Genomic DNA, 455,403 nt, shown 5'->3' on the forward strand with positions numbered 1-455,403 from the left:
GCGCACACTGTCAAAGATCAATCACTTGCGATCCTTTCTTCAGATCGCCCCGAGACCTTTCGTCCCGGGTGAGCCGCCCATTCTACATCCCTTTCTCGGTCCGTCAACACCCTCGGGAGAAGTTCTTCTTGCCGGGGGAGTCGTCGGCCAGGGGAGTGAGGCGACGGGCCGCGAATAGTAGGGACAGCGCCCGCAGATGGCAAGCGGACGCAGCTGTTTTTTCGGCGGTTCCGGCGCGCCGACGACGCGTGCGCCTCGTGCGGCGCGCGCCCAGGCGCACGGCGCACGATCCGACATGCTTTACGAGGCGGTCAGTTTCACGCGCGCGAAGTTGCGCTTGCCGACCTGCAGCACGCCCTCGAACCCGGCGCCGAACACACGCTGGGCGTCCTCCACCACCTCGCCGTCGATGCGCACCGCGCGCTCCTTCAGCTTGCGGTTCGCTTCCGAGTTGCTGCTCGTGAGCCCGGCGGCGGTGAGCAGCGCGGGCAGGCGCAGCCCGTCGGCGGGCACCGCGATGCCACTGAGAGGCAGCAGCGAGGTATCGCCCTCGCCTCGCACCACCGCATGCCAGCCGGCGACCGCCTGCTCGGCCGCGGCCGCGCCGTGGAAGCGCGCGGCCAGCTCGCGCGCCAGGCGCAGCTTGGCGTCGCGCGGGTTGAGCGCGCCGCCCTCGACCTCGCGCCTCATCCGCGCGAGGTCGTCGAGCGACACCTCGAAGCTGAGCAGCTCGAACCAGCGCCACATCAGCGCGTCGTCGATCTTCATCGTCTTGGTGACGATGTCGATCGCCGGCTCGTCGATGCCGATGTAGTTGCCCAGCGACTTGGACATCTTGTGTATGCCGTCCAGGCCCTCCAGCAGGGGCATGGTCAGCACGATCTGCGGTGGCTGGCCGTGATGCTCCTGCAGGGCGCGCCCCATCAGCAGGTTGAACTTCTGGTCGGTGCCGCCGAGCTCCACGTCGGCGCGGAGCGCCACCGAATCGTAGCCCTGCACCAGCGGATAGAGGAATTCGTGGATGGCGATCGGCTGCTGCGCGGCATAGCGCTTGGCGAAATCGTCGCGCTCGAGCATGCGCGCCACGGTGTGCTGCGCGGCCAGGCGGATCATGTCGGCGGCGCCCATCTTGCCGAACCACTCGCTGTTGAAACGCACCTCGGTGCGCTCGCGGTCGAGCACCTTGTAGACCTGCGCCGCGTAGGACTCGGCGTTCTTCAGCACGTCTTCGCGGCTGAGCGGCTTGCGGGTTGCGTTCTTGCCGGTCGGGTCGCCGATCATGCCGGTGAAGTCGCCGATCAGGAAGATCACCTGATGACCCAGGTCCTGGAACTGGCGCATCTTGTTGAGCAGCACGGTATGGCCCAGATGCAGGTCCGGCGCGGTGGGGTCGAAGCCGGCCTTGATGCGCAGCGGCCGCCCGCGCCCGAGGCGCTCGACGAGCTCCTCCTGCTTGATGATTTCGTCGGCGCCGCGGGAGATCAGGGCCAGCGCCTGCTCAAGCTCGTTCATGTCGTCCTCGTGTCCAGCGTGATCGGGTGACGGTTGCAAAGGGGACCACCGTCACGGAAAGAAGTTAATTGTGCGTTAATGGTAAAAGTTACGCAAATCCTTGATCGAAAAGGCGTTGACGCCCTTTACACGGGGCCGCTATGGTACGTCGCCTGGGTACTTTGTAACGCGGGGCGACGGGCATGGGTGAGGGCGATCGGATCGCGCGGGCGGCGCGCAAGCAGGCTATCCGCCGCAAGGCGCAACGACGCCACGTCCATTTCTACGAACGCTGCGCCCACTGGTCGTTCAGCCGCCTGGGCGAGATCGAGCCGATCCGCTGGCACCGCGAACGCTGGATCCTCGCCGGCACCGCCCTGCTGCTCACCGCCCTGTCCGGCTTCTTCCTGCCCGCCTGGGCCAGCGCCATGCGGCCCGATCCCGAGCCGGTCGCGCACACCCTGGTCCCGCTCACGCTGCCCAAGGCACCGGCCATCGCCGCGCCGGTGCGACCGGTGGAAGACTGGCGCGTGGTGCAGGTGCGGCCGGGACAGACGCTTTCGGACATCTTCCAGGACCAGGGCCTCACCCTGGCCGACCTGCAGCGCGTCATGGACGCGGCCGGCGACGCCAAGAGCGCCTTCCACAATATCCGCCCGCATCAGGAGTTCGACTTCCTGCTCGGTGCCGACGGTGGCCTGAAGGGCATCCGTTTCGACAAGGACGAGGCCACCCGAGCGGTAGTGCGCTTCGACGGCGCGAAGGCCTCCCTGACCATGCAGCCGCGCGCGATGGAGACGCGCGAGCACGTCGCCCACGGCACCATCACCAGTTCGCTCTACGCCGCCGCCGCCAAGGCCGGCATGAGCCAGGGCATGGTCGGCAAGCTGGCCGACCTGTTCAAGTATGACATCGACTTCGTGCAGGACCTGCGCGACGGCGACAGCTTCACGGTGATCTACGACGACGTCTACCGTGACGGCAGCTACTTCGCCGAGGGCGACATCGTCGCCGCCGAGTTCATCAACCAGGGTCACCGCTACACCGCCTACCGCTTCAAGAAGGCTGACGGGCGCTACGGCTGGTTCAGCGAAGACGGCCGCCCGATCCAGAAATCGTTCCTGCGTATCCCGGTCGACTTCACCCGCATCTCCTCCCGTTTCAGCACGGCCCGCATGCATCCGATCCTGGGCCGCATGCGCGCGCACAAGGGCGTGGACTACGCCGCGCCGAGCGGTACGCCGATCCATGCCGCGGGCGACGGCGTGATCAAGTTCAAGGGCTGGATGCGTGGCTACGGGAACTTCGTGGTGATCCAGCACAACAAGGACATCAGCACCGCCTACGGCCACATGTCGCGCTTCGCCAACGAACGCGTCGGCCAGCACGTCAGCCAGGGCCAGGTGATCGGCTACGTCGGCATGACCGGCCTGGCCACCGGTCCGCACCTGCATTACGAATTCCGCGTCAACGGCGTGCAGCGCGATCCGCAGACGGTGACCCTGCCCAAGCCGCAGCCGCTGCCGGCCGCGCAGCTGGCCCGCTTCCAGAACGAAGTGGTGCGCCCGCAGCTGGCCCGGCTGAAGGCGATGGACGCCAACTTCAAGCTCGCCCAGCTCGCCTCGGCCACCCGCAACGACGACTGACGGACCCTCGCTTGAGTCGTGACGACGCATCGGGCCTCTACCTGGGGCTGATCTCGGGCACCAGTGCGGACGGCATCGATGCGGCGCTGGTATCGTTCGACCACGACCTGCCACAGCTGCGGGCCGCACTGACCCGCCCCTGGCCGTCCGCCCTGCGCGAGCGCGTGCTGGCGGTGGCGCAGGACCTGTCGGTGTTCGACCTGGACACCTACGGCAGGCTGGACGTCGAGGTCGGCCGGCAGTTCGCCGCGGCCGCGCTGACGGTGCTGGAGGCCAGCGGCACGCCGGCCACGGCGGTGCGCGCGATCGGCTCGCACGGCCAGACGGTACGCCACCGGCCGGGTGGCGAGTCGCCCTTCACGCTGCAGCTGGGCGACCCGACGGTGATCGCCGAGCACTGCGGCATCGACGTGGTCGCCGACTTCCGTCGCGCGGATGTGGCGGCCGGCGGCCAGGGCGCCCCCCTGTTGCCCGCGGTGCACGCCATGCTGCTGGGGTGCCCGGGACGAACCCGCGTGGTGCTCAACCTGGGCGGCATCGCCAACATCACGGTGCTGGGGGCCGACGGCGGCGTGCTCGGTTTCGACACCGGCCCGGCCAACGGCCTGATGGACGCCTGGTGTCTGCAGCACCGCGGGGAGGCGTACGACCGCGACGGCGCGTTCGCCGCCAGCGGCCGGGTCGACGCGACGCTGCTGGCCGCCCTGCTGGCCGACCCGTACTTCGCGCTGGCGCCGCCGAAGAGCACCGGCCGCGAGCACTTCCACCTGGCCTGGCTCGCGCGCCAGTCCCGCACCGCAACCCTGCCCCCGGCCGACGTGCAGGCCACGCTGCTCGAGCTCACGGTACGCAGCGTGGCGGATGCGATCGAGGCCCACGCGCCGACCGCCACCGAGGTGCTGGCATGCGGCGGCGGCGTGCACAATGCGCGGCTGATGGAGCGGCTGGGCGAGCGGCTGGCGCCGCGCGCCGTCGTCAGCACGGCGGCATACGGGGTCGACCCGGACCACCTGGAAGCGACCGCCTTCGCCTGGCTGGCCCGCCAGCGCCTGCTCGGCGCGCCCGGCAACCTGCCGGCCGTCACCGGCGCGCGCGGGCCGCGCGTGCTGGGCGGGCTGTTCCTCGCGCCGCGGGGCTGACGCTCAGCGCGACGTGGCGGCGGCCTTTTCCGGCGCGAGCTGGGTGGGTCGGGCCAGCGACAGCGCGTGCAGGGCTTCCTGGAACGCCGCCTTTTCCGAAAGGTTCCACTGGCCACCCAGCACCAGGCTGCCGGCGTCGACCAGGGTTTCGTTGGAGATCTGGCCGGCGGCGCTGAGGCCGAGGCCGTGGCGCAGGGCATGCAGCACCACGTCGTTGATGGACCAGCGGCGATCCTTCGCGAGCGTCTTGATGCGCTCGGCCATCAGGCTGTCGATGTGTCGAATGACGAGGTCCGGCACGTGCGTCGCTCCGTGTCACGCATGCCCAGGTGGCGATTCATGGTGGCACAGATCACGGGGGTTTGCAGCACGTCCGAGCCGCCGTTGGCGGGCGGCTATCCGGCGGCTTCTTCTGCCGTGCGGAAGCGCCGCCACAGCACCGCGTACAGCGCCATCGCGGGAAGCAGCGCCACCACCGTGAGCACGAAGTAGCCGCCGTAGCCCACGGCCGTGGCGATGCCGCCGGCGAAGAAGCCCAGCAGCTTGCCCGGCAGGTTCACCAGGGAGCTCAGCAAGGCGTACTGGGTGGCCGTGTGCTGGCGGTTGACCAGCATGGAAAGGAACGCCACGGTCGGCGGCCCGAGCATGCCCAGGGTGAGGTTTTCGGCCGAGATCACCAGCGTCAGCACCGCCAGGTTGCCCGGATGCGGAATCAACGTGAGGTAGAACAGATTGCTGCAGCCGCACAGCACCACCGTGGCGCCCAGCGAGCGCCACGCTCCCCAGCGCGCGACCGCCGCGCCGCCCAGAAACACGCCGACGATGCCGATCCACACGCCGTAGATCTTGGTGATTGCGCCGATCTCGGTCTTGGAGAACTGCATGTCGCGGTAGAACGGGCTCATGATGCCGCCGATCGTGGCCTGCTCCGGGACCTTGAACAGCAGGATGAAGAGCAGGATCACGGCCGCCGCCTGCCAGCCGTAACGGCGGAAGAAGTCGGCGAACGGATCGACGACGCTTTCGCGCATCGCAACCGACCAGCTGGCCGGCCGCGTGCGCAGCACCTGCGGCTCGCGTGCGAGCAGCGTGGTGGCGATAGGCACCGCCATCGCCGCGGCCATGACCAGGTAGACGACGCGCCAGGGCACGTGGTCGGCCAGGATCAGCGCCACCGCGCCGGCGAGCAACAGGCCGATCCGATAGCCCAGCGCATAGGTCGCCACCAGCGCGCCCTGCACCTCCGGTGGTGCGATCTCGATGCGGTACGCGTCGACGGCGATGTCCTGGGTCGCCCCGAAGAACGCCACCGCCAGCGTGGCCGCCACGAACGGCCACAGCTGCGCCGGCGTCAGCAACGCCATCGCCAGCAGGCCCGCGGCCACGCACAGCTGCGCGAACAGCAACCAGCCACGGCGCTGCCCCAGCCGCGAGAAGCCCGGCAGCCGCCAGTGGTCGAGCAAGGGTGCCCACACGAACTTGAAGGCGTAGGTCATCCCCGCGCTGGCGATCATGGTGATGTCCTTCAGCTCGATGCCGTTCTCCTTCAGCCAGTACGCCAGCGTGCCGGCGACCAGCAGGAACGGCAGACCGGAAGAGAAGCCCAGCAGCGCCATCGTGCCCGCCGCCGGCTGCGCGAAGGCGCGCCAGATGGATGGCCTGCGCGGGGACGGCGACGCCGGCTCAGTCGGCATAATCGACCGTGTATGGCGCGTGGTCGGAGAAGCGCTGCTCGCGGTAGATCGAGCAATCCTTCAGCCGGTCGCGCAGGGACGGCGTGCAGACCTGGTAGTCGATGCGCCATCCCACGTTGTTCTCGCGCGCGCGGCCGCGGTTGGACCACCAGGTGTACTCGACCGCGCCCGGCCTGATCGCGCGGAAGCTGTCGACCCAGCCGCGGGTGTGGAACAGCAGGTCGAGCCAGGCGCGCTCCTGCGGCAGGCAGCCGGAGTTCTTCTGGTTGGAGGTCCAGTTCTTGATGTCGTTTTTCGTATGGACGATGTTCCAGTCGCCGCAGATGACGTAGTCGCGGCCGCTGTTGAGCCACTGGTCGAAGATCGGCGTGAGGAAGTCCATCGCCTTGAACTTGAACTGCTGGCGCTCGTCGCCGGAAGAGCCGGACGGCACGTACAGCGACACCACCGACAGGTTGCCGAAGCGCGCCTCGATGTAGCGTCCTTCGCAGTCGAACGGCTCCCAGCCCAGCTCGGTGAGCACCGCGTCGGGTTCGCGCCGGGCATAGATCGCCACGCCGCTGTAGCCCTTCTTGCAGGTGGCGTCGCGATAGAAGCAGTGATGGCCGTCGGGGCGGAACATCGCGTCGGTCAGCTGGTCCTCCTGCGCCTTGGTCTCCTGCAGGCAGACCACGTCCGCATCCTGCGTGCGGAGCCAGTCGAACACGCCCTTGTTGGCGGCCGAGCGGATGCCGTTGGCGTTGAGGGTGATGATTCTCATGCGGTGCGGACTCGTCGTGCGGCAACCGGGCGATAATAGCCACAAGCGCCATGCGGGCGCTGGCACCCGGGACACCGATGCAACCCTACCAACGCGACTTCATCGAGCTGGCGCTGGCACGCGACGTGCTGCGCTTCGGCGACTTCACCCTCAAGTCGGGCCGGCAGAGCCCGTATTTCTTCAACCTCGGCCGGATCGACTCCGGCGCTGCGTTGGCGCGGCTGGGCGAAGCCTACGCGGCGGCGCTGGTACGCGCGGGACTGAACGTGGACATGCTGTTCGGACCTGCCTACAAGGGCATCGCGCTGGCCGCCGCCACCGCCATCGCGCTGGCCACCCGGCACGGCCGCGACCTGCCCTGGGCGTACAACCGCAAGGAAGCCAAGACCCACGGCGAAGGCGGCGTGCTGGTCGGCGCGCCGCTCGCCGGTCGCGTACTGATCGTCGACGACGTGATGACCGCCGGCACCGCGGTGCGCGAATCGCTGGCGCTGATCCGCAGCCACGGCGCCACGCCGGCCGGCGTGCTGATCGCGCTGGACCGGCAGGAACGCGGCCAGGGCGAGCTCTCGGCCGCACAGGAAGTGGCGCGCGAGCACGGCATCCCGGTGGTCGCCATCACCGGCCTGGACGACGTGCTGGCCTATGCCGGCGAACGCCCGGAGCTGGCCACGGAGCACGCGCGGCTGCTCGCCTACCGTGAACGCTACGGCGTCGGCGCCTGAGCAAGGCGGCCGGAGTGGCGACCCCGTCACACCGGCCGGCATCGCCCTTCAGCCACGCTTTAGGCGGTTTCCGGACGATGGCTATACTGCCCCGCAGGAGGGGGTATCCATGCGCAAGTTCGTTCCTGCCGTCGCCATTGTCCTGGCGGCGGCCCTGCCGGTCCACGCCCAGAACTCGGGGACCGTCCGCTACCGCTGGGTCGACGCCAAGGGCCTGCCGCACTATAGCGACAGCCTCACCGCGGAGGCGATGAAGTACGGCTACGACCTGGTCAACGACCAGGGCCTGGTGGTGCGCCACGTCGATCGCCAGCTCAGCGCCGACGAACGCGCCGCCGCCGCGAAGCTGGCTGCCGAGCAGGCTGCCCGGCAGCAGGCCGAGTCAGCGCGCCGGCGTGCCGACCTGCAACTGCTGAACGCCTACGGCGACGAGGCGGCGCTCAAGCAGGCGCAGCAGCAGGAGCTGGACACCATCGACCAGCAGATCAGCACCACCCGCCTGAGCCTGCACAACCAGGAGAAGGCGCTGGCCGACCTGCTCGCGCGGGCGGCCGAGCTGGAACGCGCCAAGCAGCCGGTGCCCAAATCGCTGGCCGACAGCATCGCCGCGCAACGCAACGTGGTGGCCGACCAGCACGCCACGCTGGAGCACCAGCAGGACAAGCGCGCCGCCGCGGAGCAGGCCGCGGCCCGGCAGCTGGAACACTACCGGGCCCTGAAGAAGGCGCAGCAGGAACAGATGTAGCCTGCGGCCGGCGCGGCCGGCACCGGCCGCGCGTCAGAACGGCAGTTTCAGGCCCGGATCCACCAGCAGCAGCTGCTCGCGGAACGCCTGCTGGATGCGCTTGAGCGCCGCCGGGTTGTCCGCATCGAAGCGCAGCACCAGCACCGGCGTGGTGTTGGAGGCGCGCACCAGACCCCAGCCGTCCGGCCAGTCGGCGCGCACGCCGTCGATGGTCACCAGGGTGGCGTCGCCGAAACCGGCCTTCTCCTTGAACTTCTCGATGAAGCGGTAGTGCTCGCCCTCGGCCAGCTGGATCTTCAGCTCCGGCGTGGACACGCCCTTCGGGCAGGTGGCGAAGATCGCCTCCGGGGTGCGCCCCTCGATGTCGCCGGCGAGGATCTCCAGCAGTCGCGCGCCGGCGTAGATGCCGTCGTCGAAGCCGTACCAGCGCTCCTTGAAGAAGAAGTGGCCGCTCATCTCGCCGGCCAGCTCCGCCTGCGTCTCGCGCATCTTGGCCTTGATCAGCGAATGGCCGGTGCGCCACATCAGCGGGCTGCCGCCGGCCTCCAGCACCTGGCCCTTCAGGTGCCCGGTGCACTTGACGTCGTAGATGATCGTGGCGCCCGGCTGGCGCGACAGCACGTCGCGCGCGAACAGCATCAGCAGCCGGTCGGGGTAGATGATCTCGCCCTCGCGGGTGACCACGCCCAGGCGGTCGCCGTCGCCGTCGAAGGCCACGCCGAGGTCCGCGCCGGTCTGGCGCACGGCGTGGATCAAATCCTCCAGATTGTGCGGGTCGGACGGATCGGGGTGGTGGTTGGGGAAGGTGCCGTCCACCTCGCAGTACAGCGGCACCACCTCGCAGCCGATGCCCTCGAGCACCTGCGGCGCCACCGCGCCGGGGATGCCGTTGCCGCAGTCGACCACCACCTTCATGCGCCGCTCGGCCTGTACGTCGGAGGTGATCCGCTCGATGTAGTCCGGCACCACGTCGACGTGGCGCAGGCCGCCCTGGCCACCGGCCTCCAGCGCGCCGCCGGCGATGCGCTGGTAGAGGTCCTGGATCGCGCCCTCGGACAGCGTCTCGCCGCCGACCACGATCTTGAAGCCGTTGTAGTCGGGCGGGTTGTGGCTGCCGGTCACCGCCACGCCGCTGCCGGTGTTGAAGCGGTAGGCGGCGAAATACACCACCGGCGTCGGCACCGCGCCGATATCGATGACATCGATGTTGGCCTCGCGCAGGCCGTCGGACAGCGCGCCGGCGAGCTCCGGACCCGACAGCCGCCCGTCGCGGCCGACCACGATCTCGGTCAGGCCCTTCTCGCGCATCAGCGTGCCGATCGACTGCCCGAGCAGCCGCGCCACGCGCGGGGTGAGCGTCTTGCCGACCACGCCGCGCACGTCGTAGGCGCGGAAGATGCTCGGATCCACCGCCTCGGCCGGACTCGCCTCGGGGGGTTCCATCGGCAGGGGGGTGGCGGATCGCATCACCGGCGGGACCGGCTCGGGCTTGGCTTGCATGACATCGGACACCGTGATCTCCTCGGTTCGTGGCTCATGGCGCCGGGCGTCGCGCCCGAGCAGCCGTAACAGGTAAAGGCCCCCACCGATTCCCAGCAGCGCCAGCACGGCGGCAAATGGCCAGGAGCGCGGCAACACGATGAAGGCGGCCGGCAGCGCCACGCCCACGCTGAAGTTGCTGCCCGGCACCGGCTTGACGTCGTTCTCCGCCTCGGCCGATGCGGAACCGCGCGAGAGCAGGCTCAACTCGCCGCGATCGTCGCCCTGGCGCAGGTCGATCCGCCCTTCTCCGGGCGCAATGGACTCGAACCGCTGTTGCAGTGGCGTGAACGGCAGCTCCACCCAGATCCAGGCCTGCGGTCGCTGCAGCGATCCGAGCGGCTGCACCAGGCTCAGCCGACGCCCGCCAGCGGTCACCACGGTCTGCACCGGGGGCTCGCCCTCGCCGGTCTGCGCGGCCATCAGCTGCGCCGCCTTGGCGTAGCCGAAGTCGCGGTAGTTGGCGTGCAGCACCTCGTCCAGGCCGGCGCTGAACACTTCCACGTTCAGCGCCTGCGGCAGGTGCGCGCGCACGGCCGCGGCCAGTTGCGCCGGAACGCCCTGCGCCTCGGCCGGGGTGACCGCCGCCACCGCCTGGGCCACCTGCCGGCGCTCCGCCGCGATCTCGGTCGTCAGCGCACGTACCGCCTGGTCGCGCGCCGCGTAGACGCGCGCCACCCCGTCGCTTTCGCTGGCGATCAGCCAGGCCTGCCAGGCGCAGAACAGGCCCAGCAGCAGGAGCAGGGTGCCGCCGGCCAGCGACAGCAGCCGCTGCCAAGACACCGCACCGAGGCGAAACCTGTTTGCGATTTCTCGTGCCATCCCCCGCTCCCGACGTTTGCGCCGCGCCTCAGCCGATCCCGGTCGAACCGAACCCGCCGGTGCCGCGAACGGACGGCGCGAACTCCTGCACCACCCGCAGCCTGGCCCGGCCCACCGGCACCAGCAGCAGCTGCGCGATGCGGTCCCCCACGCCGATGGTGTACGGCGCCTGGCCGCGATTCCAGCAGGAGATCATCAGCGGGCCCTGGTAGTCGGCATCGATCACCCCGACCAGGTTGCCCATCACCAGCCCATGCCGGTGGCCCAGCCCGGAACGCGGCACGATCAGGGCGCACCAGCCCGGATCGCCGATGTGGATGGCGATGCCGCTGGGCACCAGCGCGCTTTCGCCGGGCGCGAGCGTCAGCGGCGCGTCGACCGCCGCGCGCAGGTCCATGCCGGCGCTGCCCGGTGTGGCCGCTTCCGGCAGCGGAATGGTCTGGCCCAGCCGGGCATCGAGAATCTTCAATTCGATATCGATCATGCGTAGGTGGCGCGGTAGCGTTCGGCGATGCACGCGACCAGCCGCGTGGCCAGGTCGCGCTTGGGGGCGCGCGGCAGCTCCTCGCCGCCGCCGGGCCAGTAGACGGCGAGCGCGTTGTCCTCCGCCTCGAAGCCGAGGCCGGCGCCGACGCGGTTCGCGGCGATCATGTCCAGGCCCTTGCGGGCGAGCTTGTCCTGCGCGTAGGCGGCCAGCTCGCGCGTCTCGGCGGCGAAGCCGACCAGGAACGGGCGCGGCGAGCGCGCGGCCAGTTCCTTCAGGATGTCCGGGTTCTCGGTCAACTGCAGCGCCAGCGGCGCGCCGTCCTGTTTCTTCAGCTTGTGCGGCGCCACCTCGAGCGGACGGTAGTCGCCGACCGCGGCGGCACCGACGTAGATGTCGGCCTGCGCCGCCCCGGCGAGCACCGCCTCGCGCATCTGCGCGGCGCTGCGCACATCGATCCGCCGGGCCACGCCCGGCGGCGTGGGCAGGCTGACCGGCCCGGCCACCAGGGTCACCTCGGCACCGGCCAGCGCGGCGGCCTCGGCCACGGCGAAACCCATGCGGCCCGAGCTGCGGTTGCCGATGAAGCGCACCGGATCGATGTCCTCGTAGGTGGGGCCTGCGCTCACCACCACACGCAGGCCGGCCAGCGTGCCGGCGCCGAACGAGGCGGCCAGCGCATCGCGCAACTCGTGCGGCTCCAGCATGCGGCCCGAGCCGACGTCGCCGCAGGCCTGCTCGCCTGCCGCCGGACCGAGCACGCGCACGCCGCGCGCGCGCAGCGTGGCCAGGTTCGCCTGCACTGCCGGATGCGCCCACATCTGCTGGTTCATCGCCGGCGCCACGTACAGCGGCGCGGCGCTGGCCAGGCACAGCGTGGTCAGCAGGTCGTCGGCGTGGCCGTGCGCCAGGCGGGCGAGGATGTCGGCGCTGGCCGGGGCGACCAGCACCCGCTCGGCCCAGCGCGCCAGCTCGATGTGGCCCATCGCGGCCTCGGCGCCTTCGTCCCACAACGACACCCGCACCGGTTGGCCGGACAGGGCCTGGAACGTGGTCGTGCCGACGAAGTGCGTGGCGCCCTCGGTCATGACCACGCGCACTTCGGCGCCCTGTTCACGCAGGCGGCGCACCAGCTCGCACGATTTGTAGGCCGCGATACCGGCCGAGACGCCGAGCAGGATGCGACGTTGGGCGAGACTCATGTAGGACGGGCCTGACAGGCGGGCGAAGCGCTAGCTTACCGGAATCGTCCCCGGCCTCTGCTGCCCAGGTCGCATCCGCGGCGGCACGCTGGGCGCATGAGCATCCGCCACTGGCCTGCGGGCGAGCGCCCGCGCGAGAAGCTGCTGCAGCACGGCAGCGCCGCCCTGTCCGACGCCGAACTGCTGGCCGTGCTGCTGGGCAGCGGCGTACCCGGCAAGGACGCGATCGCGCTGGGCCGTGAACTGCTGCAGGCGGCCGGCAGCCTCGGCGCCCTGCTCGGCCGGCCGGACCGCCCGGTGCAGGCCGCCGGCCTGGGGCCAGCCAAGCGCGCCCGCATCGCCGCCGCGCTCGAGCTGGCCCGGCGCAGCCTGGCCGAGCAACTGCAGGCACGGCCCAGCCTGGGCAGCCCACGCGACAGCGGCGACTACCTCTCCGCCCGCCTGCGCCACCTGCCCTACGAAGTATTCGGCTGTCTCTACCTGGACAACCGCCACCGCGTACTGGCCTTCGAGGAGCTGTTCCGGGGCACCGTGGACGGCGCCAGCGTGCACCCGCGCGAGGTGGTGCGGGCGTGCCTGAAGCACAACGCCTGTGCCGTGATCTTCGCCCACAACCATCCCAGCGGCGTGGCCGAGCCCAGCGCCGCCGACCGCGCGATTACCCGCGAGCTGCGCGAGGCCCTGCAGCTGGTCGGCGTACGCGTGCTGGACCACCTGGTGATCGGCCAGGGCACGCCCGTGTCGATGGCCGAACGCGGGCTGCTGTAGCCGGCCCGGCCGCACCGCCCGGGATCCGTCGGTCCGGGCGGTGCGGGCGATGCAGGGGAAAGGGGGGCGGCGCGCGGGGAGAGCCGCGCCGCCCGGATGCGACCGAGGGGAGCATCGGGCGCCCTCGAAGGATGGCGGCGGTCTGTGACCGGGGTATGACGGCGCCCCCTCTTGACAGCCGCGGAAACAGGCCGCGCGACTTATGCACAAACCGGCCGCATCGGGCCTGCCGGCCGGGAGTTCGTTGACGGTCTCAGGCATGCCAGATAACTCGTTGTTTTTATTGTATTGTTTAATTTACAAGCCGTTCACCGTACTGCGGAGGCCACGGCACCGGCCCGGTCCCCCTTCTTTCCCCACAGAGTTATCCACAAGCTTGTCCCCGGCCCGGTGCTCCGGCCGGCCGCGGGCCGGCCGCGGCGCGCTCTGCTAGGATTGGCGGTTCCCATCGACGCCGATCCCACGCCGTGAAGCAATCGCTGCGCGACCTGCTGCTGCAGGCCATCCGGACCCTGCAGGACGCCGCCGTCCTGCCCGCCGACCTCGAACTGCCGCCCTTCGTGGTGGAACGCGCGCGCAGCCGCGAACACGGCGACTTCGCCACCAATGCGGCGATGCTGCTGGCCAGGCCGGCCAGGGCCAAGCCGCGCGAACTGGCGGAGAAGCTGGTCGCCGCCCTGCCCGCCAACGCGCTGGTGGCCAAGGTCGAGATCGCCGGTCCCGGCTTCATCAACTTCTTTCTGAGCCCGGCCGCCTACCACGCCGAAGTGCGGCGCATCTTCGCCGAAGGCGACGCCTACGGCCGCAGCACCAGCGGTGCCGGCACCACCGTCGGCGTGGAGTTCGTCTCGGCCAACCCGACCGGGCCGCTGCACGTGGGCCACGGCCGTGCGGCGGCGATCGGCGACTGCCTGGCCCGCCTGCTGGAAGCGACCGGCTGGGACGTCAAGCGCGAGTTCTACTACAACGACGCCGGCGTGCAGATCCAGAACCTGGCGATCTCCGTGCAGGCGCGCGCCCGCGGCCTGGCACCCGGCGACGAGGGCTGGCCCGAGGACGGCTACCGCGGCGACTACATCGCCGACGTGGCGCGCGCCTACCTGGTCGGCGAGTCGGTGGTGGCCGACGGCCACACCGTCACCGGCGCCGGCGACCCCGACGACCTGGAGGCGATCCGCCACTTCGCGGTGGCCTACCTGCGCCGCGAGCAGGACCTGGACCTGAAGGCGTTCGGCGTCGGCTTCGACACCTACTTCCTGGAATCGTCGCTGTACACCGACGGCAAGGTGGAGGAGACCGTGCGCGAGCTCGTCGCCCACGGCCACACCTACGAGGAAGGCGGCGCACTGTGGCTGCGCTCGACCGACTTCGGCGACGACAAGGACCGCGTGATGCGCAAGTCCGACGGCACCTACACCTACTTCGTGCCGGACGTCGCCTACCACCGCTCCAAGTGGCAGCGCGGCTACGTCCGCGCGATCACCGAGCTGGGCTCGGACCACCACGGCTCGCTGGCGCGCGTGAAGGCCGGCCTGCAGGCGCTCGACTGCGGCATCCCCAAAGGCTGGCCGGAGTACGTGCTGCACCAGATGGTCACCGTGATGCGGGGCGGCGAAGAGGTGAAGATCTCCAAGCGTGCCGGCAGCTACGTCACCCTGCGCGACCTGATCGACGAGGCCGGGCGCGACGCCACGCGCTACTTCCTGATCTCGCGCAAGGCCGACTCGCAGCTGGTGTTCGACATCGACCTGGCCCGCTCGCAGTCCAACGACAACCCGGTCTACTACATCCAGTACGCCCACGCGCGGGTGTGCTCGGTGCTGCGTCAGGCCGGCGAGAAAGGCTTCGCGGTGGACCTGCAGCAGGGCCTGGCGGAGCTCGCCCGGCTGGACAACGAGCACGAGCAGATCCTGCTCACCGAACTGTCCAGGTACCCCGAGATCGTGGACAGCGCCGCCGCCAACCTCGAGCCGCACCTGCTCGCCGGCTGGCTGCGCGAACTGGCCAACGCCTTCCACACCTACTACAACTCGCACCAGTTCCTGGTCGACGACGCCGCGCTGCGCAACGCGCGCCTGGCGCTGGTGGTGGCCACGCGGCAGGTGCTGAAGAACGGGCTGGGCCTGCTCGGCCTGAGTGCCCCGGAGAGCATGTGATGGCAACGCGCAAAGGCAAGGGCCGGCAGGCCGTACGCAACCGCAAGGGCGGCTTCCCGGCCTGGGGCTGGGCGGTCATCGGCATCGCGGTCGGCGTGGTCGCGATGGTGGTGATGACCCACCGCTCGCTGCTGCCGATGGCGCCCACCGGCCCGCAGCCGAATCCGCAGGCCACCGCGCAGGGTGGCGGCGATACCGGCCTGGCGCCGGCCGAGAGCGCGCCGAAGAAGCCGCAGTACGACTTCTACTCGGTGCTCTCGGAGAAGGAGGTGCGCATTCCCGACGAGCAGATCAGCGCGCAGGCGCGCGCCGAGCAGCAGCAGAAGCAGCAGGCCGCCCAGCAGGCGCAACAGGCGGCCGCGCAGCCGGCGGCGACGCCTCCCAGCGCACCCTCCGCGGTGACCGAGAACATCCAGGCCGCGCCCGCCTCGGCGGTGCCGCAGCCAGCCGCCGGCAGCGGCTACCTGCTGCAGGTCGGCGCCTTCCCCAGTGCCGCCGACGCCGAAGCCTTGAAGGCGAAGCTCGCGCTGCAGGGCTTCGTCGCCAACGTGCAGCCGGTGGCCGTCGGCGGGCAGACCTTCCACCGCGTGCGGCTGGGGCCGTTCCGCTCCGCCTCCGCGCTGGAGGCGGCCAAGCAGCGCCTGGCGGCGGCAGGCATTCCGGCGATCGCGCTGAAGGAAGGCCGTTGAGATGACCGTGCGCACGGCCTGGATCACCGGCGCCAGTTCCGGTTTCGGTGCCGCCAGCGTGGAGCGCTTCGTCGCCGGCGGCTGGCGGGTGATCGCCAGTGCCCGCCGCGCCGAGCGCCTGCAGCCGCTGGTGGAACGCCACGGCGCCGAGCGCGTGCACGTGGCGGCGTTCGACATCCGCGACGAAGCCGCCATGCGCTCGGCGCATGCCGCACTGCCGCCCGCCTTCGCCGGCGTGGACCTGCTGGTGAACAACGCCGGGCTGGCGCTGGGCACCGCCCCCGCGCAGCAGGCGGACCTCGCGCAGTGGAAGCAGATGATCGACACCAACGTCACCGCGCTGGTGACGCTGACCCGCCTGCTGCTGCCGACGCTGATCGAGCGCCGCGGCGCGATCGTCAACATCAGCTCCACCGCCAGCACCTATCCCTACCCGGGCGGCAACGTGTACGGCGGCACCAAGGCCTTCGTCTCGCAGTTCTCGCTCGGCCTGCGCTCGGACCTGCACGGCACCGGCGTGCGCGTGACCTCGGTGGAGCCGGGCATGGCGCAGACCGAGTTCACCCTGGTGCGTACCGGCGGCGACCAGGCCGCGTCCGACAGGCTCTATGCCGGCGCGCAGCCGATCACCGCCGGCGACATCGCCGAGACGCTGTGGTGGATCGCCACCCTGCCGCCGCACCTCAACATCAACCGCATCGAGCTGATGCCCGTCAGCCAGTCCTTCGCCGGCTTCCAGGTGCACCGCGACTGACCCGCTGCGGCGCGCAGAAGCGCGCGTCGGCAGGCAGCAGCGGTTACTACCGCATGTGCCAGCCGTGGCTGACGGTGATGCTCTGCCCGGTCAGCGCCGCGCTGGGGAAGGCGGCCAGGAACAACGCCGTCTGCGCCACATCCTCCAGCGTGGTGAACACGCCGTCGACGGTGTGCCTGAGCATCACGTTGCGGATCACCTCCTCCTCGCTGAGGCCGAGTTCCCTCGCCTGCTCGGGGATCTGCTTCTCCACCAGCGGCGTGCGCACGAAGCCCGGGCAGATCACGTGCGAACGCACGTTGTGCGGCGCGCCCTCCTTGGCCAGCGTGCGGGCCAGGCCGAGCAGGCCGTGCTTGGCGGTGACGTAGGGCGCCTTCAGCACCGAGGCCTCGTGCGAGTGCACCGAACCCATGTAGATCACGGTGCCGCCGCGGTCGTCCCTGTACATGTGCCGGAGCGCCGCGCGGGTGGTGAGGAAGGCGCCGTCCAGATGGATCGCCAGCATCTTCTTCCAGGCCGCGAAGGCGAAGCTCTCGATCGGGTTGACGATCTGCACGCCCGCGTTGGAGACGAGGATGTCCAGCGCGCCGAACGCCTGCACCACCGCGTCGGTGCCGGCATCGACCGCCGGCTCGTCGGTGACGTCCATCGCCACGCCCACGGCGCGGCCGCCGGCGGCCCGGATCGCGGCGGCGGCGGCATCGGCCGCCTGCCGGTCGATGTCGGCGATCGCCACGGCGGCGCCCTCGCGCGCGTAGCGCTCGGCGATCGCCTTGCCGATGCCGCTGGCCGCGCCGGTGACGAGGGCGACCTTGCCGTCGAGACTGCCCATGGCTGTGCTCCGCAGTGGGGAGCGCACGATTGTAGGCGCGCGGCGGGCGGGCGCCATCGGACCTTGGTGCAGGTGGCCCGTGAGGCCCTGCCGTGCCGTTCAGTCGGCGAGGTAGGTGTAGGCGGTCAGGCCGGCATCCAGATCGCGGTAGAGCGCCTCCGCCGCCTCGCCCTGCACGCCCGCGGCGGCGATGCGCTCGCGGTAGCTGCACCGCAATGCCGCCAGGTCGTAGCCCACGTAGTCCAGCATCACGTCGGTGGTATCGCCGCGGCGCACATGGTCGAACACGTAGCCCTCGCCGTCGGCGCGCACGTTCACCGCGTCGGTGTCGCCGAACAGGTTGTGGATGTCGCCCAGCGTCTCCTGGTAGGCGCCGACCATGAACAGGCCCAGGCAGTAGCTCTCGCCCGGGCGGAGGCGATGCAGCGGCAGGCTCACGTCGACGCCCTCGGCGTCGACGTAGTCGTCGATGCGCCCGTCCGAGTCGCAGGTGAGGTCGACGATCACGCCGCGCCGCGTCGGCGGCTCGTCCAGGCGGGCGATCGGCGCGATAGGGAAGATCTGGTCGATCGCCCAGATGTCCGGGACCGACTCGAACACCGAGAAGTTGAGGAAGTACTTGTCGACCAGCTTCTCGTCCAGCTCGTCCAGCACCTGCCGGTGCGCGCGCTCCCCGGGCGAGAGCCGCGTGCGCACGGCATTGGCGATCAGGTAGAACATCTCGTCAAGGCGCGCGCGGTCGGCCAGGCCGAGCTGGCCCAGCGCGTACAACGACTGGCCCTCGGCCAGGTGGTGCTGCGCCTCGTGATAGAGCTCCAGCGGCGGGCGCTCGCCCAGCGCCGCATGCACCTCGCGCAGGTGGCGCAGCACCGCCGGTTCGCCTTCGCGCGGCGGCGGCATGGCGCCGGTCGGCACCTCCTCCACCTCGGTGACGTCGGAGACCAGCACCGCATGGTGCGCGGTCATCGCGCGGCCGGCCTCGGTGAGGATGTGCGGCGCGGAAAGACCCTCGGCGACGACCGCTTCGGCCAGCGACTGCACGATGGTCGCCGCGTACTGCTCCATCGAGTAGTTGATCGAATTGTGGCTGCGCGAGCGCGAACCCTCGTAGTCCACGCCCAGTCCGCCGCCCACGTCTACGATCTCGAGCGGCACGCCCATGCGCGAGAGCTCGACGAAGTAGCGCGTCGCCTCGCGCATGCCGTTGGCGATGTCGCGCACGTTGGAGATCTGCGAACCCATGTGGAAGTGCTGCAGCCTGAGCGTGTGCTTGAGGCCGGCCTGCTCCAGCCGCGTGATCAGCGCCAGCACCTGGGTCGGCGAGAGGCCGAATTTGCCCTTGTCGCCGCCGGTGTTCTGCCACTTGCCCGCGCCGATCGAGGCCAGCCGCACGCGCACGCCGAGCAGCGGCTCGACGCCGAGCGCCGCGGCCTCGGCGAACACGTGCTCGAGTTCGGAGAGCTTCTCGATCACGATGAACACGCGCAGGCCGAGCTTGCGCCCGATCAGCGCCAGCCGGATGTACTGGCGATCCTTGTAGCCGTTGCAGATCACGATGGAGCCGGGCCGCGCCAGCGCCAGCACCGCCATCAGTTCCGGCTTCGAGCCGGCCTCCAGGCCGAAGCCCCGGCTGCCGGCGGCGACCAGTTCCTCCACCACCCCGCGCTGCTGGTTGACCTTGATTGGGTAGATCGCGGTGTAGCCACCGCCGTAGCCGGTCTCCTCGATGGCCCGGGCGAACGCACCCTGCATGCGCTTGAGGCGATGGGCGAGGATGTCGGGAAAACGCACCAGCAGCGGCAGGCGCAGACCCTGCGCGCGGGCCTGCTCGACGATCTGCGTCAGCGGCAGGGCCGGGCCCTGCGCGCCGCGCGGGCGCATCACGATGCGGCCGGCGGCATCGACGTCGACGTAGCCGTCGCTCCAGTAGGGCACCGCGTAGAGCTGGCGGGCGGCGTCGACGGTCCAGGACTCGGACATGGATCGGGTCTCCTCGTGCAAACGGGGTCCTTGCGTCGTCGCAGCGGCGAGCCTTGACGGCATGCTCGGGTGAGCGGAAGGCCCGCCGGCCGGAAGCCTCGCACGCCGCGGGGCCGGATGGGCACGGACGGCGCGGGGCCGTCGGGCGCGCATTGTAGCGGGCGCGGGGCAACCTGCGGTCAACGCCACGGTGTGCGCGCACGGTTGCCGCTACAATGCCGCCCTTTTCACGCATCCCACGCAGGACAGCGCCATGTCGCAACTCAGCTGGTTCACCGAGGCCCACCAGACCTCCGGCTCCTCCATCGGCTACCGGGTGGAGAAGCTGCTGCACGCGGAGAAGACGCCGTTCCAGACCATCGAGATCTACCAGACCACCGACTGGGGCAAGCTGATGGTGATCGACGGCTGCGTGATGCTGACCAGCCGCGACAACTTCCTGTACCACGAGATGATGACCCACCCGGCGCTGTTCACCCATGCGCGCGCCAAGCGCGTGGTGATCATCGGCGGCGGCGACTGCGGCACGCTGCGCGAGGTGCTCAAGCACGAGGAAGTCGAGCACGCGGTGCAGGTGGAGATCGACGAGCGGGTGACCCGCCTGGCCGAGCAGTACTTCCCGGAACTGTGCGAGTCCAATGCCGACCCGCGCGCCGAGCTGCTGTTCATCGACGGCATCAAGTACATGGCCGAGTGCGAGCCGGACTCGCTGGACCTCGTCATCGTCGACTCGACCGATCCGGTGGGCCCGGCCGAGGGCCTGTTTAACGCCGCCTTCTACGCCAGCTGCCACAAGGCGCTGCGCCACGGCGGCATCCTGGTGCAGCAGAGCGAATCGCCGCTGGTGCACCTGGAATTGATCAAGTCGATGCGCTCGGCCATGCGCACCTCGGGCTTCGCCGCGGTGAAGACGCTGCCATTCCCGCAGCCGTGCTACCCGACCGGCTGGTGGAGCTGCACGATGGCGCGCAAGGGTGGCGACCTGTCCGGCTTCCGCGAGCGCGGCGCGCTGAGCAAGAACTTCCCCACCCGCTACTACAACGCCGAGACGCATCGCGCCGCATTGGCGCAACCGGAGTTCATGCGCGAGGCACTGGGCGAGTAAGCGCATCCCTCCGCCGTAGGAGCGCGCGTGCCCGCGGTGCCTTGGCTCCCACGCGCACTGGAGCGAACGGCGTCGCGGGCAAGCCCGCTCCTGCCGGCGGTCAGAACATCTTCTGCCGCACTTTCGGCAGCAGCACCACCACCAGCGTGGCGACCGGCCCGAACAGCAGCGACAGCAGGAACCACAACAGGCCGCTGCGGTTCTTGCCCTGCGCCAGGCCGGCATTGATCAGCGCCAGCGTGCCCCAGCCGACGAACCACGGCGCCGCCTGGGCGTCGGCCAACCTCGAAAACTGCTCCACGGCTTCTCTCCGGTCGTTTCGCGGGACGCGCGCGTGCGCGTCGGGGAAGCGGTCATGCTAACCGCCCTGACGGCCGGCGCACGTGGCGCCGGGCCGGGGGATCAGGCTGGCTTAATCCTTGCCCGCTATGCTGCCGCCTCGATTCCATGCAAGGAAAACGCGATGCCGGGACTGCGTCAACTGATCCTCGTCCTCGCCTGCACGCTCGCTGCGGCCGCCAGCTCCGCGACGACACCGGCGAAGAGGGCCGTACACGATGCCCGGCAGCAGCGTACCGCCGCCCTGCTGGCCTTCCAGCGCGACCTGGTCAGCGTGCTGGCGCCGCGGGCCGACGCGATGCCGCTGCTCGGCGCCGCGCTGCTGGCGCGGCCGCTGGACGGGCAGCCGAAGTGGAACGACTTCCACAGCCTGATCGGCCGCGCCGTCGCCGCACCCGGTCACGGCCCCGCGCAGCGCTGGGTTCAACTGGCCGACTGCGATGCCCGCGCCGACGCCTGCCCCGACGCCGCTGCACTCGCCGCGCTGCTCGAGGAAGCCCCCGACAACGCCGCGGTGTGGCTGCTCGAGCTCGGCCAGGACGTGCGCAACGGCAAATCGGCGGAGGCCCGCGCCGATCTCGCCCGCGCGGCGCAGGCCACGCTGTACGACGACTACACGGGGACCAGCCTGAAGGCGCTGGCCGACGGCGTCAGCCTGCTGCCGCCACCGCAGGCCACGCTCGACCCCGACGCCGCTGCCGGCGCCGCCGGCGTGCAGGCGATGATCGTGTACGGCATCGCCGGCATGCAGCCGCAGCCTGCCCTGCCTGCCGCGGCGCGGCTGTGCGAGGACGCCGGCGACGACGCGGCGCTGGTCGCCGACTGCCGGCGACTGGCCAAGACACTCGAATGGGGCTCCAGCCCGCTGGCCCGTTCGCTCGGGCTGCACCTGCGCGAGCAGCTGGCCGCGAACGATGATGAACGCGAACAGGCGCGTCGCGAACGGCGCGCCCTGGTCTGGCAGGTGCAGCAGTTCGCGGGCCTGGCCGCCCGCGCACCGGGCGACCGGGCGCTCGCGCTGCAGCTGCTCGCGCTGGCCCGCGGCGGCGGCACCGAGATGAGCCTGATGCTGGCGGCCTTGCGCAAGGCGGGCCTGCCGGCGGAGCCGCCCGCCGGGTGGGAGCCGCCGAAGCCGGCGCACGGCTCCGTGAGCGGCGCGCCCCCCACCGAAACGTGAGCGGGCCCGCGTTTGCCGGGGCCGCCGGCCGGGCTCGGCCTCGAGCCCGGTTCCCCGCTCCGCATCGGCAAGCTACCCTTGCCCCCAAGCTTTCCGAACGGGGGTGGTCCGATGCTGACCGTGCTGGTGGCAAGCAGCAAGGGCGGGTGCGGCAAGAGCACGCTGGTGACCCAGCTGGCATCGCACTGGGCGCAGCAAGGCAAGCGCACGGCGATTGTCGATACCGACCGCCAGGGATCCAGCTACCGCTGGGCCACGCTGCGCCCGGAAGGCATGCCTGGAGTGCTCGGGCTGGAGGGTCGCCGCGGCCTGCATCGGCTGCCGCCGGATACCGAGCGCGTGCTGGTCGACACGCCGGCGGGGGTGGGCGAACGCGAGCTCGAGCCCCTGCTCGACCAGGTCAGCGTGGCGCTGGTGCCGGTCCTGCCGTCTTCCTTCGACCTGCATGCCACGCTGGACTTCCTCGCGCAGCTGGCCGCCATGGCGCAGGTCAGGCGCGGCAAGCTGGCGGTCGCGCTGGTCGGCAATCGCCTCAAACCCTGGACCCATGCCAGCCAGGACGCGCTGGCGCAGCTTGCCGAGGCCGCGCCCTTTCCGGTGACCGCGCAACTGCGCGACAGCCAGGCGTACGTGCTGCTGACCGCGCTGGGCAAGGGCATCTTCGACTACCACTCCGAGCAGGTGCGCAGCCAGCAGCAGGACTGGCTGCCCCTGCTGCGCTGGCTCAAGCGCCAGCACTGACCGGGAACCGCCATGCATGAACTGATCCTGCTGCGCCACGCCGAGGCCCTGCCCCCTACAGCGGGCGACGGCGACCGCGATCGCGCGCTCAGCGCACGCGGCGAACAGGAAGCGCGCGCCGCCGGCCGCTGGCTGGCGGCGCACGGCGTACGGCCCGACCGCGTGCTGTGCTCGCCGGCGCAGCGCGCCCGCCACACCGCCGAGCTGGCCGTGCAGGCGTTCGCCCCCGTCGCGGCGATCGGCTTGGCCGAGGAGATCTACGACGCCACGCCGGGCGAGCTGCTGGCACTGCTCGACCAGCACGCCGACGCGCGCTGCGTGCTGCTGGTCGGCCACAACCCGGGCATCGAGCGGCTGGTGGCGCTGCTGGTGGAGGGGCGTTCGGACGAATTCCGCGGCATGCCACCGGCCGGGCTGGCGGTGCTGCACCTGCAAGGCGTGCTGGAGCCGGGCAACGCACGGCTGGACGCGTTCTGGTCGCCCTGATGCACGCGGCGGTTCGCGGCGGCCTGCTGCTGGCGCTCGGCCTGGCGTCGTTCGCCGCGGCCGCCGTCACCGGCCAGTGGCACATCGACAGCCGCTATTCGCATGCCGATTTCGGCGTGCGGCTGTTCTGGCTGCACACGGTCCGCGGACGCTTCGAGCAGGTGGAGGGCACGGTCGAACCGCGCGCCGGCGGTAACGCGGTGGTCAATGCGCAGATCGCGGTGAACAGCCTGGCGATGGACTCGACCCGGCTGCGCCAGTGGGTGCTCGGCGAGGAGTTCTTCGATGCCGCGCGGCATCCGGTGCTGCGGTTCGTTTCCGCACCGGTGCCGGGCAACGTGCTCGATGCCGGCGGCGTGCTGGATGGCCAGCTGACCCTGCGCGGCATCACCCGGCCGATGCGCTTCGTGCTGCTGCCGGCGCGCTGCACCGCCGACGCCTGCACGATCCAGGCACATGGCCAGCTCAGGCGCAGCGAGTTCGGCATGAACGCCCACCATGCGGTGCTGTCCGACCGGGTCGAGCTCGCGTTGTCGATCGCGCTGGAACGCTCGCCGGACTGAGTCGCGCCCGGCCTGACACCTGCCGCCTTTATCATGCGCGGCATGCCCCTGCGCCGCATCGCCCTGCTCGCCCTGCTGGCCGCCACCGCGCTACTCGACGGTTGCGCGCTGTCGCGTGCGCAGATCCGCCGCGCGGACGCGATCGTCGCCGCTTCCGCGCCGGCGGTGCCCGGCTGCACGCGCGCCGACCACTGTGCGCAACCTTCGCCGCTGCTGCAGGCGTCGGCGCAGGCGATGGCGCAGTCCACACCGGAGCACCCGCAGCACCTGGTCGCCCTGCTCGGCCAGAGCGAACCGGCCCTGGTCGCGCGGCTGAGCCTGATCCGCGCGGCCCGCCGCAGCATCGATGTGCAGACCTACATCTGGGACCAGGACGACACCGGCCAGCTGATGCTGGACGAACTGGTGCAGGCGGCGCGGCGCGGCGTGCAGGTGCGCATCCTGGCCGACCAGCTCTCCGCCTTCGGCGACGTGCCCATGCTGGCGCGGCTCGCCCGCGCCAGTCCCAACCTGCAGGTGCGCCTGTACAACCCGACCTTCCAGGAAGCGCACACCTCGCCGCTGGAATGGGCGGCCGGCATCGCCTGCTGCTTCTTCCGCTTCAACCAGCGCATGCACAACAAGCTGCTGCTGGTCGACGACACGGTCGGCATCACCGGCGGGCGCAACTACCAGGATCGCTATTTCGACTGGGACGACGACTTCGACTACGTCGACCGCGACGTGCTGGTCGGCGGACCGGCGGCGCGCACCATGGCGGCGAGCTTCGCGCTGTTCTGGAACCACGAGCGCGCGGTGCCGCTGACCCACCTGCGCGACGTCAACCGCTACCTGATCGCCCATCCCGGGGCGCCGGGCTGGCAGGCCCCGCGCTACGAGCATCCGCAGCGGGTCTACCGGGTGCAGCAGGAAGCGGTGGATGCCGCCTGGCTGCAGATGCACGTGCTCGGGCACAGCCTGCGCACGCGCGAGGTCGAGTATTTCAGCGACCTGCCGGGCAAGACCGACCAGCCACTCAAGCGGCACGCGCGCGAATTCACCGCGCACGTGATGCGGATGGTGGCCGCGGCCCGCCACGAGGTAGTGCTGCAGACGCCCTACCTGGTGATGAGCCGCCGCGCACGACGCATCTTCGACCGGCTGCACCGATCGAGCCCACCGCCGCGGATCGTGGTCTCGACCAACTCGCTCGCCTCCACCGATGCGTTCGTCGTCTACGGGGTGTCCTACAAGCACCGCAAGCGCTACCTGAAGGACTACGGCTTCGAGATCTACGAGCTGAAGCCGCACGCGGCGGATGTCGCGGCGGAAAACGCCAGCGCCGCGCTGGAGTGGGTCGGCGACGGCCGGCACGCCAGCGGCGACGCCGCACGCGATCCGGCGCGGCGTTTCGTCGACACCGAGAGCCACGGCCTGCTCGGCAGCCACGGCAGCAGCCAGCGCCCGGCACCGCTGGTCAGCGAGGGGCGCCGCTTCGGCCTGCACGCCAAGTCGATCGTGGTGGACGACCGCTTCGCGATGGTCGGCTCGCACAACTTCGATCCGCGCTCGGACCACTACAACACCGAGGCGGGCGTGATCGTCTACGACCAGCGCTTCGCCGAGCAGGTGCGGGCGGCGATCCTGCGCGACACCGAGCCGCAGAACGCCTGGGTGATCGCGCCGCGGCGGCCGGTGGTGCCGGTGCTGACCACGTTGAACCAGGTGATCGGCGACGTCTCGGAAAAGCTGCCGCTGTTCGACTTCTGGCCCTACCGCTACGCCACCAGCTACCAGCTCAAGCCCGGCTGCACGCCGATGCGGCCCAGTGACCCGGACTTCTACAGCTGCTACGAGCCGGTCGGGGATTTCCCGGACGTGGCACTGTCGCCCAAGCTGATCTACACCCGCCTGATCACCGCCTTCGGCTCGAGCGCCAGCGGCATCCTGTAGCCGCCGTTCCCGTCCACCGTGCCGCTCACGGCGGCGTGGCGGGCGGGCCGCTGTCGAAGCGCATCGGCAGTTCACCATGCACCCCCTCGGGTGCATCGGACGGCACCGCGAAGCGCCAGTGCCGGACGGTGGCCAAGGCGTGCGCGTCGAGCACCGGATCGCCGCTGGACCGGGCGATGTCCGCGGAAGTCACCCGCCCGCTGCCGTCGGTCGCGACGTCCAGCACGACGCGGCCATCGAGGTGGCCGCGCAGCTTCGCCCAGGACGCGTCTGAGGGCGGTATCTCGAGCGGTACAAGAACCGCCGGCGGAGGCGTGATGCGCGCCACCACGTCTGGCTGCGCGCCCACCACGCGCGGCGCGGCATGGGTGCGATGGCGGGACGCGGCGTGGCGCGAGCGTGCCGCCGCGACGGCGCCGGGCCGAGGGGGTGGCCCGATCCAGTCGTCGGTGAGGCCGCTCAGCCAGTCCGTGCCCCAGACACTGACGAACAGGGCCAGCACGCTCAGGGCGGTGGTGACGCGCAGGCGCGGCATGGCCGGTCGGGATCAACGCTCCAGGATCGCCACCACGCCCATGCCGCCGGCGGTGCACACCGAGATCAGGCCGCGACCGGAGCCCTTCTGCGCCAGCTCCTTGGCCAGCGTAGCGACCAGCCGCGCACCGGTGGCGGCGAACGGGTGCCCGGTGGCCAGGCTGGAGCCGTGCACGTTGAGCCTGGCCGGGTCGATGCTGCCCAGCGGCGCGGAGAGGCCCAGCCGGTTGCGGCAGTAGTCGGCGCTCTCCCACGCGCGCAGCGTGCACAGCACCTGTGCGGCGAACGCCTCGTGGATCTCGTAGAAGTCGAAGTCCTGCAGGGCCAGCCCGTTGCGCGCGAGCAGCCGCGCGACCGCCACCGTGGGCGCCATCAGCAGGCCCTCGCCGTGGACGAAGTCGACCGCCGCCACCTCGGCATCGCGCAGCCAGGCCTGCACCGGCAGGTTGCGCCGCGTGGCCCAGTCTTCGCTGGCCAGCAGCACCGCGGCGGCGCCGTCGGACAACGCGGTGGAGTTGCCGGCGGTGAGCGTGCCGTGGCCCGAGGTGCGGTCGAACGCGGGCTTGAGGGTGGCCAGCTTCTCCATGCTGGTGTCCGGGCGCAGGATGTTGTCGCGGCGCACGCCGCGGAACGGGATCACCAGGTCGTCCATGAAACCCGACGCGTAGGCGGCGGCGAGCTTGCGGTGGCTCTCCAGCGCCAGCGCATCCTGCGACTGCCGGTCGATGTGCCACTCGCGCGCCATCTTCTCGCAATGCTCGCCCATCGACATGCCGGTACGCGGCTCGGCCACGCCCGGGAACGAGGGCTTGAGCTCGGCCGGCGAGAAGCCGCGCGTGGCGGCGGCGAGCTTGTCCTGCCAGCCCTTGGCGCGGTTGATCGCCAGCAGCCGCTTGCGCAGGCGCTCACCGTACACGATCGGCACGTCGCTGGTGGTGTCCGAGCCGGCGGCGATGCCCGATTCGATCTGCCCGGTGGCGATCTTGTTGCCGACGATGATGGCGTTGTCCAGCGAGGTCCCGCAGGCACGCGCGGTGGTGATGCCGGGCGTGGTCGGGGCCAGGCCCGAACTGAGCAGCGCCTCGCGCGCGAGGTTCCAGTCGGCGGCGTGCTTGATCACCGCGCCCAGCGCGACCTCGCCCAGCTCCACCCCATGCAGCCCGTACCGCTCCACCAGCGCCCCGAGCACCTTCACCGACATGCCGAAATTGCCGACGTCGGCGTAGGCCGTGTTGTTGCGGCAGAACGGGATGCGCACGCCTCCGATCACACCGACGCGCTTGAGGGTTTTTTCCATGTCCTGGGCGGGTCCTTGCGGCTTGAGTTCCCAAGGCTAACCCGCACGCCGAGGCGGCGGAAGCCCGGAAACGTGAACGGGTGGGCTGTCCTATACTTCGCGGTTTCCTGCCGTTCGGAATCGCCCTCGATGGAAGCGCAACCGCCCGTCGCCCTGCCCGCGGTGCTCGCGCTGGAACTGTCGCCCGGCCAGGTGCCTCCCGCCACCTTGAGCCGCGACGACGCGGCCGAACTGGCCGCGCGCGTCGCCACCGATCTGCACGCGCTGCTGCCGGGCGTGGGCGAGGCGCGACTGGCGCTGGCCGGCGCGCTGTTCGACCCGGTCGAGCTGCTGCGGCCCGGTTTCCCGGTCTGGGCAACGCTCGACGAACTGGCCCGGCGCGTGCCGCGCGGGCACCTGGAGCACGTGGTCGCCTTCGGCACCCACGAGGGCCGCATGCCGGCGCAGCCACTGCAGCCGGAGCCCGAGCACGCCGGCGGCGCGCTGCGGCTGGTGCCGCTCTCGATCCTGGCGCCCGAGCCGCTGGCGCAAGCCCTGGCCGGTCGGATCGAGGTGGAGCTGGTCGGCCGCGGCGAGGCCGGCGCGCGGACCGCCGATTGGCTGATGCGCACGCTCGGCATACGACTCGAGCACGCCCGCTACCTGAGCCGCAACGACCTGCTCGCGCTCACCTGCGTGCAGTACGAACACGTCAACCTGGCGCCGCTGTGGACGCTGCTGGAGACCGCGCTGCTCACGCCCTACCGGGAGGAGCACACGCTCAGCGCGCGTGGCCTGCCGCTGCACTACGCCGACGGCGTGGTGCGCGCCGGCTCGCCGGCGGCCTGGCTGGCCGCGCAGGATGGCGCCCCGGGCGAGCGCGCGCATGCCTTCGCCGGGCTGGTGTTCGAGCTGCGCCAGTACGCGGCGCTGCTGCACGCGCACCGGCTGCCGTTGCAGCTGGAGTGCGGCGAGGCGGCCGAGGGCTGGCTGCTGGAAACGCTGGCGCCGCCCGACCCGGGGGCGGCGCCGCCGAGCCTGATCGCCCATGAGGCACCGGGGCTGGGCACGGTGGCGGTGACCGTCGCGCAGGCCGGCGCCGACGGCCAGCCGCGGCCGCTCGCGCACGGCTACCCGCTGGCGCCGCAGGCACTCGGGCCGCTGGTGGCGGTGCTCGCCGCCCGCTACGGCATCGAGCCGGCGCTGCATGCGCAGGGCCGGGTGGTGCTCGGCCGGCACGGCCTGGGCGCGCCGGCCGCCAGCCGGCACTAGCGCACCGTCCCCGAGGGGGGCGGCTCGGCGCTGCCGGCGGGCGCTTCTGGCATCCGCCGGGCCACAGGCGCATGATGGCCGCGAAAGCAGGCGGTGCGCTCGGGGGAGCCATGAAGCAGCCTCTTGCACCGGACGGATCCCCGCCCGATCCGGCTGGAGACGTCGGCCAGTCCGTGCGGAACTGGCCCGAGCACGTACTGCGCGGGATCCCCGCGCTGGTCCTCTATCTGGATGGCGACCTGCGCGTGCGCTTCGCCAACACGCCTCCGCGCCGCTGGGGCGGTATGGCGCCGGAGGCCATGGTCGGCCGTGCGGTGGGCGAGCTGCTCGACGGCGCCAGCGCGGCGCGGGTGACCGAGGCGCTGCTCGGCGCGCTCGGCGGCCAGGCGGCCACCGTCGACGGCGTGCTGCTCGACGGTTGCGCGCACCGCTACATGCACGCCAGCTTCCAGCCCGACGCCGACGCCCACGGCCGCGTGCAGGGCGTGTTCGCAGTGCTGATCGACATCACCGAGCGGCACGCGCTGGAGCTCAAGCTGCGCGAGAGCGAGCAGCGCTTCTTCGGCGCCTTCCAGCACGCCGCCATCGGCATGGCGCTGGTACGCCCGGACGGACGCTTCCTGCGCGTGAACCAGGCGGTGTGCCGCATGCTCGGCTACAGCGAGGAGGAATTCCTGACCCTGAGCATCGCCGACGTCACCCATCCGGACGACTACGCCGACGACATGGCCCGCCTGCGCGAGATGCTCGCCGGCGGCACCGACGCCTACCAGATGGAGAAGCGCAACCTGCACAAGGACGGCCACGTCGTGCACTTCCAGCTCAGCGTCTCGCTGGTGCGCGACGAGCACGGCAAGCCGCTGTACTTCGTATCGCAGGTGCAGGACATCAGCCAGCGCAAGCAGTACGAAGAGGCGCTGTTCCGCGAACGCGAGCTGGCCGAGGTGACCTTGAACTCGATCGGCGACGCGGTGATCGCCGCCGACCTGGAGCTGCGTGTCACCGCGCTCAACCCGGTGGCCGAAGGGCTCACCGGCTGGAGCGCGGGCGAGGCGCGCGGGCGGCCGATGGACGAGGTGTTCCGCCTGTGCGACGCGCGCACCGGCGCGCCGCTTGCCAATCCGCTGCGCGCGGCGATCGAGCGCAACGCGATCGTCGACCTGGAGGGCAAGGCGTTGCTGCTGCATCGCAACGGCTTCGAAACCCCGATCGAGGACTCGTCGGCCCCGATCCACGACCGCACCGGCCACGCCATCGGCGGCGTGCTGGTGTTCCGCGACGTCAGCGAGACGCGCTCGCTGGCGCTGCGAATGATCCACCTGAGCCAGATCGATACGCTGACCGGGCTGCCCAACCGCAGCCAGCTGCAGAGCCACATCGAGCGCGTGGTCGCCACCGCCCACCGCCGCCAGCAGCGCTGCGCGCTGCTCTACCTGGACATCGACCATTTCAAGCGCATCAACGAGCAGCACGGCCCCGCCAACGGCGATCGCGTGCTGCGCGCGTTCGCCGCGCAACTGCGCCAGGCGCTGCACGACGACGACCTGCTGTGCCGCCACCACGGCGACGAATTCGTCGTGCTGCTGCCGCAGGTGCAGGCGCCGGGCCAGGCCGCCAGCGCCGCGCAGCGGCTGATCGCCTACGGCGAGCACACCGCGGTGCCCGGCCTGCCGGAACTCGCGCTGCGCGTCTCGGTGGGCATCAGCCTGTTCCCCGACGACGCGGTGGATGCCGACGCGCTACTGCGCAACGCGGACAGCGCCATGTACGAGGTCAAGATCGGCGGCCGCCACGGCTATCGCTTCTTCACCGCCTCGATGAACGAGCGCGCGGCGGCGCGACGGCGCATCGAGGCCGAGCTGCGCCGGGCGATGACGCGCGGCGATCTCATACTGCACTACCAGCCGAAGGTCGACGCCGTGAACGAACGCATCGTCGGCGCCGAGGCGCTGCTGCGCTGGCCGGGCGCCGAGGGTTTGGCGCACTGTGCCACCGAGCAGTTCGTCGCGGTGGCCGAGGACACCGGCCTGATCGTGCCGCTCGGCGCCTGGGTGCTGCGCGAAGCCTGCCGCCAGGCCCATCGCTGGCAGCGCGGCGGCGTGGGCCTGCCGGTCGCGGTCAACGTCTCGGCGCTGCAGTTCCAGCATGCCGGCTTCCTGGCCGAGCTCGAGGCGGTGCTGGCCGAGTGCGCGCTGGACCCGTCGCTGCTGGAGCTGGAACTGACCGAGCGCACGGTGATGGCCGGCGGCGACGCGACCATCGCCCTGCTGCAGCGGATCCGCCGCTGCGGCGTGCGGCTCTCGCTGGACGATTTCGGCACCGGCTACTGCAGCCTGTCCTACCTCAAGCACTTCCCGGTCGACGCGCTGAAGATCGACCGCGCCTTCGTGCGCGACGTCGAATCGGACAGCGACACCGCGGCGATCACCCAGGCGATCATCGCGATGGCGCGCAGCCTGGGCAAGGTGGTGGTGGCCGAGGGCGTGGAGACGCGGGCCCAGGCGGAATACCTGCGCGCGGCCGGTTGCGCGCAACTGCAGGGCTTCCTCTACGGCGAGCCGATGGCGGCCGCCGTGCTGGGCGAACGCCTCGCCGCCCAGCGCCGCTGAGCCTGCCGCGGCGTCAGGCCGGCAGCGGCTCCTCGTACATCAGGTAGTGGCACCGCGCCATGCCGAGCTCGGCATAGGTGCGCTGCGCGCGGTGGTTCTCCGTCTCCACGTAGAGCCGCAGGCCGACCGCGCCGGCGGCGCGCGCCTGGTCGCGCACGGCGGCGTACAGCGCGCGGAACACGCCGCCGCGCCGCGCCGCGGGCACCACGTAGACGCTCTGGATCCACCAGAAGTCGCCGCAGCGCCAGTCGCTCCACTCGTAGGTGACCAGCAGGCTGCCGACCGCCGTGCCGCCGCGTTCGGCTACCAGGTAGAAGCCGCGACGCGGGTCGTCGAACACGCCCGCCACGCCACGCGCGAGCACGCTGCGGTCCAACGCCTTGGCCTCGGTCTCCTGCGCCATCGCGGCGTTCCAGTCGACTAGGTGGGGGATGTCGGCACGGGCGGCACGGCGGATGGCGAGAGGTTCGGACATGGCGTTCTACCTGGAAGGGTTTCCGATTATGCGGTCCCGCCCCCGCTGTTGCAGGAGCGAGCTTGCTCGCGATGCCTTTGCCCGGTCCCGGGCCGAGAGGAACCCGCGCCTCGCGAGCAAGCTCGCTCCCGCGACTTCGCAGCTAGCTGCGTCGTTTGCGCGAGGCCCCGAGCTTGCGGGTGAGCGTGTTGCGCCCCACGCCCAGCGCGGCCGCGGCGTGCTGGCGGTGGCCTCCGTGCGCGGCGAGTGCCGCTTCCAGCAGGGTGCGGTCCAGCGCCTCGCGGGCGCGGGCGTGGATGTCCGGTTCGCCGCGTGCCAGCGCCCGGCTGGCCCAGTCGTGCAGTGCGCGGGTCCAGTCGCCCGGCACCGCGGTGGCGCCGGCCGGTCCCAGGTCGCCCGCCTGGATCTCGGTCCCGGGCGCGATCACCGCCAGCCGCCGGCACAGGTTCTCCAGTTCGCGCACGTTGCCGGGAAAGTCGCGCTGCTCCAGCGCGCGCAGTGCGGCGCGCGAGAAGCGCTTGGGTGGCAGCTTGAGTTCCTGCGCCGCGGCGGCGAGGAAATGCCGGGCCAGCATCGGCACGTCGCCGCGGCGCGCGCGCAGCGGCGGCAGCTCGATGCGGACCACGTCCAGGCGGTGCTTGAGGTCGGCGCGAAACTGGCCGGCGGCCACGCGCGCGTCCAGGTCCTGGTGGGTGGCGGCGACGATGCGCACGTTGCAGCGGATCAGCTCCCGACCGCCGACGCGGTAGAACTCGCCGCCGGCGAGCACGCGCAGCAGGCGCGTCTGCAGGGCCAACGGCATGTCGCCGATCTCGTCCAGGAACAGGGTGCCGCCCTCGGCCTGCTCGAAGCGGCCGGCGACACGCCGCGTCGCGCCGGTGAAGGCGCCCGCCTCGTGTCCGAAAAGCTCGCTTTCCAGCAGCTCGCTGGGGATCGCCGCGGTGTTGAGCGCCACGAAGGGCTTGGCACGGCGCGCGCTCTCCTCGTGCAGCGCGCGCGCGACCAGCTCCTTGCCGGTGCCGGTTTCCCCGGTCACCAGCACGTTGAGGTCGCTGGCGGCGACCCGGCCGATCAGGCGGAACACTTCGCGCATCGGCGCGCTCTCGCCGAGCAGCGCGTGCGTGGGCGGCGGCGCGGCCGGCGGCGGCGCGGCCGGCTGCTCGGTCAGCGCACGGTGCACCACCGCCACCGCGTGGTCCAGGTCGAACGGCTTGGCCAGGTAGTCCACCGCACCGGCGCGGTAGGCCGCGGCGGTGGTGGCGACGTCGGTGTAGGCGCTCATCACGATCACCGGCCCGATGCCTTGCGCCGCCAGCTCGCCGAGCAGAGCCAGGCCATCCTCGCCGGGCATGCGCACGTCGGTCAGCAGCAGCGCCGGGCGCGCGTCGCGCAGGGCTGCACGCGCGGCGGCGACGTCGCCGAACTCGCGTACGTCCAGTCCTGCCTCGCGCAGCGCCTCGGCCAGCACGAACCGGATGCTGCGGTCGTCGTCGACGATCCACACCTCGGGGCTCACGGCCTCGTTTCCTCCGGTGCGGGGCCCGCCGCGGAAAGGCCGATCGTCGCCTCGGGCTCGAGCGGCAACAGCAGCGTGAACGTGGTGGCGCCGGCGGTGCCGGCGTGGCGCAGTTCGCCACCGTGTTCGTTGGCGATCTCGCGGGCCAACGCCAGGCCCAGGCCGGTGCCGTCGGCGCGACCGGAGACCAGCGGCTGGAACAGCGTCCCGCGCAACGCGGGCGGCACCCCCGCGCCGTCGTCGATCACGTCCAGGCGCAGCGCCGTGCGCAGCATGCGCTCGCCCAGTCGCACGCCATGCTCGGCGCGGGTGCGCAGGACCAGCGTGCGCGCGCCCGCCTCGCGCGCGTTGCGCGCCAGGTTCAGCAGCAACTGCTGCAGGCGGTCGGCGTCGCCGCACAGGTCCGGCAAACTGGGGTCGTAGTCCTGGTGCACGATCAACGGGGCGGGCTCGGCGGCCAGCAGCGTGACCACCCGCTCGAGCACCGCATGGATGTTGAGGGCCGTCCGGCGCGGGGCGCCGTCGCGGTGCAGCAGCCGGTCGGCCAGTGCCGTCAGCCGGTCCGCCTCGGCGATGACCACGCCGGCCAGCGCCTTCAAGTCCGCATCGCCCACCCGACGCTGGAGCAGCTGCGCGGCACCGCGCAGCCCGGCCAGGGGGTTCTTCACCTCGTGCGCGAAGCCACGCAGGGTCGCCGACACCGGTGGGCTGTCGGGAGGGCGTTCGCCCAGCAGATGGACCTCCACCAGCCACTGCCCGTCGTCCCAGGCCTGCAGCGCGGCGTCGACGCGCCGGTCGACGCCGTCGGCGGCGGTCAGCACCTGGTCGCGCCACTGCACCGATGCCCCGCGCCCGCCGGCCCGCGCCGCCTGGGCGTCCAGGCCGGGTAGCGGCAACACGCTGGCGAGCGGCTGGCCGACCACGCCGCGCAGCCCGAGCGCCAGCCATTCGGCCAGCGCCGGGTTGATCCAGCGCACGCACAGGCCGGCGTCGGCCAGGACGAGCCCGGTCGAAAGCTGTTCCGCCCAGCGGCGCCAGGTGTCCTCGTGCATGTGCCCATGATGGGCGTTGCGCCTTGCTGGTGCAACGCGTGCCCGTTATCCGTGCGACGGATCCGCGCGGGCACCGCCGGCGGGCGGCGCGCCGGCCAGCACCGCATGCACGCGATGGGCCAGTTCGTCCAGGGTGAACGGCTTGCGCAGCAGCGCCACGCCCGGCTCCATGACCCCGCCGCGATCGAGCGCTTCGCGGGTGAAGCCGGTCATGTACAGCACCCGCAGCTGCGGCTGCAGCCGCAGCGCCAGTTCGGCCAGCTGGCGGCCGGTCATTTCGGCCATCACCACGTCGGTCAGCAGCAGCGCCACCTGGGGATTCGCCTCCAGGTTGGCCAGCGCGCGGTGCCCGCTCGGGGCGGTCAGCACGCTGTAGCCCAGTTCGGTCAGTGCCTCGGCGGCGAAGATGCGCACCGACGGGTCGTCCTCCACCAGCAGGATGGTGGTCGCGCTGTCCCCGCGCGGCAGCGCGTCGGCCTCGGCCGCCGGTGCGGGCATCGGCGCCTGCAGGCTCCCTTCCGGCGCCCGCGGCAGGTAGATGCGGACCGTGGTGCCCTTCTTCGGCTCGCTGGCGATGTCCACGTGGCCGCCGGACTGTTTCACGAAGCCGTAGACCTGGCTCAGCCCCAGCCCGGTGCCCTTGCCCACCTCCTTGGTGGTGAAGAACGGATCGAAGGCCTTGGCCAGCACGTCCTCGCTCATGCCGTGTCCGGTGTCGGTGACCGCGATCATCACGTAGGGCCCGCTGCCGACGTCGGGGTGCCGGCTCGCGTAATCCTCGTCCAGCGCCACGTTGGCGGTCTGGATCGTCAGCCGGCCGCCTTCGGGCATGGCGTCGCGCGCGTTGACAGCGAGGTTGACCAGTGCGTTTTCTAGCTGGTTGACGTCGACCACCACCGGCCACAGCCCGCCGGCCTGCACCAGTTCGATGGTGTAGATGCCGCCCAGGGTGCGGCGGATCATCTCGGTGATGCCGGCGACCGCCTCGTTCAGCGACACCAGCACCGGCCGCAGCGGCTGCTTGCGCGCGAACGCGAGCAGCCTGCGGGTGAGCTCGCCGGCGCGCTGCGCGCCCTCCAGGGCGTAGTCGATGTAGCGCTGCAGATCGGTGCCGCCCTTGGCCAGGCGCATGCGCATCAGCTCCAGATTGCCGATCACCACCGCCAGCATGTTGTTGAAGTCGTGCGCCAGGCCGCCGGTGAGCGCGCCGAGCGCCTCCATCTTGCGTGACTGGCGCACCGCCTCCTCCAGCATCGCCTGCTGCCGTACGCTGGCCTTGAGCGCCTCGTTGGAGGCGAGCAGCTCGTCGCGGGTGCGCACGATCATCCGGTGCCGGCGGGATATCTCGCGCAGGCTCAGCGTGGCCAGGCCCAGGATCGCGAGCGAAATCACCGATACGCCCGCCAGCAGCCAGTCCGACAACACGCGCCCCTTGGCGCGCGCCACCTCGATGCGGCGGTCACAGTCGGCCTGCATGGCGCGCACGACGCGACGGATCCGCTGCATCAGGTCCATCCCGACGTTGGAGCGGACCAGTTCCACCGCCGCCTGCTGTCGCCCGCCGTGGTAGAGAGCCAGCGTCTGCTCGATCTCGGCCTGCTTGGCGGCGACCAGGCCGCGCAGCTCGGTCAGCCGCTCGCGCGCCTGCGGTGAGCTGACCTGCGCGTCCAGCTCCCCCAGGGCTGCCTGCAGGCTGCTGCGCGCGGCGCGGTAGGGAGCGAGATAGACCGCCTGGCCGGTGAGCAGGTAGCCGCGCTGGGCGGTTTCCGCACCTTCGATCACCAGCAGCACTTCGGTCAGGGTATGCCTGACCGCTTCGGCTTTTTGTTCCTGCCGGATGCCCTGCTCGCGCACGTCCGCCAGCAGATAGGCACCGGCGAGCAGCAGCGCGAGCAACACGAAGCCAGCCGCCAGCACGATGCGGGATCGGATGAGGCTTGGTGGCCGGACGGCTGTCATCGTGGTGTCCCCTCGAACGCGCAGCCCTGCCCCGCGGGCCCGGTCGACCCGAGCGCCTCGATGGTAGGCCGGCCGGCCGTGCAGACAATGTGGCTGCCTCCACCGGTGGCGGCCCGTGTTTCCCTCCCGGAAAAAAGACGGGCGCCCCGGGGCGCCCGTCGCCGTCCTTGCCGCGACCGCTTCAGATCGCGTAGTACATCTGGAACTCCAGCGGGTGCGTGCTGGCGCGGTAGCGGGTCACCTCCTGCATCTTCAGCGCGATGTAGGCGTCGATGAAGTCGTCGGTGAACACGCCGCCGGCCTTGAGGAAGTCGCGGTCCCTGTCCAGCGCCTCCAGCGCGGCGTCCAGGCTCGAGCACACCTGCGGGATGTTCTTCTCCTCTTCCGGCGGCAGGTCGTAGAGGTCCTTGTCGGCCGGCGCACCCGGGTCGATCTTGTTCAGGATGCCATCCAGGCCGGCCATCATCAGCGCGGTAAAGGTGAGGTAACCCGATTGCATCGGATCGGGGAAGCGCACCTCGATGCGGCGGCCCTTCGGGCTGGCCACGTACGGGATGCGGCAGCTGGCCGAGCGGTTGCGCGCCGAGTAGGCAAGCATGACCGGCGCCTCGAAGCCCGGCACCAGGCGCTTGTAGCTGTTGGTGGTGGAGTTGGCGAAGGCGTTGATCGCGCGGGCGTGCTTGAAGATGCCGCCGATGTACCACAGCGCGGTCTGCGACAGGCCGCCGTACAGCTCGCCGGCGAACAGGTTGTTGCCGTCCTTGCTGAGCGACTGGTGCACGTGCATGCCCGAGCCGTTGTCGCCGACGATCGGCTTGGGCATGAAGGTCACGGTCTTGCCGTTCTGGTGCGCCACGTTCTTGATGACGTACTTCATCGTCATCAGCTCGTCGGCCTTCTTCACCAGCGTGTTGAAGCGCGTGCCGATCTCGCACTGGCCGGCATTGGCGACCTCGTGGTGGTGCACCTCGACCTTCTGGCCGAGCGATTCGAGCACCTTGCACATGTCGGCGCGCAGGTCGCCCAGCGAGTCGACCGGCGAGACCGGGAAGTAGCCACCCTTGACGCCCGGACGATGGCCGGTGTTGCCCTCGTCGTACTTGAAGCGCGAGCTCCACGCGGCCTCTTCGGACTCGATCTCGTAGAACACGCGGCCCATGTCGTTCTGCCAGCGCACCGAATCGAAGATGAAGAACTCCGGCTCCGGCCCGAAGAAGGCGGTGTCGGCGATGCCGGTCGACTTGAGGTAGGCCTCGGCGCGCTTGGCGATCGAGCGGGGGTCGCGGCCGTAGGCCTGCATGGTCGAGGGCTCCAGCACGTCGCAGTGCAGGATCAGCTGCGTGTGCGAGGAGAACGGATCCAGGTGGGCGGTCTCCGGGTCGGGCATCAGCACCATGTCCGACTCGTTGATGCCTTTCCAGCCGGCGATCGAGGAGCCGTCGAACATCTTGCCGTCCTCGAAGGTCGACTCGTCGATGGCGTGCGCGGGAAAGGTCACGTGGTGATGCTTGCCGAGCATGTCGGCGAAGCGCAGGTCGACGAACTCGACGTTGTGTTCGGCGATCAGGTCGAGCACTTTCTGGGCGGTCATGGCAACCTCGGGTGGGCGATGGCGAAGGGATGCAGCCCTTTAGCAATGCCCATGCCAGGCGCCGGACGGCCTGGTAGCGCCGCGCGCAGGCCCGGCCCGGGTGTTGTGGCACCAATATGGGCTTTCCGATTGCCCATATTGGTGCAAATCAGGCGGGTCGGCGTCACTCCTCCAGATCGTCGTCCAGCTCGTCCTCGACCTCGCCGACGTTGCGCTGCACCTTGCCGGCGTTCTTCTCGAGGTTGCCGGACACTTCGGTCGAGGTGTCGCCGGTCACCTTGCCGGCGACCTCCTTCAGTCCGCCCTTGATCTCGTGCTTGGTACCTTCGATGCGGTCGTCGTTCATGGCTCGCCTCCTGCCGCAACACGCGGCAACGCCTTTATAGGCATCCAGCCATGCGCCGGGCGTGAAGCGCCCGCCGTTGCGCCGAGCGGCCTCTACGGCGCCTTCCCGCCGTTCCCGTAAGCTAGGGCGTTCGCCTGCACCTTTCTTCCTGGGAGCTCTCGTGAGCGATCTGCTTCGCGTCATCCTGCTCGGCATCATCGAAGGCATCACCGAATTCCTGCCCATCTCCAGCACCGGTCACCTGCTGATCGCCGAACGGCTGGGCCTGGGCGCGCGCTCGGACCTCTTCAACGTGGGCATCCAGGCGGGCGCCATCCTGGCGGTCACGCTGATCTACTGGAAGCGGCTGTGGCAGCTGCTCACGCAGTGGCGCGACCCGGCCAACCGCGACTACCTGGCCAAGCTCACGGTGGCCTTCCTGATCACGGCCGCGCTCGGCTTCGTGGCGGTCAAGCTCGGGTTCAAGCTGCCCGAGACGGTCACGCCGATTGCCTGGGCGCTGGTGATCGGCGGACTGTGGATGCTCGGGGCCGAGGCGGTGGCGGCGCGGCGCCCGGAGCGCAGCGAGGTGACCTGGCCGGTGGCGGTGCTCGTCGGCGTCGCGCAGATGCTCGCCGGCATCTTTCCCGGCACCTCGCGCTCGGCCGCGACCATCTTCGCCGCGCTGCTGGCCGGCACCAGCAATCGCGCGGCGGCCACCGAATTCGCCTTCCTGGTCGGCATCCCGACCATGTACGCCGCCACCGGCTACGAACTGCTCAAGGTGCTCAAGGGCGGCGGCGCCGCGCACGAGGACTGGAGCGCGCTGGTCGTGGGCTTCGTGGTCTCGGCCATCGTCGCCTTCGCCGCGGTGAAGTGGCTGCTCGGCTACATCCGCACGCACCGCTTCACGCCGTTCGCGGTGTACCGCATCGCGCTGGGCATCGCCCTGCTGATCTGGCTGCCGGCCGGCGGTTGACGAGCGGGCGGCCGTCGCCATCGGCGGCCGCAATGACCAGCGCGGCGGGCCCGCTGCCCGTTCAGGCTGCCGCCGGCACGCCCGGCCCGCTCTTGCCGGCGGCCACCCGCGCGGGGATGCGGAATTGCGGTTCGTTGGTCCGCTCGAACAGCTCGCGCACCCAGTCGATGAAGGCCTGCACGCGCGCGGAGAGGTGCTTCTTCTGCGGGTAGACGATCCACACCGGCTTGCCGGTGGAGCGGATCTCGGGCATCACCAGCTCGAGCTTGCCCAGGTCGAGCATGCAGGCGACCAGCATGTGCGGGGCCTGGGTGATGCCCAGGCCGGCCGCGGCGGCCTGGATCACCGATTCGGCGTCGTTGATCAGCAGGTGCGCGTCGATGTCGACCGAGATCGGGCCGTGCGGGCCGTCGAACTGCCACTGGCGCGGACGGCCGTTCGGGTAGACATAGTTGATGCAGCGGTGGCGGGCCAGGTCCTCGATGCTCCGCGGCGCGCCGAAGCGGGCGAGGTACTCGGGCGAGGCGCACACCACGTTGCGCAGGTAGCCGATCTTGCGCGCGATCAGGCTGGAGTCCTCCAGCTCGCCGACGCGGATGGCGCAGTCGATACCTTCGCCGTTCATGTCCGAGGGCAGGTCGCTCATCGACAGTTCCAGGCGGATGTCGGGGTAGCGCTGCTCGAACTCGGTCAGCCGCGGGATCAGTGCGGCGCGGCCCACGGCCAGCGACATGCCCACGCGCAACCTGCCGACAGGCTTGCGGTTGGCGTAGCCCAGCGCCTCCGTGGCCTCGGCCAGGTCCGCCAGGATGTCCTTGCAGCGGGCGTGGAACACCGCACCGTCGTCGGTCAGCCGCAGCGAGCGGGTGGAGCGGAACAGCAGCCGCGCGCCGAGCCGTTCCTCCAGCCGTGAGACGGCACGGCTCACCCCCGAGGGCGTCATGCCGAGCTGGGCGGCCGCCGCGGCGAAGCTGCCCGCATCGACCACGCGGACGAAGGCGGAAATTGCTGCAAAGTCTTCCATTGGGGTGGCTCCCGGTTCATTCGTGACTCGACGTCACTATTGCATTGCACCACATCGCGGTTTTCTATACCGATAAGTATACCTATTCTCCCGGGCCTCCGCCGGTCCTGTACCGATCGGTGCACTATTTTGAAACCCGGGAGCGCAGCATGAAGAAGCGATGGATCCTCGTGAGCCTGGCCGCCGCCGTGGCGATCGGCAGCTGGGCGGTGCTCGGCAGTCGTGGCGAAAGCCACGCCCAGGAAAGCGGCGCGCCGCCGCCGCCCACGGTTACCGTGGCGCAGACGCTGGTGCGCCCGGTCAGCGACACCGATGCCTTCACCGGCCGCCTGCAGGCGGTGGACACCGTCCAGGTGCATCCGCGCGTGAGCGGCTACGTCACCGCGGTGCACTTCAAGGAAGGCGCGCGGGTGCACCAGGGCGACCTGCTGTTCACCATCGATCCGCGGCCGTACCAGGCCGAGGTGGACCGCCTCGCCGCCACCCTCAACCAGGCGCGTGCGGAGCAGGCGCTGGCCGATTCCAACGCCGAGCGCGCACAGAAGCTGCTGGCGCAGCACGCGATCTCCAAGCAGGAGGCCGACCGCCTGGTGACCGCGGCGGCCAGCGCCAGGGCGCAGGCCGCCGCCACCGCCGCCGCGCTGGAGGCGGCGCGCCTCAATCGTGGCTTCACCGAGGTGCGCGCGCCGATCGACGGACGCGTCAGCAACGCGCGCATCACCGCCGGCAACCTGGTCACGCCGGCCGACGTGCTGACCAGCGTGGTGAGCGTCGATCCGGTGTACGCCTACTTCGACATCGACGAGCACAGCTACCTCAAGCTCGACCGCCTGCGCCGCGAACGCGGCCAGGCGCCGCAGGTGGCGATGGGCCTGGCCGACGAGGACGGCTACCCGCACAAGGGCCGCATCGACTTCGTCGACAACCAGCTCGACGCCGGCAGCGGCACGATCCGCCTGCGCGCGGTGTTCGACAACGCCGACGGCCGCTACACGCCCGGCCTGTACGTGCGCCTGGAGCTGCGCACGCCCAGCCGCCGGCCGCGCGCGCTGATCGACGAGCGCGCCGTGGGCACCGACCTGGGCAACAAGTTCGTCTACGTGCTGGGCAAGGACCGCAAGGTGGAGTACCGCAAGGTCACCCTGGGTCCGCTGGTCGACGGCCTGCGCGTGGTCACCGACGGGCTGACCGCGCAGGACGTGGTGCTGGTCAACGGCCTGCAGCACGTGCGCCCCGGCATGGAGGTGAACCCCACCCGCGTGGCGATGGAGAGCCGGGCCCTGGACGCCGACAGCCGCCTCGCGCAGGCCGGCGGCGGCAACGGCCAGGTCGCGCGCAACTGAGGCAAGCCCGCGGCCGCCGGCGCGGCCGCGACAGGGGAAACACGGTTCCCTCTTCCGCGTGACGGAAGAGGTCGGGGGCGGCCGTCCCGCAAGGCGGCCCTCCCCAGCCTTCCCTCGCGGGAAGGCATCCAGACGCATCAGGGAAACCAACGATGAAACTCGCCCAATATTTCGTGGAGCGTCCGATCCTCGCCGGCGTGCTGTCGGTGCTGATCGTGATCGCCGGCGCGATAGCGCTGTTCAAGCTGCCGATCGGCGAATACCCGGAAGTGGTGCCGCCCACCGTGGTGGTGCGCGCCAGCTATCCCGGCGCCAACCCCAAGGTGATCGCCGCCACCGTGGCCACGCCGCTGGAGGAACAGATCAACGGCGTCGAGGGGATGCTCTACACCTCCTCGCAAGCCACCAGCGACGGCACCATGACGCTGACCGTGACCTTCGCGCTCGGCACCGATCTGGACAACGCCCAGGTGCAGGTGCAGAACCGCGTGGCGCAGGCGCTGCCGCGTCTGCCGGAGGAGGTGCAGCGGCTCGGCGTGACCACGCAGAAGAGCTCGCCCGACCTGACCATGGTCGTGCACCTGATCTCGCCCGACCAGCGCTACGACATGCTGTACCTGTCCAACTATGCGCGCCTGCACATCAAGGACCAGCTCGCGCGCCTGAACGGCGTGGGCGACGTGCAGATCTTCGGCGCCGGCGAATACTCGATGCGCGTGTGGCTCGATCCCGAGCGGCTGGCCATGCGCGGTCTGACCACCGGCGACGTCGTCAACGCCATCCGCGAGCAGAACGTGGACGTCGCCGCCGGCGCGCTCAACGCGCCGCCGGCGCCGAACGGGGCCGCGTTCCAGCTCAACATCAACACCCGCGGCCGCCTGGTCAGCGAGGAAGACTTCGCCAACATCGTGGTGCGCACCACCGCCGACGGCGCGGTCACGCACCTGCGTGACGTGGCGCGGGTGGAACTGGGCTCGAACAACTACGCGCTGCGCAGCCTGCTGGACAACAAGCCGGCGGTGGCGCTGCCGATCTTCGCGCGGCCCGGTTCCAACGCGATCCAGATCTCGGACGAAGTGCGCGCCACCATGGCGCAGCTCAAGAGCGAATTTCCGCAGGGCGTGGACTACCGCATCGTCTACGACCCGACCGTGTTCGTGCGCGGCTCGATCGAGGCGGTGGTGCACACGCTGTTCGAGGCGATCGCGCTGGTCGTGCTGGTGGTGATCCTGTTCCTGCAGACCTGGCGTGCCTCGATCATTCCGCTGGTGGCGGTGCCGGTGTCGCTGGTGGGTACCTTCGCGGTGATGTACCTGGCCGGCTTCTCGCTCAATGCGCTCTCGCTGTTCGGCCTGGTGCTGGCGATCGGCATCGTGGTGGACGACGCCATCGTGGTGGTGGAGAACGTCGAGCGGCACATCGAGCACGGCCTGCATCCGAAGGAGGCCACCCGTCGCGCGATGACCGAGGTGACCGGCCCGATCGTGGCCACCGCGCTGGTGCTGTGCGCGGTGTTCGTGCCGGCCGCCTTCATCAGCGGCCTGACCGGCCAGTTCTACCGCCAGTTCGCGCTGACCATCGCGATCTCCACGGTGATCTCGGCGTTCAACTCGCTGACCCTGAGTCCGGCACTGTCGGCGCTGCTGCTGAAGGAGCATGGCGCGCCCAAGGACCGGCTCAGCGTGTGGATCGAACGCGCCTTCGGCTGGCTGTTCCGCCCGTTCAACCGGCTGTTCGTGCGCGGTGCCGAGCGCTACGTCGGCGGCGTGCGGCGCGTGCTCGGCAAGGGTGCGCCGGCACTCGTGATCTACGGCGCGCTGGTGGCGCTGGGCGTGTTCGGCTTCATCCACGTGCCGACCGGCTTCGTGCCGATGCAGGACAAGCAGTACCTGGTGTCCTTCGCGCAGCTGCCGGACGCCGCCTCGCTGGATCGTTCCGAGGACGTGATCCGCCGCATGAGCGAGATCGCGCTCAAGCAGCCGGGCGTGGAGAGCGCGGTGGCGTTCCCGGGCCTCTCGATCAACGGCTTCACCAACTCGCCCAACTCCGGCATCGTCTTCGTCACGCTGAAGCCGTTCGACCAACGCACCGACCCGTCGCTCTCGGCCGGTGCCATCGCCGGCGCGCTCAACCAGAAGTACGCGGCGATCCAGGATGCCTACATCGCGGTGTTCCCGCCGCCGCCGGTAATGGGCCTGGGCACGATCGGCGGCTTCCGCATCCAGATCGAGGACCGCAGCGACCAGGGCTTCGAGGAGCTCTACAAGCAGACCCAGAACCTGATCGCGAAGAGCCAGCAGGTGCCGGCGCTGGCGGGCCTGTTCTCCAGCTACCAGGTCAGCGTGCCGCAGATCGACGCCGAGGTGGATCGCGAGAAGGCCAAGGCCGAGGGGGTCAACCTGGCCGACGTCTACCAGACCATGCAGGCCTACATGGGCTCGCTGTACGTCAACGACTTCAACCGCTTCGGGCGCACCTATCAGGTCAACGTGTCGGCCGAACCGGGCTTCCGCCGCGAGCCGGAGGACATCCTGCGGCTGAAGACGCGCAACGCCGCCGGCCAGGCGGTGCCGCTGGGCTCGTTCGTGCAGGTGCACCAGAGCGTCGGTCCGGACCGCGTGCAGCACTACAACGGCTATCCGACCGCCGAGATCAACGGCGGCCCGGCCCCGGGCTTCAGCTCGGGCCAGGCGCAGGCGGCGATGGAGAAGCTGGCCCGCGACAACCTGCCCAACGGCATGAGCTACGAGTGGACCGAGCTCACCTATCAGCAGATCCTGGCCGGCAACACCGCGGTGCTGGTGTTCCCGCTGTGCGTGCTGCTGGTGTTCCTGGTGCTGGCCTCGCTGTACGAGAGCCTGACCCTGCCGCTGGCGGTGATCCTGATCGTGCCGATGGTGCTGCTGTCCGCAATCGCCGGCGTGTGGCTGTCGGGCGGGGACAACAACATCTTCACCCAGATCGGACTGATCGTGCTGGTCGGCCTGGCCTGCAAGAACGCGATCCTGATCGTGGAGTTCGCCCGCGAGGCGCAGATCCACGAAGGCCTGGACCGCCGCCAGGCCGTGCTGGAGGCCGCGCGGCTGCGACTCAGGCCCATCCTGATGACGTCGATCGCCTTCATCATGGGCGTGGTGCCGCTGGTCACCTCGCACGGCGCCGGCGCGGAGATGCGCCACGCGATGGGCGTGGCGGTGTTCGCCGGCATGCTCGGTGTGACCTTCTTCGGCCTGCTGTTCACCCCGCTGTTCTACGTGATCGTGCGCGGCTGGAGCGAGCGCGCGGCGGCGCGGCGCGCCGCCCGCCATCCGGCGCTGCCGACGGCGATCGAGGAGCACTGATATGCAACACCGTATGAAAGACCCGCTCGCTCTCCCCCGGCCCGTATCGAAATCGGGAGCCACCGGGGCGCTCCGTATCCTGGCTGTGGCCATGACCGCGATCCTCGCCGGCTGCATCAACGTCGGGCCGGACTATCACCGCCCGCAGGAGAAGCCGGTCACGCTGCAGGGCGTGGATGCCGCACGCCAGTCGAGCGCCGACTTCCAGGCCGGCTGGTGGAAGCAGTTCGGTGATCCCACGCTGGACGCGCTGATCGCCCGCGCCGCGAAGCACGCGCCGGACCTGAAGATCGCGCTGGCACACCTGGACGAGGCGCGCGCCCTGCTCGGCACCGCCCGCTCGCAGCAGTGGCCGGACGTCGAGACCGGCGCCAGCTACACGCGCAGCCGCGGCCAGACGCCCGGCGTGAGCGAGCAGCGCACCACCACCACCGCCTACCAGGCCGGCTTCGACGCCAGCTGGGAGCTCGACCTGTTCGGTGGCGTGCGCCGCCAGGTGGAAGCCGCACGTGCCGACAGCGACGCGGCCGCCGCGTCGCTGCAGGACGCGCAGGTCACGCTGTTCGCCGAGGTCGCGCGCAACTACTTCGACCTGCGCGGCACGCAGCTGCGCCTGGAGGTGGCCCGGCGCGACATCGCCAACCAGCGTGAGGCGCTGGAACTGATCCAGAGCCGCGCGGCGCTGGGTACCGGCTCGGAGCAGGACGTGGCCAGCGCCCGCGCGCGGCTGGCCGGCGTCGAGGCGACCCTGCCTGTGCTCGAGGCGCAGGCGCAGGCCGACAGCTTCCGCCTGGCCGTGTTGCTCGGCGAACGCCCCGGCGAGCTCGACGTCGACCTCTCGCCCGCGCACTTCACGCCGATCGACACCACCCTGCCGATCGGCAACGCCGACGACGTGCTGCGCCGGCGCCCCGACATCCGCATCGCCGAGCGCGAGCTCGCCGCCGCCACGGCGCGCATCGGCGTGGCCAAGGCCGACTGGTTCCCGCACGTCACGCTGGGCGGCTTCCTCGGCTTCCTGGCCGGGCGCAGCAACGACTTCGGCAGCCCGTCGACGCGCGCCTGGTCGATCGCGCCCAGCATCACCTGGTCCGGCCTCGACGTGCAGCGCGTGCGCTCGGGCGTGAAGGCCAGCGAGGCGCGCGCAGACGCCGCGCTGGCCGGCTACCAGCGCACCGTGCTGCGCGCGCTGGAGGACGTGGACAACGCGCTGGTCGGCTACAACCAGCAGCGCGTGCGCGTGCAGCACCTGCTGGAGCAGGCCGCGCAGAGCGAACGCGCGGCGACGCTGGCCAAGATCCGCTACGACGCCGGGGCCATCGACTACCTGGAGCTGCTCGACGCCCAGCGCACGCAGCTGGCCGCCGAGGACCAGCTCGCCGAGGCCGAGGCCGGCATCAACCTGCGCGCCATCGCCCTGTACAAGGCCCTCGGCGGCGGCTGGCAGGCCTGCGCGAACGAGCGCTGCGACGGGCTGGCGGCGGCGCCGTGACCGGCGCAGCGCTGCTTGTGGAACCACCGGGAGCCGATCCATGACCACCGCCACGACCCACCGCCGCGTAGTGCTAGCCGCGCGCCCGCACGGCCTGCCCACGCCGGCGGACTTCCGGCTCGAGCTCGCCGCCGTGCCCGAGCCGGACGAGGGACAGGTGCTGCTGCGCACGCTCTATCTCTCGCTGGACCCGTACATGCGCAACCTGATGGACGCGGCCGGCACCGCGTACGCGCCGGCGGTGCGGCTGGGCGAGCCCATGGTCGGCGGCACGGTCAGCCGCGTGGCCGCCTCGCGGCACCCGGGCTTCCGCGTCGGCGAGCTGGTGCTCGCCAACGCCGGCTGGCAGGACTACGCGCTCTCCGACGGCAGCGACCTGACGCCGCTGGGCGACCTGGCGCAGCCCTCGCTCGCCCTCGGCGGGCTGGGCATGCCCGCCTTCACCGCCTATGTGGGCCTGCTCGACATCGGCCAGCCCAGGCCCGGCGAGACCGTCGTGGTGGCCGCGGCGACTGGCGCGGTGGGCGCCGTGGTCGGGCAGATTGCCAGGCTCAAGGGCGCGCGCGTGGTGGGCATCGCCGGCGGCGCCGACAAATGCCGCTACGCCGTGGAGGAACTCGGCTTCGACGCCTGCCTCGATCGCCGCGAGCCGGCCCTGGCCGAGCGCCTGGCCGCCGCCTGCCCGGACGGCGTCGACGTCTATTTCGAGAACGTCGGCGGCGAGGTGCTGGATGCCGTGGTGCCCCTGCTCAACCTCGGCGCGCGCGTGCCGGTGTGCGGCGTGATCGCACACTACAACGAGGATGCGCCGCCGGCCGGTCCGGACCGGCTGCCGCGGCTGATGGCGACCGTGCTGCAACGGCGCATCCGCATGCAGGGCTTCATCATCCTCGACCACTACGCCAGCCGCTTCGAGGCTTTCCGCCGCGACATGACCCAGTGGATCGAGGCCGGCCTGGTGCGCGTGCGCGAGGACCGCGTCGACGGGCTCGAACGTGCGCCGGCGGCCTTCATCGGCCTGCTCGAGGGGCGCAACTTCGGCAAGCTCGTGGTGCGCGTCGCCGACGCCTGAGACCCCGCCGGTCGGGCGCATCGCGCCGCTCGCCCCGCCAGGGCGGCCGCTCGCCACCGGCCCGGCGACCTGCGCCGCCGCGCGCGCTAGTGTGGCGCGCGTACCGGCGACGACGGCGACCCGGAGGGCCCCCATGCGCTTGTCGATCTGCCTCGCCTTGCCGACCCTCGTGGCGGCTTGCGGCGCGGCCGCGACCGGGCTCGCTGCGCCGCGCCTGTTCGCGCCCGGTCTCGTGTCCGGCCCCGGCGACGAGGGCGCCGCCGCGCCCACGCCGGACGGCACGAGCGTGTATTTCATGCGCGGGAACGGCGACGGCTGGACCCTGCTCGAGTTCCACCGCGACGGAGCGCGCTGGTCCGCGCCGCCGCCAGCCCCGTTCCCGGGCCGCTGGCGGGACCTCGGCCCGGCGATGGCGCCGGACGGTTCCCACCTGCTGTTCGTGTCTAATCGGCCGACCCACCCCTGCGGCGCACTGCTCGGCCTGATCCGCGGCGGCCAGCGCCGGACCGGCATGGGCATGAACCTCTGGCGGGTCGACCGCAAGGGCGCCGGCCGGGGCCGGCCCGTGCGCCTGCCCGACCCCGTCGACAGGTGCTCGACCACCCCCGCGCCGAGCATCGCGGGCGACGGCAGCGTCTACTTCATCGGCTGCGACGGGAACGACCTGCGCCTCATGCACGCGGCCTACCGGCACGGCCGCTACCTCCCCGCCCACCCGGTGACGCCTGGCGACGCCGACGCGTTGGTCCGTGATCCGGCCATCGCACCGGACCGCTCGTTCATCGTGGTCAGCGTCAACCACGGCCCCGGCACGCCCTACCGCCTGGCGATCGCCTTCCACACGCCCGCCGGCTGGACGGCACCGCAAGACCTCGGCGACGGGGTGAATCGGGGCACGCACAGCAGGGGTGCGCAGCTGACGGCGGGCGGACGCACGCTGTACTTTCACAGCGACCGGCCCGCGCCGGCCCTGGCCGCGGGCGACAACCTGTGGCAGCTGTCGCTGGCGTGCCGGCGCGACGCGCACGCCGGGAGCCACGCCTTGCGGCACTGTCGCGAGTGAGCGCCTCCGCAGCACACTCGCCGCGCGCCACCATGCCCATGCCCCGGGAGGCCCACGTGCCCGATTCCGCCCCACCCCGCCGATCGACCACCCTGGTCCTGGCCTTTGGCTTCTGGACGCTGCTGGCGGCCTCGTACGCGCTCAGCGCCGGGCTGTCCTCGATCGGCGAGGGCAACCCGCCGGCGTGGTCGCGCGTGCTGGTGTGGAACTTCGCCGACTTCTACCTGTGGATGCTGTTGGCGCCGCTGGTCGGCCGGCTGGGGCGGCGCACCGCCGGGCACGGCTGGCGCCGGTTCCTCGCCGTGCAGGTGCCGGCGAGCCTGGGCATCGCGCTGGCGCAGGTGCTGGTCCACCTGCTGGTGTTCTGGTACGTGTGCGGCCCGGGGCGGATGCCGGCGCACACGGTCACCGCCTACCTGCGCATGCAGTTCGCCTACAGCTACCACCTGGCGCTGCTGACCTACTGGGTGATCCTGGTGGTGCTGCGCGGCCTGGATTCGCGCCGCCGGCTGCGCGACGAGCGGCTGCGCAATGCCCAGTTGCAGACCCAGCTGGCGCAGTCGCAACTGCAGGCGCTGCGCATGCAGCTGCAGCCGCACTTCCTGTTCAACACGCTCAATGCGATCTCGGCGCTGGCGCTGGCCGACCCGCTGCAGGCGCGGCTGATGATCGCGCGGCTGAGCGATCTGCTGCGGCTGACGCTGGAGGAGCGCCACGCCAGCGAGGTGCCGCTGTCGCGCGAGATGGAGTTCCTGCGCTGCTACCTGGACATCCAGCAGGTGCGCTTCCAGGACCGGCTGTCCACGCACCTGGAGGTGGCGCCCGACACGCTGCGGGCCGCGGTGCCGAGCATGATCCTGCAGCCGCTGGTGGAGAACGCGCTGCGTCACGGTCTGCTGGCCAAGCCCACACCCGGCCGCCTGCAGGTGGCCAGCCGCCGCCATGGCGACGAGCTGCACCTGCAGGTGGACGACGACGGCCTCGGCCTGCCGCCGGACGGGCCGGCGGAGGGCCTCGGCCTGGGCAACACGCGCGCGCGCCTGCGGGTGCTGTTCGGCGCCGCGGCCAGCCTTGCGCTGCACCGCAAGACCGAGGGCGGCACCCGGGTCGAATTGCGCCTGCCCTTCCGCGAGCACGCGACATGAGCCCGGCGCCGATCCGCACCCTGCTGGTGGACGACGAGGTGCTGGCCCGCCTGGCGTTGCGCCAGGCGCTGGCCGCGCACGCCGATTTCGAGATCGTCGGCGAATGCGGCAACGCCGCCGAGGCGCTGCAGGCGGTGGCCGCGCTGGCGCCGGACCTGCTGTTCCTGGACATCCGCATGCCGGGCCTGGACGGCTTCAAGCTGCTGCACCAGCTGCAGCCTGACACGCTGCCGATGGTGGTGTTCGCCACCGCGTACGGCCAGCATGCGCTGCGCGCCTTCGACGCCAACGCGCTCGACTACGTGCTCAAGCCGATCGACCAGGCGCGCTTCGACCAGGCTCTCGAGCGCGTGCGCCGGCACTGGCGCGGATTGCAGGCGCGCACGCCGGTGGCGCCGGGGGCGCACGCCGCGGCCGTACCCGTGCAGCGGATCAGCGTGCGGGTGGGCGAGCACATCCGCGTGATCCCCACCGACGCCATCGACTGGATCCAGGCCGACGGCAACTACGTGTGCATCCACGTCGGCAAGCAGGCCTACCTGCACCGGGAAACCCTGAGCGGCCTGCTGGCGATGCTGGACCCGGGCCGCTTCCTGCGTATCCACCGTGGCACGCTGGTCAACGTGGAGCGCGTGCGCGAGATCCACCCGCTGTTCCAGGGCAACGCCGAGGTCGTGCTGCACGACGGCACGCGGCTGACCCTGAGCCGCCGCTTCCGCGTCCACGCGCGGCGGGCGCTGGGCATCGCCTGACCGCGCCTCCGCGTGTTCGGGTAGGAGCGAGCTTGCTCGCGATGCTCCGGCGGGGGCGATACCGGAGCATGGCCACGTCACGACGCCGGCGCGGAGCGCATCGCGGGCAAGCTCGCTGCTGCCGCGGCGCCTGCGCGGCCCTGGCGGGCGACCGCTCGTCCCACCGGTGGCGCCGCCGGTCCCAAAGTGGCTGTGCGGCACGCGCCTGCGCGCAAGGCTGATCGCTCCCGGCACGAGGACCGACACATGCGACTGCACCACCTTGCCTTCGCCCTGACCCTGGCCACGGCCTGCACCGTCGCGGGCGCCGCCGACCTGCTCGGGCCCGGCGTGATCTCCACCGGCCTGCAGGAGACCTCGGCCGCCTTCTCGCCCGACGGCGACACGGTGTATTTCATGCGCTCGGACTTCGCCGAGAAGGACGACACCATCCTGGTTTCGCATCGGCAGGGCGCGGGATGGTCGACACCGCAGGTGGCGTCGTTCTCCGGCCAGTGGCATGACTCCGAGCCGGGCTTCTCGCCCGACGGCCGGCGGCTGTACTTCGTCTCCAACCGTCCGCCGCGGCCGGGGCAGCCGCCGGTGGAGGCGAGCCTGCAGGGCCGTCGCTTCGCCGGCACCCACCTGTGGTACGTGGAACGCCAGCCCGACGGGCGCTGGGGCGCGCCGGTGCACGTCGCCGGCGCGCTCAACGACGGTGCGCAGATCTACAACCCGTCGGTCGCGGCCAATGGCGACGTCTACTTCTCGGCGCATCGCCCGGACTCGGGCCGGTTCTACCAGATCTACGTCGCGCACTGGACCGGCCACGGCTATGCGGACCCCGAGCGGGTGGCGCTCGGCGACCTGGAACACAACCGCATGGACCCGTGCGTCGATCCGCAGCAGCGTTTCCTGGTGTACGCCGGCGACGAGGGCGATGCGCTGGGCCGCGCGGATCTCTACATCGCCTTCCGCCAGCCGGACGGGCGCTGGGGCAAGCCCGAGCACCTGGGCGGCGACGTCAACACCGCCGATCTGGAGAACGCGCCGTCGCTCGGGCCGCACTTCGGCGAGCTGTACCTGTCCAGCAACCGGCAGGACGACGTGCACTATCCCAAGGCGCGTGACGATGCCGCCTCGCTGCAGAAGCGGCTGGCCGGTCCGCTCAACGGCTCGCGCAACCTCTGGCGGGTGGACATCGCCGAGGTGCTGCGCCGCCACGGCGTGACACCGGCCGGTTCTTCCCCTCCCGCCCGCTGAAGGAGCGCGCCATGCCCCTGCTCGCGACCTTGCTGCTGGCCGCCGCCGGCACCCTGCCGGCCGCGCACGCCGCCGCGCTGGCGCCGGTGTTCCACGCCGGCGAGCGCTATGCCGACGTGTTCTCCCGCACGGTCGCCTTCCACGCCGACGGCTTCGACGAAAGCGTCTGGAGGATCAGCGGCACCGCGACGTACCGCGTGCTGGATGAGGCGCCGGCCCACCCTCGGCTGCACATCGACTACCGCTACGACGGCCGCGCACCGGGCGCGGGCACGGTGGAGTTCCGCGACGGCGGCGCCACCGCCTGCTTCGACGGGCGCTGCGCCGCGAATACCGATGCCAGCGGACTGGCCTGGAATCCGCGCCTGTGGGGCGCCGCCCCGGCGAAGCTGCGGCTGGGCCAGCAGGGCAGGTGGACATCGCCGGACCGTGGGAGCTGGGACCGCGCGGTCGCCAGACCGTCACCGTGGTCGCGCTGGATCCGGCCGACGCGCGCGTCACGCTCGAGCGCGAGGGCGAGGGCGGCGGTGCCTACCTCGGCGACAGGCTCGCCGCCACGCTGGTGCGCGCGGGCCGCAGCTACGCGGTGCGCGTGCAGCCCGGCCGCTCGCACTGGATCGGCTACACCACCTTCCGTGCGGGCGTGGTGCTCAGCGACGAGCTGCTGGTGGAGCGGCCGGTCACGTTGGTGTCCGACGAGCTCGGGCGGGTGCCGGCGCACGAACGCGAGTACATCCTGCTTGCCGCGATGCCGCTGTAGCGCGCGCCCGGCTAGCGCTGCACCATCACCGCGAACCAGCCCCAGCCGCGCACGCGCTCGGTGATCAGCTTGACGCTGGTCAGCATCGGCACGGCCAGCAGCGCACCGGGGATGCCCCACAGCCAGCCCCACAGCAGCAGCCAGATCAGGATCGCGATCGGCGACAGGCGCATGCGGTGGCCCTGGATCATCGGCGTGATCAGGTTGCCTTCCAGCGCCGTGATGCCGGCGAAGGTCGCCGCCGGCAACAACGCGGTGGCCAGGTCGTGGGCGTGGATCATGCCGACCAGTCCCAGCACGATGGTGGTGGTGATCGCACCCACGTAGGGTATGAAGTTGGCGGTCATCGCGACCACGCCCCACAGCAGCGGATCGGGCATGTGATAGAGCCACTGCATCAGCGTGGTGAGCGCGCCGAGCGTGGCGTTGATCAGCAGGGCGGTGAGCAGGTAGCGCGACACCTCGATCTGGATGCTGCGCACGATCTCCACCGCGTGGCGCTTGTAGGCGAACCCGGGCGAGATCTCCACCAGCCGCCGCAGCAGCAGGTCGCCGTAGACCAGGAAGAAGAACACCAGCAGCACCACCGTGAGCACGGCGGCGAGCACCTTGGGCGCGGTGGACACCACGTCCCAGGCCGAGATCGCCAGCGTCGAGGACGGCGCCGGCGGCGCGTGCACCGGGCCGCCGACCAGGGTCTGGGTGGCGCGGTTGGCCGCCTCCAGCGGCCGGGTCACGCTGCGCAGCTTCGGCACGAAGCTGCGGATCGCCGCCGGTGCGCCGTGGAACCAGCCGACCGCCGGCTGGGCCAGCGCGCCGACGCCGGCGCCCAGGCCGACCAGCAGCGCGACCATCAGCACGCTGGCGGTAAGCCAGCGTGGCAGGCGGTGACGGGCGCCGGCGGCGACCAGCGGGTTGAGCGCCAGCCCGATGAAGGCGGCCAGCACCAGCGGGATCAGCACCACGCGTGCCAGCGTCACCGTGTAGAGCAGCGCCAGCACCAGCATGGCGTTGAGCACCACGCGCACCGCCAGCAGGTGCCGGCGCAGGGCGCGGGCCAGGCGCCGCTGCCGCGTGTCGGCCCTCGGCGCCGGCGGCGTGACCGCGGGCGCCACGTCGGCGGGGGCCGCCGACGTGGTCGGGGGGACGGGCAGGTTCATGCGTCGTGGTCGGCCGACTGGGCGATGAAGCTGGCGCCCAGCGCGGCGGCTTCGGCCATCACGCCGCCGAGCAGGCCGCCGAGGCCGGGGATGCGTAGCGGATGGACGTTCATGTGGCCCATCACGAAGCCGGCGCCGGCGGCAATGCCCAGCGTCGCGAACGGATGGCGCTCGCCGCGCGCCAGCAGCGCCGAGGCCGGCGCCGCCACCGCGGCCCGCGCCGCGGTCATGCGCCGCTGCGCGGCGCGTACCCGTGCATGTTGACCCAACAAGCTCATGCTGCGTCCTCCCGTTCGACCCGTCGCCGCGCCCGTGCCCGCGTGTCGCGGATCATCGCACCCCACTCGCTGCGCGTGGCGGGCAGGCTCATCCAGTGCATGCAGCGACGGAAGAACAGGATCGCCGCCAGCATGAACAGCAGCTGCAGCACGGCCAGGGCGACCAGCGCCCAGGCCCAGGAGGCGAACCACTTGGCCAGCAGCACACCGACCAGGGCCAGCAGGGTGAGGCCCAGGCCGACGCCGGCGACGGTGGCCGCCAGCCCGGCCAGCAGCATCCACGACAGCGCGCTGCGCGCCAGCCCCATCTCGGCCGACAGCAGTTCCAGCTGCGCGCCGAACAGCTGCTTGGCCGCGCGGCCGAGCTGGCCGAGCTCGGTCAGCACGCCGGTAGGCGGCGGCGCCTCGGTTTCCGCACCGGTGCGGGGTTCGGGCTCGGCCTCGGACATCCCTGGCGCTCGCTAGGAGAGGATCAGCGACGCAGGATACGGCCGAGCAGCCAGCCGGCGCCAAGGGCGATGGCGACCGACTGCATCGGCTTCTCGCGCACGTACTCGCGGGCCTTGGCCATCCAGGCGTCCGCCTTGTCCAGTGTCTCGTCGGCCAGTTCGCGGCCGCGGTCGGCGAAGTCGGCGGCGCGGTCGTTCGCCCGATGGGCGGCATCGGCGGCGCGGTCGGTGGCACGGTGCACGCTGGCCTCGACCTTGTCGGCGGCCTGCTTGGTGCGGGCCACCGCCTCGGAGGTGGCCTGCTTGACCCGTTCGGCGCCCTGGTCGATGCGGTCATGGGTCCGCGGTGACGTGCCCGTGCCCATCGCCGTCTCGGTGTCGGCCAGCGCCGGGTTCGGCACCGATGGATTGAGGCCCGGGTCGCGTGGGGTGGAGGAACCCTGGATCGGATGGGTCATGGCGTTTCTCCCTGTGGAGGTGTGGCAATGGCCGCTTCAGCTGGCGCGGCGGAAGAAAGCGATGATCGCCAGGATCAGGAAGATCACGAACAGGATCTTCGCGATGCCGGCCGCGGCACCGGCGATGCCGCCGAAGCCGAGGATGGCGGCGATGATGGCGATGACCAGAAAAACGATGGCGTAGTGCAGCATGACGGCTCCCTCATTGACTGAACGGCCCCCTTCAGTGGGTCGGCCTGCGAGGGCCGGACACGCGTTCATTCATCCACAGGGGGTGCCATCTGCACGTGAAGAGGCGCGTGCCAGGGCGACCACCGTTCACCCGGCGTCCGGATTGATCGCGTAGGTGCCCACCAGCCCGGCGCTGGCCAGCACGTGGCCGGCCATCGCCGCGCGCAGCTGGTCCAGGGTGAAGCCGGGCGCCAGGCCCAGGCCGGCCACGTCCAGCGCGTGCAGCTCGAAGCGGTAGTGGTGCAGGCGCGCGTCGTTCCACGGTGGACAGGGGCCGTCGTAGCCCAGGTAAGTGCCGGCCATCTGCGGATCGCCGGCGAACCAGCCGGTGTAGCCGTTCTGCCCCTGCACGCTGCCGGCCGGGCCGGTGGGGGCGCGCTTGCCATGCGGGGTGACGCCGTCGCTGCACGAGCCCTCGCCCAGCTCGCCGCAGTCGGCCGGAATGTCGGCCATCAGCCAGTGCACGAACTCGACGCGCGGCAGGTCGGCGCTGACCACGCGGCCCTGCTTGTTCACGTCGTCGCCGCGGCTGGGCACGTCCACGTCGATGCAGGTGAGCACGAACGAGCGCGTGCCCGGTGGCGCGTCGCGCCAGGCCAGGTGCGGGTTGCGGTTGCCGGACAACGCGATCGGGTCGCCGCGCTTGCCGAAGGCGTACCGCTCGGGGATGCGCTGACCGTTCCGGAAACTGTCGCTGCGTAGCTGCATGGAGATCTCCTGGTTGGCGCCCCTGCCCCGGCGACGCCGGGGCGGAGGGCTCGGGGAAAGGGGAGGTACGCCCGCCTCAGCCGCCTTTTCCGTAGGTGATCCGGTAGACCGCCCCGGCCAGGTCGTCGCTGACCAGCAGGCTACCGTCCGGCAGTGGCTGCACGTCGACCGGCCGGCCCCAGGCCTGCTCGTTGTGTTCGAAGCCGGTGACGAAGGGTTCGTAGGACGCCACCTTGCCGTCCTCCAGGCGCACCGCCATCACCCGGTAGCCGGACTTCCTGGTCCGGTTCCAGGAGCCGTGCTCGGCGACGAAGATGGCGCCGTGGTAGCGCGCCGGGAACTGCCGGCCGGTGTAGAAGCGCAGCCCCAGGCCGGCCACGTGCGCGCCGAGCTTGAGTACCGGCGGCGCGTAGTCCTTGCAGGGATGGCCCTGGCCGAACTCCGGATCGGGCACGTCGCCCTGGTGGCAGTACGGGTAGCCGAAATGCTCGCCGAGGCGGTCGAGGCGATTGAGTTCGTCGCTGGGCACGTCGTCACCGAGCAGATCGCGGCCGTTGTCGGTGAACCACAGCTTGCCGGTGCCCGGCTGCCAGTCGAAACCGACCGTGTTGCGGATGCCGTAGGCCACATCCTGCAGGCCGGTGCCGTCCGGGTTCATGCGGGTCAGCTTGGCGTAGGCCTTGCCCCTGTCGCACAGGTTGCACGGCGCGCCGATCGGGACGTACAGCTTGCCGTCCGGGCCGAAGGCGATGAACTTCCAGCCGTGGTGGGTCTCGGTGGGGAACGTGTCGTAGACGACCTCGGGCTTGGGCGGGTCGTCCAGGTGATTCTCGATGTCGCGCAGTACCAGGATGCGGCTGACCGCCGAGACGTACAGGTCGCCCTTGTGGAAGGCCACCCCCACCGGCAGCTGCAGGCCGCTGGCGACCACCCGCACCTTTTCCGCGCGGCCGTCGTGATCGGCGTCGGTCAATGCGTAGACCTTGCCCGCGTCCATCGAGCCGACGAACACGGTGCCCCTGGCGCCCAGCGCCAGCTCGCGCGCCTGCGGCACCTGGTCCGAATACACCGCGATGTGGAAACCCTTGGGCAGAGTCAGCCTGTCCAGAGCCGGTCCCGCGATGGCGGACGTCGCGGCCAGGCACAGCAGGAGGGACAGCAGCACACGCATGACGGCTCTCCTCGTGGCGGAACCCCCAGCGTAGCGCCGAAGCCGTGAAGCGGGAAAGCACGAAGGCCTACCCTGTAGGAGCGGGCGTGCTCGCGATGCTCTCGGCCCCTGCCTGGGCTCCGGAAGCCGGTTCAGCCAAGGCATTGCGAACAGACCCGCTCCAGCGGCAGCCGGCGCCGCGTACCTGCTAACGTGTCGCCCTCGCAAGGGGGACGCATGAGCGAACTGGACGACCTCACCACGCTGGTGCGCGCGGCGACGCCGCTGCTGGTGATCGAGACGGTGGACGAGCAGCGGGTGATCGAGTGCTTCCGCCACGTGATCGGGCAGGCGCTGCGCCCGCTCTGGCGCTGGACGCTCACCGACGGCCTGGGGCGGCTGGACTTCGCCCAGCCCGGCGCCGAGGTGGCCCCGGACGCCGGTGCCACGCTGGAGGCGATCCGCGCGGCGCCCGAGCGCGGTATCTACCTGCTGTTCGACTTCCACCCGTTCCTGCGCTACGCGATGAGCCTGCGCCAGTTGCGCGAGATCGTGCAGCGGCACCGCAGCGCCGCGCACACGGTGGTGCTGGTCGGCGCGCGGGTCGAGCTGCCGCAGGAACTGGAAGCGCTGGCCACGCGCGTGCCGCTGGCGCTGCCCGACCTCAAGGAGCTGGCCGGCATCCTGCGCGGCGAAGCGGCCGCCTGGCAGCGCGAACAGGGCCGCCGGCTCGAGGTGGACGGCGAGGCCGCGCGCACGCTGGTACGCAACCTGGTGGGGCTGTCCGCGCCGGACGCGCGCCGCATCGTGCGCAAGCTCATCTACAACGACGGCGCGCTGGGGCCACAGGACCTGCCCGAGCTGATGCGCGCCAAGTTCGAGCTGCTCAACCGCTCGGGCCTGCTGCACTACGAGTACGCCACGGCCAGCTTCGCCGACGTGGCCGGCGTGTCGCGGCTGTGCGCCTGGGTGCAGCGGCGGCGCGCGGTGTTCCTCGACCCGCAACCGGCACTCGACCCGCCCCGCGGCGTGTTGCTGCTGGGCGTGCAGGGCTGCGGCAAGAGCCTGGCCGCCAAGGCCATCGCCGGCGGCTTCGGCGTGCCACTGGTGCGGCTGGACTTCGGCACGCTGTACGACAAGTACCAGGGCGAGACGGAGAAGAACCTGCGCGAGGCGCTGGCCAGCGTGGAGCTGCTCGCCCCCTGCGTGCTGTGGATCGACGAGATCGAGAAGGGCCTGGCCAGCGGCGGCGAGGACGGCGGCGTGTCGCGCCGGGTGCTCGGCTACCTGCTGACCTGGATGGCCGAACGCAAGGCCAAGGTGTTCGTGGTCGCCACCGCCAATGCCGTGCACGAGTTGCCGGCCGAACTGTTGCGCAAGGGCCGCTTCGACGAAGTCTTCTTTGTCGACCTGCCCTCGCCGGAGGCGCGCGCGGCGGTGTTCGGGTTGCACCTGACACGGCGCCGGCTGGACCCGGCGGCCTTCGACCTGCCGGCCCTGGCCGAGGCCAGCGCGGGCTTCTCCGGCGCCGAGATCGAGCAGGCCATCGTCAGCGCGCTGTACGACGCTGTCGCCAGCGACGCCGCGCCGGACCAGGCGGCGCTGTGCCGGGCGCTGGAGCAGACCCGGCCGCTGTCGGTGCTGATGCGCGAGCAGGTGGAGGCGCTGCGCGACTGGGCGCGCGAACGCTGCGTGCCGGCCGACTGAGCTGCAGGCTCGCCGGACCGCTGCAATAGTTGCAGCCACCCGCAAATCTTGCCGCCGCGGGCGCCCTGGGCGCGCTCCGCGGCGGCGTCCGTGCGGGCACGGTTCTTGCCCTCTTCGGGAACCCTCGCGGCCGGTGCCCCGCACCGTCCGTCTCCTCCCACGCAGACGACAAGGACCCACCATGTTCGCTCACAACAAACGCCTGCAGTACACGGTGCGGGTGTCCGAATCCAACCCCGCCCTGGCCAACCTCATGCTCGAGCAGTTCGGCGGCCCGCAGGGCGAACTCGCCGCGGCGATGCGCTACTTCACCCAGGCCCTGGCCGAGGACGATCCGGGCCGCAAGGACATGCTCTACGACATCGCCACCGAGGAGCTCAGCCACCTGGAGGTGATCGGCACCATCGTCGGCATGCTCAACAAGGGTGCCAAGGGCAAGCTGGCCGAAGGCGCGCAGGAGCAGGCCGAGATGTTCCGCGAGCTGCAGGGCGCCGGCAACGACTCGCACGTGACCCAGCTGCTCTACGGTGGCGGCCCCGCGCTGACCAACTCCGGCGGCCAGCTGTGGACCGCCGGCTACATCGACTCGATCGGCGAGCCCACGGCGGACCTGCGCTCCAACATCGCCGCCGAGGCGCGCGCCAAGATCATCTACGAACGGCTGATCAACCTCACCGCCGACCCCGGCGTGCGCGAAGCGCTGGGTTTCCTGATGACGCGCGAGATCGCTCACCAGCAGTCGTTCGAGAAAGCGCTGTACGCGATCCAGCCGAACTTCCCGCCCGGCAAGCTGGCCGGCATGCCCGAGTTCGCCGACGTCTACGTCAACACCTCGCAGGGCGAAGGCGACATGCGTGGGCCCTGGAACAGCGACGACAACTTCCAGTTCGTCAGCGACCGCGAAAAGATGCTGGCGATGGACGGTGGCAGCGGCCTGCCGGAGGTTGGCCTGACCGAGGAACAGCAGTCGGTGCTGAGGCAGATGGCGCAGCGCACCCGCTCCGACCCCTCGATCAACCCGCAGACCGGCGCCGAGCTCGGCCGCGGCGACGGCGCAGGTACGCGCCACTGACCCCGCCCGGCCCCACCTGGGAGCGAGCCTGCTCGCGATGCCTGTGCCGGGTGCTCGATGGAAGCCGGGTCCGCCCGAACGCCGAGAGCACCGCGCGCAAGCCCGCTCCCGCCTCGCACCGTGCGGCCGTCAGCCGAAGGCCGTGTCCAGCAGCATCATCAGCACGAAGCCCACCATCAGGCCGCCGGTGGCGAAGTGCTCGTGCCCCTGCCGGTGCGACTCGGGGATGATCTCGTGGCTGACCACGAACAGCATGGCGCCAGCGGCGAAGCCCAGGCCCACCGGGAGCAGCATCGGGTAGTCGATCACCACGCCGGCGCCGGCCAGCGCGCCGACCGGCTCGATCAGGCCGGAGGCCATGCCCACCGACACGGCCCAGCGCCGGCCGTAGCTGGCGGCCATCAGGGCGATGGCCACCACCAGCCCCTCCGGCAGGTCCTGGATGGCGATGCCGGTGGCCAGCGCCGTGCCGTGCGCCAGGCCCGGCCCGAAGCCCACGCCGATCGCCAGGCCTTCGGGCAGGTTGTGCAGGCAGATGGCGAACACGAACAGCCAGGCGCGCTTGAGCCGCAGCGAAGGATGCCCTTCCGGGCCCTTGATGAAATGCTCGTGCGGCAGCACCCGCTCGAGCAGCACCAGCGCGGCGGCGCCGACCAGGATCGCCACGCCCACCAGCGCGCCGGCCAGCCACGGCCCCTGGCCCTGGCGCTGCGCCTCCTGGATGCCCGGCAGCGCCAGCGAGAACGCACTGGCCGCCAGCATCACGCCCGCACCGAAGCCGAACATGGTGTCCTGCGTGCGCTGGTCGATATCCCGCGCGAACAAGGCCGGCACCGTGCCCAGCGCGGTGGCGGCCGCACCCGCGGCGCCACCCAGGCACGCGGCGAGGATCGGCGTCATGCTCATGTGCGGATTCCGCGCGTGGATGGGTGCGTTACGGGCATGCGGTCGCGGGCGGCCGGGTCGGGGCCGCCAGCATGGAGCCCGGCCGGCCCCGACGGCGTGAACGGACCGTTGATCGGCCGCGCCGCGCCGACCATGCTGGACGGCCGAACCGCTGCGAGACGAACGCATGTCCGCCCTGCCGCCCTTCCACCTCGCCTTCCCGGTCACCTCGCTGGCCAAGGCGCGCGCCTTCTACGGCGAGCTGCTCGGCTGCCCGGAAGGCCGCTCCAGCGAGCAGTGGGTCGACTTCGACTTCTACGGCCACCAGATCGTGGCGCACCTCGCGCCAGAGGAGGTCCGGCCGGCGAGCACGCACGCGGTGGACGGCGACGCGGTTCCGGTACGGCATTTCGGGCTGGTGCTGTCGATGCCGGCGTGGCAGGCGCTGGCCGAGCGCCTGCGTGCGGCAGGCACGCGCTTCGTCATCGAGCCGCACATCCGTTTCGAGGGCCAGCCGGGCGAGCAGGCCACCCTGTTCCTGCTCGATCCGTGCGGCAACGCGCTGGAGTTCAAGGCGTTCGCCGATCCGTCGTGGCTATTCGCGAAGTGACCGGCCTGCGGTCCGCCACCGCCTCGAAGCGCGCGGCGATGTAGTCGTCGGTGAAGCTGGTCATGTCGCGCCCGCGGATGAAGCCGCAATGGCCGCCGTGGTCGGCGATGTCCAGCTCGACGTTGGGCGGCAGTTGCAGCTGCTCGAACGCGCCCACCGGGATCACCGGGTCGTCGCGCGCGGTGAGGATGGTCGCGGGGATGGCCAGGCCGGCCAGCGCGTCGCGCGCCACCGAGTAGCCGTCCAGGTAGGCCTGCAGCGAGCCGAAGTCGGTATGGCGCAGCACCAGCGCCTCGGTCAGCCCGCGCAGGTTCTGCTTGAGCTCGGCCAGTTCGAAGTACTGGCGTTGCGGGAACGCCTTCTGCTTGGCCAAGAGCGAATGGCGCCACTTGCGCATGAAATACGCCTGGTAGAACCAGGGTGCGCTTTCCTCCAGCGAGAACAGGCCTTCGCTGGGATCGATGATCGGGCACACCGCCAGTGCGTAGTCGAGCGGGATGCCGGCCGCCGGCGCCCGCAGCGCGGCCCGCAGCGCGAAGTTGCCGCCCAGCGAGAAGCCGGCCAGCGCGGTCACCGGGCGCGGCCAGCGCCGCGCGATCTCACCCAGTGCGTGCACCACCTCGTCGATGCGGCAGGAGTGGAACAGCGCCTCGTTGAGGTGGTGGCTCGCGCCGTGGTCGCGGAAGTTGAGCCGGAACACGTCCCAGCCCTCGCGCAGCAGCCGGCTGCCGGTCTGCAGCACGTAGGTGGAGTCGACGCTGCCCTCCCAGCCGTGGAACAGCACCGCCAGCCCGCGCGACGCGCGCCCGGTCCGCTGCGCGGTGTAGGCACCGGTGAGGCGTACGTCGTCGCCACCGTCGACCATCACCGGCTCGGCGCCCTCCACGACCTCGCGCGCGCTCCGCGGCAGCAGCCAGCGGCGGATGCCGCTGGAGGACAGCATGGTCTGCAGGTGGCCGCTGGTCAGCGGCCAGGGGGGACGGAAGTCCTTTCCGCGCGGCAGGGCGCTCATGCGTGGGCGTCGTCCAGCGCCGCAGCGATGCGTTCGCGCGACAGTTCGGCCATCCGTCGGCGCGCGTCCGGCATCAACGGCACGGGCGCCAGGAAATGCACCTCCGCGTCCAGCGGGGCCTCGCCCAGCATGCGCAGCAGGTTGCTCATGAAGCTCTCGTGCTCGCGGAAGCCCGCGTCGATCTCGCGCCGGCCGTTGCGTACGAAGCGCAGCGCCACCGGCTGCACCGGCACCGGGGCATCCAGTGCGGCCTGGAAGATGCGGGCATGGAACACCTTGAGCACGCCGTTGTGGCCGGTGCCGCCCTCCGGGAATACCGCGACCGAGCGGCCCTCGCGCAGCCGCTCGACCATGGTCTGCATCACCGAGGCCAGCGAATGGTTGCTGCCGCGGCGATGGAAGATGGTGCCGCCGCTGGCCGCCAGCCAGCCGACCAGCGGCCAGCGCGCGATCTCCGCCTTGGCCACGAAGCAGGCGGCGCGCTGGCTGTGCAGCAGCTCGATGTCGATCCACGAGGTGTGGTTGGCGACGAACAGCACCGGATCGGGCAGCGGCTGGCCGACGCGTACCGAGCGCAGCCCGAAGATGCGCATCAGCACGGTCGACCACCAGCGGATCATGCGGTGGGCGAACGGCTCGCGCCCGTCGACCATCACCCGGTGCTTGTTCCAGCTGAGGATGCCCGCGCACAGCAGCACGCCCAGCAGCACGTGCAGCAGCAGCAGAGGGATGCGCCACAGGTAGCGCAACGGGCGCCAGGGGTCGCGGGTGGGGGTCGGAACGGTGTCCATGAGCCGGCTAGTTTAACGTCAGTCGCCCCGGCCCCGGCACGTCGGCCGACCAGGCGGGCGCTATGTATCATCCCACCTCTTTGAGACCTTGCAGGACTCGATGGCATGCTCGTGAACGAGGCCGAGGAACGCCACCGCAGCGATGCGACCTTCCTGTCCGGCGGCGGCGACATGGGTGCGCGCATGCGCGCGATGGACTGGTCGGCCACCCCGCTGGGCCCGGTCGAAGGCTGGTCCGAGGCGCTGCGCTCGGCCACCAGCATCATGCTCAACTCGCGCTTCCCGATCGCGCTGTACTGGGGCGAGGAACTGGCGCTGCTGTACAACGATGCCTGGAGCCCGATCCCCGGCGGCAAGCATCCGTGGGCGCTGGGCCAGCCGGGACGCGCGGTGTGGCCGGAAATCTGGGACACCATCGGCCCGCTCTACGAGCGCGTGATGCGTACCGGCGTGGGCGTGTGGCAGGAGGACGAGCTGCTGCCGATGCGCCGGCACGGCTACGTGGAGGAATGCTATTTCAACTTCACCTTCAGCCCGGTGCGGGGCGAGGGCGGGCGGATCGAGGGCATCTTCAACGCGGTGGTGGAAACCACCGACCGTGTGCTGTCCGAGCGTCGCCTGCGCACGCTGAGCCGGATGGGCGAGCGCGCCGACGCTTCCCTCAGCGTGGACGAAGCCTGCCGCTGGGTGGCCACACGGCTGGCGGAGAACCGCGCGGACGTACCGTTCGTGCTGGTCTACCTGCGCGAAGGCGAGCAGGCCCGGCTGGTCGCGGCAACCGGCATCGCCCCGGATGAACCTGCCGCACCCGCCATCCTGCCGCTCGACGGCGCCTCGCCGTGGCCGCTGGCCGCCGCCGAGGCGGAGGGTTGCGCCCTGGCGATCCCCGCCCCCGCCCACCTGCCGTTGCCGCGCGGGCTCTGGCCCGAGCCGGTCGCGGAGGTCGTGACCGTGTCGATCGGCAGCGCCGGGGAGGCGCGGCCGGCCGGTTTCCTGGTGGCCGGCGTCAACCCGCGCCGCCGTCTCGACGCCGACTACCGCTCGTTCTTCGAGCTGGCAGCCGGGCACATCGCCACCGCACTCACCGCCGCGCGCGCCTACGAGGCCGAGCGGCGCCGTGCCGAAGCGCTGGCCGAGATCGACCGCGCCAAGACCGCCTTCTTTTCCAACGTGAGCCACGAATTCCGCACGCCGCTGACACTGATGCTGGGTCCGCTGGAGGAATTGCTCGGCGGCGTCCACGGCACCCTCCCGCCGACCCAGCGCGAGCCGCTGGACGTGGCCCACCGCAACAGCCTGCGCCTGCTCAAGCTGGTGAACTCGCTGCTAGATTTCTCGCGCATCGAGGCCGGCCGGATCCAGGCCCGCTACGCACCGGTGGATCTGGCCGCGCTCACCGCCGACCTGGCCAGCAATTTCCGCTCGCTCACCGAACGCGCGGGCCTCACGCTCGCCATCGCCTGTCCGCCGCTGCCCACGCCGGTCCACGTCGACCGCGACATGTGGGAAAAGATCGTGCTCAACCTGCTCTCCAACGCCTTCAAGTTCACCCACGAGGGCGGCATTACGGTGAGCCTGGCCGCCGAGGACGGACACGCCGTGCTGCGCGTGCGCGATACCGGCATCGGCATCGGCGAGGCCGAGCTGCCGCGCATCTTCGAGCGCTTCCACCGCGTGGCGGACGCGCGCGCGCGCACCCACGAGGGCACCGGCATCGGCCTGGCGCTGGTGCAGGAGCTGGTGCGGCTGCACGGCGGCACCGTCGAGGTGGCCAGCCGCCTGGGCGAGGGCACCGAGTTCACCGTGCGCCTGCCCTTCGGCAGCGGGCACCTGCCCGCCGAGCAGGTGGGCCCGGCCCTGCCGGTCGGCACCGGCACCCGGGTCGAGGCCTACGTGGAGGAGGCGCGTCGCTGGCTGCCGGAGGCCGGTACGCCGCCGGTACCGTCCTTGCCGCAGGCGCCCGTGGACGGCGCGCGGCCGCGCCTGCTGCTGGCCGACGACAACGCCGACATGCGCGAGTACGTGCAGCGCCTGCTCGCCACGCGCTACGAGGTGGAGGCGGTCGCCGACGGCCAGGCGGCGCTGGAGGCGGCGCGCCGTCGCCCGCCCGAACTGGTGCTGAGCGACGTGATGATGCCGCGGCTCGACGGCATGGGCCTGCTCGCCGCGCTGCGCGCGGATCCCGCGTTGGGCAGCATACCGGTCGTGCTCCTGTCCGCCCGCGCGGGCGAGGAGGCGCAGGTCGAGGGCCTGGAAGCGGGCGCGGACGACTATCTGGTCAAGCCGTTCAGCGCGCGCGAACTGCTCGCCCGCGTGCACACCCACTTGGCCATGGCGCGCTGGCGGCGGCAGAACGAGGCGCGCCTCAAGCTGATGGTGGACGAGCTCAACCACCGCGTGAAGAACACCCTGGCCACGGTCCAGTCGATCGCCACCCAGGTGCTGCACGGCACGCCGGTGCACCTGGACGCGCGCGAGGCGATCGAGACCCGGCTGATGGCGCTTTCGCGCTCGCACAACCTGCTCACCCGCGAACGATGGGAGGCCGCGGCGCTCGCCGACGTCGCCCGGCAGGCGCTGGAGCCGTTCCTCCGCCGGGACGGCGCCGTGCGCTTCGCGATCGAGGGCGAGCCGGTGCGCCTGCCGCCCAAGCAGGCGCTGGCACTGGGCATGGCCTTCCACGAGCTGGCGACCAACGCGGCCAAGTACGGTGCCCTGTCCAACGACAGCGGCCAGGTCCGCCTGGCCTGGGCGGTCGGCGGCGGGCGCCTGCAGCTGCATTGGCAGGAGCGGGGCGGTCCGGCGGTGCGGCCGCCGGCCCGCCGCGGCTTCGGTTCGCGCCTGATCGAACGCGGCCTGGCGCACGAACTCGACGGGCGCGTGCGGCTGGAGTACGCCTGCGACGGCGTCGTGTGCGAGATCGACATGCCGCTGCCCGGCATCGAGCCGCCACCCGCCCGAGACCCCCACATCAGGTAGGAGCGAGCTTGCTCGCGATGCGCTGGGCCTGGGCGCCCGCCGCAGCAAAGGCAGCGCGAGCAAGCTCGTCCCCGCGACCGCGGGCGCCTGCCTCGAGTTGGCCTGCCGGCGGTAGGAGCGCCGCTTGACTCGCGCCTGATCGGCGCGGCCTCGCACGAGCCCACGCATGGGTACGGTGCCGTGTGCGGAATCCGACGACACCGAGCCGCCACCGCCGAGACCCACCCACCCGGTAGGAGCGAGCCTGCTCGCGATGCGCTGGGCCTGGAGTGCCCGCCGGAGCAAGGCAGGGCGAACAAGCCCGCTCCTGCGGGGAGGCGGTCAGGCCTCGAGCTGGCCCAGCGGTAGCGAGGGCGAGCGCTTGACCGTGCGCAGCACGAAACTGGAGTTGGCGTCGGCCACGCCGGCGTCGTTCAGCAGGCGGTCCAGCAGGAAGCGTGAGAAGTGCGGCAGGTCGGCCACGTAGACGTGCAGCAGGTAGTCCATGTCGCCGGTCAGCGCGTGGCAGGCGACCACCTCCTCCCACCCGTTGACCTTTTCCACGAAGCGCTCGATCGCGCCGGCCTCGTGGCGCGCGAGCTGTACGCGCACGAAGGCCTGCAGGCCCAGGCCGACCGCCTGCGGGTCGACCTGGGCAGCGTAGCCGGTGACGATGCCCTCGGCCTCGAGCCGTTGCAGCCGGCGCAGACAGGCCGAGGCGGACAGGTTCACCCGCTCGGCCAGCTCGGCATTGGTGATGCGCCCCTCGCCCTGCAGCACGGCGAGCAGGCGCAGGTCGGTGCGGTCGAGCTTGGGCATGGCAGGTTCCCGGATTTGGCGCTGTGGCGCAAGGATACTGCGCACTCTCACGGGGATCTCACAAGAAAAGCAACTTTCGTGCGGGTGGGGCGGCGTATTCTTCAGGCCAGAAGCCGTTCACGCCTGGAGCCGCCATGGAAACCACCGCCGTCCCCCGCAAAGTCGAGCATCAGCAGACCGATCGCGGCTACGTGCCGGTGTACGCCACCGGCGTGGTCGAGCAGCCCTGGGCCAGCTACACGCGTACCGACCACGCGGTGTGGGACACGCTGTTCGAGCGCCAGTGCGAAATGCTGCCGGGGCGCGCCTGCCAGGAGTTCCTGGATGGGGTCGCCAAGTTCGGTCTCGGCGACGGCGGCATCCCGAAATTCGCCGATCTCAACCAGGTGCTGGGCCGGACCACCGGCTGGGAGCTGGTCGCGGTCGAAGGCCTGCTGCCGGACGAGGTGTTCTTCGACCACCTGGCCAACCGTCGCTTCCCGGTGAGCTGGTGGATCCGCAAGCCCGAGCAGCTGGACTACCTCTCCGAACCGGATCTCTTCCACGACCTGTTCGGCCACGTGCCGCTGCTGCTGAACCCGGTCTTCGCCGACTACATGCAGGCCTACGGCCGCGGCGGCATGAAGGCGTTCGCGATCGGCCCCGAGGCGCTGATGAACCTCACCCGCCTGTACTGGTACACGGTGGAGTTCGGCCTGATCGCCACCGGCGAAGGCATGCGCATCTACGGTGCCGGCATCGTCAGTTCCAAGGGCGAGTCGATCTACAGTCTCGACGCCGACGCGCCCAACCGGATCGGCTTCGACCTGGAGCGCGTGATGAACACGCGCTACCGCATCGACACCTACCAGCAGACCTATTTCGTGATCGAGAGCTTCGAGCAGCTGTTCGAAGCCACCACGCCGGACTTCACCCCGATCTACGCGCGACTGCGCGAGCGCACGGCGCATGCCGCCGCCGACGTGCTGGCCACCGACCGCGTCTACCACCGCGGCAGCCGCGAGGGCTTCGCGACCAACGCCGATACCTGAGACCCGGCCCGCCGCGTGGTGTGCGGCGACCTCAGAGCAGGTCCTTCGCAGCGAGCCATCCGCGCACGATGCCGGTCCACAGCGCGTAGCCCTGCGCGTTCAGGTGCAGGCCGTCGGCGTCGAACCAGCGCGGATCGGGCTCACCGTCGGCGCCCAACATGGGCGTGTGCACGTCCAGGAAGTCCACCTGCCGCGCGGCCGCGCAGGCGCGGATCAGCGCGTTGGCCTCGCGGATCTGCGGCAGCTGCGCACGGCGCGCGAGGTTGGGCTTGATCGAGAGATAGGCGAGCGGCGCCTGCGGCGCCCAGCGGCGCGCGCAATGCACGAAGGCGGCGAAATCGTCGCGCACCTGCGCCGGCGGCTTGCCGGCGGCCAGGTCGTTGCCGCCCGCGTACAGCACGATCGCGGCCGGGTCGTAGGGCGCCACCAGTTGCTCGGCGAAGTAGATGCTGTCGGCGATCTGCGAACCGCCGAAGCCGCGGTTGAGCGTGGGCCGTTGCGCGAAGTCCGCCGCCAGCGTGTGCCACAGGCGGATCGAGGAGCTGCCGACGAACAGCACCGCCCCCCGCGGCGGCGGTTCCAGCCGGTCGATTACGCCGAAGGCGGCGACCTCGCTCTGCCATTCGATGAAGTCGCCGGCCTCGCCGCCGGACGGGGATGAGTCGCGCTCGAGCATGCCGCCTCCGCGGGAGAAACGATCCGGCGACCCTAGGCGTCCGGCGATCAAGGCGGCGTGGCGGGACGATGGCGTGCGCACCAGGCAGCGGCTGCCTGCGCGGTTCAGCGGTGCGGCCGCTCCAGCGTGTGCAGCCAGCCCTGCACGATGCCCGTCCACAGCGCATAACCCTGCCGGTTCATGTGCAGGCCGTCCGGCCCGAACCACTTCGATTGCGGCTGGCCGTCGCGGCCCAGCATGGGCGTGAAGACGTCCAGGTAGGCCACCCCGTGCTGGCCGCGGGCATAGTCGCGCACCAGCGCGTTGGCGCGGCGGATCCGCGGCAGCAGCGCCTGCCGCGCCACGCTCGGCTTGATCGCGACGAACGCCACCGGCACGCCCGGATCGAGCGCCCGCGCGCGGCGGACGAAGGCGGCGAAGGCGTCGCGCACCTGCTGCGGCGTGCAGCCCTCGGCCAGGTCGTTGTCGCCGGCGTAGAGCACGATGGCGCGCGGGTGGTAGGGCGCAAGGATGCGGTCCGCGTAGAAGGTGGCGTCGGCGATGCGCGAGCCGCCGAAGCCGCGGTTGATCACCCGCCGACCCGGGAAGTCCGCGGCCAGGCCGTGCCACATGCGGATCGACGAGCTGCCGACGAACAGCACGGCACCGGCCGGTGGCGGATGCGCACGATCGGCCGCCTCGAAGGCAGCGATGTCGGGGCGCCATTGCCCGGGGTCGTCGGCGCAGGCATGCGCCAGCAGGGGGAGCCAGGACAGGAGCAGCAGCCAGAGCCTCTTCATCGCCCTACCCTAGCACCGCGAACGGCGGCGCGAACGCCGTGCCCCCAGGCGCCGCCCTCACGGGCGCCGCAGTTCGCTCACCTGCAGCACCTGCGCGATGCGTGTGCCGTCCCAGCGGTAGATCAGGTGCTGCGCCTGCACGCAGGGCGCCACCACGTCGGGGTAGAACGCGGCCACGCATTCGCCGCCGGCATGGCGCACGCTGTCGTAGACGATGCCGTTGGAGCCGGCCGCGCGCAGGGCGCGCGCCAGCGCGATGCCGCCCGCGTAGCTGTGCGGGTCGTGCGCCGCGGGCCAGCCGCCGCGCAGGTCGTGCAGCTTGCAGTGCAGGTGCGTGCGGTAGCAGCGCATCTGGATCTCGCAGGGCGGCTCGGCGGTGGCCGCGAGGAAGCGCTCGCGGTGGTAGACGGTTTCCTCCACGGCGGTGGCGACGCTGTGTGCGGCATAGAACACGCCCCAGCTGCCGTCGGAGAACCGGCTGCCCTCCGGGTTGAGGTGGGTGAAGGCAGCCATCACCGGCGTGCTGCCCGGGCCGCTGATGCGCCGGTCGCGGGGCACGAGTGCCAGCACGCCGGCCTGCTCGCGCAGGCGTGGGTTGGTCAGCGCCTCGATCGCGAATACCGCTTCCAGGTCGGCCGGATCGGCGACGCGGTCGAATACGCCCACCGGCGGAAAACGGCTGGGCACGATGCGGTAGGCGTGGCTCCAGCGGACGCGTTTGACGGGTGGCAGCTCGGGCGGCATCGGCGCTCCATGGTCGGTGGCCGCCCGCCAGGCTCACGCGCGGGTGGCTGCGCCATTGTGGCGCCGCTGCGTGTCGCCGGCTGCGACGCGGCGGTCAGTTCCAGCCGCGCTGCGCGTCGAGGTACTGGCGCACCACGTAGAGGTCGGCCACGTTGCCCGAGAGCATGCGTTCCAATGCCGATTGCCCGCCGAACAGCGGCGCCTGGTTCGGCTTGCGTAGCCAGGCGTCGGCCTGCGCCGGATCCGGAAAGAGGATCTGCAGGGCCTTCCAGATGCCGAGCAGGTAGCTGATGCGCTCGACGACGTCGCGGCCGGGGTTGCCGTCCTGGTCGCGCTTCCACTTGAAGAACGTCGATTCGGCCGGCTCGCCGAGCAGGCGCCGCTGCTCGGCGCCACGCAGTTTCCAGTGCTCGGCCAGGCGGAAGAAGGCGCGCAGCGCGGGGCCGCCGAGCTCGCCGGCGGGCGCGGTTTCGGGTCGCGGATGGGCCAGCATGCGAAACTCTCCTTTTGGAGTTTGTGTTAAATTTACTGCAAATGTGCAGTCACCACAACAAGCGCCCCGCAGTGCGCCGGGGCGGTTAGCGTGGCTCGCGGCGACCATCGCAGCCGTAATCGGGTTCCGGGCCGCCTTCGGCGATGAAGCGGTCGATCCGCTTCTCCAGCACCGGCAGCGGTACCGATCCGAGCTGCAGCACCGTGTCGTGGAAATGGCGCAGGTCGAACGCCGCACCCAGGGCCTTTTCCGCCTTTTCGCGCAACTGGCGGATCTTGAGATAACCCAGCTCGTAGGACAGCGCCTGCCCCGGCCAGCTGACGTAGCGGTCCACTTCGTTGGCGATTTCGCGCGCCGACAGGGCGGTGTTCTCGGTGAGATAGTCGATCGCCTGCTGGCGGCTCCAGCCCAGGTGGTGGATGCCGGTGTCGACCACCAGCCGGCAGGCGCGCCACATCTGGTAGGTGAGGTAGCCGAAGCGCTGGTAGGGCGTGGTGTAGATGCCCATTTCGTTGCCCAGGTATTCCGAGTACAGGCCCCAGCCCTCGCCGAAGGCGGAGATGTAGCCCTGGCGGCGGAACGCGGGCTGGCCCTGCTGTTCGGCGGCCAGCTCCAGCTGCAGCGCGTGCCCCGGATAGGACTCGTGCAGGGTCAGCGCCGGCATGTTGAACAGCGGCCGCGAGGGCAGGTCGTAGGTATTGACCAGATAGGCATCCGCGCCGCCGCGGCCGGAGGTGTAGTACGGCGCGATGTCCGCCGGCACCGGCACGATCGCGAAGCGCTGGCGCGGCAGGTGGCCGAAGAAGCGGCCCATCTGGCCGTCCACCTGCTTGGCCACCCAGGCCGTGCGCATCAGCAGCTCCTCGGGCGTCCGGGCGTAGAACCGCGGGTCGCTGCGCAGGAAATGCAGGAACGCCGGAAAGTCGCCCTTGAAGCCGGTCTCGCGCATCGTGTCGAGCATCTGCGCGTGGATCTTCGCCACCTGCTCCAGGCCGATGCGGTGGATGGTGTCCGGGTCGAGATCCAGCGTGGTGTACTCGCGGATCTGCTGGCGGTAGTACGCCTTGCCGGCGGGCAAGGCCTCCGCGGCGAGCGTGCGGCGCGCCTGCGGCAGGTATTCCTGGCGGAAGAAGGTGAGCAGCTTCGCGTAGGCCGGGATCACCTCGTCGCGGATGCGCCGCAGCGCCTCGCCCTGGAAGGCCTGCGCCTGGTCGTCGGGAATCGACGCCGGCAGCTGCTTGAACGGCGCGTAGAAGCTGCTCTGGGTGGGGTCCTTGAGCTCGGCCACCGCGGCGATCGACACGTCGCGCCCGTCCAGCACCGCGCGCGGCACGCTGAAGCCGCGCGCGAGGCCCAGCCGCATGTTGTCGATCTGCTGGTCGAAGTAGGCCGGGATCTGGGCCAGGCGGTCCAGGTAACGGCGGTAGTCGTCCACGCTGCGCAGGTGGTCGCCGTCCAGCTCGTAGCCGATGTCGCTCCAGAACGCCGAGTCGCTGTTGAACGGCATCTGCCAGGTGCGGAAGCGCTGGTCGGCCAGCAGGGTGGCGATCTGCGCGCGGTAGACGGCGTAGTTCACCTGGTTGGCGGGCGAGAGCTGCGCCACGTCGATGGCATCGAGCTTGTCCAGCACCTGCTGCCAGCGCTCCAGGCGCCGCTGCTGGCTGGCGGCGTCCACGTTGTCCAGCCGGCCGTTGTTCGGCTGCGGCTCGCCCGAGGCGCTGATGTCGCCCTGCCCGGTGCGCCAGGCCCATTCGCGGGTGTAGATCGCGCGGAAGCGGTCGTCGGCGTCGTTGGCGTGCGCGGGCGGGGCGAGCGTCAGGCCCGCCGCCAGCAGTGCGCCCAGCAGGTGTTTCATCGGAGGCATCCTCGCCGGTGGGGACGCCGATGATCGCAAAGTCGGCGTGCGGCGGCGACGGCCGGGCCGCGGTAGGCTCGCCCCCGCGGAAGGCGTGCTGCTACACGCCGGCGTAGTAGCCACGCATGGAATCGAGATAGGCGTCGAGGTCGCGGCCCTGCCCGGTGGTGAAGCACTCGCCGGTTTCGTCCAGCTGGTCGATGCGGTCCGGACGGAAGTTGCGGAACGCCTGGCGCAGGCGGCACCAGGTGCCGAGCGTCCACTTGCCGCCCCAGAACGCCAGGCACAGGGGCTCGACCTCGCGCGTGCTGAGCTGGCCGCCCTCGTCGCGGTAGACCAGGCGCAGTACTTGCTGGGCCTCGATCGCCGCATGCAGGCGGTCGATCCGCGCGGCGAAGGCGAGCTTGACCTCGTCACGCCACACCGGCGCGTAGATGCGCGTGCGTGCGGCCCGCTCGCGCAGCTCCGGCGGCAGCACCGCCTCGATTTTCATCAGCGCGGCCTGGGCGCCGCCGGCCAGGCGCTCACCGGCGAAGGCGCGCACGAAGCGCGTGCCGACCACCAGCGACTCGAGCTCCTCGGCGGTGAACATCAGCGGCGGGATGTCCGCGCCCTTGCGCAGCACGTAGCCCACGCCCGCCTCGCCCTCGATCGGCACGCCGGAGAGCTGCAGGTCCGCCACGTCGCGGTAGACGGTGCGCAGCGAGACGCCGAGCGTCTCCGCCAGCGTGCGGGCCTGCAGCGCGGTACGGCGGCCGCGCAGGGCATGGATGATGAGGAACAGGCGGTCGGCGCGGCGCATGCGCGCATGATCGCCGAGGCGCGCCGGGCGGGCCAGTGCGGCAGCGTCGAAAGCCCACCGTACGCCGCGTTCCCGGCTCCCGCCCCGAGTGCCAACGGCGCAGTGGAGAAGTGCAGGGTCACGGACGTCGCATGCCGGCTACACCGCCGGAACGGCGGAGGCGGTCAAGCCTGGCGGGCGAGAAACGCGTCATCCTTCGCCTCGGCCCGCTGCATCGCCGCCCGTGCCCGCACGCGGTCGATGTACCCGCGCACCGGCGGCAGGTCGGGTACCAGCTTGAACATCGTGGTCCAGTGCAAGGCGGTGCCCCACAGCACGTCGGCGGCGGTGAAGCGCTCGCCCAGCAGCCAGGGACCCGGCGTGAGCTGGGCGACGATCGCGTCCAGCACCTCCTGCCAGGTGCCGTAGGGCGAGGTCATGTGCGGCGCCGGTTCGCGCTGCATGGAATGGTCGACCAGCGCCGGCTCGAAGCACGAGCCGTAGAACACCATCCAGCGCAGATACGGACCGCGCAGCGGATCGCCAATGGGCGGGGCCAGGCCCTTCTCGGGGTAGAGGTCGGCCAGGTACATCATCACCGCGGGCTGCTCGGTGACCATCGCGCCGGCATGGCGGATCGCCGGCACCTTGCCCAGCGGATTGAGCGCGAGGTAGGCCGGGTCCCGCTGCGTGCCGGCCTTGAGGTCGAGCAGATGCAGGTCGTAGTCCACGCCCAGCTCCTCGAGCAGGGCGAGCGTGCCGCGCGAGCGCGATTGCGGGGCATGGAAGAAGGTGACCTTGTCCGTATTCATGGCGTGTCCTCCGGCAGATGGCAGATGGCTTCCCGGTTGTGCCCGTCCGGGCCGGTCACGAACACCGCGTAGTCGTGGTGCGCGTGGTACTGCGGGCGAAGGCCGGCACCCGTTGTCCTGCCGGCCGGCCGCCAGCACGGCGCGGTGGAAGGCGTCGCCCTGGGCGCGGCCGGCCGCGGTGAAAGCGAGGTGCAGCGGCGTGGGCACCTGATCGGCGCGGCCAACCGCATCCGGAAAGGCCTGCACGACCATGTCGAGCGGTCGCAGCGCCTGTTCACGGAACCGGCGCGCCAGCTCCAGGTCGCAACGGGTAGGCCCAGGTGATCGAGGATCACGACCGGCTCCTCAGAGATGCCCCGTCTCGGCGGGCGGGTGCATCCAGTTGTCGTGGCGCCCGTCCATGTAGCGGATCGGGGCCTGCGCCAGTTCCTCGGGCGTGACGTCGTCCAGGCAGGCCAGGTTGATCGACACGTAATCGCCGCCGATCGCGTCCACGTAGCCCTGGCCGAACGGGCGCACGCCGCAGTGGCGGCAGAACAGGTGATGGGCGCTGCCGGTCCCGAAGGTGTAGTCGGCCAGCGCCTCCTCGCCGGCCAGCAGGCGGAACGCCTGCGGCTTGACGATGGCCGACCAGTGGCGGGTCTTGGTGCAGATCGAGCAGTTGCATCGGCCCGTGCCGGCGGCGACGTCGAGATCCGCTTCGTAGCGTACCGCGCCGCAGTGGCAGCTGCCGTGGTAGGTCCGGGTCATGCGTCGATCTCCGCGGGATGGGACAGGCCGCGCAGCAGCGAGCGCGGCGTCGGCGCCAGGCGCAGCGTTTCGGGCGCGGCTTCCAGCCGCCGGCTCCACGCCGCCAGCGCCGGCTCGCCCGCGCAGGCGGCCCGGTGTTCGGCCTGGGCGGACGCAGCGGCGAAGGCGGCGAACCAGACGAAGACGAACTCGCCCTCGCGCACCGGCAGGCGCGGGTAGGTGTTGCGCGCCGGCTCGGTGACGAAGCTGGCCAGCACGCGGGCCCCGTGGCGTTCCAGCAGCGGTTGCACGCGCACCTGGAAGTCGCGCGCGATCGCCTGGCCTTCGGCCGCGCGCACCGGACAGACGGTGGCGGTCAGCAGGCCGGCCGGCGCGCGTGCGCCCGGTGCGGGGCGGGCCAGCCCGTCGAGCGCGAAGCGCTCGATCGGCTGCAGCAGCAGCACGTCATCCGAATCCAGCATGGTGGCGTTGGCCGCTTCGCGGTGCGCGCGCCACACCGGGCCGTCGTAGAAGGTGGCCAGCGCGGTCGCGCGGGTGTCCATGTCGACGAAGCTGCGCAGCCAGACGAAGCGGTCCGGGTCGTCCAGGTCGCGGAACTGGCCGGGCAGGCCCATGCCCAGCGCTTCCTGCGGCTCGACGAACTCGCGCTCGAACAGCTCGACCAAGCGCTCGCGCTGGCCGGGGCGCAGGGTGTACTGACGCAGCTCGTACACGCCGTGGCCGTTCACGGGCGCCTCCCGAGCAGCGCCGCCAGCAGTGCGACGAGCGTCATGCGCCGGCGCGGCCGCGCGCCTGACGGCAGCACGTGCGGCCCCTCGACCAGCCGGTTGCGCCCGGCCAGCGGGCGGTAGGCGTCGACGAGGCGGTGCAGGATCGGGTGCATGACCGGCCCCCTCACGCCGCCACCGCCTCGCCCACGCACCACGGCGGGAGCTGGGCGTGCTTGAACAGCCGGTACCAGTGCTCGCGGTCGGCGGGCGCGTACAGGTCCAGCGTGCGGATCACCTCGCGCGCGAACTCCACGCTGCCCAGGTGGCTGGCGGTGATCGTGCCGCCGTCGCTCACCGCCAGTTCGCGGGCGTCGTATTGCGCAGCGCCGGTGTAACCGGGCACCTGGCTCTCGATGTGCCCGGCCCAGTTGCCGGTGTGGCGGCAGCCGTCGAGCAGCCCGGCGCGGGCCAGCGCCAGCACGCCGCTGTCGATGCCGGCGATCACCGCGCCGGCCCCGTGCAGCTGACGCAGCGCGGCCACGGCGGCGGCGCCTTCGCCGCGCTGCCACAGGTGCCCGCCCGGCACGATCGCCATCGCCGCGCGGCCGAATTCCAGCTCCGCCAGGCTCAGCTCCGGCCGTACGTGCAGGCCGCCCATCGACACCACCGGGGCCCGCGTGAAGCCGACCGTGACCACCCGCCAGTCGCCGGGGCGGCGCACCTCGCACAGCGCCAGCGCCGCCTGCCAATCCGCAAAGCCGTCGAACACCAGGAAATAGACCGTGTCGCGCATCGCCGTCGCCTCCTTTGCAGGTGCACAGGATGACGCCGGGCTGCTGCCAGCGTGATGTCAGCAGCGGGCAAGACGGAGCCCGTTTCCGCGCGTGGCGAAGTTGAGGCGCATCGGCCTTGCGGCTCCGGCGGGCGGCGCACGCCCAGCACGCCGGCCCGGTATCGGCCGGCGTTCACGCGCTGGCCCTAGAATGCGCGTTCCTTCCTGCCACGGACCCGACATGAAGCCCGTCTCGCTGATCCAGTTCCTGATCGAGGAGCGCCGCGCCGGTCGCATCAACGCCGAACTTTCGCTGCTGATCGAGGTGGTCGCGCGCGCCTGCAAGCGCATCGCGGTGGCCACCAGCAAGGGCGCGCTGGGCGGCGTGCTGGGCAACGCCGGCAGCGACAACGTGCAGGGCGAGGCGCAGAAGAAGCTGGACGTGATCTCCAACGAGATCCTGCTGGAAGCCAATGCCTGGGGCGGCCACCTGGCCGCCTGCGCCTCGGAGGAGATGGAGGACCCGCAGCCGATCCCCGACATGTACCCCAAGGGCAACCACCTGCTGCTGTTCGATCCGCTGGACGGCTCCTCCAATATCGACGTGAACATCTCGGTCGGCACCATCTTCTCGGTGCTGCGCTGCCCGGACGGCGTCACCGAGCCGAAGGTCGAGCACTTCCTGCAGCCGGGCACGCAGCAGCTGGCCGCCGGCTACGTGGTGTACGGTCCGGCCACGCTGCTGGTGCTCACCTTCGGCCACGGCACGCACGAGTTCACGCTGGACCGCGAGGTCGGCAGCTTCGTACTGAGCCGACGCGACATCCGCATCCCCGAGCAGACCGCCGAGTTCGCCATCAACATGTCGAACCAGCGGCACTGGGAACCACCGATGCAGCGCTACATCGGCGAACTGCTGGCCGGCAAGGAGGGCCCCCGCGGCAAGGACTACAACATGCGCTGGGTGGCCTCGATGGTGGCCGACGTGCATCGCATCGTGAGCCGCGGTGGCGTGTTCTTCTACCCGCTGGACGCCAAGATCAAGGCCAAGGGCGGCAAGCTGCGCCTGATGTACGAGGCCAACCCGATGGCCTTCATCGTCGAACAGGCCGGCGGCGCCGCCACCACCGGGCGCGAGCGCATCCTGGAACTGCGACCGACCGGCCTGCACCAGCGCGTGCCGGTGTTCCTGGGCTCGAAGGCCGAGGTGGAGGTCGCCACGCGCTACCACCGCGAGGCCGAGGCCGTGCAGGCCTGAGCCTTCCGCGCGGCAGGCGCCCGGACGCTGGCCGCGCGCCGCCACGGTTTCGCCCTCGCTCTGCCGCAAGCTCGCGCCCAGTTTCCCGATCGACGCCGATGGCTCCGCGCACCCGCTCCCTGCTGCTCCTGCTCACGCTGGCCCTGGCCGGCTGCGCGCCCTGGCGCAGGCCGGCGCCGACCGTGCCGCCGCCGCCGCGCAAGCCGGTGATCGGCCTGGCGCTGGGTGGCGGCGCGGCCAAGGGCTTCGCCCACATCGGCGTGATCAAGATGCTGGAAGCCAGCGGCATCCACGTCGACGTGGTCGCCGGCACCAGCGCCGGCAGCGTGGTGGGCGCGCTGTACGCCGGCGGCATGGACGCCTTCGCCCTGCAGCAGGCGGCGCTCGCACTGGACGAGGACGCGCTGCGCGACGTGCACCTGTTCGGCGGCGGCCTGGTGCAGGGGCGGAAGCTGCAGGACTACGTCGACGGCCTCGTGCAGGGGCGTCCGATCGAGCGGCTGAAGCGTCCCTTCGCCGCGGTCGCCACGGACCTGGCCAGCGGCCAGCGCGTCGTGTTCACGCACGGCGACACCGGCCTGGCGGTACGCGCCTCCTGCAGCGTGCCCGGCGTGTTCGAGCCTGCGGCGATCGGCGGGCGGCGCTACGTCGACGGCGGCGTGGTCAGCCCGGTGCCGGTGGATGCGGCGCGCCAGCTCGGTGCCGACGTCGTGATTGCGGTGGACATCTCGACACGCAGCGACGGCCGCCTGCCCACCGACATGCTCGGCATCCTGGGCCGCTCGGTGGTGATCATGGGCCAGCACCTGGGCGCGCAGGAGCTGGCCCGTGCCGATGTGGTGATCCGGCCGCAGGTGGACGCCCTCGGCGCGGCCGATTTCGCGCAGAAGGACCGCGCCATCCTGGAAGGCGAGAGGGCCGCGCTGGCGGCCGTTCCGCTGATCCGCGCGCGCCTGGCGGCCGCGCAAGCGGCGCCGGCGGCCGTCGCCTCGCACTGAGCCGCCCCGTGCTCGTACCTGTCCCTGTAGGAGCGCGCTTGCTCGCGATGCTCCTGGTGGACTTTCGCACCCGAGAAAATCATCGCGAGCAAGCGCGCTCTCCGGGTAACGGCAAGCATGTGACTGGCCGCACTGGAGCGGCCGCCTGCGCGCTGCTAGCGTGGGTGCTTTCGCTTCGCGAGGCTTCCATGTCCCCTTCCCTGCGCCTCCTGCCACTGCTCACCCTGGCCTTCGCGCCGCTGGCCTCCGCCGCGCCGTCCGAGGTCGATCCGCGCATCGGCAATCTGCTCGACCAGTTGGGCAAGGTCCGTTCGATCCACGCCGTACAGCTCTCGCCGGATGGCCAGCGGCTGGCCTGGGTGGTGGACACCCACGGCAAGGCCGCGATCGAGATCGCCCGTGCCGACGGCAGCGAGGCGCACCCGCTGGCGACCGGCGGCAAGCCCGGCGCCTGCAAGCAGGGCGAGATCGCCTGGGCGCCCGATTCGCGCCACCTCGCCTTCCTCTCCGACTGCGGCGACCAGCCGGGCGAGATGGACCTCTACCTGGCCGATACGACCGCCCCGGCGGCCCCGCAGCGGCTGGCCGACCTGCATGGCTATGCGCACGCGCCGGCCTGGTCCGCCGACGGCCGCACGCTGGCCTTCCTCTACGTCGAGGGCGCGACCCGACGCGCCAGCGCCGTGGCCGCCGCCAAGCCGGCATCCGGCGAGATCGGCGTGGACGGCCTGGAGATCCAGCGCGTGGCCACGGTGCCCGCCACCGGCGGCGCGGTCAGCCAGCTCACGCCGGCCGACCGCTACGTCTACGAGTTCAGCTGGTCGCCCGACGCGCACCAGCTCGCCTACGTGGCGGCGCCTGCCCCGGGCGACAACAACTGGTGGATCGCCAAGCTCTACGCGCAGGACGCACGCGCCGGCGCGACGCCACGCGTGCTGGTGGATCCCACCGTCGCCGGCAGCCCCTTGTACCGGCTGCAGATTGCGCTGCCGCGATGGTCGCCGGACGGCGCGCGGGTGGCCTTCATCGGCGGCCTGATGAGCGACCAGGGTTCGACCGGCGGCGATCTCTATGCGGTGGCGTCCCGCGGCGGCGCGGCACGCAACCTCACGCCCGGCGTGCGCGTCACGCCGGCGTGGTTCGCCTGGACCTCCCCGCGCGCGCTGCTGGTGAGCCAGGTCAGCAACGGCCGCAGCCAGGTGGCCGACTACGCCCTCGATGCCGGGCGTGCCGTGCAGCAGCGGGTACGCTTCACGCTGCCGGCCAGCATCGGCGACGGCAGCGCCTCGATGGCGCTTTCGCTGTCGGCCGACCATGCGCGCATGGCGTTCGTGGAAAGCTCCTACGCGGCCGCACCGGAGGTGCACGCCGGCGCCCTGGGCGAGCAGGCGCCGCCGGCGGTCACCGCCATCAATGCCGCGCTCGGGCCCGCCTGGGGCAAGGCCGAGTCGGTGGAGTGGGAGCACGACGGCCGCCACGTGCAGGGCTGGCTGCTGTATCCGGTCCACTACGACCCGGCCCGGCGCTACCCGATGATCGTCAGCGTGCACGGCGGCCCCGCCGCCGCGGTGATCCCGCGCTGGCCGGGCGTGGGCTACGGCGCCGTGCCGTTCTCCACGCTGGGCTACTTCGTCTTCATGCCCAACCCGCGCGGCAGCTTCGGCCAGGGCGAGGCCTACGTGCAGGCCAACCGCAAGGACTTCGGCTACGGCGACCTGTCCGACATCCTGGCCGGCATCGACACCGTCGAAAAGAAACTGCCCGTGGACGACCAGCGACTGGGCCTGACCGGCTGGAGCTACGGCGGCTTCATGAGCATGTTCGTGCCCACCCGGACCGACCGCTTCCACGCGGTGGTGGCCGGCGCCGGCATCGCCAACTGGCAGAGCTACTACGGCGAGAACCTGATCGACCAGTGGATGATCCCGTTCTTCGGCGCCTCGGTGTACGACGACCCGGCGGTGTACGCCAGGAGCTCGGCGATCAACTTCATCAAGAAGGTGCGGACGCCCACCCTGGTGGTGGTCGGCGACCGCGACGCCGAATGCCCGGCGCCGCAGTCGTTCGAGTACTGGCACGCGCTGCGTGCGCAGGGCGTGCCGACCTCGCTGGTGGTGTACCCGAACGAGGGCCATCACTTCGTCGATCCGGCGCACCAGCGCGACGTGCTGCAGCGCGCCCTGCTGTGGTTCGAGACGTACCTGCCTGCCGGCTGAGCCGCAAGCGGCAGGCGGTGCCGACTAACGCGGTGGCGGATCGCGCCGCTGCGTGTGCTTGACCGCCCCCAGGATGCCCAGCCCGAACACCACGATCACGCCTGCGCCGATCCACTGCAGCGGCGCGTGCAGCAGCCAGGCCACGTAGGCCAGGCCGCCGGTCAGCACCAGCACGCCGATGAGATAGAGCGAGAACGAGGACATCGCCGTCTCCGTCGCAGGTGACCGGCCAAGCAGACCCGTGCCCGCATCAGCAGCGCGTGAAGCGGCGGCGCGCGGCACCCGCCTTGACGCCCCGTTGCCGCCGCTGCGGCCACGCTGCGGGAAACCCCGCGGAGCCCCGAGGCGTGAACGAAACCACCCGTCTGTCCCGCTATGCACGGATCGGTGCGTTCCTGCTGCGCTATCGCAAGGCGGGGCTGTTCAGCGGGCTGGACCTGGACATCCAGGAGGCCGCGCTGGCGGACGAGGGCGAAGCGATCAAGCCGGGCCAGCCGGAGCAGTTCGTCGACGAACTCGAGGCGCTGGGCCCCACCTTCATCAAGGTCGGGCAGGCACTCTCCACTCGCCCGGACATGGTCCCGGCGCCCTACATCGCAGCGCTGGAACGCATGCAGGACGACGTGGCGCCGGTGCCGGTGGCCGAGATCCGCAAGATCGTCGAGGCGGAGCTGCGCGTGCGCATCGGCACGCTGTTCGCGCACTTCGACGACGAGCCGCTGGCTGCCGGCTCGGTGGCGCAGGTGCACGCGGCGATGCTGCGCGACGGCCGCCAGGTGGTACTGAAGGTGCAGCGGCCGCACATCGCGCAGACCCTGCGCGAGGACCTGGCGATCCTGGAGAAGCTCGCCGGCGCCGCCGACCGCCTGACCGACGTGGGGCGCCGCTACGGCTTCGCCGGCCTGGTCAATGAGTTGCGCCACAGCCTGGCCAGCGAGATCAACTTCGAGCTGGAGGCGGAGAACCTGCGCCGCTTCGCCGAGAACCTGCGCGGCTACGACCACCTGCACGTGCCGCTCCCGCTGGACGACCTGACCACCACCCGCGTGCTGACCATGCAGCGCGTGCGCGGCATCAAGGTCACCCACGTCCCGCCGCTGCGGCGCATCGAGCATCCGCTGCACGAACAGGCGCGCGAACTGCTGCGGGCCTACCTGGACCAGGTGTTCGTGCACGGCCTGGTGCACGCCGACCCGCATCCGGGCAACGTACTGCTGATGGACGACAACCGGCTCGCCTTGTTCGACCTGGGCATGGTCGCCCGCCTCGCACCGCGCACGCGCCACCAGCTGCTCAAATTGATGCTGGGCGCCATCTCCGGCAACGGCGACCAGGTGGGCGAGATCAGCGAGTCGCTGGGCACGCCGCTGGAGGATTTCCGCCACACCCTCTATCGCCGCCAGGTGGAGCAGCTGGTGGCGAGCTACGTGGGCCTGCACAACTCCAGCAAGCAGTTCTCGGAAGGGCGCCTGGTGCTGGAACTGGCGCGCGTGGGCGCCGCCTGCGGCCTGCGCCCGCCGCCGGAACTGAGCATCCTGGGCAAGACCCTGCTCAACCTGGAGGCGGTCACCGGCGCGCTGGACCCGACCATCGACACCCGGCGCGTGGTTGAGCAGCACCTGCAGCAGGTGCTGCGTCGCCAGGCCCTGGGTTCGCTCTCCCCGGCGAACATCGCCAGCGAATGGCTGGACCTGCAGGAACTGGCGCGACACACCCCGCAGCACGTCGCCTCGATCATGCGCACGCTGGCGGAGAACCGTCTGCGCATCCGCGTCGACGGGCTCGAGGAATCGCACATGATGGAGAGCCTGCAGAAGATCGCCAACCGCATCAGCGCCGGCGTGATCGTGGCCGCGCTGGTGATCGGCGCGGCGCTCACCGCGCGCATGCAGGACGGGCCCAGGCTGTTCGGGCTGCCGGTGCTCTCCACGCTGTTCATCATCGCCGCCGGCGTGCTGGGCCTGGGCCTCATCGTCAGCGCGCTGCGGCGCGACGGCAAGGTGGAGCGGGCGGCCAACCGGCCACCGGATTGAGCGTGCTCATCACGCTGATGTGAGAGCGAGCTTGCTGGCGATGCTCTGGCTCGGATGCCCGTTAAAGCCAAAAGCATCGCGGGCAAGCTCGCTCCTACAAACGGCATGCGCGGGGATGGCGGCTAGAACAACTCGCCCTGCGGCGAGGACTTGCGTGGCGGCACGAAGCGCGCGGTATCCAGCTGGAGATCGCGCGCGCGGCCGTAGCCGTGCCTGCGGCAGGCGACCTCGAAGCGGCGCCGGAGCAGCTGGGCGAACACGCCCTGCCCGCGCATGCGGGTACGGAAGTCGCTGTCGTAGTCGCGCCCGCCGTTCATCTGCTGCACCAGGCTCATCACGTGCGCGGCGCGCTGCGGCGCATGCAGCGCCAGCCACTCGCGGAACAGCGTCTTCAGTTCGTACGGCAGGCGCAGCACGGTGTAGCCGGCGCAGCGCGCGCCGGCGGCATGCGCCTGCTCGAGCACGGCTTCCATGTCGTGGTCGTTGAGCGCCGGGATGATCGGCGCCACCAGCACGCCCACCGGCACGCCCGCCTCCGCCAGCGCGGCGATCGCCTTGATGCGCCGGTGCGGCGCACTGGCGCGCGGCTCCAGCTTGGCCGCCAGGTGGTTGTCCAGCGAATTGACCGAGACGAACACCTGCACGAGGTTTTCATGCGCCATCGCCGCGAGCAGGTCGAGATCGCGCTCGACCAGCGCGTTCTTGGTGACCAGGGTGCAGGGGTGACGGCACTCGGCAAGCAGCTCCAGCGCCGCGCGCGTCAGCCGCCAGCGCTTCTCCACCGGCTGGTAGGGGTCGGTGTTGCTGCCGATGTTGATCGGGCTCGGCCGGTAGCCCGGCCTGGCGAGCTCGGCGCGCAGCACCTCGGCCAGGTTGGTCTTGGCGCGCAGGCGCGTCTCGAAGTCCAGCCCGGGCGAGAGGTTGAGGTAGCCGTGCGAGGGTCGCGCGTAGCAGTAGATGCAGCCGTGCTCGCAGCCGCGGTAGGGATTGAGCGCCTGCTCGAAGGCGATGTCCGGCGAGTCGTTGCGCGTGATGACGCTGCGCGCGCGCTCCCCGGTGACCTCGGTACGCGGCCGCGGCGCATCCTCGTCCAGCAGCAGGCTCTGCCAGCCGTCGTCCTCGGCCTGGTGGCGCACGCTCTCGAAGCGCCCCTCCGGATTGGAGGCGGCGCCGCGGCCCTTGCGGGCGTACGCTGCGGTGGGATCGACGGGCGGCATGCGCGCGGAGCATAGCCGCCGGTCGTCTCAACCCGCGCGACGCCGACCGCGCGTCAGTCCTGCAGGTCCACGTGGCGCGTCTCGGGCAGGAAGGCCAGTCCGATCACGCAGGTCATCAACGCGATCACCACCGGGTACCACAGCCCCGCGTAGAAGTTGCCGGTGGCCGCCACGATGCCGAACGACACCGAGGGCAGGAAGCCACCGAACCAGCCGTTGCCGATGTGGTACGGCAGGCTCATCGAGGTGTAGCGGATGCGGGTGGGGAACATCTCCACCAGCCAGGCGGCGATGGGGCCGTAGACCATGGTCACGTAGATCACCAGGATCGCCAGCAGCACCAGCAGCATCGGGTAGTTCGACTGTGCCGGGTCCGCCTTGGCCGGGTAGCCGGCCGCACCGAGCGCCGCGCCCACCTGCTCGCCGAAGGCCGCGCTGCGCGCGGCGAACGCGGCCTTGTCCAGCGCGCGGCCGTCGAACGAGCTGAACTCCTGGCTGCCCACCGCCACCCTCGCGACGGTGCCGGGGGCAACCTCGACGTTCTCGTAGGGCACGCCGCGCTTGGCCAGGAAGCTCTTGGCCACGTCGCAGGAGCGGGTAAAGGTCTTCTTGCCGACCAGGTCGATCTGCAGGCTGCAGTCGGCCGGATCGGCCAGCACGCGCACCGGCGCGCTCGCGCTGGCCGCCTCGATTGCCGGATTGCCGAAGTGGGTGAGCCCCTTGAAGATCGGGAAGTAGGTCAGCGCCGCCAGCAGGCAGCCGGCCAGCACCACCGGCTTGCGCCCGATGCGGTCGGACAGCCAGCCGAACACCACGAAGAACGGCGTGCCGATCAGCAGCGCGCCGGCGATCAGCAATTGGGTGGTGGTGGCATCGATCTTCAGCGTGGTGCCCAGGAAGTACATCGCATAGAACTGCCCGCAGTACCACACCACGGCCTGGCCGGCGGTGGCGCCGAGCAGCGCCAGGATCACGCGCTTCAGGTTCGGCCAGCGCAGGAACGACTCGGTCAGCGGCGCCGTCGAGTGCTTGCCCTCGGCCTTCATCTGCTGGAACACCGGCGACTCGGCCAGTTGCAGGCGGATGTACACCGACACCGCCAGCAACACCGCCGAGAGCAGGAACGGCACGCGCCAGCCCCAGCTGTCGAAGGCCTCGCCCAGCAGCAGCTTGCACCCGAGGATCACCAGCAGCGACAGGAACAGGCCGAAGGTGGCGGTGATCTGGATGAAGCTGGTGTACAGGCCGCGCTTGCCGTTGGGCGCGTGCTCGGCCACGTAGGTCGCCGCGCCGCCGTACTCGCCACCCAGGGCCAGGCCCTGCAGCAGGCGCAGGGCGATCAGGATCGCCGGCGCCGCCACGCCGATCGCGCCGTAGCCGGGCAGCACGCCGACCAGGAAGGTGGACAGGCCCATGATCACGATGGTGATCAGGAAGGTGTACTTGCGCCCGACCAGGTCGCCCAGGCGGCCGAACACCAGCGCGCCGAACGGGCGCACGGCGAAGCCGGCGGCGAAGGCGAGCAGCGCGAACACCAGCTGGCTGGCGTCGTTGAGGCCGGAGAAGAACTGCTTGCCGATCAGCACGGCCAGCGAGCCGTACAGGTAGAAGTCGTACCACTCGAACACGGTGCCCAGGCTGGACGCGAGGATCACGCGCCGGTGGCGCGTGTCCAGCGCCGCGCCGCGCGCCTCGATTGCGGTTGTCGCCATGTCGTTCCCCTCCGCGAAGACGGCAGCCCGCCCCCGGGTGCCGCGATAGGAGCGCGCGGCCGCGGCCGCGACGCCCCGCAAGCACGGCCGTCGCCGGCCGCGCGCGTTGTCAGAAGTGGTACAGCGCGTTCAGGCTGAGCTGGTTGCCGCTGGTGGTGCGGCGGGTGGTGCCGTCGGTGGTGATGTCGAGCTTGTCGTACATCCACTCCATGCCGAGCTCGTAGGCGCCGGCGGCGTACTGCAGGCTGAGCGCGGCCTGGCGGTTGCGCAGCCGGCCGGTGGCGCCGTTGCCGAGCCAGGCGAGCACGTCCTCGCGGTCCGGCTTGCTGATGCCGTAGAACGCGTTGAGGCTCCACGCCGGCGTGAAGCTGTAGCCTGCCTGCACGAAACCGCCGCGTTCGCTGATGTCGCCGAACTGCGCCAACGCGCCGAAGATCGGCCCCAGGCCCTTGCCGGCGTAGACCAGGCCCTTGAACATCCACGGGCCCGGCTTCCACTGCCCGCCCACCTCGTAGCCGGTGCTGGTGATGCTGGACTGCACCGGCGTGGGCGTGGTGCCGTCGACGCCGGACAGGTCCACCCGCGCCCAGTGCGCCACCGCGTAGGCCAGCCAGGTCGTGTCCTGCACGCGCAGGCGCGCCTCCACCTGCGGGCGGAAGCCGGCGTTGCCGGCAGTGAGGTAGTTCACGTTGTCGCCGGGGCCGCTCCAGGACCCTTCGAAGGCGCCCAGGTCCAGCCGCCACTTCGGGCCGTCGCTGCCGTGGTTGAGCTCCTGCATCCACACCACGCCGGGGAAGCGCCAGCCGACGAAGCCGGCGCCGAAGCCCAGCGGGAAGGCGATGTGCGAGAGCGAGGTCGGCGTGTTGTCGAGCGGGAACATCAGGTCCCACTGCTGGCCGATGCGCACGGTGCTGCCGGTGCCCGGGTTGGTCAGGTCCATGTAGGCCTGGCGCAGGCGCGGTGTCGGTTGCTGCTGGCTGTACGGGCCGGTGCCGTTGAAGCCGCCGAAGAAGTCCATCTCGATGCGGCCGCCGCCGTTCCATTCACCGGCGAGCTTGGCGCCGCTGAAGTCGAGCCAGAAGCGCGTGTTGCGCACGTCCACGCCGGTCAGGCGGCCGCTCGAGCCGGGCACCGGGTACTCGGCATTCTGGCCGTTGCCGAAGGTGAAGCTGCGGTTCTGCGCGAAGGCGCTGGCGCTGATGAAGCCGTGCAGCGCCACCGAGGTACCGGGCGCGGTGGTGAAGGCCGGCTTGGCCGGCGCGGCGGCGACGCTGGTCGCAGCGGCGGCCGGTGCGGGCGCAGGCGACGGTCGGGCCGCCTGCTGCGCCTGGATCATGCCCTTGAGCTCGGCCAGCTCGCGTTCGAGCTGGGCCACGCGCTGCTCGAGCTGCTGCTCGCGCGTGGCGTCCTGCGCATGGCCGGTCAGCGGCAGGCCCAGCGCCACGGCGAGCGCAAGCGCCAGCGGCCGGCGATGGATGCGTGCATGCAATCTCATGGCGTGCTTCTCCCCACGAAGTGCGGCGAGCATGGGCATGCTGCGCTGCGCGCGGCTATTCGCCCTTGGTCTAGGCTCGACCAAAGTCGAAGCGGGGGCTTCCGCCGCTTCGCGCGCGCGGGGCTACACTCGGACGGTTGCCGGCGCGTCCGGCCCCTCTTTCCTTCCACCCTCGGCCAGGAGGCTCTCCATGTCCAAGCTCCATCCGGTCAACCCCGCGTTCGCCGCCAGGGCGCGCATCGGCAGGGACGACTACGCGCGGCTCTACGCCGAGTCGGTGCGCGATCCGGAGGGCTTCTGGGGCAAGGTGGCCGGCCGGCTGGACTGGACCCGAGCACCCACGCAGATCAAGGACGTCTCGTTCGATCCGAAGGACCTGCACATCCGCTGGTACGCCGACGGCGAACTCAACGTCGCGGCCAATTGCATGGACCGCCACCTGGCCGAGCGCGGCGACAAGACGGCGATCATCTTCGAGGGCGACGACCCGGCCGAGTCGCGCCGGATCACCTACCGCGAGCTGCACGCGGAAGTGTGCAAGTTCGCCAACACCCTCAAGCACCTGGGCGTGGCCAAGGGCGACCGCGTGGCGATCTACCTGCCGATGATCCCCGAGGCGGCGGTGGCGATGCTCGCCTGCGCGCGCATCGGCGCGATCCACTCGGTGGTGTTCGGCGGCTTCTCGCCGGACTCGCTGGCCGGGCGCATCGCCGACTCGCAGTGCAAGCTGGTGGTGACCGCCGACGAGGGCGTGCGCGGCGGCAGGAAGATCCCGCTCAAGGCCAATGTCGACGCCGCGCTGGAGCGCCCCGGCACCAGCAGCGTGGAAACCGTCGTGGTGGTGCGCCGCACCGGCGCCGCGGTGCCGATGCAGTCGCCGCGCGACCGCTACTGGCAGGTGCTGATGGACGGCCAGAGCGCCGACTGCCCGGCCGAACCGATGGAGGCCGAGCACCCGCTGTTCATCCTGTACACCTCCGGCTCCACCGGCAAGCCCAAGGGCGTGCTGCACACCTCTGGCGGCTACCTCACCTACGTCAGCTACACGCACGAATGCGTGTTCGACCTGCGCGAGGACGACGTGTACTGGTGCACCGCGGACGTGGGCTGGGTCACCGGCCACAGCTACGTGGTCTACGGCCCGCTCGCCAACGGCGCCACCACGGTGATGTTCGACGGCGTGCCCAACTACCCCAGCTGCAGCCGCTTCTGGCAGGTGGTGGACAAGCACCAGGTCACGCTGTTCTACACCGCGCCTACCGCGATCCGCGCACTGATGCGCGAGGGCGAGGGGCCGGTGAAGGCCACCTCGCGTGCCTCGCTGCGCCTGCTCGGCACGGTCGGCGAGCCGATCAACCCGGAAGCCTGGGAGTGGTACTGGCGCGTGGTCGGCGACGAACGCTGCCCGGTAGTGGACACCTGGTGGCAGACCGAGACCGGCGGCATCCTGATCACCCCGCTGCCCGGCGCGATCGACGCCAAGCCCGGCTCGGCCACGCTGCCGTTCTTCGGCATCCGGCCAGCCATCGTCGACGCCGCTGGCGTGGTGCTGGAAGGCCCGGCCGAGGGCAACCTGCTGATCACCGACTCCTGGCCGGGCCAGATGCGCACGGTGTACGGCGACCACCAGCGCTTCATCGATACCTATTTCAGCGCCTACCCGGGCAACTACTTCACCGGCGACGGCGCGCGCCGCGACGAGGATGGCTACTACTGGATCACCGGCCGCGTCGACGACGTCATCAACGTCTCCGGCCACCGCATCGGCACCGCCGAGGTGGAGAGCGCGCTGGTGGCGCATCCGAAGGTGGCGGAGGCCGCGGTGGTCGGCTGCCCGCACGAGATCAAGGGCCAGGGCATCTACGCCTACGTCACCCTGATCGCCGGCGAGGAAGGCAGCGAGGCCCTGCGCAAGGAGCTGGTCGCCTGGGTGCGCAAGGAGATCGGACCGATCGCCACGCCCGACCACATCCAGTGGGCGCCGGGCCTGCCCAAGACGCGCTCGGGCAAGATCATGCGCCGCATCCTGCGCAAGATCGGCGAGAACCAGCCCGACCAGCTCGGCGACATCTCCACGCTGGCCGATCCTTCGGTGGTGCAGAAGCTGGTGGACGAGCGGCTGGTCAAATGAATCGGGGAGCCGGGAAGCACGCACGGGCAACAGCGGGCCGCCCGCCATGCGGGAGCGCGCCCGGTAGCCGGCGTCACCGGCTCGTCGTGTCGGTCCGCCGAAGGTCCCCCGTTGCCCGCTCCCCGTTCCCCGCCTTGCGCCCATGCCCGATGTCCTGATCGCCGACGACCATCCGCTGTTCCGCGACGCGCTGGAGCGCGCGGTGCTGCAGGCCCTGCCGGACGCCCGGGTGCACGGCGCCGACAGCGTGCACGCGCTGCTCGGGCTGATCGAACGGCACCCGGAGGCGGACCTGCTGCTGCTCGACCTGCACATGCCCGGCGCACGCGGCTATTCCGCGCTGGCGCACATCCGCGGCCAGTACCCGGGCCTGCCGATCCTGGTGGTGTCCGGGCACGAGGAAGCCCAGGTGGCGCGTCGCGCGGTGGCGCACGGTGCGGCGGCGTACATCCCCAAGTCGACCCCGGCCGAGGGCATTGCGGCGGCGATCCGCGCGGTGCTCGAGGGCGACGTCTGGCTGCCGCCGGCGATGGCCGGCCACGGCGAGCTGGCGGCGCACGAGGCGGACGTGGCCGCGCGCGTGGCCACGCTCACGCCGCAGCAGTTCCGCGTGCTGACCATGCTCGCCGACGGCCTGCTCAACAAGCAGATCGCCTTCGAACTGGGCGTGTCCGAAGCGACCGTGAAGGCCCACATGACCGCGATCATGCGCAAGCTGGGCGTCAACAACCGCACCCAGGTGGCGCTCGCCGCCAGCCAGCTCGCGCTCGAGCCGGGCAACATGCCGCCGTCGATGCCCGAGGGCGACTGACCCGGCACGGCAGCCGGCCGGAGCGCTCGAGCGCGCCCGCCTCACGCCTTCGGCGGGTTGCGCAGCAGGGCGGTGAGCAGCGCGCGCAGCGCGGCCGGCCGCACCGGCTTGTGCAGCAGCGGATAGCCCGACGCGCGCGCGCGCTGCTTCAGCTCGGTACTGCCGTCGGCGGTGATCATGGCGGTCGGCGGCAGTTGGCCCAGCGCCGTGCGCAAGGTATCCAGCGCCTGCAGGCCGTCGACGCCGTCGGCCAGGTGATAGTCGGCCAGCAGCAGGTCGACCGGCGCGCGCTCGAGTTCGGCGCGCGCCTGCGCCGCATCCAGCGCCACGCGGCAGTCCACGCCCCAGCGGTGCAGCAGGGCCTGCATGCCGTCGAGGATGGCCTGGTCGTTGTCCAGGCACAGCACGGTCAGCGGCAGGCGCTCGTCGGCGCCGCTGCGCGGCAATCCGGGCCGCGGCGGCGGCGGCACGGCGGCGCGCGGCACGCTGATCGCGAAGCCGCTGCCATGCCCCACGCGCGAGCGCAGGTCCAGGCGATGGCCGAGCATGCCGGCGATGCGGTCGCAGATCGACAGGCCCAGGCCCAGGCCGCGTTCGCCCCAGGGCGAAGGCCGATCGAGCTGCTGGAACTCGCCGAAGATGCGCGCGCGCTGTTCCTCGGCGATGCCCGGCCCGGTGTCCCACACTTCGATGCGCACCGTGTCGCCGCAGCGGCGGGCGCCGAGCAGCACGCCGCCGCTGCGGGTGTAACGCAGCGCGTTGGAGAGGAAGTTCTGCAGCACGCGGCGCAGCAGCTGCGGGTCGCTGCGCACGCCCAGCCGCGTTGGCGCCACGCGCAGGCGCAGCCCGCGCTGGGCGGCGATCACGGCGAACTGCGCCTTGAGCGAGTCGAATAACTCCATCAGCGCGAAGCTGGCCGGTTCGGGCTGGTAGCGGCCGGCGTCCAGCCGCGAGACGTCCAGCAGCGCCTCGAGCAGGTCTTCCGCGGCGCGGAACGAGGCCTCGATGCGTTCGGCCAGTTGCGCCGCCTCGCCGTCCAGCGTGGGATGCTGGCGCAGCGCCGAGGTGAACAGGCGGGCTGCATTGAGCGGCTGCAGCAGGTCGTGGCTGGCGGCGGCGAGGAAGCGCGTCTTGGACATGTTCGCCGCCTCCGCGACGCGCTGCGCACGGGCGGTCGCCGCCAGCGCCTCGGACAGCTCGGCGGTACGCAGCTGCACGCGCTGTTCCAGCGTCTCGTTGGCCTCGATCAGCGCCTGCTCGGCGCGCTTGTAGGCGGTGACATCGGAGTAGGTGGTGACGTAGCCGCCGCCGGGCAGCGCGCGGCCGCGCATCTCGATCACCGTGCCGTCCGGGCGCACGCGCTCGAACACGTGCGGGGTGCCGGCGCGCAGGTGCCGGATGCGTTTGGCGACATGCTCGTCCACCTCGCCCGGACCGCATTCGCCGTGCTCGGCGTTCCAGCGGATCAGGTCGGCCACCGACACGCCCACGTAGACCATGCCGTCGGGGTAACCGAACAGTTCCAGATAGCGCCGGTTCCAGGCGACCACGCGCATCCGCGCGTCGACCACGCTGATGCCCTGCGAGACGTTCTCCAGCGTGGTGGACAAAAGTTCGCGGTTGAAGCGCAGCTCCTGCGAGGCCTCGTCCATCAGCGCCATCGCCTCGGCGATGTCCAGGCCGGTGCCGGACAGCGCCCCCATCAGGATGCGTCGCGCGCTGGCCGCGCCCACCGCGCCGGCGAGCAGGCGCTCGGTGGCCTGGATGAGCGCGCGGTCGGCGGCCTCGCCCGGCTGCAGTGGCCTGTCGCGGCGCCGGGCATAGGCATCGAACGCGCGGCGTGCGCTGCGCTCGCCGACGATCCGTTCGGCCAGCGTGCGCAGGTCGCCCACCGTGACGCGGCCGCGCCAGTTGCCGCTGGCCGCGTCGCGGTCGATCGACGGGGCGACGAACAGCGCCGCGTGCAGGCGTTCCTCCAGGCTCGGCCGGCGGTGCAGCGAAACGAACACCAGGCAGCCGATGTTGGCGAGCAGTGACCAGAACGTGCCGTGCATCACCGGATCCCAGCCGCTCAGATGGAACAGCGCCTGCGGGCGCAGCCAGGCCAGCCCCCACGGGCCCTGTTCCAGCCACGGGCCGCTGTGGCTCAGGGCCGGCAGCAGCAGCGTGTAGCTCCACACCAGGAAGCCGGCCACCAGGCCGGTGGCGACGCCGCGGCGGCTCGCGCCACCCCAGTACAGCGCAGCGACGATGGCCGGGGCGAACTGCGCCACCGCGGCGAAGGCGAGCAGGCCGGTGGCGGCGAGGTTCTGCGCATCGGCCGCCACCCGGTAGTAGGCATAGGCCATCGCCGCCAGCAGCACGATCGCCACACGGCGCACGCGCAACACCAGCCGCGACAGGTCGCTGCGCTGTTCCAGGCGCAGGCGCCGGACCCGCAGCAGGGCCGGCATCACCAGGTCGTTGCTGATCATCGTGGCCAGCGCGACGGCGGTGACCACCACCATGCCGGTGGCTGCGGAGAAGCCGCCGATGAAGGCGAGCACCGCCATGCCGCGGTCGCCCAGCACCAGCGGCAGGTTCAGCAGCCAGGCATCGGCGGCACCACCGGCCACCTGCGGCAGCCGCATGCCGGTGGCGAGGATCGGCAGCACGCCCAGGCTGATCACCGCCATGTACAGCGGCAACACCCAGCGCGCCTTGCCGAGGTCGCGCGGGTCCTCGCACTCCACTACGCCGATCTGGAACTGGCGCGGCAGGCAGAACATCGCGCAGAAGGCGAGCAGCGTCTGCGCCAGGAATCCGGGCGAGACGCCCTGCGTGAGGTGGCGGGCGGGCAACTGCAGTGTGGCGGCCAGGCCCGGGCCGTGCCACCACGCGTAGACGGCCAGCGCGACGAACGCCAGCAGCTTGATCAGCGATTCGAGCGCGATCGCCAGCATCAGACCGTGGTGGTGCTCGGTGGCGTCGATGCTGCGCGTGCCGAACAGGATCGCGAACGCGGCCAGCAGCGCAGCGCACCACAGGGCGCTGTCCGAGGCCAGCGAACCGGCACCGCCGGTGCCGCCCAGCACGCCGAAGGACATCGCCACCGCCTTGAGCTGCAGGGCGATGTAGGGCACCACGGCGACCACCGCGATCACCGCCACCAGCGCCGCGAGGCCGTGCGACTTGCCGAAGCGGGCGCCGACGAAGTCCGCGATCGAGGTGATGCTGCGCTGGCGCGCGATCTCCACCAGGCGCCGCAGCAATCCGAAGCCGAACACGAACAGCAGGATCGGGCCCAGGTAGATCGGCAGGTAGCCCAACCCGTCGCGCGCCGCGGTGCCGACCGCGCCGTAGAAGGTCCAGGAGGAGCAGTACACCGCCAGCGCCAGGCTGTACACGGCCGGCCGCAGGCGCGGCTGATGCGGATACAGCGGGCGCCGGTCGCCGACGTAGGCCACCAGGAACAGCAGGCCCACGTAGACCAGCGAAACGAGCAGCAGCCAGCCGGCGATCACGTTTGCCTCTTGCGGTCGATGCGCTGCGGCGCCGGCGCTTGTGCCGCGCAGCGCCGGCCCGGCACCATGCGGCGATGGACGCCGGCCTTCCCGCGAAAGTAGCAGAGCAACTGGGCGATGACGAGGTGCACGTCTGGCGCCTGCCGTACGATCCGTGGCAGGGACGCGCGCCGCTGCTCGCGCTGCTGGGCGCCTATCTCGGCATGCCGCCCGCACGGCTGCGGCTGACGGCGGGCAGCCACGGCCGACCGGCGTTGTCGCCGCCGGCGTCGCTACGCTTCAACTGGTCACACAGCGGACCGCTGGCGGTGGTGGCGCTGGCGCGCGGCATCGAGCCGGGCATCGACGTGGAGCGGGTGCGCCCGCGTCCGCGGGCGCTGGAGATCGCCCGGCGCTTCTTCGCGCCCGCCGAGGCGCAGGCGCTCGCCGCACTCGACGCGCAGGCCCGCGAAGCGGCCTTCCTGCGGCTGTGGACGGCGAAGGAGGCGGTGCTCAAGGCGCTGGGCCGCGGGCTTGCCTTCGGACTGCATCGGCTCGACGTCGAGGACGACCCGGAGTCGCCTCGGCTGCGCCGGTTCGACGGCGAGACACCGGCGCACTGGCAGTTGCGGCGGCTGGCGCTCGGGGCCGACGCGGTCGGGGCACTGGCCTGGCGCGGGGAACCGCGCCGCGTGCGTGCCTGGACACTTGCCGACGCCGGCTGAACGGCGCACTGTGTGCGGCCCCGCCGCGCGCCTGCCATCCGACGAGCCTGCGACCGATGACCCTGCTCAGCGTCAACCTCAACAAGATCGCCGTGCTGCGCAACTCGCGCGGCGGCACCGAACCGGACATCCTGCGCGCCGCGCAGACCTGCATCGAGGCGGGCTGCGGTGGCATCACCGTGCACCCGCGGCCTGACCTGCGCCACGTGCGGCCGGACGACGTGCGCGTCCTGGCCACACTGCTGCGCGGGCGAGTCGAGTACAACATCGAGGGCAACCCGTTCGCGGCGCCCCGCGGCGCCTACCCGGGCCTGCTCGCGCTGGCTCGCGAGGTGCGTCCCACCCAGGTCACGCTGGTGCCCGACAGCGAAGGCCAGATCACCTCGGACCACGGTTTCGACCTGACCGCGGACTGCGAGCGGCTGCGCCCGCTGGTGGCCGAGCTGCGCGAGCTCGGCTGCCGCGTGAGCCTGTTCGTCGACGCCGGCGCGCAGGGTTTCGAGCAGGCGGTGGCGATCGGCGTGGAACGGATCGAGATCTACACCGGGCCGTACGCGGAAGCCTTCGCCGAGGGCGACGCGCGCGACGCCCTGGCCGCCTGCGTCGACACCGCGCGGCGTGCCCAGCAGGCCGGCCTCGCAGTGAACGCGGGACACGATCTCAACCAGGCCAACCTCGGCGGCTTCAAGGCCGCCATCCCCGGGCTGGCCGAGGTGTCGATCGGTCACGCGCTGATCGGCGAGGCGCTGTACGACGGTCTCGCTCCCACGGTGCGCCGGTATATGCAGATCCTGCGCTGACCCCGGGCTGATACGGAAGTGGATGCGTTTTGCCGGCAGCGAAAAAGCGAAACCCCCGCTTGCGCGGGGGTTTGCCGGTAGCGTGGATCCCGCCTGAGATCACTGCCCTTCGGTGAAGCCGATCTTGGTCAGGCCGTAGCTCTTGGCATCGGCCAGCACGCGCGCGACCGCCTCGTAGGCCACGCCGTCATCCGCATTGATCTGGATTTCCGGCTGGTTGGTCTGCTGGGCGATCACCGCCATCTGCGCCTTCATGCCCAGCTCGTCCACCGGCGTGTCGTTCCAGTAGAGCGCGCCGGCACGATCGATCTTGAGATTGATCGGCTCCAGCGGGTTCTCCGGCTGCTGCACGTTGGGGTTGGGCTGCGGCAGGTCGATCTTCACCTTGTGGGTGAGCAGCGGCGCCGTGATCATGAAGATGATCAGCAGCACCAACATCACGTCGACCAGCGGCGTGACGTTGATGTCGGCCATCGGGCCGCTGGTGTTTCCGGAACTGAAAGCCATCGTCTTACTCCTTGCCGGTCGTCATGAAACCGACATGGACCATGCCTGCCGCCTTCGCGTCGCCGAGGACCTTGCGGACGTACCGGTACTCGGTGTCCTTGTCGGCGCGAATCTGCAGCTCCGGCTGCGGGGCCTTCGCCGCCGCAACCGCGAACTGAGCCTTCAGCTCCGCCTCGGTCACCTCGTTGTCCTGCAGGTACATGCTGCCGTCCTGCTTGATCGCCAGGTCCATCGGCTCGACGTGCTCGGTGTCAGGCGTCTTCGGGTTGGCGTTCGGCAAGGGCACCGTGATCCGGTGCGACATCAGGGGCGCCGTAATCATGAAGATGATCAGCAGCACCAGCATCACGTCGACCAGCGGCGTGACGTTGATCTCCGACATCGGCCCGCCGGAATTGCCTCCGGTACTCATCGCCATGGCTCAAGCCCTCACTTCTGGGTCGGCGCCACGCCTTCGACACGCGAACCGGTGGCGAAGAAGTCGTGCAGGTCGTGCGCGAACTCGTCGAACTGCGCGTAAGTCATGCGGTTCGAGCGGTTGAAGAAGTTGTACGCGAGCACGGCCGGGATCGCGGTGAACAGACCGAACGCGGTCATGATCAGCGCCTCACCCACCGGACCGGCAACCGCTTCCATCGACGCGTTGCCCGAGGCCGAGATCTTGATCAGCGCGTGGTAGATGCCCCACACGGTACCGAGCAGACCGATGAACGGCGCGGACGAGCCGACCGTCGCCAGCAGCGTCATGCCACCTTCCAGACGCAGGCTCTCGCGGGCCACCGCCTGGCGCAGGGCGCGGTCGATGAACTCGGAGCGGCTCAGCGACTCGGCCAGACGGCCGCCGCCGGCCGAAGCCTGCTGGTGGTGGGCCACCGCGGAAGCGGCGTCCAGTGCGATCTTCGAGAACGGTTCGCCCTTGGGCTGGGCTTCCAGCTCACGGATGGCGTCCTGGGTGGACGGGGTATTCCAGAAGCCCTGGATCACCTTGTCGGCGCGCGAACGCACCATCGCATTGCGGATCGCGTTGGCGACGATGAAGTACCAGGAGGCGAGGGACATCACGACCAGCGTGATGAACACAATCCAACCCAGCGGGTCGAAGTTGTGGATCAGGTGGTCGAAGCCCATCGACTTCATGGCTTCGGCGTTGGAGGTGCCGCCCGGGGCAGGAGTTTGTTGGAACATCATGACGCTACCTTTAGAGATGTCAGGCGTGAACTGGTGGACTGTAAGGGGACTTACAGCTGGTTGAGGCTCCAGGCAACCGGGACGCGAACATAGCCCTCGGTTTTCTGCCCGTTCTTGATGGCCGGATTGAAGCGCCATTTCCGGGCCGCTTCAATGGCCGCGCGATCCAGCTCGCGATAACCGCTCGAAGTCTCGACCTTGATGTCCTTCGGCGTGCCGTCCACGCCGACCAGGATCAACAGGGTCGTCGTACCTTCGTGACGCTGGCGGATCGCCTGCGGCGGGTAACGAGGCTGAATGCGGCTGTTGTAGCTGATGTCCTGGCTGGCCGTGATGTCCGACGGCGGCGCCGGGGGTGCCGGCGGTGCCGGCGGCGGGGCCGGGATCGCGTTGGTGGACGGTTCCTCGACGGCCGGCGGCGGCGCTGGCGGCGGCGGAGTCGGCGGCGGAGTCACCTGCTGGATGATCTTCGGCGGCGGCTGCTTCGGCGGTTCCGGCGGCGGCGGCGGCGGCGGCGGCGGTGGCGGCGGCGGTTCGATGAAGTTCACCTGGACGATGCGCTCCTTCTGCTTTTCCGCCTGCTTGGGCGGCGCGGTCGGCGCCACCAGCAACAGGAACGCAAACGAGTGCAACGCGATGGCGACAGCCAACGCCCAGGTGCGCCTCCAACTGAACGGCGCGCGGCCGGTTTCTTCGTTACTCGAGGCCATCTGTCACTTTCTTGGAGCTAGTCAATCGGGAAGACGTGGTCGCAGCATCAGGCGGCAAATCTCTCCCGGAAGGGTGACATTTGCCACTGGACATGCGCGTGGAAGGGTTCTCAACGGTACAACAGGCCATGACGTTTGTATAGCACCCGTGAGGCCATCAAATGGACGTCCATCCGGCCTCGCGGGTGCCTGCGCGCCAGGGCTTACTTGCCGGCTCCTGCCTGCTTCAGCCAGGCCTTGGCCTTGGCCGAGGTCTCGGGATCCTGCGCGGCCTTCTTCATGGCCGCGATGGCGCCCGCCTTGTTCTTCAGGCCGCGCTCGGCTTCCGCCAGCAGCATGTAGGCGGTGCCGCGATGCTGCACGCCCTTGTCGATGCCCTGCTGGATCAGCGTCTTGGCCTCGCCGTACTTCTGCTGGCTGATCAGCAGCTGGCCCGCGCGCACGGCCGCCTCGCCGTCCTTCGCGTTGGGGATGGCCTTCCTGTAGCTGGCGATCGCCTTGTCCTCGTTGCCCGCGATGTAGGCCGCATCGCCCATCAGCTTGAGGTTGTCGTAGCTGGCTGGCACCACGCCCTTGGACATGCCCTCGTCCAGCACGCCGACCGCCTTGGTCGCGTTCGGCTTGGGGTCGTCGCTGTCCTGGCCGGTGATCAGGTAGAGCTTGGCCAGGTTGACGTAGTCCTTCTCGGTCTTGAAGTTGCCGGCGGCGCGCGATTTCTCCATCAGGTCGATCGCCTGCGGGTACTTCTGCGCCTGCATCAGCACCGCCACCGCATTGGTGAGCGCGGTGGTGTCGTTCGGGTTGGCGGCAAGCTGCTGCTGCGCCAGCTGCGCGGCCTGGTCGGTCTGGCCCGACTCGGCGTAGCTGGCCATCAGGATCTGGTTCCACGACGCCTGCGGCTTGTCCGTCAGCGACTGCGCCTTCTTGATGGCGGCGATGGCCTCCGGGTACTTCTCGAGCCGGTAGTAGGCGTTGCCTTCCAGCGCATACGATTCGGCGGTTTCCTTGCGACCCTCGGCGCGCCACTTCTCGATGGTGTCGATCGCCTGCTGGTACTGCTCGTCGGCAAGGTAGAACTGCGCCAGCTCGTACTCCAGCTGGAAGTAGGTGTCGTTCGGCAGCACGCCGATATCGAGCGAACGCTTCAGCGCGTCGATCGCGCCCTTGACGTCGCCGTCGTTGTACTTGAGGTTGGCGATGCCCTGCAGCGCCAGCGACTGCGCGTACTTGCTGCTGTCCTTGTCGTCGACGATCGGCTGCAGCAGCTGCATCGCCTTGTCCTTGTCACCCGCGTTGACGGCATCGAGGCCGTCGTTGAGCTTCTTCTGCTCACGCTCGCTGGTGAGATCCAGCTTGGGTTCCTTGCGGGTGGCGTTGGGATAGAGCGCCTGCTTGGTCTCCTTGTCGCCATGCCGGTCGCGGGCGATCGCCGGGCCGCTCACCAGGGCGAGCGCCAAGGCCGCGCCGCCCAGCAGCTTGAGGAAGGGAGCATGCTTCATGGCAGTCCTCTTGTAAGGTTTTTCGCACAAGCAGTGCGGGGGATCGCTGAGCGTAACCCGAGCAGGCAGGCGATAACAAGTCGCACTGCCGCATGGAAGCCTTTGTGAAATCAAGGGCTTGCATGGACGTTGCCACGGGCCTTGCAAATTTTTCGGCAAATCCATGTCATGGCTAGCAAACGCGAGCTCGAACACGCCGTTCCGATCCCTGTGCGATCGTATTAGCGCGCTAGCACACGCTGCGGCAAAGGGCCGGGCCGCCGCCCCGGGCGGGGCAGCGCGGCGCGGTCAGATGTCCAGGTTCGCCACCTTGAGCGCGTTGGCCTCGATGAAATCGCGGCGCGGCTCCACCGCCTCGCCCATCAGCATCGAGAACATCTGGTCGGCAGCGAAGGCGTCCTCGATGCCGACCTGCAGCATGCGGCGGGTTTCCGGGTTGACCGTGGTTTCCCACAGCTGCTCCGGGTTCATTTCGCCCAGGCCCTTGAAGCGCTGGATGCTGCGGCCCTTCTTGGCCTCCTCCAGCAGCCAGCTGCGCGCCTCGGCGAAACCGGTGACGCCGCGCGAGGCATTGCCCCGGCGCACCACCGCGCCCGGCTGGATCAATCCGGCCAGCTGCTGGCTGGCAAGCAGGATCGGGCGGAACTCGGCACCGGCGAAGAACGGCTGCGGCAGCAGCCAGGTGTGCGACAGACCGTGCTGGTCACGCACCACTTCGATGGCCACCGGCTGCTGCTCGTGCGCGGCACGCAGGGCGAGCCGGTAGCGCGGCTTGCCCAGGCCGCTGGCGGCCAGGCGTCCGGCGAGCGTGTCCAGCCAGGCCTGCATCGCGGCCGGGTCGGCCCACAGCGCGGCGTCGATCGGCGCGTGCTCCAGCATCGCGGTAAACACGTTGGCGTCGAAGCGATGGCCCAGCCGCTCGATCTGGTCGAGCGCGTTCTGGTAGTCGCGCAGCAGCTTCTCCAGCGCCTCACCGGTGACCGCCGGCGCCTCCGGCCCGTATTCCAGCGCCGCGCCGTCGACCGCGCTGGAGATCAGGTAGGCGTTGAGCGCCGCATCGTCCTTCAGGTACAGCTCCTGCTTGCCCTGCTTGACCTTGTACAGCGGCGGCAGGCCGATGTAGACGTGCCCGCGCTCGATCAGCTCGGGCATCTGGCGGTAGAAGAAGGTGAGCAGCAGGGTGCGGATGTGCGAGCCGTCCACGTCGGCGTCGGTCATGATGACGATGCGGTGATAGCGCAGCTTGTCCGGGTTGTACTCCTCCTTGCCGATGCCGGTGCCCAGCGCCGTGATCAGGGTGCCGACCTCGGCCGAGGACAGCATCTTGTCGAAGCGTGCCTTCTCGACGTTGAGGATCTTGCCCTTGAGCGGCAGCACCGCCTGGGTCTTGCGGTTGCGGCCCTGCTTGGCCGAGCCGCCGGCGGAATCGCCCTCGACCAGGAACAGCTCACACAGTGCCGGGTCCTTCTCCTGGCAGTCGGCGAGCTTGCCCGGCAGACCCGCGATGTCCAGCGCACCCTTGCGGCGGGTCATCTCGCGCGCCTTGCGCGCGGCCTCACGGGCACGCGCGGCGTCGACCACCTTGGACGCGATCGTGCGGGCCTCGTTCGGATGCTCCAGCAGGAACTCGCCGAGCTTCTCGTTGACCACCTGCTCGACCACCGTCTTGACCTCGGACGAGACGAGCTTGTCCTTGGTCTGCGAGGAGAACTTCGGATCGGGCACCTTCACCGAGAGCACGGCGATCAGGCCTTCGCGCATGTCGTCGCCGGAGAGCGCGACCTTGGCGTTCCTGGCCAGGCCTTCCTTCTCGATGTAGTTCTGCAGCGAACGGGTGAGCGCGGCACGGAAACCGGTGAGATGGGTACCGCCATCGCGCTGCGGGATGTTGTTGGTGAAGCAGAACATCGTCTCCTGATAGGAGTCGGTCCACTGCATCGCCAGTTCCACCGTGATGCCGTCCTGCTCGGCGGTGAGGCTGATCACGTTGGGGTGCAGCGCGGTCTTGAGCTGCGCCAGGTGCTGCACGAAGGAGCGGATGCCGCCCTCGTAGGCGAAGGTGTCGTGGCGGCCCTCGCCGCGCTCGTCCTTGAGGTCGATGGTGACGCCGGAATTGAGGAACGCCAGCTCGCGCAGGCGCTTGGCCAGCACGTCGTAGTGGAACTCGGTGTTCGAGAAGGTCTCGGGGCTGGGCAGGAAGCGCACGGTGGTGCCGCGGCGATTCGACTCGCCCACCTCCTTCAGCGGGTAGAGCGGCTCGCCCAGGGCGTATTCCTGCTGGTATTCCTTGCCTTCGCGGTGGATGGTCAGCCACAGGTGCGAGGACAGCGCATTGACCACCGACACACCCACGCCATGCAGGCCGCCGGACACCTTGTAGGAGTTGGCATCGAACTTGCCGCCGGCGTGCAGCACCGTCATCACCACCTCGGCAGTGGAGCGGCCCTCCTCCGGGTGGATGTCCACCGGGATGCCGCGGCCGTTGTCGCTGACCCCGACCGACCCGTCCTCGTGGATGGTGACGGTGACATGGTCGCAGTAGCCGGCCAGGGCTTCGTCGATCGAATTGTCGACGACCTCGAACACCATGTGGTGCAGGCCGGTGCCGTCATCCGTGTCGCCGATGTACATGCCCGGGCGCTTGCGCACCGCTTCCAGGCCCTTCAGAACCTTGATGTTGCTCGAATCGTAGGATGCGTTCATGCCCTGCCCGTTGCGGCGCCGCCCCGTATGGCCGGCGAAGGCCGGCACGGGAAAAGCCATCAGGCCATTATAGCAGAGGGCGGATTTGCCCCTGTTCCACGTGGAACATACGGCGCGGGCGCGCCTGCAACGGTCGGGGCATCTCGGTGCCCGTCATCAGTACCTGCGCCCCCACGGCCGCCAGGCGTTCCACCACCGCCTCCTGGTGAGCCAGATCGAGCTCCGACGCCAGGTCGTCCAGGCACACGACCGGCCACTCCCCGCGACGCTGCGCATGCAGTTCCGCCTGAGCGAGCAGGCAACCCAGCGCCGTCAGCTTTTCCTGCCCGCGCGAGAGATGCTCCCGCAAGGGCGCCTGCTCGAAGGCCAGCGACCAGTCGGCGCGGTGCGCTCCCGCCGTGGTGTGGCCTCGCGCGAGATCCCTGCCCCGTTGCTGCGCCAATACCTCGACCAGGGAGGCCGCGTCGGTCCAGCCACGGCGGTAACGCAACGTGACCGGACCGAGCTCCGGCAGCAGTGCCGCCGCCGCCGCCGCGATCTGCGGGCCCAGTTGATCGAGGTAGCGCTGACGAAAGGCATCGATGATCGCTGCGGCCTCGCCCAGCTCGCGCTCCCACGGTGCATAAAGCTCATCCGGTCCCGGGGAGCCGGTGCGCAGAAGCGCATTGCGTTGCTTGAGGGCCCGCTGGTAGCGACGCCACACGCCCAGAAACCCGTGTTCCACGTGGAACACGCCCCAGTCGAGGAAGCGCCGCCGCTCCTCGGCGGCACCGGCGATCAGCGCATGGGACCCGGGTTCGAAGCAGACGACGGCGCATGCCTGCACCAGTTGGCCCAGCGCCACGTCCGTCCCGTCGAGCCGAGCCTCCCAGCGCGCCCCCGCCCGCCCCAGGCCAAGCCGGTGCACATGGTCGCCTTCGCCATGCAGTTCGGCGTAGACCGACACGGCCGGGCGACCGCGCTGCACCAGCGCTTCGCGTGCTCCGCTGCGGAACGAGCGTCCATGGGACAGCAGATAGGTCGCCTCCAACACGCTGGTCTTGCCGGCACCGTTGGGGCCGACGAACACGTGGATGCCCTGCCCCAGCTCGATCGACACATCGGCAAGGCAACGCAGCCCCTGGATCCGCAGGCGCTCGAACCTCATCCGTGCCTCTCCAACGAACAACGCCGGAGCGTCTCGCGACGGCTCCGGCGTTCGGGGGCGACGGCAGGTCGTCCGCGGTTCATGCGGTCACAGCCGCAAGGGCATGATCACGTGGCGCGACTGGTCGTTGTCGTCCTCCTGCACCAGGCAGCTGGACTGCGCATCGCGCAGGTTCAGCCGAGCGCGTTCGCCACGCAGTGCGGACAGCGCATCGAGCAGGTATCCCACGTTGAAACCGACCGCCAGATCGGAGACCACGGTATCGGCCTCGACTTCTTCCACCGCCTCTTCCTGTTCCGGATTGTGCGCCACGATGCGCAGCTTGCCGGGCGAAAGCTCCAGCTTCACGCCGCGGTATTTCTCGTTGGACAGGATGGCCGCGCGCTGCAGCGCGCCGCGCAGCACCTCGCGATCCAGCGTGGCGCGCTTGTCGGCGCCGAGCGGGATCACGGCCTCGTAGTCGGGGAAGCGCCCGTCGATCAGCTTGGAAGTGAACACCACGTCGCCCCGGCGCACGCGCAGGTGGTTGCGGCCGAATTCCAGCTCGACCTGGCCGTCGCCGGTCTCGAACAGACCGACCAGCTCATTGACGCCCTTGCGCGGGATGATGATCTGCCGCCGCGCGGCCACCTTGCTTTCCAGCTGGGTTTCCTTGAGCGCGAGCCGGTGGCCGTCGGTGGCCACGCAGCGCAGCGTGTGCTCCTGCAGGTCCAGCAGCATGCCGTTCAGGTAGTAGCGCACGTCCTGGTTGGCCATGGCGAAGGCGGTGCGCTCCATCAGATCGCGCAGCACTTCTTCCGGCAGACTGACCCGCTCCACCAGCTCGATCTCGTCGATCGTGGGGAACTCGCTGGCGGGCAGCGTCGCCAGGGTGAAGCGGCTGCGGCCGGCGCTGAGCGCCACGCGGTCGCTGTTGAGCCGAAGGTCGATGCGCACGCCGTCCGGCAGCGCGCGCACGATGTCGAACAGCTTGCGTGCCGGGATGGTGATCTCCCCCTCGCCGGCCTGCTCGACCGCGGTGGTGGCGACCATCTCCACTTCCAGGTCGGTGCCGGTCAGCGAAAGGCGGCCCTCCGCCACCCGCACCAGCAAGTTCGCCAGCACAGGCAGGGTCTGGCGGCGTTCGACCACGCCCACCACCTGCTGCAGCGGCTTGAGCAACGCTTCTCGTTGGATGCTGAATTGCATGGTGTGGGCTTCCCCTAGCTGCTGTTCTGTTTTTAAAAGAAGTGTGGTGGTTGCTGTAGGCGCCGTGGATAACTTCTTTTTGATGAATTATCCATTGGATTCAAAGGGTTGCTAGAACGGTCGCTTGTGTCCAAGTCGACTGGCCGGTTGTGGGCCGGTTGTGGATAAATCCGGGCGTCGAACCATCCACCTATTATCCACAGCTTGCACCGCCCCTTTTCAAGTTGTTCACCCGGTCAACACGCGGATCAGCTGTTCCCAGTCCTGGCGCATGCGCGCGTCGGTCTCGCACAGCTTCTTGATCGTGCGGCAGGCGTGCAGCACGGTGGTGTGGTCGCGACCGCCGAAGGCCTCGCCGATCTCCGGCAGGCTGTGCTCGGTCAGTTCCTTGGACAGCGCCATGGCGATCTGCCGCGGCCGTGCCAGCGAGCGCACGCGCCGCTTGGACAGCAGGTCCTGCAGGCGCACGTTGAAGTACTCGGCGGTGATCTTCTGGATGTTGGGCACCGTCACCGCCTGCGCGTGGGTGGCCAGCAGGTCGCGCAGGGTCTCCTCGGCGAAGTCGGTGGTGATCGGCTTGCCGTAGAAATTGGCGCGCGCGGCCAGCGTGTTGAGCGCGCCTTCCAGGTCGCGTACGTTGGAACGGATCCGCTTGGCCAGCAGCATCGCCACGTTCTCGCTCACTGCCACGCCCTTCTCGTGGGCCTTGGCCAGCAGGATCGCGGCGCGCGTCTCGAAGTCGGGCGGTTCGATCGCCACCGAGAGGCCCCAGCCCAGGCGCGACTTCAGGCGCGGCTCGAGCTTGTCCACTTCCTTCGGGTAGCGGTCGCAGGTGAGGATGATCTGCTGCTTGGACTCGAACAGCGCGTTGAAGGTGTGGAAGAACTCTTCCTGCGTGGTGTCCTTGCCGGCGAAGAACTGGATGTCGTCGATCAGCAGTGCGTCGACCGAGCGGAAGCGCTGCTTGAACTGGTCCATGTTCTTGGTGCGCAGCGCCTCGATCATGGCACCCACGAACTGCTCCGAGCGCAGGTACAGCACCTTGCAGCCGGGGTTGCGCTCGCGCATCAGGTTGCCGGCGGCGTGCATCAGGTGGGTCTTGCCCAGGCCGGTGCCGCCGTACAGCAGCAGCGGGTTGTAGGCGCGTCCGGGGTTCATCGCCACCTGCATGGCGGCCGCCTTGCCGAGCTGGTTGGATTTGCCCTCGACGAAGGTTTCGAAGGTGTAGTGCGGGTCCAGGTTGTGCGCGAAGGCGGGCGCGGGCGCCGCCTCGGCGCCGGCGGCGGCCTTGGTGGCGGCCGGGCGAGCGGCCCGCGGGGCGCTCGAGCCTACCTCCAGCCGCACGGCGTGCGGTTGCCCGGCCAGTTGCCCCAGCACCGTTTCGATGCGCGCCAGGTAGCGCTCGCGCACGGTGTCCAGGGTGTACGGGTTGGGGGCGAACAGCTGCAGGCCGGTCGCGTCCTCGCGCGCCTGCAGCGGCATCAGCCAGGTGTGCAGCTCCTCGGCGCTCAGCTCGCTTTCCAGACGCTCAAGGCAGCGCCGCCACAAATCACTCATGGGATAGTTCTAACCAACGAAGGGGCGCTTGCGCGCAGGGTGGACCGGCTAGTCTAACAGCCAGCCCCCAGCATATCCCCAGCGGTGTCCACAGGTCGCATCGGCGCCGGTTTGACAGCAAACGCACGCAAGCCCCATACTTTCCAACCTTTTTGTTGACTTTCTTCTGGAGCCACAGCCATGAAGCGGACCTACCAGCCGAGCAAGCTCAAGCGCGCCCGCACCCACGGCTTCCGTGCCCGCATGGCGACCGCCGATGGCCGCAAGGTGCTCAACGCCCGTCGCGCCAAGGGTCGCAAGCGCCTGATTCCGTAAGCGGTCCGCGCGTCATGCCTGCCGCCGGCCTGCCGCGCGACGCGCGGCTCCGCCGCGCGGGCGACTTCGCCGCCCTGCGTCATGCCAGCGGTCGCCTCGGCGGCCGCTGTTTTTCTGTGCGTTACCGGCCCAATGGCCTGGGCCATGCGCGGCTCGGGCTGGCCGTGTCCAAGCGCGTGTCCAAGCGTGCGGTGGAGCGCAACCGGATCAAGCGCCTGGTGCGCGAGTCGTTCCGCCGCGTCCGCGCCGAACTGCCGCCGATCGACCTGGTGGTGATGGCGCGCGAGTGCGCCGCCGGCCTGCCCGGGGCCGAACTGCTGGCCGAGATCGACGCCTTGTGGCGCCGCCTGCCGCCGTTGAAGCCTGCCGAAGGCACCGGCACAATCGCGTGTTGACCTCCCTGTTCTCCCGTCTTTCCGCGGCCTCGGTTCGCGGTGCCACTGGAATTGCCCCGCGATGAACCAGACGCGCACGTTTCTCCTGTTTGCCCTGATGGCCGTGGCCTACCTTCTGTGGATGGCCTGGGAGAAGGACTACGCCCTCCCCCCCGCCAGTGCCGGCACGCCGGTGGCCGCCGGCAGTGCCGCAGCGGCGGCGGACGGCTCGGTGCCGGGCAGCGCGCCGGCGGCGCTGCCAGCCATCGCCGGCAGCGCCGCCCCGGCCGCGGCCGGCCAGCTGGTGACGGTCAGCAACGACGTGCTGCGCCTGACCATCGACACGCGCGGCGGCAGCGTGGTGCGCGCCGACCTGCTCGCCTATCCGGCCACGCCGGTCACCCACGAGCATCCCAACCCGCCGCCGGTGCGCCTGCTCGACGACACGCAGGAGGCGTACTTCGTGGCGCAGAGCGGCCTGGTCAGCGCGACCGGCCCGGCGCCGGACCATCGCGCGCCCTTCCAGGCGGCGCAGACCCGCTATGCGCTGGCCAATGGTCAGGGCGAGGTGCAGGCCGAACTCAGCTGGGAGCAGGGCGGCGTCAAGGTCACCAAGACCTACACGCTCAAGCGTGGCAGCTACGTGGTGGACATGAGCCAGCGCATCGCCAACGGCAGTGCGGCTACCTGGCAGGGCAACGCCTACCAGCAGTTGCAGCGCGCGCCGCGCCCGCAGCACACCAGCTGGCTGCAGAACATGACCGACCCGTCCGCCGCCAGCTTCTACGGTGCGGCCTGGTACAGCCCGGAGGATCACTTCCAGTCGCTCAAATTCGACGAGTTCGCCAAGGAGCCGCTGCAGCAGTCGTTCGCCGGCGGCTGGGCGGCGATGCTGCAGCACTACTTCTTCGCCGCGTGGATCCCGCCGGCGCAGCAGACCGACAGCTACAGCACCGCGGTGGTCAACTCCGGCAGCGCGCACCCCACCTACCTGATCCGCACGGTGAGCCCGGTGCTGAACGTGGCGCCCGGCCAGAGCGCGACCAGCGAGGCACGCCTGTACGTCGGTCCCAAGCTCACCGGCACGCTCGATACCGTCGCGCCGGGCCTGGCGCTGGCCACCAACTACGGCATGTTCACCGTGATCGCGCAGCCGATGCACGCGCTGCTTTCGTGGCTGCACAAGATCAGCGGCAACTGGGGCGTGGCGATCATCCTGCTGGTGCTGATCATCAAGGGCCTCACCTGGAAGCTCACCGCCGCGCAGTACCGCTCCAGCGCCAAGATGCGCAAGCTGCAGCCACGCGTGGCCGCGCTCAAGGAGCGCTACGGCGACGACAAGCAGAAGATGCAGATGGCGATGATGGAGCTGTACAAGAAGGAGAAGGTCAACCCGATGACCGGCTGCCTTCCGGTGCTGATCACCATCCCGATCTTCTACGGCCTCTACGAAGTGCTGCGCGAGAGCGTCGAGCTGCGCCAGGCGCCGTTCGTGGGCTGGATCCACGACCTGTCGATGCCCGACCCGTACTTCGTGCTGCCGGCGCTGTACACGCTGGTGATGCTGGGCCAGCAGTACCTGATGCCGGCCACCGGCATGGACCCGGCGCAGGCGAAGATGATGAAGTTCATGCCGCTGATCTTCGCGGTGCTGTTCGCCTTCTTCCCCGCCGGCCTGTGCCTGTACTACGTGGTCAACGGCATCACCGGCCTGGCGCAGCAGTGGTACATCACCCGCCAAGTGGAAAACGGCGAGGCGAAGGCGAAAGCCTGACCGCAGCGCGGGAGGGCTGCGCCCGCGCTGCCTTGCGGCCGGCCGGTGCCCCTCCTAGGGTTGCGATGTCTCCCCGGGGGTAGCGCATGGCCGACACCGACACGATCGCCGCCATCGCCAGCGCGCCCGGCGCGGCCGGCATCGGCGTGGTACGGGTCTCCGGCCCGCGCGTGCCGGCCATCGCGCAGGCGCTGCTGGGCCGGCCGCCACGTCCGCGCCACGCCCACCTGGCCGCTTTCCACGCCGATGACGGTGCCCTGATCGACCGCGGCCTGCTGCTGCATTTCCCGGCGCCGCACTCCTACACCGGCGAGCACGTGCTGGAACTGCAGGGCCATGGCAGCGCGGTGCTGCTGGACCTGCTGCTGCGCCGCGTGTGCGCCCTGGGCGCGCGCCTGGCGCGGCCGGGCGAGTTCACCGAACGCGCCTTCCTCAACGGCAAGATGGACCTGGCCCAGGCCGAAGCGGTGGCCGACCTGGTCGCCGCCCGCTCCGAGGCCGGTGCGCGCGCCGCGTTGCGCTCGCTGGATGGTGTGTTCTCGCGGCGTGTGCACGCCCTGCTCGATGCGCTGGTTGCCCTGCGCGTGCACGTGGAGGCGGCGATCGACTTTCCGGACGAGGAGATCGACTTCCTCGCCGATCCGGCGATCGCGGCGCGGCTGGACGCCCTGCGCGCGCAGCTGGCCGGTCTGCTTGCCGAGGCGCGCCGCGGCGTGCGCCTCACCGACGGGCTGAAGGTCGCCATCGTGGGCCGGCCCAACGCCGGCAAGTCCAGCCTGCTCAATGCGCTGGCGCAGAGCGAGCGCGCCATCGTCACGCCGGTCGCCGGCACCACCCGCGACGTGCTGCGCGAGACGGTGAGCCTCGATGGCGTGGTCCTCGAACTGGCGGACACCGCCGGCCTGCGCCATACGGAAGACGAGATCGAGCGCGAAGGCGTGCGCCGCGCCCGCGGCGAACTGACCCGCGCCGACCTCGCCCTGCTGGTCACCGAGGCGGCCGACGCGCAGGCGGATCTCGCCCTGCTCGACGGACTGCCCGCGAGCGTGGCGCGGCTGGTGCTGGTCAACAAGATCGATCTGGACGGCGCGGCTCCGCGGCAGGAACAGCACGCGGGCGTGCCGTGGCTGTGGGCGTCGGCGCGTACCGGGGCCGGGCTCGACGCGCTGCGCGAGCGGCTCCGGCACCTCGCCGGCGCCGGCAGCGGCGAGGGCGCCTTCAGCGCGCGCCGCCGCCACGTGCTGGCGCTCGAGCGCGTGCAGGCGCACCTGGCGCACGCCGCGGCGGCACTGGCCAGCACGCGCGCCGGCGAACTGGCCGCCGAGGACCTTCGCCAGGCCCAGCACGCGCTGGGCGAGATCACCGGCAGCTACACCAGCGACGACCTGCTCGGTGCGATCTTCGGGTCGTTCTGCATCGGCAAGTAGCGCCGCTCATGAACGGCAAGCCGCCGGGGCCGTTGCCTTGGCGGCACGTTAACCCTCCCCTGCACGAGCGCTGACGGACGCGCGCCTAAGGTTGGCGGATGCGGTCAGTTCGGCCGCGCGAACCACCGAATGAGGGAGGCCCATGAGCATCAAATCCATGCAGGATCTTTTCATCCACGAGCTGTCCGACATCTACAGCGCGGAGAAGCAGCTGGCCAAGGCGTTGCCGCGCCTGTCGCGTGCGGCCGACAACCAGGAGCTGTCGAAGGCCTTCGACAAGCATCTGGAAGAAACCCGTGGCCAGATCGAGCGCATCGACCAGGTGGTCGACCAGCTCGATCTGCGCCTCAAGCGCATGAAGTGCCAGGGCATGGAAGGCCTGGTCGACGAGGCACGCGAGATCATCGAGACGATTCCGCAGGGGGCATTGCGGGATGCGGCCTTGATCGCGGGGGCGCAGAAGGCCGAGCACTACGAGATCGCGTCCTACGGCACGCTGTGTGCCCTGGCCAAGCAGCTGGGTCACCAGGACGCGGCCAAGCTGCTCAGCCAGACGCTGGAAGAGGAGAAGGCGACCGACAAGCGCCTCACCGAACTGGCCGAACAGGGCGCCAACCAGGAGGCGGCGCAGGCCTCGCGGGGCGGCGAGCGGCACGCGGCGGCGTCCGAAGCGCGCCACTGAGCTCAGCGGAGCGGTCGCCCTCGCCGCGCGGCAGGGCGACCGGCTTCATCGATCCAGCAACGCGTCCACTTCCGCCGCGCGCGGCATGCCCTGCTGCGCGCCTAGTCGCGTCACGGCCAACGCGGCCGCGGCGCAGGCTTTGCGCACGGCTGCGGCCAGGCCCTCGTGCAGGAACACCGCCAGTGCGGCGTTGAAGGTATCGCCGGCGCCGGTGCTGTCCACGACGTCGACCGCGAAGGCCGGCTGGTGCACCGGCTCGCCTCGCTCGCGGTACCACGCACCTTCGCCGCCACGGGTGAGCACCACCGGACCGGGCGCCCGGCGCATCAGCGCGCGGAAATCCTCGTCCGGCCCGGCGCCCAGCAGTACCGCCAGCTCGTGCTGGTTGGGCGTGAGGTAGCGCGCCAGCGCCAGCAAGTCGGCCGGCAAGGGCTGTGCCGGCGCCGGGTTGAGGATCACCGGCACCTGCAGTCGTTGCCCCAGGCGCAGCGTCGCCGCCACCGCATCCAGCGGGATTTCCATCTGCACCAGCACAGCGTCCGCCCGGGCGATGGCGTCGCGGGCGGCCTCCACCTGCGCGGGCGTGACGCGGGCATTGGCAGCGGGAACCACCACGATCTGGTTCTCGCCGGCGGCGACGGTGATCGAGGCGGTGCCGCTCGCCTCGTCGTCCAGCCGGCGCACGTGGGCGAGGTCGACACTCTCCCCGGCCAGGCCGCGGTGCAACTGGTCGCCGAAGGCGTCGCGGCCCAGCGCACCGACCAGCGCGACCTGGGCACCCAGGCGCGCGGCGGCCACGGCCTGGTTGGCGCCCTTGCCGCCAGGCACGGTGACGAAGCCCTGGCCGAGCAGGGTCTCGCCCGGCCGGGGGAAGCGCGGGGCCTGCGTGACCAGATCCATGTTGATGCTGCCGACGACGGCGATGCGACGGGCCATGCGGCCTCCCTGCGGTGGATCGGACCCAAGCATACCGGCCGGCGCGGCTTGAAAGCGGCGGCGCGCGCCGTCAGGTCGGAAGGCCCATCCGGACCTGCGCCATGATCGAGCTGTACTACTGGCCCACGCCCAACGGTCACAAGATCACCTTGCTGCTGGAGGAGGCGGGCCTGCCGTATGCGATCAGGCCGGTGAACATCGGACTCGGCGAGCAGTTCGCGCCCGACTTCCTCGCCATCGCCCCGAACAACCGCATGCCGGCGATCGTGGACACCGCGCCGGCGGACGGCGGCGCGCCGATGAGCGTGTTCGAATCAGGCGCGATCCTGCTCTACCTGGCCGAGAAGTGCGGGCGCTTCCTGCCACCGGACCTGCGCGGGCGCTACGCCGTGCTGCAGTGGCTGTTCTGGCAGGTGGGCGGCCTGGGACCGATGCTCGGCCAGAACCACCACTTCAACCGTTATGCGCCGGAGCCGATTCCCTACGCGATCGAACGCTACGTCAACGAGACGCGCCGGCTCTACGGCGTGCTGGACCGGCGCCTCGAGGGCCGCGCCTTCATCGCGGGCAAGGACTACACCATCGGCGACATGGCCGCCTATCCCTGGATCGTGCCGCACGAGGCACAGGGCATGTCGCTGGACGCGTTTCCCCACCTCCAGGCGTGGTTCGAACAGATTCGCGCGCGTCCGGCGACCGGACGCGCCTACGCCATCGCCGACCGCATCCAGGGGCAACGGGACCCGGCCACCGACGCCGAGGCGCGCCGGCACCTGTTCGGGCGCTGAGCGGCCGGGCGTGCGAGGATGCGCGCGAGGCCGCCGGAACCGCCATGCCTGCAGACCACGAGCCATCCCGCAGCGCGCTGCACCGCACGGTGCGGCTGGTGGCGCTGCTCAACCTCGCCTATTTCGGCATCGAATTCGCCGTCGCGCTGGCGATCGGGTCGGTGTCGCTGTTCGCCGACAGCATCGATTTCCTGGAGGACGCCTCGGTCAACCTGCTGATCTTCCTGGCGCTGGGCTGGGCCCCGCGCATGCGGGCACGGGTCGGCATGGGACTGGCCGGCATCCTGCTGCTGCCGGCGCTGGCGCTGCTGTGGGCACTGTGGCAGAAGTTGCACGCGCCGGTGCCGCCGGCGCCGCTGCCACTGTCGGCGACCGGCCTGGGCGCGCTGGTGGTGAACCTGGCTTGCGCGATGCTGCTGGTGCGCTTTCGTCACCATGCCGGCAGCCTGACCCGGGCAGCCTTCCTGTCGGCGCGCAACGATGCGCTCGCCAACCTGGCGATCGTGCTGGCCGGCGGCCTGACCGCATGGACCGGCTCGGTCTGGCCGGACGTGGGGGTGGGCCTGGGCATCGCCGTGATGAACGCGGACGCGGCACGCGAAGTGTGGCAGGTCGCCCGTGGCGAGCACCGCGAGGCGGTGGGCGAGCCCTAGAGCGGCCTGGGAGCGATGCGCAGGGGCGTTTCGGCCGAAGCCGTGCGTCAGTGCGCGTGGCCGATGCCGGAGTCGCCCTGCTCCAGCGGCGGCGGCGTGCCGGCCACGGCGAGCAGCGCCTGCGCGTAGCCGTCTTCCATGCTGATCGTGGAGACCTCGTCCCAGGCGAAGAACGAGGGCTCGCGCAGCCATTCGGCGTCCGGGCTGATCTCCTGCAGGGTGAAGCCGTCCTCCTCGACGCCGACCAGCCGGCCGATGTAGCAGACCTCGGCCTCGTCCTCGCTGTCCACGTGCACGCCGATCACCGGGGTGATGCTGCCGGCGGCCTGCACCACCTCGCGGATCGAGTCCAGCGGGAAGCCGCGCGGCGTGCGCGGCATCAGCCGCTTGAGCTTGAGCGCCTTCTCCATGAAGGCGTGGTGCTTGTCCGGCGCCTCCAGCTCGGTGACGTCGCGGTGGCGCATCACGTACATGCCGTCGTAGGTGATGCTGTCGCCGACCACCCAGAGCAGGAAGAACTCGCGGCCCACGCCGCCGACGTAGCCGCAGAAGCTGCCGTGCTCCAGCTCGGCCCGCCACAGGCGGATCAGCTGCTGGTTCTGCTGCGCTTCGCGCAGCTGCGCACGCTGGCCGGTGGTTTTGAGTTCGATGACCTTGCCCATGACAGGAATTTTACCAGACGGGTCTCTGCCGCTTGTTCAGAGGATGTAACGGCTGAGGTCCTGGTCCTTGACCAGCGATCCCAGGTTCTTGTCGACCTGTTCGGCGTCGATCAGATATTTTTCTCCGGACTTGTCCGCCGCCTCGAAGGAAACCTTTTCCAGCAGCCGCTCCATCACCGTGTGCAGGCGGCGGGCGCCGATGTTCTCCGTGCGCTCGTTCACCTGGTAGGCGACCTCGGCCAGCCGGTCGATCCCCGACTCGGTGAACTCCAGGCTCACGCCCTCGGTGCCGAGCAGTGCCGCGTACTGCTTCGTGAGTGCGTTGTGGGGCTCCCGGAGGATGCGTTTGAAATCCTCCACCGACAGCGCGGACAGCTCCACGCGGATCGGCAGGCGGCCCTGCAGCTCGGGGATCAGATCCGACGGCTTGGCCAGCGAGAACGCGCCGGAGGCGATGAACAGCATGTGGTCGGTCTTGATCGGCCCGTAGCGGGTGGAGACGGTGGAGCCCTCCACCAGCGGCAGCAGGTCGCGCTGCACGCCCTCGCGGCTGACGCCGGCGCCGCCCCACTCGGAACGCTGCGCCACCTTGTCGATCTCGTCGATGAAGACGATCCCGTTCTGCTCGGCGGCTTCCACCGCCTGGGCGCGGATCTCCTCGTCGTTGAGCAGCTTGCCGGCCTCCTCCTCGACCAGCAGCGGACGCGCGGTCTTGATCGGCAGCTTGCGCGACTGCGTGCGCGTACCGCCCAGGTGCTGGAACATCTGGCGCAGCTGCTGGCCCATCTCCTCCATGCCGGGCGGCGACATGATCTCCACGCCGACGTTCATGGCGAAGTCCAGCTCGATCTCGCGGTCGTCCAGCGCGCCCTCGCGCAGCTGCTTGCGCAGCTTCTGGCGGGTCTCGCTGTCCGGCGCGGAGACGGTGAGGTCGTGCGACCAGTCGGCGGCGGTCTGCCGGCGCGGCAGCAGGGCGTCCAGGATGCGGTCCTCGGCGCGGTCCTCGGCCTGCGAGCGCACGCGCTTGATCGCCTGCTCGCGGGTGAGCTTGTAGGACACGTCGGCGAGGTCGCGGATGATCGATTCGACGTCCTTGCCGACGTAGCCGACCTCGGTGAACTTGGTCGCCTCCACCTTCACGAACGGCGCGTTCGCCAGCGTGGCCAGGCGCCGCGCGATCTCCGTCTTGCCCACGCCGGTCGGACCGATCATCAGGATGTTCTTGGGGGTGACCTCGTTGCGCAGCTCGGGATCGAGCTGCATGCGGCGCCAGCGGTTGCGCAGCGCGATGGCGACGGCACGCTTGGCGTCGTTCTGGCCGATGATGTAGCGGTCCAGTTCGTTGACGATTTCGCGGGGAGTGAGTTCGGACATGGTTTGGCCGGGTGGGAGGAAGGGAAGGACAGGGTTGTCGACGATGCGGACGAGCGGAGCGTGTTACGCCTCCCGTTCGCCGCTACCCGCTCCGGCCTCCAGTTCCTCGATCGTGGTGCTGTGGTTGGTGTAGATGCAGATGTCGCCGGCGATCTTCAGCGCCTTTTCCACGACCTGCCGCGCGCTCATGTCGGTGTTCTCCAGCAGCGCCAGCGCGGCGGCCTGGGCGTAGGGGCCGCCCGAGCCGATCGCGATCAGGCCGTTTTCCGGCTCCAGCACGTCGCCATTGCCGGAGATCAGCAGCGAAGCGTCCTTGTCCACCACCGCGAGCATCGCCTCGAGCCGGCCAAGGCGCCGATCGGTGCGCCATTCCTTGGCCATCTCGACCGCGGCACGCACCAGGTTGCCGCCGTGCTTGTCGAGCTTCTGCTCGAACAGCTCGAACAGGGTGAAGGCGTCCGCGGTGGCCCCGGCGAAGCCGGCCAGCACGTCGCCCTTGCCCAGGCGGCGGATCTTGCGCGCGTTGGACTTCATCACCGTGTTGCCCAGGGTGACCTGGCCGTCGCCGCCCAGCACGACGCGCCCATTGCGGCGGACCGAGAGGATGGTGGTGGCGTGGAACGATTCCATGGAAAGGTTGCCTGCGGGTAGGAACGCAAGGATGTGGGGCGCACCACGGCCGAACCCAAGGGTGGACAGGCCATGGCGGCAGGCCGCGTCGCCGAGGGGCGCGCCCTGCCGGGCCTCGGGCCGGGCCGCCCGGTGCCGCCGGCCCGCGGCGGCTTCGGCGGCGGGTGCACGGTCCGTTCACGGCGCACGGGGCGCCGCCGCAGTCAGCGCTTGCGCCGCGCGCGCGGGTGGGCGGCGTCGTAGACGCGCGCCAGGTGCTGGAAATCCAGGTGGGTGTAGATCTGGGTGGTGGCGATGTCGGCGTGGCCGAGCAGCTCCTGCACCGCGCGCAGATCGCCGGAGGATTCGAGCATGTGGCTGGCGAAGGTGTGCCGCAGCAGGTGCGGGTGCACGCGCTTGGCGAAGCCCTGCGCCAGCGCCAGCTGCTTGAGCCGGGCCTGCACCGTGCGCGGGCTGATCGGCGCGCCGCCGCGGCCGCGGAACACCGGCGCGGTGGGCTGCATGCCTTCGGCCTGACCGAGCGCCCGCAGCGCCGCCAGCGCATGGCTGCCGACCGGGACGATGCGGGTCTTGGCCCCCTTGCCGAGCACGCGCACCTCGCCGCCCTCCAGGTCCAGGTCACCCCAGCGCAGGCCGGCCAGCTCCGACAGGCGCAGGCCGGAGGAATAGAACAGCTCCAGCATGGCGCGGTCGCGCAGGGCCAGCGCGCCGTCGCCGACCTGCTCCACCAGCGCCGCGGCCTCGTCCACGTCCAGGACCTGCGGCAGCTTGCGATGCACCTTGGGGCCGCGCACGCCGGCCGCCGGGTCGTGCGCCAGCAGGCCTTCGCGGCCGAGCTGGCGGAACAGGCTGCGGCAGGAGGACAGCAGGCGCTGCAGGCTCTTCGGCGACAGCCCGGCGCGATGCTCGGCGGCGACGAAGGCACGCAATCGCGGCGCGCTGAGCTCCGCGAAGCCGGCGATACCCTGCCGCTCCATCCAGCCCAGCAGCTTGTCCAGGTCGCGGCGGTAGGCGGCGACGGTGTGCGCGGCGGCCTGGCGCTCGCCGGCGAGGCGGTCCAGCCACGCCGCGACCTGCGAGCGCGGGTCCGCCGTGGCGCTCAGGCCAGCTCCTGCGAGCGGGTCAGCGCGGCGCTCATGGTGGCGGCGAGCATCTTCAGGAACAGCGTGCCCATGCCCGGCTGGAAGTGGTTGGAGTCGGCGCTGCCCAGCGCCAGCAGGCCGAGCTCGCCCAGCGGCATTACCGCCGCCGAGTGCACCTCCGGCGCATGGTCGCCGAACAGCCGGTACAGCCGCTCGGCCGACAGCCGCCCCACCAGCGGTTCGTGGTTGCCGAGGAAGCCGGCGAACTCGCTCAGCGCGGCCCGCCCGCCCGGCTCGACCACCAGCCATTCGGCGGGCGGCAGGCCGTAGGCGTGGCCGAACAGCAGCAACCGCACCTGCTCGATGTGGAAATCGGCGGCGAGCCGGCTGATCACGCTGCGCGCGGCCACCGCCGGGGTCGCGGCGCGCAGCATGGTGACATTCAGTTCGTGCACGCGCTGCATCAGCCGCTCGTTGTCCGCGGCAATGGCGACCAGCTCGGCCAGGCGGCGCTCCAGCTCGGCGTTCTTCTCGCGCAGCTGCTGCAGCTGATACATGGCCAGCGAGGCGACCGGTCCCTCGCTGCGCGGCAGCGTCAGCTGTGCGGCGAGCTCCGGGTAGTCGGCCAGGAAATGCGGATGGCGCTTGAGGTACGCCGCCACCGCGGTGGCGCTGGGGATCTCGTCGAGCAGGGTGTCGGGCATGGAGCGGACCTACGGAACGTCAGGCGGCGGATCGGCCTGCCCGCAGTGTGCGACGGCAGCGCCCGCGCATCAATGCATCAGCCCAGCCAATCGCCGTCGAAGACGAACGCCGCCGGGCCGGTCATCCACAGCGTGTGGCCCGGACCGGGCCAGTCGATCTGCAGGCGACCGCCCGGCAGATCCACCTGCACGCGTGCTTCCACCGCGCCACGCCGGCGCAGCACGGCCATCGCGGCGCAGGCGCCGGTACCGCAGGCCAGCGTCCAGCCGCTGCCGCGTTCGTGCACGCGCAGGCGCAGGTGACCGCGATCGAGCACCTGCACGAAACCGGCATTGGCGCCCTGCGGGAACCGCGGATGCGCGGTCAGCTGCGGGCCGAGCCGTTCCAGCGCGGGATCGGCCAGCTCGTCGACCACCACCACGGCGTGCGGGTTGCCCATCGATACGGCGCCGACGTCGAGCGTGCCATGGTCCAGGTCCAGCGCGTAGCGGTCGGCCGCCGTCTCCGCCGCCAGCGGGATCCGCGCCGGCTCGAACACCGGCGCACCCATGTCCACGGTGACCTGCCCCGGCGCCAGCACACGCACGGTGACCGGCCCGGACGGGCTTTCGATGCGCACCGGCACGTCCAGCGCCAGCGCGCCGGCCCGGTGCAGCCAGGCCGCCACGCAGCGTACGCCGTTGCCGCACTGGCCGGAGGGCGTGCCGTCGGCGTTCCAGATGCCGTAGTAGTAGGCGCAGGCGGGGTCGCGCGGCATCTCCACGCTCAGCAGCTGGTCGCAGCCGATGCCGGTGTGGCGGTCGGCCAGCGCGCGGATGCGGGCCGGGTCGAGGGCGAACCGTGCGCGCCGTGCGTCGACCAGCACGAAATCGTTGCCGATGCCGTGCATCTTGGAGAAGCGCATGGGGCTCAGTCCGGCAGCGGAACGCTCGTCGCGGGTGCCGGCGCCGACGCGGCCGGCGCCACGGTGCTGCCCGGCTGCGCCGGCGGCATCACCAGCGGGCCCTTGTTGCCGCAGCCGGCGAGCAGGCCCATGGCCAGCAGCAGGGCAATGCACAGGAGGGATCGGCGCATCGGAACTTCCTAGGAACGACGGCGGCTATGATGCGCGCATCATAACGGTGCGGGAAGAATCGTCGTATGGACTGGGCCACGCTGCTGCGTCTGCCGAGCACCTTGCTGTGGATCCTGGCGGCGCTGGCCCTGCTGTTCGCGCTGGTACAGCTGGTGGCTCTGCGCCATCGCCTGCAGGCGCGGCGCCCGCTGGCCTCGTTGCTGCGCCTGCTGGCGCTGCTGCTCGGGCTGGGGCTCGGCCTGCTGCTGGCCGGGGCCGGCTGGAGCCTGCGCGGCTACCGGCTGCTGGCCGAGGAGACTCCGGTGCTGGCGATCGATGCGCACATCCTCTCGCCGCAGCGCTGGATGCTGACCCTGACCTGGCCGGAAGGCGCCACCCGCACGGTGACCCTGGCCGGCGACGCCTGGCGCGTCGAGGCGCTGGTCCTCAAGTGGAAGCTGCCTGCACTGCTCGCCGGGGCGCCGCCGCTGTACCGGCTGGACCGGCTCTCCGGCCGCTACGACGACCCGGCCGAGGAGGCCTCGGGCCCGCGCACGGTGGTTGATTTCCGCGAGGCCGGCGCGTACGACCTGGTCACCCTGGCGCGACGCCACCCGGAATGGCTGCCGATGGTCGACTCCGTCTACGGCAGCGGCGCGTACCTGCCGCTGGTCGACGGCGGCCATTACGCGGTGAGCCTGATGCGCACCGGCGCGCTGGTGGCGCGGCCGGACGAGGACACCGCCGAGCGGATCGCCCACCCTTTGTAGCCGGCGGCTCAGGGCAACACCTTCTCGTAGCGCCAGGCGTCCGCGCCGTCGTCGTAATAGGCGGGGTAGCCGCCGATGCGCCGGTAGCCCGCGCGCTCGTAGAGGGCGATCGCCGCGGCGTTGTCCACGCGCACTTCCAGCCGCATCGCGCGGCAGCCGCGCGCCCACGCCGCGTGCTCGGCGGCGTCGAGCAGGGCGGCGCCCACGCCCCGCCCGCGCGCCGCCGGCGCCGTCGCGATCGAATACAGCCGCGCGCGTACGCTGCCGGTGCGGAAGAACACCAGCGCACTGCCGAGCAGCGCGATGCCCGGCGCGTCCGCAGCGAGCACCAGCGCGCTCGGGCTGGCGAGGTGGCGCCGGTACTGCGCTCGGCTGAGGCGGTCGCCGGCGAAAGCGCTCTGCTCGAGGGTCACCAGCGCCGGCAGGTCGGCCGGCACGGCGGTGCGCACACGCAACGGAGGAACGGAGGGAGGATCGGCGGGAGAAGACACGTGCGGCGCTCCGGTGGATCCGCGCCAGTCTAATCGGCGGCGGAGCACGCTGAACCGCCTCTTTAGGCCTGCCGCGAGCCGCCATTGCGCCGGCGCACTCGTATGCCACACTGCGCGCCTTGCGTCCTGCCGCCTCGTTCCGCCGCGCGACGGCATCCTTCCTGTACATAGCGAGGTGCCATGACCCGCCTGGTGATCGTCGTCGAGAAAGCTTCGGACTGGAGCGCCTACTACCCGTCCGTGGACGTGATCAGCGCCATGGATTACCTGCGCGAGCCGGTCGGCGTCGACGACGAACGCACCCACGTGATCAACCTGTGCCGCAGCTACAAGTACCTGGGCACCGGTTACTACGTGTCGCTGCTGGCCGAGGCGCGCGGGCACAAGGTGATGCCCTCGGTGCGCACCATCAACGACCTGCGCCGCCGCTCGCTCTACGGTCTGGACATCGAGGACCTCAACAGCAAGCTCACCCACTTCCTGCCGGCGGGTGGGCGCGACACCACCGACTTCGGCATCCTGGTGTACTTCGGCGAGACCGCCTACCCGGCGCTGCAGGACCTGGCGCGGCAGGTCTTCGAGATGTTCCCCTGTCCGTTGCTGCGCATCGAGTTCGAGCGTGAGCGCGTGTGGCAGGTGGCGTCGATCAAGCCGGTCGGCCTGCACACACTGGATGACGCGCAGGAGGACGCCTTCGCGGCGGAGCTGGACCGCTTCTCGCGCAAGCTGTGGCGCAAGCCGCGCACGCGCAAGCTGTACCGCTACGACATCGCGATGCTGGTCGACCCGAACGAGGCGATGCCGCCGTCGAACAGGAAGGCGCTGAAGAGCTTCATCGCCGCCGGCAAGGAGCTGGGCATCGAGGTCGATCCGATCGGCAAGAACGACTACCCGCGCCTGGCCGAATACGACGGCCTGTTCATTCGCGAGACCACCGCCTCCGACAACCACACCTACCGCTTCGCGCACCGCGCCGAGAAGGAAGGCATGGTGGTGATCGACGACCCGGCCTCGATCCTGCGCTGCACGAACAAGATCTTCCTCAACGACCTGATGGTCTCGCGCAAGCTCGCCGTGCCGCGCACCGAGATTCTCTACCGCGACAACGCCAAGGGCTGGAAGGAGACCGCCGAGAAGCTCGGCTTTCCGCTGGTGCTGAAGATCCCCGACGGCTCGTTCTCGCGCGGCGTGGTCAAGGTGGAGAACGCCGGCGCGCTGGAGAGGGCCGCGGGCGAGCTGTTCTCGCACAGCGCGCTGCTGCTGGCGCAGGAGTTCGTCTACACCGAATTCGACTGGCGCATCGGCGTGCTCAACCGCGAGCCGCTGTACGCCTGCAAGTACTACATGTCGCGCGGCCACTGGCAGATCTACAACCACGGCGCCAAGGGCACCGCCAAGTCCGGCGGCTTCGAGACCGTGCCGGTGCGCGACGCGCCGGCCGAAGTGGTGAAGCTCGCGCTCAAGGCGACCCAGGCGGTGGGCGATGGGCTGTACGGGGTCGACCTCAAGCAGGTGGGCAACAAGGCGGTGGTGATCGAGGTGAACGACAATCCCTCGATCGATGCCGGCGTGGAGGACGCCTACCTGGGCGTGGACCTGTACCGGCGGATCATGCAGGAGTTCCTGCGCCGGATGGAGCACAAGCGACTGGGCATCGGCCGCTAGCGAGGCGCGCCCGGGCCCGGGTGGGAGCGAGCTTCTCCTACAGTGTGGCGGCCTGGAGGCTCTCGGCCAGCAGCAGCGCCGGTACCCGCTCCGGCGGCAGCGGCGGCACGAACAGGAAGCCCTGCCCGATCTCGCAGCCGGCCTCGCGCAGCCAGGCCGCCTGCGCCTCGGTCTCGATGCCCTCGGCAACGGTGCTCAGGCGCAGCTTGCGCGCCAGCGCGATGATCGCCTCGGTGATGTCGCGGTCGGCCGGATTGTGCGCCGCGCCCTGCACGAAGCTCTGGTCGATCTTGATCGACTGCGTGGGCAGCTGGCGCAGATGGCTCAGGCTGGAGAAGCCGGTCCCGAAGTCGTCGATCGCCATGCGGAAGCCCAGCGCTTCCAGCTGGCGCAGCTGGCGCAAGGTATGTTCGGCGTTGCGCATGGCCGCCGACTCGGTGATCTCGAACTCGATCAAGCCGTGTTCCAGACCCGAGTCACGCAACGTGCGCAGCAGCCCGTCGACGAAATGGCCGTCCTGGATCTCCTGCAGCGAGACGTTGACCGCCACCGGCACCAGCGGCACGCCGCGCGCCCGCCATTGCGCCAGTTGCGCCACCACCCGCTGCAGCACCACCTCGCCGAGCCGGCCGGCCAGCCCGCTTCCTTCGGCCAGCGGCACGAAACTCTTCGGCAGCAGCAGGCCGCGCGTGGGATGCGACCAGCGCACCAGCGCCTCCAGCCCCACGATGCGCCGGCTCGCCAGTTCCACCTTGGGCTGGTAGTAGACCTGCAGTTCGCCCCGCTGCAGCGCCTCGCGCAGCTCGGCCGAGAGCACCAGGCGGTCGCGCGCCGTCGCGCTCATGCGTGGCTGGTAGAAGCAGTAGCCGGCCTTGCCCTGCTCCTTCGCGCTGTACATTGCCAGGTCCGCGTGCCGCAGCAGGCTGGCGGCATCCGAGCCGTCGCGCGGGAACATCGCCACGCCGATGCTGGGCGTGGCCATCACGTTGTGCCCGGCGACCTGCACCGGGCGGCTCACCAGCGCCAGGATCTTGCGGCAGATGGCGACCAGGTTGGCCTCGCTGCGGAACCGCTCCAGCACCACCACGAACTCGTCGCCGCCGAAGCGCGCCACGGTGTCGCGCGTGCGCACGCTGGCGCGCAGCGCGTCGGCCACCGAGCGCAGGAACTCGTCGCCCACCTCGTGGCCGAGCGTGTCGTTGATCGACTTGAAGCCGTCGAGGTCGACGAACATCACCGCCACCTCGAACCGCTCGCTGGCCGCCGTCGGCAGCAGCCGGCCGAGCAGGTCGAGCACGTTGGCGCGATTGGGCAGCGCGGTCAGTTCGTCGTGATAGGCCAGCCAGGTCAGCGCGTCGCGGGCCTGGCCCAGTTCACGCGCCATCGCTTCGGTGCGCCGCTGCAGTTGTCGGTAGGCCAGGCTCACGCCCAGCGTCAGCAGCAACAACAGGCCGGAGACCAGGCTGACCGCCAGCGCCAGGCCCAGCCCGCGCAGGCCGTGCTCCGCGGCGAGGCTCACCGCCCCCGGCGGAAAACGCACCGCCGCCATGCCCAGGTAATGCACGCCCGCCGCGGTGCCGCCGAGCAGCAAGGCGCTGCCGATCCGGCGCCACCAGCGATGCCGCCGCGCGCCGCACAGGATCAGCCGGTGCAGCCCGATCGCCGCGGTCGAGCCGGCCACCGCCAGCAGCAGGGAGGCCGCTTGCCAGCCGGCGTGCCAGCCGATCTGCGGCCGCATTTCCATGGCGCGCACGCCCATGTAGTGCATCGCCGCGATGCCCAGCCCCAGCAGGGATCCGGCCAGCACGATCCTGGCGTGGTTCGTGTGCCGAGCGAGCAGCCAAAGCGTGGCGCCCGTGGCCAGCATCACCGGCACGCCGGAAAGCGCGGTGTCCCGCGCGTCGTAGCCCAACGGGATCGCCACCTGCAGAGCGAGCATGCCGATGAAGTGCATCGCCCACACGCCCGAGCCCATCGCCAGTGCGCCGAAGGCTGTCCACAGCAAGGCCGCCGGGCCACGCGAGTGCGCGATGCGCCCGACCACGCTGAAGGCGACGTAGGCGTCCAGCACGGCCAGTGCGATCGACAGCAACACCAGCCACGCGTTGTAGCCTACGGCCATCATGCGTTGTCAGCCTGCACGCCCCCGAGAAGAGCGCGTCTTGTAACACAACCGCCGTTCCCACAACGGCCGACGGCACGCTAGCCGGCCGGGCGGGTGCCCGCGCGTCGCAGCCGCAGGCCGGCCACCACGCACAGCGGCGCCAGCGCCAGCCAGTACAGCGGGCTCCAGCCGAGCTGGTCGGTGTGCGCAGGCAGCGGCGTGAGCAGCAGCAGGAAGCCGCCGGCCAGCCACCACAGCGCGGCACCTGCGGCGAGGCAGGCGGTGAACGGCGCGGAAAAGGGCTCGTGCATGTCGATGCTCCGGATACGGGACCACGCCAGCCTGCACGGCCCTGCTCTCACCGGCTGCGACGCGGGTCCGGCCCGTAGAATGGGAGACCTTTGCCGCCCGCAGGAGACGCCATGCCCGCCGGTTCCGCGCCACCGCGCTACGCCGTGTTCGGCCATCCGGTCAGCCACTCGCTGTCGCCGACGATCCATCGGCTGTTCGGCAAGCAATGCGGCATCGCGTTGGCCTACGAGGCGATCGACGCCGCACCCGAGGCGTTCGCGCAGACGGTGCGGGCGTTTCTCGCCAGCGCGCACGGTGCCAACGTGACGCTGCCGCACAAGGGCACGGCCTTCGCGCTGGCCGACCAGCGCAGCGCCGCGGCCAGCCGCGCCGGCAGCGCCAATGTACTCACCCGGCTCCCCGACGGCCGGCTGGCCGCGCACAACACCGACGGTTCCGGTCTGGTACGCGATCTGCGCGCGCGCCAGCGCTGCGACCTGTCGGGGCGCCGCGTGCTGCTGCTCGGCGCCGGCGGCGCCGCACGCGCCATCGCCTGGGACCTGCTCGAGGCCGGCATCGACCAGCTGACCATCGTCAACCGCACGGCGGACACCGCCGCCGCCCTGGCCGGCGCGCTGGGCCAGACCCGCGCGCGCGCCCGCTACTGGCAGGACCTGGACGCGCTGGGCAGCTTCGACCTGATCGTCCACGCCACCGCGGCCGGGGTGCTGGGCCAGGCGTTGCCACTGCCGCCCGGCCTGGTCGACGACCGGACAGTCGCCTATGACCTGTCCTACGGCGCCGCCGCGCAGGCCTTCCTGGCCTGGGCGCGCGATGCCGGCGCGCGCGCCAGCGACGGGCTGGGCATGCTGGTGGAGCAGGCCGCCGACGCATTCGCGCTGTGGCACGGCCGGCGGCCGCAGACCGACCCGGTCTACGCGCATCTGCGCGAAGGCCGCTGAGGGCCGCCTGCCCGCACCCGCCGCCACACCGGTCACATGGCCTCCTTGAGACCTCTGCGGATCAGCCATCGGTTGACCGGATAGGCCGTGACGAACCCCGCCAGCATGGCCAGCTGCATGGCGAACCAGAACTCGGGCGTGTCCACCGGCGCGACCCGCCCGAACGATCGCCGCAGGAGGCCGAACTGGAGCAACGCCATCGCGCCGTACATGCCGACCTGCCACGCGGCGAGCGACAGTGCGTCCGCCTTCGCCGCGGCGAGCAGGCCTCGCCGGAACGACAGGTGCCGCATCGGCACGATGGCCAGGTACTGGAAGACGATGCCGAAGGCGAACGCGAACAGGAAATCCAGCAGCCAGACCGCGAAGATCTTTTCCTCGAACAGCCGGTGCCAGCCGAACCCGGTCGCCACGGCAGGGAACGCGAACGCCAGCCATTCGGCCGCCAGGTCGCCGAGCGTGCAGCCGCTGCCGCAATGCAGGGTGCTCTTGGCGATCCTGACCGACATGCCCGCCTGCCGGCGGGGCCGGCCGGAGCGCACCGGGCGGCCGTACCGCGCGTACGCCCACAGTCCCAGGGCGCCGGCATACAGAGCGGTCACCGGCCACACGACGTTCATGATTGCCATGCGTTGGCGGTGCCGCAGCACGTCCAGGGCGATCGCGGCCGCACACAGCATGCCCAGTGCGAGCATCCCGACGGCCAGCCAGTGCAGCCAGGCGGGGAACATCGCTCCAGCCTAGACGAAGCCGGCTGCAACGGCCGTGAACGCCGACAGCACGGACCCGACCGGCCGCGCACGTTGCCGGCGTCATGGGCCTGACACAAGGGGCCGCTACCGTGCCGCCCACCGCGCCCGAGCGCGGGTCACTGGCGATGCCCGCATGTCCGTTTTCCTCGCGTCGTCGCGCCGCCGGCTGCAGGCCGGCGGCGCCGTCCTGATCCTGCTTCTGGCCGCCCTGGCCGTGCCGGCGTGGCGCAATGCGTCGGCGGTGAACACCGCCGACGCGGACAGCAGCGGCCGCGGGATCCTGCTGTCGCTGGCCGACGAGGCGGTGCGCGAGCACCGGCTGGTGGCGCCGGCTGGCCGCAACGCCTACGAGTTCTACCTCAGCGTGCTGGAGCTGGCGCCGGACGACGCGCAGACCCGCGAGGCGCTGTTGCGCCTGTTCCCCGCCGCGACCGCTGCGGTCGAGCAGGCGATCGACCGCGGCGAGCTGGACGAGGCCGAGCGTGAGTTGCGCCTGCTGCGCGAGTTCGACAGCGGCAACTACCTGCTGGCCCTGCTGGCCGGCAAGCTGGATGCGCAGCGCCAGGTGCTGGTGCGCCAGCACGAGGCGCGCGCGAAGCTGATCCAGGCGCGGCTCGCGCGCCAGGCAGCAGCGGCTCAGCCGGCGAGGTAAGCGTCCTTCAGCCGCACGTAGTGGTCGGCCGAATAGTGCAGCTGTTCGACCTGGGCATCGCTGAGCAGGCGCACGCAGCGAGCCGGGTTGCCCAACCACAGCTCGCGCTCGCCCACCACCTTGCCCGGCGCGATCACGGCGCCGGCGCCGACGAAGCCGTACCTGCGCACCACCGCGCCGTCGAGCACGGTCGCGTGCATGCCGATCAGGCAGTAGTCCTCGATGGTGCAGGCGTGCACCACCGCCGCGTGGCCGATCGTCACGCCCTCGCCGATCAGGCAGGGAAAGCCCGGTCCGAAGCGCGATTCGTGGCTGACGTGCACGATGGTGCCGTCCTGGATGTTGGTGCGGGCGCCCACGCGGATGTGGTTGACGTCGCCGCGCAGCACCGTGCCCGGCCAGATCGAGACGTCGTCGCCCAGCGCCACCGCGCCGATCACGCTCGCTGCGGGATCGATCCAGACGCGCTGGCCCACGGTGGGCGCGATGCCCTTGTAAGTGCGTACGGGGTTCATCGGGCCATTGTAGGTGAGCGGGCGCCAACGGCGGGGTGGCGCTTGCTTGAATTCGTCCAGGCCGGTCGCCACGCTCTGCGGATCACGAGGAGCGTTCCATGGACCAAGTCAATCCGCTGCTGGCCGACACCCCGCTGCCGGCGTTTTCGCAGATCAAGCCCGAACACGTGCCGCCGGCGATCGATGCCATCCTGGCCGACTACCGCGCCGGCATCGAGGCGCTCACCGCCCCCGGCGCGCCGCCGGATTTCGACACCGTCATGCTCACCCAGGAGCGGCTGGAGCAGCGCCTGGCGCATGCCTGGGCGCCGGTCGCGCACCTGCACGCGGTGGCCGACAGCGAGGCCTTGCGCGCAGTGTATGGCCCGACCGAGGAGAAGCTCACCGAGCACGCCATCGAACTGGGCCAGAACCGTGCGCTGTACGCCGCGGTGCAGGCGCTGGCCGACGCACCGGATTTCGCTGCGCTGCCGCGTCCCGAGCGCGCGCTGGTCGAACACGCGCTGCGCGACTTCCGGCTGTCCGGCGTGGCGCTGGAGGAGCCCGCGCGCTCGCGCTACCGCGAGATCGGCGTGACGCTGTCGCGGCTGTCCACCGAGTTCGCCAACGCCGTGCTGGACGCCAGCGAGGCCTGGCACGAACACGTCACCGACGAGCGCGATCTGGCCGGCGTGCCCGAGTCCGGCCGCGCGGTGCTGCGCCAGTACGCCGCCGAGCAGAACCTGGAAGGCTTCCTGGTCACGCTCAAGCAGCCCAGCGTGCAGGCGGTGCTCACCTACGCCGACGACCGCTCCCTGCGCGAGCGCGTGTACTGGGCCTACCAGACGCGCGCCTCGGACCAGGGTCCGAACGCCGGTCAGTTCGACAACGGCGAGCGCATCGAGCAGATCCTGCGCCTGCGCCACGAGGCCGCGCAGCTGCTGGGCTTCGCCAACGCGGCGGAGGAATCGCTGGCGACCAAGATGGCCTCCTCGCCGACCGAGGTGATGGAGTTCCTGCACGACCTGGCGGCGCGTGCGCGTCCGGTGGCGCAGCAGGAGCTGGACGAGCTGCGTGCCTGGGCGCAGGCGGAACTGGGCCTGGACAACCTCGAGCCCTGGGACGTCGCCTACGCCTCGGAAAAGCTGCGCCAGCAGCGCTACGCGCTGGACGAGGAACAGCTCAAGCCCTATTTCCCGCTGCCGGCGGTGATCGAGGGCCTGTTCGCGCTCACCGGCAAGCTGTACGGCATCTCGCTGACCCGGCGCGAGGGCGTCGACGTGTGGCATCCGGAGGTGCGCTACTACGACGTGCGCGACGCCGACGGGCGCGTGTTCGCCGGCGCCTACGTCGACCTGTACGCGCGCAACGGCAAGCGCGGCGGCGCCTGGATGGACGTCTGCCGCGCGCGCTTCGACGATGCCGCGCAGCACCAGCTGCCGATCGCCTTCCTCACCTGCAACTTCGCCCCGCCCACCGAGGGCAAGCCGGCGCTGCTCACGCACGACGACGTGCTCACCCTGTTCCACGAGTTCGGCCACGGCCTGCACCACCTGCTCACCGAGATCGGCCTGCCCTCGATCGGCGGCATCGACGGCGTCGAGTGGGACGCGGTGGAGCTGCCCAGCCAGTTCATGGAGAACTTCGGCTGGAACCGCGAGGCGCTGGACCTGTTCGCGCGCCACTGGCAGACCGGCGAGCGCCTGCCGGATGAGCTCTACCAGCGCATGCTCGCCGCGCGGCACTACCACGCGGGCCTGTTCCTGGTGCGCCAGCTCGAGTTCGCGCTGTTCGATTTCCGGCTGCATCTGGAATACGACCCTGCGCGCGGCGCCCGTCCGCTGGAGGTGCTGGAGGAAGTGCGCCAGCAGGTCGCGGTGCTCCACCCGCCGGCCTGGCAGCGCTTCCCGCATGCCTTCACGCACATCTTCGCGGGCGGCTACGCGGCCGGCTACTACAGCTACCTGTGGGCGGAGCTGCTCTCGGCCGACGCCTTCGGCGCCTTCGAGGAACTCGCCGAGCACGGCGGCAGCGCGATCGATCGCGCCACCGGCGAACGCTTCCGCCGCGAGATCCTGGCGGTCGGCGCCAGCCGCCCGGCGCTGGAGAGCTTCATCGCCTTCCGCGGACGCAAGCCCGAGCCGGAGGCGCTGCTGCGCAGCCACGGCCTGGCCTGAGCGTGCCGGCTTCATCCATCTTCCATGTAGGCGTGGCGACCATGCAGGCGACCTCGTAACGGGACCGGACATGGGCTTTCTGGGCTGGATGGCGACCGCAGGCGCCCTGTTGATGGGCACGTCGCTGGCGGCAGGCTGGATCCGCCCGCTGCCGGTGACGCAGTTCGCGCTGTACCTGGCGGTCGGCGTGCTGTTCGGGCCATGGGGCCTGCACCTGCTCGACATCGACTTCCTGTCCGACGCGCACTGGCTGCAACGGCTGACCGAGGTCGCGCTGATCGTTTCGCTGTTCGCCGGCGGCCTGAAGCTGCGCCTGCCATGGCAGGCCACGGCGTGGCGCACGGCCCGCCGGCTGGCCTTTCCGGCCATGGTGCTGTGCATCGCCGGTACCGCGCTGGCGGCACACCTGCTGCTGGCGCTGGACTGGCCGCTGGCCTTGCTGCTCGGTGCGATGCTGGCGCCGACCGATCCGGTGCTCGCCAGCGCGATCGCGGTGGACAACGCGGCCGACCGGGACGGCCTGCGCGTTTCGCTGTCGGGCGAGGCCGGGCTCAACGACGGCACGGCGATGCCGTTCCTGCTGCTCGGACTGCTCTGGATGAGGGGTTCGCTCGGCTGGAGCGAGCTTGGCCGCTGGGCGCTGGTCGAGCTGGCCTGGGGCGTGGGCGCGGGCATCGCCCTGGGTTTCCTACTGGGCTGGCTGACCGGCAAGGTCAGCACGCACCTGGTGACCATCGCGCGCGATCCCGGGCCCGGCGCCCTGCTGACCGCCGGCCTGATCGCGCTGGCCTATGCCGCCGCCGAATCGATCGGCGCACTCGGCTTCCTGGCGGTGTTCGCCGCCGGCGTTGGCATGCGCAAGGTCGAGGTGGCCGTGGTGCAGGAGCACCCGCACCCGCGCCAGCCGCACGCGCGCGACCTGACGCGGACCGCGCCGGCCGAGTTCATGGTGCGACCCGCGTTCTCCGGTGGCGTGGATCGCGGCGAGCCGGTGGAGGCGGTCGGTCACGTGGTCGCCGAGGCCTTGACCTTCGGCGTCGTGATGGAGCACCTGCTCGGTCCCTTGCTGGTGATGCTGCTGGGCATCGCGCTGGCGCGTCATTGGGACCCCCACGCGCTGTGGCTGGCGCTGGTGCTGTTCGCCTTGATCCGCCCGTTGGCCACCTGGCTCACCACCGTCGGCATGGGGCTGAACTGGCACCGCCGGCTGCTGCTTGGCTGGCTGGGCATCCGCGGCATCGGCGGGCTCAACTACCTGGCCTACGCGCTGGTGCATGGACTCGACGGCAGCGCCGCACGGCAGGTCGCCGGCGTGGCGGTGACCACCATCACCCTCAGCGTGGTGGTGCACGGCTTCAGCGCACAGCCGCTGCTGGCCTGGCGCAACCGGCGCCTGGCGCGCCGGCGCGCGCAGGGCTGACCCCCGGTGGATTGACGGTCCGGCGCGGTGCCGCAGGCAGTGGGCCGCACTGCGGGAGACACCGATGGAGCGCAAGACCGGCGGGCGGTGGCCGCTCAGGCGAGGCCCGTCGCGGCGGGAACCGCGCCGCACGGGCGTGCATCGTCGGCCAGGGCCGGTTGCCGGGCACCCGCCGCCGCGGGCGCCACCCGCCCGGCCGCGGCGGCCGTCGGCGGGCGGGAACCATCCCCTACAATGCGCCGATGAAGATCGCTTCCTGGAACGTGAACTCGCTGAAGGTGCGCCTGCCGCAGCTGACCCAGTGGATGGCGCAGGCACAGCCGGACATCGTGGCCCTGCAGGAAACCAAGCTGGAAGACGCCAAGTTCCCGGTCGACGAGCTCGCCGCCGCCGGCTACCGCACGGTGTTCTCCGGCCAGAAGACCTACAACGGCGTGGCGATCCTGGCGCGCGGCGCCACGCCCACCGACGTGGTCACCGAGATCCCCGGGCTGGACGATCCGCAGCGGCGGATCCTTGCCGCCACGGTCGGCGAGCTGCGCGTGATCGACCTGTACGTGGTCAACGGCAAGGCGGTGGGCGACCCCAAGTACGCCTACAAGCTCGATTGGCTGGCCAAGGTGCGCGAATTCATCGCGCGCGAGCACGAGCGGCATCCGAACCTGGTGGTGCTGGGCGACTTCAACATCGCGCCGGAGGACCGCGACGTGCACGACCCGGCCGCCTGGCGCGAGCAGGTGCTGTGCTCCACGCCCGAGCGCCAGGCACTCGCCGCGATCACCGGGCTGGGCCTGCACGACAGCTTCCGCCTGTTCGAGCAGGACGGCGCGCACTACAGCTGGTGGGACTACCGGCAGGGTGCGTTCCGCCGCAACCTGGGCCTGCGCATCGACCTGATCCTGCTCGGCGACGCGCTCAAGGGCAGCGCGCGCGCGGCCGCCATCGACCGCGTGCCGCGGCAATGGGAGCGGCCCTCCGATCACACCCCGGTGACGCTCGATCTGGATATCTGAGGAACGATGAACAACACCCCCGACGAATGGCCCAGCTCCCTCACCGACGAGGAGCTCGACGAGCTGGACCGCTACCTGCGTGCCCATGCCGAGGAAGGCCGCCTGCTGCTCGACGGCGTGCACGGATTGCTCTCGGCGATTGCGGTCGGCCCGCTCGAGGTGCTGCCGGACGAGTGGTTGTCCGAGGTGCTGCACGACGCCTTTGCCGACGAAGGCGAGGGCAACCGCGTGCTGGAACTGCTGGCCAAGCTCAACGACTCGATCCGCGTGGAGCTGGACGTGGACGCCTACGAGCCGATCCTGGGCGAGGTCGACACCGACACCGGCCCGGTGCTCTCGGCGGCCGGCTGGTGCGAGGGCTTCAGCCGCGGCATCGACTTGCGCGCGGGGCTGTGGGAGAAGCGCCTGGCCGACGACCCGCAGCTGATGGAACTGCTCGGGCCGATCATGGCGCTGGCGGTGGACGAAGGCATCCTCAGTGCCGAGGCCGAGTTCGAGAAGCTCACCGACGAGGAATACAACGAGTGCCTGGCGCAGGTCGCGCCCGTGCTCAACGCGGTCGACCAGTACTGGCGCGAGCACCCGCCCACCGAAGCCGAGTTGGCCGCGCTGGCGCGACCGGCGACGGCCGAGGGCGGGACGGCACCGTCGCCGCCGCGCCAACGCAGCGGCCACTGGGTGCACTGACCGCGCCCGTGTAGGTCCACGGGACGTGCGTGGTCTTGCCCGAGGAAACGATCCGTTCACGCGGTCGTGCTTGGCCGCGCCCGGCGCCGGCCCCATGCTTCGCCTGTTCCCATCCCCGGAGGCGTTCCATGAGCCAACGCACCATCACCCGCCGCGTGCGCGGCATCGACACCAATGACGGCGCCGGGGTCAAGCTCAAGCGCATCATCGGCCAGCCGAACCTGGACATGCTCGACCCGTTCCTGCTGCTGGACGAGTTCCGCTCCGACCAGGCCAACGACTACATCGCCGGCTTCCCCGAGCACCCCCATCGTGGTTTCGAGACGGTGACCTACATGCTCGCCGGGCACATGCGCCACGGCGACAACCACGGCAACCGCGGCGACCTCGGCCCCGGCAGCGTGCAATGGATGACCGCCGGTCGCGGCATCCTGCATTCGGAGATGCCGCAGCAGGAGAACGGCCTGATGTGGGGCTTCCAGCTGTGGGTCAACCTGCCGGCGGCGGACAAGATGACCGCTCCGCGCTACCAGGACATCGCGCCCGAGCGCATCCCGCAGGTGCAGCCGGCGCCGGGCGTGGACGTGCGGGTGATCGCCGGGTCGCTGGGCGACGCGGTCGGCCCGGTGCAGGGCGTCGCCACTGCACCGGTCTACCTGGACGTCGCGCTGGCCGCCGGCGCGCGCTTCGAGATCGAGCTGCCCGCCGCGCACCATGCGTTCGCCTACGTGTTCGAAGGCCCCAGCGCCGAGGTCGGCGGTGAGCCGCTGGCCCGCGGCGAGCTGGCCGTGTTGTCCGACGGCGACCGTCTCACCGTGGCCGCCGGCACCGCCGCCGCGCGCCTGCTGGTGGTCGCCGGGCGGCCGCTCAGGGAAAGCGTGGCGCGCTACGGGCCGTTCGTGATGAACACCCCGGCACAGATCCAGGAAGCGATCGCCGACTTCCGCGCCGGCCGTTTCTAGCGACCAGCGGACTTGCTCGCGATGTCTTTTCGCGGTCGCGTTCGACCGCAGCCGGGAGCATCGCGGGCGGGCCGCTGCTACCCTCGCCGCGGCACCGCCAGGCCCTGGTGCGCGAGCCCGCACAGCACCTGCGCGAGGGTGTCTTCCACCGGGCCGTTCGCCGCCACCCGCAGCGCGGGCTCGTCGCCGGCCGGTTCCTCCAGGGTGGCGAGCTGGCTGCCCAGCAGCTCGGGCGGCATGAAGTGGTCGCGCGCGCGCATGCGGCGCGCCAGCGCCTCGTGGGTCACCGCCAGGTACACGAAGCGCACGCCCGGCCCGGCCCGGCGCAGGCGCTCGCGGTAGACGCGGCGCAGTGCCGAGCAGGCCACCACGCCGGCGCGGCCGTCGGCCAGTTCCCTATGCATCCAGGCGGCGATGGCGTCGAGCCAGGGCCAGCGGTCGGCGTCCCGCAGCGGGATGCCCGCGCGCATCTTGGCGATGCTGGCGGGCGAGTGCAGGTCGTCGCCGTCGAGGAAGGCCCAGCCCAGCGTGGCGGCCAGGCGCCGGGCGATGGTGCTCTTGCCCGAGCCGGACACGCCCATCACCACGATCATCGCAGGCGTGGCCCGCGCCGTCTCGCTCATGCCGTTCGCCGCTCCCTGCCAGGTTCACGGCCGACCTTACCGGGTCGGGCGCCGGCGCGCGTGCTCATCCCTTCAGGCTGCCGAGCATGAGGCCCTGCAGGTAGTGCCGCTGCAGCAGCAGGAACAGCACCAGCACCGGCACCACGGTGACCACCGAGCCGGCCATCATCAGTTCGGTGTCCTGCGCATGCTCGCGCGAGAGCGAGGCGAGCGCGATCGGCAGCGTGTAGTGCTCCTGGCCGGTGAGCACGATCAGCGGCCACAGGAAGTCGTTCCAGGCGGTGAGGAAGGTGAACACCGCCAGCGTCACGATGATCGGCCTGAGCAGCGGCAGCACGATCTGCACGAAGATGCGCGCCTCGCCGGCACCGTCGATGCGTGCGGCCTCCAGCAGCTCGTCTGGGATGCCGCGGGCGTACTGGCGCACCAGGAAGATGCCGAACACGGTCGCCAGCGCCGGCGCGACGACCCCCGCGTAGGTGTTGACCAGCCCGGCGTACTTGAGCAGCAGGAACAGCGGCAGCATCGCCACCTGGGCGGGGATCACCAGTGCGCCGAGCAGGGCGCGGAACAGCCGCTCGCGGCCGCGGAAGCGCAGCTTGGCGAAGGCGTAGCCGGCCATCAGGTTGCAGGCCAGCGAGAGCAGCGTGCTCGCGCTGGCGATGGCGAAGCTGTTGAGCAGGTAGCGGCCCATGCCGGCGCGGGCGAACAGCGTGCGGTAGTGCGCGAGCGTCGGATGCGCGGGCAGCAGCGGCGGCGGCAGCGCGCCGGCTTCGCCCGGCGCCATGAACGAGGCCGACGCCATCCACGCCAGCGGCGCCAGCGCGACCAGCGCCATGCCGAGCAGCGCCCCGTTCACCAGTGCGCGTGCCAGCCGGGGGTTCACAGCGCCTCCCGCCGCCGCGCCAGGCGCAGCATCAGCGCGGTCACGGCGAACATCACCGCGAAAAGCAGGAAGGCGATCGCCGAGGCCGAACCCAGGTTCCACCAGGTGAAGCCCTCCTCGTACATCAGGTAGAGCACGCTGGTGGTGCTCTGCAGCGGACCGCCCTCGGTCATCACGTAGGGCTCGGCGAACAGCTGGAAGTAACCGGCCACGGTGAGGATCGACACCATCGCCAGGGTGGGCCCGAGCAGCGGCAGGGTGATGTGGCGGAACTGCCGCCAGAACGACGCGCCGTCGATGCGCGCGGCCTCGTACAGCTCGCCCGGGATCGCCTGCAGCCCGGCCAGCAGCAGGATCATGTTGTAACCGAAATTCTTCCACACCGCGTACAGGATGATCGCCGGCATCGCCCAGTGCGGGTCGCCCAGCCAGTCCACCGGATGGATGCCGACCAGGCCGAGCAGGTGGTTGATCCAGCCGTAGCGGGTGCTGAACAGGTAGCGCCAGACCACCGCGGTGGCCACCACCGTGGTCACCACCGGCGCGAACAGCGCGGTGCGGAAGAACGCCTGCGCGCGCGCCAGCGGCGAGTGCAGCAGCAGCGCCGCACCGAGCGAGACGCCGATCGACAGCGGCACGCCCACCCCGACGAAATACACCGTGTGCCCGAGCGCCGACCAGAACAGCGGCCGCTGCAGCAGCGCCCAGTAGTTGCCCAGGGCCACGAAACGCAGGTTGTGCAGGTCGGCCAGCGCGTACAGGTCGTAGTCGGTCAGGCTCAGCGCGAACGCCGCCAGCACCGGCAGCAGGAAGAACACGCCCAGCACGGCGAGTGCCGGCGCGAGGAACAGCCACGCGGCGAGCGGACGGTTCATCGCGTCTCCCGCCGGCGGTCGAGCACCCAGCGCCGCTTGGCGAGGATGCGGTCGGTGCGCCGGTCCAGCTCGGCAGCCGCCTGGTCGACGCTGAGCTCGCCCGCCACCGCCTGAGCGGCCAGCCGCTGCATCTCGTTGGCAATGCGCTCCCATTCCGGCACCGCCGGCGTCGGCCGTACCCGCTCGAGCTGTTCGCGGAAGGCCTGCGCCTTCGGGTCGTCACGCAGCACACCGCCCGCCCAGGACGCGCGCCGCGGCGGCATGTCGCCGAGCAGTTCGTAGAAGCGCTGCTGCACCTGCGGACGTGAGAGGTACTCGATCAGCGCCCACGCCGCCTGCTTGTGCGTGGAGCGGCGGAACACCACCAGGCTGGCGCCGCCGGCCAGGCCGGCGCCCGGACCGTCCGGCCCTGGCAGCGGCGCGGTGGCCCAGTCGCCCTGCTGCGCCGCCGGCAGGCGCCGGCGGAACTCGCCGATGTTCCAGGGCCCGGACAGGTAGAACGCGTACGTGCCGCGGCCGAACTCCACCCACGGATTGCCTGCCTCCACGTTGGTGATCGGCGGCGCCTGGTGCAGGCGGAAGGTGTCCACGTAGAAGGCCAGCGCGCGCTTGAAGCCGGCGCTCTCGAAATTGCCGTAGCGGCCGCCGTCGCGCAGCAGCGGATCGGGCTGCTGCAGGGCCAGCGAAAGCAGCTGTTCGTACTCGTTGGTGGGCAGCAGGATGCCGTACACGTGGCGCTGCGGATGGCTGAGCGCGGCGAGCATCCGCCGCCACTGCGCCCAGTCCCGGGGCGGCGCGTCGAACCCGGCCTGGCGCAGCAGGTCGCGACGGTAGAACAGCAGCCGGGTATCGACGTACCACGGCACGCCGTACAGCACGCCGCCCATCCGGTTGGTGGCCCAGATGCTGCGGAAGTAGTCGTCGGCGCGCACCACGGCCGAGCGCTCGACGTAGGGCTGCAGCGGTTCCAGTGCGCCGAGCGTGGCCAGTTCCGGCAGCCAGGTGTTGCCCAGCTGGCCCAGGTCCGGCGTGGCTCCGCCCGCGATGGCGGTGAGCAGCTTCTGGTGCGCCGCGGTCAGCGGGATCTGCTCCACCACCACCTTGAGGCCGGGGTGTTCGCGCTCGAACCCGGGCAGCAGCTGCACCACGGCCTCGCCCTCGCGGCCGAAGGTCCAGAAGGTCAGCGTCTGCGTGCCGGCGTCGCGCGCGCAGCCGGCCAGGGCGACGGCGGTCAGCAGCATCAACCGCAGCAGCCTGGTCGGAGCGAGCTTGCCCGCGATGCCTTTCATGACGCGAGCATCCGTGCAAAGGGCATCGCGGGCAAGCGCGCTGCGACCCGCGGCGGCTCAGGGCGTGGCCGGGCCCTGCGCCAGCCAGCCGCCGCTGAAGCCGGCGCGTTCCAGTCCCCTGCGGATGTACGGGTTGCGCCGCATCACCTTCCACACGAAGTCGCTGCGCCAGTTCTCGATCATCAGCACGATCGGGCCCTGGTCGATGCCCAGCTGCACGCTGTCGACCCAGCCCAGCTCCGGCACCAACCGGCCCGTGCGCAGCTCGGTGCGGGTGTGGAAGCTCGGGTTGAAGGCGTCGACGAAGCCGTAGCGGTCGTAGACGTATTTGCCATAGCGCTGCTTCATCGTCTCGAGTGCCGGGATCACGATCTCCGGCGCGAAGGCGATCGAGCCGCCCGCCGCGGTGGGGGCGATGGTGCCGTCGTCGGAAATGTAGTCCAGCCCGGCGCCGCGCGCGGTGTAGCCCTCGAACTTGAGCGTCTTCCCGCCCTGCTCCACCACGATGCCGCCCGGCCCGTTGCTGGCAGTCAGGCCCCACACGTTGGCGCCGTAGCCGGTCCAGCCGCCGGGGTTGGCGATCGCGTAGCTGCGCTGGCTGTAGGCGGCGCGGCGGCTGTTCTCGAAGTAATCGAGATCGTGCTTGCGGTTCCAGTCGTCGCGGATGCCGCGGAAGTCGACCCACACGTGGCTGTACTGGTGGCCGAACAGCGGCGCGAAGTTGAGGAACGTCTGGCCGTAGAAACGGCCCCAGGTCTCGTCGTTGGTCGAGGTCCAGGCCTTCCAGGCGTCGGGGGCCACCGGATGGGTCGGCGAGCCCAGCGCGAGGATGTAGACCAGCATGCCTTCGTTGTAGCCCTTCCAGTCGCTGGGGATGAACTTGCCGCCCGGGGTCCAGCCCATGCTGATCAGCGGCGGGCGCGCCTGCATCCAGGGCCAGTCGACGCGGCGGTAGATGGTGTCGGCGAGGGCGCGGATCGCGCGTTCGTCCGGCGTGTTGCGGTCGTAGTAGGACTGCGCGAACAGCACGCCGCCGAGCAGCAGCGTGGTGTCGACGCTGGACAGCTCCACCCAGCGGCCGAAGCGCTTGCCGGTCTTCATGTCGAGGAAGTGGTAGTAGAAGCCGTGGTAGCCGCTGGCATCGTCCTCGCTGCCGTTCTGCGGCGCGTCGGCAAGGAAGCGCAGCGTGGCGAGCGTGCGTTCGACCGCCTGCGTACGGGTGACGTAGCCACGCTCCACGCCGACGCCGTAGGCGGTCAGGCCGAAGCCCACGGCCGCGATGCTGGAAAAGGATTCGCCGGGAAAGTGGTCGGGCACCAGGCCGGTCTTCGGATCGGCGCTGTCCCAGAACCAGTCGAAGGTGCGCCGCTCGAGGTCGTCGACCAGCGTGCGCTGCGTGGGCGTCAGCGTGTCGTAGGTGGTCGCGCGAGGGGTGGCGGTGGCGGCCCGGGCGGGGCCGACGGCAAGGGTCGTGGCCAGTAGGGCGGAAGTCAGTGCGAGCGCAGATCGAAAAAGCATCGTGATACGGCATCCGTGGGGGGTGGAAGACAACCGGCCACCGCCGAACGGCGAACGGAAGGGACGGGCGCAGGGGCCGCTCACGCCGGCATCGGCGTGGCGGCGCAGCAGCGCTCGATGAAGGCGGCATGGCTGGGCATCGCCTGCACGCAGTTGGCGATCACCCGGCCGACGCTGGCGATGTAGCCCTCCATGTCGGCCTGCGCGACCTGGTCGACCAGCGGGTGGTAGGTCTCCGGCACGATGCCCTGGCCGATCATCACCTGCACCCAGCTGACCAGCGCGAACATCTCCTCGCCCTGGCGGAAGAAGCGGCCGCTGTCGCGGAACAGCCGGATCGTCTCGGCCAGCGCCGGCGGGATCGCCATCGTGCGGCAGTCGTTCCAGAACGCGCTGTCGCTGCGCTGGGTGGCGTGATAATGCAGGATCAGGAAATCGCGGATGCGCTCGTACTCGAACACCGACTGGGCGTTGTAGCGCTCGATCAGTACCGGGTCGAAATCGCTCCACGGGAACAGGTTGAGGAACTTGGCGATGCCCGACTGCACCAGGTAGATGCTGGTCGACTCCAGCGGCTCCATGAAGCCGCTGGCCAGGCCGAGGGCGACCACGTTGCGGTTCCAGAACTTGCGCCGCATGCCGGCGGTGAAGCGCAGCACGCGCGGCTCGCCGAGCGGGCGGCCGTCCAGGTGCTTCAGCAGCGTGGCGGCGGCCTCGTCGTCGCTGAGGTGCGCGCTGGAATAGACGTGGCCGTTGCCGGTGCGGTGCTGCAGCGGGATGCGCCATTGCCAGCCTGCGGCATGCGCGGTGGCGCGCGTGTACGGCGTGGGCGGGCCGACCTTCTCGCACGCGACCGCCACCGCGCGGTCGCACGGCAGCCAACGGCTGAAGTCGTCGTAACCGGTGTGCAGCGCCTGCTCGATCAGCAGGCCGCGGAAGCCGGAGCAGTCGACGAACAGGTCGCCGCCGATGCGCTCGCCGGAGGCCAGCGTGACCGCCTCCACGAAGCCGCTGTGCGGATGCAGCGCGACGTCGACGACCTTGCCCTCGATGCGCCGCACGCCCTGGCGTTCGGCGTACTCGCGCAGGAAGCGCGCGTACAGTCCGGCATCGAACTGGTAGGCATAGGCGATGTTGGCCAGCGGCGAGGTGGGCGGTACGTCGCTTGCCGAGACCATGAACCTGCCCTGCTCGGCGGCCAGCGCGTTGAGCGAGTACGTGCCGAGGTCGGCCGCCTTGCCCTGCCGGCGCGCCTTCAGCCAGTACTGGTGAAAAGGCAGCAGGCCCAGGTCGGGGCCGAGGTTGCCGAAGCTATGGAAGTAGCGCTCGCCGATGCGGCCCCAGTCGTTGAACTGGATGCCGAGCTTGAAGCTGCCCTGCGTGCGCCGCACGAACTCGGCCTCGTCGATGCCGAGCAGGTTGTTGAACAGCTTCAGGTGCGGCACGGTCGATTCGCCCACGCCGACGATGCCGATCTCGTCGGACTCGACCAGGCGGATCGTGTAGCGCCCGCCGAGCACCTTGGCGAAGGCGGCGGCCGCCATCCAGCCGGCGGTGCCGCCACCGACGATGACGATGTCGCGAATGGGCTGTCCGCTCATGGGCAGGCTCGGAGGTACGGTGCGGTGGCGTGCCGCCCGCACGGCCCCGTGGGACCGTGCGGGCGGGGCCATGCGGGTTGCTGCGGGCGACGCACTAGAAGTTCAGTCCGACCTCGAACTTGAACGTACGCGGCACGAAGGTGATGTTGCCGGTCCGGTTGTAGCTGACGGTGGTCTGGCCGTTCGCGACCACCGGGAGGTAGTCGACGAAGTTGTCCCAATTGAACACGTTGAGCACGTCGAAGCGGCCGAACAGCGTCACGCCGTGACCCAGGTCGAAGTTCTTGGTCGCCTGGAAGTCGACGTCGCGGTAACCCCAGATCTTGCCGCCGAACAGGAAGCGCGAACCCCCCGGCGTGGCCGCCACCGGGGTGCAGTTGGTCCCGGTCGGGAACTCGACGCCCGGATAGCACGAGATGCCGTTGTAGGGCAGCGGCGTGGCGAGTGTGAGCTTGGCCGACAGCGTGGTGCCCCACGGGCCGTCCACGTTGCCGGTGGCGACGAAACGGTGCTTGGCCGCGGCGTTGGACGTGATGAACGGGTAATCGCCGATCGTCGCTTCGTCGAACGAGTAGTGCTCGTTGATGTCGCGATTCTGCTTGGCGTGGGTGAAGGTGTAGGCGAAGGTCGCGCCCCAGTGCGATTCCCTGGTGTAGGGCTTCTCGGCCGACAGCAGCACCTGGGTGGTGCGGGTCTGGATGCCGTTGTTGCCCACGATCAGCGCGCCGAAGCCCGGCACGCCGTTGCCCCATGGCTGGCTGTTGTTCTGGAAGAACGCGCCGTTCGGGTAGCGGTTGCCCAGGGTGAAGGCGAAGCCGTCGTAGCTGAGGATGCGCGTGACGGTGGCGCTGGTGTTCCAGTCGCCGACCTGGTTGCGCATGCCGAGGCTGAACTGGTCGGAGTAAGGCGCCTTCAGGTGGTTGTTGAGCAGGTCGACCTCGGTGCCGGCGTTGCTGCTGGGGCCGAGCAGCGCCTGCAGGTTGGCCAGGCCGTTGAGGTAGGCCGGATCCCAGTCGTAGCAGGGCGTCGCGTCGCGGTGGCACAGCCCGGTCGCCGGATCGCGGAAGTAGATCGTGTACTGCGGCAGCGCCGACTTGGTGGTCTCCAACTGCAGGTAGTCGTACAGGTCGCGGTCGTAGGCCCGTCCTGCGCCGCCGAAGATCACGTGGGCCTCGTCGCCGAACAGGTCGTAGGAGAAGCCCAGGCGCGGCTGCCACTCGCCCTTGTAGGCGGAGCGGTTGCGGCCGCTGCTGATGTAGTCGTTGACGTCGATGCCGCCGAGCGCCAGCGACTGCGCGTAGGTCTGGCCGGCGGGCGCGTTCGGGTCCTGGCTGTTGAGCGCGGCCACCACGTTCGCCGGGGTGACGAAGTTGGTGTACGAGGGCGTGCGTTCGTAGTCCCAGCGCACGCCCAGGTTCAGCGTGAGCTTGTCGGTGACGTCCCAGTCGTCCTGCACGTAGGCACCGAACTGGTGGCTCTTGGTCGACACCGTGGGCGAGAGGCCCAGCCCCGTCACCGGCTTGGTGAAGAACGCCTTGTACGGCGTGCTTCCGGTACCGGCCGGCGTCACGTTGTAATAGAACTGCGGGTTCACGTCGGCCGCGTCGGCCGCGTGCAGCGTGACCATCTTCTTCTTGAAGCCCAGCTTGATCACGTGGTCGCCGTGCCACTCCAGGTCGTTGAACGTGAGGTCATCCTGGATCGCGGGGCCCTTCTGGCCCTTGTTCTGGGTGGCCAGCGGGTTGGCCGCACCGGTCTCGATGATCACCGGATCGTCTGATGCCCGCTCCCAGGTGTAGACCGCGCCGTTGCCGTAGTTGAGCGCGGTGGGCGCGTTGAAGGCGTCCTCGTAGGTCAGCAGCAGTTCGTTGAAGTACAGGTCGCCGCTGTGCTGCCAGCGCAGTGCGTAGCGCTTGTCGTTGTTGCGGGTGGTGTACGCCGCCGAGGCGGCGGTCTGGTTGCCGACGCCGCCGAGCTGGTCTTCCTGGCGGATCTGCGCGCTGGCCTCGAAGCGGTCGCGGTCGGTCGGCTCCCAGTCGATCTTGCCGAAATACAGGTCTTCCTTGAAGTTGAGGCCGGCGGGGCCGAACTGCGACGCGACGCTGCCCGGCAGGAAGGGCACGCCCGGTGCGCCGTCCGCACTGGGCACGACCGTGATCGGCGTATCGAAGCGCTTGGCCTCGTACGTCGCGAAGAAATGCATCTTGTCCTTGATGATCGGACCGCCGAGCGCGAAGCCGTACTCCTTCTCGTTGGACGGCGTCTTGGTGCCGGAGTCCCGCTCGGCGGGCGTGCGCTCGCGGAACGCATCGTTGGTGTAGCGGTAGTAGGTCTCGCCGTGGAACTCGTTGGTGCCCGACTTGGTCTGGGCGGTCACCGCGGCGGAGGAGATCTGGTCGTACTCGGCCTTGTAGTTGGAGGTGATGACCTTGTACTCGCCGATCGCCAGCTGCGGGAACGGGTTGCCCTGGCTGCCGAACTGTCCGCTGACGCCGCCTTCCTTGACGTAGCTCTTCTGGCCCACGCCGTCGATGTAGACGTTGACCGAACTGGTGTTCATGGCGCCGCCGCGCAGCGACGTGTTGCCCTTCGGGTCGACCGTGAACACCATGCCCGGCACGGTGTCGGCGAACTCGAGGAAGTTGCGCGAGATCTGCGGGATGGTCTGGATCTGGCGCAGCGAGATGGTGTTGCCGACCTCGGAGGTCTTCACCTCCTGCAGCGTGGTGGCGGTGACCGACACCCCGGTCAGCGTGGTGGCGTTGGCGGCCGACGGCGCGCTCGGCGCGACCGGCTGCGGCTGGCCCAGGTTCAGCGTGGCGGTGGAGGCGACGGTGAGGGTGACGGTGCGCTCGGTGCCGGGGCCGGCGTCGACCTGGTAGGTGCCGGGCTGCAGGCCGGGCAGCGCGTAGCTGCCGTCGGCGCCGGTGCGCGTGCGGCGCACCGAGCCGGTCGCCACGTTGCGGGCGGTGACTTCGGCGTTGGCCGGGCCGGTGCCGCGCAGCGTGGCGTTGGCGGTCTGCGCCCAGGACACGTTCGGGGCGGCGGCGAGCGTGGCGACCGAGCCGGTGATCAGGCTGGCCAGCAGACGTTTCTTCAAGCGCAACATGGTGTTCATGGCTCCCTCCCTCGAGGGCCGGTGCTAGTGGGGATGGTTGTTTCAGGCGGGTGATGCGTTCGTGAGTTCGGCGCCACAGGTGCCGCGCACCACGACCTCGCAACCCAGGGTGTCGGCAACGTTCGGCGATCCGTCGGTCGCGTCCAGCCGCTCGGCCAGCCGTTCGAGTGCGCTGCGGCCCAGGTCGGCAATGCGTACGCGCACGGTGGTCAGCGGCGGCGTCAGGTAACGGGCGATCGGGATGTCGTCGAAGCCGGCCAGCGCGATGTCCTCGGGGACACGCAGGCCGGCCTCCTTGAAGGCGTACAGGCAGCCCACCGCCATCATGTCGTTGGCGGCGAACACGGCGCGCGGGCGATCGGGCCGTCCCAGCAGCGTGGTCGCCGCCGCGTAGCCGGATTCCTCGGTGAACTCGCCCGGTACCACGTCGCAGGCCACGCCGGGCGCGTAGTGGGTCATCGCCGCGCGATAGCCACGCTCGCGCTCGCGCGCGTCGAAGTTCGCCGCGGGGCCGGAGACGAAGGCGACGTGCGCGTGGCCCACTTCGCGCAGCAGGTGGCGCATCATCGCGTAGGCGCCGCCGTAGTTGTCCACGTTGAGCACGTCGTAGGCCGGGCTGCGCACCGCGCTGTTGAGCAGCACGGCGGGTGTGGTCTCGGGCAGGTTGGCGCGCAGGAAAGGCGCGTCCACCCGCGGCGACAGGATCACCAGGCCGTCGACCCGTCCCTGCATGGCGCGCAGCGCCGTGGCGGCTTCCTCGATGCTGTCGTGCGAGCTGGACACCAGCAGGTGCAGGCCGCGCGCGCGGGCGGCCTGGTCGAGGCCGCGGATGAGCTCGGAAAAGAACTCGCCGTGCAGGTCCGGCAGCAGTGCGCCGATGGTGTGGGTCCGCCGGGTGATCAGGCTGCGCGCCGCGACGTGCGGCACGTAGCGCAGCCGGGTGGCGATCTCACGGATGCGCTCGACCGTCTCGGGAGTCACGCCCCGATGGCCGTTGAGCGCGCGCGACACCGACGCCACCGAGACACCGGCTTCGCGTGCCACGTCTTTGATCGTCACCATGCCTTCGGCCCCCGAGGTCGCGCCGGGCGGCGAACGTAAACGTTTTCGCGCGCGAAAGTAAAGTTGCAGCGAAGCAAAGCCCGCCCGCCCGTCTCAAGTCGGCGCCGGCGCGGCCGATGCCCGATCGAAGGGCCAGGCTGCGGATCTGTGCGCTGTCTCGCAGCCGGCTCGTTAAAAGCCCATTAACATGAATTCATGCAAGATGTTGCGTGACCTGCTGCCCAGTGCCCTGAGAAGAACCTCGTAACCCACGGACATGACTACCTTTTTGCTCGCAACGATCGCCTGTCTGGCTGTGACCGCCAGCGTGGTCAAGCGCGTGCCGGAGGGCCAGGTCTACAGCCTCTATCGCGGCGGCAGGCTGCTGCGCCTGCTGCAGCCGGGCCTGCACGTGGTGCTGCCGGGGCTGCAGCGGATCGGCCACCGCATCGACCTGAGCGGCCAGGTGCTGCATTTCCAGGAGGCCCTGAAGTGCGCGCACGACGTGCGCGGGACGGTCTACTGGCAGGTGCTGGAGCCGGAGCGTGCCGACGCGGTGATCGACCAGGTCGAGCAGCTGATCCGCAGCGGCGCGCTGGACGCGCTCGAAGCGGAGCCGGCGGTGGCCAAGGAAAACCGCCGCGACCTCGGCAGCCGCCTGAAGCAACGGCTCAACGCGGCGCTGCGCGAGCGCGGCATGATGGTGACCCGGGTCGAACTGGAAGTCGCCTGAGCCGCGCGGCTGGCTTCGCGCACGGCCGCATCCGATACTGGGCGGCTCCCGCCTCACGAGCCTCCGCATGACCCGCGCCGCCCTGCACGCCCGCCTCGAACACGGCCTCGCCGCGCTGGGCCTGGCCCTGCCCGGGCAGGCGGTCGAGCGGCTGCTCGACTACCAGGCGCTGCTGGAGCGCTGGAACGGCACCTACAACCTCACCGCCGTCCGCGACCCGGAAGGCATGGTCACCCGCCACCTGCTCGATTCGCTGGCGATCCTCCCCTACGTGCGCGGCGCCACGCTGGCCGATCTCGGCACCGGCCCGGGCCTGCCCGGCATCCCGCTGGCGATCGCCGCGCCGGGCCGCGAGGTGGTGCTGGTCGATTCCAACGGCAAGAAGGTGCGCTTCCTGCGCGAGGCGATCCGCGCGCTGCAGCTGGAAGGCGTGCGCGCCGTGCAGTCGCGCGTGGAGGAAGTCGAGGGCCGGTTCGACTGCATCACCGCGCGCGCCTTCGCCAGCCTCGGCGACATGCTCGGCTGGGGCGGTCACCTGCTGGCGCCGGAGGGGATCTGGCTGGCGATGAAGGGCAAGCCCGCCGACGAGGAGCTGCCCGGCATCCCGCCGGGCTTCGAACTGCGCGCACGCCATGCCCTCGAGGTGCCGGGACTGGACGCCGAGCGGCACCTGCTGGTGCTCGGCCACGTGCCTGCGTCCGGCGCGGTAACCGCCGCGTAGGGGCGAGCTGGCCTCGGATGATTGTCTGGCCTGCGTCCCTGCGGGGCCGAGAGCATCGCGGGCAAGCGCGCTCCGAGCGCCTACGGCGACGGGCGCCTAGGCGCCCAGTACCGCACCGTGACTGGCGATCACCTCGGCGTACAACCGGGCGCTGGCCTTGGGCGTGCGCTTCTGCGTGGCGAAATCGACGTGGTAGAGACCGAAGCGCTTGCTGTAGCCGAGCGACCATTCCAGGTTGTCCAGCAGCGACCAGGCGTAGTAGCCCCTGACGTCGACGCCGGCTTCGATCGCCGCATGCAAGGCCTGCAGGTGCCTGCGCAGGTAGTCGGCGCGCGGCGGGTCGTCGAGCACCTCGCCGTCGGCCACCGGCGGATCCGGGAAGGCGGCGCCGTTCTCGGTGACGTACAGCGGCAGGTCGCCGTAGCGGTCGCGAAACCAGGTCAGCGTGTCGACCATGCCCTGCGGATAGACCTCCCAGCCGGTTTCGGTGTAGGTCGCCTGCGGCTGGCGCACCGGCGAGGCCTGCAGCGGGTACTGCCCGGGATCGTGGCGCACGACTGCGCGCGTGTAGTAGTTGATGCCGACGAAGTCCGGGCGCTGGCAGGTGAGCGCGAAGTCGGCCTCCGGAATCGCCGGCCAGGCCTCGCCGAAGACCTCGTGCAACTCGGGCGGATAGCGCCCCAGCAGCGCCGCGTCGGCGAACTGCTCGTTCATGTAGGCGTGCGCGCGGCGGGTGGCGGCCAGGTCCTGCGCGCTGGAGGTGGCGGGGTACTTCGGCTCGATGTTGAACACCACGCCGATGTGGTGCCGCCCGTGCGCGCGGTAGGCCTGGATCGCCGCGCCGCTGGCGCGCATCAGGTTGTGCGCGACCCGCGGCGCCTCGTACTTGCTGCGGTGGCCGGGGGCGAGCGTGCCGTGCAGGTAGCCGCCGTCGACCACCACCCAGGGCTCGTTGATCGTGGTCCACTGCCTCACGCGACCGTCCAGCGCGCGGAACATCACCTGCGCGTACTCGGCGAACCAGTGGGCGACGTCCCGGTTGAGCCAGCCGCCGCGGTCGTCCAGCGCGGCGGGCAGGTCCCAGTGGAACAGTGTGGCGTTCGGTTCGATGCCGTTGGCCAGCAGTTCGTCGACCAGGCGCGCATAGAAATCGAGCCCCTTCGGATTGATCCGCCCGGTACCCTCCGGCAGCACGCGGGCCCAGTTGATGGAGAAGCGGTAGCCGGTCAGGCCCAGTGCCTTCATCAGCCGCACGTCCTCCCGGAAGCGCCGGTAGTGGTCGCAGGCGACGTCGCCGGTGGCGCCGTCGCGCATCATGCCGGGGGTGTGGGCGAAGCGTTGCCAGATGCTCGGCCCGGCGCCGTCGGCCAGCGGCGAGCCTTCGATCTGGTAGGCGGAGGTGGCGGCGCCCCACAGGAATCCATCGGGAAAGCGCAGGCGCGTCATGCAGGGGCTCGCTGGCGGAAACGGGGGCGTCGCGGCAAACGCTCGCGCCGGCAGGATAGCCGAAGCGTTCCTGGCACACAGCCTCGGCGCGGCGATCGTGCGGCTGCTGGGGACGCGCGTGCCGCCCACGTAGAATGGCCCGAACACCTCCGGGATCCCCGATGGCCGTCGTCCGCCTGGACAAGCTGCGCAAGGTCTACCCGAACGGCCACGTCGCCGTTGCCGACGCGAGCTTCGAGGTCGGCGACGGCGAGCTGCTGGTGCTGGTCGGGCCGTCCGGCTGCGGCAAGACCACCCTGTTGCGGATGATCGCCGGCTTGGAGGCGATCAGTGCCGGCACTCTCGCCATCGACGGTCGCGTGGTGAACGAACTGGCGCCACGCGACCGCGACATCGCCATGGTGTTCCAGAACTACGCGCTGTACCCGCACATGACCGTGGCCGAGAATCTGGGCTTCGCCCTCAAGCTGCGCGGGCGGCCGCGCGAGGAAATCGCCGGGCGCGTGCGCGAGGCCGCGCGCCTGCTGGAGCTCGAATCCCGCCTGGACGCGCGGCCGGCCGCGCTGTCCGGAGGGCAGCGCCAGCGCGTGGCGCTGGGGCGCGCGCTGGTGCGCGATCCGAAGGTATTCCTGCTGGACGAGCCGCTCTCGAACCTGGATGCCAGGCTGCGCCTGGCGATGCGGGTGGAGATCGCGCGCCTGCACCGCCGGCTCGGCGCCACCATGGTCTACGTCACCCACGACCAGGTCGAGGCGATGACCCTGGGCCAGCGCATCGTGGTGATGGACGCCGGGGTGGTGCAGCAGATCGACACGCCGATGGCGCTGTACCGGCGGCCGGCCAACCTGTTCGTGGCCTGCTTCCTGGGCAGTCCGGCGATGAACCTGCTGCGCGGCACCCTGCACGTCGGCGACGGCCTGCGGCTGGCCGGCGCGCAGGGCCCGGTGCCGCTCGGCCTGCCGCCGCAGGCGGCCGCGCTGGCGCCCTGGCACGGGCGCGAGCTGGTCCTGGGCGTGCGCCCGGAGGACCTGCAGCCGGCCGGTGAAGGCCGCCCGGGCCGGCTGCAGGCGCAGCTGGAGCTGATCGAGCCGGTCGGCAACGAGATCTTCCTCAACCTGCGTTACGGCGCGCAGACGCTGGTTTCGCGGGTGCCGCCGCGGCCGCTGCCCGCGCCCGGCGCCCCCCTGGCGCTGGACTTCGCGCCGGAGCGGCTGCATTTCTTCGACGCGGCGACCGGGGTCCGGATCGCGTGAGGCCGACCGGGTACACTAGGTTCCCTTTTCCGCGCAACCGGTAGCTATCGTCCCATGGCCCGCATCATCGCTGTCGCCAACCAGAAGGGCGGCGTCGGCAAGACCACGACGGCGGTCAATCTCGCTGCTGCCTTGGCCGCCGCCAAGCGCAAGGTGCTGCTGGTCGACCTCGATCCGCAGGGCAACGCCACCATGGCCTCCGGCGTGGACAAGCACGAGGCCAAGCCCAACGGCTGCGAGGTGCTGCTGGAGGAATCGCCGATCGAGCGCGCCATCGTCACCACCGAGGCGCACTACGACCTGCTGCCCGGCAACGGCGACCTCACCGCCGCGGAACTCAAGCTGATGGACGCGCTGGCGCGCGAGAGCCGGCTCAAGGAGCAACTGGTCAAGGTCGCCGACCGCTACGACACCATCCTGATCGACTGCCCGCCCTCGCTGCACCTGCTCACGCTCAACGCGCTGGCCGCGGCCGACGGCCTGCTGGTGCCGGTGCAGTGCGAGTACTTCGCGCTGGAAGGGCTCTCCAGCCTGCTCGACACGGTCAAGGCGGTGCGCCAGCGGCTGAACCCCAAGCTCGAGATCGAGGGCCTGCTGAGGACCATGTACGACGTGCGCAACAACCTCGGCAACGAGGTCTCCGCGCAGCTCACCCAGCACTTCGGCGACAAGGTGCTGCGCTCGATCATCCCGCGCAACGTGCGCCTGGCCGAGGCGCCCAGCCACGGCCAGCCGATCCACTTGTACGACCGCAGCTCGCGCGGCGCCATCGCCTACATCGGCCTGGCCGGCGAGATCATCCGCCGCGAACGCGGCGCGCAGGCCGCCGTGGCCGCGCTCAACGACATGCACGACACCGGTGCGCCGCTCGACGCGGCCGCCGACATCCAGGAGTAATCATGGCCGCCGCCAAGAAACGGGGACTCGGTCGCGGGCTGGACGCGCTGCTCGGCGGCGACGCCGCCGGCCCGTCGGTCGTCGAGCAGGAGGGCGAGCTGCGCAGCCTGCCGATCCAGCACATCCAGCCCGGCAAGTACCAGCCGCGCCGGCACTGGAACGAGGAGGCGCTGGACGAACTGGCCGCCTCGATCAGGGCACAGGGCCTGATCCAGCCGGTGGTGGTGCGCGAACTGGGTCGCAACAGCTACGAGCTGATCGCCGGCGAGCGCCGCTGGCGCGCGGCGCAGCGCGCGCAGATGAGCGAGATCCCGGCGCTGGTCAAGACGGTGGACGAGGCCGCCGTGCCGGCGATGGCGCTGATCGAGAACATCCAGCGCCAGGACCTCACGCCGCTGGAAGAGGCCGATGCGCTCAAGCGGCTGATCGACGACTTCGACCTCACCCACCAGCAGGCCGCCGATGCGGTGGGCCGCTCGCGCGCCGCGGTGTCCAACCTGCTGCGCCTGACCGAGCTGCCGGCCGCCATCAAGAAGCTGCTCGACGAAGGCAAGCTCGAGATGGGCCACGCCCGCTGCCTGGTGACGCTGGACGAGGCCATCGCGGTGCCGCTGGCGCGGCAGGCCTCGACCCTGGGCTGGAGCGTGCGCGAGCTGGAGGACGCCGCCCGCCGCGCGCAGAGCGCGCCCAAGGGCAAGGCCAAGGCGGCGCCGGCGCGCGACCCGAACATCGACGCGCTGGAACGCGAGCTGGGCGAACGCTTCGCCACCCGCGTGGAGGTGGCGCAGGGCCGCGGCGGTCGCGGCAAGCTGGTGATCCACTACCACAGCAACGACGAGCTGGACGGCATCCTGGGCAAGCTGCGCTAGCGTCCCTTCTCCCTTTGGGAGAAGGTGCCCGCAGGGCGGATGAGAGTACGGTCGAAGCGCGGTGACGCATCCTTCCGCAAGCCCCGTACCCTCACCCCAACCCTCTCCCGGAGGGAGAGGGAGCTATGGCGCCTGCGCCGCTGGCCCGCATCGGCGATAATCGCCGCCCGATCGTTCCCCGGACAGGCCTCATGCCCGAGCTTTCCGTCGTCGTGCCCGTGTTCAACGAGCGCGACAACATCCCGCCCCTGCTTGCCGAAATCGCCGCCGCGCTGCGCGGCCGGGTCGATTTCGAGATCGTCTACGTCGACGACGATTCGACCGACGACAGTCGCGCCGTGCTGGCCGCACAGAAGGCCGCTTACCCGGAACTGCGCGTGCTGCACCACGTCACCCGCAGCGGCCAGAGCACCGCGGTGTGGAACGGCGTGCGCGCCGCGCGCGGCACGTGGATCGCCACCCTCGACGGCGACGGCCAGAACGACCCGGCCGACATCCCGAGGCTGCTCGAGGCGCGCAGGGCCGCGCCCTCCGAGGTCAAGCTGTTCGCCGGCTGGCGCACCACCCGGCGCGACAGCTTCAACAAGCGGATCTCCTCCAAGATCGCCAACGCGGTGCGCTCGCGCATGCTCAAGGACGCTACGCCCGATACCGGCTGCGGCCTGAAGCTGTTCGAGCGCGAGACCTTCCTGCGCCTGCCCTACTTCGACCACATGCACCGCTACCTGCCGGCGCTGGTGCGCCGGGCCGGCTTCGAGAGCCGCAGCGTGCCGGTCGGCCACCGCCCGCGCACCGCCGGCACCTCCAAGTACGGCATGCTCGACCGCCTGTGGGTCGGCCTGGCCGACCTGCGTGGCGTCGCCTGGCTGATGCGCCGGGCCAAGGTCACCCGCGTCGAGGAAGACTGACCCCTGCGGTGTAGCCGTGGGCTCGCGCGCTGGCCCTTGCCTTTGTCGCCACACCGCGGCCGGAGCATCGCGAGCAGGCTCGCTCTACCTCCGGCGACGGCGGGCCTGCTTCGCGCGGCGCTCACCCACCACGGGTAAGCTTGGCCGGGGTTTCCGGAGGGGGACGCCATGAGCCTGGCCGTCAAACGCGTCTACGACCCGCCGTCGCCGGAGGACGGCTACCGGGTGCTGGTCGACCGGCTGTGGCCGCGCGGACTGAAGAAGGAATCGGCCGCGCTCGACCTGTGGGCGAAGGACGTCGGCCCCTCGCGCGAACTGCGCGAATGGTTCGGCCACGAGCCGGCACGCTGGGAGGGGTTCCGCCACCGCTATGCGGCCGAGCTCGACGCGCATGCCGAGCAGTGGCGTCCGCTCGCCGCCAAGGCCGCGCGTCAGCGCGTCACCCTGCTCTATGGCGCGCGCGACGAGGAGCACAACAACGCGGTGGCGTTGAAGAACTACCTGGAGAGCTACCTGGCCGCCCACGGGCCCCACTAGGCCGGGCGACGGCTCAGCGTTGGCGCTCGGCGAAGCGCTCGAGCGCCTCGCGCGTGTGCTGGCGGCCCAGCTCGATCAGCTCGCGCGCGCGGTAGAACTCGTAGGTGGCGGCGACGTCGCGCGGGATCTCGATCAGCAGGTCGGGCTCGTAGGCGGCCAGGCGCAGGCGCGACAGGTTGGACTGCATCAGGTCCATTGCGTGGGTCAGCAGCTCCAGCACGCCCGGCTCGTGCACGCGGGGCTTGTCCTCGCCGTGCGCGAACAGTCGCCCGAGCAGGCCGGGCCGCTGCCCTGCGCTGGCGTCGGCGTCCTGCTCGGGCGCGCGGCGGCCGGTGGGGCCGTCGAGGCTGACCGCGATGACGTGATCGACCCGCTCGCGGATCAACGGGGTGACCGGCACCGGGTTGAGCAGCGCGCCGTCCACCAGCCGACGCCCTTCCAGCAGATACGGCCGGAACACCGTCGGGATCGCGATCGAGGCCCGGATCGCGTCGAACAGCTGGCCGCGGGACAGCCACACTTCGCGCTCGCGATCGATGTCGGTCGCCACCGCGGTGAAGGCCAGCGGCAGTTCCTCGATACGCGCGTCGCCGATCAGCTCGCGCAGCGTGCCGATGATCTTCTCGCCCTTGATCAGGCCGCCGCGGAAGGTCCAGTCGACCAGCCGCAGCACGTCCAGCCGAGCCAGCTGGCAGACCCAGTCGCGGTACACGTCCAGCTTGCCCATCGCGTAGATGCCGCCGATCAGCGCGCCCATCGAGGTGCCGGCGATGGCGCCGACGGCGTAGCCCTGGCGTTCCAGTTCCTCCAGCGCGCCGATGTGAGCCAGCCCCTTGGCGCCGCCGGCGCCGAGGGCGAGCGCCACGACCGGGCGGGAGGCGGGTTCCGGGGCGGCAGGGTTCATGCGGGGGCTCCACGGGAGGCATCCTCACGATACGTTGGCGCGGGCCTGTGGTGAAGTCGGCGGCCCGGGCGATCGCCGGCCGCGACCGCTATGATGGCCGAGCCGGCGATCGCGCCATTGACGAGGCAAGCCAACGGAACCATGCCAGCCGACATCCGCCTGACCGTCCCGTTCCGCACGCCGGCCCCGGGCCGCCCCTCACGCCGCCGCGGAGCGCGCGCATGAGCTGGCAGGCCTGGGCCACGGTGGCGATCATCGTGGGTGCGATGGCGCTGTTCGCCAGCGAGAAGGTCCGCATCGACCTGGTCGCCCTGCTGGCACTGGCCGCGCTGGTGGTGCTCGGCATCGTCACGCCGGAAGAGGCGCTGTCGGGTTTCAGCAACGAGGCCACGGTCACGGTGGCGGCCATGTTCGCGCTGAGCCTGGGCATCGAGCGCTCCGGCGCGCTGGAGCCGCTCACCCGCCTGCTGATGCGCATCCGCAAGCCGTGGCTGCTGACCCTGGCGATGATGCTGGCGATCGCTCCGCTCGGCGCGTTCGTGAAGAACATCGCGCTGGTCGCCACCTTCCTGCCGCTGGCGTTGCGGGTATGCCAGCGCACCGGCACCTCGCCGGCGCGCGTACTGATGCCGATGGCCTACGCCGCGCAGATGGGCGGCGTGTGCACGCTGATCGGCACCTCCTCCAACCTGCTCACCGACAGCCTCGCGCAGAAGCACGGCCTGCCGCCGTTCGGCGTGTTCGAGTTCACCAAGCTGGGCGCGCTACTGGCGGTGGCCGGCATGGCTTACCTCATGACGATCGGCCGCAGGCTCCTGCCGCGGAAGATCGACGCCACGCTGCCGGATGGCGGCGACGTCGGCAAGTACGTGACCGAGCTGGTGGTCGGCGAGGACTCGCCGCTGCTCGGTACGCGCATCGCCGACGCGCAGCTGGGCGACAAGTACGGCGTCTATCCGCTGGAGCTGCTGCGCGGCGAGCGCCGCATGTGGTCGCCGCGCGAACAGCAGCTGGCGATCGGCGACGTGCTGCTGGTGCGCGGCGACTGGGACAAGATCGAGGACTTCCAGCGCCGCGCGCGCCTGCGCAACGCGCCCGAGCAGCACTACGCGCGCGTCGACGACCGTTCGCGCGTGCTGGCCGAGCTGATGGTCGCGCCGGGCAGCCCGGCCGAGGGCCGGCGGCTGGCCGAGATCGGCCTGGACTGGCGCTACCGCGCCACCGTGCTGGCCGTGCACCGTCGCGGCCAGGTGCTGCGCGACAAGCTGAGCAACACCGACCTGGCGGTGGGCGACGTGCTGCTGGCGCTGGTGGACGAAGGCGGCATGCCCAAGCTGCGCGCGGACGACGCCTTCATCGTACTGAGCGAGCGCGACGACGCGCGCTCCAGCATGCGCAAGGCGTGGCTGGCCGCGGCGATCATGGTCGCGGTGGTGGTCGCCTCCGGCCTGCACTGGCTGCCGATCCCGATCGCCGCGCTGTGCGGCGCCACCGCGATGGCGCTGACCGGCTGCTTCGGTCGCAAGGACGTCTACGAGGGCATCGACTGGAAGATCATCATCCTGCTGGGCGCGATCCTGCCGCTGGGGCTCGCGATCGAGAAGACCGGCCTGTCCACCGTGGTAGTGCAGGGCGCGATGGGGCTGGTCGGCAGCCACGGCCCGCTCGCCGCGCTGCTGATGGTCTACCTGCTGACCGCCCTGCTCACCGAACTGATGGGCCACAACCCCTCGGTGGTGCTGATGGTGGGCATCGCCGTCACGGTGGCGCACGCGGCGCACGCCGACCCGCGCCCGTTCGTGGTGGCGGTGGCGTTCGCGGCAGCCACCTCGTTTGCCACGCCGGTCGGCTATCCCACCAACACGATGGTGTACTACGCCGGCGGCTACCGCTTCACCGACTTCATGAAGGTCGGCATCCCGCTGATCGCGTTGTTCTGCGCGCTGTCGATGTGGCTGATCCCGGAGCTGTGGCCGTTCCACCCCTGAGCGCGCTAGTGCCGGCGCCCGGCTGCCGCAGGAGCGGGCTCGCCCGCGATGTTCACGCTCCCGGCACCGGCGCGGCGCCAGGGCAAGGGCACCGCGAGCAAGCTCGCCCCTGCCGGGAAGGTGCCCCGCTCAGCGCGGCGGCTGCTGGTAGCCACCCAGCGCCATGTGCAGCAGGCTCTTCATCTCCTCGCGCAGCGGCAGCGGCGCCACCACTTCGGCGTCGGGTCCGAACTTGAGCACGTCCATCAGCAGTTCCTTGGACTTCGAATACGGCACCTTGAGCTCGTAGCGTCCGTCCGGCAGCCATTCGCCTTTCTGTTGCGAATGCCAGTGCTCGTCAGCCACCCAGCGCGCGGCGTGGGCGGAAAAGCGGATCGTCGCCCAGGCCTTGGGCTTGCCGGCGAAGATGCCGTAACTGGAGGCGAGCAGCTCGTTGAGGTCGGCCTCGGGCACGTCGATCGCCGGCTCGTCCAGCGCGTGGGCGTCGCGGATGCGGTCTACCGCGAAACTGCGTAGCGCCTCGCGGTCGTGGTCCCACACGTCCAGATACCAGTTGTCGCGGTAGTGCGTCAGCCGCTGCGGCGAGACGGTGCGCTTGCTGTCCGAGTCGGTGGTGCGCGCCCGATAGGCGAAGCGCAGGCGGCGCCGCTCGAGCACCGCGCCGGCGACGACGCGGAACACCTGCTGGTCGAGCTTGCGCTCGCCCCAGGGAATCACGCGGATGCGTTCGATCGGCAGCGCCTTGTCCTTCTCCTGCCCGGTCAGCAGGCGCTCGATGCGCGCCTTGAACGGCGCCAGCGCGCCGGCCAGCACGCCGGGACCGGAGCGGCCGATCAATTCGTTGAGCGCGAGCAGCGCGGCCAGTTCGTCGGAGGTGAGCCACAGCCCCGGCAGTTCGAAGCGCTCGCCCTCGCCGAGTTCGTAGCGGAACGCCGCCTGGTCGGTGCCGGCGCTTTCGATCGGTGCGCCCAGCGCGTCGCGCAGGAAGGCCACGTCGCGGTAGAGCGTGGCGCGCGAGCATTCCAGTTCGTCCATCAACCGCGCCAGCGGCACCGGGTAATGTGCGGATTTGAGAAGCCGGTGCAGGGTGAGGATACGTTCGTAGCGGTCCATGGCATACCGTTCGGATGCAAGCTTTGTGTAGCATGGGTACGGCCCGCGGCGGCCGCAAGTCCGCCGCCGGCCCGGACTGCCGGGCCGCGGACCTTTCCCCAGCCGCCGAGCCGCGATGCGATGACTCCATCCAGCGACATGCAGGCCTGCGCCGAGACCGTGTCGGCGGACGAACGGCGCTGGCCGGACGTGCCCGACTATCCGGCCACCCTGCTGCGGACCATGGCGCTGTGCGGCCACGGCCTGTGGATGCTGCTCGGCGTGGCGCTGGCACTGGGCATCTATCGCCCCGGCCGCAGCGAGGCGCTGGTGCCGCTGGCACTGGGCGCGGCCTTCGTCAGCGTCGGTCTGCTCGCGGCCTGCCTGCACCTGCCCGGCCTGTCCCGCTGGCACGGCTGGCGTCCGGCGCGCCGGAGCCCGCCCACGCGCGAAGCGCTGCTGGCGCTTTCGACCTACCTGCCGATGCTGGCGGTGGCCGGGCTGGTGCGCGGCGACAACGGCTTCTGGGCGACCCGCGCCGCGGCGGCCGCCCTGGCGCTGTGCAGCGCCGCCAGCCTGGTCTATGCGGTCTACAGCTACCGCCACCGCCTGTCGGCGCAGGTGCTGCCTTGTTCCTCGCAGTTGCCGCTCAGTCGCCTGGTCGCGGCCTGGTACGGCGGAGGGCTGTGGCTGTGGTTGTGCCTGGCGTTCCAGGACGGGCGCGTGGACCCGGCCGGCACACGCCCTTGGATCATGGCGCTGCTGGTGCTGGCGCTGCTGCTGGGCCTGATCGAAGGCCTGCGCTGGCAGGCGCTCGGCCGTTCCGAGCCCCCGCTCGGCGAGGGGTGGGCGCGCGGTCGCGTGGCGCGCTTCGTTGCGGCGCTGTTCACCTATGCGCTACCCAGTGTGGCCCTGCTGGTGGTGGACCTGTCCGACGCCGGGGTGCCGCTGGTGGCACTGGCGGCGCTCAGCTGCCTGGTCGGTCGCACCATCGAACAACGCGCCTACGAAGCCACCCTGGCGCAGCTGTGCCAGGACGGGCAGGAGCCGTGACGGCCCGGCTCTGCCACGGCGCCGGGGCGTGTTCACTGCGAGTTCAAACCGCCGCATTAACGTGGCGGCCTTCCCGATCCACCCCCATCCACGGATGTCATCGATGAACAAGACCCTGATCGCCCTGTGCCTGCTCGCGAGTGCCGGCGTGCATGCGCAGAACACCGACAGCACCGTCGCCAACGGCGGCTGGACCGGTTCGGGCGAGTTCGGCTTCGCCTCGGCGCGCGGCAACTCGCGCACCGAGAACGTCAACGCCAGGCTGGGTTTGAGCCAGGAGAACGAGTACTGGAAGAACAACTTCTTCCTCAACGGCATGCGTTCGCGTGGCGAAGTGTCGGTCGTCGACGCCAACGGCAACACCGTCGACCGTTTCAGCACCACGGCGAACCGCTACGACGCCGGTGCCTCGGTCGGCTACAAGCTCGATCCGCGCAGCTACGTGGTCGGCGCCGGCCGCTACGAGCACGACGATTTCGGTGCCAACCTGTGGCAGAGCACGGTGTCGCTGGGCTACGGCTACATCGCCCTGAAGAACGAACGTACCGAGCTGTCCTTCGAAATCGGTCCCGGTTACAAGCGCTACCGTCCCTCCGACACCACCGTGCAGGTCGACGGTGCGCAGACCACCGTGCGCCAGCCCACCGAGAGCGAGGCGGTCGGCCGCGGCCTGATCAACTACAAGTACCGGCTCACCGACAACACCGCCTTCGAGGACACGCTGCTGATCGAAGCGGGTTCGAAGAACAAGTACTACCAGAACGACGCCGGCCTGTCGGTCAGCATGACCAAGAAGATGGCGCTGAAGTTCGGCTTCCAGGCACGCTACAACAGCGACGTGCAGCCGGGCCGGCAGACCACCGACACGCTGACCACCACCAACCTGGTCTACAACTTCTGAGACCCCCGCCCCGTGGGAGCGAGCTCGCGCAATGCCCCTTTTCGGGTCGCGCGGGCCGCCCCGGGCGGGCCCGCCGCTCGGATCTAGCCGAGCATCGCACCCGCGCCCTGCGCCAGCAGCGCATCGGCCACGACGCGCCCCAGCGCCTCGGGCTGCTCCGACGGCCCAGCGGCTTCGGCCCGCAGCAGCCGGCCGCTGGCCGCGTCGCCGACCAGGCCGTGCAGGTGCAGCCCGCGTTCGGTCTGCATGCACCAGGCCGCCACCGGCACCGTGCAGCTGCCGCCCAGCGCGTGGTTCATCGCGCGCTCGGCGCTCACCGTCACGCGCGTGTCGGCGTCGTCCAGCGCGGCCAGCAGCGCGAGCACGGCCGGCCGCTCGGCGTGCGCCTCGATGCCGATCGCCGCCTGCCCCGGTGCCGGCAGCCAGGCCGGCGCAGCGAGCCGCTGGCGGATGCGCGCGGACAGCCCGAGCCGCTCCAGTCCGGCGCAGGCCAGCACGATGGCGTCGTAGTCGCCGGCGTCGAGCTTGGCCAGCCGCGTGTTGACGTTGCCGCGCAGGTCGAGCAGCTGCAGATCCGGCCGCGCGGCACGCAGCTGCGCCTGGCGACGCAGCGAGGAAGTGCCCACCCGTGCGCCCTGCGGCAGGTCGGCGAGCGTGGCGTGGTGGTTGCTCACGAAGGCATCGGCCGCGTCCGCGCGCGGCAGCACCGCCGGCAGCACGAAGCCCGGTTCCAGCTCCGCCGGCACGTCCTTGAGCGAATGCACGGCCAGGTCCGCGCGACCCTCCAGCATCGCCACCTCCAGTTCCTTGAGGAACAAGCCCTTGCCGCCGATGGTGGCGAGCGGGCGGTCGGCGATCTCGTCGCCGCGGGTGGTCATCGGCACCAGCTCCACGGCCAGGCCCGGGTGCGCCGTGCGCAGCCGCGCGGCGACGTGCTCGGCCTGCCACAGCGCGAGCGCGCTCTTGCGGGTGGCGATACGCAGGAGGGAGACGGTCATCGGAGGTCCGTGCAGTGGAAGCAGGCGCGCATTGTCGCGCAGGAGCGAGCTGCCGGCGTCGCCTGCGACCATCTGCAGGAGCCGGCCTGCCTGCGATGCGCTCGGCCCGGGTCGTGAAGGAGCGTCGCGCCAGCGCGCTCACGGGCGTTCAACCCGAGCGCAGCCGCTTGCGCACCGCCGGCAGGTTGCGACGGCTCACCTCGGGGCTGAAGTCGGTACCGGCCAGCCGGGCCAGCACGCGGCCGTCCGGCAGGTTCTTCAGGCCCAGCAGGCGCGGCGCGGGAACCAGGCAATTGCGGTGCAGCCGCACGAGCTGGGTGGGATAGGCCTCCTCCAGCTGGCGCAGCGACTCCTCGATCAGCAGCTCGCCGCCGGCGTGGCGCACCACCACGTACTTCTCCTCGGCGAGCAGGCAGACCACCTCGGTCAGCGCAATCCGCACCTGCTCGCCGCGCAGGCGGCCGTGCAGGTAGCCGACCGGTTCGGCCGGTGCGGCGTGCAGGCGCTGGCGCACGCGTTGCAGCGCCTCGCGCAGGCGCTCCAGCCGCACCGGCTTGAGCAGGTAGTCCACCGCGCCGACCTCGAAGGCGGCCAGCGCATGGTTCTCGTAGGCGGTGCAGAACACCACCAGTGGCCGCGCCTGTGCGGCCAGCCGCGTCGCCAGCGCGGTACCGTCCAGGCCGGGCATGTTGATGTCCAGCAGCAGCAGGTCCGGCTGCAGCTCGCCGATCGCCGCGAGCGCCGCCTCGCCGTCGGCGACGCTGCCGGCCACGCTGACTTCCTCGCACTCGCCGAGCAGGGCCGCCAGGCGGGTGCGGGCGAGCGGCTCGTCGTCGACGATCAGCACGCGCATCAGCGGGCCTCCGCGGGCGGAGGGTCGGACGGCAGATGCAGCCGCACCACGAAGCGGTCGGCCTGCGCTCCCGCGTCCACCGCGGCGTGCGCACCATAGCGGTAGGCCACGCGCCGGCGCACGTTGTCCAGGCCGTGGCCGTGCCCGGGTGCGCCCGGCATGGACGGCAGCGGGTTGCTGATCTCGACTACCCATGCACGCGCTTCCCGCCAGCCGCGCAGGATCACCTCGCCGCCCTCGCGCAGCGGCTGGATGCCGTGACGGACCGCGTTCTCCACCAGGGGCTGCAGCAGCAGGCGCGGCAGCGGATAATCGGCCGGCAACGCATCGAGCTCGCGACGCACGCGCAGGCGCCCGTCCAGCCGCAGCTGCTCGATCGCCAGGTAGCGCTCGATCAGCGCCAGTTCCTCGCCCAGCGTGCCCTCGTGGCTGCCGGACTGGCCCAGTGCGGCGCGGAACAGTTCGCACAGGTCCTCGATGGTGCGCTCGGCCGCCGCCGGGTCGACCCGCACGAGCGCGGCCACCGTGTTCATGCTGTTGAACAGGAAATGGGGGCGGATCCGCGCCTGCAGCGCTTCGACCTGGGCGTGGGCCACCGCGGCCAGGCGCGCCTGCCACTGCGCCAGCACGTAGAAGTAGCGCAGCATCGCGGCGCCGAGCAGGGCGGCGATCAGCAGGTTGTCGCGCACGAAGGCGAGTGTCGCGGTGCGGACCAGGCCCAGCGCCAGCGCCGCGTCCATCCAGCGCGCCACTGCACTGGCCGCAGCGACCACCAGCACCATCACCAGCCACACGCCGGCATAGGGCATCCAGCCGCCCAGCCGCTGCAACCAGGGTCGCGCATAGCACAGTGCCACCGCGATCAGCACCGCCAGCCAGGCCACGAACAGCATGCCCACGCTGTAGCCACGCCAGCCGCGCGCCTGGTCGGGCGCGAGCCACATCAGCGTGACGGTGAGGGCGCCCACCGCGACCAGCGCGGCGACCGCCGGCAGCCGGCAGAAGTCCGGCAGCGGCGTCGAGGGGCGGGGAGGGCGTTTGCTCATGTCCTCCAGTATGCCGGCAACGGGGCGATCGCTTCTTCCGCGTGCGGGTCGCGGTCGCGGCAGAGCCGGAACCCGCGCCACTCCCGCCCGGGTCCGGTCAGCCCAGGCGCAGGGTGAGCCACTGGCGCAGGTCGGCGATCTCCTCGGCGCATACCGCGTGGGCCATTGGATAGGTGTGCCAGTCGACCGCGTAGCCCAGTTCCTCCAGCCACAGACGCGAGTCGAGCCCGCGCTGCAGCACCACCACGGGGTCGGCACTGCCGTGGCCCCAGAACAGCGGCACCTGCGCATTGGCGGCGCTGCGCTCGGACGCCAGGGTGGCGGCGATCGGCAGATAGGTGGACAGCGCGACGATGCCGGCCAGCGGCTGCGCATGGCGCAGGCCCGCGGCCAGCGCGACCGCCCCGCCCTGCGAGAACCCGGCCAGCACGATCCGCTCGCCGGGGACGCCGCGCTCGTGCTCGCGGGCGATCAGCGCCTCCACCGCCTGGATGGAGCGGCGGATGCCCGCCTCGTCCTGCGGCGCGCGCACGTCGAAGCCGTGGATGTCGTACCAGGCGCGCATCGGCATCCCGCCGTTGATGCTGACCGGCTGCACCGGCGCGTGCGGAAACACGAAGCGCAGCGGCGGCCAGCCCGGGTCGACCAGCTCCGGCACGATCGGCGCGAAGTCGTTGCCGTCCGCGCCCAGGCCGTGCAGCCAGATCACGCTGTGGCGGGGAGCGGGGCCGGTGTCGCGTTCGACGGTGGGGAGCGGGTGCATCGGGGACCTGGGCTGCCGGTAGGGGCCTACAGTCTCGCCGATGCCGGGCGACCGCCGCCAGCCGGGATCCCCCCGGCGCTTGCCGATACCCGCGCCTCACGCCGCTTGTGTCGCACCCCGGTGCGCAAGCGCGCGCTGGTGCGAGGCGTGGATGGTGTCGCGCTCGGGCACCGTGCCCGCGGCCAGGTGGCGCAGCCATGCCTCGGTGCTCAGCACGGCGGCGTAGCGCGATTGCTGCACCACCGCGAACACGCGGTGGATCTCCTCGGCGCTGGCGATCCCGGCACGGTTGGCGTACGGCACGCTGCCGGCGGCGTCGGCGAGGAATTCCACCTGCAGGCCGGCGTCGAAGGCGTGCTTGACGGTGGTGTCGTCGCAGTTGTGCGTCATGTAGCCGGCGACCGCGAGCGTGTCGATCGCGCGTGCGGCCAGCCAGGCGCCGAGGTCGGTGCCGGCGAAGGCGCTGGGCAGGGTCTTGCGCAGGTAGTGCTCCCGCGGGCGGCTGGCCACCACCTCGTGCAGTTCCCACATGGGCGTGCCGGTGGCGAACAATGGCGCATCGGCTGGCGCGCATTGCTGCACGACGATCACCGGCACGCCGGCGGCATGGGCACCGTCGATCGCCCGGCCGATGTTGTGCAGCGACTCGGCCAGCGGCGGGTATTCGATGCGCAGCCCGCCGGTGACGTACTCGTTCTGCACGTCGATCACGACCAGGGCACGGCGGGGGTTCGCGGGCGTGTTCATGACGATCTCCTCGAAACGTGGGGGAGGGCGTACTGTGGGCGGCGCACGTGCTCGCGACGAGTGGCCCGGTTGCCACATTTGGCTAGAATCGGGCCAACCGCGACGGGAGAGACGCAACGTGCCGGACAGACCGCGTGTGGCGATCGTGGCGCTGGACCAGATGCCGCCCTTCCACCTCGCCGTTCCCTGCGGCGTGTTCGGCGAGGCGGCCGGTGGCGAACCGCTCTTCGACGTGCGCGTATGTGCGGGCGAGCCGGGCGAGCTGCGCACGCGGGCCGGCTTCAGTATCGGCACGCGGCCGTCGAGCAACCCCGCATCGGCCAGCGCGAAGGCGCCCACGCACAGGCCGACCATGATCGCGCCCCGCCGGTGCGCGCGGCGCAGCGCAGCCAGCACGGGCGCCGGCGCCGCACGCTGCGGATCGCGCCAGGACGGCACCACCACCAGATCGGCGCCGTCCAACCCGCGCAGGCCGTACCCCGCCGCGCCACCACCCACTGGCACTGGGCGGAGGTGTTCGCCGCGCGGTTTCCGCAGGTGCGGCTGGACCCGGGCGTGCTCTACGTGGACGAAGGCCAGGTCGTGACCTCGGCGGGAACCGCCGCCGGCATCGATTGCTGCCTGCACCTGGTGCGGCGCCTGCACGGGGCGGAGGCGGCCAACCGTGTCGCCCGGCGCCTGGTGGTGCCCCCGCACCGACAGGGCAGCCAGGCACAGTACATCGAGCAGCCGGTGCCGGTCCGGTCCACGGAGGGCCCGCTGACACGCACGCTGGCCTGGGCCCTGCGCCATCTCGACCAGCCGCTCGGCCTGGACCGGCTGGCGGAGCACGCCGCGATGAGCCGGCGCAGCTTCACCCGCCACTTCCGCAAGCATACCGGCACCACCGTGGGCCGTTGGCTGGCGGCCCAGCGGCTGGCCCTCGCCCAGCGCCTGCTCGAGACCAGCCGGCTACCGATCGAGCGCGTCGCCGAGCGCGCCGGCTTCGGAACACCGCTCTCGCTGCGACAGCATTTCGCGGCCACGCTGCATACCACGCCCTCGGCCTACCGGCGCGCGTTCCGCCAGCGCTGACGCCACGCTCGCGGGACTTCCGGCGCTTGCGGCCGAGGCCGGCTCGGCTATGCTCGGGAGCTTTGCCACTGCGGAGCGCCTCATGCGTCGACTTCTCCTGGCCGGCCTGGCCGCCTTCACCGCGCTGCCGGCCCTGGCGGCCGCGCCCGCCGCGCCGCTGGACCTGGAAACGATCATGGCCAACCCCGACTGGATCGGGCACGCGGTGGAGTCGCCGTACTGGAGCGTGGATGGCCGTGCGATCTACTACCGGCTCAAGCGCGACGGCAGCGAGGTGCGCGACCTGTACCGGGTGGACCCCGCGGAGGGGCGCAGCGTGAAGCTCGATCCGGCTGCACGGGCGCAGGCCGACGGCCCGGCGGTGTACGACCGCCACCACCGCTACGCCGCCTTCGTGCGCCATGGCGACGTGTTCCTGCGCACGCTGGCGGACGGGCGCACCGTGCAGGTGACGCAGACGGCGGTGGAGGAGTCGGCGCCGCAGTTCTCCGCCGATGGACGCGCGCTGCAGTTCCGCGCGGGCGAGGACTGGTACAGCTACGACCTGGCCCGCGGCGTAAGCGCACCAGTGGCCGTGCTGAAGTTCGAGGACGACCCGCAGGCCAAGCCCACCGACGCGCTGGAGGACGAACAGCTGGAGCTGTTCTCCACCCTGCGTCGGCTCGAGGCCGACAAGGAAGCCGCGCGCGCCGACGCGAAAGCGCTGGCGGCCGCCGATCCGGGGCGCATGCCGGAACCGTTCTGGCTGGGCGACAAGATCGTCGCGGTGGACACCGAGCTGTCGCCCGACGGACGCTGGCTGTTGCTGGTGACGCGGCCCAAGTCCTACGACGCCGGCCGCCACCCCAAGGTCACCCACTACGTCAGTGATTCGGGCTACGCCGAGGGCGAGGACACGCGCGTCTACGTCGGCCGCAACCCGCCCGCGACGCAGTCGCTGCTGCTGCTCGACCTGCGCGAGCACAAGCGCTACGACCTGCCGATCGACGGCCTGCCCGGGATCGAGGACGATCCACTCGCCACGCTGCGCGCACAGACCGTGGCGGCGCTGAAGAAGGCGGGCAAGGCCGACCAGGCCAAGGCGCTGCAGGCGCCGAAGCTGCGCCCGGTGCGCATCGTCTCCGACGCCGAGGACGGCGGTGGCGGCGGCATCGTGTGGAGCGAGGACGGCAGGAACCTGGCGATCCAGCTGCGCGCGATCGACAACAAGGACCGCTGGATCGCCAGCGTCGACTTCGCCCGCCACGCACTGGTGCCGCAGCACCGCCTGCACGACGAAGCGTGGATCAACTGGAACTTCAACGACTTGGGCTGGCTCAAGGACGGCCGCACGCTGTGGTACCTGTCCGAGGAGAGCGGCTTCTCGCAGCTTTACCTCAAGCCGCTGGACGGCAAGGCGAAGGCGCTGACCGCCGGCCGGTTCGAGGTCAGCCATCCGCAGCTGTCCGAGGACGGCCGCTGGTTCTACCTGCGCGCCAACCGGACCGCGCCCTACAGCTACGACGTCTACCGCGTGCCCAGCAGCGGCGGCGAGCTGACCCGCGTGACGCAGTACCAGGGCATGGACGAGTTCGCACTGTCGCCGGACGGCGAGCGGCTCTGGGTGCTGCATTCCTCGCCGTACATGCTGTCGCAGCTGGCGGTGCAGCCGGCCGCCGGCGGTACGCCGCGCGAACTGACGAACACCATGAAACCCGCCTTCGCCGCGCACGACTGGATCCAGCCCAGGATCGTGCAGGTGCCCTCCTCGCACGGCGCGGGCACCATCTACGCCAAGTACTACGGCCCGGCGGACGAGGGTGCGACGCTGCGGCCGGCGGTGCTCTTCGTGCACGGCGCGGGCTACACCCAGAACGTGGACCTGTCCTGGACCTACTACTTCCGCGAGCAGATGTTCCACAACCTGCTGGTGCAGAAGGGCTACGTGGTACTGGACATGGACTACCGCGCCTCCGAGGGCTACGGCCGCGACTGGCGCACGGCGATCTACCGCCAGATGGGCCATCCGGAGCTGGAGGACCTGCTCGACGGCAAGGCCTGGCTGGTCCGGAACCACCACGTCGACCCGAAGCGCGTGGGCATCTACGGCGGCAGCTACGGCGGCTTCATGACCGAGATGGCGCTGCTGCGCGCCCCTGGCGAGTTCGCGGCCGGTGCGGCGCTGCGTCCGGTCAGCGACTGGCGCCTGTACAACCACGAGTACACCTCGAACATCCTCAATGCGCCGCAGCTCGACCCGCAGGCCTACGAGACGAGTTCGCCGATCTACTACGCCGACAAGCTGGCCGACCCGCTGCTGATCGAGCACGGCCTGATCGACGACAACGTGCTGGCCGAGGACTCGATCCGCCTGTACCAGCGCTTCATCGAGCTGCACAAGAAGAACTTCTGGATGTCGCTGTACCCGATGGAGCGGCACGGCTTCGTCCACGCCGACTCCTGGTACGACGAATACCGGCGCATCGACGAGCTGTTCGACACCTACGTCAAGCCGGCCAGGTAAGCGCACTCCGGCGGTGGCCGCGCGTACCGGCGGCCGCCGGCGGCGGGCCTCAGCCCCAGGTTGCGACCAGCAGCAGCACGAAGCCGGTCACCGCCACCAGCGCATGCACCAGCACCATCCACTTGGGCAGCGGCAGGTGGTTCCAGTGATAGCCCAGGTTGAGCACGATGCCGCCGGCGGCCGCCAGCAGGAACAGCAGCAGCCCCAGCTGCGCCATGCCGGGCAGGCCGACGGTGAAGTAGTCGTAGACCAGCAGGGTGACGGCGGCGCCGGCGATGAAGCCGTGCGCCATCGCCAGCCAGGTCGGCGGATGCGGCTTGCCGGCGAAGCGGATGCCGGCCATCACCAGTCCACCCAGGGCCGCGAGCGCCAGCAGCACCGCCGCGGTGCGCATGCTGAGCATCGGTTCCATGGTTCACCTCCGGTGTGGAAAACCGTCCGGATGGTCGATCCGCCGGCGTGATGCCGGTGTCAGCCGGCGGTCAGGCGGGCTCGGCTTTGCGCTCGACCAGCTCGGTCATGCGCTCGAAGCAGGCCTGGGAGGCGGCGTCCACCGGCACGAAGAAGAACACCGTGGCCCCGTCCGCCTGGCCGTCGCGGATCGGCAGGCGGGTCGAATGCACGCGGAAATGGCCCAGCCTGGCGTCGTACAGGGGCAGCTCCAGCGCCGCCAGCGGCGCGGTTTCCTGCTGCTCCCACAGTCCGGCGAACTCGGCGCTGGTCTGCACCAGCGCCTCGACCAGCGCGTCGAAGCGCGGGTCGTCCGGATGGGCGGCGTGGCTCATGCGGAAGATCGCCACCAGGTTGGCCGCGCTGCGCATGAAGTTCGGTTGGTACAGCACCCGCCGGGGCGGATGCATGAAGGCGTTCCAGACGTGGTTGCGCGCGAACGGCCCGCGCACCGCCTCGAAGTCGAACAGGAAATCGGCGTAGCGGTTGTAGGCGAGCAGGTCGAACAGCGGATCCAGCACGAAGCCGGGTCCACGGTAGCGCTCGAGCATGCCGCGGATCGGTGCGGGTACCTCGATCCGCGCGGGCGCCGGTTCCGGTCGCGCCAGTCCGGCCAGCGCGAACAGGTAGGCCTCGTCGCTGGGCGAGAGCATCAGCGCGCGGGCGATGCGCGCCAGCGCAGCCGCCGAGACGTTGATCTGGCGCCCCTGCTCGAGCCACGTGTACCAGGTGAGCCCGACGTCGGCCAGCACCGCCACCTCCTCGCGGCGCAGGCCGGGCGTCAGCCGTCGTTGCCCGCGCGGCAGGCCGACCGCCTCCGGCGCCAACGCAGCGCGACGCGCGCGCAGGAACGCCTTCAGCTCGGAGCGTTGCATCCGTGTGCTCATGCCAGGGCCGCAAGCCAGGGGTGGTAGTGGGGGTACCAGCAGTGCCGATTGCCTGCCCATGGTAACCGCGGCGCCCTAGCCTTGCAGGCCGGCCCCGCGCTGCGGGTCGCCGCGGACGCCCCATCCGCCGGCCGCACCGGACGCTGTCACGTCCCCACCGCGCACCGCGTCCTCGGCTGTAAAGCCCCAGGAGATCGGCATGTCGCTCACTGCTCCGCCCGTCGCGCCGGACACCGACGCGCTCATCGACTTCGTCGTGCATGCCCAGCTGATGCTGGACCCGGCCACCCCCGAGCCGCTGCGCTGCCAGGCCGAACCGCGCCTGCTGGCGCTGCTGCCCACGCTGCAGGCGCTGGGCGTGTTCGACCTGTTTGCCATCCGCGACCCGGCGCTGGCGGCGCTGGTGCGCGACGAACTGGCCGCACGGCAGACGCGCACCGCGTGACCCTTGCCAGGGCAATGGTGTCCCTGCGAATATTTGCCTTGACAAATATCATTTGGGCAATAGAATACGCGGCATGGATACTCGTTCGCCCGCCCCCGCGACACCCCAGGAAAGCCTGGGCGTGCTGCTCGGCCTGGTGCGCTCGGAAATCGTGCGCGCCATGGAGGCCGAGCTCGCCGCGCTGGGAGTGGAGCTGCGCTTCACCCAGTTCCTGATACTCAAGCGGCTGGCCCGCCTGGGCCCGATGTCCGCCTCGGAACTGGCCCGCGCGGTCGAGCTCGACGGCGGCGCGATGACGCGCCAGCTCGACCAGCTCGAGGGCAAGGGCTACCTGCGCCGCTGCCCCCACGAGCAGGACCGCCGCGCGCTGCGCATCGAGCTGACCGAGCAGGGCGCGGCCCTGTGGCAGCAACTCACCGACTGCAACGACCGCGTGCTGGAAGCGGCCCAGCGCTCGCTGAGCGAGACCGAGCGCCGCCGCCTGCACGACTACCTGACGCGCGTGCTCGACGCGCTGCGCGCCAAAGACTGACCCCACCCGGAAGCCCACATCATGCGTCTGCAATTCCTTGCGGCGGCCACCGCACTGACTCTCGTCCTGGCCGGTTGCGCGAGCAGCGGCGGCCTGCATCCGGACGGCACGCCGCTCGAGCCATCGGCGTTGAAAGCCCAGCGCAGCCTGGCGGGGCAGGCGCTCACGCCGGCGGCCTGGCCGGCGCAGAACTGGTGGACCGGACTGGACGATCCGCAGCTCGACGCGCTGATCGACGAGGCGCTGGCGGGCAACCCGGGGCTGGCCGTCGTCGATGCGCGCGCCCGCACGGCACAGGCCGCGGCGGGCGTGGCCGACGCCGCGCGCCGCCCGCAGCTCGGCCTGGGTGCCAGCGTGGCCGGCGCCAAGCCGCCGTCCGGACTGCTCGGCGACAAGGCACATTTCTCCGTCGCCAAGTTCGGCTACCTCAGCTTCGACTGGGGCCCGGACCCGTGGGGCGGCAAGCGTGCCGCCTGGGAGGCGGTGCTGGGCCAGGCCCGCGCCGCCGAGGTCGAGGCGCGTGCGGCGCGCATCGAGCTCTCGACCAACGTGGCCCGCGCCTATGTGCAGCTGGGCTACGCCTGGACCCAGCACGACCTGGCCCAGGCCGAACTCGAGCGCGCCCGCAAGGCGCGCGAGCTCACCGCGCAGCGGGTGCGCGCCGGGCTGGACAGCCAGCTGCAGCTCAAGCAGGGCGACGCCGAGGTGGCCAGCGCCGAACAGCAGCTCGCGGTCGCGCGGCGCGCCATCGACGCGGCACGCACGGCGTTGTCGGTGCTGCTCGGCAAGGGGCCCGACCGCGGGCTGGACATCGCCCGCCCGCAACCGCTCGCGCCGCAGGCGCTGGCGGTCCCGGCCGACCTGCCGGTGGAACTGCTCGGCCACCGCGCCGACCTGGTCGCCGCGCGCTGGCGCGTGGAGGCCGCCGGGCGCGACATCGCCGCGGCCAGGACCGAGTTCCTGCCCAACGTGAAGCTCGGCGCCATGGCCGGCCTGCTCGCCATGGGCGGCAACCCGCTGCTGCGCGCGTCCTCGCTGTTCTACCAGGTCGGCCCCTCGCTGAGCCTGCCCATCTTCGACGGCGGCCGGCTGCGCGCCAATCTCGCCGGCAAGGACGCGCAGTACGACCTGGCGGTGGCGCAGTACAACCAGACGCTGGTCGGCGCCCTCAACGAGGTGGCCGACGACTATGCCGCGCAGCAGTCGCTGGCCGAGCAGGTCGCGGCGCAGCAGCGCGCGCTGGATGCCGCCCACGATGCCTGGCGACTGGCCGAGCAGCGCTACCGCGCCGGCGTCGGCAGCTACCTGGAGGCGCTCAGCGTACGCCAGCAGCTGCTGGTCGCCGAACAGCGCATGGCGGCGCTCAAGGCGCAGCAGGTCGACCTCTCCGTGCAGCTGATCCAGGCCCTGGGCGGTGGCTACCGCCCGGAAAACCAGGCATCCAGCGGCGGCTATCGCCCCGAGGCCGCGACCGGCCCGCAGGCCGCCTCCTCCCCGTCCACCCCCGCACATTCCTGAAGGCGCATCCATGTCCAGCCAGCCTGCTTCCCAACCGAACGGCGCCACTCCCGCGCCGGCCGCGAAAAACAAGCGCGGTTTCCTGCTGCGCGCGCTCGGCGTGGTGGTGCTGCTCGCCCTGATCGGCTGGGGCCTGTGGTACTACTTCGACGGCCGCTGGTACGAAGGCACCGACGACGCCTACGTGTCCGGCAACATCGTGCAGATCACCCCGCAGCTGCCCGGCACCGTGGTGTCGATCGGCGCCGACGACGGCGACCGCGTCGAGGCCGGCCAGGTGCTGGTCAAGCTCGACCCGAGCAACGCCGAGGTGGCCCTGGCCGAAGCCAAGGCCAATCTCGCCAGCACCGTGCGCAAGGTGCGCGGCCTGTACAGCACCGTCAGCGGCGCACAAGCCGACGTCGCCGCGCGCAAGGTGGCCGTGGACAAGGCCCGCGCCGACTACAACCGTCGCCGCGACCTGGCCAGGTCCGGCGCGATCTCGGCCGAGGAACTCGCGCATGCCCGCGACGAGCTGACCGCCGCCGAGAGCGCGCTGACCGCGGCCCAGCAGCAGTACCAGACCAGCAAGGTGCTGGTCGACGACACCGTGGTCGCCTCGCACCCGGACGTCCAGACGGCTGCGGCCAAGCTGCGTGCCGCCTACCTCGACGACCTGCGCACCACCATCGTGGCGCCGGTCGACGGCTACGTGGCCAAGCGCTCCGTGCAGCTGGGCCAGCGCGTGGCGCCGGGCACGCCGTTGATGGCGGTGGTACCGCTGCACGGCGTGTGGCTGGATGCGAACTTCAAGGAAACCCAGCTCACCCACATGCGGATCGGCCAGCCGGTCGAGATCCACGCCGACGTCTACGGCGGCGACGTGACCTACAGGGGCAAGGTGCAGAGCCTGGGCGTGGGGACCGGCAGCGCGTTCTCGCTGCTGCCGGCGCAGAACGCCACCGGCAACTGGATCAAGATCGTGCAGCGCGTGCCGGTGCGCGTGGTGTTCACCGACCCGCGGCAGCTGGACGCGCACCCGCTGCGGATCGGCCTGTCCACCGACGTGACCGTCGACCTGCACGACCAGCAGGGACCGATGCTGGCTCCCGAGCCGCCGACCAAGCCGGCGTTCAGTACCGACGTCTACCAGCAGCAGCTGCACCAGGCGGACGACCTGATCGCGCAGATCATCCACGCGAACATGGCCGGCACCAGGTAAATCACCCCGTGGGAGCGAGCCAGCCCGCTCCCACCACATCGCCGCGCGAAGAACCCCATGACCACCCAATACCGCCCGCCCAGCATGGTGCTGACCACGATCGGCCTGTCGCTGGCGACCTTCATGCAGGTGCTGGACACCACGATCGCCAACGTGTCGCTGCCGACCATCGCGGGCAACCTCGGCGTGAGCGTGAACCAGAGCACCTGGGTGATCACCTCCTTCGCGGTGAGCATGGCGATCGCGCTCCCGCTGACCGGCTTCCTCACCCGCCGCTTCGGCGAGGTGAAGCTGTTCATCTGGTCCACCCTGCTGTTCGCGCTGACCTCGTTCCTGTGCGGCGTGTCGCAGAGCATGGGCATGCTGATCCTGTTCCGCGCCATCCAGGGTGCGGTGGCCGGTCCGATGTACCCGATCACGCAGAGCCTGCTGATCTCGATCTATCCGCCGGCCAAGCGCGGCATGGCGCTGGCGCTGCTGGCGATGGTCACCGTCGTGGCGCCGATCGCCGGCCCGATCCTGGGCGGCTGGATCACCGACAACTATTCGTGGCCCTGGATCTTCTTCATCAACGTGCCGATCGGCATCTTCGCCAGCATGGTGGTGGCCAACCAGATGCGCGGCCGGGTGGACCGGACCGAACGCCCACGCATCGACTACGTCGGCCTGATCACGCTGATCATCGGCGTGGGCGCCCTGCAGGTGGTGCTGGACAAGGGCAACGACGAGGACTGGTTCAACTCCACCTTCATCATCGTCACCAGCATCGTTTCGGCGATCGCGCTGGCGATCTTCCTGATCTGGGAACTCACCGACAAGGATCCGATCGTCGACCTGCGGCTGTTCCGCCACCGCAACTTCACCTACGGCACGATCGCGCTGGTTCTGGCCTATGCCGCGTTCTTCGCGATGAGCCTGCTGATGCCGTTGTGGCTGCAGCGCAACCTCGGCTACACCTCGACCTGGGCCGGCTTCGCCACCGCGCCGATCGGCGTGCTGCCGGTGCTGCTGACCTTCTTCGTCGGCAAGTTCGCACCCAAGTTCGACCTGCGCGCGGTGGCTTCCCTGGCCTTCATCGTGCTCGGCGTCACCTGCTTCATGCGCTCGGACTTCTACATCGGCATCGACTTCTATCACGTGGCGCTGGTGCAGCTGATCCAGGGCCTGGGCGTGGCGCTGTTCTTCATGCCGATCCTGACCATCCTGCTGTCCGACCTGCAGCAGAACGAGATCGCCGCCGGCTCGGGCCTGGCCACCTTCCTGCGCACCCTGGGCGGCAGCTTTTCGGCGTCGATCACCACGCTGTTCTGGGAGCGCCGCGCGGTGAGCCACCACGCGCAGCTGGTCGAGCACGTCACCGCCTACGACCCGACCACCCGCGCCACGATGGCGTCGATGGGCGACCCGCAGACCGCCGCCGCGCTGGTCAACCAGATGGCGACCCAGCAGGGCTACCAGATCTCCTTCAACGAGGTGTTCCACGTGCTGGGCTGGATCTTCGTCAGCCTGGTGCTGGTGATCTGGCTGACCCGGCCGCCGTTCATCGCCAAGGCCGGCCCCGCCGCCGGCGGGCACTAGACCGAAGAGGCGCCCCGCGGGGCGCCTCTTCGGTTTCAGAGGTCGAAGCCGACGCCGACCAGGGCCATGGTCTCGCCGCGGTTGGGCCCGTTGAGGCCGCCGTTGGACACGTGGCGCAGCTGGAAGCTCAGGTGCTCGGCCTGCCAGCCCAGCGTGCTGACGAACTGGTAGTGGCTCGACAGCGCCTGGGTGGTGTGGTTGGTGGCGGCAACCTGGAAGCTGAAGAACAGCGGGCGGTACCAGGCGTCGGGCGCGCCATAGTGGAAACGCGCGCCGGCCGCGAGCAGCGCGACCGATTGGCTGGTGTCGAACTCGGCGTTGCGGTAGCGGCGGACGTCGCGGCTGTCGATCCAGCCGACCGACACGTCTGGCGACCAGTCCAGCTTGCCGCTGGCGCCGATCGCGTGCGGCGCGAACGTCGCCTCGACGAACGCCGCGTTGGCGCCGTGGTTGTCCATGTAGCTACGCCCACCCTGGAGTTCCAGGTGGGCGGCGGCCGCGGGCAGGGCGGCGGTGGTCAGGAGCAGCGTCAGCGCGCCGCGCAGACGCGAAGAAGCGTGGAGCATGGGGGGTCCTTTCCGGTGGGGGAGTTTGTGTACCGGATAGTTTAATTTGTCTCGTCGCGGCCGGGTGAAGCGCATGGTTCATGCTGGCGAACGCTGTGTCGCGTGCATGGCAAAAAAGGAGCCTGTCAGCCGTTCTTTTTGCGCGGCGGCGGCCAGTAGGCGCAGCCCTGGACAGGCCACCATCCACCGCCGCCTCCCACGTTCAACCCGGAGAAACGCGGATGCACCCGCGCGTCCGCCCCAGCTGTTCCGCCTACGACGGCCCCCGCGCCGCCATCGCCTGGGACCAAGCCGGCGGCTGACGCCCGAGGCGAGCGTGCCTGACCCTCAACCCGTCCGAGGTGTGCGGCCCGCGCGTCAGGCGTAAGGCATCAGGCGGCCGTCATCGTGGTGGGCTTTCCCATGCAGGCGCTCGAAGTACTCACGTGTCCGACGACTGAGTACGGCCCAGCCGGCGAACGCGAGATAGGCGCCCGGAACCAGCAGGCCGATCAGCTTTCCCTGCCCGGAACCCAGCAGCATGACCAACTGGGCCAGCACGGGCAGGCCAAACAGCACCGCCACCACGCCGAGGAAAATGAAGCGCGCGCGCGGACGCTTGCGCAAGGTGGCGATGGCGGTCCAGGCAAACCCGAGGCCGACCAGCAGAAGCACGGCCGCGATCGCCCGGTTCATCTGCATTTTCGCGCCCAGTTGCGGCGCGATCAGGAATACCAGCCCCGCCACCGAAACAATGCTGCCCAACGCGACCGCGATGCCGCAGGACCACTGCAACCGGCCCGGCATCAGGCCACGCGCGTGGCGGCCCAGCCGATCGTGGTTCCACAGATAGATCGCCGGCGTGCTGAGCAGGGTCAGCAGCTGCGAAACCAGCAGGCCGCCGACGATCGCGATGCCGAGCGGCTGGCGCATCTCCGAGCCGATGCCGAAGCCGATCGCCAGCGGCAGCGCCGCTCCCATCGCCACCAGCGTGGTCATGGTGATCGGGCGGAAGCGCACCAGCGCGGCCTCGCGGATCGCCTCCGGCGGCGGCAGGTTGCGCTCGCGCTGTGCGGTGAGCGCGAAGTCCACCATCAGAATCGCGTTCTTCTTGACGATGCCGATCAGCATCAGGATCGCGATGATCGCCATCAGCGAAAGCTGCGTCTGCGTCACCAGCATGGCGAGGAACGCACCCATGCCGGCCGCCGGCAGGGTGGAGAGGATGGTCAGCGGATGGCCCAGGCTCTCGTAGAGGATGCCGAGCACGATGTACATCGCCACGATCGAGGCCAGCAGCAGGATCATGCCGTTGGACTTGGCCTGCTGCAGGCGCTGGTTGGCTCCGGTGAAATCGACGCGGATGCCGTCCGGCAGGTGCGCCGCGAACGCCGCCTGCTCCACCAGCTTGACGCCGCGCTGCTGGTCGACGCCCTCGGCGAGGTTGTAGGTGACCGTGGCGGCCTCGAGCTGGTTGTGATGGCGGACGCGCATCGGCGCGATGTTCGGCTGGATGCGCGCCAGCGCCGACAGCGGGATCATCCGCCCTTCGCGGTTGCGCACGTGCACGTTGAGCAGCGATTCGGGGCTGATCGTCTCGGCGCCGGCCGAGGTGAGCACGACGCGGTACTGGTTGATGTCCGAGTAGATCACCGATACCGGGTTCTGGCCGAACGAGTTGTACAGCGCCGAATCGATGTCGCCCAGGCCCACGTGCAGGCGGCCGGCGGCCTCGCGATCGACCTTGAGCAGCTGCTGCTTGCCGGCCTGGTCGAAATCGCTGCCGACGTCGCGGAACTCCTTCCTGGCGCGCAGCTCGCGCACCATCTTCAGCGTCCACGGCTGCAGGTCGCCGCCGTTGTCGCTGACCAGCTGGAATTCGTACTGGCCACCGCGGTCGCCGCTGCCGCCGCCGCCGAGGAACTGCGCCACGCTGAGCTCCACCCGCACGCCCGGCAGCTTGTCCAACCGCTTGGAGAGCCGTTCCACCACGGCCTTGGCACCGACCGCGCGCTCGCCGGGGCCGTCGCCGCGGGGCTTGAGGTCCATGAACATCTGCGCCGAATTGCCGACCGCGCCACCGTCACCGCCGTTGCCGCCCAGCATGGTCAGCATGTCCTGCACGGCCGGGTCGGCGCGGATGATGTCGGTTACCTGCTGCACGCGCTCGGTGAGCAGCGCCGGCGAGATGTTGGCGTCGGCGGTCACCTGGCCCTGCAGCTGGCCGGTGTCCTCGTCGGGCATGAAGGTGCCGCCGGCGGTCTTGCCCACCGCGATGCCGAGCGCCACGGTGAGCAACAGCAGGATCAGCGGCTGCCAGCGCATCAGGCGGCGGTGGTGCATGGACCAGTCCAGTGCGCGCTCGTAGCGGTGCAGCAGCGCGCGGTCGAAGCGTTCCACTGCGCGCTCGATACGGCCGGGCGGCCGGGGGTGGGCCGGCTCGGCCACCAGCAGGCGGCCGCACAGCGCCGGGGTCAGGGTCAGCGAGACCAGCGCCGAGATCACCACCGCGGCGGTCAGCGTCACCGAAAACTCGCGCAGCAGCATGATCAGCATGTTGTTGCCGAACAGCAGCGGCGCGAACACCGCCACCAGCGACAGCGTAATCGACACCACCGTGAAGCCGATCTCGCGCACGCCGGTCATCGCCGCCTGCAGCGGGGGCATGCCGTGCTCCATGTGGCGCACGATGTTCTCGATCACCACGATGGCGTCGTCCACCACGAAACCGATGCACAGCACCAGCGCGACCAGCGACAGGGTGTTCAGCGTGTAGCCCAGCGCCCACATCGCCACGAACGCGCCGGCCAGCGACAGCGGCACGCTCAGCGTCGCGATCAGCGTGGGGCGCAGCCGGCGCAGGAACACCAGCATCACCAGAACCACCATCACGATCGAGATCAGCAGCGCCACCTCCACCTCGTGCAGCGCCGACTTGGTGGTCTGGGTGAGGTCGAACACCGCGTTCATGCTGACGTTGGCCGGCAGCACCGCGCGCAGCTGCGGCAGCTTGGCGCGGATCGCCTCCACCGTCGCCACGGCATTGGCTTCCGGCCGCTTGGTGATCTGCATGCCCACCGCGCGGGCATTGCCCCGCGCATCGCCGAACCACGCCGCCTGGTACTTGTCCTGCTGGCCGCCGTAGACCCGGGCCACGTCCGACAGGCGCACCGGCACGCCGTCCTTCATTGCGATCAGCAGGTGGGCGAACTCGTCCGGCGTGCGCAGGCCATCGCTGGCGCTCACCGCCATCTGCGTGCGGCCGTCGCTCAGCGTGCCCTGCGGCGACGTGACGTTGGCCGCGCGCAGCGCGTTGGCCACGTCGTTGGCGGTCAGGCCCTTGGCGGCCAGCGCGTCGGTGTCCAGCTCGATGCGCACGGCATGCGGCGTGCCGCCGAACACCTGCACCTGCGCCACGCCGGGGATCTGCGCCACCGCCGGCTTGAGCAGGGTGTCGGTGAGGTCGAACAGCTGGTCCTGCGGCAACCCCGAGGAGGTCAGCGTGATGAACAGGATCGGGATCTGCGTCGTGTCGAACTTGAAGTACTGCGGCGGACTGGGCATGCCCGAGGGCAGGTCCGGCGCGGCGGCGTTGATCGCCGCCTGCACGTCGCGCGCGGCGCTGTCGGCGGTGCGGTCGAAAGTGAAGCGCACCATCACCGAGGCCTGGCCCTCGGCGGCGTTGCCGTACATCTCGTCCACGCCGGGAATGCGGCCGAGGTGGCGCTCCAGCGGTGCCAGGATGGTGCTGGCCATGGTCTGCGCGCTGGCGCCCGGCTGGCTGGCGACCACGTAGACACCCGGAAAGTCCAGCGAGGGCAGTGCCGCCACGCCCAGCAGCAGGTAGGCCCAGAAGCCGGCCAGGGTGAGGCCCAGGGCCAGCAGCGAGGTGCCGATCGGGCGGCGGATGAGGGGAGCGAAGATGTTCACGGGGCGTCCGTACCACGGAAGGGGGGCGCGGCCACCAACGCCGCGCGGGAGCGCCCAGCGTAGCGCGCGGCCGCGCCGCGGGTGGAGGGCCAGGCGAAGGAAGTCATGCGGGCTTTATGCCGCCGCCGGCGCCTTCGCGGATGTGCCTGAAGTCCGGGCCGTGCCGAAAGGCAGGGGGCGCACTTACGCACGTGTGTGTGTAGGAGCGAGCTCGCTCGCGATGCTCCTGGCCCCGTTCCCGGCAGAGCCATGGCATCGCGAGCAAGCTCGCTCCTGCCGCAACCCGGGCGCGTTCAGCTGCCCGGCGCGTAGCGCAGCGTCAGGTACCAGCTGCGACCGGGCTGGTTGAAGTAGTACACGGTCTCGTAATGCCGGTCGAAGGCGTTGGCCAGCCGCGCCTCCACCTGCCAGCCCGGCGCGAACGCATAGCTGGCACGCAGGTCGGTGGTGGCGTAGCCGCCCAGGCGGTGGGCGTTGGCCAGGTCGTCGTAGCGCGCGCCGGCGGCGAGGAAACTCCCCCCCAGGCCGAGCCGGCCGAAGCGGCGGTCCAGTTCGACCCGTGCGGTGCGCTCGGGACGCCGCGGCAGCAGATGGCCGTCATTGACGCCGCCATCGCGGTTCTCCGGTCGCTGCAGCGTGAGGTAGCCCTCCAGCCGCCAGCCGGCCAGCGTGGTGCCGAACTGTCCCTCCAGCCCGCGGATGCGCGCGCGGCTGATGTTGCGCGGGAAGTAGTTGGCGTCCAGCGCGATCAGCTGGTCGATGGTCGTGCGGTAGGCGTTGAGCGCCCAGTGCCACGACCCCTGCTGCTGGGCCAGCCCCAGCTCGGCGCTGCGCGAGGTCTCCGGCTGCAAGTCCGGGTTGCCGCCGCCGTAGGGGTAATAGAGATCGTTGAAGGTCGGCGCGTGGAAGGCGCTGCCCCAGCTGGCCGAGAGCTTCAGCCCGTGGTCGAAGGCATAGCCGAAGGCCGCGGCGCCGGTGGTGTGCCCGCCGAACTGCTGGTTGTCGTCGTGCCGCAAAGAAAGCTGCACCTCGTGGCGACCGAAGTTGCCCTGGTACTGGGCGAAGGCGCCGGTATCGTCGCGGCTGTCGGCCAGGTAGCCGGTGTCGCTGGACAGGTGCTCCTGCTGCCAATCCATGCCCAGCGTGAGCAGTTGGTTCTCGGCCAGCGCGAGGTCGTTCTGCCAGGAGGCCTGGTCGCGGCGCGAGTCGCCGTAGCGCACGAACGCGCCGTCGTTGTAGACGTGCGAATCGTCCTGGCTGCGGCCGGCGGCGAGCGTCACCTTCCAGGCACCCAGCGCGTCGAAGCTCAGCCGCGCGCCGGCGACCTGCTGGCGGTTGCGTGCCTGGTTGCCGTAGGGGGCGCCGTCGAATTCCACGTAGCTCTTGCTGTCCAGCCAGGTGGCCGCCAGCTCGGTGCCGTTGTCCCAGCGATAACCGGCATCGGCCAGGGCGTGGGTGTTGCGGAAGGCGTCCGCATCCGGCTCGTCGGCGAAGCAGCCGGCAAAGGCCTCGGCGGCGCCGACACGGCAGGCGTTGATGCCGTCGGTGATCTGCCGGCCCAGGCTGAGGTTGTACCAGGCATGTCGGTCGCCGCCGGCCAGGCCCAGCTGGCCGTCGGTGTAGCCACGGCTGCCCACGCCCACGCGCAGCGATGGGGCCAGGCCGCCGCCTTGCTCTCCCCGCCGCGTGAAGATCTGGATCACGCCGCCGATCGCGTCCGCGCCATACAGGCTGGAACGCGGCCCGCGCACCACCTCGATCCGTTCGATCTGGTCCACCGGCAGCTGTTCGAAGGCCGGGATGCCGGCGCTCACCGTGCCCACGCGCACGCCGTCGATCAGCAGCAGGGTGTGCGAGGAGTTGGTGCCGCGCAGGAACAGCGAGCTCTGCTGCCCGAGCCCGCCGGACTGGGCGAAGGTGACGCCCGGCAGTCCCTCCAGCAGGTCCACCAGCGAGACCGGCTGCAGGCGGTCGATGTCCTCCCGGGTGATCACGCTGACCGACGACAGCGCGTCGTCCACGGTGATCGCGGTGCGGGTGGCAGTGACGATCACCGGCGAGAGCGAGGCCGGGTTCCCGGGGCCGGCCGCCAGCGCGGCCAACGGGCAGCCGCACAGTGCGGCGGCGAGCAGGGTCTTCTTCATGCGAGAGCGTTCCTTCGGCCGCGCGCCCACGCACGGCCCATGCGATGGATGGACTGGCGGATCGCGGGAGGGGAAGGAACGACGGGCAGGCGCAGGCCACGCACGAGGTCCGGCCCGCCCACCGCAGGTCCACCAGGTCACGCTCCGGGCCGGTCTCCGGGCTCGCGGGCGCGGGTTGGAAACCCGCCGGACGGCGCCTTCCCGTGCGTGCGCACAGTGGCATCGGGCCGACCGTCTGACTCGCTTACCGTTGCGGGGGCAGCGCCGGCCTTGTCGTGCATCGCACAACGCACCGGCTTCCCGTTTCATCCCGAGGCTTGTCTGCCATGGGACACCCGAGGCGACCGGCACTATACCTGAACGGCGCGGAAGCCGGCACTCGTAGAAGATTACGACACGCCCACCAAAACGTAATTTTTTGTTGACGAAATCTTACGGTGCGGGCTATGGTCTGGCAGCGAGTTGCTTCAGGCGCAGGCATTCGGGAGTGCCTTCGTGGGCCGCCTTCGCGGGCGGTCGCTGCGCCGTTGTCTTCGACTTGCTTTGGACGCTTAGGCGTCATCGGACCTTTGGTCATTCTGGGGGTAATTAACTAATGAAGATCGACAATCGAATTTGGCGCCGAACCGCCCTGGCCGTCGCACTGAGCATGGGTTTCGGGGGCGTGGCGCTGGCGCAATCCAATGCGACCGGCAGCATTTTCGGCGACACCGGCACCACCGGCACGAGCGTTCGCATCACGAATCCGGCCACCGGGTTCAGCCGCGACGTGCAGGTCCAGAACGGGCGCTACCGCCTCTCCTCGCTTCCGGTGGGCACCTATACGGTCACGCTCCTGCAGGACGGAAAGGAGATTGCTTCCCAGAACGTGACCGTCCAGATCGGCGGCGGTGTCGACGCCTCCTTTGCGGCCGCGACTCAGGCCCAGACCCTGGAAGGTATTTCCGTGGTGGCCTCGGCGCTCCCGGCGATCGACGTTTCGCAGGTCGACACCCGCACCGTCCTGACCGCGGAGACGCTTCAGAAGATCCCGGTGGCGCGCAACGTCACCGCGGCGGCCCTGCTGGCGCCGGGCACGGTCAGCGCCGATAGCCGCTATGGCAACGTGGCGTCGTTCGGTGGCGCGTCCGCCTCGGAGAACCAGTACTACGTCAACGGCTTCCCGGTCACCAACTCGCTGACCGGCATCGGTTTCGCGCAGCTGCCCTTCGATGCGATCGATCAGCAGCAGGTGATCACCGGTGGCTACGGCGCCGAGTACGGCCGCTCCACCGGCGGCGTGGTCAACATCGTGACCAAGAGCGGCACGAACGAGTGGAAGGCGGGCGTGGAAGCCTACTGGTCCCCGCGCGCGCTCAAGGATTCGCCGCGCGACATCTACTATCCGATGAACCCCGCGTCCGCCAAGGCGGGCCAGCTGTTCCAGGACCGTAGCGAGAACACCACCAACGACATCACCTACGGCGCGTACATCGGCGGTCCGCTGATCAAGGACAAGCTGTTCATGTACCTGACCGGCGAGGCGGAGAAGCAGAGCGGTTCCGCGGGCATCGGCTCCAACGCCGGCGCCGGCACCACGCGCACCGACGAGACCGACAAGTCGCATCGCTGGTTGGCCAAGATCAACTGGAACATCAACGACAACAACATCCTCGAATTCACCGGCATGGGTGACAAGAATTCGACGGATTCCAAGTCGTACTACTACGACTACGCCACCGGCCAGACCGGGGCCTTCGTCGGCTCGGAACGCAGCAAGAACCGCGGTACCGCGGGCTCCGAGCCTGGCGGCAACCTGTATATCGGCAAGTACACCGGCTACCTGACCGACGATCTCACCGTGACCGCCCTGTACGGCAAGACCCACACCACCCACTCGGACGTGGCGCTGGGCTCCTCCGGTGCGCCGTGTCCGCTGGTGATCGACGCCCGTAACGTCGACCCGAGCCAGCAGTACGCGACCTGCTGGACGGCGACCCAGGTGCTTGCACCGGGCGCGAAGGACGACACCAAGGGCTGGCGTCTCGACGTCGAGTACCATCTGGGCGACCACGATCTGCGCGCCGGTCTGGATACGCAGGACCTGTCGTCGTACAGCGGCACGACCTACTCCGGTGGCGTCTACCACCGTTACATGGACTGGTCGACGGCCGTCGCCGGCGGCATCGAGAGCGAGCCGGGCTACACCCCGCCCGCCACCACGCCGCAATACGTCGTGCGTAACCGCATCATCGGCTTCGTCGCCAACGTCAGCGTGAAGCAGGAAGCGCAGTACCTGGAAGACCGCTGGCAGATTTCCGACCGCTGGATGGCCTACCTCGGCCTGCGTAACGAGCAGTTCGCCAACTACAACGGCCAGGGCCAGGTCTACGTCAAGCAGCGTCACCAGCTGGCTCCTCGCCTGGGCGTGACCTGGGACGTGTTTGGCGACTCCTCCTTCAAGGTCTACGCCAACGCGGGCCGCTACCACCTGGCCATTCCCGCCAACGTGGCCATCCGCGGCGCCTCGGCGTCGCTGTTCTCCAACCAGTACTTCACCTACACCGGCGTCGACCCGACCACCGGTGCACCGCAAGGCCTGGCGCCGATCACCGGCGTCCGCTACATCAACGGCTCCGACGGCGTCACCGCGCCGGATCCGCGTACGGTCGCGGCCAAGGGCCTGAAGGCCTACTACCAGGACGAATACATCCTCGGCTTCGACAAGACGCTGGGTCCGGACTGGACGTTCGGCGCCAAAGCGACCTACCGCAACCTGAAGAGCATCATCGACGACTTCTGCGACGATGCGCCCTTCCAGGCCTATGCCGCCCGCACCGGCACGGACATCAGCAACGCCCGCATTTCCGGCTGCTACCTGTTCAACCCGGGCCAGAACAACACCTTCTCGGTGGACATGGGCGACGGTACGTTCCAGGACTTCAACCTGACCAAGGAAGATTTCGCGGGCAACGCCAATGGCATCGGCTACCCCGACCTGGAGCGCAAGTACCTTTCGCTGGACGTGTACCTGCTGCATTCCTTTGCGAACAACTGGTACGGAAAGCTCGAGTACGTCTGGTCGAAGAACTACGGTGATGCCGAGGGCATGCTCAAGTCGGACATCGGCCAGCAGGATCCGTCGGTCACCCAGGACTGGGACTTCCCGGAGCTGATGGTCGGTTCGCGCGGCTACCTGCCGAACGATCGTCGTCACGAGATCAAGGCCTACGGCTACTGGCAGATGAACCCCGAATGGCTGCTCGGCGCCAGCGCGATCATCCAGTCGGGTCGCCCGAAGAACTGCATCGGCAACCCGCCGGATGGCTACGACCGCCAGGGCTATGGTGCCTCGTTCTTCTTCTGCGACTTCGGTACGAGCGAAGACGACTTCACCAAGGAATTCACGCCGCGCGGTTCGCAGGGCCGGCTGCCGTGGACGTACCAGCTCAACCTGAGCGCGCAGTACACGCCGGCGTGGGCCGACCACAAGCTCGCCTTCACCGTGGACGTTTTCAACGTCCTGGCTCAGCAGCGCGCGATGAGCATCGTGGAAACCCAGTCGGACGTGACCGACCCGAACCATGGTCGCGTGATCAGCTACCAGACGCCGCGCTCGGTCCGTCTGGGGATGCGTTACGACTTCTCGCTGTAACGGTTCTGCGCATCCGGACGAACAAGCGGCCCTCGTGGCCGCTTGTTTTTTGGGCCGGTAAGCTGTGCCGCCGGATCAGCTAGTCGCGGCCTCGGATCTCCGCGCTGCGCGCGCTCCTCGGATGTCCGCGAGCCATTGACGGGCTGCGCCAACCATCGTGAAGTGGTTCATGACCGCCAGGCGGCCGGGCACCCAGCTCACCCTGGCGCAAGACGCGACGCCAGCCAGCATCGCCCCTGGAGTCGCCATGTCGGAAATGGAAAAGAACAGCAAACGCCCGCCCACCGAGTTCCCCGCCAGCCTCCTTCATCGCGCGGAATCGCTCGCCAGGCGAGGGGCCCTGTCCGAGGCATCCGTCCTGCTCCGCGACGCGGCGGAAGCCTGGCCTGGGCACGATCGGGTCCTGCGTCTGCAAGGCATCGTGTCGCACCAGATGGGCCGATTCGCAGAGGCCGCGATGGCCTGGAGCCACCTGACCCGGCTCTTTCCGCAGGACGCCTCCCTGCACAACAACCTGGGCAGTGCGCTGGGAGCGTCGGGTGACCTGTCAGGCGCCATTACTGCCATACGCCGCGCTTGCGAGCTTGCGCCCGAGAAGCCCAACTACTGGTACAACCTGGCCAAGGCCCTCGCATCGGCCTCACATGCACGCGAGGCGTGTACGGCCTTGATGCGTCTGCTCGAATTGTCTCCCGAAGACAACGAAGCCCGGCTCATGCTTGCGGACTGTTGCAAGGCTTGCGGCAGGCTCGGGCAGGCCGAGGCGGAACTGAGAACGATCCTGCATGCCGAGCCAGCGTCCATCGAAGCCTGGGCCCGCCTGGTCGGCCTGAAGACGGCGACCCTCACGCGTGAAGACCTGGCCCAGTTGGGCCAGGCCCATTCGCACTGCCCTCCGGATCACCCTTACCGGGCATCCCTCGGCTTCGCCTATGGGGCGGCGCTCGAGGCCGCAGGCCGCTTTGAGGATGCCTATCGGGTCATCGTCGACGCCAACCGCCGCAAGAGGACTTCCGTGGAGTGGCAGGCGGATCGCATAAGCGCACTGGCGGATGCCCAGATGCGCGCGTTCGCCGGGCCGGTCTCCGAAGCGGAGGACCCCACCCTGGGCCGCGAAGCGATCCTCATCTTCGGCATGCCCCGGTCGGGCTCGACCCTGGTCGAGCAGATGCTTTGCGCCCATCCTTCGGTACAAGCGGCAGGCGAAGTGGGCGACTTCAGCGCGGTGCTGACCGAAGAAAGCGTGCGCCGGGGCAAGCCACCGGCCGCCTGGGTATCGGAAGCAAGCGCCCAGGACTGGACGCGTCTGGGCAGAAGTTACCTCGAGCGCATGGCCGGCAAACATCGTGGCAAGCCCATGTTTACCGACAAGGAGCTCAGCAAGTGGCAGTTCGTCGGCATCGCGCGTTCGATGCTTCCGGGAGCCAGATTCGTCTATTGCGAACGGGATCCTGTCGAAACCTGCTGGAGTTGCTACAAGCACGAGTTCGAGCGGGATCAGCTGTACAGCTACGACCTCGACGAGCTGGGCAGATACTGGTACGACTGCACCCGGACGGTGGGGTTCTGGCGCGACCGGTTTCCCGATCTGATCCATGCGGTCGTCCACGAAGCTCTCCTTGCCGACCCCGAGCGGGAAGTGCGGCGTCTCCTCGCTTACTGTGGGCTTTCCTTCGAGCCTGCGTGCCTCCGCTTCTACGAAGTCGAGCGCGACGTCCGCACCGCGAGCGCGGGACAGGTAAGGCAGCCATTGATGCGCCAACCGGGATTGGCGGAGCGATACGGGCCCTTGTTCGATCCGCTCAGGCACGCGCTGTCTGCCGCGCAAAGATAGTTGGCCGCCGGAAGGCAGCCTTCGCCACTGTGTCAATCCACCACGCACGTCACGGCTCGATATCGGGCCTGCCGTCGATCGTAATAAATGGCGATTTTTCTAGATTACCCGCGCGCTAACAACATTTATTAGGCCGATACAAAATCTGCCGCCAATATCCGCAGCCGCTTCCGGCACGCTTGGCGCAAGAAAATGCGAACGTGCCGATATCGCAAAATTTTGCGACCGCCATGCCCGCGTGACGAGATGATTAAAAAAAAGTTGACACTCCGTTGCGGGCGGAGCTAGGTTGCGCTACGCGACCATGATCCTTGATGGGCGTGTCGTGGCCAAGAACTACGCTGGGGTGAACACACGGAACCACGGCACTGCCGTGCCGAGTTTTTCAGGAACGTAGTTTGGCACTTGCTGCTTGAACTTTTTATTGGCCGGAATGGCCACTCTGGGGAGATTTATTGATGAATAACCGTTTCATGTCGCGCAAGGCGTTGCCTCGTCACACCGCTTTGACGATGGCCTTGGCCGTCGGGCTGGGTTTTACGGGGCTCGCCTATGGCCAGGCCACGACCGGTAGCATCTTCGGTACCGCGCCGGCAGCTGCCGGCGAAACCGTGATGGTCCAGGGCGCCAATGGTGCGACCCGTGAGGTCGCGGTGGATGCCAGTGGCCGTTACTCGGTAAGTGCGCTGCCGGTGGGTCGCTACACGGTCACCCTGCGCAAGGATGGCCAGACGCTCGCCAGCCAGGAGAACGTCACCGTGTCCCCGGGCGCCGGTACCCAGGTGCCCTTCGCATCCGCCACCGCAGAGAATGCCCAGAACCTGGGTGCCGTGCAGGTCGTCGCAAGTGCGCTGCCGGCGATCGACGTGACCAGCGTCAACTCCAGCACCATCATCACCGCGGCCGATCTGCAGAAGCTGCCGGTGACGCGCAACGCCGAGTCGATCGCGCTGCTGGCGCCGAGCACGACCAGGGGTAGCAGCTACTTCCCCAATGCCGTGGCGTTCGGTGGCTCGAGCGTGTCCGAAAACGCCTACTACGTGAACGGTTACACCACCGGCGCGCCGTACAAGAATATCGGCGGCTTCCAGCTGCCCTACGGTGCGATCGACCAGCAGGAAACGCTGACCGGCGGTTACGACGCCAAGTACGGCCGCTCCGACGGCGGCGTGATCAACCAGATCGGCAAGCGCGGCACCAACGAGTGGCACTTCGGTGGCCAGGTCGCCTGGGAACCCCGTTTCCTCGAAGCAAGCCCGCGCAACACCTACTATCCCCACCTCGCTGTCCCCGCTCCGGCAGGCACGACCTCCTATACGCTCGCCCGTCCGGACCTGCAGGGCGTGCTTGAGCGTTACCGCAACAACAACAAGCAGTGGGAAACGATCTACTCGGCCTACGTGGGCGGACCGCTGATCAAGGACAAGCTGTTCATGTTCCTGGCGGGCGAGACCACCCGCACCCATTCCACCAGCGTGCAGCCGGCCGTCGAAAACAGCCTCAGCACGGTCCAGTACAACCGGGACAAGGACACCAAGTTCTACGGCAAGCTGGACTGGAACATCACCGACAGCAACGTCCTCGAGCTGACGGCCCTGAAGGACAACCAGACCACCGGTGCCGGTTCCACCTACAACTTCAACTACGACACGCTGCAGGCGGAGGATTTCCGCGCGGGCAACAACGTAGCCAAGAACAACGCCAAGTTCTACATCGGCCACTTCACCAGCTACATCACCGACGATGCGACGCTGAGCATCCTGTACGGCAAGGCGTCCTTCGACAATCCGACCCTCTACGGCAACCACAGCACCCTGCCGTTCATCTCGAACCCGCAGTACATCACCGCCAGCAAGCTCCCCGCGGGCGGCTTCTTCAACGATCAGACCAATACGCGGTGGTATTCGTCCAACGCCACCAACGCCACGCATGGCCTGCGCGCCGACTTCGACTACAGGCTCGGCGACCACGATCTGGCGGTCGGTATCGACAACATGCACTACGCGGCCTCGAACCAGGGCCCGTCGCAGTACAACCCGTTCAATCCCAGCCTGAACTACTTCTGGTCGTACCGCGCAGACGGCACCGTGCGCCAGTACACGATCGGCTGGGAGACCAGCATGTCGACCGACCAGAAGGCGTACTACCTGCAGGATGCCTGGCAGGTCGCGTCCAACCTGTTGCTGAAGATCGGCGTGCGCAACGACCACTTCATCAACTACAACGACGTCGGCCAGGCGTTCGTCGATGAAAAGAACCAGTGGGAGCCGCGTATCGGCGTCAGCTGGGACGTGAACGGCGACTCGTCGTTCAAGGTCTACGGCAACGTCGGCCGCTATTACCTGGCGCTGCCGGAGAACGCAGCCGAACGTGCGGCCAACATCTCGACCTACACGTACTACAAGTTCAACTACACCAGCGTGGACGAAAACGGCATCCCGCAGGGCCTGACCTCGACGGATGGCGGGATCCTCCATTCGCCCGACGGCGAGTTCGGCCTGCCGAAGGATCCGCAACAGGTCACCGCGCGTAATCTGAAAGCGGAGTACATGGACGAGTTCATCGCGGGCTTCGACAAGCAGCTCAACGAGAACTGGACCTACGGCGCCAAGGCGATGTGGCGTGACCTGAAGAGCGCGATCGACGACGAGTGCTCGCCGGGCCAGATCGCGAACAAGATGGCCAGCATGGGCCTGAATCCAGACGACTATGCCGACTCGCTGTACGGCGCGGCCTATTGCCGTCTGATCAACCCGGGTGAGACCAACACCATGTTGATCAGGGCCAATGCCGGCAGTGGCCTGTCGGACCAGCTGGTCTCGATGACCATGCAGGATTGGGGCTTCACCCAGGGCGTGAAGCGCAAGGTCGGTTCGCTGAACCTGTACCTGGAGCATCCGTTCGACGGCAAGTGGCAGGCCCGCGTCGACTACACCTACACTCGCGGCTTCGGCAACACCGAAGGCCAGGTGCGCTCGGACTTCGGCCAGTCGGACGTTTCCAAGACCGAGGACTGGGACGCCTGGCAGCTGATGGACGGTCAGAACGGCGAGCTGTTCAACACCCGCAAGCACCAGATCCGCGTGCGTGGTGCCTACCAGTTCACTCCGGAATGGCTGGTGTCGGGTACCTTGCTGGCTCAGTCCGGCCTGCCCCAGGAATGTCTGGGTTACTACGGCCCGAACGGCGACGAGGATCCGGTCGGCTACGGTCCCAACTATCACTGGTGTGCGGGCAAGCGTATCGCTCCGGGCTTCAAGCACACCCCGTGGACCAAGGAGCTCAACCTCGGCGTCCATTACACGCCGGCGTTTGCCGACCACAAGCTCGGTCTCAACCTGGACATCTTCAACGCGTTCAACGAGCAGAAGGCCACCCAGACCGACCCGACCCAGGATGCCGACGTGGGTTTCGTCAGCCCCACCTATGGCATGCCGCTCTACTACGAGACCCCGCGGACGGTACGCCTGTCGGTCACCTACGACTACTGATAGCAAAGCGGGCTGATTTCAGCCTCGAGCCACCAGCCTTGACGGCTGGTGGCTTTTTTTTTGCGGAGTTACATCTCCAACGTCGCTGGAAGGACCCTCGATGAAACTTCAGGCAGGGCGCGGAGCAGCCTGCCGTCGGCAGAGTCCCGAAGCGGGAGTCCAACCGGACGGCCGGTAGGCGTGCCTGCGCCAAGCCACTCAGCCCTGAACCGCTCCACCAGCCAGGGCGCCTAGAGGACGAGGCCGCCCGTCGGCGTCAAGAAACCGTCGATTCAAACGCTCGCGAAGAGCTGCTAAGCCATTGTTTAGCCGCCGCAGGCCGCAATCCCGCTGCGCGCGTGGATTGCTAACGTTTCTTTCACAACGAGATGATTAAAAAATCGACACTTCCCCCAGGCCGACGATGCTGGTAGGTAGTCGTATTGCGCGGTTGTGGTTCGTTGGCGATCGGCGCTGGGGCGAGGCAGACAACGGTGTCAACCGTGCATCCAGGTTAAGGAAGCGTCCTTTCTTTTCTTGTTGCCTTTTTGTCAATGGCCCGGCACGGGTCGATCTGGGGAGATCTCTCAATGAACAGGCGTCACATCTCGCGCGGGGCCCTGCCCCGTTACACCGCGTTGGCGGTGGCTTTGGGCATGGGATTGGGTTTCACTGGAATCGCCTTCGGTCAGGCCACGACCGGCAGCATCTTCGGTTCGGCGCCGGCAGGCACCGGCGAAACCGTGCAAGTCCGGGGTGCCGGCGGCACGACCCGCGAAGTCGCAGTCGACGCCAGCGGCCGCTATTCCGTCAGTGGCCTGCCGGTAGGTCGCTATACCGTCACCCTGCGCAAGGATGGCCAGACGCTCGCTACCCAGGAGAACGTGACCGTCTCCCCGGGTGCCGGTACCCAGGTGCCGTTTGCCGCGGCCAGCGCGCAGAACGCCCAGAACCTGGGTGCCGTGCAGGTCGTCGCAAGTGCGCTGCCCGCCATCGACGTGACCAGCGTCAACTCCAGCACCATCATCACCGCGGCCGATCTGCAGAAGCTGCCGGTGACGCGCAACGCCGAGTCGATCGCGCTGCTGGCGCCGGGCACGGTCAAGGGCAGCAGCTACTTCGCCAACGCGGTGTCGTTCGGCGGCTCGAGCGTGTCCGAGAACGCCTACTACGTGAACGGCTACAACACCGGTGAACCATACCGCAACATCGGCGGCTTCCAGCTGCCCTACGGTGCGATCGACCAGCAGGAAACCCTGACCGGTGGCTACAGCGCCAAGTACGGCCGTTCCGACGGCGGCGTGATCAACCAGATCGGCAAGCGCGGCACCAACGAGTGGCACTTCGGCGGCCAGGTCGTGTGGCAGCCGCGGTTCCTGGAAGCGAGCCCGCGCAACAATTACTACGGTCATCCGGTCATTCCGGACCCGATCGCCAACCCGGGCAGCCTGGATGGCCTTACGCACTACGAGCTCGAAGATCCCAACAAGCCCGGTACGCTCAATCAGTACCGCAACGACAACAAGCAGTGGGAGACGGTTTACTCCGCGTACGTCGGCGGCCCGCTGATCAAGGACAAGCTGTTCATGTTCCTGGCCGGTGAGGTCACCCGGAACCATTCCACGAACGTGGAAAACATCGACCTTTCCAAGGTCCAGTACAACCAGGATCGGAACACCAAGTTCTACGGCAAGCTGGACTGGAACATCACCGACAACAACGTCCTCGAACTGACGATGTTGAAGAACAACCAGACCACGGGCCGTGGCTCGACCTACAACTTCGACTACGACACGCTGCAGGCCACGGACTTCAACTCGCCCAACGACGTGACCAAGGACAACGCCACGTTCTACATCGGTCACTTCACCAGCTACATCACCGACGATGCCACGCTGAGCATCCTGTACGGCAAGGCCAAGTTCAAGAATCCGACCATCTACGGCAATACCTGCCCGTACCCGTTCATTTCCCGCCCGTACAACCAGGATCCGGCGTTGAACGGCGGCACGCCGATCACCAACTGCCAGACCAATACGAGCTGGGATTCCCAGAATGCGTCGAACTCCACGCGCGGTCTTCGCGTCGACTTCGACTACCGGCTGGGTGACCACGATCTGTCCGCCGGCATCGACAACATGTACTACGGCGCGAAGAACCAGGGCCCGAACCAGCAGAACCCGTTCAATCCGGCGGTCAACTACTACTGGCGGTACTACCCGGGCTTCGTGATGCAGCGCGAGATCGGCTGGCAGACCAGCATGACGATGTCGCAGAAGGCCTGGTATCTGCAGGACGCTTGGCAGGTGACGCCGAACCTGTTGCTGAACATCGGCATCCGGAACGATCACTTCACCAACAACAACGACCTGGGCCAGGCGTTTGCCGATCTGAAGAACCAGTGGGAGCCGCGCATCGGCGTCAGCTGGGACGTGAACGGCGATTCGTCGTTCAAGATCTACGGCAACGTGGGCCGCTACTACCTGGCGCTGCCGGACAACGCCGCGGAGCGTGCCGCCAACCGTTCCACGTACATCCTCAACTACTACACCTACACCGGCATCGACGAAAACGGTATTCCGACCGGCCTGCAGCAGTTCGCCGGTCCGATCTCTCCGGACGGCGAGTTCGGCCTGCCGAAGGATCCGGAGCAGGTCACCGCGCGCAACCTGAAGCCCGAGTATCTGGACGAGTTCATCGTCGGCTTCGACAAGCAGCTCAACGAAAGCTGGACCTACGGCGCCAAGGCCACCTGGCGCGACCTCAAGACGGCGATCGACGACGAGTGCTCACCGAGCCGCATCGAGGACAAGATGCGCAGCATGGGCCTCATCACCACCACGGACGACTTCGATCCGGCCTCCGGCTACTACAACTCGTTGTACGGACCGGCCTATTGCCGACTGATCAATCCGGGCGAGACCAACAACATGTTGGTCCGGTCGGATGACGGCACCAGCAGCGTGATCGTTCCGATGAGCGCTGCGGACTGGGGCTTCACCCAGGGCGTCAAGCGCAAGGTCGGCATGCTGAACCTCTATCTGGAGCACCCGTTCGACGGCAAGTGGCAGGCGCGCATCGATTACACCTTCACCCGCGGCTTCGGCAACACCGAGGGTCAGGTGCGTTCCGACTTCGGCCAGGGCGACGTCTCCAAGACGGAGGACTGGGACTCCTGGGAGCTGATGGACGGCCAGAACGGCGAGCTGATCAACATCCACAAGCACCAGATCCGTCTGCGCGCGGCCTACCAGATCACGCCGGAATGGCTGATTTCCGGCACCTTGCTGGCCCAGTCCGGCCAGCCGCAGGAATGTCTCGGCTACTTCGGTCCGACCGGCGTCGAAGACCCGACCGGCTACAACGCGGGCGGCGCGGGCAACTACCACTGGTGCCATGGTGTGCGCATTCCGCCGGGCAGGGACGGCCATACCCCGTGGACCAAGCCGCTCAATCTGGGCATCCACTACACGCCGGCGTTCGCCGACCACAAGCTGGGCTTCAATCTGGACATATTCAACGTGTTCAACGAACAGAAGGCGATCCAGACCGATCCGACCGGCGAGGCGGCGTACAACAACTACGGCCTCGATCCGACCGAGATCACCGCACCGGATACGATCTACATCTCCAACACCTACCACGACCCGATCTTCTTCGAAGAGCCCCGGACGATCCGTCTGTCCGTGACCTACGACTACTGATCGTCAGTTCGTGCCGGAAGCCACCGACCCCCCGGTCGGTGGCTTTTTTCTTCGGCGAAGGAGCAGGCCCGACTTCGGAGGTGGCGGCCCGTGGCAGTGCCGTGACCGGGCCGTGTGGTCGGTTCCAGCACGCGCCGGCCTGAAGCGGAAAACCCTGTCCATCATCCAGGGCCGCGGTGCCCGGCAGGCTCAGGCCGGCGCGCACAGTCCCGCTGTCGCGAGTTCCGCGCGCAGCGGCGCCAGCTGGCGCTCGTAGTGACGCCACTGCTCCAACCCGCGCGTGTGGATCGACTCCCGCACCTGCGGGGTGCTGCGCGTGGCGACCGGCGAGGTGTTGCGCTCGGGACGCAGGCAGGCTTGCTCCACCTCCAACCCGCAGTGGGCAAGCACGCGTGGAACGACCGCAGCCGGATCCCGCACGAGTTCCGCATAGGAAACATCCAGCATGGCCCCCGGCAGTGCCTGGTGCCAATGCCTCACCAGCCGCGCGTACTGGCGATAGTAGTGCGCCAGCGCGCCCAGCTCGTAGCAGTAGGGCGAGATGTTGCCGAACATCGCCTTGAAGTTGGAAAAGCAGGTGTCCATCGGATCGCGCACCATGTGCAGGATGGGCGCGTGCGGCAGCGCACGGCGAATGAAGGCGACCAACTGGATGTTCCCGGGCAGCTTGTCGACGTAGTAGCGTCGACCTTGCGCACGCCATTGGGTCTGCTTCAGATAACGACGGCCGACTTCCCTGGCGTCGACGCTGTCGCTGCGCTCGATGACGCGGAGCAATCCCTTCGCTTTCGCCGGCAGCACGTCCGCGACCCAGTGCAGCTGCCTCCAGAAGTCGATGATCTCTCCTGCCGAGGCCACCTGGGAGTGGCTGGACAGGATGCGGTCCAGCAGGGTCGTGCCCGAGCGCGGCATGCCTACGATGAAGATGGGCGTCGGCCCTTCGGGCGGAGGAGCCTGCCGGGACGTACCCTGGCCTGCCGGCAGCCTGATCAGCGCGTCGGTCAGGGCTTCTTCGAGCGCGGCGTCATAGGGGTTGAGCCGATGCATCAGGTCGTTGCAGCGCGCCAGTGCCTCCCACGCCTCCTCATGGCGCGCCAGGTCGTCGAGGGTCTTGAACACGGCGTACTCGAACTCCGCGCGCACGAATGCCTGGTGCGGATCCGCCGGGTGCGCCGGAAGCCGTCGCAGCTGTTCGTGCAGTTGCGCCAGGTAGTTGGCTTCCGGCGTCTGCTTGCGCAAATCGACCACCGTGGCGGCGGCATCGCCGAAATCCGGCCAGCGTTCCAGGCACTGCTCCAGCACCCGACGGGCCTCATCGATGCGCCCGTTGAATTGCAGCAACATGGCGTACAGCCGCCAGGCATCCGGGGAGCGCACTCCTGCCCGCATGGCCCGCGCCGCTGGCTGCAAGGCCTCCCGGATCTCCCCGGTCATGAAACGCAGGTTGGCCTGTGCGACCAGCAGATCGGCGGGCGGATCCGGCGCCTGCTCCAGCAGATCCAGGCAGGCACGGGCAGCCACGATCTCGCCGCGCGCCACCAGATGCTGGACCAGGATGACGATCAGGGGCGCATCCTTGGGCAGGCGGCCGAGCACCGCCAGCAGCGGGCGGGTCGACGCCTGCAGCCGGCCCTGGCGGAACAGCACGTCGGACAGCTGGATGCTCGCGGCCAGGTCGTTGGGCGCATGCTGCAGAATGGTTTCGAGCGCTGCCTGCGCATCGGGCCATCGCCGGCCGTCGGTGCAGGCCTTGGCGCGCTGACGAAGCGTGTCGAGAGAGATCGGGCCGCCGGGAGTGGTCATGGCGTCATGGTATCCGCTCGATCCGTGCAGAGAACGGAGGCCGAGCCATGGGCTGCCTGGTGCGCGCCGCCCGGGTGCCCCTTCGGCGGCGCGTGACAGCAGGCGGTGCGCTTTCGCCGGGTCGACGGCTCAGACCGCCGCCAGGGCCGCGGCCGGCTGCAACGCGTCGAGTGCCTCCTGCAACGGCGCCAACTGCCGGGCGTAATGGCGCCACTGGCCGACACCCCGGGTATGGATCGACTCGCGCACCTGCGCACTGCTCGGCGTGGCGACGGGAGCGGCATTGCGCTCCGGCGCCAGGCAGGCATCTTCCAGTTCCAGCCCGCAGTGGGCGAGTACCCGCTCGACGGTTGTTTCTGGAGCCCGCACCAGTTCGGCGTACGGGACGTCCAGCATCGCGCTCGGTAGCGAGGCGTGCCAATGACTTGCCAGGCGCGCGTATTGCCCGTAGTAGTGCGCCAGAGCACCGAGCTCGTAGCTGTAGGAAGAAACGTTGCCGAACATCGCCTTGAAGTTGGAGAAGCACGTATCCATGGGATCACGGACCATGTGCAGGATCGGAGCGTGCGGCAACGCCCGGCGGATGAAGGCCACCATCTGGATGTTGGCCGGCAGCTTGTCGATGTAGTACGCCCGGCCGCGGGCTCGCCATTGCGTCTGCCTGAGGTAGCGAGCGCCGAGCGCCTGATAATCGATCCCGGCGCTTCGCGCGATCACCCGGCGCAGGCCTTGCGACCTCGCCGGAACGACATCGGCGACCCAGTGGAGCTGGCGCCAGAAATCGATGATCTCGCCGGCCGAAGTCACCTGCGAATGGCTCGACAGGATACGATCCAGCAGGGTCGTTCCCGAGCGAGGCATGCCGACGATAAAGATGGGTGTGGGCCCTTCCGGCCTCCCGCGCGCGTCGACAGGGACATGCGGCATATCGACAAGCGCGTTCGCCACCTCCTCCTCGGCGGTCGCGTCATAGGGGTTGAGCCGGCTCATCAAGGCATTGCACCGCGCCAGCGCGTCCCATGCCTCCTCGTGGCGTCCCAGGTCGTCGAGTGTCTTGAACAGCGCGTACTCGAACTCGGCGCGCACGAACGCCTGGTCCGGGGTGGCCGCTTCCTCGGGCAGCTTGCGCAGCTGTTCCCGCAGCGAGTCGAGGCGGTTGGCGTGCGGTGTCTGCTTGCGTAGGTTGACCAGCACCATCGCGGCGTCGCCGAAGTGCGGCCAACGCTGCAGGCACGTCTCGAGTACGGCGCAGGCCCCGTCGATGTCACCGCTGAACTGGAGCAGCATCGCGCGAAGATGCAGGTCTCCGGGCGAATTCGCCCCGGCTGCCACGGCCTTGTCCATGAGCGCCTTGGCCTCCGGGATCTCGCCCAGCGCGAAGCGCAGGCTCGCCTGCGCCACCCACAGCTCGGGAGGGGGGGCGGGTGCGAGCGCAAGCAGGTCGAGGCAGGAACGTGCGGCAAGAACCTCGCCTCGCGCGATCAGGTGCTGCACCAGCGAAATCAGCAGGGGAACGTCCCGGGGCAGCTGCCGCATGGCCTGCAGCAGCGGAAGCGTCGAGGCCTGCAATTGGCCACGCCGGAATCTCGTGTCGGCCAGGTCGATGCTGGTCGCCAGATCGTTGGGCGCGTGGCGCAGCACTTCCTCCAGGACCGCCTGCGCCTCGGGCAAGCGTTGTTCCTGCAGCAGTGCGTGCGCGCGTCGGCGGAGCCGGTCCAGACCGGCCGGATCGTTCCCTTGGCTCATGCGCCCATACTAACCGGCAGCGTGGCGGCGGCGCTCAATCCGTGTGCAGCTCGGCCACGAAGTCGTAGATGTCGCCGCGGTACCAAGAGCTGGTGAACTCCACCACGCGGCCGTCGTCCAGGAAGCTGCGCCGCTCGATGCTGAGGCCTGCGCTGCCGGCCGGTACGTGCAGCAGGCGGGCGTGCTGGGCGCCGAGGGACACCGCGCGCAGACGCTGCAGGGCGCGGCGCGGGCGGGCGTTGCGCCGCTCCAGCGCCTCGTACAGCGAATCATGCACCAGCATCGGGTCGGGCAGTACGCTGGCCGGGACCACGCTGCGCTCGATCGCCAGCGGCTCGTCGCCGGCATAGCGCACGCGGTGCAGGCGCACCACCGCCACGCCGGGCGAGAGGTTCATCGCCATCGCCTCCTCCGGAGTCACCTCGCCGATGCCGCGCTCGAAGAACTCCGAACGAGGGTTGAGTCCGCGTGCGCGCAGGTCCTCGGTGAAGCTGGTCAGCCGCGACATCGGCTTGACGATGCGCTCGGCGACGAAGGTGCCGGCACCGTGGCGCTGGGTCAGCAGGCCCTCCTCGACCAGGCCGGCGATGGCCTTGCGCACGGTGACGCGCGACAGGCCCAGGGCCTGCGAGAGGTCGCGCTCGCTGGGCAGCGCCTGGCCCGGCTCGATGTCGCGGTGCTCGACCACGGTGCGGATCGCCCGGCGCAGGCGCAGGTAGGCCAGCGGCTGGCGCGTATCGGCGCTCGCGCAGAGGCGGCGGTATTCGGCGACGAGCGCGGTCTCCATGCCGGAACGATACCAATCCCAAACCATTTGCGGCAAGTCGTCATGAAAACGTATGCACGGCATCGACGCCCGGCTGGGTAATCTGGTATTTCACTGGTACCATCCCAGCATCCGGCAGGCGCCTGGCCTGTCCCTCCCACAGCAGTCGAGGTGACTCCGTGACGGCTTCCCCCCCGCCCGTCGACCCGTTCGATCTGGTGATTTTCGGCGGCACTGGCGACCTGGCGCTGCGCAAGCTGCTGCCGGCACTGTTCCACCGCTTCCTCGACGGTCAGGTGCCGGCGGCCAGCCGCATCATCGGCGTGGCGCGCGAAGGCCTGGACGACGCCGGCTACCGCGGCCTGGTGCGCGACGTGCTGGTCGATGGCGGCGGCTCGGCCGAACGCATCGAGGCGTTCCTGCCGCAGTTGTTCTACCTGCCGCTGGATGCGCGCAAGGACGAAGGTTGGGACGGCTTCGCCGCGCTGGTGAACGAGCGGCCCGGCCACGTCCGCGTGTTCTACCTGTCCACCTCGCCGGAACTGTTCGTCGATATCTGCAACCGGCTCGGCGCCACCGGCCTCAACGGGCCGAACTCGCGGGTGGTGCTGGAGAAGCCGATCGGTCGCGACCTGGACAGCGCCATGTGCATCATCGACGCCGTCGGCCGCGTGTTCTCCGAGAAGCAGACCTTCCGGATCGACCATTACCTCGGCAAGGAGACGGTGCAGAACCTGCTCGCACTGCGCTTCGGCAACGCGCTGTTCGAGCCGCTGTGGAACGCCGGCCACATCGACCACGTGCAGATCACCGTGGCCGAGACCTTGGGCCTGGGCCGGCGCGCGGGCTACTACGACCGCGCCGGTGCGCTGCGCGACATGGTGCAGAACCACATGCTGCAGCTGCTGTGCATGGTGGCGATGGAGCCGCCGGCCTCACTCTCGCCGGACGCCGTGCGTGACGAGAAGCTCAAGGTGCTGCATGCGCTCAAGCCGCTGGACATGCGCAACGTCGCACAGCTGACCGTGCGCGGCCAGTACAAGGCCGGCGCCATCGACGGCGAGCGCGTGCCGGGCTACCTCGAGGAACTGGAGAACGGCCAGTCCAACACGGAGACCTTCGTGGCGCTGAAGGCGGAGATCGCCAATTGGCGCTGGGCCGGTGTGCCGTTCTACCTGCGCACCGGCAAGCGGTTGGCCACGCGGCTGTCGGAGATCGTGGTGGCGTTCAAGTCGGTGCCGCACTCGATCTTCGACGCATCCGCCGGTCCGCTGGCGCACAACCGGCTGGTGCTGCGGCTGCAGCCCGACGAGGGCGTCAAGCTGTGGCTGACCATCAAGCATCCCGGTCCCGGCGGCCTGCGCCTGCGCCACGTGCCGCTGGACATGAGCTTCGTCGAGGCCTTCGGCGTGCAGCAGCCGGACGCCTATGAACGGCTGCTGCTCGACGTGGTGCGCGGCAACCCCACCCTGTTCATGCGCCGCGACGAGGTCGAGGCCGCCTGGCGCTGGGTGGATCCGATCCTGGCCGCCTGGGCTGCCGCCGGCGAGCCGCCACGGCCGTACGCGGCCGGCAGCTGGGGACCGAGCGCGGCGGTGGCGCTGATCGAGCGCGACGGACGGACCTGGAACGAGGACAGCGAATAGCGCCACCCTGCCCCGAGGTCCCCGCACCGCCCACGTTCGCCTGCCAGTCCCGCCATGACCACCGCCCTACCGCTGACTACCCACACCTTCACCGATGGCCAGACGCTCGCCACCGCCCTGGCCGAGCGGGTGGCCGATCGCCTGCGGGCCGGCCTGCTCGAGCGCGGCTTTGCGCTGCTGGCGGTCTCCGGCGGGCGCACGCCGCTGCGCTTCTTCGAGCGCCTTGCGCAGGCGTCGCTGGACTGGTCGCGGGTGCAGGTGACGCTGGTCGACGAGCGCTGGGTGGCCGAGGACCATCCGCGCTCCAACGCGCGCCTGGTGCGCGAGCACCTGCTGCGCGATGCCGCCGCCGCGGCGCGCTTCGTGCCGCTCTACACCGGCGCCGCCACGCCGGAGGAAGGCCAGGCGGAGGCCGGTCGCTGCGTGCACGCGCTGCCGCTGCCGTTCGACGCGGTGATCCTGGGCATGGGCGCGGACGGCCACACCGCCTCGTTCTTCCCCGGCGGCGACCGGCTGGACGCCGCGCTCGATCCGAGCATGCCCGTCGGCGTGGTGCCGATGCGTGCGCCGGGCGCCGGCGAGCCGCGCATCACCCTGACCCTGTCCACACTGCTGCAGACCCGCCACCTGTTCCTGCACATCGAGGGCGAGGACAAGCGCGAGCTGCTGGCGCAGGCGCGGCTCGGCCTCGGCGAGGCCGCGCACTATCCGGTGCGCGCCGTGCTCGCGCGCTCGCCGGAGCCGGTGGCGGTGTACTGGTGTCCCTGATCTGTTGACCGCCGGCGCACCTGGTCGCGCTGCGCTTTTGCCCGGGAGTTTCCTGCCATGAATCCGCTGCATCCCGTCGTCGCCGAAGTCACCGCGCGCATCGTCGAGCGCAGCCGCGCCAGCCGCGCGGCCTACCTCGCGCGCATCGATGCGGCCGCTCGTGGCGACGGCCCCAGCCGCGCGCGGCTGTCCTGCGGCAACCTCGCGCACGGCTTCGCCGGCTGCAACGCGACCGACAAGGCCGCGCTGCGCGACGGCCGCGCGCCCAACCTCGGCATCGTCACCGCCTACAACGACATGCTCTCGGCGCACCGCCCGTACGAGCGCTATCCGGGCCTGATCCGCGAGCTCGCGCGCGAGTTCGGCGCCACCGCGCAGGTGGCCGGCGGCGTGCCGGCGATGTGCGACGGCGTCACCCAGGGCCGCGCCGGCATGGAGCTGTCGCTGTTCTCGCGCGACGTGATCGCCATGGCCACCGCCGTGGCGCTCTCGCACGACATGTTCGACGGGGCCCTGTACCTGGGCATCTGCGACAAGATCGTGCCGGGCCTGCTGATCGGTGCGCTCGCCTTCGGTCACCTGCCCGGCGCCTTCATCCCGTCCGGGTCGATGCCCAGCGGCATCCCCAACGAGCAGAAGTCGAAGGTGCGCCAGGCCTACGCCGAGGGCAAGGCCACCCGCGCCGAGCTGCTGGAGGTGGAGGCGGCCTCCTACCACAGCCCCGGCACCTGCACCTTCTACGGCACCGCCAACTCCAACCAGATGCTGATGGAGATCATGGGCCTGCAGCTGCCGGGCTCGAGCTTCGTCACACCGGACACGCCACTGCGCGACGCGCTCACCCGCGCGGCGGTCGAGCGCGTGGTGGCGCTGGCCCGCCCGGAGACGCGCCTGCCGCTGGGGCGCATCCTGGACGAGCGCGCCGTGGTCAACGGTGTGGTCGGCCTGCACGCCACCGGCGGTTCGACCAACCACCTGCTGCACCTGGTGGCGATGGCGCGCGCGGCCGGCATCCAGCTCAACTGGGACGATTTCGACGCGCTCTCGGCGGTGGTGCCGCTGCTCGCACGCGTGTATCCCAACGGCTATGCCGACGTGAACCATTTCCACGACGCCGGCGGTATGGCCTTCCTGATCGACCAGTTGCTCGAAGCCGGCCTGCTGCACGCGGACGTGCAGACCCTGGCCGGCCCCGGGCTCGCCCGCTACACCCAGGTGCCCCGCCTGGATGCGGACGGCCGGCTGGCCTGGGCGCCGGTGGCGAAGGAGAGCGGCAACCGCGGCGTGCTGCGTCGCGCGGCCGAGCCGTTCCGTCCGGACGGCGGCCTGCGCCTGCTCGCCGGCAACCTCGGCCGGGCGGTGATCAAGGTGTCGGCGGTGCCGGACGACCGGCTGGTGATCGAGGCGCCGGCAATCGTGTTCGACGACCAGGACGAGGTGCGCGCGGCCTTCGAACGCGGCGAGCTCGATCGCGATTTCGTGGCGGTGGTGCGCTTCCAGGGCCCGCAGGCGATCGGCATGCCGGAGTTGCACAAGCTGACCCCCACGCTGGCGCTGCTGCAGGATCGCGGGCACCGCATCGCGCTGGTCACCGACGGGCGCATGTCTGGCGCCTCCGGCCGCGTGCCGGCGGCGATCCACGTCACCCCCGAGGCAGCCGCGGGCGGTGCGCTCGCGCGGGTGCGCGAGGGCGACCTGATCCGCCTGGACGCGGTCAACGGCCGCCTGGAGGTGCTCGTCGAGGCGGCGCAGTTCGCCGCCCGCGTGCCGGACCAGGCCGCGCTGGACCCTCACCAGGCCGGAACCGGCCGCGAGCTGTTCGCGCTGTTCCGCGCCAATGCCATGAACGCCGACCTCGGTGCCGGAGTGCTCTGATGAACCCGACCGACAAGCAGCAGCAGATCGAGCGCACCCTGCGCCTTGCCCCGGTGATCCCGGTCGTGGTGATCGAGGACGCCCGCGCGGCCGTGCCCATGGCGCGCGCGCTGGTCGCCGGCGGCATTCCGGCGATCGAGGTGACCCTGCGCACGCCCGCCGCGCTCGAGGCGGTCCGCGCGATCGCCGCGGAGGTGGAGGGCGCCGTGGTCGGCGTGGGCACGGTGCTGGGCGAGGCCGACCTGCGCGCCGCGCAGCAGGCCGGCGCGCGGTTCGCCGTCGCGCCGGGCGCCACCCCGCGCCTGCTCGATGCGGCCGAGGACGTCGCCCTGCCGCTGCTGCCCGGCGCGGCCACCGCCAGCGAGGCGATGGCCCTGCTCGAGCGCGGTTACCGGCACCTGAAGTTCTTCCCGGCGGTGCCGGCCGGCGGCGCCAGGCTGCTCGCCGCCTGGGCCGGGCCGCTGCCGCAGCTGCGCTTCTGCCCGACCGGCGGCATCGGCCCGTCCAGCGCCGGCGACTTCCTCGCCCTGCCCAACGTGCTGTGCGTGGGCGGCTCCTGGCTCACCCCGGCCGACAAGCTGGCCGCCGGCGACTGGGCAGGCATCGAGCAGCTCGCCCGCGCGGCGGCCCGCCTGCGCGGCTAGGCGGTCAATTCAAGCGCCTCGGGGGCGTTCCTGGCGGCCTGCGCCAGCAGCCGGGCATGCGCCGCCAGGTCGACCGGCTCGCAGGTGAGCTTGGTCGCGGCCGGATGGCGGCCCAGGTAGTTGCCGTTCTTCCAGTCGCGCGCCGGGCGGATGGGCCGCGGCACGAGGCCGCCGCCGCAGTTCGGACACACGCCTCCGAGCACGTGCTCGACGCACTCGCTGCAGAACGTGCATTCGAAGGAGCAGATCCGCGCCTGCGCAGAGTCGGGCGGCAGCGCCTAGTCGCAGTGTTCGCAGGTCGGGCGCAGTTCGGGCATGGCGAGGGCCTCCAGGGAAACGATCATTGTGCGCGGCGGGGCGGTCGCGCCAACAGCCGATCAGGCGCCGCCGGCAGCGGCCGCTTCGAGCGCGAACGCGTAGCGGCGCTTGCGCCGCTCCCGCGCGCCCAGGCGCAGGTAGAACCGCGCGGCCGCTTCGTTCCACTCCGGCGTCTGCCACTGCACCGCCGCGCAGCCGCAGCCTTCGGCGAACGCCCGCACGGTTTGCCACAGATGCAGGCCGATCGAGCGGCCGCGCCAGCTCTCGCGCATGAACAGGCAGTCCATGTGCAGGTAGGGCGCGGCGTCCAGGGTGGAGAAGTCGATGCTGGCCGTCGCATAGCCGATGGCGTCGCAGGCGCATTCGGCAAGCCAGGCATGCAGCCGCGGCGGCGTCGCCTCCAGGGCCGCCGCCAGCGCCTCGGCGCGCCCGGCGAGCCGGTGCGGCAAGTCCTCGAACGCGGCATGTTCGACGATGAGCGGCACCAGCCGCGGCACGTCGGCGCCGCGCGCGCGGCGCACCGTCGCAGGGGCGTCCATCGCCCTCAGCCGCGTTCGAGCCCGAAGCCTTCGTCCAGCCACCCGGTGAGGCCCCCGATCATCTCCTTCACCGGCCGGCCGAGTCGGGCGAGCTTGAGCGCGGCCTTGTTCGCCCCGTTGCAGTGCGGCCCGGCGCAGTAGACCACGAACAGCGTTTCCGGCGGATAGTCGGCCAGGCGTTGCTCGCCGATCGTGCGCACCGGCATGTTGAGCGCGCCGGGCACGTGGCCGGCGGCGAACAGCGTGGGCGTGCGCACGTCGAGCAGCACGAAGTCCCTGGTTTCGTGGTGGCTGGCATACCACACGTCGGCGCAGTCGGTCTCGAATCCGAGCCGGCGCTGGAAATGCGCCTGCGCCTCGGGACCGGGGGCGGCGGGGATCTGGCTGACGACGCTCATGCTGGCGGCTCCGTGTGAGGTGATGGCGACAGTCTGGGCACTGGCGGCGGATCGGACCATTGGCGAGAATGCCAGGCATCATGAAAAAGCCGCCACGCCCGATCGGGCCGCCACGCAATCGCCGCGTCGCCGTACTGGCCTACGATGGCCTGTGCACGTTCGAGTTCGGCATCGCGGTAGAGATGTTTGGCCTGCCGCGCCCGGAACTGCCGGACTGGTACCGGTTCCGCGTCTGCGCGGTCGAGCGCGGACCACTGCGCGCGGCCGGCGGCCTGCGCGTGCAGGCCGAAGGCGGCCTGGCGCAGGTCCGCACGGCCGGCACGGTCATCGTGCCGGGCTGGCGCGACGTGGAGGCATCGCCGCCACCGGCCCTGCTCGAGGCCTTGCAGGCGGCGCATGCGCGTGGCGCGCGCCTGCTCTCGTTCTGCTCCGGCGTGTTCGTGTTGGCCGCCGCCGGACTGCTCGACGGCCGGCGCGCCACGACCCACTGGCGCTACGCGCCCGCACTGGCGGCCCGCTTCCCGCGCATCCGGGTGGAGCCCGACGTGCTCTACGTCGACGAGGGCGACGTGCTCACCTCGGCCGGCAGTGCCGCGGCGCTGGATCTTTCCCTGCACCTGATCCGGCGCGATCACGGCCCGCGGGTGGCCAACGAGGTGGCGCGGCGCGCCGTGGTGCCCGCGCACCGCGACGGCGGCCAGGCCCAGTTCATTCCCTCGCCGCTGCCAACGCAGGGCGAGCCGCTGGGCACCTTGCTGGAGTGGATGCGCCGCCACCTGGACCGCCCGCAGCCCCTGGCGGAGCTGGCGGCGCGTGCGCGCACCAGCGAGCGCACCCTGCTGCGCCGCTTCGAGGCCGCCACCGGTCGCTCGCCACGGCAATGGCTGATCGAGGAACGCCTGGGCCGCGCCCGCGAACTGCTCGAAGGCAGCCGGCTGAGCGTCGAGCAGATCGCCGACCGCTGCGGCTACGGCCGCGCCGACAGCCTGCGCCACCATTTCCGGCGCGTGGTCGGGGTCAGCCCGGCACGCTACCGCGAGCGCTTCGCGCACCTCCCCCGGGCCGGCGAGCCGGGGAGCAACGGCACGCGGCGCCGGGCATGAGCGATCTGCTGATCGCCGCGACCTGCAGCGTGCTGGTGTCGGTGCTGCTGCGGCTCGTCCGCCGGCTCCAGGTCGACGTCGGCCAGGCGATCGCTTGGAACTACCTGGTGGCCTGTGCGTGCAGCCTGCTGGCGTTCCGGCCGGAGCTGGCCGCGCTGCGGGCGACGCCCGCGGCCTGGCCGCCATTGCTCGGCCTGGGCATATTGCTGCCGACCATCTTCCTGGCGCTGGCCGGGTCGGTGCGCCACGCCGGCATTGTGCGCACCGAAGTGGCGCAGCGGCTCTCGCTGCTGATCTCGCTGCTGGCCGCCTTCGTGCTCTTCGGCGAGCTGCCGAGCGTGGCGAAGGCTGCCGGCATGGCGCTGGGCTTCGCCGCGCTGGCCGCGCTCCTGGCGCGACCGGCGTCCGGCGCGAGGGCACCGATGGCGACGCCCAACCGGGTGCGCTGGGGCTTTCCCGCCCTGGTGTTCGTCGGCTTCGGCGTGATCGACGTGCTATTCAAGCGGGTGGTGCAGACCGGCGTGCCGCTGGGCACGGCGCTGCTGGCGATGTTCGCGCTGGCGCTGGTGGTGTCCGTGCTGCTGCAGGGCTGGCGCCTCACGTGCGCTCAGGCGCGCCTGAGCGCGCGCAGCCTGGCGGCGGGGCTGGCGCTGGGTCTGTTCAACTTCGCCAACATCCTGTTCTACCTGCGCGCGCACCAGGCCTTGCTGGGCCGCCCGGCGCTGGTGTTCGCCGGCATGAACCTGGGCGTGATCGCACTCGGCACACTGGCGGGACTCGGGCTGTTCCGCGAGCGCCTGTCGCGCATGAACCAGGCTGGCTTGGCGCTGGCGCTGGCGGCCATCGCATTGCTGGCGCGCGGCTAGCGCGGCATGACTTCCGGCGGGTATCGGCTGGCGCCGGCGACCGCCTATGCTGGGCGCTTGTCCGTGTGTCCAGCGAGGTTCGTCCATGCGCAAGCTCCCTCTCGCCGCGGCCCTGACCGCCCTGCTGCTCGGCACCACTGCGATCGCCGCGGACAAGGACGCGCACCCGGCCGACCATCCCGATGCCGCGCTGACCCAGCCGCGCAGCTCGGAAACCACCGGCAGCGTGGCGGTCGAAGGCCGGCGCATCGACTACAAGGCGGTGGCCGGCACGCTGGTGCTGCATGAGCACGGAGACAAGGCCGACGAGCCGACCGTGAGCATGTTCTACGCCGCCTACTTCAAGCAGGGCGCGGATCCGGCGCGCCGGCCGATCACCTTCATCTACAACGGTGGACCCGGCTCGGCCACCGTGTGGTTGCACATGGGCGCGTTCGGCCCCCGGCGCGTGGTGACCAGCGACGACCACCACACGCCGGCGGCGCCCTACCGGCTGGTCAACAACGACTACAGCCTGCTGGACGCCTCGGACCTGGTGTTCATCGACGCGCCCGGTGCGGGCTTCTCGCGCCTGATCGCCGACGAGACCGACAAGGGCAAGCGCGAGGAACAGATGAAGGCGCGCAAGAAGGCGGTCTTCGGCGTCGACGGCGACGGTCACGCGTTTGCGCAGTTCATCACCCAGTTCCTTTCCAGGTACGGCCGCTGGAACTCGCCCAAGTACCTGTTCGGCGAGAGCTACGGCACCACCCGCTCGGCGGTGCTGGCGAATATCCTGCAGAACGACGACAGCGTGGACCTCAACGGCGTGATCCTGCTGTCGCAGATCCTCAGCTTCGACACCAGCATCGATGGCCCCGAGCTCAACCCGGGCGTGGACCTGCCCTATGCGCTGGCCTTGCCCACCTTCGCCGCCACGGCGTACTACCACCACAAGCTTCCGCAGCAGCCCGCCGCGCTGGAGCCGTTCCTGCGCGAGGTGGAGCAATACGCGCTGGGCGACTACGCCAACGCGCTGATGCAGGGCTCGCGCCTGGACGATGCACGCAAGCGCGCAGTGGCCGAGAAGCTGCACCAGTTCACGGGCCTGCCGGTCGACTACCTGGTCAAGGCCGACCTGCGCGTGACCGGCGGCATGTTCGAGCACGAGCTGCAGGCCGACGGCGACCTCACCACCGGACGCCTCGACAGCCGTTTCTCCGGGCCGTCGCTCGACCCGCTGAGCAAGGATTCGCAGTACGACCCGCAGTCCTCGGCGATCAGCTCGGCCTACGTGGCCGCCTTCAACGACTACGTGCGGCGCCAGCTCAAGTTCGGCAACGGCCTGCAGTACCGCCTGTTCGCCGACATCGATCACTGGGATTTCGCGCACAAGGCGCCCGGTTCGCATGGCGAGGCACTGCAGCAGTCGGTCAACGTGATGCCCGACCTGGCCACCGCGATGAAGACCAACCCGGACCTCAAGGTGTTCCTCAACGGCGGCTACTACGACCTGGCCACGCCGTACTTCGCCGCCGACTACGAGATGCACCACCTGCCGATCCCGGCCTCGCTGCAGAAGAACATCTCCTACGCCTGGTACCCCTCCGGGCACATGGTCTACGCGCACGAGCAGTCGCTGAAGGCGTTGCACGACAACGTGGCTCGGTTCATCGAGCAGACCGACAACGTGAAATAGCGCGGCCGACGGACGCGCGGCGCGCCGCGTTCCCGGTGAAGGGCGGCCGCACACGCGCGGGGCCCGGCCTTGCGGCACGATCTTGCTATGCTCCCGGCGCCACCACCGCCGATGAAGCCCATGCGCGCACTGATCGACCGCTACCTCGACGCCTACAACCGCCTCGACGTGGAGGGCATGCTGGCCACGCTGCACCCGCAGGTCACGTTCGAGAACGTCACCGCGGGCGTGACCACCGTGCGCACGCAGGGCATCGAGGAATTCCGCCGGCTGGCGCAGAGCACGCTGCCGCTGTTCGCGCGGCGGCGCCAGACGGTGACCCGCTATGCGGAGAGGGACGGCGTGGCGCACGTGGGCATCGCCTTCGAGGGCGTGTTCGCGCAGGACCTGCCCAACGGCGCACGGGCGGGCCAGGTGCTCGCGTTGAACGGCCGCAGCGAGTTCCGCGTGCACGAGGGCCTGCTGGTCCACATCGCCGACTTAAGCGACTGAGCCGCATGCGGGCGTGGCCTGCAATGCGCTAGATGGCCAGCCCGATACCTTGCGGTTCGCTGCCGGCCCGGCGCAGCAGCGCGTGGCGCCAGCGTTGCTGCGTCGCGCCGTCGGCTTCCTGCAGGAACTGCGGCTTGTTGGCGACCAGCGCGGCCACCGGCACGCCGTCCTCGTACAGCACGCGGGTGCCGGCCAGGGCGGGCAGCCTGTCGCCGGCCAGCACGGTGCCGACCAGGTTGAGCGGGTCGCTGCCGCTCACGCACACCAGCTGCTGCGACGGCGGCCGCTGGCGTACCGCGCGCAGCGCGCCGATCGCCTCGGGCAGCGCGAACTGCTCGCCCACCAGGCCTTCCACGAAGCGGCCGCCGCGGATCTCGCCGCGCGCCTCCAGCCGGTGGTACACGCGCAGCAGTTCGCGCCATGAGGGCAACCATGGCGCCTCGCGCTCGAGCAGCTTCCAGAACACCACGCCGTAGCGGCGAAGCAGGACGCGCGCCACGTGCTCGACGCGGTCGGCATCCTCCTCGGCGTTCCTGGCCGGCCGCGCCAGCGACCAGCGCCCGGCATCCTCGATCTCGCTCAGCGCGTGCCGGCGTGCGCGCCGGTGGGGACGCGAGTCGCGCTTGGCCGCCGGCAGCAGCAGCGCGCGCAGGCCGGCGAAGCTGTCGGCGCTGACGCGCCCGGCGGCGACCAGTTCGCCCAGCGCGTTCTCCAGCTCGGTGCGCAGCAGGCGGGTGGCGTCGAGCAGCTCGTCGAAGAACAGCGCGCCGTGTCCGGCGAGTGCGTCGGCGACGGCCTGGGCACGCGAGGAAAGCAGGCTCTCCTGCGGCTGCTCGTTCCCGGCGATGGACGTCCAGATGGCCATCTGCCGCCGCGGCAGCAGCACGATCGGCGTGGCGCGCACCGGCCCGCTGCTGCCGCCGCCGGCGCGCAGGCGGCTCCAGCCGAAACGGCCGGCGCGGCACAGTTCGTCCAGCCAGCGGCTGGCGTAGTCGCCCACGCGTGCCGGCAGCAGTTCGCTCTCCCAGGCGCCGGCGGCAGCCTCGTAGCCTTCCAGCTGGTGCAGCGCGGCGATCAAACCGTCCGGGCCTTCCATGCGGGTGTCGGGAGTGAGGTGCTGCCAGTCGGCGAAGAAGCGCAGCAGGTCGCGCCGGCTGACCGGCTCGATCTCGCGGCGCAGCCGGCCGATGGTGTAGCGGTGGATGCGCGCGAGCAGGTGGCGCTCGCACCATTCCGGCCCGGGCGCCTCCGGCGTGAAGCGGCCCTGCATCACGTAGCCTTCCGATTGCAGGCGCAGCAGGGCGGGCTCGACCTCCGCCGGATCGACGGCAAGCGAGGCGGCGAGCGTGTCCACGGTGACGGGTCCCAGCCCGCCGAGGCGACGACGGACCAGCTCCAGCAGGGCGTCGTCGCGGGTCCAGGTCTGGGCGGCGTAGTCGGGCGGAGCGCTGATCGGCGGGTGCCGCGTGGCGTCCGCGTGGATGGCTTGCCACAGCGGCAGGATTTCCGCCGCGACCCATACACCTGCGATCTTTCTTCCCTCCGGGGGAAAGGTGGCCCCGGAGGGGTCGGATGAGGGGCCTGGGCCCGCGCAGAAGTCGCCTGCAGTCTGTTCCCCGGAAGTTCCGCGCAAGCGCGGCCCCTCGGCCCGGCCCTCGCCCCGGGGGGGAGAGGGCGCAAAGGCTAGACGCGTCGCGCGGTGCTGCCGGGCGAGCGCCTCCAGGCGTTCCTGCCAGCCGGTGTTGGCCTCCACTTCCCGGCCCGTCACGAAGCCCAGCAACGTCAGCGCCTCGTGCATCTCGTCGGTGCTGCGCACCTGCGGCCAGGCTTCCTCGCGCACGGCGGCGATCGCCTCCGCGTCGAGCCGGCCCAGGTCGTCGGCGTCCTCGGCGCTCCAGCGCCGGTTCTGCACCGCCTGCGTACGTCGCTCCTCCAGCGGCGCGTCGTCCAGGTAGGCGTAGGGCGCGGCCGAGAGCACTTCCGAGGCGAGCGGGCTGGGCCCGGTGAGGTCGCGCGCGACCACCGCGATCGCGCCGGCTTCCAGGCCGCGCAAGATGCGCAGCAAACCGTCCACGTCCATCGCCTCGCGCAGGCAGTCGTGCAGGGTCTGCTCGACCAGCGGGTGGTCGGGAATCTGCCGTTCGCCGACGATGTTCTCCAGGCAGGCGACCTGGTCGGGAAAGACGGTGGCGAGCAGGTCCTCGCTCTTCATGCGCTGGATCTGCGGCGGGGTCTTCTTGCCGCCGGTGTAGCGCGGCAGCGCCAGTGCGGTGACCGCGTTCCAGCGCCAGCGCGCGGGGAACAGCGGGGCGTCCAGCAGCGCCTGCACCAGCACGTGCTCGGCACTGTTCGAGTGCAGGTAGCGCGCGACCTCCTCCAGCGGGAAGCTGTGGCTGGTCGAGAGCGACAGCACGATCGCGTCCTCGGTCGCCGCCGCCTGCAGCTCGAAGTTGAACTGGCGGCAGAAGCGCTTGCGCAGCGCCAGCCCCCAGGCGCGGTTGATGCGGCTGCCGAAGGGCGTGTGGATCACCAGCTGGGTGCCGCCCGATTCGTCGAAGAAGCGCTCGAACACGATCGTGCGCTGGGTGGGCAGCACGCCCAGCGCGGCCTTGGCGCGATGCAGGTAGTCCGCCAGCTGCAACGCGGCGGCCTCGCCCATCGACAGCACCGCCCGCAGCCACTGCACCCCGGCCGCCACGCCGCCGGCGTCGAGCAGCGCGCCGATCTCCTCGCGCAGGCGCGAGACGCCCGCGGACAGCTCGTCGCTGCGCCCCGGCGCCTCGCCCAGCCAGAACGGGATGCTCGGCGGCGCGCCGTGGGCGTCCTCCACGCGCAGGCGGTCGCGCTCCACGCGCAGGATGCGGTAGCTGGTGTTGCCAAGCTGGAACACGTCGCCGGCCAGGCTCTCCACCGCGAAGTCCTCGTTGACGGAGCCCACGATGGTGTTCTGCGGCTCCAGCACGACCAGGTAATCAGCGGTGTCGGGAATGGTGCCGCCGGAGGTGACGGCGGTCAGCCGTGCGTTGCGGCGGGCGCGCAGCTTGCGATGCACGGCATCGCGGTGGATGTAGGCCGCGCGGGCGCCGCGGCGCGTGCTGAAACCTTCGGCGAGCATGCGCACGACGGCATCGAAGCGCTCGCGCGGCAGGTCGCGGTACGGATGCGCCCCGCGCACCAGCGCGTACAGCGCATCCTCGTCCCATTCCTGGCAGGCGACTTCCGCGACGATCTGCTGGGCCAGCACGTCCAGCGGCTCGCGCGGCTGCACCAGCGCGTCCAGCTCGCCCCGACGTACGCAGTCGAGCAGCGCTGCGCATTCCACCAGGTCGTCGCGGCTGGTCGGGAACAGGCGTGCCTTGGGCGTGCCGTGCACGGCGTGGCCGGAGCGGCCGGCGCGCTGCAGGAAGGCGGCGATCGAGCGCGGCGAGGCGAGCTGGCAGACCAGGTCCACGTCGCCGATGTCGATGCCCAGCTCCAGCGAGGCCGTGGCGACCAGCAGCTTGAGCTCGCCGCGCTTGAGGCGCTGCTCGGCATCCAGCCGCAGTTCCTTCGCCAGGCTGCCGTGGTGGGCAGCCACCGCCTCCTTGCCCAGCCGCTCGGCCAGATGCCGCGCGGCGCGCTCGGCCATGCGGCGGGTGTTGACGAACACCAGCGTGGTGCGGTGCTCGCGGGCGAGCTGGGCGAGGCGGTCGTAGACGGTGTCCCAGCTGTCGTTGGACATCACCGCTTCGAGCGGGACGGGCGGGACTTCGATGGCGAGGTCGCGCGGGCGGGTGTGGCCCACGTCGACGATCGCGCAGCGCGTCGGATCCATCCCCCCTCCGGGGAGAAGATGGCCCGAAGGGTCGCATGAGGGGAAGAGGCTTGCGGGCAGGTCTGGTGGGAGCTCGACGCAAGATTGACCCTTCACCTCCGTCCTCTCCCCGGAACGGAGAGGAAGCGACCGTGGCGCTTCGCGCCGTTTCGATCCAGTCGAAGCGTCCTCGCCGGGAGAAAGAGCCTGGTTCCGTGCTCCGGCGAGGAAGCGCGCGACTTCCTCGATCGGCTTCTGCGTCGCCGACAGGCCGATGCGCTGCAGCGGCCGCTGGCACAGCGACTCCAGCCGCTCCAGCGACAACGCCAGGTGCGTGCCGCGCTTGGAGTTGGCCAGCGCGTGGATCTCGTCGACGATCACCGCACGCGTGCTCCGGAGCATCTCGCGTCCGGAGACCGAGCCCAGCAGCACGTAGAGCGACTCGGGCGTGGTCACCAGGATGTGCGGGGCGAGCTTGCGCATCAGCGCGCGCTCGGCCTGCGGCGTGTCGCCGGTGCGCACGGCGGTGCGGATCGCCACGTCCGGCAGGCCCAGCGCCTCCAGTTCCGCGCGGATGCCCTCCAGCGGCGCCTCCAGGTTGATGTGGATGTCGTTGGACAAGGCCTTCAGCGGCGAGACGTAGACCACGCGCGTCTCGTCGGGCAGCGCCCCGCCGGCGGTCACGCCCTCGCGCACCAGCGCGTCGATCGCGGCGAGGAAGGCGGTCAGCGTCTTGCCCGAGCCGGTCGGCGCGGCCACCAGCGTGTGCCGGCCGGCGTGGATATTCGGCCACGCGCCGGCCTGCGCCGCGGTGGGCGCGGAAAAGCTGCGCTGGAACCAACGCGCAACGGCGGGGTGGAAATGTTCGAGCGGCATGGCGGCTCCGCGGAAGCAGGCGCGGGATTCGATGATATAGGGGCGAATGGGCGGAACGTCGAGCGCCTGTTCGGCCTGCCCGGATCCGGCTACGGTACGCCGATGGACGCGAGCATGCGCAGCCGGGATCCGGCGCCGGATCCGCTGGATACCACCCTGGCCCTGCCGGACGGGCGCTGGCTGCAGTTGCACGACTGGCCCGGCGCCACGGCGCGCGAAGGCGTGCTGATCGTGCACGGGCTGGGCGAGCACGGCGCGCGCTACGCGCCGCTGGCGGCCTGGCTGAACGCCCGCGGTTACGCCGTGCGCAGCTACGACCAGGCGGGACACGGCCGCTCGCCCGGGCGCCGCGGCGCCCTGGCGCATCCGCTCGAACTGCTCGGGGACCTGGCCGCCGTACTGGCGGACTACGTCGCCGCGCTCGGCGCGCCGCCGTTGCTGCTCGGGCACAGCATGGGCGGCACCGTGGCTCTGCGTGCCGTGCTGGAAGGCCGCGTCGCGGTGCGCGCCCTGGTGTTGTCGTCGCCCGCGCTACGGACCTGGGTGCCGGGCTGGCAGCAGTCGCTGGCCACACGCCTCGCGCGCGTGCTGCCCGGTCTGCCATTGCGCAGCGGCCTCCCGTTCCGGGCGCTGTCGCACGACCCGGACGTGGTCGTGGCGTACCGCCACGATCCGTTGCGTTCGGGCTGGATCACCCCGCGCCTGGCGCGCTTCATCTTCGAAAGCGGGCCGTACTGCATCCGCCACGCGGCCGCGCTGGCGGTGCCGACGCTGCTGCTGGTCGCCGGTGCCGACCGGCTGGTGGATCCGCGCGGCAGCCTCGCCTTCGCCGAAGCGGCGCGACCCGGCGGCCACCTCACGGTGCGGGTGTACGACGCGCTCTGCCACGAGCTGTTCAACGAAGCCGAGCCCGCGCGCCGCGAGGTGCTGGCGGACCTCCAGTCCTGGCTGGCGCAACGGCGGCCGGTCGCGTAACGACTGCGCTCAGGCGGGCGTGCCGCCGCCGGGCGGCGGCGGCTGGCAGGGCGTGTGACCGCATCCGCACGGGCCGGCGGAGGGCGTGTCGCCCGCCTGCCGGCAATGGTCCGAGCAATAGCTGTCGCCCACCGGCACGCTGCAGCGACACCCCGGATGGGCGCAAGGCTGGTGGGCGGTCGCGTTCACGGTCGGCTCGCCGGATCAGCGCGTGCTGCTGCCCGACGCAGGCATGTTCATCGAGCCGCTGCGATCCATCGGCGTGCCGTGGCGCATGCTGCTGCTGCCGCCGGCGGCCTGCTCGGCCATCTGCAGATGCTGCTTGAGCACCGGCAGCGTGCTGCTGGCGAACTGCTTGAGGTCGGGGTCGCTGGCGTTCTGGCTTTCCATGCCGAACATCTTGATCGCCTTGCGGTGGTCCCTGACCATGGATTGCGCATAGGCGCGGTCGAAGGCGCTGCCGCTCATCGCCTGCAGGCGGGCGGCTTCCTTCTTCTGCGCAGGCATCGGCTCGGTCGGCAGGGTCACCTGCTTGCGCGCGGCGATGCTCATCAGCCGGTCATTGGCCTTGGTGTGGTCGTCGACGATGCGCTGGGCCAGCTGCTTGACCTGGTCGGACGATGCCTTGTCCAGCGCGATGCGGCCGAGCTGCACCTCGGCCAGGCCGTCGGCCGCGGCGTGACGCATGAACATCGCATCGTGTTCCCCGCCTCGCATGCTGCTGCCGTGATGGCTCATGCTGCTGCCGGCGGAGGAGGCGCTGCTCTGCGCGAACGAACTGCCGGCGGTGCCGGCCAGCAGCAGAAAGCCGAGCGCCAGGGTGACGCGTCTCGGTGTCATGGCGATTTCCTCTTGGGTGAATGGCGTTTGCGCGACGTGGACGCTGCCTTGTCAGTCGTCTTCCTCGCTCTTGTGGCTCTGGCGGCCGGCCTTGGCGTGTTGTGCGCTGCTGCCGCCGCGGGTGCCTTCCTCGCCGCTGCGCCGGCCATGGCTGGCCTCGCCGCCCTTGCGGCCGATCGCGGCCATGTGCTCGCGGTTGGCGCTCACGGCCTCGCCGCCCTTCTGGCCGGCGCGGCGCGCTTCCTCGGACGTGAACTGATGGGCATGGCCGCTGGCATGGGCGGCGCGGCCGCCTTCGCTGGCGATCTCGCGCTGGCGCTCCTCGTCCATGCTGGCGAAGCCTCGTTTGCTGGTACCGCTGCCTGGATTCTTGCTGGACATGTCGGTGCTCTCTTCTTCCGTTCGGGGGACGTCGAGCAGTGGGGGCTCGACGGCGCGCCGCGTTGCGCGGCGGCTGCCGTGCGATCGCAACATCCATGCCAGCTCGAGCGTGCGCCGAACGCCGCCGTGACGCGGGCAACGTCGCCGCCAGGCAGGGGACTGTCATGGCTGCTCGAAAGCGGTCGCGGCAAAATTGCGAAGCCGCATGGAAAACTTGCCGCTCTCCACTGCTAGGCGCAGTGACGGCGGCGTGCAGCACGAATCGACGTTTGCCGGCCTCGCCGGAAATGAGTGGCCTTGTCCGCGGGTGTCGAGCTCGCTTCAGTTGAGCGAGCGCACGCGATGCAGCGAGCCGCCCTCGCGCAGCAGGCCGCGCGCCAGCTCCGCGCAGCGCATGCAGCCGTGGCCGATCTGGTCGAGCAGGTCCAGCACGCCCTGGCGCTCCTCGCGTTCGAGCATCATCGCGGCGAGGTCGGTACGCATCACCATCACGTTGAGCGCGTTGTTGATCGCATCGACCACCGGCGCGGGATCGTTCTGCCAGGCCGGCGCCTCGGCTTCGCGCCGCTCGCGCTGCAGCAGCACCGCCAGCCAGGCGCCGATGTGGGCCAGCGCCGTGCGCTCCTCGCTGCCGAGCATGCGCGGGCGGTACAGCGCCAATCCGAGCGAGGCCGCCGGACGCCGGGCGCGCCGACAGGGCAGGGCGATCGCGCGCAGCCGGCCGTGGCCGCGTCGCTCGCGCGCCTCGGTGCGCTCCACGGTCTGCGCCGACCGCAGCGCGCGGGCGGCGAGCTGGCCGGCGAGCTCGCGCGCGTACCGCCGCGAGGCGGGTGGCGGCGGCAGCGGCCAGCAGTAGCGGCCCTGGCCGCTGGGCCGGTGCGGTGCGACCAGCAGGCACACTTCGGCCTGCCATTGCAGGCTCACGTGTTGCAGCAGCCGGGTGATCGCCTGTTCCGCGGAGGAGGCTTCCAGCGCGTGCAGCGTGGTCGGCAGCGGCAGGGGAATCGGCGTGATGGCGGAATGGGGAGGCCGTACGTTCATTCGCGGTCTTCGTGCTGGTAACGCGACAGCTTGTTGTAGATCGTCTTGAGGCTGACCCCCAACGCCTCGGCCGTGCGCGTCTTGTCGTTGTCGAAATGGGCGAGCGTGCGCAGCAGCATCTGTTTCTCCATCTCTTCGATGGTCATGCCGATGCGGAACGGCATCGTCCCGTGATCGTGCGCCTGGTGCAGCGGATACTGCGGCGGCTGCGCGATCTTCATGTCCAGTTCGTCGCCCGACATCACCCAGGCGCGCTGCACCGCGTGCTTGAGCTCGCGCGCGTTGCCGGGCCAGTCGTAGGTGAGCAGCCGGCGCATCGCATCGGGGGCGAAGCGGCGCTTGGTGCCGTAGCGCTCGTTGAGCCGGTCCAGGAAGTGCTGCGCCAGCAGCGGGATGTCGCTGGCATGCTCGCGCAGCGGCGGCATGGCGAGCGGAAAATCCATCAGCCGATAGTAGAGGTCGGCGCGCAGCACCCCGTCGCGCACGGCCTGCAGCGGGTCGCGGTTGGTGGCGGCGATCACCCGCACGTCGACCGGCTTGCTGGCGCTCGCGCCCAGGCGGGTCACGTCGCGCTCCTCCAGCACGCGCAGCAGGTGCGTCTGCAGGTGCAGCGGCATTTCGGTGCATTCGTCCAGGAACAGCGTGCCGCCCTGCGCCTGCTCGAAGAAGCCCGCATGGTCCCGGATCGCGCCGGTGAAGCTGCCGCGCTCGTGGCCGAACAGCTGGCTGGTCAGCAGGTCGGGTGCGATGGCGCCGCAGTTGACCGCGACGAAGCGCCCGCTGCGTCCGCTGAACTCGTGCAGTGCGCGTGCGGCCAGCTCCTTGCCGGTGCCGCTTTCGCCGTGGATCAGCACGGTCACGTCCAGTGGCGCGACCCGCCGGATCTTCTCGAACAGGCGCTGCATCACCGCGCTGGAGCCGATCAGCCCGCCGCAGCTCTCGCGCGTGGCATCCGAGTCGGCACGCAGGCGTGCGGCCGCGATCGCCTGGTCGATCAGGCGGCGCAGCTCGTCGCCCTCGATCGGCTTGATCAGGTAGTCCATGACGGGCAGCTGCAGCGAACGCACCGCCGTCTCCACCGTGGGATGCCCGGTCACCACCACCACCTGCGCGGTCTGGCGCTGGTCCAGGTGGCCGATCAGGTCCAACCCGTTGCCGTCGGGCAGCGACAGGTCCAGCAGCAACAGATCGAAATGCTGTTGCGCGGTGAGCTTGAGAGCATGCGCCAGGCTCGGGGCGCCGGTCACGGAGCAGTTCTTCTGTTCGGCGAAATCGGTTACCACTTCGAGGAATTGAGCGTCATCGTCTACGAGGAGAATGGAAGCGATCGTCGGCACAGGTTCACCGGAAAGGGGGGGCCACGTGGCCCCTGGCTGTCGCGTGGAATAATCGGCCGGTCGATGCCGGTCTGTGCGTCCACGACAGCGGCCGCGGTGGACACCGCATGGCAGGTCAGCGTGGACAGCGCCGACGATGCCGCAAGCGAAGTGCAAGCTGCGTCGAAGAGTTGTTCTCGGCCGCGACGCACACCGACGGCGTGCATCCGGTTGTGCGGTATGCGCCTGCCTGCTGTGCAGACAGGCGACCGCGTGTCAGTGCTTGCTGCGTCCGCCGAGATCGCCCGGGTTGCTGCCGCCGGTGGTCGAGCCTCCCATGCTTGCCGATGCAGTCGAGGTGCCCGTCGTGCCGGTGGCGGTGGTGCCCGGTGCCGGCGCGGCGGTGGTGCCCTGCACGTTGGCGTTCGCGCTCGTGCCGGTGCCCACGCGCAAGCGGTTCTGGATGTCCTTCACTCCGCCGCAGTCGTCGACGATGTCCTCGGCCTGATGCTTCATCCAGCGCGCACGCACGCTGCCTTCGAGCGTGACCACGCCCTGGTTCACCTTGACCTCGATGTCGCTGGCATCGATGTCCGCGTCGGTGAGCCGTTCGCAGACCAGCTCGCGCAGGCGTTCGTCGCTGCGCTCGTAGCCGCGCGGGCGGGTGCCGCGGAACTGGTTGCGCTGGTCGCCTTCGTCGAACCAGTAACGCTTGCCTTCCTGGCGGAAGCCGGCGCCACCGTAGGTGTCCGCGCGCCCCTGCTGGCTGCCGTAGCCGCCGGGGGCGTACGGGCGCCCACCGTACCGGGGACCTTCGTAGTCGTGCTCCTGCGTCCAGCTCCCGTGGGCGGCGTTGCTGCGCGCGTCGTCCTGGTAGCGCCCCTGGCCGTAGGCGCGTTCCGCGTCGTAGCCGCTGTTGCTCTGGCCGGGATAACCGCGGCCGTAGTCACGCTGGCCGCGCCACGCGCCGTAGCTGGCGCCGTAACCGTGCGCGCGATGGCGGTTGTCGTCGTTCTGGTAGCCCTCGACGAAATTGCGCTCGGCACGGGTGTCCAGGTCGTAGCGCGCGTCGCCGAGAGGACGCTGCTGCTGCGAGGACCACAGCTCGTCACCACGGTAGCCGCCGCCGTAGCGGGACGGCTCCTCGTTCCAGCGCGGCTGTTGCTGCCCGCCTTCCTGCCAGCGGCGCGGATGGGCCGCCTGCCACGGATGCTCGGCGGCGAACCGGTTGTCGTCCCCGTAGGTGCGCACCTGGCGTTGCGACTCGTAGGGGTCGCGCCGCTCGTCGCGTTCTTCGGCCATGCGCTGGCGGTTGCGCGGGGAATAGTCGTCGTCGTATCGAGTGCTCATCGGGAACTCCTGTGGGACGGAAAGACGCGCCCGTGCGCCGCGAAAAACTTGCAGCGCACGCCAACTTTTTTCGTTCAGTTCAGCCAGCAGTGCAGCGGCAGACCGGGTTCGCCGATGCGCGGCATCGGCATGCCCGGATCGTGCGGATCGATGGCGGGCAGGTCCGGTTCGCGCGGCCGCGGAGCATGCACCGGATCGGTCGGCTCGTAAGGCTGCGGCGGCGTGGGATCGGGCGGCAGCGATTCGGGATCGCCCACCGGCTTGGAGGGAGCGGTCAGGCCCGGCGGCCCGATCCGCGGCATGCGGATCGGCGCGACGCGGGGCGGACACGGCAGAAAGGCGTGCATGGGGCACCTCGCGGTGGAGGGGTACACCCATGGCATTCAAACGCTGTGCCAACCGGAGCCGGGGCGCAGGCGGCACGCAGCGGCACGATGTCGGCAACTTTTACCGGGCCCGGCAGTTTTTACACACACGCGCCTGCCGGCACGAGGGCGCCTGGCGCTAGGAGGCCACCGAGATGGCCGGCAGCAGGGCGCGGATGTGCTCGACCAGCGTGTCGAACTCGAAGGGCTTGGTCAGCAGGTCGGTGTGCGCGTCCACCACCCAGTCCTCGGGCATCGTCTCGGCATAGCCGGTCATGAAGAGCACCTTGAGCCCGGGCCGGTGGCGGCGACCGACGTCGACCATCTGCAGGCCGTTCAGCCCCGGCAGGCCGATGTCCGAGACCACCAGATCGATACGCTCGGTCGATTCGATCGCGGCCAGGCCGGCATGGCCGTCGCGCGCCTCCAGCACGCGGTAGTGCAGCTCGCGCAGCTTGTTGGCGACCAGGTCGCGCACCACGTCCTCGTCCTCCACCAGCAGGATGGTCTCGCCTGCCGCGGTCGGTTGCCAGCGCGTGCCGGCCTCGCGGACCTCGTGCGTGCGCACGTTGCGACGCTCGCCGCTGGGCAGGTAGATCGACACGGTGGTGCCGCGGCCGGGCTCGCTTTCCAGCTCGATCGCGCCGCGCGACTGGGTGACGAAACCGTGGATCATCGACAGGCCCAGGCCGGTGCCGCGGCCCTTGGGCTTGGTCGTGAAGAACGGATCGAACGCACGCGCGCGCACTTCCGGCGTCATGCCGATGCCGGTGTCGCTGACCTGCAGCAGCAGCACCGGCGCCTCCTGCAGGCTGTGCGGGCGACGCAGCGGCCCTTCGCCGGGCGGCACGGCGGCGGTGCGGATGGTCAGCCGGCCGCCGTTCGGCATGGCGTCGCGCGCGTTGATCGCCAGGTTGAGGATCGCGCTCTCCAGCAGGTTGGGGTCGCACAGCGCCGGCATCAGCCCTGGCGCCAGATCGAGCTCGAGTTCGATCCGCTCGCCCAGCGTGGCCGGCAGCAGCTCGGCCATCTGCTCGACCAGCGGGTTGAGGCTGACCGACTTGGGCGCCAGCGGCTGGCGCCTCGCGAAGGCGAGCAGGCGATGGGTCAGCGTGGCGGCACGCTTGGCCGATTCGAGCGCGTTGCCGAGGAAGCGGTCAACGTCCTGGCGCCCGCTGGCCAGGCGCATCTCGACCACTTCGAGCGAGCCGATGATGCCTTGCAGCAGGTTGTTGAAGTCGTGCGCGATGCCGCCGGTGAGCTGGCCCAGCGCCTCGATCTTCTGCGACTGGAACAGCTGCGCGCGGGTTTCCTCCAGGTGCCGTTCGGCCTCGATGCGTTCGGTGATGTCGCGGGTGATCTTGGCGAAGCCGAGCAGCTGGCCGTCGTTGTCGCGGATCGCGTCCACGGCGATCTCGGCCATGAAACGCGAGCCGTCCTTGCGCACCTGCCAGTCCACCACCTGGTAGCGGCCGGTCTCCGCGGCCACCGTCATCGCGGTCTGCGCCACCATCGGGTTGGCGAAGAACTGGCTCATCGGGCGGCCGATGATCTCCGCCGCGGTATAGCCCTTGATCCGCTCGGCGCCGGCGTTCCAGTCGGTGACGATGCCGCGCGCGTCGCACATGCAGATCGAATAGTCGGTCACGCCCTCCACGAACAGGCGGAAGCGCCGTTCGACCTCGCGCAGGCGCTGCTCGGTGAGGCGCCGCTCGGTGATGTCGCGGGTGACCATGGCGAAGCCGAGCAGGCGACCCTGCTCGTCGCGCACGGCGTCCGCCACCGCGTGCGCCCAGAAGCCGCTGCCGTCCTTGCGCAGGCGCTGGGCCTCCTCCTGGAACCGGCCGTGCGCCGCCGCCATGTGCAGGATCAGTTCGGGACGCCCGGCGCCACGGTCCTGCTCGGTGTGCAGCAGGGCGAACGGCCGCCCGACGATCTCGGTGGCCTGGTAGCCGTGGATCTGGGCGGCGCCGGGGTTCCAGGTGCGGATGCGGCCTTGCGGGTCCACCATGAAGATGGCGTAGTCCAGGATGGACTGCACCAGCAATTCGTAAGCCTTGTTCCCGCTCGTTTCCATGCCACCGTCCTTGCACAGCAAGCACCGCGCCACGGTCGTCCAGGACGGTCGCATCGGCCCTCGTTCCCGACCCTGCAGCTCACCCGCGAACCCACATGGCGGACGGGCGCGACGCGGCCGGCTCCATGTGAACCTACCTCAAACCGGCTAGTGAGATAAACCCGGATAGGGCGGCGGGTTGCCGTCGTCGGCCACGGCGCAGGCGCGCGCATTCTTGGCGCGGGCGTCGGCGATCGCCGCCAGCAGCGCCTTGCGATCGTAGGGCTTGGGCAGGAACGTGGCGGTCGGACCCAGCCGTTCGCTGGATGCTTCCGGATCGCCGGAGATCACCACCACCGCCGCGTGGGACCCGCGCCGGCGGATCTCCTCGGCCATGCTGATGCCGTCCTGGCCACCGCCGATGTTGACGTCGGTGACGATCACGTCGATGTCGGGCTGCTCGTCGATCAGCTTGAGGCCGGTCTTGGCGTCGCGCGCCGACAGCACCTGGTAGCCGGCCGCATCGAGGAGCAAGGCCATGACCTCGCGCGTGTCCGAGTCATCCTCCACCAGCAGTACCAGGTTGTCCTTCGCCATGACCCCTCCCACACGCTCGCGCGGTCAGAACCGTGAATGGTGACCATACACAAGTGATGGAAGCGTGCAGGCTAAAGCTTTGTTGCGTCAAGCATTAGGCCGAGATTCCTCCGACCTGGTTCACGGATGTCCGCGGTCGCCCTCCCTGCGGGGACCGGACCTGCGCGGCGTGACCGGGTGCCTGGCGGAGGCCCGCAGGTGCTTGCGTGCAGCGGCCGGGAACGTGAGAACCTGCGATGACAGTGATTGCTCGTTCACCCGTGGGAGCCCGCCTCTTCACTTGCTCCCGCCTAGGCTCTTCCGTTCCGGAGGGAGGAGCCCATGAATCACGACCCGGCACGCCGGGATTTCCTGAGACTGGTCGGCGTGGCGCTGCCCGCCAGCATGCTGGTCTGCGCCTGCGGCGGCCGTGGCGGGTCCGCGGCGGGCAGGGGGGTGGGGGCGGCCTACTTCACCGCCGATGAGATCGATTTCGTCCGTGCCGCGACCGCGCGTCTGATCCCCGCGGACGCGCTCGGGCCTGGTGCCGACCAGGCAGGCGTGCCGGAGTTCATCGACCTGCAGCTCGCCGGCCCGTACGGGCGCGCCGAGCGCTGGTACATGCAGGGCCCATGGCCGGTCGGCACCGACAGCCAGGGCTACCAGCTGCGCTACACGCCGGCCCAGGTCTACCGGCAGGCGATCGCCGGCATCGAAGCGCACTGCCGCAGGCAGTACCGGCAACCGTTCGCCAAGCTGGGCGCCGGGCAGCAGGACGCGGTGCTGCACGCGCTGGAACACGGCAAGGTCGACCTGGGCGACCTGCCCTCGAAGACCTTCTTCAACCTGCTCTGGCAGAACACCCAGGAGGGCTACCTCGCCGACCCGCTGTATGGCGGCAACCGCGACTTCGCCGGCTGGAAGCTGATCGGCTTCCCCGGGCCCCGCTACAACTACGTGCGCGAGATCGGCCAGTACGGCGAACCCTACCGACAGCCCTGCGTTAGCCTGATCGGCCGCGCGCCGCAGGCGGCGCTTGCCCACGCGGGGGTGGCCTGATGCCCCGGCGCATGCCGCCGGTGGACGTGGTGCTGGTCGGCTTCGGCTGGACCGCCTCGATCATCGCGCAGGAGTTGACCGACGCCGGCGTGCAGGTGCTGGCGCTGGAGCGCGGTGCCTGGCGCGACACCATCCCCGACTTCGCCACCGACCACATCCAGGACGAGTTGCGCTACGCGGTGCGCAAGCAGATCTTCGAGGCGCCCGAGCGCGAGACGCTCACCTTCCGCAATTCCGCCGACCAGACCGCGCTGCCGATGCGCCACCTGGGCTCGTTCCTGCCGGCCGCCGGCGTGGGTGGCGCCGGCGTGCACTGGAACGGCCAGTGCTGGCGTTTCCTGCCGCAGGATTTCGTGATCCGCAGCCACACAGAGCAGCGTTACGGCAAGCATTTCATTCCGCCGGACATGAACCTGCAGGACTGGGGCGTCACCTACGCCGACCTGGAGCCGCACTACGACCGCTTCGAATATCTTTGCGGCGTCTCCGGCCAGGCAGGCAACCTCAACGGCACGCGGGTCGCCGGCGGCAACCCGTTCGAGGGGCCGCGCACGCGCGGCTACCCGCTGCCGCCGCTGCAGCGCAGCGCCTCCACCGTGCTGTTCGACAAGGCTGCGCGCGAGGTTGGCTTCCAGCCGTTCCCGTGCCCGGCGGCCAACGCCTCGCGTCCCTACCGCAACCCACTGGGCGTGCAGATGGGCCAGTGCACCTATTGCGGCTACTGCGAGTGGTTCGGCTGCGGCAACTACTCCAAGGCGAGCCCGCAGACGACCATCCTGCCGGTGCTGCTGAAGAAGGACAACTTCCGCTTCCGTACGCACTGCGAGGTGACCCGCGTGGACACCGACGGCACCGGCCGGCGCGCCACCGGCGTCACCTACGTGGACGTCGATGGCAACCAGATCGAGCAGCCCGCGCAGATGGTGGTGCTGTGCGCCTTCGCCCACCACAACGTGCACCTGCTGCTGGTCTCGAAGATCGGCCAGCCGTACGACCCCGTCGCCAACAGCGGCGTGGTCGGACGCAACTACGCCTACCAGATCACCTCCTCGGTCGACGTGTTCCAGAAGGAGCGGCTCAACCCGTTCATGGGCGCCGGCGCGCTGGGCCAGGCGATCGACGAGTTCAACGGCGACAACTTCGACCACGGCCCGCACGGCTTCCTCGGCGGCGGCTACATCGCCCTGTGGAACACCGGCGGACGGCCGATCCTGCAGCACTACCTGCCGCAAGACGCCCCCAAGTGGGGGGCGGGCTGGAAGCAGGCGATGCACGAGCACTACCTCACCGCCTGCTCGATCGCCACCCACGGCAGCGTGATGAGCTACCGCGCCAACTACCTGGACCTCGATCCCACCTGGCGCGACGTCTACGGCAATCCGCTGCTTCGGCTGACCTTCGACTTCCAGCCCAACGAGCACCGCATGTCGGACTTCCTTACCGACAAGGCGGCGCTGATCGCCCGCGCCATTCCCGGCGCCACCGTCCACGAGAAGAAGCGCCAGGGGCACTACACCATCGTGCCTTACCAGACCACGCACAACACCGGCGGCGCAGTGATGGGCGACGACCCGAAGACCTCGGTGGTCAACCGCTACCTGCAGAGCTGGGACGTGCCCAACCTGTGGGTGATGGGCGCCAGCGTGTTCCCGCAGAACCCCGGCTACAACCCGACCGGGACCGTCGGCGCGCTGGCCTTCTGGTCGGCCGAGGCGATGAAGCGCTACCTGAAGAACCCCGGCCCGCTGGTGACGGCATGAGCGCGCCGGTGGCGAACGTGATGCGCTGCCTGGCCATGCTGGCGCTGCCCGCCCTCTGCGTGGCCTGCAGCCAGGACCGGGATCACGCCGCCCCCTCGGTGGTCAAGCTGGGCGAGCGCATGAGCCCCGGCCCCTGGGGCGACATCGCACGCGGGCGCTACCTGGTGCGCGCGGGCGACTGCGAGGCCTGCCACACCGCCCCCGGCGGCCAGCCCTTCGCGGGCGACCGCGCGGTACCCACGCCGTTCGGCACGATCTACTCCAGCAACATCACGCCCGACCGGGAGACCGGCATCGGCCGCTGGAACGACGCCGACTTCTACCGCGCCATGCACCAAGGCGTCGACCGTCTCGGTCACCATCTGTACCCGGCGTTCCCCTATCCCTGGTATACGCGCCTGAGCGTGGACGACGTGCGCGCGATCAAGGCCTACCTCGACACGCTGCCCGCGGTGCGGCAGGCGCCGCGCCCGAACGACCTGCCCTGGCCGCTGGACCAGCGCGGCGTGATGGCGGTGTGGAACGGGATGTACTTCGACGCCGGCACCTACCGGTCCGACCCGCGGCGCTCCGCCCAATGGAACCGCGGCGCCTACCTGGTGGAAGGGGCCGGCCACTGCGGGGCGTGCCACAGCCCCAAGAACGTTGCCGGCGCCGCCGACCGGGACCATCCGCTGACCGGCGGCTTCGCCGAGAACGCCTACGCGCCCAGCCTCGCCGGCGGCCTCCGCGACGGCCTGGGCGGCTGGACCGAACAGGACATCGTGCAGTACCTGCGCACCGGCCGGAACGAGCGCACCGCCGCCGCCGGTCCGATGGCCGAAGTGGTCGAGCAGTCCACCCAGTACCTGAGCCAGCCCGACCTGCAGGCGATCGCGGTCTACCTCAAGAGCCTGCCCGTGCCGAAGGAGGCGCCGGTGGCAGTGGCCGACAAGGCGGCGGTCGGCCGCGGCGCGGCGCTGTACCTGGACAACTGCGAGGGCTGCCACCTGGAGCAGGGCCAGGGCGAGCTGGGTGCCTTCCCGCCGCTGCGGCAGAGCACGGCGGTGCAGGCGAAGAGCGCCGACACGCTGATCGGCGTGATCCTCCAGGGCGCGCGCGTGCCGCGTACCGCGGCCGAGCCGACCGGACTGGCCATGCAGGGCTTCGCGGACCACCTGGACGACCGGCAGATCGCCGACCTGGCCACCTACATCCGTACCGCCTGGGGCAACCGGGCCGCGGCGGTCGACGCGGACGAGGTGGCGGACCTGCGCCAGACCCTGCGCAAGGCGCCCGGTGGCTGAGATGGCGCGGCGCCGCGTCGGTACGCAGCCAGCGGCCGCGCGCGCTTCACGTCCCCCCTGCGATGGTAGGCGCCGGCACTCGCTTGAAAGGACCCGCACGAGAGGGCGATGACCCAGATCTTCCATCCGCGCTTCGGTTTGTTCGTCAAGCTCGGCCTGCTCGCGCTGCTGGTGCTCGCCAGCGCCGCGGTGCTGGCCTGGCGCGGCATGACCGACCAGCGCCCGCGCGTCGAGGAGACGGTCGAGCAGCCGGTGCCCTTCAGCCACCGGCACCACGTCGGCGACGACGGCATCGACTGCCGCTACTGCCACGACACGGTGGAGACCTCGTCCTTCGCCGGCATCCCGCCGATCTCCACCTGCATGACCTGCCACTCGCAGCTGTACACCGACCAGGCGATGCTGCAGCCGGTGGTGCAGAGCTGGCAGCGCGGCGTGGCGCTGCACTGGCAGCGCGTGCACCAGTTGCCGGACTTCGTCTACTTCAACCACTCGATCCATGTCGCCAAGGGCGTGGGCTGCGAAAGCTGCCACGGCCGGGTCGATCGCATGGCGCTGACGAGGCGCACCCAGCCGCTGTCGATGGAGTGGTGCCTGGACTGCCATCGCGCGCCGCAGAAGTACCTGCGCCCGCACGAGCAGGTGTTCGCCATGGGCTGGAAGGCACCGGACCAGCGCAAGCTCGGCCTGGCGCTGGTCCGGCGCTACCACATCGACACCCGGCGCCTGACGGATTGCTCGGTATGCCACCGCTGACCGCCAAGCCCTGCACCGGCCCTGCGGGAGCGAGCGTGCTCGCGATGCGCCTGCTTGCGGCACGCAACAGCCACGGACGGCAGTGCGAGCAAGCCCGCTCCTGCAGGCGCGGCGTGGGCCGGGCAGCGCAGGGGGCGGCATGAGCGGCGAGCCTGCGCTCATCGACGCGCTGCGCACGCGCCTGGGCGATGCCCGCGGGCCCCGCTACTGGCGCGCGCTGGAGGAACTGGTCGAACAACCCGCCTGGCGCAGCCGCCTGCGCGAGGCCTTTCCGCAACTGGCGCAACTGGAGCCGCAGCTCGACCGCCGCGGCTTCCTCAAGCTGCTGGGCGCGTCGCTGGCGCTGGCGGGCCTGGGCGCCTGCAGCCGCCCGCCGGAGCAGGAGATCGTGCCCTGGGTGCGCCGGCCCGACCAGCTGCCGCCGGCGTCGCCACGCTTCTACGCCAGCACCCTGGCCTGCGCCGGTGACATCGCCGGCGTGCTGGTGGAAACCCATCAGGGCCGGCCGACCAAGATCGAGGGCAACCCGGCGCACCCGACGAGCCTGGGAGCCACCGATCCGACCATGCAGGCGGCGGTGCTGGAGCTGTGGGATCCGGACCGTTCGCAAGCGCCGCTGCACGACGGCGCCGCCGCGAGCTGGGACGATTTCGCACGCGAAGCCCAGCGGCTCGCTGCGCGCTTCGCCCACGACGGCCGTGGCCTGCACGTGCTCAGCGGTGCGCTCGATTCGCCGACGCTGGCCGCCCAGCGCGAGGCGTGGCTCGCGCGCTTCCCCGGGGCGCGCTGGCACGTGTACGAGCCGGTTGACGAGGACAACGCGCGCGAGGGCGCGCGGCTGGCCTTCGGCCGGCCACTGCGTGCGCGCTACCGCTTCGACCGCGCGCAGGTGATCCTGGCGCTGGACGCGGACTTCCTCGGCACGATGCCGGGCCGGCTCCTTCACGCGCGCGACTTCGTCGCCGGCCGCCGGCCCGAGGGCGACCGGTTCAACCGCCTGTACGTGGTCGAGGCCACGCCCACGCTCACCGGCGCCAAGGCGGACCACCGCTGGCCGCTGGCGAGCGCGCGCATCGGCCTCTTCGCGCTGGAGCTGGCGAACCTGCTCGGCGTCGACGGCGCCCGCGCGCCGCAGTCCAGCGGCATCGCGCCGCGCCGGTTGCGCGCGCTGGCGCAGGACCTGGACGCCCGGCACGGCGCCGGCCTGGTGCTGGCCGGGCGTGCGCAGCCGCCGTGGGTGCATGCGCTCGCGCACCTGCTCAACGAAGCGTTGGGCAATGTCGGGCGTACGGTCGAGTACTACGCGCCGGCCGAGCCCTGGGAGGCGTCCGCCGCGGCGCTGGACGAGCTGACCGCCGCGCTCGATGCCGGTCGCGTGGACACCCTGCTGATCCTGGACGGCAACCCGGTCTATGCCATGCCGGCCGACGCGCGCTTCGGCGAGCGGCTGGCCCGGGTACCGCACCGCATCCACCTGGGGCTGTACCGCGACGAGACCGCCGCAGCCTGCCACTGGCACCTGCCGCGCGCGCATGCGCTGGAAAGCTGGTCGGACCTGCGCGCGGCCGACGGCAGCGCGAGCCTGGTGCAGCCGGTGATCGCGCCGCTGTACGACGGGCGCTCGGCGCACGAACTGCTGGCCTTGTTCCTGGGCGACACGCGCGACGCGCGCGAACAGGTGCGATCGACCTGGCGCGCACCGGCCGGCACCGACCCGGACGCCTTCTGGATCGCCAGCCTGCAGGCCGGCGTGATCGCCCGCAGCATGCCGCCGGCGCAGCGGGTGCGCGCCGACGACGGCTTCCTCGGCAAGCTCGCGCCGGTGGCCGAGGACGATGCGCTGGAACTCCTGTTCCTGCCGGACCCCACCGTGTGGGACGGACGCTACGCCAACAACGGCTGGCTGCAGGAGTGTCCCAAGCCGCTGACCACGCTGACCTGGAGCAACGTGGCCCTGGTCAGTCCGGAGCTGGCGCTGGCGCACGGCCTGAAGAACGGCGATGCGCTGGAGTTGCGCATCGGCGGCCGCCACACGCAGGCGCCGGTGTGGGTGATGCCGGGCCAGGCGCCGCGCAGCGTCAGCGTGTTCCTGGGCTACGGCCGTCGCCGGGTCGGGCGCGTGGGCGAAGGGCTCGGCTTCGACGCCTATCTCCTGCGCCGAGCCGGGGCACCCTGGCGCGACGGTGGCCTGCGCGTGAACCGCACCGGCGCGCGCTACGCGCTCGCCGCCACGCAGCGCCACCACACCATGGAAGGCCGCGCGCCGGTACGCGCCGGCACGCTCGATGCCTATCGCGAGCGCCCGGACTTCGCGCGCGACGATGCGCCCGTGCCGCCGAGCTTCTACCCGGAGCGGCCGCCCGGCGATTACGCCTGGGCGATGAGCGTGGACCTCAACGCCTGCATCGGCTGCGGCGCCTGCACCCTCGCCTGCCAGGCGGAGAACAACATCCCGGTGGTGGGCGCGGAGGAGGTCGCGCGCGGCCGCGAGATGCACTGGATCCGCGTCGACCGCTACTACGAAGGCGATGCGCGCACCCCGCGCATCCACCACCAGCCGGTGCCCTGCATGCACTGCGAGCACGCGCCGTGCGAGCTGGTGTGCCCGGTCGGCGCCACCGTGCACGATTCGGAAGGGCTCAACGTGCAGGTCTACAACCGCTGCGTGGGCACGCGCTTCTGCTCCAACAACTGCCCGTACAAGGTGCGCCGCTTCAATTTCCTGCAGTACAGCGACCTCACCACCGAGAGCCTGAAGGCGCAGCGCAACCCGGACGTGTCGGTGCGCAACCGCGGCGTCATGGAGAAGTGCACCTACTGCATCCAGCGCATCGAGACCGCGCACATTGCCGCCGACCGCGAGAACCGGCGCATCGCCGACGGCGAGGTGCTGACCGCCTGCCAGGCGGTGTGCCCGACCCAGGCGATCGTTTTCGGCGACCAGCAGGACCCGGCCAGCGCGGTGAGCCGGCAGAAAGCCTCGCCGCGCCACTACGCGCTGCTGCAGGAACTCAATACGCGCCCTCGCACCACCTATCTGGCCGCCATCCGCAACCCGCACCCGGCGCTGGAGGACGACGCATGAGCGCACGGCGCCTCGCCCCGCCGGCCCGGTGCCGGCGCCCCGCCGGGCTCGGACGGCCTTCCTCCCCCCGAGCGGGAGCGCGGGCCACACCGGCACCAACGGGAGCACGGGCATGAGCCAGCCGCTGCTGGCCCCTCGCGAGACCGACGCGACGATCACCGACGCGGTGAGCGACCTCGTGCTCGAGCGCCCGACCGGGCGCCTGTGGCTGTTCGCCTTCGCGCTCGCCTTCCTGCTCACCGCGCTGCTCGGCAGCGGCATCGTCTGGCTGCTGGCCCGCGGCGTGGGCATCTGGGGCCTCAACATCCCGGTCGCCTGGGCCTTCGCCATCGCCAACTACGTGTGGTGGATCGCCATCGGCATGGCCGGCACCTTCATTTCCGGCGGGCTCTACCTGGCCCGCCAGGGCTGGCGCAACGCGCTCAACCGCTACGCCGAGGCGATGACGGTGTTCGCGGTGGCGGTCTCGGGCCTGTTCCCGATCCTGCACCTGGGCCGCCCCTGGTTCTTCTATTGGCTGGCGCCCTACCCCGACCGCATGGGCGTGTGGCCGCAGTGGCGCAGCTCGCTGTTCTGGGATTTTTCCGCGATCGTGGCCTACCTGCTGGTCTCGATCCTTTACTTCTACGTCGGCCTGATCCCCGATCTGGCGACCCTGCGCGACCGTGCGCGCACGCGTGGCAAGCAGGTCTTCTACGGACTGCTCGCGCTGGGCTGGCGCGGCGAGGCGCGCCACTGGCAGCGCTACGAGACGCTCAACCTGCTGCTCGCCGCGATGGCGGTGCCGCTGGTGTTCTCGGTGCACTCGATGGTGGCGCTGGACTTTTCCGAAGGCCTGCTGCCGGGCTGGCATTCGACCCTGTTCCCGCCGTTCTTCGTCGCCGGCGCGCTGTTCTCGGGCTTCGCCATGGCGCTGGTGCTGGGCATTCCGTTGCGCTGGTGCTACGGCCTGCAGGGCTTCATCACCGAGCGGCACCTGGACAACCTCGCCAAGCTGATGCTCGCCGCCGGCCTGTTCGTCGACTACAGCTACGCAGCGGAGCTGTTCACCGCGTTCTACAGCGGCGACCGCTACGAGGTGGCGCACGCGCTGCAGGAGCTGGGCGGGGCCTACGCCTGGGTGTACTGGACCATCGTCGGTTGCAACGTGGTGGCGATCCAGGCGTTGTGGTCGGCGCGCGTGCGGCGCAGCCACGCCGCGCTGTTCGTGATCGCCCTGCTGGTGCTGGCCGGCATGTGGCTCGAACGCTTCGAGCTGATCGTGGCCAGCCTGTACCACGGCTTCCTGCCCTCCAGCTTCGGGTTGTTCTATCCCACGCTGTGGGACCTGGCCTTCCTCGCCGGCTCGGTCGGGCTGTTCCTGCTGCTGTTCCTGCTGTTCGTGCGGCTGCTGCCGGTACTGCCGATGTTCGAGCTGCGCAAGCTGCGAGCCAGGCTCGACGGGGAGGGCGCATGAGCGCGGGCACGCACGGCTGGCTGGCCCGGTTCGACGGCGCGCAGGCGCTGCTGGTGGCCGCGCGCGAGCTGCGGGCGCTGGGCTACACGCGCCTGGAGGCCTACACGCCCTATGCGGTCGAAGGCCTGGCCGAGGTGCTGGGGCCGGTACGCAACCGCATTCCGCTACTGGTGCTGCTGGGTGGGCTGTGCGGCGGCTTCGGCACGCTGTTCCTGCAGTGGTACGCCGCGGTGGTCGACTATCCCATCAACGTCGGCGGGCGGCCCGATGCCAGCTGGCCGGCCTTCATCCCGGCGGCACTGGAGATGACCATCCTGTTCGCGGCGGCATTCGGGGTGGCCGGCATGCTGCTCGCCAACGGATTGCCGCGGCTCAACCATCCGCTGTTCGGGCTGGCGCGCTTCGAGGCGGTCAGCCGCGACGGCTTCTTCCTCTGGCTGCGGGCGGACGACGCACGCTTCGACGCGCGGCAGGCCCGCGCGGACCTCGAGCGGCTGGCGCCGCTGGCGATCGACGAGGTGGGGGCATGAGCCCGCGCCTCGCGCTGCTCGCCGTCCTGCTCGCCCTCGCCGGCTGCGAACAGGCCATGCACGACATGTACGGGCAGCCCAAGTACAAGCCGCTTCAGCCCAGCCCGCTGTTCGCCGACGGCAACAGCGCGCGCACGCCACCGCCGGGCAGCGTGCCGATGGCACAGGGGGAAGCCGCCGACACCGCCAGCGGACGCCACGGACAGATGACGCTGCCACCCGCGCCGGGCCCGGCGTTGCCGCCGGACGCGCAGGGCCGCAGCCTGGCCCGGGGCGAGGTCGGCGAGCGCCGCTACGCCAACCCGCTGCCGCTGACCGCGAGCCTGCTGCAACGCGGCCGCGAGCGCTACGACATCTATTGCGCACCCTGCCACGGGCTCGCCGGCAACGGCGACGGCATGATCGCCCGGCGCGGCTTCCCGGCCCCGCCCAGCTATCACACCGATCGCCTGCGCAACGCGTCTGACAGCCACTTCTACCAGGTGATCAGCAACGGCTACGGGGTGATGTACCCCTACGCCGACCGCATCGCGCCGCCGGATCGCTGGGCCATCGTCGCCTACATCCGCGCGCTGCAGCTTTCCCAGCACGCGCCGCGCGACCGGCTCACGCCGCAGGACCTGGCGCGACTGCCGGTCACGCCGGACAACGGAGGGCGCCGGTGATGCGCCGCTGGCCGCGTGCCTCCCGTGCCGAATGGATCGCCGCGGTGGTCGGCGTGCTGGCGTCGCTCGCCTGCCTGCTGCTCGGCCTGCGCATGCCGCGCGAGGCGTTGCTCGCCTACCTGTTCGCGTGGCTGTGCTGGCTCGCTCCGACGGTGGGCAGCGTGGCGCTCCTGCTGATCCACGCCCTCACCGGCGGCGACTGGGGGCGGGCGCTGCGCCCGGCCTGGCTGGCGGCGAGCCGGCGGCTGCCACTGCTGGCGGTGCTGCTGCTGCCGGTGCTGGTGGGTGCGAGGACGCTGTATCCGTGGGCCGCCCCGGCGGCAGCGACCGATCCCGTACTGGCGCACCAGCGCTGGTGGCTCGACCTGCCGTTCTTCGTGCTGCGCGCGGTCGTCGTGCTGGCCCTGTGGTGGTGGCTGGCGCAGGGCATCCGGCGGCGGCTGGACACGCCGGCCGCCACGCGCTTCGCCGCCGGCGGCCTGGTCGTCCACGTGCTGGCCGTGTCGGTGGCAGCGATCGACTGGGTGATGTCGCTGGTGCCGCAATGGCATTCGACCGTCTTCGGCATCCTGTTCGGAACCGCCCAGCTGCTGGCCGCCGCGGGGCTCTCGATCGGACTCAGCGTGCTCGGCCGCGCGCCGTCACCGGCCTGGACGGCCAGACGCCTGAACGATCTGGGCAGCATCCTGCTGGTGCTGGTGCTGGCATGGGGCTACCTCGCCTTCATGGACTACCTCACCGCGTGGATCGCCGACCTGCCGCCGGAGACGGCGTGGTATCTGCCCCGCGTACGTACCGGCTGGCGCTGGCTGGGAGCCTTCCTTGTGGTGTTCCACCTCGCGCTGCCGTTCGCCGTGCTGCTCTCGCGGCAGGCCAAGCAGCATGCCGCCTGGCTGGCCGGCGTGGCGCTGTGGCTGTTCCTGGCGCAGAGCGGCTACGTTGCCTGGCTGGTGCTGCCCGGCGCCCGCCCGCAGGGGCTGGCCTGGGGCGCGCCGCTGGCCTGGGTCGGCATCGGCGGGCTGTGGTGGTTCGGGTACGGCGCGCCCTGGCGGGCGGCGCAGGAGGCACGGGCATGAGCCGGCAGCCGGACGCGCACGAGTCCTATGCGGTCGCCGCCGGCACGCTGCACTGGGCGGCGGTGATCCTGGCGCTCAGCCTGCTGGCGATCGTGCTGGCGGTCTACATGTGGGCGCGCCCCTCGTTGAGCGAAGGCGGCCAGCCGGTGCGGCCGATCCCGCCGCAGCCACGGCTGCAGGCCGATCCGGCAGCCGACATCGCGACCGTACGCGCGCTGCAGCGCGCCCGGCTGGAGAGCTACCAGTGGATGGACGAGGGGCATACGGTGGCGCGCATCCCGATCGAGCGTGCGATGGCCCTGCTCGCCGCATCGCCGGCAGGCCAGCCCGCCCCCGCGGCGTCGACGGAGCGTCGGCCATGAACCGCCGCGGCGCGCCGCTCCGGGGATGGTGGCGGGGCGTGGCCTTGCTGCTCGTCCTGCTGGCACCGCTGGTGCGCGCTGCCGAGCCGCCGCCCCCGCCGGATCTCGACCAGCGCGCCGGGTTCGACCAGCGCCTGGGCGCGCCGGTGCCGCTGGACCTGCGTTGGCGCGACACCGACGGCCGCACCACGGACCTGCGCAGGCTCGCCGGCGGCAAGCCCCTGCTGCTCGCGTTGGGCTACTACCGCTGCCCGAACCTGTGCGACGTGGTGCTGCAGGGCATGGCGCGCACGCTAGCCGGCCTGGATCTCGCGCCGGGGCAGGACTTCCAGGTGGCCTTCGTCGGCATTGACCCCCGCGAGACATCCGGCGATGCCCGCCACAGCCAGGCGATGCTGGCCAAGGCCCAGCCGGGGGCGCAGGTGGACCGCTGGCACTTCCTCACCGGCGATGCCCGGGCCATCGGCGCGCTGGCCTCGGCGGTGGGCTTCCGTTACTTCTACGACGCCCGCCTGCACCAGTACGCTCACGCCGCCGGCTTCGTGGTGGTCACGCCGCAGGGCAGGGTGGCGCAGTACTTCTTCGGCGTGTCCTGGCCGCCGGCCTCGCTGCGCCTGGCGCTGGTGGGCGCCTCGCAGGGGCGGTTGGGCAACCTGGTCGATCGGCTGGTGCTGCTGTGCTGCGGCTACGACCCCACTACCGGCCGTTACAGCCTGGCCATCGGCCGCACCATGCAGGTGCTGGGCGTGGGTTTCGTGCTGCTGTGCGGGGCCTGGCTGCTGTGGCTGAAGGCGAGGACGCGCGCGTGAGCATGCTGCCGCAGGCCTCCACCCTGGCGCCCAAGGTCGACCACCTGTTCGATACGCTGCTGCTGCTCTGCGCCGTCGTGGTGGTCGGCGTGTTCGCGGTGATGATCGTCTTCTGCGTGAAGTACCGCCGCGGCAGCGAGGCCGTGCGCACGCCGCCACGCCAGCACCTGGGCGTGGAGCTGACCTGGACGCTGGTCCCGTTCGCCCTGTTCATGGGCATCTTCGGCTGGAGCATGCACCTGTGGATCCAGTTGCGCGTGCCGCCGCGCGACGCGGCGCCCGTCTACGTGGTGGCCAAGCAGTGGATGTGGAAGGTGCAGCATCCCGGCGGCCAGCGCGAGATCGACCAGCTGCACGTGCCGGTGGGCCAGCCCGTCCGCCTTGTGATGACCTCGCGGGACGTGATCCACAGCTTCTACGTGCCGGCCTTCCGCGTGAAGCAGGACGTGCTGCCGGACCGCTACACGCAGCTGTGGTTCACCGCCACCCAGGCGGGTAGCTACGACCTTTTCTGCGCCGAGTTCTGCGGCACCGACCACTCGCGCATGCGCGGGCGCGTGATCGCCATGCCGCCGGCCGACTACGCACGCTGGCTGCACGCGCACCAGGGCACCGGCCTGGCTGCGCAGGGCGCCGCCCTGTTCCGCCAGCTCGGCTGCAGCGGCTGCCACGATCCGCGCTCCGGCGTGCACGCACCCGATCTCTACGGCCTGTACGGCCGCACCGTGCCGCTGGCCGACGGCGCGCAGGTGCTCGCCGACGAACGCTACCTGCACGATTCCATCCTGCTGCCGAAGAAGCAGATCGCCGCCGGCTACGCGCCGATCATGCCCAGCTTCGAGGGCCGTATCGGCGAAGAGGACGTGCTGGCCCTGGTGGCCTACCTGAAGACCCGCACCCGACCGGCGGAGGACGCCGATGAGCACCGTTGAATTGCCGTTGCACAGCTACCTGGAGGAAGGCTTCGGTCTGCGCTCGTGGCTGCTGACGCACGACCACAAGCGCATCGCGGTGCTGTACGGGATCGCGATCACCTTCTTCTTCTTCCTGGGCGGGCTCGCCGCCGCGCTGCTCCGCTGGGAGCTGGTGACGCCGGCGGGCGACCTGATGAGCGCGGAAACCTACAACAAGGCCTTCACCTTCCACGGCGTGGTGATGGTGTGGTTCTTCCTGATCCCCTCCATCCCTGCCACGCTGGGCAACTTCCTGCTGCCGCTGATGATCGGCGCGCGCGACGTGGCCTTCCCGCGCCTGAACCTGTTCAGCTGGTACCTGTACATGGCCGGCGGCCTGTTCACCCTGGTCTGCCTGCTGCTCGGCGGCGTGGATACCGGCTGGACCTTCTACACGCCGTTCTCGACCATGTTCTCCAACTCGCACGTGCTGCTGGCCGTGGTGGGCGTGTTCGTGGTGGGCTTCTCGTCGATCCTCACCGGCGTCAACTTCATCGTCACCGTGCACACCATGCGCGCGCAGGGCATGACCTGGTTCCGCCTGCCGCTGTTCGTGTGGGCGATGTACGCGGTGAGCCTGGTGATGGTGCTGGCCACGCCGGTGCTGGCGATGACACTGGCGCTGATCGGGCTGGAGCGGCTGTTCGGCATCGGCATCTTCGACCCCGCGCTGGGCGGCGACCCGCTGCTGTTCCAGCACTTCTTCTGGTTCTACTCGCACCCGGCCGTGTACATCATGATCCTGCCGGCGATGGGCGTGGTCAGCGAACTGATCACCAACGGCGCGCGCCGGCGCATCTTCGGCTACCGCTTCATGGTCTACGCGATCGTCGGTATCGCGGTGGTCGGCTTCCTGGTCTGGGGCCACCACATGTTCGTGGCGGGCCAGTCGATGTACGCCAGCCTGGTGTTCTCCATCCTCTCGTTCATCATCGCGGTGCCCTCGGCGATCAAGGTCTTCAACTGGACCGCCACCCTGTACAAGGGCGACATCGGCTTCGACGCCCCGATGCTCTATGCGCTCGGCTTCGTCGGACTGTTCATGCTCGGCGGCCTCACCGGCCTGTTCCTGGCCGCCACCGCGCTGGATGTGAACCTCACCGACACCTACTTCGTGGTCGCGCACTTCCACTACATCATGGTCGGCGGCTCGGTGATGGCCTACCTGGGCGGCGTCCACTTCTGGTGGCCCAAGATCACCGGGCGCCTGTACTCGGAAGCCTGGGCCCGCTTCGCCGCGATCCTGATGTTCTTCGGCTTCAACCTCACCTTCTTCCCGCAGTACATCCTGGGCTACGAGGGCATGCCGCGGCGCTACCACGAGTACCTGCCGCAGTTCCAGGTATGGAACGTGCTGTCTTCGGCGGGGGCGACGATCCTGGCGGTGTCCTACCTGCTGCCGCTGTCCTACCTGCTGTGGTCGCTGCGCTACGGCCCGCACGCCGGACCGAACCCGTGGCAGGCGACCGGCCTGGAGTGGCAGACCACATCACCGCCGCCGCCGCGCAACTTCGACCGGCCCCCCGAGGTCCACGAAGGCCCTTACGCCTACCGCCGATGAACGCCCGCACCCGCCCGGTTCCAGTGCAGTTCGACGATCCCGTGCAGCAGCGCGAGGCGGCCACGCTCGGCATGTGGGTCTTCCTGGCCACCGAGATCCTGTTCTTCGGCGTGCTGTTCGCCGGTTACACCTACTGCCGCGTGCTGTTCCCTGACGCATTCGCCACGGGCAGCCGGCGCACCGACATGCTGCTGGGCACGCTGGAGACCGCCGTGCTGCTGACCAGCAGCTGCGCCGTGGCGCTCGCCGTGCGCGAGGTGCAGCTGGGTGGGCGGCGCATGGCGACCGCCCTGCTGGGATTCACCGCGGCGCTGGGCATCGCCTTCCTGGTGATGCACGGCTTCGAATACGCCGCCGAATACGAGGAAGGGTTGATCCCGGCCATCCACTACACGCAGCAGGGCGTGCATGCCCGGGGCATGGCGATCTTCTACTGCCTCTACTACTTCATCACCGGTTTCCACAGCCTGCACGTCGCCATCGGCGTGGCGGTGCTGCTGGTGATGGCCTGGCGGACCTGGCACCACGCGTTCGACCAGGACTACCACACGCCGCTGGAGCTGACCGCGCTGTACTGGCACCTGGTCGACATCGTGTGGATCTTCGTCTATCCGCTGGTCTACCTGGTCGGGAGGGCCGCATGAACGCGCGCGCCAGCCATCCCCGGCGCACCCATCGCAGCGGCCCTCGGCCGCCCTCGCTGGCCGGCAACCTGTGGACCCTGGCGGCCCTGCTGGCGCTGCTGGGCCTGAGCGCAGGCAGCGCGCTGCTGCGGCTGGGTCCCTTCAACATCGTCGCCAACCTGGGCATCGCGACAGCCAAGGCGCTGCTGGTGCTCACCATCTTCATGCGCCTGAAGACCGACAACGCCCTGCTGCGCATCGTCGCCAGCGCGGGTTTCGCCTGGCTCGCCGTGATGATCGCGCTGGCGCTGGCGGACGTGCTGACCCGCGAGCCGCTGCTGGTGCCCTGGTGAGGATGCGCAGTATCGCGGGGACACGCGGCGCGAGTATCGTTGCCGTGCCAGGCTCCTGCATGGTGGGTCGCCGTCATGGGCAGCACCGAGACCATCGACCAACAACAGCCGCTGCCGCCGTTCACCGGCTTCCGCGAAGCGGCCCAGGCATGTCTGGCCATGTTGCACCGGTGCATCGGCTTCGGCGCCTGGTACTTCACCCGGGTGGAAAGCGAGGACTGGCTGATCCTCGCCGCGGCCGACGACTGCTACGGCCTGCGCAGCGGTGACGCGCTGGCCTGGCAGGATTCGATCTGCTCGCGCATGGTGAGCGGTGGGCCGTGCGTGGTTCCCGACGTCAGCACCCATCCGCCGTACGCCGCCGCGCCGATCGTCGAGCGGGGCATCGGCGCCTACCTGGGCGTGGCGGTGCGGCTCGATCACGGCACCATCGGCACGCTCTGCGCGATCGATCCGAATCCGGTGCCGGTCGACGTCGAACGCTGGCTGCCGGTCGTGCAGCTGTGCGCGCGGATGCTCGCCACGCTGTGGCGCCACGACGTGGCGCTGAAGGAAACCCGGCGCCGCGCCGAACGCGCGGAGCTGGAGGCGATGACCGACTCGATGACCGGCGTCTTCAACCGCCGCGGCTGGCGCGAGCTGCTGACCCTGGAAGAGCAGCGCTGCCGCGACGAGCACACCACCGCAGGCGTCGTGGTGATCGACCTGGACCGGCTCAAGCAGACCAACGACAGCCAGGGCCACAGCGCGGGCGACGCTCTGATCGAGCGCACCGCCCGCGCACTGGCGGACTGCGTGCGGGCCGTCGACGTGGTGGCCCGGCTGGGCGGCGACGAGTTCGTGGTGCTGGTGCTGGACGTCGGCCCGCTGGAGCTCGCGCGCCAGGCCGCGCGCGTGGAGGAGGCGCTGCGCGCGGCCGGCGTGGCCGCCACGCTCGGCTACAGCTGGCGCGGGCCCGGCCGCAACCTGGGCGAGACCTACCGCGAGGCGGACCTGCTGATGCTGGACGCCAAGCGCCGCCGCCGCGGCCAGGCGCCGCCGTAGCGCCACCTGCCTGGTCGCCGCCGCCGCCACCTTCGCGCGGGCCGCGTTGGACGGGCGCCTGCGCCCGGCGGAGGAGGATCACGCCGCGGCGCTGAGCGACCTGCACGGCGAGTTCGCCACCGCGACGGACACGGCACAGGTGCTCGCCGCCTGCCCTGAGCCGCCATCGGCAGGGCTCCCGCCTGCCTGTGGCGCGCCACGAAAGCCGGCCATAATGCGCCGCATCTCAAGGAAAGGGGAAGGTCATGTGGCAGTCGTCGGTGGCGCGCGCGCCGCGCCGGGTCGTGTCGTGTCTGGCTTTCCTGGCGCTGGCCGCGCTGGCCGGCTGCAACCGTCACCCGCAGGCGGGGCCGGTACTGCAGGGCGCGCCGCCGGGCAGCGCATCGGCCGCGCCGGCGCCGGCCGCCACCGCCGGCTTCGCGCTGGCGTCCGCCGGCGCCGACCTGCGTGACACGCGCACCGCGCTGGTGCTGCGCTTCAACGCACCGTTGGCGGCGGCGCAGCCGTTCGACCGCCAGCTCGCGATCACCGGCGCCAACGGCGAGCCGGTGAGCGGCAGCTGGAGCCTGGACGACGACGGCAGGACGCTGCGCTTCCCCTTCGTGCAGCCGAACACCCACTACGCCGTGCTGCTGCGCGCCGGCCTGCTCGCCGCCGACGGGCGCACCCTCGGGCACCCGCTCAAGCGCGACATCTACTCCGGCAGCGTGCCGCCGGCGGTCGGCTTCGCCTCGCACGGCAGCGTGCTGCCGGCGCGCGGCAGCCGCGGCCTGCCGCTGGTCTCGGTCAACGTGCACGATGCCGACGTGGAGTTCTTCCGTGTCCGCGACGACGCGCTGTCCGACCTCTACTGCGCCTACCCGGCCAACAAGCGCCGCGACAACTACGAGCTCGACCACGAGACCAACAGCTGGGACACCTGCGACCACGGCAACCGCGTCAAGCGCCCGATCACCGACATGGCCGACTCGGTCTACGCCAACCACTACACCCTGGGCGGTGACGACAACGAGCGCACCGTCACCTACCTTCCGGTGCAGCGCATCCGCGAGCTGCAACGGCCGGGCGTGTACATGGCGGTGGTCAAGCCGGGCGGAACCTTCAAGGGCTCCTACGACACCGCAATCTTCTTCGTCAGCGACCTGGGGCTGCACCTGCGCGTGTACCAGGACAATGCGCTGCTGCACGTGGCCTCGCTGCGCGACGGTTCGCCGGTGGACGGCGTGACGGTGGAGATCGACGGGCCCGACGGCCGGCCCAGGCTCAAGGCCAGCACCGACGGCGACGGCAACGCGCTCCTCGCCTACAAGCTGGATCCGTCCGACGTGCTGATCGCCCGCCGCGGCGACGACGTCTCCGTGCTGCCGTTCAACCGGCCGGCCTTGGACATCTCCAACTTCGAGGTGACCGGCCGCAGGCAGGCGCCGTTCGAGGTCTACGCCTGGTCCGGCCGCGACCTGTACCGGCCGGGCGAAACGTTGCGCGTGTCGGCGCTGCTTCGCGACTACGACGGCAAGCCGATGAAGTCGCAATCGCTGTTCGTCCGGCTCAAGCAGCCCGACGGCCGCGCGCTCGCCGACCAACGGCTGGAACCCTCGGATCTCGACTACTACGCGCTCGCCCAGGCGATCCCGGCCGATGCACCTACCGGCCTGTGGCAACTGGAGTTCCGCCTCGACCCGGCGGCCAAGGATGCGGTGGAAGCCTTCCCGTTCCACGTCGAGGAATTCCTGCCCGAGCGGCTCAGGCTCGAGCTGGGCAGCCCGCAGGCACGCCTGGGGCCGGACGAGCCGTTGCAGCTCCAGGTGCGGTCGAGCTACCTCTACGGCGCGCCCGCCGGCGGCAACCGCTTCACCGCCAAGCTGCTGGTGGCGCCGGAGGTGCATCCGCTGGACCGCCTCAAGGACACGTTCTTCGGCGATCCCACGCTCGATCTGCCCAAGAGCGCCAAGGACGTGGTGGACGCCAAGCTCGACGCGCAGGGCCGGCTGACGCAGGCCATCGCGCTGCCGGATGACGTCAGGCCGGTCGCGCCGCTGGCCGCGACGCTCTCGGGCAGCGTCTACGAAAGCGGCGGCCGTGCGGTCACGCGGCTGCTCAAGCGCGTGTACTGGCCGGCGCCGCAGCTGGTCGGCGTCCGCCCGCTGTTCGACCCCAAGCAGGGTGCGCAGAGCGAAGGCCAGGCCGCGTTCGAGATCCTGCGCGCCGACGTCGACGGCAGGCTGGTCGCGGGCCAGCACCTGAAGGTGCGGCTGCAGCGCGAGCTGCGCGACTTCTACTGGCTGTACGAGCACGGCGACGGCTGGACGTCCGACGCGCACCAGCAACTGCAGCTGATCGAGGAAAAGGACATCGACCTCGCCGCCGGCCAGCGCGCGCACGTGGAGTTCCCGGTGGAGTGGGGCGGCTACCGGCTGGAGGTCTACGACCCGCAGACGAAGCTGACCACCGTGTTCCCGTTCTTCGCCGGCTGGAGCTGGGAGGACGAGAACCTCGGCAAGGAGGCGCGGCCGGACAAGGTCAAGCTGCAACTGGACAAGGCCCGCTACCGCGCCGGCGACACCATGAAGGTGACGGTGACGCCGCCGCACGAGGGCCCGGGCATGCTGCTGGTCGAGTCCGACCATCTGCTCTACGTGCGCGACATCGAGGCCAAGGCCGGCAGCACGTTCGAGATCCCGGTGACCAAGGAGTGGGAGCGCCACGACGTCTACGTCTCCGCGCTGGTGTTCCGCGGTGGCGAGGCCGACGAGCACACCACGCCGGCGCGCGCGCTCGGCATCGAGCACGTCGCGATGGAACGCAACGACCGGCGCATCCCGCTCACGCTCAGCGCGCCGGCGATGATGCGCCCGGGCCTTCCGCTGGAGGTGACCGTGCAGGGCAAGGGCCTGGCGAATACGCGCGCCTACGTCACCCTGTCGGCGGTCGACCAGGGCGTCATCAGCATCACCGACTACCCGGTGCCCGATGCCTGGGCCTGGATGTTCGCCAGGCGCGCGCTCGGCGTCGACGCCTACGACCTCTACAGCCGCATCATCGAGGCGATGGACGGCGCCGAGGCCAAGCTGCGCTACGGCGGCGACCTGAGCGGCCCGGCGCTGCCGCACGCAGCGCGGCTCGACCCCAAGGTGCAGATCGTCGACCTGTTCGCCGCGCCGGTCGCATTCGACGCGCAGGGCAAGGCCACGCTGCGCGTGCAGGTACCCGACTTCAACGGCAGCCTGCGCCTGGCGGCGCTGGCCTGGAGTGCCGACCGCTTCGGCAACGCCGAGGGCGCGATCACCGTGCGCGCGCCGCTGGTGGTGGAGCCGAGCACGCCGCGCGTGATGGCCGCCGGCGACAAGGCCCGCATCAGTCTGGACCTCAAGAATCTCTCCGGCCACGACGGCACGGCGAAGGTGGTGGTCAGGGGCACCGGCCCGATCAGCATCGCCGACGCCACCCGCGAGGTGGCACTCAAGGACGGCGCCGGCACCACGCTGACCCTGCCGGTCACGGCGGCCGCGGGCGCGGCGGTGGCCGGGCTCGACATCCACGCCACGCTCAACGACTTCAGCGTCGACCGCCACTTCGAGTTCGCCGTGCGCCCGGCCTGGCCCGAGCGGCAGACGACGATGCCGCTGGCGATCGAAGCCGGCAAGCCGGCGCACCTGGACGCCAGTGCGGCCGCTGGCCTGCTCGCGCCTACCGTGCGCGCGCAACTCACGCTGAGCACGCTGCCGCCGCTGCCCTACGGCTCGGCGCTGCGCCACCTGCTCGACTATCCCTACGGCTGCATCGAGCAGACCACCAGCAAAGGCTACGCCGCGCTGATCCTGGACCCGGCCACCGCCAAGGCGCTCGGCCTGTCGGCCGACGAGGCTGTGCGCCGCGCCGCGGTAGACGGCGCGCTCGCGCGCATCGCTTCGTTCCAGGCCAGCAACGGCCACTTCAGCTTCTGGGGCGGCACCAGCCCGATCGAGACCTTCATGACGCCCTACGTGGTCGACTTCATGCTCGACGCGCGCGAGGAAGGCTTCGCCGTGCCGCAGGCGGTGCTGCAGAAGTCGCTGCAGCGCCTCAGCGACGACCTGCTCGCCGGCGGCCATCCGTATTACGGCTACGAGCAACACGACCACCTGCGGATCGCCGACGAGGCCTATTCCGGCTTCGTGCTGGCCCGCGTCAACCGCGCACCGCTGGGCACCCTGCGCGCGATCTTCGACAACGACCGCGGCAAGCTGGTCGGTCCGCTGCCGCTGGTGCACCTCGGCATCGCGCTCAAGCTGATGGGCGACAACGAGCGCGCGCAGAAGGCCATCGACGCGGCCTTCGCCTGGGACAAGGAGCGGCCCTGGTACGTGGGCGACTACGGCTCGGACCTGCGCGACCTGGCGCTGATGGTGGCGCTCACCCACCGCTTCGGGCTGAGCAGACCCGCCTACGATGCCAAGCTGATCGACTGGGCGCGCAACGCCACCGCGCGCAACCATGCCGACAAGCAGGAGGTGCCGTACTACCACTGGTCATGGTCCTACCTCTCCACCCAGGAGCAGGTGGCGATCGCCCGCGTGGCGCGCGCCTTCGACGCCGGCAACGGCGCGCCGCTGGCGGTCACCCTGGCCATCGACGGCAAGAGCGAGCCCGCGCCGACCGACAAGCGCCTGTGGACGCGGGAGCTCACGCTCGCCGAGTTGAAAGGAGGCGTCGGCGTGCAGCCGGCCGGCCAGGGCACCGTGTTCGCCACGCTGGACCTGGCCGGCATCCCGCAGCAGCCGCCGGTCGCCGACGCCAGCCAGATCGACGTGCGCCGCAGCTACTTCACCACCGACGGCAAGCCCTGGGACGGCGACACGCTGAAGGAAGGCGACACGTTGATCGCCGAACTCACGATCGAGGCGCGCACCGACATGCCCGACGCGCTGGTCACCGACCTGCTGCCCGGCGGCCTGGAAGTGGAAAACCTCAACCTGGGCGGTGCGCAGCAGTGGGAGGGCGTCGTCATCGACGGGATCGACGTGGACCAGCACACCGGCGCCGCCGACCTGGTGCACGAGGAGTACCGCGACGACCGCTACGCGGCGGCGCTGCACCTGCGCCGCGGCGATGCCGCGCACGTGTTCTACCTGGTGCGGGCGGTCACGCCCGGCACGTACACGGTGCCGCCGCCGCTGGCGGAGGACATGTACCGACCGGCGCTGCGGGGGATCGGCAAGCCGGTGCCGGCGAGGATCACGGTGGTGGAGCCGTAGATCGAGGGGGGCGAGGCGCCGCGGCGCTTCGGCTCCGCCCGCTCGCGGACGACGCTCAGCGCGAACGGTACACCCAGCCGCTCGCCCTGAGCGCAGGCCGAAGTCGAAGGGCAGCCTGCCATGACCGATACCTCAACGACACCCCACCGATCCCGCCCGAGGCGCCGGCTGCGCGCCACGGTACTCGCCGTCGTCGCGCTCCTGCTCGTCGCCTTCGTCCTCGATCGCCTGTTTCCCTTGCCGCTGCCGGCGCATGACACCGGCAGCACGGTCGTGCTCGCCCGCGACGGCACGCCGCTGCGCGCCTTCGCCGACGGCGACGGCGTGTGGCGCTACCCCACCACGGCGGCCCGGGTCTCGCCGCTCTACCGCCAGGCCCTGCTCGCCTACGAGGACCGCTGGTTCCATCGCCACCCCGGCGTGAATCCCTATGCGCTGCTGCGTGGCGCGGTGCAGGGTGCGCTGCACGGCCACGTGGTATCGGGCGGCTCCACGCTGACCATGCAGGTGGCGCGCATCATCGAGCCGATCCCGCATACGTTCGGCGGCAAGCTCAGGCAGGTCTTCCGTGCGCTGCAACTGGAAGCGCACCTCGACAAGACGCAGATTCTCGAGCTCTACCTGGAGCGCGCGCCTTTCGGTGGCACCATCGAGGGCGTCGAGGCCGCCTCGTGGGCATACCTTGGCAAGAGCGCGAGCCGCCTTTCCCGCGCCGAAGCGGCCCTGCTCGCGGTGCTGCCGCAGGCGCCCAGCCGGCTGCGCCCCGACCGTCATCCGGACGCGGCCCGCGCCGCCCGCGACAAGGTCCTGCGCCGCCTGCGTGACGAAGGCGTGTGGACCGCCGCCCAGGTACGCGAGGCAGCGATCGAGCCGGTGGTCGCACGCTCGCTGCGCGCGCCGCTCACCGCCGCCCTGCTCGCCGAACGCCTGCACCGGCAGCAGCCGCGCGCGCGCCGCATCGTAACCACCATCGACGCCGACCTGCAGCGCGCCGCGGAGGACCACGTCGCCGCCTACCTCGCCCGGCTGCCGCCGCGCAGCTCGGTGGCCGTGCTCGCGGTGGAGAACGCCACGCTGGAGACGCGCGTCTACATCGGCACCGGGGCGTTCGCCGACCCCGAGCGGGCCGGCCACATCGACATGGTGCGTGCGCCGCGCTCGCCTGGTTCCACGCTCAAGCCCTTCCTCTACGGGCTGGCGCTGGACGATGGCCTGGTCACCTCGGAAAGCCTGCTGGTGGACGCACCGCAGGACTTCGGCGGCTACCACCCAGGCAACTTCGACGAGGCCTTCAGCGGTCCGGTCAGCGTGAGCCAGGCGCTGCAGCGCTCGCTCAACGTGCCAGCGGTGGACGTGCTCGACCGCGTCGGCCCCAACCGGTTCGCGGCGCGGCTGGCCAGCGGCGGCATCGACCTGCAGCTGCCCGACGGCGCACGTCCCAACCTCTCGATCATCCTCGGCGGCGCGGCGACCACGCTGGAGGACCTCGTCGGCGGCTACAGCGCATTCGCCAACGGCGGCCTCGCCGGCATGCCGCGCTACATGCCGCAGCAGCCCATGCGCCCGCGCCGCCTGCTCTCGCCCGGCGCCGCCTGGATCGTCCGCGACATGCTCGCCAGCAACCCGGCCGACGTCGAAGGCGCGCCGCTGGAAGGCACCGTCGACCGCCATGCCACGGTCGCCTGGAAGACCGGCACCAGCTACGGCTACCGCGACGCCTGGGCGATTGGCGTCACCGACCGCTGGACCCTGGGTGTGTGGGTGGGTCGTCCCGACGGCACGCCCTCGCCCGGCCAGTACGGCGCGATCACCGCGCTGCCGCTGTTGTTCCAGCTGGCCGACATGCTGCCCGCGCGCGGCGGCGTGCATGCGCCGCGTCCGGCCAGCGTGCGCGCCATCGACATCTGCTGGCCGCTGGGCGAACCCGCCGCGACCACCGAGGCCAGCCTGTGCCGGCATCGCCGCACCGCCTGGAGTCTCGACGGTGCGCTGCCGCCCACCTTCGCCGAGCGCGATCCCGGTGCCTGGATGAGCGGCCGCATCGCGCTGCGCGTGGATGAAAGGGGCCGCCGCCTGAGCGCCGGCTGCCATGCCACGCACGAGCGCCACCTCACGCTGGCGCGCTGGCCGGCGCTCGTCACGCCCTGGCTCGATGCCGCCGACCGCACCGCCTCCGCCTTGCCTGCGCTGGCGCCGGGTTGCGCGCCCGACGCGCTGGCAGTGGCCGTGCCCATCCGCATCGATGGCCTGCGCGAGGGCAGCCTGCTGCGCCAGGCGCCGAACAGCGGCGAACCCCTGCGCGTATCGGTGCGCGCGCTCGGCGCGCAGGGCGCCGTGCAGTGGCTGCTCGACGGCCGCCTGCAGGGCAGCACGCAGGGCGAGGGCAGCATCAGTCTGACCCTCGATCGCACGGGCAGCCATGCGCTCACCGCGCTCTCGCCGGACGGCGCCTGGACCAGCGTGGGCTTTGCGGTAGCCGGTCCTTCGGCCGACGGGCGCCCGGCGCCGGCGTCGCACTGAGCACTCAACCCGCCGGGATGCGCCGCGTCGCGAGGGTGAGCGGGCTGGCGGGGACGAGCGTCGCGTGGCCAGCCGGGGTGCGCAGCGGCGGTGGCGGAACCGCGGGTGAGCGTCACGCGGGTCTGCGTTGCACCGACGTCGACGTCGAAGCGCCGTCCCTGCCACTGCAGGCCCTTGAGATGCACGCGCGACAGCATCTGACGTACCTGACCCACCGCTCGGAATTTCCCTACGCGACACTACGGAGACACCCATGTTCGCGCTGTTACGCATCGCTCAAACTTGCCTGGTCGACTGCTCACGCAACCCCAGCTAAGCCCCTCGCAGTTAGAGATGCCTATGGCGGCAAAATTCTCACGTCGCCAGCGACCGAAGAACCAGCGATCGTCTCAATCTGTGAGCCAACCTCCCTCTAGTCTTGGCGTCCCGCATATTGGCAACGTGATGTGATGTGATGTAAAGTGATGCAACTAATTCTGAGGGCTAACCATGCCCGCGAAACGAGGACGCAAGCCGACCGGGAAACCGCGTGCAATGCGCGTGACGGTAAGTCTTCCCCCGGAACTTTGCGAAACCCTACAAGGCATCGCCAAGCAAAAGAAAGTGTCGGTCGCTTGGGTCATCCGCGACGCGGCCGAGAAATATGTCGCCGATCAATGGCCGCTGCTTCACGTGGGGAAGGAATGGCAATGAAACGCATCAATTCAAGCACCATTACGATTGGGGGCGCTCACGCAAGCGTCAGTCAGCGTGGTCGCTTTGCCGATCTTGATATAGACAAGCTGCGCGGTGGTTATTACACCTCTTCGGAGGTAGCTGAGTGGCTCTGTGGCTGGGCGATCCAATCGGCTGGAGACGCTGTGCTTGAGCCAAGTTGCGGTGATGGTGCATTTCTCGAAGCTGCTGCGCGTCGTCTACGGGCGCTTGGAGCAACTCCGGCTAAAATTGCGCGCCATCTCATCGGGGTGGAGATCATTCCGGCCGAAGCCCGGCTGGCCACCGAGCGGCTGCGGACTGAACTTGGCAAGTCAGCCGAGAAGATTGTCTGCAACTCGGACTTCTTTGCTTGGTGGCAGGCGTCCAATCAACCAGCCTTTGATGCGATCATTGGCAATCCGCCCTTCATTCGTTATCAGTCGTTTCCAGAACCGCACCGTACTCGCGCCATGTCGATCATGGGAGAGCAAGGATTAGCACCTAATCGCTTGACAAACATTTGGGTTCCGTTCGTTGTGGCGGCAACGGCCAGCCTGAAACCAGGCGGTCGTTTGGCGCTTGTGCTGCCAGCGGAAATTCTCCAAGTCACGTATGCGGCACAACTTCGATCCTACCTGACCGATCATTTTGCGCGAATCGACGTGGTTGCGTGCAATGAGCTGTTCTTTGAAAAAGCCGAACAGGAGGTTGTTCTGTTACTGGCGGACGGGGCGCTGGCTTCGGCATCGGCGGGCAACGAATGCCGCGTGGCTCTCACCGAAGCGAAAACCGTTTCCGACATTACGGGCAGCGCGCCTACCCTATTGCTTGGGCGGGCAGAGGCTAAGACTATTCGCCATGATAGCGAGAAGTGGCTGAAATACTTCCTCGATAACCGGCAAATCTCCTTCATGCGTGCGCTGCGAGAAGCTGAGATAACCACGCCCATGTCCACCCATGCGAGCATTGACGTTGGTGTGGTCACGGGCAAAAACGAGTTTTTTGTTTTATCGGCCGAACAAGTCTCTGCTCTGGGACTCGAAGGGCATACGACACCTCTTGTCTCCCGATCAGCGCAACTGCAGGGAAGCAAAATTGGCAAGGCGGACTGGAAAACCCTAGCGGCGGCTGGAGACCGTGTCCATCTGCTGACTATTAACGACGCGCAGGCTGGCAAGTTATCGGCCAAACTGCGCCGCTACATTGAAGACGGCGAGCGTAAGGAATTTCACAAAGGCTACAAGTGTTCGATTCGCAAGCCTTGGTACTTAGTCCCATCCGTGTGGGTGCCGGATGGCTTTGCTTTCCGGCAGATCTATGATTTTCCTCGCATGGTGCTAAACGCTTCGGGCGCAACTTCCACAGATACGATCCATCGTCTTCGCAGTAAAGGTGCGAGCCCGGAGCGAATCATTGCCAACACTTATACGTGGCTTACCGCCGCTTCTGCCGAGATCGAAGGCCGTAGCTACGGCGGTGGCGTTCTCGAACTGGAACCAACCGAAGCCGAAAGGCTGTTAATGCCAGCCACGCTAAACGGAGCGATGCCACTGGTCGAAGTAGATCAACTTGTTCGGACTGGCTACCTGGATAAAGTATTGGAAGAGAACGCTCGGGTAATTCTTCGCGAGCATATGGGTCTATCAGCATCCGATTGCAAATTGCTTAAAAGCGTATGGATAAAGATGCGCGATCGCAGGAATTCGCGTAAGCGCATGTCCCAGAAGGTGTCGCGGGGCGATGCAATATGAACAACACGAGCGCCAAGGCTGCTGCCCGCGCTCGGGTTGGCGAGTTGGTTCAGAACTTCAGGCGCAACGAAAAGGACTATCTCCAAACCGCTTATAATGAGACACAAGCGCGCACGGACTTCATTACGCCGCTACTCGCTGCATTTGGATGGGATGTCTACAATGACGCCGGCCTACCGCTTAGCCTCCGAGAAGTCATAGAAGAAGCCACCGTTGAGGTAGGTGAAGAGCGGCTCTCCAAGAAGCCAGACTATGAGCTGCGTCTTGCTCGCCAACGAAAGCTGTTTGTTGAAGCCAAGAAGCCGAGCGTCCGTATCGACCGCAGCAAGGATGCGGCCTTCCAGACGCGACGCTACGGGTATTCCGCCAGCCTGCCTATCGCTATCCTGACCAATTTTCATCAGCTCGCGGTTTATGACTGTCAGCCTTTGCCTGACTTGACCGATGAAGCGCATGTTGCCCGTCTCCTCCTGGTCCGTTTTGACGAGTTCGAGGCCCGCTTTGACGAGTTGTGGCCGCTGCTATCACGCGAGGCAGTCTACTCGGGCGATTTCGACCGCCTTTTCTCGGTCGATGTAACACGCCACGGGGCAGAACAGTTTGATGATTTTTTCTTGAGCCAAGTGCGCTCTTGGCGTGAGCGTTTGGCGCAGGACATTCACAGGAACACACCTGGGCTTTCTCCCGAAGAGCTGACTTATACGGTTCAGCTTTTCCTGCTGCGGATTGTCTTCCTTCGCATCTGCGAGGACAGAGATATTGAACGCTATGAAACCTTGCGCGGCCTCGCTGGTGACGATAGCTTCAATGCTTTGATGGCGGAATTGCGTCGGGCAGACGACTTCTATGATTCTGGCCTATTCCGGCTTCTGGACGACGCCCGGCTTGGTGTCCGTATTAGCGACGATGTGCTGAGCGGAATAATCAGTGAGCTGTATTACCCGCATAGTCCATACACATTCGCCGTCGTCGAAACCGAAGTGCTCGGCGAAATCTACGAGCAATTCCTGGGCGAGATCATTACGATCAACGCTACCGGTGCGATCCAGATCGTCAGCAAGCCAGAAGTTCGGGAAAGCGGCGGTGTCGTGCCGACGCCCAGGTATATCGTTGATGCTATCGTGCAGCGCACGCTTGGTCCATGCCTCACCGGCAAGGCTCCGACCGATCTGGCTGGATTTACGGTTGCCGACATTTGCTGTGGCTCCGGCATCTTCCTATTGTCGGTGTTTGAGTTGCTGACCGACCATTATCTTGCGTGGTATCAGGTCAACGATCTCGCGGCGCAGGCCGGCCGGACGATCTACGAAGCCGGAGCAGGGTTGTGGCGGCTCACCTTTCAAGAGAAGCGACGCATTCTGCTGGCCCATGTGAGGGGCGTTGACATCGATGCCAATGCCGTCGAGGTCGCCCGCTTCAGCCTCCTTCTAAAGCTGATTGAGGACGAAGGTGCGGCCGGTCTGCGTGATTATGTCGAACGCGCTGGCACGCCAGCCCTCCCAGACCTGGAAGGAACGCTACGCGCCGGTAACAGCCTCGTCAGTCAAGCGGAATGGGCAGCCACGCGGGGCGTGCTGCCGGCCCGCCTGCTGGAAAAGGTCAATCCGTTCTCGTGGGCCGATGAGTTCCCTGCCGAAATGGCACGGGGCGGGTTCGACGTGATCGTGGGGAATCCGCCCTATATCCGTATTCAGAACATGCAGGCGTATTCCCCGGAAGAGGCTGCTTTCTATCAGAACGCTGCCTCGCCCTACACGACAGCGCGGCAGGACAACTTCGACAAATATGCGCTGTTTGTCGAGCGATCCCTATCGCTTGTCCGGCCGGATGGGCGGCTCGGCTTCATTATCCCCCATAAGTTCATGACGATTCAGGCGGGGCGGGCGCTCCGCCGTCTGGTAACGACCGGCCACGTCCTTGAAGAGGTCGTGCATTTTGGCGTGCAGCAGGTCTTCGGGCGACAGGCAGCGAATTACACCTGCCTGCTGATCCTTGATCGGCGGGGAAAGGCCGAAGTGACGGTAGAGCGCGTCACGGCTCTCGAACCGTGGCGCTACGGGACGCCGGGCTCCCGGAGTGTGCTGCCGGCAGCCGAACTGACGGATGATCCGTGGCAGTTTGCGGACGAGGACACGCGTGCGCTGTTCGTGCGCGTCCGCGCGGCCTGCGGCCGGGAGCTAAAGGATGCGGCGGAAATCTTTGTCGGAGTCCAGACCAGCGCCGATCCGATCTTTATTTTCCGCGCGGCGGCCGAGACGGCCGACACAGTGACGCTGCGTTGGGACGGGCGGGATTGGCCGATTGAGCGCGGCGTTCTCCGCCCCTGCCTGCATGATGCCAGGCTCTACCCCTACACGCGCGCCAAAGCAAACGCGTGGATGATCTTCCCTTATGAGATCGTCCACGCCGCTCGCACCACGGCCAGGCTGATCCAACCGGCCGACATGGCGCGGCGTTTCCCGATGTGTTTCGCATATCTGACAGCGCGGCAAGCCGAGCTGGAACGCCGCAACGTTGTTGGCGGCGCCGCGAATGAGCGGCAGTTCTATCAGTTCGGCCGTTCTCAAAGCCTCACGAAGTTCGACAGTCCGAAGATCATCCTACCCATTCTCTCGCTCGAAGCCCGCTATGCTTACGACGAGAGCAACATCATCATGACCGGTGGCGGAAATGGCCCTTATTATCTGATCCGCCCGCTGGGCGATGTGCCGGAAAGTAATTTCTTTTTGCTTGCGGTTCTGCATCATCCTCTGAGCGAAGCAATAGTCAGGACGCATACAAGCTCCTTCCGAGGCGGGTACTACTCGCACGGCAAGCAGTTCATCGAGCATCTGCCAATCCCTTCGGCGACGCCGGCGCAGCGCACCGAGATTGAAACGCTGGTTCGTCAATTGATCGACGCGAACGATGCTGTCTTGGCGGCACGAACGCCGCGCCATAAAACACTTCATGAGCGCAATGCAGTTGCGCTGCGCGGGCAAATTGAGGCTCGCATTAGCGCTTTGTTCGGCCTTTCAAAAGAGGATATGGCGCTCGTGAATTCAGTACCAATCCCAGCCTGAATGTGTGGATGATACATTTTCTTGTAGCGCGCATATCCACCGTTATCAAAAAACCGCGGGTTCTTCCAAAGATCGGAGGACTGTCGTCTTCTTCATCCCCTTCCCAGCGCGATGGTGGGCCCACCAGGACTCGAACCTGGAACCAAGGGATTATGAGTCCCCTGCTCTAACCATTGAGCTATAGGCCCGGAGCGGCGGCGCTTCCGCGGTGTGTGGCGAGCGGAAGATGGTATCGGCCGTGGCGGGGTGCGTCGAGCGCGGTGGCGTCGGATCGCCTTTGCCCGCGGCCTTCCGGCGCTTGCGGCGCGCATGAAAAAGGCCCCGCCGCAGCGGGGCCTCGCGGGGCGCTCAGTCCAGGTCGAGGAACGAGCGCAGCTGTTCCGAGCGGCTCGGGTGGCGCAGCTTGCGCAGCGCCTTGGCCTCGATCTGGCGGATGCGCTCGCGGGTGACGTCGAACTGCTTGCCGACTTCCTCGAGGGTGTGGTCGGTGTTCATGTCGATGCCGAAGCGCATGCGCAGCACCTTCGCTTCCCGCGGCGTGAGGCCGGCGAGCACGTCGCGCACGGTCTCCATCAGGCCCGTCTCGGTCGCCGACTCGATCGGCGAGGAGGCGTTGGTGTCCTCGATGAAGTCGCCCAGATGCGAGTCCTCGTCGTCGCCGATCGGGGTCTCCATCGAGATCGGTTCCTTGGCGATCTTGAGCACCTTGCGGATCTTGTCCTCGGGCATCTCCATCTCCTTGGCCAGCTCCTCCGGCGTCGGCTCGCGGCCGAACTGCTGGAGCATCTGGCGGGAGATGCGGTTCAGCTTGTTGATCGTCTCGATCATGTGCACCGGGATGCGGATGGTGCGCGCCTGGTCGGCGATCGAGCGGGTGATCGCCTGGCGGATCCACCAGGTGGCGTAGGTCGAGAACTTGTAGCCGCGGCGGTACTCGAACTTGTCCACCGCCTTCATCAGGCCGATGTTGCCCTCCTGGATCAGGTCCAGGAACTGCAGGCCGCGGTTGGTGTACTTCTTGGCGATCGAGATCACCAGGCGCAGGTTCGCCTCGACCATCTCCTTCTTGGCGCGGCGGGCCTTGGCCTCGCCGATCGACATGGCGCGGTTGATCTCCTTGATGTCGGTCAACGGCAGGAACAGCTTGCGCTCGATGGCGGCGAGCTTCTCCTGCTCGGCATCGATCGCCTCGCGGTAGGTCTTGATGTTCGGCGACCACTTCTGCCGCTTGCGCGCGAGCTCGGCGGTCCACTCGAGGTTGCCCTCGTTGCTCGGGAAGGCCTTGAGGAACTCCGCCTTGGGCATCTTCACCTGCTTGACGAAGATGTCCATCAGCACGCGCTCGTGGTGGCGGATGTCCCCCACCACCTCGCGCAGCTTGCGCACGAAGCTGTCGATCAGCGCCGAGGGCAGCTTCAGCTTGAGGAACTCCTCGGCCATCTGCTCGCGCAGCTTGACGATCTTCTTGTCGGTGATGCCGGTGGCCTTGGCCGCGGCCTTCTGGAACTTGGTGTAGTAGTCGCGCAGCAGCTCCATGCGGCGCTTGACCTCTTCCGGATCGGGACCGCTCGGGCCGGCGTCCTCGTCGTCCGCGGTGGCCTCCTCGTCCTCGTCCTCGTCCGCATCCTCTTCGACCACCTCGCCGTTGGCGGCGGCCTCCTCGGCCTCGGCCAAGGCGGCGTCGGCGGCCTGCTCCAGGTCGGCGAAGCCGGCCAGGATCTCGGACAGGCGGCGCTTGCCGTCCAGGTGCTGGTCGTACTCCTCCAGCAGCAACTCGATGGTCAGCGGGAAGCTGGCCAGCGCGGTCTGCACCTGGGCCAGGCCTTCCTCGATGCGCTTGGCGATGGCGATCTCGCCCTCGCGGGTGAGCAGTTCCACCGTACCCATCTCGCGCATGTACATGCGCACCGGGTCGGTGGTGCGGCCGACCTCGGAATCGACCGCCGACAGCAGCGCGACCGCTTCCTCGGCGGCGGCCTCGTCGTCGGTGGCGCCGCCGGGGGCGTTGTCGGCCAGCGGGTCGGCATCCGGCGCGGCGTCGTGCACCTCGATGCCGACGCCCTTGAGCACCGCCATGATGTCTTCGATCTGCTCCGGATCGACGATGTCGTCGGGCAAGTGGTCGTTGATCTCGGCGTAGGTCAGGTAGCCCTGTTCCAGGCCCTTGGAGATGAGCGCCTTGATTTCGGACTGTTGCTCGGGAGCTTTGTTGTTCATACCTACCGCCGCAGATGCAGGAACCGGTCAGTATAGCGATGTGGCGCTTTTTTGACCAGTTCCAGAGAGAAAAATTTCGCGCGGCCCGCACGCAAAAATCGCGCCAGACAAGGCGTTTGCATGGGCTCGTCGCACGTCCGCATTATCGACACATGGGGCCGGGTCAGGGCACTTCCAGCCAGAAGGTGACCGGGCCGTCGTTGATGAGTCGAACCTCCATATGGGCGCCGAAGCGCCCGGTTTCCACCCCTCCCCGGTGCGTGGCCCGCGCCAGCTCGACCAGCCGCTCGAACCAGCGGCGGCCGTGTTCGGGCGGCGCGGCGCGGGTGAAGCTCGGGCGCATGCCCGAACGGGTGTCGGCGGCCAGGGTGAACTGGCTGACCAGCAGCAGGCCGCCGCCGGTATCCGCGAGCGAGCGGTTCATGCGTCCGGCCTCGTCGGCGAACACGCGGTAGCCGAGCAGGCGTTCCAGCATGCGCCTGGCCTGCGCCTCGCCGTCGTCGGGCTGCACCGCGACCAGCGCGAGCAGGCCGGGGCCGATCGCGCCCACGGTCTGGCCGTCGACGTCGACGCTGGCGGAAAGCACGCGCTGGATCAGGCTGATCATCGTTCGGATCGCGGGGGCGGTGGCGTCCCTGCAAGAATAGGGGATGGTCTGCAGCTAACGGCAGGCCAGGCAATCCCTTGACCGCACGAGCCCGCGCAACCAGGAGCCGCATGCGCCCGGACATCTACCTGATCTACCTCCTGCTGCGCCTGTTCGGCCTGCTGCCGCTGCGCCTGCTGCACGGCGTGGGCGCGGCGCTCGGCCGGCTGACGCTGTGGTGGCACGGGCGCACCCGGCACGACACCGCGGTCAACCTGACCATCGCCCGGCCGGGGCTGGATCCGGCCGCCCGCGCCGCGCTGCTGCGCGAGGTGATGGCCGAGGGCGGCAAGTCGCTCACCGAGATCGTCAAGGTGTGGGGCGCGGGCGCCGAACGGGCGCTGGGACTGGTGCGCGAGGTGCGCGGGGGCGAGCTATTCGACGCCGCGCTGGCGGCGGGCAAGGGCGTGATCATCGCGGCCCCGCACCTGGGCTGCTGGGAACTGCTCAATTACTGGCTGTGCAGCCGCACGCCTATGGCCATCCTCTACCGGCCGCCGCGCATCGCCGGGGTCGAGCAGCTGTTGCGCAAGGTGCGCGGCGCGCTGGCGCCGGAGCAGGTCCGGGCCGAGGGGGCCGGCGTGCGCACGCTGTACAAGCGGCTGGCCGCCGGCGGCACGGTCGGCATCCTGCCGGACCAGAAGCCGCGCGCGGGCGAGGGCGAGTTCGCGCCGTTCTACGGCCGCGACGCGCTGACCATGGTGCTGCTGCCGCGCCTGGCCGCACGCACCGGCGCCACCGTGCTGTTCGCCTTCGCCGAGCGCCTGCCGCACGGGGCGGGATTCCGGGTGCACCTGCTGCCGGCGCCCGCCGGCCTGGATGACGCCGACCCGCAGCGCGCCTGCGCCGCGCTGAACCGCGGCGTGGAGGCGTGCGTGGAGCGGGCCTTCACGCAGTATCAGTGGCATTATCGGCGCTGGTCCGGGCACGGCCTGCCCAACCCCTACGTCCGCGCGACACGACCGTAGAGCGAGCTTGCTCGCGATGCCTTGGCTCTGCCGCTCCGCCGGCGCCGGAGATGTCGGAGATGTCGGAAGCAAGCCCGCTCTACCGGTGGGGTTCGCTCAGGCGGCGCAGGAAGACGGCCATCTCCTTCTCGGCCTGCTTGTCGCCGCGCCGGCCGGCCGCCGCGATACCCTGGCGCCAGGCTTCCGCCGCACCCGCTGGGTCGCCGTCCGCCAGGCAGGCCTTGCCGAGCAGCTTCCAGGCGGCGGAATAGTCCGGATCGAAGGCCAGCGCGTGACGCAGCTCGTCCGCTGCCTCCGCGGCCAGCCCTTCTCCCAGCAGCGCATTGCCCAGCGAGAAGCGCAGCAGCGCACCGTCGCGCGGGCCGCCGCACTGGGCGCGCAGGCGCTCGATCAGCGCACCGTTCACGGCAGCTGCCGGTAGCGGCCGTCGGGGTTGGGATAGATCCGCGTGGGTTGCGCCGGCTCGGCCGGGCGGTGCCCCGCTCGCAGGTCCGCCAGCGTGGTGGCCGGCCACACTACCACCCAGGAGGAACGGAACGGCTGCACCAGAAGCGGGTAGCGCAGCGCGTCGGCGTCCAGGTGATCGGGATGGGTGACGATCAGGCCGTTCGGGTGGGCGCGGGCGAACGCCTCCACTGCGGCGTCTCCGTACAGTTCGGTAATCGGGTGCTCGAGCCGGCCGGCGAAATGGAACTGGCCCTCGTACACGCCGGTGAAGCCGATCGCGCGGCCTTGCGCATCGGCCGCGCCGAGCAGCCGCGTCGTCGGGGTCAGGTCGTAGCGTGGCCACAGGGTCAGGGTGAACAGCGTGTTCACCGCCAGCGTGCCGAGCAGGCCGGCGAAGGCCAGCCGCCGCATCTCGCCGCGGCCACGCAGCAGCAGCAGCGCGCCCAGCAGCAGGAACACCACGCTGAAGAAGCGGCTGTAGGGCGCGGTGTTGTCGAACCACTCGCCGTGCAGGTGCCGGGTCTGGACCAGCCACGGCAGCAGGAACAGGAACACGGCGAAGGCGATGCCGCCCACCGCCAGCGGCCAGGTACCGAGCCAGCCGTTGTACGCCAGCGCGGGTCGCCGCTCGCGCAACAAGGCGACGGCGCCGGCCAGCAGCAGCACCGCACCGGCGAACTCGGGCAACGGGTAGTACAACTGCTTGCCGCTGATCAGCGAGAAGGTGACGAACACCGGCAGCACCCAGCACAGCGCGAAGCGTACGCCGGCATCGAGCGGGCGGCGCAGCAGGACCAGGGCGGCCCACGCGCGCGGCCAGCCGCTGAAGGGGAACAGCAGCACCGGCAACGCCAGCACGTACCACCACACCGGACGGGCGTGGTCGAAGGCGTTGACCACGCGGCCGGCGGTCTGGGTGAAGAACAGCCGCTGCCGGTAGGCCTCGCCGCCGCTGAAGCCGGCCGGCAGCGCCCAGGCCAGCAGCATGGCGAAGCCGAGCAGGAAGGCGAGCAGCCCCAGGCCGTACCAGCGCGTGCGGTGGCGCGCCGCCCACGCGTTCCACAGCGGGCCGAGCAGCCACGGGAACACCACGTGCAGGGCCATCACCGGGCCCTTGGTCAGCAGCCCGAAACCCAGGCACAGGCCGAACAGCCACCAGCGCGGCTCTTCGCGCGCGGGCGTGCGCGTCAGGCACAGCAGCGCGGCCAGTGTCCACACCGCGAGCAGCACGTCGTACATGACCTGCAGGCCGAACAGGAAGGCGTAGCCCAGCGCGAGCAGCATCCACGGCGCCGCGCGCGATACCCACGGCCGGTCCGGGAACAGCCGGCGCGCCAGCGCCGCCAGCAGCACCAGCTGGGTGCCGCCGAAGATCACCTCCAGCACGCGCGGCCACACGTCGCTGACGCCGAACACGAACCAGCCGGCGTGGATCAGCCAGAACAGCAGCGGCGCCTTCTCGCTGTACGGCGCGCCGTTGTTGTACGGCACCAGCCAGTGGCCGTGCTGCCACATCTCCCAGGCCACCGCCAGGGTGCGGGTCGAGTACAGCGGCATCGGGCCGTGCGAGAAGATCGCCAGCAGCGCGGCGGCCGTCCACAGGGGCAGCCAGGGCCAGAGGGCGCGCAGGTGTTCGGAACGGCTGTAGCTGCTGGGCGGCACGGGTGGTCTTCCTGGAGAAACGGCCGGAAGTTTAGCCTGTTCGCCGCGTCTCTCCCCGCAGCGCTCCGGTCAACCGGGCAACAGCGCGCGCACGTCCTGCGCGGCCTGCCAGCGGCGCCACAGATTGAGCGGCTTGCGCGCCAGCGAACCGTAGCCGCCGGCCAGCAGGGTCGCGGTGGCGGCCAGCACGCGCTCGCTGGAGCGGCCGTCGCGGTAGGGATGGATCGCCGCCGCGTGCGTCGCCAGCGCCGCCAGGATCGCGGGCGGCCGGGCCAGTGCGGCGTCGATTGCCGCATCCACCTCGCCGGGCGCCTGCACGTCCAGCATGAACGGCTTGGGCCGCCGGTTGCGCAGGGTGACCACCGGCTTTTCCTGCACCGCGAACTCGTCGATCACCGAAGAGGTATCGCAGACCAGCACGTCGGCCGCGCGCAGCATGTCGAGCAGGCGGTCCGACTCGAGGAAGCGCGCGAACGGCCCTTCCAGCGACCTGTAGCGCGCGATCAGCTGCGGATCGCACTTGGGATGCAGGGTCAGCAGCCAGTGGCGGTCGCCGCGCGCGGTGAGCGCGCGCAGGGTGTCGAACATCGCCCGTGCGGAACTCAGCGACTCGGTGAAGGTGGCCGCGTACATCACCACCGGGCGTCCGTCGGCCGGGCGCAGCGAGGGCGCATCGGGCGGCGGCGCGAACAGCGGGTCGAGCTTGGGCCAGCCGGTCTCGGTCACGGCGAAGTAGCGGTGCTCGCGCGCCAGCGCGCGGAACGGTTCGGTCGTCGCCGGGCCCTGCGTGCAGTACAGGTCGAAGAAGCCGCGCAGGCGGAAGTGGCCGCGATCGGGCTCGCGCTTCTCCGCGTTGAAGCCGTGGAACACCTGCACCTTGGCGCCGGGAAAGCCGGGCGGCACCCAGTTGGCGGCGGAGAACACCGCCTGCGGCGCCGCCGCGCGCACCGCCCGCGCCGAGCGCAGCCGCGGCTCGTCCGCGCGCAGGTAGCCGGCGACCGCCTCGGGCACCACCCAGCCCACGCGCTGGCCGGCCCGCTGCGCGGCCGCCGCCAGCGGGCGCAGGATCGGCAGCGCGTAGAGCTCGGTGGCGAACAGCAGGCACGAATCCATCGAAAGCACGATCCCGCGGGCACAAGCTGGCATTATGCCGCCACCGTCCGCCTGCCGGTTTCCGGATGACCCGCATACCGATCTCCGCCTGCATCATCACCCTCAACGAGGCCGACCGCATCGACGACTGCCTCGCCTCGCTCGCGTTCTGCGACGAGGTGGTGGTGGTCGATTCCGGCTCGACCGACGACACCTGCGCGCGCGCCGAGGCGCGCGGCGCGCGCGTGCTGCAGCGGCCGTTCGACGGCTTCCGCAGCCAGAAGGCGTTCGCGGTGGCGCAGGCGACGCACGACTGGGTGCTGTGCCTGGACGCCGACGAGCGGGTCGACGCCACCCTGCGCGCCAGCATCGAGGCCGCGCGCGCGGGCGGTTTCGCCACGGCCGCCGGTTACCGCTTCGCCCGGCTGTCGGAGTACTTCGGCGCCTTCCTGCGCCACGGCAACGCCTATCCCGATCGCGTGCTGCGCCTGTTCGACCGCCGCCGCGGCGGCTGGCGCGGCGAGCGCGAGATCCACGAGGCGGTCAGCGTGGACGGCCCGGTGCGCACGCTCGCCGGCAACCTGGAGCACCATCCCTACCGCTCGCTGTCCGAGCAGCTGGCCAAGCAGGAGCGCTACGCGCAGATGATGGCCGAGCACTTGCACGCGCGCGGCAAGCGCGCCACGCTCGGGCGGATCCTGCTCAGTCCCTGGTGGCGCTTCGTGCGCGGCTACCTGCTGCGTGGCGGCTTCCTGGACGGCTGGCGCGGCCTGCTCTACGCGCTGGTGCGCGTGGAGTACGTGCGGCGCAAGTTCCTCAAGCTGTGGCTGCTGGAGCGCGGCTACCGGCCCTGAGCCGCAGCAGGTGGCCCAGGCGCACGGCCAGGCCGAGCACCAGGAAGAAGAACAGCGACTGCGACATCACGCGGTAGAACACGCTCTCGCCGAGCGCGCAGAGCAGGTAGAGCACGGTGATCGCCAGGCCGGCCGCCGCGGTCGCGGCGACCGCGTCGTCCGGATGCGACAGCGCCCGCCCGAACCACAGCAACGGCGCTGCGAACACCGCCAGCAACGCGAACAGCAACGGCAGGCCGCCGGTGGCGAGCGCGCGCAGGTACTCGTTGTGCGGCTGGTTGTAGGGGGCGATGGCCGGGTCGGTGCGGCCGGCGGCGATCTCCGCCTGCACGTACGCCTGGTACTGGTCGATGCCGATCCCGGCGAGCGGATGGGTGGCGAAGGCGCGCCAGGCGGTGCGCCACATCTCCAGGCGTTCGCCGACCGACCCGTCCGGGTCGCCCTGGTCGAAACCGTTCACCTCCTGCTGGATCTCGGTGAACCGGCCGAGCATGGCGCCGTGCAGGCTGGCGGTGGCGATGGCGCCGCCCACGCACACCGCGGCCGCCAGGGCGAGGCTCCAGCGCCAGCGGCCGCTGTGCCGCACGTGCGTCAGCAGGACCAGCAGGAACGCCGGCACGAACGCGAGCAGCGGGCCGCGGCTCTGCGTCAGCAGCGCGCCGTACATGCCGAACACCATGCCCGCGCCGTGCAGCCACCAGCGCCATTCGCTGGGCCGCAGACGCAGCAGTTGCACCAGTGCGAGCAGGGCGAGCCCGAGCAGCAGGGTGGCGCATTCGATCGCCGCCGAGCCGCCGCCATTGAGACCGTGCGCGCGCTCCACGCCGAGCACGTAGTGCTGCACCAGGCAGACCGTGCCCAGCCCCACCGCGGTCAGGCTGAAGCCCGCCCAGACCAGGCCCATGCGCAGCCGCCGGCCGAACACGGCTGCCACCACCAGGTACAGCAGCACGTGCGCCGCGTGGTCCAGCGGCCGCCAGCCCAGCCGATGCCACAGCACGTTGGCGACCTCCAGGGCAACCAGCGCCGCCGCCGCCAGCAGCACCGGTGCGGCCGCCCGGTAACCGCCACGCACCGGCGCGCGCCACAGCAGCACCAGCCCGGAAAGGAACAACAGCGCCACCGGCAGGACCTTGATGTCCGGTTCGACGGAGAACGACAGGGGCGCCAGCGCGACCAGGCCCGACAGCAGCCAGGCGTACCCGTCGCGCAGCCTTGCGCGGGCGCGCGGCACCACCGTCATCGCCGCACCGGGACTGCGCGCGTTCATTCGCCCACCTCCGCATCGGTCGCCTCGGCGGCCGGATCGGGCGTGCAGCCCGGGATCACCGCGTCGGCCTTGAACATCCACCATTCGCGCCGGTTGGCATGGCCGAGGTCGAGCGCCCGCTCGCGGCGCACGCAGTTGCCCATCGCCGGCTCCTGCGCGAACAGCCAGCGGTGCGCCGGGTCCTGCGCCTGCCACGCGACGGCGGCGGCGAACTGCTCGGTCCAGGGACGGGTGAAACCGAAATCGGTGGCGGGACGGTCGAGCATCAGCAGGTTCTGTTCCTTCCAGGCGACCAGGCCGATGCGGTCGCCCGGACCGAGCTGCGCGCGGGCGCGGGCCATCAGGCCGGCGGCGGAGCTGGAATCGTTGAGCAGCGGCGCGATGCCGAAGCTCCAGCCCAGCCACAGCGCCACCATGCCGCCGCCCACCGCCCAGGCCGCACGCGGCAGCCGCAACCACGCGGCGAGCGCGAGCTGCGCGGCGCCGATCGCGGCCAGCCAGCCGAACAGCGCACGCGCGCCGCCGTCGAAACCACGCTGCTCGGCCCAGTGCGCGGCGAACGGTGGATGGGCCAGCAGCGCGTAGGCGCCGACCACGAACAGCAAGGTGCCGAACAAGCCGATGAAGGCCAGCCCCGCGGTGCGCAGCCAGCGCGTTTGCAGCAGCTCCGGCAGGAACGGCGCGCTGGCCAGCGCGACCATCGGCAGCGCCGGCAGGATGTAGACGTCGCGCTTGCCGGAGGGAATCGAGAAGAACAGCAGCACCAGCCCGACCCAGGCCAGCGGCAGCAGCACGCGCGCGTCCTTCGCCTTCAGCGCGCGCCACCAGCGCGGCAGGGTGCCCGGGTAGGCCAGCGACAGCGGCAGCCAGCTGAACAGCACGATCGGCACGTAGTAGAACGGGGAATGGATGTGGCCCCAGGACCGGGCGTAACGGTCGGCGGTCTGGTGGAACAGGATGTCCCGCACATAGGCCGCGTAGGCCGGGTCGTCCGCGTGCGCGCGGGCCGCCAGCAGCATCGGCACCAGCCACAGCGCGATCGCGGCCAGTACCGCCAGCGGGCCCAACCACCAACGCAGTGCATTGCCCGTGCCCATGGTGGTGGCACCTTCCCAGCCGCGGCGTCGAGCGAACGCATACGGCAGCAGCAGCAGGAGCGGCAGGAACCCGACGCCCTTGGTGATCACGCCGAGGCCGGCGCAGAAGCAGCCCAACCAGTACGCGCGCCAGTGCGGCCCGAGCAGCAGGTGCCTGAGCAGGCCCCAGTTGCCGGCGGTGATCAGGAACATCACCAGCGGATCGATCTGCGCGCGCTTGGTCTGGTAGACGAACTGGAACGCCAGCAGCAGCGCCGCCGCGCCGTACAGGCCCGCCTCACGGCTCCACAGCCGGCGGCCCAGGTCGTAGACCAGTGCCAGCGTGCCCAGGGCAGCCAGCAGCGAGGGCAGCAGGAAGGCGATGCGCCAGTTGCGCACCAGTTCGAAGCTGGCCGCCTCCGCCCACATCAGCACGGGCGGCTTGTCGGCATACAGTTCGCTGCCGCGGTGGGGGAACATCCAGTCGCCGCCCTCCACCATCTGCTTGGCGGCGAGCGCGAAGCGCGGCTCGTCCGACGGCCACGGATCGCGCAGGCCGATGCCGGCGCCGACGATCACCAGGGCGATCAGCATCAGCAGCCAGAAGCGGCGGCGGTCGTGGGGATGGGCATGGACAGGGGACATGGGCGATCCGTGCAGCGACAGCGAGGCGTTGTAACCGGGCGGGGCTTACCGGGTGCTGAGCCGTTGCCGTTTTTCCAGCACGGCATAGTACATGCCGTCCAGCTCGCCCTCGCCTGGCAGGATCTGCCAGCCCACCGCGGCCGCCTGGCCGGCCGGCAACGCGAACGGCACTACCTGCGCATCGTCCACCGCGCCCAGCAGGTGACCGACCGTGGCCTCGTTCTCCGCGCGCAGCAGCGAGCAGGTGGCGTAGAGCAGCCGGCCGCCCGGCTTGAGCAGCGGCCAGAGCGACTGCAGGATGCCACGCTGCAACGCGGCGAGGGCGGGGATGTCGCTTTCGCGCCGGTGCAGGCGTACGTCCGGCCGGCGGCGCAGCACCCCGGTGGCCGAGCAGGGCGCGTCGACCAGGATGCGGTCGTAGGGCGCGCCGTCCCACCAGGCCTGCGGCGTGGCGGCGTCGCCGACGCGCAGGTCCGCGCACAGGCCCAGGCGGTCGAGGTTCTGGCCGATCCGGCGCAGGCGCGAGGCGTCCGAGTCCAGCGCGGTCAACGTCACGTCGGCGCGCTCGAGCAGGTGGCAGGCCTTGCCGCCCGGTGCCGCGCAGGCGTCGAGCACGCGCTGGCCCGGCGACGCCCCGAGCAGATCGGCGGCCACCTGCGCGGCGCCGTCCTGGACCGCGAACAGACCCTCGGCGAAGCCGGGCAGGCGGGTCACCTCGCCGCTGTGCGGCAGCACCACGGCGTCGGCGAGCCAGGGATGCGGCTCGGCCGTCTGGCCGTCCAGATGCAGGCGCTCGAGCAGTGCCTCGCGGCTGCCGCGGCGACGGTTCACGCGCAGCATCAGCGGTGGTTCGTGGTTGTCCGCGGCGAGCACGGCCTCGGCCTGCGCGGGCCAGTCGCGCGCGATCGCCTCGGCCAGCCACACCGGGTGCGCGTGGCGGGTCGGCGGCGCGGCATCCAGTGTGGCGAGCAGCGTTGCACGCTCGCGTTGCCAGCGGCGCAGCACGGCATTGACCAGTCCGGCCAGGCGCGGGCGCTTGAGCGCGCGGGTGGCGTCCACGGTGGCGGCGACGGCGGCGTAATCCTGCAGTTGGAGGATCTCCAGCTGCACCAGGCCCAGCACCAGCAGCGCGTGCACGGCCGGATCCTTGCGCCGCAGCGGCTGCGCCAGCAGGCGGTCGAGCACCGGGTCGAACCGAAGCCACCAGCGCGCGCCCTCGCTGAGCAGCGCCATCAGCAGCGCGCGGTCGCGCGGGTCCGGCAGGCGCGGCGCGTGACGCTCCATGGCGTCGCGCAGCGAGGCGCCGCGCAGCGCGATCTCGGCCAGGGCGGTCGCGGCCAGCGCGCGGGTGTCGGTCACCGCCACGGTGCGTGCTCCCCGCAGGGAACAGGGAGCGGGGCGCCGGTCACGCGCGGGCTCCGCGCAGCTCGGGGCGGGCGTTCAGGTAATCGGCGGCGCTGATGCGCTTGCCGCCCGGCCGCTGCAGGGCGGTGACGCGCAGCACGCCCTCGCCGCAGGCCAGCTCGATGCCGTCGCGGCTGGCGCCGAGCACCGTGCCGGGTGCCGCGTCGTGCCAGCGATCGAGCGCCCGTGCGGCCCAGATGCGCACCATCTCGCCGGCGATCGCACCCTCGGCCACCGGCCAGGGGTCGAACGCACGCACCGCCCGTTCGAGCTCGGTCGCCGGCCGGGTGAAGTCGAGCCGCGCCTCGGCCTTGTCCAGCTTGTGCGCGTAGGTGACGCCCTCGGCCGGCTGCGGCGTGGCGGCCAGCGCCTCGCCTGCCAGCGTGCGGCGCAGGCCTTCGGCGATCACCTCGGCGCCCAGCACGGCCAGGCGGTCGTGCAGGCTGCCGCCGGTATCGTGCGGGCCGATCGCGGTGCGCTTCTCCAGCAGTACCGGGCCGGTGTCCAGACCGGCCTCCATGCGCATCAGAGCGACCCCGGTCTCGACATCGCCGGCGAGGATCGCGCGCTGAATCGGCGCCGCGCCGCGCCAGCGCGGCAGCAGGCTGGCATGCACGTTCCAGCAGCCCAGCCGCGGGACCGCCAGCACCTTGCGCGGCAGGATCAGTCCGTAGGCGACCACCACCATCAGGTCGGGTGCGTAGGTGGCCAGACGGGCCTGCGCTTCGGCGGACTTCAGCGATTCGGGCTGTTCGACCGGCAGCCCGGCCGCGAGCGCCGCCTGCTTCACCGGGCTGGGGGCGAGCTTGCGCCCCCGGCCGGCGGGGCGGTCGGGCTGGGTGTAGACGGCCGCCAGCTCGACACCATCGAGGCGGCAGGCTTCAAGGCAGGGAACGGCGAACTCCGGCGTGCCGGCGAAGACGAGGCGGATCAAGCGCTCGCCGCCTGCTTGCGCTGCTTCTCCATGCGCTTGAGCAGCAGGTTGCGCTTGAGCGGCGAGAGGTAGTCGACGAACACCTTGCCGGCCAGGTGGTCCAGCTCGTGCTGGATGCACACCGCCAGCGGGCCCTCGGCCTCGACGGTGATCTCCTTGCCCTCCACGTCCTGCGCCTTCACGGTGACCTTGAGCGCACGGGTGACGTCGGCATAGATGCCCGGGAAGGACAGGCAGCCTTCCTGGTACACCTGGGTGCCTTCCCTGCCCACGATTTCCGCGTTGATCAGCGCCAGCGGCTGGTTGCGCTCCTCGCTCATGTCGGCCACCAGCACCCGCTTGTGCACGTTCACCTGGGTCGCCGCCAGGCCCACGCCGTTGGCGGCGTACATGGTTTCGAACATGTCGGCGACGAACTGCTTCAGCTCGGCGTCGAACACGGTGACCGGGGCCGCCTTGGTGCGCAGGCGCGGGTCGGGGAATTCGAGAATGGACAGCACGGACATGGGATCACCTCGTGCGCCGAAAATGCGGGCGGATCGGTGAAACCGAAGCCCGGGCGCAAACTAGAATGGGCCTTAATTGTACGTCGGCAAGCGCCCGTGGAGCAGGCAATTTTGCCAACTGCACCCGGTTGCGGGCCTTCACGGTTCGGTTACACTCGCCCGAGCATCGGGGGTAGGGGAATCCCGCACATGATCAAGAAGTCCATCGGACTGCTGGCCGGCATGCTGGTTACCGTGGCCGTCTACGCCGCCGGCGCCCAGCTGCGCGCCGACCACCCCGACAGCTACACCGTGCGCCGCGGCGACACGCTGTGGGACATCTCCGCGAAATTCCTCTCCAAGCCGTGGCTGTGGCCGGAAATCTGGCAGGCCAACCCGCAGGTGCGCAATCCGCATCTGATCTATCCCGGCGACGTGCTCAACCTGTCGTTCATCAACGGGCCGCGGCTCAAGCTCGAGCCGAGCGTGCACCGCGAAGCCGAGGCGGTGCCGGCGATTCCCCTGGACCAGTTGCGCCTGTTCCTGAAGGACATGCGCGTGATGGATTCCAATGCGGTCAGCTCGGCGCCCTACGTAGTCGGTTTCGAGGAGGCGCGCCTGCGCGGCGCGGTCGGCCAGAACCTGTACGTACGCGGCCTCAAGGGCGAGCCCGGCCAGCGCTGGGCGATCGTGCGGCCGACCCACGTGTTCCGCGGCTTTGAGCAGGACGATGCCGGCGATGCGGACAACGGCATCGTCGCCCATCTGCTGGACAGCGACGCGGCGATGGTGAACTCGCCCTGGTCGGAGGACTTCCGCGACGACGGCCATTACGGCAAGGGCGAGGATCTGGGCGTCGAGGTGAGCGTGATCGGCACCGCCGAGACGCTGCGCACGGGCGATCCCTCGACCCTGCTGCTGCTGGACGCCGCCCAGGAGATCCGCAGCGGCGACCGCGTGCTGCCACTGGACGGCCCCGCCTACGACCCGTACTACTACCCGCATGCGCCGCAGTCGGTGCCGGCCAACGCCCGCGTGATCGCCTTCGCCGACGCCATGGACGCCGCGGGTCGGCGCCAGGTGGTGGCGCTGTCCATCGGCGCGAAGGACGGCGTCGAGAACGGCCAGACCTACGCCCTGTTCCAGCCGGGCGAAACCATCCACGACGACGTCGCCAGCAGCAGCTGGCGACGCGGCACCGGCGAGCGCGTCACCCTGCCGGAGGAGTTCGTGGGCCACGTGATGGTCTTCCGTACCTTCGACCGGGTCAGCTACGGCCTGGTGATGGACGGCCTGCGGCCGGTGCACCGCGGCGACCGCCTGGCGATGCCCGAGTAGGCGGCAGCGGCATTCGCCGACAGGACGGCGCGGCCCCGGCCGCGCCGTTTTTCGTTGCGCACTCCCTACACTGGCCGGATGGACGACGAGGACGATCTGCGCGCCTGGCTGGTGCTGCTGCGTACGCCCGGGCTCGGCCCCGCGCAGTTGCGCGAACGGCTGGCCGCCCGGGCGGGCGATATCCGGGCGGTGCTGGAGGAGCTGCGGTGCGCCCCGGGCGCGGGCACGGCCGCGCGCGCCTGGCTGGCCCGGCCGGATGCGGCGCGCCTGGAGGCCGACCACGCCTGGCTCGCCCTGCCCGGGCACCGCCTGCTGCGCTGCACGGAGGCGGACTTCCCGCCCCTGCTGGAGCACATCGCGCAGCCGCCCGCCGCCCTGTTCGTGGCCGGCGAGGCCGGCCTGCTGCTGCATCCGCAGGTGGCCGTGGTCGGCGCCCGCGGCGCCACTGCCGGTGGCCTGGCGCAGGCGCGCCGGTTCGCCGCGGCGCTGGGGCAGGCCGGGTTCCTGGTCACCAGCGGCATGGCGGACGGCATCGACGGCGCAGCCCACCTGGCGGCGCTGGAAGCCGGCGCCGCGACGGTCGCCGTGGTCGGCACCGGGCCCGATCGCGTCTATCCGCGCAAGCACGCCGCGCTGGCGCGGCGGATCGGTGCGCGCGGTGCGCTGGTGAGCGAGTTCCCGCCGGGGACCCCGGCGCGCGCGGACCATTTCCCGCGGCGCAACCGCCTCATCGCGGGACTCTCGCTGGGCACGCTGGTGATCGAGGCGGGGCTGAAATCCGGCTCGCTGATCACCGCGCGGCTGGCCGGCGAGCAGGGGCGCGAGGTGTTCGCCCTGCCCGGCTCGGTGCACAACCCGCTCGCGCGCGGCTGCCACCGGCTGATCCGGGACGGCGCGCGACTGGTGGAGGAGCCGGACGAGATCGTCGAGGCGCTGGCGCCGGCAGCGCGGGCACTCGGGCTCGAGCTGGCGGCGCGGCTCGACGGGGCGGGAGCGCGAGGCGGCCCGGCGGCACAGGCGCCGCAGGACCCCGAACACCGCCGCCTGCACGAGGCGCTGGGGCACGATCCGGCCACGCTGGACGAACTGGTGGCGCGCACCGGCCTGGCCCCGGCCGCGCTCGCCTCGATGCTGCTGGTGCTGGAGCTGGAGGGCCGGGTCGAGGGCCTGCCCGGCAACCGCTACCAGCGCCTGGCCTGACCCGGCCCTCGAAAGCCGCGCCAGGGCACGGTTTCACGCGACCCGGCTTGACAGTCCCGGCGAGCGCATGGCTCAACTAATAAAGAGTGTGTCCGCCAGCCGGCGGCACGGAACGCTTCCGGAACCCCCGCCACATGGCCAAGAACCTCCTCATCGTCGAGTCGCCTGCCAAGGCGAAGACGATCAACAAGTATCTCGGCAAGGACTTCCAGGTCCTGGCCTCCTACGGCCACGTGCGCGACCTCAAGCCCAAGGAGGGCGCGGTCGATCCCGACCACGGCTTCGCCATGAAGTACGAGGTGATCGAGCGCAACGAGAAACACGTCGACGCGATCGCCAAGGCGGCCAAGCAGGCCGACGACATCTACCTCGCCACCGACTTGGACCGCGAGGGCGAGGCGATCTCCTGGCACATCAGCGAGATTCTCAAGGAGCGCGGCCTCACCGAAGGCAAGCGCATGCACCGCGTGGTGTTCTCGGAGATCACGCCCAAGGCGATCAAGGCCGCGGTGGCGCAGCCGCGCCAGCTCTCGCACGACCTGGTCGACGCCCAGCAGGCGCGCCGCGCGCTGGATTACCTGGTCGGCTTCAACCTCTCGCCGGTGCTGTGGCGCAAGGTGCAGCGCGGTCTCTCGGCCGGTCGCGTGCAGAGCCCGGCGCTGCGCATGATCGTCGAGCGCGAGGAGGAGATCGAGGCCTTCGTCGCCCGCGAATACTGGACGGTCGAAGCCCGGCTCAAGCACGCCGAGGGCGACTTCGGTGCCCGCCTGACCAAGCTCAACGGCAAGAAGTTCGAGCAGTTCGACCTCACCAACGAGCGCGACGCGATGGCCGCGCGCGGCGCGCTGAAGGACGCCGCGCACGGCCGCCTGACAGTCAGCGAGGTGACCTCGAAGGAGCGCAAGCGCCGCCCCGCACCGCCGTTCACCACCTCCACGCTGCAGCAGGAGGCCGCGCGCAAGCTCGGCTTCGGCACCAGCCGCACGATGAAGATTGCGCAGGGGCTGTACGAGGGCGTCAGCCTCGGCAGCGAGGGCAACGTCGGCCTGATCACCTACATGCGTACCGATTCGACTGCGCTCTCCGACGAGGCGGTGGACGAGCTGCGCGCGCTGATCGGGCGCGACTTCGGCCGCGGCGCGCTGCCGGACGGTCCGCAGGTCTACCGCACCAAGTCCAAGAACGCGCAGGAGGCACACGAGGCGATCCGCCCGACCTCGGCGATGCGCACGCCGCGCCAGGTCGCCGCCTTCCTCACCGAGGAGCAGCGCAAGCTGTACGAGCTGATCTGGAAGCGCACGGTCGCCTGCCAGATGATCCACGCCACGCTCAACACGGTGTCGGTGGACTTCGAGCTGCCGCACGCCGCCGGTGGTCCGGCCGCGTTCCGCGCCACCGGCACCACCGTGGTCGATCCCGGCTTCCTCGCCGTGTACGAGGAAGGCCGCGACCAGAAGAGCGCCGAGGACGACGAGGAGGGCCGGCGCCTGCCGCGCCTCACCAAGGGCGAGCAGGTGGCGTTGGCCGACATCCTGGCCGAGCAGCACTTCACCGAGCCGCCGCCGCGCTACTCGGAGGCCAGCCTGGTCAAGGCGCTGGAGGAATACGGCATCGGCCGCCCGTCCACCTACGCCAGCATCATCCAGGTGCTGCAGAACCGCGAGTACGTGTACCTGGAGAACCGCCGTTTCAAGCCGACCGACGTGGGTCGTGCAGTGGGCAGGTTCCTCGCCCAGCACTTCAACCAGTACGTCGACTACGAGTTCACCGCCAGGCTGGAGGACGAGCTCGACGCGGTCAGCCGCGGCGAGGAGGCCTGGGTGCCGCTGATGGAGCGGTTCTGGAAGCCGTTCAAGAGCCAGGTCGAGCAGAAGACCGAGTCGGTCGACCGCAGCGAGGCCACCGGCGCGCGCGAGCTGGGCATCGACCCCAAGAGCGGCAAGCCGGTCTCGGTGCGCCTGGGGCGCTACGGGCCGTACGCGCAGATCGGCGACAAGGACACCGACGAGAAGCTGCAGTTCGCCAGCCTGCGGCCCGGTCAGAGCATGCACACGATCACGCTGGAGGAAGCGCTGGAGCTGTTCAAGCTGCCGCGCAGGCTCGGCGTGGCCGAGAACGGCGAGGAGGTCAGCGTCGGCGTCGGCCGCTTCGGCCCGTTCGTCAAGCAGGGCAGCACCTACGCCTCGCTCAAGCCGGAGGACGACCCGTACACGATCGAGCTGCCGCGCGCGCTCGAGATCCTGCGCGAGAAGCTGGAGATGCTCGCCAACCGCGTGATCGCAGACTTCGGCAACGGTGTGCAGGTGCTGAACGGCCGCTACGGCCCCTACATCACCGACGGCGAAAAGAACGCGCGCATCCCCAAGGACGTGGAGCCCAAGGACCTGACCGAGGCGCAGTGCCTGGAGCTGCTCGCCGCCGCGCCGGCCAAGAAGGGCCGCTTCGCCCGCAAGACCGCGGCCAAGCAGGCGCCGGCGAAGAAGGCGCCGGCCGCGAAGAAGGCGGCACCGAAGAAGGCCGCGGCCAAGCAGGCGGCGACCAAGAAGAGCGCGGCCAAGAAGGGCGCGACCGGCGGGGCCGCGGCGAAGAAGAGCACCGCCCGCAAGACGGCAGTGAAGAAGGCCGGCACGCACCAGGCAGGCGCCTGAGCATGACCGCGCGCTTCACCGAGACCGGGTGCCAGGCCGCCGCCGAACTGCTGCGCGGCGGCGGCGTGCTGGCCTATCCCACCGAGGCGGTCTACGGCCTCGGCTGCGATCCGCACGACCGCGACGCCTTCGCGCGCCTGTTCGCGCTGAAGCAGCGCCCGCCCACGCAGGGCGTGTTGCTGATCGCCGCGGACTTCGGCCAGGTCGAGCGATACATCGACCTGGCCAGGGTGCCCGACGCGGTACTGGCCCAGGTGCGGGCCAGCTGGCCCGGCCCGTACACCTGGGTGTTCCCGCGCACCGGCGCCGTGCCCGACTGGGTCGCCGGGGCGCATGCCGGCATCGCCCTCAGGGTCACCGCGCACGAACCTGCCGCCGCGCTGTGCCGCACCTTCGGCGGCGCGCTGGTCTCGACCAGCGCCAACCCGCACGGGCAGCCGCCGGCACGCAGCGCGCAGACCGTGCTGGACTATTTCGGCGACGCGCTCGACGGCGTGCTGGAGGCGCCACTGGGCGGGCAGACCCGGCCTACCGTGATCCGCGACGCCCTGAGCGGCGCTATCATCCGTTCCTGACGTCCAGGGGAGCGTCGCGGGCCGGGCCCGTGGCGGGACGGCAGCACCGCTTCACGCCGGCTTGCGAAGGCCGGTCGCCATGCTGCCTGCGTCTGGCAATTGGCGAACTGGGAGAACGAGCCGCGTGGCCACCGTCTACGACACCTTCGAGCGCGAGGCGCCGTCACGCCTGTTGCCGCTGCTGCAGGCGGCCACGCCAGGGCGGGTCCTGGCCTGGCGCAACGGCCGGCCGGTGAGCGTGGCGCGCTTCCTGGCCCAGGTGCGCTACGTGGCGGCCATGCTGCCGGCCGCCTGCGCCGCGGTGAACCTGTGCGAAGACCGATATGCCTTCCTGGTCGCCTTCTGCGCCATCGTGCTGCGTGGCCAGACCAACCTGCTGCCGTCGTCGCGTGCCACGCAGGCGGTCGACGAGGTGATGGCGGCGCATCCGGGCTGCTACGCGCTGGGCGAACAGGTGATCGAGCCGGCACCGCACGGTTACCTCCGCCTGCCGCCGCTGGACGATGCGCCGGACGAAGCGGTGGTCGCGTGGCCGCAGATCCCGGCGGACCGGCTGGTGGCGATCGGCTACACCTCCGGCTCGACCGGCACGCCGAGCGCCAACCCCAAGACCTGGCGCAGCTTCCATGCCAGCAACGCGGGCAACCTGGCGATGCTGCGCGCGGCGGTCGGGGAGCGCTTCGACGTGGTGGCCACGGTGCCCCCGCAGCACATGTACGGCATCGAGATGAGCGTGCTGCTGCCGCTGCTGGGCGGCGTCGGGGTCCACGCCGGGCGCCCGTTCTTCCCGGCCGACGTGGCCGCGACGCTGGCCGAGGTACCCGAGCCCCGCGTGCTGGTGACCACGCCGGTGCACCTGCGCGCGCTGCTCGAGTCGGGCATCGCGCTGCCGCCGCTGGCGGCGATGGTCTCGGCCACCGCACCGATGCCGCCGGAACTGGCGCGCGACGCCGAACGGCGCTTCGGCGCGCCGCTGCTGGAAGTGTTCGGCTCGACCGAGACCTGCGTGTTCGCCAGCCGGCGCACGACCACGGAAGAGGAATGGTCGCTCTATCCGGGCGTGCGCCTGCATCCGCAACCGGACGGCACCCAGGTCGACGCGCCGCAGCTGGACGCGCCGCGGCTGCTGGCCGACATCGTCAGCCTGTCCGCCGACGGCCGCCGTTTCCGCCTGCGCGGGCGCCAGGCCGACATGCTGGAGATCGCCGGCAAGCGCGCCTCGCTGGGCGACCTCACCCGGCGCCTGCTGTCGGTTCCCGGCGTGCAGGACGGCGTGGTGTTCCAGCTCGACGACGCCGACACCCTCGGCGTGCATCGCATCGCGGCGCTGGCGGTGGCGCCGGCGCTGGACGAGCACGCCATCCTCGATGCGCTGCGCAGGGCGGTCGATCCGGTGTTCCTGCCACGCCCGCTGCTCAAGGTCGACGCGCTGCCGCGCAACGAGACCGGCAAGCTGCCGCGCGCCGCGCTGCTCGAGCTGCTCGCCCGCCACACCCACTGATCCTGCCCGGAAGGCGCGGACCCGCTCGCGCCGCCCCGGCAGCGCCACGCGCGCTGCGGCGTCGCAGGCAGGTCCGCTCCGGGCACCTGCCCGTGTGCATGGGCCGCTACAATGCGCGCCTGCCCGCAAGGGCGCACACCATTCCTGGAGTCGGCATGAAGGTCCTGGTCATCGGCAGCGGCGGGCGCGAGCACGCGCTGGCGTGGAAGCTCAAGCAGTCGCCGCGCGTCAGCGAGGTGATCGTGGCGCCGGGCAACGCCGGCACCGCACGCGAGCGCGGCCTGCGCAACGCCGAGGTGGCGATGAACGACCTCGACGGCCTGCTCGCCCTGGCCAGGGCGGAGAAGGTCCAGCTGACCGTGGTCGGGCCCGAGGTGCCGCTGGTCGCCGGCGTGGTCGACCGTTTCCGCGCCGCCGGCCTGCGCATCTTCGGGCCACGCGCGCTGGCGGCGCAGCTGGAAGGATCCAAGGCGTTCGCCAAGGATTTCCTGTTCCGCCACAACATCCCCACCGCGCGCTACGCCGTGTTCACCGAGCTCAACGCCGCGCTGGCCTACGTGCGCGAGCACGGCGCGCCGATCGTGATCAAGGCCGACGGCCTGGCCGCCGGCAAGGGCGTGGTGGTCGCGCTGACCCTGGCCGACGCCGAGCAGGCGCTGCGCGACATGCTCGGCGGCCACGCGTTCGGCGACGCCTCGGCGCGGGTGGTGATCGAGGAGTACCTGGAGGGCGAGGAAGCCAGCTACATCGTCATGAGCGACGGCAGCCACGCGCTGCCGATGGCCTCCAGCCAGGACCACAAGCGCCGCGACGAAGGCGACCTCGGTCCCAACACGGGCGGCATGGGCGCCTATTCGCCCGCGCCGGTGGTCACGCCGGAGGTCGAGCAGAGGATCCTGAAGGAAGTGATCGAACCGACCCTGCACGGCATGGCGGCCGAGGGTGCCCCGTTCATCGGCTTCCTCTATGCCGGGCTGATGATCGGCAAGAGCGGCGCGCCCAAGGTGATCGAGTTCAACGTGCGCTTCGGCGACCCCGAGACGCAGCCGATCATGCTGCGCCTGAAGTCCGACCTGGTCGACCTGATCGAGGCGGCCCTGGACGGCGAGTTGCACCACACCCGCGCGCACTGGGACAGCCGGCCCGCGATCGGCGTGGTGGTGGCGGCCGAGGGCTATCCGGGCCGCGTGCGCAACGGCGACCCGATCGGCGGCCTGGACGGCAGCTTCGACCCCACCGTGAAAGTGTTCCATGCCGGCACCCGGTTCGACGCGCAGGGCCGCGTGACCACCGCCGGCGGCCGCGTGCTCACCGTCTGCGCACTGGGTGAAAATCTCGCCGCCGCGCGCGAGCACGCCTACGAGGCGGTCGCCAAGATCCACTTCAACGGCGCGTTCTGCCGACGCGACATCGCGCACCGCGCGCTGCGGCGAGGCTGATCCTCAGGCAGCGGCCTTCTCCGGTTGCACGTCGGTCGCCGTACCGGGCCGCAGCACCATGTACAGCATCAGCAGCAGCGCGAGCAGCACGCCGATCGAGCCGATGCCGAGCACGGGGGCGAGCGTCGTCTCCGGCGCCTGGCCGCCGTAGAGCAGGAACAGGCCCACGAACAGCGTGATCGCTGCCGCCTGGTGCAGTACGAACTGCACGGTGGCGAGGCCGCGGCGGGGCGCCTCCAGCCACAGCCGGTGGATGATCGCGTACACCAGCGACACCACGAAGCCGACCAGCAGCACGTGCGCGTGCGTCACCAGCTGGCCGTGGTTGTGCGAGGCGGCCATGTAGATGCCCAGGCTCATGCCGATGGCGGCGTAGCAAAGGGCCCAGACCAGGTACCTGCGGCTGAAATCCATCGTGTGCTCCCCCTCTCGAAGACACTGGCGCCGATTCGGCGGGCGCCATGAGCGCCGTGGAAGGCTGGCCGGCCAGGCCGGCACACCGCCCCCCGGCGGTGACCTCCCCGCGGCGAAGGTAGGCCGATCCGTCCGCCGCCGCAACGTTCCCCTTCCGGCTTCACGCTAGGCTATGCGCAGCTTCCACCAGGTACCCGCATGAGCCAATTCGCCCTGCTCGGCCAGCGTCGCTTCGCGCCGTTCTTCTGGACCCAGGCGCTGGGCGCCTTCAACGACAACGCCTTCCGCAACGCGCTGGTGATGCTGGTGGCGTTCCGGATGGGGCTGGACGACAGGAGCGTGTCGCTCTACACCAACCTGGCGCCGGCCCTGTTCATCCTGCCGTTCTTCCTGTTCTCGGCCACCGCCGGCCAGCTGGCGGAGAAGTACGAGAAGACGCGCATCATCCGCGCGGTGAAGCTGTTCGAGATCGGGGCCATGGCGCTGGCAGCGGTCGGCTTCCACACGCACGATACCGCGCTGCTGCTCGGGGTGCTGTTCCTGATGGGGCTGCACTCGACCACGTTCGGGCCGATCAAGTACGCGATCCTGCCGCAGGCGCTCGCGCCCGGCGAGCTGGTCGGAGGCAATGGCCTGGTCGAGATGGGCACGCAGCTGGCGATACTCGTCGGCATGATCGCCGGTAATTCGCTGATGCTGGTGCCCGGCGTGGGACCTTGGCTGGCCTCGGCGGCGACGATCGCGGTAGCGGTCGGCGGCTACCTGGCCAGCCGCCGCATTCCGCCGGCCCCCGCGACCGCGCCGGAGTTGAAATTCACCTGGAACCCGGTCGGCGAAACCGCGCGCGTGCTCGGCATCGTGCGCCGGGACCGCGCCGTGTTCAACGCGGTGCTCGGCATCTCCTGGTTCTGGTTCTTCGGCACCGTGCTGATCGCGCAGCTGCCCAACTACACCCGCCAGACGCTGGGCGGCGACGGTTCGGTCAACACGCTGGTGCTGACGCTGTTCTCGATCGGCACCGGCGTGGGCGCGCTGCTGTGCGAGCGCATGTCGGGCCGGCGCGTGGAGATCGGCCTGGTGCCGCTGGGCGCGTTCGGGCTGACCGTGTTCGGCGTGGACCTGTATCTCGCGCGGCACGGTGCGGCCACGCTGCACGACCAGGACTGGCTGGCCTTCCTGCGCAGCGCGGGCAGCTGGCGGGTGGTGCTGGACCTGACCCTGATCGGCGCGTTCTCCGGCCTGTACGTGGTGCCGCTGTTCGCCTTCGTGCAGGCGCGCGCGCCGCGCGAGCAGCTCTCTCGCGTCATCGCCGGCAACAACATTCTGAACGCCCTGCTGATCGTGCTGGCCGCCGGCTTCGGCCTCGGGCTGGCGGCGCTCGGGTTCGATGCGGCGCAGGTGTTCCTGGCCGCGGCCCTGCTCAACGTCGCGGTGGCCGCGTACATCTTCACGCTGGTGCCCGAATTCCCGATGCGCTTCATCACCTGGGTGCTGGTGAACACGCTCTACCGCGTACGCGTGGAGGGCGCGCGGCACGTGCCGGAGGAGGGGCCTGCGCTGCTGGTGTGCAACCACGTCAGTTACATGGATGCCCTGCTGCTGATGGCGCACCTGCGGCGCCCGGCGCGGTTCGTCATGTACTACCGCATCTTCGAGGTGCCGCTGCTGCACTTCGTCTTCCGCACCGCCAGGGCGATCCCCATCGCCGGACGGAACAAGGATCCGGCGATGCTCGCGGCTGCCTGCGAGGCGATCGACCAGGCGCTCGCCGCAGGCGAGCTGGTGTGCCTCTTTCCCGAAGGCGGGCTGACGCGGGACGGCGACGTGGCGCCGTTCCGGCCGGGCCTGCTGAGGATCCTGGAACGCCGGCCGGTGCCGGTGGTGCCGATGGCGTTGCGCGGACTGTGGGGCAGCGTGTGGAGCCGGCGCGACACGCGCCTGGGGTGGGCACGGCTGCCGCGGCGGTTCCGTGCCCGGGTGGAGCTGGTCATCGACGCGCCGGTGGCGCCGGAGCGGCTGCGGCTGGATGCGCTCGAGGCGCGGGTGCGCGAACTGCGCGGGACGCTCGCGTAGCGCTGCGGCGCCATCCGGTGGAGGCCTGCCCGCAGCGCGCGCGTCACGCCGCTTCCGCAAACATCGCGAGCAAGCGCGCTCCCGCGGGCAGGTCAGGTCAGCCAGCCGCCCAGTACGATCAGCGCCACCACGCTGAGCCAGGCCAGCAGCGCGCGCAGGAAGGCACCGCGCATGCGCGCCAGTTCGAACAGCGGGTCGGTGCGCTCCTCGGCGTAGCCGTCGCCGGCGGCGATGTCCACGTCGATGTCCGCGCAGGCAGCCGCGGCGAGGAAGTCGGGCTCGTCCGTGTACCAGCTGGTCGGTGCCGCATGCAGGCGCCAGCGTCGCCACGCGTCCATCACCGCATCCCAATGGCCGACCAGGGCCAGGGTGAACACCAGCAGCTGCGCCGGCAGCCAGTCCAGCGCATTGGCGACGTAGCGGGCGTGCGTGCGGCTGCCGGCATCCAGCGCCAGCGTGTCGTCGCGGCCGAGCGCCTGGGCCAGCCGGTACAGCAGCGCTCCCGCCGGACCGAGCAGGAAGAACCACAGCAGCACGCCGAAGCGCCGCCGCAACGCGGCCAGCGCCACCGCCTCGCCCAGTGCGTGCGCGGTCCAGGCCACGTAGCCGCCGGGCTCGGCGAGCCGCTGCGCAGCGGCCTCGCGTGCGGGCCGGTCGGGCGCGTGCAGGACCGCCTCCAGGTCCGCCTCGAAGGCGTGCGGGCCCAGGCCGTACAGCAGCACCAGCACGGCGAAGGCCAGCTGCAGGAAACCGCCCAGCGGCAGTTTCCCGAGCAGCTCGGACAGCAGCAGACACAGCGCGGCAGGGACGATCAGCGTCAGCAATACGCGGCCACGTCCGGCGGTGTCGTCCAGCTGCCGCACCCAGTGGCGGAACACGCCATCGCCGCGCCACTGCGCGAGTTGCGGCAGCAGGTGCAGCAGGCCGAGGGCGATGAGGGCGGCAAGCAGGCTGAGGGCCATCGGGACGGACTCCGGATCAGGGCTGCATTGTAGCGGCCGGCTGGCCGGCCTTCGGTCGCCGGCGCGGCTTGCTAGGAAGAGCGGTCGACGAGCGTGTCCAGCTCCAACCCGGCGCGCGTGCGCAGCCAGTGGGCCAGCAACTGGTAGGACACCGACAATCGCGTCGGCGTGGCGAAGCTGCCGTCGGCAAGGCCCGCCACGATCTGGCCCGCGGTGAACCAGCGTGCGTCCTCCAGCTCGCCGTCGCGCAGGTCGATGTGGCGATCGAACGCGGTGGCGGTGAAACCCACCATCAGCGAGGCGGGCAAGGGCCACGGCTGCGAGGAATGGTAATGCACCTGGTCCACGCGCACGCCGGCTTCCTCCGCAACCTCGCGCCGCACGGCATCTTCCAGCGACTCGCCGGGCTCGACGAAGCCGGCGAGCGTGGACCAGCGCCCGGCCGGCCAGCTCGCCTGGCGCCCCAGCAGGCAGGCGTCCTCGTGCTCGACGATCACGATGATCGCCGCGTCGGTGCGCGGGAAATGCAACCGCCCGCAGGCGTCGTCGGTGCACTGCAGGCGGTGGCCGGCGGCGACCCGCCGCAGCGGCGCGCCGCAGCCGGCGCAGAAGCGCGTCTCGCGTTGCCAGTGCGCCAGTCCCTTGGCATAGGCGAACAGGCCCGCCTCGGCGGCGGGGAGACGCAGGCCCGCCTCGCGCAGGCCCACGCGGCGCGCGTCGAGCCGGCGTTCGAGCTGCTCCAGCGGATGGTTCTCGTCCAGTGCGATCAGGAAGTGCGGGCGCGCGTCGGCGATGCCGAGCAGGCTGGCGGGAAGCTCCGCGAACAGCTCGCGCCGCTCGGCCTCGCTCAGCCAGCGCAGGCCCTCGGTGTCGCGCAGCAGGTAGCTGTCGCCGGAGGGGTGCAGCAGCAGGTAGCGCGCCCCGGGGCAGGCCGCCTGTTCGGCGATCCAGGCCTCGTGGTCGCGCCGCTCGGCCATGCGGTCGAGCACCAGGCTCAGGCCGGCGAAGACGTTGGTGACCGCTGCGGCCATCGCTGCCTCAGGTGGAGAACGAGGAGCCGCAGCCGCAGGTGGTCTTGGCGTTCGGGTTGCGGATCACGAACTGCGCGCCGGAGAGCGATTCCGCGTAGTCGATCTCGGCGCCGGTGAGGTACTGCAGCGAAAGCGGGTCGACCAGCAGGGTGACGCCTTCGCGCTCGAGCGCGAAGTCGTCCTCGGCCTGTGCCTCGTCGAAGGTGAAACCGTACTGGAAGCCCGAGCAGCCGCCGCCGGTGATGTACACCCGCAGCTTCAGCGCGGGATTACCTTCTTCGAGGATCAGCTCGTGCACCTTGCGCGCGGCAGCCTCGGTGAAGACCAGCGGAGCGGTGGCCTGGCGGTAGTCGGGGATGGGGACGACGGTTTCCATGCGGCGGATGTGCGGTTGCCGGGGCGCGATCTCAAGCATAGCGCCTGGCGGGCGCCGCGGCTCACGCCGGGACGGCGTCGTCCAGCGTGGCGTCCTCGAGCTGGCCCGGCGAGGGCAGCTCGCGCGCGCTGTCCCCGGTACGATGGCTCATGCGGCCGTTGACCTGCGCGCCGGCCGCCATTTCCAGGGTGTGGTAGTGCACGTCGCCGGTGATGCGCGCCTGCGGCGCCAGTTCCAGCCGCTGGCTGGCGTGGATGTCGCCCTGCACCTGGCCGTTGATGATCGCGTGGGGGACGCGGATCTCTCCGAGCACCTGGCCATGCTCGCTCAAGGTGAACACCGCGTCCTCGCCCTCGGCCAGCACGGCGCCCTCGATGCGGCCGTCCAGGTGCAGCGCGCCGCTGAAGCGCAGGTCGCCCTGGATCACCGTGCCGCGGGCAATCAGGCTGGTGTCGTTGCTGCCGCTGGCGCGGTCGGTGCGTCGACGGTTGAGCATGGTCAGTTTCCCCCTTCGATCATGGTGAGGTTGCCCGAGAGGGCGTCGTTCCAGGCGACCGTGCGGTCGACCGCATCGTCGCCCTGCGGCTGCACGTGGATGCGCAACCGGGTCGGTTTGAAATCGGCCGGCAGCATGAAGGTGGCGTGGAGCTGCTGGAAGTAGCGGAAGCGGAACGCGAGGCCGTCCTGTTGTGCCGCGTCGCCGAGCGCGGCCCAGTCCAGCGCCACCACCTTGTCGCCGCGCACGCCTTCCACGCTCACCGTGACGGTGCCGCTGACGTCGCTGCCGCGCTTTGCGTTCTGGGTCAGGCTCAGGGCGAGGTTCCAGGCACGCGAGCCGCTGACCGGGCGCAGCTGCACCTCCTGCACCTTGAGCCCTTCGCGCTGGGCACTGCCGCCGACCAGCCTCGAATAGAAGCCCAGGTCGGTGCGCAGGCCGTTGATCTCCTCCTCCCGCTCGGCCAGCGTGCCGCGCAGCGACCGGGTCGCGATCTCGGTGACCTGCTGCGAACGCTTGAGGTTGGCGATCTGCTGCTTGAGCTCTTCGTTCTGCGCGGCGAGCCGGCGGGCTTCACGGTGGTCGACCGCGGCCGGCGTGGTACGCCAGGCCAACGTGCCGACCACGCCCGCGGTCAGCAGCAGGCTGGCCAGCCAGGCCGCGCCCAGCCACAGCCGGCGACGACGCAGGCTGGCGTCATCGTGCGGTCGCACGACGAAGCGCGGAGGCGGGCGTGAAGCCATGGGCGAATCCGGTACGGCAAGGGTGTCCGGTATAGCCGCTGCGTGACGAGAGCGTCAAGGAACGGCGCCACGGATTGCGACCGCGCTCCTGCCGCCCGCTGCGGCGGCGCGCGCCCGCCATCCGCCGGCGGCCGGATCAGTCGCCCAGCTTGCTCTGCAGGTAGCGCTCGGCGCCGATGTCCTTGACCAGATTGAGCTGCGTTTCCAGCCAGTCGATGTGCTCTTCCTCGTCGTGCAGGATGGTCTTGAACAGATCCCGGCTGACGTAGTCGGCGATGCCCTCGCTGTGTGCGATCGCGGCGCGCAGGTCCACGGTGGCGGCCAGCTCCAGGTCGAGGTCGCCCTTGAGGCATTCCAGCGCGTTCTCGCCGATGCGCAGCTTGCCCAGGTGCTGCAGGTTGGGCAGGCCGTCCAGGAACAGGATGCGCTCGATCAGGCGATCGGCGTGCTTCATCTCGTCGATCGATTCCTTGTACTCGTGCTCGGCCAGCTCGCCGTAGCCCCAGTCCTTGAACATGCGGTAATGCAGGAAGTACTGGTTGATCGCGGTCAGCTCGTTGTAGAGCACCTTGTTGAGGTACTCGATGACCTTGGCGTCGCCTTTCATGGGGAGTCTCCGGTGCGCGGTCGACCGTCGACTATACGGACTCGCCCTGCGGAAAGGCGAAATGCGAATGCGTGCGGTTCGGGATTCCCCCGCCCGAGGGCTCAGGCGGCGACCAGCGGCAGCGGGAAGGCCACCTGAGCGAGCGCCGACTCCAGCGTGGCGCGCGCCTCCGCCTCGCAGCAGCCGCAGCAGTCCGAGCAGCCGGTGCGCGCCTGCAGCTCGTCGAAGCTGCGCACGCCCTCGGCCGCGGCGCGACGGATGTCGTGATCGGTAACGGCATTGCAGAGGCAGATGTACATGCCGCGCATTCCAACGCGAATGCGAATGATTGTCAACAAGGCCTGCGGGCGCGGTTCAGGCCGCCGCGACCTTCCCGGGGGCCGCAGGGCGCGGCAGCGGGCCCAGTTGCACGCTCAACAGTTCCTCCACCAGCGGGGCGAAGTGGCGCAGCGCGCGCTCGTAGACCTGGCGCTTGAAGTTGACCACGTGCACGGCGGGATACCAGAAATCGACCCAGCGCCAGACGTCGAACTCGGGCTTCTCGCTGGCGTCCAGGCGCAACGCCGCCTCGCCGCCGACCAGGCGCAGCAGGAACCAGACCTGTTTCTGGCCGACGCAGGTCGGCCGCTGGTGGTGGCGCACGTAGCGGCTGGGCAGGCGGTAGCGCAGCCAGCCGCGGGTGCTGGCGATGACCTCGACGTGCTCGGGCGCCAGCCCGGTCTCCTCGGCCAGCTCGCGGTACATCGCCTCCAGCGGCGTCTCGTCGCTGCGCATGCCGCCCTGCGGGAACTGCCAGCCATCGTGGTTGATCCGGCGCGCCCAGAACAGGCGGCCGTCCCCGTTGAGCAGCACGATGCCCACATTCGGACGGTAGCCATCGGCGTCGATCATCTCGCCTCCTCGGCCGCTGTTGGCGGGACGGGTGCCCGGGATTCAACCATACCGCGCGAAGCGGCGACAAGCGAAAGGCTTGAACCGGCACGCCCTGGCGATTACACTGCCGGGCTCCGCTGGCGCCGAGCGCCGACGACGCCCCAAGGCTATGTAGCTCAGCCGGTTAGAGCACAGCACTCATAATGCTGGGGTCGGTGGTTCGAGTCCACCCATAGCCACCACGCTCCCGCTGCGCCGCCCCCCGCTTCCCGCCGCGTCCGGCCCTGTCCGGGCGGGACGTACAATCGCCCGCCATGCACATCCACAAAGTTTTCCAGATCGAGGCGGCGCACCGGCTGCCCAACGTGCCTGCCGGCCACAAGTGCGCGCGTCTGCATGGCCATTCGTTCCGCATCGAGGTCCACGTGGAGGGCGAACCCGATCCGTCGCTGGGCTGGGTGATGGACTTCGCCGACATCAAGGCGGCCTTCGCGCCGCTGTTCGAGCAGCTGGACCACCGCTACCTCAACGAAGTCGAGGGGCTGGAGAACCCGACCAGCGAGATGCTGGCGCGCTGGATCTTCCGCCGTCTCCGATCGAGGCTGCCGGGACTGGACCGGGTGGTGGTGCACGAGACCTGTACCTCCGGCGCGAGCTGCGGCCGGAGCAGCTTCTGACGCGGTGCGACATGCCTCAGCGCGAGAACGCAGCACAGGATCGCCCGCATCTTGTTGCATTGCACAAAAACCGCTGCTAGACTGGCTCCACTCCAAAAAGCCGTCCGTGAGGGTCGTGCCATGACACAGCAGGTCAATCAGCAGGTTTTCGCCTACGCCAGGCAGTTCGCCGACAACGCCTTCAAGGCGCAGGCGGTTCTACTCAAGGGCTTCGAGCAGGCGGCCGGGCTGCAGTTCGGCGCGCTCGAGCGGCAGTCCCGTTCGGCGGCCGATTTCCTCGCCGCCGCGGCCGAGCTGCGTGACGCCGAGGGCTTCCGCGGCCTCTGGGACAAGGGCGTGGCACTGGGCCGTGCGCAGGCCGAGCAGGCCGTCGAGCTGACCCAGGAGCTGGTCGCCGTGGGCCGGCAGACCGCCGAGTCGCTCGGCGCGCTGGTCCAGCTGCAGCCGGCCGCGAACGACGCCCCGGCGTCGGCCGCCGCGCGCAAGACGGCAGCCGCCAAGTAAGGCAGCTGGCGCGCGCCTCCCTTCCCCTCCCCGGCGGAGGCGCCTTGCAGGGCCGGACGTTCCCGTCCGGCCCTTTTCTTTGCCCCTCGTGAAAGAACTTGCGCGCAATGGCAGCGGACGTCTGCGCCGCCACGACAAGATGTCGCAGCCGCTTCGGCTTGTCGCTGCAAACGCGCCGCTGATATACTTTTGCGGATTGGATCGTGGCCCGCAGCTGCAAGGGTGACGCCTGGTGCGAAACCGCGCGGGAACACACGTGCTCAACAGTCCTGCCTCCGGTCGCCGCCTGGCACTGCGCATCGTGATGCGGCAGGTCGGCGTGGCGGCACTGGTCGGCCTCGTCTTCCTGATGCAGGGGCGCCGCGAAGCCTTGGCGGCCCTTGCAGGCGCCCTCGTGGTGGCGCTGGGCAACGCGCTGCTTGGCGCGCGGGCCTTCGCCGGGACGTACGGGGCAGGCATGGCGCTGGGCCGGCTGCTGATGGGCATGGTCCTGAAGTGGATCGCGGTCATCGGGGGGATGGGCGTGATCCTGATCCAACTCAAATTGCCGCCGCCGGCCGCCATCACGGGGCTGGCGGCTGCTTACGCGGTCCATCTGCTGGCGTTCAGATTCAAGGGTTGACACATGGCAAGCGAGCCGCAGGGCGGTCTTACCGAATACATCTCCCATCACCTGAAGCATCTGACTCCGCATGTCAGTCCGGAGGGCTTCTGGGCGGTGCATCTGGACTCCGTGGCGGTCTCGCTGGTGCTCGGCGTGCTGTTCTGCCTGTGGTTCTGGCTCAAGGCGCGCAAGGCGACCGCCGGCGTGCCGGGCAAGGGCCAGGCCTTCGTCGAGATCGTGCTCGAGTTCGTCGACGGCCAGGTCAAGGACGTCTTCCACGGCGACCGTCGCATCCTCGGGCCGCTGGCGCTCACCGTGTTCGCCTGGGTCTTCCTGATGAACGCGATGGACCTGCTGCCGGTCGACCTGCTGCCCTGGATCACCGAGAAGTTCGGCCTCGGCCACTTCCGCGCCGTGCCGACCGCGGACGTCAACATGACCTTCGCGATGTCGCTGACGGTGCTGATCCTGATCGTCTTCTACAGCTTCAAGGCGAAGGGCTTCGGCGGCTACATGCACGAGATGTTCACCGCGCCGTTCGGCAAGCACCCGCTGCTGTGGATCCCCAACTTCGCGCTCAACGTGGTCGAGCTGCTGTCCAAGCCGGTGAGCCTGGCCATGCGACTGTTCGGCAACATGTACGCCGGCGAGCTGGTGTTCATGCTGATCGCGGGCCTGTTCAGCGCCGGCAGCTGGCTGCTCTACGGCATGGGCATCATCGGCTACACCGTGTGGGGCATCTTCCACGTCCTGATCATTTCGATCCAGGCGTTCATCTTCATGGTACTGACCGTCGTGTACATCTCGATGGCTCACGACCACCACTGATCCGCAATCCTTTTCAACCGAACACCCAAGCCTTTCTTTTCTGAGGAGACCGTCGTGGAAGCAATCGTTCAAATCGCGCAAGTCCAGGGTTTCACCGCCATCGCGCTGGGCCTGATCATCGGCCTGGGCGCCCTCGGCGCCTGTATCGGTATCGGTGTGATGGGTTCGAAGTTCCTCGAGGCGGCCGCCCGCCAGCCTGAACTGGTCCCGCTGCTGCAGGGCCGCATGTTCCTGCTCGCCGGCCTGATCGACGCGGCGTTCCTGATCGGCGTGGCGCTGGCGATGTACTTCGCGGTGGCCAACCCGCTGCTGGCCAGTCTGGCGGCGAAGTAAGACGAGGCGGCGCTCCGGCGCCGCTTGCCCCTGCGGGCGCCATGCCGGCGCCCGTATCCGTACCACCCCGCATTCACAGGTAAGGCAGCGATGGATTTCAACGCGACCCTGATTGGCGAAATGATCGCCTTCGCCATCCTGATCTGGTTCTGCGTCCAGTTCATCTGGCCGCACATCAACAAGGCCATCGAAGAGCGCCAGCTCAAGATCGCCGAGGGTCTGGACGCGGCCGAGCGCGCACGCGCGGAGCTGCGCGAGGCCGACAACAAGGTCGCGTCCGAGATCAAGGTGGCCCGCCAGCAGGCGGCCGAGATCATCGACCGTGCCCAGCAGCAGGCCAACCAGATCCTGGACAAGGCCCGCGCCGACGCCATCGCCGAGATCAACCGGCTGAAGGCGAGCGCCCAGGACGACATCGCCTCGATGGCGCAGCGCGCCCGTGACGAGTTGCGCGAGAAGGTCGGCGCGCTCGCCGTGCAGGGCGCGGCCAAGATCGTGCAGCGCGAGATCGACCCGGCAGCGCACAAGGCGCTGCTCGACCAGCTCGCCGCCGAGATCTGACCATGGCCCAGGCAATCACCCTCGCCCGCCCGTACGCGCGTGCCGCGTTCGAGCTGGCGCGCGACAACGGCGCCCTCGGCGACTGGTCGCAGGCGTTCACCTTCGCCGCTGCGGTGGCGAAGGAGCCGCGCGTGGCCGCGCTGGTCGGCGATCCGCGCGCGCAGCCTGCCGAGCTGGTGGCGCTGCACCTGCCGCAGGGCATGGCCGCGGATGCCCCGTTCGCGCTTTTCCTGCGTACGCTGGCCGACAAGCGACGCCTGGCCCTGCTGCCGGAAGTGGCCGAGCTTTACGAGTACTACAAGCGCGAAGCCGGCGCGCAGCTGAAGGTCAAGGTGACCAGCGCGATGGCGCTGGACGCCGCCCAGGCCGAGCAGCTGAAGGCGTCGCTCAAGCGCCGCTTCCAGCGCGAGATCGAGCTGGAGACCCGCGTCGATCCGGCGCTGCTCGGCGGCGTGGTGATCGACACCGGCAGCGAAGTGATCGACGGTTCCGTGCGCGGCCGCCTGCAGCGGCTGGCCACGGTGCTGACACACTGATCCACGCGCGGCGCGCGCCGCGAAAGCAGCGCCGGCCACCGAGGCGGGCGCTGAAAAATCCGGAGAGCGAAACCGGCCGCATGGCCGGGCTCTCGAAAAAAGCATTCCCAAATTCAGGAAAGCGACCATGTCCAGCACCACTTTGAACCCGTCCGAGATCAGCGAGCTGATCAAGACCCGCATCGAGCAGTTCAAGCTCGGCGCGGAGGCCCGTAACGAGGGCACGATCATCAGCGTGTCCGACGGCATCGTGCGCATCCACGGCCTGGCCGACGTGATGCAGGGCGAAATGATCGAGCTGCCGGGCAACGCCTACGCGCTCGCGCTGAACCTCGAGCGCGACTCGGTCGGCGCGGTGGTGCTGGGCGAGTACCAGCACCTGAAGGAAGGCGACACCGCCAAGACCACCGGGCGCATCCTCGAGGTGCCGGTCGGTCCGGAAATGCTCGGCCGCGTCGTCGACGCGCTGGGCAACCCGATCGACGGCAAGGGCCCGATCAACGCCAAGAAGACCTCGCCGATCGAGAAGGTCGCGCCGGGCGTGGTGTGGCGCAAGTCGGTCGACCAGCCGGTGCAGACCGGCTACAAGGCGATCGACTCGATGATCCCGATCGGACGCGGCCAGCGCGAGCTGATCATCGGCGACCGCCAGACCGGCAAGACCGCGGTGGCGATCGACACGATCATCAACCAGCGCGACTCGGGCATCTTCTGCATCTACGTGGCGATCGGCCAGAAGCGCTCGTCGATCGCCAACGTGGTGCGCAAGCTCGAGGAGCACGGTGCGCTGGCCAACACCATCGTGGTGGTCGCCTCCGCCTCCGAGTCGGCCGCGCTGCAGTACATCGCGCCGTACGCCGGCTGCGCCATGGGCGAATACTTCCGGGACCGCGGCCAGGACGCGCTGATCATCTACGACGACCTGTCCAAGCAGGCCGTGGCCTACCGCCAGATCTCGCTGCTGCTCAAGCGTCCGCCGGGCCGCGAAGCCTACCCGGGCGACGTGTTCTACCTGCACTCGCGCCTGCTCGAGCGCGCCGCGCGCGTCAACGAGGCCTACGTCGAGAAGGAGACCAACGGCGAGGTCAAGGGCAAGACCGGCTCGCTCACCGCGCTGCCGATCATCGAGACCCAGGCCGGCGACGTGTCCGCATTCGTGCCGACCAACGTGATCTCGATCACCGACGGCCAGATCTTCCTGGAGACCGACCTGTTCAACGCCGGCATCCGCCCGGCCGTGAACGCCGGTATCTCGGTGTCGCGCGTGGGTGGTGCGGCGCAGACCAAGATCGTCAAGAAGCTCTCCGGCGGCGTGAAGCTGTCGCTGGCGCAGTTCCGCGAGCTGGCCGCGTTCGCGCAGTTCGCCTCGGACCTGGACCCGGCCACCCGCGCCCAGCTCGACCGCGGCCAGCGCGTGACCGAGCTGATGAAGCAGAAGCAGTACGCACCGCTGTCGATCGCCGAGCTCGCGCTGTCGGTGTACGCCGCCGAGAAGGGCTACCTCGACGACCTGCCGGTCGCCCAGGTGCTGCCGTTCGAGAAGGGCCTGCACGCGTTCTTCCACCAGAACCACGAAGAGCTGATGAAGAAGATCGTGGCCACGGGCGACTGGAACAACGAGATCGAGGCGGCCTTCAAGAGCGGCCTGGACGAGTACAAGAAGACCGGTTCCTGGTGAACCCGCCGGTGGGCCTGCGGGCCCGCCGCGCACGTCGAAGGCGGGCGCCGGCCCGCCCTACGCAGGTCGAACCCGAGAGCAGACAGATGGCAAGCGGACGCGAAATCAAAACCAAGATCAAGAGCACGCAGAACATGCGCAAGGTGACGCGCGCGCTCGAGATGGTCTCGGCCTCGAAGATCCGCAAGGCACAGGACCTGATGAAGGCCTCGCGCCCCTACGCGCGGATGATGCGCCGGGTGATCGCGCACGTGGCGCAGGCCAACACCGACTTCAAGCATCCGTTCCTCGTCGAGCGCGAGAACGTCGCCCGCGTGGCGTTCGTGGTGATCTCCACCGACCGCGGCCTGTGCGGCGGCCTGAACTCCAACCTGTTCCGTCGCGTGCTGCCGGCGATCCGCCAGTGGCAGGAGCAGAACGTGCAGGTGGACGTGGTCGCCATCGGCCAGAAGGCGATCCAGTTCTTCCGCCGCATCAAGGGCATCAACCTGGTGGGCAGCGTGAGCCACCTGGGCGAGCGCCCCAAGCTGGAGCAGCTGGTCGGCGTGATCAAGGTGGTGCTGGACGCCTACATGGCCAACGGCCTGGACCGTGTCTTCCTGGCCTACAACGACTTCGTCAATACCATGACGCAGAAGCCGATGGTCGACGCGCTGCTGCCGCTGCCGCTGGTGGCCGCCGAGCTGGCCGCGCAGCAGTCCTCGGGCGACTCGGCCTACGCCGGCATCACGCTGGAGCAGACCCACGACTGGGATTACATCTACGAACCGGACGCCGCCGCCGTGCTCGAGCACGTGCTCGGCCGCTACGTCGAATCGGTGGTGTACCAGGGCGTGCTGGAGAACCTCGCCAGCGAGCACGCGGCGCGCATGGTGGCGATGAAGGCCGCCTCGGACAACGCCAACAAGGTGATCGCCGAGCTGACGCTGAGCTACAACAAGGCGCGCCAGGCCGCGATCACCCAGGAAATCTCGGAGATCGTGGGCGGCGCCGCGGCTGTATAAGTGCGGTCATCCATGACCGCGAGGCACGATCAAAAGTGGCCATCCATGGCCGCACTCTGAACAAGAGCGACGCTTCGGCGGCGCTGTGACGAAAACTCGAAAGAATCCATCCGGAGCACATCCATGAGCCAGGGCAAAGTTGTTCAGATCATCGGCGCGGTCATCGACGTCGAGTTCGCGCGCGATCAGGTGCCGCAGGTGTACGACGCGCTGAAGATCGACGGCACCGACATCACGCTGGAAGTGCAGCAGGTGCTCGGCGACGGCGTGGTGCGCACGATCGCGCTGGGCTCCACCGAAGGCCTGCGCCGCGGCCTGGTCGCGCGCAACACCGGCGAGGGCATCAAGGTGCCGGTCGGCACCGCCACGCTGGGCCGCATCATGGACGTGCTCGGCAACCCGATCGACGAGGTCGGCCCGATCAACGCCGAGGACCACTGGGTCATCCACCGCGAAGCGCCGTCCTACGACGAGCAGGCCGCGGCCAACGAGCTGCTGGAAACCGGCATCAAGGTGATCGACCTGGTCTGCCCGTTCGCCAAGGGCGGCAAGATCGGCCTGTTCGGCGGCGCCGGCGTGGGCAAGACCGTGAACATGCTGGAGCTGATCAACAACATCGCGACCCAGCATTCGGGCCTGTCGGTGTTCGCCGGCGTGGGCGAGCGCACCCGCGAGGGCAACGACTTCTACCACGAGATGCAGGACGCGGGCGTGGTCAAGCTCGACAACCTGCCCGAGTCGAAGGTGGCGATGGTCTACGGCCAGATGAACGAGCCGCCGGGCAACCGCCTGCGCGTAGCGCTCACGGGCCTCACCATGGCCGAGTATTTCCGCGACCAGAAGGACGCGTCGGGCAAGGGCAAGGACGTGCTGCTGTTCGTCGACAACATCTATCGCTACACGCTGGCCGGTACCGAGGTGTCCGCGCTGCTCGGCCGCATGCCCTCCGCGGTGGGCTACCAGCCGACGCTGGCCGAGGAGATGGGCGTGCTGCAGGAGCGCATCACCTCCACCAAGACCGGTTCGATCACTTCGATCCAGGCCGTGTACGTGCCCGCGGACGACCTGACCGACCCGTCGCCGGCGACCACCTTCGCGCATCTGGACGCGACCGTGGTGCTCAGCCGCAACATCGCCGCGCTCGGCATCTACCCGGCGGTGGACCCGCTGGACTCGACCAGCCGTCAGCTCGATCCGAACGTGATCGGCGCCGAGCACTACGACGTCGCCCGCCGCGTGCAGGGCACGCTGCAGCGCTACAAGGAGCTCAAGGACATCATCGCGATCCTCGGCATGGACGAGCTGTCCGAGGAGGACAAGCAGGTGGTGTCGCGCGCGCGCAAGTGCGAGCGCTTCTTCAGCCAGCCCTTCCACGTGGCCGAGGTGTTCACCGGCGCGCCGGGCAAGTACGTGTCGCTGAAGGAGACCATCCGCGGCTTCAAGATGATCGTGGACGGCGAAGTCGACCACCTGCCGGAGCAGGCATTCTACATGGTCGGCGGCATCGACGAGGCGATCAAGAAGGGCGAGGAGATGGCCGCCAAGAAGGCTGCCTGATCCCGCGGCGGGCCGATGCCGCCCGCCTCCCCCCGCCGAGCAGAACGAGACACACCTATGGCAACCACCCTCCGCGTCGAAGTCGTCAGTGCCGAAGCCGAGATCTACTCGGGCGAGGCCACGATGGTCGTCGCCACCGGCGACCAGGGCGAGCTCGGCATCACGCCGCGCCACGCGCCGCTGATCACCCGCCTGAAGCCCGGCAAGGTCATCGTGACCGAGACCAGCGGCGAGAAGGTCGACATCTCGGTGACCGGCGGCGGCATCCTGGAAGTGCAGCCGCACGCGGTCACGGTGCTCGCCGACACCGCGATCCGTTCCGAGGACATCGACGAGGCCGCCGCGCTGGCCGCCAAGAAGGAAGCCGAGGACGCCCTGGCCAACCGGTCCGACGCCATCGACGTGGCCGAGGCCCAGGCCAAGCTGGTCGCCGCACTGACCCAGCTGCAGGCGCTGGAGCGCCTGCGTCGCAACCTCAAGCACTGACGGCCACCCGGCCCGAAGCAAGACGCCGGCCTCGCGCCGGCGTTTTTTTGCGTGCGTGTAGCGGCCGGCGCAGGAGCGACCGGCCCGCGGGTGGCCGAGAGCCCGGATCTGGCCGGACGCTGCCGGTGCCGTCCGGCGGCTGCGACGCTCCCTCGCCGCAGTTCCCCGAAAGGTTCCGTGCGCCAGGCCGGTTTGCCGTTTCCGGCGCCACCGGGCTAGGCTGCCGTGCGCCCCCGAGAAAGGACTCGCCGATGACTCGCGCCCCCGCCCTGCTTGCCACCGCCGCCCTGCTGGCCGGTTGTGCCCACACCACGCCGAAGCAGGCCCCGGCCCAGGGCGTCGGATCGGCCAGCTACCGCACCATCGAAGGCGCCGGGCTGGCGCACTACCAGCTGGCGATGGGCCAGATCGCCATGGGGGCGACGCCCGAAGCGCACGACCCGCCCGCCTATCCCGAGGCCATGCTCGCCACCTGCCCGGCGCAGGTCGACCTGCCCGCGCGGGTGATCGTGAGCGAGCAGGGCACCGTCAGCGAGGTGCGCATGGATCCCCCACCCGCGCAGCGGCCGTTCGCCGAGGCGGTGCGGCGGGCGGTACGGGGCTGGCGCTACACGCCGCTCGCCATCACCCGCTGGGCCGCCGACGCCGACGGTGACAGCCACCCGGTGGACAGCGAGACCAAGCCGTTCAGCCTCGACTACGTCTTCACCTTCCGTTGCGAGCACGGCCGCGCCAGCGTGTCTTCCGCCGCGGCAAAACCTTCGCCCTAGCGCCGACCCTGAACGCCAAGCCCACGCCCGGCTGCCTAGACTCGGCCCGGCTGGACTGCCTGGAGCGCGTCATGAAACCCGCCTACCGCCGTACCCTGATCGGCGTACTGGTCGTCCTCGCGCTGCTGGTCGTGGCGCGGCTGGTACTGCCGTACGTGCTGAAGGACTACCTCAACCGCAAGATGGACCGCATGGGCGACTACCATGGGCAGATCGCCGACATCGACGTGCACCTGTGGCGCGGCGCCTACAGCATCGCGGGGCTGCGCATCGAGAAGGTCGACGGCAAGGTGCCGGTGCCGTTCTTCGCCGCGGCCACCACCGACATCGCGCTGAGCTGGCGGGCACTGAGCCACGGCACGGTACGCGGCCGGGTCGAGTTCGACCGCGCCAGCCTGAACTTCGTCGACGGTCAGGACAAGGGACCGAGCCAGACCGGCACCGGTGTCGACTGGCGCCAGAAGCTGGAGATGCTGCTGCCGATCCGGCTGGACGAGGTCACCGTGCGCGACAGCAAGGTGACCTTCCACAACTTCGTCTCCCACCCCAAGGTGGACCTCGCCATGACCGACGTCGATGCCACCGTGATCAACCTCACCAACGCCGATCGCAGCCAGGGTCGGCGGGTGGCCGATCTCGACGCGACCGCCCGGGTCCTGGGCGAGGCGCCGCTGATGGCCAAGGCCCGCTTCGATCCGCTGGACAAGCGCCTGCAGGACTTCACCTTCATCCTGCGCGTGAGCGAGATCCAGCTCAAGCGCCTCAACGACCTGGCGCGCGCCTACGCCAAGCTCGACTTCGCCGGCGGCCACGGCACGTTCGTGATGCAGCTGGAAGCACGCGACGGCCAGCTCGACGGCTACGCCAAGCCGCTGCTGTACGACGTGCAGATCTTCAGCTGGAAGCAGGACGTCGAGGAGGAAGGCAAGAATCCCCTGCGCGTGGCGTGGGAGGCGGTCGCGCAGGCGGTCACCGCGCTGTTCAAGAACCAGGCCAAGGACCAGTTCGCCACTCGCGTGCCGATCAGCGGCCGCATCGACGACAAGGACCTGGGCACCTGGTCCGCGGTCGTCAACGTCCTGCGCAACGCCTTCGTCAAGGCGTACACGCCGCAGCTGGAGAACCTGCAGCCGGCACCGGAGAAGCGGGACTGACCGGTCCGCTTCACGGTCGCACTGCTATCCTCCCGCCGTTCCCCGCCAGATCCGGTGTCCGATGCCAGTTGCGTCCCTGCATGTCGTGATCCTCGCCGCCGGCGAGGGCAAGCGGATGAGATCCCGCAAGCCCAAGGTCCTGATGCCGCTGGCCGGCCGACCGCTGCTGGCGCATGTGCTGGCGACCGCGCGCGCGCTGCGGCCGGCGGCGATCCACGTGGTGCATGGCCACGCCGGCGAGCAGGTGCGCGCCGCCTTCGCCGACCAGACGGACCTCGTGTGGGTCGAACAGGCCGAGCGGCTCGGCACCGGCCATGCCGTGGGCCATGCGCTGGAAGGGATCCCGGAACCGGCGCGCATGCTGGTGCTCTACGGCGACGTGCCGCTGCTGCGCGCCGCCACGCTCGAACCGCTGGTCGCCGCCGAAGGGCTGGCACTGCTCGCCACCGTCATGGCCGACCCGTACGGCTACGGCCGCGTGCTGCGCGATGCCGAAGGGCGCGTGGTGGGCGTGGTCGAGGAGAAGGACGCCGACGCCGCCGAGCGTGCGATCCGGCTGGTCAACACCGGCATCCTCGCCGCCGACGCCGGCGCCCTGCGCGGCTGGATCGCGCGGCTGGACCGCAACAACGCGCAGGGCGAGTACTACCTCACCGACGTCTTCGCGATGGCCGCGGCCGAAGGCCGGCCGGCCGTGTGCGTGGAGTGCGACGACCCGGTCGAGGCCGCCGGTGCCAACGACCCGCTGCAGCTCGCCGAGCTGGAGGACCACCATCGCCGGCGCGCGGTGCGCGAGCTGCAGCGTGCCGGCGTGCGCGTGGTCGACCCGCGCCGGCTGGAGCTGCGTGGCACGCTGCACGCGGGCAGCGACGTCGAGCTGGACATCGACGTGGTGCTCGAGGGTGACGTGCGCCTCGGCGACGACGTGCGCATCGGCCCGTTCGTGCGCCTGAAGGACGTGCAACTGGCCGCCGGCACCGTGGTGCACGCGCACTGCGACCTGGAGGGCGTGGTCACTCACGGCCCCTGCCTGATCGGGCCGTTCGCGCGCCTGCGTCCCGGCACCGAACTGGCCGCCGGCGTGCACATCGGCAACTTCGTCGAGACCAAGCAGGCGCGCCTGGGCGAAGGCAGCAAGGCCAACCACCTGACCTACCTGGGCGACGCCCGCATCGGCGCGGGGGTCAACGTCGGCGCCGGCACCATCACCTGCAACTACGACGGCGCCAACAAGCACCTCACGCAGATCGGCGATGGTGCCTTCATCGGTTCCAACAGCGCGCTGGTCGCGCCGGTGACGATCGGCGCCAACGCCACCATCGGCGCCGGCTCGGTGATCACCAAGAACGCCCCCGAGGGCGAGCTCACCCTGGCGCGCGGGCGGCAGCAGACCGTGCCGGGCTACAAGCGCCCCACCAAGAAACCCAAACCCGCGTGATCCGGATGCCCCGGCCGACTGCGAGGCAGCGGCAGGTGCGGGCCTGCTCGTGACGCTCCTCGTCGTTCGGCGATCCTGCAAACCGCAGGATCGCGAGCAAGCTCGCGCCTACCGCGGCTCGACGCACCGCCTCAGGCGTAGCGCCAGCCGTCGATCTCGACCAGCAGTTCGCGACGGCAGATGTCTCCGTGCAGCAGCAGCACCGGCACACCGGGCAGGCGCCGGGCCAGGAAGTCGCGCACGAAGGCCGCGTCGGCGGGATGGCGGACGTAGGCCTTCAGCGGCGACTGCGTGTCGAAGCCCGGCGCCAGCCCGGCGCAGGCCAGCAGCGCCTCGAGGTTGGTGAGGGTCTCCTCCAGTTGCGCGTGCAGGTCGTCCTGGTGCGCGGAGGCATGCCCCACCACCGCCGCGGTGCCGGAGATCGCCAGCGCATCCCGCGCCGGCAACAGCATGGCGCGGGCGAAGCTGGGCGGCGTACGGCCGTACTGGCGCGGGTAACGCCAGGCGCTCACCTGGCGCGGGTTCTCGACCCGTGCGCCGGGCTGGTCGCAGGCGAGCAGATACACCTGCAGGCGGCCCGCCGGCCCGTGGTGGCCGATCGCGGTGGCGGCCGGGAAGCCTTCGGCGAAACGATTGCCCATGCCGGCGGCGCGGCCCTCGCAGAAACGCTTGTAGCGCTCCCCGTCGCCCTCGCCCTCGTTGATCGCGTCGAGGTAGTTCCACACGCGCAGCACGTGGCGCTCGGCGCGCCCGGCCAGCACCTCGCGGAGTTGTTCGTAGGCCTCCTGTGCGGTGCCGCGCGGGTCCCCGCGGGGGCCTTCGTCCCGTTCGATCGAGGCGAATAGCCAGCCGCCGCCGGCCGCCCAGCGCACCGCACCGGTGCGCCCGTGCTCGACCGTGGCATCGACCTGCCAGACCTCCAGCGGCGCCGGCGCGTCGAAGCACTCCAGCGCCACGTCGAGGCAGCGGGGATCGTCGCCCACCCGTGCTCCGGCACCGAAACCGAGCACCGCCAGCGTGCCCGCCTCGGCCAGCACCGCGGCGGCCTCGCCGTTGCGGTAGGCGATCCGCGGCGCGCGGCGCAGCAGCGGTTCGGCGAGCGCGTTTTCACAACCCTGCATCATGCATCGCAACCAGGAGCACAAGGGACGCTATGTTACACTCCGTGCCCGCTGCCGCCGGGGGGAGGCAACACGAGTGGGGTACGGAATCGCGCATGGCAGAACAGACCGCGGCGCAGCACGAGCTGGCCACCTTGATCGTCCAGAGCCTGAACCTGGAGACGGTCGCACCCGAGCAGATCGATCCGGAGGCCCCCTTGTTCGGCGGCGAGCTGGGACTGGATTCCATCGACGCCCTGGAGATCGCGCTGGCCGTGTCCAAGCGCTACGGCTTCCAGCTGCGCTCGGACAACCCGGACAACCGGCGCATCTTCACCAGCCTGGCCACGCTCTCGGAGCACATCGAGCAGCATCGGGCCGCCTGAACCGGCGCCACGGCGCACTGACGCTTTCGACAGGCGCCAGCGCGGATCATCGTCTCGTCGAGTCCTGATGCACGCGCACGTCATGTCCCATGCCCGGCGCGCCCGTGGGCGCGCGTTGCCCCTGCTGCTGGCCTATCCGCTGCTGGCGATCGCCGGTGCCTTGACCCATCGGCAGGCATTCTCGCTGGCCGCCATCGTGCTGCTGCTGAGCCTGCTGCTGTGGCCGGCGCTGCGCACGGGACGACCGGTACCGTGGCTGCTGTGGCTGGGCCTGCTGGCCGGGCTGGCCTGGCTGGCGCTGCACGGGCTGGTAGTGCTGGCGCTGGATGCGGTGCCGGTCCTCGTCAACCTGCTGCTGGCGTGGTTGTTCGGCCGTACCCTGCGCGCCGGGGCGCAGCCGCTGGTGGCGCGCTTCATCGAGGCGATCGAGGGCACGCCGCGGCTCGCCATGCCCGGCATCGCGCGCTATGCGCGCCAGCTCACCTGGTTCTGGACCGTGCTGCTCGGCGTGCAGGGCATCGTGCTGGCGGGCCTGCTGCTGTGCGAGGTGCCGGGCGGCGTGCTCGCCGCGCTGGGCCACCGCCCCCCATGGCCGTTGCCGGCCGGCTGGGTACAGGGCTACGTGCATGCCGGCGGCTATGCGCTGATCGTCGCCGCCTTCGTGCTGGAATACTTGTTCCGCCGCTGGCACCTGCGCCACCTGCCGCACCTGGCCCTGCCCGTGCTGCTGCACCGCCTGGCGCTACGCTGGCCGCACCTGATCCGCAGCCGGGACGGCGCCCGATGACCACGCCCGTCTACCGTGCCAGTTTCCGCTTCCAGGCCGACCACCCCAGCCTGCCCGGCCACTTCCCGGGCCGCCCGCTGGTGGCCGGCGTGCTGCTGCTGGAGCAGGTGGCGCAGGCGCTGCGCACCTGGCGCGGCGAACGGCTGGCCCACGTGCGGGAGGCGAAGTTCCTGGCCCCGCTGCGCCCCGGGGAAGCGGCCGAGCTGCAGTTGACGCCGGCCGGCGCGCAGGTACGCTTCGAAATCCGCCGCGAGGGCGTCCTGCTCGCGCGCGGCCTGGTCGAGGGAGCGACGCATGAGTGACCACTGGCAGAGCCGGCCCGAGGGGGGCGGACGTTTCGCGTTGTGGCTGATCCGCAACATCGCGCTGTACGGCGGGCGGCGTTTCGGTCGGCTGTTCCTGTATCCGATCACGCTGTACTTCTACCTGCGCCGCGCGCCGGAACGCACCGCCTCGCGCGCCTACCTCACGCGGGTGTTCGGGCGGCGCGCCACCGCCTGGCAGGTGATGAAGCACATCCACTGCTTCGCCGCCACGATCATGGACCGGATCTTCCTGCTCGCCCACGGCGAGAAGAACTTCGAGTTCGAGACGGTGGGTCTGGACCTGCTCGACGAGCGCCTGGCGCAGGGCCGCGGCGTACTGCTGTTCGGCTCGCACCAGGGCAGCTTCGAAGCCTTGCGCGCGATCGGCGCGCGCCGGCCGCAGATGCCGCTGCGCGTGCTGCTGGACAAGCAGAAGACACCGGCGATGACCGAACTGCTCGAAGCGCTGGCACCGGAAGTGGGCGCCTGCGTGATCGATGCCTCGCAGGACGGCACCTCGATCACCCTGGCGATCGCCGAGGCCTGCCAGCAGGGCGCGCTGGTCGCGCTGCTGGCCGACCGCGGGCGCAGCCACGAGGTGCTGCGCCACGCCGAGTTCCTCGGCCAGCCGGCACCGTTTCCGGTCGGGCCGTGGTTGCTGGCGCAATCGCTCAAGGTGCCGGTGGTGCTGTGCTTCGGCCTGTACCTGGGCGGACGCCGCTACCGGCTGATCTTCGAGCCGTTCGCCGACCAGGTCGAGATTCCGCGGCACAACCGGGGGCCGGCGCTGGACGCGCTCATCGGCCGTTACGCCCAGCGGCTGGAGCATTATGTCCACGTCGCGCCCTACAACTGGTTCAACTTCTATGACTTCTGGCAGCAAGACCGGCATGCTCCTGTGCAGCCTGATCCTGAGCTGGTCGGCGGCCGCGTCGTCGGCACCTGATGCCACCGGCGAGCTGATCGCCGCCCTGGGCCGGCCCGCGCCGGCGCGCACCGCCTTCGCCGAGGCGCGCTTCATGCAGGTGCTGGAGCGCCCGCTGGTGGTCTCCGGCGAACTGGCCTGGCTCGGCGGCGACACGCTCGAGCGGCACGTGACCCGGCCACACGAGGAGACCGCGCGCATCGCCGGCGGCGAGGTCACCCAGCAGCGAGCCGGCAAGAGCGCGCGCAGCTTTTCGCTCGAGCGCGCACCGCAGCTGCGGGTGCTGGTGGACAGCTTCGTCGCCCTGCTCGGCGGCGACGCCGGCCGCCTGCGCAAGGCCTTCGCGATCGCCCGTCGCGGCGACGCCGCGGGCGCCTGGACGCTTACCCTGACCCCGCGCGACGTGGACGTGGCGCGCACCGTGGCCAGCATCCGCATCGACGGGCAGGGCCGCGAGGCCCGCTGCATGTGGATGCAGGAGGCCGACGGCGACGTCGCCGTGGACCTGCTCGGGCCGCTCGCGGCGAGGATGCCGGACGCGCCTACCCGCGAATCGCTCGCCACGCTGTGCCGGGGCGGATAGGCATGCGCACCGGGGTGCGTGTCGCGCTGCTGGCGGCCTGGCTGCTGGCGCTGGCCGGACTCGGCTGGCTGGTCGTGCAGCGGCTGCAGGCCAGCAGCGACCTGCGCAGCTTCATGCCGGCGCCGACCACGCCGGACCAGCGCCTGCTGATGGAGCAGGTCGGCGAAGGCCCCGGCTCGCGGCTGCTGCTGGTCGCCCTCGGCGGCAAGCCGGAGGCCACCCTGGCCGGGTTGAGCCGCGGTCTGGTCGCCCGGCTCTCCGCGGATCCGCGCTACACCCAGGTGGTCAACGGCAGCTTCGACCTCGGCACGCTGGATACCAGGCTGCTCCCCTACCGCTACCTGCTCTCGCCGACGCTGGACAGGCAGCCGCTGGACGAGGCCTATCTGGCCGACCAGCTGCAGCAGCGCCTGGACGACCTGTCCTCGCCGGCGGCGAGCCTGCTCGAGGGCCTGTTGCCGCGCGACCCGACGCTGGAGACGCTCGCCCTGGCCCGGCGCTGGGCCCCGCCGCGCGCGCCACGGGTGCGCGAGGGCGTGTGGTTCTCGCCGCAGGGCGAGGCACTGCTGCTGGTGCAGACGCGCGCGGCCGGTTTCGATCCGGAGGCGCAGCGTCAGGCGATCGCCGGCATCGAGCAGGCGTTCCGCGCGCTGCCGGGCAGCGCCGGTGCCACGCTGGTGCTGTCCGGCCCGGGCTACTTCAGCGTGGTGGCCAGCGCGCAGACGCGCACCCAGGCGGACTGGATCGGGCGCATCTCCACGGTCGGCTTCGTCCTGCTGCTGCTGCTCGCCTACCGCAGCGTCGCCTCGCTGCTGCTGGCCGCGCTGCCGGTCGCCAGCGGCGCACTGGCCGGCATCGCCGCGCTCACCCTGGTCTACCCGCAGGTGCACGGCATCACCCTCGCGTTCGGCTTCACCCTGCTCGGCGTGGCGCAGGAGTATCCCATCCGTGTACTCAGCCATCGCCGCGCCGGCGAGGACGCGGTGCGCAGCGTGCGCGACCTGTGGCCGCTGCTGCTCACCGCGATCGCCTCGGCCTGCATCGCCTACCTGGCCTTCTACGCCTCCGGCGTGAACGGCCTGCAGCAGCTGGCGGTGTTCACCATCACCGGCCTGCTCGCCGCCGGCTTCAGCACGCGCTACCTGCTGCCGCACCTGCTGCCGGCCCACGCGCGCGACGTCGCCGGCATGCCCTGGCTGGTGCGCGCGCGCCGCTTCGTGGACCGGCTGCCGCGTCCCCGCTGGATCGCGCCGCTGGTGGCGGTGCTGGCCGCCGTGCTGCTGGCGATCGCGCCCGGCCGCTTCTGGCAGAACGACCTGGCCGCGCTGACCCCGCTGCCGGCCGATCTGCTGCAGCGGGACGCGCGCCTGCGCGCCGCCCTGGGCGCGCCGGACGTGCGTTACCTGCTGGTGATCGAGGCGCCCACCGCGCAAGGCGTGCTGGAGCGTTCCGAGCGCCTGGAGCCGCAGGTCGATGCGCTGGTCGCGCGCGGGGCAGCCGACGCGATCGAACTGCCGTCGCGCTACCTGCCCAGCGCGGCGACCCAGCGCGAGCGCCAACGCCGGCTGCCCGACCGCGCCACGCTGGAACGCGCGCTGGCCCAGGCCAGCGCCGGCCTGCCGTTCCGTCCCGACCTGTTCGCGCCGTTCGTGGCGGACGTGGAAGCGGCGCGCACGCTCCGGCCGCTCACCCCGCAGGCGTTCGCCGCCAGCCCACTGGGCCAGCGGCTGGCCGCGATGCTGGTCCGGCGCGAAGGCCACTGGCTGGGCCTGGGCACGGTCAGCGGCCTGCGCGACGTGGCGGCGTTGCGCGCGCTGGCGCAGGGCAGCGGCGGCGCGGTGCGGCTGCTCGATCTCAAGCAGGCGTCCGAATCGCTGGTGGCCGCCTACCGTACCCGCATCCTGCAGGCGCTGGCCGGCGCCGCACTGCTGCTGGTGCTGACCATCAGCCTGTCGCTGCGCAGCCTGCGCCGGGCATGGCACGTGCTGGCGCCGATGACCCTCGCCACCTTCCTGGTGCTGGCGGTCGAGCGCGTCGCCGGCGTGGAGATCTCGCTGTTCCATCTGGTCGCGCTGATCCTGGCTGGTGGCCTGGGCCTGCATTACGCGCTGTTCTTCGAGCGCGACACCGGCGACCCGGCCGAGCAGCGACGCACGCTGCACGCGACCCTGGTCTGCGTGCTCTCGGCGCTGCTGGTGTTCGGCATGCTGGCTTGGGCGAGCATTCCCGTACTGCGCGCGATCGGGCTCACCGTGAGCCTGGGCGTGGCCTTCCACTTCTGTCTTTCCATCCTGATGGCACCGCACGCGCGCGACGGACATGTTGTACAAGAGTGACTGGGCCCACCTCGTTCCCCACGCCGGCGGCATGTGCCTGCTCGACGCGGTGCTCGCCTGGGACGAGGCCACCATCCATGCCACGAGCGAAGGGCACCGCCGCGCCGACCACCCGCTGCGCGGTGTCGGCGGCCTGCACGCGGTGCACCTGGCCGAGTACGGTGCGCAGGCAATGGCCGTGCACGGCGCACTGCGCGCCCGCGCGCGCGGCGTCGAGGCGGCGCGTCCGGGCATGCTGGTGAGCCTGCGCGATGTCGTGCTGGCGGTCGAGTACGTGCCAGGCGACGGACGTCTGGACGTCCATGCCGAATGCCTCTACGCCGACCCGGGCGGCGCCCAGTACGCGTTCCGCATCGAGCAGGCCGGGCGCGAGCTCGCCAGCGGACGCGCCGCCGTGATCCATCCGGAGAGTCCGACATGAGTTCCGTACCCAGCCCGCGCCGCGCCCTGGTCACCGGTGGCAGCGGCGACCTCGGCGGCGCCATCTGCCGCGCACTGGCCGAGGCCGGCTACCAGGTGACCGTGCACGCCAACCGTGCCGTGGCCCGCGCCGAGGAAGTGGCCGGGTCGATCCGCGCCGCGGGCGGGTGGGCGCAGGCGGTGGCCTTCGACGTGACCGACGAGACGGCCACCCGCGCGGCGCTCGAGGCGTTGCTCGCCGACGGCGCGATCCACGCCGTGGTCAACAATGCCGGCGTGCACGACGACGCGCCGATGGCGGGCATGAACGCCGCGCAATGGCGGCACGTGATCGAGGTCTCGCTCAACGGCTTCTTCCACGTCACCCAGCCGCTGTTGCTGCCGATGGCGCGCGCACGCTTCGGCCGCGTGGTGGCGGTCGGCTCGGTCAGCGCACAGCTGGGCAATCGCGGCCAAGCGAACTATGCGGCCGCCAAGGCCGGCCTGCACGGCGCGGTGAAGTCGCTCGCGCGCGAGATGGCTTCACGCGGCATCACCGCCAACGTGGTGGCGCCCGGGGTGATCGAGGGCCGCATGATCGGCGAGAACTTTCCGCCCGAACGCCTCCGCGAGCTGGTGCCCGCGCAGCGGGCGGGCCGGCCGGAAGAGGTCGCCGCGCTGGTGGCCTTCCTCTGCTCCGAGGCCGCCGGCTACATCACCGGGCAGGTGATCGGCGTCAACGGCGGCATGGCCTGAGCCTTGCGCGCGCCGCGCAGGCGGCACCTCTGCCGGGTGCCGGGGGCGCCGCGCGGCGTGGGTGGCGCGAAGCGCGCCTCAGCGGGCCGCGCCCGCCGGCTCGCCGGCCTCGATCGCGAGCAGGCCCTCGTCGTCGATCACCAGCGGCGGGGTGTCGTGCGAGCGGCGGTAGCTGGCGATGATGCGGCCGTAGTGCACGACGCGGCCGAAGGTGTAGGTGGTGATGCGCACCACGTCGCGCACCGGGCTGAAGTGGCTGAGCCGGAAGTTGCCGTGGTAGCGCGAGGCGATCGGCACGGAGACCACGCCCAGGCCTTTCTCGCGGCAGGCGGCGATCAGGATCGCCGCCTCGAACACGAAGTTCTCCGCCGGCAGGTCGACCAGCTCCAGCGCCGCGCGCGGGTACCAGCGCTGGCCGCTCTGCGTGTCGGCCACCGGAAGGCCGCAGCCCCAGGAGATGCCCCAGTCGGCCACGGCGTTGGCGCGGCGGCGGCTCTTGGGTTGCTGCTCGCGGTCCAGCAGGCGCGCGCCGATCACGATGTGGTCGGGGTAGCGCTGCGCCGCGGCGACGATGCGCGGGATGTCGCTGGCCAGGTGCTGGCCGTCGCCGTCCATCGTGACGACCGCGTCGAAACCCTGGCGCAGCGCCTCGCGGAAGCCGTGCCGCAAGGCCTCGCCCTTGCCGCGCCGCTGCGGGTGGCGCAGCAGGGTGACCGGCAGCGCGCCGACGATCTCGGGCGTGCGGTCGTCGGAACCGTCGTCGACCACGATCACCGGCACGTTGAGCGCCAGCGCCGAGGTCACCACCTGTTCGATCGCCGCCTCCTCGTTGAGGCAGGGGATCAGCACGCACCAGCGCGGCAGGTTCGGGTTCACGCGCGTTCCTCCCAGTGGACGTCCATGCCGAGCGAAGCGGCGGCCATCAGCCTGCAGCGGCCGGTGCCCTGCGCGAGCAGGGCCAGCAGCGGCAGCGCTGCGGCCGACGGGCTGGCCTCCAGCCAGGCGGGCGGCACCGCCGCGGCAGCCGAAGCACCGGCGATGCTACCCGGGCAAAGGTGCAGATCAAGTCGGCCCAGCGTGGAGCCGGCGGCCTCGGGCGTGAGCACCAGGGCGCTGGCGAAGGGTGCCGTGCAGCCGGTCACCTCGGCCAGCGGGCCGCTACCGGCGATGTCGGCGCAGACCAGCAGCACCGCCCGGCCATCCGCCACCGCGAGCGCGGCCGCCTCCAGCAGGCCGGCGCCGAAGCTGGCGCGCTGCGCGCAGACCGCGTTGGAGGGCGCGTGGCAGCCGGTGGCGATGGTCCAGTAGCCCGCCGGCGCGTTGTGCACGGAGTTGTGGAAACGCGTGGGCGAGAGCTCGGCCGGCACGGTGGCGAGCGTGGCGCACATGTAGTCGGTGATCGCCTGGTCGCCGTGGGAGGAGGCGAACACGCAGGCCAGCGTCGCGGCATCGAAGCCGCTCATCGCGACCGCCTGGCCGGCCACCTCGGCGGCGAGCAACACGCTTTCCGGGGCGCGGCGGCGCTCGCCGGCCGGCAGCACGGCCGCCGGTGGGCGGCCCGCGGGGGGCGTCGTGGCCTCGCCCCGGAGCGCCGCGCGCAGCGCCGCGAAATCCGCCAGGGCGGGGGACCACACGCCGACGCCGGCGACGTGGACGCTCACGCCGCTCATGCGCCGGCCTCCCCGCGGGCGAAGGCCAGGCAGGCGTTGTTGCCGCCGAAGCCGAAGGAATTGCTGAGCGCCACCCGGACGGGGCGGGCTTCGTTGCGCCAGGCGAACTGCGGTCCGCAGGCCGGATCCGGATCGGTGCCGCCGAGGTTGCCCGGCACCAGGTCGTGCTCGAGCGCCAGCAACGCGATCGCCGCCTCGACGATCCCGGCCGCGCCCAGCGTGTGCCCGGTGAAGCCCTTGGTGCTGCTGGCGCGCGTGGAGGGCGGGAAGACGCGCGCGATGAGCGCGGCCTCCACCTCGTCGTTCTTCTGGCTGGCGGTGCCGTGCAGGTTGATGTAGTCGACCTGGGCCGGCTCCAGCGCCGCGCGCGCCAGGGCGTCGCGCAGCGCCAGCTCGGCGCCCAGGCCTTGCGGATGCGGGGTGGACATGTGGTGCGCGTCGCTGGCCTCGCCGTAGCCGAGCAGACGGGGCGCCGCCGGCGCGGCGTCGATGCGTTCCAGCAGGGCGAAGCCGGCCGCCTCGCCGATCGAGATGCCGTCGCGGGCGCGGTCGAACGGACGGCAGGGCGTACGCGACACCAGCTCCAGCGCGTTGAAGCCGAACAGCACGCTGTCGCACAGCGTGTCCACGCCGCCCACCACCGCGGCGTCGGCCAGGCCGAGCCGGATCAGCCGTTCGGCGCTGGCGAACACCTTGGCACTGGAGGAGCAGGCGGTGGAGACGGTGAGGCAGGGGCCCTCCAGCGCCAGCGCCTCGGCGACGAAGCCGGCCAGCGAGTGCGGCGCGTGGATCGGCGGGCGCAGCATGTCGTCCGGCAGCCCGCCGTCCGGGTCGAGCCGGCGATAGGCCTCCTCGGTGGCGCCGATGCTGGCGGTGGAGGTGCCCAGCAGCAGTGCGATGCGCGCCTTGCCGTAGCGCGTGCGTGCCGCCGCCACGGCATCGAGGAAGCCGTCCTGGTTCAGGCCCAGCCAGGCCAGCCGGTTGTTGCGGCACTCCCAGCGGGCGAAGGCCGGGGGCAGCGCGGCCTGCTCCACGCCGTCCACGCGGCCGATCCAGCAGGCCAGCGGGGCGCTGCTGAAGTCGTTGGCGCGCAGGCCGCTGCGGGCCTGCTCCAGGGCCGCGCTGTGCGCCGCCAGGCCGTGCCCGAGGGCGGAGCTGGCGGTGAACGCGGAGACGGCGAGCGGGACGATCGGTTCGGGCATCGAATCAGCCTAGCGGTGCGGTGCGGGCTTGCCTAGCCTGGTACCGCCGTCCGCACCCGCCGGTTCATCTAGTTGACGGCCGCGTGCACGATTGCGGCGGCGGCGGCCGCTGCGCACACTGGTGGTTTGTCCCCGCCGGGTGCCTGCCCCGTGTCCCGCCCCGCACGAACTCCCTGGCGTTACCTCGGCGACCGCGACGTGCTGCACGCGGCGGCGGTGACCCTGCTCGCGGTGCTGCTGAGCGGCGGACTGGTGTGGCTGGGCTACCTGCTGCACGTGGTCTGGATCGCGTGGCGCACGCCCTCGGCGCTTTGCGAACGCCAGGTGCTGCTGGTGTTCGGCCGCCGGTTGGCCGTGGACCGGCCCGAGCGCGACTACCGCGCGCGCCTGGCGCGTGCACGGGCGCTGATCCGGTCCGGACAGGTGAGGCAGGTGCTGTTGCTGGGCGGATGCAGCGGCGGGCGGGTCAGCGAGGCCGAGGCTGGCTACGCCTGGCTGGCACGGCGCGGCCTGCCTGCCGCGGTCGAGGTGGTGCTGGAACAGGACTCGGTCGATTCGCTGGAGAACCTGCGCCATGCGCGCGACCTGCTCCGCGGCGCGAGCACCGGTGCGCTGCCGCCGGTGGCCTTGCTGACCAGCCGCTACCACCTGGCGCGCTGCCTGTTGCTGGCGCGGCGGCTCGGCTTCGAGGGTCGCCCGGTGGCGGCCGAACGCGCGCTGCCGTGCACGCCGCGCTACCTGGTCCGGCTGCTGCGCGAGGCGGCCTACCTGATGTGGATCGACCTGGGCGTGCGCTGGGCACGGTTGGTCGGGCTCGGGCGCATGGCCGAACGGATCAGCTGACCGGTTGCATCCGGCGTACACGGGGGGGCGGACTCCGGCAGCCACGAGACGCGGCGTCACGACATAGGACGTCCCGTTCCCGTCTCCTGCCGGTGTTGCTCCCCCTGCTGCTGTTGACGATGGCCTTCCGGCAGTCGCCGCTGGTCGATCCGGAGCCGATCGCCGTGCCCGCCGGCCTGAACGGTGCAGGTCGACAAGGCCGTCCGTGCCGCCCTGATCGGCCGGGGCTGGACGGTCACCGGCGAAGCGCCCGGCATCGTGCACGCAGCCCCAGTCGCGACGAATGGGTGGCGAACATAAGGTCGACTACGGCACCGCCAAGGTGCAGATCCGCTACGTGGACAGCAAGAACCTCAAGTACGCGGTCAAGCGCGATAGCACCCGCCTGATCCATTCCAACTACATGGGCTGGATGAAGTTCCTGTCCGGCGACATCGGCCGCAATCTCGAGCTCATCTCGGCCACGGTCAGCTGATGGCAGCGGCCCGCGTCGACGCGCCACAGCGCCGGCGCGGGCCTGCTTGCTAAGCTCTGCGGCCGTCCCGTCCGCACCGATCATTCGATGAGCCAGCAAGCCGACCAGGCCGAATCCTTCCTGCGCGAGGCGCAGGACCGCCTCTGCGCCGCCATCGAGGCGCTGGATGGCGGCGCGCGTTTCGTCGAGGACCGCTGGACGCGCGAGGCCGGTGGCGGCGGCCGCACCCGCGTGCTGAGCGACGGTGCGCTGTTCGAGCAGGCCGGCGTGAACTTCTCCCGCGTGCACGGCCACACCCTGCCGCCCAGCGCCACCGCGCACCGGCCGGAACTGGCCGGCGGCAGCTTCGTCGCCACCGGCGTCTCGCTGGTGCTGCATCCGAAGAATCCGTACGTGCCGACCACGCACGCGAACGTGCGCTACTTCGAGGCGAGCAAGCCCGGCGTCGAACCGGTATGGTGGTTCGGCGGCGGCTTCGACCTGACCCCGTTCTACCCGTTCGATGAGGACGTGCGGCACTGGCACGCCGTCGCGCGCGACCTGTGCGCCCCTTACGGCGCGGAGGTATACCCGCGCTACAAGCGCTGGTGCGACGAATACTTCTACCTCAAGCACCGCGGCGAGACGCGCGGCGTGGGCGGCCTGTTCTACGACGACCTCAACGAGGGCGGCTTCGAGCGCTGCTTCGCCTTCACCCGCGACGTGGCGCAGGGTTTCCTCGACGCCTACCTGCCGATCGTCGGGCGTCGCCGCGGCCTGCCCTGGGGCGAGCGCGAGCGCGAGTTCCAGCTCTACCGGCGCGGCCGCTACGTGGAGTTCAACCTGGTCTGGGACCGCGGCACGCTGTTCGGCCTGCAATCGGGCGGGCGCACCGAGTCGATCCTGATGAGCCTGCCGCCGCGGGTGCGTTTCGAGTACGGCTACACGCCCGAGCCGGGCTCGCCGGAGGCGCGGCTGGTCGACTACCTGCAGCCGCGCGACTGGCTCGGGGAAGGGTAACGAGGGGCGAAGGTATCACCCCTCAACCTAGGCTTCCGCCTTACGGCCGGTCGCCGCTGAACTTCACCGGCGTGGCGCCCTTCACCGGGCCGATCTGCGCGCTGTCGCTGACCTCGAGCACCACATCGCGGCGGAACTCCAGCGTGCCCTGCACCACCGCGTGCGGGCCGATCACCACGTGCGGAGGACGACCCTCGAAGTGGAACCAGCCACCCGGCTTGTCGACCAGGATGCCGCCCTCGACACGGGAGCCGGCGCCCACCTCGATGTCGCCCCCGACCGTCTCCAGGCCGCCGGCCACGTGCGCGCCGTCCAGTGCGATCTGGCCGTTGACGTTCGACACGCGCCCGCCCACGTCGACGTTGCGGGCGAGGCGGATGGAGCCGTTGACAGCCTCGACCTTGCCCTGGATGCGGCTGTCGGCGCCGACCGTGACCGCGCCGTTGACCGTGCCCACCGAGGCGGCCTGCACGTGCGTGCCCAGTTCGATCGAGCCGTTGACCGTGCTGGCCTCGCGCACGGTGGCGTTGTCGCCGACGCGCACCGCGCCGTTGACGGTGCTCACGTCGCCGGCATGCTGGCCGGCTTCGACCCGGGCGGTGCCGTTGACCTTGTCGATGTCGTCGTCGCCCGCGACCGCCGCGAGCGGCAGGCAGAAGGCGAGAGCCAGGGCGAAAGCGAGATGGTGACGACGCATGGAGCGGTTCTCCTTGAATGGGATGCCAGGCTTGGATGCGCGCGCGGCCGGCAGGGTTGGCATGACCTCTGGCAGGGGCGGATTTGACCTCGCCGCGGTCACCCCGCACCATTTCGCGCTTCCCCGCCGCGAAGCGTACGCCATGCACAAGCTCGTCCTGATCCGCCACGGCCAGTCCCAGTGGAACCTCGACAACCGCTTCAGCGGCTGGGCCGACGTCGACCTCACCGAGCAGGGCATGGCCGAGGCGAAGGAAGCGGGCCGGCTGCTGCTGGAGGCGGGCTACACCTTCGACGTGGCGCACACCTCGGTGCTCAAGCGCGCCGTACGCACGCTGTGGGGCGTGCTCGACGCGATGGATCTGATGTGGATCCCGGTGGTGACCGACTGGCGCCTCAACGAGCGCCACTACGGCGGCCTGACCGGGCTCAACAAGGCCGAGACGGCGGCCAGGTACGGCGAGGAGCAAGTCAAGATCTGGCGTCGCAGCTACGACATCCCGCCGCCGCCCTTGGAGCGCGCCGACAATCCCTCGCTGCGCGACCCGCGCTACGCCCTGCTCGATCCCTCGATGATCCCCGACACCGAGTGCCTGAAGGACACTGTCGCGCGCGTGCTGCCGTACTGGCACGACGTGCTGGCGCCGGCGGTGGCCAGCGGCCAGCGCGTACTGGTGGCCGCGCACGGCAACTCGCTGCGTGCCCTGATCAAATACCTGGACGGCATGTCCGACGAGGCCATCGTCGAGATGAACGTGCCCAACGGTGTGCCGCTGGTATACGAATTCGACGAGGCGATGAAGCCGCTGCGCAGCTACTACCTGGGCGACCCGGACGCGATCGCCGCCAAGATGGCCGCGGTGGCCAACCAGGGCAAGGCCAGGTAGGGCCCGTCGTCCGGGTTGACAGCTGTCAGCCCCGCGACCTGTGACCTGCCTGTCGCGCCCGCCCGGTGCCCGGCTAGGCTGGCGCCTTCCACCTGACCGGGAGCCGTCATGGCGCCGAACCTGCTCGTGCCCGCGCTGTTCTCGCCTTTGCTGGCGCTCGCCGTGTGGCGCCGCGTGCGCCGCCAGTTCGGGCGGCAGCCGGTGCGCCGTGGGCCGATGACCGCACGGGTGGTGGTGCTGGCGTTGCTGGCCGGCCTGGTCGCGCTCGCCGGGTGGCACGACCCGCCGCTGCTCGAAGGGCTGGCCGGCGGCCTGGTGGGCGGCGTGGCCCTGGGCCTGCTCGGCCTGCGCCTGACCTGCTTCGAACGCGGCGCCGAAGGCCGGGACCTCTACCTGCCCAACCCCTGGATCGGTGCCACCGTGGCCGCCCTGCTGGTCGGGCGACTGGCCTGGCGCTTGCTGGTGCTGCTGCCGCAGGCGGGTGGCGCCGGGCCGATGGCGGCGCCGGGCGCGCCGCTGGGCAACAGCCCGCTGACCCTGCTGGTGGTGGGCCTCATGCTCGGCTACTACATCAGCTACTACGCCGGTCTGCTGGTGCACCACCGGCGCTTCACCCAGGCCGGCTGACACCCGGTGCCCCGGTCGGTAGGCGCCTGCGCCTACAGTGCGTCGTTGTCCAGCTCGCCCGTGCGGATGCGGATCACCTGCTCCAGCGGGCTGACGAAGATCTTGCCGTCGCCGATCTTGCCGGTGCGGGCGGATTGCTGGATCGCCTCGAGCACCCGTTCCAGCTGGTCGTCCGCCACGGCCACCTCCAGCTTGATCTTGGGCAGGAAATCGACCACGTACTCGGCGCCGCGATAGAGCTCGGTGTGGCCCTTCTGCCGGCCGAAGCCCTTCACCTCGGTCACCGTGATGCCCTGCACGCCGACTTCGGCCAGCGCCTCGCGCACGTCGTCCAGCTTGAACGGCTTGATGACCGCCACGACCAGCTTCATGGATGCTCCTCGCTCGGGTGTTCCAGGGCAGGCCGCCATTGTGCCTGCCGCCTCGCGACCTGTCGCCCCGGCGGGGTGTGTAGGACAATCCCTACATTCTTTGGCGGAGCCGGCCGATGGCGCACCCACGTTCCCTATACATAGACTTCATTCCGACCCGCGAGAGGCGCCGTCCATGATGGACCGGCAGGAAATCGACCGAATTGCCCTGCGACTTGTGTCGCTGGTACCGCCAGGGTTGGCACAGGCGCAGCAGGATTTGCGAACCAACTTCCACGATGTCCTGATGCAAGGATTGCATCGCCTCCAGCTGGTCACCCGCGAGGAGTTCGAAGCCCAGAGCCAACTGCTGGCGCGCACCCGCGCCAAGGTCGACGAACTGGAAAAGCGCGTGGCCGAACTGGAGGCCGACGCCGCTTCCCGCGGGCTCTAGCAGCCAGCTCCCGGGAGCCGCCCCCGATCCGTCACCCTCACCCCGAGAGCGATCGGGGGCGGTTGTTTTTTTGCCTGCCGTCGATGGAGTCGCAATGATGCCGCCCGGCGACCCTGTCGCGAACCGTCGGCCCGGCCGGGGCCCCCACCGCGAACCATGGCCTCCTGCCGGCATCTCGGCTACCCGGGCGATTCCCGCCTCCGGCCAGCCGGGGCCTGCGCCGCGTCCGGCCACAACGGTTTCTTCGCGTCGCCCGGGGTCGCCATGAGTCTGGCGGTCACCCTGAGTCGCGCCCAGGAAGGCGTCGCTGCACCGCAGGTGATGGTGGAGGTGCACCTGTCCGGCGGCCTGCCGGGCACGCACATCGTCGGCCTGCCGGAAGCGGCCGTGCGCGAGGCGCGTGATCGCGTGCGGGTGGCGATCCAGAACGCCGCTTTCGAATACCCCAATCGCAAGGTGACGGTGAACCTGGCCCCGGCCGAGTTGCCCAAGGACGGCGGCCGCTTCGACCTGGCCATCGCGCTGGGCATCCTGGCGGCCGGCGGCCAGGTGCCGCGCGAGAAGCTGGACGATTGCGAGTTCCTCGGCGAACTGGCGCTGTCGGGCGACCTGCGCGGCGTGTCCGGCGTGCTGCCGGCCCTGCTGCGCGCCCGCGCCCGCGGTCGTCGCGTGGTGGTGCCGCGCGCCAACGCCGCCGAGGCGGCGCTGGTGCCGGAGGCGGACGTGCGCGTGGCCGACACGCTGGCCGAGGTGTGCGGCTGGTTGCGCGACGCGCAGGAACTGGCCGCGCCCGGCCAGGCCGAGGCAGGCCATGCCAGCGCCTCGGGCGTGCCCGACCTGCTCGACGTGCGCGGCCAGCTGCAGGCGCGCCGGGCTCTGGAGATCGCCGCCGCGGGCGGCCACCACCTGCTGCTGATCGGCCCGCCCGGCACCGGCAAGACCATGCTCGCCGAGCGGCTGCCGGGCATCCTGCCACCGCTGGGCGAGTCCGAGGCGCTGGAAACCTGTGCGGTGCTGTCGGTCGCCGGCCAGCACGTCGAGCCGTCGCGCTGGCGCCAGCGCCCGTTCCGTGCGCCCCACCACACCGCCTCGGCGGTGGCGCTGGTCGGGGGCGGCTCCAACCCGCGCCCGGGCGAGATCTCGCTGGCGCACAACGGGGTGCTGTTCCTCGACGAGCTGCCCGAGTTCAGCCGGCACGTGCTGGAGGTGCTGCGCGAACCGCTGGAGTCGGGCCAGATCGTGGTCTCGCGCGCGGCCCGGCAGTCCACCTTTCCCGCCCAGTTCCAGCTGGTCGCGGCGATGAACCCCTGTCCGTGCGGCTATGCCGGGGACGCCCGTGACCGCTGCCGCTGCACGCCCGACCAGATCCAGCGCTACCGCGCACGCATCTCCGGTCCGCTGCTGGATCGGATCGACCTGTGCGTGGACGTGCCGCGCGTGCCGCTGGCCGAGCTGGGCGCGCCGCGCAGCGTCTACGACGAGGATTCGGCCACCGTGCGCGCACGCGTGGTACAGGCCCGCGAGCGGGCGCTGGCACGTGCCGGCCGGCCGAACGCCGAGATCAGCACGCGCGAACTCGAGCGCGACTGCGCCCTCGGGCCGGCCGAGCGGCGCTGGTTCGAGGCGGCGCTGGAGCGCCTGGGCCTGTCCGCCCGGGCCTACCACCGCGTGCTGCGAGTGGCCCGCTCCATCGCCGATCTCGACGGTGGCGCGGCGCTGCTCGATCGCGCCCATCTGGCCGAAGCGCTGCAATACCGGCGTTTCTGAGTATTTCTGAACTGGCGGGTATTGACTTCCGCGGCGGCAGGTCTAATATCTGCACCCGCCGGTTCTTAAATGCATCCGGCCTGCCGCCCCGGTATCGGATCCCCTCCCTCCCCCCGCCCGATACCGGGGCCGGCCCCTTCCCTCCGAAGCCTTCCGGCGCCCCTTGCGAGTCGGGCGGCGTCTGCCGTCCCCGGCCACGGCTCCGGCGCTGCCGGAAGAACACGCTCCTCCCGGACGGTCTCGCGGGGCGGGTCGAAGCCACGGGCGCGTGGCTGCTTCGAATCGCGCGGAGCGCCCGGGCAGAATGGGCGCCCCCGCAAGCGAAGGACGGCCGATGACGCTACCTCCCGGCCTCATGCTGGCCTGCCTGCTCGGCGTCCGCTTTCTCGCGCAGTGGCTGGCATGGCGGGTGAAGCTGCCGGCGATCCTGTTCCTGCTGCTGGCCGGCATCCTGCTCGGCCCGGTCACGGGCGTGTTCCAGCCCGATGCCCTGCTGGGTCACCTGCTGTTCCCGCTGGTCTCGCTGGCGGGCGCTGATCCTGTTCGACGGCAGCATGACGCTGCGCTTCCACGAGCTGCCGGGCATCGGCCGGGCGGTGCGCGGCTTGGTCACCTATGGCGCGATCGGTGCGGTGCTGCTGCTGGCGCTCGCCGTGCACCTGGGGGCGGGCCTGGCGTGGCCGACCGCGCTGCTGTTCGGCGCGCTCACCTGCGTGACCGGGCCCACGGTGATCGCGCCGATGCTGCGTAGCGGTCACCCACGAATCGGGCCTGCTCGCCATCACCCTGATGGGCATCGCGCTGGGCAACATCCGCGGCATGCACATCGACGACATCCTCGACTTCAAGGAAAACCTCACCACGCTGCTGGTCTCCAGCCTGTTCGTGCTGCTGGCGGCGCGGTTGCGCTGGCCGCTGCCGGATGGCCTGCTGCGGGCCGGCCTGGCGGTGTTCCTGATCGCGCAGTTCGTCGTGCGCCCGCTCACCGTGGCGCTGGCCACCGTCGGCAGTTCGTTGAGCTGGCGCGTGCGCACCCTGATCGCGTGGGTGGCACCCCGCGGCATCGTGGCCACCTCGGTGTCGGCGCTGTTCGCACTGCGCCTGCAGGAGCTGGGCGTGGCCGGCGCCGAGGCGATGGTGCCGCTGGTGTTCATCCTGATCATCGGTACCGTGGTGCTGCAGAGCGCGACCGCACGCCCGCTCGCCCGCCGGCTGGGCGTGGCCGAGCCGGAGCCGCGCGGCGTGCTGATCTACGGTTCCGACGCTGTCGCCCGGGCGGTGGGCAGGGCACTGGCCGATGCCGGTTTTCGCGTGATGCTGGCGGACGATTCCTGGGACGGCATCCGCCACGCGCGCATGGAGGGGCCCGCCACATTCTTCGGCAACCCGGCCTCGCCGCACGCGGAGCGTCACCTCGACCTCACCGGCCTGGGCCGGCTGCTGGCCATGTCCACGCGTCGCGAGCGCAACTCGCTGGCCTGCGTGCACTACCGGCGCGAGTTCGGTCGCGAGAAGGTCTGCCGCCAGCGCAACCTCGCGCCGCACGAGGCCACCGACCGGGCGGCGTTCGCCGGCAAGCTGCTGGCGCCGCCGCTGTTCGGCGACACGATGACGCACGCCCGCTTCGCCGAGCTGCTGGCCGCCGGCTGGCAGGTCCGCGCGACCCGCCTCACCCCGGCGTTCGGCTGGAGGGATCTCGATGCGCGCTACGGCGGGCAGGCGGTGCTGCTGTTCGCGATCGACGAGAAAGGCAGCCTGCACGTGGCGTCCACCAAGCGTTCCCTGGATCCTAGGCCCGGCTGGCTGGCGATCGCGTTGGCGCCACCCAGCGCGGCCGGGTTCAGGCCGCCGAGGCGCGCTGGAACTGCGCCTCCTCGGTCGAGCCGCGCAGCGCCACCGTGGAGGATTGCCCCTGCTGGATCGCCTGGGTGACCTGATCGAAGTAGCCGGTGCCCACCTCGCGCTGGTGCTTGACCGCGGTGAAGCCGCGTTCGGCCGCGGCGAACTCCTTCTCCTGCAGCTCCACGAAGGCGCTCATCTGCCGGCGCGCGTAGCCGTGCGCCAGTTCGAACATGCCGTAGTTGAGGCTGTGGAAGCCGGCCAGCGTGATGAACTGGAACTTGTAGCCCATCGCGCCGAGCTCGCGCTGGAACCGGGCGATGGTGGCGTCGTCCAGGTGCTTCTTCCAGTTGAAGCTCGGCGAGCAGTTGTAGGCGAGCAGCTTGCCCGGGTACTTCGCATGGATGGCCTCGGCGAAGCGGCGCGCGTCCTCCAGGTTCGGCTTGCTGGTCTCGCACCAGACCAGGTCGGCGTAAGGCGCGTAGGCCAGGCCGCGGCTGATCGCCTGGTCCAGGCCCGGGCGCGTGCGGAAGAAGCCCTCGACGGTGCGTCCGCCGGTGAGGAAGGGCCTGTCGTTGTCGTCGACGTCGGAAGTGAGCAGGTCGGCCGCGTCGGCGTCGGTGCGCGCCACGATCAGCGTGGGCACGCCGCAGACGTCGGCGGCCAGCCGCGCGGCGGTGAGCTTGTCGATGGCCTCGCGCGTGGGCACCAGTACCTTGCCGCCCATGTGGCCGCACTTCTTCACCGAAGCGAGCTGGTCCTCGAAGTGCACGCCCGCCGCGCCGGCCTCGATCATCGCCTTCATCAGCTCGAACGCGTTGAGCACGCCGCCGAAGCCCGCCTCGGCGTCGGCCACGATCGGCACCAGCCAGTCGATCTCGTCGCTGCCCTCGGCGTGGTGCAACTGGTCGGCGCGCAACAGCGCGTTGTTGATGCGCTTGACCACCTGTGGCACCGAGTTGGCCGGATACAGCGACTGGTCCGGATACATCTCGCCGGCGAGGTTGGCGTCGGCCGCGACCTGCCAGCCGGAGAGGTAGATGGCCTTGAGGCCCGCCTTGACCTGCTGCATGGCCTGGTTGCCGGTCAGCGCGCCGAGCGCGTTGACGAACTCCTCCTTGTGCAGCAGCTGCCAGAGCTTCTCGGCGCCGTGGCGGGCGAGCGAGTGCTCCACCGGCACGGTGCCGCGCAGGCGCACCACGTCCTCGGCGCTGTAGTTGCGGCGCACGCCGGCCCAGCGCGGGTTGTTGGTCCAGTCCAGGGTGATCTGTTCGGCAGTCGGCAGGTTGGTCTTCATGATTTCGCTCCGTAGGTATCCGTTCGTGTAGGAGCGTCTCGCTCGCGATGCTCTTTGGTCGGGTCACGGAAAGCATCGCGAGCAGCTCGCTCCTACGGGGTTCGTCAGGGAAGGTGGTCGTAGGCGGGCAGGGTGAGGAAGGCGCCGAGTGCGTCGGCGTGGGTCAGGTCGGCGAGCAGCGCGGCGGCCTCGTCGGCGCGCCGCGCGCCCGGCAGGTCGCTGTGGCGCAGGCGATGCGCGTGCGCGGCGAGGAGCTGGTCGAACAGCGCCATGTCGATCGGCGCGCCGTCGGCGAACTCCAGCGGCACGCAGTCGTTGCGCTCGCCGGGCCGGGCGGCGTAGTGCAGCCACTGCCACAGCTGCGCGCGCGCGATCTCGGCGGTGGCGGCGTCTTCCATCAGGTGATGGATCGGCACGCAGCCCTGCCCGTCCAGCCAGGCGGCGGTGTAGCGCAGGGCGACCTCCACGTTGTTGTCGAAGCCTTCGCGGGTGATCGTTCCGCAGGCCGGCGCCAGCAGTTGTTCGCGGGTGACCTGCACGTCCTCGCGCAGCACGTCGAGCTGGTTGGGGCCGGGCATGTGCTGGTCGAAGACGGCCTGCGCCACCGGCACCAGCGCCGGATGCGCGACCCAGGTGCCGTCGTGGCCGGCCTTCACCTCGCGCAGCTTGTCGGCACGGACCTTCTCCAGCGCCGCCGCGTTGGCCGCCTCGTCACCCTTGATCGGGATCTGTGCCGCCATGCCGCCCATGGCGAAGGCGCCGCGCCGGTGGCAGGTCTGGATCAGCAGCTCCGAGTAGGCCTTCAGGAAGGGGACGGTCATCTGCACCTGCCCGCGCTCGGGCAGCAGCCGGTCGCGGTGCGCGCGCAGCGTCTTGAGGTAGGAGAAGATGTAGTCCCAGCGGCCGCAGTTGAGCCCCACGGCGCGTTCGCGCAGTGCGTACAGGATTTCGTGCATCTGGAACGCGGCCGGCAGCGTCTCGATCAGCACGGTGACCTTCATGCAGCCGCGCGGCAGGCCGAGCTCGGCTTCCGCGTGGGCCATCACCCCGTCCCACAGCGCCGCTTCCTCCATCGCCTCGAGCTTGGGCAGGTAGAAGTACGGGCCGCGATCGCGCGCCTGCAGGGCGCGGGCGTTGTGGAACGCGAACAGGCCGAAGTCGACCAGTGCGCCGGCCATCGCCTCGCCGTCGACCTCGAGGTGCCGCTCCGGCAGGTGCCAGCCGCGCGGGCGCACCACCAGCACGGCCGGATCGGCGCCGAGCGTGTAGTCGCGCCCATCCGGTGAGCGGTACGCGATGGTGCCGGCGACCGCGTCGATCAGGTTCTGCTGGCCGTCGAGCTGGTTGGCCAGGGTCGGCGCGGAGGAGTCCTCGAAGTCCGCCATGAACACCTTCGCGCCGGAATTGAGCGCGTTGATGATCATCTTGCGCTCGACCGGGCCGGTGATTTCCACGCGCCGGTCGCGCAGCGCGGCAGGCACCGGCGCCACGCGCCAGTCGCCCTCGCGCATGGCGCGGGTGTCGGCACGGAAGTCCGGCAGCTGGCCGGCGTCCCAGGCGGCCTGGCGCTCGGCGCGGGCCGCCAGCAGCGCGCGCCGCCGTGGCTCGAACCGGCGGTGCAGGCCGGCCAGGAAGGCCAGGGCCGGGGGTGTGAGGAGGCGGTGGTAGGGGGCGGTATCGCCGTGCGTCGCCACCGCGCCGGTGGCGAGTCGTTCCTGCGGGACGGCCATGTGGACAGCTCCTTGGTCGGGACACCCACGCTAGGCCGACGGCCATGGCTTTGACAAAGCGAATGTTTCAATTAGCAATATTGAGAAACCTAAAGTAGGCTGAAAGAGCAGCGTTCAGGCCAGCAAAGGGAGGGATTGGTCGTGAAACGAGCCGCACCCGCTCGCCGCCCCGTGGCCCGCAAACGCGTCGTCGAGACGCTCGACGACGCAGCGGAGGCCGAGCGCTACTACTACAAGGGCAACCGCCACAAGCAGCTGCGCGCCTTCGTGAGCATCGTGAAGCTGGGCACGCTGACCCGCGCGGCCGAGGCGCTGTTCCTGTCCCAGCCCACCGTGAGCCTGCAATTGCAGGCGCTGGAGCGTGAACTGGGCGTGCCGCTGCTGGAGCGCCGGCGCCGGCGCATCAACCTCACCGACGCGGGCGAGGCGCTGTACGAGCTGGCGCGCCCGCTGGTCGAGGGCTGGGACAACCTGGACCGCGACTTCCAGGCCCGCGTCAAGGGGCTCAAGGCCGGGCGGCTGACCATCGCCGCCGGCGCCTCCACCATCCAGTACCTGCTGCCGGAACTGGTGCGCCGCTACCGCGAGGCCTACCCGGCGGTGCATCTGCAGCTGGCCAGCGTCACCGGGCGCGACGGACTGGCGCTGCTGCGCGCAGACGAGGCCGACTTCGCCGTGGGCTCCCTGCTGGACGTGCCCAACGACATCGCCTGGGCGCCGCTGTACCACTACGACCCCCTGCTGATCACCCCGCGCGACCATCCGCTGGCGCGCAAAAGCGACATCGCGCTGGAGGACCTCTCGCCCTACGGCCTGATCCTGCCGCCGCAACGGCTGACCACCTACCGGCTGGTCGACCTGGTGTTCCAGCAGCGTCAGGTGCCCTACCAGGTGGCGATCGAGGTGGGCGGCTGGGAGGTGATCAAGGCCTACGTGGCCGCCGGGCTCGGCATCTCCGTCGTGACCGGCATCTGCATCACTGATGCCGACCATGCGCAGCTGGCGGTGCGCAACATGAAGCGCTTCTTCCCGCAGCGCAGCTACGGCGTGGTGATGCGCAAGGGCAAGTCCCTCAGCGCGGAGGCGCGGGCCTTCGTCGAGCTGGTGAAGCCGGGGCTGCTCGGGCGCGAGTACGACGCGACCGGTCACCCGGGCCGCTAGGGCTCAGGCGCGCTGCTGCAGCGCCAGCTTCACGCCGAAGCCGAGCAGTACCGTGCCGCACAGCCGGTCCATCGCCGTGCCCAACCGCGGGCGGGTGTGCAGCAGGCGATGGATGCGCCCGCCCAGTAGCGCGAGCACCAGCGACCAGCTCAGGCCCGTGCCGATGAAGCTCAGTCCCAGCACCAGCAGGCCCAGTTGCGGATGGGCCGCGTGCAGCGCCACGAACTGCGGCAGGAAGGCCAGGTAGAACAGCGCCACCTTGGGGTTGAGCACGTTGGTGAGCATGCCCTGCCGGAACGCGGCGGCCGCCCCCTCGCCGCGCGTCGCGGTGGCCGCGCGCGGTGCGCCGGTGCGCGTGAGCAGCATGCGCAGACCGATCCACGCCAGGTAAGCCGCCCCCAGGTACTTCAGCGCGGCAAAGGCGAGCGCCGAGGTCATCAGGACCGCCGAGATGCCGACGACCGCCGCGGAGGTGTGCACCAGGCAGCCGGCGTTGATGCCCAGCGCCGCGGCCAGCCCGGCCGCATGGCCCTCGCGGCTGCTGCGCGCGAGGATGTAGAAGGTGTCCAGCCCGGGCGTCAGGTTGAGGGCGATGCAGGCGAGCAGGAAAGCGCCGAAGTGCTGGATGCCGAGAGCGTCCATGGAGCGGATCGATGGTGGCGAGGCGCGCATGGTAGCCGACGCGCCCGCCGGCTCACTCGGTGTCGCGGTGCTTGCCCCGGTAGCCGCGGAACAGCGCGCGGATGCGCGCCATGTCGGCGTCCGGATCGTCGGTAGCGTACTGCAGCGTGCCCAGGGTGAAGGTCTTGCTGGGGTAGTCGAGGAATACCGGCAGGATCGGCACCTCGGCCTCGCGCGCGATGCGCAGGAAGCCGCTCTTCCACTGCCTGACGTGCCGGCGTGTGCCCTCGGGGGTGATGCCCAGCCACATCCGCGGGTGGTCGGCGAAGCGACGCACCATCTGGCCGACCACGTTGAGCGCGGCCTTGCGGTTGATGCCGATCATGCCGATCGGCCTGAGGATCAGGCCGAGCGGGCTGTCCAGCACCTCGCGCTTGATCATGATCTTGATGTCCAGGCCCAGCGCGATCTTCATCATCAGGCCCCACACCCCGTCCCAGTAGGAGGAGTGCGGTGCGCCGATCACGACCAGCTTGGGAACGTCCGGCAGCTCGCCGCGCAGGCGCCAGCCGGACAGGCGCAGCAGGCCGCGCATCAACCAGGGCCAGAAGCGGCTGTTCAGCCGCGGTGCCTGGGGCGGCACCGGCGGCAGGATGGCCTCCCTCATTCACCGTTCCAGTGGCGCGTGCGCGCCTGCTTGAGCTTGCCGCGCAACTGCTTGCCGGCCAGCCGGCGCTCCTGCGAGGCGCGCGTGGGCCGCGTGGCCACGCGCTTCTTCGGCGCCACCAGCGCGCCGCGTACGAGCTCGGCCAGGCGCTCGCGCGCGTCGTCGCGGTTGCGCGCCTGTTCACGGAAGCGGCGCGCCTGGATCACCAGCACGCCGGCCTCGGTCATGCGCCGGTCGCGCCGTGCCAGCAGTCGTGCGCGCGCGTCCTCCGGCAGCGACCGGGAGGCGGCCACGTCGAAGCGCAATTCCACCGCGCTCTCGGTGCGGTTGACGTGCTGCCCGCCGGGGCCGTCCGCGCGCAGGAAGCGCTCGGTCAGCTCGGTGTCCGGCAGGGAAAGGGAGCGGCTGATGTGCAACATGGCGCGCAGTTTATGGGCAAGCGGATGAATCGCGAAGCGCCTGCCGGGAGCGAGTCGCTCGCGGTGCTTCTGTTCCGGGGCTGGACAGCAAGCCAACGGCCGTCGCGGACAAGCTCGCTCCTACACGGGGGCGGCAGGCCAGCCGAAGCGGGCCAGCAGCGCGCGGTAGGGCGGGTCCAGCGGTGCCTCGAGGGCGAGCGGCTCGCCGCTGACCGGATGCGTCAGGCGCAGCCGCCAGGCATGCAGCAGCATGCGATGGCAGCCGAAGTGCTGCCTGTAGAGGCGGTTGTGGTCGCTGCGGCCGTGCTGGCAGTCGCCGATCACCGGATGGTGGATGTGCGCCATGTGCTTGCGGATCTGGCGGAAGCGGCCCGTCTCGGGCTCGGCCAGCACCAGCGCATAGCGCTGCCGCGGGTAACGGCCCAGCGGGATCGGCACCTCCACCGTCGCCAGGCGCCGGTAGCGCGTGCGTGCCTCGCGACGCGGGCCGTTCTCGCGCGAGCCGGGCAGCGGGTAGTCCACCGCACCCTCGGCCGGCTCCGGCCAGCCGCGTACCACGGCGAGGTACTGCTTGTGCACCTCGCGGCCCATGAACTGCTCGCCCAGCGCTGCCGCCACGGCGGCGGAGCGGGCGACCAGCAGCACGCCGCTGGTGGCGCGGTCCAGGCGGTGCGCCAGGAACAGCTCGCCGCCGACCTGCTCGCGCAGCAGGTCGACGAGGAAGGCTTCGGCCGGACCGATCAGCTTCGAGCGGTGCACGGGCAGGCCCGCGGGCTTGTTGACCGCGAGCAGGGCGTCGTCCTGGTGGAGGATATCGAGCATGGGCAGGCAGGTCGGCGCAGGAGCTCGCTCCTACAGGGGGAAGGTGCGGGCTGGGCTAGCGGCGGGGCCAGGCCAGCAGGAACGCCAGCGCACCGCCGCAGGCGGCCACCGCGGGCGGCCAGGGGCCTTGCCCCGGGGCCAGCGCCCAGAGCAGCGCCGCCGCCACCAACAGGCTGGCGCCGAGCAGGCCGGCGGCCAGTGCGCGCTGCTGGCGTCGGGCCAGCGCGGCGCGCTGCGCCAGCTCCGCCGGGTCGGCCAGGGCGGGGCGCGTGCCACTCGCTGCCTGGCGCAGCGCGTCGCGTACCAGTTCGGGCACCTGCGGCGCGGCATGCAGCCATTCGGGCAGGCGCTGGCGGACCGCGCGCAGCGTATGACGCACGCTGTAGCGCTCGCGCAGGATGCGCTTGAGCACCGGATGTGCGACCGCCCAGATGTCGATCTCGGGGTCGAGCATGCGGCCCACGCCCTCGATGTTGAGCAGCGTCTTCTGCAGCAGGATCAGCTGCGGTTGCAGGGTGAGTTCGAAGCGTCGCGCGGTCTGGAACAGCTTCACCACCACCTCGGCCAGCGAGATCTGCGAGAGCGGCCGCGTGAAGTAGGGCTCGCACACCGTGCGCACCGCCGCCTCAAGCTCGTCCAGGCGCACCGTGGCGGGCATCCAGCCGGCCGCCACGTGCAACTGGGCGATGCGCGCGTAGTCGCGCTCGAACAGCGCGATGAAGTTCTGCGCCAGCCAGTACTGGTCGGCTTCGGGCAGCGAGCCCATGATGCCGAAGTCCAGCGCGATGAAACGCGGCTCCCCGCGCCGCGCCAGATCCACCCAGATGTTGCCGGGGTGCGCGTCGGCATGGAAGAAGTTGTCGCGGAACACCTGCTCGTAGAACACCCGCACGCCCTTGGCGGCGAGCGCCCGGCGGTCGATGCCGGCCGCATCGATGGCCGCGACGTCGTCGGCGCTCACGCCGTGCACGCGCTCCAGGGTGAGCACGCGCGGCGCGGTCAGCTCCCAGTGCACCGCGGGCACGTAGAGGTCGACGCCGCTTTCGAAGTTGCGCCGGAGCAGGCTGGCGCTGGCGCCCTCGCGTTGCAGGTCCAGCTCGTTCTCGAGCATCTTCTCCACTTCCGCCACCACGTCGAGCGGGCGGATCTTGTCGGCGTTGGGATGCCAGCGCTGGGCCAGTTCGCCGAGCGAGCGCATCAGCGCCACGTCGCGCGCGATCTGCGCCTCGATGCCGGGGCGCAGCACCTTGACCACCACCTCGCGGCCGTCGTGCAGCGTGGCGGCGTGCACCTGCGCGATCGAGGCGGAAGCCAGCGCGGTTTCGTCGAAGCGGGCGTACAGCTGCCCGATCGGCTGCTTGAGTTCGCGCTCGACGATGGCGCGCGCTTCGGCGCCGGGGAACGGCGGCACCTGGTCCTGCAGCTGCGCCAGCTCGTCGGCGATGTCGGCCGGGATCAGGTCGCGGCGGGTGGACATCACCTGGCCGGCCTTGACGAAGATCGGGCCCAGTTCGGTCAGCGCCAGGCGCAGCCGCGCGCCACGCGACAGCTCGCGGGCGCCGGGCCGCGTGCGGGCCAGCAGCGGGCGCAGCAGCTTGAGCGGGCGGTACAGGTGCGCGGCATCGACCAGCTCGTCCAGCCGCCAGGCGAGCAGCACCGAGGCGACCCGCAGCACGCCCGGCACCACCTTCAGCGGGGTCATGCGCGTGGCCCCTGCAGGCGCTGGCGCAGTCGCTCCAGACGCGCCTCGAGTCGCTCGGTGCGTTCGCGCAGCGCATCCACGCCGTCGAGGAAATCGTCCACCTCACCCATCGCGGGAGTGAGTCGCGCCTCGTCGCGCAGCCAGTCGGCGCCGTCCTCGACCAGCTGTCCGGTGGTGGTGCGCGCATGTTTCAGGGCCCGGGCGAAGGCCTGTGCCAGCGGCACGCCCAGCACGTCGCCGAAGCTGCGCGCGAAGGCTTCCTCGAAGTCGGGCTGGAACGCGCTCGCCAGCTTCTCCAGCCGGCGCGCCAGGTCGGCGTCGCCGGCGATCTCCACCTTGCCGGGGGACACGGTCTCCTCGCCCCGCCGCAGCGCCATCCCCAGCAGGCTGCCGGGACTGGCCGCCACGCGCAGCTGGCTGTCCTCCTGCGGCGGACCGACCTTCAGGCGGCCGCGCTCCACCGTCACGCCGAGGGCGAGCTCCGGTCCGCGCAGATGCAGCTGCAGGCTGCGGCCTTCGAGCGCGGCGAGCCGCTGCTGCGTATCGGGATCGAGCGAGAGCACGTGGTTGAGCGCGGTTTCCAGCGCACGGCCGGCGAGCTTGCGCAGCGGCCGCGGGAGCCAGGCGTTCGGGACGGGAGCATTCATCCGGCGATTGTAGCGGCCGCCCGCACGAGGTAGGAGCGAGCTGCGCCTACAGGGCGCCGGCAAAGCCGAGCTGGCGCCAGGCTTCGTAGACCGCGACGGCCACCGTGTTCGAGAGGTTCAGGCTGCGGCTGTCCGGCCGCATCGGCAGGCGCAGGCGCCGCTCGGGCGGGATCGCTTCCAGCACCTCGGCCGGCAGCCCGGCGGTCTCGCAGCCGAACAGCAGCGCATCCCACTCGACGAAACGCGCCTCGACGTGGGCCACCCGGCCGCGGGTGGAGAACGCGAACACGCGCGGCTGGCCCAGCGCGGCCAGGCAGCTGTCCAGGTCGTCGTGTACCGCCACGCGGGCGTACTCGTGGTAATCCAGTCCGGCGCGGCGCAGACGGGCGTCGTCCAGCGCGAAGCCGAGCGGGCGGATCAGGTGCAGCGAGGCGCCGGTATTGGCGCACAGCCGGATCGCGTTGCCAGTGTTCGGCGGGATCTCGGGCCGGTGGAGGATGACGTGCAGCATCCGCCCATTATCCCGCCTGCGGCCCGCGTGCGGGCACAGGCGGCATCGGCGCTCAGCCGTCCTGGCGCGGGCACACCACGCCATCGGGCGGCAGCATGCAGGTCCCCGGCGTGGCCAGCAGGGCGCCGAGCTTGCTGTTGGCGGCCAGCTGCACCGCCTGCGGCGAGGCGCTGAGCATGCCGCCGAGCACCAGTCCGCAGGCGAGCAGGCAGGCGACGAAAAGGCTGCGCAGCAACAGGGTTTCGAATTTCATGGCGTCATCTCCGGGGTGGGTCCTGCCGGTCTGTTGGCAAGCCTCGTGCCATCGCGGCAGGGCGCCGGAAATGGCGCGGTTGAGCCATCCCGACGGAGCCGGGCGGTGCCGCCGGTGTGTCCGCGGACGCTCGCCATCCGCCAGCGGACAGCCCGCGGACAACGCGGCGCGGACACACCCCTGCCATGGGTCCGGTTGCGCCCGCCGCGCGCGGGAGACTAGCCTCGCCGCTTACCCGTGAGACAGGAGGTTGCACCATGGCACACACGTTCCCGGCGCGCGCCGCGCTTGCCCTCGCCCTCGCCGCAGGGCTGGGTTTCGTCGGCGCGCCGGCACCGGCCGCCGCCCGTGTGGCGGCGCAGGCCCAGCAGATTCCCGAGCTGGCCTACCAGCGCTTCACCCTGCCCAACGGCCTGACCGTGGTGGTGCACGAGGATCACAAGGCGCCGGTGGTGGCGGTGAGCGTGTGGTACCACGTCGGCTCCTCCTACGAGCCCAAGGGCAAGACCGGCTTCGCGCACCTGTTCGAGCACCTGATGTTCCAGGGCTCGGAGAACCACAAGGACGAGTACTTCAAGCCGTTCGAGCTGGCCGGCGCCACCGACCAGAACGGCACCACCTGGCTCGATCGCACCAACTACTTCGAGACGGTGCCCACCACCGCGCTGGACATGGCGCTGTGGATGGAATCCGACCGCATGGGCCACCTGCTCGGCGCGATCGGCCAGAAGGAACTGGACGAGCAGCGCGGCGTGGTGCAGAACGAGAAGCGCCAGGACGAGAACCAGCCCTACGGACGCGTCAGCGAGCTGATCCAGGCCGAGGCCTTCCCCGCCAACCACCCCTACCACCACGACACCATCGGCTCGATGGCCGACCTGAACGCGGCCTCGCTGGCCGACGTCAAGCAATGGTTCCGCGACTACTACGGCGCGGCCAACACGGTGGTGGTGCTCGCCGGCGACATCACGCCGGCGCAGGCGAAGGAGAAGATGCTCAAGTACTTCGGCGACATCGGCCCGGGCCCGCGCGTGCCGCGGCCGCAGCCGTGGGTGGCGCCGCGCGCGACCTCCACCCGCGGCACGATGACCGACAACGTGGCGCAGGCGCGCATCTACCGCGAATGGAACGTGCCCTCGCGCACCGACCTCTCGATCAACCAGTTGCAGCTCGCCGCCGCGGTGCTCGGCGGCGGCAAGACCTCGCGGCTGTACCAGCGTCTGGTCTACAAGGACAAGCTGGCCGACGACGTCTCCGTCGACATCGAGCAGCACGTGCTGGCCAGCCTGTTCGAGCTGCAGGTGGACGTGAAGAAGGGCGTCGACCCGGCGAAGGTCGAGGCCGCGGTGGCGGACGAATGGGCCCGGTTCCTGCGCGAAGGCCCGACCGTCGACGAGCTGGAGCGCGTCAAGACCAGCATACGCGCCGACTTCGTGCGTGGCCTGGAGCGCGTCAACACGCAGGCGGCGATCCTCGCCGAAGGCCAGCTCTACCAGGATGACCCGGGTGCCTACCTGAAGGACTTCGACGCGCTGATGGCCGCCACCCCGGCCAGCGTCAAGGCGGCCGCCAACCGCTGGATCGCCCGCGGCGACTACACGCTGACGGTGGTGCCGGGCAAGGTGGAGGAGACCGACTTCGCCACCGCCGCCGGGCGCCCCGCCCTGCCGGGCAAGCCTGCGCCCAGACTCTCGCCCGCGGGCGACTACCGCACCGTGCCCAGCACGGTGGACCGCAGCAAGGGTGTGCCGCAGGTGACCGAGTTCCCGGGCCTCACCTTCCCGACCCTGCAACACGGCAAGCTCGCCAACGGCATCGAGGTGACCCTGGCCGAGCGGCACGAGGTGCCGGCGGTGCAGGTGCAGCTGCTGTTCGACGCCGGTTACGCCGCCGACCAGGGTCGCAAGCTCGGCACTTCGAGCTTCACCATGGCGATGCTCGATGAAGGCACCAGGGATCTCGACTCGGTGGAGATCGCCAAGCGCGAGCAGCGTCTGGGTGCCGAGATCGACAGCGGGTGCGGGCTGGACTTCTGCAACGTCTCGCTCAACGCACTGGACGACAAGCTGACGCCTTCGTTGGCGCTGTTCGCCGACATCGTGCGCAATCCGGCGTTCCGCGACGACGACGTGGCACGCCTGCGCGGGCAGTGGCTGGCGCGCATCGCGCAGGAGAAGAGCCGGCCGATCGGCATCGCCCTGCGCACCCTGCCGCCGCTGCTCTACGGCGAGGGACATGCCTATGCGATCCCCTTCACCGGGTCGGGCACGGTGCATTCGATCACCTCGCTCGACGTGAACGACATGCGGCGCTTCATGGGCGACTTCATCCGCCCGGACAACGTGAAGATCCTGGTCGCCGGCGACACCACGCTGGACAAGATCATTCCGCAGCTGGACCAGGTGTTCGGTGACTGGAAGCCGGGCGCCGGCAAGGTGCCGACCAAGAACCTGGCCCGGGTGGCCGCGCCCGCACACTCGCGCGTGTACCTGATCGACCGCCCGGGGGCGCAGCAGAGTCTGATCCTCGCCGGTGGCCTGGCGCCATCGACCAAGGTGGGCAACAACCTGGCCATCGAGACCATGAACGGCGCGTTCGGCGGCACCTTCACCTCGCGCCTGAACATGAACCTGCGCGAGGACAAGCACTGGGCCTACGGCGCCTTCAGCTTCCTGCCCGACGCGCTGGGCCAGCGCCCGTTCCTGATGTACGCGCCGGTGCAGACCGACAAGACCGGGCCGTCGGCAGCGGAGATCCTCGCCGAGGCGCGCGGCGTGGTCGGCCCGCATCCGCTCACACCGCCCGAGATCGCCAAGATCAAGGACGGTGCCGTGCGCAGCCTGCCGGGCGAATACCAGACCACCTCGGCGGTGATGGGCGCGCTGCAGGAGATCACCCTGTACGACCGCCCCGACGACTGGGTGCAGACCGAGAAGGCGCGCATCGAGGCGCTCAAGGATCCGCAGGTGCAGGCCGCGGCCGAGGAGGTGATCCACCCGGATCACCTGACCTGGGTGATCGTCGGCGACCTCAAGAAGATCGAACAACCGGTCCGGGCGCTGAACCTGGGCCAGGTGCAGGTCCTGGACGCCGACGGCAAGCCGGCGAAGTAGCGCGTACCCGCTCCCCCGCACGCGGGGGAGCGTCCCTCCGGTAGGAGCTTGCTCGCGGTGCTCTGCTGAGGGCTCGCCGTTGGGCAGATCCATCGCGAGCAAGCTCGCTCCTGCAACGCCCGGCGGGCGGCGCCACGCTCGCACGAGAGAGGCCTTTGCCTCGCCCTTGCTCTACGATGGAGCCTTCCCGATCCGTCCGGAGCCTCTCCCCATGCGCAAAACCGTCTTCCTGCTCGCTCCCGTCCTGCTGCTCGGCGCCTGCACCTGGGGCATCACCCTCGACGACGCCGGCAAGCAGGTGCGTACCGCCTGGAACGGCGACGTCTCGCAGTGCCGCGACCTGGGCAAGGTCACCGTCTCGGTGATGGACCACGTCGGCCCGGTGGATCGCAATGACATCAAGGTGCGCGACGAACTGGAAGTAATGGCGCGCAACGAGGCGGCCAAGATGCACGCCGACACCGTCAAGCCGCTGGGCGAGCCGGTCGACGGCGAACAGGCCTGGGGCGCCTACCAGTGCGGCAGCGCGCGCCCGGCCTCGGCCACGCAGCCGGCCACGCAGCCGGCGCCCGCCGCCAGCGATGGCGTTCAGACCTACCCGATCCAGGGCAGCTGAGCGCCTGTCACGCCTGCGCCCCGAACCAGCCGGGGCAATCCATGCACTGCCGGAAACGCACCTGCGCCTGAGGCGCGGTGCCTGCCTTCCGTGCGCCTGCGTATGCCCCTGCGATAGCCAGCGCGCGCCGTTCGGGCGAAAATGGCCGTCTTGTCTTTCCTTCGCGGTGCGGCCTCGTCCGCGCTTCCCGCATGCCTTTGCACGAGAGGTCACGCAGACGATGTCCCAGGCTCCCAAGATTCTTTACACCCTGACCGACGAAGCGCCGTTCCTGGCGACCCAGTCGCTGCTGCCGATCGTCAAGGCGTTCGCGCACACCGCGGGCATCGGTGTGGAGACCCGCGACATCTCGCTGGCCGGGCGCATGCTCTCGCAGTTCCCGGAGTATCTGAAGGAAGAGCAGCGCATCCCCGACGACCTGGCCGAGCTCGGCCAACTGGCTACCACGCCGGAGGCCAACATCATCAAGCTGCCGAACATCAGCGCCTCCGTGCCGCAGCTCAAAGCCGCGATCAAGGAACTGCAGGCGCAGGGCTACGCGCTGCCGGACTACCCGGACGAGCCGCACGGCGACGTCGAGCAGTACAACATCAAGGCGCGCTACGACAAGGTCAAAGGCAGCGCCGTGAACCCGGTGCTGCGCGAGGGCAACTCCGACCGTCGCGCACCGGCCTCGGTGAAGAGCTACGCGCGCAAGCACCCGCACAAGATGGGTGTCTGGAGCGCCGGTTCGAAGACGCGCGTGGCGCACATGGACGATGGCGACTTCTACGGCTCGGAGCAGTCGGTCACGATGGACCAGGGCGGCAGCCTGAAGATCGAGCTGGTCGGCAAGGACGGCAGCACCACGGTGCTCAAGGAAAAGGTCGCCGTGCAGGCGGGCGAGGTGGTCGATGCGGCGGTGATGAGCCGTGCCGCGCTGGCGCGCTTCGTGCGGCGCGAGATCGACGCCGCCAGGGCCGAGGGCACGCTCTTCTCGCTGCACCTGAAGGCGACCATGATGAAGGTGTCCGATCCGATCATGTTCGGCGTGGTGGTGCGCGAGTTCTACAAGGACGCGCTCGACAGGCACGCGGCCGAGCTGAAGCAGATCGGCTTCGACGCCAACAACGGCATCGGCGACCTCTACGCGCGCCTTTCCCAGTTGCCGGAGGAGAAGCAGGCGGCGATCAGGGCCGACATCGAGGCCGAGTACGCCAAGCGCCCGGGCCTGGCGATGGTCAACTCCGACAAGGGCATCACCAACCTGCACGTGCCCAGCGATGTCATTGTCGACGCGTCGATGCCGGCGATGATCCGCGACTCGGGGAAGATGTGGAACGCCAGGGGCGAGCTGCAGGACACCGTGGCGCTGATCCCCGACCGCAGCTACGCCGGCATCTACCAGGCGGTGATCGAGGACTGCAAGGCGCACGGCGCGTTCGACCCGGCGACCATGGGCTCGGTGCCCAACGTCGGCCTGATGGCGCAGAAGGCCGAGGAGTACGGCTCGCACGACAAGACCTTCCAGATCGCCACCGACGGCACCGTGCGGGTGACCGACCAGAACGGACGCAGCGTGTTCGAGCATGCGGTGCAGGCCGGTGACATCTGGCGCATGTGCCAGACCAAGGACCCGGCGATCCGGGACTGGGTCAAGCTCGCCGTCACCCGTGCCCGCCTCTCCGGCACGCCGGCGGTGTTCTGGCTCGATCCTGCGCGTGCGCACGACGCGCAGCTGATCGCCAAGGTGCAGCGCTACCTGAAGGATCACGACACCGCGGGCCTGGACATCCGCATCCTCGCCCCGGTGGAAGCCATGCGCCTCTCGCTGGAGCGCATCCGCAAGGGCCAGGACACCATCTCGGTAACCGGCAACGTGCTGCGCGACTACCTCACCGACCTGTTCCCGATCATGGAGCTGGGCACCAGCGCCAAGATGCTCTCGATCGTGCCGCTGATGGCCGGCGGCGGCCTGTTCGAGACCGGCGCCGGCGGCTCGGCGCCCAAGCACGTGCAGCAGTTCCTGGAGGAGGACTACCTGCGCTGGGATTCGCTGGGCGAGTTCCTGGCGCTGGCCGCCTCCTTCGAGCACCTGGCCGAGCGCTACGGCAACAAGCGCGCCGCCGTGCTGGCCAAGGCCCTGGACCAGGCCAACGGCAGGATCCTGGACAACAACAAGTCGCCTGCGCGCAAGGTCGGCGAGCTCGACAACCGCGGCAGCCACTTCTACCTCGCGCTGTACTGGGCGCAGGCGCTCGCCGCGCAGGACGAGGACGCCGAGCTGAAGGCCACCTTCGCCCCGCTGGCCAGGGCGCTGGCCGACAACGAGGCGACCATCGTGGCCGAACTCAACGGCGCGCAGGGCAAGCGCGTCGACATCGGCGGCTACTACCACCCCGACCTCGCGCGCACCGGCGAGGCGATGCGGCCGAGCAAGACCTTCAACGACGCGCTGGCGACGCTGAAGGGCTGAACGCACAGGGCGCCCCCGGGCGCCCTTTGCTTTCCTGCGGCGGGAGCGGCGCCGTACGATGGCACGCACCACGGAAGGGCCCCCGGCCATGCGCGTTCCCTGCTTCCTCGTCCTCGCGATGTTCGCCCTGGCCGCCGCCGGACAGGTCGTGCCCGCGGCGACGGGTTCGGTCACCACCCTGGCGCCCGTGCGGGTCAGCGGCGAGCAGCCGGGCCCCGGCCTGTGGAAGGTGAGCTCGCCCGCAGGCCACGTGCTGTGGGTGCTGGGCACGCTCGATCCGCTGCCGCGCGGCATGCAGTGGGAGTCCCGCGAGGTGCGCGAGCGCCTGGCTCAGTCGAAGGAGCTGCTGCGCGAGCCCGGCCTCAAGCTGGACGCGCACCTGGGCTTCTTCGGATCGCTGGCGTTGCTGCCGCGGCTGATCGGCATCCGCAACAACCCCGACGGCGCGCGGCTCGCCGACGTGGTGCCGCCGGCCACCTACGCGCGCTGGCTGGTGCTCAAGGCGCGCTACATCGGCCGCAGCGGCAAGGTGGAGAAGTGGCGGCCGCTGTTCGCCGGTTTCCGCCTGTACGAGGCGGCCATCGAGCGCATCGGCCTGGACCGCAAGGGCGTGGTGCCGCTGCTGGTGGGCGCGGCCAGGCAGGCCGGCATCCCGTCCACCTCCACCGCCTACCGGGTGACCGTGGAGGATCCCAAGGCGCTGGTGAAGGATTTCAAGCGCGAACGGCTTGACGACGTGGCCTGCTTCGAGGCCATGCTCGACCGTGTCGACGTCGACCTGGCGCGGATGAGCGAGCGCGCCAGCGCCTGGGCGAGCGGCGACCTGGACACGCTGCGCCGGCTCTCCGGTACCTCCGCCGACGTGCCGTGCGCCGACGCGGTCAGCGAGGCGGGTTTCGCCCGCCGGCTCGGGCTGGGCGACCTCGAAGGCAAGGTGCGCGAGGCCTGGCTGGCGCAGGCCCGGCGCGCGCTCGCGGACGACGCCAGCAGCTTCGCCCTGTTGCCGATCGACCAGGCGCTGCGGCCGGACGGCTACCTCGCCGCGCTCGTGGCGGAGGGCTACACGGTCCAGCCGCCGGACGGCGACGGGCCGACCGACGAGGCCGGACCGGCCGGGACCGCCTCCGCCGGCCGGTAGGCGCGGCTCACTCCGCGCTGGCCTGATCGATCGTGGCGATCTCGTCCGGCGTCAGTCGAAGGTCCACCGCGCCCATGAGTTCGCGCAACTGCGCCACGCTGGTGGCGCCGGCGATCGGCGCGGTGAGCCCGGGCCGCGCCATCAGCCAGGCCAGCGCGACCTGTGCCGGGCTGGCGCCATGCGCTGCGGCGACGCGGTCCAGCGCGGCCAGGATGCCCAGTCCGCGTGCGTCGAGGTACTTGCGCACGCTGGCGCCGCGGGTCGCACTCTTGGCCAGGTCCGCCTCGCTGCGGTACTTGCCCGTGAGGAAGCCGCTGGCCAGTGCGTAGTAGCTGATCACGCCGACCTGCTCGCGACGCACCAGCGGCTCGAGCGAGCGCTCGTAGCCGGCGCGACGCACCAGGTTGTACTCCGGCTGCAGCGTCTCGTAGCGCGGCAGGCCGTGCCGGGCGGAGACCTGCAGCGCCTCTTCGAAGCGGTCGGCCGTGTAGTTGGAAGCGCCGATGGCGCGCACCTTGCCCTCCTCGATCAGCCGGCCGAACGCGCCCAGTGTCTCGGCCAGCGGCACCGAGGCGTCGTCCTCGTGCGCCTGGTACAGGTCGATGCAGTCCACCTGCAGCCGCCGCAGCGAGCCTTCCACCGCCTGCCGGATGTTGACCGGCGACAGGCCGGGCTGCTCGGCCCACTTGGCCACCTTGGTGGCGATCACCACCCGGTCGCGCTTGCCGCTGGCCCTGAGCCAGCGGCCGATGATCGTCTCCGATTCGCCGCCGCGGTTGCCCGGCGCCCAGGCGGAATAGACGTCCGCCGTGTCGATCAGGTTGAAGCCGGCGTCGACGAAGGCGTCGAGCAGCTCGAAGGAGCGTTTCTCGTCCACGCTCCAGCCGAACACGTTGCCGCCGAAGGCGAGCGGCGCCACGGCGAGCGGGGAACGACCAAGGGGGCGGTATTCCATGGGGACTCCTCGAAAGCGAAGAGTCCCGAGATTGGAGCGCGGCCCGGGCGAATCAAGCCGATCCCGTGCGCGATCCGGGCGATCGTGCACGGGGCTAGATGATCAGCCCGGCGCGAACCGCCGCACGCCAGCGCAACATGGGCGCCATCGGCCTGGCGTTGCGTGCGGGCGTGCGGCGCCCGCGGGACGGTGGAGCGTCCTCGCCCCAGCGCAGGTCGGCGGGCGGGACATGGCCGTGCAGGTACAGCAACTGCTTCCAGAGCGGTTTCATGGGGAACTCCGGTGGGGTTGTTGCTTTGGGGTGTGCTCAAGGTACGCCCGCACCGGGCCGCCAAAAAGCGATATATTCGCAAGGCAGACTTGACTGGAATTCAACACGACAGCCGGGCGGTCCCGGACCGCCTGGCTGCCGAAGGACGTTGCGGATGAAAGGCAAAGGTCTCCTACCGGCGCTGCGCAGCGCCGTTCTCGCCGCCGGTCTGGCGGCGGCCGGCAGCACCCTGGCCGCACCCGCCGCCGGGCCGGCCGGTCCGGCGCAGTCGCCCGAGGCGCGGGCGCAGGCCCTGCTGGCGCAGATGACGCAGGCGGAGAAGCTGCAGCTGGTCCACGGCGTGTTCGCCCAGCCGGACGCCGCACACGGGCGGCCGATGCCGGCCGGCGCGATCGGTTCGGCCGGCTACGTGCCGGGCATCCCGCGGCTGGGCATCCCCGCGCAGCAGCAGAGCGACGCCGGCCTGGGGGTGGCCAATTCCGGCAACGTGCGGCCGGGCGACGGTGCCACCGCGCTGCCGGCGGGGCTCGCCACCGCAGCCAGCTGGGATCCGCAGGTGGCCTATGCCGGTGGCGCGATGATCGGCGAGGAGGCCTGGCGCAAGGGTTTCAACGTACTGCTGGCCGGCGGCGTGGATCTGCAGCGCGAGCCGCGCAACGGGCGCAACTTCGAATACGCCGGCGAGGACCCGCTGCTGGCCGGCATCATGGTGGGCGCCGCCGTGCGCGGCATCCAGGACCGGCACGTGCTCGCCACCGTCAAGCACTACGCGCTCAACGACCAGGAAACCGCGCGCAACGCGATCGACGTGCGCATCGGCGAGCGCGCCATGCGCGAGTCGGACCTGCTGGCCTTCGAGCTGGCGATCGAGCGCGGCCGGCCGGGCGCGGTGATGTGCGCGTACAACAAGGTCAACGGCGACTGGGCCTGCGAGAACGCCTTCCTGCTCGGGCAGGTGCTCAAGCGGGACTGGGGCTACCCGGGCTTCGTCATGTCGGACTGGGGCGCCGTGCACAGCGCGGCCAGGGCGGCCAACGCGGGGCTGGACCAGGAATCGGCGGCCGACGTGTTCGACAGGGAGATCTACTTCGGCGCACCGCTTAAGCAGGCCATCGCGCGCGGCGAGGTGAGCCCGGAGCGGCTGGACGACATGGCCGGGCGGATCCTGCGCAGTATGTTCGCCGCCGGCCTGTTCGACCATCCGCCGGTGCGTGGTCCGATCGACGTGGCCGCGCACCGGGCCGTGGCGCGGCGCGCCGCCGAAGCCGGCGCCGTGCTGCTGCGCAACCGGCACGACCGGCTGCCGCTGGCGCCGGACCTGCGCTCGATCGCCGTGATCGGCGGCCACGCCGACAAGGGCGTGATGGCCGGCGGCGGCTCCTCGACGGTGACGCCGTACGGCGGCAACGCGGTGCCGGGCGTCGGCCCGGCCGGTTGGCCGGGGCCGGTGATGTTCGATCCATCCGCGCCGCTGGCGGCGATCCGCGCGCTGGCCCCGCGCGCGCAGGTCGCCTACGCGGCCGGCGACGACCTCGCCGCCGCTGCGGCGCTCGCCGCGCGCTCGCAGGTGGCGGTGGTGTTCGTGCAGCAGTGGGCCGCCGAATCGATCGACGCGCCGGACCTGCGGCTGCCGGACGATCAGGACGCGCTGGTCGAGGCGGTGGCGCGGGCCAACCCGCGCACGGCGGTGGTGCTGCAGACCAACGGCCCGGTGGCGATGCCCTGGCTCGAACGGGTCGACGCCGTGCTCGAGGCCTGGTACCCCGGCAGCGCCGGCGGCGAGGCGATCGCCGACCTGCTGTTCGGCCGAGCCGACCCGTCCGGGCGCCTGCCGTTCACCTGGCCGCGCACGCTGGCGCAACTGCCGCGCCCGCGCCTGGAGGGTGCCGGCGCGGCCCCCGGCACGCCGCTGCCGGTCAGCGTCGACTACGCCATCGAAGGCGCCGACGTCGGCTACCGCTGGTTCCAGCGCCAGGGGCTCGATCCGCTGTTCCCGTTCGGCTTCGGCCTGGGCTACACCCGCTTCGTGCAGGAGCGGCCCGAGGCGGTGCTCCACGACGGCGTGCCGCGGTTGCGGGTGACCGTGCGCAACACCGGCGCGCGCGCTGGCGCCGAGGTGGTGCAGGCCTACGTGCAGGTACCCGGCTCGCCGGTGCGCCGCCTGGCCGGCTTCCGCAAGGTGCGGCTGGCGCCGGGGCGGGCACGCACGGTCGAAGTCGCGCTGGAGCCGCGGCTGCTCGCCGACTTCGACACCGCCACGCGGCGCTGGGTGATCCGCGGTGGCCGCTACGCGCTGTACGCCGGCCGCTCGGCCACCGAGCTGTCGGCGCCGGTGCCGGTGTCGCTACCGGCACGCACGCTGAGCCGGAGCCTGCCATGAGCCAGATCCCGCTGGGCCTGCTGCAACAGTTCGTCCGCGTCGCGCGGGTGGGCAACCTGTCGCGGGCGGCGGCGCAGGCGCACCTCACGGTCAGCGCGCTGAGCCACCAGATCCGCCAGCTGGAGGATCGCCTGGGCCGGCGCCTGTTCGAGCGCGGGCCGCGTGGCGTCACACTGACCACCGAGGGCTGCGACCTGTTCGAGGCGGTCGGCCGGCACTTCGAGGGCATCGAGCACGCGCTCTCGCGCTACCGCGAGCGGCGGCACGATTCGCTGACCCTGAGCGCCAGCTCCGGGATCATGTCCAGCTGGCTGATGCCGCGGCTGCCCCGGCTGGTCGCCGCCCACCCGGAACTGGAGTTCAACCTGCACACCAGTTCCGCGCTGGTGGACTTCGAGCGCGAGCCGGTCGACGCCGGTCTGCGCTACGGCCGCGGCCAGTGGGAGGGCCTGCGCAGCGAGCGGCTGTTCGGCGAGTGGCTGGCGCCGGTGGCGACGCCGGAGCTGGCCGCAAGGATGGCCGGCACCGATCCGCACGACCTGGCCGCCTGGCCGCTGCTGGGCGATCCGGGCAACCGCTGGCAGGACTGGTTCGCGCGCTTCGGCGGCACGCCGCCGAAGCGCTACGTCGCGCACTTCGACAGCACCGACGCGCTGCGCCACGCCGCACTCGAGGGCCTCGGCGTGGCGCTGGGCCGCATGGTCACCTCGCGCTCGCTGATCGACGCCGGCCGCCTGGTGGTGCTCGGCGAGCGCTACCTGCCGGTGCACGAGGCGTACTGGCTGGTCTATCCGCCGCGCTCGCAGGAGCACCAGGGGTTGCAGGTGTTCCGCCAATGGCTGCTGGCCGAAGCGGACGACTACTGCCGGCAGATGCCGCGGCTGCGCGAGGAAGAGCCGGCCACCCCGTAGGAGCGAGCTCGCTCGCGATGTTCCGTTGCGCCGGCGCCGGACAAAAAACATCGCGAGCAAGCTCGCTCCTGCCTGTGTCCCGTACGCCTGCGCGGGCTCCGGCTCGGCTAGAATGCGCGCCGCCCGCGGGCGCTTTCCGCTTCCCTGTCCGAGGACCCCATGCAACGCACCGCCATCCTGGTCGACGGCGCCTTCTTCCTTGCCCGCTACCGCAAGGTCTGGGGCGAGCGCGACGCCAACGACGCGCGCACGGTCGCCAAGACCCTGTTCGGCATGGCGCTGGAGCACCTCAAGGCGCTGGACCGTCCCCGCGAGGCGCTGTACCGCATCTTCTTCTACGACTGCCCGCCGCTGGAGAAGGTGCTGGTGCGCCCGGTCAGCGGCGAGGCGGTGGACTTCTCGCGCACCGGCGCGGCCGCCTTCCGCCGCGACCTGCACGACCAGCTACGTCGACAGCGCAAGCTCGCGCTGCGGCTGGGCCGGCTGGCCGACCGCGGCGAGTGGAAGCTGAAGTTCGCCGCCTACCAGCAGCTGCGCGACGGCACGCTGTCGTGGGAGGATCTGGGCGATGAGCATTTCGAGCCGGACATGCGCCAGACCCAGGTGGACATGAAGATCGGCATCGACATCGCCGCGCTCACCTACAAGAGGCTGGTCGACCAGATCGTGCTGGTCGCCGGTGACGCCGACTTCATCCCGGCGGCCAAGCTGGCCCGCTACGAGGGCATCGATTTCATTCTCGATCCGATGTGGCAGGGTATCGCCCCGGACCTGCACGAGCACATCGACGGCCTGCAGTCGGTGTGCCCGCGACCCTTTTGAATTTCTTCCCCGCCGCCCGCGCGGCCCAGGAGATCGCCATGAAGACCTTGCTGTGCTCCCTGCTGTGCTTCGCCGCGTTGCTTGCCACCCCCGCCCCGGCGCAGGACCAGCCGGCCGACGCGCTGGTGCCGCCGACCAGCGCCAGCGACTACACCGCCGCGCAGCTGGACCAGGTGCTCGCCGGGGACTGGCGCTCGCCCGCTCATCGCGCGCGCGACGTGTGGCGCCATCCCAAGGCGACGCTGGAGTTCTTCGAGGTGCGGCCCGACCAGACGGTGGTCGAGATCACCCCCGGCGGCGGCTGGTACGCCGAGATCCTGGCACCGCTGCTGCGCGACAACGGCCGTTACGTGGCCGCCGAGGAGCAGCCCTCCGCCGGCGGCGAGGCACGTGAGGACGATACGGCGCTGCGCAAGCTGTTCGCCGCGCACCCGGCACAGTTCGACCGCGCCTCGATCGTGGCCTTCGACCCGAAGGCGCCGGTGTTCGGTGCGCCCGGTTCGGCCGACCGCGTGCTGACCTTCCGCAACGTGCACAACTGGGCGGTCGCCGGCAACGCGCCGGCGATGTTCAAGGCGTTCTTCGCGGTGCTCAAGCCCGGCGGCGTGCTGGGCGTGGTCGACCACCGCGCCGACGACGGCGCCGTGCTGGAGCAGGTGGAGGACAGCGGCTACCTGCCGGTGGACTACGTGGTCAAGCTCGCCACCGACGCCGGTTTCGTGCTCGATGGCAGCAGCGAGGTCAACGCCAACCCGAAGGACGACCACGACCACCCCAAGGGCGTGTGGACGCTGCCGCCGACGCTGGCGCTGGGCGACAAGGACCGCGCCAAATACCTGGCGATCGGCGAGTCCGACCGCATGACCCTGCGCTTCGTCAAGCCGGACGCGGGCGGCGCGCCGTAGCGGTGCTGCTCGCGTTCAACAAGCCGTACGGCGTGCTGTGCCAGTTCTCCGGCGGCGGCAGCCGTCCCACGCTGGCCGACTACGTCCGCGAGAAGGACGTCTATCCGGCCGGGCGGCTGGACATGGACAGCGAGGGGCTGCTGCTGCTCACCGACGACGGTGCGCTGGCGCATCGCCTGACCGATCCGAAGCACAAGCAGCCCAAGACCTACCTGGTGCAGGTCGACGGCGCGATCACCGATGCCGCGCTGGGCGCGCTGCGCCGCGGCGTCATCCTCAACGATGGCCTCACCCGGCCGGCCGGCGCCGAGCCTGCGGTCGAGCCGGACTGGCTGTGGCCGCGCGACCCGCCCGTGCGCTTCCGCAAGGCGATCCCCACCAGCTGGCTGAGCGTGACGCTGCGCGAGGGGCGCAACCGGCAGGTGCGCCGCATGACGGCTGCGGTCGGTTTTCCCACGCTGCGGCTGATCCGCGTGCGCATCGGCGACTACACGCTGGACGGCCTCCCCCCCGGCCACGTCCGCCGCCTGGCGTAGCGGCAGGCGGGCTCGCGAGGCGCCTGGGTTCGACCGGCGGCCACGGCGGAACAAGCATCGCGAGCGAGCTCGCTCCTACAATGGTCGGGATCCTCGCCGCGGGCCCCGTCATGACCACCTTCAAGGACCATTTCTCCGGCCACGCCGCGCTGTACCGCGATGCGCGCCCGCTGCCACCGGCCGACTGGTTCGCGTGGCTCGCGGGCCAGGCGCCGGATCGCGCGCTGGCCTGGGACGCCGGCTGCGGCAACGGGCAGGCCAGCCTGGGCCTGGCCGCGCATTTCGAGCGGGTGGTCGCCACCGACCCCAGCGCCACGCAGATCGACCAGGCCGCGCCGCACACGTCGATCGACTACCGCGTGGAGCCGGCCGAACACAGCAGCCTGCCCGACGCCAGCGTGAGCCTGGTCTGCGTATCGCAGGCGCTGCACTGGTTCGACCTGGGCGCGTTCCACGCCGAAGTGCGCCGCGTGGCGCGGCCGGGCGCCCTGCTGGCGGTGTCGGCCTACGGCAACTGCAGCGTGGACCGCGCGGTCGACGCCGTGGAGCAGCGGCTCTACGCCGACACGCTGGGCGACGACTGGCCGCCCGAGCGCGCCCTGGTCGACAGCGGCTACCGTGAGCTGCCGTTCCCGTTCGCCGCGGTGGCCACGCCGAGCTTCCTGATGCGCGCCGACTGGAATCTGGCGCAGTTCCTGGCCTACCTGCGCTCGTGGTCCGCCGCACAGCGGCACTTCAGGCGCACCGGCGTCGATGCGGTCGCCGCGGCGGAACCCGCGCTGGCACAGGCCTGGGGCGATCCGGCCACGGTGCGTGCCGTGCGCTGGTCGTTCTTCACCCGCGTGGGCCGCCTCGCCTAGCCGATCCCGCTCCGTTTGTTCGCGGGAGACAGCCGCGCCTCGCCGCAGTGGCGGAGCGCAAGCGGTTTGCGTGACCGGGCGCAGCGCGGAGCGGGTCAGAGGCCGAACAACGCCGCGGCGGCAGCGGTGCTGTCGGCCGCCGTGACCTCCGCGGGCTCGCCGCGGTCGCGCGCCACTTCCTCGCAGAGGTGCTTCAGGTACATCGGCTCGTTGCGCCGGTGGCTGGGCGCCGGGCGCACCGTGCGCGGCAGCAGGTAGGGTGCGTCGGTCTCCAGCAGCAGGCGCCCGGCGGGAATCTCGCGCACGAACTCGCGCAAGTGGGTGCCGCGCCGCTCGTCGCAGATCCAGCCGGTGATGCCGATGTGGCAGCCGAGGTCGAGGTAGTCGTGCAGCGCCTCGCGGGTGTCGGTGAAGCAGTGCACCACCGCTGCCGGCACGCGGTCGCGGTAGCGCTTGAGCAGCGGCAGGAAATCCGCGTGCGCGTCGCGCTGGTGCAGGAACAGCGGCATGCTCAGGTCGGCGGCGATGGCAAGCTGCCGTTCGAAGACCTCGAGCTGCACCTCGCGCGGCGAATAATTGCGGTGGTAGTCCAGCCCCGTCTCGCCGACCGCGCGTACCTGCGGCAGCCGAGCGAGCTCGCGCAGGCGCGCGTCGGCGTCGTCGTCGTAATCGACCGCGTGATGCGGATGCACGCCGGCCGTGGCCCACAGCACGCCCGGGTGGGCGCATGCCAGCTCGAGTGCCTGCTCGCTGCCTTCGCGCGAGGCGCCGGTGACCACCATGCGGGTGACGCCCGCGGCGGCGGCGCGCGCGAGCACCTCGTCGAAGTCGTGGCGGAAGGATTCGTGGGTGAGGTTGGCGCCGATGTCGATCAGCTGCATGGCTTGCCCGCAAAAGGCGGCATTGTTGCAGAGCGCGGCGCGATGGCAAGGCTGGCGGCCGAGCCCGCTGTCACGCGAGCGTGACGGAGCGCTGCCTAAGTTCGGTCCCGACGGGGGAACCAGCGAATGCTTTTGGTCCAGCCATGCGGCAGCCGGCGGCAGCTCTGCGATCCCGTCGAACGATTGCGGAGTCGCGAGGCTCCGTGCAGTGCAGCCTGCCGTGCAAGGCGGCAGGCATCCAAGCTCAACGGGGAATCACCAACATGGCACATCGTTTGCGGATCGGGGCGCTGTTCGGCGCCTGCTTGGCCGTCGCCTTCTCCTTCGCCGCGCACGCCTCCGGGCCTGCCGGCGGCACCACCGGCACCCGTTACAACCTCAGTGCGCTGAGGGACGCCGGCCACTACGACCGCTTCATCGTCACCTGGCGCGAGGGCAGCGCCGAGCGGGCCAACCCCTCGTTGATGCTGCAGAGCATCGGCGTGGCGCTCGACCGCGCCGGCCTCGCGCGCGCCACCCTTGGCCCCCAGGGCATGCGCCTGGCGCCCGTGCAGGCGGCCTACGGCCGGCGCCTGGCGATCGGGGCCGACCTGCTGCGCACTACGCGCAAGCTCGACCGCAACGAGGCCGCCGCATTCATGCAGCAGATCGCCAGCAATCCCGCGGTCGAACACGTGGCGCCGGACGTCTTGCTCCAGCCGGTGCGCGACATGGCTGCCCCCGCTTCGTTGTCACCCGCCTCGCTCGACCCTGGCGACCCGGACTACAGCCAGTACCAATGGAACCTCAAGGCGCCCAGCGGCCGTCGCACCGCCGCCGGGGTGCGTGACTTCGGCGGTTCCAACGCGAACCACGCCTGGTCGCTGGCCGACGGCAGGGGCATCGTGATCGCCGTGCTCGACACCGGGATCACTACCCATGTCGACGTGCGGACGGGACTAGCCAGCGCGGGCTACGACTTCATCACCGATGCCCTGCTCTCGGGTCGCAAGCAGGACGGCCGCGTGCCGGGCGGCTGGGACCGTGGCGACTGGACTACCAGCGAGCCCTGGCTCACCGATTGCACTGGCATCGACAATCCGCCCGCGCCGAGTTCCTGGCACGGCACGCACGTGGCCAGCACGGCCGGCGCCGAACGCAACGGCAACGGCATCGGCCTGGCGGGGGTCGCCTTCCATGCACAGATCCTGCCGGTGCGCGTACTCGGTCATTGCGGCGGCTACGACAGTGACATCGCCGACGCGATCGTCTGGGCTGCCGGCGGCCACGTGGACGGCGTGCCGGACAATACCCATCCCGCGCAGGTCATCAACCTCAGCATGCGCGGTTACGGGCAGTGCGACAGCCAGGACCCGATGGGGGTGGCAATCGCCCGCGCCAACCGGCACGGTGCCGTGGTGGTGGTCGCCGCCGGCAACGACAATGACAACGCGTCGCAATTCACGCCCGCCAGCTGCCCCGGTGCAATCACGGTAGCCGCGGTCGGTGTCACCAGCCGTCGCGCCTACTACTCCAACTACGGCCGCACGGTGGACCTGGCCGCACCCGGTGGCGGCATCTACGCGCACGATGGCAGCAGTGGTGACGAAGTGGCCGACGGCTTCGTCTGGCAGGCGATCAACAGCGGCAAGACCACCCCGGTCCCGAACGACGACCACTACGCGGGCTACGCCGGCACCTCGCAGGCCACGCCGCACGTCAGTGGCGTGGTAGCCATGATGCAGAGCGTACGCAAGGCGCGCGGGCTGCCGCTGCTGTCGCCGACGCAGGTGCTGGCCATCCTGCAGCAGACCGCCACCATCCCCGAGCGCACGCCCGATCACCGGATCGGCGCCGGCATCGTGAACGCCGCCGCCGCGGTGCAGAAGGTCATCGACGGCTCGCGCTAGCCGGTCCCCGGGCGCCGGGCCGGCCAGCGCCGGCCCGGCCTTGCGCGTTGGCGGCGCCTTCACGTTTCGCTGAACTCCCCGGCGTGATCGTAGTCTGAACATCCACGGTATCCGCCGGCTGTCGGCTCGCGTCCGGACCGGCGGATGTGCTACCAATGGGGTTTCCCGTCGACGCAGGGGGTGCCGGCGGGATAGACGTACTGGCGGGAGAACTGCATGACGGCAGTCGTAACGCCGGCGGCCACCGGGGCGCTCACCGTGGACGACCGCGAAGCGGCTGTCTGCGCGCTGCTGGTGTCGCGCGGCCAGCTCAAGGACAGCGACCTCAACCGCGCGCGCCGCCTGCACGAGGAGGCGCCGGAGGGCACCCTGACCGCGTTGCTGGCGCGGCTCGGGCTGGTGTCCGAGCGCGACCTGGCCGAGGCATGGTCCGAGCTGCTCGGCGTGCCGTTGCTGGCCGCGCGCGACGCGCCGGAAATGCCGCCGGCCGAACCCGAACTCTCGCTGCGCTTCCTCAAGCAGCAGCACGTGGTGCCGGTGCGCGAGGGCGAGGACGACCTGGCGCTGGTGGTGGCCGATCCGGCCGATCCGTACCCGTTGCAGGCGGTCGAGCTGGCCGCCGGCCGGCCAGTGGCGCTACGCATCGGCCTGCGCTCGGAAATCGACGACCTGATCGAGCGCTACTACGGCACCGGCCGCTCCGCGATGGGAACGATCGTGGAGAACCTCGGCGGCGAGGCCAGCGAGGAGGACGATGTCGAGCACCTGCGCGACCTGGCCTCCGAGGCGCCGGTGATCCGCCTGGTCAACCTGATCCTGCAGCGCGCGGTCGAGCAGCGTGCCTCCGACGTGCACATCGAGCCGTTCGAGAACCGCCTGAAGGTGCGCTACCGCATCGACGGCGTGCTGCACGAGGTGGAAGCGCCGCCGTCCTCGTCCACCGCGGCGGTGATCAGCCGCGTCAAGATCATGGCCAAGCTCAACATCGCCGAGCGCCGGCTGCCGCAGGACGGGCGCATCCAGTTGCGCGTGCAGGGCAAGGAGCTGGACCTGCGCGTATCGACCGTGCCGACCGCCTACGGCGAGTCGGTGGTGATGCGCATCCTCGACCGCGAGTCGGTGGTGTTCGACTTCGCCTCGCTCGGCTTCACGCCGCAGTTCGAGGCGCGCTTCGTCGAGGTGCTGGAGCGGCCCAACGGGATCCTGCTGGTGACCGGCCCGACCGGTTCGGGCAAGACCACCACGCTGTACACGGCGCTGTCGCGCATCAACACGCCGGACGTGAAGATCATCACCGTCGAGGACCCGGTCGAGTACCAGCTCGAGGGCATCAACCAGATCCAGGTCAAGCCGCAGATCGGGCTGGACTTCGCCAACGCGCTGCGATCGATCATGCGCCAGGACCCGGACGTGATCATGATCGGCGAGATGCGCGACCTGGAGACCTGCCGCATCGCGATCCAGTCGGCGCTGACCGGCCACCTGGTGCTCTCCACCCTGCACACCAACTCGGCCGCCGGCGGCGTCACCCGCCTGCTCGACATGGGCGTGGAGGATTACCTGCTCGGCTCCACCGTCAACGCGATCCTGGCTCAGCGCCTGGTGCGCCGGCTGGACCCGGAAACCGCGATCCCCTACGAGCCCGCGCCCGAGGTGATCGCCGAGTTCGAGCTGGATAAGTACACCGACGAGCGCCCGATCCGCCTGTGGAAGCCCGGCAGCAGCGCCGCCAATCCCACCGGCTACCGCGGCCGTCGCGCGATCGTCGAGTTCCTGGTGATGAGCGAGGCGTTGCGCCGCCTGGTGATGCAGCACGCCGACGCCAGCGAGATCGAACGGGCCGCGCGCGCCGAGGGCATGCGCACGATGTACGAGGACGGCATCGCCAAGGCGGTCGCCGGCGTCACCACCCTCGAGGAGGTGCTGCGTGTCACGCAGGAGGGCTGATGCGCCGCGGCCCGGCGTGGCCTTTGCGCCCGCTCCCCCCTCTTTGATCGATGCAGGGGGTGAGGGACCTGGGTTCGCCCGAGGCTTCATCAGGACGACTGCAGCCTCTGCTCTGGAGAGCACGAGCATCTCGGGCTTTGTCCCTCCTTCCCCGCAAGCCTTGCCCCCTCACCCCGGCCCTCTCCCCGTCGGGGAGAGCGAGCCGCGCGCGCGGAGCGTTTGACATGGCGCAGTTCCGCTACCGCGCCATCAGCGCCGCCGGCGAGGTGTTGCAGGGCCAGATCGAAGCCCCCAGCCTGGAGGAGGCGATCGGGCGCCTGCAGGACCAGGGCCACACGCCGCTGGAGGCCAAGCCGGCCGACGCTGCGGGCGAAGCCTCGGCGTTCGCCGCACTGCTCAAGCGCGGTCCCTTCACCGGCGACCAGCTGGCGCAGTTCACCCACCAGCTGGCGACCCTGCTCGGTGCCGGCCAGCCGCTGGACCGCGCGCTCGGCATTCTCATGGAGCTGCCCGAGGGCGAGCGCGCCAGGCGGCTGGTCGAGCGCGTGCGCGACCGCGTGCGCGGCGGCACCACGCTGTCGCAGGCGCTGGACGAGGAACACGGCGTGTTCCCCAAGCTGTACGTCTCGCTGGTGCGCGCCGGCGAGGCGGGTGGCTCGCTGGAAGACACGCTGCGGCGCCTGGCCGACTACCTCGAGCGTGCGCAGCAGCTGCGCGGCAGCATCATCAACGCGCTGATCTACCCGGCCTTCCTGCTGGTGGGCGTGCTGGGCTCGCTGGTGCTGCTGCTGGCCTACGTGGTGCCGCAGTTCGTGCCGATCTTCGAGGACATGCAGGTGCCGATCCCCTGGATCACGCAGGCGGTGCTGTTCATCGGCAGCGTGCTGCAATCGTGGTGGTGGCTGCTCCTGCTGCTGCTGATCGGCGGTGTGCTGGTATGGCGCGCGCGCCTGCGCGACCCGGCCCTGCGCCTGGCCTGGCATGCCCGGCTGCTGACCCTGCGCGTGCTCGGTCCGCTGCTGCTGAAGATCGAGACCGCGCGCATCGCGCGCACGCTCGGCACCCTGCTCAAGAACGGCGTGCCGCTGCTCGCCGCCCTCGGCATCGCCCGCCAGGTCACCGGCAACACCGCGCTGGACGAGGCGCTGGCGCAGGCCGCCGAGCAGGTCAAGGGTGGCGGGGGCCTGAGCGCCGCGCTGGCGCGCTCGCAGCGCTTCCCGCGGCTGGCCCTGCAGATGGTGCAGGTGGGCGAGGAGGCGGGCCAGCTGGACACCATGCTGCTGAAGGTCGCCGACACCTTCGACCTGGAGTCCAGGCGCGCGATCGACCGCCTGCTCGCGGCGCTGGTGCCGGCGCTGACCATCGTGATGACGGTGCTGGTGGCGATCATCATGGCGGCGATCCTGCTGCCGCTGCTCAGCCTGACTTCGAACATTCAGTGAGACGGAGAGACGTATGGCTTACCAGACTAGGGAACGGGGCACAGGGAACGGGGCACGTCCGGCTTGCGGCAAGGCCGCGCGTTCCCCAGCTCCCGTTCCCCGTTCCCCGCGTGCGAAGCACGCGCGAGGCTTCACCCTGCTCGAGATGCTCGCCGTGATCGTACTGATCGGCATCATCGGCGCGGTGGTGGTGACCCAGGTCGGCAAGAACGTGGACAAGGGCAAGTACGGCGCCGGCAAGGCGCAGCTGACCACGCTCAGCCAGAAGATCGAGAACTACGCGCTGGACAACGGCTCGCCGCCGCAGCAGCTCAAGGACCTCGCCACCAGGCCGGCCAACGCGCCGAACTGGCAGGGTCCCTATGCGAAGGCCTCGGACCTGGTCGATCCCTGGGGCCACGCCTTCGGCTACAAGTACCCGGGCGAGCACGGCAGCTTCGACCTGATCTTCTACGGCCAGGACGGCCAGCCCGGCGGCGACGGCTACAGCAAGGACGTCGGGAACTGGCAATGAGCGCCGGGAACGGAGTGCGGGGAAAGGGGAGCCGGTGGGCCGTGGCGGCCCACGGATCCGCGCCTGCCCGGAGCCGAAGGCCCGGCTCGCGCGGCAAGCGCGCGCGTTCCCTGGCCCCCGTCCACCGTTCCCGGCGCGCGTCGCGCGCCCACGGCTTCACCCTGCTGGAGATGCTCGCGGTGATCCTGCTGATCGGCATCGCCGCTGCGGCCGTGTCGGTCTCGGTCAGCCAGGGCCTGGCCAGCGCGCGGGTGCGCGCGGCCAGCGTGGAGCTGGCCGCAGCGCTGCGCGCCACCCGGGCGCAGGCGATCGTGAAGGGCAAGGACCAGACCTTCGACCTGGACATCCGCGACGCCAGCTACACCGCCGCCGGTGGGCACGAAGTGCGATTGCCGAAGGGCATGCGCCTGTCCATCACCAGCGCGCGCGAGGACCAGCCGGACGACCACACCGGCCGTATCCGCTTCTTTCCCGACGGGAGCTCCACCGGGGGTCACATCGTCCTGCAGCGCGGCGGACGCCGCTGGCAGGTCAACGTGGCGTGGCTCACGGGCGCGGTCAGCGTGGTGACGTCGTGAGGATGGGGCACGGGGCACGGGGCACGGGGAGCGTGTGGGCCGCGAAGGCCCACGGGTGGCCGTCTGCCCCGAGCACAGGGCCGGGTTCGCGCGGCCGGCATGCGCATTCCCCACGCCCCGTGCCCCATGCCCCGCGCGCATCGCGCGCACAGGGATTCAGCCTGCTCGAGGTGGTCGCCGCCGTGCTGCTGCTGGCGGTCACCTTTGCCTCGCTGATGCGCGTGGCGGGCAGTTCGCTAAACCTTACCGCGCGCTCGGCCGAGCGCAGCGAGGCGGCGATGTGGGCGCGCAGCCTGCTCGACAGCGCCTTCGTGCTCGAGCCCATCCGTCCCGGCCGCAGCAGCGGGCGCTTCGATGACCGCTATCGTTGGCAGCTGGACGTGCAGTCCTGGCAGCCGCCCTTGGTGGCGCCTGCCCCCGGTCCGCAGCCGCAGGCACCGGCCTCGCCGCTGAAGCTGTACCGTCTCGACCTCACCGTGCTGTGGCGCAGCGCCGGCCACGACTACAGCGCGCGGTTCAGCACCCTGCGGCTGGCGGTGCCGCCGGTGAACGCGGGGATCGGCTCGTGACCGGGAGCCCTCGGGAATGGGGAGCGGGGAAGGTGCGCGCCTGCCGCACGCATCCGGCCGTGTGCTCCGGGCAGGCGCGAACCGACGCGCCTTCGCGGGCCGGGGGTCTTCCCTTCCCCGTCGCCCGTCGCCGGCCCGCCCCGCGCGTCCGCGGCTTCAGCCTGCTGGAGGTACTCGCGGCGCTGGCCCTGCTGGCGTTGCTGCTGCTGGGCGTCTATTCGGGCATCCGCACCGCCTCGCACAGCGTGCGCGCGGGCAGCGCGGCGGTGGAGCGGCTGGACCAGGTGCGCTCCGCGCAGCAGTTCCTGCGCCGCGAACTGGAGCAGGCGATGACCCAGCAACTGGCGAAGAACGACGTCGACGAGCCGATCTTCTTCAAGGGCGAGCCGCGCTCGATGAGCTTCGTGGCGCCGCTGCCGGGCTACCTGGGCAAGCTCGGGCCGCAGGCGCAGACGCTGCGGCTGGTCGACAACGGCAGGGGCGGGCAGCGGCTGGAGATCAGCTTCGCCTTGCTGGCCCCGGACGGGCAGCCGCTGGCGGCCGGGCCGCCGCAGGTGCTGCTGGACGACGTGCGCGAGGGCAGCTTCCGGTACCGCGGCCGGGACGCGCGCGGGCGGGTCGGCGAGTGGCGTGGCGACTGGCCGACGGGCGACCACCTGCCGAAGCTGGTGCGCATCGACCTGCGCCTGGCGGCGCCTGCCAACTGGCCGCAGCTGACCGTGCCGCTGCGGGTGGATGCCTCGGCCAACCAGCGCCAGTTCACCATGCTCGGCGGCCCTGGCCCGGCCGGCGCCTGGGGGCAGCCATGATGCGGCGGTCGACGCCACGGAATCAGCGCGGCGTGGCACTGCTGGTGGTGCTGTGGGCCTGCACGCTGCTGGCGATCATGCTCGGCGGCTACGCCATGCTGGCCCGCACCGAGGGGCTGCAGGCGCGGTTCCAGTTCGCCCAGACCCAGGCGCACTACGCCGCCGAGGCGGGCCTGGCGCGTGCAATCTACGGTCTGCAGGATCCGCAGCTGCCGCAGCGCTGGCTGGCGGACGGGCGGCCCTACACGTTCGAGTTCGGCGGCGCCCGCGTGCGCGTCAGCGCCACCGACGAGGGCGGCAAGGTCGACCTCAACGCGGCCTCGCCGGTGGTGCTGGAGGGTCTGTTCCGCGCCGCCGGGCAGCGCCCCGACGCAGCCCGGCGGCTGGCCGCGGCGGTGGTCGACTGGCGCGAGTTCGACGTCGGCCGCAAGGTCGGCCTGGAAACCTACGCGGCCAACGGCTACAAGCCGCGCCATGCGCCGTTCCTGAGCCTGGAGGAGCTGCAGCAGGTCGCCGGCATGACGCCGGCGCTGTACCGCGCGGTCGCCGGCGCGATCACCATCTGGTCGGGGCGCGAAAGCCCCGACCCGAATACCGCGCCGCCGCTGGCGCTGGCCGCGATTCCGGGCATGACCCCGGAGCGCGTGGCACAGGTGCTGGCGGCGCGGCGGAACGTGCGGCCCGGCGTGGCGGGCCTGTTCGCCGGCAACGGAGTGACGCATAGTATCCGCTCGGAGGCCACGACGGCCGATGGCACGCGCGCCGTGCTGCTTGCCACGGTGCGCCTGCAGGGCGTTCGGCCTGGTGGGCAGCCGTACGCGGTGCTGCACTGGCGGGAGGGTGACCGCGAATGAGTACCGCAACGCAATCGCTGCGGCCGCAGCTGGATCGCGCGCGCCGGGCCTGGCGCGCTTCGCCGCTGCCGCGTTTCTTCGCCTGGTGGGGTGGCGAGCTGGCCGCGATGCTGCCGGCCTCCTGGCGCCGGCTGTTCGGCGGCGGCGCGCAGTGGTACCTGCTGCAACGGGTCGACGCGCGCTGGGAGCTGCGCCGTGCGGGCGAACTGGAGCCCCGCGCGCAATGGCAGCGCGGCACCGAGGTGGCGATCGAGCAGGCCGCGCTCGCCGCGGCGGTACGCGAGGTCGACCGCGAGGACCTGCGCCTGGCCCTGCTGCTGCCGGCCGCCGCGGCGCTGCGCCGGCGCCTGCTGCTGCCGCGCGCGGCGGCGGACAACCTGCAGCAGGTAGCCGCGTTCGAGATGGACCGGCAGACGCCGTTCCGCGTCGAGCAGGTGTACTACGCCGCGATCGAACTGGACGCCCCCGCACCGCCGGGCCGCTTCCACGCCGAGCTGGTGGCGGTGCCGCGCGACACGCTCGACCCGCTGCTGGCCGAGCTGGAAGCGGCCGACATCCGCGTCGACGCGGTCGACGTGGCCGAGGGGGCCGGCCGGCGCGGCGTGAACCTGCTGCCGCCGGCCCGCGTGCCTCGCCGCACCAACCCGCGGCAGCGGCTGAACCTGGCGCTGGCCGCGGCCGCCGTGCTGCTGCTGGTGCTGGCGCTGATGCAGTGGCTGCACAACCGCAGCGTGGCGCTGTCGACGATGCAGGCGCAGGTCGACGGCATGCAGGCGGAGGCGCAGCAGGTCGCCGCGCTGCGTCAGGAACTGCAGGACAACGCCGGCGCCGCGGGCTTCCTGGTCCGGCGCAAGCAGAACCGGGTCACCATGCTCGACCTGCTGCTCGACCTCACCCGCCGGCTGCCGCAGAACGCCTGGCTGGAACGCCTGAGCGTGGACCCGGGCGGGCAGGTCGGCTTCCAGGGGCAGGCGCCGCAGGCCGCCGCGCTGATCGACGCGCTGAAGGACTCCAAGGTCGTGCGCGACCCGAACTTCCAGGGCAGCATCCAGCCCGACCCGCAGACCGGCAAGGAGCGCTTCTACATGGTCGCCCAGCTGCGCCAGGCCGGCCCTGCGCAGGCGCCGCCGGCAAGTTCCAGCGCGACGGGGACGCCGCCATGAAGCGGCTCGAACTCAAGCCCCGCGACAGCCGTATCGCCGCCCTGCTGTTGCTCCTGCTGGCGCTGGTGCTCGGCTATTTCCTGCTTTTGCACTGGTGGTTCGTCGCCCCGCTGCGCGCGATCGATGCGCAGATGGATGCCTTGCGCGACACCGAAAGCCGCTACGCCGCGGCGATCGCGGAAAAGCCCGCGCTGCAGCGGCGCATCGCCGAGCTGGGCGCCGGCCAGGCGGCCAGCGCCGCGTTCCTGCCCGAGACCGACCCCAGCGCCGCCTCGGCCGGGCTGATGCAGCGCGTGGTCGATGCGGTCGCCGCACACACCGCCGGCGGCGGCTGCGCGGTGACCCAGAAGATGCCGCTGCCCAACCCGCCCGACGACAACGACAGCCCCTACCGCAAGGCGGCCGTGAGCATCAGCCTGCGCTGCGACATGGAGCCGCTGGTGGCGGTGCTGAACGCGCTGGAGCAGGGCACGCCCTACCTGTTCGTCGACGACCTGAGCGTGTACCGCAACCCGGTCGCCGCGCAGCAGGGCAACCAGCCCGCGCTGGAGGTGCAGTTCACGCTGTCAGGCTACGTACGCCCGGGGCATGGCCAGGCCGCGGCCCCACCGGCGCCGGCCGGCGACCAGGGCGACCCCGGCGACGACGACGGGGAGGAGCCATGAACGCCGCCGCGCAACGTCGCCTGACCGTGCCGCTGGCCGCCGCCGTGCTGGTCTTCGGCGTGCTGTTCCTGGTCCTGCTGGCCGGGGTCGGCCGCGGCGTGCACTGGGCGCCGCCGCGCAAGCCGGCACCGCTGCCGGCCCAGCATGCCGCCACGCTGCCTCCGCCGGTGCCGCTGGAGCACTACGCGGCGGTCTGGCAGCAGCCGCTGTTCGACCCGGACCGCAAGCCGGTGGCGCATGCCGCCTCCGGCGGCGGCCAGCTCGGCGACATGGAGCTGACCGGGATCATCCTCACCCCCACCCTGCGCATGGCCTTGTTGCGCAACAAGCGGGACGGGCAGAACGGCCAGGAGCTGCGCGTGCGCCAAGGCGAGTCGCTGCCCGACGGCAGCTGGAGCCTGGTCGAGGTACGGCCGCGCTCGGCGGTGTTCGACTCCTCCAGCGGCCGGGTCGAGCTCAAGCTGCCGGCCGGCGTCCCGATCGACCAGCCGCGCGGGGGAGCGGAGGGCGCCGGCCCTGCCGAGCCGTCCTCGATACCCAACCAGCTCCCGGCGGACAACACCGGTCACCGGCTGCAGCCGCCGCCGGAGTCGGGCGACCAGGACGAGGGCAACAGTCCGGAGCAGCCGGCCCCGGGCGGGACGCAGAGCAGCGGCGACGATGGCGGCGCGTCGTCCGGCGGCGCCGCGATCCAGGCGTTGCGCGGGCGCCCCATGCGCATGGACATGAGCAACCAGGAGCGCCAGGCCGAACGCCTGCGGCAGCTCAAGGCCGCGATCGAGAAGCGCCGGGCCGAACAGGCCGCAGCGAAGGCATCCGAAGGAGACCGCTGACATGCACCCCCATACCCTGCACCGCCTGATCCGGGTCGGCGCCGTCGCGCTGGCGGTATGGCTGGCCGGCTGCTCCAGCACGCCGCCGCGCGACGACTACACGCTGCAGCGCGAGGCCGTGGCCGGTACCGAGAAGCCGGCGCCGGCGCCGCTGCCGCTCAACAGCAACGTGGCCGCCGGCGAGCAGACCAGCCCGCAGCCGCAGATCAGCAGCGGCAGCGGCCAGTTCATCCATCCGCAGCCGCTGGCCCGGCCGCGCCCGCCGGCGCACGGCGAGAACGCGGTGACCTTCAACTTCGAGAACCAGCCGGTGCAGGCGGTGGTCAAGGCGATCCTGGGCGATTTCCTCAAGAAGAACTACACCATCGTGCCCGGCGTGCAGGGCAACATCTCCTTCTCCACCTCCGAGCCGATCGACGCCAGCCAGGCGCTGCCGGTGCTGGAGACGCTACTGTCCTGGACCGGCAACGCGCTGGTGCGCCAGGGCGACAGCTACGTGGTGCTGCCGGCCAAGCAGGCGGTCGGCGGCAGCCTGGTGCCCAGCCTGGGCGCGGTGGCGCCGCAGGGCGGCATGCAGGCGCGGCTGTTCCCGCTGCACTACATCTCTGCCGCGCAGATGCAGAAGCTGATCAAGCCGTTCGCGCGGCCGGACTCGATCCTGCTGGTCGACCCCACCCGCAACCTGCTGGTGCTCTCCGGCACGCCGCAGGAGCTGGACAACTACGCGCGCACCGTGCGCACCTTCGACGTGGACTGGCTCAAGGGCATGTCGGTGGGCGTGTTTAGCCTGCAGCGGGCCAACGTCGGCGATCTGATGCCCAAGCTCGACGCCATGTTCGGCAAGAACGGCGACACGCCGCTGGCCGGCATGCTTCGCTTCATCCCGATCGAACGCACCAACGCGCTGGTGGTGATCAGCACGCAACCCGATTACCTCGACGAGGTCGGCGACTGGATCGCGCGCATCGATCGCGGCGGCGGCAACGAGCCGCAGCTGTACGTCTACGACGTGCGCAACATCAAGGCCTCGGACCTGGCGCGCTATCTGGCGCAGATCTACGCCAATGCACCGGCAGGCGGCACCGGCGGCGGCCAGGTCGGCCCGGGCTTGAGTTCCGGCACGCTGGGCAACGCCGACAACACCAACGGTACCGGCATGGGCAGCACCACGGGCAGCTTCGGCAACAGCGGAGGCATGGACCAGGGCACCGGCCTCAAGGGCGCCGGCGATACCGGCAGCACCGGTGGACTGGGCGGCCTGACCGGCAACGGTTACGGTAATGGCGGCGCCGGTGGGCTGGGCGGGGCCGGCGGCGGCTTCGGCAACAACGGCGGCCTGGCCAACGCCACCAGCGCGGCCAACGACCAGCAGTACACCTCCCCCGACGGCTCGATCCGGATCGGTTCGGTCGACGCCAACAACCAGCTGCTGGTGCGCGCGCGGCCGTCGCAGTGGTCGGAAATCGAAGCGGCGATCAAGCGCCTGGACGCGGTGCCGCTGCAGGTGCAGATCGAGACGCGCATCCTCGAAGTGCAGCTCACCGGCGCCTTCCAGTTCGGCGTGCAGTGGTACCTCGAAGGGCTGGTCGGCGGCGCGCCCAACAGCAGCGGCGGGATCACGCCGGGGCAGCCCGGCAACCAGCAGCAGTGGGCGCTGGGCAAGGGCGGCATGACCTACAACCCGACCGGCGACTCGTTCTTCTATTCGTTTCTCAACAACAACCTGCAGGTCGCGCTGCACGCACAGGAAACCAACGGCAACATCAAGACGCTCTCGGCGCCGTCGCTGGTGGTGATGAACAACCAGGTGGCGCACATCCAGGCCGGTGATCAGATCCCGGTCAACCAGACCTTCTTCACTACCGGCTTGGGCACGGTCGACAGCTCGGGCAACCCGACCACTATCGGCCAAGTGCAGTACATCAATACCGGCGTGATCCTGGACGTGCAGCCGCGGATCAATCCGGGTGGCCTTGTCTACCTCAATATCAAGCAGCAGGTGAGCGTGCCAGGCGAAAAGGACGCGAACGGCAACTACCGCATCCAGCAGCGCGAGATCGCTACCCAGGTCGGCGTGCAGAGCGGTCAGACCGTGCTACTCGGCGGCCTGATCCGCCAGGACGAGGGCAACACCGACACCGGCGTCCCCGGGCTCAACCGCATCCCGCTGGTCGGCCGGCTGTTCGGCTCTACGGACCGCCATCGCAACCGCTCCGAGCTGATCGTGCTGATCACCCCGCGCGTGATCAGCTCCAGCGACGACGCCAAGCGCATCACCGACGAGTACCAGTCCAAGTTCGAATCGCTGGCGCCGCTGCGCGCCGAGCGCGCGAAGGAGCCGCCGCCGGCCACCTCGCCCGCCGACGTGCCGCTGCCCACGCCGCCGTCCTCGCCCGAGCAGCTGCAACTGCAGGCGGAAGACGCGCTCCGGCAGACCGACTACGTCGCCGCGCAGCGGCTGGCGCTGGAGTCCTGGCGCGCCGGGCCGCAGCACGGCGAACTGTGCGCGCGCAACTGGCAGACCATCGCCAGCGTACGTACCCACCTGGGCGACACCGAGGGGGTGGCGACCGCGCGCAAGTGGGTGCGGCAATGCATGGCGGGCGGCAAATAGCCGAACGCCCGCCGCTGTAGGAACGAGCTCGCTGGCGATGTCCTTGCCTGGACACCGCAAGACGAAGCGCATCGCGAGCAGGCTCGCTCCCGTGAAACGGCGCAAGCCGTGCGGGACGTCCCGCTATCATCCGCACGGATGACGCATGCCGCTCCCGCCTTCCCGATCGCCCCGCTGCTTCCCGAGCTGCGCGCCTCGCTCGATGCCCATCCGCGCCTGGTCCTGGAGGCTCCGCCCGGCGCCGGCAAGACCACCCAGGTGCCGCCGGCCCTGCTCGACGCACCCTGGCTGGCCGGACGGCGTGTCGTCATGCTGGAGCCGCGGCGCATCGCGGCGCGCGCCGCGGCGCAGTTCATGGCCGCGCAGCGCGGCGAGGAGGTCGGGCGGACGGTCGGCTACCGCATCCGTTTCGAGGCCAAGACGAGCGCGGCCACCCGCATCGAGGTGGTCACCGAGGGCATCCTCACGCGGCTGATCCAGGACGATCCCGAACTCGCCGGCATCGGCGCGATCCTGTTCGACGAATTCCACGAGCGGCACCTGGCCGGCGACCTCGGCCTCGCGCTCGCGCTGGACGTGCAGGCCACGCTGCGCCCCGACCTGCGCCTGCTGGTGATGTCGGCCACGCTCGACGGCGAGCGCATCGCCCGCTGGCTGGATGCCCCGCGCCTGTCCAGTCCCGGCCGCAGCCACCCTGTGCGCATCGAGCACCCGCCGCTGCGCAGCCAGGAGACGCCCGAGCACCACCTCGCGCGCGTCACCCGCCAGGCGCTGGAGGAGAACGAGGGCGACGTGCTGGTGTTCCTGCCCGGTCGCCGCGAGATCGCGCGCGCACAGGCGCTGCTCGAAAAGGCGCTCGTCCCTGCGTTTGCGCAGGCCGAGATCGTGCCGCTGCACGGCGAGCTTTCGCTCGCCGAACAGCAGGCCGCGCTCGCGCCGGCCGACCCCGGCACGCGCCGCGTGGTGCTGGCCACCAACGTCGCCGAATCCAGCGTCACGCTGCCGGGCATCCGCGCGGTGGTCGACACCGGCCTGGCGCGCGAACCGCGCTTCGACCCCAACACCGGGTTTTCCCGGCTGGAGACCGTGGCCATCTCGCAGGCCTCGGCCGATCAGCGGGCCGGCCGCGCCGGCCGCGTCGCCGCGGGCACCGCCTACCGGCTGTGGCCGCAGAGCCGGCGGCTGGAGGCGGCGCGCACGCCGGAGATCGCCCAGGCCGAACTCTCCGGGCTGGCGCTGGAGCTGGCCGCGTGGGGCGTGGCCCCGGGCGGTGACGCCGGCCTGCGCTGGCTCGATCCGCCGCCGCGGGGGGCGCTCGCGCAGGCGCGCGAACTGCTCGCGGCGCTGGGCGCGCTCGACGGCGACGGCCGCATCACTGCATTGGGCCGACGCATGCTCGAACTGGGCGCCACGCCGCGCCTGGCGGCCGCGGCCCTGCGCGCGCCGGTAGAGCTGCGACCGCTCGCCGCCGACCTGCTCGCGCTGGTCGAGGCGCGCTCGCCGCTGCGCGGGGAACAGGCGCGCAGCGACGATTTCCGCCTGCGGGTGGACGCGCTGCACGCCTGGCGCGATCGGCGCAGCGCCGGCCCGGGCGGACCACGTGGCCTGGGTGCGCCTGTCTTCGACGCCAGCGCGATGGCGGCCATCGAGCAGGCGGCGAAAGGCTGGCGGCGGCGCCTGGAGGCGTCCACCGCGGCGAGCGGCGTACCCGACAGCCATGCCGTCGGCGACCTGCTGCTGCACGCCTGGCCCGACCGCATCGCCCGCCAGGACGAATCGCAGCCGCGCCGCTACACCCTGGCCAACGGCCGCGGCGCGGTACTGCACGAGGCCACCGCATTGCTCGGCGAACCCTGGCTGGTGGTGCTGGACCTGCGCCTGGAGGCGCGCGACAGCCTGATCCTCGCCGCTGCGCCGTTCGACCCGCGCCGGCTGGAGACGGACTTCCCGCAGCACTTCCTGGGCGGGCGGACGCTGCGCTGGAACGAGGCGCGCGGCGCGGTGGAGGCGTTCGAGGAACAGCGCTTCGGCGCCATCGTGCTGGAACGGCGCAGCGTGCCGGTGGACCCGCAGGACGCACAGCCGGCGCTGCTCGCCGCGATCCGCAGCCGCGGCCTGGATACCTTGCCGTGGAGCGAGGGCACGCGCCGCCTGCGCACGCGCATGCAGGCGCTGGCCGGGTGGATGCCGGAGCTCGGCCTCCCCGATGTCTCGGAGGCGATGCTGCTGGCCACCCTGGAGCACTGGCTCGGTCCCTACCTCGAAGGCAAGCGCAGACTCGACGCGCTGGGGGCCGATGAACTGTCGCAGGCGCTCGCCGCGCTGCTGGATCACGAGCAACGCCGCCAGCTGGACCGGCACGCGCCGGACGCCATGGTCGTCCCCAGCGGCCAGCCGCGCCGCCTGGAGTATGCGCCCGGCGAGCCACCGGTGCTTGCGGTGAAGCTGCAGGAGCTGTTCGGTCTGGCCGACACGCCGCGCGTGGCCGCCGGCCGCGTGCCGGTCACCCTGCATCTGCTCTCGCCGGCGGGCCGGCCGATCCAGGTCACGCAGGATCTGAAGGGCTTCTGGGAGCGCACCTATCCGGAAGTGAAGAAGGAACTGAAGGGGCGCTACCCGCGCCACCCCTGGCCGGACGACCCGTGGTCGGCCACGCCCACCCACCGCGCCAAGCCCCGCGGTACCTGATCGCCGTAGCCTGCGCTCCTACCCCTGCCTGCGCCGTTTCGGCCGGGCGCGAAACGTGCGTGTCCCGCACCGGGCTAGACTCGGCGCATGACCCCCACCTCGCTCACGCCCCACCAGCTCGCCGAGATCGGTGCGTTGCTTGCCGAGCCGGCCCGTGCGGCGATGCTGCTCGTGCTGGTCGACGGTACGGCGCGGCCGGCCGGCGAGCTGGCACAGGCGGCGGGCGTGGGGGCGCCGACCGCCAGCGCGCATCTGAAGCGGCTGCTCGATGGCGGCCTGCTGACGGTGCACGTGCAGGGGCGGCATCGCTACTACCGCCTGGCGGGCGACGAGGTGGCGGACTGGCTCGAGGCGCTCGCGCTGCCGCGCCGGCCCGCCGCGCTGCCGCTGCCCACGGGCGACCTGGCGCTGCGCCGCGCGCGCACCTGCTACCGGCATCTGGCCGGCCAGCTCGGCGTGGCGCTGTGCGCGGGGCTGCTCGAACGCGGCCATCTGACGACGGCCAGCGACGGCCTGGCGTTGAACCGCGCCGGCGCCGAGGCGCTGGTCCATGCCGGCCTCGACGCGGACGCGGCGGCGCGTCTGCCCAGCCTGCGCGGCCGCAGCTGCCTGGACTGGACCGAGCGCCGCCTGCACGTGGGCGGGCCGCTCGGCGTGGCGCTCACCGGCGCCATGCTCGATGCCGGCTGGCTGCGTCCCGCCGCCCGTGGACGGGCGCTGCTGCCCAGCGCCGAAGGCCTGCGCCGGCTCGCCGCGCTCGGCGTGCGGCTGCCTGATCCAGCGGGCTAGGCGGGCGCCGGCTCAGCGGCCCAGCACGAATCCGGTCAGCACCTGCGCGGTGGCCTCGGGCCGCTCCATCATCGGCATGTGGCCGCAGCCGGTGAGCTGGCTGGAGCCGATCGAGGCGGCGCGGGTCAGGCCGTTGCGCAGGCTGTCCAGCGCGGAAGGGTCGACCATGCGGTCGTCGCGGCACCACAGGCCGAGCACGGGCATGGTCAGCCGGCCCAGGTCCTGCTGCAGCGAGAGGCGGTTCTGCGGCTGGCGCAGCGCGGCCAGGGTGCGCTCGATGAAGGCGCGGTCGTGCCGGTTGCGGCTGATGAACACGTCCTCGATGCGCGCGGGCAGCGACGGCGGCTGCAGGAACGCCAGCTTCAGCGCGGCCCGGAAGGCGGCGTGGTCGGCGTAGAGGAACGGATCCCTGCCGGCCTGCACCTCGCGGTCCAGCGCGCTGGGCTCGGCCTTCAGGCCGTAGGCGTCCAGCAGCGCGAGCCCGGCCACGCCGTCCGGATGGCCGGCCGCGTAGACGCCGGCGATGGCGCCGCCCATCGAGTGCCCCACCAGCACGAAACGCTGCACGCCGAGCGCGGCGAGGAAGGACTGCAGGCGCTGCGCCTGCGCCGCGACGCCGTAGTCGGCATCGGCCACGCGCGAGGATTCGCCCCAGCCGGGCAGGTCCGGGATCACCACGTGGAACTGCGGGGTCAGTTGCGCGGCCAGCGGCAGCCACACGCTCTTGTCCACGCCGAAGCCGTGCAGCAGCACCAGCGTCGGCCCCTGGCCGCCTTCGTAGTAGCTCCAGGTGGTGTCGCCCACGCGCAGGGCGTGCTTCTCCACGTGCGCGCTCATCGCCTGGCGCAGCACGTAGGCGCGCAGCAGCCACTGCGGCGCGAACAGGTAGCTGCCGCCCAGCACCACCACCAGCAGCGCCACCAGGATGCCGAGGAACTTCAGGCGGCGCAGCAGCAGGCGCTGCCAGAGGGGGTGGGTGTCGGGGGTCTGGTTCATCGACGGATTCCGGTTCGGCGGGTCGCGGGATGGCTCGCGTGCGCGCCGCGGTGGAAAGGGCACTGCCGCGGCCGGTGGCAGAACGGGTGCAAAGGCAGGCCGGCCAGGTGGCCGACCTGCCGCAGGGGTTACTTTCCCTTGGCCGCCTTGGCCAGGATCGACTCGATCGCACCCTGGGTCATCGGGTGGTAGCCGTCCTTCGCCTGGGCGTAGGCCGCCTTGGCGTAGGCCAGGCCCTCCGGCGTGGCGGCGAAGGCCTTGTACACCGGCAGGGTCAGGTACATGCGGCCGATCCGCGTCATGTGCTCACGGGCCGCCTCCCACACCGCCTGGTCGCCGGCGGCGATGGCGTGGCTGTACCAGCGCATGCCGATCTCGGCGTTGGGCGTGCCGGTGAGGTGCCAGACGGCGTCCAGCTGCTTCATCTTCGACAGCGGCGGCACGTCGGGCAGGCGGTCGAGGAAGTACATCCACTCCTGCGTGTTCCAGCCCTTGGCGTCGAGCTGGCCGGCATCCAGCGTGCCGGCGAGGAATGCCGCGCGCTCCCTGTCGATCGCATCGAAGCGCGGCGAGGTGGGCAGCGGTGCGTCCTTCGGGATGCCGGGCTGGTACACCCAGGCCTGCACCTCGCTCCAGTCCATCACGCCCGGATGTGCGTCGAACAGGTTGGTCTTGAGATCGGCCAGCATCTGCTCGGTGGTGATCGAGGTGAACGCGTGGCGGTGGAAATAGCCCTTCAGCCAGCCGTCGAAGGTGGCGCGGCCGAAGCGCTGCTCCAGCGTGCGCAGGAACCACGAGCCCTTGTCGTAGGCCACGTCCGAGAGCGCGTCGTCGGCGCCGATGCCGCGCGGCTCCGGCGCCAGGCGCTGGGCGTTGGCCGGCATCCCGCCGATCGACTTCTGCAGCGCGCGCGCCGACAGCAGCGCTTCCTCGTCGGCCAGCGCCTTGCCGTAGACGGCCTCGGTGATGCGACCCTGCACGTAGGTGGTGAAGCCCTCGTTGAGCCAGATGTCGCGCCAGGCGGCGGCGGTCACCAGGTTGCCCGACCAGGAGTGCGCCAGCTCGTGCGAGACCAGCGAGACCAGGCTCTTGTCGCCGACCAGCACGGTCGGCGTGGCGAAGGTCATGTTGGGGTTTTCCATGCCGCCGAACGGAAAGGAGGGCGGCAGCACCAGGATGTCGTAGCGGCCCCAGGCGTAGGGGCCGTAGAGCGTCTCGGTGGCCTCGATCAGCTTCCCGGTGTCCTCGAACTCGTGCGCCGCCTTGCCGACCACCGAAGGCTCGGCATAGACCGCCGAGCGCGGGCCGGTTTCCTTCACCGCGATGTCGCCGGCGGCGATCGCCAGCAGGTAGGAGGGGATCGGGTGCGGCTGGTCGAAGCGGAAGTCGCCGTCGAGCGGGTGCTTGGCATCGTTGATCGCGCTCATCACCACGCGCACGTCCTTCGGCGCGGTCACGTGCGCGGTGTAGGTAAAGCGGATCGCGGGCGAATCCTGCAGCGGTACCCACGAGCGGGCATGGATGGATTCGGACTGCGAGAACATGAAGGGCAGCTTCTTGTCCGCGGTCTGCGCGGGCGTGAGCCACTGCAGGCCCGAGGCGGTCGGCACCGTCGCGTAGGCGATGCGCACCTTGGCCGGGTGCTTCGGCGTCTGGATGGTGAGCTTGCTGCCCAGCTCCTTGTCGCGCGGCGCCAGCGCGAACTTCAGCGCGGTCGCGCGGCCGGCGGCGTCGAGCCCTTCCACCCTGGCGATCTTGAGGTCGCGCGTGTCCAGCACCAGCGCCGCGGCCTTCGGGTTCTTCCAGTCCAGCGTCAGCGTGGCGGTGCCGTCCAGCTGCCTGCGGGGGAAATCGACCGCCAGGTCGAGATCCAGATGGGTCACGCGCACCTGCTCGGGCTGGGCGTAGGAATGCGGGTCGGCGGCGAGGACGGACAGCGGCAGCAGGAACGCGCCGAGGGCGAGGACGGGAAGTGCACGCATGCGGATGGTTCTCCGTGGGCGGAAGCGGCGAGTATGCCATCGGGGGTGGGCGGGGGGATCCGTGACGGATGGCCCTGCTCGTTGCGCGGATTGCGCTTCCGGGGCGGTGCCGGGCGCGCTCGGATCGGCGGGGCCGGGTCCTGTGCGGTCGGTGGTTTCCCCGCCGGGGGGCTGGGTGGCGCGATGTGCGCGCTGACGGGCGGTGGCGGTTCCGTGTCCGGGCGCCCCTCGGGTTTGCTGGTCCTCCGCGTGCTCGCTCCTACATGAGCAAGACGTCGCAGGCGTAGAGCACGATGGCGCACCGGCGAAGCGCCCGAACGAGTGCGGTCTCGGCAACCGGCGAACAGCGCCCGGCAGGCGTGCCCGACCGTGCGGGAGCGCGGTCGGATGATGCGACACAGAAGACGAGCGCGGCCAAGGTGCCCCGGCCTCAGGCGCCGGAAAAATCCAGCGCCGCCGTGAGGTCGCCCGGCGGCGGCCCGCCCGCGGCGCGCATGGCTTCCTCGCGCAGGGTCAGGCCCGGCAACTTGCGCAGACCGAAGCGGCGGGTGAGGAAGCGGGCGATCGAGCCGGTGTCGTAGGTCGTATGGTCGACGTGGCCTTTCTTCGCGTGCGGCGAGACGATGATCGCCGGCACGCGCGAGCCCGGCCCCCAGCGGTCGCCCTTTGGCGGCGCCACGTGGTCCCACCAGCCGCCGTTCTCGTCGACGGTGATGATCACCAGCAGGCCGGGCCACGCCGGCGATTTCTGCAGTGCCTCGACCACTGCCATGATGTGGCGGTCGCCGGCATCCACGTCGGAGTAGCCCGCGTGCATGTTGAGGTCGCCCTGCGGCTTGTAGAAGGCCACCGTGGGCAACCGGTCCTGCTCGACCGCGGCGAGGAAATGGTTGGTCGCCGCGGTCTCGCCGACGCCCGCGTCGCGCAGGTGCCTCGCGCGGGCGTCGGTGCCGGGTGCATAGGCGGCGAAGTAGTTGAACGGCTGGTGGTGCGGCTGGAAGTTGGGGCGCTGCGGGAACTCGCGCTGGTCGCCCTCGCCCTGACCTTCCAGCGCCGCCTGCCAGCCGCCCGCGTACCAGGCCCAGTCGATACCGGCCTCGCTGAGCAGGTCGCCGATCGTGGCGTGCTTCTGCGGGGGCAGGGTGTTGGGGCTGTCCGGGTCGGCGCGCGTGGGATCGCGCGGGTCCTGCGAGAAGCTGGGCGCGTAGGCGGGCGCCATCGTGTTGACCGCCCAGAAATCGGGCGTGAGCGAACTGGGCGCGGCGGTCTTGGGCCAGCCCTGCATGGCGCTCTTCGGGGAGTCGGGGGCGAGCTTGAGGCGGATGTCGGTGGCCTTGCCGCTGACCGTCTGGGCGATGTTGAAGCGCGCCGGGCTCACGTCCGCGTGCGGGTAGTAGGGCGGCTGCGCGGCGATCAGGTACTGGTGGTTGAGGAAGGAGCCGCCGAAGGCGCCCATGAAGAAGCGGTCGCACAGCGTGTACTGGCGGGCCAGTTGCCACAAGCGCAGGTTGGCGGCGTTGTCGCCGTAGTAGCCCATCACCAGCGCGCCGCTGTCGCCCCAGGCGACGAAGCCGTCGTTCCTGCCGCCGTTGATCTGCAGCTGGTTCTCGTAGAAGCGGTGCCACAGGTCGCGGGTGACCACGCCCTGCGGCAGCGGTTCGCCCTCGCCGGTGCGCAGCGCCCACGGCGCGTTGGGCAGGCCGGTAATGTCCTGCTCGCGCACCACGTACCTGCGATGGTTGACCACCTGCTCGTGCGGCGCCACGCCGTGCCAGACCGGCGGCAGCTGCTTGAGCACCGAGCCGTCGCGGTCGCGCTGAAGGTACCGCTCGGGTCTGAGCCCGCTGAGTGGTTCGGCCACGCCGGGGAAGTCGCCGAACAGGTTGTTGAAGCTGCGGTTCTCCGCATAGATCACCACCACGCGCTGGACGTGCTTGCGCAGCAGGGCGTCCAGCGCGGTCGCGGCCGGTGCCGGCGGCTCGGGTGCCGCGTGGACCGCGTCCGCGGTGGCACCGCCCAGCGCGAGGCCAGCGCCGGCGGCGGCCAGGCCGCCGAGCAGGCGGCGGCGTTGCGGATCGGCCGGCTGGTCGTCGGCCGGCAGGTCGGGCGGCAGGGGCTGGTCGGGCATCGGGAGTCTCCTGGGAGTACGCGCAGGCGTGCAGTATGCCGGCTCCGCCCTGCGATTCAGCCTTCCATCGCGTGCGCGGCCTGCCACATCGCGCGCGTCAGCGGGCGATTGGCGTGCGGCGTCTGCAGCACCACCAGCGTGGTGGTGCTCACGCTCGGGTGGATCTTGAGCAGCCGGTCCAGCACCGCCTCCAGGTGCGCCACCGACAACGCCACCACATGCAGCAGAGCCGAATCCTCACCGGCCAGGCGGCGGCATTCGAGCACCTCGGGCACGTCGGCCACCAACGCGCCGATGCGCGCGCAGACGCCGCCGTCGCAGCGCAGCCGGACCATCGCGTCGATGCTGAACCCCAACCGTTTCGGGTCGACGACCGCACGGTAGCCGGCGATCACGCCGGCCTCCTCCAGCCGCCGTATGCGCTCGGCCACCGCCGGCGCGGACAGGCCGACCTGCCGGCCCAGCTCGGCGTAGCCCTGGCGGGCGTCCTGCTGCAGGGCTTCCAGCAGCTGCCAGTCGCGGGTGTCCAGTTCGGGTTTCGAAACGTAAGCCATGGCGGGGGTGTCCCGGTTCGTTCGTCGGCGAAGCACCGCATTTTGACCCGATGCATCATTTCCCGCGCGTCCTGGTCGCCACTAGGATGCGCACTTCCCCGCGCCGGATACCCCCATGGACACCCCCCGTCTGGATGCGCGCACGCTGGCCTGTATCGGCGTCGCCTTGCTCACCTGGTCGTCGGCCTATGCGGCGATCGCCTATGCCCTGCCGGCCTTCACGCCGGGCGAGGTGGCCTTCGCGCGGCTGGCGATCGGCTCGCTCTGCTTCGCCCTGTGGCTGCTGGTCAAGCGCCCGGTGCTGCCGGCGCGGCGCGACTGGCTGCGGTTGGCGCCGCTGGGCGTGGTCGGCCTGACCGTCTACCACCTGGCGCTCAACTATGCCGAAACCCGCATCGCCAGCGGCACCGCGGCGATCCTGATCTCGCTGGTGCCCGCGGCGACCGCCGCACTTTCCGCGATCTGGCTGGGCGAGCGGCTGCCGCTGCGCACGCTGGCCGGGCTGGGCGTGGCGCTGGTCGGCGTGGTGATGGTGGTGCTGGCCAGTGGCAAGCAGGTGCGCTTCGAGCCGATGGCGGCGCTGGTGCTGGTGAGCGTGGTCGCCTCGGCGATCTACTTCGTGGGGCAGAAGCCGCTGTTCGCGCGCTCGAGCGTGTTCGGCGTCACCGCGTTCACCTTCTTCGCCGGCACGCTGGGCGCGCTGCCGTTCGCCACCCACCTGCCACAGGCGCTGGCGGCCGCGCCGTGGCCGCGCATCGGTGCGCTGGCGTGGCTGGGACTGGCACCGACCTTCGTCGGCTACATCGCCTGGAACGTGGCCATCCACCGCAGCTCGGCCTCTCAGGTATCCAGCTTCATCTACTTCTCGCCGCCCATCGCGGTGCTGATCGGCTGGGTCTGGCTGGGCGAGCGGCCGGGGCTGCTGACCCTGGTCGGCGGCGCGGTGACGGTGGGCGGCGTGATCCTGGCCAACGCGCGCGGTCGTGCGACACCGGTGCGCGCCGTGCGGATGGAGGCGAAGCCTTGTGAGCCCGGCTGAGCTGGAGGTCATGGACCTTCCCGCGCTGGCGCAGCGCTTGCCCGAGGCATGGCAATCGCGGCTGCTCGGCGAGCTCGGCCAGGCCAGGCTCAAGCTCGCCCGCATGGATGAGGCACCCTATCCGGCCGAAGTGCACGATCACACCGAGGCCTTGCTCGTGCTGGATGGCGAGCTGCGCCTGCGCGTCGGTGGCACGGTCCGGGCCGTGCGGGCGGGCGAGCTCTGCCTGGTGCCGGCGGGCCTCGCGCATGCGGTGGAAGCCGGCAGCAGCGGCACCCTGTTGATCATCGACACGTAAAGGGGCGACCCGTGTACGAGCTCTACATCGCCAACAAGAACTACTCGTCCTGGTCGCTGCGGCCGTGGCTGCTGATGGTCGAGCGCGGGATCGCGTTCCACGAGCGCCCGGTCGCCCTGCGCGACGGCTCCAGCTGGGAGGCGTTCCGCCGTTTCTCGCCGAGCGGCAAGGTGCCGTGCCTGCGCGACGGGGACACCGTGGTGTGGGAATCGCTGGCGATCGTCGAATACCTGGCCGAGCGCCATCCCGGCGTATGGCCGGACGAGGCGCGGGCTCGCGCCTGGGCGCGCTGCGTGGCGGCCGAGATGCACGCGGGGTTCACCACGCTGCGAAGCACCTGCCCGATGAACTGCGCCGTGCGTGTGCGCCTGCACGGCATCGACGCGCCGCTGCGGCGCGATCTGGACCGCCTGTCGGAACTGTGGAACGAAGGCCTCGCGTGCTTCGGTGGGCCGTTTCTGGCCGGGCCGGCCTTCGGTGCGGTGGATGCCTTCTTCGCGCCGGTCGCGTGGCGCATCCACAGCTACGGTCTGGCGCTGGACGAGGCGTCGCTGGCCTACGCCCAACGCCTGCGCGGGCTGCCCGGCATGCAGCGCTGGTACGCCGACGCACTGACCGAGACCGCGCGCCTGGCGGACAGCGAAGCGACCGCGCGTCGCGTGGGCACCGTGCTGGAGGACGGCCGCGCCACCGCCTAGGCGGCGGGGGCCGTGGCGGCCAGCCGGCGCAGCGCACGGCGCCGGCCGAGGCCGGCATACAGCCGCACCAGCAGCGGGATGGCGAGCAGCAGAAAATCGTTCCAGGCCGGCAGCCACCACGCCACGATCCAGGCGATGGCGGCCGCGGTGGGAAGGCCCAGCGAGCGCCAGCGCAATGCGGCGATGTCTTCCGGCGGCACCCCGGGGCGGACCAGGCCCGGCGCCAGCGCGCGCCGGAACAGCCAGTGCTGCAGCAGGCCGGCGACCAGCAGCGTGCCCGCGTAGAACAGCTCCGGCACGCGCGCCAGCGGGTTGGCGCTCATCAGCGCGGTGGCGAAAGGCATGAACGCGACCACCATCAGCAGCAGCATGTTGGGCCAGAGCAAGCGCTCGTGGTGGATGTCCAGCAGGCCGAACACGCGGTGATGCGCCATCCACAGCGCGCCGATGGTGAGGAAGCTGAGCGCGAAGCCCATGAAGCTCGGGGTCAGGGCGGCGAGCGCCTGCAGGTAGGCACCGTCGTCGCGCGTGTCCAGGTGCGGCACGTGCACCTCGATCACCAGCAGCGTGATGGCGATGGCGAACACCGCGTCGGAGAAGAAGGTCAGCCGTTCCAGCTGCGAGGTGGCCGCGCGCTTGCCCATATCAGAACTTGTAGCCCTTGTGGATCGCCACGACGCCGTTGGTGAGGTTGCGCACTTCCACCCGGTCGAAGCCGGCGCGTTCCATCATGCCCTTGAGCGTGCCCTGGTCGGGGTGCTTGCGGATCGACTCGGCCAGGTACCGGTAGCTGGCCGCGTCGCCGGCGAACAGCCGGCCCAGCCGCGGCAGCACCTTGAACGAGTGGAAGTCGTAGAGCTTGCCGAACAGCTCGCTCTGCACGCGCGAGAACTCCAGCACCAGCGCGCGGCCGCCCGGTTTCAGCACGCGGTAGATGTCGGCCAGCGCCTTGTCCTTGTCGGTGACGTTGCGCAGGCCGAAGGCCATGGTCACGGCATCGAACGCGTTGTCGGGGAAGGGCAGGCACTCGGCGTTCAGCTGTGCCCAGCGCAGGCCGGCCACCAGGCCGCGATCGGTCAGGCGGTCGCGCCCCACGCCCAGCATGGCGGCGTTGATGTCGCCGACCACCACCTCGCCCTCGTCGCCCACCACGGGCCTGAGCAGCGCTGCGATGTCGCCGGTGCCGCCGGCCAGGTCCAGCACGCGGTCGCCCCGGCGCACGCCGCTGATCGCCACGAAGTGGCGCTTCCACAGCCGGTGGATGCCGAACGACATCAGGTCGTTCATCAGGTCGTAGCTGCGCGCGACCGAGGTGAACACTTGGCCGACCAGCTTCTGCTTCTCGCCCACCGGCACGTCGCGGAAACCGAAGTGGGTGGTCTGGGGCTGCTGTTCGTTCATAAGTCGCCATGCTACAGGAAGCCCGACGGCTCGCTCGTTCGCCGCGCCGGCGGTGCCGTGTCGGGCGGCCATGAGGTCTCAGCCGGCCAGGCGGGCGAGCCGCAATTGCAGCCAGCGGTGCACGTCCGGCCACTCGCGGTCGAGGATCGAGTAGCACACGGTGTCGCGCAGGCTGCCGTCGGGCCGGCGCTTGTGGTTGCGCAGCACGCCTTCGCGCTGCGCGCCGAGGCGTTCGATGGCGCGCTGCGAGTCGAGGTTGCGCCCGTCGGTGTGGAATTCCACCGCGACGCAGCCGAGCGCCTCGAACGCATGCGCCAGTAGCAGCCGCTTGCAGGCGGTGTTGACGTGGCTCTTCTGCCAGCGGCGCGCATACCAGGTGTAGCCGATCGCCACCCGCGGCGGATCGCTCACGATGTCGTAATAGCGCGTGCTGCCGACCAGCTCGCCGGTGCGTTTCTCGCGGATCGCAAAGGGCAGCATGCGCCCCTCGGCCTGACTCTCCAGCGCGCGGGCGACATAGGCCTGCATCTGCCCCGGCGCGGGTACCGAGGTGAACCACAGGCGCCACAGCTCGCCGTCGGCCGCGGCGGCCTCCAGCGCGGGCACGTGCTCGGGGCGCAGCGGTTCGAGGGCGACGTGGGCGTCCTCCAGCAGGGTCGGTGCGGGCATCCTCAGGCGTCCAGGTCGGGGATCAGCTTGCTTTCCAGGCGCGCGATGGCGTCCTTGAGCAGCAGCTTGCGCTTCTTCAGGCGGGTCAGCTGCAGTTCGTCGCGCGCCGGGTGGTCGGCCATGTGCGCGATGGCCGCGTCCAGGTCGCGGTGTTCCTGGCGCAGCTCGGCCAGGCGGTGGGCGATCTGGCTGGGATCCTGGACCTGCATGGCGGGCACGGCGGCGACGGACAGGACGCCAGTGTAACGCCGCGGGGGCGCGCCGGCAGGCAGGGTACAATGTCGCGCATGTCCACCCCCGTTCTCCCCGACCCCCGCGCCGAGCGCAAGCGGGCCCACGAGGCCGCGCGGCTGGCCAAGCGGCTGCGCCACCAGGTCGGCCAGGCGATCGCCGACTACCAGATGATCGAGGACGGCGACCGGGTCATGGTGTGCCTGTCCGGCGGCAAGGACTCCTACACGCTGCTGGACATCCTGCTCTCGCTGCAGGCCAGGGCGCCGGTACGCTTCGAGCTGATCGCGGTGAACCTGGACCAGAAGCAGCCGGGCTTTCCCGGGCACGTGCTGCCGGAGTACCTCACCGCGCGCGGTGTGCCGTTCCACGTCGTCGAGCAGGACACCTACTCCACCGTGGTGCGCGTGGTGCCCGAGGGCAAGACCATGTGCAGCCTGTGCTCGCGCCTGCGCCGCGGCGCGCTGTACCGCTGGGCGGCGGAGAACGGCATCACCCGCATCGCGCTGGGCCACCACCGCGACGACATCCTGGCGACGTTCTTCCTCAACCTGTTCCACGGCGGCAGCCTCAAGGCGATGCCGCCGAAGCTGCGCTCGGACGACGGCCGCCACGTGGTGATCCGCCCGCTGGCCTACTGTCGCGAGAGCGACATCGCGACTTACGCCGAGCACCGCGCGTTCCCGATCATCCCGTGCAACCTGTGCGGCTCGCAGGAGAATCTGCAGCGCAAGGCGATCGGCCGTATGCTGGCCGAATGGGATGCCAGGCACCCGGGCCGCTGCGAGAGCATCTTCCGCGCACTGGGCAACGTCGCGCCGTCGCAGCTGATGGATCGCCACCTGTTCGACTTCGCCGCGCTCGGCGCGCGCGAGGGTGCGGCGCGCGCCGATGCGCACGGCTGGCTGGCCGGCGAGCCGGCCGCCGACGACGACGCCTAGCCGCCCATGTTCTTCCACCTTGCCGATAACGAGTCCTGTCGTGTCCCACTTCGCTTCCGTTGAAATGGCCCCGGGCGATCCGATCCTCGGACTGACCGAGGCGTACCTGGCCGATCCGCGCCCGCACAAGGTCAACCTGGGCGTGGGCATCTATGTCGACGAGCAGGGACGCATCCCGCTGCTCAAGGCGGTGCGCCAGGTCGAGCAGGCACTGGCGGCCGAAGGCAAGCCGCGCGGCTACCTGCCGATCGACGGCCTGCCGGCCTACGACGCGCTGACCCAGCAGCTGCTGTTCGGCGCCGATTCGCCGCTGCTGGCGGCCGGCCGCGTGGCCACCGCGCAGACCATCGGCGGCAGCGGCGCGCTGCGCGTGGGCGCGGACCTGCTGAAGAAGGTGCTGCCGCAGGCGCGCGTGGCGATCAGCAGCCCGAGCTGGGAGAACCACCGCGTGGTGTTCGGCCACGCCAGCTTCGAGGTGGTCGACTACCGTTACTACGACCCGGCCACGCACGGCCTGGACTTCGCCGGCATGCTGGAGGACCTCGGCCGGCTGGAGCCCGGCACCGTGGTGCTGCTGCACGCCTGCTGCCACAACCCGACCGGCGTCGACCTGGATGCGCAGCAGTGGCAACAGGTGGTGGAGCTGGTCAAGGCGCGCGACCTGCTGCCGTTCATCGACATCGCCTACCAAGGCTTCGACGAGGGCATCGACGCCGACGCCACCGCGATCCGGCTGTTCGCGGCCGCGGGCCTGCCGGCCTTCGTGGTCGCCAGTTCCTATTCGAAGTCGTTCTCGCTGTACGGCGAACGCGTGGGCGCGCTGTCGATGGTCGGCGCCGACCGCGACGAGGCCGCGCGGCTGCGCGCCAAGATGAAGCAGACCATCCGCGCCAACTACTCCAGCCCCGCCACGCACGGCGGCGCGCTGGTGGCGGGCGTGCTGGGCAGCGCGGAGCTGCGCGCGATGTGGGAGTCGGAACTGGCCGAGATGCGCGAGCGCATCCACGCCATGCGCGCCGGCCTGGTCGAGAAGCTCGCCGCGCACGGCGCGCCGCAGTTCGGCTTCATCCAGCAGCAGGCCGGCATGTTCTCCTACTCGGGCCTGTCGCGTGCGCAGGCGGATCGCCTGCGCGACGAGTACGGCATCTACGCGCTGTCCACCGGCCGCATCTGCGTGGCCGCGCTCAACCGCGGCAACCTCGAGACGGTGGCCGCGGCCGTGGCCGCGGTGAGCCGCTGATCTTCCACCGACACAACCCCGCCGTTCGTTCCGGGCGCAGAGCCAGCGACGAAGTCGAAGCACCTTCTCGACTGCGTCCTGCGCCCGGGGCGGACGGCTTACCGATGCCACCGGATCCCGCATGTTCTTCCGCAACCTCACGCTGTTCCGTTTTTCTCCCGCCGTCGCCGCCGACCTCGAACGCCTGGAGGAAGCCCTGGGCGGGCACCGCCTGCGCCCCTGCGGCCCGTTGGAGATGTTCACCAAGGGCTTCGTGCCGCCGATCGGCCGCGGCGAGGAGGCTGCGCTCACCCACGCGGTGAAGCACTGCACCTGGATCAGCGTCGGCGGCGAGGACAAGCTGCTGCCGGCCGCCGTGGTCAACGACGAGCTGCACCGGCGCGTGCAGAAGATCGCCGAGGAGGAAGGCCGCAAGGTCGGCGGTCGCGAGCGCAAGCGCATGAAGGAGGACCTGCTCAACGAGCTGCTGCCGCGCGCCTTCGTGCGCAGCTCGCGCATGTCCGCCTACGTCGACCGCCAGCACGGCTGGCTGGTGCTGGACACGGCCAGCCGCAAGTCGGCCGAGAACGCGCTGACGCAGATCCGCGAGGCGCTGGGCAGCTTCCCCGCCGTGCCGCTGGCGCCGGAAGAGGGGCCGCGCGTGCTGATGACCGACTGGCTCGCCAACGGCACGCTGCCGGCCGGGCTCACGCTGGGCGACGAGGTGGAACTGCGCGATCCGGGCAGCAACACCGGCGCGATCGCCCGCTGCCGCCGGCAGGACCTGGAGAGCGAGGAGATCAAGGAGCACCTGCGCAACGGCAAGCAGGTGTTCCAGCTCGGCCTGGTGTTCGACGATCGCCTGAGCTTCGTGCTCGGCGAGGACCTGGTGCTGCGCAAGCTCAAGCTGCTGGACGTGGTGCTGGACGAGCTGGCCGACAGCGCCCCGGACGCCGCCGCCGAGCTGGACGCCCGCTTCGCGCTGTTCACGCTGGAGCTGGAGCGCCTGCTGGGCAAGCTGGAGGAGTGGTTCGGGCTGCCGCGTCCCAAGGATGCCTGAGTGACGCCCGCTCCCCGCCGGGGAGCGGGCCGTGTGCGGGGCGTTCCGGCGGGCCGGCCACATCCGGCCTCGCACGCTTGTGCGCGAACCCGGCCCGTCATCCGCCGCCCGGGTCCCTCCCCTCCACACCGGGGAGAGGGAGCGGAGCCCGAAGCATCAACGCCACGTGAACGTCCGCCCGGAAGCGCCGCGGGACGCCCTCCGACCCTTTCCTCACACCCCCCGTTGCAAGGTTATGCTCTACCCACGGGCTTGGGACCATGGCAGCAGAACTTCAAGGCGATTGGCTGGAACTGGCGACGGCGAGCGGAAGCACCATCCGGGTGCTCAAGGCCGCCCATCCACGCGCACGGCGATTGCGGCTGACCGTCACGCCCAAGGGCGCGCGGGTGTCCTATCCGAACGGTACCCATCCCTCCCAGGTCAGCGCCTTCCTGCGCAGCCACGCCGACTGGCTGGAACGCAAGCTCGACGAGCTCAACCTGATCGTCAAGCCGCTGCCGCCGCTGCGCGTGGGCCACTCCACCGAGTTCCCGTTGCGGGGGGAGACGGTACGGCTGGACTGGGCGGAGGGCCCCTATCCGCGGGTGGAATCCTCCGACGGTGGCCTGACCCTGGTGATCCCCCGCCCGCATACCCGTGCCCTGCCGGTGGCGCGCGGCCTGCTTGCCTCGCACTTCGAGGCGCAGATGCGCCGCGACGTGTCGCGCTGGATGGCCAGCTACGTGCCGCAGCTGGGCCTGGCGCCGACCTCGCTGCGCATCCGCCCGATGAAGAGCCTGTGGGGCAGCCTGGACACCCGCGACCGCATCAACCTCGACCTCGCGCTGGCGCTGGCGCCGCCCGCCGCGCTGCGCTACGTGCTCGCGCACGAGCTGTGCCACCTCAAGGTGCGCAGCCACGCACCGCGCTTCTGGGCGCTGGTGGCCACGCTGTTCCCGAACTGGCGCGAGCAGCGCGACTGGCTGCGCGTCAACGGCGCCACGCTCAAGGCCGAGCTGGACCGGCTGGTCGCCGACGTCGCCGACTGAGCCCCGCAGTCGTAGCCGGCCAGGAGGGGTAGGAGCGAGCTTGCTCGCGATGCGTTTCCGGCCCGGCGGCGATTGGAGCAGGAGCATCGCGGGCAAGCCCGCTCCTACGGGCGGGGCCTCGCGCGGGTTGCGCGACGGGCCGGGCCCGAGTGCCGTGGCGGGCGTAGCCGGGCGCACCGTGGATCGCTGGCTGGAGCGAGCTCGCTGGCGTTGCCCTTCCGGCCGGGCGGCCATGGAGCAGGAGCATCGCCAGCAAGCTCGCTCCTGCGGACGGGTCAGGGGGACGGTGGGGCGGGTGGCGAGCGCTCGAAGCTGCCGGCCTCGCCCGGGAACACCACCGGGCTTTCGTAACCATCGGCGGAGACCGCGGAGACGCCGAAGAACCAGTCGTCGATCACCACGTCCTCCAGCACGGCGTGATCGGCGTCGCCGACCGCCCGCGCGTGCTGCCATTGCGGCGCCGTCGTATCGCGCCAGTGCACGCGGTAGCCGGCCGCGCCGGACACCTTGCGCCAGCGCACCGTGGTGTCGGTCGCCAGCGCCCCCTCGATCGCAACGCCAGCCGGCGGCGCGGGGGCGCGGCTCAGCGCGGCCATGGTGATGACGTCGAGGGCGGTGACGCGGGCCAGGTAGCGGAAGTCGATGCCGTCGATCGTGTCGCCGTAGCGGATCCCGCCCTCGGTGCGCAGGTCCTGGTGCTGGCGGGTGTAGTCCTCGTGTCCCTCGGTGACCCGCAGCGCGGGAAAGCCGGCCTGCAGGAACGGCACCTGGTCGCCGCCGCGGCCGTAGCGGTCGGTGCGGTAGACCATGCGCACGCGGAAGTCGGGCAGGTAAGCCTCGGCCAGGCGATCCATGTACCGGGCCAGGTTGCGCGAGGGCGAGTCCACCTCGCCTCCGTGGTAACGCCGGTAGGCGGCCTGCTCCAGGGTCTCGTTGCTCCGGGTGCCCTCGGAGAACACCCGCACCACCGTGTTGTCGCGAACGCCGTTCTGGCCTTGGCTGTTGCCGACGATGTCGTTGTTGAGGTCGGCCTCCACGCGCCAGCCGTGCGCCGCCGCGTAGTCGGCCAGCACCTTGCCGCCGTACAGGCCCTGCTCCTCGCCGGACAGCGCGGCGAACACCAGCGTGGCGCGGTTGTCCTGCCTGGACAGCAGGCGCGCGGCCTCGATCAGCGCCGCCACGCCCGAGGCGTCGTCGTTGGCGCCGGGGGCGTCATGGCTGGCATCCATCACGTCGCTGGCGCGCGAGTCCAGGTGGCCGGTGATGACGACCACGCGGTCGGGATCGCTGCTGCCACGCTTGATCGCCACCACGTCCGTGACCTCGGCCGGCTTGGTCATGCGTTTGCCGGTGAACACCTGCGACGGGGTGACCACCGTGAGGCAGCCGCCGCACTCGCGGCCGATCTGCTCGAACCGCGCCCGCACCCAACGCCGCGCGGCACCGATGCCGCGCTGCGCCGAGCGGGTGTCGGACAGCGTGTGGCGGGTGCCGAAGCCCACCAGTGCGGCGATCGTGGCGCGCAACTGCGCCTGGCTCGGTGCATCGGCCAGGGCGTGCAGTGCGGGCTGCTCGACCGGCTGGGCCGGCGGGTCGGCGGCACGGACGGTGCCCGCGGAAACGAGCAGGCCGAGGACGAGAAGGGACCGGGGGAGAGGCATGGGCGTGCTCCAGTTGCGCAAAAGCCTACCTTAGCGTCTCGCCGTGGCGCGGCACCGGCGAGGCGCCGGGCCCCGGCCGACGGGCGCCGAACGGGGGACGTGAAAGTACTACGTACCAGGCTTTACACATGGGTCCATTGCGCGTAAACCGGGCGTGGCCAGACTGCCGGCGTCGCAACCGCGACACCCCTCTGGAGAAATGACCATGAAGACTTCCACCTGCCTGTTCGCCCTGGTTCTCGCCGCCGGCTTCGCCGCCGCGGCCCCGGCGATGACGATGCCATCCAGCACGCCGGCGGCGGCGGTGCCGGCCGCGCCCAAGCTGGATGCCGCCATGCGCGCGCTGTGGCACGGCCACATTGTGCACACGCGCGATTACGCGCTGGCCGTGCATGCCCATGACACCGCCAGGGCCAAGGCCGCCGCCGATGCCGTGGTGGCCAACGCCAAGCAGATCGCCGACGCGGTCGGCGGCTTCTACGGCAAGCCGGCCGGCGAGCAGATGCTGACCTTGCTCGCCGGGCACTGGGGTGGGGTCAAGGCGCTCACCGACGCGCGCGCCGCCGGCGACCAGGCGGCACAGCAGAAGGCCATGGCGACGCTCGACAGCAACGCCCACGCGATCGCGGCGTTCCTCGCCGGGGCCAATCCCAACCTGCCGGAGAACGCCGTGCAGGGCCTGCTGGCGGCGCACGTCGCGCACCACGCCACGCAGATCCAGCAGATCATGAGCGGCGACAGCAAGGGCGAGCAGTCCACCTGGCAGGCGATGCAGGCACACATGGACACGGTCGCCGACGCACTGGCCTCCGCCATCGCCAAGCAGTTCCCCGCCAAGGCCGGCTGAGCATGAGCGCGCTGGCCCGGCTCGGAGCGACCCAGCAGCGCCTGCTGCGCCAGTTGCTGATGGCGCCGGAGGGCTGTTCGGTCGAGGAGCTGTGCGAGCGCCTGCGCATCAGCCACAACGCGGTGCGCCAGCACCTGAGCAGCCTGCTCGCGCGCGACTTCGTCGAGCGCGGGCAGGCGCGGCCCACCGGCGGCCGGCCGCAGGCGCGTTTCCGTCTCACCGAGGGCGGGCGCGCCCTGTTCCCGCGCAACTACGGCTTGCTCGGCAGTGCGCTGTTGTCCGCGCTGCGCGAACGCTACGGTGCCGCCGAGCTGGAAGACCTGCTGCGCCAGCTCGGCCACGCGCTGGGCAGCCACGAGGTCGCGCCATCGCCACAGGCGTCGTCGGACGAGGTGGCGCAGTGGCTGGCCACGCGGCTGGACCAGCTGGGCTATGAAGCGGTCAGCGCCCGGCACGGCCAGGAGCAGCACGTCGAGGCCTTCAACTGCGTGTTCCACGCGCTGGCGCGCAGTGCGCCGCAGGTGTGCCGGTTCGACCTGGCCTACATGGAGGCGGCGAGTGGACGGCGCATTCACCACATGGAATGCATCGTCAGGGGTGGCCACGTGTGCCGTTTCCGGGTCGGCGCACCGCTGGCGAAGAAGCCGCAGGACGATTGAGCCGGGCCCGCGCGCGGCACCGTGCCGCAGGATCGGCCCGAACCACGCATGGGAAGATGCCGCACGCCGCATGGGACAACCCGGCTTTGATCGGCAAAGGATGAGACGCTCGCGCACGCATCGATGGATCGGCTGGCTGGGCATGGTTGCCATCGCCCTGACCGTCGCCGTGCCGGTGATCTCCCGGGTGTTGCCCATGCGCGGCGCCCCCGGGATGGAAGCGTGCGACAGGCACGACGGCCACCGCGAAGCGCCCGCCGCGCCGGGCGCGCCGATCGCGCTGAAGTGCGGTTACTGCGACCTGCTCGGGCACAGCCCGGTGTTGCTCGCCGTCGGCAGCCCGCCGGTGTTGCTGCCGCTGCCGCCCGCCGGCGCGGCCGTCGTGATGCCCGCGCCGCGCCGGGCGGTCCGGGAGGTGCTGGCTGCCGCACCGCGCGGCCCCCCCGCGCCGCTGCAGGCCTGATCCGTCGCGCGCCGCTGCATCGGTGCGCGCCTCCCTGGCAAGGCTGACGACCAGGCGGGCGATGCCTGCCGGCCGGTCGCATCCGTTGCCGTTCCCTTGTTCCGGCGGACGCGTCGATCGCGGCCGCCCGACGCCAGGATGGACCCATGCACTCCGACACCCATTCCGCTCCGCTTGCCTCCCGACGCAACCGCCGGCCGCTGTTGTTCGCGATCGCCGCGCTCGGCCTGCTGCCCGCCTTCGCCGACGCCTGTTCCACCTGTGGCTGCTCGCTCAATTCGGACTGGTCCAGCCAGGGCTACGCCACCAGCCGCGGCTGGCACCTGGGCCTGCGGCAGGACTACTTCGACCAGTCGCAGCTCTATAGCGGCACCGATCGCATCAGCCGTTCCTCGTTCGCCTTGCCGGCCGACGAGGAAGTGCAGGTCAAGACGATCAACCGCAACACCCTGCTGAACGCCGACTACAACATCTCCCGCTACTGGGGCGTGTCGTTCCAGCTGCCGTACGAGGACCGCTACCACCAGACGATCGCCGAGGGCGACACCGCAGTGTCGACCTCCGACGCCCGCGGCATCGGGGACCTGCGTGTGGTGATGCGCTACCAGGGGCTCAGCCCGGACGCCGGCCTGGGCCTGCAGTTCGGCCTGAAACTCGCGACCGGCCGCTTCAAGCAGACCTTCGCCGCCGGGCCGCAGGCCGGCGAACGGCTCGACCGGGGCCTGCAGCTGGGCACCGGCACCACCGATGCGCTGCTGGGCGTGTACAAGTTCGGCTACCTCGGCCAGTCGGTGGGTTACTTCGCGCAGGGGATGGCGGAGGTGGCGCTGAACGCGCGCGACGGCTTTCGCCCGGGCAACTCGGTGAACGTCAACTTCGGGCTGCGTTACCTGGACGCCGGGCGGTTCACGCCGCAGCTGCAGATCAACCTGCACAGCGAGCGCCGCGAGAGCGGCAGCCAGTCCGATCGGCCCAACAGCGGCGCCACGTATGCCTACCTCAGTCCCGGCCTCGGCGTGAAGCTCGGCCGCCGGCTGGACGCCTACGCCTTCGTCCAGCTGCCGGTGTGGCAGCGGGTCAACGGGCTGCAGCTGGAGCCGCGGCGGCTGTGGTCGCTGGGCGTGTCGTATCGGTTCTAGCGGCCGCGTCTAAGCCGCCACGCCGGCCTCGGCGCGACGGCCGGTGCCTCAGCTGCCGGGTTTGGGCGGCAGCAAGTCCAGCAAGGGCCGGATCAGGTCCAGCGGCAAGGGGAACACCACGGTGGAAGCCTTGGCGCCGTTGGCCATGTCCGCCGCGGTCTGCAGGTAGCGCAGCTGCAGCGCCTGCGGCTGCTGCGCCAGCGTGGCGGCCGCGTCGCGCAGCTTCTCGGCCGCCTGCAGTTCGCCTTCGGCGTGGATCACCTTGGCGCGTCGTTCCCGCTCGGCTTCGGCCTGGCGGGCGATCGCGCGCACCATGGTCTCGTTGAGGTCCACGTCCTTGATCTCGACCGTGGCCACCTTGATGCCCCAGGGATCGGTCGCCTGATCGAGAATCACCTGCAGGGTCTGGTTGATCGAGTCGCGCTGGGACAGGATCTCGTCCAGCTCGTGCTGGCCCAGCACCGAGCGCAACCGCGTCTGCGCCAGCTGGCTGGTGGCCTGCAGGAAGTTTTCCACGTGCAGCACCGACTTGTCCGGTTCAACCACGCGGAAATACACCACCGCGTTGACCCGGACCGACACGTTGTCGCGCGAGATCACGTCCTGCGGCGGCACATCCAGCACGGTGGTGCGCAGGTCCACGCGGAACATCCGCTGCACCGCCGGCACGAGCAGTACCAGGCCCGGACCCTTGGTGCCGGAGTAGCGCCCCAGCGTGAGCACCACGCCACGCTGGTACTCCGGCAACACCTTGACCGAGGCGAACAGCAGCAGCGCCACGGCCACCACCAACACACCGACGAATCCCATCATGAGCGTTCTCCGTTGAGGCCTCCGGCGCGCAGGCCGGTTCAGGCCGGTTCGACCCAGAGCAGCAGGCCCTCCCGTCGCACTACGCGCACCGATGCCCCGGCGGGCAGGGCGGTGGCGCAGCGCACCTGCCAGCGTTCGCCGCGCACCATCGCCCATGCGTCGCCGGTGGCGCCGACCGGCTCGAGCAGTACGCCGAGGTCCGCCGCCATCGCCGGATCGGCGACGCCCTGGCGCGTGCGCCGCGTGCGCAACACCATCCAGACGATCCACGCCAGCGACGCCGCCGCGGCGACCGCGATGCCCGCGATCACGCCGAGGTTGACACGGTATCCGGGCACCGCGCTGTCCATCAGCATCACCGAGCCCACGGCGAAGGCGACCAGGCCGCCGACGCCGAGCGCGCCGACCGTGGGGTTGATCGCCTCGGCGGCGAGCAGGCCGAGGCCGAGCCCCATCAGCGCCAGTCCGGCGTAGTTCACCGGCAGCAGCTGCAGCGCGTACATGCCGACCAGCAGGCAGATGCCGCCGCCGATGCCGGGCAGGAGCGCGCCCGGGTGCAACGCCTCGAGTACCAGCCCGTAGAGGCCGGCGAGCAGCAGCAGATAGGCCACGGTGGGGTTGGTGATGATGCCGAGGAAGCGCGTGCGCGCATCCGGCGGATAGTCGCGCACCGCAATGCCCCGCAGGTGCAGCGTGAGGCGCCGGTCGCCGAGCCGCACCTCGCGCCCGTCGGCCTTCGCCAACAGATCGGGGACGTCGTCCGCGACGAAATCGATCACCCCCTGCCGGGCGGCCTCGGTCGCGGTGAGCGTGGCCGCACCGCGCACCGCCTGCTCGGCCCACGCGGCGTTGCGTCCGCGCAGCTGCGCGAGGGAGCGGAGATAGGCGACGGCATCGTTCAGGATCTTCGCGGACTCCGCGTCCTCCTCGGCACGCGGTTTCGGGGCGGAGCCCGCTGTGCCCGGCGCGTCGCCCGGGGCGGCCGGCCGGAGCGGCGTGCGGCCGCCGACCGGCACCGGCGTGGCGGCACCGACGTGCGTGGCCGGCGCCATCGCGGCGATGTGCCCGGCGTACAGGATGTAGGTCCCGGCCGAAGCGGCCCGCGCGCCGGACGGCGCCACGAGCACCAGCACCGGGATCCTGGACGCGAGCATGCCGGCGACGATCTGCCGCATCGACTCGGCCAGGCCGCCGGGCGTGTCCATGCGCAGCACGATCACCACCGCGCCATCGCGGGTGGCCCGCATGGCGGCATCGTCGAAGTACTCGGCCGCGGCGGGGCCGATCGGGCCCTCCAGTGTGACTTGTGCGGCAAAGCGCGATGTCGGTGCCGACGCGGACGGAGCCGTGCCGAGGACATGCGCCGGCCATGCCGCCGCCAGGCAGACCCACGCAGCCCATCGCCGCCAGCGCACCATGGCCCGACCTCCGCCGGAACCTCGATGCGGTCACTCTACGCCATTGCAGGTCAAGGTGACGCCAGTCCCGCGGTGCAGGCCGCGCCGTGCGGTGCCACCCGCCCCCCGCTTCTCAGGAACGCAGGCCCACGCCGCGCCGGAGCAGCTGCAGCGCCACGATCGAGAGGGCGACCACGAAGGCCAGCATCACCGCGAAGGCCACGCCGATGCGCACGTCGCTGATGCCGAGCACGCCGAAGCGGAATGCGTTGACCATGTACAGGATCGGGTTGATCCGCGAGATCGCCTGCCACGGCTCGGCCAGCATGTTGACCGAGTAGAACACGCCGCCCAGGTAGGTGAGCGGGGTGAGCACGAAGGTCGGGACCAGCGCGATGTCGTCGAACTTCTTGGCGTACACCGCGTTGACGAAGCCGGCCAGCGAAAAGATCGTCGAGCCGAGCAGCACCGAGGCGAAGGTGACCAGCGGATGCGCCACGTGCAGCGAGGTGAAGAACAGCGCGATCAGCAGCACCAGCAGGCCGACCACCAGGCCGCGCGCCACCGCGCCGGCAACGTAGCCGAGCAGGATCACCCAGTTCGGCATCGGCGAGACCAGCATTTCCTCCACGGCGCGGCTGAACTTGGCGCCGAAGAACGAGCTGGAAATGTTGCCGTAGCTGTTGGTGATGATGCTCATCATCACCAGGCCCGGCACGATGTACTGCATGTAGGTGTAGCCGCCCTCGATGGTGCCGATGCGGCTGCCGATCAGCTTGCCGAAGATCACGAAGTACAGTGTCATCGTGATCGCCGGCGGGATCAGCGTCTGCGTCCAGATGCGCATGATGCGGACGATCTCGCGGCGCACGATGGTGTTGAGGGCGACCAGGTTGGCGGCGGCGTTGCTCATGCGTGGTTCTCACTTCTGGCGCACCCTCCCGGCGCGGCCGAGAGGGTCGATGGGTGGGTCTCATGCCTTCGCCCGGCCGCGCCGGGGGGCGTCGTGGGATCAGGCGGCGGCCTTGTCCCGGCCGTTTTCCACCAGCCGCACGAACAGCTCCTCCAGGCGGTTGGTCTTGTTGCGCATGGAGGTCACCGTGATGCCGTGCGAGGACAGTGCCGCGAACAGCGAATTGAGGTCGTGTGCGCGCGACATCTCGGCCTCCAGCGTGTGCTCGTCCACGCGGCGCAGGGCCACGCCCGGCATCGACGGCAGCGCGCCGGGCACGCCGGTGACGTCGAACACGAAGGTTTCCGAGTCCAGCGACGCCAGCAACCGCTTCATCGTGGTGTTCTCGATGATGGTGCCGTGGTCGATGATGGCGATGTTCCGGCACAGCTGCTCGGCTTCCTCCAGGTAGTGCGTGGTGAGGATGACCGTGGTGCCGGCCGCATTGATGCCGCTCACGAACTGCCACATCGAGCGGCGGATCTCGATGTCCACGCCGGCGGTGGGCTCGTCCAGGATCAGCAGCCGTGGTTCGTTCATCATCGCGCGCGCGATCATCAGGCGCCGCTTCATGCCGCCGGAGAGCATGCGCGCCTGGTGCTGCGCCTTGTCCCACAGGCGCAGTTCCTTCAGGTACTTCTCCGCCCGCTGCACGGCGATGCGGCGCGGGATGCCGTAGAAGCCCGCCTCGTTCACGCAGATGTCGAAGGGCTTCTCGAACTGGTTGAAGTTGATTTCCTGCGGTACCAGCCCGATCAGCTTCATGGCTTCGTTGCGCTGGTGGTTCACCGACACGCCGAAGATGCGCGCATCGCCGCCGGTGGAGTTGACCAGCGAGGAGAGGATGCCGATCAAGGTCGACTTGCCGGCGCCGTTGGGCCCGAGCAGCGCGAAGAAGTCGCCCTGCTGCACGGTCAGCGAGACGCCCTTGAGCGCCTCCACGCCGTTGCCGTAGGTCTTGCGCAGGTTGTCGACGACGAGTGCGGGAACGGATGACATGGGCTGCACCATGGGGGCGAGCCCTTTATTATACGGGCCCGTTTACCGCCGTCCGCGTCAAGCCGGACGTGCCTCCCGCTCCGGAATCCCATGGCCGACCACTTCACGCTCCGCCTCGTCGACAGCTTCATGCTGGCCCCTACCGTGCGTCACCTGGTGTTCGAGCGCGTCGACGGCCAGCCGCTGGCATTCCAGCCCGGCCAGTTCCTGCAGATCCACTTCCACTACGAGGACGGCACGCCGACCAAGCGCAGCTACTCGGTGGCCACCGTCGGCGACGGGCGCTCGCCGGTGACGCGGATCGAGATCGCGGTGAGCTACGTGGAGGGTGGCGCGGCCACCCGGCTGCTGGGCAACCTGCAGCCGGGACAGACGGTCGAGGCCAGCGGTCCGTACGGCCGCTTCTGCCTGCAGCCGGGCGACACCCACCCGCGCTACCTGCTGCTCGCCACCGGCACCGGCGTCACGCCGTACCGCGCGATGCTGCCGCAGATCCGCGAGCTGCTCGCCAAGGGCGATCGCGAGGTGGTGCTGCTGTATGGCGCGCGCAACGAGGCGGAGCTGCTGTACGGCGAGGAGTTCGAGGCGTTCGCCAGGGACAATCCGGGGTTCACCTTCCACGGCTGCCTGAGCCGCCAGGCGCGGGCCGTGCCGCGCCCGCACGACCGCAGCGGTCACGTGCAGGGCGTGCTCGCCGAGCTGCAGCCGCGCGCGGACCGCGACATCGCCTACCTCTGCGGCAACCCGAACATGGTCGATGCCGCCTTCGGCGCGCTGAAGGAGTACGGCCTGCCGGTGGCGCAGATTCGCCGCGAGAAATACGTCTCCTCGCGCTGACCGCGCGGCGCCGGTCGCCTCAAGTCGGCGGCGGCCTCGTCGATAAGGACTTCGCGACGGCGCCACGCGCCACCGACCGCTGCCCTGCTAGACCGGCCCCGTGCCTCGGGGCACCCCGACCTGTGACGGCGTTCTCACTTTGAAGAGGACGCCGGCGCGAGCCTATCAAGGCCGCCGGGCGGTTGCCGACACGTCCCTCAGGCACGCGCGATCAGCGGGTGGCGAGGTATCGGCTATGAGGCGCAGGATCCAGGCACTGGTGGGTTTGGCGGGGCTTCTGGCGCTCGCCGCGTCGCCGCTGCACGCCGCGGACGGCAGGATCGTGTTCTCCGGCGCCGTAGTGGAGCCGACCTGCGGACTGCCCGCCGCCGCCGGTGTGCCCGTTCCCGCGGCGCCGGGCCAGGCGCCGGCACGGCAGCTCGGCTGCGGCGCCGATGGCCGGTCCGCACCGACCGGCCAGGTCTTCACGCAGACGGTCGCCCGCCTTTCCGCAAGCGAACGCATTCCCGTGCTCAGGTACTTCAGCGACTACGTCGCCGCCGGCGAACCGGGGGCCGAGCGGCCGCTGCTGGTGACCCAGACCTACGACTGACCGCCTACTGGTAGGACAGCGTGAAGGTGGCGGTGGCTTTCACCGTGCCGCCGGTGACCATGCTGGCGGTGGCGTGATACTGCGCCGTGTACGGCAGGGTCATGCTGCCGGCCACCGTGGTGCCTACCGTGGCGGCCTGACCGTAGGTCACCGGGATGCCGTTGCGGTCCTTCAGCTCGACACCGATGCCCCCGGCCGTCCCCTGGTTCACCAGCACCGTGGTGTAGCCCGGGGCGGTGCCCGCCTGGGCGTCGAGCTGGATCTTGAGGGTGGCGCTGCTGCCGCTGGGGCAGGTCAGCTGGATGCTGAACGGCGTGGCTCCCGTGGTGCTGTCCTTGCCGGCGAAACTTCCGGTCGTGACCGTGGGCAGGGTGACCGCGATCGCCTGGGTGGTCACCTTGCAGGCGGGCGCGAGGAAGGTCACGCTGTTGGTCAGCACGAAATACTCGGGCACGATGCTGCCCCAGCGCCAGTTGGCGATCGTGCCCGCGGGAATCGTGGCGCCGTTGGCGATCGGTCCGGTCTGCACGAACTGCAGCGTGGAGCCCACGTTGTACGTCGAGCTCCCGCCGCTCGTGGTGTTCTGCGGATAGGGGCTCATGTACGCGTTCGGCGCGTCGTTGTGGATCAGCTGATAGCCCACGCCGGGGACGTTGGTCGGATAGATGTACGAGGGCGAGCCGGTGGCGGTACCGGCGAACAGGTTCTCCACGCCGTACTGCGTTCCGGGGTCGCAGGTCGCGTCCGGCGGGTTGGTCGGCTGTGCGCTCACCGGGCTGCCCAGCACCGTGCCGTAGGCGTAGTCGAACGGCACCGTGATGGTGCCGGCGACGGCGAAGTTCACCGGCGAGGAGGTGTAGCGGTTGCCGTTGCCGCTGTTGTTGCCGTTGATCTTGTCGAACCGGCAGTCGGCGTGGGCCAGCAGCGGCGCCGCGAGCAGCGCCAGCACGGCCGCCAGGCGCAGGGCGGCGCCGCGGCTGCGGCGGGAACCGGAGGGCGAAAGGCGCGTGGCCCGATGGCGCAGGCTTGCGTACATGGTCATCCGTTGCGCGGCGTCGATGGGAGGCAGGTGGTCTGGACCACGCGGCGGGTGGCCGTCGGCCCGTCCGAAGGCAGCGCGTAGCGCAGGCTGCACGCCTGCGCGTTGCCGGCTTCGTCCTGCCAGCGCGCGGTCAGCTCGCCGCGGGCGTCCACTCCGCGCGCCAGGATCTTGCCGCCCTGGCCGACCACGCCCAGCACGACGCCCTGCGCATTGAACACCTCGGCGCCGAAGGGCAGGGCGCGACCGTCCGGCCGGCGTGCCTGCAGGATCACGGTGCGGCCCCGGTCGGTCTGGAAGGTCACCAGCGCGACCGCCCCGGCGTGTGGCGCCACCTGGGCGCTGGTCGCCTTCAGCTGCACGTCCAGCGGCAGGCCCTTGGGGTCCAGCCGGACGGTGTTGAGGGTGTAGGGCATCAGGTAGGGCAGCAGCGCGTAGCCGTGCCGGTCGACGTGCACGCCGCTGGCGCTGGACACGCTGGCGCCGGCGGCGCCGGGCGCGTGGACCAGCCCCACGGTGTCGCCCATCAGTTGCCCGAAGGTCACGCCGCCGGCATGGATCACCACGGCGCCGCCCGCGCTCAGCGAGGCCTGCGAGTAGCCGCTGCCCTGCCCGTAGCTGGCGTCGACGCTGCCGTACGAACCGCGGTAACCCGCGTTGACCGTGCCGGCGGTGTCGCCGCCGCCGCCGGCGACCGACCCGCCGTAGGTGAACTGCCCCGCATCGCCGAGGCTGCCGTTGAGCATGGCCTGGCCGCGATCGCCCAGGTCGCGGCTGTGCGCGGCGTTCAGCGTCAGCGTGGGAACCCGGGCGTCCTCGCCGAGCGGCAGGCTGAGGCTGAGCATGAACTCGGTGTCGTCGCGGAAACCGGCGCTGCGTACCCGCGTGGCCGAGAGGCTGTAGCTGAGGCGGCCGTAGCGGTTGTTGTAGCCGAACTGGAACTGCGTGTCGGTGCCCGGCTGGTTCCAGTAGTCGCGGATCGAGCCGGTGGCGTAGAGCGAGCCGGCGTCGCCCAGGCGCTGGGTCAGCGTCAGCGTGAAGCTGCTGCGCTGGCGCGCCAGGCCGACCGTGGCCGGCTGCGCGGGATCGAAAGCGTCGCCGGCCAGCGTCGCCTGCTGGGCGGGCGTGAGCAGGCTCTGCTGCGGCACGCCCTCGACCGGCGACTGCCGGCGCAGCGCGGACCGGAACGGGTCGAGGCCGCGCCGCGCGAGGTCCCGCGCCAGCGCGGCGTCGGCCAGGCCGAGGAAGCCGCTGGTGGAGTAACGGTATGCGGCCACCGACAGGACCGTCTGCGTCTCGGGCACCAGCTTGCTGTAGCTCAACCGCACGCTGGTGCCGGTCTGCGTGTCGGCATCCGGCAGGCGCGTGCGCGCACCGCTGACATCCAGGGCGAAGGCGCCGAGCCGGGTGTTGATCGCGCCACCGACGAGCAGCGCCGCATAGCCGTCGAACCCGTCGACGCCGGCGTAGCCGGTGAACAGGTTGCTGAAGCCGCGCTGCACGGTGCCCTGCACGAGATCGGGCGCATCGTCCAGCGCGAGGCCGCGCAGCCGCCCGGCCGCCAGGTCGAAGCGCGTGATGCCCGGGCGCAGCAGCTGCGAGACCGAGGCATAGGGCACCGCGAAGGTGCGTACCCGTCCGTCCGCCTCGGTGATCGCCACCAGCAGATCGCCGCCGTAGCCGGTCGGGTACAGGTCCTTGATGGTGAACGGCCCCGGGGCCACGGTCGTCTGGTAGATCTGCACGCCGTTCTGGCTGACGGTGACCTTGGCGTTGGTCTGCGCGACGCCGCGGACCACCGGCGCGTAGCCGCGCATCGATTGCGGCAGCATGCGGTCGTCGGTACGCAACTGCACGCCGCGCAGGCCGATGCTGTCGAACACCGTGCCGTCGGTGTAGCTGTCGCCCACGGTGACACGGGCACCCAGCGCGGGCAGGTCGCGCTCGACGTAGGCGTCGATGGTCTGCCAGCGGTGCCGCGCCGGCGTGCCGCCGCTGGCCGACTGCCAGGTCGCGGTCGAGTCCTGCCGGAAATGCCAGCCGCCCAGGTTGAGGCCGGCGTTCAGGCCCAGGTAGGTGCTGGTCTGCGCCTGGCCCTGGCTGCGGGTGCGGTAGCTGTTGAGGTTGTAGTTCAGCAGCGCCGCCGGGATGCCTTCGTCCCAGTAGCGCGGGTTGACGTAGCCGCGCGGCAGCAGGTCGAGCGAGGCCTGCGGGATGCTGATGTCCAGCCGCAGGCCGGCCATGTCGAAGTTCGCGCTGGCGCCGGAAATGGCCTCGCCGATGGCGACGCAGGCGGACGGGTTCCGCAGGCGCTCGAGCAGCGCGGGTTTGGCATCGGCGGGCGACAGGCCCAGTTGCCCGAGCAGTGGCTCGTCCACGCAGGCGTGCGCGTTGGCGCCGGGCTCGGGCGAGGCGAAACGCACGTTGGCGCGCCCCTTCCAGGCGTCGTTGAGGTAGACGTCCGCGCTGTAGATGCCGGGCAGCACGGGATTGCCGTGCTCGAAGCGCGAGAGATCGGTGGTGTTCTGCCCGGCGCCGGACAGCAGGGACGGGTCGAAGTCCGCGTAGCCGGTAGGGACGACGGCCGTATCCGCGGTGGCGTCGGTCGCCCGCGCCGCGGCCGGCAGCGTCCCACCGAGCGCCATGGCGATCGCCACGACCAGCACCGCCCGGCCGCCGGCGACGGGCCGGTACGGACGTGTCGGGGCGACGCGCGTGCTCATCGCGGCGCGAGCGGCTTCTGGAAGGTGACCGCGGCGCCGTAGTCGTTGATGCAGACGAACTCGACGACGCTTCCTGCCGGGGGTGGCATGGTCAGCCCCGGCAGCGCCACGCGCAGGTCCGACAGCGGCGCGACCATGCCGGACTGCCCCGCGTAGGACGTGCCGTCGGCGTGCAGCCGCAGCCGGGTCAGGGTGATGTGGTAGGGCGACGGGTTATGCACCGTCACGGCATAGCCGGCGCCGTCGCGCGCGAGTTCGAACGTCAGCGTGTCGGGCGCCTTTTGGGGATCGGCGGTGAGCCCGGCCGGACGGTAGAACAGCTTCAGCCGCGAGCGGATCGCCAGCTGCAGGTAGTTGGCGCCCGCGTTCGCGGTGCTGGGCTTGGGCGGCACTTCCAGCACGTTCAGCCAGAACAGCGACTCGCGGTCGGCGGGCAGCGCCTGGTGGCCCGGGGTGAACAGGATGCGCAGGCTCTGGTCGCGGTGCGCCTCCATGCGGAACAACGGCGGCGTCACCAGGAAGGGCGTGTCCGCCCTGTCCGGGGTCGACTGCGCGTCGCCGGCATCGACCCAGGACTCGACCAGGGCCGGGCGGTCGGCGTCGTTGGTGAGGCGGACGGTCACTTCGCCGTCCTGGGCGGGAAACACCACCCGCGTGCCCGTGATGAGCACGCTCGCGTGCGCGACCGCCATGGACAGGCACAGGCCCAGCCACGCCGCGCCTAGCGTGCGGACCGGAATCTTCATCGGATACGACCTCGCAGGGGCGGCGGGCGGCATCCGGCGGGGCGCCTTGCGCGCGTCCCGCCGGAGCGACGCCGGACGCCTCAGTTGTAGACCATCGTGAACTGGACGCTGGTGTTCACGTTACCCGCGCTGGCGGCGCCGCCGTTGGCGATGTAACGCGCGCTGTACTGCAGGGTGGCGTTGCCGCTGCTGTCGAGGTTGGCCACCTGCGACTTCTGCGCGGCAGCGTCGGCGCCCTTCAGGTCGATCGCCGTGTTGTCGCTGTTCAGCAGCTGCACCTGCACGTTGCCGGCCGTGCCGGTGTTGGACAGGTTGCCGGTGGTGCTGTCGATGTTGCTGCCGGAGAAGTAGGTGCGCACCATGCTCAGCGCGGAATCGCAACCGGTGATGTTGATCGAGAACTGCTTCTGGCCGGCGGTGGCGCCGGCGCTCGACAGGTTGGAGGTCAGCACGGTCGGCAGGGCCACGGTGATCGCGTCGGGCGTGCCGAAGCTCTTGCCGTCGACCTTGCAGGTCTGGCCGACGATGGTGCCGGTGATGGTGATGGTGCCGTCCGGCGAGGAGTTGGACACCGCGTTGGCCGTGGCGGCCAGAGCGCTGCCCGACACGGACGCAGTGGCGAGGCCGGCGATCAGGGCGGCGGAAAGAAGGCGCTTGGACATGCTGTTTCCCCTGGAAAGTGCGTTTGACCAATGACGAAAAGGTTCCGGTACGAAGCCGGGCTTGCCGCAGAATCCGGTTCGTTCGCGGCGATACCGGCAGCCTCTGCCGGGCTGAGCCGTGACCGAATTGGCAAGCTTTGTGCCAAATCCATCACAAAACGGGCGGTGCGTTGATGGACAAGGCGCGGCGCCGAAATCCGGCCGGATGCGCCGTGCTGACGCACGGTGTACGCCCGGGTCCCGGTCTGCCCTTGTGCGTCACTTCTTCACATTGTGATCACGATCACAGTTTGCGCACTCAAGGTCCCGGACGCAAGGCCGAGAGGCGACATGTAAAGCACGCTTGACATGCCCGGTGGCGCGCCCCTAAGCTTGTGTCAAGTTTGCTTGACAGCTGCGCCACCAGGGCGTGGCCCGCAGGGGAAGAGGGGAGCCCGTCATGTCGCGTTTCGATGAACGGCAGTACCGCCGCCGACTCAGCCTGGCGATGGTGGCCTACATGGCCGCCATGCTGCTGGTCTGGCCGCTCAGCCGGACGGTGGGGAGCGTGCCGCTGAAAGTGGTACTGGCGGTCGTGCCGGTGCTTCCCATGCTGTACGTGATCGGCCTGATGGCACGACGCATCGGTGCCAGCGACGAGTTCGAGCAGCGGGTGCACCTGCTTGCACTGGGGGCGGCCACCGCGCTGCTGGGTGCGCTCAGCCTGATCGGCGGCTTTCTCGCCGCTGCGGGTGTGGCGCCGCTGGACGGCAGCATCCTGATCTGGGTGTTCCCGGTCGTCATGCTGGCCTACGGCGCGGCGCGCTGGTGGCTGCTGGTCCGCCACTACGGCGGCAGCGCCGCCTGCGAGGATGATGGCGCCCTGGTCTGGCGGCTGCTGCTGCTCGCCGGGCTCATGCTGATGGTGGTCGGGGTCGCGTGGTGGCGCGGCGGGCTGGACGATTTCCAGACCGGCCTGCTGTTCGGCATGGCGCCGGGCGTGCTCGCGCTGGCCGCGTGGATCGTCTGGCGGCTGGCGCGCCGTCGCGCCAGCGGGCGCTGAGGCCATGGCCATGCGGACGATCCACGGCCACGACCCGCGGCCCGACTCCTGCGCGGGACTCGTGCCGGGGCTGCGTGGCCGATGAACAACCACGTGCGCGACCTTCGTGGCGAGCGCGGCTGGTCGCAGGCCGATCTCGCCGAGCGGCTGGAAGTGTCCCGGCAGACGGTCAACGCGATCGAGACGGGCAAGTACGACCCGAGCCTGCCGCTGGCCTTCAGGATCGCCCGGCTGTTCGGCCGGCCGATCGAGGCGATCTTCCAGCCCGAGCCGGGCGGGCCGGGGGAAGGATGACGGAAACGACGGCCGGCTGCGCCGGCGCAACCACGGCGCGGCACGCAGCTGACGTGCGGCGCCGGCTCGGACAGGCAAACGGAAGGGGAGTGGAGACATGGCTTTGAACGCGCGCACCTCGTTGCGCATCGCCGTCGCGGTCGTAGGCCTGGGCCTGCTCGCGTGGCAACGGTTCCACCCGCACGCGGCGGAAAGCCCGGCGCCGGCGGATGCCCCGCAGGCGACAGCACCGACACCCGCGGTTCCCCGCACGTGGCGGCTGGGCACGCTCACCTTGAAGCCCTGCGAACTGGGCCGGCCCGACAGCGGCCTGACCACCGCCGCCTGGTGTACGCCGTTCGAGGTGCCGGAAAACCGCGCCGACCCGCATGGCCGCCGGATCGCCCTGCGCCTGGCGGTGATCCGCTCCGAAGCCCAGGTGCCGGCCAGGGACATGCTGGTGTTCCTCGCCGGCGGCCCCGGCCAGGCGGCCACCGAGACCTGGCCGATGGTGGCGCCCGCGCTGGAGCCGTTGCTCGCGCATCGCAACGTGCTGCTGATCGACCAGCGCGGCACCGGCGGCTCCAACCCGCTGGACTGCAAGGCGGCCGAGCAGAACGCGCCGGCCGACCACACCGCCGGCTTCGATCCCGCGCGCCTGCGTGCGCAGGTCGCCGCCTGCCTGAAGGAAGTCGAGGGCAAGGCCGATCCGCGCTACTACACCACCACCGCCGCCGTGGCCGATCTGGAGGACGCACGCCGTGCCCTGGGATCACCGATGTTCGACCTGGTCGGCGTCTCCTACGGCACCCGCGTGGCGCAGCAGTACGCCATGCACCATCCGGACGCGGTGCGCAGCCTGCTGCTCGACGGCGTGGTGCCCAATCCGCTGGTGCTCGGCGAGGACTTCGCGCGCAACCTGGAGGACGCGCTCAAGGCGCAGTTCGCCCGTTGCACCGCCGAACCGGCCTGCAAGGCGCGCTTCGGCGATTCCTACCAGACGCTGTACCAGCTGCGCGACGCGCTGCGCGCCAATCCGCACAAGGTCAGCTTCCGCGATCCGCAGAGCTACCAGAGCGTCGAACGCATGCTCAGCGACGACGCGCTGGCCAGCGTGGTGCGCATGTTCGCCTATTCGCCGCTCACCGCCGCGCTGCTGCCGCTGTCGATCGATGCCGCCGCGCACGGCGACGTGGGGCCGCTGCTCGGCCAGGCCAAGCTGATCACCGGCGATCTGGCCGACAGCATGAACGGCGGCATGCAGTCGTCGGTGATCTGCAGCGAGGACGCCGACCTGCTGAGCCCGCGGCCGCAGGATGCCGGGACCATCCTCGGCACGCGCATGATCGACACGCTGCAGGCGGTGTGCTCGATCTGGCCGCGCGGCACCCGTCCGGCCGACTTCCACCAGCCGCTGAAGAGCGCGATCCCGACCCTGCTGCTTTCCGGCCAGTACGACCCGGTGACCCCACCGCGCTACGGCGAGGAGGTGCTCAAAGGCCTCTCCGACGCACGCCACCTGGTGCTCAAGGGCCAGGGCCACAACGTGATCGGCGCCGGCTGCATGCCCACGCTGGTCAAGCGCTTCATCGAGGATCCCGACCCGAAGGCGCTGGACGCCAAGTGCCTCGACCGGCTGCAGCCCACGCCGCTGTTCATCGACTTCAACGGAGCGACCCCATGATCGAGGTCAAGGATCTGCACAAGGCGTTCGGCGACGTGAAAGCCGTCGACGGTGTCGGCTTCGCCGCGCGCGACGGCGAGATCACCGGCCTGCTCGGACCCAACGGCGCCGGCAAGACCACCACGCTGCGCATGCTCTATACGCTGATGATCCCCGATCGCGGCCGGGTGCTGGTCGACGGCATCGACGCGGTCGCCGATCCACTGGCGGTGCGCCGCCGGCTCGGCGTGCTGCCGGACGCGCGCGGCCTCTACAAGCGGCTCACGGCGCGCGAGAACATCGACTACTTCGCCCGTCTGCAGGGGTTGCCCGAGGACGAGCTGCGCGCGCGCCGGGAGGCGCTGGTGCAGGCGCTCGCGATGGAGGACATCGCCGACCGCCGCACCGAAGGCTTCTCCCAGGGCCAGCGGGTCAAGACCGCGATCGCCCGTGCGCTGATCCACGACCCGCGCAACGTGATCCTCGACGAGCCCACCAACGGGCTGGACGTGATGGCCACCCGCGCGCTGCGCCAGTTCATGCTCAAGCTCAAGGCGGAGGGCCGCTGCGTGCTGTTCTCCAGCCACATCATGCAGGAGGTGGCGGCGCTGTGCGATCGCATCGTGGTGATCGCGCACGGCCGCGTGGTGGCCGACGCGACGCCCGACGCCCTGCGCGAACAGACCGGCCAGGCGAACCTGGAGGACGCTTTCGTGAAACTGATCGGCAGCGAGGAAGGACTGGCCGCATGAACACCCTACAGACGACCCCGCTGCGCCGCAGCCGCGCCTTCCTCACCGTGTTCCTGAAGGAAGTGCGCGAGAACCTGCGCGACCGGCGCACGCTCACCAGCGCCTTCCTCACCGGACCGCTGCTGACCCCGCTGCTGTTCGTGATGCTGATCAGCTTCACCGTCAACCGCGAACTGGACAAGGCCGAGCAGCCGCTCAAGGTGCCGGTGATCGGCGCGCAGTACGCGCCCAACCTGGTCGGCGCACTCGAAGCCGGCGGCGTGGTGCCGCAGCCGGCCATCGCCGACCCCGAGCGGGCGGTGCGCGAGCAGCGCGCCGACCTGGTGCTGCGCATCGCCCCAGGCTACGCCGAGGCCTGGCGCAAGGGCGAACCGGTGCAGGTGGAACTGATCTACGACTCCTCGCAGCGCGATTCGGGCACGCCGGTGGACCGCGTGACCAAGCTGGTCGAGGGCTATGCACGCCAGCAGGGCGCCATGCGGCTGGTGGCGCGCGGGCTGTCGCCCGGGGTCGCCGTGCCGGTGGTGGTGGCCAAGCGCGACCAGGCCACCGCGCAGTCGCGCGCCGTGCTGATGTTCAACATGCTGCCGTACCTGTTCGTGCTGACCATCTTCATCGGCGGCATGTACCTGGCGATCGACCTCACCGCGGGCGAGCGCGAGCGGCAGTCGCTGGAGCCGCTGTTCGCCAATCCGGTGCCGCGCTGGAAGATCTTCCTGGGCAAGCTCGCCGCGATCTGCGCGTTCTCCACCGCCAGCCTGCTGATCTGCCTGCTCGCGTTCGGCGTGACCGGCCGCTTCGTGCCGACCGAGAAGCTCGGCATGGAGGTGAACCTGGGCCCGGCGTTCGCGCTGCACGTGCTGCTGCTGCAGCTGCCGCTGATCGTGCTGCTGGCCGGCCTGCAGTCGATGGTCGCAGCCTTCGCCAAGAGCTACCGCGAGGCGCAGACCTACCTGTCGCTGCTGATGCTGCTGCCGATCCTGCCCAGCATCGCGCTGATGGTGATGCCGCTCAGGCCGAAGGACTGGATGTACGCCGTGCCGCTGCTCGGCCAGCACCTGGGCATCCTGGACCTGGTGCGCGGCGAGGGCATCGGCGCGGTGCCGCTGGCGCTGTGCCTGGGCGGCAGCGCGCTGGCGGCGCTCGTCGTCGCGCTGGTCACCATGCAGCTGTACCGCTCCGAACGCCTGGCGATTTCCGGCTGACCGTCCCTCGGTCGCCCGCGGTCGCGGCTGCGCCGCGGGCGATGCGTGTCAGTGCGCCGGCGCGCTGCTGGCCGACGCCGGCAAGGGCGGCACCGGCGTGCCGTCCTGCGGGCGCCGTACCAGCTGGCCCTTCTTGAACAGTTCCGCGGCGACCTGGTAGTACGCGGTGGCGTCGTCGATGTCGGCTGGCCGGCGCTGCGCCGGTACGGCATCACCGGTGGCGAAGTCCGGATGGAACTGCGCCACCTTCTTCTGCGGCTCCAGCAGGGTCAGGGTGTCGCCCTTGAGGTAGCCGAGCTTCTCGTACGTGGCCGGGAAGGCGCGCTCGCGGCCGGGCGGCAGCTGGAAGATGTCGTAGCCGAAGAAGCGGCTGCGGTAGCTGAAGTTGAGCAGGCCCAGCAGCGTCGGCGGAATGTCGATCTGGCTCATGAAGCGGTGCACGCGCTGCGGCGGGAAGTGCGCCGGTGCGTAGATCCACAGCGGGATGTGGTAGCGGTTGACCGGCACCGCGGCGCGCCCGGCGCTGGAGGCGTCGTGGTCGGCGGTGATCACGAACACGGTGTCGTCGAAGTAGGGCCGCTTGCGCGCGCGCTCGATGAAGTCGGCGATCGACCAGTCGGTATATGCCACCGCGCCCTCGCGGGTGCCGTTGCGCTCCTTCACGCGCCCGGCCGGGAAGGTGAACGGCCGGTGGTTGGAGGTGGTCATGATGTGCAGGAAGAACGGCTTGCCCTGCGCGTGGATCGCGTCCATCTGGCCGAGCGCCAGCGTGTAGAGGTCCTCGTCGGCCACGCCCCATACGTTCTCGCTGTGGATGGTCGCGTCCTTGGGAATGTCCTTGCGGTCCACCGGGATGTAGCCGTTGTGGCCGAAGAAGTAGTTCATGTTGTCGAAGTAGCCGTAGCCGCCGTAGACGAACTCGGACACGTAGCCACGATCGTTGAAGATGTCCGCCAGCGAGAACAGGTTCTCGTTGTGGTGCATCTTGATCACCGAGTCGCCGGGCGTCGGCGGGATCGACAGCGACAGCGCCTCCAGCCCGCGCACGGTACGCGTGCCGTTGGCGTACACGTTGTCGAAGAACAGGCTCTGCCCGGCCAGCGCGTCCAGGTGCGGCGTGATGTCGCCGTGGCTGGCGCCGAAGGTCCTCAGGAAGTCGGCCGACAGGCTCTCCACGCTGATCAGCACCACATTGAGGTGCTTTTCCGGACCGGCGTGACGGATCGCGCGAGTGAGGTCGCGCGGATCGTCGCTCACGTAGCTCGCCTCGGGTGTCTGCAGGCCGGCCCGCACGCGTGCGAACGCATCCTGCTCGGGCAGCGTGCGGTAGAAGCGCGCGTAATCCAGGTGGCTGCTGCGGAACGCGGCGAAGAACTCGTAGATGCCGTTGCCGGCCAGCTCGTTCACGTAGGCGTTGTCGCTGTGGTTCTTCATCGTGCCGTTCACCGCCAGCACGGACACCACCGTGAGCACGAGCCAGCCCAGCACCACCTTGCCGCGGCCCAGGAAGCGGCTGCCGTCATCGACGGTGCGCAGCGCGCGCCGGCTCAGCCAGAGGATGGCGAGCGCCAGCAGGCCGATCAGGCTCATCCACAGGCCGATCGGGTAGGACTCGCGGATGTTGCCGATCACCTCGGTGGTGTAGACCAGGTAGTCCACCGCGATGAAGTTGAAGCGCACGCCGAACTCGCCCCAGAACACGAACTCGGAGGCGGCCACGAACAGCAGCCCGTACACCATCGCCAGTGCCAGCAGATAGAGCGCCCACTGCCCGCCGCGCGAGACGTAGGCCCGGCGCGGCATCAGCCACAGGAACAGTAGCAGCGGCCAGGCCACGTAGAGCAGCGTGACCAGGTCGTAACCGGCGCCGACGCCGAAGGCGTACAGCCAGTACAGCGGGTTGTGCGGAACGCCGCTGCCGGTCATCGCCAGCAGCACGACGCGAGTGGCCGCGCCGATCAGCAGGTAGACCGCTCCCAGCCAGACCAGCGGGCGGAAACGCTGCCGGAGCGGCGTGGCGGGCGTGGCGGATGGAAACATGGCGACCCCTGGAGGATGGACACGTCTTTATACCGTGTGTCGCTTGCGCGCGGCTTAGCCGGCATGACGTGCGGCGGGAGAGAAACGCAGCGTTGCTCAGGCGGCGGTCGGGCGAGGCAGGGCGGCTATCGCTGCGATGCGGGCCCGCTCCATCGCCGCGCCGATGTCCGGGCCGGCCAGCCCGCGGGCGAGAAAGGCCGTCGCGTCCACCTGCGCGGCCGCTTCGCGCGCGGCGCGCAGGAACGTCGCCTGCGGGTAGGCTGCCTCGCTGCGACCCAGGCGACCGCGCTGGTCCGCCTCGCAGACGACCAGGAAGGTGTCCAGACGCCGCGGGCGGCGCAACGCGTCCAGCCGGGTGAGCAGGCGCAACACGGTGGCCGGCTTAAGCTCCAGCGCGCGGTGCGCATTGAGGTGCTCGCGGCAGACCAGTTCGGCCAGCGCGGCGTGCTCGGCCGGCACTTTCAACCGCGCGGCGAGCTCGCGCAGCGGCGCCACGCCGGCGTGTTCGTGGCCGATGTGGCCGGGCAGCACCCCGGCCGGCGTGCGCGCCTTGCCCAGGTCGTGGCAGAGCGCGCAGAAGCCGGCCAGGTCGTCGCCGGGAGCCAGCCGCGCGGTCATGTCCAGCACCAGCTCCAGGTGCACGCCGGTGTCGACCTCGGGGTGGTACTCCGCTCGCTGCGGCACGCCGTAGAGCGCATCGACTTCCGGAAACAGCACGGCCAGCGCGCCGGCCTCGCGCAGCACCCTCAGGAAAGCGGACGGCTGCGGTTCGGCCAGCGCGCGGCGGGTCTCTGCCCAGACCCGCTCGGGCACCAGGTGGTCGACTTCGCCCTCGGCGACCATGTGGCGCATCAGCGCCATGGTGTCCGCCGCGACGGTGAAGCCCAGCGGCGCGAAGCGCGCGGCGAAGCGCGCCACCCGCAGCAGGCGCACCGGGTCCTCCACGAAGGCGGGCGAGACGTGGCGCAGCACGCGCTGCTCGAGGTCGCGCCGGCCGTCGAAAGGATCGACCAGCGCGCCGTCCTCGTCCTGCGCGATCGCGTTGATGGTGAGGTCGCGCCGCGCCAGGTCCTGCTCCAGCGTCACGCCGGGGTCGGCGTGGAAGGCGAAGCCGTGGTAGCCGCGGCCGGTCTTGCGCTCGGTGCGCGCCAGCGCGTACTCCTCGGCCGTCTGCGGATGCAGGAACACCGGGAAATCCTTGCCGACCGGCCGGTAGCCGAGCGCCAGCATCTGCTCCGGCGTGGCGCCGACCACCACGTGGTCGTGGTCGGTCACCGGCCGTCCCAGCAGCCGGTCGCGTACCGCGCCGCCCACCAGGTAGCTGCGCATCTCAGCGTGCCGACGCCGGGTCCGCCACGTCCGTGCCGGCTGCGGCTGCCGGGGCGGGCATGGCCGGGCAGGTCACGCCGCGGCGCGGCGTGTGGACGTCGGGAAGGCTGTACGGCTGGCCGTTGGCCGGCATCCGCGAGGCCAGCGGCAGCGCCTTGCCTGACAGACGCCAGTCGTAAATGACCGCGAATGCCATGACGCGGGCCACGTAGTCGCGGGTCTCGCGGTAGGGGATGGTCGCCACGAACAGGTCCGGCGGCAACGTGCCGCGCGCGTCCAGCCACTCCTGGACCTTGTTCGGGCCGGCGTTGTAGGCGGCGCTGGCGAGCCAGGGCGCGCCGTTGAAGCGCGCCGCCATCTGCGCCAGGTAGCGGGTGCCGAGCATGATGTTCACGGCCGGATCGTACAGCGAAGCGGCGCCGCCCCAATCAAGCCCGTTCTGTCGGGCCACGCGGGCCGCGGTGCTGGGCAGCAATTGCATCAGGCCGCGCGCGTCGGCGCCGGAATGGGCGTCGCTCATCCAGGCGCTTTCGGCGCGGGCGATGGCATAGGCCCAGGCCGGGTCGATGCCGGCCTGTTGCGCCTGCGGCACCACGCCGTCCTGGCTCGCCAGCGGGAAGCGCTGGGCGTAGTAGCGCAGCATGTCGCCGCTGGCGAAGGCGAACACTGCGCGGTCGTACCAGCCGCGTTCGTAGGCCAGCCGCGCGGCGACCCGCTGCGTGGCCGGATCGGCGCCGTCGAGCGCGCGCGCCCATTCGCGCCGCGCGAGCCGGGGCAGGTCGACCGCGTACAGCTCGAACGCGCGGCGCAGGCCGGGATCCGCCAGCAGGGCCTGCTCGCGCGCGGTGTCGTCCGGCGGGTCGAGCGGGCAGATCGCGTAATCGCCCTGCACGTGGTCGGCGGCGAGGAAGCCGTAGTAGGTCGGCTCCAGGGCGAGCTGCGCGTACAGCGCGTCGGCCTGCAGCGGGTGGCCGGTGGCGGCCAGGGCGCGGGCACGGAAGTAGCGCCACTCGTCCTGCTCCTGCTGCGAGGCCGGCATCGCATCGATCGCGGCGAGCACGGCCGGCCAGTCCTGCCGGGCCAGCGCCACCCGCGCCCGCCATTCCCGGCTGGTGTCGGTCTGCACGGCAGCGGGCAGGTCGGCCAGACGGGCCAGTGCGTGCTCGTCGAAATCGGTGGCGTGGTAAAGCGCCAGCGCGTACAGCACGCCGTTGCGCTGCGCCGGAGTGAAGTCGAAGCGCGAGCGCAGCCGCTGCCAGGCCGCGTCGGCGGCGTCGGCATCGCGCCGCGCCAGGCGCTGCAGCGCCAGCGCGGCGGCCTGGCGATGGCGCGGCGAGTCGGGCCAGTTCACCGCATCGGCCACGGCGGCGGTCGGGTCGCGCAGGGCTTGCGCCAGACGCGCGGCGGCCTTGCCCTCGGTGGCCGGCAGCCAGGCGGCCAGCGCCGTGACGGTGCCGCCCTGGCCGGCGTCGAGCGCGCGGTCGATGCGCGCCCACAGGCGCGCGTCGGTGAGCAGGCCGGCCTCGTGCGCGGCATCGAGCACGGGATCACAAGCGCTTGGCAGGCTCGGCTGCGCCCACAGCGGGGCCAGGTCCTTTTCGAAGTCGAGCCTGCCGCCCTGGGCGAGCTTGGCCTGCAGCCGGTAGCAGGTCAGCGTGTCGCCCAGCCCGGGCCGGTAGAGCGCGAGGAAATCGTCCCAGCGCTGCCGGCGCGCCTGCTCGAGCAGCCAGGCGCGGCGCAGGTCGGCGGCGGGCAGCAGGTCGGGATAGCGGCGCAGGTAGTCGGCCACGGTGGCGCGGTCCAGCGTCGCCACGTCGTGTTCGAGCGCGGCTTCTTCCAGGTAGGGGTACAGCGGGTAGTCGGCCAGCCCCTTGGCCCAGCTGCGCCAGCCGTCGCCGCCCTGCTGGGCCACCGCCCAGGCCTGCCGGAAGGCGGTACGCTGCTCGGCCAGGGAGGCGGCGGCGGCGCCCGCGGCGAAGCCCAGCCAGGTGGCCAGCAGGACGAACAGAAGGTACGGCACGAAGCGCCGCGACGGAGCGGGCGGAAGAACGTTCGGGGTCATCGTCACAAGTGTAGTAAGCGGCGGTAAGGCCTGCGTTAACCGGCGCTGCTGATAAGCTTGCCGGCTTCGTTGCCTGCGCCGGGAAGGCTATGCCGCCCACCTCGTCGTTCCGCCTCCGTCCGTGCTGGCCCGTGTGGGTGGTGCTCGCGCTGGCGGCGTTCGCCGGCGTCGCCGGCTGGTGGTCGCTGGGCCGGCCGGTGAGGCTGCCGGATGCGCCCTCGGCGCGGATCGCCTGCGTCTCCTACGCGCCATACCGGCGAGCGGGCGAGACGCCGTACGACCCCCGCACGTTCATCAGTCCGCAGCGCATCGATGCCGATCTGCGCGCGCTCTCGCAACGTTTCGATTGCGTGCGCACCTACTCGCAGGGGCAGGGGCTGGCGGCCGTGCCGGCGATCGCGCAGCGCTACGGCATGCAGGTGCTGATGGGGATCTGGCTGGACCGCGACCCGGTCGCCAACGCGCGCGAGGTCGCAGCCGGCATCGCCACCGCCCGCGCGTATCCGCAGGTGCTGCGCGGGGTGATCGTGGGCAACGAGGTGCTGCTGCGCGGCGAGCTCTCGCCCGCGGCGCTGGCCGGCTACGTGCGCCAGGTACGCGCAGCGATCCCCGCCACCGTGCCGGTCAGCTACGCCGACGTGTGGGAGTTCTGGCTGCGCTTCCCGCAGGTGGCGCAGGCGGTGGACTACCTCACCATCCACATCCTGCCCTACTGGGAGGACGAGCCGGTGCCGCCCGAGCATGCCGTGCGCCACGTGGCCGAGGTCTACGCGCGGATGCAGCGGAGCTTTCCGGGCAAGCCGGTGATGATCGGCGAGACCGGCTGGCCCAGCGCCGGCCGGCCGCGCCGTGCCGCGCGGGCCACGCTGGTCAACGAGGCGCGCTACCTGCGTGAGTTCCTGGGCTACGCCGCCCGCGCGCACGTGCCCTACAACGTGATCGAAGCCTTCGACCAGCCCTGGAAGCGGGTACAGGAAGGCACGGTCGGCGGCTATTGGGGCATCTTCGACGTGGACGCCCGACCGAAATTCCCGATGCGCGGGCCGGTGATGGAGGAGCCGCGCTGGTGGTATGGCTGGCTGGCCGGCGTGCTGGTCGCGCTACTGTTCGGCCTGGTCGGGCTGCGACTGCCGTGGCGCGGACGGGCGGCGCTGCTGCTGGCCGGCTTCGCCGCCGGCGCGGCGCTGGCCTGGCAGGGGCGCCAGATGCTCCATGCCTGCCGCGACCTGCTCGAATGGACCGTGTCGACCGCGGCCTGCCTGGCCGCGCTGGGCACGGCGTTGTGGCTGGCGCCGGACATCGCCCGGCGCCTGGCGGGGGGCGACGCTGCGACCCGCGTGCCCGGGTGGTTGCCGTTGGGCTGGCTGTTCGGCCTGGCCTGGTACGACCTGCTGCTGGTGCTCGACGGACGCTACCGCGATTTCCCGTTGGGCCTGTTCGCCCTGCCGGGGGTGGCGTTCGCCCTGGCCGGCTGGCTCGCGTCGCGGCCGGCGCGGCCGGCGGTGGAGCACCGCCTGCTCGCCGGACTGCTGCCGGTGCTGGGCATCCTGGTCGTGGTGGAGGAGGTCGGGCTCAGTCTCACCGCGTGGCTATGGCTGGGCCTGAACCTCGCCCTCGCGCTGCCGGTGCTGCTCGCCTGGTGGCAGGGCCGCGGCCTGCGCACGCAGCAGGCGTAGTGCGCCGACCAGCAGCGCGAACGCGCCGGCTTCGGCGCAATACAGCACCATCGCCGCGAATCCGAGCGCAGCAGCCAGCCACGCGGCGAGCGGATGACGCGTCACCAGCGCGAGGAAGGCCGCGGTGAGCGCCGCGTAGCCATAGCCGTAGCCGAGGAAGCCCAGCACCGCCCATTGCCGCCATAAGCACCAGCGCGGGCCGCCGTCGGCGCCACACAGGTGGGCGACCGCCGGCGGCTCGATCACGCCGTAGCGCAGTGCCGTTGCCGCCAGCGCGACCAGTGCGAGGGTGAACCAGGGAAGAACCCGTCGTAGCGTGCGGTTCATCGGCGCAACCGTTGTGCGCGTGGCGCAAGGTGGGTGGGCAGGCGGATCTCGGCCGCCAGCGGCAGATGATCGGAGAAGGCCTGCGGCAGCGTCCACACCCGCTCCAGCCGCAGCGACTCGGACAGCAGGATGTGGTCCAGCGCCCGGCGCGGCTTCCAGCTCGGGAAGGTGGGCGTCGACTGCGTCGGCGGCTGCAGGCTGCACCGCGCGAACAGGTGCCGCATCTCGGCGCTGTGTGCCTCGGTGTTGAGGTCGCCCATCAGCACGGCGTTGGGGTAATCGTGCAGCACCTCGGCGATGAACGCGAGCTGCCGCGCCCGTGCCTGCGCCGACAGCGACAGGTGCGCGATCATCACGGTCAGCGCCTCCGGCTCGGCGCCGTAGCGCACCAGCAGGGCGCCGCGGCCCGGGATGCGGCTGGGCAGCGGGTAGTCCAGCACGCTGTGCGGTGCGATCCGGCTGATCAGGCCGTTGGCCGAGTGCGCCAGCCGCGCCATCGGCCGATTGGGCTGGTGGCTCCAGAACGGCAGGCCGGAGGCCTCGGCCAGGTAGCGGGTCTGGTTGAGGAAGCCCGAGCGCAGGCTGCCGGCGTCGGCCTCCTGCAGCCCGATCACGTCGAACTGCGGCAGCACCTCGGCCAGGCGGTCGAGGTTCTCCAGCTTGCTGCGGCCGGGCAGCACCGCGTTGATGCTGCGGGTGACGTATTCGTGATAGCGCTGCACGCTGGCCCCGGCCAGGATGTTGCAGCTGAGCAGACGCAGACGGCGTTCGGGTGCGGCGTTGGCGGGGGCGGCGCGGGTCATCAGGCGGACGATAGCGGGAAGCGGACGGCGGCGATGCGACGAGCATCGCCTGCCGCGCGTGAACGCGAAGCTGGCGGCTACTTGCCTGCCAGTTCGCGCTGCACCAGCCAGCGGGTGAGATCGGCCAGCTGGTCGAGGGTCTTCACCTGGGCGCTGCGGTACTTGCCGTCGACCACGATGGTCGGGGTGCCGTCCACCTGCCATTGCTGGATGAGCGCGAGATCCTTCTTCATCTGCGCGGTGGCCTCGGGGGAGTTGGCGATGCGCATGAACTGCTCGCGGTTCACGCCGTGGCTGGCGTAGAAATCGGCCAGTTCGTCCAGCGTGTTGATCGGGTAGTGGTCCTCGAACTTGGCCTTGAACAGGGCCAGGTGGGTGCGTTCGACCACGCCCAGCTTGTCGGCCGCGTAGTAGGCGCGCGCGAACGGCATCCAGTCCTCGTTGAACGGCGCCGGCAGCAGCTTGAACACCACGCCGGCGGGCAGCGACTTGCGCAGCTGCTCGGCCACCGGCGCGAAATGCGCGCAGTGGATGCAGCCGTAGGAGAAGACCTCGACCACCTCGACCTTGCCGGCCGGGCTCAGGCGCTGATGCGGCGCCGGCAGGGCCACGTACTCCTGGCCTTCGGTGAACGGCGTGGGCGCGTTGGCGGCGGTGCAGGCGGTGGCCAGCAGCAGGCCGCCGAGCAGGGCCAGCAGGCGCAGGCGGGCGAGGTGCTTGAACATGGGGATCTCCATGGGAGTGGATGTCGGGAGGTTTCGCGAAAGGCGCGCGGCTCAGCCGCGGGATGCCACCCATTGAACCACCACCGCGCCGTCCTCGGCGATGCGCTGGCCCGCCGGACCGAAGCCGCAGCGTTCGACCGTGCGGCGGGAGGGCAAGTTTCCGGGCAGGATCTCGGCCAGCACCTCGCGTGCGCCCTGCGCGAAGGCCAGCGCCCGCAGCGCCCTGACGGCCGCGGTGGCGATACCCCTGCCGCGGCGCGCCGGCGCCACGCCGTACAGGATGCCTGCGCGGCCGTCCGCCGGTGCGCCCTTGAGCCCGCAGCCGCGACGATGTGCCCGTCGCTCGGGTCGACGATGAGGTCGGTGGCGCACCAGCGCGCGTCCGCGCCGGCGGCGGATCGTGCGAGGGCCCGTGCGGCGACGGCGGGCGGCAGCACGCCGGGCACCGCGTGACGAGGTCGGACGGGACGGAGCCGCCGGCGAGCGCTTCCGGATGCGGCCGCGTCAGCGGCTGCAGCGTCACGCGCACGGGTGCGGCGGGGCTACTTGCCCGCCGCTTCCCTGGCAACCAGCCACTTGGCCAGCTCGATCGTCTGCGGATAACCGCCGGCGCTGCTCACGTCGAAACGGTACTTGCCGTCCACCACGATGGTCGGCGTACCGGTGACGCCGTAGGCCTTGACCAGGTCGTCGGCGCGCTTCATCTGCGTGTTGATGCTGAAGGAGTTGGCGACCGCCACGAACTCCTTCGGATCGGCGCCGCACTTGGCGTAGACCTTGGCCGCGTCTCCGATGGTGGGCAGCGCGTCACGTGGCTTGAGGCCGGTGCCGGTCGGATTCATGGCGGAAAGCTCGCCGCTCTTCCACACCGCGTCGTACATCGCGTCGTTGCACTTGTCGGCCACGCCCAGCGCCTTGGCGGTGAAGTAGGCGCGCTGCAGCATCGGCCAGTTCTCCTGCGGGATGAACGAGGCCGGCAGGTAGGCCATCGCCGCATTCGCGGGCAGGCTGGCGGCGAGCTTCTCGACCACCGGGTGGAACTGGTTGCAGGCCGGGCAGCCGTAGGAGAACACCTCGGTCACTTCGATCTTGTCGGTGGAGGTGGCCTTGGGCTGGGCCGGTTCGATGCGGAAGTAGTTCTTGCCCTCGACCCACTGGCCGTTGTCGACGAAGGGCGCGGCGGGCGCGGCCGGTGCCGTGGCAGCCGGTGCCGCCGAAGCGGTGCTGCCCGCCGTGGCCGGGGCGCTGGTCGTGGCCGCCGGTGTCGCCGCGGAGCCTTCCGCGGCCGGCGCTGCCGCATCCGGAGCCGTGGTGGCGGTGCTCGCGGCGGGCGCGGGCGGCGGCGTGCTGCCGTTGTCGCTGTCGTGGCTGCAGGCAGCGAGGGCGAGCAGGGCGGCACACAGGATCGGCAGACGCTTGAGCATGGGTGACCTCGGGTTCGGCAAGGGCTTCAGACGGACACGCCGGCTTGCGCCGGCGTGTGGGAGGGATCAGGGCGTGGCCGGCTTGGCGGCAGCGCCGTCGGCCACGTGCAGGCCTTCGATGTAGCTGGCCAGTGCGGCGATGTCCTTGTCGTCGAGCTTCTGCGCGATCGCCGGCATGATCTTCGCCTGCGCGTCGTCGCCCCAGGTCGTGCCGTCGTGCCACGCCTTGAGGGTCTTCTCGACGTACTGCGCGTGCTGGCTGGTCAGCTGCGGGTAGCCGGCGCCCGGGTTGCCGCGGCCGTCGATGCTGTGGCAGGCCATGCAGGCCGGAATGCCGCGGTCGGCATCGCCCTGGCGGAACAGCTGCTCGCCCTGGCTGACCAGCGCGGCGTCGGCGACGCCGGGCAGCGACTGCTTGCTGGCGAAGTAGGCGCCCAGGTCGTGCATGTCCTGCTCGGACAGCGGCGCGGCCATGCCCATCATGATCGGGTTCTGCCGCTGGCCCGCCTTGAAGTGGGTGAGCTGGCGGACGATGTAGGACTCGTGCTGGCCGGCCAGCTTCGGGTACTGCGCGTCGCTGGAGTTGCCGTCCATGCCGTGGCAGGCGCCGCAGGCGGCGGCTTTGCCCTGGCCGGCGGCCGCGTCACCGGCCTTGGCCACGGCGCTGGCCTCGGTCGGCGCGGCCGGCTGCGCGGCGGAGGCCGCGGCGGTCGGCGTGGCGGCGGCCTGCTGCCCATTGCTGGTCGGCTGCGGCGTGCTGCTGGTGACGGCCGGCGTGCCGGCGGGGCTGCTCTGCTTGGCACCGGCCGCCGTGGCAGGTGCGCGCTGTGCGGGCTTGGCTTGCTGCGCCACGGCCACGCCGGCGGCGAGCGCGAAGACGAGGGCGATCATGCCCCCAAGGGCAGCAGGCCGGAAACCGGCGGGCCGAAAACTCATACACTTGTCTCCCGAAAGACCGCAAGATCCGCCGCGAACCGCTGCCAACATGGCGTGCGGCAGGCAGAAACCGCCGAATTATCCCCGCGCCACCGCGCCCTGGTCAAACCCGATCCCATGTCCAATCCGCTTCATGGCGCGCAGTTCGTGCTGGCCGCCCACCGCATCAGCCAGTTGCCCGCCGATCACGGCGCCGAAGTCGCCTTCGCCGGCCGTTCCAATGCCGGCAAGTCCAGTGCTCTCAACGCGCTGACCGGACACAAGGGCCTGGCGCGCACCTCCAAGACACCGGGCCGCACGCAGCAGATGGTCGCCTTCGCGCTGCCGCCGCTGCCGCAGGGCGAGGGCGGGACACCGCTGCAGGCGCGCCTGATCGACCTGCCCGGCTACGGCTATGCCAAGGTGCCCGAGGAGCTGCGCGAGCACTGGCGGCACGAGATCGACGCCTACCTGCACCGCCGCCGCAGCCTGCGCGGCGTGGTGCTGATCGCCGACATCCGCCATCCGCTGAAGGAATTCGACCGGACCATGCTGGAGTTCTGCTTCCAGACCGGCCTGCCCTGCCACCTGCTGCTGACCAAGGCGGACAAGCTCTCGCGCAACCAGGCGGCACAGGCGCTCGCCGCGGTGCGCAAGGGTTTCGCGGACGGCGCGCAGGCCAGCGCGCAGGTGTTCTCCTCGACCGACGGCACCGGCGTGGAACAGGCGCGCGAGGCCGTGCTCGCCCTGCTGCAGCGCGAACGCGATCGGTAGCCCGCCCGCCAACCACGGTAGCAGCGAGCTTGCTCGCGATGCCCTTCCGCAACGGGGGAGTCGCCGCTGACCTTTCCGCGGCGCGCTCAGCCCCCCAGGCTCGCCATGAACACCGCGCACAGCGCCGCCATGCCTTCGCGATCCTCCTCGTCGAAGCGAGCGATCCGCGGGCTGTCCACGTCCCACACGCCGAGCAGCGTGCCGTCCGGGCGGATCAGCGGCACCACGATCTCCGACTGCGACGCCGCGTCGCAGGCGATGTGGTCCTCGAAGGCTTTGACGTCGCGCACCAGCTGGATCTCCCGCGTACGCGCGGCCGCACCGCAGACGCCTCGGCCGAGCGCGATGCGCACGCAGGCCGGCTTGCCCTGGAACGGGCCGACCACCAGCTCGTTGCCGTCGAACAGGTAGAAGCCGGCCCAGTTGAGATCGGGCAGGCTGTGGAACACCAGCGCGCTGAAGTTGGCCGCGTTGGCGATCAGGTCGCGCTCGTCGGCGAGCAGCCCGCGCGCCTGCTGCACGAGGTCGGCATAGTGCTCGCGCTTGCTGGCGTAGGTGGCGGAAGAGAGTTCGAACATCGGCGCGGCTTCCGGGGCAAAGCCCGTATTATGCGCCCTCCCATGGCAGCGGAGATGCAGCGTGAGCCAGCCAGCGCAGGGCGGGCGCATCCGGCCCGTCCGTCACGACACATCGGCAGCGCGGTGATGAGTGCCGTGTTCGTCGCCGGTACCGACACCGGCATCGGCAAGACCCACGCCGCTTGCGCGCTGATCCATGCGCTGCGTGCGCAGGGCGGTCGCGTGTGCGGCATGAAGCCCGTCGCCAGCGGCTGCCTGGAGACGCCCGAGGGCAGGCGCAACGAGGATGCGCTGGCACTGCAGGCCGCCGGCAGCGAACCGCAACCCTACGCGGCGATCAATCCGGTGGCGTTGCGCGAACCGCTGTCGCCGCACCTGGCCGCGCGGCTGGAGGGCGTGACCATCACCATGCCGCCGCTGCGGGCCGCCTTCGATCGCCTGCGCATCACGCACGACACCGTGGTGGTCGAAGGCGTCGGCGGGTGGATGGTGCCGCTCGCGCCGGGGCTGCTGGCGTCGGCGATCCCGCAGCAGTGGGGCCTGCCGGTGGTGCTGGTGGTCGGTCTGCGGCTGGGCTGCCTCAATCACGCGCTACTGAGCGCGCGGGCGATCGCGGCCGACGGTTGCCGGCTGGCCGGATGGATCGGCAACCGGATCGACCCGGCCATGGCCGCGCTGGAGGACAACCTGGAAACCCTGCGCGCGATGCTGCCGGCGCCCTGCCTGGGCGTGTTGCCGCACGGCCTCGAACCGGCGCGCGCGGCCGGGCGGCTGGACCTGACGGCGCTGCGCCGACCCGCTGCCTGAGCGAGCGGGTCGGCGACGCCAGGTGGCGGCCGCTTCACGCACGGCATGTTTCGATCGATCCGGGCCCACCGCAGGAGTGCGCATGAGCAACCGCAACCACTACTACCTCTCCATCGACGACATCGGCCACGCGCACGGCGCCGATCCAGCGCTGGCGTGGCAGGGCAGCAGTCCCGACGACCTGGCCGCCACGCTGCAGGAGGCGTTGCGCGGCACCGCGCTGTTCGAACGCTGGCGCGCCATGCAGCCGGACCCCGATGCGGTCGACGCGGGGCTGGCCGCGACCGACCCGCAGGCGCAGGCCAGTGCGCGGCTCGCCGATCTGCGGGTGGACGTCGATCTGGTCACCGACCTGCCGATGCACGTGGTGCGATCGCGCTTGAACTGGCTGATCGGGCCGAGCTGGAAACTGCGCGACATGCGTGCCGCCTGAGCGCACGTGTCCGCGACTTCCGGCCCTTGGAAGTCCTGCTCCAGTGTGGTTAGAGTCGAGAACTCGACTCATCCGTTCCGCGCCGCGGACGCCACCTTGGGGAAACTTGATGCCTCGTCTTCGCCTGCTCGTGATCGCCACCTCGATCGCCATGGCCGCCTGCTCGCAATCGTCCAACGACCACCAGTCCACCCCCGCGCCCGCGGCGAGCGCGCCGGCATCGGCCGCCAGCACCGCACAGACGAACGCCGCCAACCCGTTCTTCACGGCGAGCACGCTGCCCTTCCAGGCGCCGCCGTTCGACAAGATCAAGGAGAGCGACTACCAGCCGGCGATCGAAGAGGGCATGCGCCAGCACCTGGCCGAGATCGAGAAGATCGCGGACAACCCCGAAGCGCCCACCTTCGACAACACCCTGGTGGCGATGGAGAAGTCCGGCGCGCTGCTCAAGCGCGTGATGCTGGCGTTCGACACGGTGACCGGCGCCAACACCTCCGATGCGCTGCAGAAGGTGCAGGAAGAGGAGGCGCCCAGGCTGGCCGCGCACCAGGACGCGATCTATCTCAACCCGAAGCTGTTCCAGCGCATCCAGACGATCTACGACCAGCGCGACAAGCTGAACCTCGATCCCGAGTCGCGGCGCCTGGTGGAGGTCACCTACAAGGATTTCGTGCACAACGGCGCGAAGCTTTCCGATGCCGACAAGGCCAAGCTGAAGGAGCTCAACAAGGAAGAGTCCACCCTCAGCACGCAGTTCACCAACAAGCTGCTGGCGGCCACCAAGGCCGGTGCGCTCACGGTGGACGACAAGGCCAAGCTGGCCGGCCTGTCCGAAGGTGACCTGGCCGCCGCGGCACAGGCCGCCAAGAGCCGCGACCTGGACGGCAAGTGGGTGATCCCGCTGCAGAACACCACCCAGCAGCCGGCACTGAAGGAACTGGAGGACCGTGCCACCCGCGAGGCGCTGTTCAAGGCCTCGTGGGACCGCGCCGAGCACGGCGGCGACAACGACACCCGCGCCACCATCGAGCGCATCGCGCAGATCCGCGCCGAACAGGCCAGGTTGTTGGGCTATCCCACCTTCGCCGCGTGGAAGCTCGAAGACCAGATGGCCAAGACGCCCGATCGCGCCATCGACTTCATGCAGAACCTGGTGCCGGCCGCCACCGCCCGCGCCGAGCGCGAGGCGAAGGACATCCAGGCCGTGATCGACCAGCAGCACGGCGGCTTCAAGCTCGCCGCGTGGGACTGGCAGCATTACGCCGAGCAGGTGCGCAAGGCCAGGTACGACCTGGACGAAAGCCAGATCAAGCCGTATTTCGAGCTCGACAACGTGCTGCAGAACGGCGTGTTCTACGCCGCCAACCAGCTCTACGGCCTGACCTTCAAGGAGCGCCACGACATCCCGGTGTGGCAGCCGGACGTGCGCGTGTTCGAGGTGTTCGACAAGGACGGCACCTCGATGGCGCTGTTCTATTGCGACTACTTCAAGCGCGACAACAAGGGCGGCGGCGCCTGGATGAGCAACCTGGTCGAGCAGTCGACCCTGCTCGGCACCAAGCCGGTGGTCTACAACGTCGCCAACTTCACCAAGCCCGCGCCAGGCCAGCCGGCGTTGCTGTCCTACGACGACGTGATCACCATGTTCCATGAGTTCGGCCATGCGCTGCACGGCATGTTCGCCGACACCCGGTACCCATCGCTGTCCGGCGCCAACACCGCGCGCGACTTCGTCGAGTTCCCGTCGCAGTTCAACGAGCACTGGGCGACTGACCCGAAGATCTTCGCGCACTACGCCAGGCACTATCAGACCGGCGAGCCGATGCCGCAGGCACTGGTGGACAAGATCAAGAAGGCGCGCAACTTCAACAAGGGCTACGACATGACCGAACTGGTCGCAGCCGCATTGCTGGACATGGGCTGGCATACCCTGCCGGCCGACGCGCCCAGGCAGGACGCCGACAAGTTCGAGATGGACACGCTCAGCAAGGACAAGATCAACCTGTCCTACGTGCCGCCGCGCTACCGCTCCAGCTACTTCCAGCACATCTGGGGCAACGGCTATGCCGCCGGCTACTACGCCTACCTGTGGACGCAGATGCTGGCCGACGACGGCTTCGAGTGGTTCAAGGAACACGGCGGCCTGACCCGCGCCAACGGCGACCGCTTCCGCAGGATGGTGCTCTCGCGCGGCAACACCGAGGACCTGGCGCAGATGTACCGCGATTGGCGCGGCAAGGACCCCAGCGTGGAGCCGATGCTGATCGACCGCGGACTCAAGGAAGCGCCCAAGGGCGGCGGGAAGTAAGCCCGAAGGGCCGGCGCAAGCCGGCCCTTTCGTTCGCGGTGGGCGAAGTGTCAGTACGCGAACTCGCGGAACACCGGGTCCACGCTGCCGCCCCAGGCGCCGTGGAACAGCTCCAGCTTGCGCTCGGCCGGGGTCTGGTTCGCCTCGACGATCTCGATCAGCGGTTCCAGGAAGATGCTCTCGTCGGCGCCGTTGCGGTTGCGGCGGTCCCGGTGCCTGAGGCCGTGTGCGGCGATCTTCAGCGTCTCGGCGGCGAGGTCGCGCACGGTGCCGCGGCGGAACGGCAGCTTGAGCGCCTGCCTGGGCACGCCGTCGCGCAGGGCGTGGCGCTCCTCCATGGTGAAATCCCTGACCAGGTCCCAGGCCGCGTCCAGCGCCTCGTCGTCGTAGAGCAGGCCGACCCATAGCGCGGGCAGGGCGCACAGGCGGTTCCATGGACCGCCGTCGGCGCCGCGCATCTCCAGGTACTGCTTCAGGCGTACCTCGGGGAAGGCGGTGGTCAGGTGGTCGGCCCAGTCCTTCATCGTGGCACGCGTGCCTGGCACGGCGTCCAGCCTGCCGTCGAGGAAGCGACGGAAATTCTGGCCGGCCAGGTCGATGTAGCGCCCGTCCTGGTAGCTGAAGTACATCGGCACGCCGAGGATGTAATCCACGTAGCGCTCGTAGCCGAAACCCTCCTCGAACACGAAATCGAGCATGCCGGTGCGGTGCGGATCGGTGTCGGTCCACACGTGCGAGCGATAGGAGAGGAAGCCGTTGGGCCTGCCCTCGGTGAACGGCGAATCGGCGAACAGCGCAGTGGCGACCGGCTGCAGCGCGAGGCTGGCGCGGAACTTCTTCACCATGTCCGCTTCGCTTTCGAAGTCCAGGTTGACCTGCACGGTGCAGGTGCGGGTCATCATGTCCAGGCCGAGCTGGCCGACCTTGGGCATGTACTCGCGCATGATCCGGTAGCGGCCCTTGGGCATCCAGGGCATCTCGTCGCGGCGCCACTTGGGCTGGAAACCCATGCCGAGGAAGCCCAGCCCCAGGCCGTCGGCGACCGAGCGCACTTCCTCCAGGTGCGCGTTCACCTCGCAACAGGTCTGGTGGATGGTCTCCAGCGGCGCGCCGGAGAGTTCCAGCTGCCCGGCCGGCTCCAGCGTGATGTTGGCCTTGTTGCGCGACAGCGCCACCGGCGTCTCGCCCTCGCGGGCGACGTCCCAGCCGTACTTGGCGGCCAGCCCTTCCAGCAGGGCGCGGATGCCGCGCTCCCCCTCGAAGGCGGGCGGCCGCAGGTCGTCCATGCGGAAACCGAACTTCTCGTGTTCGGTGCCGATGCGCCAGGCCTCGCGCGGCTTTTCGCCCGCGGCGAGGTAGTCGACCAGCTGCTGGCGGCTTTCGATCGGGGTGCTCTTGACGGCACTGGGTATGGACACAGGCAAGCCCTTGCTTGGGGGAGCGGCCACTATGGGGGCGTACAGGGCCACGAAAAGGGGGCCGTGCCGAAATAGTGTACGCCGGGGTACTGGATGGTGCCCGTGAAGTGCCGGGACCGCTTGCCGCAGGATGCTGAATCGCACCGAACTCTACTGTTATCTTTTCGTGAAGACGCTCCGTTGATGTCGGCCGTCGCACGCTTGCGCGTACAGGGGGGCATCAGAGGAGGAAACACGCGATGTCTACTGACTGTTGGCGTCAACGACTGACGCAGGCGGCCCTCTCGACCACAGCGCTCGTCCTGCTTGCGCCGTGCGTTGCGGCGGCTTCGCCGCTGGATGTCACGATCGAGCGCGCCGCGCCCCCTGTTCCTGTACCGCGCAGCGCGCCGTGCGAGGTCCGGCTGTTCAGCGATGCACCCTTCAAGGATCCGCCGACCAGCTACACCTTCGCTCCACCGGTCAGCTGCCCGCCGCCATGGAGCAAGGTCGTGCTGAGTATGGACCTCAGCGGCGCCAACGCGGAGGAGGGGATCGCCGTGGCATTGAATGGCGTGACTGTGTTCATCGGCCCGACGCCGAGCACACCGGTGACGTCGCACTGGCATGTGGAGCGGGACCTGACCGACTACAGCGCTCTCTTCAAAATGCCGGCTTCCGGCACCTTGACCGGGTTGCAGCCGTTCAGAGGCGGACTGGGCAACCAGCCGGCGACCGGCACTGCGACCTTGCGCTTCTATCCGCCGACTGCAGCGCAGCCGGCACCTCGCGTCCCCGATGCGGTGTATTCGGCCTACACGGCCCTGTTGCCGCCGTACCTCGTGCAGGGAGGCCCGTCCGGGGCCATCAAAGAGCTTGCCTCCTTGCCGCACAACATCGAGCGTGCCTACCTGGATGTCACGGCGAACGATTTTCCGTTCTGGTACACCTGCCTGACTGAGTCCATCTACCAGGCCCATCCGAGCCTGTGGAGCCGTATCGGGTTGGGCCTGGCCCGGCGAGGAATATGGCCCGTCGAGCAGGGGTGTCTTCCCCACGGCTATGCCGACGCAGGCGTGACAGTGGACGGGACGCCCGCAGGTGTCGCTCCATCGTTTCCGTGGCTTCCCACCCACTTCAGCATCAACTCCGGGCCCGTGCGATCGGTGTTCTGGAATGCGCTGGACGTACCTACCGACAGCGCCCAGTCCCTGGATTACACCCCCTGGCGGGTGGACCTGACCCCGTTTGCCGCAGTCCTCAACGAGGCCGGCACGCACCAGATTGCGCTGGACATGCCCAATCGCGTCGACAGCAACGGCGCATGGTTCTTGGCCCCTCGCAACGCGAACCTGCTGGTGTATCTAGATCACGGGAAGAAGCACCTGAATGGCGCGGTCACCTACAACTCGCTTTCCCGCACGCGGCCAGACCCCGCGATCGAAAGCAACTTCGGGCAGGACGGCGGCGTGTTGACGGGCCACATCGAAACTCGCTTCGGCCGCGACTTCAAGATCTGCGGTTACGTGGACACGTCGCATGGCCGCATCCGTACCGACGTTAGCCAGCAATCGCTGTTCCGAAACGTGCAGACTTTCCGTGTGTATGAAAGCCCTTACGGCAGCGCCACCCAATCGACATACGAGGAGGATGTGGCGCTGATGAGCACAGTGCAGACCACCAGCCGCCGCATCGGGAACGGAACGTTGTTGGCCGAGGACCGCCACACGGCGAGCTATCCGCTGACACTGGATTACCTCGGACGAGGGCGCTGGACCGACTGGTACCACGACCCGGAGGATCAGGCGTTCGATCTGGACCTGTTCGGCGGTTCAGTAAGTGCCCATCAGCAGCGGCGCGAAGAACACAGCCATTCCCGGCGCGGCCTGCCGGATTACCACGCGTACCTTTCCGAGGAGTTCTACGGCAGCCACACGGTCGACCCGTATACGCAGGCCAGCAGCGACTGGCACGCAGCACATGCGTTTGCCTTCCAAGACAACCGTGGCAGTTGCTACCAGAAGGTGGTGACCACCCAGAACGGCAGGCCGGAGGATGTCGCGACCGGCACGAGCTGCCCCAATGGGCAGAATCGGGTGCGCTGGTTCGCTCATCCGGATGGATCGGCCGAGGGACTGGGCTGGATGAATCCGTAACGAAACAGGCCGGCAAGGATGCCGGCCTGATTCACCCGAGGTACTTACCGCTTCATCGAATTGAAGAACTCGTCGTTGGTCTTGGTGTTCTTCATCTTGTCGAGCATGAACTCCATCGCCGCCAGCTCGTCCATCGGATGCAGCAGCTTGCGCAGGATCCAGATCTTGGCGAGCAGGTCCGGATCGATCAGCAGGTCCTCGCGGCGGGTGCCCGAGCGGTTGATGTCGATGGCAGGGTAGACGCGCTTCTCGGCGATACGGCGGGACAGGTGCACCTCCATGTTGCCGGTGCCCTTGAACTCCTCGTAGATCACCTCGTCCATCTTCGAGCCGGTGTCGATCAGCGCGGTGGCGATGATGGTCAGCGAGCCGCCTTCCTCGACGTTGCGCGCGGCGCCGAAGAAGCGCTTGGGGCGCTGCAGCGCGTTGGCGTCCACGCCACCGGTGAGCACCTTGCCGGAGCTCGGCACCACGGTGTTGTAGGCGCGGGCCAGGCGGGTGATCGAATCGAGCAGGATCACCACGTCCTTCTTGTGCTCGACCAGGCGCTTGGCGCGCTCGATCACCATCTCGGCGACCTGCACGTGGCGCGCGGCCGGTTCGTCGAAGGTCGAGCTGATCACCTCGGCGCGCACCGTGCGGGCGATCTCGGTCACTTCCTCCGGGCGCTCGTCGACCAGCAGGATGATCAGGTGCACGTCCGGGTGGTTGTACTGGATCGCCTGGGCGACGTTCTGCAGCATCATCGTCTTGCCGGACTTCGGCTGCGAGACGATCAGGCCGCGCTGGCCGCGACCGACCGGCGCCACCAGGTCCAGGATGCGGCCGGTGATGTCCTCGGTCGACCCGTTGCCGCGCTCGAGATGGAACGCCTTGCGCGGGAACAGCGGCGTCAGGTTCTCGAACAGCATCTTGTTCTTCGACGCCTCCGGCGGATCGCCGTTGATGTCGTCGACCTTGAGCAGCGCGAAGTAGCGCTCGCCTTCCTTGGGATGGCGCACACGTCCGGTGATGTAGTCGCCGGTGCGCAGGTTGAAGCGGCGGATCTGGCTGGGGCTGACGTAGATGTCGTCCGGGCCGGCCAGGTAGGACTCGTCGGCCGAGCGCAGGAAGCCGAAGCCGTCCTGCAGGATCTCCAGCACGCCCTCGGCCCAGATGCCGCCGCCGGAGCGGGCATGCGCCTTGAGGATGGAGAAGATCACGTCCTGCTTGCGCGCGCGGGCGACACCTTCCTGGATGCCCAGCGACTCGGCGAAGGCCAGCAGCTCCGGCGCCTTCATGCGCTTGAGCTCGGTGAGATTGATCAGCCGGTCGTTGCTGCCGATGTCCGCGTTCTCGTCGTCCTCGGGCAGGCCGCGCGGATTGCGGTTGGGCTGGCCCGGGTTGCCGCCCTGGCCGCCCGGGCGCTGGCCGCGCTCGTGACGGCGGCGGCGGCCGCGGTCGTTGCGGTCGTTGCGCCGCTCGTTGCCGCCCGGCTGGCCGCCGGGTTGGCCATTGCCGCCCGACGGGCCACCTTCACGCGCTTCCGCGCCGCGGTTGCCGTCGCCGGCAGGCTCCGCCGGGGCGGCGGGTGCCTCGGCCGGCGCCGCGCGCTCGGCAACGGGGGCCGGCGTGGGTGCGGGCGGAGGAGGCGGTGCCGCGGCGGGCGCCTCGGCGGCCGGCTGCGCGCCCCTGTCCGCCTTCGGCGTGTCGGCTGCGACAGGCGCCTTGCGGGGCGCGCGGGGACGCGGCGCGTCCGCGCTCTTGGTGTCGGCGCGCTTGGCGTCGGACGGTTCTTGGGTTTCGATATCGGACACGGGCAAACCTCGTCGGGCGCCGTTGGAGAACAGGAGGGAGGGACGAGCGTTGCGCGATGCGCGCAGGAGGGGCGAGCAGACCGCCCCCTTCGGTCGTTGGATCAATCTAGCACCCGCCGCGCGACGCCGTAAAGCGTGCGCGGCGGGAAGACTGCTTTACAGGGCCTTGTCGATCATCTGGCTCAGCTGGCCTTTGCCGACGGCGCCGATCTGGGTCGCCTCGACCTTGCCGTGCTTGAACACCATCAGCGTGGGGATGCCGCGTACGCCGTAGGTGCGCGGGGTCTTCTGGTTCTCGTCGATGTTCAGCTTGACGACGCGCAGCTTGCCTTCGTACTGCTTGGCCAGCTCGTCCAGCATCGGCGCGATCGCCTTGCAGGGGCCGCACCACTCGGCCCAGAAGTCGAGCAGGACGGGGGTGTCGGACTCGAGCACCTCCTTCTGGAAGGCATCGTCGTTGACGTGGGTAATCAGGTCGCTCACCAGGCTCTCCGTGGTTGCGTGGAAGGGGGTTGCGGACCGCGCGGCCGGCATCGGCTACACTGGGGCGCCCATGTTGCGCGGGTTCGAACCGGAAGACTGCGGGGATTGCCGTTGCGGCAGACCTCCATTCCAGCGTAACTCGGGTCGCTGTTCAAGCGATTCAAGGGCGGCGACGGAAGGTTCCGTTGTCATAGGTGAGCAGGCCGCGCCTTGCGCCATGGCCCTGCCACAGCCCGTTCACCTATGCCAGCGGAACCGCCGGTCCCACCGTCCCCATGGCGGAGCCGCGGCCCGATACGGCCGCGCCGCAACCCTCAACCGTTCCGCGCCCCCAGGGCGGCGGAGCCGGGCCCGGCCCCTGGCCGCCCGCACTCCTATCGAAGCGTCCATGTCCCAAACCGTACTGACCGACACCTTCTTCACCAATTTCGACCTCCACCCGCTGCTCCAGCAAGGCCTCGACGAGGCCGGCTTCACCCGCTGCACGCCGATCCAGGCGCTGACCCTGCCGGTGGCGCTGACCGGCCGCGACGTCGCCGGCCAGGCGCAGACCGGCACCGGCAAGACCTGCGCCTTCCTGGTCGCGCTGATGAACCGCCTGCTGACCCGCCCGGCGGTGGCCGAGCGCAAGGACTCCGATCCGCGCGCGCTGGTCATCGCGCCGACCCGAGAGCTGGCCATCCAGATCGACAAGGACGCGCGCAACATCGGCCGGCACACCGGCCTGAAGACCGCGCTGATCTACGGCGGCGTCGACTACGACAAGCAGCGCCAGCAGCTCAAGGACGGCTGCGACATCATCATCGCCACCCCCGGCCGCCTGCTCGACTACTACAAGCAGCAGGTGTTCGGCTTCAACGGCGTCGAGGTGATGGTGATCGACGAGGCCGACCGCATGTTCGACCTCGGTTTCATCAAGGACGTGCGCTACATCTTCCGCCGCCTGCCGGCGCGCGAGCAGCGCCAGGTGCTGCTGTTCTCCGCCACGCTCTCGCACCGCGTGCTGGAGCTGGCCTACGAACACATGCACGAGGCCGAGAAGCTGGTGGTGGAGACCGACAACGTCACCGCCGACAAGGTGCGCCAGGTCGTCTACTTCCCGGCCAAGGAAGAGAAGATGCCGCTGCTGCTCAACCTGCTGGAGCGCGAGAAACCCAGCCGCAGCATCGTCTTCGTCAACACCAAGGCCGCCGCCGAACGCATCACCGACCGGGTCAAGCGCCAGGGCTACCGCGTCGGCGCGCTGTCCGGCGACGTGCCGCAGCTCAAGCGCCAGAAGCTGCTGCAGCGCTTCCAGGACGGCCAGCTGGACATGCTGGTGTGCACCGACGTGGCCGCGCGCGGCCTGCACATCCCGGCGGTCAGCCACGTCTTCAACTACGACCTGCCGCAGGACGCGGAGGACTACGTGCACCGCATCGGGCGCACCGCGCGCCTGGGCGCCGAGGGCGACGCGATCAGCTTCGCCTGCGACCTCTACGCCATGAGCCTGCCGGACATCGAGGCGTACATCGGGCAGAAGATCCCGGTGGCGACGGTCGAGCCGGAGCTGCTGGTGATGCCCAGGCCGCGCGAGATCGACCCGCAGTTCGCCGCCCAGGCGGCGGAGGACAGCGCACAGTTCGGCGACAGGGTCGAGCCGCGTGGCGACGAGCGCACGTCCTCGCGCAGCCGCTCGCGCCGCGGTGGTCGTGGCGGCGAGCGCGCCCCGCGCGAGGGCCGTCCGCCGCGCGCGCCGCGGCCGCCGCGCGCCGAAGGCGAGGTGGCGGTGGCGACCGAGCCGCAGCCGGGCGTGGTCGGCGCGACCGCGGCCGCCCCGGACAAGGCGCCGGCCACGGAGGTTGGCGAGGGCGCACGCAAGCGTCGACGTCGCCGCGGCGGCCGTGGGCGCCGGCGCGAAGGCGGCGAGAACGCCGCGCCGCAGGCCGAGGCGACCACCGATAACCGCGCGCCGCACGGCGAGCGCAAGCCGCCGCGCGAGCGTGGCGCCGGCCCGTCGCGGCCGTCGCGCCAGGTGGCGGTGCAGGCGGGCGTGGAGTCCGCCGGCAAGAAGCCGGGCTTCTTCCGCCGCCTGACGCGTCTGTTCACCGGACGCTGAGCGCCTTCGATCCGTCTCCCCGCCGGGGATCGAAGGGATGGACGAGGGGTCGAGGCTAGCGCTGTTCCTTTGAGAGCGACGCGCAGGCAACGTCGCAAGGCCGGCCCCTCACCCGACCCACTCCCGGCCGGGCGAGGAAGCTGGCCTACCGTTCGTCGGCTCGAGGCAGGGCCACAAGCACCCCGTGCATCCCGTATCCTTTGCCCAGGTGCGGGACAAGGGAACCACACGCGGTGATCCGCTTCGACCAGGTGAGCAAGCGCTACGAGGGCGGCCACGAGGCGCTCTCGCAACTGTCCTTCGAGGTGGCGACCGGCGAGATGGCCTTCGTCACCGGTCACTCGGGCGCCGGCAAGAGCACCCTGCTCAAGCTGATCGCGCTGATCGAGCGGCCCTCGCACGGCGACATCGTGGTGGACGGCCAGCGGCTGGCCAAGGTCGGCCGCGGCGGCATTCCGCGGCTGCGGCGCCGGCTGGGCATGGTGTTCCAGGATCACCGCCTGCTGATGGACCGCACCGTGTTCGACAATGTCGAGTTGCCGTTGCTGATCGGAGGGATCGCACCGGCCGAGCGCGGACGGCGCGTGCGGGCGGCGCTGGAGAAGGTCGGCCTGCTCGCCTACGAGCGGCAGTTGCCGGCCTCGCTGTCCACCGGCGAGCAGCAGCGCGTGGGCATCGCCCGTGCGATCGTGGCGCGGCCGGCGGTGCTGATCGCCGACGAGCCGACCGGCAACCTCGACCCGCAGCTCGCCGTGGAGATCATGGGCCTGTTCGCCGAATTCCAGAACATCGGCACGACCGTGTTGGTCGCCAGCCACGACCTGCCACTGATCAAGCGCATGAAGAAGCGCGTGGTGGTGCTCGACCACGGGCGGCTGGTGGCCGACGTGGCGGCAGAGGAGGTGCTGTGAACGCGCCTGCCGTGACCGACAAGGCCGTACCGCGCAGCGAGCGCAGCCAGGCCCGGCGCTTCGCCGGCTGGCGCGAGCATCATGGCTGGAGCGCGACGGCCAGCCTGCACCGGCTGGGCGGCCGCCCGTTCGGCACGCTGCTGACGGTGGCCGTGCTCGGCCTGGCCCTGGTCCTGCCGCTGGCGTTCTACCTGCTGCTGGCGAACGTGCAATCGATGGGCAGCGCGCTGGGTCGCAACCCGGCGATCAGCGTGTTCCTCAAGGCCGACCAGGCCGGCGCCCAGGCCAACCTGCTCGCCGGCGAGCTGCGCGGCCGCCGCGACGTGGCGGCGGTGAGCGTCAAGACGCCGCAACAGGGTCTGGACGAACTGGCCGCGCTCGAGGGCTTCTCCGGCGCGGTGCACGCGCTCGACGACGCCAACCCGCTGCCGTGGGTGCTGGTGGTGCAACCCAGGGACGGTCTCGACGCGGCCGCGGTAGGGCGGCTGGTCGAGGCGCTGCGCGGCGAGCGCGCGGTCGACCTGGTGCAGGACAGCGGCCAGTGGCGGCAGCGGCTGGACGCGCTGCTCGACATCGGCCACCGGACAGTGCTGGTGCTGGCCGGCCTGCTGGCGCTGGCCGCCCTGCTGGTGGTCGGCAACACCGTGCGGACGGACATCGCCGGCCGCAGCGAGGAGATCGGCGTGCTGATGCTGCTCGGCGCCAGCCGTGCCTTCGTGCGGCGGCCGTACCTCTATGCCGGGATCTGGTACGGCCTGTTCGGCGGCCTGCTCGCCTCGCTGCTGGCGCTGGCGATCGAACTGGCGCTGGCCGGGCCCGCCGCGGAACTGAGCCGCGCCTATGGTGGTACGCTGACGCTCGCGGCGCTGCCGTGGTGGCTGCTGCTGGCGGTGCCGCTGGCGGCGGCCGTGCTCGGCTGGATCGGTGCGCGGCTGGTCAGCGCCTGGCAGCTGCGCAGGGCAGCGTGAAGCCAGCGCTCGTGGTGACCGCCATCGCAGCCGCCGTCGCGGGCAATGGTGCAAGATAGGCCGACCGTACGCGCGAGGCGTACGACGGGGTGGGTCGATGTGGATGGGTGGGGCATGAATGCAGGCATCGGCAGCCGCAGCGCCGGCACCGCGCCGCGAGTGCTGGTGGTGGACGGCTCCAAGGTCGTGCGCCAGCTGATCACGCGGGTGCTCAAGGCCGAACTGCCGGAGGCCGAGCTGGTCGGCTGCGGCAGCGGGGCCGAGGCGCGCGAGTTGCTCGAGCAGGGGCCGTTCGACTTCGTCACCGTGGCGCTGCGCCTGCCCGACATGGATGGCCTGGAGCTGGCCCGCCACGTGCGCGAGGCGGCGCAGGCCTACGTGCCGATCGTCGTGGTGTCCGGCGACGTCGACGCCCGCCTGCACCGGCGCGAGCTGGGCGAGCACGTCACCGACTACTTCGACAAGTCGCTGGGCTTCCAGGCGCTGGCCGACTTCATCCGCGGCTACGTGCGTCCGGCGGACACCGCCGAGGGCACCGTGCTGTACGTGGAGGACAGTCGCGTGGTGGCGCTGGCCACCCGGCGCATGCTGGAGAAGATCGGCCTGAGCGTGCGCCACGTGGTCAGCGTCGAGGACGCCCTGGCCATGCTGGAGACCGACCGCGCGCAGGGCCGCATCGGCGCCGACGTGGTGCTCACCGACGTCAGCCTGAAGGGCGAGCTCACCGGCGGCGACCTGCTCGAGCGCATCCGCAGCCAGTTCGGCTATGGCAAGGGCCAGCTGCCGGTGCTGGTGATGACCGGCGACGAGAATCCGGCCAACCAGGCCGCCCTGCTCAGGGCGGGCGCCAACGACCTGGTCGAGAAGCCGGTCGAGGAGCGGCTGCTGGTCACCAAGCTGCTGTTCCAGCTGCGCGTGGCGCGCCACCTGCGCGAGCGGGACCGCGCGGCATGAACGGCGCCGTCGCCGAGGCCGAGCGCATCCGCCTGGAGCCGTCCTGGAAGGCGCGCCTGGGGAGCCACCTGGAGCGCCCGGACATGCGCGCGCTGGCCGATTTCCTGCGCGCCGAGAAGCGCGCGGGCAAGGTGATCTACCCGCCCGGGCCGGAGATCTTCAACGCCTTCGCGCACACCCCGTTCGACCGGGTGCGGGTAGTGATCCTCGGCCAGGATCCCTACCACGGCCCCGGCCAGGCGCACGGCCTGTGCTTCTCGGTGCGCCCCGGCGTGCCGGTGCCGCCGTCGCTGCAGAACATCTTTGCCGAGATCGAGCGCGACCTCGGTATCCCGCGGCCGGACCACGGTTGCCTCACGCCCTGGGCGGACCGGGGCGTGCTCCTGCTCAACAGCGTGATGACGGTCGAGCAGGGCCGTGCGGGCGCCCACCAGAACCGCGGATGGGAGGGCTTCACCGACGCCGCCATCGAGGCGCTGAACCGCGAGCGCGAGGGCCTGGTGTTCCTGCTCTGGGGCGCCTATGCGCAGCGCAAGGGGCGGCTGGTCGACCCACGCCGCCATCGGGTGCTGAGCTCGGTGCATCCCTCGCCGTTGTCCGCGCACCGGGGCTTCATCGGCAACGGTCACTTCTCCGCGGCGAACCGCTATCTGGAAAGCCACGGGCAGGCACCGATCGACTGGTCGCTGCCACCGCGATCGCAACTGGCCGCTTGACCGGCAAAGGGGGGCTGCCGCCACCTTACGGAAAGGTTTCCAGCCAAGGAGCACGACCAATGCAAACCGTGGCTTCGGTATTCTCCTTTCGCTTGCTGTCGCCTGGCCGCTGGCCAGCACCGCGGCCCCCAGGACGGAGCCAACGCTTTCCCCGCTTCGAACAGCTCGACGCCAATCACGACGGTCTGCTCAGCCGTTCGGAGCTGCCCGACAGCCTGCAGGACATGCGGGCGTGCTTCAGCCAGTACGCCTACGTCGGAGGGCGGATTTCGCGGGAACCGACGCCCGGTACGCCGCCTACGCCGGCGTACCCGACGGCGTGCGGGTCACCCTGACGGAGTCCGACACGCACCGCCCGTAACGCCTGCCGGGGGCGCGGCTGAGCCCGTGGCCCGGTGACGGCGCGGCCATACGCCGGTTCACGACCGATAGATTCGGCCATGTGAACAATGGCCCCATGAGCCGCGCGGCAAAGGCTGGCGGAACCGCCGTTATTGCTGTACGATACGGTTCAATAATCCCGCAGCCGAACTTTTCGCTCCTTTAGCACTCTCAGCAGTCGAGTGCTAAGCTGCGTATAAATTGCCGGAGGTTCCACATGTCCCAAGCCTTGGTGACCGCCAACCTGCCGATCCCCAGCGTCGTTGGCAGCCTGGACGCCTACATCTCCGCGGTGCATCGCATCCCGGTGCTCAGCCATGACGAAGAGCAGGCGCTGGCGCGCCGCTTCGTCAAGGAGAACGACCTCGACTCCGCCCGCAAGCTGGTGATGTCGCACCTGCGTTTCGTGGTGCACGTGGCGCGCGGCTATTCCGGTTACGGCCTCGCCCTCGGCGACCTCATCCAGGAAGGCAACATCGGCCTGATGAAGGCGGTCAAGCGCTTCGATCCGGACCAGGGCGTGCGCCTGGTCAGCTTCGCGGTGCACTGGATCCGCGCGGAGATGCACGAGTTCATCCTGCGCAACTGGCGCATCGTCAAGGTCGCCACCACCAAGGCCCAGCGCAAGCTGTTCTTCAACCTGCGCAAGAGCAAGAAGCGCCTGGGCTGGATGAATGCCGAGGAAGTGCGCCTGGTGGCGCAGGACCTGGGCGTGCCGGAGGCGACCGTGCGCGAGATGGAGTCGCGCCTGTCGGGCCGCGACATCGGCTTCGAGGCGCCGGCCGACGCCGACGAGGACGCCAAGCCCGCACCGGAGGCCTTCCTGATCGACGAAGGCGCCGACCCCTACGAGAACGTGGCCGACGCGGACCAGGCCGACAGCCAGCTGGAGACGCTCTCCACCGCGCTGGCCAAGCTGGACGACCGCTCGCGCGACATCATCCAGCGCCGTTGGCTCAACGAGAACAAGGCCACGCTGCAGGACCTGGCCGACGAGTACGGCGTCTCGGCCGAGCGCATCCGCCAGGTCGAGGCGAACGCGATGAAGAAGATGCGCGCGCTGTTCTGAGCGGACGCGGCAACAGCCGCCGCCCGACCTGTGAAACACGACGGCCCCGCGAGGGGCCGTTTTTCTTCTCTGCGGTTGCCGCGGTGCGAGCGGGACCGTCGCGCAAGCCCGTCCCGCTTACAGCCGTTCGGCCAGCACCTTCTCCAGCTCGCGCTGGTCCGCGGCGAACTTGCGGATGCCTTCGGCGAGCTTGTCGCTGGCCATCGCGTCCTCGTTCATCCCCCAGCGGAAGCGCGCCTCGTCGATCGCGGGCGGACGCTCGCTGCGGGTGCCGTCGTCCACCAGGCGACGCGGCAGCGGCTCGGCGGAGGCGTCCAGCTGCTTGAGCAGGTCCGGGCTGATGGTGAGACGGTCGCAGCCGGCCAGCGCCTGGATCTGGCCCACGTTGCGGAAGCTCGCACCCATTACCACCGTCTGGTAGCCGTGGGTCTTGTAGTACTGGTAGATGCGCCGCACCGATTGCACGCCCGGGTCTTCGTCCGGCGCGTACTGCTTGACGCCGGTGTTGGCCACGTACCAGTCCATGATGCGGCCGACGAACGGCGAGATCAGGAACACGCCGGCCTCGGCACAGGCGACGGCCTGCTCGAAGGCGAACAGCAGGGTGAGGTTGCAGGGGATGCCGCGGCGCTCCAGTTCGCGCGCGGCGCGGATGCCCTCCCAGGTCGAGGCGACCTTGATCAGGATGCGGTCGCGCTTGATGCCTTCCTCTTCGTACAGCCCGACCAGCCGCTCCGCCTTGGCGATGGTGGCGTCGGTGTCGAAGGACAGGCGCGCGTCGACCTCGGTGGAAATGCGGCCGGGAATCAGCTCGAGGATCTTGCGCCCGACGGCGACCGCCAGGTGGTCGCAGGCATCGACCAGCTGCTGCTCGCGCGCATTGCCGCGCGACCTGGCCCAGGCCAGCGATTCCTCCACCAGCGGCGCATAGGCCGGCTGCGTGCAGGCCTTCAGCAGCAGCGAAGGGTTGGTGGTGGCATCGACCGGGCGCCAGCGGGCGATCGCGTCGATGTCGCCGGTGTCGGCGACGACGGTGGTGTATTCGCGCAGTTGTTCGAGTTGGGTCGGCACGTCGGTATCCGTAGCTGAATGTCAGGGGGGCGGCCCGTCCGGATCGGGGACGGCCTCCGCGTCGGCGCCGGTGACGATGCGGGCGTGGCGCTGGTAGGTCCAGTAGGCCCACGCCCAGTCCAGCAGCACCACCAGTCGGTTGCGGAAGCCGATCAGGAAATAGATGTGGGCGACCAGCCACACCCACCAGGCCGGTGGGCCGGACAGTCGCAGCCGTCCGAATTGTGCCACCGCGGCCATGCGGCCGATGGTGGCGAGCGCACCCCGGTCGCGGTAGTGGAACGGAGCCGGCGTCGAGTCGGCGTCGAGGCGGGCGCGAATGCGCGCGGCCGCATGACGGCCCATCTGCTTGGCCACCGGCGCCACGCCGGGCACCAGCGTGCCGTCGGCGCGTTCGACGCAGGCGAGGTCGCCGATCACGAAGACCTCCGGGTGCGCAGGCAGGCTGAGATCGGGCGCCACCCGCACGCGGCCGGCGCGATCCAGCGGAGCACCCAGCTGCCGGCCCAGCGGCGATGCGGCCACGCCGGCCGCCCACAGCACGGTGCGCGCGGCCAGCGGCTGCTCGCCCAGGCGGACCCCCTGCGCGTCGATCGCGGTCACCGCGGTGCCGGTGAGCACCTCCACGCCCAGGCGCTCGAGCTGGCGCTGCGCCTTCGCCGACAACGACGGATCGAATGCCGCCAGCAGCCGCGGTCCGGCCTCCACCAGCAGCACGCGCGCCCGCCGCGGGTCGCTGCGGCGGAACTCGCGCGGCAGGGTGTGGCGCGCGATCTCGGCCAGCGTGCCGGCCAGCTCGACCCCGGTCGGACCGCCGCCGACCACCACGAAGTTCAGCCATGGCCTGCGCTGGCCCGGATCGCTTTCGCGCTCGGCGCGCTCGAAGGCGAGCAGCACGCGACGGCGGATCGCGAAGGCGTCGTCCAGGGTCTTCAACCCCGGCGCCCAGCGTGCCCAGTCGTCGTGGCCGAAGTAGGCATGGGTCGCGCCGGTGGCGACGACCAGGAAGTCGTAATCCAGCGCGCCGTGCTCGAAACGCACGCGGCGCGCCGCGAGGTCCACGTCGATTGCCTCGTCGAGCAGCACGGTGGCGTTCGCCTGGCGGCGCAGGATCTGCCGCAGCGGCGCGGCGATCGACGGCGCCGACAAGCCCGCGGTAGCCACCTGGTAGAGCAGCGGCTGGAACAGGTGGTGGTTGCGCCGGTCGACCAGGGTGATGCGGACCGGCGCGTCGGCCAGCGCGCGCACGGTCGCCAGCCCGCCGAAACCGCCGCCGAGGATCACGACGTGGGGAAGCGTCGCACCAGCGTCCATGGCTCGTCTCGCGTGGGGAAGGGCGTCGGCAATTATCCCACGCATCGACAGGCGGCCCTGTCGGAGCGAGCTCGCTCGCGAAGCTCTGGTTCCTCGCTCCGGTTTCCGCTCCCGAAAAGCAGGGCATTGCGGGCAAGCTCGCTCCCACGGGGGCGGCGGGGCACCTAGTAGAGATCGATCGGGTCGACGTCCAGCGACCAGCGCACGCGCCGCGTCGACGGCAGTCCGGCCAGCGCCTGCTGCCAGGCACGCAACACCGCGTGCAACGGGCCGCGGGTGTCGGCCTCGAGCAGCAATTGCCCACGGTGCCGGCCGGCGCGCAGCGGCATCGGCGCCGGCATCGGGCCGGCGACGCGCAGTGCCGGGTCGACGGGCAACGCGGCGTAGGCTTCGGCCAGGAAGGCGTCGACCGTGACGCGCTGATGGGCTTCCACGCGCAGCAGCACCTGGTGGGCGTAGGGCGGCAGCGTCGCCTGGCGGCGTTCGGCGAGCAGCGCCTGTGCCGCCGCAGCGTAGCCGTGCGCGAGCAGCCCGCGCAGCAGCGGATGCTCGGGGTGATGGGTCTGCAGCAGCACCCGGCCGGGCTTGCGCGCGCGGCCGGCCCGCCCGGCCACCTGCACCACCAGTTGCGCCAGCCGCTCGCCGGCACGGAAGTCGAGGCTGTGCAGGCCCTCGTCCACGCCGACGATGGCGACCAGGGTGAGGTTGGGCAGGTCGTGGCCCTTGGCCAGCATCTGCGTGCCGACCAGGATCGCGGGGGCGTCCTCGCGCAGTCCTTCCAGCAGTTGCTCGAAAGCATCGCGGCGGCGGGTGGTTTCCCGGTCGATGCGCAGCACCGGGACCAGCGGGAAGCGTGCGGCCAGCGCTTCCTCCAGCCGCTCGGTGCCCTGGCCCTGCGGCTTGAGCTCGGCGTCGCCGCAGGCCGGGCAGGCCGGTGGGATCGCCGCGTTGCGGTCGCAGTGGTGGCAGACCAGCGCGCGCCGTTGCGCATGCAGGGTGAGCGGCCGCTCGCAGCGGGGGCACTCGGCGTGCCAGCCGCAGGCGTGGCAGAGCAGCACCGGCGCGTAGCCGCGGCGGTTGCGGAACACCAGCGCCTGTTCGCCGCGGGCGACCGTCTCGTCGACCGCCGCCAGCAGGGCGGGCGACAGGCCGTGGTCCAGCCGCTGCGCGCGCATGTCCACGATCCGCACCTGCGGCGGGTGCACCGCACTCGGGCGGGCCCGCAGGTGCAGCGCGCGATAGCGGCCGGCCTCCACATTGGCCAGCGACTCGAGGGACGGTGTGGCCGAACCGAGCAGCACCGGCACGCCCAGCGCCCGCCCACGCACCAGCGCCAGGTCCCTCGCGTGGTAGCGGAACCCCTCCTGCTGCTTGTAGGCGCCGTCGTGTTCCTCGTCCACCACGATCAGGCCGGCCTGCGGCAGCGGCGTGAACACCGCCGAGCGCGTGCCCAGCACCACCCGCGCCTCGCCGTTGCGTGCGCGCAGCCAGGCGCGGGCACGCTCGCCCTCGGCCAGGTTGGAATGGATCACTTCCACCGGTACCCCGAGGCGATCGCGCAGGCGGCGCACGGTCTGCGGCGCCAGGCCGATCTCCGGCACCAGCAGCAGGACCTGCCTGCCGCTGGCCAGTGCCTGCGCGATCAGCGCGAGGTAGACCTCGGTCTTGCCGCTGCCGGTCACGCCGTCGAGCAGGAACGGCTGGAAGCGGCCGAACGCGCCGGCCACCGCATCCACGGCGGCCTGCTGTTCGCCGCTCAATGGCGGGGCGGAGGCGGGTGCCGCGGCGGCCGGCACGGTGGCACGCTGCTCGACCAGTCCCGCCGCCAGCAGCCGGCGGGCGGCGGCGCGCCAGCCGGGCAGCCGGACATCCAGGTCGGCCGCGCCCAGCGGGAGTTCGGCGAGGGCGTCCAGCAGGGCCCGGCTGGCGCCGCGGCGGCTGCCGGCATCGCGTGCGCTTCGCCCCGCCGTGGTGATCGCCCAGCGGGGCTCGGAGGTCGCCGGCAGGGGCCGCGCTTCGCGCAGCGCCAGGGGCAGGGCGTTGGCGTAGGCTTCGCCGGGGGCGGCCAGCCAGTAGTCGGCCGCCCAGGCCAGGGTCTGCATGAGCTCGGCGTCCAGCAGCGGCGCTTGGTCCAGCACGCGCAGCACGCTTTTCAGGCGCGCGCCCGCCACCTCGGCCTCGACCCCAGCGGCCACCACCACCCCGACCATCTTCTTGCGCCCGAACGGCACCAGCACGCGGCTGCCGACCGTCACGCCGCCGGCGGGCGGCAGGTAATCGAACAGGCGGGCGAGCGGAACCGGCAGGGCGACGCGGACGACGGCGGGCATGGCGACCTCGTGGGCGGGCCAGTGTAGCCCGCAGCTCCGCAGGCGTACCGGCGGGTGCTGCCCTGTCATCTAGGAATCGTGCCTAAGTGGCTCTGTCCCGGCGGAAATTTCCCTTATCCACAAAGGCTGTGGATAAGTCTGTGGACGGGCCGGGGAGAGCCGCGTCAAAGGCCTGTCACGAAGGCCTCCGGCACGGCCTGAGCAAAAAATAAGCAGCAAATTTAGCTTCGCAGAATCAAAGGGTTGCAAGTCCGTGCGAGACGCCGTTCACACTCTGCTCATCCCCTGCGAGGCGGGCTTGACAGGCCCATGGTGCTGTGCAAAACCGCTGCCGCGGACATTTTTTCGCCCGTGCACAGGCTCAATGACCCATGCCGAGCACGGCGGCGGTAGCGAGCACCCCCAGCAGCAGCCAGAAGTAGCACCAGCCCACGCACCAGTATTTGAACAGGGTCATCGCCCAGCCCTGGCGGTAGACGCGCTTCTGCATCAGCAGCAGGTAGACCGGCATCCACAGCAGCACGGCCTGTGCGACGCGACCCACGACCGCGCCTGCCCAGGCCGCATGCGGCTCCAGCCAGACCGCCAGCAGGCCGAGCAGGCCGAACAGCAGCAGCGCGAGGAACAGGAACGCGTGGCTGTGCAGCGCCACGATCAGGTGTTCCATGTAGAGCCGGCGCCTGAACAGGTAGAACAGCTTCAGCAGCAGGGCGAATATCGGGATCATCACCACCATGGCCTGCGGCAGCAGGCCGAAGATGCCGGCGATCATCCGGGTCCGCACCTCGTGGCGCTTCTCCGGGGGGGCTTCCCTGTCGAACGCATCGTGCAAGTTCGACTGCACGTTGCGGAGCACGACCGTGAGGCGCCGGTTCAAGAACTCGGGGAACCAGGACACGCTGACGCTGGGGAGATCCTCGTCCGCAGGCGTGGCAGCGGGAGCCGTGGCAGCCGCGGTCGAGGTCGCCGCGGCGGGCGCCGTCGGGCCGAAGTCGGCCGGCAGCGGTGCGGCCCCCAGGGCGGCAAGCCGCTCGTCGGCGAGCCGGCGCAGCGTGCGCTCGTTGCTGTCCAGCACGCCGGCCATGCCGGCGGGCATGGTGTGTCTGGCGACGGCCAGTCCCCGCAGGCGGTCCCTGAGGTCGTCGCGAACCTCCCGGGGGGAGTCGTCGTCGGCGAAGGCATCGCCCTTGACCGTCAGCTGCGCCTTCTGCGTGTTGGTTTCGGCCCGCTCCACGCCCCAGTCGACCATCAGGTGGAAGGCGAAGAAGGCCAGCAGGCACAGCACGAACATCAACCGGAACGGCGCCACGTAGCGCTGCCGCCGGCCGGCGAAGTACTCCATGGTGAGGAAGCCGGGCCGGGTGAACAGCGGCGGCACCGTGTGGAAGATGCGCCCGTCCACGTGCAGGAACATGTCCATGCCGTCCTCGAGCATGTGATGCACGGGCTTGAGCACGCTGTGCACCGACTGGCCGCAGTGATGGCAGTACTCGCCTTCCAGCGGCGTGGCGCAGTTGGCGCACTGCAGTTTGCCGGCTTCGGTCAGCTCGTTCATGCGGGCGGCCCCTGTGAAAGCGCGCGATCTTGGCACAGGCCCGTCGCCCCGGGCACCCCCGTGGGCTGGGCTAGAATGGCCCGCCCCGCTGCCGGAACGCCGAGCTTATGCAGACCATCGACCGCGCGCGCGTCGTGCACGAGGTCGGCGCCACCGTGCGCCTGGCCCTGCCGCTGGTGGCGGCGCAGCTCGCCGCGGTGGGCACCAACGTGGTCGATGCGCTGCTTTCGGGCCATTTCAGCGCCCACGTGCTCGGCGCCGTGGCGGTGGGCACCAGCGTGTGGTCGCTGGCCATCGTCAGCGGCATCGGCGTGATGATGGCGGTGCCGCCGTCGGTGGCCCAGCTCGACGGCGCCGGCCGCCGCCACGAAGTCGGCGCGGTGTTCCGCCAGGCGCTGTGGCTGGCCCTGATGCTGGGCGTGCTGTTGTGGTTCGGGGTACGTCATGCCGAGCCGCTGGTGCGGCTGATCGGGGTGACGCCCAGCCTGCGCCGCGACGTCGGCGAGTTCCTGCAGGCGATCAGCTGGGGTGCGCCGGCGCTGGCCTGCTACTTCACCCTGCGCGGATTGTCCGAGGGCCTGTCGCTGACCCGCCCCTCGATGATGTTCAGCCTGGGTGGCCTGGCCGTGCTGGCGCCGCTGGGCTACGTGTTCATGTTCGGCAAGCTGGGCCTGCCGCCGCAGGGCGCTCGCGGCTGCGGCATCGCCACCGCCACGGTGCTGTGGCTGGAGATGCTCGGCTTCCTGGTCTACGTGCTGTGCCACCGCAACTACCGTGGCCTGGACCTGTTCGGGCGCTTCGAGTGGCCGCACTGGCGGCGGATCGGCGCGCTGGCGCACATCGGCCTGCCGATGGCGGTGACCCTTCTGGCCGAGGCGGGCCTTTTCGTCGCCACGGCCCTGCTGATCGGCACCATGGGCGAGGACGTGGTGGCCAGCCACCAGGTGGCGATCAACGTGGCCTCGGTGTTCTTCATGATCCCGCTCGGGGTGGCGATGGCAATCACCGTGCGGGTCGGCAATGCGGTGGGGCGCAACGACGCCCGCGGCGTACGCTATGCCGGCTTCTGCGGGATCGGGCTCACCCTGGTGACCCAGCTGGTCTCGGCCGGGCTGATGCTGGGCCTGCCGCACGCCATCGCCTCGCTCTACACGGGCAACGCCACGGTGATCGGGCTGGCCGCGCAGCTGCTGGTGCTGGCCGGGGTGTTCCAGTTCTCCGACGGCATCCAGGTGGCCTCCAACGGCGCGCTGCGCGGCCTCAAGGACACCCGCGTGCCGATGGCGATCACCCTGTTCGCCTACTGGGGCGTGGGCATGCCGCTGGGCTGGTGGCTGGCGTTCCGCCACGGCCTGGGGGCGCGCGGCATGTGGATGGGTCTGGTGGCCGGGCTGACCGTGGCCGCCGTGCTGCTGTTCGTGCGCTTCTGGCGCAGCGCGTGGCGGCACCGCTGGCGCGCCGTGCCGCCGCCGGACGACATGACGGTGCATGCGCAAGCGGTTACGCTGAACGATCACTTGTGAGGACGTTCCGATGAGCACGCCGCCGCCCCTGCGCCGCCCGAACGGATTCTGGGCCTTTCTCCGCGTGATCGGCCGCGGCTTCAACGTGGTGCGGCTGATCATCCTCAACCTGGTGTTCTTCGCGCTGCTGTTCCTGGTGCTGCTGCTGATCGTCGGCGGCGTGGCCGGCAGCCGGCTGGCGCACACGGTGAAGGACGGCAGCGTGCTGGTCATCGAGCCGAAGGGCGAGCTGGTCGAGCAGTACAGCATCGAGCCGCTGCAACGCGCGCTGCAGGGCCTCTCCGGCGAGCCGCCGAGGCAGGTGCAGATGCGCGACCTGGTCGGCGCCATCGACGCGGCGGCCAGGGACCCGCGTATCAGCCGCATCCTGCTGTTGCCGGACCAGCTGCGCGGCGGCGGCTTCGCCGCGCTGCGCGAGGTCGGCGCCGCGCTCGACCGCTTCCGGGCCGGCGGCAAGCCGGTGATCGTGTGGGGCGTGAACCTCGACCAGGGTCAGTACTACCTGGCCGCGCACGCCGACCGCATCCTGCTCGACCCGCAGGGCGGGCTGCTGATCACCGGCCTGGCGAACTACCGGCTGTTCTACAAGGACCTGCTGGACAAGCTCGGCGTGGACGTGCACCTGTTCCGCGTCGGCCGCTACAAGAGCGCCGCCGAGCCCTACATCCTCGATCACGCCTCGGAAGACTCCAAGGCCGCCGACCGCTTCTGGATGGGCGGCCTGTGGGACGAGTACATCGACGAGGTGGCGAAGCTGCGCCAGCTCGATCCGGCGGCGTTCCGCGCCGACATCGACGAGCTGCCGCAGAACATCACCCGCACCGGCGGCGACCTGGCCCGGCTGGCGCGGGACGAACGCCTCATCGATGGCACCGCCACCCGCGCGCAACTGGTCGCCATGATGCGCAAGGCCGGCGTGCCGGCCGGCGACAAGCCGGAGGAGGGCTTCCGCCAGGTCGGGTTGGAGCGCTACGTGGCCACCCTGGACCGGGGCGGCATCTTCGATCCGGGCGTGGCCGTGGTGGTGGCCGAGGGCGAGATCGTCGGCGGCAAGCAGCCGCAGGGCAGCGTGGGCGGCGAGTCGACCGCCGCGCTGATCCGTGCCGCGCGGCAGGACCGCCGCACCAGGGCGCTGGTGTTGCGCATCAATTCGCCGGGCGGCGAGGTGTACGCCGCCGAGCAGATCCGCCGCGAGGTGGAACTGACCGGCAAGGCCGGCATCCCGGTGGTGGTCTCGATGGGCAACGTCGCGGCCAGCGGCGGCTACTGGATCGCGATGAACGCCAACCGCATCGTCGCCGATCCGAACACCATCACCGGGTCGATCGGCATCTTCGGCATGTACTACGCGGTGCCGGGCGCGCTGGGCAAGCTCGGCATCCACAGCGACGGTGTCGGCACCGGGCCGATGGCCGGCGCCTTCGACATCACCCGACCGCTCGATCCCAGGGCGGGCGCGGTGATCCAGGCGATCATCGACAAGGGCTACCGCGATTTCGTCGGCAAGGTGGCCCAGGCGCGCGGCAGGAGCTTCGAGGCGATCGACGCGATCGCGCAGGGCCGCGTGTGGACCGGCCGGCAGGCGCTCGAGCGCGGCTTGGTCGACCAGCTCGGCGGTCTCGATGTCGCGCTCGATCAGGCCGCAGCGCTGGCCCGCCTGGGCAAGGATTACAGGGTGCACTACGTGGAAGCGCCACTGGGCGGCTTCGAGCAATTCCTGCTCGGCATGAACCAGAGCGCGCTGGTGCAGCTGGCGCAGGGCTACGGCCTGCGCCTGCCGGCCTGGCTGGCCGAACTGCCGCCGTTCGCGCCGGAGCTGAAGCTGCTGCGCCACGCCCAGGCTGGCCGGCCGAACGTGTACGCGTATTGCTTCTGCGCTCCGCGCTGAGGACGCCTCCACCAGTAGGAGCGAGCTTGCTCGCGGTGCTTCTGCCCTGAGGTCGGAGCAAGGCATCGCCGGCAAGCTCGCTTCTACGGCCAGGCGGGGCTACTGTTCGGCCGCTTCCAGCGCCTTCTGCTGCTGCTTGGCCTGGTCGTCGACCACCTTCTGCACGTCCCTGGCCTGTTGCTCGTCCTTCTTCAGGTCGTCCCACGGCGTCGCGGTGCGCGCCTGTGCGGCGGCGGCCTGCGGCTCGGGGGCCTTGTTCGAGCAGGCGGCGAGCGCGAGCAGGCAGGCGAGTAGCAACAACGGTTTCATGGCGCTTCCCTCCGGACACGGTTGCAGTCTCCCGCCGCCGTGCCATGCCGGCAAGGCCTTCGGCTAAGCTTGACGCCCATGAATCTGCGCACCGACGCCTGGCAGCTCCACGGACACACCGCCCTGGTCACCGGCGCCAGCAAGGGCATCGGCCTGGCGGTCGCGCGCGAGCTGGGCGGACTGGGCGCCGACCTGCTGCTGGTGGCGCGCGACGAGGTGCACCTGGAGCAGGTGCGCGCCGAGCTGGCCGAGGACCTGCCCGGACGCGAGGTCCTGGCCTTCGCCGCCGACCTGGCCGAGCAGGAGGAGCGGCTGGCGGTGTTCGACTGGATCGCCGACCTCGACGCCCCCGTCTCGCTGCTGGTCAACAACGCCGGCGGCAACGCGCCCGACGCCACGCTCGCCTATGACAGCGCGGGCTACCGCGCGATCTTCGAGCAGAACCTGTTCAGCGCCTTCGAGATGTGCCGGCTGGCCCACCCCCACCTGGCCGAGCACGGCAACGCGGCGATCGTGAACGTGGGTTCGGTCTCGGGCGTCGTGCACGTACGCACCGGCGCCCCCTACGGCATGAGCAAGGCCGCGCTGCACCAGCTCACGCGCAACCTGGCGGTGGAATGGGCGGTCGACGGCATCCGCGTCAACGCGGTCGCGCCCTGGTACATCCGCACGCAGCGCTCGGAACCGGCGCTCGCCGACCCGGACTACCTGGAGGAAGTGCTCGAGCACACCCCGCTGCGGCGCATCGGCGAACCGGAGGAGGTGGCCGCGGCCGTGGCATTCCTGTGCCTGCCGGCCGCCGGCTACATCACCGGCCAGGTGCTGGCGGTGGACGGCGGCTTCCTCAGCTACGGCTTCTGACCGCCGGGTCTCGTGCCTCCCCTGGCAGCGGTTTGCTCGCGATGCTCCTGCGCATGCATCGAAGGCAAGGGACAACGGCATCGCGGGCCAGCGCGCTCCCGGGCGTCAGCTGCCGCAGCTGGCCAGTTGGGCCTGCAGTTGCGCCTCGCGCCGTTCCAGCGGTGGGCGCTGGCTCCGGAAGGCGTTGCGCAGCTTGCGCTCGTTCTCGTCGTAGGCGTCCCGCAGGGCGCGGCAGGTCTCCTCGATGCCCAGCTCGCGGCACGAGTCCTGCACCCATACGTAGTTGTCCGCCACCATGCCGGAGGTGACGCGGCCGCGGTTGGCCTCCGGCGCGGAGATGCCGGCGCCACCGCGGTCGGGGCCGTACACCTCCGACAACGGCAACTGCTCGGCGCCGAGCACGCCGTAAGGCGCTTGATACGGCGGGGGGGCGCCGTTCCCGCTCAGGTAGGTGGTGCCGTCGGTGGCGCGCACGCAGGTGTACAGCACCGGCAGCGGCGCAGTCGGCGGGGCGGGTGCGGGTGGCACCTGGGGTGCCTCGGGGGCGGCAGGTGCCGCAGGCGTCGCGGCAGCAGCCGGCGGCGGCGACGCTACCGGCGCGTCGGGCAGGTCGAGCACGCGCTGGTGCTGGTCGCGGCGGCAGGGCTTGTCCTGGAACACCGTGCGGCCGTCGGCGCCGGTGCACGCGTAGACCGCGGTCGCCGCCGCGGGCGCGGTGGGTGCGAGCAGCCCGCACGTGGCCAGACCCAGCAGGAGCACGATGGTCAGCCGGCGGTTCATGTGGTGATTCTAGGCGCAGCCGCGTGAACCGGCGCGCCGCTAGAAGTCCGCCTCGTGCTCCTCGGCTGCGAAGCCCAGCGTGACCGCGCCTTCGCCCACGTTGACCATGCCGGTGATGCTCATCGGCGCCTCCAGCAGCGTCACGCCGGTCTCCTCGCAGGCCGCGCGCAGCCCGTCGTAGCCGGGCAGCCGGGCGAGTTCGGCCAGGTCGCCGCCATAGCTGACGCAGACCACCGGCACCATCAGTCCGGCGCGCACGCGTCGGGCGGCGTAGCCGAACAGCGTCTCGGCGCCGTGCTCGAAGCCACGCACCTTGCCGACCGGGCCGGTCTCGCCGCGGAAGCAGCGCAGCAGCGGCTTGATGTCCAGTGCCGTGCCGACCACCGCGCTGAACAGGCTCACGCTGCGGTCGCCCTTCTTCTTGGTGCGGTTGCGCAGGTGGTGCAGGTCGCGCGGCAGCATGTAGGCGTAGGTGTGGTTGGCCACCTCGCCCAGCCGCTCGCGGATCGCTTGCGGCGTCTCGCCAGCGCGGATCAGCCGGGCCGCCTCGAACACGGCCGGGCCCTCGCCGGCGAACACGTTGCGCGTGTCGACCACACGCATCAGGAACGGCCCGGGCACGCCGGCGCGCTCGCGCACCTCCCGGTACTGCCGCAGGATCGCGAAGCTCGCCTTGAGCACGTGTTCGTGGATCGGGCTGCGCGTGGCGGTGATGGTCAGGCAGAACACGCAGTCCCGCTCCAGCACCAGCCGCTCCAGGAACAGCCGCTGCACGTCTTCCACCGGGCAGGGCTCGGTCTCGGCCGCGTGGGTGGCGGCCAGCTTCATGCGCAGGAAGCGTTCGATTTCCTGCGGATCGCGCTCGTCCTTGAACACCCCGCCGTCCAGCCTCACGGTGATCGGCATCACCGCGATCCCGTGCTCCTGCAGGAACGCCTGCGGCAGGTCGCAGGACGCGTCGATCGCCAGCCCCATCCGCATCGCGTCATTCCCCCTGATCAACGACGTGCCCAACATAACACGCGAGTGCACACCGTGATCGCCGTCATGCTGCGCCACGTCCGGGGTTATCGGCGGGCCGGGGAGGTGCTTGAGTGACGGCCGCGCGGCTGCCGTCTACAATGCCGCGACTCGAATGGGCTCCTGCCGGCGTGGCGTCGCCGGCGCGCGTGCCGCGGCCTGCGGCGCGTTACCGAGACACCCGATGAAAGACAAGCAAGAGATCGTCTCCAACTGGCTGCCGCGCTACACCGGCACGCCGCTGGAGCAGTTCGGCCAGCACGTGCTGCTGACCAACTTCGGCCTGTACGTGGAACTGTTCGCGCAATGGCACGGCGTCGAGGTCAGGGGCCGTGACCGGCCCATGCCGAATGCCACCGCCGACGGCATCACCCTGATCAACTTCGGCATGGGCAGCCCCAATGCCGCCACCGTGATGGACCTGCTGAGCGCCGTCGCGCCCAAGGCCGTGCTGTTCCTGGGCAAGTGCGGCGGGCTCAAGAAGAAGAACCAGCTCGGCGACCTGGTACTGCCGATCGCCGCGATCCGCGGCGAGGGCACCTCCAGCGACTACCTGCTGCCGGAGGTGCCGGCGCTGCCCGCCTTCCAGCTGCAGCGCGCGGTGTCCACGATGATCCGCGACCTCGGCCATGACTACTGGACCGGCACCGTCTACACCACCAACCGTCGCGTGTGGGAGCACGACGAGGCGTTCAAGGACTACCTGCGCCGCACCCGCTGCATGGCGGTGGACATGGAGACCGCCACCATCTTCGCCGCCGGTTTCGCCAACCGCATCCCGTGTGGTGCGCTGCTGCTGGTGTCCGACCAGCCGATGATCCCCGAGGGGGTCAAGACCGAGGCGAGCGACCGTACCGTCACCGAGCGTTACGTGGAAGCCCACATCCGCGTCGGCATCGAGGCGCTGAAGCTGGTCCGGCGTAACGGCCGCAGCGTCAAGCACCTGCGCTTCGAGGACGAGTTCGAGGGCGAGTGACCGCAGGCGGCGCCCCGCGCGGGCGCCGCCGATCGCAGGAAGCTGCGCCGCACATTGCATCCGCATCGCGCATCTTTCACCGGCGCATGACTGCCGCCACGGCAAGGTTTCGCTCATCCGATCCCCGCGCGTGTCGGCCCCGGCCCTTCCGTCGCCCGCCGATCCTTGCCAGATCCCCGCGCTCTGACAGGCACGCGCACCCCGCGCGAGGCGATCCCTTGCGCCTGTCCGCGGCGCCGCGCGCCGCAAGGAGCCTGCCACCCATGAGCGAAACCGTCGGCGATTTCATCCTCAGGCGCCTCAGCGAGTGGGGCATCCGGCGCGTGTTCGGCTACCCCGGCGACGGCATCAACGGGATCATGGGCGCGATGGGCCGCGCGGCGGACCGTTTCGACTACGTCCGCGTGCGCCACGAGGAGATGGCCGCCTTCATGGCCGGCGGGCACGCCAAGTTCACCGGCGAGATCGGCGTGTGCCTGGCCACCTCCGGCCCGGGCGCGATCCACCTGCTCAACGGCCTGTACGACGCCAGGATGGACCACATGCCGGTGCTGGCGATCGTGGGCCAGCAGGCACGCACCTCGCTGGGTGCCGACTACCAGCAGGAGGTCGACCTGCAGACCCTGTACAAGGACGTCTGCGGCTACGTCGAGACGATCGTCACCGCGGCGCAGGCACGCCACGTGGTCGACCGCGCGATCCGCATCGCCGCCGCCGAGCGCACGGTCAGCTGCGTGATCGTGCCCAACGACCTGCAGGAGATGCCGGCGGTACCCAGCCCGCCGCGCAAGCACGGCGACGTCTATTCGGGCGTCGGCTACGCCAACCCGCACCCGGTGCCGAGCCAGGAGGACATCGAACGCGCGGCCAAGGTGCTCAACGATGGCCGTCGCGTGGCGATCCTGATCGGCGCGGGCGCCATGCACGCGGGCGAGCAGGTCAAGGAGGTCGCCAACCGGCTCGACGCGGGCGTGGCCAAGGCCCTGCTGGGCAAGGCCGCATTGCCCGACGACCTGCCCTTCGTCACCGGTTCGATCGGCCTGCTCGGCACCAGGCCGAGCTGGCAGATGATGAACGACTGCGACACCCTGCTCATGGTCGGCACCACCTTCCCGTACTCGGAGTTCCTGCCGCCGGACGGCCAGGCGCGCGCGGTGCAGATCGACATCGACCCGCGCAACGTGTCGATGCGCTACCCCACCGAGGTGAACCTGATCGGCGACAGCGCCGAGGTGCTCGAACGGCTGCTGCCCAAGCTGCGGCCGAAGGACAACCCGGACTGGCGCGAGCGGATCGAGCTCAACGTTCGCAAGTGGTGGCGCGACCTCGAAGCCAAGGCGATGGAGCCGGCCGACCCGATCAATCCGCAGCGGATCTTCTGGGAGCTCTCCCCGCGCCTGCCGGACAACGCGATCATCGCCGGCGACTGCGGCTCGCACACCAACTGGTACGCGCGCGACGTGCGCCTGCGCCGCGGCATGATGGCCTCGCTCTCGGGCAAGCTCGCCACCATGGGCAGCGGCATGCCCTACGCCATCGCGGCCAAGCTCGCCTACCCCAACCGCCCGGTACTGGCGATCGTCGGCGACGGCGCCATGCAGATGAACGGCAACGCGGAGCTGATCACCGTCAAGGAGTACTGGAAGCGCTGGGAGAACCCCTGCTTGGTGGTGATGGTGCTGCACAACAACGACCTCAACCAGGTCACCTGGGAGCAGCGTGCGCTGGCCGGCGATCCCAAGTTCGAGCCGGCGCAGTACGTGGAGGACTTCCCTTACGCCCGGTACGGCGAGCTGCTGGGTTTCAAGGGCATCCGCGTGGACGACCCGGCGGATCTCGGCCGGGCGTGGGAGGAGGCCTTCGCGGCCGATCGGCCGGTGGTGCTGGAGGTGATCGCCGATCCCGACGTACCGCCGCTGCCGCCGCACATCACCTGGGCCCAGGCCAGGGCGTACATGACCGCGCTGGCCAAGGTGGACCCCGACGAGGGCGGCATCATCCGGCAGAGCCTGCGCCAGGTGCTGGCCGGCGTGCTGCCGCACGACGGGCGATGACCGGCGAGCGGCCCGCGACCGCCGGCTGCCGCATCGCACGGGTGGAGGCCGGCGCCTACCGCATACCGACCGACGCGCCGGAAGCCGACGGCACGATCGCCTGGGATGCCACCACGATGGTGCTCGCCCGGGTTTCCGCCGGCGGCCACACCGGTCTGGGTTACACCTACGGCCATGCCGCGGTGGCGGCGGTCATCGCGGACCCGTTGCGCGACCTGCTGCTGGAACGCGATGCCGACGACATCCCCGGCGCGTGGGCGGCGATGAACCGGAGCCTGCGCAACATCGGGCGGCCCGGCGTGGGCCTGATGGCGGTCGCCGCGGTCGACGTCGCGCTGTGGGACCTCAAGGCACGCCTGCACGGCACCTCGGTGGTGCGGTTGCTCGGCCGCGAGCGCGAGGCGGTGCCGGTGTACGGCAGCGGCGGCTTCACCTCCTACCCGGTCGAGCGGCTGCAGGCGCAGCTGGCCGGCTGGGTGGAGCAGGGCATGCGGCGGGTCAAGATGAAGGTCGGCAGCCAGCCGCAGGCGGATCCGGCGCGGGTGAGAGCAGCGCGCGAGGCGATCGGTGCCGGGCCCGAGCTGATGGTCGACGCCAACGGCGCCTACGCACGCAAGCAGGCGCTGGCGCTGGCCGAGCGCTACGCGCAGGAGGGTGTCGGCTGGTTCGAGGAGCCGGTGTCGTCCGACGATCTGCCGGGCCTGCGCCTGCTGCGCGACCGCGCGCCGGCGGGGATGGCGATCGCCGCGGGCGAGTACGGCTGGGACGCCGGCTACTTCCGGCGCATGCTCCAGGCCGGGGCGGTGGACGTGCTGCAGATCGACGGCACCCGCTGCGGCGGCTTCACGGGCTTCCTGCAGGCAGCTGCCGTGGCGCAAAGCTTCGGCGTGCCGGTGTCCGCGCACTGCGCGCCGCACCTGCACGCGCACGTGTGCTGCGCGGTCACGCACCTGGCGCACGTGGAGTACTTCCACGACCACGCGCGGATCGAGGCGATGGCCTTCGACGGCCTGCCGCAGCTGCGCGACGACGGCGCGCTGGTGGTCGACGCCGACCGCCCCGGCCTCGGCTTCGTGTTCAGGCAGGCCGACGTCGAACGCTACCGCGTGGCGCCGGCAGAGTCCCTCTGATTCCCGGAGTCCCTCATGCGATCTGGCCCCAAGTCCGCCGACCTCCTGCCACTCGCGCCGCCGCGGGTGCGACACAGCCACAGCGACCGCTTCGCGTTCTCTGCCGCGGCGGCGACGGTGCTGGCGCAGGACCTGGCCGCGCACCTGCAGGGCGAGGTGTGCTTCGACGAGGGCAGCCGCGCGCTGTACGCCACCGACGGCTCGATCTACCGGCAGGTGCCGATCGGCGTGGTGCGGCCGCGCCACGTGCAGGACGTAATCGAGACCCTGCGCATCTGCCGCGAGCACGACGCGCCGGTACTCTCCCGCGGCGGCGGCACCAGCCTCGCCGGCCAGTGCTGCAACACCGCGGTGGTGATGGACTTCTCCGCCCACCTCAACCGCATCCTGGCGATCGATCCGGCCAGCCGGCGCGCGCGCGTCGAGCCCGGCTGCGTGCTGGACGACCTGCGCGACGCGGCGGAGAAGCACCACCTCACCTTCGGGCCGGATCCGTCCACGCACGCGCACAACACGCTGGGCGGCATGATCGGCAACAACTCCTGCGGCGTGCATTCGGTGATGGCCGGGCGCACCGTCGACAACGTGCACGCGCTGGAGATCGCCACCTACGACGGCCTGCGCATGCGCGTCGGCCCCACCAGCGAGGAGGAACTGCAGGCGATCATCCGCGAGGGCGGCCGCCGCGGCGAGATCTACGCCGGCCTGAAAGCCATCCGCGACCGCTACGCCGACCTGATCCGCGCGCGCTACCCGAAGATCCCGCGCCGCGTCTCCGGCTACAACCTCGACGAGCTGCTGCCCGAGAACGGCTTCAACGTGGCCCGCGCACTGGTCGGCACCGAGGGCACCTGCGTGACCGTCCTGGAGGCCGAGCTGCGCCTGGTGCCGAGCCCGCCGGTGCGCACGCTGCTGGTGCTGGGCTACCCCGACGTGTTCGAGGCGGGCGACCACGTGCCGCGCATTCTCGAGTTCGGGCCGGTCGGCCTGGAAGGGCTCGACGACGTGCTGATCGCCGACATGAAGCACAAGCACATGCACCCGCGGGACCGTGCCCTGCTGCCGCCGGGCGGCGGCTGGCTGATGGTCGAGTTCGGTGGCGACAGCAAGGCCGAGGCCGATGGCAAGGCGCGCCGGCTGATGGACACGCTGCGCAAGGAAGGCCGCCCGCCGAGCATGAAGCTGTTCGACGACCCGGCGGAGGAAGCCATGCTGTGGACCATCCGCGAGTCGGGCCTGGGCGCCACCGCACGCGTGCCCGGCCAGCCGGACGGCCATCCCGGCTGGGAGGATGCGGCCGTGCCGCCCGACCGCGTCGGGCCGTACCTGCGCGACTTCCGCAAGCTGCTCGCCAAGTACGCCTACACCTGCGCGTTGTACGGCCATTTCGGCGACGGCTGCATCCACTGCCGCATCACCTTCGACCTTTCCACGCCCGAGGCGGTGGCGCAATGGCGTGCCTTCATGGACGAGGCGTCCGACCTGGTGCTGCGCTACGGCGGCTCGCTCTCCGGCGAGCACGGCGACGGCCAGGTACGCGCCTCGCTGCTGCCCAAGATGTTCGGCGACGAGCTGGTGCACGCGTTCGGCCAGTTCAAGGCGCTGTGGGATCCGCGCGGGCGCATGAATCCCGGCAAGGTGGTCGACCCCAACCCGATGGACGCGGACCTGCGCGACGGCCCCGGCTACCGTCCGCCCAAGCTCAAGACCGCCTTCGCCTATCCCGCCGACGGCATGAGCTTCGCCCAGGCCGCCCGCCGCTGCGTGGGTGTGGGCAACTGCCGCAACATGCACCACAACGTGATGTGCCCGAGCTACCGCGCCACGCGCGAGGAGAAATGGTGCACGCGCGGGCGCGCGCGCCTGCTGTTCGAGATGCTCGAGGGCGATCCGCTCAAGGACGGCTGGCGCAGCGAGGCGGTACGCGACGCGCTGGACCTGTGCCTGGCCTGCAAGGGCTGCAAGAGCGATTGTCCGGTCAACGTGGACATGGCGACCTACAAGGCCGAGTTCATGCACCACCACTACCGTGGGCGCCTGCGTCCACGCACCGCCTACTCGATGGGGCGCATCTTCGACGTGGCGCGGCTGGCCTCGCACGTGCCGTGGCTGGCCAACGCCATCCTGCAGACACCCGGGGTTTCGCACCTGGCCAAGGCGATCGGCGGCATCGCGCAGCAGCGCACCGTGCCGCGCTTCGCGCGCGAGACCTTCCGCGACTGGTTCTTCGCGCGCGAGGCGCGCGCGCGCGGGCCCGAGGTGCTGCTCTGGCCGGACACCTTCAACAATTACCTGCACCCGCAGCCACTCAAGGACGCGGTCGCCGTGCTGGAGGCGGCCGGCTACCGCGTGCAGGTGCCCGAACCGGCGCTGTGCTGCAGCCGGCCGCTGTACGCCGAGGGGATGCTGGACCGGGCACGCGCGCAGCTGGCCCGGACCATGGACACGCTGGCGCCGTGGATCGACCGCGACGTGCCGGTGGTCGGGCTGGAGCCCTCCTGCGTGGCCAGCTTCCGCGACGAGTTGCCCAACCTCTTCCCCGGCGACGAGCGCGCGCACTGGCTGGCGCGCAACACCTACATCTTCAGCGAGTACCTGGACCGCGTCGGCTACGCGCCGCCGCAGCTCAGGCGCCGGGCGCTGGTGCACGCGCACTGCCATCACCACGCGGTGATCGGTACCGCGGCGGAGAAGCGCCTGCTCGCCCGCGCCGGCCTGGATTGCGAGTTCCTGGATGCCGGCTGCTGCGGCATGGCCGGCTCGTTCGGCTTCGACGCGGGCAAGGTGGACGTCTCCGTCGCCATCGGCGAGCTGCAGCTCCTGCCCACGATCCGCGCGGCCGATCCCGACACGCTGATCGTCACCAACGGGTTTTCCTGCCGCCAGCAGATCGAGCAGTGCACCGGACGCACCCCGCTGGACGTGGCGCAGGTGCTGGCGATGGCGCTGGCGCAGGGGGCGTCCAATCTGGACGTGCTGGTCGACGGGAAAGCCCCCCGTTCCGCCGCGCGGAACGAAGGGTCGCGACGAGGAGCCTGAGCCATGCACTACCAACCGATCCAGCCGGCCGGCACGCGCACCTGGGCCGTGGTGCTCGACACCGGCGACGAAGCCAACGCCTGCCTGCTCGCGTTCGCCAGGGCGCAGCACCTGTCCGCCGCCCATCTCACCGCCATCGGCGCGTTCCAGCGCGCGGTGCTGGGCTACTTCGACTGGAACACCAGGGACTACCGGCGCAACCGGATCGAGGAGCAGGTGGAGGTGGTCTCGCTGATCGGCGACGTCGCGCTGAAGGACGACCAGCCCCAACTGCACATGCACGCGGTGCTCGGCCAGGCGGACGGCCGCGCGCTCGGCGGCCACCTGCTCGAGGGCCACGTGCGGCCGACGCTGGAGGTGATCGTCACCGAGGCGCCCGCGCACCTGCGCCGCCGCCACGACCCGGCCTCGGGCCTCGCGCTGATCTGCCTCGACAAGGAGCTGCCATGAACACGCCAGAACCGATCGGCCGGCATCGCTGGGCCATCGCCGAGGGCTACATTCCCGCCGGCGGCACGCATGCCGACGACCCGCGCTTCGAAAGCCACGAGACCGCCTGCCTGCTCAACGCCAACGACCGCGACGCGCACGTGGCGGTGACCATCTACTTCAAGGACCGCGAGCCGGCCGGGCCCTACCGCGTCACCGTGCCGGCACGGCGCACGTTGCACCTGCGCTTCAACGACCTGCAGGACCCCGAGCCGATTCCGCGCGACACCGACTACTCCAGCGTGTTCGAGTCGGACCTGCCGATCGTGGTGCAGCACACCCGGCTCGATTCCCGCCAGGCCGCGCTCGCCCTGCTGTCCACCGTGGCCTACGGCGGTTGAGCGCGCCTGCCCGGGACGTTTGGTCCCGCAAGAGCCTTCCGTTCCCTTCGCCAGGAGTCCGTCCATGTCCCACAAGCCACCTGAAGTCGTCGTCATCACCGGCGCCTCCGCCGGGGTCGGCCGTGCCACCGCGCACCGCTTCGCCCGCGACGGTGCGCGCATCGCCCTGTTGGCGCGCAGCAGCGACGGTCTGGATGTGGCCGCGGAGGAGGTGCGCCGGCTCGGCGGCGAGGCGCTGCCGATCCCGGTGGACGTGGCCGACGCCGAGGAGGTCGAGGCCGCGGCCGAGCGGGTGGAGCGCGAACTGGGCCCGATCGACATCTGGATCAACGACGCGATGGCCACCATCTTCGCGCCGGTGCACCAGATCACGCCGGCCGAGTTCCGCCGCGCCACGGAGGTGACCTACCTGGGCACCGTGCACGGCACCCTCGCCGCGCTCAAGCGCATGCGCGAGCGCAACCGCGGCACCATCGTGCAGGTGGGCTCGGCGCTGGCCTACCGTGCCATCCCGCTGCAGGCGCCGTACTGCGGCGCCAAGTTCGCGATCCGCGGCTTCACCGACGCGCTGCGCGTGGAGCTGGAACACGAGAAGAGCCGCATCCACGTGACCATGGTGCAGCTGTCTGCCTTCAACACGCCGCAGTTCCAGTGGGGCCGCACCAAACTGCCGCGCCGCCCGCAGCCGGTGCCGCCGATCTTCCAGCCGGAGGTGGCGGCGCAGGGCATCCACTGGGCGGCGCACCACCGCCGTCGCGAGCTCGTCGTGGGCTTCCCGGCGGTCAAGGCCATCCTCGGCAACAAGCTGTTCCCGCGCCTGGCCGACCGCCGCCTGGTCAGGCTCGGCTACGACGGACAGATGGACCGGCAACCGTTGCCGGAGGGCCGGCCGGACAACCTGTTCCAGGCGGTGCCGTCCGATTACGGCACGCACGGGCGTTTCGACAGGCGCTCGCGCGCCTGGAGCCTGCAGCTGTGGCTGACGACGCACCGCGGGCTGGTCGCCGCCGGCGCGCTGGCGGCCGGGGCGCTGCTGTGGGCGGGCCGTCGCGGCCTGCGTTCGGCCGCACGCCGGCTCGCCTAGTCTGCCGGGCACCCTTTCCCGGATCCGGGACGAGGGCGCCGGTCGGACGGGCTCAGTAGCGCGGCACGCCCGGGTCGATTTCGCGGGCCCAGGCGTCCATGCCGCCCTCGACGTTGAACACGTTGGTGAAGCCGTGCGCCGCGAAGCGCTCGGCCACGCCGCGGCTGGAGTTGCCGTGGTGGCAGATGAAGGCGAGCGCAGTGTCCCTGGGCAGGCTGGCGAGCGCATCGTAGCCCTCCTCTTCCAGCACGCGCGCCTGCGCCAGCGGCGCGGCCTGCGCGCGGCCCGCGGCGGGACGCACGTCGACCAGCACCACGCTGTCCTCGGCCAGGCGCCGCTGCAGTTCCTGCACGCTCAGCGGCTTGATCTCCTGCGCGCCGGGAAACTTCAGGCTCAGCCCCTCGCCCTGCACGGTGGACACCCAGTCGATCACGATGCCCTTGGCGCGCTGTGCGCTGCCCGGGTCGAAGTGCACCTGGATGCCGTTGGCGGTCACCACGATGTCGTGGTCGTCCGCCGGCGCGAGCTGGAAGCCGGCGCTGTGGTCCGGGCCGATCTCCAGGTGCAGCGCCAGCCCCTGCGCGTTGGCGATGCCGTTGCGGATGGCTTCGGCGGCCTTGTCGGTAATCGTGATCTGCGGCGGCGTGCGGTCCGGCGGCGCGGCGCCGAACAGCGTGTGCAGCTCGCCGCTGGCGTACATCTGGCGGATGATGTCCGCGCCGCCGACCAGCTCGCCTTCCACGTACAGCTGCGGGATGGTCGGCCAGTCGCCGTAGACCTTGATGCCCTCGCGGATCTCCGGATCCTCCAGCACGTTGACCGTGTGGTACTCGGGCAGCAGCTCGTTGAGCGTGTTCGCCGCGGCGGCCGAGAAGCCGCACATCGGCTGGCGGCGGTCGCCCTTCATGAACAGCACCACGCGGTGGTCCTTGAGCAGGGTTTCGATGCGTTCGCGGGTGGCGGGGTCGAGGGACATGGGGAAGCTCCGGCAAAGAGGGCCAATGATACGCCCCGCAGGTGGGGGCGGCGCGGGGCAACCCAACCCGCCGGCTACTTCAGCGCGGCGGCGGCGGCCGGCAGGATCGCCGCGGTCCACAGCGCATATTGCTCCGCGCTGGGATGCAGCCCGTCCTCGGCCACCAGCCCGGGGTGGTGGCGCGAGATCGGCGTGATATCCACCCAGCGCGCACCGGCGCGCCCGGCCTCGTCGCGGGCAATTGCGTTGTAGACGTCGAGCGCATGGGCGATCGACGCGGCATCGCGACCCTGTTCGCGGGCGAAGCGGGTGACGCCCCAGTCGGGAATCGAGACCACCAGCACGCGCGAGGCGCGACCGCCCGCCAGGCCGACGGCACGCCGCAGCAAACGGGCGAACTCGCCCCGGTACTCGCCCGCGCCACGACCGCGGTACTGGTTGTTGACGCCGATCAGCAGGGTGACCAGGTCGTAGGGTGGCACCAGCGCGGCCGCGTCCATGCCGACGGCGAGCTCGTCGGTGCTCCAGCCGGTGACGGCGACGATCCGGGGGTCGTCGATCGCCACGCCGTGCGCGCGCAGCCGTCGTGCCAGTTGCGCGGGCCAGCGGCTGGCGGGAGGGACGGCTTCGCCGATCGTGTAGGAATCGCCCAGGGCAAGGTAGTGCAGGGGCATGGGGCTCTCCAGTGGGTGAGGATCCATCGACGCCGGCGCTGCGCGCCTACGCTCGGACGAACGATCTTGTCCGGCGGTCCGATCCCGGCCGTTCGCGGCGAGCGTAGGTGACGTCGAAGCGCCGTCTCAAGGCTGAACCCGAAGCCCTCTCCCTCCGGGAGACGGCGGCGGCAGGCGGGCGCAGCGAGACATCCGGCGGCACCGACCCCTGTCCCGAACCCCTCCCCCGAGCGGAAAGGGGCCTGAACATCAGGCGACGGCAAACTGGCGCGCCTGCTCGAGCGCCATCCGCCCGAGCACCCGCTCGATCCGCACGAACACGTCCGCCAGCTGCGCCGGCGGCGGCAGCAGGGTCAGGCGGAAGTGGCGGCTCTGCGGCACGTTGAAACTCGAGCCCGGCACCACCAGCACCGCCTCCTCCTCCAGCAGGCGCAGGGCGAAGGCATCGTCGTCGAACTGCGGCAGGGCGTCGGCGCGCACCTGCGGGAAGGCGTACAGCGCGCCGGCCGGCGCGACCAGGTCCAGGTACCGGCTCGCGCGCACGCCGTCGAGCACCGCCTGTCGTGCCGCGTGCAGACGGCCACCGGGGGCGGTGAGTGCGCCGATCGTCGCGCGCCCGGCCAGCGCCGGCTCGACTGCCCACTGCGCGGTCACGTTGGCGCACAGGCGCAGCGCGGCGAGCAGCTGCAGGGCGTCGCGGTAGGCCGCGGTGCGCGCCGGGTCGCCGGACAGGCTCAGCCAGCCCACGCGGTAGCCGCAGGCGCGGTGCACCTTCGACAAGCCGCCGAAGCTGAGGCAGGGCTGCGCGCCGGCCACGTCGGCCAGCGGCTGGAACGGTGCGCCGTCGTACAGGATCTCGTCGTAGATCTCGTCGGTGAGCAGCAGCAGCCCGTGCCGGGCCGCGATCGCCACCAGCCGTTCCAGCAGGGGGCGCGGGTACACCGCGCCGGTGGGGTTGTTCGGGTTGATCAGCACCAGCGCCCGGGTGCGGGAGGTCACCAGCGCCTCGACCTCGTCAGGATCGGGCAGGTGCGCGTTCTGCGCCAGGCAGCGGTAGTAGCGCGGGCGGCCGCCGTTGAGCAGGGTGGCCGCGCTCCACAGCGGGTAGTCGGGGCTGGGCAGCAGGACCTCGTCGCCCGGCTGCAGCAGGGCACGCAGCGACAGGTCGATCAGCTCGCTGACGCCGTTGCCGATGAACACCCGCTCCACGGACACGCCCTGCGCGCCGCGCGCGCGCTGCTGCGCGACGACGGCCTCGCGCGCCGCGTCCAGGCCCTGCTCGTGGCCGTAGCCTTCGCTGTCGGCCAGGCGGGCGGCGACCGCCTCGCGCAGATGCGCTGGCGTGGCGAAGCCGTAGCGGGCCGGGTTGCCGATGTTGAGCTTGACGATGTCGCGGCCGGCCGCTTCCAGTTCGCGCGCGCGGCGGGTGAGGGCGCCGCGGATCTCGTAGCGCACGTCGGCCAGGTGCGCGCTGGGGGTGATCGGGGCCGGCACGTGGTCCTCGGTCGGGCAACGGAAAGCCGCGATCCTAGCAGCGCCCGGCCCCGGTGGGAGCGGGCTTGCCCGCGATGGGCGCTCACCGGTGGCGCTTCGGACGTACCGCTAACTTGCGCGACCGCCCGGGCGCAGGCCAACGGAACAGGCATAATCGGTGGCCATGAGCGATCCCGCCATCATCGACCGCCTGCGCCGCATCGGCTGGCGCGGGGAGCTGCCGCCCGGTGGGCGCCGCATCGCGCGCGTGATCGCCCAGCATCGGGCGGGCTACGAGCTGCACGATGGCGTCGCGTCGTTCGGCGCGCAGCCGGCCGGGCATTTCCTCAAGCGCTCGCTGGATCCCACCGAGCGCCCCGCCGTGGGCGATTTCGTCGAGGTGGAGGAGGGCCGCCCGCCGCACATCGCGACCGTGCTGCCGCGCCGCAGCGTGCTCTCGCGCGCGGCCGCCGGCGAGCGCTACGAGCGGCAGATCATCGCCACCAACATCGACTACGTGCTGGTGCTGACGGGGCTCGACCACGACTTCAACCCGGCGCGCATCGAACGCTATCTCTCGCTGGTCGAGGATTCGGGCGCGCAGCCGGTCGTCTTGCTCAGCAAGCTGGACCTGCAGGCCGACGGCGACGCGCGCCTGGCCGCGCTGCGCGAGCGGCTGCCGGCGGGCGCGCCGATCCACGCCATCAACGGCAAGGACCCGGCCAGCGCGGAGCTGCTCGCGCGCTACCTGCAGCCGGGGGACAGTGCGGTGCTGGTCGGCTCTTCCGGCGCGGGCAAGTCCACCCTCACCAACACGCTGCTCGGCGAGTCGCGCATGGCCACCGGCGAGGTGCGCGCGCACGACAGCCGCGGCCGCCACACCACCACCCACCGCGCGCTGCTGATGCTGCCCAGCGGCGGCTGCCTGATCGACACGCCGGGCATGCGCGAGCTCAAGCTCACCGGCGAGGAGAATCTCGACCTGTTCGCGGACATCGAGGCGCTGGCCGAGACCTGCCGCTTCGCCGACTGCGGCCACGGCAGCGAGCCCGGCTGCGCGGTGCAGGCGGCCCTGGACTCGGGCGAGCTGGCCGCCGAACGCTGGCGCAACTACCTCAAGCTGCGCGACGAGCGCGAGGAGCAGGCCGCCACGCTGGAGGCGCGGCTGCGCCGGCAGCGTGGTGGTCGTCCGGTGGAGCGTCCGCATGCCCACCGCGGCCGGCGGGAGCGGGAGTAGCGGCGGCCATGGACTCCCCGCGCCGCCTCGCGTCCGCGTGCCGCCCCCGTATTCGCGGGGGCGCGGCGCGATGAACGTCGCCGCATCCGAGCTGCAGCGCTACGCCGAACTGGACCGGCGCCTGCTGGGCGCCGCCCGCGCGATCAACATCCTGCCCACGGTGAGCTGGCCTGCGTCGATGGAGCAGCGACTGATCGCGGCGTTCGCCCAGGGCCGGTACCTGCTTCCGCAGGTGCGCTACCAGCGGCCCGACCTGTCCGCCGCGCGTGCCGAACTGGCTGCGGTCGAGCGCGAGGCGGCGGCCGTGCTGCCCGGCGACCCGCTGGGCGACTACCTCTGCCGCACCGCGCAGTCCTGGCGGATCGCCGCGGAGATGCTGGAGGCGGTCGGCAGCGCCGGCGTGACCGCGCCGTCCATCGCGCTGTACGGCCGGCCCGGGGATTCGATCCCCGGCAGCCACAAGAGCAACCTGGATGCGGCGCGCTACTTCGTGGAACTGTCCGACGAACTGGGTGCGGACCTGCTGGCGGACGACATCGCCACGGATCTGCCGGCCGAACAGCTGCGCGCCGACCTGGGTCGCGCGCTGGACGCATTCTTCGGGCCCGGCCGCATCGCGGTCGAGGTGGACCCGGAGCTCACCGCCAAGGCGGCCGCCGGCGCCACCCGCATCCGCCTGCGCGGTGGCGCCTGCTTCAGCGAGTACGACCGCCACCAGCTGCTGGCGCACGAAGCCTTCGTGCACTCGCTGACCGCCCTGAACGGCCGCGCGCAGCCGCTGCTGGCCTCGCTCGGGCGCACCTCGCCGCGGGTGACCGCGACCCAGGAAGGCCTGGCGGTGTTCGCCGAGCTGATGTCCGGTGCCATCGACATCTCGCGGCTCAAGCGCATCAGCCTGCGCATCCTGGCGATCGACATGGCGCTCAACGGTGCCGACTTCGTTGAGGTCTACAAGTACTTCGCCCACTGCGGCCAGAGCCCGGCGGACAGCTTCCATTCCGCGCAGCGGGTGTACCGCGGCGTGCCGCTCACCGGCGGCGCGGCCTTCGCCAAGGACAACGTCTACCTGTCCGGCCTGCTGACCGTGCACACATTCTTCCGCTGGGCGTTCAAGCAGCAGCGCATGGACCTGCTGCGCAACCTGTTCGCGGGCAAGCTCGCCCTGCACGACGTGCTGAGCCTGCAGCCGCACTTCGAGGCGGGCCACCTGCTGCCGCCGCGCTGGCTGCCGCCATGGATGCAGCACGCGCACGGCCTGGCCGGCAAGCTGGCGTTCTCGCTGTTCATCAACGGCATCCACATGAGCCAGGTGCAGGCGGACGAGCTGTCCCTGCGCCTCTGAACCACCACGGCCCGGCCGGTGGGCGTGGGCTTGCTCGCCATGCTTCGGCCCCAGCTGTGCCGACGCGGCGAGGGGATCGCGAGCAAGCTCGCTCCTGTACCGCCTGCGGGGTCGTTCCACCGGCACGCCTGCTACCATGTAAGGCCGCTTCCCTCTCGCACAAAGCCGCCCGCAATGGCCCATCCCGACGACCTGCGCCACGCCGCGCTCGAGTACCACCGCCATCCCCGCCCCGGCAAGATCAAGGTCAGCGCGACCAAGGCGATGGTGACCCAGCGCGACCTGGCGCTGGCGTACTCGCCCGGCGTTGCCTACGCCTGCGAGGCGATCGTCGAGAACGCGCACGTGGCGAGCGAGGTCACTGCACGCGGCAACCTGGTGGCCGTGATCACCAACGGCACCGCGGTGCTCGGCCTGGGCGACATCGGCCCGCTCGCCGGCAAGCCGGTGATGGAGGGCAAGGGCGTGCTGTTCCAGAAGTTCGCCGGCATCGACGTGTTCGACATCGAGCTCGACGAGCGCGATCCGGACAAGCTGGTGGACATCATCGCCGCGATGGAACCCACCTTCGGCGGCATCAACCTGGAGGACATCAAGGCGCCGGAGTGCTTCATCGTCGAGCGCAAGCTGCGCGAGCGCATGAAGATCCCGGTGTTCCACGACGACCAGCACGGCACCGCGATCATCGTCGGCGCGGCGGTGCTCAACGCGCTGGCGGTGGTCGGCAAGAAGATCGAGGACATCCGCCTCGCCACCACCGGCGCCGGCGCGGCCGGCATCGCCTGCCTGGACATGCTGGTGGCGCTGGGCGTGAAGCCGCAGAACATCCTGGCGTTCGATCGCGAGGGCGTGATCCACACGGGACGCGAGGGACTGGATCCGGACAAGGCCCGCTACGCGCGCGATACGACCAAGCGCACGCTGGCCGAGATCGTGGCAGGCGCGGACGTGTTCCTGGGTCTCTCCGCCGGCGGCATCCTCAAGCCGGAGATGGTCGCGACCATGGCCGAGCGCCCGATCATCCTGGCACTGGCCAATCCCAACCCGGAGATCCTGCCGGAGGACGCCAAGCGCGTGCGCCCGGACTGCATCATCGCGACCGGCCGCTCGGACTACCCGAACCAGGTCAACAACGCGCTGTGCTTCCCGTACATCTTCCGCGGCGCACTGGACGTCGGGGCGACCGGCATCAACGAGGCGATGAAGCTCGCCTGCGTGCACGCAATCGCGGAGCTGGCACGCATGGAGGCCTCGGACCTGGCCGGTGCCTACGGCGGCGAGGTCCCCTCGTTCGGCGCGGATTACCTGATCCCGCGCCCGTTCGACCCGCGCCTGCTGGTGATGCTGGCGCCGGCGGTGGCGCAGGCGGCGATGGACTCGGGCGTGGCCACGCGCCCGATCGGGGACATGGACGCCTACCGCGAGAAGCTCGGCCAGTTCATCTACCGCACCAGCCTGCTGATGAAGCCGGTGTACGAGCGGGCCCGTGCGGACAAGAAGCGCGTGGTCTACGCCGAGGGCGAGGAGGAGACCGTGCTGCGCGCGGTGCAGACGGTGATCGACGAGAAGCTCGCCTTCCCGATCCTGATCGGCCGCCCCGAGGTCATCGCCCAGCGCATCGAGCGGCTGGGCCTGCGCATGCGCGAGGGCGTGGACTACGAACTGACCAACATCAACGACGACCCGCGCTTCAACGACTACTGGCAGCAGTACCACGCGCTGACCGAACGGCGCGGCGTCACCCCGGCGGCGGCCAAGAACCTGATGCGCTCGCGTCCCACGCTGATCGCCGCGGTGATGGTCGAGCGCGGCGAGGCCGACGCGATGATCTGCGGCCTGGTCGGGCGCTACCACAAGAAGCTCGGCTACCTGCGCTCGGTGTTCGGGCTGGATCCGGGCGTGCAGTGCACCTCGGCGATGACCGGCGTGATCAACGACCTGGGCGCCTGGTTCTTCGTCGACACCCACGTGCAGGTCGACCCGACCGCCGAGCAGATCGCCGAGGCGACGCTGCAGGCCAGCTACCGCCTGAAGCTGTTCGGCATCGAGCCGAAGGTGGCGCTGCTGTCGCACTCCAACTTCGGCAGTCACGACAACGCCAGCGCGGCCAAGATGCGCCGTGTCTACCAGCTGCTGCGCGAGCGCGCGCCGCGGCTCGAGGTCGACGGCGAGATGCAGGCGGATACCGCCTGGGACGGCGTGCTGCGCCAGCGCATCTTCCCCAACACCACCCTGCACGGGCGTGCCAACCTGTTCGTGCTGCCCAACCTCGATGCGGCCAACATCGTCTACAACATGGTACGGGTGATGACCGACGGCGTGGCGATCGGGCCGATCCTGATGGGCGTGGACAAGAGCGCGCACATCCTGACCCCCGCCTCGACCGTGCGCCGGGTGGTGAACATGACCGCGATCGCGGCGGTGGACGCGCAGATCCGCGCCGGCGCCCGGGAGGCCGGCATGGAAGTCGTGCGCAGCATGCGCTAGGAGCGCAACTGCCGTATCCTTCGCCGCAAAAGGGGGGTGACCATGGCTGAGCCACAGGAAGCCCGCACAGGGACGCGCCGGCTTCCGACCTGCACCGTGCTGCTCATTGCGTACCGCATGCAGCACACCATTGCCGAGGCCATGCGCTCCGTGCTCGCGCAGGATGTGCCGTGCGAGATCATCGTCTCGGACGACAGCTCCGGCGACGACACGCTGGCGATCGCCGCCGCCATCGCCGCCGACTACCGGGGGCCGCACTGCATCACCGTGCGCAGCACGGCGCACAACCTGGGGCTGTGCGCTCACCTCAACGAACTGGCGGAACTGGCACAGGGCGAGGTGCTGGTGTTCCAGTCGGGCGACGACATCGCCTATCCGCACCGCGTCGCGCGCTTGCTGCAGGCCTTCGTGGACCATCCGCAGGCGCAGGTGGTCGGCTCGGCGGTGGACGACATCGACGAGCACGGACGGCTGCTCGCGCGCCGGGTACGCGGCCTGCCCGCGCGGATGGACCAGCGCGCGTTCCTGCGCCGCGGGCGCATGCAGACGGTGCTGGGTGCGTCGATGGCGGTGCGCCGCGAGCTGCTCACCGGCCTGCCGCCGCTGGCCGGGCCGGTCGAGGACAACATGCTCAGCCTGCGCGCGGCGCTGATCGGCGAATGCCGCTGCCTGCCCGAGGCGCTGCTGGGCTACCGCCAGCACGGGCAGAACCTCAACCAGTGGATGTTCGACCGCAGCGCGAACGACTATCCGACCTACGAGCGCCGCAACCGGCGCGTGCTGGCGATGTACCGCCACATCGCCGCCGACCAGGAGCGCTGCGTGGCGGCGCGGCCCGAGCTGCCGGCCGAACGGCGACGGCTGGCGCTCGAACTGGCGGCGATGTACCGGCTGGAGGCGGACATGCGCGAGGCGCTGCTCGATCGCCCCCGCCACCAGTGGCTGCGCCTGATCTGGCGTGGCCTGCGCCACCCCGGCCTGCACCGCAAGAGCGCCGAGCGCGGGCTCAAGCTGTTGCTGCCGCGGCGCTGGTTCGGACGCACGGGGCGCCCGCGCGGCTACCTCGGCCATCCCTGACCCGGCTCAGGCGGTCCGCGCCTCCAGGCGCGCCCGGTGCAGCTTGCGCAGCAGCCGCAACTGCAGGCGCAGGGCGACGCGCCATGCCGCCTCGTGCTGGGCCAGCGCGGCGCGCTCGTGCCAGATCCCGCGCAGCAGCCCACCGCAACCCTCACCGTCGACGGCCGCCGTCAGTGCCTCGGCCAGGCGGCGCGCGCGCCCGTCGGTGTCGAACCGGCTGGCGGCCAGGACGCCGAGCAGCGCCTGGCGGTCACCGATCCAGCGGCGGTAGCGGTCGCTGCGCCGCGTCGCCTGTCCGGCGGCCTTGCCGAGCGACGAGAACGCCTGGCCGTGGCGACGGAAGCGCACCAGCGGCCGGTCCACGTACACCACGCCTGCGCGCGCGGCGGCGAACATCGCCAACGTCCAGTCGTAGTACAGCGCGGTCGGCAGCGGGCGCACCTGCTCGAACAGGCTGCGTCGCAGCAGCATGGCGTGGCCCGATACCGAGTTGTGCATCACGAAGCGCAGCGGCTGGTCGCCCTCGAGCATCTGCAGGTCGTCGGAGATGCGGCGCCCGGCACAGCGGCCGTCACCGTCGATGTACTCGGAGTCGCAATAGGCCAGGTCGTGGCCGCCGATCGCCGCGTGCAACACCGCCAGCTTGTCCGGCAGCCACACGTCGTCCTGGTCGCAGGGGGCGAGGAACTCGCCGCGGCACAAGGCCATGGCGCGCTCGAAGCTGCGGGTGGGCCCCAGGTTGTGCGGATTGGGGTGGAACCGCACGCGCGGGTCGCGGCGCGCGTAGTCCTCCAGCACCGCGAGGCTGCCGTCGGCGGAGCCGTCGTCCACCGCCACGATTTCCAGCGATACGCCGCGCTGGGCGAGCACCGAATCGAGCTGTTCGGGCAGGAACGGGCGGCCGTTGTAGACGCTGAGCGCCACGGAGATCAGCGGTGGGTCGTTCGTGGGCATGCGGTCGGCGCCGGGGAACCGGACGCCATGGTACGGCAGCGTGCCGTGTGGCGGGTGCCGCGGTGCACGGCTAGAATCGGGGGCTCCCCACACGTCGACCAGCATGGCGCCCAGGCGCGCCGCGGAGAAGCTTCATGGATCAGCTCGATGACATCCTGAACCAGGATATCGACCCCACCGAAACCCGCGAGTGGGTCGAATCGCTCAACGCGGTCATCCAGCACGACGGCACCGAACGCGCGCACTTCCTGCTCGAGCGCATGGTCGATTCGACCCGGCGCTCCGGCGGCTACCTGCCGTTCGACCCGACCACCGAGTACGTCAATACCATCGCGCCCAGCCAGGAGGCCAAGAGCCCGGGCGACGCGGCGATGGAGTGGCGCATCCGCTCGCTGATCCGCTGGAACGCGATGGCGATGGTGGTGCGCGCCAACCGCAAGCCGGGCGAGCTCGGCGGCCACATCGCGAGCTTCGCCTCCTCGGCCACGCTGTACGACGTCGGCTTCAACCACTTCTGGCGCGCGCCCAGCGCCGAGCATCCGGGCGACCTGGTGTTCCACCAGGGACACTCCAGCCCGGGCGTGTACGCCCGCTCGTTCCTGGAAGGGCGCATCGACGAGGCGCAGCTGGACCTGTTCCGCATGGAGGTGGTGGGCAAGGGCCGCGGCCTGTCCTCCTACCCGCATCCCTGGCTGATGCCCGACTACTGGCAGGTGCCGACCGTGTCGATGGGCCTGGGTCCGATCCAGGCGATCTACCAGGCGCAGTTCTGGAAGTACCTCGAGCACCGCGGCCTGGTTCCCAAGACCGACCGCAAGATCTGGTGCTTCATGGGCGACGGCGAATGCGACGAGCCCGAGTCGCTCGGCGCCATTTCGCTCGCCGGCCGCGAGGGGCTGGACAACCTGATCTTCGTGATCAACTGCAACCTGCAGCGGCTGGACGGCCCGGTGCGCGGCAACGGCAAGATCATCCAGGAGCTCGAGGGCGTCTTCCGCGGCGCCGGCTGGAACGCGATCAAGGTGATCTGGGGCAGCTACTGGGATCCGCTGCTGGCGCGCGACAAGGACGGCGTGCTGCGCAAGCTGATGATGGAAACGCTGGACGGCGAATACCAGGCCTGCAAGGCCTTCGGCGGTGCCTACACGCGCGAGCATTTCTTCGGCAAGTACCCGCAGACGCGCGAGATGGTCGCCAACCTGTCCGACGACGACATCTGGCGTCTCAACCGCGGCGGCCACGACCCGCACAAGGTCTACGCCGCCTACCACGCGGCGGTGCACACCAAGGGCATGCCGACGGTGATCCTGGCCAAGACGGTCAAGGGCTACGGCATGGGCGCGGCCGGCGAGTCGCAGAACCCCACCCACCAGCAGAAGAAGCTGGACGACGAGGCCGTGCGCGCCTTCCGCGACCGCTTCAACATCCCGGTGCCGGACAGCAAGCTGGCCGAAGTGCCCTACTACCACCCCGGCAAGGATTCGCCGGAAGTCGAGTACATGCTCGAGCGCCGCCGTGCGCTCGGCGGCTTCCTGCCGCAGCGCCGCCGTCGCACCGAGGTGCAGCTGAAGGCGCCGGAGCTGTCCGCCTTCGAGCAGATCACCAAGGGCACCGGCGAGCGCGAGATCAGCACCACCATGGCGCTGGTGCGCGGCATGAACCTGTTGCTGCGCGACAAGGCGATCGGCCCGCGCGTGGTGCCGATCGTCGCCGACGAGGCGCGCACCTTCGGCATGGAGGGCATGTTCCGGCAGATCGGCATCTACGCGCCGTTCGGGCAGAAGTACCGCCCGCAGGACGCCGACCAGCTGCTGTACTACCGCGAGGACCAGAAGGGCCAGGTGCTGCAGGAAGGCATCAGCGAGGCCGGCGGCATGGCCGCGTGGATGGCCGCGGCGACCAGCTACAGCATCAGCAACCAGCCGATGCTGCCGTTCTTCATCTACTACTCGATGTTCGGTTTCCAGCGCATCGGCGACCTGTGCTGGGCCGCCGGCGACATGCGCGCGCGGGGCTTCCTGATCGGCGGCACCTCCGGCCGCACCACGCTCAACGGCGAGGGCCTGCAGCACGAGGACGGCCACTCGCACCTGATGGCCGGCGCCATTCCCAACGTGAAGTCGTACGACCCGACCTTCTCCTACGAGATCGCGGTGATCCTGCAGGACGGCACGCGCCGCATGCTGCAGGAACAGGAGGACGTGTACTACTACATCACCGTGATGAACGAGAACTACCCGCACCCGGACCTGCCGAAGGGGTGCGAGGAAGGGATCATCAAGGGGATGTACCTGTTCCGCGACTCCGGCGTGGGCCAGGGCAACGGCAAGGGCAAGTCGAAGGCCAAGGTGCCGTGCGTGCAGCTGCTGGGCTCGGGCACCATCCTGCGCGAGGTCATCGCCGCCGCGGAGCTGCTGGAGAAGGATTTCGGCGTCGCCTCCGACATCTGGTCCTGCCCGAGCTTCGCCGAACTGCGCCGCGACGGCTTCGACGCCGAACGCTGGAACCGCCTGCATCCGGAGGCCGAGCCGCGCGTGCCGTACGTGGCCCAGCTGCTCAAGGGCCGCCCCGGCCCCGCCATCGCCGCCACCGACTACGTGCGCGAGTACGCCGACCAGATCCGAGCGTTCATGCCCGACGGCATGCGCTACACGGTGCTGGGCACCGACGGCTACGGCCGCTCGGACACGCGCGAGCACCTGCGTGATTTCTTCGAGGTCGACCGCTACTGGATCGCCCACGCCGCGCTGGCCGCGCTGGCGAAGGACGGCCTGGTCAACGCCAAGGACGTGGCGCGCGCGATCAAGGAATACAAGCTCGATCCGGAAAAGCCCAACCCGCTGACGGTCTGATCCTGCGCTTCCCGGCCCTCTTTCCCTCGCAAAGAGGGCCGTTCGCTCCTCCAGGCACCGCCGGGCGGAGGCTAATCCGCCAGCGCCTGCTGGATCGCCTCCAGCCCGTGCCCGCGCGTCTCGATACCGCGCCGGGCGAGCACCCAGGCCGCCGCCGCCATCGGCAGCGCGATCAGCAGCGCCGACAGCATGAAGTGCTCGAACAGGCCGAGCACGCCGAGCAGCGCGCCCAGGATGCCGCCGAGCTTGGAGCCGCCCGCGATCAGGCCCGCACCGGTACTGCGCAGGTGCACCGGATAGATCTCGGCGGCATACGGGATCAGCGTGGCGATCACGCCGCTGACGCTCAGCAGCAGCAGCACGGTGGCCGCGGTGGTCAGCGCATTGGCGCGCCACCCGAGCGCGCCGACGGCGAAGAACAGCAGCAGCGCGGCGGCGGTGAGCGCGATGAACAGGACCAGCGTGCGGATGCTGCTCCAGCGCTGGTAGCAGCCCACCACCACGGCGACGCCGGGCAGGGCGAGGACCGCCGAGCGTGCCAGCAGCGCCGCGCTCGCCTGCGCATCGACGCCGAGCTTCACCAGGTTGGCCGGCAACCACAGCAGGAAGCCGAAGTTCGCCAGCCCCCAGGCCACCGCGCAGACCAGCAGGCCCCAGGTGATCGTGGCATGGCGGCCGCGCAGCAGCTGGCGCATGCCGATCCGCGGGGCGTCGTGCGCGTGCGTCGCCCCGGGCGGCGCATTGCGCACCGGCGGCTGGTTGCCGGAGAACTGCTGCAGCACCCGGCGAGCCTGATCCTCCAGTCCGGCCAGCGCCAGGAAGCGCGGCGACTCGGGAATGTAGCGGTTGAGCAGCACGATCAGCGCGCCGGTGGGCAGGTTGAGCAGCCAAAGCGCGCGCCAGCCGAAGGACGGCTCGAACAGGGTCGCCGCACCGGAGGCGAGCAGGTAGCCGGCCGAGGTGCCCACGCCGCCGAGCGCCACCAGCAGCCAGCCGCGATGCGCGGTGGGAATGGTCTCGGCCATCAGGGTGAAGGTGATCGGCAGCATGCCGCCGGCGGCCGCACCCATCATGAAGCACATCACCAGGTTCCAGCCGAATGCAGGCATGGCGCCGCAGATCGAGGTGCCCATGAACATCAGGGCGGACAGCAGGATGGTCGCGCGCCGGCCGAACAGGTCGCCCAGACGCCCCCACACCACCGAACCGACGGTGGTGCCGATCAGCGCCGACAGCGCGAGCAGGCCGCCGGTCGCCGCGCTGATGCCGTACTCGGCGGCCATGCCGGGCATCACGAAGCCGATGGTCGCCGGCTTCATCACGTCCACCGCCAGCGCCAGGGTCAGCACGATCACCAGCTTCCAGTGCTCGCGGTTGAGCGGCACGTGGTCGGCGACGTGGAAGGGCAGCGGACTGCGCTCGGGGTGCAGGGCCCGGCGCATCTGCGCCAGCCGCGGCATCAGGCCGTAGCCCGCCAGCAGTACGCCCAGCGGCACCAGCGCCATGCCGACCCGCATGGCGCGGTCCATCGGCATGCCGGCCAGGTGGTAATGCATGGGCGCGGCCATCGCCAGCATGGGCAGGTGCGCCAGCACGCCGGCGATCACGCAGGCGCAACCCAGCCAGAACGCGACGGGATGGTGGAAGGAGATGCCTTTGGCGGACATGCGGCGGGAGCGGACGGGCGATGCCCAAGCTTACTCGCGACGGCGGGTACTCAGGCGGGTTGGACCGGCGATGATCCGGTGCGCGGCGGGTGCCGGTGAGCGTCTCCTTCGTCCGGGCCGGCCGGCTGGCGCCTGCCTGCCATGCCACCTTCGCGCCGTGCGCACGGGCGACTGGCGATACTGCGGGCAACGGCAGCCAAAACGCAGGTTTCCATGAACCAGTACGAGCCAATCGCCGCTCCGGTGCCGTCCGGGCATGGCCTCTCGATGGGCGCGCCGCCCGGTCCGCCCGAGCATCCCCAGCAGGATCCGCCGCCCCAGCGGCCGAACGAGCCGGCAAACCCGGGGCCGCAGCCACCCGAGTTGCCGCCGGTCGAACCGCATTCGCCGACCTTGCCCGAACCCCGGATGTGAGGCGCAACACCGCGCCGCCGACCGGCACGGGTCCCCGGCCGCCGCCGGACGGCCGGGAGCCGCCGCGTGCCCGGTGGCCTCAGTCCTCGTCGCTGCGTAGCAGCCGCCGTAGCAGGAAGAACGCGCCGATGGTACCGGCGACCACGGCCACCGCCGCCACCGGATGCCGGCTGGCTTGGCGACGGATGCGGCGGTACTGGTAGTTGGCCTCGTCCGCCAGGTCCTCGGCCATGTGCGAGAGCTGCTTGCCGTAGCCCAGGCCGCGGTTTCCGAAGCGACGCGTCATCCGGCGACCACGCTCGACCAGCTCGCCCGCGGTGTCGGCGGTCTCGTTGGCGTAGTGGCGCACCCGATCGCGCACACGATCGCTGGCGCCGTCGAAGCGCTCGAAGTTTCTGTTCATGGGGCCTCCTTTGCGTCGTGGCCCCAGCCTGAACGTGCCGCCGTGAGCGAAGCGTCGAAACCGCTGGGCTCGCGCCCTGCGCGTTCAGGCTTGCCTCACGCCGGGCCGCGTGCGCGCTACGGCTCCAGCGTCGCGGTGCGCGAGAGCCTGGAGACGCCATGCTCGTCGAACGCCTCCACCGCCACCACATAGCGCACACCCTTGTTC

General features: G+C 70.6%; 400 protein-coding genes, 2 tRNA genes, 2 pseudogenes and 1 riboswitch (1 of these 405 only partly in view). Of the genes and pseudogenes, 217 read left to right on the forward strand and 187 right to left on the reverse strand.

From position 1 onward, the window contains the following. Positions 1-300 precede the first annotated feature (300 nt). Positions 301-1,512, reverse strand: coding sequence for a tyrosine--tRNA ligase (gene tyrS, locus WAT24_RS00005; protein ID WP_336805756.1), 1,212 nt, complete (start codon positions 1,510-1,512; stop codon positions 301-303). A 182-nt stretch (positions 1,513-1,694) separates the two neighbouring features. Between tyrS and WAT24_RS00010 the strand changes: the two genes are divergently transcribed. Together WAT24_RS00010 and WAT24_RS00015 are read left to right on the forward strand one after the other, a co-directional pair. Continuing rightward, a complete protein-coding gene (locus tag WAT24_RS00010) occupies positions 1,695-3,137 on the forward strand; it encodes an OapA family protein (protein ID WP_336805757.1) in 1,443 nt (480 codons plus the stop codon). Between the two features lie 11 nt (positions 3,138-3,148). Continuing rightward, positions 3,149-4,276, forward strand: a complete 1,128-nt coding sequence (locus WAT24_RS00015) for an anhydro-N-acetylmuramic acid kinase (RefSeq protein ID WP_336805758.1) — start codon at positions 3,149-3,151, stop codon at positions 4,274-4,276. Between the two features lie 3 nt (positions 4,277-4,279). On the opposite strand, the gene WAT24_RS00020 is transcribed toward WAT24_RS00015, so the two are convergent. The 3 genes from WAT24_RS00020 to WAT24_RS00030 form a co-directional block, all read right to left on the reverse strand. Next, positions 4,280-4,576: a hypothetical protein gene (locus WAT24_RS00020; RefSeq protein ID WP_336805759.1), complete on the reverse strand. Its 297-nt coding sequence runs from the start codon at positions 4,574-4,576 to the stop codon at positions 4,280-4,282. A 95-nt stretch (positions 4,577-4,671) separates the two neighbouring features. Further along, positions 4,672-5,970: an AmpG family muropeptide MFS transporter gene (locus WAT24_RS00025; protein ID WP_425605195.1), complete on the reverse strand. Its 1,299-nt coding sequence runs from the start codon at positions 5,968-5,970 to the stop codon at positions 4,672-4,674. Further along, positions 5,960-6,730, reverse strand: coding sequence for an exodeoxyribonuclease III (locus tag WAT24_RS00030; RefSeq protein ID WP_336805760.1), 771 nt, complete (start codon positions 6,728-6,730; stop codon positions 5,960-5,962). The genes WAT24_RS00025 and WAT24_RS00030 overlap by 11 nt, the downstream gene beginning before the upstream one ends. A 77-nt stretch (positions 6,731-6,807) precedes the next feature. On the opposite strand from WAT24_RS00030, the gene pyrE reads away from it, so the two are divergent. Together pyrE and WAT24_RS00040 are read left to right on the forward strand one after the other, a co-directional pair. Beyond that, positions 6,808-7,455, forward strand: coding sequence for an orotate phosphoribosyltransferase (gene pyrE / locus WAT24_RS00035; protein ID WP_336805761.1), 648 nt, complete (start codon positions 6,808-6,810; stop codon positions 7,453-7,455). Positions 7,456-7,564: 109 nt separating this feature from the next. Then, positions 7,565-8,200, forward strand: a complete 636-nt coding sequence (locus WAT24_RS00040; RefSeq protein ID WP_336805762.1) for a DUF4124 domain-containing protein — start codon at positions 7,565-7,567, stop codon at positions 8,198-8,200. A gap of 33 nt (positions 8,201-8,233) precedes the next feature. Here the strand turns inward: WAT24_RS00040 and WAT24_RS00045 are convergent, their stop codons facing one another. The 3 genes from WAT24_RS00045 to coaBC are packed head-to-tail and all read right to left on the reverse strand — an operon-like array spanning position 8,234 to position 12,247. Further along, positions 8,234-10,561 (reverse strand): phosphomannomutase/phosphoglucomutase, encoded by a 2,328-nt coding sequence (locus WAT24_RS00045; protein ID WP_336805763.1) that lies wholly within the window; start codon positions 10,559-10,561, stop codon positions 8,234-8,236. A 28-nt stretch (positions 10,562-10,589) separates the two neighbouring features. Beyond that, positions 10,590-11,045: a dUTP diphosphatase gene (dut, locus tag WAT24_RS00050; protein ID WP_336805764.1), complete on the reverse strand. Its 456-nt coding sequence runs from the start codon at positions 11,043-11,045 to the stop codon at positions 10,590-10,592. Beyond that, positions 11,042-12,247, reverse strand: coding sequence for a bifunctional phosphopantothenoylcysteine decarboxylase/phosphopantothenate--cysteine ligase CoaBC (coaBC, locus tag WAT24_RS00055; RefSeq protein ID WP_336805765.1), 1,206 nt, complete (start codon positions 12,245-12,247; stop codon positions 11,042-11,044). Before coaBC ends, dut begins: the two co-directional genes overlap by 4 nt. 96 nt (positions 12,248-12,343) lie before the next feature. Between coaBC and radC the strand changes: the two genes are divergently transcribed. The 4 genes from radC to WAT24_RS00075 all read left to right on the forward strand — a co-directional run bounded on the left by radC (position 12,344) and on the right by WAT24_RS00075 (position 16,614). Beyond that, a complete protein-coding gene (radC, locus tag WAT24_RS00060; protein ID WP_336805766.1) occupies positions 12,344-13,015 on the forward strand; it encodes a RadC family protein in 672 nt (223 codons plus the stop codon). Between the two features lie 467 nt (positions 13,016-13,482). Further along, a complete protein-coding gene (gene argS / locus WAT24_RS00065; protein WP_336805767.1) occupies positions 13,483-15,171 on the forward strand; it encodes an arginine--tRNA ligase in 1,689 nt (562 codons plus the stop codon). Next, on the forward strand, positions 15,171-15,860 hold the full coding sequence (locus WAT24_RS00070) for an SPOR domain-containing protein (protein ID WP_336805768.1): 690 nt from the start codon (positions 15,171-15,173) through the stop codon (positions 15,858-15,860). The genes argS and WAT24_RS00070 overlap by 1 nt, the downstream gene beginning before the upstream one ends. A 1-nt stretch (position 15,861) precedes the next feature. Then, the gene (locus tag WAT24_RS00075; RefSeq protein WP_336805769.1) at positions 15,862-16,614 is read left to right on the forward strand and encodes an SDR family NAD(P)-dependent oxidoreductase; all 753 of its coding nucleotides are present in this window, start codon (positions 15,862-15,864) and stop codon (positions 16,612-16,614) included. A 46-nt stretch (positions 16,615-16,660) separates the two neighbouring features. Here WAT24_RS00075 and WAT24_RS00080 read toward each other — a convergent pair whose 3' ends face one another. Both WAT24_RS00080 and speA read right to left on the reverse strand, forming a co-directional pair. After that, the gene (locus tag WAT24_RS00080; protein WP_336805770.1) at positions 16,661-17,446 is read right to left on the reverse strand and encodes a 3-hydroxybutyrate dehydrogenase; all 786 of its coding nucleotides are present in this window, start codon (positions 17,444-17,446) and stop codon (positions 16,661-16,663) included. 99 nt (positions 17,447-17,545) lie between these two features. Beyond that, positions 17,546-19,426 (reverse strand): biosynthetic arginine decarboxylase, encoded by a 1,881-nt coding sequence (speA, locus tag WAT24_RS00085; RefSeq protein WP_336805771.1) that lies wholly within the window; start codon positions 19,424-19,426, stop codon positions 17,546-17,548. A gap of 253 nt (positions 19,427-19,679) precedes the next feature. On the opposite strand from speA, the gene speE reads away from it, so the two are divergent. Beyond that, positions 19,680-20,531 (forward strand): polyamine aminopropyltransferase, encoded by an 852-nt coding sequence (gene speE / locus WAT24_RS00090; protein ID WP_336805772.1) that lies wholly within the window; start codon positions 19,680-19,682, stop codon positions 20,529-20,531. A 100-nt stretch (positions 20,532-20,631) separates the two neighbouring features. Here the strand turns inward: speE and WAT24_RS00095 are convergent, their stop codons facing one another. Next, positions 20,632-20,832 (reverse strand): antitermination protein NusB, encoded by a 201-nt coding sequence (locus WAT24_RS00095; protein ID WP_336805773.1) that lies wholly within the window; start codon positions 20,830-20,832, stop codon positions 20,632-20,634. Positions 20,833-20,994: 162 nt separating this feature from the next. Between WAT24_RS00095 and WAT24_RS00100 the strand changes: the two genes are divergently transcribed. The 5 genes from WAT24_RS00100 to WAT24_RS00120 all read left to right on the forward strand — a co-directional run bounded on the left by WAT24_RS00100 (position 20,995) and on the right by WAT24_RS00120 (position 25,769). Beyond that, complete coding sequence (locus tag WAT24_RS00100; RefSeq protein WP_336805774.1) at positions 20,995-22,047, forward strand: hypothetical protein; 1,053 nt, start codon at positions 20,995-20,997, stop codon at positions 22,045-22,047. A 111-nt stretch (positions 22,048-22,158) separates the two neighbouring features. Next, positions 22,159-22,788 carry a nucleotide-binding protein gene (locus WAT24_RS00105; RefSeq protein WP_336805775.1) on the forward strand — a complete coding sequence of 210 codons (630 nt, stop codon included), beginning with the start codon at positions 22,159-22,161 and terminating at the stop codon, positions 22,786-22,788. Positions 22,789-22,800: 12 nt separating this feature from the next. Further along, positions 22,801-23,274 (forward strand): SixA phosphatase family protein, encoded by a 474-nt coding sequence (locus WAT24_RS00110; protein WP_336805776.1) that lies wholly within the window; start codon positions 22,801-22,803, stop codon positions 23,272-23,274. After that, entirely contained in the window at positions 23,274-23,837 is a 564-nt protein-coding gene (locus tag WAT24_RS00115; protein WP_336805777.1) for a YceI family protein, read from the forward strand. Before WAT24_RS00110 ends, WAT24_RS00115 begins: the two co-directional genes overlap by 1 nt. A gap of 42 nt (positions 23,838-23,879) precedes the next feature. Next, complete coding sequence (locus WAT24_RS00120; protein WP_336805778.1) at positions 23,880-25,769, forward strand: phospholipase D-like domain-containing protein; 1,890 nt, start codon at positions 23,880-23,882, stop codon at positions 25,767-25,769. Positions 25,770-25,794: 25 nt separating this feature from the next. Here the strand turns inward: WAT24_RS00120 and WAT24_RS00125 are convergent, their stop codons facing one another. Both WAT24_RS00125 and WAT24_RS00130 read right to left on the reverse strand, forming a co-directional pair. After that, positions 25,795-26,304 (reverse strand): energy transducer TonB family protein, encoded by a 510-nt coding sequence (locus WAT24_RS00125; protein WP_336805779.1) that lies wholly within the window; start codon positions 26,302-26,304, stop codon positions 25,795-25,797. Between the two features lie 12 nt (positions 26,305-26,316). Next, a complete protein-coding gene (locus WAT24_RS00130) occupies positions 26,317-27,600 on the reverse strand; it encodes an acetyl-CoA C-acetyltransferase (RefSeq protein ID WP_336805780.1) in 1,284 nt (427 codons plus the stop codon). 129 nt (positions 27,601-27,729) lie between these two features. Between WAT24_RS00130 and WAT24_RS00135 the strand changes: the two genes are divergently transcribed. Together WAT24_RS00135 and WAT24_RS00140 are read left to right on the forward strand one after the other, a co-directional pair. Then, positions 27,730-28,851, forward strand: coding sequence for a hypothetical protein (locus tag WAT24_RS00135; protein WP_336805781.1), 1,122 nt, complete (start codon positions 27,730-27,732; stop codon positions 28,849-28,851). A gap of 173 nt (positions 28,852-29,024) precedes the next feature. After that, complete coding sequence (locus WAT24_RS00140) at positions 29,025-31,460, forward strand: sensor domain-containing protein (protein ID WP_336805782.1); 2,436 nt, start codon at positions 29,025-29,027, stop codon at positions 31,458-31,460. Between the two features lie 13 nt (positions 31,461-31,473). Here WAT24_RS00140 and WAT24_RS00145 read toward each other — a convergent pair whose 3' ends face one another. From WAT24_RS00145 to WAT24_RS00170, 6 genes are all read right to left on the reverse strand, one after another. Further along, positions 31,474-31,935 (reverse strand): GNAT family N-acetyltransferase, encoded by a 462-nt coding sequence (locus WAT24_RS00145; RefSeq protein ID WP_336805783.1) that lies wholly within the window; start codon positions 31,933-31,935, stop codon positions 31,474-31,476. Positions 31,936-32,077: 142 nt separating this feature from the next. After that, on the reverse strand, positions 32,078-33,451 hold the full coding sequence (gene ntrC, locus WAT24_RS00150; RefSeq protein ID WP_336805784.1) for a nitrogen regulation protein NR(I): 1,374 nt from the start codon (positions 33,449-33,451) through the stop codon (positions 32,078-32,080). Then, entirely contained in the window at positions 33,448-34,503 is a 1,056-nt protein-coding gene (locus tag WAT24_RS00155; protein WP_336805785.1) for a two-component system sensor histidine kinase NtrB, read from the reverse strand. The genes ntrC and WAT24_RS00155 overlap by 4 nt, the downstream gene beginning before the upstream one ends. A gap of 45 nt (positions 34,504-34,548) precedes the next feature. Beyond that, the gene (locus tag WAT24_RS00160; RefSeq protein ID WP_336805786.1) at positions 34,549-36,420 is read right to left on the reverse strand and encodes a CHASE3 domain-containing protein; all 1,872 of its coding nucleotides are present in this window, start codon (positions 36,418-36,420) and stop codon (positions 34,549-34,551) included. Between the two features lie 223 nt (positions 36,421-36,643). Further along, positions 36,644-38,053, reverse strand: a complete 1,410-nt coding sequence (glnA, locus tag WAT24_RS00165; protein WP_336805787.1) for a type I glutamate--ammonia ligase — start codon at positions 38,051-38,053, stop codon at positions 36,644-36,646. Positions 38,054-38,216: 163 nt separating this feature from the next. Beyond that, the gene (locus WAT24_RS00170) at positions 38,217-38,399 is read right to left on the reverse strand and encodes a CsbD family protein (RefSeq protein WP_336805788.1); all 183 of its coding nucleotides are present in this window, start codon (positions 38,397-38,399) and stop codon (positions 38,217-38,219) included. A 160-nt stretch (positions 38,400-38,559) separates the two neighbouring features. Here WAT24_RS00170 and WAT24_RS00175 point away from each other — a divergent pair, with 160 nt between their 5' ends. Next, on the forward strand, positions 38,560-39,357 hold the full coding sequence (locus WAT24_RS00175) for an undecaprenyl-diphosphate phosphatase (protein WP_336805789.1): 798 nt from the start codon (positions 38,560-38,562) through the stop codon (positions 39,355-39,357). Positions 39,358-39,418: 61 nt separating this feature from the next. Here WAT24_RS00175 and WAT24_RS00180 read toward each other — a convergent pair whose 3' ends face one another. Beyond that, entirely contained in the window at positions 39,419-40,381 is a 963-nt protein-coding gene (locus WAT24_RS00180) for a LysR family transcriptional regulator (protein ID WP_336805790.1), read from the reverse strand. Positions 40,382-40,530: 149 nt separating this feature from the next. On the opposite strand from WAT24_RS00180, the gene WAT24_RS00185 reads away from it, so the two are divergent. The 9 genes from WAT24_RS00185 to WAT24_RS00225 all read left to right on the forward strand — a co-directional run bounded on the left by WAT24_RS00185 (position 40,531) and on the right by WAT24_RS00225 (position 52,591). Further along, on the forward strand, positions 40,531-41,724 hold the full coding sequence (locus WAT24_RS00185; RefSeq protein ID WP_336805791.1) for an efflux RND transporter periplasmic adaptor subunit: 1,194 nt from the start codon (positions 40,531-40,533) through the stop codon (positions 41,722-41,724). A 152-nt stretch (positions 41,725-41,876) separates the two neighbouring features. After that, positions 41,877-45,065 (forward strand): efflux RND transporter permease subunit, encoded by a 3,189-nt coding sequence (locus tag WAT24_RS00190; protein WP_336805792.1) that lies wholly within the window; start codon positions 41,877-41,879, stop codon positions 45,063-45,065. A gap of 91 nt (positions 45,066-45,156) precedes the next feature. Then, the gene (locus tag WAT24_RS00195; protein WP_336805793.1) at positions 45,157-46,557 is read left to right on the forward strand and encodes an efflux transporter outer membrane subunit; all 1,401 of its coding nucleotides are present in this window, start codon (positions 45,157-45,159) and stop codon (positions 46,555-46,557) included. A gap of 40 nt (positions 46,558-46,597) precedes the next feature. Further along, complete coding sequence (locus WAT24_RS00200) at positions 46,598-47,629, forward strand: NADP-dependent oxidoreductase (RefSeq protein ID WP_336805794.1); 1,032 nt, start codon at positions 46,598-46,600, stop codon at positions 47,627-47,629. A 133-nt stretch (positions 47,630-47,762) separates the two neighbouring features. After that, entirely contained in the window at positions 47,763-48,692 is a 930-nt protein-coding gene (locus WAT24_RS00205) for a TolB family protein (RefSeq protein ID WP_336805795.1), read from the forward strand. Between the two features lie 56 nt (positions 48,693-48,748). After that, positions 48,749-49,837: a sensor histidine kinase gene (locus WAT24_RS00210; RefSeq protein ID WP_336805796.1), complete on the forward strand. Its 1,089-nt coding sequence runs from the start codon at positions 48,749-48,751 to the stop codon at positions 49,835-49,837. Continuing rightward, positions 49,834-50,589, forward strand: coding sequence for a LytR/AlgR family response regulator transcription factor (locus WAT24_RS00215; protein ID WP_336805797.1), 756 nt, complete (start codon positions 49,834-49,836; stop codon positions 50,587-50,589). The genes WAT24_RS00210 and WAT24_RS00215 overlap by 4 nt, the downstream gene beginning before the upstream one ends. A gap of 246 nt (positions 50,590-50,835) precedes the next feature. Further along, a complete protein-coding gene (locus tag WAT24_RS00220) occupies positions 50,836-51,831 on the forward strand; it encodes a TolB-like translocation protein (protein WP_336805798.1) in 996 nt (331 codons plus the stop codon). A gap of 412 nt (positions 51,832-52,243) precedes the next feature. After that, positions 52,244-52,591, forward strand: coding sequence for a hypothetical protein (locus WAT24_RS00225; protein WP_336805799.1), 348 nt, complete (start codon positions 52,244-52,246; stop codon positions 52,589-52,591). 11 nt (positions 52,592-52,602) lie between these two features. On the opposite strand, the gene WAT24_RS00230 is transcribed toward WAT24_RS00225, so the two are convergent. The 7 genes from WAT24_RS00230 to WAT24_RS00260 form a co-directional block, all read right to left on the reverse strand. Beyond that, entirely contained in the window at positions 52,603-53,751 is a 1,149-nt protein-coding gene (locus WAT24_RS00230; RefSeq protein WP_336805800.1) for an AI-2E family transporter, read from the reverse strand. Continuing rightward, positions 53,748-54,029, reverse strand: coding sequence for a hypothetical protein (locus WAT24_RS00235; protein ID WP_336805801.1), 282 nt, complete (start codon positions 54,027-54,029; stop codon positions 53,748-53,750). Before WAT24_RS00235 ends, WAT24_RS00230 begins: the two co-directional genes overlap by 4 nt. Beyond that, entirely contained in the window at positions 54,026-54,478 is a 453-nt protein-coding gene (locus WAT24_RS00240; RefSeq protein ID WP_336805802.1) for an ABC transporter ATP-binding protein, read from the reverse strand. The genes WAT24_RS00235 and WAT24_RS00240 overlap by 4 nt, the downstream gene beginning before the upstream one ends. 23 nt (positions 54,479-54,501) lie before the next feature. Next, on the reverse strand, positions 54,502-54,843 hold the full coding sequence (locus tag WAT24_RS00245; protein ID WP_336806356.1) for an ElaB/YgaM/YqjD family protein: 342 nt from the start codon (positions 54,841-54,843) through the stop codon (positions 54,502-54,504). Between the two features lie 129 nt (positions 54,844-54,972). Next, positions 54,973-55,128, reverse strand: coding sequence for a DUF1328 domain-containing protein (locus WAT24_RS00250; protein WP_091335435.1), 156 nt, complete (start codon positions 55,126-55,128; stop codon positions 54,973-54,975). 126 nt (positions 55,129-55,254) lie between these two features. Next, positions 55,255-55,875, reverse strand: coding sequence for a YbhB/YbcL family Raf kinase inhibitor-like protein (locus WAT24_RS00255; RefSeq protein ID WP_336805803.1), 621 nt, complete (start codon positions 55,873-55,875; stop codon positions 55,255-55,257). Positions 55,876-55,951: 76 nt separating this feature from the next. Next, on the reverse strand, positions 55,952-57,046 hold the full coding sequence (locus tag WAT24_RS00260; protein WP_336805804.1) for a PQQ-dependent sugar dehydrogenase: 1,095 nt from the start codon (positions 57,044-57,046) through the stop codon (positions 55,952-55,954). A gap of 216 nt (positions 57,047-57,262) precedes the next feature. Here WAT24_RS00260 and WAT24_RS00265 point away from each other — a divergent pair, with 216 nt between their 5' ends. Then, complete coding sequence (locus WAT24_RS00265; RefSeq protein WP_336805805.1) at positions 57,263-58,732, forward strand: AAA family ATPase; 1,470 nt, start codon at positions 57,263-57,265, stop codon at positions 58,730-58,732. A gap of 181 nt (positions 58,733-58,913) precedes the next feature. Further along, positions 58,914-59,804 (forward strand): manganese catalase family protein, encoded by an 891-nt coding sequence (locus tag WAT24_RS00270; RefSeq protein WP_336805806.1) that lies wholly within the window; start codon positions 58,914-58,916, stop codon positions 59,802-59,804. A gap of 129 nt (positions 59,805-59,933) precedes the next feature. Here WAT24_RS00270 and WAT24_RS00275 read toward each other — a convergent pair whose 3' ends face one another. Continuing rightward, positions 59,934-60,710: a ZIP family metal transporter gene (locus WAT24_RS00275; RefSeq protein ID WP_336805807.1), complete on the reverse strand. Its 777-nt coding sequence runs from the start codon at positions 60,708-60,710 to the stop codon at positions 59,934-59,936. A gap of 166 nt (positions 60,711-60,876) precedes the next feature. Here WAT24_RS00275 and WAT24_RS00280 point away from each other — a divergent pair, with 166 nt between their 5' ends. After that, positions 60,877-61,299 carry a VOC family protein gene (locus WAT24_RS00280; protein WP_336805808.1) on the forward strand — a complete coding sequence of 141 codons (423 nt, stop codon included), beginning with the start codon at positions 60,877-60,879 and terminating at the stop codon, positions 61,297-61,299. Here the strand turns inward: WAT24_RS00280 and WAT24_RS00285 are convergent. Both WAT24_RS00285 and WAT24_RS00290 read right to left on the reverse strand, forming a co-directional pair. Further along, complete coding sequence (locus WAT24_RS00285) at positions 61,259-62,311, reverse strand: YheT family hydrolase (RefSeq protein ID WP_336805809.1); 1,053 nt, start codon at positions 62,309-62,311, stop codon at positions 61,259-61,261. The genes WAT24_RS00280 and WAT24_RS00285 overlap by 41 nt on opposite strands. Beyond that, positions 62,308-63,102 carry a lysophospholipid acyltransferase family protein gene (locus WAT24_RS00290; RefSeq protein WP_336805810.1) on the reverse strand — a complete coding sequence of 265 codons (795 nt, stop codon included), beginning with the start codon at positions 63,100-63,102 and terminating at the stop codon, positions 62,308-62,310. The genes WAT24_RS00285 and WAT24_RS00290 overlap by 4 nt, the downstream gene beginning before the upstream one ends. A 105-nt stretch (positions 63,103-63,207) precedes the next feature. On the opposite strand from WAT24_RS00290, the gene WAT24_RS00295 reads away from it, so the two are divergent. Continuing rightward, entirely contained in the window at positions 63,208-66,081 is a 2,874-nt protein-coding gene (locus WAT24_RS00295; RefSeq protein ID WP_336805811.1) for an ATP-binding protein, read from the forward strand. A 321-nt stretch (positions 66,082-66,402) separates the two neighbouring features. Here WAT24_RS00295 and WAT24_RS00300 read toward each other — a convergent pair whose 3' ends face one another. Beyond that, on the reverse strand, positions 66,403-66,879 hold the full coding sequence (locus WAT24_RS00300; RefSeq protein ID WP_336805812.1) for an Lrp/AsnC family transcriptional regulator: 477 nt from the start codon (positions 66,877-66,879) through the stop codon (positions 66,403-66,405). A gap of 134 nt (positions 66,880-67,013) precedes the next feature. Between WAT24_RS00300 and phhA the strand changes: the two genes are divergently transcribed. Beyond that, the gene (gene phhA / locus WAT24_RS00305) at positions 67,014-67,910 is read left to right on the forward strand and encodes a phenylalanine 4-monooxygenase (RefSeq protein WP_336805813.1); all 897 of its coding nucleotides are present in this window, start codon (positions 67,014-67,016) and stop codon (positions 67,908-67,910) included. A 31-nt stretch (positions 67,911-67,941) separates the two neighbouring features. On the opposite strand, the gene WAT24_RS00310 is transcribed toward phhA, so the two are convergent. The 11 genes from WAT24_RS00310 to WAT24_RS00365 all read right to left on the reverse strand — a co-directional run bounded on the left by WAT24_RS00310 (position 67,942) and on the right by WAT24_RS00365 (position 76,303). After that, a complete protein-coding gene (locus WAT24_RS00310; RefSeq protein ID WP_336805814.1) occupies positions 67,942-68,586 on the reverse strand; it encodes a GDSL-type esterase/lipase family protein in 645 nt (214 codons plus the stop codon). Between the two features lie 104 nt (positions 68,587-68,690). Next, positions 68,691-69,365, reverse strand: a complete 675-nt coding sequence (locus WAT24_RS00315; RefSeq protein ID WP_336805815.1) for an SGNH/GDSL hydrolase family protein — start codon at positions 69,363-69,365, stop codon at positions 68,691-68,693. A 57-nt stretch (positions 69,366-69,422) separates the two neighbouring features. Beyond that, complete coding sequence (locus WAT24_RS00320) at positions 69,423-70,109, reverse strand: RES family NAD+ phosphorylase (RefSeq protein WP_336805816.1); 687 nt, start codon at positions 70,107-70,109, stop codon at positions 69,423-69,425. A gap of 94 nt (positions 70,110-70,203) precedes the next feature. Then, positions 70,204-70,602 (reverse strand): MbcA/ParS/Xre antitoxin family protein, encoded by a 399-nt coding sequence (locus WAT24_RS00325; protein ID WP_336805817.1) that lies wholly within the window; start codon positions 70,600-70,602, stop codon positions 70,204-70,206. Positions 70,603-70,687: 85 nt separating this feature from the next. Then, complete coding sequence (locus tag WAT24_RS00330) at positions 70,688-72,457, reverse strand: DUF885 domain-containing protein (RefSeq protein WP_336805818.1); 1,770 nt, start codon at positions 72,455-72,457, stop codon at positions 70,688-70,690. A 100-nt stretch (positions 72,458-72,557) separates the two neighbouring features. Continuing rightward, positions 72,558-73,259 (reverse strand): helix-turn-helix transcriptional regulator, encoded by a 702-nt coding sequence (locus tag WAT24_RS00335; protein ID WP_336805819.1) that lies wholly within the window; start codon positions 73,257-73,259, stop codon positions 72,558-72,560. Between the two features lie 164 nt (positions 73,260-73,423). Beyond that, positions 73,424-74,050 carry a glutathione S-transferase family protein gene (locus WAT24_RS00340; RefSeq protein WP_336805820.1) on the reverse strand — a complete coding sequence of 209 codons (627 nt, stop codon included), beginning with the start codon at positions 74,048-74,050 and terminating at the stop codon, positions 73,424-73,426. Positions 74,051-74,395: 345 nt separating this feature from the next. After that, a complete protein-coding gene (locus WAT24_RS00350; RefSeq protein WP_336805821.1) occupies positions 74,396-74,800 on the reverse strand; it encodes a GFA family protein in 405 nt (134 codons plus the stop codon). After that, entirely contained in the window at positions 74,797-75,528 is a 732-nt protein-coding gene (locus WAT24_RS00355; protein ID WP_336805822.1) for an NIPSNAP family protein, read from the reverse strand. The genes WAT24_RS00350 and WAT24_RS00355 overlap by 4 nt, the downstream gene beginning before the upstream one ends. Continuing rightward, entirely contained in the window at positions 75,525-75,683 is a 159-nt protein-coding gene (locus tag WAT24_RS00360; protein WP_336805823.1) for a hypothetical protein, read from the reverse strand. The genes WAT24_RS00355 and WAT24_RS00360 overlap by 4 nt, the downstream gene beginning before the upstream one ends. A gap of 11 nt (positions 75,684-75,694) precedes the next feature. After that, positions 75,695-76,303: a DJ-1/PfpI family protein gene (locus WAT24_RS00365; RefSeq protein ID WP_336805824.1), complete on the reverse strand. Its 609-nt coding sequence runs from the start codon at positions 76,301-76,303 to the stop codon at positions 75,695-75,697. Between the two features lie 220 nt (positions 76,304-76,523). On the opposite strand from WAT24_RS00365, the gene WAT24_RS00370 reads away from it, so the two are divergent. From WAT24_RS00370 to WAT24_RS00380, 3 genes are all read left to right on the forward strand, one after another. Continuing rightward, the gene (locus tag WAT24_RS00370) at positions 76,524-77,540 is read left to right on the forward strand and encodes a class 1 fructose-bisphosphatase (protein WP_336805825.1); all 1,017 of its coding nucleotides are present in this window, start codon (positions 76,524-76,526) and stop codon (positions 77,538-77,540) included. Positions 77,541-77,638: 98 nt separating this feature from the next. Beyond that, positions 77,639-78,538, forward strand: a complete 900-nt coding sequence (locus WAT24_RS00375) for a patatin-like phospholipase family protein (protein ID WP_336805826.1) — start codon at positions 77,639-77,641, stop codon at positions 78,536-78,538. Positions 78,539-78,726: 188 nt separating this feature from the next. Further along, positions 78,727-80,754, forward strand: a complete 2,028-nt coding sequence (locus WAT24_RS00380; protein WP_336805827.1) for a S9 family peptidase — start codon at positions 78,727-78,729, stop codon at positions 80,752-80,754. 24 nt (positions 80,755-80,778) lie between these two features. Here WAT24_RS00380 and WAT24_RS00385 read toward each other — a convergent pair whose 3' ends face one another. Then, a complete protein-coding gene (locus WAT24_RS00385; RefSeq protein WP_336805828.1) occupies positions 80,779-80,958 on the reverse strand; it encodes a hypothetical protein in 180 nt (59 codons plus the stop codon). A gap of 143 nt (positions 80,959-81,101) precedes the next feature. Between WAT24_RS00385 and WAT24_RS00390 the strand changes: the two genes are divergently transcribed. Further along, positions 81,102-82,787, forward strand: a complete 1,686-nt coding sequence (locus WAT24_RS00390; RefSeq protein WP_336805829.1) for an ABC1 kinase family protein — start codon at positions 81,102-81,104, stop codon at positions 82,785-82,787. Positions 82,788-82,909: 122 nt separating this feature from the next. Here the strand turns inward: WAT24_RS00390 and WAT24_RS00395 are convergent, their stop codons facing one another. From WAT24_RS00395 to WAT24_RS00405, 3 genes are all read right to left on the reverse strand, one after another. Beyond that, entirely contained in the window at positions 82,910-84,004 is a 1,095-nt protein-coding gene (locus WAT24_RS00395) for a PA0069 family radical SAM protein (protein ID WP_336805830.1), read from the reverse strand. Positions 84,005-84,057: 53 nt separating this feature from the next. Beyond that, positions 84,058-85,716 carry an MFS transporter gene (locus WAT24_RS00400; RefSeq protein ID WP_336805831.1) on the reverse strand — a complete coding sequence of 553 codons (1,659 nt, stop codon included), beginning with the start codon at positions 85,714-85,716 and terminating at the stop codon, positions 84,058-84,060. 109 nt (positions 85,717-85,825) lie between these two features. After that, on the reverse strand, positions 85,826-87,211 hold the full coding sequence (locus WAT24_RS00405; protein ID WP_336805832.1) for a hypothetical protein: 1,386 nt from the start codon (positions 87,209-87,211) through the stop codon (positions 85,826-85,828). Between the two features lie 190 nt (positions 87,212-87,401). On the opposite strand from WAT24_RS00405, the gene acs reads away from it, so the two are divergent. After that, positions 87,402-89,342 carry an acetate--CoA ligase gene (gene acs, locus WAT24_RS00410; protein WP_336805833.1) on the forward strand — a complete coding sequence of 647 codons (1,941 nt, stop codon included), beginning with the start codon at positions 87,402-87,404 and terminating at the stop codon, positions 89,340-89,342. 142 nt (positions 89,343-89,484) lie between these two features. Continuing rightward, a complete protein-coding gene (locus WAT24_RS00415; protein ID WP_336805834.1) occupies positions 89,485-90,153 on the forward strand; it encodes a response regulator transcription factor in 669 nt (222 codons plus the stop codon). A 41-nt stretch (positions 90,154-90,194) separates the two neighbouring features. Here the strand turns inward: WAT24_RS00415 and WAT24_RS00420 are convergent, their stop codons facing one another. Then, positions 90,195-93,656 carry a hybrid sensor histidine kinase/response regulator gene (locus WAT24_RS00420; protein WP_336805835.1) on the reverse strand — a complete coding sequence of 1,154 codons (3,462 nt, stop codon included), beginning with the start codon at positions 93,654-93,656 and terminating at the stop codon, positions 90,195-90,197. A gap of 74 nt (positions 93,657-93,730) precedes the next feature. On the opposite strand from WAT24_RS00420, the gene WAT24_RS00425 reads away from it, so the two are divergent. Together WAT24_RS00425 and WAT24_RS00430 are read left to right on the forward strand one after the other, a co-directional pair. Continuing rightward, positions 93,731-94,360, forward strand: coding sequence for a 4'-phosphopantetheinyl transferase family protein (locus WAT24_RS00425; protein WP_336805836.1), 630 nt, complete (start codon positions 93,731-93,733; stop codon positions 94,358-94,360). Between the two features lie 56 nt (positions 94,361-94,416). Continuing rightward, entirely contained in the window at positions 94,417-95,160 is a 744-nt protein-coding gene (locus WAT24_RS00430; protein WP_336805837.1) for a pyridoxine 5'-phosphate synthase, read from the forward strand. Positions 95,161-95,259: 99 nt separating this feature from the next. On the opposite strand, the gene WAT24_RS00435 is transcribed toward WAT24_RS00430, so the two are convergent. From WAT24_RS00435 to dnaA, 9 genes are all read right to left on the reverse strand, one after another. Continuing rightward, positions 95,260-95,667, reverse strand: coding sequence for an ExbD/TolR family protein (locus WAT24_RS00435; protein ID WP_336805838.1), 408 nt, complete (start codon positions 95,665-95,667; stop codon positions 95,260-95,262). 4 nt (positions 95,668-95,671) lie between these two features. Then, the gene (locus WAT24_RS00440) at positions 95,672-96,085 is read right to left on the reverse strand and encodes an ExbD/TolR family protein (protein WP_336805839.1); all 414 of its coding nucleotides are present in this window, start codon (positions 96,083-96,085) and stop codon (positions 95,672-95,674) included. A gap of 11 nt (positions 96,086-96,096) precedes the next feature. Further along, on the reverse strand, positions 96,097-96,852 hold the full coding sequence (locus tag WAT24_RS00445) for a MotA/TolQ/ExbB proton channel family protein (protein WP_336806357.1): 756 nt from the start codon (positions 96,850-96,852) through the stop codon (positions 96,097-96,099). A gap of 53 nt (positions 96,853-96,905) precedes the next feature. After that, entirely contained in the window at positions 96,906-97,565 is a 660-nt protein-coding gene (locus tag WAT24_RS00450) for an energy transducer TonB (RefSeq protein ID WP_336805840.1), read from the reverse strand. Positions 97,566-97,768: 203 nt separating this feature from the next. Next, a complete protein-coding gene (locus tag WAT24_RS00455) occupies positions 97,769-99,064 on the reverse strand; it encodes a tetratricopeptide repeat protein (RefSeq protein ID WP_336805841.1) in 1,296 nt (431 codons plus the stop codon). A gap of 288 nt (positions 99,065-99,352) precedes the next feature. Then, positions 99,353-101,767, reverse strand: coding sequence for a DNA topoisomerase (ATP-hydrolyzing) subunit B (gyrB, locus tag WAT24_RS00460; protein ID WP_336805842.1), 2,415 nt, complete (start codon positions 101,765-101,767; stop codon positions 99,353-99,355). A 67-nt stretch (positions 101,768-101,834) separates the two neighbouring features. Continuing rightward, the gene (gene recF, locus WAT24_RS00465; RefSeq protein ID WP_336805843.1) at positions 101,835-102,914 is read right to left on the reverse strand and encodes a DNA replication/repair protein RecF; all 1,080 of its coding nucleotides are present in this window, start codon (positions 102,912-102,914) and stop codon (positions 101,835-101,837) included. An 87-nt stretch (positions 102,915-103,001) separates the two neighbouring features. Continuing rightward, positions 103,002-104,102 carry a DNA polymerase III subunit beta gene (gene dnaN, locus WAT24_RS00470; RefSeq protein ID WP_336805844.1) on the reverse strand — a complete coding sequence of 367 codons (1,101 nt, stop codon included), beginning with the start codon at positions 104,100-104,102 and terminating at the stop codon, positions 103,002-103,004. Positions 104,103-104,330: 228 nt separating this feature from the next. Then, positions 104,331-105,659 carry a chromosomal replication initiator protein DnaA gene (dnaA, locus tag WAT24_RS00475; RefSeq protein ID WP_336805845.1) on the reverse strand — a complete coding sequence of 443 codons (1,329 nt, stop codon included), beginning with the start codon at positions 105,657-105,659 and terminating at the stop codon, positions 104,331-104,333. Between the two features lie 180 nt (positions 105,660-105,839). Between dnaA and rpmH the strand changes: the two genes are divergently transcribed. The 5 genes from rpmH to WAT24_RS00500 all read left to right on the forward strand — a co-directional run bounded on the left by rpmH (position 105,840) and on the right by WAT24_RS00500 (position 110,231). After that, complete coding sequence (rpmH, locus tag WAT24_RS00480) at positions 105,840-105,974, forward strand: 50S ribosomal protein L34 (RefSeq protein WP_325163143.1); 135 nt, start codon at positions 105,840-105,842, stop codon at positions 105,972-105,974. 14 nt (positions 105,975-105,988) lie between these two features. Then, positions 105,989-106,369 (forward strand): ribonuclease P protein component, encoded by a 381-nt coding sequence (rnpA, locus tag WAT24_RS00485; protein ID WP_336805846.1) that lies wholly within the window; start codon positions 105,989-105,991, stop codon positions 106,367-106,369. A 61-nt stretch (positions 106,370-106,430) separates the two neighbouring features. Continuing rightward, complete coding sequence (gene yidC, locus WAT24_RS00490) at positions 106,431-108,122, forward strand: membrane protein insertase YidC (protein WP_336805847.1); 1,692 nt, start codon at positions 106,431-106,433, stop codon at positions 108,120-108,122. Between the two features lie 86 nt (positions 108,123-108,208). Further along, on the forward strand, positions 108,209-109,549 hold the full coding sequence (mnmE, locus tag WAT24_RS00495) for a tRNA uridine-5-carboxymethylaminomethyl(34) synthesis GTPase MnmE (RefSeq protein ID WP_336805848.1): 1,341 nt from the start codon (positions 108,209-108,211) through the stop codon (positions 109,547-109,549). Between the two features lie 142 nt (positions 109,550-109,691). Further along, on the forward strand, positions 109,692-110,231 hold the full coding sequence (locus WAT24_RS00500; RefSeq protein WP_336805849.1) for a YciE/YciF ferroxidase family protein: 540 nt from the start codon (positions 109,692-109,694) through the stop codon (positions 110,229-110,231). A gap of 45 nt (positions 110,232-110,276) precedes the next feature. Here the strand turns inward: WAT24_RS00500 and rbsK are convergent, their stop codons facing one another. Beyond that, a complete protein-coding gene (gene rbsK, locus WAT24_RS00505) occupies positions 110,277-111,167 on the reverse strand; it encodes a ribokinase (RefSeq protein ID WP_336805850.1) in 891 nt (296 codons plus the stop codon). Between the two features lie 101 nt (positions 111,168-111,268). Between rbsK and WAT24_RS00510 the strand changes: the two genes are divergently transcribed. After that, positions 111,269-111,955: a glutathione binding-like protein gene (locus WAT24_RS00510; RefSeq protein WP_336805851.1), complete on the forward strand. Its 687-nt coding sequence runs from the start codon at positions 111,269-111,271 to the stop codon at positions 111,953-111,955. Positions 111,956-111,999: 44 nt separating this feature from the next. After that, complete coding sequence (locus tag WAT24_RS00515) at positions 112,000-112,608, forward strand: cation efflux transmembrane domain-containing protein (RefSeq protein ID WP_336805852.1); 609 nt, start codon at positions 112,000-112,002, stop codon at positions 112,606-112,608. 47 nt (positions 112,609-112,655) lie between these two features. Here the strand turns inward: WAT24_RS00515 and WAT24_RS00520 are convergent, their stop codons facing one another. From WAT24_RS00520 to lptM, 7 genes are all read right to left on the reverse strand, one after another. Then, positions 112,656-113,270, reverse strand: a complete 615-nt coding sequence (locus WAT24_RS00520) for a hypothetical protein (RefSeq protein ID WP_336805853.1) — start codon at positions 113,268-113,270, stop codon at positions 112,656-112,658. A 36-nt stretch (positions 113,271-113,306) separates the two neighbouring features. Beyond that, positions 113,307-114,644, reverse strand: a complete 1,338-nt coding sequence (hslU, locus tag WAT24_RS00525; protein ID WP_336805854.1) for an ATP-dependent protease ATPase subunit HslU — start codon at positions 114,642-114,644, stop codon at positions 113,307-113,309. A gap of 63 nt (positions 114,645-114,707) precedes the next feature. Further along, positions 114,708-115,274 carry an ATP-dependent protease subunit HslV gene (gene hslV / locus WAT24_RS00530; RefSeq protein ID WP_336805855.1) on the reverse strand — a complete coding sequence of 189 codons (567 nt, stop codon included), beginning with the start codon at positions 115,272-115,274 and terminating at the stop codon, positions 114,708-114,710. Positions 115,275-115,477: 203 nt separating this feature from the next. Further along, positions 115,478-116,377 carry a tyrosine recombinase XerC gene (gene xerC, locus WAT24_RS00535; protein WP_336806358.1) on the reverse strand — a complete coding sequence of 300 codons (900 nt, stop codon included), beginning with the start codon at positions 116,375-116,377 and terminating at the stop codon, positions 115,478-115,480. After that, a complete protein-coding gene (locus WAT24_RS00540; protein WP_336805856.1) occupies positions 116,374-117,060 on the reverse strand; it encodes a DUF484 family protein in 687 nt (228 codons plus the stop codon). The genes xerC and WAT24_RS00540 overlap by 4 nt, the downstream gene beginning before the upstream one ends. Before the next feature lie 77 nt (positions 117,061-117,137). Further along, positions 117,138-117,965, reverse strand: coding sequence for a diaminopimelate epimerase (gene dapF / locus WAT24_RS00545; protein WP_336805857.1), 828 nt, complete (start codon positions 117,963-117,965; stop codon positions 117,138-117,140). Between the two features lie 5 nt (positions 117,966-117,970). Then, on the reverse strand, positions 117,971-118,135 hold the full coding sequence (gene lptM / locus WAT24_RS00550; RefSeq protein WP_336805858.1) for an LPS translocon maturation chaperone LptM: 165 nt from the start codon (positions 118,133-118,135) through the stop codon (positions 117,971-117,973). 66 nt (positions 118,136-118,201) lie between these two features. Between lptM and WAT24_RS00555 the strand changes: the two genes are divergently transcribed. After that, a complete protein-coding gene (locus WAT24_RS00555; RefSeq protein ID WP_336805859.1) occupies positions 118,202-118,885 on the forward strand; it encodes a hypothetical protein in 684 nt (227 codons plus the stop codon). 8 nt (positions 118,886-118,893) lie between these two features. Here the strand turns inward: WAT24_RS00555 and WAT24_RS00560 are convergent, their stop codons facing one another. Further along, on the reverse strand, positions 118,894-119,376 hold the full coding sequence (locus WAT24_RS00560) for a GNAT family N-acetyltransferase (protein ID WP_336805860.1): 483 nt from the start codon (positions 119,374-119,376) through the stop codon (positions 118,894-118,896). A 180-nt stretch (positions 119,377-119,556) separates the two neighbouring features. On the opposite strand from WAT24_RS00560, the gene WAT24_RS00565 reads away from it, so the two are divergent. Then, the gene (locus WAT24_RS00565) at positions 119,557-121,041 is read left to right on the forward strand and encodes a RimK family protein (protein ID WP_336805861.1); all 1,485 of its coding nucleotides are present in this window, start codon (positions 119,557-119,559) and stop codon (positions 121,039-121,041) included. A gap of 37 nt (positions 121,042-121,078) precedes the next feature. Here the strand turns inward: WAT24_RS00565 and WAT24_RS00570 are convergent, their stop codons facing one another. Together WAT24_RS00570 and WAT24_RS00575 are read right to left on the reverse strand one after the other, a co-directional pair. After that, positions 121,079-123,166: a putative bifunctional diguanylate cyclase/phosphodiesterase gene (locus tag WAT24_RS00570; protein WP_336805862.1), complete on the reverse strand. Its 2,088-nt coding sequence runs from the start codon at positions 123,164-123,166 to the stop codon at positions 121,079-121,081. Positions 123,167-123,243: 77 nt separating this feature from the next. Further along, on the reverse strand, positions 123,244-123,456 hold the full coding sequence (locus WAT24_RS00575; protein ID WP_336805863.1) for a hypothetical protein: 213 nt from the start codon (positions 123,454-123,456) through the stop codon (positions 123,244-123,246). Positions 123,457-123,567: 111 nt separating this feature from the next. On the opposite strand from WAT24_RS00575, the gene aroE reads away from it, so the two are divergent. Next, complete coding sequence (gene aroE / locus WAT24_RS00580) at positions 123,568-124,398, forward strand: shikimate dehydrogenase (RefSeq protein ID WP_336805864.1); 831 nt, start codon at positions 123,568-123,570, stop codon at positions 124,396-124,398. Positions 124,399-124,430: 32 nt separating this feature from the next. On the opposite strand, the gene WAT24_RS00585 is transcribed toward aroE, so the two are convergent. Beyond that, a complete protein-coding gene (locus WAT24_RS00585; protein ID WP_336805865.1) occupies positions 124,431-125,129 on the reverse strand; it encodes a DUF4396 domain-containing protein in 699 nt (232 codons plus the stop codon). 154 nt (positions 125,130-125,283) lie between these two features. Between WAT24_RS00585 and WAT24_RS00590 the strand changes: the two genes are divergently transcribed. After that, positions 125,284-125,802 (forward strand): hypothetical protein, encoded by a 519-nt coding sequence (locus WAT24_RS00590; RefSeq protein ID WP_336805866.1) that lies wholly within the window; start codon positions 125,284-125,286, stop codon positions 125,800-125,802. On the opposite strand, the gene WAT24_RS00595 is transcribed toward WAT24_RS00590, so the two are convergent. Further along, a complete protein-coding gene (locus WAT24_RS00595; RefSeq protein ID WP_336805867.1) occupies positions 125,787-126,317 on the reverse strand; it encodes a gamma carbonic anhydrase family protein in 531 nt (176 codons plus the stop codon). The genes WAT24_RS00590 and WAT24_RS00595 overlap by 16 nt on opposite strands. A gap of 98 nt (positions 126,318-126,415) precedes the next feature. Here WAT24_RS00595 and WAT24_RS00600 point away from each other — a divergent pair, with 98 nt between their 5' ends. The 5 genes from WAT24_RS00600 (at position 126,416) to WAT24_RS00620 (ending at position 132,555) form a co-directional block, all read left to right on the forward strand. Then, positions 126,416-128,473: a M3 family metallopeptidase gene (locus WAT24_RS00600; RefSeq protein WP_336805868.1), complete on the forward strand. Its 2,058-nt coding sequence runs from the start codon at positions 126,416-126,418 to the stop codon at positions 128,471-128,473. 70 nt (positions 128,474-128,543) lie between these two features. After that, positions 128,544-129,893, forward strand: a complete 1,350-nt coding sequence (locus WAT24_RS00605) for a cation:proton antiporter (protein WP_336805869.1) — start codon at positions 128,544-128,546, stop codon at positions 129,891-129,893. A gap of 242 nt (positions 129,894-130,135) precedes the next feature. Further along, the gene (gene xth, locus WAT24_RS00610; protein WP_336805870.1) at positions 130,136-130,906 is read left to right on the forward strand and encodes an exodeoxyribonuclease III; all 771 of its coding nucleotides are present in this window, start codon (positions 130,136-130,138) and stop codon (positions 130,904-130,906) included. Positions 130,907-130,912: 6 nt separating this feature from the next. After that, positions 130,913-131,593, forward strand: coding sequence for a YecA/YgfB family protein (locus WAT24_RS00615; protein ID WP_336805871.1), 681 nt, complete (start codon positions 130,913-130,915; stop codon positions 131,591-131,593). 128 nt (positions 131,594-131,721) lie between these two features. Then, on the forward strand, positions 131,722-132,555 hold the full coding sequence (locus WAT24_RS00620) for a pirin family protein (protein WP_336805872.1): 834 nt from the start codon (positions 131,722-131,724) through the stop codon (positions 132,553-132,555). A gap of 77 nt (positions 132,556-132,632) precedes the next feature. Here the strand turns inward: WAT24_RS00620 and WAT24_RS00625 are convergent, their stop codons facing one another. From WAT24_RS00625 to WAT24_RS00660, 8 genes are all read right to left on the reverse strand, one after another. Next, a complete protein-coding gene (locus WAT24_RS00625; protein WP_336805873.1) occupies positions 132,633-133,178 on the reverse strand; it encodes a gluconokinase in 546 nt (181 codons plus the stop codon). Between the two features lie 64 nt (positions 133,179-133,242). Further along, complete coding sequence (locus WAT24_RS00630) at positions 133,243-134,064, reverse strand: carbohydrate ABC transporter permease (RefSeq protein ID WP_425605199.1); 822 nt, start codon at positions 134,062-134,064, stop codon at positions 133,243-133,245. Then, a complete protein-coding gene (locus WAT24_RS00635; protein ID WP_336805874.1) occupies positions 134,061-134,939 on the reverse strand; it encodes a carbohydrate ABC transporter permease in 879 nt (292 codons plus the stop codon). Before WAT24_RS00635 ends, WAT24_RS00630 begins: the two co-directional genes overlap by 4 nt. After that, the gene (locus tag WAT24_RS00640) at positions 134,936-136,228 is read right to left on the reverse strand and encodes a sugar ABC transporter substrate-binding protein (RefSeq protein WP_425605200.1); all 1,293 of its coding nucleotides are present in this window, start codon (positions 136,226-136,228) and stop codon (positions 134,936-134,938) included. The genes WAT24_RS00635 and WAT24_RS00640 overlap by 4 nt, the downstream gene beginning before the upstream one ends. A 57-nt stretch (positions 136,229-136,285) precedes the next feature. Then, entirely contained in the window at positions 136,286-137,746 is a 1,461-nt protein-coding gene (locus tag WAT24_RS00645) for a glucoamylase family protein (protein WP_336805875.1), read from the reverse strand. Between the two features lie 80 nt (positions 137,747-137,826). Further along, on the reverse strand, positions 137,827-139,347 hold the full coding sequence (locus WAT24_RS00650; protein WP_336805876.1) for a tryptophan halogenase family protein: 1,521 nt from the start codon (positions 139,345-139,347) through the stop codon (positions 137,827-137,829). Positions 139,348-139,441: 94 nt separating this feature from the next. Next, complete coding sequence (locus WAT24_RS00655) at positions 139,442-142,465, reverse strand: TonB-dependent receptor (RefSeq protein ID WP_425605201.1); 3,024 nt, start codon at positions 142,463-142,465, stop codon at positions 139,442-139,444. A 42-nt stretch (positions 142,466-142,507) separates the two neighbouring features. Beyond that, positions 142,508-143,527, reverse strand: coding sequence for a LacI family DNA-binding transcriptional regulator (locus WAT24_RS00660; RefSeq protein WP_336805877.1), 1,020 nt, complete (start codon positions 143,525-143,527; stop codon positions 142,508-142,510). Positions 143,528-143,783: 256 nt separating this feature from the next. On the opposite strand from WAT24_RS00660, the gene WAT24_RS00665 reads away from it, so the two are divergent. Together WAT24_RS00665 and rsmG are read left to right on the forward strand one after the other, a co-directional pair. Further along, positions 143,784-144,239 carry an SPFH domain-containing protein gene (locus WAT24_RS00665; RefSeq protein ID WP_336805878.1) on the forward strand — a complete coding sequence of 152 codons (456 nt, stop codon included), beginning with the start codon at positions 143,784-143,786 and terminating at the stop codon, positions 144,237-144,239. 67 nt (positions 144,240-144,306) lie between these two features. Further along, a complete protein-coding gene (rsmG, locus tag WAT24_RS00670; protein WP_336805879.1) occupies positions 144,307-144,960 on the forward strand; it encodes a 16S rRNA (guanine(527)-N(7))-methyltransferase RsmG in 654 nt (217 codons plus the stop codon). A 96-nt stretch (positions 144,961-145,056) separates the two neighbouring features. Here rsmG and WAT24_RS00675 read toward each other — a convergent pair whose 3' ends face one another. After that, positions 145,057-146,406: a GH1 family beta-glucosidase gene (locus tag WAT24_RS00675; RefSeq protein WP_336805880.1), complete on the reverse strand. Its 1,350-nt coding sequence runs from the start codon at positions 146,404-146,406 to the stop codon at positions 145,057-145,059. A gap of 161 nt (positions 146,407-146,567) precedes the next feature. Between WAT24_RS00675 and WAT24_RS00680 the strand changes: the two genes are divergently transcribed. The 5 genes from WAT24_RS00680 (at position 146,568) to WAT24_RS00700 (ending at position 150,870) form a co-directional block, all read left to right on the forward strand. Beyond that, positions 146,568-147,659, forward strand: a complete 1,092-nt coding sequence (locus tag WAT24_RS00680; RefSeq protein ID WP_336805881.1) for an ABC transporter ATP-binding protein — start codon at positions 146,568-146,570, stop codon at positions 147,657-147,659. Between the two features lie 54 nt (positions 147,660-147,713). Beyond that, positions 147,714-148,556 carry a ParA family protein gene (locus WAT24_RS00685; protein WP_336805882.1) on the forward strand — a complete coding sequence of 281 codons (843 nt, stop codon included), beginning with the start codon at positions 147,714-147,716 and terminating at the stop codon, positions 148,554-148,556. Between the two features lie 2 nt (positions 148,557-148,558). After that, positions 148,559-149,425, forward strand: coding sequence for a ParB/RepB/Spo0J family partition protein (locus tag WAT24_RS00690; RefSeq protein WP_336805883.1), 867 nt, complete (start codon positions 148,559-148,561; stop codon positions 149,423-149,425). Positions 149,426-149,616: 191 nt separating this feature from the next. Continuing rightward, positions 149,617-150,333 (forward strand): glycosyltransferase family 2 protein, encoded by a 717-nt coding sequence (locus WAT24_RS00695; protein ID WP_336805884.1) that lies wholly within the window; start codon positions 149,617-149,619, stop codon positions 150,331-150,333. A 168-nt stretch (positions 150,334-150,501) separates the two neighbouring features. Continuing rightward, on the forward strand, positions 150,502-150,870 hold the full coding sequence (locus WAT24_RS00700) for a DUF488 domain-containing protein (protein ID WP_336805885.1): 369 nt from the start codon (positions 150,502-150,504) through the stop codon (positions 150,868-150,870). A 13-nt stretch (positions 150,871-150,883) separates the two neighbouring features. Here WAT24_RS00700 and WAT24_RS00705 read toward each other — a convergent pair whose 3' ends face one another. Next, positions 150,884-151,774 carry a patatin-like phospholipase family protein gene (locus tag WAT24_RS00705; protein ID WP_336805886.1) on the reverse strand — a complete coding sequence of 297 codons (891 nt, stop codon included), beginning with the start codon at positions 151,772-151,774 and terminating at the stop codon, positions 150,884-150,886. 221 nt (positions 151,775-151,995) lie between these two features. On the opposite strand from WAT24_RS00705, the gene WAT24_RS00710 reads away from it, so the two are divergent. Then, positions 151,996-153,762 carry an SLC13 family permease gene (locus WAT24_RS00710; protein ID WP_336805887.1) on the forward strand — a complete coding sequence of 589 codons (1,767 nt, stop codon included), beginning with the start codon at positions 151,996-151,998 and terminating at the stop codon, positions 153,760-153,762. Positions 153,763-153,891: 129 nt separating this feature from the next. On the opposite strand, the gene WAT24_RS00715 is transcribed toward WAT24_RS00710, so the two are convergent. After that, positions 153,892-154,875 (reverse strand): helix-turn-helix transcriptional regulator, encoded by a 984-nt coding sequence (locus WAT24_RS00715; protein ID WP_336805888.1) that lies wholly within the window; start codon positions 154,873-154,875, stop codon positions 153,892-153,894. Between the two features lie 120 nt (positions 154,876-154,995). On the opposite strand from WAT24_RS00715, the gene WAT24_RS00720 reads away from it, so the two are divergent. Together WAT24_RS00720 and WAT24_RS00725 are read left to right on the forward strand one after the other, a co-directional pair. Further along, positions 154,996-155,907 (forward strand): hypothetical protein, encoded by a 912-nt coding sequence (locus WAT24_RS00720; RefSeq protein ID WP_336805889.1) that lies wholly within the window; start codon positions 154,996-154,998, stop codon positions 155,905-155,907. Between the two features lie 103 nt (positions 155,908-156,010). Next, complete coding sequence (locus tag WAT24_RS00725) at positions 156,011-156,808, forward strand: DUF481 domain-containing protein (RefSeq protein ID WP_336805890.1); 798 nt, start codon at positions 156,011-156,013, stop codon at positions 156,806-156,808. Between the two features lie 83 nt (positions 156,809-156,891). On the opposite strand, the gene hemC is transcribed toward WAT24_RS00725, so the two are convergent. The 5 genes from hemC to WAT24_RS00750 all read right to left on the reverse strand — a co-directional run bounded on the left by hemC (position 156,892) and on the right by WAT24_RS00750 (position 161,215). Beyond that, complete coding sequence (gene hemC, locus WAT24_RS00730) at positions 156,892-157,806, reverse strand: hydroxymethylbilane synthase (RefSeq protein ID WP_336805891.1); 915 nt, start codon at positions 157,804-157,806, stop codon at positions 156,892-156,894. A 148-nt stretch (positions 157,807-157,954) separates the two neighbouring features. Next, positions 157,955-158,659 carry a LytR/AlgR family response regulator transcription factor gene (locus tag WAT24_RS00735; RefSeq protein WP_336805892.1) on the reverse strand — a complete coding sequence of 235 codons (705 nt, stop codon included), beginning with the start codon at positions 158,657-158,659 and terminating at the stop codon, positions 157,955-157,957. Next, positions 158,659-159,705 carry a sensor histidine kinase gene (locus tag WAT24_RS00740; protein ID WP_336805893.1) on the reverse strand — a complete coding sequence of 349 codons (1,047 nt, stop codon included), beginning with the start codon at positions 159,703-159,705 and terminating at the stop codon, positions 158,659-158,661. Before WAT24_RS00740 ends, WAT24_RS00735 begins: the two co-directional genes overlap by 1 nt. A 97-nt stretch (positions 159,706-159,802) precedes the next feature. Continuing rightward, positions 159,803-160,468, reverse strand: a complete 666-nt coding sequence (locus tag WAT24_RS00745; protein WP_336805894.1) for an alpha/beta hydrolase — start codon at positions 160,466-160,468, stop codon at positions 159,803-159,805. Positions 160,469-160,564: 96 nt separating this feature from the next. Then, a complete protein-coding gene (locus WAT24_RS00750; protein ID WP_336805895.1) occupies positions 160,565-161,215 on the reverse strand; it encodes a cysteine hydrolase family protein in 651 nt (216 codons plus the stop codon). A gap of 369 nt (positions 161,216-161,584) precedes the next feature. Between WAT24_RS00750 and WAT24_RS00755 the strand changes: the two genes are divergently transcribed. Both WAT24_RS00755 and WAT24_RS00760 read left to right on the forward strand, forming a co-directional pair. Further along, positions 161,585-162,289 (forward strand): GlxA family transcriptional regulator, encoded by a 705-nt coding sequence (locus WAT24_RS00755; protein WP_336805896.1) that lies wholly within the window; start codon positions 161,585-161,587, stop codon positions 162,287-162,289. A gap of 82 nt (positions 162,290-162,371) precedes the next feature. Next, a complete protein-coding gene (locus WAT24_RS00760) occupies positions 162,372-164,792 on the forward strand; it encodes a S9 family peptidase (protein WP_336805897.1) in 2,421 nt (806 codons plus the stop codon). A 49-nt stretch (positions 164,793-164,841) separates the two neighbouring features. Here the strand turns inward: WAT24_RS00760 and WAT24_RS00765 are convergent, their stop codons facing one another. Then, positions 164,842-165,204 carry a hypothetical protein gene (locus WAT24_RS00765; RefSeq protein ID WP_336805898.1) on the reverse strand — a complete coding sequence of 121 codons (363 nt, stop codon included), beginning with the start codon at positions 165,202-165,204 and terminating at the stop codon, positions 164,842-164,844. A 70-nt stretch (positions 165,205-165,274) separates the two neighbouring features. Beyond that, the gene (locus WAT24_RS00770; RefSeq protein WP_336805899.1) at positions 165,275-166,117 is read right to left on the reverse strand and encodes a helix-turn-helix transcriptional regulator; all 843 of its coding nucleotides are present in this window, start codon (positions 166,115-166,117) and stop codon (positions 165,275-165,277) included. A gap of 211 nt (positions 166,118-166,328) precedes the next feature. Here WAT24_RS00770 and WAT24_RS00775 point away from each other — a divergent pair, with 211 nt between their 5' ends. The 5 genes from WAT24_RS00775 to WAT24_RS00795 all read left to right on the forward strand — a co-directional run bounded on the left by WAT24_RS00775 (position 166,329) and on the right by WAT24_RS00795 (position 171,403). Next, positions 166,329-166,574 carry a hypothetical protein gene (locus WAT24_RS00775; protein WP_336805900.1) on the forward strand — a complete coding sequence of 82 codons (246 nt, stop codon included), beginning with the start codon at positions 166,329-166,331 and terminating at the stop codon, positions 166,572-166,574. A 73-nt stretch (positions 166,575-166,647) separates the two neighbouring features. Then, positions 166,648-167,106 (forward strand): MarR family winged helix-turn-helix transcriptional regulator, encoded by a 459-nt coding sequence (locus WAT24_RS00780; protein WP_336805901.1) that lies wholly within the window; start codon positions 166,648-166,650, stop codon positions 167,104-167,106. A 21-nt stretch (positions 167,107-167,127) separates the two neighbouring features. Further along, positions 167,128-168,624 carry an efflux transporter outer membrane subunit gene (locus WAT24_RS00785; protein WP_336805902.1) on the forward strand — a complete coding sequence of 499 codons (1,497 nt, stop codon included), beginning with the start codon at positions 167,128-167,130 and terminating at the stop codon, positions 168,622-168,624. A 10-nt stretch (positions 168,625-168,634) separates the two neighbouring features. After that, positions 168,635-169,825 carry an HlyD family secretion protein gene (locus tag WAT24_RS00790; protein WP_336805903.1) on the forward strand — a complete coding sequence of 397 codons (1,191 nt, stop codon included), beginning with the start codon at positions 168,635-168,637 and terminating at the stop codon, positions 169,823-169,825. A 57-nt stretch (positions 169,826-169,882) separates the two neighbouring features. Continuing rightward, the gene (locus WAT24_RS00795) at positions 169,883-171,403 is read left to right on the forward strand and encodes a DHA2 family efflux MFS transporter permease subunit (protein WP_336805904.1); all 1,521 of its coding nucleotides are present in this window, start codon (positions 169,883-169,885) and stop codon (positions 171,401-171,403) included. A gap of 35 nt (positions 171,404-171,438) precedes the next feature. Here the strand turns inward: WAT24_RS00795 and WAT24_RS00800 are convergent, their stop codons facing one another. The 3 genes from WAT24_RS00800 to btuB all read right to left on the reverse strand — a co-directional run bounded on the left by WAT24_RS00800 (position 171,439) and on the right by btuB (position 178,022). Then, on the reverse strand, positions 171,439-171,969 hold the full coding sequence (locus WAT24_RS00800) for an acyloxyacyl hydrolase (protein ID WP_336805905.1): 531 nt from the start codon (positions 171,967-171,969) through the stop codon (positions 171,439-171,441). Between the two features lie 357 nt (positions 171,970-172,326). Then, positions 172,327-175,878 (reverse strand): efflux RND transporter permease subunit, encoded by a 3,552-nt coding sequence (locus WAT24_RS00805; RefSeq protein ID WP_336805906.1) that lies wholly within the window; start codon positions 175,876-175,878, stop codon positions 172,327-172,329. Positions 175,879-176,171: 293 nt separating this feature from the next. Further along, the gene (gene btuB / locus WAT24_RS00810; RefSeq protein WP_336805907.1) at positions 176,172-178,022 is read right to left on the reverse strand and encodes a TonB-dependent vitamin B12 receptor; all 1,851 of its coding nucleotides are present in this window, start codon (positions 178,020-178,022) and stop codon (positions 176,172-176,174) included. A gap of 130 nt (positions 178,023-178,152) precedes the next feature. Then, positions 178,153-178,376, reverse strand: a riboswitch (cobalamin riboswitch). A gap of 241 nt (positions 178,377-178,617) precedes the next feature. Between btuB and WAT24_RS00815 the strand changes: the two genes are divergently transcribed. From WAT24_RS00815 to WAT24_RS00830, 4 genes are all read left to right on the forward strand, one after another. Then, complete coding sequence (locus WAT24_RS00815) at positions 178,618-181,656, forward strand: TonB-dependent receptor (RefSeq protein ID WP_336805908.1); 3,039 nt, start codon at positions 178,618-178,620, stop codon at positions 181,654-181,656. A gap of 169 nt (positions 181,657-181,825) precedes the next feature. Then, complete coding sequence (locus WAT24_RS00820) at positions 181,826-183,490, forward strand: tetratricopeptide repeat-containing sulfotransferase family protein (protein WP_336805909.1); 1,665 nt, start codon at positions 181,826-181,828, stop codon at positions 183,488-183,490. A gap of 458 nt (positions 183,491-183,948) precedes the next feature. Continuing rightward, entirely contained in the window at positions 183,949-186,981 is a 3,033-nt protein-coding gene (locus tag WAT24_RS00825; protein WP_336805910.1) for a TonB-dependent receptor, read from the forward strand. Between the two features lie 569 nt (positions 186,982-187,550). Further along, positions 187,551-190,664 (forward strand): TonB-dependent receptor, encoded by a 3,114-nt coding sequence (locus WAT24_RS00830; RefSeq protein WP_336805911.1) that lies wholly within the window; start codon positions 187,551-187,553, stop codon positions 190,662-190,664. Between the two features lie 189 nt (positions 190,665-190,853). On the opposite strand, the gene WAT24_RS00835 is transcribed toward WAT24_RS00830, so the two are convergent. The 3 genes from WAT24_RS00835 to WAT24_RS00845 all read right to left on the reverse strand — a co-directional run bounded on the left by WAT24_RS00835 (position 190,854) and on the right by WAT24_RS00845 (position 195,000). Next, positions 190,854-192,467 (reverse strand): tetratricopeptide repeat-containing sulfotransferase family protein, encoded by a 1,614-nt coding sequence (locus WAT24_RS00835; RefSeq protein WP_336805912.1) that lies wholly within the window; start codon positions 192,465-192,467, stop codon positions 190,854-190,856. 129 nt (positions 192,468-192,596) lie between these two features. Further along, positions 192,597-194,213 (reverse strand): tetratricopeptide repeat-containing sulfotransferase family protein, encoded by a 1,617-nt coding sequence (locus tag WAT24_RS00840; RefSeq protein ID WP_336805913.1) that lies wholly within the window; start codon positions 194,211-194,213, stop codon positions 192,597-192,599. A gap of 34 nt (positions 194,214-194,247) precedes the next feature. Next, positions 194,248-195,000, reverse strand: a complete 753-nt coding sequence (locus tag WAT24_RS00845) for a GntR family transcriptional regulator (protein ID WP_336805914.1) — start codon at positions 194,998-195,000, stop codon at positions 194,248-194,250. Between the two features lie 158 nt (positions 195,001-195,158). On the opposite strand from WAT24_RS00845, the gene zwf reads away from it, so the two are divergent. From zwf to eda, 4 genes are read left to right on the forward strand one after another with little or no spacing between them, the layout of a single operon-like run. Continuing rightward, positions 195,159-196,625: a glucose-6-phosphate dehydrogenase gene (zwf, locus tag WAT24_RS00850; protein ID WP_336805915.1), complete on the forward strand. Its 1,467-nt coding sequence runs from the start codon at positions 195,159-195,161 to the stop codon at positions 196,623-196,625. A 54-nt stretch (positions 196,626-196,679) separates the two neighbouring features. Further along, positions 196,680-197,393, forward strand: coding sequence for a 6-phosphogluconolactonase (gene pgl / locus WAT24_RS00855; RefSeq protein WP_336805916.1), 714 nt, complete (start codon positions 196,680-196,682; stop codon positions 197,391-197,393). A gap of 57 nt (positions 197,394-197,450) precedes the next feature. Continuing rightward, positions 197,451-199,268: a phosphogluconate dehydratase gene (edd, locus tag WAT24_RS00860; protein ID WP_336805917.1), complete on the forward strand. Its 1,818-nt coding sequence runs from the start codon at positions 197,451-197,453 to the stop codon at positions 199,266-199,268. After that, entirely contained in the window at positions 199,268-199,912 is a 645-nt protein-coding gene (eda, locus tag WAT24_RS00865) for a bifunctional 4-hydroxy-2-oxoglutarate aldolase/2-dehydro-3-deoxy-phosphogluconate aldolase (RefSeq protein WP_336805918.1), read from the forward strand. Before edd ends, eda begins: the two co-directional genes overlap by 1 nt. Here the strand turns inward: eda and WAT24_RS00870 are convergent. The 3 genes from WAT24_RS00870 to WAT24_RS00880 form a co-directional block, all read right to left on the reverse strand. Further along, positions 199,909-200,187 carry a DUF1272 domain-containing protein gene (locus tag WAT24_RS00870; protein WP_336806362.1) on the reverse strand — a complete coding sequence of 93 codons (279 nt, stop codon included), beginning with the start codon at positions 200,185-200,187 and terminating at the stop codon, positions 199,909-199,911. The two genes, eda and WAT24_RS00870, sit on opposite strands and share 4 nt — an antisense overlap. A gap of 102 nt (positions 200,188-200,289) precedes the next feature. Beyond that, the gene (locus WAT24_RS00875) at positions 200,290-200,769 is read right to left on the reverse strand and encodes a GNAT family N-acetyltransferase (RefSeq protein WP_336805919.1); all 480 of its coding nucleotides are present in this window, start codon (positions 200,767-200,769) and stop codon (positions 200,290-200,292) included. Between the two features lie 5 nt (positions 200,770-200,774). Further along, complete coding sequence (locus WAT24_RS00880) at positions 200,775-201,167, reverse strand: rhodanese-like domain-containing protein (RefSeq protein ID WP_336805920.1); 393 nt, start codon at positions 201,165-201,167, stop codon at positions 200,775-200,777. 80 nt (positions 201,168-201,247) lie between these two features. Here WAT24_RS00880 and ftrA point away from each other — a divergent pair, with 80 nt between their 5' ends. From ftrA to WAT24_RS00900, 4 genes are all read left to right on the forward strand, one after another. After that, on the forward strand, positions 201,248-202,270 hold the full coding sequence (ftrA, locus tag WAT24_RS00885) for a transcriptional regulator FtrA (protein ID WP_336805921.1): 1,023 nt from the start codon (positions 201,248-201,250) through the stop codon (positions 202,268-202,270). Beyond that, positions 202,267-203,136, forward strand: a complete 870-nt coding sequence (locus WAT24_RS00890) for an EamA family transporter (protein ID WP_336805922.1) — start codon at positions 202,267-202,269, stop codon at positions 203,134-203,136. Before ftrA ends, WAT24_RS00890 begins: the two co-directional genes overlap by 4 nt. A gap of 85 nt (positions 203,137-203,221) precedes the next feature. Then, positions 203,222-204,814, forward strand: a complete 1,593-nt coding sequence (locus WAT24_RS00895) for a S10 family peptidase (protein ID WP_336805923.1) — start codon at positions 203,222-203,224, stop codon at positions 204,812-204,814. A gap of 120 nt (positions 204,815-204,934) precedes the next feature. Next, complete coding sequence (locus WAT24_RS00900; RefSeq protein ID WP_336805924.1) at positions 204,935-205,306, forward strand: nuclear transport factor 2 family protein; 372 nt, start codon at positions 204,935-204,937, stop codon at positions 205,304-205,306. 28 nt (positions 205,307-205,334) lie between these two features. Here WAT24_RS00900 and WAT24_RS00905 read toward each other — a convergent pair whose 3' ends face one another. Then, entirely contained in the window at positions 205,335-209,975 is a 4,641-nt protein-coding gene (locus WAT24_RS00905; RefSeq protein ID WP_336805925.1) for a DEAD/DEAH box helicase, read from the reverse strand. Positions 209,976-210,089: 114 nt separating this feature from the next. Between WAT24_RS00905 and WAT24_RS00910 the strand changes: the two genes are divergently transcribed. Next, on the forward strand, positions 210,090-210,950 hold the full coding sequence (locus WAT24_RS00910; protein ID WP_336805926.1) for an alpha/beta hydrolase: 861 nt from the start codon (positions 210,090-210,092) through the stop codon (positions 210,948-210,950). 204 nt (positions 210,951-211,154) lie between these two features. Here the strand turns inward: WAT24_RS00910 and WAT24_RS00915 are convergent, their stop codons facing one another. The 8 genes from WAT24_RS00915 to WAT24_RS00950 form a co-directional block, all read right to left on the reverse strand. Beyond that, entirely contained in the window at positions 211,155-211,790 is a 636-nt protein-coding gene (locus WAT24_RS00915; protein ID WP_336805927.1) for a DUF4142 domain-containing protein, read from the reverse strand. 51 nt (positions 211,791-211,841) lie between these two features. After that, positions 211,842-212,171, reverse strand: a complete 330-nt coding sequence (locus WAT24_RS00920) for a KGG domain-containing protein (RefSeq protein WP_336805928.1) — start codon at positions 212,169-212,171, stop codon at positions 211,842-211,844. 321 nt (positions 212,172-212,492) lie between these two features. Continuing rightward, positions 212,493-213,212: a hypothetical protein gene (locus tag WAT24_RS00925; RefSeq protein ID WP_336805929.1), complete on the reverse strand. Its 720-nt coding sequence runs from the start codon at positions 213,210-213,212 to the stop codon at positions 212,493-212,495. Beyond that, positions 213,209-214,549 (reverse strand): sigma-54-dependent transcriptional regulator, encoded by a 1,341-nt coding sequence (locus WAT24_RS00930; RefSeq protein ID WP_336805930.1) that lies wholly within the window; start codon positions 214,547-214,549, stop codon positions 213,209-213,211. The genes WAT24_RS00925 and WAT24_RS00930 overlap by 4 nt, the downstream gene beginning before the upstream one ends. A 255-nt stretch (positions 214,550-214,804) precedes the next feature. Beyond that, positions 214,805-215,878, reverse strand: coding sequence for a BON domain-containing protein (locus tag WAT24_RS00935; RefSeq protein ID WP_336805931.1), 1,074 nt, complete (start codon positions 215,876-215,878; stop codon positions 214,805-214,807). A gap of 74 nt (positions 215,879-215,952) precedes the next feature. Next, entirely contained in the window at positions 215,953-216,225 is a 273-nt protein-coding gene (locus tag WAT24_RS00940) for a hypothetical protein (protein WP_336805932.1), read from the reverse strand. Positions 216,226-216,382: 157 nt separating this feature from the next. Further along, the gene (locus WAT24_RS00945) at positions 216,383-218,320 is read right to left on the reverse strand and encodes a hybrid sensor histidine kinase/response regulator (protein ID WP_336805933.1); all 1,938 of its coding nucleotides are present in this window, start codon (positions 218,318-218,320) and stop codon (positions 216,383-216,385) included. A 147-nt stretch (positions 218,321-218,467) separates the two neighbouring features. Beyond that, positions 218,468-218,896 (reverse strand): response regulator, encoded by a 429-nt coding sequence (locus WAT24_RS00950; RefSeq protein ID WP_336805934.1) that lies wholly within the window; start codon positions 218,894-218,896, stop codon positions 218,468-218,470. Positions 218,897-219,217: 321 nt separating this feature from the next. Here WAT24_RS00950 and WAT24_RS00955 point away from each other — a divergent pair, with 321 nt between their 5' ends. The 21 genes from WAT24_RS00955 to WAT24_RS01055 all read left to right on the forward strand — a co-directional run bounded on the left by WAT24_RS00955 (position 219,218) and on the right by WAT24_RS01055 (position 249,516). Continuing rightward, positions 219,218-219,934: a gluconate 2-dehydrogenase subunit 3 family protein gene (locus WAT24_RS00955; RefSeq protein WP_336805935.1), complete on the forward strand. Its 717-nt coding sequence runs from the start codon at positions 219,218-219,220 to the stop codon at positions 219,932-219,934. After that, positions 219,934-221,694 carry a GMC family oxidoreductase gene (locus WAT24_RS00960; protein ID WP_336805936.1) on the forward strand — a complete coding sequence of 587 codons (1,761 nt, stop codon included), beginning with the start codon at positions 219,934-219,936 and terminating at the stop codon, positions 221,692-221,694. Before WAT24_RS00955 ends, WAT24_RS00960 begins: the two co-directional genes overlap by 1 nt. Then, positions 221,691-222,980: a c-type cytochrome gene (locus WAT24_RS00965; RefSeq protein ID WP_336805937.1), complete on the forward strand. Its 1,290-nt coding sequence runs from the start codon at positions 221,691-221,693 to the stop codon at positions 222,978-222,980. The genes WAT24_RS00960 and WAT24_RS00965 overlap by 4 nt, the downstream gene beginning before the upstream one ends. Positions 222,981-223,088: 108 nt before the next feature. Then, a complete protein-coding gene (locus tag WAT24_RS00970; protein ID WP_336805938.1) occupies positions 223,089-223,736 on the forward strand; it encodes a cytochrome c3 family protein in 648 nt (215 codons plus the stop codon). Positions 223,737-223,875: 139 nt separating this feature from the next. Beyond that, positions 223,876-226,821 (forward strand): TAT-variant-translocated molybdopterin oxidoreductase, encoded by a 2,946-nt coding sequence (locus tag WAT24_RS00975; RefSeq protein ID WP_336805939.1) that lies wholly within the window; start codon positions 223,876-223,878, stop codon positions 226,819-226,821. Positions 226,822-226,933: 112 nt separating this feature from the next. After that, the gene (gene nrfD, locus WAT24_RS00980) at positions 226,934-228,277 is read left to right on the forward strand and encodes an NrfD/PsrC family molybdoenzyme membrane anchor subunit (RefSeq protein ID WP_336805940.1); all 1,344 of its coding nucleotides are present in this window, start codon (positions 226,934-226,936) and stop codon (positions 228,275-228,277) included. Continuing rightward, complete coding sequence (locus WAT24_RS00985; protein ID WP_336805941.1) at positions 228,274-228,807, forward strand: DUF3341 domain-containing protein; 534 nt, start codon at positions 228,274-228,276, stop codon at positions 228,805-228,807. The genes nrfD and WAT24_RS00985 overlap by 4 nt, the downstream gene beginning before the upstream one ends. Further along, the gene (locus tag WAT24_RS00990; protein WP_336805942.1) at positions 228,804-229,472 is read left to right on the forward strand and encodes a c-type cytochrome; all 669 of its coding nucleotides are present in this window, start codon (positions 228,804-228,806) and stop codon (positions 229,470-229,472) included. Before WAT24_RS00985 ends, WAT24_RS00990 begins: the two co-directional genes overlap by 4 nt. Continuing rightward, the gene (locus WAT24_RS00995) at positions 229,472-230,548 is read left to right on the forward strand and encodes a hypothetical protein (RefSeq protein ID WP_336805943.1); all 1,077 of its coding nucleotides are present in this window, start codon (positions 229,472-229,474) and stop codon (positions 230,546-230,548) included. Before WAT24_RS00990 ends, WAT24_RS00995 begins: the two co-directional genes overlap by 1 nt. Then, positions 230,545-230,910 (forward strand): hypothetical protein, encoded by a 366-nt coding sequence (locus WAT24_RS01000; protein ID WP_336805944.1) that lies wholly within the window; start codon positions 230,545-230,547, stop codon positions 230,908-230,910. Before WAT24_RS00995 ends, WAT24_RS01000 begins: the two co-directional genes overlap by 4 nt. Continuing rightward, positions 230,907-231,719 (forward strand): SCO family protein, encoded by an 813-nt coding sequence (locus WAT24_RS01005; RefSeq protein ID WP_336805945.1) that lies wholly within the window; start codon positions 230,907-230,909, stop codon positions 231,717-231,719. Before WAT24_RS01000 ends, WAT24_RS01005 begins: the two co-directional genes overlap by 4 nt. 2 nt (positions 231,720-231,721) lie before the next feature. After that, on the forward strand, positions 231,722-232,651 hold the full coding sequence (gene coxB / locus WAT24_RS01010) for a cytochrome c oxidase subunit II (RefSeq protein WP_336806363.1): 930 nt from the start codon (positions 231,722-231,724) through the stop codon (positions 232,649-232,651). Beyond that, entirely contained in the window at positions 232,638-234,233 is a 1,596-nt protein-coding gene (ctaD, locus tag WAT24_RS01015) for a cytochrome c oxidase subunit I (RefSeq protein ID WP_336805946.1), read from the forward strand. The genes coxB and ctaD overlap by 14 nt, the downstream gene beginning before the upstream one ends. After that, a complete protein-coding gene (locus WAT24_RS01020) occupies positions 234,230-234,877 on the forward strand; it encodes a cytochrome c oxidase subunit 3 family protein (RefSeq protein ID WP_336805947.1) in 648 nt (215 codons plus the stop codon). The genes ctaD and WAT24_RS01020 overlap by 4 nt, the downstream gene beginning before the upstream one ends. Next, entirely contained in the window at positions 234,874-235,209 is a 336-nt protein-coding gene (locus tag WAT24_RS01025) for a cytochrome C oxidase subunit IV family protein (protein ID WP_336805948.1), read from the forward strand. Before WAT24_RS01020 ends, WAT24_RS01025 begins: the two co-directional genes overlap by 4 nt. 75 nt (positions 235,210-235,284) lie before the next feature. Next, positions 235,285-236,253 carry a sensor domain-containing diguanylate cyclase gene (locus tag WAT24_RS01030; protein ID WP_336805949.1) on the forward strand — a complete coding sequence of 323 codons (969 nt, stop codon included), beginning with the start codon at positions 235,285-235,287 and terminating at the stop codon, positions 236,251-236,253. Between the two features lie 245 nt (positions 236,254-236,498). Next, positions 236,499-241,487 carry an alpha-2-macroglobulin family protein gene (locus tag WAT24_RS01035; protein WP_336805950.1) on the forward strand — a complete coding sequence of 1,663 codons (4,989 nt, stop codon included), beginning with the start codon at positions 236,499-236,501 and terminating at the stop codon, positions 241,485-241,487. 120 nt (positions 241,488-241,607) lie between these two features. Further along, complete coding sequence (pbpC, locus tag WAT24_RS01040; protein WP_336805951.1) at positions 241,608-244,007, forward strand: penicillin-binding protein 1C; 2,400 nt, start codon at positions 241,608-241,610, stop codon at positions 244,005-244,007. A gap of 489 nt (positions 244,008-244,496) precedes the next feature. Continuing rightward, complete coding sequence (locus tag WAT24_RS01045; protein WP_336805952.1) at positions 244,497-244,700, forward strand: ribbon-helix-helix domain-containing protein; 204 nt, start codon at positions 244,497-244,499, stop codon at positions 244,698-244,700. Continuing rightward, positions 244,697-246,454 carry an N-6 DNA methylase gene (locus WAT24_RS01050; protein WP_336805953.1) on the forward strand — a complete coding sequence of 586 codons (1,758 nt, stop codon included), beginning with the start codon at positions 244,697-244,699 and terminating at the stop codon, positions 246,452-246,454. Before WAT24_RS01045 ends, WAT24_RS01050 begins: the two co-directional genes overlap by 4 nt. Further along, a complete protein-coding gene (locus WAT24_RS01055) occupies positions 246,451-249,516 on the forward strand; it encodes an Eco57I restriction-modification methylase domain-containing protein (RefSeq protein WP_336805954.1) in 3,066 nt (1,021 codons plus the stop codon). Before WAT24_RS01050 ends, WAT24_RS01055 begins: the two co-directional genes overlap by 4 nt. A gap of 112 nt (positions 249,517-249,628) precedes the next feature. On the opposite strand, the gene WAT24_RS01060 is transcribed toward WAT24_RS01055, so the two are convergent. The 3 genes from WAT24_RS01060 to dtd all read right to left on the reverse strand — a co-directional run bounded on the left by WAT24_RS01060 (position 249,629) and on the right by dtd (position 252,340). Next, positions 249,629-249,704 (reverse strand) — tRNA-Ile (locus WAT24_RS01060). Positions 249,705-249,864: 160 nt separating this feature from the next. Next, positions 249,865-251,733: an RNA polymerase sigma factor RpoD gene (rpoD, locus tag WAT24_RS01065; RefSeq protein ID WP_336805955.1), complete on the reverse strand. Its 1,869-nt coding sequence runs from the start codon at positions 251,731-251,733 to the stop codon at positions 249,865-249,867. Positions 251,734-251,896: 163 nt separating this feature from the next. After that, positions 251,897-252,340 (reverse strand): D-aminoacyl-tRNA deacylase, encoded by a 444-nt coding sequence (gene dtd, locus WAT24_RS01070; RefSeq protein WP_336805956.1) that lies wholly within the window; start codon positions 252,338-252,340, stop codon positions 251,897-251,899. Positions 252,341-252,450: 110 nt separating this feature from the next. Between dtd and WAT24_RS01075 the strand changes: the two genes are divergently transcribed. Next, positions 252,451-253,347: an LpxL/LpxP family acyltransferase gene (locus tag WAT24_RS01075; RefSeq protein WP_336805957.1), complete on the forward strand. Its 897-nt coding sequence runs from the start codon at positions 252,451-252,453 to the stop codon at positions 253,345-253,347. Between the two features lie 79 nt (positions 253,348-253,426). Here WAT24_RS01075 and WAT24_RS01080 read toward each other — a convergent pair whose 3' ends face one another. The 3 genes from WAT24_RS01080 to WAT24_RS01090 all read right to left on the reverse strand — a co-directional run bounded on the left by WAT24_RS01080 (position 253,427) and on the right by WAT24_RS01090 (position 256,569). Further along, positions 253,427-253,753 carry a hypothetical protein gene (locus WAT24_RS01080; protein WP_336805958.1) on the reverse strand — a complete coding sequence of 109 codons (327 nt, stop codon included), beginning with the start codon at positions 253,751-253,753 and terminating at the stop codon, positions 253,427-253,429. Continuing rightward, the gene (locus WAT24_RS01085) at positions 253,750-255,456 is read right to left on the reverse strand and encodes an ArnT family glycosyltransferase (protein ID WP_336805959.1); all 1,707 of its coding nucleotides are present in this window, start codon (positions 255,454-255,456) and stop codon (positions 253,750-253,752) included. Before WAT24_RS01085 ends, WAT24_RS01080 begins: the two co-directional genes overlap by 4 nt. Before the next feature lie 69 nt (positions 255,457-255,525). After that, positions 255,526-256,569: a CDP-glycerol glycerophosphotransferase family protein gene (locus WAT24_RS01090; RefSeq protein ID WP_336805960.1), complete on the reverse strand. Its 1,044-nt coding sequence runs from the start codon at positions 256,567-256,569 to the stop codon at positions 255,526-255,528. 65 nt (positions 256,570-256,634) lie between these two features. Between WAT24_RS01090 and WAT24_RS01095 the strand changes: the two genes are divergently transcribed. Then, complete coding sequence (locus tag WAT24_RS01095) at positions 256,635-257,402, forward strand: glycosyltransferase family 2 protein (protein WP_336805961.1); 768 nt, start codon at positions 256,635-256,637, stop codon at positions 257,400-257,402. Here the strand turns inward: WAT24_RS01095 and WAT24_RS01100 are convergent. The 5 genes from WAT24_RS01100 to def are packed head-to-tail and all read right to left on the reverse strand — an operon-like array spanning position 257,365 to position 263,237. Next, positions 257,365-258,672, reverse strand: coding sequence for an O-antigen ligase family protein (locus tag WAT24_RS01100; protein ID WP_336805962.1), 1,308 nt, complete (start codon positions 258,670-258,672; stop codon positions 257,365-257,367). The two genes, WAT24_RS01095 and WAT24_RS01100, sit on opposite strands and share 38 nt — an antisense overlap. Next, complete coding sequence (locus tag WAT24_RS01105; RefSeq protein WP_336805963.1) at positions 258,669-260,393, reverse strand: glycosyltransferase family 39 protein; 1,725 nt, start codon at positions 260,391-260,393, stop codon at positions 258,669-258,671. Before WAT24_RS01105 ends, WAT24_RS01100 begins: the two co-directional genes overlap by 4 nt. A gap of 45 nt (positions 260,394-260,438) precedes the next feature. Then, the gene (rsmB, locus tag WAT24_RS01110; RefSeq protein ID WP_336806364.1) at positions 260,439-261,752 is read right to left on the reverse strand and encodes a 16S rRNA (cytosine(967)-C(5))-methyltransferase RsmB; all 1,314 of its coding nucleotides are present in this window, start codon (positions 261,750-261,752) and stop codon (positions 260,439-260,441) included. 46 nt (positions 261,753-261,798) lie between these two features. Then, positions 261,799-262,728, reverse strand: coding sequence for a methionyl-tRNA formyltransferase (fmt, locus tag WAT24_RS01115; RefSeq protein ID WP_336806365.1), 930 nt, complete (start codon positions 262,726-262,728; stop codon positions 261,799-261,801). Beyond that, a complete protein-coding gene (def, locus tag WAT24_RS01120) occupies positions 262,728-263,237 on the reverse strand; it encodes a peptide deformylase (RefSeq protein ID WP_336805964.1) in 510 nt (169 codons plus the stop codon). Before def ends, fmt begins: the two co-directional genes overlap by 1 nt. 189 nt (positions 263,238-263,426) lie before the next feature. On the opposite strand from def, the gene WAT24_RS01125 reads away from it, so the two are divergent. From WAT24_RS01125 to purD, 6 genes are all read left to right on the forward strand, one after another. Continuing rightward, the gene (locus WAT24_RS01125; RefSeq protein WP_336805965.1) at positions 263,427-264,554 is read left to right on the forward strand and encodes a LysM peptidoglycan-binding domain-containing protein; all 1,128 of its coding nucleotides are present in this window, start codon (positions 263,427-263,429) and stop codon (positions 264,552-264,554) included. 78 nt (positions 264,555-264,632) lie between these two features. Continuing rightward, positions 264,633-265,754 carry a DNA-processing protein DprA gene (dprA, locus tag WAT24_RS01130; RefSeq protein WP_336805966.1) on the forward strand — a complete coding sequence of 374 codons (1,122 nt, stop codon included), beginning with the start codon at positions 264,633-264,635 and terminating at the stop codon, positions 265,752-265,754. Positions 265,755-265,888: 134 nt separating this feature from the next. Further along, positions 265,889-268,402 (forward strand): DNA topoisomerase I, encoded by a 2,514-nt coding sequence (locus tag WAT24_RS01135; protein WP_336805967.1) that lies wholly within the window; start codon positions 265,889-265,891, stop codon positions 268,400-268,402. A 2-nt stretch (positions 268,403-268,404) separates the two neighbouring features. Then, a complete protein-coding gene (tsaC, locus tag WAT24_RS01140; RefSeq protein WP_336805968.1) occupies positions 268,405-268,977 on the forward strand; it encodes an L-threonylcarbamoyladenylate synthase type 1 TsaC in 573 nt (190 codons plus the stop codon). Positions 268,978-269,101: 124 nt separating this feature from the next. After that, positions 269,102-270,478 (forward strand): AMP-binding protein, encoded by a 1,377-nt coding sequence (locus WAT24_RS01145; RefSeq protein ID WP_336805969.1) that lies wholly within the window; start codon positions 269,102-269,104, stop codon positions 270,476-270,478. Between the two features lie 155 nt (positions 270,479-270,633). Next, complete coding sequence (purD, locus tag WAT24_RS01150) at positions 270,634-271,917, forward strand: phosphoribosylamine--glycine ligase (protein ID WP_336805970.1); 1,284 nt, start codon at positions 270,634-270,636, stop codon at positions 271,915-271,917. Between the two features lie 3 nt (positions 271,918-271,920). On the opposite strand, the gene WAT24_RS01155 is transcribed toward purD, so the two are convergent. Further along, positions 271,921-272,331, reverse strand: a complete 411-nt coding sequence (locus WAT24_RS01155; protein ID WP_336805971.1) for a TonB-dependent receptor — start codon at positions 272,329-272,331, stop codon at positions 271,921-271,923. A gap of 198 nt (positions 272,332-272,529) precedes the next feature. Here WAT24_RS01155 and WAT24_RS01160 point away from each other — a divergent pair, with 198 nt between their 5' ends. After that, entirely contained in the window at positions 272,530-274,404 is a 1,875-nt protein-coding gene (locus WAT24_RS01160) for an MFS transporter (RefSeq protein WP_336805972.1), read from the forward strand. Between the two features lie 92 nt (positions 274,405-274,496). Here the strand turns inward: WAT24_RS01160 and WAT24_RS01165 are convergent, their stop codons facing one another. The 8 genes from WAT24_RS01165 to WAT24_RS01200 all read right to left on the reverse strand — a co-directional run bounded on the left by WAT24_RS01165 (position 274,497) and on the right by WAT24_RS01200 (position 279,510). Next, positions 274,497-275,366 (reverse strand): beta-lactamase induction protein, encoded by an 870-nt coding sequence (locus WAT24_RS01165; RefSeq protein WP_336805973.1) that lies wholly within the window; start codon positions 275,364-275,366, stop codon positions 274,497-274,499. A gap of 71 nt (positions 275,367-275,437) precedes the next feature. After that, on the reverse strand, positions 275,438-276,397 hold the full coding sequence (gene nudC, locus WAT24_RS01170) for an NAD(+) diphosphatase (RefSeq protein WP_336805974.1): 960 nt from the start codon (positions 276,395-276,397) through the stop codon (positions 275,438-275,440). A gap of 7 nt (positions 276,398-276,404) precedes the next feature. After that, positions 276,405-276,773, reverse strand: a complete 369-nt coding sequence (erpA, locus tag WAT24_RS01175) for an iron-sulfur cluster insertion protein ErpA (RefSeq protein WP_336805975.1) — start codon at positions 276,771-276,773, stop codon at positions 276,405-276,407. Between the two features lie 61 nt (positions 276,774-276,834). Next, on the reverse strand, positions 276,835-277,269 hold the full coding sequence (locus tag WAT24_RS01180) for a bactofilin family protein (RefSeq protein ID WP_336805976.1): 435 nt from the start codon (positions 277,267-277,269) through the stop codon (positions 276,835-276,837). 2 nt (positions 277,270-277,271) lie between these two features. Continuing rightward, positions 277,272-278,012: a DUF6776 family protein gene (locus WAT24_RS01185; protein ID WP_336805977.1), complete on the reverse strand. Its 741-nt coding sequence runs from the start codon at positions 278,010-278,012 to the stop codon at positions 277,272-277,274. A gap of 136 nt (positions 278,013-278,148) precedes the next feature. Next, complete coding sequence (gene bfr / locus WAT24_RS01190) at positions 278,149-278,619, reverse strand: bacterioferritin (protein WP_336805978.1); 471 nt, start codon at positions 278,617-278,619, stop codon at positions 278,149-278,151. Between the two features lie 101 nt (positions 278,620-278,720). After that, positions 278,721-278,927: a (2Fe-2S)-binding protein gene (locus WAT24_RS01195; protein ID WP_425605204.1), complete on the reverse strand. Its 207-nt coding sequence runs from the start codon at positions 278,925-278,927 to the stop codon at positions 278,721-278,723. 46 nt (positions 278,928-278,973) lie between these two features. Next, the gene (locus WAT24_RS01200) at positions 278,974-279,510 is read right to left on the reverse strand and encodes an RNA pyrophosphohydrolase (protein ID WP_336805980.1); all 537 of its coding nucleotides are present in this window, start codon (positions 279,508-279,510) and stop codon (positions 278,974-278,976) included. Between the two features lie 147 nt (positions 279,511-279,657). Here WAT24_RS01200 and WAT24_RS01205 point away from each other — a divergent pair. The 15 genes from WAT24_RS01205 to glmU all read left to right on the forward strand — a co-directional run bounded on the left by WAT24_RS01205 (position 279,658) and on the right by glmU (position 291,622). Then, positions 279,658-279,734, forward strand: a tRNA-Met gene (locus tag WAT24_RS01205). Positions 279,735-279,806: 72 nt separating this feature from the next. Continuing rightward, positions 279,807-280,169, forward strand: a complete 363-nt coding sequence (gene queD, locus WAT24_RS01210) for a 6-carboxytetrahydropterin synthase QueD (RefSeq protein WP_336805981.1) — start codon at positions 279,807-279,809, stop codon at positions 280,167-280,169. Positions 280,170-280,289: 120 nt separating this feature from the next. Further along, positions 280,290-280,673, forward strand: coding sequence for a phasin family protein (locus tag WAT24_RS01215; RefSeq protein WP_336805982.1), 384 nt, complete (start codon positions 280,290-280,292; stop codon positions 280,671-280,673). Between the two features lie 256 nt (positions 280,674-280,929). Further along, the gene (locus tag WAT24_RS01220; protein WP_336805983.1) at positions 280,930-281,295 is read left to right on the forward strand and encodes a hypothetical protein; all 366 of its coding nucleotides are present in this window, start codon (positions 280,930-280,932) and stop codon (positions 281,293-281,295) included. 3 nt (positions 281,296-281,298) lie between these two features. Next, the gene (gene atpB / locus WAT24_RS01225; RefSeq protein WP_336805984.1) at positions 281,299-282,105 is read left to right on the forward strand and encodes a F0F1 ATP synthase subunit A; all 807 of its coding nucleotides are present in this window, start codon (positions 281,299-281,301) and stop codon (positions 282,103-282,105) included. Positions 282,106-282,159: 54 nt separating this feature from the next. After that, positions 282,160-282,438, forward strand: coding sequence for a F0F1 ATP synthase subunit C (gene atpE / locus WAT24_RS01230; protein WP_336805985.1), 279 nt, complete (start codon positions 282,160-282,162; stop codon positions 282,436-282,438). Positions 282,439-282,528: 90 nt separating this feature from the next. Continuing rightward, a complete protein-coding gene (locus WAT24_RS01235) occupies positions 282,529-282,999 on the forward strand; it encodes a F0F1 ATP synthase subunit B (protein WP_336805986.1) in 471 nt (156 codons plus the stop codon). A gap of 2 nt (positions 283,000-283,001) precedes the next feature. Then, the gene (locus tag WAT24_RS01240) at positions 283,002-283,535 is read left to right on the forward strand and encodes a F0F1 ATP synthase subunit delta (RefSeq protein WP_336805987.1); all 534 of its coding nucleotides are present in this window, start codon (positions 283,002-283,004) and stop codon (positions 283,533-283,535) included. A 127-nt stretch (positions 283,536-283,662) separates the two neighbouring features. Then, positions 283,663-285,213, forward strand: coding sequence for a F0F1 ATP synthase subunit alpha (atpA, locus tag WAT24_RS01245; RefSeq protein WP_336805988.1), 1,551 nt, complete (start codon positions 283,663-283,665; stop codon positions 285,211-285,213). A gap of 86 nt (positions 285,214-285,299) precedes the next feature. After that, positions 285,300-286,217: a F0F1 ATP synthase subunit gamma gene (gene atpG, locus WAT24_RS01250; protein ID WP_336805989.1), complete on the forward strand. Its 918-nt coding sequence runs from the start codon at positions 285,300-285,302 to the stop codon at positions 286,215-286,217. Between the two features lie 123 nt (positions 286,218-286,340). Next, a complete protein-coding gene (atpD, locus tag WAT24_RS01255) occupies positions 286,341-287,774 on the forward strand; it encodes a F0F1 ATP synthase subunit beta (protein ID WP_336805990.1) in 1,434 nt (477 codons plus the stop codon). Between the two features lie 57 nt (positions 287,775-287,831). Next, a complete protein-coding gene (locus WAT24_RS01260; protein WP_336805991.1) occupies positions 287,832-288,260 on the forward strand; it encodes a F0F1 ATP synthase subunit epsilon in 429 nt (142 codons plus the stop codon). Positions 288,261-288,511: 251 nt separating this feature from the next. After that, positions 288,512-289,030 (forward strand): energy transducer TonB, encoded by a 519-nt coding sequence (locus tag WAT24_RS01265; protein ID WP_336805992.1) that lies wholly within the window; start codon positions 288,512-288,514, stop codon positions 289,028-289,030. A 71-nt stretch (positions 289,031-289,101) separates the two neighbouring features. Then, positions 289,102-290,184: a DUF748 domain-containing protein gene (locus WAT24_RS01270; protein WP_336805993.1), complete on the forward strand. Its 1,083-nt coding sequence runs from the start codon at positions 289,102-289,104 to the stop codon at positions 290,182-290,184. Positions 290,185-290,245: 61 nt separating this feature from the next. After that, a complete protein-coding gene (glmU, locus tag WAT24_RS01275) occupies positions 290,246-291,622 on the forward strand; it encodes a bifunctional UDP-N-acetylglucosamine diphosphorylase/glucosamine-1-phosphate N-acetyltransferase GlmU (RefSeq protein WP_336805994.1) in 1,377 nt (458 codons plus the stop codon). Between the two features lie 131 nt (positions 291,623-291,753). On the opposite strand, the gene WAT24_RS01280 is transcribed toward glmU, so the two are convergent. After that, positions 291,754-292,746, reverse strand: coding sequence for a chorismate transformation FkbO/Hyg5 family protein (locus WAT24_RS01280; protein ID WP_336805995.1), 993 nt, complete (start codon positions 292,744-292,746; stop codon positions 291,754-291,756). A 92-nt stretch (positions 292,747-292,838) separates the two neighbouring features. Here WAT24_RS01280 and WAT24_RS01285 point away from each other — a divergent pair, with 92 nt between their 5' ends. The 8 genes from WAT24_RS01285 (at position 292,839) to fabG (ending at position 299,199) form a co-directional block, all read left to right on the forward strand. Continuing rightward, positions 292,839-293,108 carry a phosphopantetheine-binding protein gene (locus WAT24_RS01285; RefSeq protein ID WP_336805996.1) on the forward strand — a complete coding sequence of 90 codons (270 nt, stop codon included), beginning with the start codon at positions 292,839-292,841 and terminating at the stop codon, positions 293,106-293,108. A gap of 67 nt (positions 293,109-293,175) precedes the next feature. Then, positions 293,176-293,895: a COG4648 family protein gene (locus WAT24_RS01290; RefSeq protein WP_336805997.1), complete on the forward strand. Its 720-nt coding sequence runs from the start codon at positions 293,176-293,178 to the stop codon at positions 293,893-293,895. Next, the gene (locus WAT24_RS01295; protein WP_336805998.1) at positions 293,892-294,197 is read left to right on the forward strand and encodes an ApeI family dehydratase; all 306 of its coding nucleotides are present in this window, start codon (positions 293,892-293,894) and stop codon (positions 294,195-294,197) included. The genes WAT24_RS01290 and WAT24_RS01295 overlap by 4 nt, the downstream gene beginning before the upstream one ends. Further along, a complete protein-coding gene (locus WAT24_RS01300) occupies positions 294,190-295,146 on the forward strand; it encodes a lysophospholipid acyltransferase family protein (protein WP_336805999.1) in 957 nt (318 codons plus the stop codon). Before WAT24_RS01295 ends, WAT24_RS01300 begins: the two co-directional genes overlap by 8 nt. Beyond that, a complete protein-coding gene (locus WAT24_RS01305) occupies positions 295,091-295,708 on the forward strand; it encodes a LolA-related protein (RefSeq protein ID WP_336806000.1) in 618 nt (205 codons plus the stop codon). The genes WAT24_RS01300 and WAT24_RS01305 overlap by 56 nt, the downstream gene beginning before the upstream one ends. A 2-nt stretch (positions 295,709-295,710) precedes the next feature. Continuing rightward, positions 295,711-298,044, forward strand: coding sequence for an MMPL family transporter (locus WAT24_RS01310; protein ID WP_336806001.1), 2,334 nt, complete (start codon positions 295,711-295,713; stop codon positions 298,042-298,044). Beyond that, entirely contained in the window at positions 298,028-298,465 is a 438-nt protein-coding gene (locus WAT24_RS01315) for a hotdog family protein (protein ID WP_336806002.1), read from the forward strand. Before WAT24_RS01310 ends, WAT24_RS01315 begins: the two co-directional genes overlap by 17 nt. Further along, on the forward strand, positions 298,462-299,199 hold the full coding sequence (gene fabG, locus WAT24_RS01320; RefSeq protein ID WP_336806003.1) for a 3-oxoacyl-ACP reductase FabG: 738 nt from the start codon (positions 298,462-298,464) through the stop codon (positions 299,197-299,199). Before WAT24_RS01315 ends, fabG begins: the two co-directional genes overlap by 4 nt. A gap of 78 nt (positions 299,200-299,277) precedes the next feature. Here fabG and WAT24_RS01325 read toward each other — a convergent pair whose 3' ends face one another. From WAT24_RS01325 to WAT24_RS01335, 3 genes are read right to left on the reverse strand one after another with little or no spacing between them, the layout of a single operon-like run. Next, positions 299,278-300,075 carry a glycosyltransferase family 2 protein gene (locus tag WAT24_RS01325; RefSeq protein WP_336806004.1) on the reverse strand — a complete coding sequence of 266 codons (798 nt, stop codon included), beginning with the start codon at positions 300,073-300,075 and terminating at the stop codon, positions 299,278-299,280. Continuing rightward, entirely contained in the window at positions 300,072-300,869 is a 798-nt protein-coding gene (locus tag WAT24_RS01330; RefSeq protein WP_336806005.1) for a beta-ketoacyl synthase chain length factor, read from the reverse strand. The genes WAT24_RS01325 and WAT24_RS01330 overlap by 4 nt, the downstream gene beginning before the upstream one ends. Further along, positions 300,866-302,071, reverse strand: coding sequence for a beta-ketoacyl-[acyl-carrier-protein] synthase family protein (locus WAT24_RS01335; protein ID WP_336806006.1), 1,206 nt, complete (start codon positions 302,069-302,071; stop codon positions 300,866-300,868). The genes WAT24_RS01330 and WAT24_RS01335 overlap by 4 nt, the downstream gene beginning before the upstream one ends. A 150-nt stretch (positions 302,072-302,221) precedes the next feature. Between WAT24_RS01335 and WAT24_RS01340 the strand changes: the two genes are divergently transcribed. From WAT24_RS01340 to hemF, 3 genes are all read left to right on the forward strand, one after another. Further along, complete coding sequence (locus tag WAT24_RS01340; RefSeq protein WP_336806007.1) at positions 302,222-302,914, forward strand: ElyC/SanA/YdcF family protein; 693 nt, start codon at positions 302,222-302,224, stop codon at positions 302,912-302,914. A gap of 283 nt (positions 302,915-303,197) precedes the next feature. Then, on the forward strand, positions 303,198-303,389 hold the full coding sequence (locus tag WAT24_RS01345; RefSeq protein ID WP_336806008.1) for a hypothetical protein: 192 nt from the start codon (positions 303,198-303,200) through the stop codon (positions 303,387-303,389). Between the two features lie 87 nt (positions 303,390-303,476). Beyond that, positions 303,477-304,388 carry an oxygen-dependent coproporphyrinogen oxidase gene (gene hemF, locus WAT24_RS01350; protein ID WP_336806009.1) on the forward strand — a complete coding sequence of 304 codons (912 nt, stop codon included), beginning with the start codon at positions 303,477-303,479 and terminating at the stop codon, positions 304,386-304,388. 40 nt (positions 304,389-304,428) lie between these two features. On the opposite strand, the gene WAT24_RS01355 is transcribed toward hemF, so the two are convergent. Continuing rightward, complete coding sequence (locus WAT24_RS01355) at positions 304,429-305,085, reverse strand: DUF4097 family beta strand repeat-containing protein (RefSeq protein ID WP_336806010.1); 657 nt, start codon at positions 305,083-305,085, stop codon at positions 304,429-304,431. Positions 305,086-305,227: 142 nt separating this feature from the next. Here WAT24_RS01355 and gpmA point away from each other — a divergent pair, with 142 nt between their 5' ends. Next, positions 305,228-305,971: a 2,3-diphosphoglycerate-dependent phosphoglycerate mutase gene (gpmA, locus tag WAT24_RS01360; protein ID WP_336806011.1), complete on the forward strand. Its 744-nt coding sequence runs from the start codon at positions 305,228-305,230 to the stop codon at positions 305,969-305,971. A 108-nt stretch (positions 305,972-306,079) separates the two neighbouring features. Then, entirely contained in the window at positions 306,080-306,598 is a 519-nt protein-coding gene (locus tag WAT24_RS01365) for a CcdC protein domain-containing protein (protein WP_336806012.1), read from the forward strand. A 32-nt stretch (positions 306,599-306,630) separates the two neighbouring features. Here the strand turns inward: WAT24_RS01365 and glnK are convergent, their stop codons facing one another. Continuing rightward, positions 306,631-306,969, reverse strand: a complete 339-nt coding sequence (gene glnK / locus WAT24_RS01370) for a P-II family nitrogen regulator (protein ID WP_336806013.1) — start codon at positions 306,967-306,969, stop codon at positions 306,631-306,633. A gap of 175 nt (positions 306,970-307,144) precedes the next feature. On the opposite strand from glnK, the gene WAT24_RS01375 reads away from it, so the two are divergent. The 3 genes and pseudogenes from WAT24_RS01375 to WAT24_RS01385 form a co-directional block, all read left to right on the forward strand. After that, positions 307,145-307,402 (forward strand): accessory factor UbiK family protein, encoded by a 258-nt coding sequence (locus tag WAT24_RS01375; protein ID WP_336806014.1) that lies wholly within the window; start codon positions 307,145-307,147, stop codon positions 307,400-307,402. Between the two features lie 264 nt (positions 307,403-307,666). Continuing rightward, a complete protein-coding gene (locus tag WAT24_RS01380; RefSeq protein WP_336806015.1) occupies positions 307,667-309,169 on the forward strand; it encodes a YifB family Mg chelatase-like AAA ATPase in 1,503 nt (500 codons plus the stop codon). A gap of 334 nt (positions 309,170-309,503) precedes the next feature. Continuing rightward, positions 309,504-310,999: pseudogene (locus WAT24_RS01385) on the forward strand (cation:proton antiporter); the annotation flags it as partial. 10 nt (positions 311,000-311,009) lie between these two features. Here the strand turns inward: WAT24_RS01385 and aceA are convergent. Further along, on the reverse strand, positions 311,010-312,305 hold the full coding sequence (gene aceA, locus WAT24_RS01390; RefSeq protein WP_336806016.1) for an isocitrate lyase: 1,296 nt from the start codon (positions 312,303-312,305) through the stop codon (positions 311,010-311,012). Between the two features lie 104 nt (positions 312,306-312,409). Further along, positions 312,410-314,035 carry a malate synthase A gene (aceB, locus tag WAT24_RS01395; RefSeq protein ID WP_336806017.1) on the reverse strand — a complete coding sequence of 542 codons (1,626 nt, stop codon included), beginning with the start codon at positions 314,033-314,035 and terminating at the stop codon, positions 312,410-312,412. Positions 314,036-314,206: 171 nt separating this feature from the next. Between aceB and WAT24_RS01400 the strand changes: the two genes are divergently transcribed. Next, a complete protein-coding gene (locus WAT24_RS01400; protein ID WP_336806018.1) occupies positions 314,207-315,196 on the forward strand; it encodes a LysR family transcriptional regulator in 990 nt (329 codons plus the stop codon). A gap of 3 nt (positions 315,197-315,199) precedes the next feature. Here the strand turns inward: WAT24_RS01400 and WAT24_RS01405 are convergent, their stop codons facing one another. The 8 genes from WAT24_RS01405 to WAT24_RS01440 all read right to left on the reverse strand — a co-directional run bounded on the left by WAT24_RS01405 (position 315,200) and on the right by WAT24_RS01440 (position 320,838). After that, positions 315,200-315,838 carry a LysE family translocator gene (locus tag WAT24_RS01405; protein WP_336806019.1) on the reverse strand — a complete coding sequence of 213 codons (639 nt, stop codon included), beginning with the start codon at positions 315,836-315,838 and terminating at the stop codon, positions 315,200-315,202. A 52-nt stretch (positions 315,839-315,890) separates the two neighbouring features. Continuing rightward, positions 315,891-316,484: a 1-acyl-sn-glycerol-3-phosphate acyltransferase gene (locus WAT24_RS01410; protein WP_336806020.1), complete on the reverse strand. Its 594-nt coding sequence runs from the start codon at positions 316,482-316,484 to the stop codon at positions 315,891-315,893. Continuing rightward, complete coding sequence (gene arfB, locus WAT24_RS01415; RefSeq protein WP_336806021.1) at positions 316,481-316,903, reverse strand: alternative ribosome rescue aminoacyl-tRNA hydrolase ArfB; 423 nt, start codon at positions 316,901-316,903, stop codon at positions 316,481-316,483. Before arfB ends, WAT24_RS01410 begins: the two co-directional genes overlap by 4 nt. 120 nt (positions 316,904-317,023) lie before the next feature. Next, on the reverse strand, positions 317,024-317,725 hold the full coding sequence (locus tag WAT24_RS01420; RefSeq protein ID WP_336806022.1) for a pseudouridine synthase: 702 nt from the start codon (positions 317,723-317,725) through the stop codon (positions 317,024-317,026). A gap of 55 nt (positions 317,726-317,780) precedes the next feature. Further along, complete coding sequence (ubiB, locus tag WAT24_RS01425; RefSeq protein WP_336806023.1) at positions 317,781-319,427, reverse strand: ubiquinone biosynthesis regulatory protein kinase UbiB; 1,647 nt, start codon at positions 319,425-319,427, stop codon at positions 317,781-317,783. Then, entirely contained in the window at positions 319,424-320,074 is a 651-nt protein-coding gene (locus tag WAT24_RS01430) for a ubiquinone biosynthesis accessory factor UbiJ (protein ID WP_336806024.1), read from the reverse strand. The genes ubiB and WAT24_RS01430 overlap by 4 nt, the downstream gene beginning before the upstream one ends. Before the next feature lie 46 nt (positions 320,075-320,120). Beyond that, positions 320,121-320,585 (reverse strand): tRNA (cytidine(34)-2'-O)-methyltransferase, encoded by a 465-nt coding sequence (locus WAT24_RS01435; RefSeq protein WP_336806025.1) that lies wholly within the window; start codon positions 320,583-320,585, stop codon positions 320,121-320,123. 52 nt (positions 320,586-320,637) lie between these two features. Beyond that, entirely contained in the window at positions 320,638-320,838 is a 201-nt protein-coding gene (locus WAT24_RS01440) for a hypothetical protein (protein ID WP_336806026.1), read from the reverse strand. 257 nt (positions 320,839-321,095) lie between these two features. Between WAT24_RS01440 and WAT24_RS01445 the strand changes: the two genes are divergently transcribed. The 4 genes from WAT24_RS01445 (at position 321,096) to WAT24_RS01460 (ending at position 328,160) form a co-directional block, all read left to right on the forward strand. Continuing rightward, the gene (locus WAT24_RS01445) at positions 321,096-323,951 is read left to right on the forward strand and encodes a M16 family metallopeptidase (protein ID WP_336806027.1); all 2,856 of its coding nucleotides are present in this window, start codon (positions 321,096-321,098) and stop codon (positions 323,949-323,951) included. A gap of 211 nt (positions 323,952-324,162) precedes the next feature. After that, positions 324,163-324,567: a DUF4156 domain-containing protein gene (locus WAT24_RS01450; protein ID WP_336806028.1), complete on the forward strand. Its 405-nt coding sequence runs from the start codon at positions 324,163-324,165 to the stop codon at positions 324,565-324,567. Between the two features lie 220 nt (positions 324,568-324,787). Continuing rightward, entirely contained in the window at positions 324,788-327,022 is a 2,235-nt protein-coding gene (locus WAT24_RS01455; protein ID WP_336806029.1) for an NADP-dependent isocitrate dehydrogenase, read from the forward strand. Positions 327,023-327,110: 88 nt separating this feature from the next. Beyond that, entirely contained in the window at positions 327,111-328,160 is a 1,050-nt protein-coding gene (locus WAT24_RS01460) for a TraB/GumN family protein (RefSeq protein ID WP_336806030.1), read from the forward strand. 7 nt (positions 328,161-328,167) lie between these two features. Here the strand turns inward: WAT24_RS01460 and WAT24_RS01465 are convergent, their stop codons facing one another. Both WAT24_RS01465 and WAT24_RS01470 read right to left on the reverse strand, forming a co-directional pair. Then, positions 328,168-329,115, reverse strand: coding sequence for an aldo/keto reductase (locus tag WAT24_RS01465; protein WP_336806031.1), 948 nt, complete (start codon positions 329,113-329,115; stop codon positions 328,168-328,170). A 94-nt stretch (positions 329,116-329,209) separates the two neighbouring features. Continuing rightward, entirely contained in the window at positions 329,210-329,386 is a 177-nt protein-coding gene (locus tag WAT24_RS01470) for a hypothetical protein (protein WP_336806032.1), read from the reverse strand. 154 nt (positions 329,387-329,540) lie between these two features. Here WAT24_RS01470 and WAT24_RS01475 point away from each other — a divergent pair, with 154 nt between their 5' ends. The 6 genes from WAT24_RS01475 (at position 329,541) to WAT24_RS01500 (ending at position 335,800) form a co-directional block, all read left to right on the forward strand. Next, positions 329,541-331,766 carry a beta-glucosidase family protein gene (locus tag WAT24_RS01475; RefSeq protein ID WP_336806033.1) on the forward strand — a complete coding sequence of 742 codons (2,226 nt, stop codon included), beginning with the start codon at positions 329,541-329,543 and terminating at the stop codon, positions 331,764-331,766. Beyond that, complete coding sequence (locus WAT24_RS01480) at positions 331,763-332,677, forward strand: LysR substrate-binding domain-containing protein (protein WP_336806034.1); 915 nt, start codon at positions 331,763-331,765, stop codon at positions 332,675-332,677. Before WAT24_RS01475 ends, WAT24_RS01480 begins: the two co-directional genes overlap by 4 nt. Positions 332,678-332,836: 159 nt before the next feature. After that, positions 332,837-333,499, forward strand: coding sequence for an NYN domain-containing protein (locus WAT24_RS01485; RefSeq protein WP_336806035.1), 663 nt, complete (start codon positions 332,837-332,839; stop codon positions 333,497-333,499). 38 nt (positions 333,500-333,537) lie between these two features. Then, a complete protein-coding gene (locus WAT24_RS01490) occupies positions 333,538-334,404 on the forward strand; it encodes a class I SAM-dependent methyltransferase (protein WP_336806036.1) in 867 nt (288 codons plus the stop codon). Between the two features lie 2 nt (positions 334,405-334,406). Beyond that, positions 334,407-334,940, forward strand: coding sequence for a pseudouridine synthase (locus WAT24_RS01495; protein WP_336806037.1), 534 nt, complete (start codon positions 334,407-334,409; stop codon positions 334,938-334,940). A gap of 110 nt (positions 334,941-335,050) precedes the next feature. After that, positions 335,051-335,800, forward strand: coding sequence for a class I SAM-dependent methyltransferase (locus WAT24_RS01500; protein ID WP_336806038.1), 750 nt, complete (start codon positions 335,051-335,053; stop codon positions 335,798-335,800). A gap of 95 nt (positions 335,801-335,895) precedes the next feature. Here WAT24_RS01500 and WAT24_RS01505 read toward each other — a convergent pair whose 3' ends face one another. Next, positions 335,896-336,681 carry a TatD family hydrolase gene (locus WAT24_RS01505; protein ID WP_336806039.1) on the reverse strand — a complete coding sequence of 262 codons (786 nt, stop codon included), beginning with the start codon at positions 336,679-336,681 and terminating at the stop codon, positions 335,896-335,898. 263 nt (positions 336,682-336,944) lie between these two features. On the opposite strand from WAT24_RS01505, the gene WAT24_RS01510 reads away from it, so the two are divergent. The 14 genes and pseudogenes from WAT24_RS01510 to WAT24_RS01575 all read left to right on the forward strand — a co-directional run bounded on the left by WAT24_RS01510 (position 336,945) and on the right by WAT24_RS01575 (position 354,035). Further along, on the forward strand, positions 336,945-338,570 hold the full coding sequence (locus tag WAT24_RS01510) for a S8 family serine peptidase (protein ID WP_336806040.1): 1,626 nt from the start codon (positions 336,945-336,947) through the stop codon (positions 338,568-338,570). A 216-nt stretch (positions 338,571-338,786) separates the two neighbouring features. Further along, positions 338,787-340,517: a type II secretion system ATPase GspE gene (gene gspE, locus WAT24_RS01515; protein ID WP_336806041.1), complete on the forward strand. Its 1,731-nt coding sequence runs from the start codon at positions 338,787-338,789 to the stop codon at positions 340,515-340,517. Positions 340,518-340,741: 224 nt separating this feature from the next. After that, positions 340,742-341,959 carry a type II secretion system inner membrane protein GspF gene (gene gspF, locus WAT24_RS01520; protein ID WP_336806042.1) on the forward strand — a complete coding sequence of 406 codons (1,218 nt, stop codon included), beginning with the start codon at positions 340,742-340,744 and terminating at the stop codon, positions 341,957-341,959. Between the two features lie 124 nt (positions 341,960-342,083). After that, positions 342,084-342,473: pseudogene (gene gspG, locus WAT24_RS01525) on the forward strand (type II secretion system major pseudopilin GspG); the annotation flags it as partial. A 110-nt stretch (positions 342,474-342,583) separates the two neighbouring features. Next, positions 342,584-343,051: a GspH/FimT family pseudopilin gene (locus WAT24_RS01530; protein WP_336806366.1), complete on the forward strand. Its 468-nt coding sequence runs from the start codon at positions 342,584-342,586 to the stop codon at positions 343,049-343,051. A gap of 119 nt (positions 343,052-343,170) precedes the next feature. Next, the gene (locus WAT24_RS01535; RefSeq protein WP_336806043.1) at positions 343,171-343,620 is read left to right on the forward strand and encodes a prepilin-type cleavage/methylation domain-containing protein; all 450 of its coding nucleotides are present in this window, start codon (positions 343,171-343,173) and stop codon (positions 343,618-343,620) included. 161 nt (positions 343,621-343,781) lie between these two features. Beyond that, positions 343,782-344,429 (forward strand): type II secretion system protein GspJ, encoded by a 648-nt coding sequence (locus WAT24_RS01540; protein WP_425605221.1) that lies wholly within the window; start codon positions 343,782-343,784, stop codon positions 344,427-344,429. A 32-nt stretch (positions 344,430-344,461) separates the two neighbouring features. After that, positions 344,462-345,283 (forward strand): type II secretion system minor pseudopilin, encoded by an 822-nt coding sequence (locus WAT24_RS01545; protein ID WP_336806045.1) that lies wholly within the window; start codon positions 344,462-344,464, stop codon positions 345,281-345,283. After that, positions 345,280-346,446 carry a PilN domain-containing protein gene (locus tag WAT24_RS01550; protein ID WP_336806046.1) on the forward strand — a complete coding sequence of 389 codons (1,167 nt, stop codon included), beginning with the start codon at positions 345,280-345,282 and terminating at the stop codon, positions 346,444-346,446. The genes WAT24_RS01545 and WAT24_RS01550 overlap by 4 nt, the downstream gene beginning before the upstream one ends. Further along, positions 346,443-347,111, forward strand: coding sequence for a type II secretion system protein GspM (gspM, locus tag WAT24_RS01555; protein WP_336806047.1), 669 nt, complete (start codon positions 346,443-346,445; stop codon positions 347,109-347,111). The genes WAT24_RS01550 and gspM overlap by 4 nt, the downstream gene beginning before the upstream one ends. Continuing rightward, positions 347,108-347,944 carry a hypothetical protein gene (locus tag WAT24_RS01560; protein WP_336806048.1) on the forward strand — a complete coding sequence of 279 codons (837 nt, stop codon included), beginning with the start codon at positions 347,108-347,110 and terminating at the stop codon, positions 347,942-347,944. The genes gspM and WAT24_RS01560 overlap by 4 nt, the downstream gene beginning before the upstream one ends. Position 347,945: 1 nt before the next feature. Then, positions 347,946-350,558, forward strand: a complete 2,613-nt coding sequence (gspD, locus tag WAT24_RS01565; RefSeq protein WP_336806049.1) for a type II secretion system secretin GspD — start codon at positions 347,946-347,948, stop codon at positions 350,556-350,558. Between the two features lie 138 nt (positions 350,559-350,696). Next, positions 350,697-353,246 carry an ATP-dependent helicase HrpB gene (gene hrpB / locus WAT24_RS01570; protein WP_336806050.1) on the forward strand — a complete coding sequence of 850 codons (2,550 nt, stop codon included), beginning with the start codon at positions 350,697-350,699 and terminating at the stop codon, positions 353,244-353,246. 87 nt (positions 353,247-353,333) lie between these two features. Next, a complete protein-coding gene (locus WAT24_RS01575; RefSeq protein ID WP_336806051.1) occupies positions 353,334-354,035 on the forward strand; it encodes an ArsR/SmtB family transcription factor in 702 nt (233 codons plus the stop codon). 12 nt (positions 354,036-354,047) lie between these two features. On the opposite strand, the gene WAT24_RS01580 is transcribed toward WAT24_RS01575, so the two are convergent. The 4 genes from WAT24_RS01580 to WAT24_RS01595 form a co-directional block, all read right to left on the reverse strand. Next, positions 354,048-355,031 carry an alpha/beta fold hydrolase gene (locus WAT24_RS01580; protein ID WP_336806052.1) on the reverse strand — a complete coding sequence of 328 codons (984 nt, stop codon included), beginning with the start codon at positions 355,029-355,031 and terminating at the stop codon, positions 354,048-354,050. Positions 355,032-355,159: 128 nt separating this feature from the next. Continuing rightward, the gene (locus WAT24_RS01585) at positions 355,160-357,013 is read right to left on the reverse strand and encodes a M1 family metallopeptidase (protein WP_336806053.1); all 1,854 of its coding nucleotides are present in this window, start codon (positions 357,011-357,013) and stop codon (positions 355,160-355,162) included. Positions 357,014-357,443: 430 nt separating this feature from the next. Next, positions 357,444-359,141 (reverse strand): acid phosphatase, encoded by a 1,698-nt coding sequence (gene acpA / locus WAT24_RS01590; RefSeq protein ID WP_336806054.1) that lies wholly within the window; start codon positions 359,139-359,141, stop codon positions 357,444-357,446. Between the two features lie 56 nt (positions 359,142-359,197). Further along, positions 359,198-359,695: an Lrp/AsnC family transcriptional regulator gene (locus tag WAT24_RS01595; RefSeq protein WP_336806055.1), complete on the reverse strand. Its 498-nt coding sequence runs from the start codon at positions 359,693-359,695 to the stop codon at positions 359,198-359,200. 115 nt (positions 359,696-359,810) lie between these two features. On the opposite strand from WAT24_RS01595, the gene WAT24_RS01600 reads away from it, so the two are divergent. From WAT24_RS01600 to WAT24_RS01610, 3 genes are read left to right on the forward strand one after another with little or no spacing between them, the layout of a single operon-like run. Continuing rightward, on the forward strand, positions 359,811-360,734 hold the full coding sequence (locus tag WAT24_RS01600; protein ID WP_336806056.1) for a DMT family transporter: 924 nt from the start codon (positions 359,811-359,813) through the stop codon (positions 360,732-360,734). Between the two features lie 10 nt (positions 360,735-360,744). Next, entirely contained in the window at positions 360,745-361,032 is a 288-nt protein-coding gene (locus WAT24_RS01605; protein WP_336806057.1) for a cupin domain-containing protein, read from the forward strand. A gap of 11 nt (positions 361,033-361,043) precedes the next feature. Further along, complete coding sequence (locus WAT24_RS01610; protein WP_336806058.1) at positions 361,044-361,730, forward strand: glutathione S-transferase family protein; 687 nt, start codon at positions 361,044-361,046, stop codon at positions 361,728-361,730. Here the strand turns inward: WAT24_RS01610 and WAT24_RS01615 are convergent. The 4 genes from WAT24_RS01615 to WAT24_RS01630 all read right to left on the reverse strand — a co-directional run bounded on the left by WAT24_RS01615 (position 361,727) and on the right by WAT24_RS01630 (position 364,009). Beyond that, the gene (locus WAT24_RS01615) at positions 361,727-362,374 is read right to left on the reverse strand and encodes a TMEM175 family protein (protein ID WP_336806059.1); all 648 of its coding nucleotides are present in this window, start codon (positions 362,372-362,374) and stop codon (positions 361,727-361,729) included. The genes WAT24_RS01610 and WAT24_RS01615 overlap by 4 nt on opposite strands. Before the next feature lies 1 nt (position 362,375). After that, a complete protein-coding gene (gene ubiE / locus WAT24_RS01620) occupies positions 362,376-363,131 on the reverse strand; it encodes a bifunctional demethylmenaquinone methyltransferase/2-methoxy-6-polyprenyl-1,4-benzoquinol methylase UbiE (protein WP_336806060.1) in 756 nt (251 codons plus the stop codon). Positions 363,132-363,209: 78 nt separating this feature from the next. Next, entirely contained in the window at positions 363,210-363,800 is a 591-nt protein-coding gene (locus tag WAT24_RS01625; protein WP_425605205.1) for a GNAT family N-acetyltransferase, read from the reverse strand. A 2-nt stretch (positions 363,801-363,802) separates the two neighbouring features. Beyond that, positions 363,803-364,009: a YdcH family protein gene (locus WAT24_RS01630; RefSeq protein ID WP_336806368.1), complete on the reverse strand. Its 207-nt coding sequence runs from the start codon at positions 364,007-364,009 to the stop codon at positions 363,803-363,805. Between the two features lie 69 nt (positions 364,010-364,078). Between WAT24_RS01630 and ttcA the strand changes: the two genes are divergently transcribed. From ttcA to WAT24_RS01650, 4 genes are all read left to right on the forward strand, one after another. Further along, positions 364,079-364,972 (forward strand): tRNA 2-thiocytidine(32) synthetase TtcA, encoded by an 894-nt coding sequence (gene ttcA / locus WAT24_RS01635; RefSeq protein ID WP_425605206.1) that lies wholly within the window; start codon positions 364,079-364,081, stop codon positions 364,970-364,972. A 40-nt stretch (positions 364,973-365,012) separates the two neighbouring features. Beyond that, positions 365,013-366,212, forward strand: coding sequence for an amino acid aminotransferase (locus WAT24_RS01640; protein ID WP_336806062.1), 1,200 nt, complete (start codon positions 365,013-365,015; stop codon positions 366,210-366,212). A gap of 121 nt (positions 366,213-366,333) precedes the next feature. Beyond that, on the forward strand, positions 366,334-367,251 hold the full coding sequence (locus tag WAT24_RS01645) for a recombination-associated protein RdgC (RefSeq protein WP_336806063.1): 918 nt from the start codon (positions 366,334-366,336) through the stop codon (positions 367,249-367,251). A gap of 260 nt (positions 367,252-367,511) precedes the next feature. After that, the gene (locus tag WAT24_RS01650; RefSeq protein ID WP_336806064.1) at positions 367,512-368,282 is read left to right on the forward strand and encodes a M48 family metallopeptidase; all 771 of its coding nucleotides are present in this window, start codon (positions 367,512-367,514) and stop codon (positions 368,280-368,282) included. A gap of 275 nt (positions 368,283-368,557) precedes the next feature. On the opposite strand, the gene WAT24_RS01655 is transcribed toward WAT24_RS01650, so the two are convergent. Then, positions 368,558-369,943, reverse strand: a complete 1,386-nt coding sequence (locus WAT24_RS01655; RefSeq protein ID WP_336806065.1) for a M20/M25/M40 family metallo-hydrolase — start codon at positions 369,941-369,943, stop codon at positions 368,558-368,560. A gap of 205 nt (positions 369,944-370,148) precedes the next feature. On the opposite strand from WAT24_RS01655, the gene WAT24_RS01660 reads away from it, so the two are divergent. From WAT24_RS01660 to WAT24_RS01675, 4 genes are all read left to right on the forward strand, one after another. Then, positions 370,149-370,790 carry a hypothetical protein gene (locus WAT24_RS01660; RefSeq protein ID WP_336806066.1) on the forward strand — a complete coding sequence of 214 codons (642 nt, stop codon included), beginning with the start codon at positions 370,149-370,151 and terminating at the stop codon, positions 370,788-370,790. Positions 370,791-370,792: 2 nt separating this feature from the next. Next, a complete protein-coding gene (locus tag WAT24_RS01665; RefSeq protein ID WP_336806067.1) occupies positions 370,793-371,449 on the forward strand; it encodes a helix-turn-helix transcriptional regulator in 657 nt (218 codons plus the stop codon). A gap of 142 nt (positions 371,450-371,591) precedes the next feature. Next, positions 371,592-371,912, forward strand: a complete 321-nt coding sequence (locus tag WAT24_RS01670) for a DUF2946 family protein (protein ID WP_336806068.1) — start codon at positions 371,592-371,594, stop codon at positions 371,910-371,912. Between the two features lie 146 nt (positions 371,913-372,058). Beyond that, complete coding sequence (locus WAT24_RS01675) at positions 372,059-373,051, forward strand: hypothetical protein (RefSeq protein WP_336806069.1); 993 nt, start codon at positions 372,059-372,061, stop codon at positions 373,049-373,051. A 48-nt stretch (positions 373,052-373,099) separates the two neighbouring features. Here the strand turns inward: WAT24_RS01675 and WAT24_RS01680 are convergent, their stop codons facing one another. The 4 genes from WAT24_RS01680 to WAT24_RS01695 form a co-directional block, all read right to left on the reverse strand. Beyond that, positions 373,100-373,864 (reverse strand): slipin family protein, encoded by a 765-nt coding sequence (locus WAT24_RS01680; protein ID WP_336806070.1) that lies wholly within the window; start codon positions 373,862-373,864, stop codon positions 373,100-373,102. Positions 373,865-373,902: 38 nt separating this feature from the next. After that, the gene (locus WAT24_RS01685; RefSeq protein WP_425605208.1) at positions 373,903-375,282 is read right to left on the reverse strand and encodes an NfeD family protein; all 1,380 of its coding nucleotides are present in this window, start codon (positions 375,280-375,282) and stop codon (positions 373,903-373,905) included. A 112-nt stretch (positions 375,283-375,394) separates the two neighbouring features. Further along, positions 375,395-376,174: an ABC transporter permease gene (locus WAT24_RS01690; protein ID WP_336806072.1), complete on the reverse strand. Its 780-nt coding sequence runs from the start codon at positions 376,172-376,174 to the stop codon at positions 375,395-375,397. Positions 376,175-376,273: 99 nt separating this feature from the next. Continuing rightward, positions 376,274-377,212, reverse strand: coding sequence for an ABC transporter ATP-binding protein (locus WAT24_RS01695; RefSeq protein ID WP_336806073.1), 939 nt, complete (start codon positions 377,210-377,212; stop codon positions 376,274-376,276). A 90-nt stretch (positions 377,213-377,302) separates the two neighbouring features. Here WAT24_RS01695 and WAT24_RS01700 point away from each other — a divergent pair, with 90 nt between their 5' ends. Then, positions 377,303-378,049, forward strand: coding sequence for a ferredoxin--NADP reductase (locus WAT24_RS01700; protein ID WP_336806074.1), 747 nt, complete (start codon positions 377,303-377,305; stop codon positions 378,047-378,049). A 235-nt stretch (positions 378,050-378,284) separates the two neighbouring features. Beyond that, entirely contained in the window at positions 378,285-378,641 is a 357-nt protein-coding gene (locus tag WAT24_RS01705) for a hypothetical protein (RefSeq protein ID WP_336806075.1), read from the forward strand. Between the two features lie 4 nt (positions 378,642-378,645). On the opposite strand, the gene WAT24_RS01710 is transcribed toward WAT24_RS01705, so the two are convergent. From WAT24_RS01710 to WAT24_RS01725, 4 genes are all read right to left on the reverse strand, one after another. Then, positions 378,646-379,677 (reverse strand): fimbrial protein, encoded by a 1,032-nt coding sequence (locus tag WAT24_RS01710; RefSeq protein WP_336806076.1) that lies wholly within the window; start codon positions 379,675-379,677, stop codon positions 378,646-378,648. A gap of 2 nt (positions 379,678-379,679) precedes the next feature. Beyond that, positions 379,680-382,403, reverse strand: coding sequence for a fimbria/pilus outer membrane usher protein (locus tag WAT24_RS01715; protein WP_336806077.1), 2,724 nt, complete (start codon positions 382,401-382,403; stop codon positions 379,680-379,682). Beyond that, positions 382,400-383,149: a fimbrial biogenesis chaperone gene (locus WAT24_RS01720; RefSeq protein ID WP_336806078.1), complete on the reverse strand. Its 750-nt coding sequence runs from the start codon at positions 383,147-383,149 to the stop codon at positions 382,400-382,402. Before WAT24_RS01720 ends, WAT24_RS01715 begins: the two co-directional genes overlap by 4 nt. Before the next feature lie 80 nt (positions 383,150-383,229). Next, positions 383,230-383,811 carry a fimbrial protein gene (locus WAT24_RS01725; protein ID WP_336806079.1) on the reverse strand — a complete coding sequence of 194 codons (582 nt, stop codon included), beginning with the start codon at positions 383,809-383,811 and terminating at the stop codon, positions 383,230-383,232. Between the two features lie 439 nt (positions 383,812-384,250). On the opposite strand from WAT24_RS01725, the gene WAT24_RS01730 reads away from it, so the two are divergent. The 5 genes from WAT24_RS01730 to WAT24_RS01750 all read left to right on the forward strand — a co-directional run bounded on the left by WAT24_RS01730 (position 384,251) and on the right by WAT24_RS01750 (position 388,746). After that, the gene (locus WAT24_RS01730) at positions 384,251-384,853 is read left to right on the forward strand and encodes a hypothetical protein (protein ID WP_336806080.1); all 603 of its coding nucleotides are present in this window, start codon (positions 384,251-384,253) and stop codon (positions 384,851-384,853) included. 81 nt (positions 384,854-384,934) lie between these two features. Continuing rightward, the gene (locus WAT24_RS01735; RefSeq protein WP_336806081.1) at positions 384,935-385,147 is read left to right on the forward strand and encodes a helix-turn-helix transcriptional regulator; all 213 of its coding nucleotides are present in this window, start codon (positions 384,935-384,937) and stop codon (positions 385,145-385,147) included. Positions 385,148-385,244: 97 nt separating this feature from the next. Continuing rightward, positions 385,245-386,810: an alpha/beta hydrolase gene (locus tag WAT24_RS01740; protein ID WP_336806082.1), complete on the forward strand. Its 1,566-nt coding sequence runs from the start codon at positions 385,245-385,247 to the stop codon at positions 386,808-386,810. Continuing rightward, positions 386,807-387,541 carry an ABC transporter ATP-binding protein gene (locus tag WAT24_RS01745; protein ID WP_336806083.1) on the forward strand — a complete coding sequence of 245 codons (735 nt, stop codon included), beginning with the start codon at positions 386,807-386,809 and terminating at the stop codon, positions 387,539-387,541. Before WAT24_RS01740 ends, WAT24_RS01745 begins: the two co-directional genes overlap by 4 nt. Continuing rightward, positions 387,538-388,746 (forward strand): ABC transporter permease, encoded by a 1,209-nt coding sequence (locus tag WAT24_RS01750; RefSeq protein ID WP_336806084.1) that lies wholly within the window; start codon positions 387,538-387,540, stop codon positions 388,744-388,746. Before WAT24_RS01745 ends, WAT24_RS01750 begins: the two co-directional genes overlap by 4 nt. 48 nt (positions 388,747-388,794) lie before the next feature. On the opposite strand, the gene WAT24_RS01755 is transcribed toward WAT24_RS01750, so the two are convergent. From WAT24_RS01755 to WAT24_RS01765, 3 genes are all read right to left on the reverse strand, one after another. Beyond that, the gene (locus tag WAT24_RS01755) at positions 388,795-390,786 is read right to left on the reverse strand and encodes an LTA synthase family protein (protein WP_336806085.1); all 1,992 of its coding nucleotides are present in this window, start codon (positions 390,784-390,786) and stop codon (positions 388,795-388,797) included. A gap of 96 nt (positions 390,787-390,882) precedes the next feature. Further along, positions 390,883-392,115, reverse strand: coding sequence for a multifunctional CCA addition/repair protein (locus WAT24_RS01760; RefSeq protein WP_336806087.1), 1,233 nt, complete (start codon positions 392,113-392,115; stop codon positions 390,883-390,885). Between the two features lies 1 nt (position 392,116). Then, the gene (locus WAT24_RS01765) at positions 392,117-394,177 is read right to left on the reverse strand and encodes a transglycosylase SLT domain-containing protein (protein WP_336806088.1); all 2,061 of its coding nucleotides are present in this window, start codon (positions 394,175-394,177) and stop codon (positions 392,117-392,119) included. 89 nt (positions 394,178-394,266) lie between these two features. Here WAT24_RS01765 and WAT24_RS01770 point away from each other — a divergent pair, with 89 nt between their 5' ends. Continuing rightward, a complete protein-coding gene (locus WAT24_RS01770) occupies positions 394,267-395,853 on the forward strand; it encodes a glycoside hydrolase family 17 protein (protein ID WP_336806089.1) in 1,587 nt (528 codons plus the stop codon). Here the strand turns inward: WAT24_RS01770 and WAT24_RS01775 are convergent. The 6 genes from WAT24_RS01775 to WAT24_RS01800 all read right to left on the reverse strand — a co-directional run bounded on the left by WAT24_RS01775 (position 395,767) and on the right by WAT24_RS01800 (position 400,023). Then, entirely contained in the window at positions 395,767-396,180 is a 414-nt protein-coding gene (locus WAT24_RS01775) for a hypothetical protein (protein WP_336806090.1), read from the reverse strand. The genes WAT24_RS01770 and WAT24_RS01775 overlap by 87 nt on opposite strands. Beyond that, positions 396,177-396,983: an endonuclease/exonuclease/phosphatase family protein gene (locus WAT24_RS01780; RefSeq protein ID WP_336806091.1), complete on the reverse strand. Its 807-nt coding sequence runs from the start codon at positions 396,981-396,983 to the stop codon at positions 396,177-396,179. Before WAT24_RS01780 ends, WAT24_RS01775 begins: the two co-directional genes overlap by 4 nt. A 77-nt stretch (positions 396,984-397,060) precedes the next feature. Continuing rightward, complete coding sequence (locus tag WAT24_RS01785; RefSeq protein WP_336806092.1) at positions 397,061-397,708, reverse strand: thiol:disulfide interchange protein DsbA/DsbL; 648 nt, start codon at positions 397,706-397,708, stop codon at positions 397,061-397,063. A gap of 51 nt (positions 397,709-397,759) precedes the next feature. Continuing rightward, entirely contained in the window at positions 397,760-398,080 is a 321-nt protein-coding gene (locus WAT24_RS01790) for a GNAT family N-acetyltransferase (RefSeq protein ID WP_336806093.1), read from the reverse strand. A gap of 170 nt (positions 398,081-398,250) precedes the next feature. Then, on the reverse strand, positions 398,251-399,132 hold the full coding sequence (locus tag WAT24_RS01795) for a thiol:disulfide interchange protein DsbA/DsbL (protein ID WP_336806094.1): 882 nt from the start codon (positions 399,130-399,132) through the stop codon (positions 398,251-398,253). A 66-nt stretch (positions 399,133-399,198) separates the two neighbouring features. After that, positions 399,199-400,023: a c-type cytochrome gene (locus tag WAT24_RS01800; protein WP_425605209.1), complete on the reverse strand. Its 825-nt coding sequence runs from the start codon at positions 400,021-400,023 to the stop codon at positions 399,199-399,201. Positions 400,024-400,185: 162 nt separating this feature from the next. On the opposite strand from WAT24_RS01800, the gene yihA reads away from it, so the two are divergent. After that, complete coding sequence (gene yihA / locus WAT24_RS01805; RefSeq protein ID WP_336806095.1) at positions 400,186-400,821, forward strand: ribosome biogenesis GTP-binding protein YihA/YsxC; 636 nt, start codon at positions 400,186-400,188, stop codon at positions 400,819-400,821. Positions 400,822-400,907: 86 nt separating this feature from the next. On the opposite strand, the gene WAT24_RS01810 is transcribed toward yihA, so the two are convergent. Further along, positions 400,908-401,399, reverse strand: a complete 492-nt coding sequence (locus tag WAT24_RS01810; protein ID WP_336806096.1) for a GAF domain-containing protein — start codon at positions 401,397-401,399, stop codon at positions 400,908-400,910. 126 nt (positions 401,400-401,525) lie between these two features. Between WAT24_RS01810 and bioD the strand changes: the two genes are divergently transcribed. The 3 genes from bioD (at position 401,526) to dcp (ending at position 404,947) form a co-directional block, all read left to right on the forward strand. Next, positions 401,526-402,206 (forward strand): dethiobiotin synthase, encoded by a 681-nt coding sequence (bioD, locus tag WAT24_RS01815; RefSeq protein WP_425605210.1) that lies wholly within the window; start codon positions 401,526-401,528, stop codon positions 402,204-402,206. A gap of 82 nt (positions 402,207-402,288) precedes the next feature. Further along, positions 402,289-402,639, forward strand: coding sequence for a hypothetical protein (locus WAT24_RS01820; protein WP_336806097.1), 351 nt, complete (start codon positions 402,289-402,291; stop codon positions 402,637-402,639). A 109-nt stretch (positions 402,640-402,748) separates the two neighbouring features. Then, positions 402,749-404,947: a peptidyl-dipeptidase Dcp gene (gene dcp, locus WAT24_RS01825; RefSeq protein ID WP_336806098.1), complete on the forward strand. Its 2,199-nt coding sequence runs from the start codon at positions 402,749-402,751 to the stop codon at positions 404,945-404,947. A 50-nt stretch (positions 404,948-404,997) separates the two neighbouring features. On the opposite strand, the gene WAT24_RS01830 is transcribed toward dcp, so the two are convergent. Further along, positions 404,998-406,365 carry a glutamate--cysteine ligase gene (locus tag WAT24_RS01830; protein ID WP_336806099.1) on the reverse strand — a complete coding sequence of 456 codons (1,368 nt, stop codon included), beginning with the start codon at positions 406,363-406,365 and terminating at the stop codon, positions 404,998-405,000. Between the two features lie 239 nt (positions 406,366-406,604). Between WAT24_RS01830 and WAT24_RS01835 the strand changes: the two genes are divergently transcribed. After that, entirely contained in the window at positions 406,605-408,500 is a 1,896-nt protein-coding gene (locus WAT24_RS01835) for a peptide-N4-asparagine amidase (protein ID WP_336806100.1), read from the forward strand. 44 nt (positions 408,501-408,544) lie between these two features. Here the strand turns inward: WAT24_RS01835 and rho are convergent, their stop codons facing one another. Beyond that, positions 408,545-410,296: a transcription termination factor Rho gene (rho, locus tag WAT24_RS01840; RefSeq protein ID WP_336806101.1), complete on the reverse strand. Its 1,752-nt coding sequence runs from the start codon at positions 410,294-410,296 to the stop codon at positions 408,545-408,547. Between the two features lie 156 nt (positions 410,297-410,452). Next, positions 410,453-410,779, reverse strand: coding sequence for a thioredoxin TrxA (gene trxA / locus WAT24_RS01845; RefSeq protein WP_425605212.1), 327 nt, complete (start codon positions 410,777-410,779; stop codon positions 410,453-410,455). A 388-nt stretch (positions 410,780-411,167) separates the two neighbouring features. Between trxA and WAT24_RS01850 the strand changes: the two genes are divergently transcribed. From WAT24_RS01850 to rpoH, 6 genes are all read left to right on the forward strand, one after another. Beyond that, a complete protein-coding gene (locus WAT24_RS01850; protein ID WP_336806102.1) occupies positions 411,168-412,877 on the forward strand; it encodes a DEAD/DEAH box helicase in 1,710 nt (569 codons plus the stop codon). 233 nt (positions 412,878-413,110) lie between these two features. Then, positions 413,111-413,788: a cell division ATP-binding protein FtsE gene (gene ftsE / locus WAT24_RS01855; protein ID WP_336806103.1), complete on the forward strand. Its 678-nt coding sequence runs from the start codon at positions 413,111-413,113 to the stop codon at positions 413,786-413,788. Beyond that, positions 413,785-414,756: a permease-like cell division protein FtsX gene (gene ftsX / locus WAT24_RS01860; RefSeq protein ID WP_336806104.1), complete on the forward strand. Its 972-nt coding sequence runs from the start codon at positions 413,785-413,787 to the stop codon at positions 414,754-414,756. The genes ftsE and ftsX overlap by 4 nt, the downstream gene beginning before the upstream one ends. 114 nt (positions 414,757-414,870) lie before the next feature. Next, the gene (locus WAT24_RS01865; protein ID WP_336806105.1) at positions 414,871-415,710 is read left to right on the forward strand and encodes a response regulator; all 840 of its coding nucleotides are present in this window, start codon (positions 414,871-414,873) and stop codon (positions 415,708-415,710) included. Then, a complete protein-coding gene (gene ung, locus WAT24_RS01870; RefSeq protein ID WP_336806106.1) occupies positions 415,707-416,426 on the forward strand; it encodes a uracil-DNA glycosylase in 720 nt (239 codons plus the stop codon). The genes WAT24_RS01865 and ung overlap by 4 nt, the downstream gene beginning before the upstream one ends. Positions 416,427-417,024: 598 nt before the next feature. Then, positions 417,025-417,876, forward strand: a complete 852-nt coding sequence (gene rpoH, locus WAT24_RS01875; protein ID WP_336806107.1) for an RNA polymerase sigma factor RpoH — start codon at positions 417,025-417,027, stop codon at positions 417,874-417,876. Between the two features lie 117 nt (positions 417,877-417,993). On the opposite strand, the gene tal is transcribed toward rpoH, so the two are convergent. From tal to WAT24_RS01895, 4 genes are all read right to left on the reverse strand, one after another. Continuing rightward, entirely contained in the window at positions 417,994-418,947 is a 954-nt protein-coding gene (gene tal / locus WAT24_RS01880; protein ID WP_336806108.1) for a transaldolase, read from the reverse strand. A gap of 21 nt (positions 418,948-418,968) precedes the next feature. Continuing rightward, positions 418,969-420,261 (reverse strand): NAD(P)/FAD-dependent oxidoreductase, encoded by a 1,293-nt coding sequence (locus tag WAT24_RS01885; protein ID WP_336806109.1) that lies wholly within the window; start codon positions 420,259-420,261, stop codon positions 418,969-418,971. Between the two features lie 164 nt (positions 420,262-420,425). Beyond that, positions 420,426-422,591 carry a primosomal protein N' gene (locus WAT24_RS01890; protein ID WP_336806110.1) on the reverse strand — a complete coding sequence of 722 codons (2,166 nt, stop codon included), beginning with the start codon at positions 422,589-422,591 and terminating at the stop codon, positions 420,426-420,428. 361 nt (positions 422,592-422,952) lie between these two features. Next, positions 422,953-424,146 carry a DUF3667 domain-containing protein gene (locus WAT24_RS01895; protein ID WP_336806111.1) on the reverse strand — a complete coding sequence of 398 codons (1,194 nt, stop codon included), beginning with the start codon at positions 424,144-424,146 and terminating at the stop codon, positions 422,953-422,955. A gap of 107 nt (positions 424,147-424,253) precedes the next feature. Here WAT24_RS01895 and WAT24_RS01900 point away from each other — a divergent pair, with 107 nt between their 5' ends. Continuing rightward, entirely contained in the window at positions 424,254-425,669 is a 1,416-nt protein-coding gene (locus tag WAT24_RS01900; RefSeq protein ID WP_336806113.1) for an MATE family efflux transporter, read from the forward strand. A 10-nt stretch (positions 425,670-425,679) separates the two neighbouring features. Beyond that, positions 425,680-427,557 (forward strand): signal peptide peptidase SppA, encoded by a 1,878-nt coding sequence (gene sppA / locus WAT24_RS01905; protein ID WP_336806114.1) that lies wholly within the window; start codon positions 425,680-425,682, stop codon positions 427,555-427,557. Positions 427,558-427,656: 99 nt separating this feature from the next. On the opposite strand, the gene WAT24_RS01910 is transcribed toward sppA, so the two are convergent. After that, on the reverse strand, positions 427,657-427,866 hold the full coding sequence (locus tag WAT24_RS01910) for a hypothetical protein (protein ID WP_336806115.1): 210 nt from the start codon (positions 427,864-427,866) through the stop codon (positions 427,657-427,659). A gap of 78 nt (positions 427,867-427,944) precedes the next feature. Here WAT24_RS01910 and WAT24_RS01915 point away from each other — a divergent pair, with 78 nt between their 5' ends. After that, complete coding sequence (locus WAT24_RS01915; RefSeq protein ID WP_336806116.1) at positions 427,945-428,727, forward strand: SDR family oxidoreductase; 783 nt, start codon at positions 427,945-427,947, stop codon at positions 428,725-428,727. Between the two features lie 105 nt (positions 428,728-428,832). On the opposite strand, the gene WAT24_RS01920 is transcribed toward WAT24_RS01915, so the two are convergent. Both WAT24_RS01920 and WAT24_RS01925 read right to left on the reverse strand, forming a co-directional pair. Next, complete coding sequence (locus tag WAT24_RS01920; RefSeq protein WP_336806117.1) at positions 428,833-429,507, reverse strand: DUF4124 domain-containing protein; 675 nt, start codon at positions 429,505-429,507, stop codon at positions 428,833-428,835. Between the two features lie 39 nt (positions 429,508-429,546). Next, the gene (locus tag WAT24_RS01925) at positions 429,547-430,488 is read right to left on the reverse strand and encodes a DegV family protein (protein ID WP_336806118.1); all 942 of its coding nucleotides are present in this window, start codon (positions 430,486-430,488) and stop codon (positions 429,547-429,549) included. A gap of 223 nt (positions 430,489-430,711) precedes the next feature. Here WAT24_RS01925 and WAT24_RS01930 point away from each other — a divergent pair, with 223 nt between their 5' ends. The 7 genes from WAT24_RS01930 (at position 430,712) to WAT24_RS01960 (ending at position 439,640) form a co-directional block, all read left to right on the forward strand. Then, positions 430,712-431,503, forward strand: a complete 792-nt coding sequence (locus WAT24_RS01930) for an AMP nucleosidase (protein WP_336806119.1) — start codon at positions 430,712-430,714, stop codon at positions 431,501-431,503. A gap of 263 nt (positions 431,504-431,766) precedes the next feature. Next, positions 431,767-433,557, forward strand: a complete 1,791-nt coding sequence (locus WAT24_RS01935; protein ID WP_336806120.1) for a thiamine pyrophosphate-requiring protein — start codon at positions 431,767-431,769, stop codon at positions 433,555-433,557. Continuing rightward, positions 433,554-434,687 carry an enolase C-terminal domain-like protein gene (locus WAT24_RS01940; protein WP_336806121.1) on the forward strand — a complete coding sequence of 378 codons (1,134 nt, stop codon included), beginning with the start codon at positions 433,554-433,556 and terminating at the stop codon, positions 434,685-434,687. The genes WAT24_RS01935 and WAT24_RS01940 overlap by 4 nt, the downstream gene beginning before the upstream one ends. A 15-nt stretch (positions 434,688-434,702) precedes the next feature. Further along, complete coding sequence (locus WAT24_RS01945; RefSeq protein ID WP_336806122.1) at positions 434,703-437,726, forward strand: FAD-binding and (Fe-S)-binding domain-containing protein; 3,024 nt, start codon at positions 434,703-434,705, stop codon at positions 437,724-437,726. A 3-nt stretch (positions 437,727-437,729) separates the two neighbouring features. Next, a complete protein-coding gene (locus WAT24_RS01950) occupies positions 437,730-438,176 on the forward strand; it encodes a PPC domain-containing DNA-binding protein (RefSeq protein WP_336806123.1) in 447 nt (148 codons plus the stop codon). Next, on the forward strand, positions 438,173-438,556 hold the full coding sequence (locus WAT24_RS01955) for a sensory rhodopsin transducer (RefSeq protein ID WP_336806124.1): 384 nt from the start codon (positions 438,173-438,175) through the stop codon (positions 438,554-438,556). Before WAT24_RS01950 ends, WAT24_RS01955 begins: the two co-directional genes overlap by 4 nt. 64 nt (positions 438,557-438,620) lie before the next feature. Beyond that, positions 438,621-439,640: an SDR family oxidoreductase gene (locus WAT24_RS01960; RefSeq protein WP_336806125.1), complete on the forward strand. Its 1,020-nt coding sequence runs from the start codon at positions 438,621-438,623 to the stop codon at positions 439,638-439,640. A gap of 52 nt (positions 439,641-439,692) precedes the next feature. Here WAT24_RS01960 and grxD read toward each other — a convergent pair whose 3' ends face one another. From grxD to WAT24_RS01975, 3 genes are all read right to left on the reverse strand, one after another. Then, entirely contained in the window at positions 439,693-440,616 is a 924-nt protein-coding gene (gene grxD / locus WAT24_RS01965; protein ID WP_336806126.1) for a Grx4 family monothiol glutaredoxin, read from the reverse strand. 74 nt (positions 440,617-440,690) lie between these two features. Then, positions 440,691-441,290, reverse strand: coding sequence for an SGNH/GDSL hydrolase family protein (locus WAT24_RS01970; RefSeq protein WP_336806127.1), 600 nt, complete (start codon positions 441,288-441,290; stop codon positions 440,691-440,693). Positions 441,291-441,539: 249 nt separating this feature from the next. Next, positions 441,540-442,784: an aminotransferase class I/II-fold pyridoxal phosphate-dependent enzyme gene (locus WAT24_RS01975; RefSeq protein ID WP_336806128.1), complete on the reverse strand. Its 1,245-nt coding sequence runs from the start codon at positions 442,782-442,784 to the stop codon at positions 441,540-441,542. A gap of 163 nt (positions 442,785-442,947) precedes the next feature. On the opposite strand from WAT24_RS01975, the gene rsgA reads away from it, so the two are divergent. From rsgA to WAT24_RS01995, 4 genes are all read left to right on the forward strand, one after another. Continuing rightward, positions 442,948-444,000, forward strand: a complete 1,053-nt coding sequence (gene rsgA, locus WAT24_RS01980; RefSeq protein WP_336806129.1) for a ribosome small subunit-dependent GTPase A — start codon at positions 442,948-442,950, stop codon at positions 443,998-444,000. A gap of 70 nt (positions 444,001-444,070) precedes the next feature. Next, positions 444,071-445,342: a peptidase MATCAP family protein gene (locus WAT24_RS01985; RefSeq protein WP_336806130.1), complete on the forward strand. Its 1,272-nt coding sequence runs from the start codon at positions 444,071-444,073 to the stop codon at positions 445,340-445,342. A gap of 174 nt (positions 445,343-445,516) precedes the next feature. Continuing rightward, positions 445,517-447,829, forward strand: coding sequence for an NADP-dependent malic enzyme (locus WAT24_RS01990; RefSeq protein WP_336806131.1), 2,313 nt, complete (start codon positions 445,517-445,519; stop codon positions 447,827-447,829). A gap of 96 nt (positions 447,830-447,925) precedes the next feature. Then, positions 447,926-448,906, forward strand: coding sequence for a glycosyltransferase (locus WAT24_RS01995; protein WP_336806132.1), 981 nt, complete (start codon positions 447,926-447,928; stop codon positions 448,904-448,906). A gap of 6 nt (positions 448,907-448,912) precedes the next feature. Here WAT24_RS01995 and WAT24_RS02000 read toward each other — a convergent pair whose 3' ends face one another. After that, entirely contained in the window at positions 448,913-449,860 is a 948-nt protein-coding gene (locus tag WAT24_RS02000) for a glycosyltransferase (protein ID WP_336806133.1), read from the reverse strand. 134 nt (positions 449,861-449,994) lie between these two features. Between WAT24_RS02000 and aceE the strand changes: the two genes are divergently transcribed. After that, a complete protein-coding gene (gene aceE, locus WAT24_RS02005; RefSeq protein WP_336806134.1) occupies positions 449,995-452,712 on the forward strand; it encodes a pyruvate dehydrogenase (acetyl-transferring), homodimeric type in 2,718 nt (905 codons plus the stop codon). A gap of 71 nt (positions 452,713-452,783) precedes the next feature. On the opposite strand, the gene WAT24_RS02010 is transcribed toward aceE, so the two are convergent. Continuing rightward, positions 452,784-454,379 (reverse strand): MFS transporter, encoded by a 1,596-nt coding sequence (locus WAT24_RS02010; protein WP_336806135.1) that lies wholly within the window; start codon positions 454,377-454,379, stop codon positions 452,784-452,786. Positions 454,380-454,592: 213 nt separating this feature from the next. On the opposite strand from WAT24_RS02010, the gene WAT24_RS02015 reads away from it, so the two are divergent. Beyond that, positions 454,593-454,793 carry a hypothetical protein gene (locus tag WAT24_RS02015; protein WP_336806136.1) on the forward strand — a complete coding sequence of 67 codons (201 nt, stop codon included), beginning with the start codon at positions 454,593-454,595 and terminating at the stop codon, positions 454,791-454,793. A 79-nt stretch (positions 454,794-454,872) separates the two neighbouring features. On the opposite strand, the gene WAT24_RS02020 is transcribed toward WAT24_RS02015, so the two are convergent. Continuing rightward, positions 454,873-455,196: a hypothetical protein gene (locus WAT24_RS02020; RefSeq protein WP_336806137.1), complete on the reverse strand. Its 324-nt coding sequence runs from the start codon at positions 455,194-455,196 to the stop codon at positions 454,873-454,875. 116 nt (positions 455,197-455,312) lie between these two features. Continuing rightward, positions 455,313-455,403 carry the end of a family 43 glycosylhydrolase gene (locus tag WAT24_RS02025; RefSeq protein WP_336806138.1) on the reverse strand. It continues 1,736 nt past the right edge of the window, so only the last 91 of its 1,827 coding nucleotides appear in the window; its start codon lies off the right edge, out of view; it ends in the stop codon at positions 455,313-455,315.

Origin of the sequence: Fulvimonas yonginensis (assembly GCF_037137055.1) — a bacterium.
In the GTDB taxonomy this organism is placed as follows: Bacteria; Pseudomonadota; Gammaproteobacteria; order Xanthomonadales; family Rhodanobacteraceae; genus Frateuria_A; species Frateuria_A yonginensis.

Bases quoted from the DNA above. Each gene is read 5' to 3' on its own strand.
- tyrS (WP_336805756.1), bottom strand. From the start codon at position 1,512: ATGAACGAGCTTGAGCAGGCGCTGGCCCTGATCTCCCGCGGCGCCGAC.
- WAT24_RS00010 (WP_336805757.1), top strand. From the start codon at position 1,695: ATGGGTGAGGGCGATCGGATCGCGCGGGCGGCGCGCAAGCAGGCTATC.
- WAT24_RS00025 (WP_425605195.1), bottom strand. From the start codon at position 5,970: ATGCCGACTGAGCCGGCGTCGCCGTCCCCGCGCAGGCCATCCATCTGG.
- WAT24_RS00030 (WP_336805760.1), bottom strand. From the start codon at position 6,730: ATGAGAATCATCACCCTCAACGCCAACGGCATCCGCTCGGCCGCCAAC.
- pyrE (WP_336805761.1), top strand. From the start codon at position 6,808: ATGCAACCCTACCAACGCGACTTCATCGAGCTGGCGCTGGCACGCGAC.
- WAT24_RS00040 (WP_336805762.1), top strand. From the start codon at position 7,565: ATGCGCAAGTTCGTTCCTGCCGTCGCCATTGTCCTGGCGGCGGCCCTG.
- WAT24_RS00045 (WP_336805763.1), bottom strand. From the start codon at position 10,561: ATGGCACGAGAAATCGCAAACAGGTTTCGCCTCGGTGCGGTGTCTTGG.
- dut (WP_336805764.1), bottom strand. From the start codon at position 11,045: ATGATCGATATCGAATTGAAGATTCTCGATGCCCGGCTGGGCCAGACC.
- coaBC (WP_336805765.1), bottom strand. From the start codon at position 12,247: ATGAGTCTCGCCCAACGTCGCATCCTGCTCGGCGTCTCGGCCGGTATC.
- radC (WP_336805766.1), top strand. From the start codon at position 12,344: ATGAGCATCCGCCACTGGCCTGCGGGCGAGCGCCCGCGCGAGAAGCTG.
- WAT24_RS00070 (WP_336805768.1), top strand. From the start codon at position 15,171: ATGGCAACGCGCAAAGGCAAGGGCCGGCAGGCCGTACGCAACCGCAAG.
- WAT24_RS00075 (WP_336805769.1), top strand. From the start codon at position 15,862: ATGACCGTGCGCACGGCCTGGATCACCGGCGCCAGTTCCGGTTTCGGT.
- WAT24_RS00080 (WP_336805770.1), bottom strand. From the start codon at position 17,446: ATGGGCAGTCTCGACGGCAAGGTCGCCCTCGTCACCGGCGCGGCCAGC.
- speA (WP_336805771.1), bottom strand. From the start codon at position 19,426: ATGTCCGAGTCCTGGACCGTCGACGCCGCCCGCCAGCTCTACGCGGTG.
- speE (WP_336805772.1), top strand. From the start codon at position 19,680: ATGTCGCAACTCAGCTGGTTCACCGAGGCCCACCAGACCTCCGGCTCC.
- WAT24_RS00100 (WP_336805774.1), top strand. From the start codon at position 20,995: ATGCCGGGACTGCGTCAACTGATCCTCGTCCTCGCCTGCACGCTCGCT.
- WAT24_RS00105 (WP_336805775.1), top strand. From the start codon at position 22,159: ATGCTGACCGTGCTGGTGGCAAGCAGCAAGGGCGGGTGCGGCAAGAGC.
- WAT24_RS00110 (WP_336805776.1), top strand. From the start codon at position 22,801: ATGCATGAACTGATCCTGCTGCGCCACGCCGAGGCCCTGCCCCCTACA.
- WAT24_RS00115 (WP_336805777.1), top strand. From the start codon at position 23,274: ATGCACGCGGCGGTTCGCGGCGGCCTGCTGCTGGCGCTCGGCCTGGCG.
- WAT24_RS00120 (WP_336805778.1), top strand. From the start codon at position 23,880: ATGCCCCTGCGCCGCATCGCCCTGCTCGCCCTGCTGGCCGCCACCGCG.
- WAT24_RS00125 (WP_336805779.1), bottom strand. From the start codon at position 26,304: ATGCCGCGCCTGCGCGTCACCACCGCCCTGAGCGTGCTGGCCCTGTTC.
- WAT24_RS00130 (WP_336805780.1), bottom strand. From the start codon at position 27,600: ATGGAAAAAACCCTCAAGCGCGTCGGTGTGATCGGAGGCGTGCGCATC.
- WAT24_RS00135 (WP_336805781.1), top strand. From the start codon at position 27,730: ATGGAAGCGCAACCGCCCGTCGCCCTGCCCGCGGTGCTCGCGCTGGAA.
- WAT24_RS00145 (WP_336805783.1), bottom strand. From the start codon at position 31,935: ATGTCCGAACCTCTCGCCATCCGCCGTGCCGCCCGTGCCGACATCCCC.
- WAT24_RS00155 (WP_336805785.1), bottom strand. From the start codon at position 34,503: ATGCACGAGGACACCTGGCGCCGCTGGGCGGAACAGCTTTCGACCGGG.
- glnA (WP_336805787.1), bottom strand. From the start codon at position 38,053: ATGACCGCCCAGAAAGTGCTCGACCTGATCGCCGAACACAACGTCGAG.
- WAT24_RS00170 (WP_336805788.1), bottom strand. From the start codon at position 38,399: ATGAACGACGACCGCATCGAAGGTACCAAGCACGAGATCAAGGGCGGA.
- WAT24_RS00180 (WP_336805790.1), bottom strand. From the start codon at position 40,381: ATGGAAGACTTTGCAGCAATTTCCGCCTTCGTCCGCGTGGTCGATGCG.
- WAT24_RS00185 (WP_336805791.1), top strand. From the start codon at position 40,531: ATGAAGAAGCGATGGATCCTCGTGAGCCTGGCCGCCGCCGTGGCGATC.
- WAT24_RS00190 (WP_336805792.1), top strand. From the start codon at position 41,877: ATGAAACTCGCCCAATATTTCGTGGAGCGTCCGATCCTCGCCGGCGTG.
- WAT24_RS00195 (WP_336805793.1), top strand. From the start codon at position 45,157: ATGACCGCGATCCTCGCCGGCTGCATCAACGTCGGGCCGGACTATCAC.
- WAT24_RS00200 (WP_336805794.1), top strand. From the start codon at position 46,598: ATGACCACCGCCACGACCCACCGCCGCGTAGTGCTAGCCGCGCGCCCG.
- WAT24_RS00205 (WP_336805795.1), top strand. From the start codon at position 47,763: ATGCGCTTGTCGATCTGCCTCGCCTTGCCGACCCTCGTGGCGGCTTGC.
- WAT24_RS00215 (WP_336805797.1), top strand. From the start codon at position 49,834: ATGAGCCCGGCGCCGATCCGCACCCTGCTGGTGGACGACGAGGTGCTG.
- WAT24_RS00220 (WP_336805798.1), top strand. From the start codon at position 50,836: ATGCGACTGCACCACCTTGCCTTCGCCCTGACCCTGGCCACGGCCTGC.
- WAT24_RS00230 (WP_336805800.1), bottom strand. From the start codon at position 53,751: ATGAACCTGCCCGTCCCCCCGACCACGTCGGCGGCCCCCGCCGACGTG.
- WAT24_RS00235 (WP_336805801.1), bottom strand. From the start codon at position 54,029: ATGAGCTTGTTGGGTCAACATGCACGGGTACGCGCCGCGCAGCGGCGC.
- WAT24_RS00240 (WP_336805802.1), bottom strand. From the start codon at position 54,478: ATGTCCGAGGCCGAGCCCGAACCCCGCACCGGTGCGGAAACCGAGGCG.
- WAT24_RS00245 (WP_336806356.1), bottom strand. From the start codon at position 54,843: ATGGGCACGGGCACGTCACCGCGGACCCATGACCGCATCGACCAGGGC.
- WAT24_RS00250 (WP_091335435.1), bottom strand. From the start codon at position 55,128: ATGCTGCACTACGCCATCGTTTTTCTGGTCATCGCCATCATCGCCGCC.
- WAT24_RS00255 (WP_336805803.1), bottom strand. From the start codon at position 55,875: ATGCAGCTACGCAGCGACAGTTTCCGGAACGGTCAGCGCATCCCCGAG.
- WAT24_RS00260 (WP_336805804.1), bottom strand. From the start codon at position 57,046: ATGCGTGTGCTGCTGTCCCTCCTGCTGTGCCTGGCCGCGACGTCCGCC.
- WAT24_RS00265 (WP_336805805.1), top strand. From the start codon at position 57,263: ATGAGCGAACTGGACGACCTCACCACGCTGGTGCGCGCGGCGACGCCG.
- WAT24_RS00270 (WP_336805806.1), top strand. From the start codon at position 58,914: ATGTTCGCTCACAACAAACGCCTGCAGTACACGGTGCGGGTGTCCGAA.
- WAT24_RS00275 (WP_336805807.1), bottom strand. From the start codon at position 60,710: ATGAGCATGACGCCGATCCTCGCCGCGTGCCTGGGTGGCGCCGCGGGT.
- WAT24_RS00280 (WP_336805808.1), top strand. From the start codon at position 60,877: ATGTCCGCCCTGCCGCCCTTCCACCTCGCCTTCCCGGTCACCTCGCTG.
- WAT24_RS00285 (WP_336805809.1), bottom strand. From the start codon at position 62,311: ATGAGCGCCCTGCCGCGCGGAAAGGACTTCCGTCCCCCCTGGCCGCTG.
- WAT24_RS00290 (WP_336805810.1), bottom strand. From the start codon at position 63,102: ATGGACACCGTTCCGACCCCCACCCGCGACCCCTGGCGCCCGTTGCGC.
- WAT24_RS00295 (WP_336805811.1), top strand. From the start codon at position 63,208: ATGCTCGTGAACGAGGCCGAGGAACGCCACCGCAGCGATGCGACCTTC.
- WAT24_RS00300 (WP_336805812.1), bottom strand. From the start codon at position 66,879: ATGCCCAAGCTCGACCGCACCGACCTGCGCCTGCTCGCCGTGCTGCAG.
- phhA (WP_336805813.1), top strand. From the start codon at position 67,014: ATGGAAACCACCGCCGTCCCCCGCAAAGTCGAGCATCAGCAGACCGAT.
- WAT24_RS00310 (WP_336805814.1), bottom strand. From the start codon at position 68,586: ATGCTCGAGCGCGACTCATCCCCGTCCGGCGGCGAGGCCGGCGACTTC.
- WAT24_RS00315 (WP_336805815.1), bottom strand. From the start codon at position 69,365: ATGAAGAGGCTCTGGCTGCTGCTCCTGTCCTGGCTCCCCCTGCTGGCG.
- WAT24_RS00320 (WP_336805816.1), bottom strand. From the start codon at position 70,109: ATGCCGCCCGAGCTGCCACCCGTCAAACGCGTCCGCTGGAGCCACGCC.
- WAT24_RS00325 (WP_336805817.1), bottom strand. From the start codon at position 70,602: ATGCTGGCCCATCCGCGACCCGAAACCGCGCCCGCCGGCGAGCTCGGC.
- WAT24_RS00330 (WP_336805818.1), bottom strand. From the start codon at position 72,457: ATGAAACACCTGCTGGGCGCACTGCTGGCGGCGGGCCTGACGCTCGCC.
- WAT24_RS00335 (WP_336805819.1), bottom strand. From the start codon at position 73,259: ATGCGCCGCGCCGACCGCCTGTTCCTCATCATCCATGCCCTGCGCGGC.
- WAT24_RS00340 (WP_336805820.1), bottom strand. From the start codon at position 74,050: ATGAATACGGACAAGGTCACCTTCTTCCATGCCCCGCAATCGCGCTCG.
- WAT24_RS00350 (WP_336805821.1), bottom strand. From the start codon at position 74,800: ATGACCCGGACCTACCACGGCAGCTGCCACTGCGGCGCGGTACGCTAC.
- WAT24_RS00360 (WP_336805823.1), bottom strand. From the start codon at position 75,683: ATGCACCCGATCCTGCACCGCCTCGTCGACGCCTACCGCCCGCTGGCC.
- WAT24_RS00365 (WP_336805824.1), bottom strand. From the start codon at position 76,303: ATGCGCGACACGGTCTATTTCCTGGTGTTCGACGGCTTTGCGGATTGG.
- WAT24_RS00370 (WP_336805825.1), top strand. From the start codon at position 76,524: ATGAAGCCCGTCTCGCTGATCCAGTTCCTGATCGAGGAGCGCCGCGCC.
- WAT24_RS00375 (WP_336805826.1), top strand. From the start codon at position 77,639: ATGGCTCCGCGCACCCGCTCCCTGCTGCTCCTGCTCACGCTGGCCCTG.
- WAT24_RS00380 (WP_336805827.1), top strand. From the start codon at position 78,727: ATGTCCCCTTCCCTGCGCCTCCTGCCACTGCTCACCCTGGCCTTCGCG.
- WAT24_RS00385 (WP_336805828.1), bottom strand. From the start codon at position 80,958: ATGTCCTCGTTCTCGCTCTATCTCATCGGCGTGCTGGTGCTGACCGGC.
- WAT24_RS00395 (WP_336805830.1), bottom strand. From the start codon at position 84,004: ATGCCGCCCGTCGATCCCACCGCAGCGTACGCCCGCAAGGGCCGCGGC.
- WAT24_RS00400 (WP_336805831.1), bottom strand. From the start codon at position 85,716: ATGGCGACAACCGCAATCGAGGCGCGCGGCGCGGCGCTGGACACGCGC.
- WAT24_RS00405 (WP_336805832.1), bottom strand. From the start codon at position 87,211: ATGAGATTGCATGCACGCATCCATCGCCGGCCGCTGGCGCTTGCGCTC.
- acs (WP_336805833.1), top strand. From the start codon at position 87,402: ATGTCCAAGCTCCATCCGGTCAACCCCGCGTTCGCCGCCAGGGCGCGC.
- WAT24_RS00415 (WP_336805834.1), top strand. From the start codon at position 89,485: ATGCCCGATGTCCTGATCGCCGACGACCATCCGCTGTTCCGCGACGCG.
- WAT24_RS00425 (WP_336805836.1), top strand. From the start codon at position 93,731: ATGGACGCCGGCCTTCCCGCGAAAGTAGCAGAGCAACTGGGCGATGAC.
- WAT24_RS00430 (WP_336805837.1), top strand. From the start codon at position 94,417: ATGACCCTGCTCAGCGTCAACCTCAACAAGATCGCCGTGCTGCGCAAC.
- WAT24_RS00435 (WP_336805838.1), bottom strand. From the start codon at position 95,667: ATGGCTTTCAGTTCCGGAAACACCAGCGGCCCGATGGCCGACATCAAC.
- WAT24_RS00440 (WP_336805839.1), bottom strand. From the start codon at position 96,085: ATGGCGATGAGTACCGGAGGCAATTCCGGCGGGCCGATGTCGGAGATC.
- WAT24_RS00445 (WP_336806357.1), bottom strand. From the start codon at position 96,852: ATGTTCCAACAAACTCCTGCCCCGGGCGGCACCTCCAACGCCGAAGCC.
- WAT24_RS00450 (WP_336805840.1), bottom strand. From the start codon at position 97,565: ATGGCCTCGAGTAACGAAGAAACCGGCCGCGCGCCGTTCAGTTGGAGG.
- WAT24_RS00455 (WP_336805841.1), bottom strand. From the start codon at position 99,064: ATGAAGCATGCTCCCTTCCTCAAGCTGCTGGGCGGCGCGGCCTTGGCG.
- gyrB (WP_336805842.1), bottom strand. From the start codon at position 101,767: ATGAACGCATCCTACGATTCGAGCAACATCAAGGTTCTGAAGGGCCTG.
- recF (WP_336805843.1), bottom strand. From the start codon at position 102,914: ATGAGGTTCGAGCGCCTGCGGATCCAGGGGCTGCGTTGCCTTGCCGAT.
- dnaN (WP_336805844.1), bottom strand. From the start codon at position 104,102: ATGCAATTCAGCATCCAACGAGAAGCGTTGCTCAAGCCGCTGCAGCAG.
- dnaA (WP_336805845.1), bottom strand. From the start codon at position 105,659: ATGAGTGATTTGTGGCGGCGCTGCCTTGAGCGTCTGGAAAGCGAGCTG.
- rpmH (WP_325163143.1), top strand. From the start codon at position 105,840: ATGAAGCGGACCTACCAGCCGAGCAAGCTCAAGCGCGCCCGCACCCAC.
- rnpA (WP_336805846.1), top strand. From the start codon at position 105,989: ATGCCTGCCGCCGGCCTGCCGCGCGACGCGCGGCTCCGCCGCGCGGGC.
- yidC (WP_336805847.1), top strand. From the start codon at position 106,431: ATGAACCAGACGCGCACGTTTCTCCTGTTTGCCCTGATGGCCGTGGCC.
- mnmE (WP_336805848.1), top strand. From the start codon at position 108,209: ATGGCCGACACCGACACGATCGCCGCCATCGCCAGCGCGCCCGGCGCG.
- WAT24_RS00500 (WP_336805849.1), top strand. From the start codon at position 109,692: ATGAGCATCAAATCCATGCAGGATCTTTTCATCCACGAGCTGTCCGAC.
- rbsK (WP_336805850.1), bottom strand. From the start codon at position 111,167: ATGGCCCGTCGCATCGCCGTCGTCGGCAGCATCAACATGGATCTGGTC.
- WAT24_RS00510 (WP_336805851.1), top strand. From the start codon at position 111,269: ATGATCGAGCTGTACTACTGGCCCACGCCCAACGGTCACAAGATCACC.
- WAT24_RS00515 (WP_336805852.1), top strand. From the start codon at position 112,000: ATGCCTGCAGACCACGAGCCATCCCGCAGCGCGCTGCACCGCACGGTG.
- WAT24_RS00520 (WP_336805853.1), bottom strand. From the start codon at position 113,270: ATGGGCAAGGTCATCGAACTCAAAACCACCGGCCAGCGTGCGCAGCTG.
- hslU (WP_336805854.1), bottom strand. From the start codon at position 114,644: ATGTCCGAACTCACTCCCCGCGAAATCGTCAACGAACTGGACCGCTAC.
- hslV (WP_336805855.1), bottom strand. From the start codon at position 115,274: ATGGAATCGTTCCACGCCACCACCATCCTCTCGGTCCGCCGCAATGGG.
- WAT24_RS00540 (WP_336805856.1), bottom strand. From the start codon at position 117,060: ATGCCCGACACCCTGCTCGACGAGATCCCCAGCGCCACCGCGGTGGCG.
- dapF (WP_336805857.1), bottom strand. From the start codon at position 117,965: ATGCGCTTCTCCAAGATGCACGGCATCGGCAACGATTTCGTGCTGGTC.
- lptM (WP_336805858.1), bottom strand. From the start codon at position 118,135: ATGCGCCGATCCCTCCTGTGCATTGCCCTGCTGCTGGCCATGGGCCTG.
- WAT24_RS00555 (WP_336805859.1), top strand. From the start codon at position 118,202: ATGGACTGGGCCACGCTGCTGCGTCTGCCGAGCACCTTGCTGTGGATC.
- WAT24_RS00565 (WP_336805861.1), top strand. From the start codon at position 119,557: ATGACCCGCCTGGTGATCGTCGTCGAGAAAGCTTCGGACTGGAGCGCC.
- WAT24_RS00570 (WP_336805862.1), bottom strand. From the start codon at position 123,166: ATGATGGCCGTAGGCTACAACGCGTGGCTGGTGTTGCTGTCGATCGCA.
- WAT24_RS00575 (WP_336805863.1), bottom strand. From the start codon at position 123,456: ATGCACGAGCCCTTTTCCGCGCCGTTCACCGCCTGCCTCGCCGCAGGT.
- aroE (WP_336805864.1), top strand. From the start codon at position 123,568: ATGCCCGCCGGTTCCGCGCCACCGCGCTACGCCGTGTTCGGCCATCCG.
- WAT24_RS00585 (WP_336805865.1), bottom strand. From the start codon at position 125,129: ATGTTCCCCGCCTGGCTGCACTGGCTGGCCGTCGGGATGCTCGCACTG.
- WAT24_RS00590 (WP_336805866.1), top strand. From the start codon at position 125,284: ATGTCCGTTTTCCTCGCGTCGTCGCGCCGCCGGCTGCAGGCCGGCGGC.
- WAT24_RS00595 (WP_336805867.1), bottom strand. From the start codon at position 126,317: ATGAACCCCGTACGCACTTACAAGGGCATCGCGCCCACCGTGGGCCAG.
- WAT24_RS00600 (WP_336805868.1), top strand. From the start codon at position 126,416: ATGGACCAAGTCAATCCGCTGCTGGCCGACACCCCGCTGCCGGCGTTT.
- WAT24_RS00605 (WP_336805869.1), top strand. From the start codon at position 128,544: ATGGGCTTTCTGGGCTGGATGGCGACCGCAGGCGCCCTGTTGATGGGC.
- xth (WP_336805870.1), top strand. From the start codon at position 130,136: ATGAAGATCGCTTCCTGGAACGTGAACTCGCTGAAGGTGCGCCTGCCG.
- WAT24_RS00615 (WP_336805871.1), top strand. From the start codon at position 130,913: ATGAACAACACCCCCGACGAATGGCCCAGCTCCCTCACCGACGAGGAG.
- WAT24_RS00620 (WP_336805872.1), top strand. From the start codon at position 131,722: ATGAGCCAACGCACCATCACCCGCCGCGTGCGCGGCATCGACACCAAT.
- WAT24_RS00625 (WP_336805873.1), bottom strand. From the start codon at position 133,178: ATGAGCGAGACGGCGCGGGCCACGCCTGCGATGATCGTGGTGATGGGC.
- WAT24_RS00635 (WP_336805874.1), bottom strand. From the start codon at position 134,939: ATGAACCGTCCGCTCGCCGCGTGGCTGTTCCTCGCGCCGGCACTCGCC.
- WAT24_RS00640 (WP_425605200.1), bottom strand. From the start codon at position 136,228: ATGAAAGGCATCGCGGGCAAGCTCGCTCCGACCAGGCTGCTGCGGTTG.
- WAT24_RS00645 (WP_336805875.1), bottom strand. From the start codon at position 137,746: ATGCTTTTTCGATCTGCGCTCGCACTGACTTCCGCCCTACTGGCCACG.
- WAT24_RS00650 (WP_336805876.1), bottom strand. From the start codon at position 139,347: ATGAGCGGACAGCCCATTCGCGACATCGTCATCGTCGGTGGCGGCACC.
- WAT24_RS00655 (WP_425605201.1), bottom strand. From the start codon at position 142,465: ATGAACACCATGTTGCGCTTGAAGAAACGTCTGCTGGCCAGCCTGATC.
- WAT24_RS00660 (WP_336805877.1), bottom strand. From the start codon at position 143,527: ATGGTGACGATCAAAGACGTGGCACGCGAAGCCGGTGTCTCGGTGGCG.
- WAT24_RS00665 (WP_336805878.1), top strand. From the start codon at position 143,784: ATGACTACCTTTTTGCTCGCAACGATCGCCTGTCTGGCTGTGACCGCC.
- rsmG (WP_336805879.1), top strand. From the start codon at position 144,307: ATGACCCGCGCCGCCCTGCACGCCCGCCTCGAACACGGCCTCGCCGCG.
- WAT24_RS00675 (WP_336805880.1), bottom strand. From the start codon at position 146,406: ATGACGCGCCTGCGCTTTCCCGATGGATTCCTGTGGGGCGCCGCCACC.
- WAT24_RS00680 (WP_336805881.1), top strand. From the start codon at position 146,568: ATGGCCGTCGTCCGCCTGGACAAGCTGCGCAAGGTCTACCCGAACGGC.
- WAT24_RS00685 (WP_336805882.1), top strand. From the start codon at position 147,714: ATGGCCCGCATCATCGCTGTCGCCAACCAGAAGGGCGGCGTCGGCAAG.
- WAT24_RS00690 (WP_336805883.1), top strand. From the start codon at position 148,559: ATGGCCGCCGCCAAGAAACGGGGACTCGGTCGCGGGCTGGACGCGCTG.
- WAT24_RS00695 (WP_336805884.1), top strand. From the start codon at position 149,617: ATGCCCGAGCTTTCCGTCGTCGTGCCCGTGTTCAACGAGCGCGACAAC.
- WAT24_RS00700 (WP_336805885.1), top strand. From the start codon at position 150,502: ATGAGCCTGGCCGTCAAACGCGTCTACGACCCGCCGTCGCCGGAGGAC.
- WAT24_RS00705 (WP_336805886.1), bottom strand. From the start codon at position 151,774: ATGAACCCTGCCGCCCCGGAACCCGCCTCCCGCCCGGTCGTGGCGCTC.
- WAT24_RS00710 (WP_336805887.1), top strand. From the start codon at position 151,996: ATGAGCTGGCAGGCCTGGGCCACGGTGGCGATCATCGTGGGTGCGATG.
- WAT24_RS00715 (WP_336805888.1), bottom strand. From the start codon at position 154,875: ATGGACCGCTACGAACGTATCCTCACCCTGCACCGGCTTCTCAAATCC.
- WAT24_RS00720 (WP_336805889.1), top strand. From the start codon at position 154,996: ATGACTCCATCCAGCGACATGCAGGCCTGCGCCGAGACCGTGTCGGCG.
- WAT24_RS00725 (WP_336805890.1), top strand. From the start codon at position 156,011: ATGAACAAGACCCTGATCGCCCTGTGCCTGCTCGCGAGTGCCGGCGTG.
- hemC (WP_336805891.1), bottom strand. From the start codon at position 157,806: ATGACCGTCTCCCTCCTGCGTATCGCCACCCGCAAGAGCGCGCTCGCG.
- WAT24_RS00735 (WP_336805892.1), bottom strand. From the start codon at position 158,659: ATGCGCGTGCTGATCGTCGACGACGAGCCGCTCGCCCGCACCCGCCTG.
- WAT24_RS00740 (WP_336805893.1), bottom strand. From the start codon at position 159,705: ATGAGCAAACGCCCTCCCCGCCCCTCGACGCCGCTGCCGGACTTCTGC.
- WAT24_RS00745 (WP_336805894.1), bottom strand. From the start codon at position 160,468: ATGCACCCGCTCCCCACCGTCGAACGCGACACCGGCCCCGCTCCCCGC.
- WAT24_RS00750 (WP_336805895.1), bottom strand. From the start codon at position 161,215: ATGAACACGCCCGCGAACCCCCGCCGTGCCCTGGTCGTGATCGACGTG.
- WAT24_RS00760 (WP_336805897.1), top strand. From the start codon at position 162,372: ATGCGTCGACTTCTCCTGGCCGGCCTGGCCGCCTTCACCGCGCTGCCG.
- WAT24_RS00765 (WP_336805898.1), bottom strand. From the start codon at position 165,204: ATGGAACCGATGCTCAGCATGCGCACCGCGGCGGTGCTGCTGGCGCTC.
- WAT24_RS00770 (WP_336805899.1), bottom strand. From the start codon at position 166,117: ATGCAACGCTCCGAGCTGAAGGCGTTCCTGCGCGCGCGTCGCGCTGCG.
- WAT24_RS00775 (WP_336805900.1), top strand. From the start codon at position 166,329: ATGTCGCTCACTGCTCCGCCCGTCGCGCCGGACACCGACGCGCTCATC.
- WAT24_RS00780 (WP_336805901.1), top strand. From the start codon at position 166,648: ATGGATACTCGTTCGCCCGCCCCCGCGACACCCCAGGAAAGCCTGGGC.
- WAT24_RS00785 (WP_336805902.1), top strand. From the start codon at position 167,128: ATGCGTCTGCAATTCCTTGCGGCGGCCACCGCACTGACTCTCGTCCTG.
- WAT24_RS00790 (WP_336805903.1), top strand. From the start codon at position 168,635: ATGTCCAGCCAGCCTGCTTCCCAACCGAACGGCGCCACTCCCGCGCCG.
- WAT24_RS00795 (WP_336805904.1), top strand. From the start codon at position 169,883: ATGACCACCCAATACCGCCCGCCCAGCATGGTGCTGACCACGATCGGC.
- WAT24_RS00800 (WP_336805905.1), bottom strand. From the start codon at position 171,969: ATGCTCCACGCTTCTTCGCGTCTGCGCGGCGCGCTGACGCTGCTCCTG.
- btuB (WP_336805907.1), bottom strand. From the start codon at position 178,022: ATGAAGAAGACCCTGCTCGCCGCCGCACTGTGCGGCTGCCCGTTGGCC.
- WAT24_RS00815 (WP_336805908.1), top strand. From the start codon at position 178,618: ATGAAGATCGACAATCGAATTTGGCGCCGAACCGCCCTGGCCGTCGCA.
- WAT24_RS00820 (WP_336805909.1), top strand. From the start codon at position 181,826: ATGACCGCCAGGCGGCCGGGCACCCAGCTCACCCTGGCGCAAGACGCG.
- WAT24_RS00825 (WP_336805910.1), top strand. From the start codon at position 183,949: ATGAATAACCGTTTCATGTCGCGCAAGGCGTTGCCTCGTCACACCGCT.
- WAT24_RS00830 (WP_336805911.1), top strand. From the start codon at position 187,551: ATGAACAGGCGTCACATCTCGCGCGGGGCCCTGCCCCGTTACACCGCG.
- WAT24_RS00835 (WP_336805912.1), bottom strand. From the start codon at position 192,467: ATGACCACTCCCGGCGGCCCGATCTCTCTCGACACGCTTCGTCAGCGC.
- WAT24_RS00840 (WP_336805913.1), bottom strand. From the start codon at position 194,213: ATGAGCCAAGGGAACGATCCGGCCGGTCTGGACCGGCTCCGCCGACGC.
- WAT24_RS00845 (WP_336805914.1), bottom strand. From the start codon at position 195,000: ATGGAGACCGCGCTCGTCGCCGAATACCGCCGCCTCTGCGCGAGCGCC.
- pgl (WP_336805916.1), top strand. From the start codon at position 196,680: ATGACCACCGCCCTACCGCTGACTACCCACACCTTCACCGATGGCCAG.
- edd (WP_336805917.1), top strand. From the start codon at position 197,451: ATGAATCCGCTGCATCCCGTCGTCGCCGAAGTCACCGCGCGCATCGTC.
- eda (WP_336805918.1), top strand. From the start codon at position 199,268: ATGAACCCGACCGACAAGCAGCAGCAGATCGAGCGCACCCTGCGCCTT.
- WAT24_RS00875 (WP_336805919.1), bottom strand. From the start codon at position 200,769: ATGGACGCCCCTGCGACGGTGCGCCGCGCGCGCGGCGCCGACGTGCCG.
- WAT24_RS00880 (WP_336805920.1), bottom strand. From the start codon at position 201,167: ATGAGCGTCGTCAGCCAGATCCCCGCCGCCCCCGGTCCCGAGGCGCAG.
- ftrA (WP_336805921.1), top strand. From the start codon at position 201,248: ATGAAAAAGCCGCCACGCCCGATCGGGCCGCCACGCAATCGCCGCGTC.
- WAT24_RS00890 (WP_336805922.1), top strand. From the start codon at position 202,267: ATGAGCGATCTGCTGATCGCCGCGACCTGCAGCGTGCTGGTGTCGGTG.
- WAT24_RS00895 (WP_336805923.1), top strand. From the start codon at position 203,222: ATGCGCAAGCTCCCTCTCGCCGCGGCCCTGACCGCCCTGCTGCTCGGC.
- WAT24_RS00900 (WP_336805924.1), top strand. From the start codon at position 204,935: ATGCGCGCACTGATCGACCGCTACCTCGACGCCTACAACCGCCTCGAC.
- WAT24_RS00905 (WP_336805925.1), bottom strand. From the start codon at position 209,975: ATGCCGCTCGAACATTTCCACCCCGCCGTTGCGCGTTGGTTCCAGCGC.
- WAT24_RS00910 (WP_336805926.1), top strand. From the start codon at position 210,090: ATGCGCAGCCGGGATCCGGCGCCGGATCCGCTGGATACCACCCTGGCC.
- WAT24_RS00915 (WP_336805927.1), bottom strand. From the start codon at position 211,790: ATGACACCGAGACGCGTCACCCTGGCGCTCGGCTTTCTGCTGCTGGCC.
- WAT24_RS00920 (WP_336805928.1), bottom strand. From the start codon at position 212,171: ATGTCCAGCAAGAATCCAGGCAGCGGTACCAGCAAACGAGGCTTCGCC.
- WAT24_RS00925 (WP_336805929.1), bottom strand. From the start codon at position 213,212: ATGAACGTACGGCCTCCCCATTCCGCCATCACGCCGATTCCCCTGCCG.
- WAT24_RS00935 (WP_336805931.1), bottom strand. From the start codon at position 215,878: ATGAGCACTCGATACGACGACGACTATTCCCCGCGCAACCGCCAGCGC.
- WAT24_RS00940 (WP_336805932.1), bottom strand. From the start codon at position 216,225: ATGCACGCCTTTCTGCCGTGTCCGCCCCGCGTCGCGCCGATCCGCATG.
- WAT24_RS00945 (WP_336805933.1), bottom strand. From the start codon at position 218,320: ATGGAAACGAGCGGGAACAAGGCTTACGAATTGCTGGTGCAGTCCATC.
- WAT24_RS00950 (WP_336805934.1), bottom strand. From the start codon at position 218,896: ATGGCGAAGGACAACCTGGTACTGCTGGTGGAGGATGACTCGGACACG.
- WAT24_RS00955 (WP_336805935.1), top strand. From the start codon at position 219,218: ATGAATCACGACCCGGCACGCCGGGATTTCCTGAGACTGGTCGGCGTG.
- WAT24_RS00960 (WP_336805936.1), top strand. From the start codon at position 219,934: ATGCCCCGGCGCATGCCGCCGGTGGACGTGGTGCTGGTCGGCTTCGGC.
- WAT24_RS00965 (WP_336805937.1), top strand. From the start codon at position 221,691: ATGAGCGCGCCGGTGGCGAACGTGATGCGCTGCCTGGCCATGCTGGCG.
- WAT24_RS00970 (WP_336805938.1), top strand. From the start codon at position 223,089: ATGACCCAGATCTTCCATCCGCGCTTCGGTTTGTTCGTCAAGCTCGGC.
- WAT24_RS00975 (WP_336805939.1), top strand. From the start codon at position 223,876: ATGAGCGGCGAGCCTGCGCTCATCGACGCGCTGCGCACGCGCCTGGGC.
- nrfD (WP_336805940.1), top strand. From the start codon at position 226,934: ATGAGCCAGCCGCTGCTGGCCCCTCGCGAGACCGACGCGACGATCACC.
- WAT24_RS00985 (WP_336805941.1), top strand. From the start codon at position 228,274: ATGAGCGCGGGCACGCACGGCTGGCTGGCCCGGTTCGACGGCGCGCAG.
- WAT24_RS00990 (WP_336805942.1), top strand. From the start codon at position 228,804: ATGAGCCCGCGCCTCGCGCTGCTCGCCGTCCTGCTCGCCCTCGCCGGC.
- WAT24_RS00995 (WP_336805943.1), top strand. From the start codon at position 229,472: ATGCGCCGCTGGCCGCGTGCCTCCCGTGCCGAATGGATCGCCGCGGTG.
- WAT24_RS01000 (WP_336805944.1), top strand. From the start codon at position 230,545: ATGAGCCGGCAGCCGGACGCGCACGAGTCCTATGCGGTCGCCGCCGGC.
- WAT24_RS01005 (WP_336805945.1), top strand. From the start codon at position 230,907: ATGAACCGCCGCGGCGCGCCGCTCCGGGGATGGTGGCGGGGCGTGGCC.
- coxB (WP_336806363.1), top strand. From the start codon at position 231,722: ATGCTGCCGCAGGCCTCCACCCTGGCGCCCAAGGTCGACCACCTGTTC.
- ctaD (WP_336805946.1), top strand. From the start codon at position 232,638: ATGAGCACCGTTGAATTGCCGTTGCACAGCTACCTGGAGGAAGGCTTC.
- WAT24_RS01020 (WP_336805947.1), top strand. From the start codon at position 234,230: ATGAACGCCCGCACCCGCCCGGTTCCAGTGCAGTTCGACGATCCCGTG.
- WAT24_RS01025 (WP_336805948.1), top strand. From the start codon at position 234,874: ATGAACGCGCGCGCCAGCCATCCCCGGCGCACCCATCGCAGCGGCCCT.
- WAT24_RS01030 (WP_336805949.1), top strand. From the start codon at position 235,285: ATGGGCAGCACCGAGACCATCGACCAACAACAGCCGCTGCCGCCGTTC.
- WAT24_RS01035 (WP_336805950.1), top strand. From the start codon at position 236,499: ATGTGGCAGTCGTCGGTGGCGCGCGCGCCGCGCCGGGTCGTGTCGTGT.
- pbpC (WP_336805951.1), top strand. From the start codon at position 241,608: ATGACCGATACCTCAACGACACCCCACCGATCCCGCCCGAGGCGCCGG.
- WAT24_RS01045 (WP_336805952.1), top strand. From the start codon at position 244,497: ATGCCCGCGAAACGAGGACGCAAGCCGACCGGGAAACCGCGTGCAATG.
- WAT24_RS01050 (WP_336805953.1), top strand. From the start codon at position 244,697: ATGAAACGCATCAATTCAAGCACCATTACGATTGGGGGCGCTCACGCA.
- WAT24_RS01055 (WP_336805954.1), top strand. From the start codon at position 246,451: ATGAACAACACGAGCGCCAAGGCTGCTGCCCGCGCTCGGGTTGGCGAG.
- rpoD (WP_336805955.1), bottom strand. From the start codon at position 251,733: ATGAACAACAAAGCTCCCGAGCAACAGTCCGAAATCAAGGCGCTCATC.
- dtd (WP_336805956.1), bottom strand. From the start codon at position 252,340: ATGATCAGCCTGATCCAGCGCGTGCTTTCCGCCAGCGTCGACGTCGAC.
- WAT24_RS01075 (WP_336805957.1), top strand. From the start codon at position 252,451: ATGCGCCCGGACATCTACCTGATCTACCTCCTGCTGCGCCTGTTCGGC.
- WAT24_RS01090 (WP_336805960.1), bottom strand. From the start codon at position 256,569: ATGGATTCGTGCCTGCTGTTCGCCACCGAGCTCTACGCGCTGCCGATC.
- WAT24_RS01095 (WP_336805961.1), top strand. From the start codon at position 256,635: ATGACCCGCATACCGATCTCCGCCTGCATCATCACCCTCAACGAGGCC.
- WAT24_RS01100 (WP_336805962.1), bottom strand. From the start codon at position 258,672: ATGAACGCGCGCAGTCCCGGTGCGGCGATGACGGTGGTGCCGCGCGCC.
- WAT24_RS01105 (WP_336805963.1), bottom strand. From the start codon at position 260,393: ATGTCCCCTGTCCATGCCCATCCCCACGACCGCCGCCGCTTCTGGCTG.
- def (WP_336805964.1), bottom strand. From the start codon at position 263,237: ATGTCCGTGCTGTCCATTCTCGAATTCCCCGACCCGCGCCTGCGCACC.
- WAT24_RS01125 (WP_336805965.1), top strand. From the start codon at position 263,427: ATGATCAAGAAGTCCATCGGACTGCTGGCCGGCATGCTGGTTACCGTG.
- dprA (WP_336805966.1), top strand. From the start codon at position 264,633: ATGGACGACGAGGACGATCTGCGCGCCTGGCTGGTGCTGCTGCGTACG.
- WAT24_RS01135 (WP_336805967.1), top strand. From the start codon at position 265,889: ATGGCCAAGAACCTCCTCATCGTCGAGTCGCCTGCCAAGGCGAAGACG.
- tsaC (WP_336805968.1), top strand. From the start codon at position 268,405: ATGACCGCGCGCTTCACCGAGACCGGGTGCCAGGCCGCCGCCGAACTG.
- purD (WP_336805970.1), top strand. From the start codon at position 270,634: ATGAAGGTCCTGGTCATCGGCAGCGGCGGGCGCGAGCACGCGCTGGCG.
- WAT24_RS01155 (WP_336805971.1), bottom strand. From the start codon at position 272,331: ATGGATTTCAGCCGCAGGTACCTGGTCTGGGCCCTTTGCTACGCCGCC.
- WAT24_RS01160 (WP_336805972.1), top strand. From the start codon at position 272,530: ATGAGCCAATTCGCCCTGCTCGGCCAGCGTCGCTTCGCGCCGTTCTTC.
- WAT24_RS01165 (WP_336805973.1), bottom strand. From the start codon at position 275,366: ATGGCCCTCAGCCTGCTTGCCGCCCTCATCGCCCTCGGCCTGCTGCAC.
- nudC (WP_336805974.1), bottom strand. From the start codon at position 276,397: ATGGCCGCAGCGGTCACCAACGTCTTCGCCGGCCTGAGCCTGGTGCTC.
- erpA (WP_336805975.1), bottom strand. From the start codon at position 276,773: ATGGAAACCGTCGTCCCCATCCCCGACTACCGCCAGGCCACCGCTCCG.
- WAT24_RS01180 (WP_336805976.1), bottom strand. From the start codon at position 277,269: ATGCTCAACCGTCGACGCACCGACCGCGCCAGCGGCAGCAACGACACC.
- WAT24_RS01185 (WP_336805977.1), bottom strand. From the start codon at position 278,012: ATGGCTTCACGCCCGCCTCCGCGCTTCGTCGTGCGACCGCACGATGAC.
- bfr (WP_336805978.1), bottom strand. From the start codon at position 278,619: ATGAAAGGCGACGCCAAGGTCATCGAGTACCTCAACAAGGTGCTCTAC.
- WAT24_RS01195 (WP_425605204.1), bottom strand. From the start codon at position 278,927: ATGCGCGGCATGTACATCTGCCTCTGCAATGCCGTTACCGATCACGAC.
- WAT24_RS01200 (WP_336805980.1), bottom strand. From the start codon at position 279,510: ATGATCGACGCCGATGGCTACCGTCCGAATGTGGGCATCGTGCTGCTC.
- queD (WP_336805981.1), top strand. From the start codon at position 279,807: ATGCACATCCACAAAGTTTTCCAGATCGAGGCGGCGCACCGGCTGCCC.
- WAT24_RS01215 (WP_336805982.1), top strand. From the start codon at position 280,290: ATGACACAGCAGGTCAATCAGCAGGTTTTCGCCTACGCCAGGCAGTTC.
- atpB (WP_336805984.1), top strand. From the start codon at position 281,299: ATGGCAAGCGAGCCGCAGGGCGGTCTTACCGAATACATCTCCCATCAC.
- WAT24_RS01235 (WP_336805986.1), top strand. From the start codon at position 282,529: ATGGATTTCAACGCGACCCTGATTGGCGAAATGATCGCCTTCGCCATC.
- WAT24_RS01240 (WP_336805987.1), top strand. From the start codon at position 283,002: ATGGCCCAGGCAATCACCCTCGCCCGCCCGTACGCGCGTGCCGCGTTC.
- atpA (WP_336805988.1), top strand. From the start codon at position 283,663: ATGTCCAGCACCACTTTGAACCCGTCCGAGATCAGCGAGCTGATCAAG.
- atpG (WP_336805989.1), top strand. From the start codon at position 285,300: ATGGCAAGCGGACGCGAAATCAAAACCAAGATCAAGAGCACGCAGAAC.
- atpD (WP_336805990.1), top strand. From the start codon at position 286,341: ATGAGCCAGGGCAAAGTTGTTCAGATCATCGGCGCGGTCATCGACGTC.
- WAT24_RS01260 (WP_336805991.1), top strand. From the start codon at position 287,832: ATGGCAACCACCCTCCGCGTCGAAGTCGTCAGTGCCGAAGCCGAGATC.
- WAT24_RS01265 (WP_336805992.1), top strand. From the start codon at position 288,512: ATGACTCGCGCCCCCGCCCTGCTTGCCACCGCCGCCCTGCTGGCCGGT.
- WAT24_RS01270 (WP_336805993.1), top strand. From the start codon at position 289,102: ATGAAACCCGCCTACCGCCGTACCCTGATCGGCGTACTGGTCGTCCTC.
- glmU (WP_336805994.1), top strand. From the start codon at position 290,246: ATGCCAGTTGCGTCCCTGCATGTCGTGATCCTCGCCGCCGGCGAGGGC.
- WAT24_RS01280 (WP_336805995.1), bottom strand. From the start codon at position 292,746: ATGATGCAGGGTTGTGAAAACGCGCTCGCCGAACCGCTGCTGCGCCGC.
- WAT24_RS01285 (WP_336805996.1), top strand. From the start codon at position 292,839: ATGGCAGAACAGACCGCGGCGCAGCACGAGCTGGCCACCTTGATCGTC.
- WAT24_RS01290 (WP_336805997.1), top strand. From the start codon at position 293,176: ATGCACGCGCACGTCATGTCCCATGCCCGGCGCGCCCGTGGGCGCGCG.
- WAT24_RS01295 (WP_336805998.1), top strand. From the start codon at position 293,892: ATGACCACGCCCGTCTACCGTGCCAGTTTCCGCTTCCAGGCCGACCAC.
- WAT24_RS01300 (WP_336805999.1), top strand. From the start codon at position 294,190: ATGAGTGACCACTGGCAGAGCCGGCCCGAGGGGGGCGGACGTTTCGCG.
- WAT24_RS01305 (WP_336806000.1), top strand. From the start codon at position 295,091: ATGCTCCTGTGCAGCCTGATCCTGAGCTGGTCGGCGGCCGCGTCGTCG.
- WAT24_RS01310 (WP_336806001.1), top strand. From the start codon at position 295,711: ATGCGCACCGGGGTGCGTGTCGCGCTGCTGGCGGCCTGGCTGCTGGCG.
- WAT24_RS01315 (WP_336806002.1), top strand. From the start codon at position 298,028: ATGTTGTACAAGAGTGACTGGGCCCACCTCGTTCCCCACGCCGGCGGC.
- fabG (WP_336806003.1), top strand. From the start codon at position 298,462: ATGAGTTCCGTACCCAGCCCGCGCCGCGCCCTGGTCACCGGTGGCAGC.
- WAT24_RS01330 (WP_336806005.1), bottom strand. From the start codon at position 300,869: ATGAGCGGCGTGAGCGTCCACGTCGCCGGCGTCGGCGTGTGGTCCCCC.
- WAT24_RS01335 (WP_336806006.1), bottom strand. From the start codon at position 302,071: ATGCCCGAACCGATCGTCCCGCTCGCCGTCTCCGCGTTCACCGCCAGC.
- WAT24_RS01345 (WP_336806008.1), top strand. From the start codon at position 303,198: ATGGGTGGCGAACATAAGGTCGACTACGGCACCGCCAAGGTGCAGATC.
- hemF (WP_336806009.1), top strand. From the start codon at position 303,477: ATGAGCCAGCAAGCCGACCAGGCCGAATCCTTCCTGCGCGAGGCGCAG.
- WAT24_RS01355 (WP_336806010.1), bottom strand. From the start codon at position 305,085: ATGCGTCGTCACCATCTCGCTTTCGCCCTGGCTCTCGCCTTCTGCCTG.
- gpmA (WP_336806011.1), top strand. From the start codon at position 305,228: ATGCACAAGCTCGTCCTGATCCGCCACGGCCAGTCCCAGTGGAACCTC.
- WAT24_RS01365 (WP_336806012.1), top strand. From the start codon at position 306,080: ATGGCGCCGAACCTGCTCGTGCCCGCGCTGTTCTCGCCTTTGCTGGCG.
- glnK (WP_336806013.1), bottom strand. From the start codon at position 306,969: ATGAAGCTGGTCGTGGCGGTCATCAAGCCGTTCAAGCTGGACGACGTG.
- WAT24_RS01375 (WP_336806014.1), top strand. From the start codon at position 307,145: ATGATGGACCGGCAGGAAATCGACCGAATTGCCCTGCGACTTGTGTCG.
- WAT24_RS01380 (WP_336806015.1), top strand. From the start codon at position 307,667: ATGAGTCTGGCGGTCACCCTGAGTCGCGCCCAGGAAGGCGTCGCTGCA.
- aceA (WP_336806016.1), bottom strand. From the start codon at position 312,305: ATGAAGACCAACCTGCCGACTGCCGAACAGATCACCCTGGACTGGACC.
- aceB (WP_336806017.1), bottom strand. From the start codon at position 314,035: ATGGCCGTCCCGCAGGAACGACTCGCCACCGGCGCGGTGGCGACGCAC.
- WAT24_RS01405 (WP_336806019.1), bottom strand. From the start codon at position 315,838: ATGGACGCTCTCGGCATCCAGCACTTCGGCGCTTTCCTGCTCGCCTGC.
- WAT24_RS01410 (WP_336806020.1), bottom strand. From the start codon at position 316,484: ATGAGGGAGGCCATCCTGCCGCCGGTGCCGCCCCAGGCACCGCGGCTG.
- arfB (WP_336806021.1), bottom strand. From the start codon at position 316,903: ATGTTGCACATCAGCCGCTCCCTTTCCCTGCCGGACACCGAGCTGACC.
- WAT24_RS01420 (WP_336806022.1), bottom strand. From the start codon at position 317,725: ATGCTCGATATCCTCCACCAGGACGACGCCCTGCTCGCGGTCAACAAG.
- ubiB (WP_336806023.1), bottom strand. From the start codon at position 319,427: ATGACCCCGCTGAAGGTGGTGCCGGGCGTGCTGCGGGTCGCCTCGGTG.
- WAT24_RS01430 (WP_336806024.1), bottom strand. From the start codon at position 320,074: ATGAATGCTCCCGTCCCGAACGCCTGGCTCCCGCGGCCGCTGCGCAAG.
- WAT24_RS01435 (WP_336806025.1), bottom strand. From the start codon at position 320,585: ATGCTGCACGTCATCCTCCACCGGCCCGAGATCCCGCCGAACACTGGC.
- WAT24_RS01440 (WP_336806026.1), bottom strand. From the start codon at position 320,838: ATGAAATTCGAAACCCTGTTGCTGCGCAGCCTTTTCGTCGCCTGCCTG.
- WAT24_RS01445 (WP_336806027.1), top strand. From the start codon at position 321,096: ATGGCACACACGTTCCCGGCGCGCGCCGCGCTTGCCCTCGCCCTCGCC.
- WAT24_RS01450 (WP_336806028.1), top strand. From the start codon at position 324,163: ATGCGCAAAACCGTCTTCCTGCTCGCTCCCGTCCTGCTGCTCGGCGCC.
- WAT24_RS01455 (WP_336806029.1), top strand. From the start codon at position 324,788: ATGTCCCAGGCTCCCAAGATTCTTTACACCCTGACCGACGAAGCGCCG.
- WAT24_RS01460 (WP_336806030.1), top strand. From the start codon at position 327,111: ATGCGCGTTCCCTGCTTCCTCGTCCTCGCGATGTTCGCCCTGGCCGCC.
- WAT24_RS01465 (WP_336806031.1), bottom strand. From the start codon at position 329,115: ATGGAATACCGCCCCCTTGGTCGTTCCCCGCTCGCCGTGGCGCCGCTC.
- WAT24_RS01470 (WP_336806032.1), bottom strand. From the start codon at position 329,386: ATGAAACCGCTCTGGAAGCAGTTGCTGTACCTGCACGGCCATGTCCCG.
- WAT24_RS01475 (WP_336806033.1), top strand. From the start codon at position 329,541: ATGAAAGGCAAAGGTCTCCTACCGGCGCTGCGCAGCGCCGTTCTCGCC.
- WAT24_RS01480 (WP_336806034.1), top strand. From the start codon at position 331,763: ATGAGCCAGATCCCGCTGGGCCTGCTGCAACAGTTCGTCCGCGTCGCG.
- WAT24_RS01485 (WP_336806035.1), top strand. From the start codon at position 332,837: ATGCAACGCACCGCCATCCTGGTCGACGGCGCCTTCTTCCTTGCCCGC.
- WAT24_RS01490 (WP_336806036.1), top strand. From the start codon at position 333,538: ATGAAGACCTTGCTGTGCTCCCTGCTGTGCTTCGCCGCGTTGCTTGCC.
- WAT24_RS01500 (WP_336806038.1), top strand. From the start codon at position 335,051: ATGACCACCTTCAAGGACCATTTCTCCGGCCACGCCGCGCTGTACCGC.
- WAT24_RS01505 (WP_336806039.1), bottom strand. From the start codon at position 336,681: ATGCAGCTGATCGACATCGGCGCCAACCTCACCCACGAATCCTTCCGC.
- WAT24_RS01510 (WP_336806040.1), top strand. From the start codon at position 336,945: ATGGCACATCGTTTGCGGATCGGGGCGCTGTTCGGCGCCTGCTTGGCC.
- gspE (WP_336806041.1), top strand. From the start codon at position 338,787: ATGACGGCAGTCGTAACGCCGGCGGCCACCGGGGCGCTCACCGTGGAC.
- gspF (WP_336806042.1), top strand. From the start codon at position 340,742: ATGGCGCAGTTCCGCTACCGCGCCATCAGCGCCGCCGGCGAGGTGTTG.
- WAT24_RS01550 (WP_336806046.1), top strand. From the start codon at position 345,280: ATGAGTACCGCAACGCAATCGCTGCGGCCGCAGCTGGATCGCGCGCGC.
- gspM (WP_336806047.1), top strand. From the start codon at position 346,443: ATGAAGCGGCTCGAACTCAAGCCCCGCGACAGCCGTATCGCCGCCCTG.
- WAT24_RS01560 (WP_336806048.1), top strand. From the start codon at position 347,108: ATGAACGCCGCCGCGCAACGTCGCCTGACCGTGCCGCTGGCCGCCGCC.
- gspD (WP_336806049.1), top strand. From the start codon at position 347,946: ATGCACCCCCATACCCTGCACCGCCTGATCCGGGTCGGCGCCGTCGCG.
- hrpB (WP_336806050.1), top strand. From the start codon at position 350,697: ATGACGCATGCCGCTCCCGCCTTCCCGATCGCCCCGCTGCTTCCCGAG.
- WAT24_RS01575 (WP_336806051.1), top strand. From the start codon at position 353,334: ATGACCCCCACCTCGCTCACGCCCCACCAGCTCGCCGAGATCGGTGCG.
- WAT24_RS01580 (WP_336806052.1), bottom strand. From the start codon at position 355,031: ATGAACCAGACCCCCGACACCCACCCCCTCTGGCAGCGCCTGCTGCTG.
- WAT24_RS01585 (WP_336806053.1), bottom strand. From the start codon at position 357,013: ATGCGTGCACTTCCCGTCCTCGCCCTCGGCGCGTTCCTGCTGCCGCTG.
- acpA (WP_336806054.1), bottom strand. From the start codon at position 359,141: ATGCCCGACCAGCCCCTGCCGCCCGACCTGCCGGCCGACGACCAGCCG.
- WAT24_RS01595 (WP_336806055.1), bottom strand. From the start codon at position 359,695: ATGGCTTACGTTTCGAAACCCGAACTGGACACCCGCGACTGGCAGCTG.
- WAT24_RS01600 (WP_336806056.1), top strand. From the start codon at position 359,811: ATGGACACCCCCCGTCTGGATGCGCGCACGCTGGCCTGTATCGGCGTC.
- WAT24_RS01605 (WP_336806057.1), top strand. From the start codon at position 360,745: ATGGACCTTCCCGCGCTGGCGCAGCGCTTGCCCGAGGCATGGCAATCG.
- WAT24_RS01615 (WP_336806059.1), bottom strand. From the start codon at position 362,374: ATGGGCAAGCGCGCGGCCACCTCGCAGCTGGAACGGCTGACCTTCTTC.
- ubiE (WP_336806060.1), bottom strand. From the start codon at position 363,131: ATGAACGAACAGCAGCCCCAGACCACCCACTTCGGTTTCCGCGACGTG.
- WAT24_RS01625 (WP_425605205.1), bottom strand. From the start codon at position 363,800: ATGCCCGCACCGACCCTGCTGGAGGACGCCCACGTCGCCCTCGAACCG.
- WAT24_RS01630 (WP_336806368.1), bottom strand. From the start codon at position 364,009: ATGCAGGTCCAGGATCCCAGCCAGATCGCCCACCGCCTGGCCGAGCTG.
- ttcA (WP_425605206.1), top strand. From the start codon at position 364,079: ATGTCGCGCATGTCCACCCCCGTTCTCCCCGACCCCCGCGCCGAGCGC.
- WAT24_RS01645 (WP_336806063.1), top strand. From the start codon at position 366,334: ATGTTCTTCCGCAACCTCACGCTGTTCCGTTTTTCTCCCGCCGTCGCC.
- WAT24_RS01650 (WP_336806064.1), top strand. From the start codon at position 367,512: ATGGCAGCAGAACTTCAAGGCGATTGGCTGGAACTGGCGACGGCGAGC.
- WAT24_RS01655 (WP_336806065.1), bottom strand. From the start codon at position 369,943: ATGCCTCTCCCCCGGTCCCTTCTCGTCCTCGGCCTGCTCGTTTCCGCG.
- WAT24_RS01660 (WP_336806066.1), top strand. From the start codon at position 370,149: ATGAAGACTTCCACCTGCCTGTTCGCCCTGGTTCTCGCCGCCGGCTTC.
- WAT24_RS01665 (WP_336806067.1), top strand. From the start codon at position 370,793: ATGAGCGCGCTGGCCCGGCTCGGAGCGACCCAGCAGCGCCTGCTGCGC.
- WAT24_RS01670 (WP_336806068.1), top strand. From the start codon at position 371,592: ATGGTTGCCATCGCCCTGACCGTCGCCGTGCCGGTGATCTCCCGGGTG.
- WAT24_RS01675 (WP_336806069.1), top strand. From the start codon at position 372,059: ATGCACTCCGACACCCATTCCGCTCCGCTTGCCTCCCGACGCAACCGC.
- WAT24_RS01680 (WP_336806070.1), bottom strand. From the start codon at position 373,864: ATGATGGGATTCGTCGGTGTGTTGGTGGTGGCCGTGGCGCTGCTGCTG.
- WAT24_RS01685 (WP_425605208.1), bottom strand. From the start codon at position 375,282: ATGGTGCGCTGGCGGCGATGGGCTGCGTGGGTCTGCCTGGCGGCGGCA.
- WAT24_RS01690 (WP_336806072.1), bottom strand. From the start codon at position 376,174: ATGAGCAACGCCGCCGCCAACCTGGTCGCCCTCAACACCATCGTGCGC.
- WAT24_RS01695 (WP_336806073.1), bottom strand. From the start codon at position 377,212: ATGTCATCCGTTCCCGCACTCGTCGTCGACAACCTGCGCAAGACCTAC.
- WAT24_RS01700 (WP_336806074.1), top strand. From the start codon at position 377,303: ATGGCCGACCACTTCACGCTCCGCCTCGTCGACAGCTTCATGCTGGCC.
- WAT24_RS01705 (WP_336806075.1), top strand. From the start codon at position 378,285: ATGAGGCGCAGGATCCAGGCACTGGTGGGTTTGGCGGGGCTTCTGGCG.
- WAT24_RS01710 (WP_336806076.1), bottom strand. From the start codon at position 379,677: ATGTACGCAAGCCTGCGCCATCGGGCCACGCGCCTTTCGCCCTCCGGT.
- WAT24_RS01715 (WP_336806077.1), bottom strand. From the start codon at position 382,403: ATGAGCACGCGCGTCGCCCCGACACGTCCGTACCGGCCCGTCGCCGGC.
- WAT24_RS01720 (WP_336806078.1), bottom strand. From the start codon at position 383,149: ATGAAGATTCCGGTCCGCACGCTAGGCGCGGCGTGGCTGGGCCTGTGC.
- WAT24_RS01725 (WP_336806079.1), bottom strand. From the start codon at position 383,811: ATGTCCAAGCGCCTTCTTTCCGCCGCCCTGATCGCCGGCCTCGCCACT.
- WAT24_RS01730 (WP_336806080.1), top strand. From the start codon at position 384,251: ATGTCGCGTTTCGATGAACGGCAGTACCGCCGCCGACTCAGCCTGGCG.
- WAT24_RS01735 (WP_336806081.1), top strand. From the start codon at position 384,935: ATGAACAACCACGTGCGCGACCTTCGTGGCGAGCGCGGCTGGTCGCAG.
- WAT24_RS01740 (WP_336806082.1), top strand. From the start codon at position 385,245: ATGGCTTTGAACGCGCGCACCTCGTTGCGCATCGCCGTCGCGGTCGTA.
- WAT24_RS01745 (WP_336806083.1), top strand. From the start codon at position 386,807: ATGATCGAGGTCAAGGATCTGCACAAGGCGTTCGGCGACGTGAAAGCC.
- WAT24_RS01750 (WP_336806084.1), top strand. From the start codon at position 387,538: ATGAACACCCTACAGACGACCCCGCTGCGCCGCAGCCGCGCCTTCCTC.
- WAT24_RS01755 (WP_336806085.1), bottom strand. From the start codon at position 390,786: ATGTTTCCATCCGCCACGCCCGCCACGCCGCTCCGGCAGCGTTTCCGC.
- WAT24_RS01760 (WP_336806087.1), bottom strand. From the start codon at position 392,115: ATGCGCAGCTACCTGGTGGGCGGCGCGGTACGCGACCGGCTGCTGGGA.
- WAT24_RS01765 (WP_336806088.1), bottom strand. From the start codon at position 394,177: ATGACCCCGAACGTTCTTCCGCCCGCTCCGTCGCGGCGCTTCGTGCCG.
- WAT24_RS01770 (WP_336806089.1), top strand. From the start codon at position 394,267: ATGCCGCCCACCTCGTCGTTCCGCCTCCGTCCGTGCTGGCCCGTGTGG.
- WAT24_RS01775 (WP_336806090.1), bottom strand. From the start codon at position 396,180: ATGAACCGCACGCTACGACGGGTTCTTCCCTGGTTCACCCTCGCACTG.
- WAT24_RS01780 (WP_336806091.1), bottom strand. From the start codon at position 396,983: ATGACCCGCGCCGCCCCCGCCAACGCCGCACCCGAACGCCGTCTGCGT.
- WAT24_RS01785 (WP_336806092.1), bottom strand. From the start codon at position 397,708: ATGTTCAAGCACCTCGCCCGCCTGCGCCTGCTGGCCCTGCTCGGCGGC.
- WAT24_RS01795 (WP_336806094.1), bottom strand. From the start codon at position 399,132: ATGCTCAAGCGTCTGCCGATCCTGTGTGCCGCCCTGCTCGCCCTCGCT.
- WAT24_RS01800 (WP_425605209.1), bottom strand. From the start codon at position 400,023: ATGATCGCCCTCGTCTTCGCGCTCGCCGCCGGCGTGGCCGTGGCGCAG.
- yihA (WP_336806095.1), top strand. From the start codon at position 400,186: ATGTCCAATCCGCTTCATGGCGCGCAGTTCGTGCTGGCCGCCCACCGC.
- WAT24_RS01810 (WP_336806096.1), bottom strand. From the start codon at position 401,399: ATGTTCGAACTCTCTTCCGCCACCTACGCCAGCAAGCGCGAGCACTAT.
- bioD (WP_425605210.1), top strand. From the start codon at position 401,526: ATGAGTGCCGTGTTCGTCGCCGGTACCGACACCGGCATCGGCAAGACC.
- WAT24_RS01820 (WP_336806097.1), top strand. From the start codon at position 402,289: ATGAGCAACCGCAACCACTACTACCTCTCCATCGACGACATCGGCCAC.
- dcp (WP_336806098.1), top strand. From the start codon at position 402,749: ATGCCTCGTCTTCGCCTGCTCGTGATCGCCACCTCGATCGCCATGGCC.
- WAT24_RS01835 (WP_336806100.1), top strand. From the start codon at position 406,605: ATGTCTACTGACTGTTGGCGTCAACGACTGACGCAGGCGGCCCTCTCG.
- WAT24_RS01850 (WP_336806102.1), top strand. From the start codon at position 411,168: ATGTCCCAAACCGTACTGACCGACACCTTCTTCACCAATTTCGACCTC.
- WAT24_RS01865 (WP_336806105.1), top strand. From the start codon at position 414,871: ATGAATGCAGGCATCGGCAGCCGCAGCGCCGGCACCGCGCCGCGAGTG.
- ung (WP_336806106.1), top strand. From the start codon at position 415,707: ATGAACGGCGCCGTCGCCGAGGCCGAGCGCATCCGCCTGGAGCCGTCC.
- rpoH (WP_336806107.1), top strand. From the start codon at position 417,025: ATGTCCCAAGCCTTGGTGACCGCCAACCTGCCGATCCCCAGCGTCGTT.
- WAT24_RS01885 (WP_336806109.1), bottom strand. From the start codon at position 420,261: ATGGACGCTGGTGCGACGCTTCCCCACGTCGTGATCCTCGGCGGCGGT.
- WAT24_RS01890 (WP_336806110.1), bottom strand. From the start codon at position 422,591: ATGCCCGCCGTCGTCCGCGTCGCCCTGCCGGTTCCGCTCGCCCGCCTG.
- WAT24_RS01895 (WP_336806111.1), bottom strand. From the start codon at position 424,146: ATGAACGAGCTGACCGAAGCCGGCAAACTGCAGTGCGCCAACTGCGCC.
- WAT24_RS01900 (WP_336806113.1), top strand. From the start codon at position 424,254: ATGCAGACCATCGACCGCGCGCGCGTCGTGCACGAGGTCGGCGCCACC.
- sppA (WP_336806114.1), top strand. From the start codon at position 425,680: ATGAGCACGCCGCCGCCCCTGCGCCGCCCGAACGGATTCTGGGCCTTT.
- WAT24_RS01910 (WP_336806115.1), bottom strand. From the start codon at position 427,866: ATGAAACCGTTGTTGCTACTCGCCTGCCTGCTCGCGCTCGCCGCCTGC.
- WAT24_RS01915 (WP_336806116.1), top strand. From the start codon at position 427,945: ATGAATCTGCGCACCGACGCCTGGCAGCTCCACGGACACACCGCCCTG.
- WAT24_RS01920 (WP_336806117.1), bottom strand. From the start codon at position 429,507: ATGAACCGCCGGCTGACCATCGTGCTCCTGCTGGGTCTGGCCACGTGC.
- WAT24_RS01925 (WP_336806118.1), bottom strand. From the start codon at position 430,488: ATGCGGATGGGGCTGGCGATCGACGCGTCCTGCGACCTGCCGCAGGCG.
- WAT24_RS01930 (WP_336806119.1), top strand. From the start codon at position 430,712: ATGAAAGACAAGCAAGAGATCGTCTCCAACTGGCTGCCGCGCTACACC.
- WAT24_RS01935 (WP_336806120.1), top strand. From the start codon at position 431,767: ATGAGCGAAACCGTCGGCGATTTCATCCTCAGGCGCCTCAGCGAGTGG.
- WAT24_RS01940 (WP_336806121.1), top strand. From the start codon at position 433,554: ATGACCGGCGAGCGGCCCGCGACCGCCGGCTGCCGCATCGCACGGGTG.
- WAT24_RS01945 (WP_336806122.1), top strand. From the start codon at position 434,703: ATGCGATCTGGCCCCAAGTCCGCCGACCTCCTGCCACTCGCGCCGCCG.
- WAT24_RS01950 (WP_336806123.1), top strand. From the start codon at position 437,730: ATGCACTACCAACCGATCCAGCCGGCCGGCACGCGCACCTGGGCCGTG.
- WAT24_RS01955 (WP_336806124.1), top strand. From the start codon at position 438,173: ATGAACACGCCAGAACCGATCGGCCGGCATCGCTGGGCCATCGCCGAG.
- WAT24_RS01960 (WP_336806125.1), top strand. From the start codon at position 438,621: ATGTCCCACAAGCCACCTGAAGTCGTCGTCATCACCGGCGCCTCCGCC.
- grxD (WP_336806126.1), bottom strand. From the start codon at position 440,616: ATGTCCCTCGACCCCGCCACCCGCGAACGCATCGAAACCCTGCTCAAG.
- WAT24_RS01970 (WP_336806127.1), bottom strand. From the start codon at position 441,290: ATGCCCCTGCACTACCTTGCCCTGGGCGATTCCTACACGATCGGCGAA.
- rsgA (WP_336806129.1), top strand. From the start codon at position 442,948: ATGAGCGATCCCGCCATCATCGACCGCCTGCGCCGCATCGGCTGGCGC.
- WAT24_RS01985 (WP_336806130.1), top strand. From the start codon at position 444,071: ATGAACGTCGCCGCATCCGAGCTGCAGCGCTACGCCGAACTGGACCGG.
- WAT24_RS01990 (WP_336806131.1), top strand. From the start codon at position 445,517: ATGGCCCATCCCGACGACCTGCGCCACGCCGCGCTCGAGTACCACCGC.
- WAT24_RS02000 (WP_336806133.1), bottom strand. From the start codon at position 449,860: ATGCCCACGAACGACCCACCGCTGATCTCCGTGGCGCTCAGCGTCTAC.
- aceE (WP_336806134.1), top strand. From the start codon at position 449,995: ATGGATCAGCTCGATGACATCCTGAACCAGGATATCGACCCCACCGAA.
- WAT24_RS02010 (WP_336806135.1), bottom strand. From the start codon at position 454,379: ATGTCCGCCAAAGGCATCTCCTTCCACCATCCCGTCGCGTTCTGGCTG.
- WAT24_RS02015 (WP_336806136.1), top strand. From the start codon at position 454,593: ATGAACCAGTACGAGCCAATCGCCGCTCCGGTGCCGTCCGGGCATGGC.
- WAT24_RS02020 (WP_336806137.1), bottom strand. From the start codon at position 455,196: ATGAACAGAAACTTCGAGCGCTTCGACGGCGCCAGCGATCGTGTGCGC.